Genomic DNA, 452,229 nt, shown 5'->3' on the forward strand with positions numbered 1-452,229 from the left:
CAGCTTCAGCTGCGTCTCGCCGAAGAAGCCGATCAGGGCGCGGGCTTCGCGGTAGTTGTCGGTCACCGCGAAGCCGAGTCGGGCCAGCGCCGCGCTCACGCCGTACTCGCGCTTGCGGCGCGGGCGATCGTCGGCGACGTCCTCGATCGCCGTCACCAGGGCGCGATGATCGTCGTGGAAGCTGAAGGCATCGAACTCGATGCCGTGGCGGCGGGCAAAGCGGAGCAACTGCAGCACGCCGACCGAGTCCAGCCGGTCGACGCCGGTGGCGTCGACCGCGTCGACGGCCTCGGGTGCGGCGGACAGCGCCTCGGCGATCAGGGTTGCGTAGTCGAGGGTCCAACTGCCACTCAGGCGAAGGCGCGACGGCGCTTGGCCATCGGCGGCGATCTGCGGCGGGTGCGCGGTCGTATCGGTCATGGAGCCTCGGCGCGAGGATACCTGAGTCGGGGGCCGGGGTTGGCGAATGGCGAAAGGGGACTGCGAGTGTTTCGCCGGCTGCCTGGCGGCGACCTGGGGCAGGCTTCAATTGCGGGCGGGCCGGCTGTTGGCTTCTGCGAACATCTCCGCTCCCGCATTCGCTCCTCGCATGCCATCCTTCGCGCCATGTCGAATCCGTCTCCCCTGAGCGCTGCCAGCTACGCCGCCCGGATCAATTTCGTGATCGAGCTGGCCGAACGCCTGCATGCCTATGGCACCACCGCGCAAAGGCTCGAGGGTGCGATCAGCGCGGTCGCGCAGCAGCTGCGACTGGAGTGCGAACCCTGGTCCAATCCGACCGGCATGATCCTGACCTTCAGCGACCCGCAACGGCCGCCGGGCGACAGCGACACCACGCGCGTGATTCGCCTGCCTCCGGGCGAAAACGACCTGTACCGGCTCGCCGAGACCGACCGCATCGCCGAAGACGTCGTCGCCGGTCGCCTTGGCCTGGCCGAAGCACACGCGCAGATGAGCGCGCTCGACAAGCCGCCCACGTGGCGCTCGCGCGCGATGCAGGTGCTCGGTTACTGCCTGGCCGCGACCGCCATCGCCGGCGTGCTGCGCCTGCCGTGGCTGGACATCGCCGTGGCCAGTGCCAACGGGCTGTTGATCGGCCTGTTCGTGCAGGTGTCCGAAGCGCAGCCGCGATTCAAGGAGCCGCTCGAGGCGGTTGCCGCGATGTTCGCCGCGAGTGTGACGCTGCTCGTTGCCACGTATGTGGCGCCGTTGAACCAGAACACCGTGATCATCGCCTCGCTGATCGTGCTGCTGCCCGGCATGGCGTTGACCAATGCCGTCAACGAGCTGACCAGCCAGCACCTTGTGTCGGGCACGGCGCGCTTCGCCGGTGCGCTGACGACGGTGCTCAAGCTCGCAATAGGCACGGTGATCGCGCTGTACCTGGCCGAGATGATCGGACTGGACGCGCAGGTGCGTGCCTCGCGGCCGCAGCCGGAATGGGTGGAGTGGGCGGCGCTGGCACTGGCCTCGTTCGCGTTCGCGGTGCTGTTCCGCGCCAATCGCCGCGACTACCCCAAGGTGATGGCGGCCGCGGCCAGCGGTTACCTGATTTCGCGCTTCGGCGGCCAGGCGTTCGGCAGCCCGGCCGGCATCTTCCTCGCCGCACTGGTCCTGACCGCGGCCGGCAATGCCTATGCGCGCTGGTGGAACCGTCCCGGCGCGATCCTGCGCGTGCCCGGCATCATCATGCTGGTGCCGGGCAGTGCCAGCCTCCGGGGTTTCCTAACCCTGATCCAGCAGCAGGACGTCGACGCCGGCCAGGCGGCATTGCTGGCCGTGCTGAATATCCTGCTGGCGCTGGTGGCGGGGCTGCTGTTCGGCAACCTGTTGTTGCCTGCCCGTCGCAACCTCTAGGCGTCCCGGGTGGGGTGCGGGAGCCGGCAAGCCGGCTCCAGAAAATGATCTGGAATCGGGTCCATTCCCGTGCCGGGCGCATGCGCGGCCCGGCTGGGGGGTATCTGGACGGTTATCGGATCAGAAACTCCTCAACGCCGCGCCCGGCCGCGGTGTGGGCGGCCAGCCAGCGCGGCTGCTTGCCGCGGCCGGTCCAGGTTTCGGCCGGATTGGCCGGATTGCGGTACTTGGGAGCCACCTTGCCCATCGCCTTGCGCGCCTTCTTCGGCGTGGTCTTGGCCGCGGGCTTGGCACTGCGTGTGGCGGGGCCGCCGCCGAACAGCTCGACGATCGTGTAACCCTCGGCCCTGGCCAGCTGGGTCAGCTTGCTGCGCACGGTGGCGATCGGCTTGCGCTTGTTCAGCGTGGTCTTGCGTTTCTTGGCCTGGTTGATCAGGGCGTCGAGTTCTTTCGCGGACAGCGAGGTGATATCGATCGACATGAAACCTCCGAGTGGGCGGGAATTACAGTAAGGAATTGCGGCGGGAGTTGCGGCGGGAGTTATTCGGGGGATTACCGGGCAGAATGCCCTTGAATCGGGATGCCGGATAACAACGGCTGGGCAAATGGCCAGACAGCCGGATCCGTGCAGGCAGCGCAGGATCATAATCCCGCGGCGCCCGCCGAGTAAATCGATTGAATATCGGGGATTATCCGGCGCGGCCGCACGGGTCCGCGCCGGAGGTGCCGATCTATTTGCCGAACTTGGCGAATACGGCGCTGCGGTCGAGATTCTCGGCTTCGCTGGCGCGACGGTGGCGGTATTCAAAGGTGCCAGCCGCCAGGCCGCGCTCGGAGACGACGACCCGGTGCGGGATGCCGATCAGCTCCATGTCGGCGAACATCGCGCCCGGGCGCAGCCCGCGGTCGTCGAGCGCGGTTTCGATGCCGGCGGCATTGAGGTCGGCGTACAGGGCCTGCGCGGCTTCTGCGACGGCGGCATCACCCTTGGGATTGATCACGCACACCACCGCCTGCCAGGGCGCCATCGCCTCGGGCCAGATGATGCCGTTGTCGTCATTGTTCTGCTCGACCGCGGCGGCCACGATCCGCGACACGCCGATGCCGTAGCAGCCCATCGCCGGCGTTGCCGCCTTGCCGTTGGCGTCGAGCACGGTCAGCTTCATCGCTTCGGCGTACTTGCGGCCGAGCTGGAACACATGGCCAACCTCGATGCCGCGGGCCAGGCCGATCGTGCCCTGGCCGTCCGGGGCGAGGTCGCCCTCGACCACGTTGCGGATGTCGGCAACCAGTTCGGGCTCGGGCAGGTCGCGGCCCCAGTTGACGCCCGCCAGGTGATAGCCGGCCTCGTTGGCGCCGACGACGAAGTCGGCCATGGCGGCGACACTGCGGTCGGCGATCACGCGGATGGCCTGGCGCGGACCCACCGGTCCGAGGAAGCCGGGCTCGCTGCCGAGGTGGGCGACGATCTCGGCCTCCGTGGCCAGGCGGTATTCGGCCAGCCCGGCCAGCTTGGACAGCTTGATCTCGTTGACGACGTGGTCGCCGCGCACCAGCGCCAGTACGAACTGGGCGTTGCCTTCGGCGTCGGCACCGATGATCGCCACCGACTTGACCGTGCGCTGCAGCGCGATGCCCATCAGCGCGGCCACGTCCTCGCAGGTCTTCTGCGTCGGCGTGTCGACCTTGCGCATCGCTTCGTTGGCGGCGGCGCGCGGGCCGGGTGCGGCGGCCTCGGCAAGTTCGACGTTGGCGGCATAGTCCGAACCGCTATGGAAGGCGAGCGCGTCTTCGCCCGATTCGGCCAGCACGTGGAACTCGTGCGAGACCGCGCCGCCGATGGCGCCGGAGTCGGCCGACACGGCGCGGAACTTCAGGCCCAGGCGGGTGAAGATTCGGCCGTAGGTGTCGTACATGTTCTTGTATTCGGCTCCCAGGTCCTCGTCACTGAGGTGGAAGGAATAGGCGTCCTTCATCAGGAACTCGCGCGCGCGCATCACGCCGAAGCGCGGACGGATCTCGTCGCGGAACTTGGTCTGGATCTGGTAGAAATTGACCGGCAGCTGCTTGTAGCTCGACAGCTCCTGGCGGGCGAAGTCGGTGATGACTTCCTCGTGCGTGGGGCCGTAGCAGTACCAGGCCTCCTTGCGGTCCTGGATCTTCAGCAGCTGGCCGCCGAACTTCTCCCAGCGGCCGGTTTCCTCCCAAAGCTCCCTGGGCTGGACCGACGGCATGAGCACCTCGATCGCGCCGGCGGCATTCATTTCCTCGCGCACGGCGCGCTCCACCTTGCGCAGCACGCGCAGGCCCAGCGGCGACCAGGTGTACAGGCCGGCGGCAAGCTTGCGGATCATGCCGGCCTTGAGCATCAGCTTGTGGCTGACGATTTCGGCCTCGGCGGGCGTTTCCTTGCTGGTGTGGAGGTGGAACTGCGACAGGCGCATCGGCTCGGCTTCGGACGTAGGGAAGCGGCCATTTTGCCATGCGCCGGGCTGATGACGGGCGCGGGGGACGGGAGCCGGGAGCGGCCCACCGACGACGAAGCGCCGGCGGAGTGCCGGCGCTGCATGGGCTCAAGGCCTTTTCACGGGTTCGCCAGCAAGCAAGCTGGCTCCCGATGATGTCGGGCAGGTCAGCCGCCGCTGGCGACGGCTCCGCCTTCGCAATAGGTCTTGATCTGGGCTTCGGCCAGCTGGGTGCGGTTGGCGCGCTCGGTATCGTTGAGGTTGCGGTCGGGCTTGCCGTCCTTGTCCTCGTCGATACCCACTGCGGCCGTCCCCTGAAGCACCGAAAGGTTGCTGCGGGCGTTGCTGCAGTTGGCGTTGGTCACGGGCTTGGCGGCCGTAGCGGCGGCAGCCGGTGCCTTGCCAGCGTCTTCATGTACGCCGCGGTTCTTGTATTCCTGACCCGCCGGTGGTGCATCCGAGTAGTGGGTGACGCCCTGGGCATCCTTCCACTGGTAGACCTTGGCCGCCGAAGCGGGCAGGGCAAAGACCAGGCACAGGCCGGCGACGAGGCCGGGCAGCAGGCGGAACGACTGGCGGGACATGGTGGCTCCAGGCGGTTGGGAGCGGGAGAAGGTCCGATTGCATCACCGCGCCGGGGCGCAAGCAAGCGCTACACTTCCAAACATGGACGAATTGCAACAAACCCCGCGGCCCCGCGGCCGCGGCATCTACCTGCTGCCGAACCTTTTCACCACCGGCGGCCTGTTTGCCGGCTTCTACGCGATCATCGCCGCGACCCAGGGCCGTTTCGACGACGCCTGCATCGCGGTGTTCGTCGCCGGTATCCTCGACGGCCTCGATGGCCGCGTGGCGCGCCTGACCAACACCCAGAGCGAGTTCGGCGTGCAGTACGACTCGCTGGCCGATCTGGTCAGCTTCGGCCTGGCCCCGGCCCTGGTGATGTACCACTGGGCGCTGGCGGCAACCCGGCTCGACGGTCCCATCCCCGGCAAGATCGGCTGGGTCGCGGCGTTCCTGTATGCCGCCTGCGCGGCGTTGCGGCTGGCCCGCTTCAACTCCCAGGTGGGGCAGGTCGACAAGCGCTGGTTCATCGGCCTGGCCAGCCCGGCCGCGGCGGGGCTGGTGGCCAGCTTCGTCTGGACCTGCGACGACATGGGCTACAGCGGCGAGCAGTTGCGCTATGCCGCGCTCGCCGTGACCGTGGTCGCCGGCCTGCTGATGGTCAGCCGCCTGCGCTATTTCAGCTTCAAGGGCGGCGGTCCGCGCCACGATCGCGTGCCGTTCCTGGCGATCGTGGTGGTGCTGGCCGTGCTGGTGGCCATTGCCATCGATCCGCCACGGGTGTTGCTGGTGATCGGCGGCCTGTATGCGTTGTCGGGTCCGGGTTACGCGGCATACCGCCGCCTGCGCCGTCCGGCAGGCACCGAGGCCGTCCCATGAGTGGCTTGTGGAGCCCGCAACAGCGCGAGTGGCTGCAGGCCATGGGCCACCAGGTTTGGGCGCTGGGTGGCGCGCAGTCCATCGAGGCGGCATCGCCGACCGAGGGCCATCAGGAGGACACGTCTGCACAGGCCCGGCGCGAAGCGGCGGCGCTGCTCAAGGGCGGAGCCGCGGCCCAGGCGCGGCCATCCGCGTCGGCACCGGCGCCGCGTATGCCGGCCGCGACCGATCGCCTGCTGATGGCGGTGTTCCGCGCAGCGGGACGCAACAGTGGCGATGCCGACGTCGTCGCGCTGGTTCCCGACGGAGCGGCACTGCGTGGCAACAGCGCCGCCAAGCGCGCGCTGTGGCCCAGCCTGCGCGCCCTGCGCCGACGGGGTGGTGCAGGGTGAGCGCGCTGGCCGTCGATAGCGGCCAGGCGTCGCCCGCCGGCGCACTGCGGCCGATGCGCGAGGACGACCTCGACGCCGTGCATGCGGTCGAGATCCGCGCTTACGAGTTTCCGTGGACGGTCGGCATATTCCGCGACTGCCTGCGTGCCGATTACCCGGCCTGGCTGTTGCACCAGGGCGGCGAGGTCATCGGCTACTTCCTGATGAGCATTGCTGCCGGCGAGGCGCATGTGCTCAACATCTGCATCGATCCGGCGCGGCAGGGGCGCGGCCACGGTCGCCATCTGTTGCGGGCGATGATGCATGTGGCCCGCGGGCGCGGCGCCGAGCGCGTATTCCTGGAAGTGCGGCCGTCCAACGCGGGCGCGATCGCGCTCTACCACTCCGAAGGCTTCAACGAGATCGGCCGCCGGCCGCGCTACTACCCGGCCCGCGACGGCCGCGAGGATGCGCTGGTAATGGCGATCGAACTGCTGCCGCCCGAGTAGCCCGGGTAAGGCGAAGCCGCACCCGGGATGCCCACACGCCCCGGGTGCGGCTTCGCCTTATCCGGGCTACGCCGAGCCGATCAGCCCAGCTTGGCCCGCTGCGAAGCCAGTGCCTCGCGCTGCAGGTTCCAGTCGGCCAGGCGCTTGCGCTCCTGCTCGACCACCGCCGGCGGTGCGTTGGCGACGAAGGTCTCGCTGGCCAGCTTGTTGTGGCACTTGCCGATCTCGCCTTCGACGCGCTTGATCTCCTTGTCCAGGCGCGTGCGCTCGGCACCGAGGTCGACCAGGCCTTCCAGCGGCACCAGCAGCTTGAGCTCGCCGACCAGTGCGGTCGCTGCGGCGGGCGCGGCAGCGTCGTCGTCGAGGATGTCGATGGCGTCCAGGCGAGTCAGGAAACGAAGCTGCGAATCGAAGCGGGTGACACGGTCGCGATCGGCTGCGCCGCAACCGGCCAGCAGCAACGCAATCGTCTTCGACGGCGCGACATTGAGCTCGCTGCGGATCCTGCGCAGCGCACTGATCATCGCCTTGAGCCATTCGACGTCGGCTTCGGCGGCGGTGTAGTCCTGTCCGGCGAAGTCCGATGCCTGCGGATACGGGCGAATCATGATGGTGGAGTCGGCAAGGCCAAGCTTCGGACCGACCTGCTGCCACAGCTCCTCGCTCACGAACGGCACCAGCGGGTGCAGCAGCGACAGCAGGCGCTCGAGCACGAACAGCAGCGTGTGGCGCGTGCTTTCCGCCGCGTCCGTGTCATCGCCCTGCAGTGCCGGCTTGGCCAGTTCGACGAACCAGTCGCAGAACTCGTTCCAGGCGAACTCGTACAGCGCCTGCGCGAGCAGGTCGAAGCGGTAGCTGGCGAAGTGGGTCTCGGCCTCGGCGGCGACCTTGGCCAGGCGCGAGAGGATCCAGCGTTCGGGGTCGGTCTTCGGCTGCGGCGCACCGCTGAAGCTGGCGCCCTCGGTGTTCATCAGCACGAAGCGCGTGGCGTTCCACAGCTTGTTGCAGAAATTCTTGTAGCCCTCGGCGCGGCCGAGGTCGAAGCGGATGTCGCGGCCGTGGGTGGCGAGCGCGGCGATGGTGAATCGCAACGCGTCGGCGCCGAACGCCGGGATGCCGTCGGGGAATTCCTTGCGCGTGGCCTTCTCGATCTTCTCGGCCATCTTCGGCTGCATCAGGCCGGCGGTGCGCTTGGCCAGCAGCTGGTCGAGCGAGATGCCGTCGATCAGGTCGAGCGGATCGAGGATGTTGCCCTTCGACTTGGACATCTTCTGGCCGTCCTTGTCGCGGACCAGGCCGGTGATGTAGACGTCCTTGAACGGCACGCGGCCGGTGAAGTGGTCGGTCGCCATGATCATGCGCGCGACCCAGAAGAAGATGATGTCGAAGCCGGTGACCAGCACGCTCGACGGCACGTAGCGGTCGAAGCCGCGCTCGGCCATGGCCTGTTCGTCGGGCCAGCCCATGGTGCTGAACGGCCACAGCTGCGAGGAGAACCAGGTCTCGAGCACGTCGCTGTCCTGCGACAGCCTGACGGTGTGATCGAGCGAGTGCCGCGCGCGGACTTCGTCCTCGTTGCGGCCGACGTAGATGTTGCCGTCATCGTCATACCACGCCGGGATGCGGTGGCCCCACCACAGCTGGCGGCTGATGCACCAGTCCTGGATGTTCTCCATCCAGTGGCGGTAAGTGCTGATCCAGTTGGAGGGGACGAGCTTGACGTCGCCGGGCTTTCCATCGATACCCCCGACCAGTTCCAGGCCGCGCGCGGCCAGGCCGTCCATCTTCACGAACCACTGGTCGGTCAGGTACGGCTCGATCACCTGGCCGGTGCGGTCGCCGCGCGGCACCTGCAGCTTGTGCGGCTTGGTTTCGACCAGGCGGCCGGCCGCTTCCAGGTCGGCGAGCACGACCTTGCGCGCTTCGTAACGATCCAGGCCCCGGTACTTCTCGGGCGCGTTGCCGTTGACCGCGGCGACGTGGGTGAAGATGTTGATCAGCGGCAGGCCGTGGCGCTGGCCGACGGCGTAGTCGTTGAAATCGTGCGCGGGCGTGACCTTGACCACGCCGGTGCCGAACTCGCGATCGACATAGTCGTCGGCGATGATCGGGATCTCGCGGTTGCTCAGCGGCAGCGTGACGGTCCTGCCGATCAGGTGGGTGTAGCGCTCGTCGAGCGGATGCACCATCACCGCGACGTCGCCAAGCATGGTTTCCGGGCGCGTGGTCGCCACGGTCAGCTCGCCGCTGCCGTCGCTCAGCGGATAGCTGATCGACCACAGGAAGCCGTCTTCCTCTTCGTTGACGACTTCCAGGTCGGAGATCGCCGTCTTCAGCACCGGGTCCCAGTTGACCAGGCGCTGGCCGCGGTAGACCAGGCCTTCCTCGTGCAGGCGCACGAACGCCTCGATCACCGCCTGCGCGGCCATCGGGTCCATCGTGAAGACGCTGCGCGACCAGTCACCGGACGTACCCAGGCGGCGCATCTGCCGCTCGATGGTGTCGCCGGAGTGCTGCTTCCACTCCCACACCTTCTCGATGAAGCCATCGCGGCCGAGGTCGTCGCGGGTCAGGCCGTCGCGACCGAGGTTGCGCGCGACCACCATCTCGGTGGCGATGCCTGCGTGGTCGGTGCCCATCTGCCACAGCGTGTCGTAGCCGCGCATGCGGTGGTAGCGGATCAGCGCGTCCTGCAGCGTGTGCTGGAAGGCGTGGCCCATGTGCAGCGTGCCGGTGACGTTCGGCGGCGGCAGCAGGATGGTGTAGGGCTCGCCCTTGCCGCTGGGCTTGAATACACCGCTGCGCTCCCACTCTTCGTACAGGCGGGTTTCGAACTGCTTGGGGTCGTAGCTGGAGGCGAGGGTGTCGGTCATCTTCGTATCGTTGGTTTGGCGTCATCCCGGCGAAAGCCGGGATCCACCTTGATGTTGCAGGTGACGGTGACGGCGGAGGTCAACGTCAAACTGGGTCCCGGCTTGCGCCGGGATGACGAGGCGCGATCAGGCGCAGCGCAGTTACATATCGTGCTTCTTCAGCTCCAGCCCGCGCGCCTGGTACTGCTTCCAGCGCTCGCGCAGCGGACCGCGCGCCGAGTCGTCGGCCGGCACCACTTCGAGCACGCGCTCGAAGCTGCCCGCCACCGGCTCGTCGCGCAGGTTGATCACCACCGGGCGCAACGGCGTGTCCGAATCGGGCGTCGCGATCAGCACCGGCGCCAGGTTGTCCTCGTCGTCGCCGGCGACCTGGTGCGGGATGTAGGCGTTCTCGTCGAACTCCCACAACAGCTCGTCCAGTCGCTCGGCCTGCTCGTCGTCGCGAACCAGCACCAGCGTCCACAGGTTGGCGTCGTGCGCCTTGCGCGCGAGCTCGCATACCAGCAGCAGCGGTTCCTCGCGGAACCGCTCTTTCTGGATCAGGTAAAAATCGGCGCGCGCCACGCGATCAGGCCGCGCGGTCCAGCAACCACTGGCTCAGCAGGCCGACCGGGCGACCGGTGGCCATGCCGCGCTTGCCTTCGTCCGAAGCGCTGCCGGCGATGTCCAGGTGCGCCCAGCGCTGGCCTTCGGCGAAGCGGCCGAGGAAGCAGCCGGCGGTGATCGCGCCGGCCCAGCGGCCGCCAATGTTGTAGACGTCGGCGAAGCTGGACTCCAGCAGCGTCTGGTACTCGTCCCACAGCGGCAGGCGCCAGGCGCGGTCGAAGACGTTCTCGCCGGCGTCGAGCAGTTCGGCGGCCAGGTCGTCGTGCTTGCTCATCAGGCCCGAGGCGAACTTGCCCAGCGCGACCATGCAGGCACCGGTCAGCGTGGCCACGTCGACCAGCGCCTGCGGCTCGAAACGCTGCGCGTAGGTCAGCGCGTCGCACAGGATCAGGCGGCCTTCGGCGTCGGTGTTGCCCACTTCGATGGTCTTGCCGGACATGCTGGTCAGCACGTCGGACGGGCGGTAGGCATCGGCGTCGGGCATGTTCTCCACGGCCGGTACCACCACCACCAGGTTGATGGGCAACTGCATGCCGACGGCGGCGACGAACGTACCCATGACGGTGGCGCCACCGCACATGTCGTACTTCATCTCCTCGATGCCACCCTGGGTCTTGAGGTTGATGCCGCCGGTGTCGAAGGTGATTCCCTTGCCGACCAGCACGTAGGGCTTGGCGTCGCCGCCGTTGCTGTACTTCAGCACGATGAGTTTGGGCGGGTTGGCCGAACCGCGGCCGACCGCGAGCAGCGAGCCCATGCCCAGTTCGGTCATCTGCGCCACGTCGAGCACGTCGCACGAAGTGGTTTCGAAGCGTCCGGCGAACTCCTGCGCCTGCTGGGCCAGGTAGGCCGGGTTGCAGATGTTCGGCGGCAGGTTGCCCAGCTCGCGCGAGAACTGCACGCCGGCGGCAATCGCCTGGCCGTGGGCAAGCGCCACTGCATCGTCGCCCTCGCCTTTGCCAAGAATCGACAACTTGCGCAGGCCCGGCTCTTCCTTCTTCTTGCTGGCGCCGAGCGTGGCGGTGTAGCGGTAGCAGGCGTGGTCGGCGGCGATGGCGGCCTGGCGGATCGCCCAGGCGGTGTCGCGGCCGGCGACCGGCACTTCCGACAGCGTGAACAACGCGTGGCTCACCGGGCCGTTGCGCAGCGCACGGGCGGCATCGCCGACCGCCTTGAGGTACTGCGGCACGCCAAACTTGCCGGCGTCACCCAGGCCGATCACCAGCACGCGCGGCGCGCTGACACCGGGCAGATCGTGCAGCAGCGCGGTCTTGCCGGTCTTGCCGCTGGCATCGCCGCGCTCGAGCAGGGCGTGCAGGCGACCGCCGCTGGCGTCGTCCAGGGCCTTTGCGGCGGGCGTCAGGCTGTTGTCAGCAAAGGCGCCAACAACTACACAGTCGGTGTGGGCGGCGGCAGGCGCGTCGCGGTTCAGGTCGAATTCGAGGGCCATCCAACAGATTCCCAGAGCAGTCATAAAAGGGGCTGGTCAGGAACGCCTGTCAGAAACAGTGGGCAGACGTCCAACCAAACTCCGTACAATCGAGAGGCTGTGAGGGGGATGCAATGTCCCCGGCCGCGCATCGCGCAGCCACCTCACGCCCTCGGACGAATTCCCCGATTTTAGATCAACTTCCCAGATCAAGCCGCCCCGAAGCCTAAATCGATGCCCAAGCTTGACCGTTACCTGCTGAGCGAATTCGCCCAGGCGATCTTCGCCACCCTGGTGGTGCTGCTGATCGTCATGGTTGGCGGCGCCTTCACCGACGTGCTCCAGGACATCGCCCGGGGCCGGGTCCCGGCCGGCCTGATGATGGCCCAGCTGGGCCTGGTGCTGATCAAGTGGCTGCCGCTGATCCTGCCCCTGGCGCTGATGCTGGGGCTGATGATGGGGGTCGGGCGCCTGTACCGGGACTCGGAAATGCCGGTGATCTCCTCCATTGGCGTCGGCCCCAGGCGCATGCTCAGGCCGCTGATGCTGGTGGTCGGGCCACTGGTGCTGGTGGTGGCAGCCTGCTCGCTGTGGCTGGGGCCCTGGGCGGACCGACTGTCCAAGGAGATGATCAACGAAGCCAACCGCAACCTGCTGATGGCCGGTCTGGAGCCGGGGGCCTTCGTCGGCATCCCCAACGGCGGCGGGGTCATCTACGTGGCCAACATGTCCAAGGACGGCAGCCAGCTGCAGCGCGTGTTCGTTTACCGCGATGGCGCCGAGGGCCGGATCGACGTGACCACCTCCAATACTGGCGAGCTGACCGTCGACGGGGCCGGCAACCGCTACCTGACCCTCTCCGGCGGCTTCCAGATCGAAGGCGCCCGCGCCGGCGCCAAGGATTTTCGCCTGCTGCGCTATGCCCGCAACCAGATCCTGCTGCCGGCCAATGAGCTCAAGTTCGATCCGGACGCGCCCGAGATGCAGACCACCCTGTCCCTGCTCGGCGACGACCGGCGCGAGGCCAGGGCCCAGCTGCACTACCGGCTGGCGCCGCCGCTGCTGGCGCTGGCTTTCGCCCTGATGGCGGTGCCGCTGGCGCGAAGCATGCCGCGACAGGCGCGCTATGGCCGGATCCTGGTCGGCTTCCTGGCCTACCTGATCGGGCAGAACCTGATGACGGCCGGTCTGGGCTGGCTGGAAAGCGGCAAGATCGCCATCTGGCTGGGCCTGTGGTGGCTGGTGCTGCCGGTGATGGCGGTGGCCTTCTGGATGTACTTCAGTGACGGTCGCCTCGGACGACCGAGGCAGGCGTTCGCGACGGCGAGGCTCAAGTCATGAGGCTGATGCCCAGGATCCACGACATATATGTAGGCAAGACCGTCCTGGCGACCGTGCTGCTGACCTGGGCGGTGCTGGGCGGCCTGGACGTGATGCTGGCGCTGGTGAGCGAGTTCGGCGACATCGGCAAGGGCAAGTACGGCCTGGTCGAAGCCTTCGCCTACATCGGCCTGAGTGTGCCGCGGCGCATGTACTACCTGTTCCCGTATGCGGCGGTGATTGGGTCGCTGATGGCGCTTGGGCAGCTTGCAGCGACATCGGAACTGACCGCGCTGCGCGCCGTCGGACTGTCGCGCCGCCGCCTCGGCATTGCCGTCGCCGGTGCGCTGGCGATCCTGACCGCATTGATGGTGTTCAGCGGCGAGAGCCTGTCGCCGTGGACGCAGCAGCGTGCTGATGCCCTCAAGTCGGCGGCGAAGTCCGGCAACGCAGTGGTCGCGCAGTACTCCGGCCTGTGGGCGCGCGAGGGCGAAACGATCCTCAATGCGCAGGGTGGCCAGGAACGCGAGCGCAATGGCGACCGCTGGCTGGAGCTGCACGACGTCACGCTGTACCAGTTCGCCGACGACGGTCGCCTGAAGTCGATGGCGTTCGTCAAGCGCGCCGAGCATCGCCCCGGCGGCTGGCTGCTGCGGGACGTGACGCGAACGCACTTCGATGACCGTTCGGTGCGTCGCGAGCAGATTGCGCAGGAGCGCTGGAATTCGCAGCTCGACTCTGCGGCGCTGTCGGCGGGCACCGAGCGGCCGCGCTATCTGTCGGCCATGGATCTGCGCACGGCCATCCAGTACCGCCTTCGCAACGGGCTGGATGCTTCGGAGTTCGAGGAGCACTACTGGGGCCGCTGGTTCTATTCGATCAACGTGCTGGCTTTGTGCCTGGCGGCGGTGCCGTTCGCTTTCGGTACGCTGCGCAGTGGTGGCATGGGCAAGCGATTGTTCATCGGCATCGTGTTCGCGCTTGGCTTCTGGTTGCTGCAGACGCAGTTCGTGAAGCTGGCTACGGTGTACAAGTTCGATTATCGCATCGCTTATCTGCTGCCGACGGTGATCATGCTGGGCGTGTCGGCGTTCCTGTTCAAGAAACGCAGCGGCTGATCCCGCTGTCCCGGCGAACCGGAACCAGACCAACTCACCGTCATCCCCGCGAAGGCGGGGGTCCATGGACGTTGCCTTCTTACTTCGGCCGCTTCGGCATCCGCACCATGCGCGTTCCGCTGGCGCGGTCGTGCCACGTCAAGCGGTCGCGGTCGAGCCAGGCCCACCAGAATCCCAGGCCGGCGAGCAGCAGCGAGGCCGTGCCGACGGTGTAGCGCAGCAGCAGTGCGCGCGGTGCGGGTGCGCTGCCATCGGCGCCGATCACCTGCAGGCGCCATGGGCGCATGCCCAGGGTCTGGCCGCCGCGACGCCAGCTCAGCACCGCGTAGGCGGCGCCGATCATCCAGCACACCAGCCACAGCAGCCACTGCAGGAGGCTGAAGGGCGGGATGTTCTGGTGGCTGTCATGTCCGCTGAACGTGTAGGCAAAGGTGAATACCGCTGAAGCCAGCATCCACAGTGCAACCACCGGCCAAAGGTCGTAGAGCAATGCAAGCAGGCGCCAGCCGATCAGTGCGGCGGGGCGGGGTGCGGGTGGGGTCGATGCCATCGCATCAGGATAGCCGCTGCGCTGCACGGCCGCTAAGCTGCGTGCATGAGTGTTCGAACGCCTGCTGATCGCCGTGGCGTGGCGATGGCCTTGCCGCAACTGCGCGACGCCGACGGCGGCGCCATCGCCTCGTTCCTGGATGCGATCTGGGCCGAAAATGGCCTCGCCCAGCCCACGCTCGACAGCTACCGCAGCGACCTGGAGCTGCTCGCGCGCTGGCGCGATGGGCGCGGCGGCGGTCTCGCCGGCGCCGACCGGGCCACCCTGTTCGACTACCTGGCCTGGCGATCGCAGCACGGCTATTCGCCGCGCAGCAACGCGCGGCTGCTGTCGGCGCTGCGCGCGTTCTATGCCTGGCAGGTGCGCCGCGGCCAGCGCGGCGACGACCCGACCGCGTTGCTGGAACCGCCGAAGTTGCCGCGGTCGCTGCCCAAGGCCCTGGCAGAAAGCCAGATCGAGGCGCTGCTGAAGGCACCGGACATCGACGACCCCAATGGCCTGCGCGACCGCGCCATGCTCGAGCTGATGTACGCCGCCGGTTTGCGCGTCAGCGAACTGGTCAACCTGCCGGCGACGGCGGTCAATCTGCGCCAGGGCGTGCTGCGGGTGATGGGCAAGGGCAGCAAGGAGCGGCTGGTGCCATTGGGCGAGGAGGCGCAGCACTGGCTGGAGCGGTACCTCGCCACGGCGCGCCCGCACCTGGCGGGAAAACGCGCGCTGGCCCCGTTGTTCATCACCGCAGGGGGCGAGGCGCCCAGCCGCCAGCAGTTCTGGGCGCTGGTGAAGCGCTATGCGGGATTCGCCGGCATCGACCCGGCCCGGATCAGCCCGCACGGCCTGCGCCACAGTTTCGCCACCCATCTGCTCAACCACGGCGCCGACCTGCGCGCGCTGCAGATGCTGCTGGGCCACAGTTCGCTGTCGACCACGCAGATCTACACCCTGGTCGCACGCGAGCAGCTCAAGCAGCTGCACTCGAAACACCACCCGCGGGGCTAGCGGGAAACTTCCGGATGTGGGTCGGACTGGCGCCCCCTGGCGCTCCGCGGGCTGGCCAACGTGAATCGCACCCGGACCAAGGGCACTGGCCGCACGGGGGTCTCGTGCCACAATCCGGGCATCCCCCCACTACGGGCCGCCGCCTGGCAGCCCTTGTCAGGAATTCCAGATGAAGCGAATCCTCCTCGCCGCGCTCGGCGCCCTCAGCCTTTCCGCCTGTGCGCAAGCGCCCGACGGCGCCGCGCGGGCGGCAGGCAGTGCCAAGCCGGCCGTGGCCGCCGTGGCTGCCGCCAAGCCCAAGGCAGGCACCGCCGACGCACGCGCGATCGAGGCGGTGCGCCTGCTCAACCCGCAGGTCGAGGTGGAGCGTGTCGGTGCCGCGCCGCTGCCGGGCTTCCGCGAGGCGATCGTGGCCGGGCAGGTGGTCTATGTCAGCGACGACGGCCGCTACCTGTTCCTGCCCGGATCCGGCGGCGCCCTGTTCGACGTCAATGCCAGGAAGAACCTCAGCGAGGACGCGATGGCGGCCGTGCGCAAGCAGCTGATCGACACCATCCCGGTCAGCGAGCGCATCGTCTTCGCCCCGGCCAAGCCCAAGTACACGGTCACCGTCTTCACCGACGTGGAATGCGGCTACTGCCGAAAGCTGCACAGCGAGATCGCCGAGTACAACCGACAAGGCATCGCGATCCAGTACCTGGCCTTCCCGCGCATGGGCCTGGGCAGCGACGACTACAAGAAGATGGTGGCGGTGTGGTGCTCGCCGGACCGGCGCAAGGCGCTGACCGACGCCAAGAACGACCGCACGCCCAAGTACACCAACTGCAAGAGCTCGGTGAACATGCAGTACGACATCGGCCAGCGCGTCGGCCTGACCGGCACGCCGATGATCCTCAGCGCCGATGGCACCCAGCTTGGCGGTTACATCCCGCCGGCGGCACTGCGCGAGGCCCTGGACAAGCTGGCGGCCGAGCGCGCCCAGACCGCCGCGGTCAAGCCGGGCGCCTGACCGCACCGGCGGTCGCCGCGAACACGTGAGGGGTCTGCTTTCGCGCCCGCTGGGCTGACGGCAGGTCCCTCACCCGGTTCCGCAGGACACCGGGTACGGGCAGGGCAACGGCGGCTCCGCTACAATGTCGGGCCCGACGTTGCACGGTTCCCCGGACATGATCGTCCTCGAGGGCGCATCCGCCCTGTCGCCGTTCCGCCGCGAGCGGCTCCAAGCCCGCCTGCAAGCCCTCCATCCGTCTGTCCGCGTCCTAGGCGCCTGGCCCGTGTACTGGGTCGAGCCCGAGAGCGGAGCGACGCCGGACGCAGATGCCCTGCGCCGCATCCTCCAGGCCGAGCCGGGCGAGGCCGCGCGCGCGGACGAAGCCACCTCGCGCTACGTGACGCCGCGCCTGGGCACGCTTTCGCCCTGGGCGAGCAAGGCCACCGAGCTGCTCCATGGCGCGGGCCTGCCGGTCAGGCGCGTCGAGCGCGGCACCCGCTACGACCTGGCCGGATGGCCGGCCGACGCCGCCACCCAGGGCGCGCTGGCCAAGGTCCTGCACGATCCCATGACGCAGTCGCTGCTGGAAGCGCGCGAGGACGCCGCGGCGTTGTTCGCCACGCCCGCGCGCGGCCAGCTCGAGCGTATCCCGCTGGCCGACCTCGAGAACGCCAATGTCCGCCTCGGCCTGGCCCTGGCCGAGGACGAGATCGCCTACCTGCGCGAGCGCTTCAGCGTGCTCGGCCGCGAGCCGGCCGACGTCGAGCTGATGATGTTCGCGCAGGCGAACTCCGAGCACTGCCGGCACAAGATCTTCAATGCCTCGTGGACGCTCGATGGCACTGAGCAGCAGCAATCGCTGTTCAAGATGATAAAGCACACCCACGCCACCACGCCCGAGCACACGCTCTCGGCGTACAGCGACAACGCGGCGGTGGTCGAAGGCTATGCCAGCCGCCGCTTCCGTCCGGACCCGGTCACGCGCGGCTATCGCGCCGAAGCACAGGCCGACTCGGCGTTCGCGATCAAGGTCGAGACGCACAACCACCCGACCGCGATCGCGCCGTTCCCGGGTGCATCCACCGGCAATGGCGGCGAGATCCGCGACGAAGGCGCCACCGGTCGTGGTGGCCGGCCCAAGGCGGGCCTGTGCGGCTTCAGCGTCTCGCACCTGCGCATCCCGACGTTGCCGCAGCCGTGGGAGCGCGAGCGCCCGCTCAATCCGCGCATGGCCTCGGCCCTGGAAATCATGCTCGACGGCCCGATCGGCGCGGCCGCCTTCAACAACGAATTCGGCCGCCCCAACCTGACCGGCTACTTCCGCAGCTTCGAACTCGACGAAGGCAGCACGGCCAACGGCACGCTTGCGCGCGCCTACGACAAGCCGATCATGCTGGCCGGCGGCCTGGGCGCGATCGATCGCGTGCAGGTCACCAAGCTGGGCATGAAGCCCGGCGATGCGGTGATCGTGCTCGGTGGCCCGGCGATGCTGATCGGCCTCGGCGGCGGTGCCGCCAGCTCGGTGGCCTCCGGCGACAGCCACGAAGAACTCGATTTCGCCAGCGTCCAGCGCGACAACCCGGAAATGGAGCGTCGCTGCCAGGAAGTCATCGACCGCTGCGTCGCCCGCGGCCTCGACAACCCGATCGCGACCGCGCACGACGTCGGTGCCGGCGGCCTGTCCAACGCCATCCCCGAGTTGCTGCACGACTCCGGCCTGGGCGGCGTCATCGACCTGGCCAAGGTGCCCAGCGACGATCCGTCGCTGTCGCCGATGCAGTTGTGGTGCAACGAATCGCAGGAACGCTACGTGCTCGGCCTGCCGGCCGACCGCGTCGAGGAGTTCGCGCAGATCTGCGCGCGCGAGCGTTGCCCGTTCGCGGTGGTCGGTTATGCCACCGCCGAGGAGCACCTGGTAGTCGGTTACGGCGCCACCGTCGGCAACGCGCGCGAGGCCGGCCACGACTGGCCGATCGACCTGCCGATGGACGTGCTGTTCGGCAAGCCGCCGAAGATGCACCGCGATGCCCGTCGCCCGCCGCCGGCGCCGTGGCCGGCGCTGGAATGGAACGGCCTGGAGCTGCGCGACGCCGCGCTGCGCGTGCTGGCCCATCCGTCGGTCGCTTCGAAGAACTTCCTGGTCACCATCGGTGACCGCACCGTCGGTGGCCTGACCGCGCGCGACCAGATGATCGGTCCGTGGCAGCTGCCGATGTCCGATTGCGCGATCACGCTGTCGGGCTTCGATGGTTTCGTCGGCGAGGCGATGTCGCTGGGCGAGCGCACGCCGCTGGCGCTGATCGATGCCGCCGCTGCCGCACGCATGGCCGTGGGCGAGGCGATCACCAACCTGTGCGCCGCGCCGGTCGAGTCGCTCAACCGCATCAAGCTGTCGGCCAACTGGATGGCCGCCGCCGGCCATGCCGGCGAGGACGCGCGACTGTTCGACGCGGTCAAGGCCGTCGGCATGGAGCTTTGCCCGGAGCTGGAGCTGAGCATCCCGGTCGGCAAGGATTCGCTGTCGATGCAGGCGCAGTGGCACAACGACGGCACCGCGTCCAAGTCGGTTTCGCCGGTGTCGCTGATCGTCACCGCGTTCGCGCCGGTGGTCGACGTGCGCCAGCAGTTGACCCCGCTGCTCGAGCGCAACGAAGAGTCGGAGCTGTGGCTGATCGGCCTGGGTGCAGGCAAGCAGCGCCTGGGCGGTTCGGTGCTGGCGCAGTGCCATCCCGACGCGGTGTCGAAGCACCAGGACTCGCAGCTGCCGGCGTTCGCCGGTTCGCTCGGCGTGCCCGACCTGGACAACCCGCAGCGCCTGCGTGACTTCTTTGAACTCATCCGCGATGCGCGCGAGGCCGGCCTGCTGCGCGCCTACCACGACCGTTCCGACGGCGGCGCCCTGGCGGCGCTGTGCGAGATGGCGTTCTGCTCGCGACTGGGCCTGGACATCACCCTCGACGGCTGGGGCCACGACCCGTTCCGCACGCTGTTCAACGAGGAGCTCGGCGCGATCGTGCAGGTCGCCGACGAGGACCGCGCGATCTTCGCCGACATGGTCTCGCGCCACGGCCTGATCGACTGCGCGCAGCGCATCGCGCGGCCGACCACGGCACCGGCGATCCGTGTCCGCGACGAAGGCCAGACCCTGGCCGAATGGCGCTGGGACGAACTCTTCGACGCATGGTGGTCGACCAGCCACGCCCTGCAGAAGCTGCGCGACAACCCCGAATGCGCCGACCAGGAGCGCGCGCTGGCACGCGACTTCAATGCGCCGGGCCTGAAGCCGCGCCTGTCGTTCGATCCGTCCGAGGATGTCGCCGCACCGTTCATCAACACGGGCGTGCGGCCGAAGGTGGCGATCCTGCGCGAGCAGGGCGTCAACGGCCAGATCGAGATGGCGGCGGCGTTCGACCGCGCCGGTTTCGATGCCTTCGACGTGCACATGAGCGACCTGATCGGCCGGCACGTCTCGCTGGCCGATTTCAAGGGCATCGCTGCCTGCGGTGGCTTCAGCTACGGCGACGTGCTCGGTGCCGGCCGCGGCTGGGCGACCTCGGTGCTGGAGCGCAGCGTGCTACGCGACGCATTTGCCGAGTTCTTCGCCCGCGAAGACAGCTTCTCGCTGGGCGTGTGCAACGGCTGCCAGATGCTGTCGCAGCTCAAGCCGATCATCCCCGGTGCCGGCCATTGGCCGAAGTTCCTGCGCAACGCCAGCGAGCAGTTCGAGGCGCGCCTGGGCCTGCTGGAAGTGGTCGAGTCGCCGTCGCTGTTCTTCCGTGGCATGGCCGGCTCGCGCATCCAGGTTGCAGTCGCGCACGGCGAAGGCCGCGCCGCGTTCGACAGCGCGCTCGACCAGAGCGCGGCGCACGTCTCGCTGCGCTACGTCGACGGCAACGGCACGGTCGCCACGCGTTATCCGCTGAATCCGAACGGCTCGCCCGACGGCATCACCGGCCTGACCAGCGACGACGGCCGCGCCACCATCATGATGCCGCATCCCGAGCGCACCCTGCGCAGCGCCAACCTGAGCTGGGCTCCGGCCGAGTGGGGCGAGGATTCGCCGTGGCTGCGGATGTTCCGCAACGCGCGGGTGTGGGTGGGGTGATGCCGGCCCGAGCCCTCTCCCGCGTCGGGAGAGGGTCTGGGGTGGGGGAGTGGCTTCGCCGGCGGCGGGATGTGCCGTAAAGTCGATGGCCTGACAGCCACGGAGGACGGCGTGAACGCAGTCGCCAACGACATCGGCCAAGCCAGTCTCGATGACCGCATCGTCGCGGCCCTGCTGGCCAAGGGCCGGCTGAAGGACGCCGACCTGGCGCGTGCCCGCCGCCTGCAGGAGGAAACCGGCGGTGGCCTGCTGGGATTGCTGGCGCGCCTGGGCCTGGTGTCCGAGCGCGACCACGCCGAAACCTGCGCCGAAGTGCTGGGCCTGCCGCTGGTCAACGTCAAGGACGCGCCCGAGTTGCCGCCCGAGGGCGTGGCGATGTCGGCGCGCTTCATGAAGCAGTTCGCGGTCTGCCCGGTCGGTGAGAGCGACACCGCGGTCGACGTGCTGATGGCCGACCCGCAGGACCTGTACACCATCGATGCCCTGCGCCTTGCGACCGGCCGCGACATCCGCCCGGCGGTGGCGCTGCGCTCGGAGATCGGCGACCTGGTCGAACGCTGGTACGGCCAGGGTCGCAGCGCGATGGGCGCGATAGTGGAGACGGCCGAGGGCGAGGGCGGTGGCGGCGACCTCGACGACGTCGAGCACCTGCGCGACCTGGCCTCGGAAGCGCCGGTCATCCGCCTGGTCAACCTGATCATCCAGCGCGCCGTCGAGCTGCGCGCCTCGGACATCCACATCGAGCCGTTCGAGAGCCGCCTCAAGGTGCGCTACCGCGTCGACGGCGTGCTCACCGAAGGCGAGAGCCCGCCGGCCAACCTCACTGCCGCGGTGATCAGCCGCGTCAAGATCATGGCCAAGCTCAACATCGCCGAGCGCCGCCTGCCGCAGGACGGCCGCATCATGCTGCGCGTGCAGGGCAAGGAACTCGACCTGCGCGTGAGCACGGTGCCGACCGCGCACGGCGAGAGCGTGGTGATGCGACTGCTCGATCGCGAGACGGTGGTGTTCGACTTCAAGCGCCTGGGTTTCACCGACGCCTTCCTGCCGCAGTTCCAGAAGGTGCTCGACCAGCCGCACGGCATCCTGCTGGTGACCGGCCCGACCGGCTCGGGCAAGACCACCACGCTCTACACCGCGCTGAGCAAGCTCAACACCACCGACGTCAAGATCATCACGGTCGAAGACCCGGTCGAGTACCAGATCGAGGGCATCAACCAGATCCAGGCCAAGCCGCAGATCGGCCTGGACTTCGCCCATGCGTTGCGCAGCATCGTCCGCCAGGACCCGGACATCATCATGATCGGCGAAATGCGCGACCTGGAGACGTGCCGCATCGCGATCCAGTCGGCGCTGACCGGCCACCTGGTGCTGTCGACGCTGCACACCAACAACGCCGCCGGCGGCATCACCCGCCTGCTCGACATGGGCGTGGAGGACTACCTGCTGACGTCCACCATCAATGGCATCCTCGGCCAGCGCCTGGTGCGCAAGCTGGACCTGACGAATGCCGAGCGGTACCTGGCGTCGCCGGAGGAGATCGAGAAGTTCCACCTGCGCCGCTACCAGCCGGCGGGGGACATCCATCTCTACCACCCGCGCCCGTCGGCGATCGCGCCCAATGGCTACCTCGGCCGCACCACGATCATGGAATTCCTGGTGATGAACGACGAGCTGCGCCGCGCGGTGATGCGCCATGCCGGCATGGGCGAAATCGAGCAGATCGCGCGGCAGTCAGGCATGCGCACGATGTACGAGGACGGCATCATCAAGGCGCTGGCGGGGGAGACGACGATCGAGGAAGTACTGCGGGTGACGGAAGATGCGTAGGTAGCGTTGCAATCAACCGTCATTCCCGCGCACGTCGTCGAGGGTTTCAGCGACAGGTACGATGTTGCCCGGTTGGTCTGCTACGAACTGCATGTCACGATGGAGTCGGCAATCCAGCGGGAGAAGCGCGTGAAGAAGTGGAATCGCGCGTGGAAATTGCGGCCGATCGACGAATTGAACCCTTCCTGGAGGGACCTGTGGCCCGACATTGCGGAACTCAAGCCAACTGCGACGTCCTTGCATTCCCGCCTGCGCGGGAATGACGAGCACCCGTGATGCCCCTCTATTACTACAAAGCCCTCAACCCCCGCGGTGAGCTGCTCGACGGCCAGATGGAAGCCGCCAGCAATGCCGAGGTGGTTGCGCGCCTGCAGGAACAGGGGCACTTGCCGGTCGAGGCCAAACTGGCCAGCGAGGCCTCCGGGGCGTCGGTGTGGAAAGGGCTGTTCAAGGCCAGTCCCTTCGCCGGCGCGCGCCTGGTGCAGTTCACCCAGCAATTGGCCACCCTGCTCGGCGCCGGCCAGCCGCTCGACCGCGCGCTGACCATCCTGCTCGAGCTGCCCGAAGACGAACGCGCGCGCCGCACGATCGGCGACGTGCGCGATGCCGTGCGTGGCGGCAGCTCGCTGTCGTCAGCACTGGAGCGCCAGCACGGCACGTTCTCGCGCCTGTACGTCAACATGGTCCGCGCCGGCGAGGTCGGCGGCAGCCTGCACGAGACGCTGTCGCGGCTGGCCGATTACATGGAGCGCACGCGCGCATTGCAGGGCCGCGTCATCAATGCCCTGATCTACCCGGCGATCCTGCTGGTGATGGTCGGCCTGAGCCTGCTGTTCCTGCTCGGCTACGTGGTGCCGCAGTTCGCGGCGATGTACGAGAGCCTCGACGCGCAGCTGCCACTGTTCACCCAGCTGGTGCTCGGCGTGGGCCTGTTCGTGCGCGACTGGTGGATCGTGCTGCTGGTGGTGCCGGCGCTGGCGTTGTGGTGGTTCGACCGCAAGCGCCGCGACCCGGCATTCCGCGAGGCCTTCGATGGCTGGCTGCTGCAGCGGCGCTTCGCCGGCGCGCTGGTGGCCAAGGTCGAAACCGCGCGGCTGGCACGCACGCTGGGAACGCTGGTCCGCAACGGCGTGCCGTTGATGGCCGCGCTGGCTATCGGCCGCAACGTGCTGGGCAACCGCGTGCTCGCCGCCGATGTCGCCGCCGCCGCCGAAGAGGTCAAGAACGGCGTGGCGCTGTCGACCGCGCTGGGGCGCGGCAAGCGTTTCCCGCGGCTGGCGTTGCAGATGATCCAGGTCGGCGAGGAGTCGGGCGCGCTCGACGCGATGCTGGTCAAGACCGCCGAGACCTTCGAGCAGGAAACCGCGCTGGCGCTGGACCGGATGCTGGCGGCACTGGTGCCGCTGGTGACGGTGGTGCTGGCCACGGTCGTGGGCATTGTCGTGCTGGCGGTGCTCACGCCGTTGTATGACCTGACCAATGCGATCGGCTGACGCCGGGGAACTGAATGCAACCGCGCGCAGTCAGCCCATTGGCAACCGATTTCGGGTAAACATCCCTTCCAAATGCGTCCCGCTTCAGACCTGCCTGGCCAAGGCACCTCGACAAGGATCCCCCAGATGCGCAATCGCCGCTCGTTGAACCGCCGCTGCCCGAACCGCCGCTCGTTGAACAGATCCCCGTCCGCAGCCCACCAGCGCGGCATGAGCCTGATCGAGATCATCATCGTGATCGTGCTGATCGGCGCGGTGCTGGCCTTCGTCGGCAGTCGCGTGCTCGGCGGCAAGGACCGCGGCGACTACAACATCGCCAAGGCGCAGGTGCAGACCATGGCGGGCAAGGTCGAAGCGTTCCAGATGGACACCGGCCGGTTGCCGACCTCGCTCGAGGAACTGGTCAGCCAGCCCAGCGACGTCAACGGCTGGCTCGGCCCGTACGCCAAGGCCGCCGAGCTGAAGGACCCGTGGGGCCACGCGATCGAATACCGCGCGCCGGGCGAGGGCGGGCCGTTCGACCTGGTCATCCTGGGCAAGGACGGCAAGGTTGGCGGCACCAGCGTCGACGCCGACATCAAGTACGAGTAAGCCGCACACGGCAGCCATCGGGGACCTGGCGAATGCAGCATCCTGCCCGCGGCGCATCGTTGCTGGAGATGCTGCTGGTGATCGCGCTGATCGCCGCGATCAGCGTGCTGGCCGCGGCGGCCCTGGGCGGTGGCATCCAGGGCATGCAGCTGCGCTCGGCCGCCAAGTCGGTGGCGGCGCAATTGCGCTACACGCGCACCCAGGCCATCGCCACGGGTAAGCCGCAGCGCTTCACCCTCAATCCCGAAGCGCACGCCTGGACTGCCCCCAATGGCCGCAAGGGCGAGATTCCACCGGCCCTGCGCGTGACCTTCACCGGCGCGCGCGAAGTGCAGCCGCACCGCGGCGAGGGCGCGATCGTGTTCTTCGCCGACGGCGCCAGCACCGGTGGACGGGTCCAGCTCAGTGCCCGCAGCGCGGTGTGGAACATCGACGTGGCCTGGCTCACCGGTGAAGTCCGGATGCGGCGTGCAGCCGGAGCGGTGCAATGAAGCGGCAGCGCGGCTACACCCTGCTCGAGGTCATCGTCGCCTTCGCCCTGCTGGCGCTGGCGCTGACGTTGCTGCTGGGCGTTCTTTCCGGTGCCGCGTGGCAGGTGCGCGGTTCGAGCGATGCCGCCCGCGCGGCGCTTTACGCGCAGTCGCTGCTGGCCCAGGTCGGCACCGGCGAGGCGATCGTCGCCGGCCAGCGTGACGGCGAGTTCGAGCAGGGCCGCTATCGCTGGCAGATGCGCATCGCACCCTGGCGCGACCGCACCATCGCGACAGCCAGGCAACAGGTCGATCCCAATGCCGCGGGCCTGTTCGAGATCACCCTGGCCGTCCAGTGGGGTGACGCCGGGCCGGCCCAGCGCCTGCAACTGCGATCCCTGCGCACGGCCGCCGCCGGCGAGGCGACGCTGCCATGAGCCGGGTCCGCAGAAGCGGCGCACGCACCGGTCGCCCCGGCGGCTTCACCCTGATCGAAGTGCTGCTGGCGACGGTGCTGCTGGTGGCCGGCCTTGCGCTGGCGTTCACCACCCTCGGCGCAGCCAACCGCACGGCCATCCGCGGCGAGGCGATGGCCGATCGCAGCGAGCACATGCGCGCCGTCGCCGGCTTCCTGCGCAGTCGCCTCACCGCGACCCGGCCGGTGGCGTTCGGATTCGATGAAGGCAAGGGCACGCCGATCCGTTTCGTCGGTGAGCCCGATCGCCTACGCTTCGTCGCCGACCTGCCCGATTACCTTGGCCGCGGCGGCCCGTACCTGCACGACCTGACGGTCGAAGGCGATGGCGGAGGTGAAGGCGGCGATGCGCGCATCTCGCTGACGCTGAGCATGGTGCTGGCGGGCCAGACCATCGAAGAGAGCCCGCCGCGCCCGCCGGAACTGCTGGTGGAAGGCCTTCGCGAAGCGCGATTCCGCTACCGGGCGCTGGACGCGGAAGGACGGCTTGGCGACTGGCAGGACAAATGGGAGATCAGCGAGCGGCTGCCGTTGCTGGTCGAGGTGACCCTGGTCGATCGCGACGGCCAGGCGTGGCCGCCGCTGGTCGTGTCGTTGCCGCTGGCGGTGCAGCTCGATGGCGCCGGACTGCCGGTGCAGCAGCTATGAGTGCGCAGCGCTCGCGCATGCACGGCACCGCACTGATCCTGGTGCTGTGGCTGATCGTGCTGCTGACTTCGGTGATCGGGGCGTTCGCGCTGATGGCGCGTATCGAGAGCCTGCAGGGGCGCGTGCTGGTGCGCGGACTGGTCGCCTCCGGCGCGGCCCGTGCCGGCGTGGAGTACGCACTGACCCGGGTCGGCCTGAGCGATCCGCGGTTGAAGTGGCGGCCGGACGGAACCGCCTATCGCTGGCGCTATGGCGACGCCGACGTCGAAGTGAAGATGACCGACGAAAGCGGCAAGGTCGACCTCAACCAGGCCGACGCGCAATTGCTGGCGGCGCTGATCCAGGGCGCCGGGCGCGGGGAGGGCGGTGCCCGCATGGACGCCACACAGGCAGCGCGGCTGGCCGGCGCGATCATCGACTGGCGCGACAGCGACCCGCTGACGCAGCCGGCCGGTGGTGGCGAGGACGCCGACTACGCCTCCGCAGGATTGCCCTATGGCGCCAAGGACGGCGAGTTCGAGAGCGTCGCCGAGCTGGAGCAGGTGATCGGGTTCACGCCGCAGCTGTACGCGCGGCTGGAGCCAAACCTCACCGTCTACAGCGGCCGCGCCCGGCCCGACCCGGCCTACGCAGCGGGGCCGGTGCTCGATGCGTTGGGGCTCAATGGCGCCGATCTCGTCGCCCAGCGGGGCCGTAACGACGCCAACGGCCTACCCCAGGGCGAGCCGCCGGATATCGTCGGCGTGGCCGGAGGCGGCAGCGGCACCTATAGTATCGACAGCCGTGCACGACTCACCGATGGTCGCGAGTCGTTGTTGCGGGTCGTTGTCCGTGTCGGGGGCGGGGCTTTGCCCGGCATGGCCTACACTCCGCTGCGCTGGGAGGAGGGAGCTTCACCACGATGAATGCAAGCAGCCAGACACGGCAGGGAGCCGACTGGGCGCAGGACCGGCTGCGGCGCATAGGCGCCCGCCTGGCCCCTGGCGCGGGCGGCTTTCTGGGCTGGTGGGGCCACAATCTCGCCGCCTGGCTGCCGCAGCGCGTGCGCCGGGTGCTCGGTTTCGACCGTGGCCGGCTGCTGCTGCAGCTGCACGACCAGAGCCTGCAACTGCGCCTGCAACAGGGCGGCCAGTTGCACGACCTGGGCTCGGTACCGTCGCTGGCGCTCGAGCCGGGCGTCGGATCGGCCACCGACCCGCTGGCACCGCTGCTGCCGCCGCGACTGGCCGACCTGCCGCGCTGGCTGCTGCTGCCGGCCGCGGCCGGCCTTCGTCGCCGCCTCGCGCTACCGGCCGCCGCTGCCGATCGTCTGCGCGACGTGGTCGGCTTCGAGATCGACCGGCAAACGCCGTTCTCCGCCGACGCCGTCGCCTTTGACGCCCGCGTACTCGGCCGCCGCGACAGCGACGGCATGCTCGATACCGAACTGGTGGTCGTGCCGCGCCAGGGACTGGATCCGCAGTTGTCGTCGCTTGGACCGCTGGCGCAGACGCTGGCCGGCATCGATGTCGCCGGCAGCGCTGGCGTGCCGCTCGGGGTCAACCTGTTGCCGCCGGCGCAGCGTCGCCAGCACGGCGATCCGTTCCGCTTCTGGAACCTGGCATTGATCGCCATCGCGCTGCTGGCCGTCGCCGCGACGATGTGGCAACTGCTGGGCAACCGCCGCGCCGCCGCCGACGAACTCGAACAGACCATCGCCCGCCACGCCGCCGCCGCGCGCGCCGCCGCCACGCAGCGGCAGACACTGATCGACCTCACCGAAGGCCAGGCCTTCCTCGACCGCACGCGGGCGCAGCGCCCGACTACGCTGGAAGTGATCGACGAGCTGACCCGGCGCCTGCCCGACAGCACCTACCTGGAAAAGCTCGCGATCGAGGACACCACGCTGACCATGATCGGCCTCAGCCGCGAGGCGCCGTCGCTGATCCAGCGACTGCAGGGCTCGCCGCTGTGGCGCGCGCCTGCCCTGACCGGCGCGCTGATGCCCGACCCGAGCAGCGGCCGCGACCGTTTCACGCTGACGGCCGAACTGGGCCCGGCGGCGGCACCCCGTCCTGCTGCGGCACCGCGACCGGGAGCCGACGATGGCCAGTAATCCGGCGTCCAATCCTGTGACCGGTGCGGCGACTGCCGCAGCACCCGCCAGCCGCCGGATCGATCGCGATCGCTGGCTGGCGCTGGGCCTGTTCCTGGCGGCATTGGCGCTGGCCTATCTGGTGCTGATCCATCCCTGGTGGACCGCGCCGATGATCGAGGCCGGCGAGCGCCTGCAGACCCTGCAGGAGCGCGAGCTGCGCCAGCGCATGCAGTTGCAGCAGGCGCCCCTGGTGGCCCAGCGCCTGCAGCAGCTGCGCACGCAGCAGTCGCGCCAGCCGGGTTTCCTGCCCGAAAGCAGCGCCGAGCTGGCGACCGCCGGGCTGGTACAGCGGCTCGAAGCCGTCGTTGCCCAGGCCAGTCCCGGCAACAGCAGCTGCGCCATCAGCAACCGCTCGCCGCTGTCCGAGCCCAGGCGCGAACGCTATGCGCGGGTAGTGGTGCAAGTGCGCATGCGCTGCGGCAGCCCGGAGCTGGCCGCGGTCCTGCATGCGCTTGAAAGCGGCGCGCCGCGTCTGTTCGTCGGCAATCTCAACATCCTCTCGTCGCGCGGCTACTTCCTTCCCGGCAACACGCAGCCCGGTGGCGACGGCGGGCTCGATGTCAGCTTCGATCTGTCCGGTTACCTGCGCCCCGGTGCGGCGGCAACGGAGGTGACGCGTGCGCCTTGACGACGCCGGCCCACGCACCTGGTTGCTCGCCACCGTTGCCGGCTGGGCGCTGCTGGCCTGGCTGCTTGCCGTCGCCGGCATGGGCCGGCACGCCCCGGCACTCGAAGCCGATCCGAGCCAGCTGCGGCCGTTGCCTTCCACCCGTGCGCAGGCGGCCGAACGCCTGGGCCCGCTTGCGCAGTACGCGCCGATCGGCGCGCGCCCGCTGTTCTCGCAGGACCGACAGCCCAAACCGTTCTTCCTGCAGGGGCAGGGCGAAGGCGACAGCAAGAGCAACGCATTCGACTACCTGCTGACGAGCGTGCTGATCACGCCCACGCTGCACATGGCGATCCTGCAGCCGGCCGATGGCAGCGAGTCGGTACGGGTCAAGCTTGGCGAAGTGCCCGAGTCGCACCCGTCCTGGCGCCTGACCGCGCTGGACGCGCGCAGTGCCGTGTTCGAAGGGCCCGAAGGGCGTCGCGAGATGACCCTGCGCGTGTTCGACGGCCAAGGCGGACAACCACCCACGCCGCTCAACACGGTGCCTGGTGGGGGCTTGCCGGCCGGTATCTCGGTCCAGGCGGCACCGCAGGCGACTTCTCCGAAGGCCGCCGCAAACCCGGCGCGCGCGCCGACCGCGCCGGGCCGGGCAGTGAGCGCTGCGCCCAACACTGCCGCCGCCGCGGCGAACGCGCGACCAACCGAAGAAAACGACGATGCGCCGGCGACTCCCGAGGCGCAGATGGAAGCGATCCGCAAGCGGATCGAAGCGCGACGTGCGCAGATGCGGCAGCAGCAGGCCGCGCAACCCCCGGCCCAGACGCCCTAGAGTGAACGCATGAAGCCCAGCGCCAGGAAGCTCGCCGCTCGCCAATACGCCACCCAGGCGATCGTAACCACCACCATTGCCGGCCTGTTGGCCGCCTGCGCGAGTGCGCCGGTGCCAACCGTGCGGCGCGATGGCCGACCGGCACCGGTGCAGCAAAGCGGCAGTCCGGGCGCGCCCGCGACCGGCACCACGTCGCAGCCATTGCCGGAATCGACCACCGGCGGCGACGCCCGGCCGCAAATCCGCCGTGGCACGGGCCAGGTCATCAACAAGAGCGCCGGATCGGCGCCACCGCCGAACGTCGGCGCCACCAGCGGTTCGGCCACCTTCAACTTCGAGGGCGAATCGCTGCACGCCGTGGTCAAGGCGATCCTGGGCGACATGCTCGGCCAGAACTATGTCATCGCCCCGGGCGTGCAAGGCACCGTGACCCTGGCCACGCCCAAGCCGGTCAGCCCGGCCGAGGCACTGAACCTGCTGGAGATGGTGCTGGGCTGGAACAACGCGCGACTGGTCTACAGCGGTGGCCGCTACAACGTGGTGGCCTCCGACCAGGCCTTGGCCGGCAACGTCGCCGCGCGCACGGGCGGCGCCAGCAACGCCCGCGGCTTCGAGGTGCGCACGGTGCCGCTGAAATTCGTCTCGGCCACCGAGATGGAAAAGATCCTCAAGCCCTACGCGCGCCCGAACGCGATCGTCAACGTCGACAACTCGCGCAACATCATCACGGTGGGCGGCAGCCGCGCCGAGCTCGAGAACTACCTGCGCACGATCGATGTGTTCGACGTCGACTGGCTGGCCGGCATGTCGGTGGGCGTGTTCCCGCTGCAGTCTGGCAAGGCGAGCAAGGTCGTGGCCGACCTGGAGAAGGTGTTCGGCGAGCAGAGCAAGTCACCGGTGGCGGGCATGTTCCGCTTCATGCCGCTGGAAGGCGCCAACGCCGTGCTGGTGATCACCTCGCAGGCCAATTACCTCGACGACATCCAGCAGTGGCTCGACCGGATCGACAACGCCGGCGGCAGCATGCAGCTGTTTTCGTACGAGCTGAAATACATCAAGGCCAAGGACCTGGCGGACCGGCTCGCCGATGTGTTCGGCAGTGGTCGCGGCGGCAGTGGCGGCAATGGCAACGGTGGACCGTCGCTGATGCCGGGCCTGGATTCGGTTGAACTCAAGGACAGCGAGTACGGCAGCACGGCCACGCTGGGCGGTGACAACGGCGGCGACAACGGTGGCGGCAGCGGTGGCGGACTCGGTGACGGCTCGCTGTCGCTCAACGCTCGCCAGAGCGGCAACGGCGCGCTGACCCTGGAGGTCGATGGTGACCGCGTCGGCGTGTCGGCGGTGGAAGAAACCAATTCGCTGATCGTGCGCAGCAGCCCGTCGGCGTGGAAGTCGATCCGCGACGTGATCGAGCGGCTCGATGTGATGCCGATGCAGGTGCATATCGAGGCGCAGGTGGTGGAAGTGCAGCTGCAGGGCGAGTTGCGCTACGGCGTGAGCTGGTTCCTCGAAAAGGCGGCCACCGACAACGGCTTCCCGGACGTGACCGCACCCGGCACCGGCATTCCGCAAAAGTGGAGCACGCTGGGCGCGAGCATCGGTGGCGTCGGCGGCAACGGGCTGGTCTGGTCGCTGTTCAAGAATGATGCCGCGGCGGTGATCAGCGCGCTCGACAGCATCACCGACCTGCAGCTGCTGCAGACGCCGTCGGTGATGGTGCGCAACAACGCCGAGGCCACGCTCAACGTCGGCAGTCGCATTCCGATCTCGTCGGTGACGGTCAATCCGGGCGTGGGCTCCGACCAGACCTACAGCCAGGTGCAGTACCTCGATACCGGCACCATCCTCAAGGTGCGCCCGCGCGTTGCCAAGGACGGCGTCGTCTTCCTCGACATCGTCCAGGAAGTCAGCACGCCGGGCAGTCCCGATACCGCCGATCCGAACGGCAACGTCCGCATCGACACGCGCAAGCTCAAGACCGAAGCCGCGGTGCAGAGTGGCGACACGGTGATGCTGGCCGGCCTGATCAACGACGGCGTCACGCGCGGCGCCTCCGGCCTGCCGGGTCTGAGCAGGATCCCGGTGATCGGCGCGCTCTTCGGCACGCAGAGTTCGCGGACGACGCGCAACGAAGTGATCATCCTGCTGACGCCGACCATCGTGCAGAACCCGCAGGAAGCACGCGACCTCACCGATGAGTACGGTCGCCGCTTCCGCGCGATGGAGCCGCTGCAGAGCAAACCGCGCCGGCCGGGACAGCAGTGACGCCAGCGTCTGGCGCACCCCCCATCGTCGTGGTGCCGGTCGGCAGCGACGACGAAGCGCTTGATGGCTGTCTGGCCGCGCTCGATCTCGCCACCGCGCCCGGTACCCGGGTGTGGCTGGCCGACGATGCCCAGGCCGGCCCGCGTGCCTACGCCATCATCGAACGCTGGATCGCCCGGACCACGCTGAAGGCCGACTACACCCGGCGTCAGCGCAGCGTCGGCGAAGTCGCGCATCTCGACGAAGTGCTGGCGGCCTGCGGCGACGCCGACGTCGCCGTGCTCTCGGCCGACGCCGTTCCCGCGCCCGGCTGGCTCGCGCGCCTGTCCGCCGGCCTCGCCAGTGACGGCGCCATTGCCACCGCAACTCCGTGGAGCAACGCCGGCGAAGCCGCGTCGTGGCCGCGCATCGGCGAGATCGACGCGCTGCCGCACGACCTGGAGCGCCTGTCCCGTGCCGCGGCCGGAATGCCGGCGCTGCATCCGGAACTGCCGGCCGCGGTGACCCACGCGGTGCTGCTGCGCGGCAGCGCCCGCCGTCGCGCCGGTGGCCTCGATGCCAGCAGCTACGGCTCCTGGTACGCAGCGCTGATCGACCTGTCGCTGCGCCTGGCCGGACTGGGCTGGCGCAACGTCCTGTGCGACACCGCTTTCGTCGGCCGTCGCGGCGAAGGCATTCCGTTCGACGGCGACATGGACGCGCTGGCGGCGCGATGGCCCGACTGGCATCCGCGGCTGGCAAACTTCCTCATGCAGGACCCGCTTCGGGCGTCGCGCACGCAACTGGCCGTACTGCTCGACAGCATTGGACCCCCGGAACCGCAACGTGATCTCTTCGTCTGACACCCCTGTCGCCGCCACCGGCCAGGACGGCATCGCCGTCGTGGTGGTGACTTACCGCAGCGCCGAAACCATCGATGACTGCCTGCAGCGCCTGCGCGCGGCAGACGGCGTGGACGCCATCCGCGTGGTCGACAACCAGTCCGACGACGACACGCTGGAGATCGTGCAGCGCCATGCCATGGCCGATGCGCGCGTGCGCTTCATCGCAAACCCGGACAACCCCGGCTTCGCCGTCGCCTGCAACCAGGGCGCGCGCGATGCCGATGGCGATGCTGCCTGGCTGGCCTTCGTCAATCCCGACTGCCTGGTCGAGCGCGACACGCTGGTGCAACTGCGCGCACTGGCGGCCGGGCGCGGCGACATCCTGCTCGGCGCCGACCTGGTCGACGACCACGGCCTGCGCGACGGTGCCGCACGCCGCCGCGATCCCGACTTCTCGGCCATGCTGGCTGGTGCGCTGGGCGGCACGCCAGCGGCGAAACTCGAACTTCCGATCGACGATGCGCAGGCGTTGCAGCCCGTCGAGGCCATCTCCGGCGCGTTGATGCTGATGCCGCGTGCGTTGTTCACGCGCATCGGTGGTTTCGACGAAGGCTACCGGCTGCATGCCGAGGATCTCGACCTGTGCCGCCGCGCACGCGAGGCCGGCGCAATGATCGCCGTCGCCAACCACATTCGCGTGCTGCACGTGCGCGGCGTATCGAGCCGCTCGCGACCGCTGTTTGTCGAATGGCACAAGCATCGCGGCCTGTGGCGCTACTACCGCAAGTTCGAAGCGCCACGGCGCAGGGCGGGGGTCAGCCTCGGCGTGTTCGTGGCGATCTGGCTGCGGTTTCCGCTGGCCTACCTGCGCGCACGTTTCCGTAGGCGCCAGGGCTGAGCAACCTGCGCCCGGCGTGGCTGCGTCAGGCCAGCGCGAACCGCAGCACGAACAACACCGCCACCACCCAGACTGCAGAGTGCACCTGGCGGGCCTGGCCCGTGGCGAGCTTGAGCACCGCATAGGCGATGAAGCCGAATGCGAGGCCATTGGCGATCGAATAGGTGAACGGCATTGCCAGCGTGCACAGCGCGGCAGGCACTGCTTCGGTGAGATCGTCCCAATGCACGTCGCCGAGCTCGCGCAGCATCAGTCCGGCGACGAACAACAGCGCCGGTGCGGTTGCATACGGCGGCACCATCGCCGCCAGCGGCGAGAACAGCAGCGCCAGCAGGAACAGCGCTGAAATCACCAATGCCGTCAGGCCGGTGCGACCGCCGGCCTGCACGCCCGAAGCGCTCTCGATGTAGGCCGTGGTGCTGCTGGTGCCGAGCAGGGAGCCCGCCAGGATCGCGGTGCTGTCGGCGAACAGTGCGCGCCCGAACCGCTTCTGCTGCGCCGGCGATGCATCGTCGGTCGGCAGCAGGCCGGCGCGGCGGGCGACGCCCATCAGCGTGCCGGTGGCGTCGAAGACTTCGACCAGCACGAACACGATCACCACGTGCAGCATCGCCGACAGCGACAACCCGGCGCCGCCACCGAGTGCGCCGCGGATGTCGAGCTGCAGCAAGGTCGGCGCCAGGCTCGGCGGCAGATCGATGAGGCCGCGGTACTGGACCAGACCGAGCAGCAGCGCCGAGGCGGTGACCGCCAGCACGCCGATCAGGATCGCGCCGCGCACGCGCCACGCTTCCAGTACCGCGATCAGCAGGAAGCCGGCCACGGCCAGCAGCGGCTCGGGTTCGCGCAGGTCGCCCAGCGACACCAGCGTGTCCGGGTCGCCGACGATCACACCCGACTTCTGCAGCGCGATGATCGCCAGGAACAGGCCGATGCCGGCGGTGATCGCGCTGCGCAGCGAGTGCGGGATACCGGCGATCAGCCAGGCGCGCGCGCCGGTGATGGTGAGCAGCAGGAACACGATGCCGGAGATGAATACCGCGCCCAGTGCCTGCTGCCAGCTGTAACCCATCGCCCCGACCACGGTGAAGGCGAAGAAGGCATTGAGGCCCATGCCCGGCGCCATGCCGACCGGGTAGTTGGCGGCGAAGGCCATCACCAGCGTGCCGATCGCCGCGGCCAGGCAGGTGGCGACGAACACCGCGCCGACGTCCATGCCAGTGTCGCCGAGGATGCTTGGATTGACGAAGACGATGTACGACATCGTCAGGAACGTGGTCACGCCGGCAATCAGCTCGGTGCGAACGTCGCTGCCGTGCTCGCGCAGCTTGAAGAGGGATTCGAACGCACGGATGGACATGGCGGGTCCTAGGGTGCCACTGCCGGGTGTGGAGGCCGCGTCGCGGCGCCCGGCGCCCTCCCTTTCGCGTAGCGGAGGGAGGCTGGGGGAGTTCCGTCAGCGGTGACGGTTGATCTCGTCGCGTAGGTCACGCGCGGCGCGCGCAGCGGCGTCGGCGAAGTCATCGGCGGACGAGGCGTACAGGATCGCGCGCGAGCTGCTGACCATCAGGCCGGTGCCGTCTGCCGTCTTCGCATTGCTCACCACCGCCTCGACATCGCCACCCTGGGCGCCGACACCCGGCACCAGGAACGGCACGTCACCGACGATCGCGCGCACTTCGCGCAGCTGCTGCGGCCAGGTTGCACCGACCACGAGCGCGCAGTTGCCGTGACTGTTCCACTCACGCGCGACCTTTTCGGCGACATGCTGGTAGAGCGGTCGGCCATCGGCGACGACCAGGTCCTGCAGGTCGCCGGCACCCGGGTTGGACGTGCGGCACAGGATCACCACGCCGCGATCGGCGCGGTCGAGGAACGGCTGCAGCGAATCGCGGCCAAGGTACGGATTGGCGGTGACGGCGTCGGCGCCGTAGCGGTCAAACGCTTCGCTGGCGTAATGCTGCGCGGTGCTGCCAATGTCGCCGCGCTTGCTGTCGAGGATCACCGGGATGCCCGGGTGCGCGGCATGGATGTGCGCGACCAGGCGCTGCAGTGCGTCTTCGGCGCCCAGCGCAGCGAAGTGGGCGATCTGCGGCTTGAACGCGCAGGCGTACTGCGCGGTGGCATCGACTATCTCGCGGCAGAAGTTGAACACCGCGTCCGGGTCGCCGTTGAATCGGGCCGGGAATTTCGCCGGCTCCGGATCGAGTCCGACGCAGACCAGGGAGTTGGCCTGGGTCCAGCGTTGTTTCAGGGCCGTAATGAAGGTCACGTGCTTCTCCCGCATGGGACAAAGCCGCGCCCGCAGAGCGGGCGCGGGCCAATCGTCACTTCAGCGCCTTGAACCTCAGGCGGTGCGGCTGCGCGCCTTCGGCGCCCAGGCGACGCTTCTTGTCTTCCTCGTACTCGCGGTAGTTGCCCTGGAAGAACTCCACGTGCGAGTCGCCCTCGAAGGCGAGGATGTGCGTGGCGATGCGGTCCAGGAACCAGCGGTCATGCGAAATGACGAACGTGTTGCCCGGGAACTCCAGCAGCGCATCTTCCAGCGCACGCAGGGTCTCGATGTCGAGGTCGTTGGACGGTTCGTCGAGCAGCAGCACGTTGCCACCCTGCAGCAGGGTCTTGGCCATGTGCAGGCGACCGCGCTCACCACCCGACAGCGTGCCGACCAGCTTCTGCTGGTCCTGGCCCTTGAAGTTGAAGCGGCCGATGTAGGCGCGCGACTGGATCTCGACACCGTTGATGTTGAGGATGTCCAGGCCGCCGGAGACTTCCTGGAAGACGTTGTGGTTGCCTTCCAGCTTGTCGCGGCTCTGGTCGACATAGGCCAGCTTGACCGTCGAACCCATCGTGATCTCGCCGGAGTCCGGCTTTTCCTGACCGGTGATCATCTTGAACAGCGTCGACTTGCCGGCGCCGTTGGGGCCGATGATGCCGACGATCGCGCCGGCCGGCACGAGGAAACTGAGGTTGTCGATCAGCAGGCGGTCGCCGAACTTCTTGCTGACGTTCTTGAACTCGACCACCGAGTTGCCCAGGCGCTCGCCCGGCGGGATGAAGATCTCGTTGGTCTCGTTGCGGCGCTGGTAGTCGACCGACTGCAGCTCATCGAGGCGGGCAAGACGCGCCTTGCCCTTGGAGCGGCCGCCCTTGGCGTTCTGGCGGGCCCACTCGAGCTCCTTGTGGATCGCCTTCTGGCGCGCCTTTTCCTGGCCTTCTTCCTGCTTGAGGCGCTCTTCCTTCTGCATCAGCCAGTCGGTGTAGTTGCCCTTCCACGGAATGCCGCGGCCGCGGTCGAGCTCGAGGATCCACTCGGCGGCGTTGTCGAGGAAGTAGCGATCGTGGGTGACGGCCACCACGGTGCCGGTGTAGCGCGCGAGGAACTGCTCCAGCCATTCCACCGACTCGGCGTCGAGGTGGTTGGTCGGTTCGTCGAGCAGCAGCATGTCCGGCTTCTGCAGCAGCAGCTGGCACAGCGCGACCCGGCGCTTCTCGCCGCCCGACAGCTTGCCGACGATCGCTTCCCACGGCGGCAGGCGCAGGGCGTCAGCGGCCACTTCGAGCTGCTGCTCGAGCATGTGCGCGTCGCCGGTGGCGAGGATCGCCTCCAGGCGCTGCTGCTCGGCGGCGAGCTTGTCGAAATCGGCGCCTTCCTCGGCGTAGGCGGCGTAGACCGCGTCGAGCGCGGCCTGCGCGCTGAGCACGTCACCGACGCCGACTTCGACGGCCTGGCGCACGGTATGGGTCGGGTCGAGCTGCGGCTCCTGGGCGAGGTAGCCGACCTTGATGCCCGGCTGCGGGCGCGCTTCGCCGACGAAGTCGGTATCGACGCCGGCCATGATCTTGAGCACCGTCGACTTGCCCGCACCGTTGAGGCCGAGCAGGCCGATCTTCGCGCCGGGGAAGAAGGACAACGAGATGTCCTTGATGATCTGGCGCTTCGGCGGAACGGTCTTGCTGACACCGTTCATGGTGTAGATGTATTGCGACATGGGCACTCCGGAACGCGGGACGCGCCGAGCCGGGCCGGGAGGCCTGGGGCAGGGCGGGGAAGCGGCAATTATACGGAATTAAAGCCCCTCTCCCGCGGGCGGGGGAGGGGCGGAATTCGGGGCGGGCGACGTGATCCGTTCAGATCCAGACGATGAACGCAGCCACCAGCACCACCGCCAGGTACTTCAGCCCGTAATACAGGTGCTTGTTGCGCTCCCGCAGCCCCTTGGCCTTCAGCCGCAGGACGTAGAAGTACTTGAACAGCCGGTTGATCCCGCCGGTCTTGTCGCCCTCCATGTTCGGCGAGGCGCCGGCGGCGATCAGGTTCCGCGCGATGAAGCGGTTCAGCGCCTGCGCCCAGCGGTACTTCATCGGCCGCTCGACGTCGCAGAACAGGATGATCCGGTTGCTCTGGGTGTCGTTGCGGGCACTGTGGATGAAGGTCTCGTCGAACATCGTCCACTGGCCGTCGCGCCAGCTGTAGCGGTCGCCGTCGACCTCGATGTAGCAGCCGTCGTCGTTGGGCGTCTCCAGCCCCAGGTGCAGGCGCAGCGAGCCGGCAAAGGGGTCGCGGTGAGGGCGCAGCTCGCCGCCCGGCGGCAGTTCGGTGAACATCGCCGCCTTGACGCTGGGGATCTGCCGCAGCAGGGCAGTGGTCTGCGGGCACAGCTCGGCCGCGGAGGGGTGGGCGTCGTCGTACCACTTCAGGTAGAAGCGCTTCCAGCCGCGGCGGAAGAACGAGTTGAAGCCGACGTCGTTGTAGCCCTCGGCGGCCTTGATGTGCTGCAGCTCGCGCAGGCGCCGGGCCTCCTCGCGGATCGTCTGCCAGTTGGCGCGCAGGGGTTCCAGCTCGGGGAAGTGGTCGCCCGGTTCAGGGATGAAGGCGGTGGTCGGCACGCGCGAGAACGCGTACATCAGCACGTTGACCGGTGCCATGAAGGTGGAGTGGTCCAGCAGCTGCCGGCCCAGACGGTGGCGTACCTTGCCGCGGAAGTGCACGTACACCGCGCTGGCAAGGAACAGGAAGACAAAAACCCATTTCACAATCGAGGATCCCAGTGGGGTGGGGAATTGGCCGCCCGGGGGCCAGGCGGCGCATTGCTGGCCGCATTTTAAGGCCTGGGCTACCATCCGGGGTCTGACCGCGCCACTTGCGCTGGCCGCATTACCCCCACCTTCAGCCCACCGTTCGAGGTTTCGCGAATGTTCCCCAGCTCTGCCCGTATCGCCGGTTACGACGATGAACTGGCCCAGGCCATCGCCAATGAGGCCCGCCGCCAGGAGGATCACGTCGAACTGATCGCCTCGGAGAACTACGCCAGCCCGCGCGTGATGGAGGCCCAGGGCAGTGTCCTGACCAACAAGTACGCCGAAGGTTACCCGGGCAAGCGCTACTACGGCGGCTGCGAGTACGTCGACGTGGCCGAGCAGCTCGCCATCGACCGCCTCAAGCAGCTGTTTGGCGCGGACTACGCCAACGTCCAGCCGCATTCGGGCTCGCAGGCCAACCAGGCCGTCTATTTCGCCCTGCTCAACCCGGGCGACACGATCCTGGGCATGTCGCTGGCCCACGGCGGCCACCTCACCCACGGCGCCAAGGTCAATGCCAGCGGCAAGCTGTTCAACGCCGTCCAGTACGGCGTCAACGACCAGGGCATGATCGACTACGACGAAGTCGAGAGGCTGGCCCTGGAGCACAAGCCGAAGATGGTCGTCGCCGGCTTCTCGGCCTACTCGCAGAAGATCGACTGGGCGCGCTTCCGCGCCATCGCCGACAAGGTCGGTGCGTTCCTGTTCGTCGACATGGCCCACGTTGCCGGCCTGGTGGCCGCCGGTGTCTACCCGAACCCGCTGCCGCACGCGCACGTGGTCACCTCGACGACGCACAAGACCCTGCGCGGCCCGCGCGGCGGAATCATCGTGGCCAAGGATGCGTCCGAGGACATGGTCAAGAAGCTGCAGAGCATCGTCTTCCCGGGCATCCAGGGCGGTCCGCTGATGCACGTGATCGCGGCCAAGGCCGTGGCCTTCAAGGAAGCGCTGGAGCCGGAGTTCACCGCCTACCAGCAGCAGGTCGTCAAGAACGCGCAGGCGATGGCGGAAACCATCATCAAGCGCGGTTACAAGATCGTCTCCGGCGGCACCCAGAACCACCTGATGCTGATCGACATGATCGGCAAGGGCGTCACCGGCAAGGACGCCGAAGCCGCGCTCGGCAAGGCCCACATCACGGTCAACAAGAATGCCGTGCCCAACGACCCGCAGAAGCCGTTCGTGACCTCGGGCCTGCGCATCGGCACGCCGGCCGTCACCACCCGCGGCTACCTGGAAGCCGACTGCGTCGAGCTGGCCAACTGGATCTGCGACGTGCTCGATGCACCGGGCGACGACAAGGTCATCGCCACCGTGCGCGAGCAGGTGACGCAGCAGTGCCGCAAGTTCCCGGTCTACGGCTGAGGATGACCACGCCTGCGGCCAGTGTGATGCTGCGGCAGTGCGGGACGGGGCAATAGACCATGCATTGCCCCTTCTGCCAGCACAATGACACCCGAGTCATCGATTCGCGGGTCTCCGACGATGGCGCAACGATTCGTCGGCGCCGCGTCTGCGAAGCGTGTGGCGAACGTTTCTCCACGCTGGAAACCATCGAGCTCAAGCTGCCGCTGGTGATCAAGAGCGACGGGCGCCGCGAGGCGTTCGACGCCCGCAAGCTGCGCGCCAGTTTCGACCGCGCGCTGCAGAAGCGGCCGGTGGCCGAGGAGCAGATCGAAGCGGCGGTGCGCGCGGTGGTGCACCAGTTGCGCATGACCGCCGAGCGCGAGCTGCAGTCGCGTCGCGTCGGCGAGTTCGTCATGGCCGAAATGCGCAAGCTCGACCATGTCGCGTACGTGCGGTTCGCCTCGGTCTACCGCGCGTTCCAGGACGTGGCCGATTTCCGCGAGGAGCTCGACCGTCTCGAAAGCGACAGCTCCGCCGAAGGCCAGTTGCCCTTGCTGGAAGGCGAACCCGAGCCGACGCCACGCGGCAGGAAGCGCTGATGGCATTCACCGCCACCGACCACGCGATGATGGCCCAGGCGCTGCGCCTGGCCGAACGCGGCGCCTACACCACCAAGCCCAATCCGATGGTGGGTTGCGTGATCGCGCATGGCGACGAGATCGTCGGCGAAGGCTGGCACCAGCGCGCCGGTGAACCTCACGCCGAAGTATTCGCACTGCGTGCCGCGGGCGAGCGGGCCCGTGGCGCGACGGCCTACGTGACGCTGGAGCCGTGCGCACACACCGGGCGCACCGGCCCGTGTGCCGAGGCATTGATTGCCGCCGGCGTCACGCGCGTGGTGGCGGCGATGCGCGACCCGTTTCCGCAGGTCGACGGCGCCGGTTTCGAGCGCCTGAAGGCCGCCGGCATCGCAGTCGATTCGGGCCTGATGGAAACCCAGGCGCGCGCGCTCAACCGCGGCTTCCTGTCTCGCGTCGAACGCGGCCGTCCCTGGCTGCGGGTGAAGCTGGCGACCAGCCTCGACGGCCGCAGCGCACTCGCCAGCGGCGAGTCGAAGTGGATCAGCGGCGAAGCCTCGCGCCTGGACGTGCAGCACTGGCGCGCACGCGCGGGCGCGATCGTGACCGGCGCCGGCACCGTGCTCGCCGACGATCCGGCGCTGACCGTGCGCCTGGAAGACGACACGCCGTTCATTGCGCCGCTGCGGGTCGTGCTCGATCCGGGCCTGGCCACGGTCGCGCGTGGTCGCGTGCGCGAAGGCGACGCGCCAACGCTCTACATCCACGCACCCGATGCCAAACCGCCGCGCGGCATCCAGGCGCAGTTGGCGGCAGTGACCGTGCGCGACGGCCGGTTCGACCTCGAAGCGGTGCTGCGCCTGCTTGCAGAGCGCGGCGTCAACGAGATCCAGCTCGAAGCCGGGGCCACGCTCGCGGGTGCCTTCCTCGCCGCGAGACTGGTCGACGAAGTGCTCCTGTACGTTGCCCCTGTGCTGCTGGGCGAGCGTGCGCGGCCATTGTTCGATGGCCTCGCCATCGACTCGATGTCACAGAAGCTCGACATGGCCATTGTCGAGTCGCGTTACATTGGCCAGGACGTGCGGCTGCTGTTGCGGCCGCAACCGGCCGCCGCAGGGACGGCACCTGGCGGCTAGCGACCACGCACTTCAAGGAGGCAGTCATGACCAAGGACCCGGCAACGACGCATCCCACCTTCAAGGACCACTTCTCCGGCATCGCCGACGCCTACGCGCAGGCACGCCCGGAATACCCCGACGCGTTGTTCGATGCGATCGCCGCGGTGGTTCCCGCCAGCGCCAGTGTCTGGGAACCCGGCTGCGGAAGCGGCCAGGCCACGCGCGGACTGGCGACCCGCTTCGCCCACGTCCACGCCACCGAACCCAGCGCCAAGCAGCTGGCCCAGCACTGGGCACACGGCGGGCAGGGCAATGTCAGCCTCGCGGTCGAACCGGGCGAACGCACCGCGCTCGCCGACGGCAGCGTGCAGCTGGTGGCGGTCGCGCAGGCGCTGCACTGGTTCGACCGCGAACCCTTTTTTCGCGAGTGCGAGCGCGTGCTCACCCACGGTGGCGTGCTCGCGGCCTGGGGCTACGGCGATTTCGTCGCCCCGGAAGGGATGGTCGATGCGGTGGACGCCTTCCGCGCCCGCATCGAGCCCTACTGGCCGCCCGAACGCGCGCAGATCGATGCCCGCTATGCCGGCTACGAGTGGCCGTTCCCGGCGTTGCCGGCGCCGGAGCTATGGCTGGAGGTCGAATGGGGCCTGGGCCAGTTCCTGCGTTACCTGTCGAGCATGTCGGCCGTGGCCCGCTGCGCTGCCGATACCGGCGAGGATCCGGTCGCCCGCCACGGCCCGGCGCTGGCCGCCGCCTGGGGCGGGGAGGGCGACAGCCGCCTGATCCAGTGGCCGCTGTTCCTGCACCTGCGGCGCAAGCCCTGAGCCAACGCGGACCGGTGGAACACTGCGTCCGCTGGCCGGCCCGGAGGTCGCCGCGGACCCGGATGCTAGAATTCCCGCGCCAATCCACCGGCAACCACAACACGACGTCTTCAGGGCGGGGTGGAATTCCCCACCGGCGGTAGGTGCAGGCCAGCCCAGGCCAGTCTGCACGAGCCCGCGAGCGCCTCCGGTCACGCCGGAGGGTCAGCAGATCCGGTCAGATGCCGGAGCCGACGGTCCAGCGGAGCCAGCGATGGCACCGCTCATAGTCCGGATGAAAGAAGACAGCTGCCCACGGCCTCGCGGCCGTGTGCCTGCCTCATGCCTTGAGGCGTTTTTCGCTCACCTTTGCGGGAAACGTTTCATGTCCATCGTCACTTCCACCTGCGTCTTCACCTGCGTCGCCTCCCTGCCGGAGGTGCGCTGATGTTCACCGGCATCATCGAGGGCGTCGGCCGCCTGGCCGCCAGCGAGCAACGCGGCGGCGATGTCCGCCTCACGGTCGACGTCGGCACGCTCGAATTCGACTCGGTCAAGCTTGGCGAAAGCATCGCGGTCAACGGCGTGTGCCTGACCGTGGTCGAGTTCGACGCAACGACTTTCGCCGCCGACGCCTCCAACGAGACCCTGTCGCTGACGACGCTGGGTGCGCTCGGGCCCGGTGCGATCGTCAACCTGGAGCGGGCGATGCGTCCGACCGACCGCCTCGGCGGTCACCTGGTCAGCGGCCACGTCGACGGACTCGGCCGTGTCGCCGCCGTCACCGAGGATGCACGCGCGCAGCGCTGGCGCTTCAACGCACCAGCGCCGCTGCTGCGCTACATCGCGAAGAAAGGATCGATCTGCGTCGACGGCGTCAGCCTGACCGTCAACGAAGTCGATGCCGACGGCTTCGAGGTCGCGCTGATCCCGCACACGGTCGCCAACACGGCGTTCGCGCAGACCGGCGTCGGCGATGTGGTGAACCTCGAGATCGACCTGGTAGCGCGCTATGTCGAGCGCCTGCTGGCCGGGCGCGATCAATCCAACTAGCAACCGTCGTCCCGGCGAACGCCGGGACCCATCTTGATCCTGCACTTGCCTCGACCCGCAACAGCAAAATGGATCCCGGCGTTCGCCGGGATGACGGATCGAGTGTTCCGGCGAACGCCGGGATGACGGATCGAGTGTCCCGGCGTACGCCGGGATGACGCAATACCAAGGAATATCCCATGCCTTTCAGCCCCATCCCCGAACTGCTCGAAGAGATCCGCAACGGCCGCATGGTCGTCATCGTCGATGACGAAGACCGCGAGAACGAAGGCGACCTGATCATGGCCGCCGAACTCGTGCGGCCGCAGGACATCAACTTCATGGTCACGCATGCACGTGGCCTGGTGTGCCTGTCGCTCACGCGCGAGCGCTGCCGCCAGCTCGGCCTGCCGCCGATGGTCCGCGACAACACCTCGCCGCACCACACCAACTTCACCGTCAGCATCGAAGCGGCAGAGGGCGTCACCACCGGCATCTCCGCCTACGATCGCGCCCACACCATCCGCACCGCGGTGCGTCCTGATGCGGCGCCGAGCGATCTCTCGCAGCCCGGCCACATCTTCCCGCTGCAGGCCCAGCCCGGCGGCGTGCTCAACCGCGCCGGCCACACCGAGGCGGCCGCCGACCTGGCGCTGCTGGCCGGCATGGAACCGGCCGGCGTGCTGGTGGAGATCCTCAACCCCGATGGCGGCATGGCGCGCCGGCCGCAGCTGGAGGAGTTCGCCGCCGAGCACGGCCTGAAGATCGGCTCGATCGAGGAGCTGATCCGCTACCGCCTCGAAACCGAACACACGGTCGAGCGCATCGACGAGCGCGAGATCGAAACCGAGCACGGGCCGTTCCAGTTGTTCACCTACCGCGACCGCCTCAGCCACGGCCTGCATTTCGCCCTGCGCCGCGGCGACCCCGACCCGGCAACGCCGACGCTGGTGCGCGTGCACATGCTCAACCCGCTGGCCGACGCGCTGCACTGGCGCCGTGCCGACTTCGGCCCGGCGGTCGGCGACGTGCTCAAGGCGATCGCCAGCCAGGGCAGCGGCGCGCTGGTGCTGCTGGCCGACGGTGCCGACGCCGACGCGATGCTGGCGCGCGTGCGCGCGCCGTTGCATGCCGATGCCGACGCCAGCCCGGCGGCGGCGAGCCCGGGCCACGCCCTGGCCGAATGGCGTCGCAACGGTGCCGGGGGCCAGATCCTGGCCGACCTGGGCCTGGGCAAGCTGCGGGTGCTGGGCACGCCGCGCCGGCAGATCGGCCTGGCCGGCTTCGGCCTGGAAGTGGTCGAGTACGTCGAGTTGCCGCACTGATCCACGCATCCTCCCCTGCTGGCAGGGGAGGGGGCGCCCCCTTAACGCGCTAAAATGCCCGCCCACTCCGGACAATCCCCCATGCCCCACTACGAAGGCGACCTGCGCAGCCCCGAGGGCGCGCGCTTCGCGATCATCGCCAGTCGCTGGAACCCGCGCATCACCGATACGCTGGTGGCGGGCGCGCGCAAGACATTTGCCGACAACGGCGTGAACGAGGCCGCCGTGGACGTGATCCGCGTCCCCGGTGCCTGGGAAATCCCGCTGGTGGCCGCGCGCCTGGCGGCTGCCGGCCAGCACGCCGCGGTGGTCGCGCTGGGTTGCGTCGTGCGCGGCGACACGCGCCATTACGAACAGGTCGCCGACGGATGCTCGGACGGCCTGATGCGGGTGTCGCTGGACTACGGCCTGCCCGTGGCCAACGGCGTGCTCGCGGTCGAGCGCCATGAAGATGCCGAGGCCCGCGCAGGCGGCAGTCACGGCAACAAGGGCGAAGAGGCGGCACTGGCCGCGTTGGAAATGAGTCACCTGCTGGGACAACTGCCATGAACCGCCGTCGCAACGATGGAATCGATCCCGTAGCCCGCTCGCGTGCGCGTCGTCGCGCCCTGCAGGCCGTGTATGCCTGGCAGATGTCCGGCGCCACCGCGCCGGACGTGATCTCGCAGTTCGCCCACGAGCAGGCGCACGAAGTCGCCGACCTGGAGTACTTCGAGGACCTGGTGCGTGGCGTCGACCAGCACTGCAACGACCTCGACGAAGCACTGCAGCCGTTCCTCGACCGCGAGATCGACCAGGTCGACGCGATCGAGCGCGCCGCGCTGCGCATCGCCGCCTATGAGCTGCGCCTGCGTCCGGACGTGCCGTACCGCGTGGTGATCAACGAGGCCATCGAGTCGGTCAAGCGGTTCGGCGCCGAACACGGCCACACCTACGTCAACGGCGTGCTCGACCATGCCGCCGCGGCCTGGCGCGCGACCGAAGTGCAGGCGCCGCGCGGCAGGTAAGTTTGCTCCCTCTCCCGCCTGCGGGAGAGGGGTGAGGGCAGGGACGAGGACCAGTCATGGCAGAGTTCGACCTCATCGCCCGCATCCAGTCTCGCGTCGGCCATCGCGACGACGTCATCCTCGGCATCGGCGACGATGCCGCGGTGCTGCAGGTGCCGGCCGGGATGCACCTGGTCGTGGCCACCGACACGCTCAACGCAGGCGTGCATTTCCCGCCCGAAACCCCTGCCACCGACATCGGCTGGAAGGCACTGGCAGTCAATCTCTCCGATCTGGCGGCGATGGGCGCGGAGCCCGCCTGGTGCACGCTGTCGCTGTCCCTGCCCGACAACGATGAAGCGTGGCTCGACGTGTTCGTCGAAGCGTTCCTCGACGGCTTCCTCGACCTGGCCTCGCAACATCGCATCGCACTCGTTGGCGGCGACACCACGCGCGGCCCGCTCTCGATCAGCGTGACCGTGCACGGCTTCGTCTCGCCCGGGCGCGCGCTGCGCCGTGACGCCGCGCGCGTCGGCGACGACGTCTGGGTCAGCGGCACGCTCGGCGATGCCGCGGCGGCGCTGGAGCAATGGCGCGCGGGTGTAAGCGGCGATGCGCGACTGCGCACCCGGCTCGACCGGCCGGTGCCGCGCGTCGCGCTGGGCCGGGCCCTGGTCGGCATGGCGCATGCCTGCATCGACCTGTCCGACGGGCTGCTCGCCGATCTGGGCCACGTCTGCCGCGGCAGTGGCTTCGGTGCCGACCTCGACCTGGATTCGCTCCCCGCCTCCGATGCACTGCAGGCGTTCGCCAGCGGTGACGCACGCAGGCTGCTGCAGGTCGCCGGCGGCGACGATTACGAGCTGTGCTTCACCGCGCCGTCCGACCGCCTCGACGACGTCCAGCGCGCTGCCGACAGCGTGGGCGTGCAGGTCAGCTGGGTCGGCCGCATCACCGCGAAGGAAGGCGTGCGCGCCTTCGACGCGGACGCGCTGGAGTGGCAGCCGCCGCGCAAGGGTTACGAGCACTTCGGCTGATCTTCCCCCGACCGCCTTCGTGATCCCCGCGATGGCGGGGAACCGCATCACTTCTCCGGCAATAACTTCCCCGGATTCAGGATCCCGTCCGGATCGAACGCCGCCTTCACCGCGCGCATCATCGCCAGTGTCGGTGCATCGATCGCCTGCGGCATGAACTCACGCTTCGCCAGGCCGATGCCGTGCTCGCCCGACAAGGTGCCACCCAGCGACAGCGTCAGTGCGAACACGCGCGCCATCGCCGCGTGCGCGCGTTCGTTCTGCGAGGCATCGGCGGGATCGTAGAGCAGGTTGACGTGCAGGTTGCCGTTGCCGGCATGGCCGAAGCAGACGATCGGCAAGGAGAACTCGCGCGACAGCGACTGCACGCCATCGACCAGCTGCGGGATGCGCGACACCGGCACCACGACGTCTTCGTTGATCTTGCCCGGTGCAAGCGTGCGCAACGAAGGCGACAGCGCCTTGCGCGCGGCCCACAGCCGCTCGCGTGCGGCCTCGTCGGCGGCATCGTCGAGCGAGATCAGCCCGTCGCCCTCGGCGGCGCGCATCAGCGCTTCGATGTCGTGCGGCAGCGTCTGCGCATCGCCATCGGCCTCGACCATCAACAGCGCACCGGCATCGTGCGGCAGGTCGGCACCGCCGACATCGCGCGCCAGCCGCACCGCATCGGCGTCCATGAACTCCAGCATCGACGGCGTCAGCGGTTGTGCCATCAGCCGCGCCACGGCCTGGGCCGCGCTGGATACGTCGCGGTAGATCGCGCGCATTGCGCGTCGTGCCTTCGGCGCCGGCGTCAGGCGCAGGCTGGCCTCGACGATCAGCGCCAGGGTGCCTTCGCTGCCGACCAGCAGCCGTTGCAGGTCGTAACCGGTCGCACCCTTGGTGGTGGCCGTGCCGCAATGGATCAGCTCACCGGTGCCCGTTACCGCCGTCAACGCAAGCACGTTGTCGCGACTGGCGCCGTACTTCACCGCGCGCGGGCCGCCGGCATTGCAGGCGAGGTTGCCGCCGATGGTGCTGTAGCCGGCGCTGGTGGGATCGGGTGGCCAGAACAGGCCATGTGGCTTGAGCGCCGCCTGCAGGTCGCCATTGAGGACACCGGGCTCGACCACCGCGCAGCGATCGCCGGGACGGATATCGACGATGCGATTCATCCGTTCGAACGAAACCACCACGCCAGCGGCGACCGGCACCGCCGCGCCGGTGGTGTTGGTGCCGCGTCCGCGCGCGACCACGGGCACGCGGTTGGCGCGGCAGGCGCGCACCAGCGCGACGACCTGCTCGGGCGTGGTGGGCAGCGCCACCGCATCGGGCAGCGATTGCCGCCGCGAGTTGTCGTAGGCGTAGGCGAGGCGCTCGCTGGGATCGGTGCGCCAGCCATCGCCTAGCAGCGCCGTCATTTCGGCATCGAGGCTGGATGGAAGGGTGTTCATCGCCGCGAAGGATAGCGCGGCCGCCTGCCCGGCACGGCGGCATTCAATGTTTCGGTTTGCCCCGGCCACCGGCCGCGATAAGCGCCAGTTCGTCCGGCAATCGCCGCTGCAGCTGCTTCAGCAGGTCTAGCGCGGCAGGGCTGTTGTTGGGTTTGCCGTCCAGCCACAGCGCACCGACCTCGGTCGCCAGTCCCTTGCGTTCGCTGTTCGCCAGCAACGCCCGGGTGAGGATGATGAAGCGCTCGCCGCGGTAGCGCACGGTGTAGATGCCCAGCATCTGCGCGCGCATCTCGTAGGTGACACCGTCGAGCCGGATCAGGATCTGGCCGACCGCATTCCAGGTGTCGTTCATGCCGGCGGCAACGGTGAATTCGCCGCGGCCGGCGTCCACGGCCCTGTCCGCTTCCGATGGTGTCGGCGGCGCCGGCGGCTCCACTGTGGGGGGCGTGGAGCCGCACCCTGCGACGAGCAACACCACGGCGGCAACCGCCATCCTCATCGCGACCCTCCTGGCCGCGCGCTACGCGCCCTTCATCTGGCTGCCGCCGATGTATCGGTCGGCACTTCCTTCCAGCTGCTGTCGGGATCGAAGCGCGTCATCGCCTCGGCCAGCTTCTCGCTCTCGGGCCCCATGTCCTTCTCGAACACTTCGCCCTCGTGGCTGATCATGAAGCTCATCACGCCGGTGTCGGCGTACTTGGCCGGCCAGGCGATCAGGGCGAAGCCGCGACTCATCCTGTCGCCCAGCAGGTAGCCGTACTCGCCGCCCGGCGCGGACGGGCCCTGCGCGGTGAGGATCCGGTAGCGGTATCCGTGCCATACGCCGTCGGGCGTGTCGTCGTCGCCGAACAACGGTCCCAGCGGGCTGTCGTCGATCCCGTTCTCCTCGGGCCAGTACAGACCATCGTGCACGCCGTCGCTGCTGAGGAATTTCTGCGCGTAAGCAAGCAGGCCGTCGCCATCGCGGTCGACCGAGGCATAGTCCATCTGCGCGTCGTGATAGGCCAGGACGGCCTGGACCGCATCGAGCTCGTTGCGGCCAATGCGGCGCGCGCGGATCTCCGGTTCGCCTGCCTTGACGTTGAACACCCAGCCCGACGGCTTCTTCTCGAGCGGGATCGGCAAGGTCCACGTGTCCTTGCCGACGGCAAGGATCGCGCGGCCGGAAGATGGCGTCTGGAACGAATGCTTCTCGCGATAGCGTGTGAGGAAGGCGTCCACGTCGCTGCGCTCGACGCTGCCGCGCGGTACGTAGGTTTCCCAGTCGGGGCCGAGGATCGTGCCAAGGCGCGGCTCATCGACCTTCGTGGTGCCCAGCGCGGCCACCAGGGCCTGCGCAGCGGCTTCCTGTGTCGGGAACGCCTCCTGCGCACCGGCCAGCGGAGCGATCAGGGCCAGGCAGGTCAGCGCGAACAAGCGAGCGGCGGTGGTCATCTTCGTCTCCTGTCAACGACGTCGTGCGCCGCCACCCGAGCGCGGCGGGCGCGACGGGCGCTGCATCTGCCGGCCGCCACCGCGTGCACTGGACGGTCGCTGCGATGCCGAATAGCTGCCGTGGCCGCGATTGGCCGATGCACGGGTCTGGCCCGGATTGCCCGCGCCGGAGAATGCGTTGTTCTGCCCGCCCCGGTTGCCCTGGTACTGCTGGCGCGTGCCCTGGCGCGCCTGCGCGTTGCGCTGCGAGTCGGCGCGGTTCTGCGCGCCCTGGCGTGCGCCGGCGTCGCGCGTGCCGGCCTGCTGGCGGTTCATCTGCTGCGACGCCTGTCCCGCGCGATCGCGCGCCTCGCGGTTGCTCGCCGCCGGCGTGTCGAAGCCGCGCTGCGACATCGACTGGCGCGCGCGTTCGCGATCGGCGGCGCGGGCCGGATCGTGGCCGCGGAAGTTGTCGCGCTGTCCGGCGCCGTCCTTCTGCCGGCCGAACTGCTCGCGGCTGGCGCGGTCGCGATAGGGCACGCCGTCGCGGTTGGCCGCGTTGTGGCGCCAGGTGTTGTCGCCGCGGTTGATCTGGCGGTTGCTGTTGATGTTGTTGTAGCGGTCGACGTTGATGTCGATGTCGCCGTGGCCCCAGTTGAAGTCACCCCACAGCGCGGCGGTGATCGCCACGCCGGTGCCGAAGGCCAGGCCTGCCCAGAGCGCGCCGCCCGGGTAGTAGTACGGCGACGGCGGGTAGTAGTACGGCGGGTACGAAGGGTAGGGCCAGGTACCGTAGACCGTGGTCGAGTTGTAGGCCGGCACGTACACCACCTGCGGGTCGGCCGGCTCGATGATGATCGTCGATGCTGCCGGTGCCACCGTGGTCGTCGAGCCGGCGGCCGGCTCGCTGCTGACCTTCAGTTGCTCGGTGGACTTGAGGTTGCCGGCCGACTGCGCCTGTCGGCGAAGCCGCTGCACCGAATCCATCACCGCATCGGGCTGGGCCAGGAACGCGTCGCCCATGCGCTGCACCCAGGCCGGATCCTTGCCCAGCAGGTCCAGCACCTGCGGGAACGCGACCAGCGACTGCACGCTTGGATCCCAGGACTGGCTGCCGACCTGGCGCACGGCGTCATCGCCCTTGGCATCGGGATGTGCCTTGGACCACTTGACCGCATCGGCAACGTCGCCGGGATAGGTGGATGCCATCAGCACCTGTGCGAGCAGCGAATCCGGATAGAGCGCCAGCGGCGCCATCATCTGGTCGAGCTGTTCGGCGCTGAAGGCGTCGGAAGGCGCCGAGGTCGCGGCCTGCGCCGCAGCGGGTGCGGTCGTCTGCGGCGCTGCTCCTGCAGCCGCAACGAACAGCAAGGCGGCGATCGGAAGGTGGCGTGCGGAAATGCGCATTGGCAGTCTCCAATCGCAAGACGCCCGGGTTTGCGGTCGACCATGGCGGCCGGTGCGGGGGGCGCTTCGGGCGCCATCATAGGCTCAGCCCGGACGGCGACGTTCACATGGCCAACACGCCCCGACCGCGGTTGGCCTGCCCATGTCGCGTCGTGCGCTTCAGTGCTCGGGAACCCATACGAAGCTGTCGCCCTGCGCCTTGAAGTGGCCCAGGCCGGGGAACGGGAAATGCACCGAATAGACGCGCAGGTTGCCGTCAGCGGCGCGCTGCAGAAGTGCGCGTCGGCTGGCCTGCGCCCGTGGCGCGTCCTGGTCGTACTGCACGGTCCAGTCCGGTCGCTGCACGGAGATCACGAAGTGATGCGCCGCATCGCCGATGTAGAGCAGGCGTTCGCTGCCGGACTGGATCTCGTAGGCGCTGTGGCCGGGCGTGTGCCCGGCGACGTCCACGGCGGTGACCACGCCCGGGATGACCGTCGCGCCGGGCTGGAACGTGACGACCTTCGGCGTCATCGCGGCCACGAGGGCGGCCGCATCGCCGTCGCCCTTGAGCGATGCCCATTCGGCGGCAGAAACATGGATGGCGGCATTGGCGAAGGCGAGCGTGCCATCGCGCGCCAGCAGGCCACCGGTGTGGTCCTGGTGCTGGTGCGAAAGGAAGATGTCGGTGACCTGCGCCGGCTCCACGCCTGCGGCGCGCAGCGATGCCTGCAGACGGCCGGCGCGTGCCCAGGACACATCGCCGGCGCCGGTGTCGAACAGCAGGACCTGTGCACCGCTGCGAACCAGCAACGGCTGGATGCTCAGGTGCAGCATGTCGGTCGGCTGGCCTGCCGCGGTCAGCAGCGCGGCGACGTCGGCCGGTGCCTGGCCGACAGCGAACGTCTTGCCGTCGTTGGCCGCGTCGATGTCGCCATCCTCCAATGCAACTGCGTCGAGCGTTCCGACCTTGAAGCGGAAGACGTCCTGAGTTGCCGGGACCGCGGTGGCCGCGGTCGCGGTGGGAGCTTCGGGTGTCGCGCCCGCAGGGGCAGTCGCAGCATCGTTCGCGGCCGGCTGCGGCCGGGAGCATCCGGCGAGCAGGCAGGCGGACGTGAGTGCAGCGGTGAGCGCAGCAAGCTGGATGCGGTTCATGCGGATGCCTGCAGGAGTGAAGGGGAGGGCTGGCGGTTTCCGTGCAGCCTATGCGGGTCGGCGCGGGCTCACAACACATGAGGCCCGCCAGGCCACGGCCCCGCCGCCTGAATCGTCGCGGCAAATCAGATAGCATCGGCCGCTGGGCCGGGGGGCTGCCGCCGGTCACTTGGCTGGCCTCGCCAGCCATCGCGGCAATGGTCAGGGGGCAAATGAATGTTTCCGATACCCGGGAGAGCTTGGGACGATGGCGGGTGCCTGCCATCGCCGCGGGCATTCTTCTGATCGTCGTCGTCCCGTTCCTGTTCCTGCAGAACCTGTCCCGGGACAACCTCGAGGCGGCCGATGCCGTGGCGCACACCCATGAGGTGGAATCGGCCGTCGCCGGCCTGGCGCTCAACGTTCGTGAAGTGGAATCGGCGTCGATGGTGGTGGTGCTCGGTGGCGACCTGCCGCTGGCCCGGCAACGCATTTCCCAGGGGCGCGAGGAGATTCCTGGACAGTTGCGTGCACTGGCTGCCCTGACCGCCGACAACCCGCGCCAGCAACTGCTGCTGGGCCGACTGGGCGAACGGATCGCACGCCGCCTGGAAGTCGTCGACGAGTTGGTCAGGACCAATCCCGCCAGCGCCGGGCCGGTGGTCACGCCGCTGGTCACGCGCTTTCCCATCCGCAACGTCATTCGCGAGATGCTCGCCAACGAGCAGGCGCTGCTCGACAGGCGCGTCAGGGATGCCGAGCGCCAGCGTGCCTGGGCACGCTGGCTGGGTTGGGGGTCGATGCTGGTGCAGGTGCTGCTGCTGGTCCTGGTGACGTGGTTGCTGGCACGGCAGGTCTCGAAGCGATTGTCCGCCGAGCGGCAGTCGCGCCAGGCCAGCGCACGCGCCCTGGCGGTGTTGCAGACGGTCCGCGAACCCATCGCACTGATCGATGCAGACCAGCGTGTGGTCATGCACAACGCTGCATTCGAGCAGCTGTATGGCAGGACAGGCGACGGCCAGAAGCTCGCGGCCAATTCCGCGTGGACCGATGCGATCCTGCAACAACGCCTGGGCGATGTGCTTTCCCGCGGGCGCGAACTGTGGGATTTCGAGCAGGTGCAGACCACGACCAACGGCGTCGAGCGCATCGTGCTGATCAATGCCAGCCGCATGTCGCTGCCCGATCGCGAAGACGATGTCGCACTGCTGACCGTCAGCGACGTGTCTGCACAGAAGGCGACCCAGCGCAGGATCAACGAGCTCAATCGCCAGCTCGAAGGCAAGGTCGACCAGGTCTCGGAGGTCAATCGCGAACTGGAGGCCTTCAGCTACTCGGTGTCGCACGACCTGCGTGCGCCGCTGCGCCACGTGGCCGGGTTCTCGGACAAGCTGGCCCGCCACCTGGGCGAGGATGCCGACGAAAAGAGCCTGCATTACCTGGACATCATCAGCAATTCGGCCAAGCGCATGTCGCAGCTGATCGATGACCTGCTCGTGTATTCGCGCCTGGGCCGCAGCGCGCTGCGCCTGCAGCCGGTCGACATGCAGTCCACGGTCGACGAGACCCGCGCGATGCTTGATGCGAACCTGGCCGCGGACGGCAGTTCGCAGCAGGTCTCGTGGAAGATCCAGCCGCTGCCGATCGTGGTCGCCGACGAGAACATGATGCGCCAGGTCTGGCTCAACCTGCTTGGCAACGCCGTCAAGTACAGCAGCAACCGCGAACGCAGCCAGGTCGAAGTGACGCACCAGCGCCTGGACGACGGCCGCCACGAGTTCAGCGTGCGCGACAACGGTGCCGGCTTCGACATGGCCTATGCCGGCAAGCTGTTCGGTGTGTTCCAGCGCCTTCACAAGGCCAGCGACTTTCCCGGCACCGGCATTGGCCTGGCCAGCGTCAAGCGCGTGCTGGCACGGCACGGCGGCAGCGTCAGCGCCGAATCCGAGCCCGACCGGGGCGCCATCTTCCGATTCACCCTGCCGGCCGTGCTCGATGCGCCGCCGTCCATAACCGGGCCCATGCAATGACCGAATACCGCACCATCCTGCTCGCCGAAGACAGTCACGCCGACGCCGAAATGGCGATCGACGCGCTGCGCGACGCCAACCTGGTCAACCCCATCGTCCACGTCGAGGATGGCGTCGAGGCGATGGACTACCTGCACCGGCGCGGTCGCTTCGCCGACCGCCCCGAAGGCCATCCCGCGGTGCTGCTGCTGGACATCAAGATGCCGCGCATGGACGGCCTGGAAGTCCTCCAGCAGATCCGCAGCGACGACAAGCTCAGGCACACGCCGGTCGTGATCCTGTCGTCCTCGCGCGAGGAAAGCGATCTCGCCGCCGGCTGGAACCTGGGCGTCAACGCCTACGTGGTCAAGCCGGTGGATGGCGACCAGTTCTTCCAGGCGGTGAAGGTCCTGGGCAAGTTCTGGGCGGTGATCAACGAACCGCCGGCGATGGACTGACATGGGATCGGCCGCGGACCCGAATGCCGATGCGCTGTGCATCATCCTGGTCGAGGATGATGCCGACGACGCCGAACTGGTGTCGCTGCAGTTGACCGACGCTGGTATCCGCGCACGCTTCGTGCACGTGCAATCGGCATCGGAGTTGCGCGCGGCGATGTTGGCAGGCGCAGACCTGGTCGTCTCTGACGTGTCGATGCCGGCGTTCAGCGGGTTCGACGCCCTGGACATCGTGCGCGAGTTCGAGCCCGCCATTCCGTTCGTGCTGGTATCGGGTGCGTTCGAAGAAGACGTGGCGGCGCGCGCTACCGCGTCGAGGGTGCAGGCTTACCTGCTGAAGGACGATCTGCACGGCATGGTCCGGGCCGTGCAACAGGCGCAATCGAAATCGCCATCGCGTCGTGAAGCTGCCGGCGGGTGCGAGCGTCCTGCCCTGGATACCTAGGGCGACGAACAAAGCGGCTGCAGGAAATCCGAGACCGGTTCGAGGATCAGTTCCGGCAGGCTCTCGGCGATGCAATCGCGCAACAGTTGCCAGGATTCGGGATCGACCGAAGGCCGGGACAAGCCTTCCGCCTTGGCCGCTGCCGATGGCCATTGCGTGTAGCTGTACCAGATGTCATCCGGACCACGATGCAGGCGTGAGCCCATTGAGCCGCGCTCGGTCAGCAGCAACCGGGTGATCGTCGACCACGCCGCGACAAACGCCTCTTCGGATCCGGGGTGCAGGCGCCAGCGGTAGATGGCGCAGAAGACGGGGATGGACATGGTGTTTGTCTCGGACGAATGCCGACGGTGGGCATGTGTCAGCAGTCGTCGGCGCGGAACGCGTCGCGCAGCCAGTTGAAGCGCGGTGCCTGCGGATCGCCCTCGGCTTCGATCACGTCGAAACGGCAGGCGCCATCGGCGTAGCGGCGATTCCTTGCGAGGAAGGCCATCGCCGCGCGAACCAGCTTGCGGCGTTTGCGCACGTCGACCGAGTCGGCGCCGCCGCCGAAGCGGGAGCTGCGCCGGAACCGGACTTCGACGAACACCAGCGTGATGCCGTCGAGCATCACCAAATCTAGTTCGCCGACGCGGTAGTTGGCGTTCGCGGCTACGTCGCGCAGCCCTGCGTCGATGAGGTATTGGCGCGCGGCGGCTTCCACCGCCGCGCCTTTGCTGCGCTGGTCAGCGCTGGAAGGCATTGAGCAGCGGCACGGCGACGCCGGCGCTGAACGTCGACCATGCCGGCGTGCGCAGCACGTTGCCGAAGCCATCCAGGCGCAGCGTGCCGGTCGCGCCGTCGATCTTGCCGTCGGCACTGGTGGCCAGCCGCTGCAGGTAGGCGGTGATCTGCCAGGCATCGAAGCCGAATGCGAACAGGCGCGCACCGCCACCCTTCGCGCTCGACAGTTGCGCGCCGACGTTGCCTGCCGGCGGCAGGCCGGCGACGCCGCGCGTGGTCCACACGTCGCTCGGGAAGATGATGCCGTCGAGGATGCGATCCTCTTCAGGCTTGCCCGTGCCCGACAGCACCTGAGAGGTGGCAACGCGCGGCTTGCCGGCCAGGCCGGCCAGCGCGAGCTTCGGCATCAGCGTGCGTGCATTGCTGCCCTTGATGGCCAGGAACACCGCGTCGACGCCGCCGGCCTTCTGCGCATACGGCGCGAGGTCGGCGATGCCTTCGCTGACGACGTCAGTGACTTCGCCGCCGCGTTCGACAAGGCGATCACGCAGGCTGGTGACGGCACGTTGCTGGGAGTCGTCGCTGCCGCCGATCACCAGCACGCGGCGCGCACCGCGGCCGAGCAGGTATTCGGCTGCGGCAATGCCTTCGTCTTCCGGCGACAGCGAGAAGCTGGCATTGCCGTTCGGCGGCGAGACGTCGCCACGGTTGAGCGCGAGCACCGGCACCGGCAGCGCGGCCTTGCCGAACAGCGCGTTGACTTCATCGCGGCCGAGCGGGCCGATGACGAAATCATTGCCTTCCGCAGCGGCCAGGTCGTAGGCCGCCAGCGCGCCGCCGGTGGTGCCGGCGGTGTCGTAGAAGCTGATGTCGGGGCGGCGGCGGGCTTCGCCGTAGTAGCCGGCGAGGAGGCCGTCGCGCACCGGCGTCGCCGGCACCGCGAGACTGCCCGACATCGGCAGCAGCACGGCCAGCTTCACCGGCGGGCGGTAGCCGTCGCTGTCGGCCGGCGGACGATTGGCGGCATCGAAGTGCCAGGCGCTGCGGTCGAACGGGCGCGGCAGCGGCAAGCCACGGCGCAGCAGCGCCTGGCCGACATAGTTGTAGAGCGGGTCGCCTGCGGCCAGGGCCGCGGCTTCGCGGGTGAGGGTGGGGTTGTCGAGCTGTGCCAGCAGGCGCTCGATCTGGCGATCGTTGGCGGTGCGCGCCGGTCCGGCCAGGGCGGCGCCGCTGCGGGCCAGTTCGCCGGCCTGCGCAATGGTGGCGTTGTGGCTGGCCTGCGACGTCGTGCCGGTCTGGCTGACCGTGGCGCAACCGCCGAGCAGGGCGGTGCTCATTGCCGCGGCGAAGATCCATTTCATCGCCCATCGATTCGAAGCTAGGCTCATCGGCATGCTTTCGCCGCGACGCGGCGTTCCTGAGGGACCGGTTAGGATTCTACCCGGCCCCATCGCAGACGCACGATGCCTACGTCCCAAGCAGCAAATCTCCCACCTCCGGGAATCCTCCATGTCGTGGCTACGCCGATCGGCAACCTTGGCGATCTTTCCGCGCGCGCGCTGGAGACCCTGAAGACGGTGAGCGCGATCTGCGCCGAGGACACCCGCCACACCCGCCAGTTGCTCTCGCATTTCGGCCTGGAGCGGCCGTTGCTGGCCTTGCACCAGCACAACGAGGACGCGCAGGCGGCGCAGCTGGTGGCGCGCCTGCTTGGCGGAGAGTCGCTGGCACTGGTTTCCGATGCGGGCACGCCGCTGGTGAGCGATCCGGGTTTTCGCCTGGTCCGCGCCGCGCGTGCGGCGGGAGTACGCGTCTCGCCCGTACCGGGTGCCTGCGCGGCGATTGCGGCGCTCAGTGTTGCCGGCGTGCCCAGCGACCGTTTCGTCTTCGAAGGATTCCTGCCGGCCAAGGGTTCGGCGAGGCGCGAGCGCCTGTCGCGCTTGGCTGGCGAGCCGCGCACGCTGATCTTCTATGAGTCGGCGCACCGCATCGAGGAGTCGCTGGAAGACCTGGCGGCGGCGTTTGGCGGCGACCGCGTGGCAGTGGTCGGTCGCGAGCTGACCAAGCTGTTCGAGACGGTCCTGGATGGCAGCCTGGACGAGTTGAAGGCACGCGTGGCGGCCGACCCCAACCAGCGCAAGGGCGAATTCGTGGTGATCGTCGAAGGCGCGGGCGACGACGCCGATGCCAGCATCGCCGAGGGCAGGCGCCTGTACGCCAAGCTCAGCGAGCACCTCAAGCCCTCACAGGCAGCCAGACTGGCGGCCGAGCTGAGCGGCGCACCGCGCAAGGCCCTGTACAACTCCGACGAAAGCTGAAGCCACACGTAGCCCGGGTAAGCGAAGCGCACCCGGGACCCGGTCTGACGCCTGGGGATCGCCGCTGCGCAGGACGAAGCAACAGCCCCCTTTAGTAAAGGGGGCGCCGCGGCAGCGGCAGGGAATTGGGGGCCATTCGGTCGGGGCCCGAAGTTTGCACAGCAAACTTTGGGGGTATTCACTGCGAAGGCAGTAGAATCACCACCGGCGGAGTCGGCCAGGCAGTCGCGTCATCCCTTCGGGGGTGCCGAGGAAAGTCCGGGCTCCACAGGGCACGGTGCCAGGTAACGCCTGGGCGGCGCAAGCCGACGGAAAGTGCAACAGAGAGCAGACCGCCGAACGGCGTCGCAAGACGTGCGTGGTAAGGGTGAAACGGTGCGGTAAGAGCGCACCGCGAGTCTGGCAACAGACCGGCACGGCAAACCCCACCGGGAGCAAGACCAAATAGGGAGGCAATGCCGCGGCCCGCGGTGTCTCCGGGTAGGTTGCTTGAGCGTAGCGGTGACGCTGCGCCTAGAGGAATGACTGTCCACGACAGAACCCGGCTTACAGGCCGGCTCCGCCGCCTGCTCTTTTCGCGCTTCGCGCTCTAAAGAGCCCCAAGTTGCTTGCGCAACTCGGGCCCCAGGCTTTTTGCCTCCAGTTCCCTGCCGCTGCCGCGGCGCCCCCTTTACTAAACGGGGCTGTGGCTTTGGTTGTGGTTGCTGGTAGCTGGCCCCTGGCCCCTGGCCCCTGGCCCTGCCCGGGTTGGAGGGGGCAAATGGTGGGTCTGGCTCACTCATAGACATCGCATATTCATTCTTAATGTGTGATCGCTATCGCAAATGGGGCGGTCGATGCTGCGGGGCAGCATGTGCGGGGCGTCTGCGGTCGGCTTTGCACAGGGTGGCGTCTCAACCCCTTCCAGTCTCAAAAAATGAGACTAAACAAAGGCTAGTGGATAAGTCTTGAATAAGACTGTGAAGTTCGCTGCAAGCCCTTGATGCGACTGGCGAAATTGTCGCTTCAAACTTGTTGACAACCCTGTGGGGCGTGCCTAAGGTGGGCATCTGAGGGAAAACCGGGTTTTTTGTGGTTTTTCAGTGACCAAGCCGCCCGCTTAGAGGTGGCCCCAACCAGGTGCTGAATGTTCCAGGGTGAGACCGCCATCACGATTGACGACAAGGGCCGGCTGGCGGTGCCCACCGTCTACCGTGACGCCGTCGCGCGTGAATGCGGCAACCGCCTGGTCATCACCTACAACCCGTTCGAGTCCGGCTCCCTCTACGTCTATCCGCTGGCGATCTGGGAACGCGTCCGCGACCAGGTCAATGCCCTGCCCAAGGCCAAGAAGGTCAACCGCAGCATGCAGTTGAAGCTGGTCGGCGCGGCGACATTCGTCGAGCTCGACGGCAATGGCCGCATCAGCATCCCGGCCAGCCACCGCGCCGCCGTCGGCATCGAGAAGAAGGCCGTGCTGCTGGGCATGGGCGACAAGTTCGAACTGTGGAGCGAGCAAGCGCACCACGCACAGATCCGTCAGACCATTTCTGACGACGATCTGAGCGAGGAGCTTCTCGACCTGCAGCTGTGACGGTGGGTGGCATGGAGCGCGGCGCGCTTTCCGGCCACCTTCCCGTGATGTACGCGCAGGTGCTCGACGGCCTGAACGTGCGCGGGAACGGAACGTACCTGGATGGGACGTTCGGGCGCGGCGGCCATGCGCGTGGCGTGCTGGAACAACTCGGCCCCGGAGGCCGGCTGCTGGTCATGGACAAGGATCCCGAAGCGATTGCCGTTGCCGAACGAGAGTTCGCCGCGGATCCGCGCGTGGCGATCTACCGTGGCAGCTTCGCCGAACTGGCGCAGTGGAACGAGACCGCTGCGGGCCTCGACGGCATCCTGTTCGACCTGGGCGTGTCGTCGCCGCAGCTCGATGTCGCCGAGCGCGGTTTCAGCTTCGGCAAGGACGGCCCGCTCGACATGCGCATGGATCCCGACAGCGGTCTGAGCGCAGCGCAGTGGCTGGCCCAGGCCGATGAGCGCGAGATTGCCGACGTGCTGTGGACCTACGGCGAAGAGCGCATGAGCCGCAAGATCGCCCGCACGATCGTGGCCCGTCGCAGCGAGCAGCCGTTGCTGCGCACCGCGCAGCTGGCCGACCTGATCGCCTCGGTGATGCCGCGCGGCGACAGCAAGATCCACCCGGCCACCCGCAGCTTCCAGGCGATCCGCATCTTCATCAACCGCGAGCTGGCCGATCTGGAGATCGGCCTCGATGCGGCGCTGGCGCGGCTCAAGCCCGGTGGCCGCCTGGCGGTGATCAGCTTCCATTCGCTGGAAGACCGCATCGTCAAGCAGTTCATCCTGCGCCACAGCAAGGCGCCACCGGCCAACCGGCGCATGCCGGTGGAAGTGGCGTTCACGCCGGTGCTGCTGGCGATCGGCTCGGCGCAGAAGGCTTTCGACGAGGAAACCTCGGTCAATCCGCGCGCCCGCAGTGCGGTGCTGCGCGTGGCCGAGAAGCTGCCGGTTGACGGCCCGGCGCACGGCAAGGAGGCGGCATGAGCATCGCCCGCCTGCTGCTGAGCGTGCTGGTAGTGGCCAACGTCGTGTCGGCACTGGCGGTCGTGCAGGCCCGTCACCAGCATCGCCAGCTGTTCGTCCAGCTCAGCCGCCTGGAGCGCGCCCGCGACGAGCTCAACATCGAGTTCGGCCGGCTGCAGCTGGAGCAGGCGACCTGGGCCGAAAGCAACCGCATCGACCAGGTCGCGCGTGACCGCCTCGGCATGAAGTTCCCCGAAGGCGCCGAAACCGTGGTGATCCGCCCATGAACGGCCGCAACGCCAAGCCTTCCGGCCGCCCCAGCCCGCTCGAGCGGCTGCTAGCGCTGCGCGAGAAGTTCGGCGGCGGCGAGCGCGACCGCGTCGCTGGCAAGGGCCGCGGCCGCACTTCCTTCAACCTGCGCAACCGTTTGCTGATCGTCGGCACCGCGCTGGGCGTGTGCTCGCTGGCGCTGGTCGCGCGCGCGCTGGACCTGCAGGTCATCAGCAACGACTTCTACCGCCAGCAGGGCGATGCCCGTTCGCTGCGCGAGATTCCGATCCCGACCTCGCGCGGCATGATCACCGACCGCAACGGCGAGCCGCTGGCGGTGTCGACGCCGGTCGAGTCGATCTGGGCCAACCCGCAGGAACTGCTGGCCAACCCGGCCCGCATCCCGCAGCTGGCCAAGGCGCTGGGTGTTTCGCGCGAGGCGCTGACGCGCAAGCTCAGCCAGCGCGCCGACAAGGAATTCGTCTACCTCAAGCGCCGGATCAATCCGGACGAGGCGCGCCGGATCCTTGCCTACAAGACCCCGGGCGTGTTTTCGCAGCGCGAGTTCCGTCGCTTCTACCCGCAGGGCGAGGCGATGTCGCACATCCTCGGGTTCACCAACATCGACGACCTCGGCCAGGAAGGCCTGGAGCTGGCGTTCGACGACTGGCTGCGCGGCAAGCCTGGTGCCAAGCGCGTGATCCGCGATGGTGCCGGACGCATCGTCGAGAGCGTCGACCTGGTCAAGCCGGCCGAGCCGGGCCACGACCTGACCCTGACCATCGATCGCCGCATCCAGTACCTGGCATTCCGCGAGCTGCGCGGCACGTTGCAGCGCACCGGTGCCAGCAGCGGCTCGGTGGTCGTGCTCGACATCGCCACCGGCGAAGTGCTGGCGATGGCCAACCTGCCGACCTACAACCCCAACGCGCTGAGCGTCGGCAATCCCGACACGCACCGCAACCGCGCCGTCACCGACGTGATCGAGCCGGGCTCGACGATGAAGCCGCTGACCGTCGCCGCCGCGCTCGAAGCCGGCGTCATCACCGCGCATTCGACCTTCGACACCAACCCGGGCTGGATGCCTAACGGCCGCTACCGCACCACCGACCACCGCAACTACGGTGTGCTCGACACCACCGGCGTGATCACCAAGAGCTCGAACATCGGCGCGGCCAAGATCGTCGCGCGGATCCCAAGCCAGAAGTACTACGACTTCCTGCACCGCTTCGGCTACGGTCGCAAGACCAACAGCGGCTTCCCCGGCGAGTCGTCGGGCGTGCTCGCGCCGCCGTCGCGCTGGAGCGGCACCACCAAGCAGACCATGTCCTACGGCTACGGCCTGTCGGCGACGCCGCTGCAGATCGCCCAGGCCTATGCGGCGCTGGGCAACGGCGGCCGGCTGATCACGCCGACGTTCGTCAAGGGCGGCGAGCAGCACGAGCCGGTGCAGGTGCTCGATCCGGCGATCGCCGGCCAGATCATGCGGATGATGCAGACGGTGACCGAGCCGGGCGGCACCGCCACGCAGGCAGCGATCCTCGGCTACCACGTCGCCGGCAAGACCGGCACGGCGCGCAAGTTCAACGACACCGGCGGCTACTCGCGCCGTTACGTGTCGTTCTTCGCCGGCGTGGTACCGGTCAACAATCCGCGCTTCTCGATGGTGGTGGTCGTCAACGATCCCGATCCGGCGAAGGGCTATTACGGCGGTTTCGTCTCCGGTCCGGTGTTCAAGAACGTCATGGAGGGCGCGCTGCGCCTGATGGACGTTGCGCCCGACGACATCGACACCTGGATGGCGGCACAGGCCGAGGCCGAGGCCAAGCGCGCCAGGGCCAACGGCGGCAAGCCGTCCGGCGCGGTGTTGCCGGCGCCGGCGCAGGTGGCCGCCGTGCCGGTATCGACCGGCGTCGTGACCACGCCGGGAGGTGGCCGATGAGCCGCCTGATGACGCTTGCCGAACTGCTGCCCGACGTCGCCGGCATTCCGCCGCAGCTGCAGATCAGCGGGCTGGTACTCGATTCGCGTGCGGTGATGCCGGGTTACGCATTCGTCGCCATCGCCGGCTTCGGTGCGCACGGCCTGCGCTTCGTCGACCAGGCGCGCGCGGCGGGTGCGAGCGCGATCCTGTTCGAACCGCCGGCACCGGAAGACCTGCCGGCGCCCGCCGATGCCATCGCCGTGCCGGGCCTGCGTTCGCGCCTGGGCGAAATGGGAGATGCCTTCCACGGCCGCGCCACTGCGGCGATGGATGTGGTCGGCGTCACCGGCACCAACGGCAAGACCTCCACGGTGCAACTGCTCACGCAGGCCTGGCACCTGCGCGGCATCCGCAGCGGCAGCGTCGGCACGCTCGGTGCAGGCCTGTACGGCGAAGTCGTGCCGACCGGTTTCACCACGCCGCTGGTGCTGCAGACGCACGAACTGCTTGCGCGGATGCGCGACCAGGGTGCGCAGGCCATCGCCATGGAAGCCAGCTCGCACGCGCTCGACCAGGGGCGCGTGGACGGCGTGCATTTCGATGTCGCGGTGTTCACCAACCTCACCCGTGACCACCTCGACTACCACGGCGACATGGCCACCTACGGCGCCGCCAAGGCGCGGCTGTTCGCGTGGCCTGGCCTGTCGGCGGCGGTGATCAATCTCGACGACGAATTCGGCCGCGAGCTGATCGCGACGTTGCCCCCAGGCGTGCGCGCCATCGGCCTGAGCTCGCGCGGCGCGCAGGACGCGACGCTGCAGGCGCGTGAAATGCGCTTCGACAATGCCGGCATCGGCTTCGAGCTGGTGCACGAAGGCGAAGCCCATCCGGTCAGCTCGCCGCTGCTCGGCCGCTTCAACGTCGACAACCTGCTGGCGGTCGCCGGCACGCTGCTGGCGCTGGGCGGGCAGCCGGCGCAGATCGCGCAGGTGCTGTCGCAGCTGCAGCCGATCCACGGCCGCATGAACCGTCTTGGCGGCGATGGCGCACTGCCGCTGGTGGTGATCGATTACGCCCACACACCCGACGCCCTCGAGCAGGCGCTGACCTCGTTGCGTGCCCACGTGCAGGCACGCCTGCTGTGCGTGTTCGGCTGCGGCGGCGATCGTGATCGCGGCAAGCGCCCGCAGATGGCGGCAATCGCCGAGCGCCACGCCGACCTCGTGATCGTCACCGACGACAACCCGCGCTTCGAGAACGGTGACGTGATCGTCGACGACATCATGGCCGGCTTCGCCAATCCTGCCCTGGTCAGCGTGCAGCGCGACCGCGCTGCCGCGATCGCGCGCGCGGTGGGCATGGCCGGTCCCACCGACATCGTGCTGGTGGCCGGAAAGGGCCACGAGCCCTACCAGGACATCCAGGGCGTGCAGTACCCCTTCGACGATACCCAGGTCGCGCGCGCGGCCCTGGAGGCGCGGGCATGAAGCCGCTGCATCTGTCGCAGATCGCGCGCATGACCGGCGGCCGCCTGCATGGCGCCGACGTCGTGGTGACGACGGTTGCCACCGATACCCGCGCGCTGCCGCAGGGTGGGGCGGTGCTGTTCATTGCCCTCAAGGGCGAGCGCTTCGATGCGCACGATCATGTCGCCGCGCTGCCGGCCGACAAGGTCGCCGCGGTGCTGGTGTCGCGCCAGCTCGACATCGCGTTGCCGCAGGTGATCGTCGCCGATACCCAGCGCGCACTGGCCGACCTCGCGGCGGCAGTGCAGCGCACGCGAATCGACGGCGGCAGCGGCGAGAAGATCGTCGCCATCACCGGCAGCAACGGCAAGACCAGCGTCAAGGCGCTGACGCTGGCGATCCTCGAGCGGGTCGGCCCGACCTATGCCACGCCGGGCAACCGCAACAACGAGATCGGCCTGCCGCTGGCGGTGCTCGATGCGCCCGAGGGCGTGCAGTTCTCGATCTATGAGATGGGCGCCGGCCAGCCTGGCGACATCGCTTACCTGACCGCAGTCGTCCGTCCCGACGTCTCGGTGATCAACAACATCGCGCCGGGTCACCTGGAGCGCATGGGCAGCCTGCTCGGCGTCGCCGACACCAAGGCCGCGATCTACGATTCGCTGCCCGCCGATGGCGTGGCGGTGATCAACGCCGACGATGCCTTCGCACCGTACTTCGCAGAGCGTGCACACGGTCGCCGCCTGGTCCGCTTCGGCCTGGACGCGAGCGCCGACATCACCGCGCGCGACATCCAGGGCCAGGTCGACGGCTCGCGCTTCACCCTGGTGACGCCGCAGGGCGAGGGTGAGATCACGCTTGCCCTGCCGGGCCGCCACAACGTGCGCAATGCGCTGGCCGCAGCCGCGCTCGCGCTCGGTGTCGGTGCACCGCTGCAGGCGGTCGTCGAAGGTCTCAACTCGGCCAGGTCGGTGCCCGGTCGCCTGATCACGCACCGTCTCGACAACGGTGCGGTGCTGATCGACGACAGCTACAACGCCAATCCCGGTTCGCTCGCGGCCGCCATCGACACGCTCTCGGAAGGCGGCGGCGAAGCCTGGCTGGTGCTGGGCGACATGCGCGAGCTTGGCGCCGACGCCGAGGCCATGCATGCCGAGGCCGGTCGCCGCGCCAAGAGCGCGCGCATCGCGCGGCTGTTCACGCTGGGCCAGTTCAGTGCTGCGGCCGCCGCGGCATATGGCGAAGGCGCAACGCATTTCGAAACTCATGACGCGCTGGCTGACGCCCTGCGCGCCGAGCTGCACGACGGTGTTCGCGTGCTGGTGAAGGGCTCGCGCGGCAGCGCGATGGATCGGATCGTCGCTGCGCTGGTCGGACCTGCGTCGGCCGGATCCGCTACGCGCTCGGACAAGAAGGGGAATCCCGATGCTGCTTGAACTCACTCGCTGGCTGGAACAACTGCAGAGCCTGTTCGGTCTTTTCAGTTACCTGACCTTCCGCGGCATCCTCAGCGCGCTGACCGCACTGGCACTCTCGCTGTGGTGGGGGCCTGCCGTGATCCGTCGCCTCGGCCAGCTCAAGGGTGGCCAGCCGATCCGCAAGGACGGCCCGCAGTCGCACTTCTCCAAGGCCGGCACGCCGACCATGGGCGGTGCGCTGATCCTGATCGCCGTGATGGCATCGGTGCTGCTGTGGGGCGACCTGCGCAACAAGTACGTATGGACGGTGCTGCTGGTCATGCTCGCCTTCGGTGCGATCGGCTGGTACGACGACTGGATCAAGATCGTGCGCCGCGATCCGAACGGGCTGAAGTCGCGATGGAAGTACCTCGCACAGTCGGTCTTCGGCCTGGCTGCCGGCCTGTATCTCTATCTGTACGCGGACGTTCCGGCGGCCACGACCTTCTATGTGCCGTTCTTCAAGTCGATCGCCCTGCCGCTGGCCGGCATTGGCTTCGTCGCCATCGCCTACTTCTGGATCGTCGGCTTCTCCAACGCCGTCAACCTGACCGACGGCCTCGATGGCCTGGCGATCATGCCCACGGTGCTGGTTGCCTGCGCGCTGGGCATCTTCGCCTACGCCTCGGGCCACGCCGAGTTCTCCAAGTACCTGCAGATTCCGGCCGTGCCCGGCGCCGGTGAGCTGGTGATCATCTGCGCGGCCATCGCCGGCGCCGGCCTGGGCTTCCTGTGGTTCAACACCTACCCGGCGATGGTGTTCATGGGCGACATCGGCGCGCTGGCGCTGGGCGCCGTGCTTGGCACGATCGCCGTGATCGTCCGCCAGGAGCTGGTGCTGGTGATCATGGGCGGCATCTTCGTGATCGAGACGCTGTCGGTGATGATCCAGGTGGGCTCGTTCAAGCTCACCGGCAAGCGCGTGTTCCGCATGGCGCCGATCCACCACCACTTCGAGCTCAAGGGCTGGCCGGAGCCACGCGTGATCGTGCGCTTCTGGATCATCTCGGTGGTCCTCGTCCTGGTTGGCCTGGCGACGCTGAAGGTGCGCTGATGACCGACCTTTCGACCACTCGCCAGGCAACCCGCCTCGATGCGATCGGCGGCCACTTTGATCCGTGGCTGCTGGGCATCTCGTGCGCGCTCGCCTGCCTGGGCGTGGTCATGGTCGGCTCGGCATCGATCGGCGTCGCCGACGGTCACGATGTCGGACCGTTCTATTTCCTCAGCCGCCATGTCGTGTTCCTGGCCATCGGCCTGGTGATGGCGCTGTGGGTGATGCGCACCGAGCTCAAGACCATCGAGCAGCACAACCAGTGGCTGTTGCTGGTCTGCTTCGTGTTGCTGATCGCGGTGTTCATGCCCGGCATTGGCCGCAGCGTCAACGGCGCACGGCGCTGGTTGAACCTGGGCGTGTCGAACTTCCAGGCGGTCGAGGCGGTGAAGCTGCTCTACATCGTCTGGCTGGCCAGCTACCTCAAGCGTTACAGCGAGGAAGTGACCGCGACCTGGGGAGCGATGCTCAAGCCGATCGGCGTGGCCGTCAGCCTGGTGGTGCTGTTGCTGCTGCAGCCGGACTTCGGTTCGTCCTCGCTGATCCTGGCCGTCACTGCAGGCATGCTCGTGCTCGGCGGCGTCAACATGCCGCGCATGTTCGGCCCGGTGCTGGTCGGCCTGCCGCTGCTGGCAATCGTGGCGATCGCCGAACCCTACCGCGTCACCCGCCTGACCTCGTTCCTCGATCCGTGGCAGGACCCGTTCAAGACTGGCTACCAGCTGACCAATGCGCTGATGGCCGTCGGTCGCGGCGAGTGGCTGGGCGTCGGCCTGGGCGCATCGGTGCAGAAGCTGTCGTACCTGCCCGAGGCGCATACCGACTTCATCATGGCGGTGATCGCCGAAGAGTTCGGCTTCCTCGGCGTGTGCACGGTGGTCGCGCTGTATGCCGGCCTGGCCGGCCGCGCGTTCTGGCTGGGCCTGAAGTGCGTCGAGATGCGCCGCCACTTCGCCGGCTACTGCGCGTTCGGCATCGCGCTGTGGATGAGCCTGCAGAGCTTCGTCTCGATCGGCGTCAACCTCGGCCTGCTGCCGACCAAGGGCCTGACGCTGCCGATGGTGTCCTACGGCGGTTCGAGCGTGATCATGACCTGCGCCGCGCTGGGCCTGCTGCTGCGCGTGTCCTACGAACTCGACCGCGCCCAGCGCCAGGTCGCCCGCGTGCGCAACGAAACCACGCCGCCGCCGGCCGTTTCGGCGCCGCTGGCAACGTCGGCGCCGATTGCCACTTCGCAGTCCAAGCGTCCCGGCGAAGCCGTGCGCGGCACCAGCCGCCTGCGCCAGCGCGTCGAACCCACCCTCGGGAGGATCGCATGAAGAGCGCTGCGACCGACTCCGACCTGCATCCGGTGATGATCCTCGCCGGCGGCACCGGTGGGCACATCTTCCCGGGCCTGGCCGTCGCGCGTGAACTCAAGGAACGCGGCGTCCCGGTGCTGTGGCTCGGTGCCGAAGGCGGCATGGAAACGCGCCTGGTGCCGCAGCACGACATCGCCATCGACACGATCGCGGTCAGTGGCATGCGCGGCAAGGGCATCGGCACATTGCTGGCGACGCCTTTCCGCCTGATCGGCGCCGTGCGCGCCGCGTTGCAGACACTGCGCGAGCGCCAGCCGCGCGCCGTCGTCAGCTTCGGCGGCTATGCCGCCGGCCCCGGCGGCATAGCCGCGCGCATCGCCGGCGTCCCGCTGCTCGTGCACGAACAGAACCGCGCCCCCGGCCTGACCAACCGCGTGCTGGCGCGCTTCGCGCGCCACGTACTGACGGGGTTCCCCGGCACGTTCCCGAACCTCAAGGAAGAAGTGGTCGGCAATCCGGTGCGCAGCGAGATCGCCGCGGTGATGCCGCCGAGCGGTCGCTTCGCCACCCGCACCGGCCCGATCCGGCTGCTCGTCCTCGGCGGCAGCCAGGGCGCACGCGCACTGAACCTGGCCATGCCCAAGGCCGTCGCCGGCCTGCGCGGACGCCTGGCCTGCGAAGTGCGCCACCAGAGCGGCGAGAAGATGCGCGAGGAAGCCGAGCAGGCGTACGCCAAGGTCGGCGTCAATGCATCGGTGGAACCGTTCATCGCCGACATGGCCGCTGCGTACGCCTGGGCCGACCTGGTGATCTGCCGCGCCGGCGCGCTGACCCTGGCCGAGCTGTGCGCGGTCGGCGTCGGCAGCGTGCTGGTGCCGTTCCCGCAGGCGGTCGACGACCACCAGACCAAGAACGCGCAGTACCTGGTCGATCGCGGCGCGGCATTCCTGGTGCCGCAGGGCATCGGCAACGACCTGGGCGACCGCATCTCGGCCACGATCGAAATCCTCGGCGAGCGCGGCGCATTGCTGCAGCTTGCACAAAGCGCGCACGCGATCGCCCGGCCCGACGCCGCCAAGCGTGTCGCCGATGCCGTCATGGAGGTGGTGCAATGAACCGCCTGGCTCCCTGCAATCCCACCCTCATCCAGCTCCACGGAAACACGCCATGAGTACCGCCCTGCGTCGCCGCCTGCAGCACACCGGCGACCTCGCCAAAGCCTTCCCGCGCGTGCACTTCGTCGGCATCGGCGGCGTCGGCATGAGCGGCATTGCCGAAGTGATGGGCACGCTGGGCTACCAGGTCTCCGGTTCGGACAACGCCGACAACGCGGTGACGCGCCGCCTGGCCGCGCTCGGCATCACCGTCCAGCGCGGCCATGCCGCCGCGAACGTCCTCGGTGCCGACTGTGTGGTGGTGTCCAGTGCGATCCGCGCCGACAACCCGGAACTGATGGAAGCGCGTGCGCAGCGCATCCCGGTGGTGCCGCGTGCGGAGATGCTGGCCGAACTGATGCGCTTCAAGCGCGGCATCGCAGTGGCCGGCACACACGGCAAGACCACGACGACGTCGCTGGCCGCCAGCGTGCTCGCCGAGGGCGGCATCGACCCGACCTTCGTGATCGGTGGCCAGCTGCTTGCCGCCGGCGCCAACGCCCGCCTGGGCACGGGCGACTGGCTGGTGGCCGAGGCCGATGAAAGCGACGGCAGCTTCCTGCGCCTGAATCCGCAGATCGCGATCGTCACCAACATCGACGCTGACCATCTGGAGAACTACGGCGGCGATTTCGCCAACGTGCAGTCGGCGTTCGAGGAATTCATGCACCGCCTGCCGTTCTACGGCCTGGCCGTGCTGTGCATCGACGACCCGGAAGTGGCCGCGCTGGCAGCCAGGACGCCGCGCCATGTCATGACCTACGGCTTCAGCGAAGTGGCCGACGTGCGTGCCGAGGACGTCGAGCAGGACGGCCCGAACATGCGTTTCACCCTGTGCCTGCCCGATGCGACGCGCACGCAGGTGACGCTGGCGCTGCCCGGCCGCCACAACGTGCAGAACGCACTGGCGGCGGCTTCGGTGGCCTGGCAGCTGGGCGTCAGCGCCGAAGCGATCGCGCGCGCCCTCAAGGCATTCGCCGGCGTCGGCCGCCGCTTCAACCTGCTCGCCAGCCCGACCACCGCCAAGGGCGCGAAGGTGCAGTTGGTGGACGACTACGGTCACCACCCGAAGGAGCTCGAGGCGGTGTTCGCCGCCGCGCGTGGTGGCTGGGCCGACAAGCGCCTGGTCGTGGCCTTCCAGCCGCATCGCTACAGCCGTACCCGCGACCTGTTCGACGAGTTCGCCGCGGTGCTGTCCAGCGTCGACGTGCTGGTGCTCACCGAAGTCTATCCGGCAGGCGAGGCGCCCATTGCCGGCGCCGATGCCAAGTCGCTGGCGCGCGCGATCCGCGCGCGTGGCCGCATCGATCCCATCGTCGTCAGCGGCGCGGCCGACCTCGCCAGCGTGTTGCCGGATGTCCTCAACGACGGCGACCTGCTGCTGATGATGGGCGCCGGTGACATCGGCTACGCCGCGCAGCAGATCGCAGCCAACGGCTTCAACGGAACCAGCAACGGAGAGAAGAAGTGAGCGCGCAGTTCCCGATCGGCCCCGCCCAGGTCAGCGATCCCGCCGTGTTCGGCCGCGTCGCCGTGCTGATGGGCGGCACCAGCGCCGAGCGCGAGGTTTCGCTCGACTCCGGTCGCAACGTGCTCGAAGCCCTGCGCTCGCGCGGCATCGACGCGTTCGCGGTCGACGGCGTCCCGGCCCTGGTCGACGCGATCCGCGCCGGCAGCGTCGATCGCGTGTTCAACATCCTGCACGGCAACAAGGGCGGCGGCGAAGACGGCGTCCTGCAGGGCCTGTGCGAAGCGCTCGGCGTGCCGTACACCGGTTCCAGCGTGCTCGGTTCGGCGCTGACCATGGACAAGATCCGCACCAAGCAGGTGTGGCTGAGCGAAGGCCTGCCGACGCCGCGCTACGTGCGCCTGTCGCCCGGCGCCGACGTGCATGCCGCCGCGCGCGGACTGGGCCTGCCGGTGTTCATCAAGCCGTCGAGCGAAGGCTCCAGCGTCGGCGTGTCGCGCGTGCTCGCCGACGCCGACCTCGATGCCGCCGTCGAGCATGCCGCCCGTTACCCGGGCGAGCTGCTGATGGAGCAGCTGATCGACGGCGAGGAACTGACCGTGCCGATGCTGCTGGTCGGTGGCCGGCACGTGGCGCTGCCTTCGATCCGCATCGTCCCCAAGGGCGAGTGGTACGACTACCACGCCAAGTACATCGCCGACGACACGCAGTACCTGTGCCCGGGCCTGGAAGGCGCCGAGGAAGATACGATCCGGCGCCTGGCGCAGGAAGCCTTCGTCTCTGCCGGCTGCCACGGCTGGGGCCGCGTCGACTTCATGCGCGATCGCACCACCGGCGCGCTCTACCTGCTCGAAGTGAACACCGCGCCCGGCATGACCAGCCACTCGCTGGTGCCCAAGGCCGCGCGCCAGGTCGGCATCGAGTTCGATGAACTGTGCTGGCGCGTGCTCGAGTCGAGCCTGGCCAAGGTCGCAGGAGGTGCGCTGGCGTGAACGCCATGCTTCGCCTCGTTGGCTGGATCCTCGCGCTGGCGCTGGTCGTGCTGCCGATCGTGGCCGTGCTCAACGGCTGGATCGGTGCCAGCCAGTGGCCGCTGCAGAAGCTGCGCGCGACCGGCCAGTTCGAGCGCGTCGACGAGGCGCTGCTGCGCCGCACGCTGATGCCGTATGCCAAGAGCGGCTTTTTCGCCGTCGACCTGGCGTCGGCGCAGGACGCGGTGTCGAAGCTGCCGTGGGTCGAGCATGCGCAGGTGCGCAAGCGCTGGCCGGACGTGCTGGAAGTGATCGTGGTCGAGCACCGCCCGTTCGCGCGCTGGGACAAGGACCTGCTGCTGTCGCAGCAGGGCAAGCTGTTCCCGGCCAAGGGCGTCGAGGTTCCGGCGGGTCTGCCGCAATTGGGCGGACCGCACACGCGCGTGGCGGAGGTGGTGGAGCTCTACAACGAGTCGCGCGCGCAGTTCGCGCCGATCGGCCTGGACGTGAAGGAAGTCGCGCTCGATCCGCGCGGCAGCTGGACCCTCGGCCTCGACAACGGTGCCCGGATCGTCGTCGGTCGCAGCGAGGCACGCGCACGCATCGGTCGCTTCGTCCGCCTGATGCCCCAGCTGCTGGCACAGCAGGCGCAGGTGCTCAAGCGCGCCGATCTTCGTTACACCAATGGTTTTGCACTGACGTGGGCGCCGGTTCCGGCGCCGGCGGCGGTGCCGCAGCAACCGCAAGGACAATCATGAGCGTGCTGGTATGAATCGCAAGGGCGACAAGTCGCTGATCGTGGGACTCGACATCGGCACCTCGAAAGTGGTGGCGCTGGTCGGCGAGTACTCGCCGGGCAATCCGATCGAGGTGATCGGCATCGGCTCGCACGAATCGCGCGGCCTCAAGCGTGGCGTCGTCGTCGACATCGAGTCGACGGTGCAGTCGATCCAGCGCGCGATCGAGGAAGCCGAGCTGATGGCTGGCTGCGAGATCCGCTCGGTCTACGCCTCCATCTCCGGCAACCACGTGCAGTGCCGCAACTCGCAGGGCATCGCGCCGATCCGCGACGGCGAGGTGACCTACGGCGATCTCGACCGCGTGCTCGAAGCGGCCAAGGCCGTGGCGATCCCCGCCGACCAGAAGATCCTGCACGCGATCCCGCGCGACTACGTGCTCGACGATTCGCAGGACGGCATCCGCAACCCTGTCGGCATGACCGGCGTGCGCCTGGAGGTGCATGCGCACCTGGTGGTGTGCGCGCAGTCGGCCGCGGCCAACATCAGCAAGTGCGTGCAGCGCTGCGGCCTGCAGATCGACGATCTGGTCCTGAGCGTGCTGGCGTCCAGCCAGGCTGTGCTGACCTCCGACGAGCGCGAGCTCGGCGTGATCCTGGTCGACATCGGTGCCGGCACGACCGACATCGCCGTGTTCGTCGGTGGCGCGATCGCGCACAGCGCGAGCCTGCCGATCGCCGGTGACAAGGTCACCGAGGACATCGCCCACATGCTGCGCACGCCGACGCCGGAGGCCGAGCAGATCAAGGTCCGCTACGCCTGTGCGCTGGCGCAGATGGCGACCGCCGAGGAATCGATCCAGGTTCCCAGCGTCGGTGATCGCCCGCCGCGGCGCATGCCGCGCGCCTCGCTGGCGCAGGCAGTGCAGGCGCGCTACGAGGAAATCTTCGAAATGATCCAGGCCGAACTGCGCCGCAGCGGCTTCGAGCATCACGTCCGCGCCGGCATGGTCCTGACCGGCGGCGCGGCAAAGATGGAAGGCGTGGTGGAACTGGCCGAGGAAATGCTGCAGATGCCGGTGCGCGTGGGCATCCCGCAGCACGTCACCGGCCTGGGCGAAGTGGTCGGCAACCCGGTGCACGCCACCGGCGTGGGTCTTCTTTTGATGGGCAGCCAGATCGAGCACCCGCGTCGCCCGGTGATCTCCACCGGTCGCGCCGGCAGCTTCTTCAGCAAGCTCAAGAACTGGTATCGCGGCGAGTTCTGATGATGGTCAGGACTGCAACAAAGACGCATTTGTGGAGCACGGAATCGACGCGGCGGATGCCACGCCGGTTCCCGGTCCGGGCAGGGAGCCCGGGCCAAGAGGGCAGGCGAGGCGACGGCGAAGAGCGGCAGGCAGCACCCAGTATTTCGAAAGCAACACGACACATAACTAGCAACACATAACGAGGACGACGACATGGCACATTTCGAACTGGTTGAAAAAATGGCCCCGAACGCGGTGATCAAGGTTGTTGGCGTGGGCGGCGGCGGCGGCAACGCAGTCGCGCACATGGTCAGCGGCAATGTCGATGGCGTTGAGTTCATCACCGCCAACACCGACGCGCAGGCGATCAAGAACTGCGGCGCCAAGCTGCAGCTGCAGCTGGGCAGCAACGTGACCAAGGGTCTTGGCGCCGGCGCCAACCCGGAAGTCGGCCGCCAGGCTGCCCTGGAAGACCGCGAGCGCATCATGGATGCACTGACCGGCGCCGACATGGTGTTCATCACTGCCGGCATGGGCGGTGGCACCGGTACCGGCGCCGCGCCGGTGGTGGCGCAGCTGGCCAAGGAGATGGGCATCCTGACCGTCGCCGTGGTCACCAAGCCGTTCCCGTTCGAGGGTCGCCGTCGCATGCAGGTCGCGCTCAAGGGCATCGAGGAACTGAGCCACCACTGCGATTCGCTGATCACCATCCCCAACGAGAAGCTGATCACCGTGCTGGGCCGCAACGCCACGATGATCCAGGCCTTCCGCGCCGCCAACGACGTGCTGCTCGGCGCCGTGCAGGGCATCGCCGACCTGATCGTCCGCCCGGGCCTGATCAACGTCGACTTCGCCGACGTGCGCACCGTGATGAGCGAGATGGGCCTGGCGATGATGGGCACCGGCTCGGCACGCGGCGATGACCGCGCACAGGCTGCTGCCGAATCGGCGATCCAGAACCCGCTGCTGGACGACGTCAACCTGTCCGGCGCCAACGGCATCCTGGTCAACATCACCGCCGGTCCGGACTTCACGATGGCCGAGTTCGACGAAGTCGGCCGCACCATCGAGAACTTCGCTTCCGAAGATGCGACCGTCGTCATCGGCACCGTGCTCGACCCGGACATGCAGGACGAGGTCAAGGTCACGGTGGTCGCCACCGGCCTCAACCGTGCCGTCTCCCGCCAGTCGGTCCGCGGCAGCGAGAAGGAGGCCCTGCGCGCCCCGATCACGCTGGTGCGCAATGCCACCACCGGCCAGCCGGAATTCGGCGCGATGGAAGACATGGCCGCCCCGGTGCGTCCGAGCTTCGGCAACAGCCTGCGCGGCAGCACCAGTGCGCGCTCGGCCGAGCCGTCGTCGTCGCCGGCCGTGGCCGACTTCGGCAGCGACAGCAGCTACCTGGACATCCCGGCGTTCCTGCGCCGCCAGGCGGACTGAAGAAGTCTTGTTTCCCTCCCCCTGCGCGCAGGGGGAGGGGCGAATGCAGGACCTCGCCCTGGCAGCAGGGAGAGGGCAAGACCGTCGTCGTCCCTGTGGTTCCTTGGGCCTCCCAAACGGGGCTTTAGGCCGGTCGGCCCTGCAAAAGCAGGCCGACCGGCCATCTTGCCCGGCCCATGAGGCCGGACAGTGACGGATTTCCATTAAGGTTCAGGCTGCCCGGTGGTATTCTTTCGCGCCGTTCAGGCGAGAACGATTTGCATCTGCCTGCCCGCGGCCTTACATATCCCGGACGCGCATGGATGCGTCCCAGTCCATAACAGGTCTGCCCCCGACAGGTTTGCCCAGATGCTGCGCCAGCGCACCCTCAAGAACGTGATCCGCGCCACCGGCGTGGGCCTGCACAGCGGTGAGAAGGTCTTCCTCACCCTGCGTCCGGCTCCCGTCGATACCGGCATCGTGTTCCGCCGCGTCGATCTCGACCCGGTGGTGGAAGTGCCTGCCAGCGCGGAGCTGGTCACCGAGACCACGCTGTGCACGGGCCTGAGCTGCGGGCCGGCCAAGATCCAGACCGTCGAACACCTGCTGTCGGCGCTGGCCGGGCTGGGCATCGACAATATCTATGTGGAGCTGTCGGCGGCCGAAGTGCCGATCATGGACGGCTCCTCGGGTCCGTTCGTGTTCCTGCTGCAGTCGGCAGGCATCGCCGAGCAGGAAGCGGCCAAGCGTTTCATCCGCATCAAGCGCCCGGTGGAAGTGCGCGACGGCGACAAGGTCGCGCGTTTCGAGCCCTACGACGGCTTCCGCCTGGACTTCACCGTGCAGTTCGACCACCCGGCCATCCCGGCCTCGCAGTCGCGCGCGGTGGTGGATTTTTCCACGGCCAACTACATCCAGGAAGTCAGCCGCGCCCGCACGTTCGGCTTCATGCGCGACCTGGAATACATGCGCGAGCGCAACCTGGGCCTGGGCGGCTCGATGGACAACGCGATCGTCCTCGACGAATTCCGCGTCCTCAACGACGACGGCCTGCGCTACGCCGACGAGTTCGTCCGCCACAAGATCCTCGATGCGGTGGGCGACCTGTACCTGGCCGGTCATCCGGTCATCGGCACCTATGTCGGCTTCAAGTCGGGTCACGCGCTCAACAACAAGCTGGTCCGCGCGCTGCTCGCCGAGCGTTCAGCCTGGGACGAAGTTACGTTCAGTGAAACCGATGCCACGCCGGCACCGGTCGCCTACGGCGTGCCCGCCACCGCCTGAAGCGTGGTCCGTATCGTTTCCGCGGCGCGCCAGTCGCCCGATGCAGCAAACGGTTACATGAATTGGAAGGGCGTCACAGACGTGAACATCACGTGACGCTTTAACAATTATTTAACGATATCCTATCAAAATGTTTCTAACCCTTTAACAATTTCAAAGGGTTAGGCCTTTAGCATGCCCCGACCGCAGCCACTCGGTGGACCCCCGGCAACAAGTTTGCCAAAGGTCGATCAGGTTCGGCGGCGTCCTACGAACCGGCAGAGTCCGGATCTTTCAGGGACGCCAGAGCGGCCTGCAGTGCTAGCAGTGCAGTCGCTGAGATGGGTTTGGCTTTCCGATCCGATTGTGGGGAGGCAGTCGTCGGAGTTGTCGTTTTGACGATCAGTTCAGCCGCATCCAGCCCGACGGAACGGGCCGCGTCGAGCAGTTCCGGGGCAGCGAGCCGCAACTTGGCACGCCATACCGGGGCGTCGACGACAAACACGAGCCTGCCTCGTTCGTAATTGGCCAGCCGCGCATGCGCGGCCAAAGACGGCGGCAGGTGTGGGCGTAACCGTAGGTCCAGTTGTTCGAGCCACAAGGCACGACGAATTGGACCACCAGCGGGCTCGGCCAGCAGCGCATCCAGCGCCGCCAGCGGAGTCGAGGGGCCTCTTTTTGGGGACCTGGGCTTGGAATCAGACATAAGACATGACCTATCCATCCATCGTAAACAAATCCCGCGTCCAGCTGTCGCATTGGTTGCAGCAGGCCGCTTACTGGGGAGCGCAGCGTCCCGCCCTTGCCATCGCCCTGCTTCTGGGCAGTGGCGCGGCGATCGGTGCAGGCGCCGGCATTGCCGACAACGCCATTCTGCGCAGCAAGTCCGACAACCAGGAAGCGCTGATCGCGGCCACCCGCCGTGATGCCCAGCGCGAGATCAATGCCCTGGCCGCTCGCATGGGCGAGCTGCAGGCAGAGGCCAACCGCCTCAACGCCCTCGGTGAGCGCCTGACCCGCATCGGCCAGCTCCAGGACGGCGAGTTCGATTTCGACAAGCCGGTTGGCGTCGGTGGCGCCGGTCCGGTCCGTGACATGACCAAGGCCGAGCTCGACGAAGGCATGGCAACCCTGGGCCAGCAGTTCCAGGCCTCGGGCGAGCAGCTCTCGGTGCTCGAGTCGCTGCTGTTCAACCGCCAGCTCGACATGAACGCGGTCCCGGGCCGCGAGCCGATCGCCGGCAGCTACATCACCTCCGGCTTCGGCGGTCGCGCCGATCCGTTCAACGGCGGTCACGCCAACCACAAGGGCCTGGACTTCAAGGCCAACGTCGGCGACCCGGTACTGGCCGTGGCCGATGGCGTGGTCAGTTACTCGGGCGTGCGCTCGGGCTACGGCAACGTGATCGAGGTCGACCACGGCAACGGCTATGTCACCCGTTACGCCCACAATTCGCGCCTGACCCACAAGGTCGGCGAGCTGGTCCGCGCCGGGCAGGAAATCGCCAAGGCCGGTTCGACGGGCCGCTCCACCGGTGCCCACGTGCACTTCGAGGTGTGGGAGAACGGCCGCGTGGTCAATCCGCGCAACTTCCTCAGCCAGCAGTCGCCGCTGAAGGTCCAGATCAAGGGTTGACGTTTGCCCCCCTCCCGCTGGCGGGAGAAGGGCAGTCGTCGCCTTGCAAGCACCGACACTCGCCCCCACGGTACAATCGGACTGGCCACAGTTCAGGCTCGATGCGATCGGGGCGCACGGCGCCCCGATTCCATTTCGAGCCGACCTCCTTCCGGGGAACTTGCTGGCGGACGTGCACTCTGAGTGCGTCTTGCCTGCTGGTTCCCCTGTTCCGCTTTCCGGACCCGTACATGCTCAACAGCCTGCTTACCCGCGTTTTCGGTAGTCGCAACGATCGCCTTCTGCGACAACTGCAACGCTCCGTCCTCAAGATCAACGCCCTCGAGCCGCAGATGGAGAAGCTCAGCGATGCTGAGCTGCAGGCCAAGACCGGCGAGTTCCAGAAGCGCATCGCCGACGGCGAGTCACTCGACAAGCTGCTGCCGGAAGCGTTCGCGGTCTGCCGCGAGGCCTCGCGTCGCGTCCTGGGCATGCGCCATTACGACGTCCAGCTGATCGGCGGCATGGTCCTGCACCTGGGCAAGATCGCCGAGATGCGCACCGGTGAAGGCAAGACCCTGGTGGCAACCCTGCCGGTCTACCTCAATGCCCTGGAAGGCAAGGGCGTCCACGTCGTCACGGTCAACGATTACCTGGCCCGCCGCGACTCGGCGTGGATGGGGCGCGTGTACAACTGGCTGGGCCTGACGGTCGGCGTGGTCTACCCGGGCATGCCGCACAGCGACAAGCACGCCGCCTACGCCAGCGACATCACCTACGGCACCAACAACGAATTCGGCTTCGACTACCTGCGCGACAACATGGCGCTGTCGAAGGAAGACCGTTTCCAGCGCGGCCTGAACTACGCGATCGTCGACGAGGTCGACTCGATCCTGATCGACGAGGCGCGCACCCCGCTGATCATCTCCGGCCCGGCCGACGAGTCGCCGGAGCTGTACATCAAGGTCAACCGCCTCGTTCCGAACCTGATCCGCCAGACCACCGAAGAAGGCGAGGGCGACTACTGGGTCGACGAGAAGAGCAAGCAGGTGCACCTGTCCGAGTCCGGCCAGGAACACGCCGAGACGCTGCTGCGCCAGGCCGGCATCCTGCACGGCGAGGACGACTCGCTGTACGGCGCGCAGAACCTGGGCGTGGTCCACCACCTCAATGCCGCCATGCGCGCGCACGCCATCTACCAGCGCGACGTCGATTACATCGTCCGCGACGGTGAGGTGGTGATCGTCGACGAGTTCACCGGCCGCACCCTGGCCGGCCGCCGCTGGTCCGACGGCCTGCACCAGGCGGTCGAGGCGAAGGAAGGCGTGCCGGTCCAGCGCGAGAACCAGACGCTGGCAAGCATCACCTTCCAGAACCTGTTCCGCATGTACAACAAGCTGTCCGGCATGACCGGCACGGCCGACACCGAGGCGTACGAGTTCCAGAGCATCTACGGCCTGGAAGTGATCGTGATCCCGACCCACAAGCCGGTGCAGCGAAAGGACCATGCCGACGCGGTGTTCCTCAACCGCGCAGGCAAGTACCGCGCGGTGCTGGCCGAGATCAAGGACGCCAACGAGCGCAAGCAGCCGGTGCTGGTCGGCACCACGTCGATCGAAGTGTCGGAAATGCTCAGCCAGCAGCTGCGCGACGCCGGCATCCACCACGAAGTGCTCAACGCCAAGCAGCACGAACGCGAAGCGCAGATCGTGGCGCAGGCCGGTCGTCCGGGTGCGATCACCATCGCCACCAACATGGCCGGCCGCGGTACCGACATCGTCCTGGGCGGTTCGCTCGAGAACGAAGTGGCGCTGCTTGAAGCCAGCAGCGGCGGCGAGCTGGACGAAGTCACCAAGGCGCGCCTGAAGGCCGAGTGGCAGGCACGCCACGAGGCGGTCAAGGCCGCCGGCGGCCTGCATATCGTCGGCACCGAGCGCCACGAGAGCCGCCGCATCGACAACCAGCTGCGCGGTCGCGCCGGTCGCCAGGGCGACCCGGGTTCGAGCCGCTTCTACCTGTCGCTCGAAGACAACCTGATGCGCATCTTCGCGGCCGACTGGGTGCAGCGCGTGATGGCGCGCATGGGCCTGAAGGAAGACGACATCATCGAAAGCCCGCTGGTGTCCAAGCAGATCGCCAACGCGCAGCGCAAGGTCGAGGCCCACAACTTCGACATCCGCAAGAACCTGCTCGACTTCGACGACGTCAACAACGACCAGCGCAAGGTGATCTACGCCCAGCGCGACGAGCTGCTCGAAGCCGAGAACGTCGAAGAGAACATCGAAGGCCTGCGCAGCGACGTCGTCGCCGACACCGTCGCGCGCTTCGTCCCGCTCAACTCGATCGACGAACAGTGGGACCTGCCGGGCCTGGAAGCGGAGCTGGAGCAGGACTTCGGCGTGGCCGTGCCGCTGGTGGCGATGGCGAAGGAGAGCGAAGAGCTCGACGCCGAGACCATCGAGGAGCGCGTGCAGGAAGCCGTGCTGGGCCACTTCTCCGAGCGCGAGACCCAGCTCGGCGCCGAGACCATGCGCATGCTGGAAAAGCACATCATGCTCAACGTGCTCGACCAGAACTGGAAGGAGCATCTTGCGCGCATGGATTACCTGCGCCAGGGCATCCACCTGCGCGGTTACGCGCAGAAGCAGCCCAAGCAGGAGTACAAGAAGGAAGCGTTCGAGCTGTTCAGCGAGATGCTGGAGAAGGTCAAGCGCGAAGTCGTCACCCTGCTGGCGCGCGTGCGCATCCGCAGCGAAGACGAGGTTGCCGCCCTGGAAGCGCAGGAACGCGCCGCTGCCGAGGCGCAGGCGCAGCAGATGCAGTTCCAGCACGCCGACGTGGGCGGCTACGGCGCCGACGAGGAAGCCGCGCAGGCGCGCGCGATGGCCGGTGGCAACGATGCCTTCGCCAATGTCGGCCGCAATGACCTTTGCCCCTGCGGCAGCGGCAAGAAGTACAAGCACTGCCATGGGCAGATCGCCTGACCGCAGGTCGCATTGCTCGAAAGCCCCTTTCCCGCGTGCGGGAGAGGGGTCGGAGTGAGGGCAGGGCGCCGACAGCGCCGACACCATGACCGGTCACCCCCCTCCAGCAGCTTCCACGCACCTCGACAGCAGCAGCGCGAGGCTGCCAACGCGCATCGTTGAAGTGGTTGCCGGTGTGATCCGCGATGCCCGCGGGCGTTTCCTGCTGGCACGCCGCACCGAAGGCCGTGACCTTGCCGGCCTGTGGGAATTCCCGGGTGGCAAGCACGAGCCCGGCGAGTCGGCCGAGGCCGCGCTTGCGCGCGAGCTCCACGAAGAACTCGGAATCGACGTCGAGCTCGGCCCGCCGCTCATCACGGTGCCGCAGGTCTATCCCGACAAGCGCCTGCGCCTGGACGTGCGCATCATCGCCCGCTGGCGCGGCACGGCTCGCGGTCGCGAAGGACAGGCCCTGGTGTGGGTGCCGCCGCACAAGCTGGCCAGCTACGCCATGCCGCCGGCGGATCGCCCGGTGGTGGCGGCCCTGCTCCAGCCCTCGCACTACCTGGTGACGCCAACGCCCGGCGACGACGACGCGCAATGGTTGCTGGAACTCGAAGCGGCGCTGGCGGCCGGCGTCCGTCGCGTCCAGCTGCGGGCACCGGGCCTGGATCCCGCACGCTGGCGGTCATTGGCCAGACAGGCCGTGCAGCTTTGCCACCGCGCGGGGGCCGAAGTCCTGGTCAACGCCGATATCGCGCTCGCCCGCGAACTGGGCGTCGGGCTGCACCTGCCATCCGTGCTGCTGCATGCACAGGGCGAGCGTCCACCCCCGCCGGAGTTGCCGCTGGCCGCGTCCTGCCACGGCCTGGAGGACCTGGTCGCGGCGCAGGCCCTGGCCTGCGACTTCGTCGTCCTTGGCAGCGTGAAGGCGACACCTAGCCACCCGGAGATTGCCGGCATCGGCTGGGACGCCTTTGCGGCCCTGCGCGAGCAGGTATCCCTGCCGATCTACGCCATCGGCGGCCTGGGTCCCGGCGACCTGGACGAAGCCCGCACGCACGGCGCACAAGGCATCGCCGCCATCCGCAGCCTCTGGCCCTGAAAGGTAGCCCGGGTAAGCGAAGCGCACCCGGGGAAGCCCAACCCGAACCCGCCGCCCCTAACCCCCAACCGACGCCAGCAACCGATACCTGCGATCCAGCGCCACGATCGGCGCGTCGAGTGCCTCCATCGCCCCATCATTGACCAGCACATCGTCGGCAATGGCGAGCCGCTGGGTCCGCGTGGCCTGCGCAGCGATCATCCTGTCCGCCAGGGCAGCATCGGCCCCGTCGCGCGCCATCAATCGCGCGCGCTGCACCGCTACCGGCACGTCGACCACCAGGATGCGCGCCAGCCAGGGATAGGTTTCGCGGCCACCGCCTTCGGCCAGCAAGGGGATTGCCGCGATCGCATAGGGCCCGGGAGCCGCCAGGCAAGCCGCGTTCAGTGCGGCGCGAACGCGAGGATGGATGATCGCCTCCAGCTGCCGCCTCGCCGCGTCATCGCCGAAGACCCGCTGACGCATGGCCGCGCGGTCGAGGCCACCGTCGGCAGTCAGGACGTCGCGGCCGAACGAAGCGACCACCTCGGCCAGCCCGTCCGATCCGGGCGCCACCGCAGCGCGGGCGGCCACGTCCGCATCGGCCACGAGAACCCCGAGTTCTTCGAAGCGGCGCGTGACCACGCTCTTGCCGGAGGCGACCCCGCCCGTGATGCCGATGATGAAATCGCTCATGCGCGGATCATATAAGCCCCGGTCCCGATTGCGGGAGCAGGGCGCGTCGTGGGCCGCGCGGGCTCAGCGCAGGCCAGAGATCCGCAGGTAGGTGCCGACGATCTGCTCGCCCCAGAAGAAGGTGATCCACCCGGCAACGGCCAGGTAGGGGCCGAACGGAATGGGCGTGGCACGGTCGCGGCCCTTCATCGCCAGCCAGATCGACCCGATGATCGCCCCGACAAGGGACGACAGCAGGATCGTCGGCAGGATGCCCTTGAGGCCGGTCCAGGCGCCGATTGCAGCCAGCAGCTTGAAATCGCCGTGGCCCATGCCTTCCTTGCCGGTGATCTGCTTGAACAGCCACCAGACGATCCACAGGCTCAGATACCCGGCAACGGCGCCGAGCAGGGCCGGTTTGGCCGGGAAGTAGAGGTTGTCGGACGCGGCTATCAGGCCCAGCCACATCAATGGCAGGGTCAACTGGTCCGGCAGCAACTGCGTGCGCAGGTCGATGCCCGACAGCACGATCAGGAAACAGGTGAAGACGATCGCGCCAAAGCCCTGCCAGCCGAAGCCGAAGCGCCAGACGCAGGCGACCACCAGCAGCATCGTCAGCAGCTCGACCAGCGGGTACTGCGGCGAGATCGGCGTCTTGCAGTTGCGGCAGCGACCGCGCAGCGCCAGGTAGCTGAACACCGGGATGTTCTCGTACCAGGCCAGCTGGTGCTTGCAGTGCGGGCAGTGCGAACGCTCGATCACGATCCCGGGTGGCGGCGGATCGTAGGTCTCCGGCTCGCCCAGGACTTCGCGGCTGTCGCGGCGCCACTGCCACTCCAGCCGCTTGGGCAGGCGCAGGATCACCACATTGAGGAAGCTGCCGACCAACAGGCCGAGCCCGGCCGCCAGCGGGAAGCCGATGGCGGGGTTCTGATCTAGGAATGCCATGCGGAATTAAAGCATCGGTGTGGTGATTAGACCACCGCCGCCAGCTTGAAGATCGGCAGGTACATGGCGATGACCATGCCGCCGACGATCACGCCCAGGAACACCATGATCAGGGGTTCGAGCAGGCTGGCCAGCGCGTCGACGGCGTTGTTGACCTCCTGCTCGTAGAACTCGGCGACCTTGAAGAGCATCGTGTCGAGTGCGCCGGCCTCTTCGCCGATCGCGGTCATCTGCGTGACCATGTGCGGGAAAAGGTTGACCTGTTTCATCGCCACATTGACCGGGTACCCGACCGAGACGTCGTCCCTGATCTGGTGCACGGCATCCTCATAGACGATGTTGCCGGTGGCCCCTGCGACGGTATCAAGCGCCTCGACGAGCGGAACGCCGGCCTTGAAGGTCACTGCCAGCGTGCGCGAGAAGCGCGCGATGGCCGAGTTGTGCATGATCTGGCCGACGACCGGGACCTTGAGGGTCATGCGGTCGAGGAACCGCGAGAACGCCACGGAGCGCTTCTTGGCCATGATGAAGCTGGCAATCGTGCCTGCGATGGCGCCGAAAACCAGCCACCAGTAGGCAACCATGAAGTCGCTTGCCGAGATGATCAGCTTCGTGAAAGCGGGCAGGTCCGCGCCGAATCCCTTGAACACTTCCTCGAACTGGGGCACCACGAACACCAGCAGGATCGAGCTGACGATCAATGCGACCGCCACCACCATGGCCGGGTAGAACATCGCCTTCTTGATCTTGCCCTTGAGCGCTTCAAGGTTTTCCTTGTAGGTCGCGACGGTGTCGAGCACCGTTTCGAGCACGCCGGCCGATTCACCGGCCTTGACCAGGTTCCGGTAAAGTTCGTCGAACTGGACCGGGTGCTTGCACAGCCCTTCGTACAGCGAAGAGCCGCTTTCGATATCGGAGCGCACCGTGTTGACCAGCTTCGTCATCCGCGGATTCTTGTTGCCGTTGGCGATGATCTCCATCGCACCGACGATCGGGACGCCCGACTTCATCATCGTCGCGATCTGGCGACTGAAGATGGCGATGTCGAGTGGGGTGATGCGCTTGCCGGCCGCGCCAAACAGCGGCTTGCCCTTGGGCTTGACTACGTTGGGCTTGATGCCCTGCTTGCGCAGTTCGGCGCGCAGGGCATTGGCGTTCTTGGCCTGCTGTTCGCCTTTCATCACCTTGCCGCGCTTGTCGGTGCCCTGCCAGGTGAAAATCGGCATGGCGTCGGCGCGGCGCACGGGGTTGGGCTTGGTGGCAATGCGAGTCGCGGACATGGTTTAGTCCTTGGTTACACGGTTGATTTCGGCGAGGCTGGTAACGCCATTCTTCACTTTCACAAGTGCGGATTGACGCAAGTCGTTGATGCCGGAGCGCAGGGCAGCGTCCGCAATCTGCATTGCATTTCCGCCGGCGAGCACGATCGCCTGGATCTCGTCGCTCATCGGCATTACCTGGTAGATGCCGGTACGGCCCTTGTAGCCTTCGGTGCAATCCTGGCAGCCGACGGCTTCGTAGATCTTGATCCCGTCCGCAATTTCTTCCGGCTTGAAGCCTTCGGCCAGCAATGCATGCTCGGGCAGATGCACTTCGCGCTTGCAGTCGTGCAGACGGCGCGCCAGTCGCTGGGCGATCACGAGGGTGACCGAGGAGGTGATGTTGAACGGCGCCACGCCCATGTTCATGAGGCGGGCGATGGTCTGCGGCGCGTCGTTGGTGTGCAGGGTGGACAGCACCATGTGGCCGGTCTGCGCGGCCTTGATGGCGATCTCGGCCGTTTCCAGGTCGCGGATTTCGCCGACCATGATCACGTCCGGGTCCTGGCGCAGGAAGCTTCGCAGCGCAGCGGCGAAGGTCATGCCGCGCTTGACGTTCATCTGCACCTGATTGATGCCCGGCACGCGGATTTCGACCGGGTCCTCGACCGTGGAGATATTGCGCTGCTCGTCGTTGAGGATGTTCAGGCCGGTGTACAGCGACACGGTCTTGCCCGAGCCGGTCGGACCGGTGACCAGCACCATGCCGTAGGGCTTGGCAAGCGCCTGCTCATAGAGGGCGCGCTGGTCGTCTTCGTAGCCGAGCTTGTCGATGCCCAGCTTGGCGGCGCTGCCGTCGAGGATACGCATCACCACTTTTTCGCCGAACAGGGTCGGCAGGGTGCTGACGCGGAAGTCGATCTGCTTGGTCTTGGAGATGTTGAGCTTGATGCGGCCGTCCTGCGGCACGCGCTTCTCGGCGATGTCCAGCTGCGCCATCACCTTGACGCGGGCGGCGATGCGGGCCTGCAGGCTGGGCGGCACCTTGGCGACCTGCTTGAGCAGGCCGTCAATGCGCAGGCGCACGCGGTATTCGGTTTCGTAGGGCTCGAAATGGATGTCGGAGGCGCCCTTGCGGATGGCATCCACCAGCACCTTGTTGACGAACTTCACTACCGGTGTGTCGTCGGTCTTGACGTCGACGCCAGTTTCGTTGGCCAGGTCGGCATCGCCCGCCGTGACGTCCAGCGACTCCAGGCCATCCTGGTCACCGACGCTGTCGGCCAGGGCGTCGCTCGCTTCCAGCCACGTTTCGATACAGCGTTTGATGCGGTCTTCGTCGACCAGGATCGGCTCGATCGCCAGGTTGGTCTGGAACTTGATCTCTTCCAGCGCCTGGTTGTTGGTCGGGTCGGCGATTCCGATGAAGAGGCGGTTGCCGCGCTTGAACAGCGGCAGCACCGAATGCTTGCGGACCAGCGCCTCACTGACCACCTTTATGGCCGACTGCGCCGGGTCGAATGCAGTGGCATCCAGGATCGGCACGCCGAATTCGATCGAATTGGCGGCAGCGAGCTGGGCGGCCGTCACCAGTCGCTTCTCCGCGAGGTAACCGGCGATCGGCTGCTTCAGGCTGCTGGCTGTCGCCAGGGCCTGGCGGGCGACTGCATCGTCCAGTGCCCCGTCCAGCACAAGGCGCCGGGCAATGCCGGTGATCCCCACCAGATTGGCAGTGGCAACGGTGCTCATGGAGCCCCCTGTGATTCCCCGACCGGACTGTACCGCAATCCTGTTGCCTGGGGAGCGGACCGCGCGCACGTTTGTGCAGTTCCACGACCCGGCCCCCATTAATAAAACAGGGACGCCTGCACCTTCCTGGGGGAGCCCCGATCGCCTACTCTGTGACAAAGGGGGAGGGGATGCGCGTTTCTGTAGTACTACCTGCAAAGAACGAAGCCGAAGGCCTGGCCAGGACACTGCCCGCGCTGCGGGAGCAATGGCCCGAGGCCGAGATCATCGTGGTCGACGATGGGTCCAGCGACGAAACCGCCGCGGTGGCGACCGGGCACGGTGCGAGGGTGCTTTCCTCGCCCTACTCGATGGGTAACGGCGCAGCGATCAAGCGCGGCGCGCGGGCGGCCACCGGCGACGTGATCGTGTTCATGGATGCCGACGGACAGCACAGCGCGGCCCACATCGGGCAGTTGCTGGACAAGCTCGCCGAGGGCTTCGACATGGTCGTGGGCGCGCGCGATGGCTCGGGCCAGGCCAACTTCCATCGTGGACTGGCCAACGGTCTGTACAACCGGCTGGCGAGCTGGATGACCGGGCACTCCATCCTGGATCTGACGTCCGGTTTTCGCGCGGCGCGAGCCGACAGGTTCCGCGAGTTCCTGCACCTGCTGCCCAACGGATTCAGTTACCCCACCACCAGCACCATGGCCTTCTTCCGAAGCGCCTACCCGGTGGCCTACGTGCAGATTCCGGTGGCAAAGAGAGTGGGCAACGGAAGCCATATCCGTCCCCTGAAGGATGGAGTCCGCTTCCTGCTGATCATCTTCAAGATCGCGACCTTGTACTCGCCGCTCAAGTTGTTCGCGCCAGCCGGATTGGCATTCTTCCTCATCGGGTCGGGTTACTACGGCTGGACCTATGCGACCCAGGGCCGCTTCACGAACATGAGCGCCTTGTTGTTCAGTGCGGCGGTGATCATTTTCCTGATCGGTCTCATTTCCGAACAGATCACGTCGCTGTCCTACAGCCGCGGAAACAAGTAATGGCAGTGCTGGCTGCGCGAGCCCGGTCGTTCCTTCGGCGTTTGCGCAGCACGCCACTGCATCCCCAGTGGCTGGTGCCCGCCGACCTGCAATCGGCACCGGACTTTTTCAGCCGTGCCAATGGCGATGTGCTCGACATAGGATGCGCCGATCGCTGGGCGAGCCGACACCTGCCGCCGGGCACCCGCTACATCGGGCTTGATTACCCGGCCACGGGCGTGGCGCTGTATGGCGCCCGGCCGGACATCCTCGCCGACGCCGCCCAGTTGCCTCTTTCCGACGCCTCGATCGACACGGTGCTGTTGTTGGATGTTTTCGAGCATCTGCGCTGCCCGCGCGAAGCCTTGCAGGAGTGTCAGCGCGTCTTGCGGAGCGGCGGCCGCCTGCTGGTTTCCGTGCCGTTCCTCTATCCCGTGCACGATGCGCCGCACGACTACCAGCGACTGACCGTGCACGGACTCCGGCGCGATATCGAGCAAGCCGGTTTGCAGCTGGAATGGGTCAGGCACAGCAGCGGCTCGCTGGAATCGTCCGGACTGCTGATGTGCATCGCGCTGGCGGGGTCGGTCCATGAAGCCTGGCTTCGTCGCAGTGCCTGGCTGGTCGCTGCGCCGCTGCTGCTGGCGCTGGTGCCCATCGTCAACGTGGGCGCATGGCTGGGCGGAAGGTGGTTGCCGAACTGGCCCGCGCTGACCTCGGGCTACCGCCTGGTGGCCATCAAGCCGTGAGTCTGCAACGCGTGCGTCGACAAGAAGAGGATCTGCCCGTAGTGACGACCGATCGTGGCTACCAGTACGACTATTCGCGCGGAAACGAGCAGATGCATTCCGCGCAGGGGCGCCAGCGCAAGGCCGCTACCATGCAGGCGATCCTGCAGGAGGCGATTGGCGACAGGCTTGCCGCGGCCGCCGTCTTGAACCTGGGTTGCTCGACGGGGTTCATCGACGAATTCCTGGCCGGGCACGTAGCGTCGGTGATGGGCGTCGACATCGACCAGGATGCCATTGCGCTCGCTCAGGAGCGGTGCGCCGCCAGCAATGTCCGCTTCCAGGTGGACGACGCGATGCAGCTCAGCTTCGCCGATGAGACGTTCGATGTGGTGATCTGCTCGCAGGTCTACGAGCATGTTCCGGATCCCAATCAGCTGATGAAGCAGATCCACCGGGTCCTGCGTCCGGGCGGCGTCTGTTATTTCGCCGCGACCAACCGCTGGGCGCTGATGGAGCGGCACCACAAGCTGCCGTTCCTGTCGTGGTTGCCCGCGCCGATGGCAGATCGCTATGTCCGCCTGCTCGGCAAGGGCGATGCGTACTACGAGCGGCACCTGGGCTACCGGGAACTGCTGAAGCTGGCCTCTGCATTCCGGGTCGACGACTACACCGGCAAGGTGCTCCTGCAGCCCGACCGATACGGTGCGGCGTACATGCTCGGCGGCACGGCCAAGGCGCGCATCGCCCATTTCCTCTACGCCAATCTCAGGGGCATGTTCCCGGGGTTCATCTGGCTGCTGTGGAAGCCCGAACCTCACGATCGATCCGCGAACGAGCAGTAAGCCGACTGCGCGACATGTCGGACAGCGATCGCAAGCCTGTACTTTCGCGCAACCTGCGCACCGCATGGCGTGTCGTCGCCGCCATCGTGACGCTGGCGGCACTGGTCTGGGTGTTGCTGCTGCTGGCACGCGCCTGGCCCGGGTTGGCGGCACGAAGCAACCAGATCAGCGTCTGGCTGCTGCTGCTGGGTACCGTCGTGTCGATCGCATCGAGCATCCTGGTCTTCGAGGCCTTTGTCGCGATGGCGGGGGTGTTCGGCATCAGGGGCCTGCCGCACCGCCAGCTGGCGCATCTGCATTTCACCGCGCAATTGCTCAAACACCTCCCGGGCCGGGTCTGGGGGATCGGTTACCAATGGATTGCCGCCAGGTCGGCCGGATCATTGGGCGACTGGGTTCGCGCCAATGTCAGCCACATGCTGTTCGCCATATTCTTCGCTTTGTGGTCCTCGTGGCTGGTGCTTGGATTTTCCCGGGGAGCCGGATGGGGCCTGCTCTCGCTTGCCGCGGGCCTGGTCGCGTACTGGGGCGGGTGGTTGCTGGTCTCCCGGCCGGCCGTGACCGGGTGGATTTCGCGCCTGCCGGCGGCATTGAGCGACAAGCTGCTCGCCGCCGAAGGCCTCGCCCAGGCGCCGGTTGCCGTCCGCTTCAGGATATTCACGCTGTTCGCTGCCAGCTGGGTCCTCTACTACGGGGCGTGGCTGTTGTATGGCGCTTCGTACCCGACACTCGGCGCGGCAGGCGGCGCACAGTTGTGTGCGTACTACATGCTGGCCTGGTTCGCCGGTTATGTTTCGCTGATCACGCCATCCGGACTTGGCGTCCGTGAGCTGGTCTTTGCTTGGCTTGCCAAGGATTTCCCGGGCGATTCGGTGGCCCTGATGGCCATCGTCGGCCGCGTCAGCATGTTGTTCGTCGACGTCGTCCTGGGCCTGTTGTTCGCGCCTTTCGCGCCGCGCGAACGCTGATTCCGCCGTTGGTCGCGTCGACGACTGTCAGGGCGACATCGCGCCCAGTCGCCGGTACATGACGGCGTAACGTTCCGCGCAGTCGTCCCACGTGCCGATCCGTTCCTGCGCCCAGGCCCGGGCGCGTTGACCCACTTGCACGTTGGCTGCCGGATCGTCGAGGAGGGCGAGCGCGTCCCCTAGTTCGGCCAGATCGCCACACAGCAGGCCAGTTTCACGGTGGTCCAGTAGATCCTCATGGGCCGCGATGCGCGATGCGACGATGGGCAGTCCGGCGGCCATCGCTTCCAGCATCACCTGGGGCCTGCCCTCGGCGTGCTGGCTCATGGAAATCAGGCCGCACGCCTGCGGGAACCACTCCGCGCACAGCGACGCCGGCGTGGCCGGGCCGTGGTAGTGGACCCAGTCCGGCAGGGCCATCTCCTGCTGCATCGGACCGAAAAGATGCAGTTCGCGTTGACGTCCCGAGAAGTAGGGAGCGCCCCAGTCGAGCAGCGTGCCCAACTTTCCGCGGGTCAGCCGCGACACGCAAAGCCATTTGGCGGGCACCTCCACGCGCGTGGATCGATCGATCTCGAACCAGCCCGGATCGATACCGAACGGGACCACTTCCACCTCGGCGATGTCGCCGAACCGGCGGACCAGGTCGTCGTGCATCCAGTCGGCATTCGGGCAGATCGCTACGCGGCGACCCCGGAATGCCCTTCGCAGCAGGGATGTCATGCCGGGAAGCTTGAGCAGCTGCATGTCCGTGCCCAGCACCGTAACGAGCAAGGGCGTGTCGTTGCGCGGCAGGGTCAGGGCGTTCTGGAGCCAGTTGACATGGTAGAGACGCGTGCCGGTTTCGCGCTGGTATAGACGCCGCAACATCGAGAGCAGGCGCAGTGGCGCGGCCAGTCCGCGCATGCCGCCTGTGCGGACCAGGTGGGCAATGCCGCCAGCCGCCATCAGCGAGGCCAGCCAATGCGCTTCGTCCTCGGTAGCAACGTAGCTTGCGTTGGCGGGGGTTTCACCCGGTGGCGACCAGAGCCGCAGTTGGATGTCGTTCCGCCGCGCCAGCGCCAGGGTCATCTGCCGGATGAAGAGCCCTCGCCAGTCGCCGCTGTCGGCCGGGTACGAGGTGCTGACCATGAGCACGGTCGCGCGCTTGCTGCCGGTAATGTCTTCGGTCATTTCAGGTAGAGCGGGCGAGCCGGGACGTGTCCGGGGAGGACATGATGCGGGATGCCCCGTGCGACTCCTAGCGGCAGGGGGCGGGAAGGTACTTTGCCTCCAGTCCGCCGCACCGCCAGCTCAGGCTGCCATCGTTGTTCTGTGCCTGGAGCGTGAGGACTGCCGATTGGATCTTGGCGTTGGCATTGCTGCTGAAGCGCACTTCGATCTGCCCGGTGTTGTCGACGGTCACGGACTGCACGTGGCGTCCGCTGATCGAGGCCGGGGCCGCCATGCCTGCTTGCGCGTTGTCAGCCGGATATTCCCCTCTGTCGCCGTAGTAGAGAGCGACGGCGAGCTTGGCGCCAGTGGCAAGGCCGAAGCCTTCCGCGACCTGGGCGCGCGTCACGTAGTCCTGGTATGCCGGCAGGGCGATTGCAGCGAGGATAGCGATGATCGCAACCACGATCATGAGTTCGATCAGCGTAAAACCACGATCCGAGTACATGCTTCCTCCTGGAGATTCGACGTCCACACACAGAAGCAGACTCAAGTTCCATGCCAACTATAGGTTCCGGAACGATGTCACATTTCGACAGACGAACGGTGGCTCAGCGGGAGCCAACGGTAGAGAACCCGTTTTCGGCCGGACGGCGGCCCCAAGTCGCGCGAACATTTGGACCCGGAGGGTCACTTACTGCTGGGGGACATGACCCATCGGGGCCGCTTCTCGGCTGTCGGCCACTTCTGACCGCAGCAGCGACTCCAGGCGGTTGAGCTCGTCTTCCCAGTAATGCTGACGCAGCAGAACCCACTGATGGATGCGCGGCATGCCCGGTTTGCCCGCCGTATCGTCCCGAAGGGGCCGCATGCGGTACCGCACGATGTGCGGCAGGGCTGTTGCCGCGCCGCAATGGGTCGCCAGCATTCCAGCTTGTCCAAAGACCTGTGCTGCATGCCGTTCGAAACGCAGGCCGTCGTTGAAGGAATCCAGCGAATTGCGGCAATGACCCCGATGCAATGCCAGCAATCCGGACAGCTGGCTGAGCCTGTTCGACTCCATTGGCTCCGGGGCCGGGTGGCGCCGGGCTGCGGCCACGAGGCGCTCGTAGGCGCCGTCCAGGCCATCGCACGCAGGTGCGGGTGCTTCGAGCTTGTCGCGTAACCAGTGGTGCACCAGGTCCTTGCCGACACCGGTCCGTTCAATGGTGCTTTCGGCTGCCGTCAACGTCGCCGGGCGCACCGAGCCAACGGCACATTCGGCATCGATGAGATTCAACGCGTACTGGACCTCGGTCGTGTCCAGACGTGGACGCAGTCGGGCAACCGCCTTTTCGGGATGGCCATTGTCCAGCTCCAATGCAGCCGCATACGCCTGTGCCCGAGCAGATGCAGGGAAGTGCTCCGCCCACGACATGCCCAATCGCTGCGGGTCACCCCATAGCGAAGCGCGCGAGTGGGTTATCAGGGCAATCGTGCCGAGCAGGACGATCGCCGTTGCGCTTCGCCCGGCAAGCCACTTGCCAGGCGCGGTCAACCAAATGCCCAGAGGCCATCCCAGGAACAGCGCGGGCAGGTAGTTGCGATGCTCGAAGTACAACTCCAGAGGATAGGAGGTGCTCTCCACCAGGTGGCCGCAGAGGAAGAACAGGATGCCGGCGGCGACGGCGGGCGTCCGCTTGCGGTACCGCCAGGCGGTTGCGGCACAGGCCAGGACCGCGACGAGCGCCGGCAGGGAGCTCGACGGACTCCAAAGGCTCGTGGAGACGGCAAAATCGTCGGCGAACAGGCCGCGCGAATGGACAACCGGCCTGAGCAGGAGCCAGACGTAATCGCACAGCGCGCGCGGTTCGGTCAGCAGTCGCTGGCCGACGGTCCAGGGCCGTCCAAACGTGTCGCCCCAGTGCCAGATGCCGATCCAGGTCAACCACAGAACGATCGCTGCCGTTGGCAACCACAGCAGCCCCAGCCGCGCGGGTGCAGGCAGCTGCGAGTTCCGCTGGTTCGCCGGGCGGTCCAGCACCGTGACCTGCAGTACGAGCAGCAGCGCGGGCAGAAGGAAGCCATTGGCCTTGCTCAAGCCGGCGAGCAGTCCGCAGCCCATCACCGAGACCAATGCCAGCAGCGAGCCCTTGCGGTGGAAGCCGGCGCTGAAGGCATCGTTGGCGCGATACCACAGCGCGATCCCGATCAGCACGAAGGTGACCGGCAGCATCGCATGGCGCTGGATCACGTATGCGACGGTCGATACCCAGAGCGGATGCAGGCACCACAGCGCCGCGCCAAGCAGTGCGGCGGCGCGGGCGTGTGCCTCTCCGAGTTGGACGCGGCGCCCGGACTGCAACAACACGCCCGCCAGCAGGACACCATTGAGCAGGTGGACGAGCAGGTTGGTCCGCTTGAACGGATACGGGTCCGCCGGCCAGTTGCTGGCATCGATGAGGAAGCTCAGGGTCGACACGGGGCGACCGGTCGGGTCAGCGATGCCGGAAGTTGCGTAACGCAGGAGGCTCGGCCAATCCGCGATCGGACCATAACGCCCCAGCGCCGGCAGATTGGCGAAGTCGTCGAAAAGAAAGCCGCCCTGCAGCGCGGGCAGGAATACAACTGCAGCCAATGCAACGAGCGCGATCGATGCAGCAACGACTGCACGGGTGGAATCAAACCAGCGCGGTGTCATCGGCGACGAGGGAAGCTCAGAGGCGGCCATTGTCAGGGGCGCTGGCTGGAGGTGCAGCGAGAATGCGCGAGATCTCGGCCAGCTCAGTAGTCAGGTGTCCATCACCGTTCATCGATTCCAGTCGCGCCTTGAGCGCCAGCCCTTCGCGGCGGTTGGCGGGGGAGCCGGAATCCAGCAGGACCTTTGTCAGATTGGCGATGTATTGGCTGTTGCGCGGTTCGCGAGATGTTGCAAATCGAAGCAGTCTGATTGCGAAATCTGGATCATGCAGCACGTTCTGCGCGTAGTTTCCGTAGATCGCGTGCACCGGTGCACTGGTCGGGTAGCGGGACAGAAGCGCGTTGAGCGTCGCCTGCAACTCGGACTCATTCCAAGTGCACTGTCCGACGATGCTGCAGTTCACCAGCGCGTGTGTTGCGCTCAGGGTGTCCGGGCCGGCATCTGACCGCAGTGTCAGCTTACGTCGTAGTTGGGACCAGAGTTCGGGGGAAATTGGTCGCTGACTGCGCCCGTCCATGATCAGCAACGCCTGTTCGCCCATGGCATTGGTCCTGCTGATGTCGGCGACATGCTCAAACTCGCGTCGCGCCATCGACCATTGCGGCGTTTGAGGATCGTTGCCTGCGCTCCTGAGCAGGGCTTCGCCGAGGTAGTACGAAGCACGCGGCGAGTCGGCGTTGCGAGTCGCCAGCTCCAGCGGGAGGCGCTGCGGGTTGCCCCAGGCCATGACCTGGAGCGAGCAGAGGAAAGCAAGCGCGATCAGCGGCATGGCGACGACGACCTGGCGAACGCCGGGGCTGAGCCGGGTGGTCGCCCACGACAAGGGCTGCACCAGGGCCAGCAGGACTCCCAGCAACGCCAGGTAGTTGCGGTGCTCGAATGCCAGTTCCAGCGCGGGAATATTGCTCGTGAGGCCGTGCGCCACCAGGAACCACCCCAGTCCGAATCCAACCATGGGCCAGCGGCGTCGACTGGCAATTGCCACGATCGCCAGTCCGGCCAGCAGCATCGCAGACCAGGCGGTTGCCGGCGGCGCGAAAAGCCCCGTCGAAATCGGAAAGTTGTCGTAGTAGAACCAGAGCCGGTCGGGAGTCGGGTAGAAAATCTGGCCGAGGTACGTGGCAAGCACCGGAATCTGCGTGAGCAGGCGCTGGCCGACGGTGAAGTCGCGTTGCGCGTACGCCTCCGGCGAGGCCCAGTGCGGCACTGCGAACAGTACAAACGCGGCCACCGCTATCGAAACGCCTGCGGCGTATGCCCAGACCCAGATCCGCGAGCGATTCCCGTCGCGTCCCTCGAATTTCAGGAAGCATATCTCGAGCAGCAGCGCGAAGCCTGGTACGAGCAGCGCCGATTCCTTGAAGGCGCAACCAACGACTGTCGACGCGGCCGCGGCCGCGAGCCATGGCCATGCCCGGTTTCCCGCGATCTGGAGGGTGCGGCCGCGCAGATAGGCCAACACCGCAAGCAGGACGAACGTGGTCGCGGCGATCTCCATCCGCTGCACCACGTAAAGGACGCTGGAGACCTGCAACGGATGCAGCAGCCAGGCGGCCGACAGCACCCAGGGAATGAGCGTCGACGCGGTGGTCGCCTGGGAGGCGCCTGTCGGCTTGCAAAGTTGTGCAAGCAACAGGCGGCAAAGCGCGACCACCAGCATGCCGTTGCAAAGGTGGAAGGCCAGATTGGTCAGCTTCAGCCAGAACGGATCCAGGCCGGTGAAGTAGTGGTTCAGCGCAAACGTGGCCATGGCCAGCGGTCGCCCCGAGGCGCTGGACAAACCATGTCCCACGGCACGGCGCCACTGGGCCATGGTCATTTCGGTGAGCTTCCAGTCCTGGTCCGCTACCAGGTTCGGGAAGTCATCGAAGATGAACCCTCCATGGAGTCCCGGCCAATAGACAGCCAGGCAGGCAAGCAGCATGACCATTGAAAGGAGCGTGAAGCGCAGGCGGGAATTCATGTCGTTGCGATCTGCGAAAAAACAAAGGGCCGCACAAGGCGGCCCTTTGTAACAACAGACTGCGGGCAACCGCTTAGCGGCAGCTGCTCGGCAGGTACTTGTTGTTGACGGTGCTGTTGGTGCAGGTCCAGGAGATGCTGCCGCCCTGGTCGCTCGGCGACATGACGAGCGTGCCCGGGACGAGCTTCTTGCTGGCCTTGCCGCCCATCGTGGCGGTGACGACGCCACCGGCGACGGTGACCTGGGAGACGTAGTCGCCCTTGATCGAGCCAGCAACGGCCAGGCCGGCGGTGGCATTGGTGATCGAGGCGAAGGAGCCGACGTTGGCGTACTGCTCGGCCACGGCGGTCTTGGCGCCCGAAGCCAGGCTCATCGCTTCCGACACCTGGCTACGAGCGACGTAGTCCTGGTAAGCCGGCAGCGCGATCGCGGCCAGGATGGCGATGATCGCCACGACGATCATCAGTTCGATCAGGGTGAAGCCTTGCTGATTGTTCTTCATGTGATTCCCCTAGGAGTGTTTTTTGTTACTTCACGTGCCTGTGGGCCGGCGTTCCGGTCCTCGGGCAGCCGTGCTCACCGCACGTGCTGGAAAAGTACACGCATAAGCCGTGCCAAGGTAGCTATTCAGCGCTGAGTAATCCGATCTGCTCGCGATATCACGATTAGGGTCAGTTCTAGCCCCAGGTGGGGTGACGCGTTTCGTCACTGGATTGGGAAAAAGTGACGAGTTGCGTCACTGCCGCGAGCGCAAGGGACGGGGTAGTTTGGTTGGCCATGCGGCCCGGACAGGCGGCCCGAAGTGCATTCCGCGCAAGTCGACTTGATGGGTCATGCCGGATGTCCGCGCGAAATCGCGCCAGCGGCGGCACCTGTACTGCGCGATCAATGCCGGTGCTCGCGCACCGGTGCGGGATCAATCGATCCCCAGCTTCTTCAGCTTGTACCGCAGCGCCCGGAACGTGATGCCCAGCGCCGCTGCGGTGCGCGTCTTGTTGTAGCGGTTTTCCTGCAGTGCCTGCTGGATCGCCGCGCGCTCGATCTCCTCTATGTAGGAGGGGAGCGGGCTGCTGGCTGTGTCGCGTGGATTGAGCGTGCGCGGGTCGATCGCCATCATCGGCTGCCCGGGTACGGCAATCGGGGCCGGTGACGGCGGCGAGGCGGTGGCGGCGGGGCTCGCGCCCGGGAATACCGGGTTCTGCGCCTGCGCTGCCTGCGGCAGGCGCAGGTCGTCGGCAGTAAGGATCTCGTCCTCGGCCAGGGCCAGCGCGCGCTCGAGGATGTTCTCCAGTTCGCGCACGTTGCCCGGGAAGGAATAGCTGCGCAGCACCTCGAGGGCGTCGTCGCTGATCGCAGGCACCGGGCGCGACTGCGCCGTGGCCAGGCGCTTGAGCACCATTGCGACCAGGCCGGACAGGTCATCCTGGCGCTCGCGCAGCGGCGGCACGCGCAGTTCGATGACGTTGATGCGGTAGTAAAGGTCCTGGCGGAAGCGGCCGTCGGTGACGAGCGCGCCCAGGTCCTTGTGGGTGGCCGACAGGATGCGCACGTCGACCGGTACTTCGCTGTTGGCGCCGACCGGGCGGATCGACTTTTCCTGGATCGCGCGCAGCAGCTTGACCTGCATCGACAGCGGCAGTTCGGCGATCTCGTCCAGGAACAGCGTGCCGCCGTCGGCGCTCTGGAACAGGCCCGGCTTGTCGGCGTGGGCGCCGGTGAAGCTGCCCTTCTTGTGGCCGAAGAACTCGCTCTCCATCAACTCGGCCGGGATCGCGCCGCAATTGACCGGAACGAACGGGCCGCTGGCGCGACCGCCTTCGGCGTGGATGGTGCGGGCGACCAGCTCCTTGCCCACGCCCGACTCGCCGACGATATAGACCGGCGCCTGGCTGCGCGCCACCTTGGCGATGGTCTGGCGCAGGGTGGTCATGGCCGGCGACTGGCCGTACAGGCGGGCGGCGACGGCGTCGGCCGGCGGCGCGCTGCGACGGCTCTCGTGGAGGTCCAGGGCATGGCGGACCAGGTCGCGCAGCACCGCCAGGTCGACGGGTTTGGCGACAAAGTCGAACGCACCGGCCTTCAGCGCCTCGACCGCCGCTTCGACATTGCCGAAGGCGGTGATCATGGCGACCGGGGTCTCGGGGTGCTTCTGGCTGATCTCTGCGACCAGGTCCATGCCCGAACCGTCCGGCAGGCGCATGTCGGTCAGGCAGAGGTCATAGCGATTGCGGGACAGCTGGCTGCGTGCCTCCCCGATGGTGGAGGCGGTATCGCAACGCAATCCCATCCTCCCCAATGTCATGACGAGCAGCTCGCGAATATCGCGTTCGTCGTCAACCACCAGTGCACTACGTGTTTCGGCCATCGTCCCCTCCGTGCGCCACGATAACTTAAGGCCGCGTGAAGAGCCAAGCGGAAGTGACGCGCTTCGTGCGTTCAGGTCACACGGCAGGCCGGCGGCAACGATGCGTGGCGTTGACCGGCCGTCCCGCCGGGTCAGGCAGACAACAAGGTATGGCTGCCGACCAGCCGGATCCGGAAGCAGCCCCCGCCGCCGGGCATCGCGACGTAGTCCAGGGTCGCCTGGTTGGCCCGGCAAAGTTCCCGGGCGATGTAGAGGCCCAGGCCGGTGCCATGGCTGGAGGTGGTGAAGAACGGCCGGAACAGGCGCGACGCAACCGACTCCGGAATGCCCGGGCCGCGATCGAGTACGTCGATCGAGGGGGTGCCGGCCTCGTCGGCAAAGACATGGACCGACACGCGCGCCGGTTCGCCCGGCATCCGCCCGTAGGTCAGGGCGTTGTGCACCAGCACGGTCAGCACCTGGTGCAGCTGGCGCGGGTCGATCATCACCGGCAGGCGCGCGACCTTGCCGCCGGTGCGAAGGGTGTCGTGGTCGAGCGGGTGGCTCTCCAGGTACTCCTCGACGAACATGCGGGCGAAGCCGACCAGCTCGACGTGCTCCGGCTTGGCCGGTTCGCGCCGGGCCATGCCCAGCACGTTCTCGACGATGCCGTTCATGCGCACGCCCTGCTGACGGATGATCTCCAGCAGCCGCCGCTCTGCGGTCGGGATGTCGTCGGACTCCTCCAGCAGTTGCACCGCGTAATTGATCGCGGCCAACGGGTTGCGGATCTCGTGGGCCAGGCTGGCCGAGAAGCGCCCCAGCGTGGCCAGGGTCATCGACTCGGCATGGCGCGACAGCAGCGAGGTGTCATCGAGGAAGACCAGCACCTGGTCGCTGCCGGCAAGCAGGCGGGTGAAGCGCGGCACGACCTCGGGCAGGTCCGGCGCAAGCTGCACCGGACTGTCGTTGTTGCTGCCGTCGCTGCGCCAGCGCTGCAGGCGGCGCGCCAGTTCCGGCGCTGCCACGGCCAGGCTGCGGCGGCCGTGCAGGTCGGTGCTCTCGCCGGCGTCGCCGAGCAGCAGCATCGCCGCCTCGTTGGCCAGGCGTATGCAGTCGCCGCGGTCGACCAGCAGGACGCCGGTGCGCAGGCGACGGATGATCAGCTCGTTGATCTCGCCCAGGTGCGCGGCTTCGGCACCGCGGCGCTCGGCCAGGTCGTAGCTGTCGCGCATCTGCCGGCCGAGGATGCTGGTCAGGGTGGCGATGGCCATGTAACCGATGCCGAACATCATCGGTTCGGCCAACGTGCGGCGATCGACCGTCACGTCCAGCGCGCTCCAGGCGAACTCGCCAAACAGGCCGGCCACCGCCACTGCGGCGGCGCCGAGGCCGTAGCGTGGTGGCAGCAGCAGTGCGGCCGCGCCGACGTTGAACAGCAGCATCAGCGCGATGCCGGTGCCCGCGGTGGGCATGGTGTGCATCGCCAGCAAGCCGAAGAACAGGTCCGCCGCGATGCCGGTCAGGGTCTGGCTGCGCAGCTCGCCACGCTTGCCGAACGCAAACAGCAGTGCGGCGATGAACAGATAGGCCAGCGCTACCGAGCGCGCGCCCAGGGCATGGCGCAGCGGCTCGACCAGTTCGGTGGCCGGGCCGAACAGGAAAAACACCAGCAGGGCCGCTTCGAGCAGCCGGTACAGGGTGAAGAAATAGAGCTCGCGGCGCAGCGCGCGATCGGCATCGGCGGCATCGATCGGGGCAAGTGCTAGCGGCAAGCGGCGGTCCGGGTGGGGCGGGTGGTGGCCGCGAGTATGGGGGGCGGCGGGACATTGTTGCCAGATGTGGCGGTTAGCCGCTCCCCGACTGCGGGAGGAGGGCTTGGAGCGAAGGCGGGCAAGGAGGCGACGCGGCGGTTTTGCCCGAACCGCCCCGATCGGCGACAATACGGCCCCCTCGCGCTCGGCCGTGCCGGACCGCGGGGATTCTTTTCACTCCCCTCGGTGACGCATGAATTTTCACGAATATCAGGCAAAGCAGCTGTTTGCCGACTACGGCATCGCTGTTCCGGCCGGGCGCGTTGCGCGCACCCCTGACGAGGCCGTCGCGGCGGCCAAGGCCATCCCTGGCGACCTGTGGGTGGTCAAGGCGCAGATCCACGCCGGTGGCCGCGGCAAGGCTGGCGGCGTCAAGCTCGCCAAGTCCTATGACGAGGTCAAGCAGTACGCCCAGGCCATGCTCGGCACCCGGATGGAGACCTACCAGTCCGCCGGCGTCGCCCTGCCGATCGACTCGGTGCTGATCTCCGAGGGCACCGACATCGCCAACGAGCTGTACCTGTCGGTCCTGGTCGACCGTTCGACCCAGACGATCACCTTCATCGCATCCGCCGAGGGTGGCGTGGAGATCGAGAAGGTCGCCGAGGAGAACCCGGACGCGATCAAGACGCTGCACGTGAACTACGTGCAGGGCCTGCAGCCCTACGAGTGCCGCGAGCTCGGCTTCGCCCTGGGCCTGAACGCCAAGCAGGTCGGCCAGCTGACCAAGATCATGCTGGGCCTGTTCAAGCTGTTCAACGAGAAGGACCTGGCGCTGGTTGAGCTCAACCCGCTGGCGATCCTCACCAACGGTGACCTCGCCGTGCTCGACGGCAAGATCAACAGCGACGACAACGCCACGTTCCGCCACAAGGACCTGGCCGCGATGCGCGACATCCGCCAGGAAGACGAGACCGAGGTGCTGGCCAGCCAGCATGACCTCAACTACGTCACCATGGACGGCAACATCGGCTGCATGGTCAACGGCGCCGGCCTGGCGATGGCGACCATGGACGTGATCTCGCTCAACGGCGGTTCGCCGGCCAACTTCCTCGACGTCGGCGGCGGCGCAACCAAGGAGCGCGTGACCGAAGCGTTCAAGCTGATCCTGTCCTCGGACAAGGTCAAGGCGATCTTCGTCAACATCTTCGGCGGCATCGTCCGCTGCGACATGATCGCCGAGGGCATCATCGCCGCGGTCAAGGAAGTCGACGTCAAGGTTCCGGTGATCGTGCGCCTCGAGGGCACCAACGTCGAAGCCGGCAAGGAAATTCTGAAGAACTCGGGTCTGGCCATTACCCCGGCCGACGACATCAACGATGGCGCGAAGAAGGCGGTTGCCGCCGTCGCTGGCAAGTAAGGGGCCACAGACATGTCCGTTTTGATCAACAAGAACACCAAGGTGATCGTCCAGGGCTTCACCGGCTCGCAGGGCACCTTCCACGCCGAGCAGATGCTCGATTACGGCACCAAGGTCGTCGGTGGCGTGACCCCGGGCAAGGGCGGCACGCAGCACCTGGGCCTGCCGGTCTTCAACACCGTGCGTGACGCCGTCAATGCAACCGGCGCCGACGCTTCGGTCATCTACGTGCCGCCGCCGTTCGCGGCCGACGCGATCCTGGAAGCGGCCGATGCCGGCATCAAGGTCATCGTCTGCATCACCGAAGGCATCCCGGTGCTCGACATGCTGCGCGTCAAGAACACCCTCAAGGGTTTCGAGGACGTCGTGCTGGTCGGCCCGAACTGCCCGGGCGTCATCACCCCGGGCGAGTGCAAGATCGGCATCATGCCGGGCCACATCCACATGCCGGGCAAGATCGGCATCGTCTCGCGTTCGGGCACGCTGACCTATGAAGCGGTCAAGCAGACCACCGACGTGGGCCTGGGCCAGTCGACCTGCATCGGCATCGGCGGCGACCCGATCAACGGCACCAACTTCATCGACGCGCTGAAGCTGTTCCAGGAAGACCCGCAGACCGAGGGCATCATCATGGTCGGCGAGATCGGCGGTTCGGCCGAGGAAGAAGCGGCCGAGTTCATCAGCAAGTACGTGACCAAGCCGGTCGTGGGCTTCATCGCCGGCGCCTCCGCACCGAAGGGCAAGCGCATGGGCCACGCCGGTGCGATCGCCTCGGGCGGCCAGGGCACGGCCGAAGGCAAGTTCGCGGCGATGGAAAAGGCCGGCGTCACGACGGTGAAGTCGCCGGGCGACCTGGGTGCCGCGATTGCCAAGCGCCTGAAGGGCTGATTTTCGCAACTGCACGGCCCGCGGGTTCGGATGGATTCCATCCGGGGCCGCGGGCCGTTCCTGTATCCGCCGCCAGGTGCTGCGGTATTGTGTGGTTGCGACAGCGTTGGGGAACGCAACGGGCAATGTCTTCGGGGATCACCTATCGACCAGAGATCGATGGCATGCGTGCCATCGCTGTCGTTGCCGTGGTGCTGTACCACGCGGGCATCGAAGGGCTCGCCGGCGGATTCGTCGGCGTCGATATCTTCTTCGTCATCTCCGGCTACCTGATCACTGCGCTGCTGCTGCGTGAGCACGAACGTGGATCGATCAGCCTGGTCCAGTTCTATGCACGCAGGGCACGTCGAATCCTTCCGGTGCTGTGGCTGGTGACAGCCTCGACCGTTGCCGCCGCGATGGTGCTGCTGTCGGTGCAGGAGAAGGCCGACGTCCTCGATTCGGGCATGGCGTCGCTGGCGTTCATCGCCAACTTCCATTTCCTCTACAACAGTGGCGGCTACTTCGGCTTGCCTGCCGACGGGTTGCCGTTGTTGCACCTGTGGTCGCTGGCGGTAGAGGAGCAGTTCTACCTGGTGTGGCCGCTGCTGATGATCGCGTGCCTGCGGTGGAGTCCGCGCCGGCTGGCTTCGATGACCATCCTGTGCATCGGGGCATCGCTGCTGGTGGCCGAGTTCTGGTTGGCAAGCGATCCCGAGCGCGCTTTCTACTTGATGCCCGCGCGATTCTGGGAACTCGCGGTAGGGTGCCTGATTGCCACCCGGCCGACGGCAACGCTGCGAGGTCGGGTCCCGTCACTGCTCGCAACGTCCGGGCTCACGGTGATGGTCGCTTCGTTGTTCATGTCTCCCGTGCCGCACTTTCCCGGCCTGGGCGCACTGCCCGCGGTCGCGGGTGCAGCGTTGCTGATCCTGGCGCTGCACGACTCGACGGATATCGGGCGAGCGGGTGCACTGCTGCGATCCCGTGCGATGGTGTTCTTCGGGCTGATTTCCTACTCGCTGTACCTGTGGCATTGGCCGCTGCTGGCCTTCGATTCGCTGCTATCGGTGCAGGATTCTTCACTGGTTGTTCGCCTGGGACTATGCGGCGTAGCCACCACATTGGCTTGGGCGAGTTACCGCTTCGTCGAAGGCCCGGTGCGCAAAGGACCATTCCATGGAGTGCGCGCAATAGGTGGCAGTGCCGCGATCTCCGCGGCGCTGATCGTGCTTGCGTTTGGTTTGAAGTACCAGCTGCCGGCGGCGACGGCGGACCCGGCAGTTGTAGCTAGCACGGACTACCCGACAAACATCGCGAACTGCCATTTCGGATTCGGCATGGAGATTCGCCAGTTACCGGCGAAGCCCTGCTACTCGGATCCGGGCAAGCCCCCGCAAGTCGTGATCTGGGGAGACTCGCATGCACTGGCCTGGCAGCCATTCGCCTGGGAGCTGGCGAATCGCCTTGGGGTTTCAGCAGTCGGCTTTACGCTCGATTCCTGTCCGCCGGTGGATGGCTACTCCCACGTGGACGGTCGGTTCCCGACCCAGTTCAAGCAATGCAGAAGGCTCAATGAGCTCGTGCTGGAGCACGTCGCTGGACGCCAGCTGGATACCATCATCATGAACGGACGATGGGTCAGCTACTTCCCCGAGGTTCCGGACGACCGCTTCAGCCGGGCTGAGTCGGTGGCGATCGCCGACGGGCTCGAGCGCTCCGTCCAGGTGGCATCCAGGCACGCGCGGAGGGTCCTGATCTTCCTGCCTTCGCCGCAGATCCGCGACAACTCGGCCAAGTGCATCTCCCTGCATCGGCTGGAGGCCTGTGCCGCATCGCGGGAAGAGTTCGATCGTTCGAGCGCCAGGGCCCGTGCACTGCTGAAGGGGCTCGCTGCGCGATATCAGAACGTGACGCTCGTGGATCCGGCAGATTTTCTTTGTGATGGCGGGACTTGCCCGGTGATGAAGGACGGCTACGCCCTCTATTGGGACAGCCACCATGTCTCGTCCACCGCGGCAAGGGCTTTCGCACGCGCCTACCTGGACTCGCCCATGCTGCCGGCCAGCATCCTGCGCCCGTAATCACCCCGCGACGATGTACGCCTGACCCGGATGTTGGACAATGGGCGAGCGCACGAAGGTGCAGCTCGATGGAGCCCACGATGTCCAATCCGCTTCGCCTCGCCCTGGCCCAGTTCGACTTCCCGGTCGGTGCGGTACACCAGAATGCCGAACGTATCGCCGCAATGATCTCGCAGGCGCGCGATGAGTACGGCGCCGATGTGGTGCTGTTTCCGGAACTGGCACTCAGTGGTTACCCGCCGGAAGACCTGTTGCTGCGCCCGGGGTTCCTCGCCGACTGCGAGGCCGCCATCAACCGCATCGCCGCGTCCACCCAGGGCATCGTCGCCGTCGTCGGCTGGCCGCAGGCCGCGGGAAGCGTGGTCTACAACGCCGCCAGCGTGCTGCGCGACGGCCACGTCTCGCATACCTACCGCAAGCGTGAACTACCCAACTACGCGGTCTTCGACGAGCGCCGTTACTTCGATGTCGACCCCGACCGCGAGGACTGCGTGTTCGATGTCGACGGCGTCCAGGTCGGCCTGATCATCTGCGAGGACCTGTGGTTCCCCGAACCGCTGGCCAGCACCGTTGCCGGTGGCGCGGAACTGGTGCTGGTACCCAATGCCTCGCCGTTCGAGCGCGACAAGCATGCCGAGCGCGACCACCTGCTGGCGCAGCGCGTGCAGGAGACCGGCGTCGGCCTGGTCTACCTCAACGTCGTCGGTGGCCAGGATGCGCTGGTGTTCGACGGTGGCTCGGTCGTCGCCGATGGCGATGGCACCGTGCACCCGGCCGCCGCGGCCTTCACCGACCAGTGGCTGGTGGTGGATTTCGATGCGGACTCGCGCCGCTTCACCGCGGTGGAGTGGATGGAGGACGGCGATGAAAGCCGCGACGCGCTGGCCTGGCGCGCGGTCGTGCGTGGCACCCGCGACTATTGCCGCAAGAACGGCTTCGAAAAGGTTTGGCTGGGGCTGTCAGGCGGCATCGATTCGTCGCTGGTGCTGGCCATCGCCGTCGATGCCATTGGCGCCGGCAACGTCACCGCCGTGCGCATGCCGTCGCGCTACACCGCCGAACTCTCCAACGACCTGGCCGAAGAGCAGTGCAGGACCCAGGGCGTGCGCCTGCTGACGTTGCCGATCGAAAAGCCGTTCCAGGGCTACCTCGATGCATTGGCCGAGCACTTCGGCGATCTCCCGGTCGACACCACCGAAGAGAATCTGCAGTCGCGCACCCGCGGCGCGCTGCTGATGGCGATGAGCAACAAGTTCGGCGGGCTGCTGCTGACCACCGGCAACAAGAGCGAGTACGCGGTCGGCTACGCGACGATCTATGGCGACATGTGCGGTGGTTACGCGCCGCTCAAGGACCTGTACAAGTCGGAGGTGTTCGCGCTCGCGCGCTGGCGCAACACCGTCGGCGATCGCGTGATCCCGCAGGAAGTGATCGACCGGCCGCCGTCGGCGGAACTGCGCGAGAACCAGAAGGACCAGGATTCGCTGCCGCCCTACGACGTGCTCGACGCCATCCTGCTGCGCTACGTCGACCAGGAGCAGTCGTATGACGAGATCGTCGCGGCCGGGTTCGACAAGGCGACGGTCGAGCGCGTGCTGCGCCTGGTGCGTATCAGCGAGTGGAAGCGGCACCAGTCGGCGCCGGGGCCGAAGGTGTCGCGGCGTGCGTTCGGGCGCGAGCGGCGCTATCCGATCAGCAACGGCTATCGGGGATGAACGTCCATGGATCCCCGCCTTCGCGGGGATGACGACGACGCCGACGCAAACAAAAACGCCGCCCGGAGGCGGCGTTTTCGCGTGCAGTGCCGGCGACCCGGTCAGTCGTTGTCCAGCGCCGACTTCTCGCCCGCGAACGGGTTGAGCTTGCGCAGGTTGCTCGGGTAGTTGGGCCACTTGCCGGTCAGATACGGGTGGTTGGGTTCGTTCTGCTGCAGCACGCGCTTGGCGTCGGCGGCCAGCGCCTGGTTGCCCAGACCCTCGTAGGCCGCGGCCAGGGTGGCGACGGCGTCGTTCTGGTACTGGCTCTGCGGGTAGGTCTCGAGCAGGTACTTGGCGCGGTCGATCGCGCCCACGTAGGCGGTGCGACGCAGGTAGTACAGGGCCGTGTCGAGCTCGTGGCGGGCGAACATGTCGCGCAGGCCGCGCATGCGGCTGCGCGCATCGTCGGCGTAGCGGCTGTTCGGGTAGCGGTCGGCGACGATCGAGAAGTCGTTGAACGCCTGCAGCGGCGTGGCCAGGTCGCGGCGGCTGGCGTCGAGCGTCCAGACCTGCTGCAGGAACACCGTGTCGCGGCTGGAGTTCGACAGGCCGCGCAGGTAGTACATGTACGCGATGTTCTTGTGCGTCGGGTAGGTGCGGATGAAGCGGTCGATGCTGCTGATCGCGTCATCGTGCTTGCCCGACTTGTACTGGGCGTAGGCGGTCTCCACCAGGGCCTGCTCGGTGTAGGGGCCGTACGGGTACTGGGCGACCAGGCGCTTGAACGTGGTCTCGGCCGCCGACCAGCTGCCGTTGGTCATCGACTTGTGGGCTTTCTCGTAGAGCTGCTCGACCGGCACGCCCTCATCGGCGTCCTTGTCCTTGAACTTGCTACAGCCCACTCCAGCAAAAGCGACGATCAGCAGCAGCGCCAGCAGGCGCGAAGGGGCAGAGCGTAGGGTCATGGCAGATACACGGGCGCCGAAGGTACGAAGGTCGGATAATAGCAGCCCCTGCGCGGCAGCCCTGAATCCTTCCCCTCCGATGACCATCCCCGCCACGCCCCTGCATGCCACCGTCCCGGACAGCGCCGCCGGGCGCCGCTTCGACGCGGTCCTGGCCGAGCTTTTCCCCGATTTCTCCCGCTCCCGGCTGGCGTCCTGGATCAAGTCCGGCGACGCCCGCCTGGACGGCCGCGAGGTCCGCCCACGCGATCCGGTCCGGGGTGGCGAGGCGGTCACCCTCAATGCCGCCCTCGAGGTCCAGACCCATTCCGAGCCGGAGGACATCGCCCTCGACGTCCTTTTCGAGGACGAGCACGTCATCGTCATCAACAAGCCGGCCGGCCTGGTCGTCCACCCCGGCGCCGGCAATCCGGCCGGCACCCTGGTCAACGCCCTGCTGCACCGCGACCCCTCGCTCAACACCCTGCCCAGGGCCGGCATCGTCCATCGCCTCGACAAGGACACTTCCGGCGTCATGGTGGTCGCGCGCACCCTGCCGGCGCATACCGCGCTGATCGAGCAGCTGTCCTCGCGCGAGGTCCACCGCCAGTACCTGGCCGTGGTGCTGGGTTCGCTGGTGTCGGGCGGCACCGCCGACGCGCCGATCGACCGCCACCCCCGCGACCGCATCCGCATGGCCGTGCGCGAAGACGGCCGCGATGCGGTCACCCATTTCCGCCTGCGCGAGCGGTTCCGCGCGCATACGCTGCTGGAGTGCCGCCTGGAAACCGGTCGCACCCATCAGATCCGCGTGCACATGGCGCACCTCAAGCACCCCATCGTCGGCGACCCGCTATACGGCGGTCCGCTGAAGCTGCCCAAGGGTGCGACCGAGGCGTTGATCGCGACGCTGCGCGGTTTCAAGCGCCAGGCGCTGCACGCCGAGACCCTGGAGTTCTCGCATCCGGTCACCGGCGAGCCGGTGCGCTGCACCGCGCCGGTGCCCGACGACCTGCGCGGACTGGTTCGCGCGCTGCACGACGACACCGTCGCCGCGGCCGAGCGGGAGCGCTGAGGGTGTCGGCCCCCTGGCTGGAAGCGCAATGGCCGCTGCCGGCATCGGTGCGGGCCTTCACCACGCTGCGGCACGGACTCGGGGTATCGAATGCACCGTTCGATCATCTGAACCTGGGACTGCGCGCCGGCGATGAGCCCGACGCGGTGCTTCGCAATCGCGCGCTGCTGCGCGCGGCGGCGGGGTTTCCGGCGGAACCCTGCTGGTTGCGTCAGGTGCACGGGGTCGACGTGGTTCGGTTCGACGCGCCGGAGCCAGAAGGAAACGAGCGCGAAGCAGACGCCGCGGTCACCTCCGCGCCAGGCACCGTCCTGGCCATCCTCACCGCCGACTGCATGCCGGTGCTGTTCTGCGCCGACGACGGCAGTGAAGTCGGCGCGACGCATGCGGGGTGGCGCGGCCTGGTCGGGGGCGTCCTCGAGAACACCGTTGCGGCCATGCGGTCGCCGCCGCAGCGGCTGCATGCCTGGCTGGGTCCCGCGGCCGGCCCGCAACACTATGAGATCGGCGAAGAGGTCTACGACGCCTTCGTTTCGCGCGACTGGAGCGCCGGCAGCGCCTTCACCAGCACCCGTCCGCATCACTGGCGGGTGGACCTGTATGCCCTCGCGCGGCGCCGGCTCGAGGCCGCCGGCATCGACGCCAGCCGGATTCACGGCGGCGGTCTGTGTACGATCGCCGAACCGGACCGCTTCTTCTCCCATCGCCGCGACCAGCGCGGTGGGCGCATGGCCTCCCTGATCTGGATCGAGCCAGGACAATGAACACCGTCGCGTCGCAGTCGTTGTACCGACAACTTCTTGCGGCGCGGTTCGACCAGTTGCCGCCGACGCTGCGCGCGCTGCACGATCGCAGCGGCTGCAGGCGTTACCACGGCAAGGTCGAAGTCGACCGCGGCGGCGGGTTGTTGTCGCGGCTGTGTGCCTGGGCCGCGCGCTTGCCGGCGCCAGGGCGCGGCACGATCAAGGTCGAAATCGATGCCGACGCCAAAGGCGAGCGTTGGGCACGCGTGTTCGCCGGCAAGGCGATGCGTTCGCGCCTGTGGGCCCGCGATTCCCTGCTGCGCGAACGCCTGGGCCTGCTGCGCTTCGCCTTCCGCCTCGATGTCGAGCAGTTGCCCGGCGCGGGCCCTGCCGTGGTCTGGCATGTCGCCAAGGTCAGCGCGCTCGGCGTGCCGTTGCCGCTGCGCTGGTTCGCCGGCGTGACCGCGCGCGAGTACGAGCGCGACCACCGCTACCGTTTCGACGTGGCCGCCAGGCTGCCGTGGGTTGGCCTGGTCGTGCACTACCGGGGATGGCTGGATGTCGATTGAAGCAGGCCACCCACACGCCCCACGGTTCCTGCCATGACGGTCCGGCTGGCACATGGTGGACTGCACGTGGCGATGGTCGCCACGGCGCTGTGGCTGTCGGGCTGCGCGGCGGTGGACAGCAGGGACACCACCGCCGCGATGCAGGGCGACGCCGCGCGTCCGGCGCAAGCCGCAGGCTGGGTTCGCAGCGAGCTGTACTTCGCCGTAGGCAACGAGGATGGCAGCGACACCGTCGATGAAGCCAAGTGGCGCGCCTTCCTCGATCGCGAAGTCACGCCGCGCTTTCCCGATGGGCTGACCGTGCTCGATGGCTACGGGCAGTGGCGATTCAAGGATCAAGGTCGACTGGTGCGCCAGCGCTGCAAGGTTCTGGTGCTGCTGCACGAGGACGGCGCGGCGCGGCGCAACGACATCGAGGCGATCAGGCTGGCGTGGAAGCGCGCGAGCGGGCACGAATCGGTGCTGTGGGCGCGGCAGGCGGTGGACGTTTCGTTCTGAGTCCGGGGCGAACGGCGCGATAGCACGCCACAACAAATGGTCATGCCAGCCGGGCCTGCCGCTCGGCTACGATGCCCGGACCACTGCCATCCCACCGTGATCCACTGGAGCCACCGCCTTGGCCACCTCGCACGCAACGCCCCGCCGCTGGTTCGTCGCAGGCGACCTCAACGGATTCTTCGGCCTGGTCGTCGACAACCTCTCGATCCTGGGGTTCATCGCTGCTGCGCTGATCGGCATCTTCGGCTTCCCCGCCGAGGTCGTGTTCGCGCGGATGTTCCCGGGCACCGCGTTCGGCGTGCTGGTGGGCAATCTCATCTACACCGTGATGGGCCGCAGGCTGGCGGCACGGACCGGCCGCGACGACGTCACCGCGATGCCGCTCGGCCTGGATGCACCGACCAGCATCGGCATGGCGCTGCTGGTCCTCGGCCCGGCCTTTGTCGCCTTCAAGCAGCAGGGCATGGACGAGCACGCCGCGGCGATCGCCACCTGGCAGCTGGGCATGGCCTCGCTGGTGGTGATGGGCCTGCTCAAGTTCATTCTGTCATTCGCCGGCGACGCGGTCACACGGTTGATTCCGCGCGCGGGCCTGCTCGGTTCGATCGCCGGCATCGCGCTGGTGCTGATGGGCTTCCTGCCGCTGGTGGAGGCGCTGCGTTCGCCCGTGGTCGGCTTCGTCACGCTGGGCCTGTTGCTGTACGTGCTGATCGCCAAGGGTCGTTTGCCCGTGCGTCTGCCTGGCGTGTTCGTCGCGTTCGTGTTCGGCACGGTCCTGTACTACTCGCTGGGTGCGGCCGGCCTGGCGCCGGGCTTCCACTGGCCTGAGCCGACGCCGCTGCGTCTGGTGCTGCCGTGGCCGACGCTGGGCTTCCTCGAAGGCCTGCCGTCGACGGTGCCGTACCTGCCGTTGCTGTTGCCGTTCGGCCTGCTGATGGTGGTCGGCGGCATCAATGTCAGTGAAAGCGCGCGCGCCGCCGGCGACGATTACCGCACCCGCGACATCCTCCTGGCCGAGGCCTTCTCGACCCTGGTCGCCGGCTTCTGCGGCGGCGTCGCGCAGACCACGCCCTACATCGGCCAGCCCGCGTACAAGCACATGGGCGCGCGCACCGGCTACACGCTGCTGACCGGATTGTTCATCGGCCTGGGCGGCATGCTCGGGCTGGTCTCGGGACTGGTGCAGTGGCTGCCGCTGGCCGTGCTCGCGCCGATCATCGTCTACGTCGCGCTGGACATCACCACGCAGGCGTTCCAGGCCACGCCACGGCGCCACGCCACCGCGATGGTGCTGGGCTTCCTGCCGTCGGTGGCATACATGCTGGCGATCAAGGTCGGCAACCCGGCATGGATCGCGCCGGAGAATTTCGCCCGGCTGATGACGACCGGTGACGGCCACGGTTTGCCGGAAATGGCGGTGATCATCACCCTCGGCAACGGCTTCATCATCACCGCGATGATCTGGACCTCGGCCGTCGTGGCGATGGTGGACGGGCGCCTGCTGCGTGCCAGCGCATTCCTGCTGGCGGGTGCGGCGCTGACGCTGTTCGGCCTGATCCACTCGGTGCATCCGCAGGGCGGCATCTACTGGCCGTGGTCGCTGCAGGGCTTGCCCCGCGTGTTGTCGTGGCAGTTCGCCGGCGCCTACGTCGCACTCGCGGCGCTGCTGGCACTGCTGTCGCTGCAGCGCGATGCGGTGCCGGCCGATCCTGGCCCGGATGGGACGCATTGATCGTGGACTCATTCCAGCCGGACTAGAATCTGCATCCCCCCGCATGACGAGTCCAACGATGTCCCTGCAAGACGAGCTCAATGCCATCCCCGGCGTCAGCGCCATGCGCGATGCCGCCACCGAACAGTTCGTGTTCAACCACACGATGCTCCGTGTCAAGGACATCACGCGCTCACTGGATTTCTACACGCGCGTGCTCGGCTTCACCCTGGTGCGCAGGCGTGACTTCGCCGAGGCGAAGTTCAGCCTGTACTTCCTCGTGCTCGTCGATGATCCGTCGCAGATCCCCGCCGAGGAGCCGTCACGCGGCCAGTGGCTGCTGAGCCAGCGCGGCGTGCTCGAGCTGACCCACAACCACGGCACCGAGGACGACGCCGGCTTCGCCTACCACGACGGCAACAGCGAACCGCGCGGCTTCGGTCATATCTGCGTGTCGGTGCCGGATGTCGAAGCGGCCTGCGCGCGCTTCGAGCAACTGGGCGTGGCCTTCCAGAAACGCCTGACCGACGGTCGCATGAAGGACATCGCCTTCATCAAGGACCCCGACGGCTACTGGGTCGAGATACTGCAACCGACCGCGCGCGTGTGATCGCACGGCAATGCCTGATGCCGACGTGGCGAAGATTCCGTTGGTGAGTTGATTGCGGCTGCCTAGACTGCGGGTTCCTCCAACGCGGCAAGGATGATCATGAACGCAAGGATTGCGAAAGCACTTCTGTTGAAGTCAGGTGTGTTGAATTCAAGTGTGTTGAAGTCACGCGTGTCGAAGCCGGGCCAGCGCGGGCCCGGACTGTGCCGGAGCCTTCTGGCGCTTTTCCTCCTCACCCTGGCCGCACAGGCGGGTGCTCACGAGGACGGCGCCTATCGCCATGAAACCAGCGATCTGCCGGCGATGGGGGCATGGATGGCGGGCATCGACGGCGATCGCACGATCCGGTCGCTGAGTCTGCCCGGCACCCACGGTTCGGCGGCCCTGCATGGCGGGCACATCGCCGCCAACCAGACGCTCTCGGTCACCCAGCAGCTCAACGGCGGTGTCCGTGTCCTCGATCTGCGGTTGCGCCACATCGACAACGTGTTCGCACTGCATCACGGCCCGGTGTTCCAGCGGAAGTTCTTCGGCGACGCACTCAACGAGATCCAGGCGTTCCTGCAGGCGAACCCGAGCGAGACGGTGTTCATGCGGGTCAAGGAAGAGCACAAGCCGGAGAACACCACCCGCAGTTTCGAAGACACATTTGCCGCCTACTTCGACAATTACCGCAGGATCATTGCCGTGCCTGGCAGCGGCATGCGCACCCGGCTTTCCGAGCTCAGGGGCAAGCTGGTATTCCTGGTCGACTTCCGTGCGGGCAGGAGCTTCGGCCTGGGCTATGGAAGCTTCGACATCCAGGACGAGTTCAGCGTCAGCAGCAACTGGGACGTTTATAGGAAGTGGCAGCGGGTCAAGGATCACTTCGCCAGATCGACGGCCAGTTCGACGCAGGCGCCTGCTTCGATCAACTACCTGTCGGCCTCCGGGGGCTCGTTCCCCTATTTCGTCGCCAGCGGCCATGTCTCGGCGAAGACCAATGCGAACCGCCTGTCCACCGGACGCATCGCGCGCAAGGGCAACCTGTCGGTCTATCCGGACTTCCCGCGAGTGAGCTGCCTGCCGCGTCGCTGCACCATCGCCTTCGAAGGCACCAACATCCTCGCCCGGGACTTCATCAGGAAAGAACGCCCGGCCTACGTCGGCTTCGTCCTCGCCGATTTCCCCGGGCCGGACCTGATCAAGGCCGTTGCCGAGGTCAACTTCCAGGGCGCCGCCCCGTGACACAGGTCCCGTGATGGCGGCAAGGATGGCGCGGCGTCCCCGCGCCATCCTCACAGATACGTTCAATCCTCGCGCAATGCCTTCAGGTAACCGCGCCGCCACGCCGTGATGTCGTGTGCCTTGAGCAGTGTCATCATCGATTGCCAGCGCTCGCGGCGTTCGTCCAGCGGCATCGCCACCGCAGAGGCAATCGCATCGGCGACGCCGTCGAGATCGTAGGGGTTCACCAGCAAAGCCGTGTCGAGTTCGCGCGCGGCGCCGGCGAAGGTCGACAGCACCAGCACGCCGGGATCCTCGGGGTTCTGCGCGGCGACGAACTCCTTGGCGACAAGGTTCATGCCGTCGCGCAACGGCGTGACCAGCCCGACCCGGGCGGTGCGGTAGAACCCCGTCAGTGACGCGTGCGGATAGTTGCGGTTGACGTAACGCACCGGTGTCCAGTCCGGCTCGGCATGGGCACCGTTGATGTGGCCGGCCAGCTGCTCCAGCTCGCTGCGCAGCTGCTGGTACTCGACGACCTCGCCGCGCGACACCGGGGCGATCTGCAGGTAGGTCAGCTTGCCACGGTGTTCGGGGTGGCGCTTGAGGAAGCGGCCAAAGGCACGGAAGCGTTCCGGCAGGCCTTTCGAGTAGTCGAGACGATCGACCCCGATCGCCAGCGCCCGCCCGGACAGGCTCGCGGCCAAACGTCGCACGGCCGGCTTGTTCACGGCGACCGCGGCCTGGCTGGCGATGTACCCGGTGTCGATGCTGATCGGGAACGCGCCGGCGCGCAGTCGGCGTCCGCGCTCGGTCTCGAGGACGCCGTTCTCGATCACGCGGCCGCGGCCGAACAGGCGCACGTAGTCCTGGAAGCGCTCCAGGTCGCGGCCTGTCTGGAATCCGATCAGGTCGTACGACGACAGCCCCTCGAACAGGCGCTGGTGCTGCGGAAGGGCTGCCAGCAGGTCTGACGACGGCATCGGCACGTGCAGGAAGAAGCCCAGCCTGCAGCGAACGCCGAGTTCGCGCAGCAGCTTGGCCATCGGGATCAGGTGGTAGTCGTGCACCCAGACCAGGTCGTCGTCGCGCAGCAGCGGCGCCAGCTTCTCGGCGAACAGCGCGTTGACCCGGCGGTAGGCGGCGTAAGTGGCACGGCTGTAGTCGACCAGGTCGACGCGGAAATGCAGCAGTGGCCACAGCGTGCGGTTGGCGAAGCCGTTGTAGTAGTCGTCATGGTCGCGCTTGGACAGGTCGACGGTGACGTAACGGATGTTGCCGTGCTCGACTTCGTGGGTCTTGCCGGACTGCTCGGCGTCGATCTTGCCGCTCCAGCCGAACCACATCCCGCCGGTCTCTTCCAGCGCGGACTGCAGCGCCACCGCCAGTCCGCCTGCGCTGTCCACGCCGGGCAGGGCAACGCGATTGGAGACGACGACCAGCCGGCTCATCGAATGGCTCCCGGCCTGCCCCCGGTCATGCCGCATCCTGCCAGGGTCTCGACAATCGCATCGCCGCGTTGATCAGGCCGACGTGCGAGTAGGTTTGCGGGAAGTTGCCCCACGCCTCGCCGCCGCCGAATTCCAGGTCTTCCGACAGCAGGCCGAGCGGGTTGCGCCGCGCCAGGATGCGCTCGAACAGTGATCGCGCTTCCTCGTGGCGACCGATCGAGGCCAGCGCATCGATGTACCAGAAGGTGCAGATGGTGAAGCTGGTCTCGGGCGAACCGAAGTCGTCAGGCGCGACGTAGCGGAACAGGGCATCACCACGGCGCAGGCCCTTGCCGATCGCCTCCACCGTGCGCACGAAGCGCGGATCGTCGGCCTTGATGAAGCCCAGGTCGGCCAGGAGGAGCAGCGACGCATCCAGGCGGTTACCGTCGAGAGCTTCGACGAAATGGCCCAGCTCGGTGTTGTAGGCATGCTCGATGATTCGCGCATGCATTTCGTCCGCACGCTGGCGCCAGAATTTGCACTGCGGTGCCAGGTTCAGGTGCACCGCGATCCTGGCCAGGCGATCGCATGCGGCCCAGCACATGACGCTGGAGTACGTATGAACTTCGGCGCGCCCGCGGAACTCCCACAGACCCGCATCGGGCTGGTCGTGCAGCTTGTACGCCAGCTCGCCCAGCGGTTCGATGCGGGCGAAGATGGCCGCATCGCCCACGCGCGTCAGGCGCTGGTCGAAGAACAGTTGCGTCGCCGCCAGCACGACGCTGCCGTACACATCGTGCTGGGCCTGCAGCCAGGCCAGGTTGCCGCGGCGCACCGGTCCCATGCCGCGATAGCCGGCCAGGGACGCCACTTCCGACTCGGCCAGTTCGCGCTCGAAGCCGATGCCATACAACGGCTGCAGCGCGCCATCGTTTGCAGCGACATTGGCCACGTAGCGCAGGTAGTCCTCCATGCTGCGGGTGGCGCCGAGGCGGTTGAGCGCGCGTACCACGAATGCCGAGTCGCGCAGCCAGCAATAGCGGTAGTCCCAGTTGCGCACGGTGTTGGCCGCCTCGGGAATCGAGGTGGTCATCGCCGCCACGATGGCACCGGTCTCCTCGTACTGGCACAGCTTCAGCGTGATCGCGCTGCGGATCACCGGGTCCTGCCATTCCAGCGGGATCGACAGATAACGCACCCAGTCGCGCCAGTAGGCGATGGTCTTCTCCTCGGACTGGCGCACGAAAGTCGCCACCGGCTGGGTCAGCGTTTCGTCGGGACCCAGCACCAGGTGCAGGTCGCGATCGAGCACGAACGGCAGGCTGTCGCGGATCAGGCGCACCGGCACGTCGCTGGTCAGCCGAAGGGTGAAGTCGGGGATCAGGTAGCGGATATGGTTGCTGCCCCAGGTCGTTTCGGGCTTGCTGGCACCGTAGTCGGCGAGCGGGCGCAGGCGGATGCGGATGCGCGGCAGGCCCGACAACGGGCGCACGTGCCGCAGCAGCATCACCGGTCGATAGAAGCGTTCGTTCTGGTGCCAGCGTGGCGCGAAGTCGATGATCTCGATGGCGCCGCCCTGGGTGTCGCGCAGGACGGTGCGGATCACCGCGGTGTTGATCAGGTATTCCTGCTCCGAGGAAGCGAAGTCCTCCAGTTCGATGGCGTAGTCGCCGCCCTCGTGCTGCCGCGGCGAGAGCAGGGCGCAGAAGGTGGGGTCGCCGTCGAATGCGGGAACGCAGCCCCAGACAATGCGCGCCCGGGCGTCGATGAGGGCGGCGATGCTGCCGTTGCCGATGATGCCCAGATCGAGGCTGGTCTGGAGGTCTGCGACTGAAGTCATTCCTGCTCCGGGGTGGAGTTGGGGCGAAGAACCAGGCGCTGGACTAGGCAATGGAGTCCTCCAGCCAGGCGCGCACCGCGGCCGGGTCGTGCAATCCATAGCGCGCCGCGCTGGGCTGGCGCGCACCGACCAGGATGCCGAAGCCGCCATGGCAGTTGACCGCGGCAAAGCCATGCTCGTCGGTGAGATCGTCGCCGACGAATACCGGACGACGACCGTGGAACGGCGGCAACGCCAGCAGGTCGAGGACCGCGGCGCCCTTGTTCGCGCCATCGGGTCGAAGCTCGATGACGCGATTGCCCGGTTGCAGGTGGTAGCCGGGCAGGTCGATCAGCGCGGACGTGGCGAACTCGTGCAGCGGTTCCTCGGCGGCGGGCGCGCCACGCCAGTGCAAGGCCAGGCCAATGCCCTTGTCCTCGATGCGGGCGCCGGGGTACTTGGCGGCCAGTGCCCGCGCCGAGGCGAGCACGCCATCGAGTGCCGGCGCGCGCGGGAGTTGCCGGAGGTGTCCGTCATCGCGCCGCTCCAGCCCGTGCAGGCCGACAGCAGGCAGATGCAGGGGCGAGAACAACGCATCGAGCTGGACCAGGTTGCGCCCGCTGACCAGCGCCAGCGCACCGTCGAGACGGCCGTGCAGGATCGCCAGGGTGTCGATCAGGCCCGCTTCGACCGCGACGTCACCGGGGGCATCGGCGAAATCGAGCAGGGTGCCGTCGACGTCGAGGAACAGGGCCCAGTCGGGCGCGACCGCCGGCGGCAGCGGCAGGTGGGGATGCCGTGAACTCATACACGCCATTGTGAACAAGCGCATGTAAGCATCAGGTGGACGCGCCGCTGCACGCTTGAATAGCCGCTGTCCGGCCCGCATCTGATGGCCATCGCGGCCTGCAGTTCAATCTGCCTCAGATCTGGCCGCCCCAGATATCGAGAGGGACACCATCCATGCGAATGGACAAACTCACATCGCGTTTCCAGCAGGCGCTGGCCGACGCGCAATCGCTGGCGGTCGGTCGTGACCACAGCGTGATCGAACCGGTGCACTTGCTGACGGCGTTGCTCGAACAGAGCGGCGGCAGCACGCGACCGCTGCTGGCGCAGGCCGGCGTCAACGTGCCGTTGCTGCGCGAGCGCCTCGGCGAAGCGCTGGAAAAGCTGCCCAAGGTCAGCGGCCAGGCCGGCAACATCAGCGTCGGCAACGACCTGGCGCGCCTGCTCAACGTCACCGACAAGCTGGCCCAGCAGCGCGGCGATGCCTTCATCGCCAGTGAGTTGCTGCTGCTTGCCGCGCTCGACGACAGTGGCGAGGCAGGACGTGCCCTCAAGGCAGCCGGCGCCAGCAAGCAGAAGCTGGAAGCGGCGATCGAAAAACTGCGTGGAGGCGAGACCGTGCAATCGGAAAATGCCGAGGACCAGCGCCAGGCGCTGGAGAAGTACACCATCGACCTCACCGCCCGCGCCGAGAGCGGCAAGCTCGACCCGGTGATCGGCCGCGATGAGGAAATCCGCCGCACCGTGCAGGTGCTGCAGCGCCGGACCAAGAACAACCCGGTACTGATCGGCGAACCCGGCGTGGGCAAGACCGCGATCGTCGAAGGCCTGGCCCAGCGCATCATCAACGGCGAAGTGCCCGAAGGCCTGCGCGGCAAGCGCGTGCTGAGCCTGGACATGGGCGCCCTGATCGCAGGTGCCAAGTTCCGTGGCGAGTTCGAGGAGCGGCTCAAGGCCGTGCTCAACGACCTGTCGAAGAACGAGGGCCAGATCATCCTCTTCATCGACGAACTGCACACGATGGTCGGCGCCGGCAAGGCCGAGGGCGCGATGGACGCGGGCAACATGCTCAAGCCCGCGCTCGCCCGTGGCGAGTTGCACTGCATCGGCGCGACCACCCTCAACGAGTACCGCCAGTTCATCGAGAAGGACGCTGCGCTGGAACGCCGCTTCCAGAAAGTATTCGTCGGCGAACCCACGGTCGAGGACACCATCGCCATCCTGCGCGGCCTCAAGGAGCGCTACGCGGTGCACCACGGCGTCGAGATCACCGACCCGGCGATCGTCGCCGCGGCGACGCTGTCGCATCGCTACATCAGCGACCGCCAATTGCCGGACAAGGCCATCGACCTGATGGACGAAGCGGCCTCGCGCATCCGCATGGAGATCGACTCCAAGCCGGAGGAACTCGACCGCAAGGAGCGCCGCCTGATCCAGCTCAAGATCCAGCGCGAGGCGCTCAAGAAGGAAAAGGACGCCGAGTCGAAGAAGCGCCTGGCCGACCTCGAGGACGAGATCGGCAAGCTCGAGCGCGAGTTCAACGACCTGGAAGAAGTGTGGAAGGCCGAGAAGGCCATGCTGCAGGGCGCCACGCGCATCAAGGAGCACATCGAGCAGGCCAAGCTCGAGCTGGAGGCCGCGCAGCGCCGCCAGGACTTCACCGCCATGAGCGAGATCCAGTACGGCCGCCTGCCGGAACTGGAGAAGCAGCTCAAGGCCGCGCAGGAAGCCGAGACCAAGGGCTTCACCCTGCTGCAGGACAAGGTCACCGCCGAGGAGATCGCGCAGGTGGTCTCGCGCTGGACCGGCATCCCGGTGGCGAAGATGCTCGAAGGCGAGCGCGAGAAGCTGCTGCGCATGGAAGAACACCTGCACACGCGCGTGGTCGGCCAGGACGAGGCGATCAAGGTCGTGTCCGATGCGGTGCGCCGCTCACGCGCGGGCCTGTCGGATCCGAACCGTCCCAGCGGCTCGTTCCTGTTCCTGGGCCCGACCGGCGTCGGCAAGACCGAGCTGTGCAAGGCGCTGGCCGAGTTCCTGTTCGACTCGACCGATGCGATGGTCCGCATCGACATGAGCGAGTTCATGGAGAAGCACTCGGTGAGCCGCCTGGTCGGTGCGCCTCCGGGCTATGTCGGCTATGAAGAGGGTGGTTACCTGACCGAAGCGGTGCGTCGTCGTCCCTACAGCGTGATCCTGCTCGACGAGGTCGAGAAGGCGCATCCGGACGTGTTCAACATCCTGCTGCAGGTGCTCGATGACGGTCGCCTGACCGACGGCCAGGGCCGCACGGTCGATTTCCGCAACACGGTAATTGTGATGACCAGCAACCTGGGCTCGCACCAGATCCAGGAACTTGCCGGCGACGGCTCGGCCGAGGCCTACACGCAGATGAAGGCGGCGGTGATGGGCGTGGTGCAGGCGCATTTCCGCCCGGAGTTCATCAACCGTCTCGACGACATCGTCGTGTTCCACCCGCTCGACAAGGCGCAGATCCGCCAGATCGCGCGCTTCCAGATCAGCGGTCTGGAGAAGCGCATGGGCGAGCGCGGGCTCAGGCTGGAGCTGACCGACAGCGCGCTGAACCTGCTCGGCAACGTCGGCTTCGACCCGGTGTATGGCGCAAGGCCCTTGAAGCGTGCGATCCAGCAGCAGCTGGAGAATCCGTTGGCGCAGAAGATCCTTGCCGGCGAGTTCGTCAGCGGCGATACCGTGAAGGCGGATGCCGCGGGTGGACAGCTGACCTTCTCGAAGGCCTGAAGATCGTCGAACCCCTCTCCCGCATGCGGGAGAGGGGTTGGGGTGAGGGTCGCCGTCCCAGCAGCACTTGCCAGAAGTACCCGCTCTGGAACGCGATCAGCAGGCACACCAGCGTCGCCGTCTCGCCATTGAGGGTGAAGTCGCCGATCAGCAGCACGACCACGATCGCGAGCGGGCCCACGATCAGCGCCCGCTTGCAGGCAGCAACGCGAAGACGATCGCGCAACGGCACCGGTCCCCTGGCATCGAAGGCCTGGCGCGTGGCGATGCCAAGCACCACGAAAGCGGCCGACAGCATCAGGATCCAGCCACGCCCGTGCCAGGGCAGGCCGTCGACGCTGCTGGATGCTCCTGATCGGTCGCGCGCCACCGCCTGTGAAATGAAGGGGAAACCGACAGCGGCGGTGCGTGGCGCCGACATGTCGGTGGCCCCCAGATATGCCCAGCCGCTGATGCCGCCATCGAACTGCACGCGCAACCAAGTGCGGGTGCCGATCCCGAACTGCCCGACCTTGCGCGTCTGGCACACGTGGATTTCGGACCGGGCGGGGAGGGACGCGATGACGTCGCCCAAGCGCCACCCGGAGCGGGTCGACAGCGTGGGTACGCCGCTATGGACGCTGGTCTCGACGACGGTATGCGCCACCAGGCTGCACTGCGCCTGGGCCAGGGGCGACAGGCAAGCGAGCACGAAGACGAGCAACGGCGCGCAGATCCCCGTGCAAAGCCTGTTCATTCAGATCATGCCCGTCAACCGCAAATGCCACGGCATCCGTTGCATTGGGCTACGCAATACGCCGGTCCCGTCGGCCACCTTGCGCTGAGGAGGGGCTCAAGCCCCTGCCACGATTGCGATGATCAGGCCGGCGCGGCCGGCGGCAGTTGCCGCTCGCCGCGGTATTGCGGCGTCGCCAGCACCATCTCGGCCAGGCTGTGGGCCAGTTCGCGCTCGGCCATCACTGCGCCATCGGCGCCGTGGTCGAGCAGGTGCTTGACCTCGGCGTCGCTGTGGGCGCGAGCAACGATCGTCAGTGCCGGATTGATCTCGCGCAGCTTGGCGATGATCTCGCCGGCTTCCAGCGCATTGGGAATGGCCATCATCACCATCGTTGCGCGCTCGGGCGCGGCTTCACGCAGCACGCGCTCGTTGGCGGCGTTGCCGCGGATGGCCGGCAACCCGGCAGCGCGTGCTTTGGCGACCAGGTCTTCCTCGTCGTCGATGACCACGATCTCGACACCGCGCTCGGTCAGCAGGCGGCCCAGTTCGCTGCCGACGCGGCCGTAACCGATCTGGATCACGTGGTTGCTCAGGCCCGGGCGGATCGGCGGCGAGATGTGCTCTTCCGGTTCCGGCGCGCGGTTGGCCGCCTCGCGTGCCTCGCGCCGGTCGAGCCAGGCGAACAGCAGCGGATTGACGATGATCGACAGCAGCGCACCGGCGAGGACCAGGTCCTGGCCGGCGCTGGGCAGGACGTCCAGCTGCAGTCCCAGGCCGGCGAGGATGAAGGAGAACTCGCCGATCTGCGCCAGGCTGGCGGAGATCAGCAGTGCCGTCGAATTGGGCTTGCCGAAGGCGCGGACGATGGCATAGGCCGCCAGCGACTTGCCGATCACGATGATCAGGAAGGTCGCGATCACCTCGAGCGGACGCTGCACCAGGATCATCGGGTCGAACAGCATGCCGACCGAGACAAAGAACAGCACCGCGAATGCATCGCGCAGCGGCAGCGTCTCGGTCGCGGCCTGATGGCTGAATTCCGATTCGTTGAGCAGCATGCCGGCGAAGAACGCACCCAGCGCGAACGACACGCCGAACAGCGCCGCCGAACCGAACGCCACACCCAGCGCGATTGCCAGCACGCACAGCGTGAACAACTCGCGCGAGCCAGTACCGGCAACACGTTCGAGGATCCACGGGATCACCCGGCGACCGACGATCAGCATCACCGCAACGAAGGCGCCGACCTTGGCGAAGGTCTTGAACAGCGCCGTCCACACTTCGACGGCATCGCCGCCTTCGCCCTTGAGCACGCCGGCCAGCGCGGGCAGCAGCACCAGTGCCAGCACCATCGCCAGGTCCTCGACGATCAGCCAGCCCACCGCGATGCGGCCGCGCCCGGTTTCCACCAGGCGCCGTTCTTCCAGAGCGCGCAACAGCACCACGGTACTGGCGACCGACAGCGACAGGCCGAACACGATGCCGGCGCCATGCGACCAGCCCAGGAACCTTGCCAGGCCCCAGCCGAGCACCGTCGCCAATGCGATCTGCGCGACCGCGCCGGGCAGGGCGATCGCCTTGACCGCCATCAGGTCGCGCATCGAGAAGTGCAGGCCGACGCCGAACATCAGCAGGATCACGCCGATCTCGGCCAGCTGCGGCGCCAGGGTCTGATCGCCGACGAATCCGGGTGTGAAGGGTCCGGCAATGACGCCGGCCAGCAAGTAGCCCACCAGTGGCGACAGCCGCAGGCGTTGCGCCAGCGAGCCAAAGATGAACGCCAGCACGAAGCCGGCCACCAGGATTGCGATCAGGGACGTGTGATGCATCGAGTATCCGTCTGTTGAGAGCCCGTTTGCGGTCTGCCGTTCAGGATGTGGGCGCAGGGCGGGCGACGCAACCCGTGGGCCCCCGTGGCCGCGCCGGGTCGCCAGATTGCGCCAAGACGTGTCAATCGCGGGTCAGGGCCGCCGAACCGCTAGACTAGTGGGGTTTCGAGCCTCCTTCTGGTCCCCCCGTGATTTCCTTCCGTAATTTCGCCCTCCGCCGGGGCGAGCGCCTGCTGTTGTCCAACGTCGACCTGGCCCTGCATGCCGGCTGGCGCGTGGGCGTGATTGGCCGCAATGGCACCGGCAAGTCGTCGTTGTTCGCCGCGATCCAGGGGCACGTTGAAGCCGACAAGGGCGATATCGACGTGCCCACGCGCGTGCGCATCGCCAGCGTCGCCCAGGAAACCCCGGCGCTTGACGACCCCGCGCTCGACTTCGTCCTGTCCGGCGACGCCCAGGTGCATGCCGCGATCGTCGCCGAGCGCGAGGCGGTCGAGCGCGAGGACTGGGAAGCCGTCGCCGAGGCGCATCACCGCCTGGAAGAACTCAACGGCTACGACGCCACCGCGCGTGCCGGCAAGCTGCTGCACGGCCTGGGCTTCTCGCCCGATACCCACGAGCGCGCCGTGAAGGAATTCTCCGGCGGCTGGCGCGTGCGCCTGAACCTGGCGCGCGCGCTGATGACGCCGTCGGACCTGCTGCTGCTCGACGAACCGACCAACCACCTCGACCTCGACGCGGTGCTGTGGCTGGAGCAATGGCTGCTCAAGTACCCGGGCACGCTGCTGCTGATCTCGCACGATCGCGAGTTCCTCGACGAGATCACCACCCACACGCTGCATCTGCACGACGGCAAGGGCAAGCTCTACACCGGCGACTACACCGCCTTCGAGCGCCAGCGCGCCGAACACCTGCGCCTGCAGCAGATCACCCACGAGAAGGTGCAGGCCGAACGCGCGCATCTGCAGAGCTTCATCGACCGCTTCAGCGCCAGCGCGGCCAAGGCCAAGCAGGCACAGTCGCGGGTCAAGCGCCTGGCCAAGATGGCCGACACCGAGGCGGTGCGCGTGGAGCGCGCGCTGCGGATCGAGTTCCCGGCGCCGGCGAAGCTGCCGCATGCGCTGCTGCGCGTGACCCACGCCGATTGCGGTTACGGCGACCACACCGTGCTGCACCAGATCGGCTTCATCCTCGAAGCCGGCGATCGTGTCGCGCTGCTCGGCCCCAACGGCGCCGGCAAGTCGACGCTGGTGAAGACGCTCGTCGGCGAACTGCCGCTGCTCAGCGGCGAGCGCGGCGGCCATCCCGACCTGCGCATCGGCTACTTCGCCCAGCACACGGTGGAGTCGCTGCGCGAAGGCACCACCGCGATCGACCACCTGGCCGACATCGCGCCGGGCGTGGCCACGCAGCAGTTGCGCGACTTCCTCGGCAAGTGGAACTTCCCGGGTGATCGCGCGTTCGAGAAGGTCGACGTGTTCTCCGGCGGCGAGCGCGCACGCCTGGCGCTGGCGCTGATCGCCTGGCGCAAGCCGAACGTGTTGCTGCTCGACGAACCGACCAACCACCTCGACCTCGACATGCGCGAGGCCCTGGCCGAAGCGCTGAGCATCTTCGAAGGCGCGATCGTGCTGGTCAGCCACGATCGCCACCTGATCGGCCTGGTCTGCGACACGTTCTGGCGCGTCGCCGACGGCGTCGCCCAGCCCTTCGATGGCGACCTGGACGCCTATGCATCGTGGCTGCGCACGCGCGACAGCAGTGGCGACGGCAAGGTTCCGGCCAAGGTGGCCGCAACCGCGGCCGCACCGGTGCCGGCGGCAAAGCCGGCGGCGAAGGCGGTCAAGGTCAACGCGCACAAGCTGGCGCAGGCCGAGGCGCGCGTGGCCGAGCTGGAATCGAAGCTGCATACGCTCGACATGGACCTGGCCGATCCGGATCAGTACGCCGGTGGCGGCACCGATGCGGCCGAGCTGGCGAAGCGTCGCGAGCAGGTGGCGGCGCAGCTGGCGCAGGCGGAAGAAGATCTGCTCGGGTTGTACGAGGGCGGCTGACCGGCCGCTTTCGCGGCTGTCCAGCCCCCGGTTACCGCACCCGCTCCCCCAGCACGGCCAGCCCTTCGATCGCCACGCCAACCGGCTCGCCCGATTCGACCTGCACGCTGACATCGACGAAACCGCCACGCCCCGCACCCGTCTGCTGCCGTCCGCGGAAAAGCGCTTCGTCGCCGTCCACCGCGATCAGCTTGTGGCGAACCAGATAGGCGCCCAGCGGCCCGTTTGCGTTGCCGGTGACCGGATCCTCGTCGACGCCGATTCCCGGCGCGAACATGCGACCGTGGCTGAACGCATCGTCACCGGCTTGTGTGTCGAGGGTGAAAACGAAATACCCCTTGCTGCCGGTGCGCTCGTCGAGCTGCGCCAGCCGAGTCATGTCCGGTCGCAGCTCCCGGAGCCTGTGAAGACGCTTGATCGGAATCAGCAGTTTGCCGTGGCCGGTGCTGACGAACTGCACCGGCGCGCGCGGGTCGAGCTCGTCGACGGTCAGGCCGATCGCATCGGCGACGTCCTCCACCAGCTCCGCCGATAACGGTGCGGCAAACGTCGGCGGATTCTGCTGGATGCGTACGGCCACGGCGCCATCGTCCCTGCGCACGGTCGTCACCGTCTGCACACCGGCACCGGTGAGTTGCCGGCGCACGCCGGGCGCGGCGCCTTCGAGCGCCAGGGCGAAATGTGCGCCGACGGTGGCATGGCCGCACACAGGCACTTCCGTCGTCGGCGTGAAGTAACGGATATGGAGATCATGATCGTCGGCATTCGGCGGCAGCACGAAGGCGGTCTCGGAATGCCCGAGCTCATTCGCGATGGCCTGCATCTGTGCCTCGTCGAGGCCGGCGGCATTGGTGACGACGCCGGCGGCGTTGCCCTGGCCGCATTCGCTGGTGAACGCGTCGATCCGATAGATGCGCAAGGGTTCCATGGCTGTGAAGGCGGTGTGGGGAAGCGGAGTGTAGGACGCGCACGCTTGCGGATGTCAGCATCGACCTAGATGATCCGGCCGTGGCCGGTCACAAGGAGAGGGGATGAGTCACGAGCTGGTCTACCTGCTGCTGATCTGCGGATTGCTGATCGTGCCGCGCGCGTTGCAGCGTTACCGCGTGCCGGCGCCGCTGAGCTGCTTCGCCTTCGGCATCGGACTGGTGCTGGCCTGGCCGGACGCGCACCAGCACAACGATGCGATTCACTTGCTGGCATCGCTCGGCATCTCCACGCTGTTCCTCTACGCCGGCCTGGAGGTCGACCTGACCGAGCTGCGTCGGGGCGTGGCCCAGTTGCTGACCTACCTCGGCCTGCGCTGCCTGACACTGGCGCTGGTGGCCTGGCTGGCCTGGCGCTTCCTCGGCCTGCAGTGGCAGGCGGCGATGCTGCTGGCGCTGGCGCTGCTGACGTCGTCGACGGGCTTCATCGTCGATTCGCTCGATCGCTTCGAGATGGCCGAGGAAGAGCGTTTCTGGGTCACCAACAAGGCCATCGCCGGCGAACTGCTGGCGCTTGCGTTGATGTTCGTCGTGCTCAAGGCCGGCGATCCGGTCGAGCTGGGCTCGTCGTCGCTGGCGCTGCTGGCGCTGGTAGCGGCGATTCCGTTGATCTACGTCGCTCTTGGGCGCTGGATCGTCCCGCACGCGCCCGGCTCGGAGTTCTCGCTGCTGGTGATGGTCGGCTTCGTTGCTGCGTACATCACCGACAAGCTCGGTGTCGAATACCTGCTGGGCGCATTTATCGCCGGCCTGCTGGCGCGGTTGCTGCGGCCACGCGTGCCGGCGCTGGCGTCGGACGACATCATGCGCGGCGTCAAGCTGTTCTCGTCGTTCTTCGTTCCGTTCTACTTCTTCGCCAATGGCGCGCGCGTGCCCCTGGGCGCGCTGACCTGGGAGGCGCTGCTGGTCGGGCTGGGGCTGACCGCGATGGTGCTGCCGGCGCGCTTTGGCGTGATCTGGATCCAGCGTCGCTGGCTGTTCCGCGACAGTCCCGGCAGCAGCCTGCGGGTGTCGATGGCGCTGATGCCGACGCTGATCTTCACCCTGGTGCTGGCGACGATCCTGTACGAGCGCTTCGCCATTCCCGATGCGCTGTTCGGCGGGCTGCTGCTGTACGCCTTCCTCAACACGCTGCTGCCGTCGCTGGTGCTGCGCACGCCATTCGATGTCGCGCCCCTGCCCGTGGCGGCTGCGCCGCAGGGGCCGGTCGAGGCGGGCGCCGCGTCCGGCGAGGCCGCACAGACGGCCTCGCGGTCATCGGATGCTTGAAAAGCCCGCGGTTGCCTCCAGAATGCCGGCCTGTCTTCGTGATGCGTCGTGACATGCCGATCTATGCCTTCGAGTGCGCCGCCTGCGGCCACGCCTTTGACCGCCTGCAGAAGCTGTCTGAGGCCGACCCCACGCAGTGCCCGGTCTGCGGCGAACCCCACGTGCGCCGCCAGCTGACCGCGCCGCAGTTCCGCCTCGCCGGCGGCGGCTGGTACGAGACCGACTTCAAGAAGGACGGCGACAAGAAGCGCAACCTCGCCGGGGAGGGTTCCTCATCCTCGGGCGGTGGCGACAGCAAACCGTCTGAAAGCAAGCCGGCCGACAGCAAGCCCGCCGAGAAGAAGGCCGAGCCGGCACCGCCCAGCAAGACCTGAGGCGGCCTGGCTCAGTAGCCGAAGCGCCCGCTGCAGCCTTGGCTGACCCAGATCGCGCTGCCGGTGAAGCCCCAGGTCCGGCCCTGCACGCACGTCTGGCTGGACAACTGCTGGAGCAGCCGCGGGGAACCGGTCCCGGCCGGCCACGGACATGCCTTCGCGCGGCCGTCGACACTGGTGCAAACCACGGACGGCCCGCCCGGCTGCGGCCCTATCGGCGGTTGCACTGCGCCCGCGGCGACGAACTCGGCCCGGCAACCGCGGCCCACATAGACCTGGCCGTTCTGCGACTGCCAGGTCTGGCCTTCGATGCACGGCTGGCTGCCCGGTGACTGCCGCGCCAGTCGCGACGGGCCGGACCAGGGCACGCGGCAGATCCGCGCCTGGTTGTTGATGCTTTCGCAGACCACGCCCTGGCCGATGGGCCCGCCCGGTCCGACGGGCCCCGGTCCGGGCGTCGCTCCGGCGGAGGCGAACTCGCCGCGGCAGTTGTTGCCCACGTAGACCTGGCCAGGCTGCGACTGCCAGCTGCGGCCTTCGGCGCAGGGCGCATTGGACAGCTGCCGCACCAGCCGCGAGCTTCCGCTCCAGGGCACGCGGCAGATCTGCGCCCGGCCGTTGATGCTTTCGCAGCGCACGGTGCCGGTGGCCGGCGGCGCCGAACCGCCCAGCGAGACGGCGATATCGGCCTTGATCTGGCTGAAGCGCCAGTTCGAGCGGTTGACCTGGTCGAGGTAGAACTGCAGCTGGTCGTCCGGTATCCGGCGCCCGCCGGATTGCTCCTGGTACTCCAGGCTGATCACCCTTGCCTGGTCGTCGTAGGACAGGGTGCGCAGGTCGTCCGGTGCATAGGCGCGCTGCTGGGCGGCGGCCGGAGCCTCGACCAGAACCAAGGCCAGAACCGCGGCCAGAAGGGTCAGGCAAAGCGCCGGCAGCCAGGACTTGGACGGGCAGGTCATCGAGGCCCCCGGGGGCGGAATGGCCGCATCGGCCACGTCCGCTGCGATCCTGCGGGCAAGTAACCCGCCGGTGCCGTTAAAATGACGTGTTCTCCGGCCCCAGGCCGGAAAGTTTTCCGGCCCTGGCCGGATTGCCCAGTTTTCCGGCCTCGGCCGGACGCGTAACCCCGGAGCCCCCATGCGTACCCATTTTTGCGGCCTCATCGATGAGGCCCTGATCGGACAGACCGTCACTTTGTGCGGCTGGGCCGACGTTGCCCGTAACCTCGGCGGCTTGTGCTTCATCGACCTTCGCGATCACGAAGGCATCGTCCAGATCGTGGCCGAGCCGACCCAGGATCCGGCATTGGGTGCGGGCGAGGTCAATGCTGCGGTGATCGCGGCGGCCGCGCAGGTGGGCTACGAAGACTGCCTGCGCATCACCGGCGTGGTGCGCAAGCGCGAAGCGGTCAACGCCAAGATCCGCACCGGCCAGGTCGAAGTGGTCGCAACAAAGATCGAGCTGCTCAACAAGGCCGAGCCGCTGCCGTTCCACGCCCACGAGAACCCGGGCGAGGACATCCGCCTGCAGTACCGCTACCTCGACCTGCGCACCCCCGAGATGCAGCGCAAGATGCGCACCCGCATCAAGCTGGTGCAGGCACTGCGTCGCTACCTCGACGAGCGCGGGTTCCAGGACATCGAAACGCCGATCCTGACCAAGGCCACGCCGGAAGGCGCACGCGACTTCCTGGTGCCGGCGCGCATGCACCACGGCGAGTTCTACGCACTGCCGCAGTCGCCGCAGCTGTTCAAGCAGATCCTGATGATGGCCGGCTTCGACCGGTATTATCAGATCGCGCGATGCTTCCGCGACGAGGCCCTGCGTGCCGACCGCCAGCTCGAGTTCACCCAGCTCGACATGGAGTTCGCGTGGGTGTCCGAGCGCGACGTGCAGGACCTGACCGAGGAGATGATCCGCTCGGTGTTCCGCGACGTGATGGGCGTCGAGCTGGCCGCGCAGTTCCCGCGCATGACCTACGCCGAGGTAATGCGCCGCTACGGTTCGGACAAGCCGGACCTGCGCATCGCGATGGAGTTCACCGACATCGCCGATCTGGTCAGGAACTGCGAGTTCAAGGTCTTCACCGACTGGGCCAACCACGAAGACGGTCGCGTGGTCGCGCTGCGCATGCCGGGCGCTGCGACGCTCAGCCGCAAGCAGATCGACGACTACGGCGCGCACGCCGCCAAGCACGGCGCCAAGGGCCTGGCGTGGATGAAGGTGGAAGACGCCGGCAAGGGCCGCGAAGGCGTCAACTCGCCGATCGCCAAGTTCCTCGACGACGCCACGCTGGCAGCGATTCTTGCTGCCACCGGCGCGCAGAGCGGCGATGCGATCTTCTTCGGCGCCGCCACCTACAAGTCGGCCAGCGATTTCATGGGCGCGCTGCGCCTGAAGCTGGGCAAGGACCTGGGCATGGTCGCCGACAGCTGGGCGCCGCTGTGGGTGACCGACTTCCCGATGTTCGAGTGGGACGACGAGGAGAACCGCTACGTCGCCCTGCATCACCCGTTCACCGCACCGGCGGTCGATTCGATTTCCGACCTGCGCGCGAATGCGAAGACCGCGGTGTCGCGCGGCTACGACATGGTGCTCAACGGCAACGAGATCGGCGGCGGTTCGATCCGCATCCACAACTCGGCGATGCAGTCGGCGGTGTTCGAGCTGCTCGGCATCGGTGCGGAGGAGGCCGAAGGCAAGTTCGGCTTCCTGCTCGACGCGCTCAAGTACGGCGCGCCGCCGCACGGTGGCATCGCCTTCGGCATCGACCGCATCGCCGCGCTGATGGCCGGCACCGAATCGATCCGCGACGTCATCGCGTTCCCGAAGACCACCACCGCGCAGTGCCTTATGACCGGCGCGCCGTCGCCGGTGCCGGACGCGCAGCTGGCGGAAGTGCACATTCAAGTTCGTCCGAAGAAGGAAGGGAAGTAAGCGCATGACGGAAGTTGCTTTGGATCAAGCTGTTTTGGAGCTCGAGTGGGAAGCACTGGGTGAGACCGGTTCGGCTGCGGGTGCCGGCCTGGTGACCGAGCGCGCGCAGGTGTTCGGCGGTTGGCTGGTGCGCACGCGTACCGCTGCCGGACAGCTTTCGATGACCTTCGTGGCCGATGGCCAGTTCCGCTGGGACGGCGAGGACTTCGGCGACGAGGACTACGAGGAAGAAGAGGACGAGGACGCCGAGGAAGACGAGGAAGAAGGCGAAGAGGACGAAGAGGAAGCCTGATCATGGCGACCATCCGGCGCGCCACCGTGGCCGATGCGAAAACCGTGTCGGCCCTGGCGGCGCAGACCTTCACCGAGACCTTCGGGCATCAGTACCCGCAGGCCGACCTGCAGTTCTTCCTGCGCGACAGCTACGCCGTCGACAAGCAGAAGGTGATCCTCGGCCACCCGGATTACGCGGTGTGGCTGCTGGAAGTGGAGGGTGTGGCCGTAGGCCATGCCGCTGCCGGGCCCTGTGGCCTGCCGCATGCGGACGTGGCCGATGGCGACGGCGAGCTCAAGCGCCTGTACGTGCTGCGCGAGCATCAGAACGGCGGCTGGGGCGCGCGTCTGTTCGAGACCGCCCAGGACTGGCTGCTGCGCGACGGGCCGCGGACGTTGTGGATCGGCGTGTGGAGCGAGAACCAGGGCGCGCAGCGGTTCTATGCGCGGTACGGGTTCGAGCGGGTGGGGGACTACGACTTCATCGTCGGTGGCACGCGCGATCACGAGTACATCCTGCGCAGGCCGGCGTAACGCCGCCGGTCACGCTCCGGTGCCTGCCCCGGTACCCGCCCCGGTTCCCGCGAGAGGCGGCTTGCTGCTGTTGCATTGGCTCCGACCGCCACCATCCATCCCCAATGCCCACCACCCGCGTCATCCTCCTCCACGGCCTCTGGATGCCCCGCCTGTCGATGCACTGGCTGGCCCAGCGCCTGCGCGAGGCCGGCTTTGCCCCTGAGTTCTTCGGCTACGCCACCGTCGCCGGCGGCCCGGACACGGCGATCCCGCGGCTGGCCGCCCACCTGCAACGGGCGCCGGCGCACCTGGTGGCCCACAGCCTGGGCGGGCTGGTGTCGCTGACGACGCTGGAACGCCATCCCTCGGTCCCGGTCGAGCGCGTCGTCTGCCTGGGCTCGCCGCTGTGCGGCAGCGCCGCCGCCACCGGGCTGGCGGGCTACGCCTGGACCGCGCCGACGCTGGGCCGCAGCGCATCGCTGCTGCGCAAGGGCTGCGCGCCCTGGTCGGGCAAGGCCGAAGTCGGGATGGTCGCCGGCCGTACCTCGCTGGGGCTGGGCAAGTACTTCGGCCGCTTCCAGGAGGAGAACGATGGGACGGTCTCCGTCGCCGAAACCCGGCTTGCCGGCCTGACCGACCACACCGTGGTCAGCACCAGCCATACCGGCCTGGTCTATTCCCGCCAGGTCGCCAGCCTGGTCGCCGCCTTCCTGCGCAACGGCCGCTTCGCGTCCTGAGCCGGCAACGTCGGTCAGGTCGATTCGCGACCGACGGCACGTCCGGCCCAATCGAGTAAAATCGCCGCTTCGCCAAAGCAACAGCCTGGAACAGTTCATGGGTAGAGGTCCCTCGATCGAGGCCCGCAAGAACGCGGTAGACGCGCAGCGCGGCAAGATCTTCACCAAGATCATTCGTGAAATCGGCGTGGCTGCCCGCGCCGGTGGCGGTGACCCGTCGGGCAACCCGCGCCTGCGCGCGGCGGTTGACAAGGGCCTGTCGGTGAACATGTCCAAGGACGTGATCGAGCGCGCCATCAAGAAGGCCACCGGCGAACTGGAAGGCGTGGTCTACGAAGAGATCCGCTACGAGGGCTACGCCCCCGGCGGCGTCGCCGTGATCGTCGACTGCCTGACCGACAACAAGGTCCGCACCGTCGCCGACGTGCGCCATGCCTTCGGCAAGTTCGGTGGCAACCTCGGCACCGACGGCTCGGTGTCGTTCATGTTCAGGAAGGTCGGCGTGCTGTCGTTCGCCGCCGGCGCCAGTGAAGACCAGGTCACCGAACTGGCGATCGATGCCGGCGCCGACGACGTGGTCGTCTACGACGACGGCGCGATCGACGTGGTCACCACGCCCGACGCCTTCGCCACCGTCAAGGCCGCCATGGAAGCCGGCGGCCTGAAGGCCGACATCGCCGAAGTGACGATGCGCGCCGACAACGACATCGCCGTCAGCGGCGAGACCGCGCAACAGGTGGTCAAGCTGCTGCGCTGGCTCGAGGACATGGACGATGTCCAGAGCGTCTACTCCAATGCCGACCTCGGCGAGGATGCCTACGCCTGACGGCGTAAGCTGACCACGTGATCAGAATCCTCGGGATAGACCCCGGTTCCCAGCGCACCGGTGTCGGCGTCATTGACGTCGCCGCCGATGGCCGCTGCACCTTCGTGCATGCGCGCGCGCTGGTCCTGCTCGACGCCGAGGACTTCCCGTCGCGGCTCGGGCTGCTGTGCGAGGGCCTGGAGGCACTGCTGGACGAATGGCAGCCGCAGCAGGTCGCGATCGAGACCGTGTTCATGGCCAAGTCGGCGACGTCCGCGCTCAAGCTCGGCCACGCCCGTGGCGCGGCGCTGGCGACGGTGGTGCGCCGGCGCATCCCGATCAGCGAGTACGCACCGCGCGTGATCAAGCAGTCCCTGGTCGGTCGCGGCGCGGCCGAGAAGGATCAGGTCCAGCACATGGTTCGTTTGCTGTTGAACCTGCCGGACCAAAAAATGCAGGCCGACGCCGCCGATGCCCTGGCCGTGGCGCTGACCCACGCGCACATGAGCGCGACCGCGGCGCGCACCGGCGTTGCCACCCACCTGTTGCGGAGACGCGGCGCATGATCGGTCGTCTGAAAGGCATCCTCGTCCACAAGCAGCCGCCGTGGCTGGTGGTGGACGTGAACGGCGTCGGCTACGAGCTGGAGGCGCCGATGAGCACCTTCTACGACCTGCCCGACATCGGTCGCGAGGTCGCGCTGTTCACCCATTACGCGCAGAAGGAAGACAGCGTCTCGCTGTACGGCTTCCTGCGCGAGGGCGAGCGCCGCCTGTTCCGCGACGTCCAGCGGGTGTCCGGCATCGGCGCCAGGATCGCCCTGGCGGTGCTCTCGGGCACGTCGGTGGACGAGTTCGCCCGCCTGGTCCAGACCGGCGACATCACCGCGCTGACCCGCATCCCCGGCATCGGCAAGAAGACCGCCGAGCGCATGGTCGTGGAGCTTCGCGACCGGGCGGCCGACCTTGCCGGCGTGGGCGCCACCCTGTCGGGCAACGGCGCCGCCGCCGACCCCCAGAGCGAAGCCGTGATCGCCCTGCAGCAGCTGGGTTACAAGCCGGCCGAGGCCGTGCGCATGGCGCGCGAATCGACCGCCGCCGGCGATGACGCCGCCGCCATCATCCGCAAAGCGCTAAAGTCCGCGCTCCGTTGACGCCACGGCGGCCCCGGCCGCCCCGAGCAACCCACTCCATGTCCTCTCCAGCTACCCACTCGACCTCCGCCAATGGCGCGCAGCACGGCCACGGCAAACAGGGGCTGGGCGGCCTTGTCATCGGTGCGATCGGCGTCGTCTTCGGCGATATCGGCACCAGCCCGCTGTACACCCTCAAGGAAGCGTTTTCGCCGCACTTCGGCCTGATCGGCAATCACGACACGGTGCTGGGCATCCTGTCGCTGGTGTTCTGGGCGCTGATGATCACGGTGACGCTCAAGTACGTCACCATCATCATGCGCGCCGACAACGAAGGCGAGGGCGGCATCATGGCGTTGATGACGCTGGCCCAGCGCACGCTGCCCAAGGGCTCGCGCTCGGCCTACATCATCGGCATCCTCGGCATCTTCGGCGCGTCGCTGTTCTTCGGCGACAGCGTGATCACCCCGGCCATCACCGTGCTCGGCGCGGTCGAGGGCCTGGAGGTCGCCGCACCCGGCCTGCACCGGTTCATCGTGCCGATTGCGGTCGTCATCCTGGTGATGGTGTTCTTCGCCCAGCGCTTCGGCACCGAGAAGGTCGGCCGGATCTTCGGGCCGATCACCACGGTCTGGTTCCTGGCGCTGGCGGCGATTGGCGTCCACAACATCCTCGAAGCACCGGAAGTGCTCAAGGCGCTCAACCCGATGTGGGGCGCGCGCTTCTTCATCGAGCACGGTTCGCACTCGGTGCTGATCCTGGGCGTGGTGGTGCTGGCCGTCACCGGTGGCGAAGCGCTGTACGCCGACATGGGCCACTTCGGTCCGCGGCCGATCCGCTACGCCTGGTACACGCTGGTGCTGCCGTGCCTGATGCTGAACTACCTGGGGCAGGGCGCGTTCGTGCTCGGCCACCCGGACGCGGTCAAGAACCCGTTCTTCGAGGCGGTGCCGGCGTGGGCGCTGTACCCGATGATCGTGCTGGCGACGATGGCCGCGGTGATCGCCTCGCAGGCGGTCATCACCGGTGCCTATTCGGTCGCCCGCCAGGCCATGCAGCTGGGCTACATCCCGCGCATGCAGGTCAAGCACACCTCGCAGTCGACCATCGGCCAGATCTACGTGCCGTACATCAACTGGCTGCTGATGATCGCGGTGCTGGCGGTGGTGCTGATGTTCCGCAGCTCGACCGCGCTGGCCACGGCCTACGGCATCTCGGTGTCGGCGACCATGCTGATCGACACCCTGCTGCTGGCGCTGGTCGCGCGCGCGCTGTGGCCGCGCTGGCGCACCTGGGTGCTGCCGCTGTGCCTGCTGTTCTTCGTGGTCGATGTCGGCTTCGTCATCGCCAACGGCGCCAAGTTCTTCGACGGCGCCTGGTTCCCGCTGCTGCTGGGCCTGGTCGTGTTCACCCTGCTGCGCACCTGGCGCCGCGGCCGCGAGCTGCTGCATGACGAAGTGCGCAAGGAAGGCATCTCGCTCGACAGCTTCCTGCCCGGCCTGATGCTGGCACCGCCGGTGCGCGTGCCGGGTACGGCGATCTTCATGACCGCCGACAAGGGCGTGGTGCCGCACGCGCTGCTGCACAACCTCAAGCACAACAAGGTGCTGCACGATCGCAACGTGTTCCTGACGGTGGAGACGCTCAACGTCCCGTACGCGCCGCGCGACAAGCGCCTGAAGATCCAGGCCATCGGCGACGACTTCTACCGCGTGCTGATCCGCTTCGGCTTCATGGAAGTGCCGGACGTGCCCTTGGCGCTGATGCGCTCGTGCGATGCCGGCGGCACCTACTTCGACCCGATGGACACCACCTACTTCGCCAGCCGCGAGACGGTGGTGGCCAGCCGCCACCGCGGCATGCCGATCTGGCGCGACCGGCTGTTCGCCTTCATGCACCGCAATGCCGCGCCGGCCACGGGCTTCTTCCGCATCCCGGGCAACCGCCTGGTGGAGCTGGGGGCGCAGGTCGAGATCTGACCGCGGGTCTGCGGGGATGCGGCGCGGGGCTCCCGGCTGCGCTGCGCTTGCCCGGGCTGCGCGGTTTCGCGACTCGTTGCCATGCCTGTGGGCCCGTGCGCGTGCGAACATACGGGCATGAATGACTCCCGCATCATCGCTGCCGGCGCCACCCGCGAGGACGAGGCCATCGAGGCCTCGATCCGGCCCAAGCGGCTGGACGAGTACCTCGGCCAGGCGCCGGTGCGCGAGCAGATGAAGATCTATATCGAGGCCGCCAAGGCACGCGGCGAGGCCCTCGACCATGTCCTGATCTTCGGCCCGCCGGGCCTGGGCAAGACCACCCTCAGCCATGTCATCGCCAACGAGCTCGGCGTCGGCCTGCGCCAGACCTCCGGCCCGGTGATCGAGAAGGCCGGCGACCTGGCCGCGCTGCTGACCAACCTGCAGCCGCACGACGTGCTGTTCGTCGACGAGATCCATCGTCTCTCGCCGGCGATAGAAGAGGTGCTCTATCCGGCGATGGAGGACTACCAGATCGACATCATGATCGGCGAGGGCCCCGCGGCCCGCTCGATCAAGCTCGACCTGCCGCCATTCACCCTGATCGGCGCGACCACCCGCGCCGGCCTGCTGACCGCGCCGCTGCGCGACCGCTTCGGCATCGTCCAGCGCCTGGAGTTCTACAGCGCCGAGGAGCTGACCCGGATCGTGCGCCGCTCGGCGCAGATCCTTGGCATCGCCTGCGAGCCCGAAGGTGCGGCCGAAATCGCCCGCCGCTCGCGTGGCACCCCGCGTATCGCCAACCGCCTGCTGCGACGCGTGCGCGATTTCGCCCAGGTCCGCGCCGGTGGCGACATCACCCGCGATGTGGCCGATGCGGCAATGGCCATGCTCAAGGTCGACCCGGAGGGTTTCGACGAGCTCGACCGGCGCATGCTCAAGATCATCATCGAGTCCTTCGACGGCGGCCCGGTCGGCGTCGAATCGCTGGCCGCGGCGCTGAGCGAGGAGCGCGGCACGCTCGAGGACGTGATCGAGCCGTACCTGATCCAGCAGGGCTACCTCATCCGCACCGCGCGCGGCCGGATGGCCACGCCGAAGGCCTACCGCCACATCGGCCTGAGGCCGAAAGCCAGCAACGGCGGGCTTTTCGAGGAGACCGGCAGTGACGGTTGATGTGGCGTTCAGTTGGCCGACACGGGTCTACTGGGAAGATACGGACGCTGGTGGCGTGGTCTACCACGCCCAGTACCTGGCGTTTCTCGAGCGCGCGCGGACCGAGTGGATGCGTGCGCAGGGGTATGGCCAGGAGCTTTTGCGGATCGAGTACGGGCTGGTGTTCGCCGTGCGCGCCATGCAGCTGGACTTCCTCAAGCCGGCCCGGCTGGACGATGCGCTGGCGGTGACGGTGGGGCTGCAGGAATGCCGCCGTGCCAGCGCCGTTTTCACCCAGGCCATCGCCCGCGGTGGCGACCTGCTGCTGACCGCGCAGGTGCGGGTGGCGGCGCTGGATGCGGACGGGTTCCGCCCGCGCCCGATCCCGCAGCCGCTGCACGACCAGCTCAAGGCGCTCGAGCAACCGCGCTGACCCCATTCCAGGCTTCACCCGTTATTCCCATCGCAGTCCCCCAAGTTGCACACAGTCCCGCGTGACGGGCACGGAGAACCGAGCATGACCCCATTGTTGACAGCACTGCAGGCCACCGCGGTGGAGCCCCTGCCGGAAGAGGCCGCCAATGCCGCCAACACAGCGGTGCAGGCGCTGTCGACGGGCGCCGTCGACAACAACAGCCTCAACCTGCTGCAACTGGTGCTGCACGCCAGCATCCCGGTGCAGCTGGTCATGCTGTTGCTGCTGTTCGGTTCGATCGCCTCGTGGGTGATCATCTTCCGCAAGAAGCGCGTGCTCGACCGCGCCGCGCGCGAGGCCGACCAGTTCGAAGAGCGCTTCTGGTCTGGCGCCGAGCTGTCCAAGCTCTATGCCGGCACGACCGAGCGCAATCGCGAGATCGGCGGCCTTGAAGCGATCTTCGAAGCCGGCTTCCGCGAGTTCGGCCGCCTGCGCCAGCGCCGCGGCGCCGACAGCCGCATGCAGCTGGAAGGTGCCCAGCGCGCCATGCGCGCCACCGGTTCGCGCGAGATCGACGGCCTCGAGCACAACCTCGAGTTCCTCGCCAACGTCGGTTCGATCAGCCCGTACGTCGGCCTGTTCGGCACGGTGTGGGGCATCATGATTTCGTTCCAGGGCCTGGCCAACATGAAGGAAGCGACCATCGCCACGGTCGCCCCCGGTATCTCCGAGGCGCTGATCGCGACGGCGATGGGCCTGTTCGCGGCCATTCCGGCGGTGTGGGCCTACAACCGCTACGCGACCAAGGTCGAACGCATGTCGGTGCGCTACGACGCGTTCTCCGAAGAGTTCTCCTCGATCCTGCAGCGCCAGGCGAACCTCGACGAGCCCTGATGCGATCCCCTCGCAACGTCCCGCACCTCCGTGTGCGGACTTTCATCGGCCCGTCCCGGGCCGTGAACCACTGATTACGAGAGGAAGGCCATGGCCGGTATCACCGCGCGCCGCCATCGCAAGCGCAAGCTGAAGGCAGAGATCAACGTCGTTCCCTATATCGACGTGATGCTGGTGTTGTTGATCATCTTCATGGTCACCGCGCCGCTGTTGAATCTTGGCGTCGACATCGACCTGCCGCAGTCCAATGCCAAGTCGATCCAGGAAAAGAAGGACCCGGTCGTCGTCAGCGTCGATCCCAACGGGCACTATTTCCTCGCCCTGAAGGCAGGCAGCAACGAGGCCGTCACCGCTGAGGCGCTGCAGGCCAAGGTGTCGGCAATCGTCGCGCAGAACCCGGACGTCGCCGTGTTCGTGGCCGGTGACGCCAAGGCCAATTACCAGAAGGTGATGGACGCGCTGGTGCTGCTGCAGAGCGCGAACGTCAAGAAGGTCGGCTTGATGAGCCAGCCCGATCAGGCCAGCAAGGCGGGTCGCTGATGCGGGAGTCGCGCGCCGACACCGCGCGGGCGATCTGGCAGGCGCTGGGGCTGCATGCACTGCTGTTCGCCCTCATGTTCGTGGGCCTGTTGTGGACCCGCGCTGCCGCGCCGGTCTCCGCCGCGGGTTCGCCGGTGACCGCAGAACTCATCGACGCCGACGCACTGTCGCCGGCGATGCAGCGCACCCTGCGCAATCGCCCCAAGCCGGCCGAAATGCCGCCGCCGCCGCAACCGGAAGAGGCCGCACCGCTGCCGCAACCGTTGCCGGAGCCGCGGCCGGAAGACTCGGTCGCCACGCCGCAGCCGCAGCCACAGGACTTCATCCCGGTTCCCGACAACGAGAGCCAGGAAGCCGTGGTCGACCAGCCGACACCCATTGCTGCCGCCGAGGAAGACAAGGTCCAGGAAGCCAAGCGCAAGCAGGACCAGGTGGACCTGACCGAGCAGAAGCGCCAGGAGCAGATTGAGAAGCAGCGTCGCCTCGCCGAGCAGCAGGATCAGGAACGCGAGCAGAAGCTGGCCGAGATCCGCCGCAAGCGCGAAGCCGCCACGCGCGAACGGACCGCTGCCGAGCGTGCCGCCAACCTGGCCAACCAGCGTGCGCAGCAGGTTGCCGACGCACGCGCGACACAGGCCACGGGTAGCAGCGAAGCCAGCCCGCCGCCCGGAAACGCCGGCACCGACACCGGCCTGGAGGCGCGCTACGCCGCGGCCCTGCAGGAAGCGATCCTGAGCAAATGGACCCGTCCGGAAACGGTGCCGGTCGGCGCCCGCTGCAAGCTGCTGATCCGGCAGTTGCCGGGCGGGCAGGTGATGAGCGCGGAAGTGTCATCGCCGTGCGCCTACGATGAGCAGGGCCGTCGCTCCATCGAGGCCGCCGTGTTGAAGGCGCAGCCGCTGCCGTATGCCGGGTTCGAGAAGGTGTTCGCGCGCAACCTGACGCTGAACTTCACGGCGCAGGATCGCTGAAGCGAGGCGCCCTGTCCGGAGGGCGGAGGAGGGTGCTCCTGGCTTCGCGAGCTTGAGCCCACGTTCACCCACCTCCTGTTAACAATTGCAAAGCTGAATGACCGCATCACTGGAGCACCGATGAACCGACCCGTTGCCTGGCTTGCCTCGCTGCTCGCCCTGCTGCTTCCCGTCGCCGCTTTCGCCCAGCAAGGGCTCGAGATCGACATCGTTGGCGGCAATGCCGCTGCCCTCCCGATCGCCGTGGTGCCGATGCCCTACCAGGGCAGCGGGACAGCGCCGGAAACCGACCTTGCCCAGGTCGTCAGCGCCGACCTCGCGCGCTCCGGGCAGTTCCGGCCACTTCCGGACAAGGACATCATCGAGAAGCCGACCAAGGGCGGGGAGATCAACTACCCGACCTGGCGCGCGTTGAACCAGGACTTCATCGTCGTCGGCCGCGTCCTCGACGCCGGCGCCGGCAGCTACCGCCTGGAGTACGAGCTGTTCGACGTGGCCAAGCAGCAGCGCCTGCTCGGCTTCGCCCTGACCGCCCGCGCCAATGCGATGCGCGACGTCGCCCACCAGGTCGCCGACGCGGTCTACGAAAAGGTCACCGGCATCCGCGGCGCGTTCTTCACCCGCATCGCCTATGTCACCGCGACCGGTACCGGCAAGGGTGCGCAGTACGCGCTGATGGTCGCCGACTCCGACGGCTTCAACCCGCAGACCGTGGTGCGCTCGCCCGAGCCGCTGCTGTCGCCGTCGTGGAGCCCGGACGGTGGTCGCCTGGCCTATGTCAGCTTCGAGGGTGGCAATTCCTCGATCTACATCCAGAACATCACCTCCGGCAGCCGCGAGCTGATCGCCAAGTTCCGCGGCATCAACGGCGCCCCGTCGTTCTCGCCCGACGGCCGTCGCCTGGCCCTGACCCTGTCGCGCAGCGGCAACCCCGAGATCTACGTGATGGACCTGGGCAGCAAGGCGCTGACCCAGCTGACCAACCATTTCAGCATCGACACCGAGCCGAGCTGGAGTGCTGACGGCGGCACCATCTACTTCACCTCCGACCGCGGTGGCCGCCCGCAGATCTACTCGGTTCCGTCCAGTGGCGGCAGCGCCACCCGGGTGACGTTCCAGGGCAGCTACAACGCCAGCGCCAGCCTTTCGGCCGACGGCAAGAAGATCGCCACCGCCCAGGGCGCCGGCAACACCTATCGCATTGCAATGATGGACAGCACCCTCGGGTCTGCGCGCTGGAGCACACTTTCGCCCGGATCCCTGGACGAGTCGCCCAGCTTTGCCCCGAATGGCGCAATGATCCTTTATGCTGCGCGCGAGGGCCGCCGGGGCGTGCTCTACGCCGTTTCGTCCGATGCCCGGGTGCGCCAGCGCCTGGTGCTTGCGGATGGGGACGTGCGTGAGCCGGCTTGGGGGCCGTTCCGCTTGCCTCGCTGATCCGGACGATTCGCCTGGATCGGCGGTGCTGCAATTCGTTTTTGTTTCACTTCCGCTTGCCCCGTAATGTCCCACGCTTGAATGACGAGGAACAAACAAACCATGAACAATACCGCTCGCATCCTGCTCACCGCCGTGCTCTGCACCGCGGCTATTGCCTGCTCCAAGAAGGTCAAGGAAACCCCGCCGCCGGCTGAAACGCCGACCACCACTCCGGCTCCGGAAGCTCCGGTCACCTCGGGCGTGTACGGCCCGAACGACCTGGACACCGACGCCTGCCTGCGTCAGCGCGTGGTCTACTTCGACTTCGACCAGGACAGCCTGCGTCCGGAGTTCCAGGCCATCGTCGGCTGCCACGCCAAGTACCTGCGCGACCGTCCGTCCTCGCGCATGACCCTGGAAGGCAATGCTGACGAGCGCGGCAGCCGCGAGTACAACCTCGGCCTCGGCGAGCGCCGCGGCAATGCCGTGTCGTCGGCCGTCCAGGCCAACGGCGGCTCGGGCAGCCAGATCACGGTCACCAGCTACGGCGAAGAGCGTCCGGTCTGCACCGACTCGAACGAAGATTGCTGGGCCAAGAACCGTCGCGTCGAGATCGTGTACACCGCCAAGTAATAGCCGGCGATGATGCGCAAGACGTTACTTGCCATGGCGTTCGCGGCGACCCTCGTGGTCGCCGCGCCCGCTGTCGCGCAACGCGCCAGCCTGGCTGACCGCGTGACCGTGCTCGAGCAGCAGGCCGCCAACAACCAGGGCAACATCGACCTGCTGAACCAGGTCAGCCAGCTTCGCAACGAAGTGCAGGCACTGCGTTCGCAGATCGAAGAACTGCAGCAGCAGAACAACCAGCTGCTGGAAAGCGGCAAGGCCCAGTACCTCGACCTCGACGGCCGCATCAACCGGCTCGAGAGCGGCGCGGTCACACCTGCTGCCACCGGGACCCCGGCACCGGCAGCGGCACCGCCCAAGTCGGGCAAGCCCGCGGCCCCGTCCGCATCGGTCAAGGACCGCCCCCCGGCGGTCTACGGCGACAAGGGTGCGCTGGCCCAGGGCGGCGACGAACGCGCGGCCTACGATGCCGCCTTCGGCGCGCTCAAGAGCGGTGACTACGTCCAGTCCTCGCGTCTGTTCCAGGCCTTCGTCGAGACCTACCCGCAGGGCGTCTACGCGCCCAACGCGCTGTACTGGCTCGGCGAGAGCTACTACGTCACCCAGAATTACGAGATGGCCCTGGTCCAGTTCCAGTCGCTGCTCGACAGGTTCCCGACCCACGACAAGGCCCCGGGCGCGATGCTCAAGGTCGGCCTGACGCAGATCGGGCTAAAGCAGGTCGAAGCCGCAGAGCTCACTTTGGCCGGTGTTTCAGCGAAATACCCCGGCACCGACGCCGCCCGCGCCGCCAGCGACCGCCTCAACGCGCTCCAGCTCGGCCGGCTTCGCTGAGCCCGGACCGCCTGGCAGGCACGGGGCTCCGCCAGACCCGGCTCCGCCAAGCCCGCTTCCGCCAAGCCCGCTTCCGCCAAGCCCTGTCGCGCCAGATCCTTTAAAATCAGCGCCATGAACGCACTCCCCGCCGAAGCGGCCGCAGCGTCGCCGGATCGGCTGCGGATCACCGAGATTTTCCTGTCACTGCAGGGCGAAGCCCGCAGCATCGGCTGGCCGACCGTATTCGTGCGCCTGACCGGCTGCCCGCTGCGCTGCCAGTACTGCGACACCGCCTATGCCTTCCATGGCGGTGAGTGGCACCAGATCGACGACATCCTCGCCGAGGTCGCCGGCCACGGCGCCCGCCACGTCTGCGTCACCGGCGGCGAGCCGCTGTCGCAGAAGCGCTGCATCGGCCTGCTGCAGCGGCTGTGCGACGCCGGCTACGAGGTGTCGCTGGAGACCTCCGGTGCGATCGACATCAGCCAGGTCGACACCCGCGTCTCGCGCATCCTCGACATCAAGACACCGGGATCGATGGAGGTCCACCGCAACCTGTGGTCGAACCTGCCGCTGCTGACGCCGCATGACCAGGTCAAGTTCGTGATCTGCTCGCGCGAGGACTACGACTGGGCCAAGGGCGTGGTCGCCGAACACGGCCTCACCGCGGTCTGCGATGTACTGTTCTCGCCCAGCTTCACCCAGATCAAGCCCAGCGACCTGGCCGACTGGATCGTCGCCGACAAGTTGCCGGTGCGGTTCCAGCTGCAGTTGCACAAGATCCTGTGGAACGACGAACCGGGCCGCTGATCGCGTCCCGCTTCTCGCCGCAGTGAGTCCCCCAGTGGAAGCCACGTAGATGAAGAATGCTGTTGTCCTGGTATCGGGCGGGATGGACTCCGCCGTGGTCATCGCCATCGCGCGCGAGCAGGGCTACGCCGTGCATGCGCTGAGCGTGCGCTACGGCCAGCGCCACACCTCCGAACTCGATGCCGCCGATCGCGTGTCGAAGTCGCTCGGCGCGGTCGCGCACAAGACCGTCAATGTCGACCTGCGCAGCATCGGCGGCTCGGCGCTCACCGACGAAACCATCTCGGTACCGACCGACGACGATGGCCACGCGATCGGCCAGGCCGCGGCCAAGGACGCGATCCCGGTGACCTACGTGCCCGCGCGCAACACGATCATGCTGTCGGTCGCGCTGGGCTGGGCGGAAGTGCTGGGCGCGGCCGACATCTTCTGCGGCGTCAATGCCGTCGACTACTCCGGTTACCCGGACTGCCGCCCGGAGTTCATCACCGCATTCCAGAACCTGGCCAACCTCGCCACCAAGGCGGGCGTGGAAGGCGCCGGCCTGCGCGTGCACGCACCGCTGCAGTTCATGAGCAAGGCCGACATCGTCCGCGAGGGCATGCGCCTGGGCGTGGATTTCGCCGAGACCGTCTCCTGTTACAAGGCCGATGACCAGGGCCGCGCCTGCGGCCATTGCGACGCCTGTCGGCTGCGCGCGGAAGGCTTCATCGCGGCCGGAGTGGCCGACCCGACGCGTTACGTCTGAACGACGGACGCCCCCGCGGACTGCATCGCGGAGGCGCCGTGCGCTAGAATGCACGCCCCGGCGCAAGGCCGGGCGCGCCGCCCGCAACCACCGCGAGCGCAGGAAAGTTCCAAGTGGGCCGTTAGCTCAGTCGGTAGAGCATCGGACTTTTAATCCGCTGGTCGACGGTTCGAATCCGTCACGGCCCACCAATCCGATTCTCCGACATGACCTTCGACGGCGGGCGCCATTGGCGGTGAGTTCATTGCGTCCAGCGGATCCTTCAGGCTTCCGCCGCGACGGGTGCTTCGCAAACAAAGATGATCTCCGTAGATGCAGGGCGGTAACCGGCCATGGCTGCGAACGAACTCTGGATGGCGGCGTTCTGCGCCTGATAGTCCGGCTGCCATTCCTTGACCACCGGGTACTGGCCCACCGATTGCGTTCCACCTTCATTGACGATGGCGGTCGCTGAAACTGAAACATTGTTGGTGACGACCGTCTGCGGCACATTCGGCTGCTCGTAGCTGGCGTCCTCGGCTTCGCGCGAAACCATGACGGCTTCCTTGCCACCTTGGGTCGCGCAGAAGGCGTTGGCCTTCTTCATGGCCTTGGTGGTCATCTTGTCCGTCGTCGAGAAGCTGGTGTAACCCTTTCCGGCGATCAGGTAGCGCCCCTTGCCGATGGGTGTTACTTCGGAGACGCCGGCCTGCGCGGAAAGGGAGGTCAGCGCAAGAACGGCGACGGCTGTTGCAGCGTAGAGCTTCATGCTGTTGGTATCCGGGAAGCGACAGCGGAAGAGTGCGAATCGCTGGAAGCACGCTCGCCAGCCCAGGCCGACCCGCTGTACGTTGAACGGCCTGGAACACCCCAACCTTATTGCTCCCCCGGATTTCGGGTTTCGCATCGAGCGACCTCCAGTTCGCTTTACGTGACAACGGGGTTCTGAATGGGCGCGCCAAGGTCCGGAGTCCTCCGTCAGACAACCGGATGGTCAGGTGCCGTTGTGGAAGTCATCTTGCGAATGTGCAGATTCGGAAGGCCATCGGGCGATTCGCCGCAACCCGATCCCGACTGCAATGCGATAGCTCATCGACAAGTCTCCGTTGATCACGATCGTGGCGATCGGCATGGCGGACGATCGCACGGGCAGGTCGAGTAATGTGTCACTGCTGTCGTGGACTTCGGCGTAAGGCACGGCAAGTGATTCCAGCGCGTCACGCAGGGCTTGCGGGTCGTCGCGCGCGAGGTCGCCCGGGTCGAGCACCACGAACCCGCTGGTGCCGGGGTCGGTATGCCGAATCGACTCGATAAACGGACGGATCGAGGTGCTGGCGCGCAGCTTCAGCGCGCTGCCTGCGGCGCGTGAGGCGCGCCGCAGGTCCTCGAAGACTTTCCGGGGGAGGCCGGCAGACGTCGAATGCGATCCCTGGAGGATCTGGATGTCCATGGTTCCGCGCTGGATGAAGTGACTGCGGCTCGATCCGGTCACGGTCAATCAAGTCGGCTCAGGCCGCGGACGCGGACCTGCGCCGGCTTGACGTCATGGGCATCGGCTGCCTGCGCGCGGATGCGCACCAGCACTTCGGCCGGGTCGAGCTCGTCACCCGGCGCAACCGTGTGCACCAGCGTCGACTGGCCCCAGACCCGCAGGTGGTCGCTCAGTTGTATTTCGTAATCGGCGAAGTAGCAGTAGCGCATGGAAGTTCACGTGCCAACGTGGATGTCGTTCTCGCACTCCGTGCAACCCAGCCACTCCAGTGCGATGGAAAGAGCAAGCACGTAACCTTGCGCGCCATAACCATCGATGACGTTGAGCGGGGTTCCCACGCGCTCGAACGATCCGGTTCGGTCGGCATGCACCTCGATGTAGGGCACGCCGACGAGATTGAGCGCAGCGTCGAGTTCACCACCGACGTGGGCGTCGGGACCCGGGTCGAGCAGCAGGAACTCGGTGCTCCTGCCGTCGAGCCGGCGCAGTCGATCCAGGATGTCCGACGCGTTGCGGCAGCTGCACACCGCGACCGTCTTGCCTGCCTGGGACGCCCTTTCGACCAGTTGTGACACGACTTCGCGTGGAAGGCCGTGGGCACCGAAACGAGCGCCGTCGGGTGCGGCGAGGATGGCGATGGACATCGATTGCTCCGTTCTTGACCAGTGCGCAGTTTTCGGCAGCGCCTCGTAAAACCTCCATTCGCGTACCAGCGCGCCGGCGTAAGCGGCGCGTAAATTCGCTGACAGCCACGGGCTACGTCATGGGCGTACGCCGCGGCCACCTGGCGGAGTACGATGCCAAAGGCTCCCATCGAGCGCCCGCGCACATGGATCGCATCGAAGCAATGAAGATCTTCATTGCGGCACTGGACGAAGGCAGCCTCGCCGGCGCCAGTCGCAGGACGGGCCGTTCGCCCGCCGCGGTGAGCCGGGCCGTCGCCTCGCTGGAAGCACACGTAGGCGTGCCGCTGCTGCACCGGACAACACGCTCGATCAAACTCAGCGAAGCCGGTGAGCGCTATGCCACCGCATGCCGCAGGGTGCTTGCGGACCTGGAAGAGGCTGACCGCCAGGCGGCGGGCGAGCGCTCGGTGCCGCGCGGCACGCTCACGATCACCTCGACTGTCTTTGTCGGCGTGGAGATCCTGCGGCCGATCGTCGATGCCTTCATCGACGAGTACCCGACGGTCAATGTGCGGATGCACCTGCTGGAGCGGCCGGTCAACCTGATCGACGAAGGCATGGACCTGGCGCTGCGAATCACGCACCTGGCCGACTCCACGCTGGTGGCCCAGCGCGTCGGCGAAGCGCGTCGCGTTGTGGTTGCCTCACCGCGCTACCTGTCGACCCATCCCCGCATCGCCGAACCGGGGGACCTTGCCAAGCATCCGATCATCGCCATGGCGCACATGGGGCTGGATGCCTGGAGCTTTCCGCCACCGGAAGGTTCGTCGATCGCCCGATCCGTTTCGTTCTCGCCGCGCCTGGTGGTCAACAACGTGCGCGCCGCGATCGCTTCCGCGGTGGAAGGCCACGGTGTCGCCCGCCTGCTCTCGTACCACGTCGCCGCTGAGATCGAGCAGGGCGATCTGCAGATCGTGCTGGAGGATTCGGAGCCGGCGCCGCTGCCCGTGCACCTGGTGTCACCCTACGGGCGACTGTCCGTGCCGAAGGTGCGCGCATTCGTCGACTTCGCGCTTCCGCGCCTGCGCGCCAGCTTCGCCCGCCTGAGCGGGTAACACCGGCGATTGTTGCGTTTGGCGGAAGGGTGTCTGCCGGAGGGCGGCGATTCGCAAACAGCACCCGTGCTCCTAGATTGAGGTTCGTCGGTAGCCAAGCGTTTCTGGCTCCGATCCCCCCCACATCCAAGAGTACAAACATCATGAGCAGTTCAAGCAAAGTCGTTATCGTCACCGGCGCCTCGCAAGGCATCGGCGCCGGCGTGGTCCAGGCGTTCCGCGATCGCGGCTATCGGGTCATCGCCAACTCCCGCAACATCAAGGCCTCGAACGATCCGGACATCCTGACGGTCGCCGGCGACATCGCCGAGCGCGAAGTCGCCGAGCGGATCGTCCGCGAGGGCCTGGCGAAGTTCGGTCGCATCGATACGCTGGTCAACAACGCCGGCATCTTCAACGCCAAGCCGTTCACGCAGTACACGCAGGACGACTACGCCAATGCCATCGCGGTCAACGTCGGCGGGTTCTTCAACATCACCCAGCTGGCTGCCGCCGAGATGGAGAAGCAGGGCTCGGGCCACGTGGTCACCATCACCACCAGCCTGGTCGACCACGCCATCGACGGCGTGCCGTCGGTGCTGGCGTCGCTGACGAAGGGCGGCCTCAATGCGGCCACCAAGTCGCTTGCCATCGAGTACGCCAAGCGCGGCGTCCGGGTGAACGCGGTCTCGCCTGGGGTGATCAAGACCCCGATGCATGCCGCGGAAACCCACGAGTGGCTGTCGGCGCTGCACCCGGTCGGCCGCATGGGCGATATCGCCGACGTCGTGCAGGCGGTGCTCTATCTCGACTCGGCCACGTTCGTGACCGGCGAGATCCTGCACGTCGATGGTGGCCAGAGCGCCGGTCACTGAAGGAAGGTCCTGCGTCTGGCGGCCATTGGACAGGCCGCCAGATGTCCACAGCATGCGGCGGCCGCAAGGCCGCCCGGGAGGCATCAGATGAAGAAGGGTTACTGGGTCATCGCGTGGAAAGCCATCTCCGATCCCGCCGCCGTGGAGCGCTACATCGCGCCCGGCACCGACGCGATCCTTGCGCATGGAGGTCGCATCCTGGCGGGAGGCCTGCCGGACAAGGCGTATGAGGAAGGCCAGTCGTCCCGGCTGGTGCTGGTGGAGTTCGACAGTCTGCAATCGGCCATATCCGCCTACGAGAGTGCGGACTATCAGGCGTCACTGATCCATCTGGTCGGCGCGGCCGAGCGCGACGTCCGTGTCATCGAAGGCCTTGCCTAGCAAACCAGCAGTTGCATTCCGGTGCGCGCCTGCACCTTCAACGGAACGAGGCGCGTATTTCTTCGATGGTCCGGTTGCGATCCTGCAGATGCGGGTAGTGGCCGATGCCAGGCAGCACGGCAAACGGGAGGTTGGCCTTCTGGCTGAACTCCACCGCCATGTCCTGCTTGATGTAGAGATCCTTCTCGCCCCAGACCACTTTCACCGGCGTCTTGAGCCGCGCGAGGTTCGACTCGAAGTACTGCTGGTCCCGCGTGAAGTGCGAGTAGTAGTGATAGAAGGCGTCCACTGACGTCATCTCCCCCTGGCTCCATCCGCGCGCCATGTCGTCACGGAACTCAGGGGAGATCGCGTAGCGCGCTTCCTCGGGAAGGCCGCGGTAGAACGTATTGGCGAGAATCTCGTCCCGATGCTCGTTCATGTAGGCGCGGGTCGGCTCTGCCGTTGGTGCCGACTTGAGGTTCTGCAGGCTCTCGTACATGTACTGGGGCCGATCGAACGGAGCGAAGTCGCCGACGATGATCGTTCGCGCGATGTCGGGCTGTTCTAGTGCCAGCAACAGTGCCGGCAGCGCTCCGATGTCGGTTGCGTAGATCGTCAGGCTCGACCGGTCGATGCCTGCCTTGTCGATGTACTGCTCGAGGACGTGCGCATAGTCCCTGGGGGCGTAGGCGAACCTGTCCGCCGCCGGGCGCGATGAAAGCCCGTAGCCGGGCCAGTCGAACGCGTGCACTTCGTAGTCGTCGCCCAGCGCGATGGCGATTTCCTGCCAGGCATGGACGGTTTCCGGGAAGCCGTGCAGCAGAAGCACGGTGCCCTTGGCTGCCGTGTTGTGCACGACCATGCTGCGCAACGACATGTCCCTGTCGATCTCGACGAATCCGATGTCGGCTTTCCGCTCAGGTTTGCCCGGATCATGGGCGCAGCCGGATGCAATCAGGGAACCGGTCATGAGGACACTCCCGATCAGGTTCTTGAAGGATGACTTGAACACGTTCTGTTGCCCCGTTGCACGCTACGGGATCAGCCGGTCTACCTGCGCCTGCAGGCGCGGGCCGACCAGCAGGATCGCCGGGATGACGATCAGGTAGCCCACGCCCCACGAACGCAGCCACGTCAGGGCGAAGTCCTCGGTGAACCCGAGGTTGAGGGCGAGCAGGGCGAAGGAAATGATTCCGGTGGTGACTACGCCCATCGAAAGGGCGAAGGCGATCTTGCGTTTGAGATGGGTGTTCATGGGGTCATCCGGAGATTGAGATACCGAGCGGTATATTCGTGGGCGAGAAAAAATCACGTCAGGGCGACGATGGAGTGTTCCACCGCGGACATGACGAGCTTGCTGTATCGGGTGTTGCCGGTCAGGCGTGACAGCATGATGGAACCTTCGATCGTGGCGATCAGCGTCACCGCAGTCTGCTCCGCATCGACGTCCTTGCGGAATTCGCCGGCGGCGATGCCCGCCTCGACGACCGCGACGAGATGCTTCTTCCAGCCCAGAAACGCCGCCTTGGCTTTCTCCCTGAGGGCAGGGTGGGTGTCGTCGGCCTCGATGGCGGTGTTGAGCAGGGGACAGCCACCCTCGGGAAAGTCGCTGGGCAGCCTGGTGTAGGCACCCGTGATGGCGAGCAGCCTGTCCTTGTTGGAGGCGTGCCTGTCCATCTGCGCCCGGACCGCGGCCTGTGCCTGTGCCCAGTTGTGTTCGAACGCGGCCAGGGCCACTTCTTCCTTGTTGGCGAAGTTGCCGTAGATGCTTCCCTTGGTCAGCCCGGTGGCTTGCTCCATGTCGGCCAGGGATGTGCCGGCATAGCCCTTGACGTTGAAGACCGGGGCGGTCTTCTCGACGATCAGGTTGCGGGTTCTTTGCGCCTTGTTCATGGCGACAAAATATACCGATCGGTATGCATTGTCAACACATTCCCGCAGCGGGTGCCGGGCAGCCTCCGGCATCCGCATTCATTCCTGCAGCACCGGCCTGAGCCCGTCCTGGTCGCGCTGCGCCGGTGCGGTCGGAAACAGCATCGCGATGGCCGCGGCGGCCAGACCCACCGCCATCGAACCCACATACAGCCACGTGTAGCTGCCGAAGCGGTCGTACAGCCAGCCGCCCATGAGCGGGCCGAGCGCCATGCCCAAGCTCGAGAGCATGTTCATGGCGCCAAGCACCGTGCCCAGGATGGCCGGACTGAAGGCATCGCGTGCGAGCGATGCGTACAGCGGCATGGTGCCGCCGTAGGCCATGCCGAACACGAGCGCCACGGCGTAGAACCCGTCGAGCTGGCTGACTTTCAGGTAGGCCACTGCCGCCAGTGCCTGGATCAGTAGTCCGGCGACGAGCACCGGCTTGGCGCCGATGCGATCTGCCAGTGCGCCGCACAGCAGTCGACCGCCCAGCCCGGCCGCACCTTCCATGCTGTAGATGGTGACCGCGGCGGTGACGCCGAGGCCGCACCCGACCGCATAGCTGACGGTATGGAAAATCGGCCCGGAGTGCGCCGCGCAGCAGGCGAAGAAGGCCAGCGCCAATATGATGAACGGCTTCGACTTCAACGCCTGGGTGGCGGTCATCGCCTGCGTGCTGGCGGCGTCGGCAGTGTCCCTGGCCGCCGGAACCGCGCGGATGAACCACACCGCAGGCAGCGTCAGCGCCCACGCCAGCACGCCGACGATCAAGAGTGTCTGGCGCCAGTCGTAGTGGCTGATCAGCCACGCCACCAGCGGCGACATCGTCATCGGTGCCACCCCCACGCCGGCCGAGACCAGCGAGATGGCCAGGTTGCGGCGCCGATCGAACGAGGCGGCAGTGGCGGCAATCACCGGGGCGAAGAAGCTCGACGACGCCACCCCCAGCAACACGCCGAAACTGAGCTGGAACTGCAGCAGGCTGCCGGCGCGACTGGCCAGCACGCACGACAGTCCGAGCAGCAGCGAGCCGGCCAGGACGATGACCCTCGGCCCGAACCGGTCGCTGAGCATGCCCCAGCCGAAGCCGGCGAATGCACCGCTGACGAAGGCCAGGGTCAGGGCGCTGGACAGGCCGGCTCGCGACCAGCCGGTCGCGGCGCCCATCGGCGCCAGCAGCACCGCCAGGGAGAAGATCGCGCCGATCGCGACGCAGCCCAGCAGGGCGCCGGCGGCGACGAGCGCCCAGTTGCGGTCCATCGACGGTGAGTCAGCGGAAGGGGAGCCGTTCATGCGCGCGATCTCCAGGTGCATCCGTGGCAGATACCAGGTAGACGAACCAGCGCGGAGGTAATCGACAGCTGGGCCGCCGTCCGGGGCGCAAATCACTTGGACGCGCCGCGCGGTGTCGGTGAACGATAGCTGACGCCGCGCGTCGACTTGAGATTGGCCTGATGGATACGGCCCTGGCTGCTACCTACGCTGGCTCGCCTGCACTCGCAGGTCGCAGCGCGTGCCTGCGAACCCAAGCCTGCGAACCAACCACAGTGGCGCCCGCGCCAAGGAGAAATGCATGATCAAGCGATTGTCGGCCGAGTTCATCGGGACGTTCTGGCTGGTGCTCGGGGGCTGCGGCAGCGCGGTGCTTGCGGCCAACTTCGGTGGCGACGGCAATCCGCTCGGGATCGGGCTGCTGGGCGTATCTCTGGCGTTCGGCTTGACGGTGCTCACTGGCGCATACGCGCTGGGCCACATCTCCGGTGGCCACTTCAATCCGGCCGTCAGCATCGGCCTGTTCGCCGGTGGCCGCTTCCCGGCCGCCAAGGTGCTGCCCTACGTCATGGCACAGGTGCTCGGCGCGATCTTGGCCGGCTGGGTCATTCACCAGATCGCCACCGGCAGCACCCAGCTGGTGATCGACCTCACGGCGCCGGGCGCATTCGCCAGCAACGGCTATGGCGAACTGTCACCGGGTGGCTACGACATGGCCGCGGCACTGTTGTGCGAAGTGGTGCTGACGGCAATGTTCCTGATCGTGATCCTCGGTGCCACCGATGGCAGGGCGCCGGCCGGTTTCGCGCCGATCGCGATCGGGCTGGCACTCACCCTCATCCACCTCATCAGCATCCCGGTGACCAACACGTCGGTGAACCCGGCGCGATCGACCGGCATGGCGCTGTTTGCCGGCAGCGGCGCGGTCAGCCAGTTGTGGCTGTTCTGGTTGGCGCCGATTGTCGGCGGCGTGCTGGGCGGCGTCGCCCATCGCGGCTTGAAGGGCTGACGAGGCATGCTGTCCCCACGCACGCGTCGTGCGAGGGGACAGCCAAGCAGGGACGCACCGGATCAGGCGCGGCTCGGCGGTGGCGCGGTAGGGTGGCCGCATGGGGTTGTAGCGCGGCGTGGGTGATGTCGCTGCGGATGCAGCTAGGGCGCGCTGTCGAACAGGTGTTGCAGCACGGCCTCACCGTAACGGTCGAGCTTGCCCGCACCGATGCCGGGGATGCGTGCAAGTTCGTCGAGGTCGTCGGGCGCGGCTTCGGCGATCGCGCGCAGCGTGCTGTCGTGGAAGATCACGTAGGCCGGGACGTTCTGCTCACGCGCGGTGGTGGCTCGCCAGTGACGCAGGGCATCGAAGCGCAGCTGCGAATCGACGTCCAGCTCGATCATCTGCACCGTGGTCGCGCCGCGCGTCTTGCGTCCGCGCGCCGGCTTGGGCGCCTCGTGGCGGAAGCGCAGTTCGCGTTCGCCGCGCAGCACCGGGCCGCTGGCGACGGTCAGACGCAGCGCGCCGTGGTGTTCGACATCGGCCTCGAGCAGGCCGTTGGCGACCAGCTGGCGGAACACGCCGCGCCACTGATGCTCATCGAGGTCGTTGCCGATGGCGAAGGTGCTGACGCGCTCGTGGCCCCACTGCCGCACCTTCTCGGTGTCGGCGCCGCGCAGAACGTCGATGACGTGGCCGGCGCCGAAACGCTGGCCGGTGCGGTACACGCACGACAATGCCTTGCGCGCTGCCTCGGTGCCGTCCCAGCTGCTGGGCGGTTCCAGGCAGTTGTCGCAGTTGCCGCAGGCGCCCGGATGCGGTTCGCCGAACCAGCCCAGCAACGCCTGGCGTCGGCACTGCGTGGATTCGCAGTAGCCCAGGAGGGCATCGAGCTTGCCCAGCTCCAGGCGCTTGCGATCCTCGCCGGCCTCGCCCTGCTGGATCATCGTGCGCAGGTTGACCATGTCGCCCAGGCCGTAGCTCAGCCACAGTTCGGCCGGTTCGCCGTCGCGGCCGGCGCGGCCGGTTTCCTGGTAGTAGCCCTCGATCGACTTGGGCAGGTCGACATGGGCGACGAAGCGCACGTCGGGTTTGTCGATGCCCATGCCGAAAGCGATCGTCGCCACCATCACCACGCCGTCCTCCTGCAGGAAGCGCCGCTGGTTGCCGGCGCGCAGCTGCGCGTCCATGCCGGCGTGGTAGGGCAGGGCCTTGATGCCGGCGGCCTGCAACTGCTCGGCGACGCTCTCCACGCGCTTGCGCGAGAAGGCGTAGACGATGCCGCTCTCGCCGCGATGGCCGGACAGGAAGTCCAGCAGCTGGCGCACACCGGCGCCGTCCTTGTGGACGACTCGGTAACGAAGGTTGGGGCGGTCAAAGGAGCTGACGAACTGGCGTGCGTCTTCCAGCGCCAGGCGCTCGGCGATCTCGCGCCGGGTCGGCGCGTCGGCGGTGGCGGTCAGGGCGATGCGCGGGATGTCGGGCCAGCGCTCGTGCAGCACGGTGAGCTGGCGGTACTCCGGGCGGAAGTCATGGCCCCACTGCGATACGCAGTGCGCCTCGTCGATGGCGAACAGGCCGATCCGGGCGCGCTCGAGCAGCGACAGGAAGCGGCCGGTGAGCAGGCGCTCGGGTGCCACGTAGAGCAGGTCGAGCTCGCCGGCCAGCAACTGGCGTTCGACGTCGGCGGCGGTGGCCGCATCCAGGGTGGAGTTCAGGTAGGCCGCGCTCACGCCGAGCTGGCGTAGCGCCTCGACCTGGTCCTGCATCAGCGCGATCAGCGGCGAGACGACCAGCCCGCAGCCGTCGCGCAGCAGCGCGGGGAGCTGGTAGCACAGGGATTTGCCGCCGCCGGTGGGCATCAGCACCAGGGCATCGCCGCCACTGGTGACGTGTTCGACGATCTGCGCCTGTTCGCCGCGGAAAGCAGGGTGGCCGAAGATGCGGCGGAGCAGATCGAGTGCGGGGTCGGACATGCGCCTAGTTTAGCGGGCGCGGGCCGGCGACCAGTCGGGAAAACGTGGATCTTGAGGTGGGCTGGGTGGCAGGGCCCTCACCCCAACCCCTCTCCCGCAAGCGGGAGAGGGGCTCATAGGTCACTCCAGCAGCGAGCGCAGCATCCAGGCGTACTTCTCGTGGGTCTGCAGGCGCTGGGTCATCAGGTCGACGGTCGGGTCGTCGCCGGCATCGTCGGCGGTCTTGAGCACCTTGCGGGCGGTGCGGGCCACGGCCTCGTTGCCGACGGTGAGCTGGCGGACCATCTCGCGCCAGTCCGGGGCTTCGGTCAGGCCGGGCTCTTCGGCGATCGAGCTCAGGCGGATGAACTCGGCGTAGGAGCCGGGCGCATTGAAACCAAGGGCGCGGATGCGCTCGGCGGTTTCGTCCAGCGCATTCCACTGCTCGGTGTACTGGCCTTCGAACATCACGTGCAGGCTGTTGAACATCGGCCCGGTGATGTTCCAGTGGAAGTTGTGGGTCTTGAGGTACAGCGTGAAGCTGTCCGAAAGGAAGCGCGACAGGCCTTCGGCGATCTTCTTGCGATCGGCACCGCTGATCCCGATATCGATGCCCGGGTGGCTGGGCGCGGGCGCTGACGGGGTCTTGGACTTGGCGGATTTCTGTTTAGCCACTGTTTTTCTCCCTTCGCTGAGCATTGCGGGCGACAATAGGCGGTGCCGATCGCAATGTGAAATGGTTTTTGACTTGCAGTTTGATCGATGAAATCAATGGACCCGGCGCAGTCTAGACAGCCCGATGTCAGTAACGCGTTACGCCAGGCCCGGCGCGCCATCGATGGTGCGCTGAGTCGCGACCGTGGGCGACTGCAGGGGTTGTGGTCGCGCTGGAGCGGCAAGCCTGCCGACGAGCGCGCACGCGAGGCCTTTGCCCAGGCCCTGGGCGCATCGGTCGCGCAACGCCAGGCGCGGGCCGCGGCGCTGCCGCAGGCGCCGGTCGACCCGGCTTTGCCGATCGCGGCCGAAGCCGAACGCATCGTCGAGCTGATCCGCACGCACCAGGTCATCGTCATCGCCGGCGAGACCGGCTCGGGCAAGACCACCCAGTTGCCCAAGCTGTGCCTGGCCGCAGGCCGTGGCGCCGCCGGCATGATCGGCTGCACCCAGCCGCGCCGGATCGCGGCGCGAGCCGTGGCCAGGCGCGTCGCCGAGGAACTCAGGACCCAGGTGGGCGGCGCGGTCGGCTACCAGGTGCGCTTTACCGAGAACGTCGGCGAGCAGACCGCGGTCAAGTTCATGACCGACGGCATCCTGCTGGCCGAGATCCAGTCCGACCGCTGGCTGTCGCGCTACGACACCATCCTTATCGACGAGGCGCACGAACGCAGCCTCAACATCGACTTCCTGCTCGGCTACCTCAAGCAGTTGCTGCAGCGTCGCCCGGACCTGAAGGTCATCGTCACCTCGGCGACGATCGACACCGAGCGCTTCGCCCAGCATTTCGGCGATGCGCCGGTGGTCAACGTCGAAGGCCGTGGCTATCCGGTCGCGGTGCGCTACCGCCCGCTCGGTGAAGGCGAGGACGACGGCGAACACAGCGGCGACCGCAGCGTCAACGACGGCATCGTTTCGGCCTGCGACGAGATCACCCGCGAGGATCCGCGCGGCGACGTGCTGATCTTCCTGTCCGGCGAGCGCGAGATCCGCGACGCCCACCAGGCGCTGGAACGGCGCAAGTACCGCGAAACCGAAGTGCTGCCGCTGTACGCGCGCCTGTCGGTGCGCGACCAGGATCGCGTCTTCAATCCCGGTCCCAAGCGCCGCATCGTGCTGGCCACCAACGTCGCCGAAACATCGCTGACGGTGCCGCGCATCCGCTACGTCGTCGATCCGGGCCTGGCCCGCGTCAAGCGCTACAGCCCGCGCGGCAAGCTCGACCGGCTGCACATCGAGCCGGTCAGCCAGGCCAGCGCCGACCAGCGCAAGGGCCGCTGCGGACGCATCAGCGAAGGCACCTGCTACCGCCTGTATTCCGAGGCCGATTTCCTTTCGCGGGCGCGCTACACCGATCCGGAGATCCGCCGTGCCGCCCTGGCCGGCGTGATCCTGCGGATGTTGTCGCTTGGGCTGGGCAACATCGAGGACTTCCCGTTCCTGGAACCGCCGGATCCGCGCGCGGTCGCCGACGGCTGGCAGCAACTGGGCGAGCTGGGCGCAGTGGACGAGTCGCGCAAGCTCACCGCCATCGGCAGGCTGATGTCGCGCCTGCCGGTCGACGTCAAGCTGGCGCGCATGCTGGTCGCCGCCAACCAGCATGGCGTGCTGCGCGAGATGCTGGTGATCGCATCGTTCCTGGGCATCCAGGATCCGCGCGAGCGACCGGCCGACCAGCGCGCCGCCGCCGACAACGCCCATGCCCAGTTCGCCGACGCCAAGTCGGAGTTCGTCGGCATCCTCAAGCTGTGGGAGGCCTACCAGTCAGCGCACGAAGAGCTCACCCAGTCGAAGCTGCGCGGCTGGTGCGAGAAGCACTTCGTCGGCTTCCTGCGCATGCGCGAGTGGCGCGAGCTGCACCGCCAGCTCAAGCTGATGGCCGATGAGCTCGAGTGGAAGAGCGAGCCGCGGCACGAGGTGTTCGACCAGGCGGCGTACACGACGCTGCACCGCGCGCTGCTGGCCGGCCTGCCGACGCAGATCGGCTTTCGCAGCGAACGTGGCCAGTACGACGGCCCGCGTGGCCGCAAGTTCCAGTTGTTCCCGGGCTCGCCGCTGGCGAAGAAGCCACCGCCGTGGGTGCTGTCGGCGACACTGCTCGACACCGAACGCGTCTGGTCGCTGACCAATGCCGCGATCGAACCGGACTGGGTGATCGCCGAGCTGCCGCACCTGCTGGCCCGGCGCCAGCACGATCCGCGCTGGGCGCGCTCGCAGGGACGCGTGGTCGGCAGCGAGCAGATCAGCCTGTTCGGCCTGGTGCTGGCGCCCAAGCGGCCGGTGCATTACGGCGCGCTGTTCCCGGAGGAAAGCCGCGTCATCTTCGCCCGCGATGCACTGGTCACCGGCGAGATCAACACCCGCAGCGCGTTCCTGGCACGCAACCTGGCCATGCTGGCCAAAGCGCGCGACGAGGAGGCCAAGCAGCGCCGCAGCGGCCTGGTCGTGGAAGAAGAATGGATGGCGCAGTGGTACCTGGACCGGCTGCCGCCGCAGGTGCACAACGCGCAGGCGCTCGATGCCTGGTACGGCAAGCTGCCGCCGGCGGAGAAGGCTGCGCTGGAGTGGTCGCTGGCCGACCTGATGGTGGTCGACGAGAGCGACGCGCAGCGCTTCCCGCCGTACCTCGCGCTGGGCAACGCGCGGTTGGCCGTGAAGTACCGGTTCGAACCGGGCGCCAGCGATGACGGCATGACCCTGGCGGTGCCGCTGCACCTGCTCAATGCGCTCGACCCGGTGCGGTTGTCGTGGCTGGCGCCGGGTTTCGTCGCCGACAAGGCGGCGGCCCTGATCAAGACATTGCCCAAGACGCTGCGCCGCAACTTCGTGCCGGCGCCGGACTTCGCCCGCGCCTTCTTCGAAGCCAATCCGCAGGCGAGCGCCGACAGCATCACCGGTGAGCTGGCGCGTTTCCTGTCGAAGCTCGGCGGTGTGGCGGTCGCGGCACTCGACTTCGACGAGGCGGCGCTGGAGCCACACCTGCGCATGAACCTGCAGTTGCTCGAAGGCGGCGGCAAGGGCGAAAGCCGCAACGTGCTGGCCGAGTCGCGCGACCTCGACGACCTGCGCCGCCGCTTCGGCGAGCGCGCGGCGGCGGCCTTCGCGGCGCGCGCCGCAGACGGCCTCGCTCGGCAGGGCCTGACGTCCTTCCCCGAAACGCCGATTCCGGTCTCGGTGGCAGGTGCCGGTGGCGTCCCCGCGTACCCGGCGTTGCACGACGATGGCGACAGCGTGTCGCTGCGCGTGCATGCCGAAGCCGAAGTGGCACGGCGCGAACACCCGCGCGGCGTGCGCAGGCTGCTGGCGATCGCGCTGGCGGACAAACTCAAGCAGGCACGAAAGCAGTTGCCGGTCACGCCCAAGACCGGGCTGCTGTATGCGGCGATCGAGTCGGCTGCACCGCGCAACGATGGATTGAAGGAGGGCGACCGGCTGCGCCTGGATCTCGTTGACGGCGCATTCGCTTCACTGACCGCTGCCGAAGCCGAAGCCGACGACGGCCTGGTCGATGTCCGCGACGCGGGCGCGTTTGCCGCGCGCCGCGATGCGATCGGCCGGCAACTGTTCGGCGACGCCATGGAGCGCCTGCGCCAGGCCGAAACCATCCTGGGAGCGGTTGCGGAAGCGCGTGCGAAGCTGGAATCGCCGCTGATGGGCTGGGCCAGCGGCAACCTCGACGACATGCGTGCACACCTGGCGGCGCTGACACCGCCGGGCTTCCTGCGCAACGTTCCTGCACAGGCACTGCGCGAGTATCCGCGTTACCTGAAGGCGCTGGCGCTGCGCGGCGAACGCGCGTTACGCGATCCCGTCCGCGACCAGGCGCGGATGCTCGAGATCAAACCGTTTGCCGATGCGCTGGCCAGGGCTGCCGGCGAAGGGACTGGCGACCAGGCCGATTGGCAGGCGCTGCGCTGGGATCTGGAGGAGCTGCGCGTTTCGCTGTTCGCCCAGGAGCTGGGCGCGCGCGGTGGCGTATCGCCGAAGAAGCTGGCGCAACGGCTGACGCAGTTGCGGCGCTGATGGTCCGGGGCACCCCCGGGAGGCGGCGCGGCGATCAGTCGACGCGCTGCACCTTCAGGCGCGACGATTGCCCTTCAACCTGCATGTACCACGCGCCCATGAAGCCCGGTGACAGCGTGACCTTCGGGTTGGTGACCGGCTTGCCCAGGTAAAGGTTGCCTTCGATCACGCGCCAGCGCTGGCCGTTGTCGAGCAGCACCGCATCACCCCGCGACCAGGCGCGTACTTCGCCCTGCACGCTCGCGGTGACCGGTGTGGCGGCGGTGCGCTGGTCGCGTCGACCGACATCGTCGGCGGCGCGCTCGGCGACCGCCGCTTCGACCAGCGCGCCCTGGTCTTCACTCAGCAACTGGTTGAGCAGCGCCAGCTGTTCTGGCGAGAGCGCATCCAGGCCGGTGGCGCGCATCTGTTCGGCGCTGAGGCGCCGCTCCAGGGCGACGTAATTCTGGGCGGCGTGACCTTGGGCGGCATGACCCTGGGCGGCGTGCACGGGCCCGGACAACGTCCATGCGGCGACGGCAACGAAGGCGAGCAACAGGCGCATGGACATTTTCTGGTTCGCCTTACTTGACCCGCTGCACCTTGGCGCGCGTGTTGAAGCCCTCGATCGACAGGTACCAGGCGCTGCCGACCAGGCTGGGCGTGATCTTGACCTTGGGATTGGCGTCCTTGACGCCGGTGATCGACGCACTGTCGATCTGCTGCCAGACCTGGCCGTTGTCGAGCGTAAAGCTGCGTCCCTTGCCGAAGCCGGAGAACGTGCCCGTGATCGTGCCGCTGACCGGCTCGCGTGACGCGGCTACGGCCAGACCGCGGCTGTCTTCGCCGCTGCTCTGCTTGGCGGTCTCGGCGGCCTTGGCGGTTTCGACCTCGAGCTTGCCGTTAAGCCAGCTGTTGAGGTTGGCCAGCTGCTCGGGGCTGAGGCGGTCCAGGCCGGCGGCCTTGAACTGCTCGTAGGTCATCTGCTGTTCGATCTTCTGCTGCGCGAGCGAGGCGCCGGCAAGCGGGAGCAGGGCGGCCAGTGCGAGCAGGCGGAGCGCGCTCAGGCGGATCACGCTCAAGCGGAGCGCGCTCAGACGGAGCGGGCCTCGCGCGGCCAGGTGGGGGTGGGTCGAACGCATGCGCTGTTCCTCCAGACGGTTGCCCGCTAGTGTAGACCGCGTCGTCCAGGATCGTTCCACGCCACTTCCCCCTCATGGCCACTGAGTCCCCACAGCTTGCCGCCGTGCTGGCGCACCCGGTCGCCGCCGGCATCGCCGCGCCGTTGCGCAAGGCGATGGAGAAGGCGGCCACGGTGGCCGGCGTGGAGACCGATGCCGACGATCCGCCGGCGGTCGTGGCGAGCATGCTCGAGGCGCTGGTGCTGCTCGGTGCCGATGGCGACACCGCTGCGGCGGCGATCCTGCACACCTATCCGGGCTGGCGCGCCGCGCTGGGCCCGGTCGAGCGCGACTTCCCCGCGGTCGCGCCCCTGATCGACGGCCAGCGCGCGGCCGCGCAGGTCTGGGCGCTGCACGCCGAGCGCCACGGCCAGGCCGGCAATGAAGGCCTGCGCCGCCTGTTGCTCGCCATCGTCCGCGACCTGCGCGTGGTGCCGATCCTGCTGGCGCGGCAGCTGGCGCGGATGCGCCACGCCGAGCCGCTGCCGGAGGAGCAGCGCCGCGAACTGGCACTGCTCACCCGCGACATCCACGCGCCGCTGGCCAACCGGCTGGGCATCTGGCAACTCAAGTGGGAGCTGGAGGACCTCGCGTTCCGCTACCTGGAGCCGCAGACCTACCAGCAGATCGCGCGCCTGCTCGACGAGAAGCGCACCGATCGCGAGCGCTACATCGAGCAGGTCAAGCACACCCTGCGCGAGGCCATGGCGGGGCAGGGCGTCGTGGCGGAAATCGCCGGCCGGCCCAAGCACATCTACAGCATCTGGAAGAAGATGCAGCGCAAGAACGTGCCGATCGGCGAGCTCTACGACCTGCGCGCGGTGCGGGTGCTGGTCGACAGCCTGGCCGACTGCTACGCCGCGCTGGGCGTGGTCCATGCGACCTGGGCGCCGATCCCGAGCGAGTTCGACGACTACATCGCCCGTCCCAAGCGCAACGACTACCGTTCGCTGCACACCGCCGTGGTCGGACCGGAAGGCAAGACGCTGGAAGTGCAGATCCGCACCCACGACATGCACCGCCAGGCCGAGCTGGGCGTGGCGGCGCACTGGAAGTACAAGGAGGTCGGCAGCCACAGCGCCGACGCCGCCTTCGACCGCAAGATCGCCTGGATGCGGCGCCTGCTGGAAGCCTCGGCCGAGGGCGGGCGCGAGGACGGATCGCTGTCGGGCGAGTTCGACACCGAGCTGGTCGAGGACCGCATCTACGTGCTGACGCCCAAGGGCGAGGTCATCGACCTGCCGACCGGTGCGACACCGCTGGATTTCGCCTACCACGTGCACACCGAGGTCGGTCACCGCTGCCGCGGCGCCAAGGTCGACGGCCGCATCGTCCCGCTCGACCACAAGCTGCGCACCGGCGACCGCGTCGAGATCATGACCGCCAAGACCGGCGAGCCCCGCCGCGACTGGCTGATTGCCGCCAACGGTTTCCTCGCCAGCAGCCGCTCGCGCGACAAGGTGCGGGCGTGGTTCCACAAACTCGACCGGGCGCGCAACGAATCCGCCGGCAAGGAGCTGCTCGACAAGGAGTTGCGCCGCCTGGGCCTGCTGGGTGCGGACCTCGCACCGGCCCGCGAGAAGTTCAACCTTGCCAGCGATGGCGAGGTCTACGTGCAGGTGGCACTGGGCGATATCGGCCCGCACCAGGTCGGTCGCGCGCTGCTCGAGCACGAACGGGCGGCGTCTGCCGCCGCTGCCGCCGCGGCCACGCCCGGCAGCACCGTCGCCACGCCGCCGCCGCCGCGACGGGTTCCGCGCAGGAGCACCGACTTCACCGTCGAGGGCGTGGGCAACCTGCTGGTGCAGCTGGCGCGCTGCTGCCAGCCGTTGCCGGGCGAACCGATCGTGGGCTACCTCACCCGTGGCCGCGGCGTCACCGTGCATCGCCCCGGCTGCGCCGCCTTCGAGCGACTGGCCGCCACGCAGCCGCAGCGCGTGCTGCCAGTGGAATGGGGGCGTGCCGGCAGCGGCTACGAAGTGGACATCGAGGTGCTCGCGCTCGACCGCAAATGGCTGCTCAAGGAAGTCACCAACCTGATCGCCCAGGGCAACGCGCACGTGCTGAGCATCAGCAGCGACGTTGAGCGCAACGGTGCCCGCGTGCGGCTGCGGCTGCGACTGCGCGTGGGCGATTACGGCCAGCTGTCGACCTTGCTGGGCAAGCTGGCATCGCTGCCGGGCGTGGAGCATGCGCAGCGTCGCTGAACGGTGGGCATCGGCATGCCCATCCCCTCACCGCCATGACGCTATGCTTGACGGGTGACATCAGCACCGCCAAATGAACCGGGAAATGCCAGCGTCGGCGGGGCGGAAAGCGCTGTTCCGCCCGGTCGCCGCGACCGCGTGGAGCCGCAATCGCCGCGCTGGGGCGATTGGCAATGGGGCGATGACGAGCGCGAAAGCGGCCGCTGGGCCGATCGCACCGCGCGCCGCATCCGCTGGCGTGGCTGGGGCATCGGCGTCATGGCCGTCGTCTCCATCGGCTTGCTGTTGCTGCTGCTGCGACAGCCGTTGTCGAACTGGTTGTGGCCCGATACGCGTGCGCAGCAGCTGCAGGCCGATGCGGCCCAGGCGCTCAAGCAGGGCCAGCTGACGTCTGCCGATGGTCGTGGCGCCCGCGAACTGTATGCCGCTGCGCTCGCGCTTGATCCGGACCGCAGCGAGGCGCGCCAGGGCATGGCCAGGGTCGGCCAGCAGGCACTGGTCCAGGCAGAGCGCGCACTGGACCAGCGCAACTACCCGCAAGCCCATCGCATGATCGCGCTGGCACGTGAGCTGGCGGTCCCGCGCGCCCGCGTCGACGCGCTGGAGCAGCGCGTGCGCGAACGCGAGGCGGGCGATTCGGGCGTCGACAAACTGCTCGCCCAGGCCGCAGCCGCGCGCAAGGCCGGCCTGCTCGATGGCGGCGACAACGCCGCGTTGCCGCTGTACCAGCGCGTGCTTGCGCTGGAGCCCAACCGCACCGAGGCGCTCGAGGGTCGCGAAGACGTCCTGGCCGACTTGCTGCAACAGGCACAGACCTCACTGGCACGTGGCGACCTCGCCGAAGCCTCGGCGCGGATGCGGCGCGTACAGGCGGCCGACCCGGGCCACGTCGATCTTCCCGATGCGCTGGCCGGACTCAACCGCAACGCCGAGCAGCGACGTGCCAGCGCCGATGCCGAGCTGCGCCGCGGTCGTCTCGCGCAGGCGCTGGAGGGCTACCGCGCAGTACTGGTGACCGTGCCCGACGATGAGCGCGCGCAACGCGGCATTACGGCTGTCGCCAATGCCTATGCCGGGCGTAGCCAGCGTTATTCCGGAGATTTCCGTTTCAGTGACGCCGAGAAGGAGCTGGCCGAGGCGCGCCGCATCGATGCCCAGGCGCCGGGTGTCGCCGCCGCCGAGCAGCGCCTGGTCCAGGCGCGGCAGTCGCAGCAGCGCTACGGCCAGAAGGTGCCGACGGCCGAGCGCCAGCGTCGCCTCGACCAGCTTCTGGCCGACGCCGCCCAGGCCGAATCGCGCGGCGACCTGCTCACGCCGCCGGGCGACAGCGCGTTCGACAAGTTGCGCGCGGCGCAGTCGATGGCGCCGCAGGATCCCAAGGTGCGCTCGGCCATGCAGCGCCTGCTGCCGGCGGCACAGCGCTGCTTCGAAAGCGAACTGCGCGGCAATCGCCTCAGTCGCGCCCGCGAATGCCTTGATGCACGCGCGGTCCTCGAAGGCGACGGCCCGGCGGTGCGCGATGCACGCCGGCGCCTGGCGCAGCGCTGGATCGCGGTCGGCGACGAGCGCCTGGGCGCGGGCGAGCTGAGTGCCGCGCAGGCGGCGCTGGTGGCCGCGCGTGAGCTGGACCCGCAGGCCAGCGGCCTGGGCGAATTCGCCGATCGGCTGCGCCGCGCTTCAGCGGCCAATTGACCCGACTGCAGGTGCAGCTCGCACCTGCAGTCCGTGGCTCAGGCCTTGGCCCCGAGCAGCACGCGTCGCACCACCTCGCGCCCGGCATCGAGCGAGAAATGCCGCTCGACGTTGGCCAGGCCGTTGTCGGCCAGGCGCTGCCACAATGCCTCGTCGCGATACAGCCGCAGGACTGCTTCGGCGAAACCGGCGGCGTCGTCGGCCACCAGCACGTCCTCGCCGTTGCGCAGGTGCATGCCTTCGACCGCACACGCCGTGGCCACCACTGGCTGGCCGTGGGCCATGCTGAGGTTGACCTTGCCCTTGACGCCGGCGCCGAAACGCAGGGGCGCGACGGCAATCCGGGCGCCGTCCATGTACGGCGACAGGTCGGGCACGTGGCCATGGATACGCACGCCCGGTTGCGATGCGAGCGCATCGATCTCGGCGGTCGTGTCGCTGCCGATGCAATGGAACACGATGTCCGGCGCCTGCGCGCGGATCAGCGGGAAGACCTCGGTGACGAACCAGCACACGGCATCCACGTTTGGCGGATGACGGAAGCCGCCGACGAACACCAGGTCGTGGCGTTGCCCATGGGGCTGTCCGCGGCCGTGGATCTGATGCAGGTTCGAGAGGATCTCCACCGTCGAGGCCGGTGCGTCGCGCGCCAACAGGTTGCGCTCGACATCGCTGACCACCAGTGTCGCGTCGCTGCGCGCGATCATCTCCAGTTCCAGTGCGCGCGTGCGCTCGGATGCGCGCATCAGTGCCTGGTCGGCAGCCAGCTCTGCGCCGCGGCGCTCGCGCAGGTAGTGCAGGTCGACGGTGTCGAACACCAGTCGTGCCTGCGGCGCGTGCTTGCGCAGCAACGGCAGCCATTCGCGCAGGACATAGTGGCGACAGACGACCACCGTGTCGAAGCGGTGGCCTTGTTTGCCGATCCAGCGCGCAGGCGTGCCGAAGAACGGCGCATACCAGGTCTGCACGCCCAGCTGCTGCAGTCGCCGCGTGTGCGCGCCGGCATGGTTGAGGTCAGTGGGAACGAAGGTGACATGCGCACCTTCGTCCAGCAGCAGTCGCATCAGGTTGACCATGCGCAGCGAAGCCGAGTCGTGGTCGGGCCTGGGGGTGGCGCTGTCGATGATGAGGATTCGCCGTTGCCCCCTGCCGGCGCAGGCCTGGTCGGGTGCGGTGCCATCGGGCCATTGCCGCGACAGGGCGGTGCGCCACTTGTCGGCAAAAGTATGGCGGTTGCGTACTTGGTACGCCTTGACGCCCTGGTTGACGTCGGTACCGGCCGTCACGCCTTCCAGGTGCACGACCTGCGAGGCCGGCTGGTACAGCACCCGATACCCGGCCTCACGCACCGCGAAGGCGAGATCGGTGTCTTCGAAATAGGCCGGCGCATAACGGGCGTCGAACGCACCGATGCGCTCGAACAGCTGGCGCACGATTGCCACCGCCGCGCCGGAACAGTAGTCGGCGGCGCGGACGTGCGAGTAGCGCGGGTCGTTGGGACTTTCGAACTTGCCCAGGTTGTGGGCATTGCCGTCGGCGAACACCAACCCACCGGCTTCCTGAAGGCGTCCGTCCGGATAGACGAGCTGCGCGCCTGCCAGCCCGGTGCCCGGATGCTGATCGAAAGTCGCAAGCAGCGCGTCCAGCCAGCCCGGTTGCGGCAGCGTGTCGTTGTTGAGGAACACCAAGTACTCGCCACGCGACAGCGCGGCACCGTCGTTGCAGGCGGCGATGAAGCCGCCGTTCTGGCGGCGGCGGTGGTAGGTCAGGCCGTCGACCTGCGTCAGTGCGCCCTCGGTCTCGTCCGAAGAGCCATCGTCGACAACGATGACCTCGATCGCGCATTCCGGCGGGTACGCGGCGATTGCGCGCAGGCACGCCAGCGTGTGCGCGAACTGGTTGTAGACGGGGATGACGATGCTGGCCCTGGGCCGCTCCGACCGGGGCACCGCGAACGGCGCAAACGGGGCCCTGGCCGGCAGGTAGAGTTCCGGGCGGTGGGCGGCCGGCACCCGGTGGAACTGCCGGGCGACGCGCTGCCAGGTGGCCTCGATGCCGCGCGTGCGCAAGCTGGTCAGGCCGCGGCGGAGCAGGCCGGTGCCCCGATCGAAGTAGAACCGCACCTCGGTCCAGCTCAGGCCCATCGAACTCTCGTCATTCTGAAGATTCCTTAACGCAGACTTTGCCGCCGCCCTGTCCGCGCGGGGCGGCGGGCCGGCTGCGATAGACTCGCGGCCACGAGGGCGCAGCCCCAACATTGTCCCATGCCGTGGCCCAAATCGATTACGACGAAGACGAAACCGCAGACGACAGTCAGGCCCCGCAGTGGCGGCGACGCCTGGTCACCTGGCTGCTGGCCGCAGTGGGGCTGGGTCTTGGCTTCCTCATTCCCTACACGCTGTACCTGAACCACGAAGTCAGCGAGCGCTTTGGCCAGCTGCGCTGGCAGATCCCGACGCGGGTGTATGCGCGGCCGCTGGAACTGGCGCCGGGCCTGACCCTGGACGCGACCACCCTCAAGACCGAGCTCGATGCCGCCGCCTACCACGCCGGCGATGGCGTGCGCCCGGGCAGCTATTCGCGCACGGGCGGTCGCTGGCTGATCTCCAGCCGCGGTTTCAGCGATGTCGACGGCGCGGTGCCGGCACGACGCATCGAAGTCGTGCTGTCCGGCAGCCGGGTGGCCTCGGTACGCGATGCCGGGAAGAAGCGCGAGCTCAAGACGGTGCGGCTCGACCCGGCGCGCATCGCCACGCTCTACGGCCAGAAGCAGGAAGAGCGGCGCCTGGTGCGCCTGAAGGAAGTGCCGGAACTGCTGGTCACCGGCCTGCAGGCCGTCGAGGACCGCGACTTCAACAGCCACCACGGCATCGACGTGACGGGCATGATCCGCGCGGCCTTCAAGAACGTCGCCGCCGGCCGCGCAAAGCAGGGTGCCAGCACCCTGACCCAGCAGCTCGCCCGCAGCGGCCTGCTCGGCATCGGCCGCGAGCAGACCCTCACCCGCAAGGGCAAGGAAATCCTCTACGCGATGCTGATCGAGGCCCGTTACGACAAGGGCACGATCCTGGAGGCGTACTTCAACCAGGTCTACCTCGGCCAGCGCGGCGCGCAGGCCATCCACGGCGTCGCCGCCGGTGCCGAGTTCTGGTTCGGCCGCGACCTGGCCGACCTGAGCACCGAGCAGATCGCGCTGCTGATCGGCATCGTCCGCGGCCCCTCGTATTACGACCCGCGGCGCAATCCCGAGCGCGCCCTGGAGCGGCGCAATTTCGTTCTCGGCGAAATGCACGAGACCCAGCTGATCGACGACGCCGAGTACCAGCGTGCGCTGAAGGCGCCGCTGGGCGTGACCAAGGACCCGGGCAGCATCGCCGCCAACCGGTTCCCGGCCTATGTCGACCTGGTCCGCCGCCAGCTGGCGCGCGACTACCCGGCCGATGCACTGGCCGGCGCCGGACTGAGCGTGATGAGCGGCATGTCGCCGTCGGCGCAGGCGATGGCCGAAGGCGCGGTCGCCCGCACCCTCAAGAGCCTGGACAGCAAGCGCCGGCCGCCGCTGCAGACCGGCCTGGTGGTGACCGACGTCCACAACGGCGAAGTCGTCGCCGTTGTCGGCAGCCGCAGCGTTGCCGAGCACGGCTTCAACCGCGCGATCGAAGCGCAGCGTCCGGTCGGTTCGCTGCTCAAGCCGTTCGTGTACCTGCTGGCGCTGGCGCAGCCGGGCAAGTACTCGCTGGCCAGCTGGGTCGACGACTCGCCGGTCACCGTCGCCCTGGGCAAGAAGAAAAACTGGAACCCGGGCAACTCCGACGGCCGCAGCCACGGCACCGTGCGCCTGATCGATGCGCTGGCGATGTCCTACAACCAGGCCACCGTGCGCGTGGGCATGCAGGTCGCGCCCGAGCGCATCGCCAGCCTGATCAAGACCTTGGCCGGCATCGAGACCGAGCCCAATCCGGCGCTGATCCTCGGTGCGGTCGACCAGAGCCCGTACGCGATGGCGCAGCTGTACCAGTTCCTCGCCTCCGGCGGCGAGATCCAGCCGCTGCATGCGGTGCGTGGCGTGCTCGACGCCAACGGCCGTGCGCTCAACCGCTACGACAAGGACCCGGCACCAGCGCAGGAAGGCGACGCGATTGCCGCACGCCTGATCACCATCGCCCTGCAGCAGGCCGTGTCCAACGGCACCGGCACCCAGCTGGTCCGCGACGGCCTCGGCCGTCTGTCACCCGCGGGCAAGACCGGCACCAGCAATGACGGTCGCGACAGCTGGTTCGCCGGCTGGACCGGCGACCACCTGGCGGTGATCTGGGTCGGCAACGACCAGAACCAGACCACCGGCCTGTACGGCGCCACCGGTGCGATGCGGGTGTGGTCGGCGATCTTCTCGCGCCTGCCCAGCGCACCGCTGAAGGTGGGCGACAAGGGCATCGACTGGCAGTGGACCATCGCCAGCAACACCACCGACCCCGAATGCGTCGGCGCGCGTCGCTTCGCCTACGTCGCCGGCTTCGCCCCCGCCTATGCGCCGTGCCCGGCGCCGGAACCGGTGGCCGAAGAAGGGCAGGGCGGCTGGCGCGAATGGTTCGGAATTGGCCGCAAGGATGAGGACAAACCGGACGAACAGGCTGCGGAGGCGCCGCCACCGCAGCAGCAGGAGAATCTGCCGTGACGAAGTCGAGTTTGCGGGCCGCAACGACGGCGCTGGCTGTCGCGCTGCTGGCGGCCTGCACCACCACGCCGCCGCTGTCGGAGCCAGTGTTCGATGCGCCGGCCGCGGTCCGCGAGGTCCGCGCTGCCGGCGGTGCCGCCAGCAGCGAGCTGGACGTGCAACCGCTGCGCGATCCGCAGGTCGAGGACCTGCGCAAGGAGGCCGAGCGCCTCGAGCAGGCGGGCCAGTACCCGCAGGCCGCCGCGGCACTGGACCAGGCGCTGCAGATCACGCCGGACGATCCGGCGCTGCTGCAGGAGCGCGCGGAATCGGCGCTATTGAACGACCAGCTCGATGACGCCGAACGTTTCGCCCGCAAGGGCCTCGACGGCGGTTCCAAGGTCGGGCCGCTGTGCCGGCGCCATTGGGAAACGATCGCGCAGGTCCGCCAGGCCAAGGCGCGGGCGCTTCCGGTGGAAGTGCCGGGCAACCCCAGCGCCGCCGATGCCCGTCGCGAGCGCGATGCCTGCACCGTCGCGGCACCGTCGCGCTACTGAAATGCGAGCGACAATGCAGGACCTGGCTGACTGATGGCCGGGAGGGGCCTGGGCCCCGGCCCGGTCGCCAGCACGCTGGGACCTACATTGGATGGTGAATGAACCTGCTTCGTACCCCGCACGCGGCGCACCCGGAATTCGCGGGAATGGCCAGCGCATGAGCAACCGCCTCAGCGAGGCGAGCCGTGCAGCCCTGGCCGACGGCGGCGAACTCTCGCGCAACATCCCGGCCTTCAACACCCGTGTTGCCCAGCAGGACCTGGCGGCCGCCATTGCCGATGCGGTCGACAGCCGCGGCACGCTGCTGGCCGAAGCGGGCACGGGCACCGGCAAGACGTTTGCCTATCTCGTGCCGGCGCTGTTGTCGGGCAAGAAGACCATCGTCTCCACCGGTACGCGCGCGCTGCAGGACCAGCTCTACCACCGCGACCTCCCGCGCGTGCGCGACGCCCTCGGCATCGGCCTGAAGACCGCGCTGCTCAAGGGGCGCGCCAACTACCTGTGCCATTACCGCATGCGCCAGGCGCAGGGCGAGCCGCGCTTCGCCACGCGCGAGATGGCCGCGCAGTTCCAGCGCATCGTCGCCTGGTCCGGCCGCACGCGCATGGGCGACTTGGCCGAGCTCGACGCGCTGCCGGAGGATTCTCCGCTGCTGCCGATGGTCACCAGCACGGCGGAAAACTGCCTGGGCAGCGAATGTCCGTTCTTCGCCGACTGCTTCGTCGTGCAGGCGCGCCAGCGTGCGCAGGCGGCGGACCTGGTCGTGGTCAACCATCACCTGCTGCTGGCCGACCTGGCGCTCAAGCAGGAGGGCTTCGGCGAGATCCTGCCGGGCGCGCAGACGTTCGTCGTCGACGAGGCACACCAGTTGCCGGAACTGGCCGCGCAGTTCTTTGGCGAGGCGCTGAGCGCGCGGCCGCTGGTCGAACTGGCCCGCGATGCGCTGACCGAGTGCAAGCAGGTGCCGTCGGCGCTGGCGGCGGTGCAGGACCCTGCGCGCGCGCTGGAGCAGAGCGTGCGCTCGCTGCGCGCGGCGATGGACGAACTGCCGGTGCGCGGCACGCGCCGGCGCGCGGCCGAGGAGCCGGCGGTCGAGGAGGCCTTCGATGCCCTCGCCGATGCGTTGCGCAACCTGCACAACGTGCTGCAGCCACTGGCCGCAGCGTCGCCGGGTTTTGATGCCTGCGCGGCGCGTGCGGTCGAGTTCGAAGGGCGGTTGCAGCGCTGGCGCGACGACTCCGGCGATGCGGAACCGGATGCGGGAGCGGATGACGAGTTCGCCGACGATTTTGCCCAGGTCGACGCCGCCTCGGCGGATGCAAGTGACGACGATGCGGTAGCAAAAGCGAAGGCCGCGAAGAAGAAGCGCGACGACGGCAGCGTGCTCTGGTACGAGCTGACCGCGCGCGGATTCCGCCTGAGCCGCACCCCGCTCGACGTCGCCGGTCCGCTGGCGCAGCACCGCGCGCAGTCGCATGCGGCGTGGATATTCACCTCGGCCACGCTTGCCGTCGGCGGTCGCTTCGAGCATTACGCGATCAAGCTCGGCCTCTACCTCAAGGGCGACGATCCGCCGCAGACGCTGCTGGTGCCCAGTCCGTTCGACTGGGAGAAGCAGGCGCTGTGCTACCTGCCGCGCGGCCTGCCGGATCCGACCGTGCGCAACTACAACGAGAGCATGGTCGAGAAGATCCGGCCGGTGCTGGAGGCCTCGCGCGGGCGTGCATTCGTGCTGTTCGCCTCGCATCGCGCCCTGCGTGAAGCCGCCGAGTTGCTCAGGGGAGGGCCGTGGCCGTTGTTCGTTCAGGGCGAAGCGCCGCGGCCGGTGCTGCTCGAACGATTCCGTGCGTCCGGCAATGGCGTACTGCTCGGTGCGGCCAGTTTTCGCGAAGGCGTGGACGTGGCCGGCGACGCGCTCAGCGTCGTGGTGATCGACAAGCTGCCGTTCGCCGCGCCGGACGATCCGGTATTCGAGGCACGGCTGGACGCGATCCGGCGCAATGGCGGCAACCCGTTCCGCGACGAGCAGCTGCCGCAGGCGGTGATCGCGCTCAAGCAGGGTGCCGGCCGCCTGATCCGCAACGAACACGACCGCGGCGTGCTGGTCCTCTGCGACCCGCGCCTGACCACCAAGACCTACGGCAGCGTGTTCCTCAACTCGCTGCCGCCGCTGCCGAAGACGCGGCATGTTGAGGATGTCCAGGCGTTCTTCCCACCGGAACCGGAACTGGTCGAATCCACCCTGGACCTGGTCGAGCAGGGAGCGGGCGACCAGGTCGCGTAGTCAGGGCCTCACGCGATCGACGTTATGCTGTTGTCCCGATTCCATCCCAAGACGTTCCGTCTCCCGACGCAATGAACCTCCTCGCCTTCGAAACCGCCACCGAAGCCCTGTCGGTCGCCCTGATGGTCGACGGCCAGGTACGCGAGCGTTTCGAGCTGGCGCCGCGCCGCCATGCCGAGCTGGCCCTGCCGTGGGCCGACGAGCTGCTGGCGCAGGCGGGCATGGCCCGTTCGCAGCTCGATGCCATCGCTGTCGGCCGCGGGCCGGGTGCCTTCACTGGCGTGCGTCTGGCAATCGCGGTGGTGCAGGGCATTGCGATGGCGCTCGACCGGCCGGTGGTGCCGGTGTCGACGCTCGCGGTGCTGGCGATGCGTGCCGAACTTCTGCCGGCTCCGCCTTCGGGAACGAGTCGCCATGTGCTTGCCGCGATCGATGCGCGGATGGGTGAGGTGTACTCGGCGGCGTTCGAGCTTCGCGGCGGCGACGCGCATGCGCTGTCGACGGAATCGGTGCGCGCACCTGACCAGGTCGAGCTGCCTGATGCGCCTGCCGGCTGGCTCGGCGTGGGTACGGGTTTCGGTGCGGCCGATGGCGCGCTTGTACAGCGCCTGGGCGATCGCATCGTCGCGGTCGATGCCACGCAATTGCCGCATGCTGGGGACGTCGCGCGCCTGGCTGCACATGCCTTCAGTCGCGGCGAAGCAGTGGCGCCGGAGCGGGTCGAGCCGGCCTACCTGCGCAACAACGTGGCGCTGACGATCCGTGAGCAGCAGGCGTTGCGCGACTCGCGCTGATTGCGGCCAGCCGCAATAAGCGCAGCGTCGCTGGATCCCCGGCCCGGCGGACGACGCCATTCCGTAGAAGGAAGCCAGCGGCCAACGCGTCAGTCGTCGACCAGCGTCCCGCCCGGCAGGAAGTTCCACGTCCGCGTGACGTGCAGGATGTCCGGGTTCTCCTCGGTCCTGGGCAGCGGCGGATACGGCTCGGCGAGCTTGGCGATGCGCAGTGCCGAACCATCCAGCAGCGGTACGCCGCTGGACTTGACGATGTCGGCGCGCTCGACCGAACCGTCGCGCCGGATCGCCACGCTGATCACCACCTGGCCCGCCAGGTGACGGCGGCGGGCCTCGTCGGGATAGTTGAGGTTGCCGACGCGCTCGACGCGGTCGACCCATTCGCGCAGGTAGCCGGCCCAGGTGTATTCCTGCGTGCTGGCCGAGACGAACTTGCGGGTCGGACGCTTGGCGTAACGCTCCGAACGCATGTGGATCTCGGCGGCCAGGCGCGCCATGTCCATGTCGTGTTCGATCTTTTCCTGCCCGCGCGGCAACGGTCGCTCGCTCGGTGTCGGCGTCGTCCGTGCGGTTGCAGTGGTGGTTTCACCCCGGCTGCTGGTGACCACGCGTGCCTGCGGCGCCGGCTGCGGTGCCGGCGACTGCGCACGCAACTCGCGCGGCGCCAGACCCGTCGCGGCCTGCGGCAGCGGACCGGACTGGGCCTCGCGCGGGCGTGTGCTCTTGTCGTGCTCGCCACCGCCCTGATTGTTGGCCTGGGCAAGGAAGTCGGCCTGCTTCGGCGTCAGTGCCGAAGTGGTCTGGGTCAGGATCACGTCCAGCGTCGGCATCACCGGCGCAGCGTTCTCCAGCGTCCAGCCAAGGCCGAGCAGGAGGATGCCGTGGACCAGCAGCGACAGCACGAACGTGGCGCTGACACGACCGTTGTCGGCGTCATGGGCCTGGGGTGCGACGACAGCGCTCATGCGGCCAGGCGTGCCTCGATCGCGTCGAACATCAGCCCGGCAATGTTCAGGCCGTACTGCACATCGAGCTCGCGGATGCAGGTCGGGCTGGTGACATTGACCTCGGTGAGGTAGTCGCCGATCACGTCGAGGCCGACGAACAGCATGCCGCGTCGCTTCATCTCCGGCCCGACCTCGGCCGCGATCCAGCGGTCGCGGTCGCTCAGCGGACGGCCTTCGCCGCGGCCGCCGGCGGCCAGGTTGCCGCGGAACTCGTCGCCCTGCGGAATGCGCGCCAGGCAGTAGTCCACGGGCACGCCGTCGACCAGCAGGATGCGCTTGTCGCCTTCGCTGATCTGCGGCAGGTAACGCTGCGCCATGGCCAGGCTGTGGCCGCCCTGGGTCAGCGTTTCCAGGATCACGTTGAGGTTGGCCTCGCCCGCGCGCGCGCGGAAAATCGAGCGTCCGCCCATGCCATCCAGCGGCTTGAGCACCGCCTCGACATGCTCGCCGACGAAGGCCTTGAGCGCGGCGTTGTCGCGGCTCACCAGCGTCGGCGGGCAGCACTGCGGGAACAGCAGCGCGGCCAGCTTTTCGTTGTAGTCGCGCAGGCCCTGCGGGTCGTTGACCACCATCGCACCGGCCTGCTGGGCCAGGCCCAGCACCTGGGTGTCGTGGATGTATTCGTTGTCGACCGGCGGGTCCTTGCGCATCAGCACGACCTGGCCCGGCCCGAAGGCGAGGGTGCCCCAGTCGCCCAGCTCGAACCAGCCGGCCTTGTCGTCGCGCACCCGCAGCGGTGCCACCTTGGCCAGCGCCGTGCCGTCGCGCACGGACAGCCCGCCGGGTTGCACGTAGTGCAGGCGATGGCCGCGGCGCTGCGCTTCCAGCAGCATGGCGAAGGTCGAGTCCTTGGCGATCTTGATCGACCCGATGGGGTCCATCACGACGACGATGTCGAGCGGCATGGCGGCACTGCGAGGAAGAATGCGCCAGATGGTAGCAGGCAGGTCCCGGGCCCCGGGCAGCCTCGGCGCCCCGGAAACCGGCCGGGTGCGCGGCGCCCATTCGGAGTGGTACGTACGTCCCGGCTCCGGAAACCGGTCGTCGGCAGCGGCCCGGAATTGGGTTATACGCATCCGGCGTGCCCGAAAGTCGCCCTGCCGGCCGGTCCCCCGACCCCCTGCTGATCGATCTGGAAGCGGTTCCCGGCTTGACCGGGCCCGTGGCGCGTTCAGCATGCCCGCTGAAAAGTTTGCTTGACAGCTTCGGCGCGGCTTGGAATAAAGACAGCTGGCGAAGTGCCCGCAGACGCGCGGCATTCGCACGGGGGAAATCGAACAATGCTAGACGAGGTCCGCAACGGCAGCCTCGGCGGTCTGAAGGTCATGGTGATCGACGATTCCAAGACCATCCGCCGAACCGCCGAGACGCTGCTGAAACGAGAAGGCTGTGAGGTGGTTACCGCCACCGACGGCTTTGAGGCGTTGGCGAAGATCGCCGACCAGCAGCCACAAATCATCTTCGTGGACATCATGATGCCGCGCCTGGACGGCTATCAGACCTGCGCCCTGATCAAGAACAACCATCTGTTCAAGGGCACGCCGGTCATCATGCTGTCATCGAAGGACGGCCTGTTCGACAAGGCGCGCGGGCGCATCGTCGGCTCCGAGCAGTACCTCACCAAACCATTCACCCGCGAAGAACTGCTCGACGCGATCCGAACGCACGTAAACGCCTGACCGGGGGGTAAGGCAACAAATGGCACGTATTCTTCTTATCGAGGACTCGCCGACCGATACGGCGGTCCTTACCCAGCTTCTTGAGCGCAACGGCCACCAGGTGCTTGCCTCGGGCAATGCCGAAGACGGCATTGAGACCTGCAAGCGCGAGAAGCCCGACCTGGTGATGATGGACGTCGTGCTCCCGGGCATGAACGGCTTCCAGGCCACCCGCGCCCTGTCGCGCGACGCCGATACCAGCACCATCCCGGTACTCATCGTCAGCACCAAGGGCATGGACACCGACAAGGCCTGGGGCATGCGCCAGGGTGCACGCGACTACATCGTCAAGCCGCCGCGCGAAGACGAACTGATCGCCCGTATCAACGCCTTGCTGGGTGCCTGACTAGATGTTGCATTCGCCGTTCGATGTGCTGGTCGACTACGAGCGCCGCAGCCTGGCGCACGTGGTCGGCTTGCCCGAGCAGCTCGACGCGCCGGGCCTGTGGCGCGGCGTCGGTTACCGCATTGGTGACCGTCGCCTGGCCTCCGGCTTCGGCGAGGTGCTGGAAATCCTCCCGCTGCCGCAGGTCACCCCGGTGCCCGGTGCGCAACCCTGGCTGCTCGGCCTGGCCAACGTCCGCGGCAGCCTGCTGCCGATCGTCGACCTCAAGCAGTTCCTGGAAGGCCAGCGCACCGTGCTGCATGAAAGCCAGCGCATCCTGCTGGTGCGCCAGCCCGGCGGCGACGTCGCCGTGCTGATCGACGAGCTCTACGGCCAGCGCAGCTTCATGGACCAGCAGCTGGTCGATGTCGAGGTCGAGCCGGTTGCCGAAGAAGGCTCCGACGCAGCGCTCGCCACCGGCCGTTACAGCCATTTCATCGAGCGCGCCTACCGCCTCGACAACCACACGTGGGGCATCTTCAGCCTGGACAGGCTGGCCCGCACGCCCGAGTTCCGCCAAGCGGCCTCTGAAATGCCGCGCACTGACATGTCGCGGTCCGAGCACCGCTCCAGCAGCAACAATACCGAGGTCGAATCATGAGTGTCACTGCGATTGATAGCGCTGCCGGCAAGGGCCGTAGCCTTGGCGTCAACACCTGGCTGGTCGTGCTGGGCATATCGGTGCTTATCTTCGGCCTCAACACAGGTTATGCGACGTGGAAGGCGGCCCGCCTCGGTGGCGCCAGCTCCTCGGCCTCGGACCTGCAGGTGAACTCGCAGAAGCTGGCCGTGCAGGGCTCGGAGGCGGTCAGCGGTGACGCTGCGGCCTTCACCGCGTTCAAGGAAACCCGCGCCCAGATCGTCCAGGACGTGGAGCAGCTCAACACCAACTTCGGCGACACCGCCGGCGTGTCCGGTCCGATCAAGACCGTGGCCGACACCTGGGGCCCGCTCGGCAAGAGCGCCGACCAGGTGATCTCGAGCGAAACCGCGGTGCTGGCCCTGGCCGGCAACGCCGACAGCTTCACCAGCCGCGTGCCGCAGCTGCAGGCGCGCCTGGACGAACTGGTGCGCGCGATGTCGGCCTCCGGCTCGCCGTCCTCGCAGGTCTACATCGCCCTGCGCCAGGTGGTGCTGTCGGGCAAGATGAACGAACGCATCACCCAGATCCGCGCCGGTGGCAGTGGTGCGGCGCTGGCGGGTGAGGCCCTGGGCCGCGACGCCGCCGTGTTCGGCAACGTCCTGACCGGCCTGCGCAAGGGCGACGCCGCCTTCGGCGTGACCCCGCTGGGCAACCAGAACGCACTGGCAGCGCTGGCCCAGGCCGAGACGCTGTGGCTGGAAATGAAGAAGGACCTGGACGCCATCCTGTCCAGCTCGCAGAACCTGTTCCGCGCACAGGCGGCATCCGAAGCGATCACCGGCGGCTCCAACAAGCTGCTGGCCGACAGCCAGAGCCTGTTCCGCGCCTTCACCGCGTTCGGTTCGCTCAAGGACACCAGCATCGCCGGCAACCTGTGGATCTCGATCCTGTCCGGTGCCGCGGCGCTGCTGGCGATCGTCTTCCTGGTGTTCTCGCTCAACAGCCAGCAGAAGAAGCGCTACCTGACCACCAAGGAACTCAACGACCGTAACCAGGAGGCGATCATGCGCCTGCTGGACGAGATGGGTTCGCTCGCAGAAGGCGACCTGACCGTAAAGGCCACCGTCACCGAGGACATGACCGGCGCCATCGCCGACTCGATCAACTTCGCCGTCGAGCAGCTGCGCAGCCTGGTGCAGACGATTACCGACACCTCGGTGCAGGTCGCCGCGAGCGCCCAGGAAACGCAGGCCACCGCCATGCACCTGGCCGAGGCCGCAGAGCACCAGGCGCAGGAAATCAACTCCGCCTCCAGCCGTATCAGTGAAATCGCGGCCTCGATCAACCAGGTGTCGCGCAACTCGGCCGAATCGGCGGACGTGGCGCAGCGCTCGGTGCAGATCGCGACCAAGGGTGCGGGCGTGGTGCGCCAGACGATCGCCGGCATGGACTCGATCCGCGACCAGATCCAGGAAACCTCGAAGCGAATCAAGCGACTGGGTGAAAGCTCGCAGGAAATCGGCTCGATCGTGGAACTGATCAACGACATCTCCGAGCAGACCAACATCCTGGCACTTAACGCGGCAATCCAGGCGGCTTCGGCCGGTGAAGCGGGCCGCGGCTTCGCGGTCGTGGCCGACGAAGTGCAGCGACTTGCAGAACGCGCGTCCAACGCCACCAAGCGAATCGAAACGCTGGTCCAGACGATTCAGTCCGACACCAACGAAGCGGTCAGCTCGATGGAACAGACGACCTCGGAAGTGGTCGCCGGTGCACGACTGGCCGAGGACGCAGGTACCGCGCTGGGCGAGATCGAAAAGGTGTCGTCGGACCTGTCCAACCTCATTCAGGGCATCTCGACCGCCGCGCAGCAGCAGTCCAGCGCGGCATCGAACATCACCGCGACGATGAACACCATCCAGTCGATTACCGCGCAGACCTCGCAGGGTGCGAACCAGACGGCGGCGTCGATTGGAAACCTCGCGCAACTGGCAGCCGACCTGCGTCGCTCCGTTGCCGACTTCAAGCTGCCGGCCTGACAAGGACGAGGTCGATGAACAGGTTCAAATACGGCCACCGGGACATGCCCGTCAAAGGCATGCGCCACGGCACGCGCCGGTTCACCCCTGCGTGGGGTGAACGATGACGGTGATGCGCGAAGCAATCGACACGACCACCCTGGGCTGGATCAAGCCGGAGCTGGACGAGACCCTGCGCCTGGCGCAGCAGGAAATCGAGGCATTTGCCGAGAATCCTGCCGACACCGGCCGCATGCGCTACTGCGCCGACCAGCTGCACCAGGTGCACGGCACCCTGCGCATGGTCGAGCTGTACGCGCCGGCGATGGTCGCCGAGGAAATGGAACGGCTGGCACTGGCGTTGCAGCAGGGCAAGGTCGCTGATCGCGACGAGGCCTGCGCGGCGCTGATGCGTGGCGTGGTCCTGCTGCCCGACTACCTGGAACGCCTGCAGGGCGGCCACCGCGATATTCCGATCGTGCTGCTGCCGCTGCTCAACGAACTGCGCGCCACGCGCGGCGAGGCAGGGCTGAACGAGAGCGTGCTGTTCGCGCCGGATCTCGATCGCCCGCTGCCGGCCAGCCTGGCCGGGTCGCCGACACCGCGCAGCGCTCCTTCGCCGCATTCCTCCGGCCACCTGGCCGCGCTGCGCGACGCCCTGGCCACCTGGCCGGAAGATGGCAACCCGGCGCATCCGGACAAGCTGGCCGGTGCGGTTGACGGCCTGCTTGCCGAGGTCGTGCTGGAACCGGTGCGGCGCATGTTGTGGGTGGCCTCTTCGGTCGCCGGCGCACTGCGCGACGGCGCCTTGCCGGCAACGCGCGCGCTGCGCCAGGCCTTCGGTGGCGTCGAGCGCGAAGCGCGCCTGATGCTGGCCGACGACGGTTTCGCCGCGCCGCGCACCGAGCCGGCCGCCGAGCCGACCCGCCAGCTGCTGTACCACGTCGCCCACAGCGACGGCCGCCATCCGGCGCTGGACGACCTTCGCCACACCTTCGAACTCGCGTCGCACCTTCCCAGCGAGTCGGAACTCGAACACGCCCGCGGCAGCCTCAGCGGCCGCAATCGCGCGCTGCTCGATACTGTCGCCGCGGCGATCAAGGAAGACCTGCTGCGCGTCAAGGACGCGCTCGACCTGCACCTGCGCACCGGCCAGACCGATGTCACCAGCCTGCAACCGCAGGTGGAGGCACTGAGCCGCGTCAGCGACACGCTCGGCATGATGGGGCTGGGAGTTGCCCGCACCGTCGTGCTGCAGCAGCGCGATGCGATGCACGAGATCGTCAGCGGACGCCGTCCGGCCGACGAAGGTGCCTTGCTCGACGTCGCCGGCGCGCTGCTTTATGTCGATGCCTCGCTCGACGACCAGGTCTCGCGCCTGGGCCTGCCGGACGAGCAGGCCGACGACGACCTGCTTGCCGGTGAAGCGCGAAAGGTCCTGGACGTGGTCGTGCGTGAGGCGATCGCCAACTTCGGCGATGCCCGCCAGGCCTTCGTGGCCTTTGTCGAAACCAACTGGGACCACGCCGAACTGGCCGAAGTCCCGCGCGTGCTGGACGAAGTCGGCGGCGCGCTGCGCATGCTCGAACTGGTGCAGCCGGCCGACTACCTGACCGGCGTCAAGCGCTACACCGAGGTCGAGCTGATCGGCCGCAAGCGCGTGCCCAACGGCCAGCAGCTCGACACGCTGGCCGATGCACTGGCGAGCCTGGAGTACTACCTGGAGGCACTGCGCGAGCAGCGCCCGAACCGCAACAACATTCTCGACATCACCCGCCAGAGCCTGGAATCCCTGCGCTACTGGCCGCTGCCGGAATTCGACATCGCCGCGACGATGGCGCCGACTTCGCCGATCACGCGCGAAGAGCTGGCCAACGTCCCGGACTTCGAACTGTCCGACACGATCACGCTGGGCACGGTCACGATGTCCGCGCCGGCCGAATCGGCCGCGTCGACCAACGAGTCCGCCGCGCCGGCAACTGCCGCACCCGTGGCACCTGCGGCTCCGGCTCCGGCCCCGGTCGCGACCACGCCGCAGGCCATTGCCGCCGGCGGCTTCGAGCACAGCGACGACATCGACGACGAGATCCGCGAGGTGTTCCTCGAGGAACTCGACGAGGAGATCCGCCACCTCGGCGACCTGCTGCCGATCTGGCACCAGGCCCCGGAGGACAGCGAACGCCTGCGTCCGATCCGTCGCGTGTTCCACACCCTCAAGGGCAGTGGCCGCCTGGTCGGCGCCAAGACCCTGGGCGAGTTCAGCTGGAAGATCGAGAACCTGCTCAACCGCGTGCTCGATGGCACCCGTCCTGCCAGCCCGGCCGTGATGGGGCTGGTCGGCCACGCGTACACCGCGCTGCCCCAGCTGCACGCAGCGCTGCGTAACGAAGGCCTGATCTCGGCCGACCTGGCCGGGATGGAGGCGCATGCCGACCGCCTCGCCGAAGGCGACGAGAGCCTGTACACGCCGGCCCTGGCCGGTGTCGCCGCGGCGGCCGAGCCGGTGGTGGCCGAAGAGCTCACGCTGGAAGCGGTCAATCTCGACATGCTTGCAGTGGACGACGAGGTCGAACCGGTCCTCGCCATCGAAGAAACGATCGAGGAGGCCGCACCGGCGTTCGTGGTCGAGGTCGCACCCGGCACGCCTGCGTCGGTCGACGCGGTGCTGCTGGAGATCCTAGACGCCGAGGTCAGTGGCCACCTGGTCACCATCGAGCAGTGGCTGGCAGCCGCCAACCACGGCCCGCGCCTGGTCGACGACGGCCTGCAGCGCTCGTTCCACACGCTCAATGGCGCTTTCGCCATGACCGAAGTGCCGGTGATCACCGAGATCACCGGTCCGACCGAAATCTACGTCAAGCGCCTGCTCGCGTCCGCTACGCCGGCCAGCAGCGAAGGCGTGGCGGCCATGGCCGAAGTGGCCGATGCGATCCGTCGCACCCTGGCAACGCTGAAGACTCCGTCGCCGCGCGTGCCCGCGTTCGAAGGCCTGGCCGCACGCATGCGTGCGTTGCGCGATGGTCTGCCGGATGCGCGACAGTCGATGCCGATGAGCGTCGAGCCGATCGACGTCAGCTTCGCCATGGACGATGGCGACGAAGCCACGCTGTCGGCGATCGACCTGAGCGAGTTCACGGACCTGGCGTCCGACGCCGGCCCGGAGTTCGTAGACAGCCATTCGCATGCTGCCCGCGTGGAAGCCGAACTGGCCGAAGCGAGCCGCATCGAAGCCGAGCGCCTGGCGATCGAGCAGGCCAATGTCGCAAGCGTCGACGTCGAGCGCGTGCAGGCCGAGCGCTTCGCCCTCGAGCAGACCGACGCCGAGCGTCTGGCCCTGCTCCAGCGCGAGCAGGAAGCCCGCCTGGAAGCCGAGCGTCAGGAAGCCGCGCAATTCGAGGCCGAGCACCTGGAAGCCGAGCTTCTCGCAGCCGCACGTCTTGAGAGCGAGCGTCTCGAAGCAGCGCGCCGCGAATCCGAGCTTCTCGAAGCCGCACGCCTTGAAACCGAGCGCCTCGAAGCGGAGCGCCTGGAAGCCGAACGCCTCGAAGCAGAACGCCTCGAAGCAGATCGCCTCGAAGCCGAGCGCCTCGAAGCAGAGCGCCTCGAAGCCGAACGTCTCGAAGCAGAGCGCCTCGAAGCCGAACGCCTCGAAGCAGAACGCCTCGAAGCCGAGCGCCTGGCCGAGGAGGAGCGCGAGTACGCCCGCCTCGAAACCGAATACGCCGAGGCCGAACGTGCTTCCCGCGAGCAGCAGGTGGCCGCCATCGAAGCCACCGCATCGGTGGGCCTGGCGGCGTTTGCCGACGCCGGCGCCCCGGGTGCCAACGAGTCCGATGGCGACCCGGTCGACGACCAGCCGGCTGCATACGAATCGCACGCCGAAGTGGCCGGCGCCGAAGTGGCCGACGATGCGCAGGAGCCGGCAGTCGCCGCGCTGATCGCGCACGCACTGGCCGCCAGCGACGATCCGGACGAAGCGCTCGACCTGACCGGACTCGATCCGGAACTGGTCGACATCTTCGTCGAGGAAGCCAGCGACCTGCTCGACCACTCCGACGGCCTGCTCGCGCAGCTGCGCCAGGCGCCGGGTGACCGCGAGCCGGTGGTCGGACTGCAGCGCGACCTGCACACCATCAAGGGTGGCGCGCGCATGGCCGGCATCATGGCCGTGGGCGAACTCGGCCACGCCATGGAATCGCTGCTGGAAGCTGTCGCCGAACAGCGTTGCGAGCTGGGCCGCGATGGCGTGCCGCTGCTCGAGCACGGTTTCGACCGCCTCCATGCCATGGTCACCCGTGTCGGCGAGCGCCGCGCGATTGCCATGCCGGAGGAGCTGATCGCCCAGTTCGACGCGCGTGCCCGCGGCCAGGCCTACGTGCCCGCCACGCAGGTCGAGGACGCCAAGCCGGCCACGGCCGCGCTGGAAGCGCCGCAGCACATCGAGCTCAAGCCGCTGTCCGCGCCGATCAGCGACGCACCGGTGGTCGACGAAGACGACATCGGCGTGCGCGCACCGCAGGAGCAGGTGCGCATCCGCGCCGACCTGCTCGACCGGCTCGTCAACTACGCCGGTGAAGTCGCGATCTACCGCGCCCGACTGGAACAGCAGCTGGGTGCATTCCGTGGCGCCATCGCGGAAATGGCAGCGACCAACACGCGTATGCGTGACCAGCTGCGTCGACTGGAAATCGAAACCGAAGCGCAGATCGTCGCCCGCTACCAGCGCGAAGGCGACCTGGCCGAGCAGGCGTTCGATCCGCTCGAGCTCGACCGCTTCTCCAACCTGCAGCAGCTGTCGCGTGCACTGGCCGAGTCGGCCGCTGACCAGACCAGCCTGCAGACCACGCTCGACGACCTGACCCGTCAGTACGAAACCCTGCTGCTGCAGCAGTCGCGCGTGAGCTCGGAACTGCAGGAAGGCCTCATGCGCACGCGCATGGTGCCGTTCGACGGCCTGCTGCCGCGCCTGCGCCGCGTCGTCCGCCAGGCCTCGGGCGAACTGGGCAAGCATGTCCAGCTCAAGCTCGACGGTACCCAGGGCGAACTCGACCGCAACGTGCTCGAGCGCATGACCGCGCCGCTGGAACACATGCTGCGCAACGCGGTCGCGCACGGCCTGGAAACGCCGGACAAGCGCCGCAAGGCGCACAAGCCGGAAGAGGGCACGATCCGCATCGCGGTCCGCCGCGAAGGTTCGGAAGTGGTGCTGGAAGTCGGCGACGACGGTGCCGGCCTCGACCGCGCCGCGATCCGCCGCCGTGGCGAAGAGCGTGGCCTGGTCCGCGCCGACGCGACGCTGTCCGATGCCGCCCTCGATGCACTGATCCTGGAACCGGGCTTCTCCACCGCCGATGCCGTCAGCCGCCTGTCCGGCCGCGGCGTGGGTATGGACGTGGTCGCCAGCGAAGTGCGCCAGCTCGGCGGTACGCTCGACATCCATTCGGTCCCGGGCAAGGGCGTCAACTTCACCCTGCGCCTGCCGCAGACGCTCGCGGTCACCCAGGCCGTGTTCGTCCGCATCGGCGAGACCACCTTCGCCGTGCCGATCGCCTCGGTCCGCGGCGTCGGCCGCATCGCCCGCGACCGCCTCGACATGGCCGACGCGACCTACCGCTACGGCGGCGAGGACTACACCGTCCACGACCTGGGCGCGCTCGTCGGCCACGGCACTGCCAAGGCCGAAGGCCACCTGCAGATGCCGCTGCTGCTGATCCGCTCCGGTGACCTGCGTGCCGCGGTCTGCGTCGACCAGGTCGTCGGCAACCGCGAAATCGTGGTGAAGGCGGTCGGTCCGCAGGTTGCTTCGGTGCCGGGCATCTTCGGCGCGACCATCATGGGTGACGGCCGCGTGGTCGTGATCCTCGACGTCGCCCCGCTGGTACGCCGCCAGATGCTGCTGCCGCGCGATCACGTGCCGGTGGTCGCCGCACCGGTCGAACAGCGCCGCGTGCCGCTGGTCATGGTGGTCGACGACTCGGTGACGATGCGCAAGGTCACCGGCCGCGTGCTGGAACGCCACAATTTCGAGGTCCTGACCGCGAAGGACGGCATCGACGCCCTGGAACGCATGACCGAGCGCGTGCCCGACCTGATGCTGCTCGACATCGAAATGCCGCGCATGGACGGCTACGAGCTGGCCACCGCCATGAAGGGCGACTCGCGCCTGCGTGGCGTGCCGATCGTGATGATCACTTCGCGTACCGGCGACAAGCATCGCCAGCGCGCGTTCGAGATCGGTGTCGAGCGCTACCTCGGCAAGCCGTACCAGGAGCCGGAACTGATCCGCAACGTCTACGAACTGCTCGGCATCAATGCGCAGGGGGCATCGCGCGGCCATGAGTGAGTCTTCGCGTCGCGCGGTACTGCTGGCACGACCGGGCGCGGCGTGTGAACGCCTGCGCTCGGCGCTCTCCGACGCCGGTGCGCAACTGGTGCTGGAAGCCGACCCCACCACGCTCGACCTGTCCACGCTCGGACTGGCCGCGCCGCAGGTGATTGTCGTTGCACTCGATGCGGCCACCGAGGACGCGATCGAACGCTTCGATCCAGTGCTCGCCGATCCCGCCGTCGAAGTGATCTATGAGGAGGCGGCACTCGCCGCGGCCCGAGAAGGCTGGGACCTTGCCCGCTGGACCCGCCACCTGGCGGCGAAGCTGCAGGGCCACGGCGACGTGTTGCCGCCCGGGCACGAACCGGAAGGCGAGGGCGATTTCGCCGTTGATGCCCAGGAGGTACCCGCGCCGACACAGGTTGCCGCGCCCATCGCGGTCGCCGCTGCGCCGGAGGCCGTACCGGCAGCGCCGGCTGTGCTCGAGGCGCCAGTGTTCGAGGCAGCGGTCGTCGAGACGGCAGCCCTGAGCCCGTTCGACCCGGTGGCCGCCGAGCTCCACTACGAGCCGTCCATCGCCGCCACCGGCGCGCCTCCGCTGATGGACGTGCAGACGCTGGACGCCATCGAGATGCCGCTGCTGGACGAGCCGGGAATGGTCTCGACCGACGACGCCGCGCTGGTGATCGAGCCGTTCGAATCCAGTTTCGATTACGAGATGTCGCCTGCGGCCGCACCGGTCGCGGTCGAACTGCTCGACGAAGTCGTGCCCGAAATGTCGCGCGAACGACGCGCGCCGGCCCAGCCGGTGCTGCTGTTCGACGCCAGCCGCCCGCCGGAAATCGCCAGTGACGATGTCGCGCCGGCCGCCCCGACTGCAGCTGCGGCCGCACCGCTGGCGCCGGACTGGTCGTTTGCCGAAGACAACGCCGGCAACCTGGCCGGCACCGACAGCCACGTCGCGAACAACCGCTTCCAGCGCGACCTGGGTGACCTGGAAACACGCATTTCCGCGCTCGAGCTGGTCGAAGACCGCCAGACCGTCCACAACAACGGCGCCGTGCTTGTGCTGGCCGGCATCGGCGGCCCCGATGCCGTGCGCCAGTTGCTGGGCGCGCTGCCGGAAACCTTCCCGCGCCCGGTCCTGGTGCAGCAGCGCCTCGACGGCGGCCGCTACGACCGACTCGTCGCGCAGATGCAGCGCGCCACGCCGTTGCAGGTGAAGCTTGCCGAGCCGGGCCTGCTGGCGATGGCCGGCTCGATCTACATCCTGCCCGCCGAGATCGCGATCGCCGTCAACGAGTCTGGCATCCGCTTCGTCGAAGGCAACGGCGATGTCATCGCCTCGCTGCCGTCGGCGGACTCGGCGGTGCTGCTGCTCAGCGGCAGCGACCCGGCCCGTGTCGATGTCGCGATGAACCACTCCTGGGCAGGCGCACTCGTCGCCGGACAAGCGCCCGACGGTTGCTACGACGCAGCGGCCTCGGCCGAACTGATCGCACGCGGCGGCGTCGCCGGGCAGCCGGTCGAACTTGCCGAACGTCTGATCGCACGTTGGAACTGAGCGGGCAGACAGGACCCTACAGATGCCGAATCGAAACCATTCCAAGCACGTTGCAGCCGTACCGACTGTCGAAAACGACATCCGGGGCGTGCTGATCCAGGTCGCCGGCGGCCGCCTGCTGCTGCCCAACGCAACGATCGCCGAGGTGCTGTCCTACGCCGAGCCCGATCCGCTGACCGACGTGCCGGACTGGCTGCTGGGCCGCATCCGCTGGCGCGGCTGGCAGCTGCCGCTGGTGGCGTTCGCGCGCCTGGCCGGCCTTGCCGACGAGCGCGGCGGACTGGGCAGCAAGGTGGTGGTGTTGCGCGCCCTGGGCGGCAATCCGCGCGCACCGTACTTCGCGATGCTGACCCAGGGCTTCCCGCGCCTGGTGACGGTGTCACGCGACACGTTGATGGTGGTCGAAGACGCCAATGCGCTGCCCAACGGCGTGCGTGCGCGCGTGCTGCTCAACGAGGATGCTGCGTTCCTGCCCGACCTGGAGTCGATTGAAGCGCAGGTCAGCGCGGTGCTGGTGCAGGCGGCTTGAGCGAAACACCGGCGGCACGCTACGCGTCGGTCGATGCACTTCGCGGCATCACCGTGGCCGCGATGCTGCTGGTCAACAACCCGGGCGACTGGGGCCATGTGTATGCCCCGCTGCTCCACGCCCATTGGCATGGCTGCACGCCGACCGACCTGATCTTCCCGATGTTCCTGTTCATCGTCGGCGTGTCGATCACGCTGGCGCTGATGCCGCGCCTGGAGCGCGGTGACGCGCCAAGCGTCCTGGCGCGACCGGTGCTGGTCCGCGCCGCACGCATCGTCGGCCTCGGCCTGCTGTTGCACCTGTGTGCGCTGTGGGCGTTCGACCTGGCGCACTACCGGGTGATGGGCGTCCTGCAGCGGATCGGCCTGTGTTTCGCCGCTGCGGGCCTGCTGGCCTTGCATGCGCGTCCGCGCACGCAGTGGCTCGTGCTCGCCGCTTTGCTGGTGGGTTATGGCGCATTGCTGGCTGCTGGCGGCAGTTACGAACCGTTCGTCAATCTCGCCAGTCGCGTGGATCATGCGCTGCTGGGCGTCCATGTCTACCAGCTCGATCCGGCCAGTGGCCGCGGACATGATCCCGAAGGCCTGGTCAGCACGCTGGGTGCGCTGGCGACGACGGTGCTCGGCATGCGTGCCGGTGACTGGCTGCGGCGCGGCGATTTGCGTGCGCTGTGGCTCGGCGGTGCGGCAGCGCTGGCAATCGGGCTGGCATGGTCGTGGTGGCAGCCGTTCAACAAGAACCTGTGGACGCCGTCGTACGTGCTGTGGACCGGCGGCATCGCCTGCTGGGTGCTGGCGGTGGTGCACTGGCTGGTCGATCGCCAGGGACTGCCGGCGCTGGGGCGTGCGTTCGGGGTCAATGCGATCGCGGCCTATGCGGGGTCGGCGTTCATGCTTTATGCGCTGGTGGCGGGCGGTTGGCTGGAGCCGTTGTATCGGCTCGGATTCGCTGACTGGATGACGCCGCGATTGGGTCCGTATGCGCCGTCGCTGGCGTTTGCCATTGCTGTAGTGGTGGTGTGGTGGGTGGTGGTGCGCGTGCTCGATGCGCGGCGGATCTACTTCAAGATCTGACCCTCCGCTAGCCGTAGCCCGGGTAAGCGCAGCGCACCCGGGATCGTGCCTGCCGGTCCCCGGGTGCGCTGCGCTTACCCGGGTTACGGTGGCTACTACTGCAGATCGCCGAACCGCGCCTGCAACGCCGCAATTGCAGCCAGCCCTGCGCTCTCGGTGCGCAGGATGCGCGGCCCCAGCCGCAGTCCAAGGAAGCCAGCCGCGCGCAACTGCTCGCGATCCAGAGGCGACCAGCCGCCTTCCGGGCCGATCGCCAGGTACACCGGTTCGCTCACATCCAGCGCCAGGCTCGAGAACGCCAGCTCGCCTTCCGGATCCAGGATCAGGCGCAGGCCCCCTGGAGGCAGGCCCGCCAGCGTCGCCGCCAGCGTCACCGGCGCGGACACCTCGGGGACCACCGCGCGCCCGCTTTGCTCGCAAGCCGAGGACACCACGCTGCGCCAATGCGCCAGGCGTTTCTCCGCGCGCGCTTCGTCCAGCTTCACTTCGCTGCGTTGCGACCACAGTGGATGGAATGCCGCTGCGCCCAGTTCGGTCGCCTTCTGCAGGATCAGGTCCATCTTCTCGCCACGCGCCACGCCCTGCAGCAGCACCAGCCGCAACGGCGACTCGCGCAGCACCGGGGTGGAGGCATCGATGGCCACGCGCAGTTCCCGCTTGCCCAGCGCCACGATCCGCGCTGCGTAGTCGTGGCCATCGCCGTTGAACAGCACGCAGGCGTCGCCCACGCCCAGGCGCAGCACGCGGCCCAGGTGGGCTGCGGCGCTCTCGGGCAGGACGACTTCGCTGCCGGCAGCCAGCGGCTGGTCGACGTGGACGCGGGTCAGGCGCATGCGGTGGCCTCGTCGATGACGGCGCGGGTGGTGTCGGCCAGCAGCTGCAAGGCTTGCTCGTCGATGCAGTAGGGCGGCATCCAGTACAGCACATCGCCCAGCGGTCGCAGCAGCACGCCGCGATCCAGCGCGGCGCGGTAGGCGCGCAGGCCGATTCGCAGTGCGGGATCGAAGCTGGCGCGACGGTCGCCGCCGGGGGTCAGTTCGAAGGCGACGATCATGCCGGCCTGGCGGACGTCGGCGACATGGCGGTGTCCGGCCAGCGGCGCGGCCAGCGCGGCCATGCGCTCGGCGGTGCCGCGATTGCGGTTGACGATGTCGTCGCTGGCGAAGATGTCGAGGCTGGCCAGTGCCGCCGCGCATGCCAGCGGATTGCCGGTGTAGCTGTGCGAATGCAGGAACGCCTTCTCGCGCGAGTCGTCGAGGAAGCCGTCGTAGATGGTCTGCGTGGTCAGTACCGCCGCCAGCGGCAGCGCGCCGCCGGTCAGGCCCTTGGACAGGCACAGCAGGTCCGGTTGCACGCCACTGCGCTCGCTGGCGAACATCGTCCCGGTGCGGCCGAAGCCGACGGCGATCTCGTCGCAGATCAGGAACACGCCATGCGCGTCGCACAGTTCGCGCACCAGCTTCAGGTACAGCGGGTCGTGCATGCGCATGCCGCCGGCGCACTGCACTCGCGGCTCGATGATGAGCGCGCAGACTTCGTCGCCGTGCTGTTCGAGCAGGTCGCGAAGGCCATCGGCGGCACGTCGCGCGCGATCTGCCGCGCTCTCCCCGTCCTCGCTCAGGTAGGCATCGGGCGACGGTGCGAACAGGGCTTGTGCCAGCAGCGGTGCATACACGCGCCGGTACAGCGGGATGTCGCCGACCGCGAGCGCGCCCAGGGTCTCGCCGTGGTAACCGTTGTCGAGCGCGATGAACTTGGTCCGTCCCTCGATGCCGCGGTTGCGGAACCAGTGGAAGGCCATCTTCAGCGCGACTTCGACGCCGGCCGAACCGTTGTCGGCGTAGAACACCTTGCCGAGCGGTTCGCGGCCGGCCTCGCGCGGTGCGATGGCGAGCAGCCGCTCGGCCAGCTCGACCGCCGGCGCGTGCGAGCAGCCGGCCAGGATCACGTGTTCGAGCGTCATCGCCTGCTGCGCGATGGCAGCGGCGATGCGCGGCTCGGCGTGGCCGAACAGGTTGGTCCACCAGCTGCTGATGGCGTCGAGATAGCGGCGGCCGTCGCGGCCGACCAGCCAGGCGCCTTCGCCACGCTCGATCGGCAGCAGCGGCAGGGTGTGGGGATGCTCGCGCATCTGCGTGCACGGGTGCCACAGCACCGCCAGGTCGCGGGCGCGCCAGCGCTCGGCGTCGCGATCACGGTCGCTGTCGCCACCTGCCCGGACACCGGCCTCTGCTAGCATCGCCTTATCGTGAGTGTTCTTCTGCATCCCACCATTATCCCGCCTGGCGGCGCGCGGTGCAGCGCAGCGGCCGGGGCCTGCCACGGAACCAGGCCATGAGCCGCCGGCTGCCTACCATCCACAGCATCACCGAGCACGACGCCGGTCCATACCGGCTCGAACGACTGGAGCTGGAGTTCGCCAACGGCGAGCGCCGCAACTACGAGCGCCTGCACGGGCGGGGCCACGGCGCGGTCGTGGTGGTGCCCCTGCTGGATGACGACACCGTGCTGCTGGTGCGCGAATACGCCGCGGGCATGCACCGCTACGAGCTGGGGCTGGTCAAGGGCCGCATCGACGCAGGCGAGACGCCGGAGCAGGCCGCCGACCGTGAACTCAAGGAAGAAGCCGGCTACGGCGCGCGCTCGCTCAACGTATTGCGCTCGCTGACCCTGGCCCCGACCTACATGAGCCACCAGGCGCACCTGGTGCTGGCGCGCGACCTCTACCCGGAGCGACTGCCGGGCGACGAGCCCGAAGAGCTGGAAGTGGTGCCGTGGAAGCTCGACGACCTCCACCAGCTGATCTTGCGCGAGGACTTTTCCGAGGGTCGCAGCATCGCCGCCCTTTTCATCGCCCGCGAGTGGCTGAGGACGCACCAGACATGATCTCTACCGAACTGCGCGAAGGCGTGATCGCACTGGCGCACGATGCCGCCGCCGCGATCCTGGGCATCTACGACAGCGATTTCGCCGTGCAGCACAAGGACGACGATTCGCCGCTGACCGCCGCCGACCTGGCCGCGCACCGTTGCATCGTCGACGGCCTGGCGCGCCTGACGCCGGACATCCCGGTGCTGTCGGAGGAATCCGCGCACGAGGTTCCGACCGCGCAGCGGCGCCAGTGGACGCGCTCGTGGATGGTCGACCCGCTCGATGGCACCCGCGAGTTCGTCAAGCGCAATGGCGAGTTCACCGTCAACATCGCCCTGATCGAAGGGGGCGTGGCCGTGTTCGGCGTGGTGCAGGCGCCGGTGACCGGCGTGCTCTGGCACGGCGGCGCGACGCTCGGCGCCTTCCGCCGCGAAGGCAACCGCGACGAGGCCGTGCGCGCCCGCGCGCCGGCCACGTCGCCGCTGCGCGTGGCGGCGAGCCGTTCGCACCGTGACACCCGCACCGAGGCGTTCATCGCCCGCATGGGCCACGTGGAGCCGATCGGCCTGGGCTCGTCGCTGAAGTTCTGCACCCTCGCCGACGGCAGGCTCGACGTCTATCCGCGTTTTGGCCCCACCAGCGAATGGGATACCGCGGCGGGCCAGTGCGTGCTCGAAGGTGCCGGCGGCGTCGTGCTCGATCCGCAGGGCCGTCCGTTCCGTTACAACCAGCGCGAGGGGATCCTCAACGGCGACTTCATCGCCCTGGGCGATCCTGCGCTGCCGTGGCGGCAATGGCTCGGCGACTGACTGGGCACCACACACCATGTCCGATCCCGGCAGCAACTCCATCGACCGCCTCCTCACCATCATGGCGCGCCTGCGCGATCCGCAGAGCGGTTGCCCGTGGGACGTGCAGCAGGATTTCGCCAGCATCGCGCCGTACACGATCGAGGAAGCCTACGAAGTGGCCGACGCGATAGATCGCGGCGACCTGGGCGACCTGAAGGACGAGCTGGGCGACCTGCTGCTGCAGGTGGTGTTCCATGCACGCATGGCGCAGGAGCAGGGTGCGTTCGAGTTTGCCGACGTGGTCGCCGCGATCAGCGACAAGATGGTGCGCAGGCATCCGCATGTATTTGCCGATGCTGCAGTCGAGGGAGTCGAAGTCGAGGACGCCGAAGCGCAGACGGTCGCCTGGGAAGAACACAAGCGCCGCGAGCGCGAGGACAGCGGCCATGAAGACCGCTCCGCGCTCGCCGGCATCGCCCGCGGTCTTCCCGAATGGCAGCGCGCGGTGAAGTTGCAGAAGCGTGCCGCGCGGGTCGGCTTCGACTGGCCCGACGTGACGCCGGTGATCGCCAAGCTGCACGAAGAGATCGAGGAAGTGCGCGCCGAATTCGCCGCATTGGACGCCGACCCGGGTGACGCCGCTGCGCGCGACCGGCTGGAGGACGAAATCGGCGATGTGCTGTTCGTCTGCGCCAATCTGGCGCGCCACGCGAAGGTCGACGTCGGCACCGCATTGCGCAGGGCCAACCTGAAGTTCGAGCGCCGCTTCCGCACCATGGAGGCCCTGGCCGAAGCCGAGGGCACCGAACTGTCCGGTCAGTCGCTGGAAGCGCAGGACCGCTACTGGGACCGGGCCAAGGCCGCGGAGAAGTCCTAGCAGCGCAACGACCGGCGCTTCGTCAATTCCTGAGTCAAATCCCGGCGAGATAGTTGCGCGGGTCCACGCGCGCACCGTCATGGCGGACCTCGAAGTGCAGGTGGGGTCCGGTCGAACGCCCGGACGATCCCACCAGCGCGATGGGCTGGCCGGCCTGAATCGGCTCACCGGTGTGTACCAGCAGTCGCTCGTTGTGCGCGTAGAGGGTGCTGCAGCCGTTGCCGTGGTCGATCAGGACCAGGTTGCCGTAGTCCTTGCTGAAGGCCGCGCGTGCGACCACGCCATCGGCCGACGCATGCACCGCCGTGCCGGGCGGCGCGGCGAAATCGATCCCGTTGTGGAACGCGGCACGCCGGCGCAGCGGATGGTTGCGAAGGCCGAAGCCGGACGTCACGCGGATTGCGTCCAACGGCAACCGCATCGAGTCAGCGGGCGTTTTCGCCGATTCGAAGGCGAAGGGTTGTTCGGGCGAGGCCGCGATCGGCCCGGGCTGCGGCAGGGCCACGACCATCATGGCTGCTGCATCGGGCAGCGCCGATGGTTCGTGCGATGCCGCAGGGCTGTCCTGTGTCGCCAGGACGATCACCAGCGCCGCGCCGGCCACGTGCAGGCTGGCAAGCCTTCCCGAGCGGAGGCGGCGGGCGCTGGAACGGACAAGGGACGGAGGCTGGCGGCGGGGGTTGTGAAGCATGACGGAGGTCCGGAACTGGCACCTTCCAATGGCGCGCACGCAACCACACTGGCCAGGCGACGAGGGCCAGGGGCGGCGTCTTGAACGAGAGCACCGGCCGGGGCGCCGGAGCGATGTAGGGGACGTTTTGTCCGAGGGCCATTGTCCGGATGGCCGGCATGCAGGCCATCAGATTCGTCCCAAAAGATTTTCGTCCCCCAAAGCGCCCGCTTGCCCCACCGCCGGCGCGGGTGCACGATCACGTCCGGACCGGCGGCAGACGGGCCGCGCAACGCGCGGCGCACCGGTCCAACCGGGGACATTGGGAGGAACAACGTGCCGCGCTTCGCCAGCTTCCGTGAGTTCTACCCGTACTACCTGGGCGAGCACAGCCATCGCACCAGCCGGCGCCTGCATTTCATCGGCAGTTGCGGGGTGCTGGCGCTGCTGGCATTGGCCATCGTCGAGCGTAACGGCTGGTGGCTGCTGGCCGCGCTGGTGTGCGGCTATGGCTTCGCCTGGGTCGGCCACTTCTTCTTCGAGAAGAATCGCCCGGCCACCTTCCGCCACCCGTTCTATTCGTTCGCCGGCGACTGGGTGATGTTCAAGGACATCCTCAGCGGCAAGATCAGGTTCTGAAGATCAATCCAGGAAGATCAATCCAGGAAGATCAGCCAGGCCGCCACGGCGATCAGGGCAAAGCCGGCCCAGTGGTTCCACTTGAGGGGTTCGCCCAGGTACCAGGCGGAGAAGCCGGCGAAGACGAGCAGGGTGATGACCTCCTGCATGCCCTTGAGCTGGGGCGCCGAGTAGACGGCGCTGCCGAGGCGGTTGGCGGGGACCATCAGGCAGTACTCGAAGAAGGCGATGCCCCAGCTGACCATGATCGCCATCAGCAGGGGTGTGGACTTGTACTTCAGGTGCCCGTACCAGGCAAAGGTCATGAACAGGTTGGATCCGAGCAGCAGCAGGATCGGGTAGAGGCGTTCAGCAGGCATGGGAATATTTCGCCATAGGGACTTTGTTCAGCTTAAGCACAGCACCTTCACGAAACATCCACACTCGCAAAGGCAGCCTTCACAAAGCTGAAGGGTTGGAGGGGTTTGCATGCAGGGTACCGGCACAAGGGACGGCGGTCTGGTCCTGATCGTGGAGGACAACCGCAACATCTCGGAGATGGTCGGCGAGTATCTGGAGGGCCGCGGCTTCGAGGTGGACTATGCCAGCGACGGCCTCGACGGCTACCGCCTGGCGACCGAGAACAATTATGACGTCGTCGTACTGGATCTGATGCTGCCACGCATGGACGGCGTGGAGTTGTGCAAGAAGCTGCGCGAGGAGGCGCGCAAGTCGACGCCGGTGCTGATGCTGACCGCGCGCGACACGCTCGACGAGAAGCTCACGGGCCTGGGGGCGGGGGCGGACGATTACCTGACCAAGCCGTTCGCGATCCAGGAACTGGAAGCGCGCCTGCGCGCGTTGATCCGGCGTGAGCGACGGCAGGTCGGTGGCGAGGTACTCAAGGTCGCCGATCTCGTGCTCGATCCGGCCAGCCTGCGGGTGACCCGCGGCGGCAGCGAACTGCAGCTCTCGCCGATCGGCCTGCGCCTGCTGACCATCCTCATGCGCGAATCGCCGCGCGTGGTCAGCCGCCAGGAGATCGAACGCGAGATCTGGGGCAACGGCCTGCCCGATTCGGACACGTTGCGCAGTCACCTGTACAACCTGCGCAAGACGATCGACAAGCCGTTCGACAAGCAGTTGCTGCATACCGTGCAAAGTGCCGGCTACCGCGTCGCCGACATTTCGCAGCCGCCCGAGTAACGCGGCGGCGCCATGCGGCACGGACTTCCGCGCAGGATCAAGCTTGCGTTCATCACGCAGGCATTGATCGGCAGCATCGTGATCACGGTGGGCATCCTGCTCGCCGGCGTGATCGTGCGCCAGGAGGTCATCGAGCAGCGTGTGCGGCAGGAAGCACAGGCGTTCTGGAAGGCCTACGCGGCCGATCCCCACCACCGGTTGCCGAGCAGCTCGACGATGTCGGGCTACGTCGTGATCCCTGGGCAGGCCAGTCCGAAACTGCCGGCCGAGCTGGAGGGACTGGGCACGGGCGTGCAGCGGCTGCCCGACAGCCGCAGCCTGGTCTACGTCGACCGCCGCCCGCAGGGAACGCTGTACCTGGTGTTCTCGGCATGGATGGCCGACCAGTCGGTGCTGATGACCGGGCTGGTCTCGCTGCTGCTGTCGCTGCTCACCAGCGGTGTGCTGATCTGGCTGACCTATCGGACCTCCAAGCGACTGGTCACGCCGGTGAGCTGGCTGGCCAACCAGGTCGCGCACTGGGATCCGCGCGACCCCGATGCCAGCGCGATCGCGCCGGCGCGGTTGCCGGCCGATGCCAGTGACGAGGTGCGCAAGCTGTCGAAGGCGCTGACGGGATTGTCGGAGCGCGTCGGCGATTTCGTCCGCCGCGAGCGCAACTTCACCCGCGATGCCAGCCATGAACTGCGCACGCCGCTGACGGTCATTCGTGTTGCCACCGACCTGATGCTGGCCGACCCCGAAACCAGCCCGCGCGCGCAGCGCTCGCTGGCGCGCGTGCAACAGGCCGGCCGCGACATGGAGTCGGTGATCGAGGCCTTCCTGATCCTCGCCCGCGAAGCCGACGTGGCGCCGCAGAGCGAGGAGTTCGAAGTGCGCGACATCGTCGCCGGCGAAGTCGAGCGGATCCGGCCGATGCTGGCCGGGCGACCGGTGGAGGTGCTGCTGCACGACGAGGGTGGCCCGCGACTGGTCGCGCCGCCGCACGTGCTGCGGGTCATGGTCGGCAACCTGCTGAGCAATGCCGTGCGTTTCACCGGCAGCGGCCAGATCGAAGTGCGGGTGATGCCCGATCGCGTGGTGATCCGCGACAGTGGCATCGGCATGTCGCCGGAGGTGCTGGCCAAGGCCTTCGATCCGTTCTTCCGTGCCGAGTTTGCCGAAAGCGACGGCAAGGGCATGGGCCTGTCGATCGTGCGCCGGCTCGGCGAACGCTTCGGCTGGCCGGTGAGCCTGGCCAGTGAGCCGGGGCAGGGCACGACAGCGGTGATCCGGTTCCAGTAACGTGATGACAGCGGGCTGAACCATTCGGCCCGGTTGCTGTCAACGCAACGCCACTCCAGGCGTTGGTGCCGGCATAACCCATGAATCGAGCCAAATGAGCGCAGCCCGCAAGTCCGTCCAGCCGTCGAACCCCCGCAAGCCCAATGTGTGGATCCGTCGCGGCATTGCCGCTGCCGTCGTGCTCGCGCTTGCGGGCGGTGGCTACTGGTATGTCCGCCAGCGCGATGCCGAAGCCGCCACCGGTGCGTATCGCACCGCGCCGGTCGAGCGCGGCGACATCCGAGTCGCCATTTCCTCGACCGGCACGCTCAGCGCGATCTCCACCGTCACCGTCGGCAGCCAGATTTCCGGCCAGGTGACCGACGTGCTGGTCGACTTCAACGACCAGGTCAAGCGCGGCCAGGTGATCGCCCGCATCGATCCCAAGACCTACCAGGCCCAGATCGCCCAGGGCAATGCGCAGATCGCCAATGCGCGCGCGGCGCTGTCGCAGGCGCAGGCGTCGCTGGTCAATGCCGAACTGGACTACCGTCGCAAGGCCGACCTCGGCGCGCGCCAACTGGTCGCACGCAGCGATGTCGACCTGGCCCGGGCCGCCCTCGACCAGGCGCGCGCGCAGGTGAACGCGGCGCAGGCCTCGATCCAGCAACAGACCGCTTCGACCGAAACCACGCAGGTCAATCTCGACCGCACCGTGATCCGCTCGCCGGTCGATGGCGTCGTGCTGACGCGCAGCATCGAGCCGGGTCAGACCGTGGCAGCCAGCCTGCAGGCGCCGGAGCTGTTCAAGATCGCCGAGGACCTGGCGAAGATGAAGATCGAACTGGCCGTCGATGAGGCCGACATCGGCCAGGTCCGCACCGGCCAGGGCGTCTCGTTCACCGTCGATGCGTTCCCCGACCGCCAGTTCCGCGGCACCGTCGAGCAGGTGCGCCTGTCGGCGACGACGACGAACAATGTCGTGACCTATCCGGTCGTGGTGACCGTCGACAACAGCGACGGCACGCTGCTGCCGGGCCTGACGGTCAACGCCGAGATCGAAGTGAGCCGGCGCGACGACGTCCTGAAGGTGTCCAACGCCGCGCTGCGCTTCAAGCCGGCCGATGACGCCGCCAACGCCACGGCCGCGGCGCCGCAGGGCGGCCGCCAGGGCGGCAGTGGCGTCATCGACGACCTCACGCGCACCGCTTCCACGCTCAATCTCAATGCCTCCCAGCAGGCTGCGTTCGATGCCGCCGTGGCGTCGGTGCGCGAGCGCCAGGCGGCGCGCCAGGCACAGGCGGCGCAGGCCGGTGGCGGCAATCGCCTGTTTGGCGGTGGCGGTGGCGGTGGCGGCGGACGCGGCGGCGGTGGTCCGGTCGTGGTCGGCGGCGGCAGTGGCTCGGGCAACCTGCAGGCGCAGATGCGCCAGCGCATTGCCGACCGCTTCCGCGAGGACTTCTCCGAATTCCGTGCCGGCCTCGACGCAACGCAACAGGGCAAGTGGGACGGCGCCCTGTCGGCGTTGCTCAATGCCAAGCGCGCGCCGCTGTACCGACTGGCCGCGGGCAAGCCGGAAATGCTGATGGTGCGCATCGGCGCCAGCGACGGCAGCAGCACCGAGGTGTCGGGCGGCGGCCTCAAGCAGGGCGACCTGATCGTGACCGGCGAGCGGGCCAAGCAATGAGCGCCACCGCCGCCATTTCGGCCGACACCGCGCCGGCGGTGATCCTCACGCGCGGCTTGTGCAAGACCTACTCGGCGCATACCGAGGCCGAGGTGCAGGCATTGCGTGACGTCGACCTGCGCATCGATCGCGGCGAATTCGTCGCGATCATGGGCCCTTCGGGGTCGGGCAAGTCGACACTGATGAACCTGATTGGTTGCCTCGACACGCCAACGGCCGGCAGCTACCACTGCGATGGCGTCGACGTGTCGACACTCGATCCCGAGGAGCTGGCGGTCCTGCGCCGCGACAAGATCGGTTTCGTCTTCCAGGGCTTCAACCTGCTGCCGCGGATGAGCGCACTGGAGAACGTGGCGATGCCGCTGGGCTACGCGCAGGTGCCGCCGCAAGAGCGGCTCGAGCGCGCCCGTGCCGCGCTGGTCTCGGTCGGCCTGGGCGAACGTGTCGGCCATCGCCCCAGCGAACTGTCCGGCGGCCAGCAGCAGCGCGTGGCCATTGCGCGCGCGCTGATCAACCAGCCGCCGATCCTGCTCGCCGACGAGCCCACCGGTGCGCTCGACAGCAAGACCGGCGAGGAGATCCTGGCGCTGTTCAAGCGCCTTCGCGATGACAACCACACCGTGGTGCTGATCACCCACGATGCCGAGGTCGCCGCGCATGCCGACCGCATCTACGTGATGCGCGACGGTGAGCTGCACGCGCAGGAGGATGCGCCGTGAATTTTTCCGACATCCTGCGCACGGCCATCCATGCCCTGCGCGGCAACTGGATGCGCAGCGCGCTGACTTCGCTGGGCGTGATCATCGGCATTGCCGCGGTGATCGTGATGGTGTCGGTGGGACAGGGCACCCAGGCCGAGATCGACAAGATGGTGTCGGGGCTGGGTTCGCAGCGCCTGGACATCAGCTCCGGCGCCGGCCGCGGTCCGGGCGGTGGCGGTGCGCGCATGAGCGCGTCGAGCTTCTTCACCCTCAACGAGGGCGACGTCGAGGCGATCCGCAGCGAAGTCCCGGAAGTGCAGTACGTCGCCGGTGCGCTGCGCGGCAGCACCCAGGTGGTGTACGCGGAGAACAATGCCTCGACCAGCTGGCAGGGCGTGCAGCCGGACTTCTTCGACATCAACGGCTGGGTCATCGGCAACGGCGACGGATTCGACGCGCAGGACTACACCAGCGCCGGCAAGGTGGTGATCCTCGGCGAGACGGTGCGACGCACGCTGTTCGGCGACGACCCGGGTGTCGGCCAGACCATTCGCCTGGGGCGCGTGCCGTTCACCGTGGTGGCCACGCTCAAGCCCAAGGGCCAGGGCGGCTTCGGCCAGGACCAGGACGACGTGGTGATGGTGCCGCTGCAGACCGCGCGCCGCCGCCTGATGGGCGCGATGGGCCTGCCCGCCGGTGCGGTGACGCAGATCGCGTTGACGGTGGCCGACGCCAAGGACCTCAGCTACGCCCAGGGCGAAGTGGAGGCGCTGCTGCGCCAGCGCCACCGCATCAAGCCCGGCGACGATGACGACTTCAACGTGCGCAACATTTCCGAGATCGTCGCCACGCGCACGGCGACGACGCGGTTGATGTCGCTGCTGCTGGGCGCGGTGGCGACGATTTCGCTGATCGTCGGTGGCATCGGCATCATGAACATCATGCTGGTCTCGGTGACCGAGCGCATCCGCGAGATCGGCCTGCGCATGGCGGTCGGAGCGGGGCCGTCGGACGTGCGCCGGCAGTTCCTCGCCGAGGCGATGCTGATCTCGCTGATCGGCGGTGCGCTGGGGATAGCGATCGGTGTCGTCGGGGCGTTGCTGGTCGGCAAGTTCGGCTCGCTGCCGGTGGCATTGAACGGCCAGGTGATCGCGCTCGCGGCGAGCTTCTCGATCATGACCGGGTTGTTCTTCGGCTATTACCCGGCACGCAAGGCCTCGCAGCTGGATCCGATCGAGGCGCTGCGGCAGCAGTAAGGGTGCCGGGATGAGAGCGGGAGTTCGGCGTTATGCTCTGGCTTCCTCGCCGGACTCCGACCCATGCGCCTGCCGAACCTGATTTCGCTCCCGCTGCTCGCCCTCGCAACGATGACCGTCAACGCTCATGCCGCCGACAAGCCCGCCGCGCCGAAAACGGCGCTGGTGATCCACGGCGGCGCCGGCTTCGTGCCCAAGGATTCGATCAGCGAGGAGGAGCGTCGCGCCTACCATACCGCGCTCAACCGCGCGCTCGATGCCGGCAACGCCGTGCTCAAGCGCGGTGGCAGCGCGCTCGATGCGGTGACCGCGGCGGTGGTGGTGATGGAGGACGCGCCGCAGTTCAACGCCGGCAAGGGCGCGGTGTTCAATGCCAAGGGCGGGCATGAACTCGATGCGGCGATCATGGAAGGCCATACCCGCCGTGCCGGCTCGGTCGCCGGCGTGACCACGATCAAGAACCCGATCAAGCTCGCACGCACGGTCATGGAGCACAGCGCGCACGTGATGCTTGCCGGCGCCGGTGCGGAAGCCTTTGCAGACACACGCCCCGAGATCGAGCGTGTACCCAACCACTGGTTCGACACCGACAAGCGTCGCCAGCAACTGGAAAAGGCGCAGCGTGAAGAGGCGGCCAAGGGCAAGCGCGAGGCCAGCCTCGTTGACGACGCGCCGACCTACTTCGGCACCGTCGGCGCGGTCGCGCTCGATGCGCAGGGCCACATCGCCGCCGCCACCAGCACCGGCGGCATGACCAACAAGAAGTGGGGCCGGGTCGGCGACGCGCCCATCATTGGAGCCGGCACCTGGGCCGACGACGGCTGCGGCGTTTCCGGCACCGGCTGGGGCGAGTTCTACATCCGCAATGCGGTCGCGCACGACATCTGCGCGCGTGTGGCCTACCGCGGCGATTCGCTGCAGGCCGCGGCCGAGGAAGTGGTCAACCGGATCGTTCCCGCCGCCGGCGGCGACGGCGGCGCCATTGCCATGGACCGCCAGGGCAACATCGCCATGCCGTTCAACAGCGGCAGCATGTTCCGCGGCTGGATCAGGACCGACGGTAGTCGCGGTACGGCGATCCACGAGGCGGAGTAGCCCCCCTCCCTCGTCGCCTGGCGGCCGAAGGCGACGTGTCCCTGTCCCTGGGCCTCGCAGGGGTGGGCAGTTCGCCCCGGCTCAGTGCGGCAGCTTGCTGGCCAGCAGGTCGACCCGGTCGATCTGCGGGGGCTGCGAAAGCAGCTCGTCGGCGCGCTCCATCAGCGCCGCCGCAATGGGTCCGTCCAGGTGCGCCTGGCGGCCGGCCTCGGTGTCGAAGGTGTCGTAGATGCCGAAGCTGCTCGGGCCGAAGCGCAGGGCGAACCAGGTGCGTGTCGCCGGTTCGGCTTCCGCCAGCGGCAGGGCGCTGCGAAGGAACTGTTCCAGCTGGTCTTCCTTGCCGGGTTTGGCCTCTAGCCGTGCCAGCAGAGCGCAGCGGGACATGGCGTGTACTCCGGGACGACGGGGCCCCTCAGGCTAGGCCGCTGCACGCTAACGGCACGCGAAAAACACGCTATCCGGGCATGACAGGGGGCCGTTCATGCGGCCGCGGGGCAGCGGCGCGGGGCTTGTGGCAAAATCGGCCCCCTGCCGCGGCCGCAGGTCGCGCCTTCACATCCTTTCCAGACGTGCATCCATGTCGATCTTCGAGCTGTCCCAGCACTTGTGCGAGCCGCCGGAGTGCCGTCAGGGTGGCGCGGGTGCGCCGGTCGTTGTTTCCCGTCCGGCGGCCTGAGCGACCGACATGGCTGATGAATTCGGGCACATGCCGCGCGGCCCCGCGCGCGTACTGAAAGCTGCCAGGTGGTCGATGCAGGGGCTGCGCGCGGCCTGGCTGCACGAGTCGTCGTTCCGGCTCGAGGTGTACCTGTTCGTGGTGCTTGCACCGCTGGGCTGGTGGCTGGGGCAGACCGCAGTGGAGCGCGTGCTGCTGATCGGTTCGGTATTGCTGGTGCTGAGCATCGAGTTGCTCAACTCGGCAGTGGAGGCGGTGATCGAGCGTTACGGTCCCGAGTTCCACGAGCTGGCCGGCCGGGCCAAGGACATGGGCTCGGCGGCGGTGTTCGTGCTGATGATGAATGTAGTGCTGACCTGGGGTGCGATCGTCGTGCCCCGCCTGTGGTGACGGGCCGGGCATGAACCGGACGTTTGCCGCTCGCATCCAAGACAAGACTCCCAAAAGCCAAAGTGCAGGAAACCGCAAGTGATTGTTGAGCTGCTGACCGATCCGCAGGTGTGGATCACCCTCGTTACCTTGAGCGCCATCGAGATCGTGCTCGGTATCGACAACCTCGTCTTCATTTCGATCGCGGTCAGCAAGCTGCCCTACACGCAGCGCGAGAAGGCACGCAAGTTCGGCATTGCCGTGGCCTGCATCACCCGCATCGCGCTGCTGCTGACGCTGGCCTGGCTGGCCGGCCTGACCCACGATTTGTTCACCATGTTCGGCCAGGGCGTTTCAGTGCGCGACCTGGTGCTGATCCTCGGCGGCGCCTTCCTGCTGGTGAAGGGTACGATGGAGATCAAGGACCTGGTCGTCGGCGAAGGCGAGGCCGAGGACATCCACACCAAGCCGGTCGCCTCGTTCATGGGCGTGATCGCGCAGATCGCGGTGATCGACATCGTGTTCTCGCTCGACTCGGTCATCGCCGCGGTCGGCATGGCCAACCACACGCCGGTGATGGTCGCGGCGATCCTGCTCGCGGTCGCCGTGATGCTGCTGGCGTCCAAGCCGCTGGGCAACTTCATCGACCACAACCCGACGATCAAGATGCTGGCGCTGGCCTTCATCGTGCTGGTCGGCGTGTACCTGATTGCCGATGGCTTCGAGATGCACATCCCGAAGGGTTACATCTACGGCGCGATGGGCTTCTCGGCGCTGGTCGAGTGCCTGAACCTGTGGTCCAAGCGGCGCGCACAGCGCCGCCTGCAGCCCGAATAACCGCTGGCGTAGCTGGCGTAGCCCGGGTAAGCGAAGCGCACCCGGGGTACCGGACGCAGAACCCGGGTGCGCTTCGCTTACCCGGGCTACCCGGGTTGGTTACGCGATCGTTATTCGCGCGACGTTGTTTGCATGCCGCCTCCGTAGGTGCTGCAATGCCGGCCAATGTCACGGAAGGAGTTGCGCGTCATGACCCGGGTTGTCCAAACGTTCGTACTGGTCCTTATGGCCGTCATGCTCAGTGGCTGCGGCTACAACACCATCCAGGCGAAGGACGAGGCGGTGAAGGCTGCCTGGTCGCAGGTGCTCAATGTCTACAAGCGCCGTGCCGACCTGGTGCCGAACCTCGTCGCGACGGTCAAGGGCTACGCCAGCCACGAGCAGCAGGTGCTGACCCAGGTCACCAACGCACGCGCGAAGGTCGGCAGCATCAATGTCAACGCCGATGATCCGGCGTCGCTGGCGCAGTTCCAGCAGGCGCAGGGTGAACTGCAGGGCGCGCTCAACCGCCTGCTGGTGGTCAGCGAGAACTATCCGCAGCTCAAGGCCGACCAGAACTTCCTGCAGCTGCAGGCGCAGCTGGAAGGCACCGAGAACCGCATCACCGTCGAACGCCAGCGTTACATCGGCACGGTGCAGGACTACAACACCTACATCCGCCAGTTCCCGACCAACCTCACGGCGATGATGTTCGGCTACAAGCCCAAGCCGAACTTCACGGTCGAGAACGAGGCGCAGATCCAGGAAGCGCCGAAGGTCGAGTTCGGCGAGCCGGCGCAGCCGCCGCAACAGCAACCGCAGCAGCAGCCGGCACCGGCCAACGGCTGAGTCCGGGTGAGGCGTAGCGGAGCATTGCCGTGAGCTGGCGGCGCCTGCGGGTGTCGGTCGCGATCGTCGCGGGCGCGCTGTTGCTCGCGCTCGTCCCGGTGCAGGCACAACAGGTGGCGGCGATCCCGGCGATGACCTCGCCGGTGGTCGACACGACCGGCACGATCGATGCCGCCACCCGTCAGCGGCTCGAGGCCCAGGCGCTGGCATTGCAGCAGCGCAAGGGCAGCCAGCTGCAGGTGCTGGTGGTGCCGACCACGATGCCCGAGGACATCGCCCAGTACGCGGTGCGCGCGTTCGACCAGTGGAAGGTCGGGCGCAAGGGTGTCGACGATGGCGTCCTGCTGGTGGTCGCCAAGGACGACCGCCGCGTGCGCATCGAGGTCGGCTACGGCCTGGAAGGCGCGATCCCGGATGCCACCTCCGCACGCGTGATCCAGGAATACCTGGTGCCGAAATTCCGTGCCGGCGACTATGCCGGCGGCATCACGGACGCCACCGGCGCCCTGGTCAAGCTGATCGACGGCGAGCCGTTGCCGGCGCCGATGGCCGAGCACCGCGCCGGGCGCGGCAATCGTGGCGGCGGCTGGCTGTTCGCGCTGTTCGTCGCCTTCATCGTCGGCCAGGTCGCGCGCGGCATCTTCGGCCGGGCGCCGTCGCTGCTGCGCGGCGTGATCGGCGCGGGTGCGGCCGGCGGCATCGCCTGGCTGATCTCCTCGATGGTCGTGGTCGGCGGGATCGGTGCCGCGATCGGCTTCTTCATGGGCCTGGCCAGCCTGCCGTCGGGGCGCTATGCGCGCGATCGTGGCCATGGCGGCTTCGGTGGCTGGGGTGGCGGCGGATTCGGTGGCGGCGGCGGGGGCTTCGGCGGCGGTGGCGGCTGGGGTGGTGGCGGTGGCATGAGCGGGGGCGGTGGCGCCTCCGGGAGCTGGTGACATGCGGCTGTTCAAACACCTGTTCCCACCATCGGCCAAGCGCCTGTTCCCCAGCGAGAGCCTGCAGCGCATCGCCACGGCCATTGCCGACAGCGAGCTGCGCCATACCGGCGAGATCTGCTTTGCGGTCGACCCGAGCCTGCATCCGCGCCAGGTACTGGCGGGGGTGGAGGCGCGCGAGCAGGCGGCCGAGGTATTCGCACGGCTGCGGGTGTGGGACACGCAGGCCAACAACGGCGTGCTGCTGTACCTGCTGCTGGCCGACCATCGCATCGAGATCGTCGCTGACCGCGGCTTCGAAGGTCGCGTCAGCGCCGAGCAGTGGCGCGGCGTGTGCCAGCTGATCGAAGAGCGCCTGCGGGCCGGTGAAGCCGAGGCGGGCGTGCTGGCCGGTGTCGAGGCACTGTCGGCGCTGCTGGTCGAGCATTTCCCCCGCGGCGAAGGGCAGCACGACAGCAACGAGCTGCCGGACCTGCCGTACATCCTCTAGGGCACAATAGGCATCACGCCGTCCGGACACGAACCGCCGCATGACAGTCCTGCACCAGATCGATCCGATCGCCTTCCATCTCGGCCCGCTGCAGGTGCACTGGTACGGAATCATGTACCTGCTGGGCTTCGCCGCCGCCTGGTGGCTGGGCCGCAGCCGGGTCCGCGCCGGGCGCCTGCCCGGGGTCAACGAACAGGCCTATGGCGACCTGCTGTTCTACGGGATGCTCGGCGTCGTGCTGGGCGGGCGGCTGGGCTACGTCTTCTTCTACTCCTTCCCGGCGCTGCTGGCCGATCCGCTGATGCTGCTGCGAATCTGGGAAGGCGGCATGAGCTTCCACGGCGGGCTGCTCGGCGTGGTCGCCGCCGCCTGGTGGTGGTCGCGCCGGCATCGCCTGCACCTGTTTGACACGGTCGATTTCATCGCACCGCTGGTGCCGCCGGGGCTGGGCTTCGGCCGCCTGGGCAACTACATCGGCGGCGAGTTGTGGGGCAAGTTCACCGACGCCGGCTGGGGCGTGGTGTTCCCGCGCGCGCCGGAGTTCGCCCGGACCAGCATGGAGCAGATCCAGAGCCAGTTCGCCACCGGCGCGCTCGATCGCTATGCGCGCCATCCGTCGCAGCTCTACCAGGCGCTGCTCGAAGGCCTGGTGATGTTCCTGGCGCTGTGGTGGTTCTCCAGCAAGCCGCGCCCGCGCTATGCGGTGTCGGGCCTGTTCGCGCTGCTGTACGGCTGCTTCCGCTTCCTGATCGAGTTCGTGCGCATGCCCGACGAGCAGATCGGTTACCTCGCCTTCGGCTGGCTGACGATGGGGCAGGTGCTGAGCCTGCCGCTGATCGCGCTGGGCCTGTTCTGGTTGTGGTGGTCGCGGCGCCAGCCGACGCTGCAGCCGCAACCGCTGGCCGTGCCGCCCGGCGCGGGCTGAGTTCCTGGACCGGATGACTGGCTGAAATGAAGCAATACCTCGACCTGCTGCGCCACGTCCTCGAAAGCGGCAGCGACAAGGCCGACCGCACCGGCACGGGCACGCGCAGCGTGTTTGGCTGGCAGATGCGCTTCGACCTCGCCGAAGGCTTCCCGCTGGTCACGACCAAGAAGCTGCACCTGCGCTCGATCGTGCACGAGCTGCTGTGGTTCCTGCAGGGCGAAACCAGCATCGCCTACCTGAAGGACAACAAGGTCAGCATCTGGGACGAATGGGCCGACGCCGATGGCGAGCTCGGACCGGTCTACGGCAAGCAGTGGCGACGCTGGGCCGGGGCCGACGGCATCGAGATCGACCAGATCCGCTGGGTGGTCGAGGAGATCAAGCGCAACCCGGACTCGCGTCGCCTGATCGTCTCGGCGTGGAATGTCGCCGACCTGCCGCGCATGGCGCTGATGCCGTGCCACACGATGTTCCAGTTCTACGTCGCCAACGGCAAGCTCAGCTGCCAGCTGTACCAGCGCAGTGGCGACATCTTCCTCGGCGTGCCGTTCAACATCGCCAGCTATGCGCTGCTGACGCACATGGTCGCGCAGGTGTGCGGCCTGGGCGTGGGCGACTTCGTGCATACGCTCGGCGACGCACACCTGTACTCGAACCATTTCGAGCAGGCCCGCGAGCAGCTCTCGCGGACCCCGCGCGCGCTGCCTACGCTGCGGCTCAATCCGGACGTGCGCGACATCTTCGGCTTCCAGTACGACGACATCGCGATCGAGCATTACGATCCGCTGCCGGCGATCAAGGCGCCGGTGGCGGTCTGAATGCCGTTGCCGCCGATCGATTTCGTCCTCATCGCGGCGCACGACCGCAACCGCGCCATCGGTCGCGACAACGACCTGCCGTGGCGCTTGCCTGATGACCTCAAGCGCTTCAAGGCGCTGACGATGGGCAAGCCGGTGCTGATGGGGCGCAAGACCGCGCAGTCCCTCGGGCGCGCGCTGCCCGGGCGCCTCAACCTGGTGCTGACGCGCTCGGGGCAGGTGCCGTTCGGAGGGATGCAGGCGGTGGCGTCCATCAGGGAGGCGATGGGCATTGCCGAGGCCGCCGGTGCGCCGGCGCTGTGCGTGATCGGCGGGGGCGAGGTCTATGCGCAGTGCCTGCCGCTGGCAACAAGACTGCACATGACCCATGTCGACACCGTCGTCGATGGGGCCGATGCCTTTTTTCCGGTCATGCAAGAGACGCTGTGGCGTGTCGTGGCGCGCGAACGGCATGAGGCGGACGCAAAGCACGCCCACGCCTTCGAGTTCATCGATTACGTGCGCGCCTGATCAGCACAGCGGCGTCGCTATGACCCCGTCTTCGCGGGGATGACGGAAGTCGCTTGCTGCGCGGTCAGTCCTGGTCGGTTTCCACGGGCGGCGGCGGGGCCGCGGGTTCGTTCTGGCGCTGCCTGCCTTGCCCGCCATTGCCCTGGCCGCGTTGCTGCCCCTGGCGCGGCTGTCCGCCCTGCGGCTGGCGCTGCTGGCGTTGGCGGTTGCGATCATCGGCGTGGTACGGCGGACGCGGTCGCGGCGGTGTCGCGGGAACATCGCGTCCGGCGACCTGCACCAGGCGCAGCTCATCGGTGTCGAGCTGCAGCGCGGTGAGCTTGCCGCCCCACACCGCACCGGTATCGATGGCGTGGACGCCGTGGCCGATGAACAGTCCCAGCGTCGACCAGTGGCCGCAGACGATCTTGAGGTCGCGCTCCACGCGTCCGGGCACTTCGTACCAGGGGTACAGTCCGGCCGGCTGGGTGCCGGGGCTGCCCTTGTCCTCGAACGAGATGCGGCCGCGCGGCGTGCAGTAACGCAGGCGCGTGAACACGTTGATGATCGCGCGGTGACGCTCGACGCCGGCCAGCTTGGGATGCCAGGCGGGCTTGTCGCCGTACATGTTCTTGAGCAGGCGACGGAACTGGTCACCGTGCAGGCGCTCCTCGATCTCGCGGGCGAAGCGCTCGGCCATCTGCGTGGACCACTGCGGCGCCAGCGCGGCGTGGACCATCATCCAGCCCAGCCTGCGATCGGCGTGGACCAGTTTCTGCATGCGCAGCCAGGTCAGCAGTTCGTCGCGGTCTTCGGCCAGCACGATGCGCTGCAGGTCCTGGTTGACCTTGCGCTGTTCGTCCTCGCGCCGTTCGCCTATCGCCAGCAGCGACAGGTCGTGGTTGCCCAGCACGACCACGCTGTTGGCGCGCAGCGAGTGGACCAGGCGCAGGGTTTCCAGCGATTGTCCGCCGCGGTTGACCAGGTCGCCGCAGAACCACAGCTGGTCGCGCGCCGGGTCGAAAGCGATCTTTTCCAGCAGGCGCTGGGTCGCGTCGTAGCAGCCTTGCAGATCGCCGATGGCCCAGGTGGTCATGTGCTGATGGGCCCGGTCAGTGCAACGTTCGCGGCACGGACAGGCTGAAGGCCGGAATCGGCGCATCGAACTGCGTGCCATCGTCGGCGAGCATGTGGTAGCTGCCTTCCATCATGCCGTGGCTGGTTTCCAGCACGGCGCCGGAGGTGTATTCGAAGTCGTCGCCGGGCCGCAGGTACGGCTGTTCGCCGACCACGCCCTCACCCTCGACTTCCTGGATCTTGCCGTTGCTGTCGGTGATCAGCCAGCGACGGCTGAGCAGGCGTGCCGACACGCGGCCGCTGTTGCGGATGCTGATCGTGTAGGCAAAGACATAACGGTCCTGGCCAGGCTCGGACTGGTCATCGAGGTAACGGGTGGCGACGGAGACGTCGACGGCGTAATCGGTACTGCGTTCCATGCCGACAGTGTAGGGCGAGGCGTCGAAAATTGGTCAACGTTGTGTGCACGGGTGTCGAAATGGCCGGGCCGGGGACCGGTCTACACGAGGTGCGGTGTGGTTCGCTGCCCGGCGGCGGCGTCAAAGCGGCCTGCATTGAAGGGGCGTTCATTGACGTTGGACTGCCTGTCACGCGTGATCTGTTCGCGCGGGCGCCGCGGCCAGCGAGTTGGCAAGGCGGACGAAATCGGCGACTTCGATCTGTTCGGCGCGTGCGTCCGGGCGCACGCCGACCGCCTCGATCGCGGCCGCATCGCACAGTTTCGACAGCGCATTGCGAAGGGTCTTGCGTCGCTGCCCGAATGCGTCGCGCACGACCGCGGTGAACATCGCCGGATCCGCCACGTCAATGGTTTCGGGCGCACGCGGCACCAGGCGCACCACCGCAGAATCGACCTTCGGCGGCGGCTTGAACGCAGCCGGCGGGACGTCGAACAGCGGGGTCACGTGGCAATAGGCCTGCAGCATCACGCCCAGCCGCCCGTAGACCTTGCTGCCCGGGCCGGCAGCCATGCGGTCGACGACTTCCTTCTGCAGCATGAAGACCATGTCGCGGATCGCCGCGGCGTGTTCCAGGGCATGGAACAGGATCGGCGAGGACAGGTTGTAGGGCAGGTTGCCGACCAGTCGAATCTGGCCTTCGCCGGCACCGCTCCTGGCGACCGCACTGAAGTCGACGGTGAGCACGTCGCGGTGGATCACCTCCAGCGTGCCGTGCGCGCGTGCGGCATCGGTCAGCGGGAAGATCAGGTCGCGATCGAACTCGATCACGGTCAGCTCGCCATGGCGATCGAGCAGCGGGAAAGTGATGGCACCCTGGCCCGGACCGATCTCGACCAGGCGATCGCCCGGCTTGGGGTCGACGGCCTGCACGATCATGTCGATGATCCGGCGGTCGTGCAGGAAGTGCTGGCCGAGGTGTTTCTTTGCCGGCTCGGTGAAGTGGCGCGTGCTCATGCGGGCGTGCTCTTGGAAGTTGTGCCCATGACCGGAGCGCTGCGCCGGACACGGGCGATGCGGGCACAGGTGTCGGCGGCGGCGAACAGGCTCGACGGGTCGGCCACGCCCTGGCCGGCCAGTTCCAGCGCCGTGCCGTGGTCGACGGCGACGCGCGGGTAGGGCAGGCCGAGGGTGAGGTTCACCGCGTGCTCGAAGCCGCTGTACTTCAGCACGGGCAGTCCCTGGTCGTGGTACATCGCCACCACCGCGTCGAAGCCGCGCAACTTGGCCGGCAGGAACGCCGTGTCGGCGGGCAACGGGCCGACCAGTTGCAGGCCCTGCGCGCGCAGCGCGGCCATCGCCGGTTCGATGATGTCCAGCTCCTCGCGGCCGAGGTGGCCGGCTTCGCCGGCATGCGGGTTCAGGCCGAGCACGGCGATCACCGGCTCGATGATGCCGAAGTCGTCGCGCAGCGCGGCGTGGGTTGTCAGCAGCACATCCGTCAGTGCCGGCGCGGTGATGGCGTCGGCGACGGCGCGCAGCGGCAGGTGGGTCGTTACCAGGGCGACGCGGACGATGTCGTTGGCGAGCATCATCACGACCTCGCGGCCGGCCTGTCGTGCAAGCAGTTCGGTGGTGCCGCTGTAGGCAATGCCGCCTTCGTTGATCACGGCCTTGTGCACCGGGCCGGTGACCATGCCGTCGAAATGACCTTCCAGGCAGCCCTCGGCAGCCTGCAGCAGGGCAGTGATAACCGCCTGCGCATTGCGCGGATCGGGATGGCCGAACGCCGGCACGACGGCATTGGGCAGATCGACCAGGGCCAGTTCGCCGGGCTCGAGTGCCGGCTGCCCGGGCGGGCGCAGTTGCAGCGGCAGGCCCAGGGCGGCGGCGGCGGCGTGGAGGCTGCGCGCGTCGGCGAAGGCCGTCAGTGAGTAATCACGTGGGCGCTGTGCGAGGCGTACGCACAGCTCCGGTCCTACACCCGCCGGCTCGCCCGGCACCAGCGCGAGCCGAACAGGGTTCATCGGGTCGCTCAGCTGCCGCTGGTGGGTGCCGCGGCCGGTGTGGCAGGCGTGGCAGGCTCTGCGGCCTTGCCGACGCGGACGTCGACGAAGGCCTCCCCGCGCATTTCGCGCAGGTAGCGGTTCCACTCGTCCTCGAGCTTGCGACGGCCGATGGTTTCCTGGATCTGGGCGCGGCGGTTGCGGTCGCCGACGTCGGTTTCACGGGAGCCTTCGAGCTTGATGACGTGCCAGCCCGCCTGGGTGCGGACCGGAGACGAGACCTGGCCCGGCTGCAGGCCGGCGACCGCCGAACCGAACTCCGGACCGTATTCGTCACGGGTGAACCAGCCCAGCTCACCGCCCTTGCCGCGCGAGCTGGCGTCGTCGGAATTCTCCTGGGCGAGCAGGGCGAAATCGGCGCCGCCGGCCAGTCGGGCCTGCAGGGTGGTGGCCTTGGCCTTGGCCTTGGCATCGTCGGTGGTGCTGTCGACACGCACCAGGATGTGGCGGGCCTGGTACTGCGTGACCATCGCCGGGGCGGCCTGCGAGGCGTCGCGGGTCTCGACCAGCTTGACCAGCTGGAAGCCGCTGGGGCCGCGGATCGGCGCGGTGACATCGCCCACGTTCATGCTGCGCATCAGCGTCGCGAAGGCCTGCGGGATCTCGTCGACGCTGCGCCAGCCCAGGTCGCCGCCTTCCAGCGCGTTGGGGCTGTCGGAGTAGCGCACCGCGGCCGCGGCGAAGTCCATCTCGCCCTTGTCGATCAGGGCCTTGACGCCCTCGACCTTCTTCTGCGCGACGGCAATCTGCTCGGCAGTGGCGCCTTCCGGCAGCTGCACCAGGATGTGGGCGAGGTGGTACTGGTTGCCGCTGTTGGCCTGGGCGGCCATGGCGGCGTCGATCTCGGAGTCGCTGACCGTGACGCGGCTCTGCGCGAAACGCTGGCGCAGGCGCTGGATCAGCAGTTCATCGCGGATCGAGGTGCGGAAATCGGCGTAGGAGGTGCCTTCACGGGCCAGCTGCTGGCGCAGCTGCTCCGGGCTGACCCGGTTCTGCTGGGCGATGCCGGCGATGGTCTGGTCGACTTCCTGGTCGGTCACCCGGACGCCGGTGCTGGCGGCGCGGGCCACCTGCAGCTTGACCAGGACCAGACGCTCTAGCACCTGGCGCTCGAGCACGTCGCGCGGCGGCAGCTGGTTCTCGCGGCCGGCGTACTGGCCGAGGATGTTGGCGACGGCGCGGTCGAGCTCGCTCTTGAGGATCACGTCCTCGTCGACGACGGCAGCGATGCCGTCCATGGGCTGAACCGAGCTGGAGGGCTCCTGGGCCAGGGCGGTCGCCAGCGGCAGGGCGCCGGAGAGCACCGCGACGGCAAGGGCGGACGCGAGTAGTTTCTTCATAGGGTCGGGTCGGGAGTTGATTCGACTTGGCCGCCGCCGTTGTTCAGGCGCTCCGCGGAGCTGGGCGGCACGAGATAGAGGTCATCGCGGTTGTAGCCGAGGATACCACGGCGCAGGGCGCGCTCTACGTTCTGCCCGGCCGAGCCCAGGCCCTTGAGTTCAAACTCGAACATGATGCGGGTATCCAGTTCGCCATCGCGATTGCGGAGGTAGCGGCGGCCGACCAGGCGGGCGGCCAGGCAGCAGCTTTCCCATTGGACACCGGCGATCGCCTCAAGTTGCTTCTTGTCGAGGATCGAGTAGTAGTAGCGCCCGACCACGCTCCAGGTGCGGTTGATCGGGTACAGGAAGGAGAAGTCGGCCTGTTCCAGCAGGTCCTTGCTCTCCGGCGGGTCGATGCCCGGGCGGAAGCTGGCGTTGCGGCGGTAGCGGTAACCGAAGTTGACCACGCCGTTGTTGTCGAAGATGTAGCGCGCCCGGAAGCTGGTCATGTCCTCGGCACGGTACTTCGGATTCCACATGTAGGTGCCCGATAGCGTCCAGCGGTCGCTCGGGCTGACGCTGGCGTCAGCGATCCAGGCCGACTTGCCCTGCTCGATCGGCGCCTCGTTGGGCAGGGTGACCCGGCTGTCGTCGAAGTAGAAGATCTGCCCCAGGCTCGCCGCCAGCCGCTCCTGGCCGGTTTCCTCGCTGATCAGGCGCGTGGTCAGGGCGGCGGTCAGCTGGTTGGCATCGGCCTGGCGGTCGGCGCCGGTATAGCGGTTGTCGCGGAACAGCTGGCCCCAGCTGAACGTGGTCGCGCCCGTGTCGTAGATCGACAGCCCGGACTGGTCGCGGTAGGGAACGTTCAGGTAATAGATGCGCGGTTCGAGCGTATTGAGGTAGCCGTCGCCACGGATGGTGGTGTTGCGGTCGAAATACAGGCCGGCATCAACCGAGGTGATCGGCAGGCTGCGGCTCTGATTGCTGTCGTTGAACTGCTGGATCAGCTCGGGGGTCACCGTCCCGCCGTAGCGGCGGACGAACTCGGTGGCCCGCTCGAAGCCGTTTCCGTCCATCTGGTAGGCGGTATAGCGCCAGGCAAGCTTGGGTCGGATGAACCAGCTCGCGCCTTCCAGCGGCATGGCGATGAAAGGCTTTACGTCGAAGCGCGAGCCGCCCAGGAACTCGGTGTGCTGGAAGCGCACCAGTTCGGAGTCCACGCCCGCCTGAAGCCAGGTTCCAAACGGTTGCGCCCAGTGCGCATAGGCGCGAGGCAGGCGGTCGAAGGCGAGGCTGGCGTCGGTCAGGGTGTAGTCGGCCAACTGGTAGTGGTCGGCCATCAGGCTGGCTTCCCAGTACCGGCCGCGCCCATACAGGCCCGCGTCGCTGCGGATCGAGTAGTTCGAGATGCCGTACAGGCTGCTGCTGAAGTCCTCGAAGTAGTGCGTGTCGCTGACCCAGCCCAGGTTGGTGTTGGCGTACCAGGCGCTGTTGAGGTTGTGGCTGGCCGTCAATGCGAACTGGCCGCGATTGTCTTCCGGCAGCGTGGCACCCGGGATCGGATTGCCGTTGATGTCGTTGAGATAGCGATCGGGCTCGTTGCCCGGCAGGTCGTCCTTCGGCATCCAGTTGCCGTACACCTCGCCCCGGCCGTTCGGGTACAGCCAGCGGAACTCGGCGCCGAGCAGGCTGCCGCGGTCGCTCATGTAGCGCGGAAAGAGCGTGGCGTCGTAGTTCGGTGCGAGGTTGAGGTAGACCGGCTGCTTCCAGTCAAAACCATTGCGGCCGGAAATCGATAACTGCGGATACAGCAGGCCGGTGCGGCGACGTTCGTCGACCGGGAACATGAACCACGGCACGTACATCACCGGCACCTTGCCGATGCGGATCGTCGCGTTGCGGGCCACGCCCATGCCTTCGGCGGTGTCGATGTCGATGCGGTGCGCGCGCAGTTCCCAGGCGCGCTGGTCGGGGGCGCAGGTGGAGTAGGTCGATTCGACCATGCTGCCCTTGGCGCCATCGAGGTCGATGCGCTGGGCACCGCCGTTGCCGCGACGCTGGGTCAGCTGGTACTGCACGTCCTCGATGCGGTGCTTGTCGGCCGTCTGGTCGCCCTCGGCGCGGGCGGCAGTCACGCGCATGCCCGAGTCCTGGTAGCGGACGTGGCCGATGGCGCTGTACTTGCCGGTTTCCTCGTTGTAGCTGAGCTTGTCGGTGCCCAGGAACTGGTCGCCGCGATTGAGCTTGACGTTGTCCTGGACGACGATGTCCTGGTCATTGGCCGAGCGCTCGAGCTGGCCGCCGTCGATGTCGGTCGGTTCCTGGCCACGCGTGGCCAGGTTGCCCATCGGCGTGGGTGCGTCGTCGAACGACGGCACGGCGTCCACGATCGGGCACAGGCCCCAGTCTTCTCCGTCGCCGTCGGCGGCGTGCGCGGGCAGGGCCAGCGCGATGCACAGCGACAACGGGAGCAGGCGTAGGGATTGGCGCACTCGGGAACCGTCGCTTGGCGTGGGGAAACGGGTCGCTAGCTTGCCGCATCCACTGCAAGCGGGCAACGCGAGCGCCATCATGCCCACATCCTTGTTCATTTCCGCGTCAAGACGCTGTGGCCGATGTGACTTTGGCCCGTTTCGTCCCCGTTGCGCGGGTCAGGGCGCCGGCGACTGCGCCTGGCCGCCGAGCAGCGCACCCACGTGCGCGACGCTGCATTCGCGCAACGCCGACAGGTCATAGCCGCCCTCGAGCATCGACACGATCCTGCCGTTGCCATGGCGATCGGCGACCGCGACCAGCTGGCGGGTGAGCCAGGCGTAGTCATCGGTCTCCAGTTCCAGTTGCGCCAGCGGATCGCGCTTGTGCCCGTCGAAGCCGGCCGAGACGAACAGCAACTGCGGCCGGAACGAGTCCAGCGCCGGCAGCAGCTTTTCCTGCCAGGCACGACGGAATGCGTCGCTGCCGCAGGCAGGCGGCAAGGGGGCGTTGACGATGTTGCCGACGCCGCGCTCGTTGGCGTAGCCGGTGTCCGGATACAACGGCATCTGGTGCGAACTCAGGTACATCACCCGCGGATCGGTATCGAAGATCGCCTGCGTTCCGTTGCCGTGGTGCACGTCGAAATCGACCACGGCCACGCGCGACAGGCCGTGCTTCTCGCAGGCATGTGCGGCGGCCACTGCGATGTTGTTGAACAGGCAGAACCCCATCGCCACCGTCGCGGTGGCGTGGTGGCCCGGCGGGCGCACCGCGCAGAACACGCGTTGCACTTCACCGTGCATCACCGCGTCGACCGCGGCGATGCCGGCACCGGCGGCACGCAGGGCGGCCTCGGCGGAACCCGGCCCGAGCACCGTGTCCGGGTCGAGCGCCATGGGTCCATCCACCGCCGTGTCCAGCACCAGCGCCAGCAATGCGTCGTCGTGCACGCGCAGCAGTTGCCCGCGGCTCGCGCGTGGCGCTTCCTGCCAGTCCAGTGAGGTGAAGTTCTCGCGCAGTGCTTCGGTCACTGCGACCAGGCGCAGGGGCCGCTCGGCGTGGCCGGGGCCGGGATCGTGGCGAGTGCAGGCCACATGGCTGTAGACGCGCATGTCAGCCAGTCCGCTGCAGCGTGCTCAGGCCTTGCGGCGATCGTGGTTCCACAGCACTTCGCCGTGGCCGCTGGCACGCGCCAGCACTCGCGCCAGCACGAACAACAGGTCCGACAGGCGATTGAGGTAACGCACCGCCTCGGGCCGCACCGGCTCCAGCCGCGACAGCGCCACCGTCTCGCGCTCGGCGCGGCGTACGACGGTGCGGGCGATGTGGCATCGGGCCGCCGCTTCGCCACCACCGGGCAGGATGAAGTCCTTCAGCGCTGGCAGAGGTTCATTGAACGCGTCGAGCTGCTGCTCGAGGCGGTCGATGTCAGCGTCGAAGATCGCGGCGTGACCGGGGATGCACAGCTCGCCGCCGAGGTCGAACATCTGGTGCTGGACCGTGGTCAGCAGCGAGCGGATGTCGTCGGGCACGTCCGCGGCCAGGATCAGGCCGATGCACGAGTTGGCCTCATCGACCGTGCCGTAGGCCGCCACGCGCGCCGAGTCCTTGGCGACGCGGCTGCCGTCGCCAAGACCGGTCGTGCCGTCATCGCCGGTGCGCGTGTAGATCTTGCTGAGGCGGTTGCCCACAGATCCGGCTATCCGAAGGTCAGACCGTCTGCATACGCAGCGCCGGCACGCGCTGGCGCAGCAGGGCGAAACCGCCGAACAGCAGCGCGGCGTAGAACAGCGTGCCCAGCACCGTCCACTGGAAGAACGGGATGCCGGCGACGAAGGCGGCGCCCAGGCCGGCGGCGGTCATCGGGTAGATCGGCGTCACCTGGAATGCCCACGAGGCAAAGTTGGTGACCACGAAGAACAGCACCGAGCCGACCAGCGAGTAGCCGAGCACGCGCGAACCGCTGACGCGACCACGCAGCTTCAGGCCCAGCGCGGTGGTCAGCGCCACGCACAGGTACACGACCCAGATGCCGGCGCTGCCGAACCAGGTCGAATACAGGCCGCCGTTGATCGCGGCCAGGGCGATGTCGGAAATCAGCATGCCGGCCAGCGGCACGAAGAACGCCCAGCGCCTGGACGCGAAATAGGCACCACCGAACAGGGCCATGGCCTCGACCGGCGAGAAGTTCGGCGGGTGCGGCAGCAGGCGGGTCAGCGCGGCGACCACGATCATTCCAGCCAATACCAGCGGGCCGGGGGCAAAGACCTTGTCGAAGGCGGATTTCTCGGAGGCGGGACGGTTCATCGTGGTCGATTCTTTGGAAGGTAACGGCCTTCAGGAACGGCTAGCATAACGCAATGCCTGTTTCCCCCCCCAGTTCCCCGGCCTCCGCATCGGCTTCCACCCTGGCCCAGGCGGCCCGCATGTCCGGCCCGTCCGGACGAGGTCTTCACGACGTCCTCATCGTCGGCGGCGGCCTGGTCGGTGCCAGCCTGGCGATCGCGCTCGAGCGCATCGGCCTCGATGTCGGCCTGGTCGAAGCGGCGCCGCTTGGCGCACTGCCTGCCGTATTCGACGAACGCAACCTCAGCTTCGCCGAGGCCACGGTCAACGCGCTGTCGGCGCTGGGCGTGCTGCAGAAGCTGCGTGCGCCGGCCGGTGCGATCGAGCGCATCCACATCAGCCGCCGCGGCGACTTTGGCCGCAGCCTGCTCGATGCCCGGCGTTACGGCCGCAGCGAATTTGGCCGGGTGGTCATCGCCCGCGATTTCGGCGAAGCGCTCGAAGCGCGACTGGCTGAACTGCCGCGCCTGGCGCGCTATCGGCCCACGCGCTTCCTCGGCCTGGTGCCGGGCGACGAGGCGGCCTGTGCCGTGCGCGTGGCCGACGGCGACGGCGAGCGCGTGCTGAAGGCGCAGCTGCTGGTCGCCGCCGACGGCACCCGCAGCGGCGTACGCGACGCGCTCGGCATTGGCGTGGATGAACACGATTACGGCCAGACCCTGTTCGTCACCCGCGTGCGCGCGGCGCGGCCGCCGGACGGCACCGCGTACGAGCGCCTCGGCGACGAAGGCCCGACGGCGTTGTTGCCGCGAGGCGATCGCCACTACGGACTGATCCACGCCGTCGCCCGTGAACACGCCGAAGCGGTCGCCGCACTCGACGAGGCCGGCTTCCTTGCGCGCGCGCAGGATGCGTTCGGCTGGCGTGCCGGGCGCTTCCTGGGCTGCGGTCCGCGCAGTGCGCATGAGGCGATCCGCGTGCTGGCGCGTCGCACCACCGCGGCGCGCGCGGTGCTGGTGGGTAACGCCGCGCAGACCATCCATCCGATCGGTGCGCAGGGATTCAACCTTGGCCTGCGCGATGCGCTGACGCTGGCCGAGCTGATCGAACACGCCCGCCGCGCCGATCCTGCCGCCGATTGCGGTGCGACGGAACTGCTCGCGGCCCATGTCGAACGGCGTCGCGAGGATCGCCAGCGCACGACCGGTTTTTCCGACGGACTGGCCCGGTTGAGCGCCAACGACGCGCCATTGCTGCGGCCGCTGCGCAGCCTGGGCTTGTTCGCGGTCGATCGTCTGCCATCGGCGCAATCGTTCCTGGTCGGCGGTGCCATGGGATACCGCGGCGACGTGCCGGCACTGTGCCGGGAGATGGCGCGATGAGTCGCCGCGGTGGCCTCGACGTGATCGTCGTCGGTGCCGGCGTGGTCGGCGCAGCGGCGGCACTGGCATTCGCCCGCGATGGCCTGCGCGTGGCGCTGGTCGAAGCGAAGGAGCCACCGGCATGGCGCGCGGAGGCGACCGGTTCGGACGCCATCGACCTGCGCGTGTATGCCTTCGCGCCGGACAACGCTGCGCTGCTCGACGACCTGGGCGCCTGGGCCGGCGTGCGCGGGTCGCGCGCGCAGCCCTACCGCGCGATGCGGGTATGGGATGCGGCCGGCGGCGACGAACTGGCCTTCGATGCCGATGCGTTCGGTCGCCGCGAACTGGGCTGGATCGTCGAGCATGCCTTGCTGGTCGATCGACTGTGGGCGGCATTGCCTGGCGCGGGGGTGCAGTTGCATTGCCCAGACTCGGTGACCGCGTTCGAACAGGACGAGCAAGGCGCGACCGTGCACCTGCACAGCGGGCTCTCGCTGCGGGCCCGATTGCTGGTTGCAGCCGACGGCGCCGAATCCAGGGTGCGCGCACTGGCTGCCATCGAAGCGCCGCGCCGTGACTACGGCCAGCGCGGCCTGGTGGCGTTCGTTCGCAGCGAGCGGCCGCACCAGGCGACCTGCTGGCAGCGGTTCCTGCCGACCGGGCCGCTGGCGTTCCTGCCGTTCGCCAGCGACGAGCACACCAGTTCAATTGTCTGGACGCTGCCCGAAGAGGAAGCCGCGCGTCTGCTCCAGGTCGAACCGGCGCAGTTCCTGCGCGAGCTCGAGCTGGCGTTCGGCGGGCGCCTGGGAGCGCTGGTCGAGGTATCGAAGCGGGCGGCGTTCCCGCTGCGGCTGCAGCTCGCACAGAGCCAGGCCAGCGGACGCGTGGCGGTGATCGGCGATGCCGCCCATGCCGTGCATCCCCTGGCGGGGCAGGGCGTCAACCTCGGCCTGCGCGACGTGGCGACACTGCGCGCGGTCGTGGCGCAGGCGCATCAGCGCGGCATCGATCCAGGTTCGCCGCAAAGGCTGGCACGCTGGGCGCGTCAACAGCGAAGTGCCAATGCGGTCTCGGCGTATGCCTTCGATGGCATCAACCGGTTGTTCTCCAACGATGCGCTGGTGCCGACGTTGCTGCGCGGACACCTGCTGGGCATGGTCGGGCGCCTGCCGCCGCTCACGCATGCTTTCTGGCGGCACGCCGCGGGGCTTTGAGTCACGCCCCACTCCTTCCAGTCCCTGGAAGGAGTGGCCTGAACATACCCCCGAGCGCTTTACGTCTGTCCGCTTTACGTCCGGCCCGCCTTACATCCCGCCCGCCTTACATCCCGCCCGCAAGTTCCTTGCGGGTGATGCGGCCGTTGTGATCGGCATCGATGCGGCCAAAATTGCTTGCCAGCATGCTGTTCGTGCCGACTTCGGTGCGACTGAGGTTGCCGTCGCGGTCGGCATCAAGCGAATCGAAGTCGACCTTTGCAGACAGCGTCGAGTTGGGCGGACTCGAGGTCACGTTGACTTGCTGCTGCGCGCTGGCGCCCACGGCCGGTACGGCTGGCGTGGCGGGCATTGCAGGCGCCGGCGGCGTTGCCGCCTGGACGGCAGCTTCGGCGGCCTGCTGCGCCTGCAGGCTGGCGCCGCTGGCGGCCGATGCCGCCTCGCGCGCCTCGGCCGCGCCGGACGCCGGATTGGCGCCAGAGGTGGCAACGTCCTGCGCACCGTGCGCGTCATGGGCTGCATTGACGGCGCGATTGGCGGCGTCCTGCGCGTCGCTGGCGTACTGCGACGCCGAAGGGCCGTAACCCGGGGCCGCAGTTGCGGTGGCATCGCGTGCGCTCTGTGCGCTTTCACGCGCGGCATTGGCGCTGTCGGTGGCCACCTGCGCGGCCGCTTCGGCCTGCTGCTGCGACCTGGCGGGACTGCCCTGCGTGCGTTGTGCCATCGCCGTGCCGGTCGATGCGAGCGCGACCAGCAATGCGACGGCAAGGGTCTTCGAAGTGAACTTGTGCGTGGAATTCATCGTCTGCTCTCGCCTCTGCTTGTGGGCAAGGGCGACGCTAGTCCCGCAATCATCAACCGCCGATAGATTCCGCGTTTGGACGACTCGCAGCGTTCACGCAGGTGAGGAGCGCGTCATTGCGGCGTGGCGAAGACGGTGATTTCCTCGCGGTCGTGATAGAGCTGGCGGGCGCGGATGGTCAGCGGCTTTTCCGCCTGCCGCTCGAACAGCTCCAGGCACAGCCGGGTCTCTTCCCAGCGCTTCTTCATCGGCAGCTTGAGGTTGAAGATCGTGTGCCTGCACCAACCCTCGCGGATCCAGGTCGCCATGCGCTCGGCAACACGGCGCGGCTGCTCGACCATGTCGCAGACCATCCAGTCCAACGGGCCCTTGGGCTGCCAGTAGAAACCATCCTCACGCAGATGCTCGACGCGACCGCTGTCGAGCAGGTGCGGACGCAGCGGTCCGTTGTCGATGGCGATCACGCGCAGTCCCTGGCGCATCAGCACCCAGCTCCAGCCGCCGGGTGCCGCGCCGAGATCGGCGGCGCGCATGTTGTCGCGGAACAGGCTTTCCCGCTCGTGCTCGTGGACCAGGGTGAGCAGCGCTTCTTCCAGCTTCAGTGCCGAGCGACTGGGCGCATCGGCGTGCATGCGCAGACGGGCGATCCCCAGTGGCCATGGCGAACTGTCGCGCGGGCTCGCCTGCGCAAGCATGGCGTGATCGCCGGCGAGGAAGACCACGTGCAGGCGCGGGCGCCGCGGGTCGTCGATGCGGGTCAGCCAGCCGGCCTTGCGCAGTGCCGGCCGCAATGCGTTGCCGAAGCTGCGTGCCAGGCCCGCCAGCGGCTTGGCCTCGTCGGAATCGGGATGCTCGACCCACACGTCGCCATAGGCCGACGGCCGGCCTTCGGGGAAGGCCGCATGCAGTGCGTTGACGATCGGGGTGATGCGATCGCCCGGGTCGAGTCCCTGCAGGTCGGCCAGTCGCAGCAGCTTCTGCCGGGCGAAGATCAGATCGTCGAACGGCAATGCGCGGGACAGCGCGACCGCATCGGTGCCGAGGAATTCGACGTAGGCCTGGTTGCGCTGCGTGCGCGCGTAACCGGGCAGGCCGGCCAGCGCGGCGCGCTCGCCCAGTTCCGCGGCCAGTTCCGGTTCGAAGCCGGGACGGCAGTAGCACAGCAGGGCGTCGGCGATGGGGGCGTCTGTCATGTCAATCCGGAAGTGCGGTCGGTTCCCGCAAAGGCGGGAATCCAGGGAGGAGGGCAGACGTGGGCGCCAGGGCGCGCCAGGTTCCCGCCTTCGCGGGAATGGCGGTACCTCAGTAGCGCTCGCCGCCCTGTTCGCCGTAGGCGCGCAATACCTCGCGTGCGTCGTCGCGATGGATGTCGCGCAGCACGGCGATGCCACGACGCTCCAGTTCGCCGGCCCAGTCGGTGGGTAGCGGGCCTTCGTCGAACTCGGTCAGCTCCTCGACATCGTCGCTGCGCGCGCCGATCAGCAGCCGGTCGATGCCGGCCCAGACGGTGGCGCCGTAACACTGGCAGCACGGTTGCGAGGACGTGGCCAGGGTGATCGGACCGACGCGCTGGCCGTCCGCGTCCTCGTTGAGGCGCACGCGCTGGGTGCGTTGCTGCGCCAGCATGTAGGCCATGGTCTCGGCGTGGGCCAGCGAGCAGGTATGCGGCAGCACGCGGTTGACGCCGATCGAGATGATGCGCTCGTCCGGTCCGAACACCGCCGCACCGAACGGCCCGCCACTGCGGGCCTCGACATTGCGCCGCGAAAGATCGATGGCCAGGGCCACCTTGGCTTCATCGCCATCGTAAGTGCGCGTGGTGTCGATCGCCTCGTGCACCCACGGCGGCAGGGTCAGGTGAACCTGGGCATACAGCATCAGCGCACCTGCTCCGGGCCTTCATCGAGTCCGGAACTGCGCTCCCTGCACTGTCCCTGCTGGCACTGGCAGCTGTCGATGGCCTTGAAACCGCAGACGCCCATGCGGCCGCTCTTCGCGCACGCGGCCTGGACACTGGCCGGGTCGGTCGGACTGTTGGCGTTGACGCAGGCGGGCATGGCGCCGCAGCAGTTGCCGACATCCTTGATCGCGCAGTCGCTGTCGCTGCGGCAGCTGCGGTCGATCTTGATGGCGGCCGGTACGGTCACCGACTGCGCGGGCGTCGGCGCCGCGGCCGGCGGCGGCGTCGCCGCGGTGACCGGCGTCGCGGCAGGCGCAGGCGTTGCCGCCCGCGCCGCATCCGAAGGCGGAGCGGCGCAGGCGCACAGCACGGTCAGCAGCAGGGCGATCAATACCGACGACAGGCGACGCATGGCCTTCTCCTCAGGATTTCGTGGTCCAGGTGTCACGCAAGGTGACGCTGCGGTTGAACACGGGTGCGTCGCTGCGGTGGTCGTGACGGTCGGCGACGAAGTAGCCGATGCGCTCGAACTGGAACGACTGCTCCGGCGCGGCCACGGCGGCGGCCGGCTCGACGTAGCCGGTGACGGTGCGGCGCGAATCCGGGTTGAGGTGGTCCTGGTAGGTCTTGCCGGTGCCCTCGTCGTCGTCCGGATCGGCGACGTTGAACAGGCGGTCGTACAGGCGGATCTCGGCGGCCACCGCGTGGCGCGCGCTCACCCAGTGGATGGTGCCCTTGATCTTGCGGTCGGCGCCGGCCATGCCGGGGCGCGATTCGGGATCGAGCACGCCGCGGATCTCGACGACGCGGTCGCCGTCCTTGATCACTTCATCGCAACGGAAGATGCCGGCGCCGCGCAGTCGCACTTCACCGCCCGGGATCAGGCGCTTGAAGCCCTTCGGCGGCACTTCCTCGAAGTCCTCGCGCTCGATCCACAGTTCGTTGGAGAACGGCATGGTGCGCACGCCGGCGCTCTCGTCCTTGGGATGGTTCGGGAACGTCAGCGATTCCTCGTGACCGGCCGGCAGGTTGGTGATCACCAGCTTGAGCGGGTCGATCACCGCCATGCGCCGCGGCGCGCTGGCATCGAGGTCGTCGCGCAGGGCGCCTTCGAGGATGGAGATGTCGAGCAGCGAGTTCTGCTTGCTGATGCCGACGCGGTCGACCATCAGGCGCAGCGCCGACGGCGTGTAGCCGCGGCGGCGGATGCCCTGCAGCGTCGGCATGCGCGGGTCGTCCCAACCGTCGACGAGCCCGGCCTGCACCAGCGCCATCAGCTTGCGCTTGCTCATCACCAGGTAGTTGAAGTTCAGGCGCGAGAATTCGATCTGGCGCGGCTTGCTGGCCTCGAACGGCAGGCCCTTGTCGAGCAGCGGCTGCACCAGGTCGCGCGAACTGGCCAGGTCGACCTTGTCCACGCACCAGTCGTAGAGCGGGCGGTGGTCTTCGAACTCCAGCGTGCACAGCGAGTGGGTGATGCCCTCGACCGCATCGCTGAGCGAGTGGGCGAAGTCGTACATGGGGTAGATCGGCCAGTCCATGCCGGTGTTCTGGTGCTCGACGTGCTTGATGCGGTACAGCGCCGGGTCGCGCAGGTTCATGTTGCCGGCGGCCATGTCGATCTTCGCGCGCAGCGTGCGCGCGCCGTCGGGGAACTCGCCGGCGCGCATGCGGCGCAGCAGGTCGAGGTTCTCGTCGACGCTGCGGTCGCGATAGGGCGAGTTGCGGCCCGGCTCGGTCAGCGTGCCGCGGTAGGCGCGCACTTCGTCGGCCGACAGGTCGCAGACGAAGGCGTCGCCCTGGCGCACCAGCTTCTCGGCGGCGCGGTAGATCACCTCGAAGTAGTCCGACGCGTGGCGCAGGTCGTGCCACTCGAAACCGAGCCAGTTCACGTCCTCCTGGATGGCGCGGACGTATTCCGGGTCTTCCTTGACCGGGTTGGTGTCGTCCAGGCGCAGGTTGCACTCGCCGCCGAATTCGCGGGCGATGCCGAAGTCCAGGCAGATCGCCTTGGCATGGCCGATGTGCAGGTAGCCGTTGGGCTCGGGCGGGAACCGGGTCTTGATCGCCTGGTGCTTGCCGCTGGCCACGTCCTCGCGAACGATCTGCCGGATGAAGTCCTGCTTGGTGGATGCCTGGGCATCGTCGGCGGTCGGGGCGGCGGTCGGGGCGTTGGCGTGGGGCGTAGCGGACATTCGGGATCGCACGGGCAGGGAAGACCGGGAAGTTTAGCCGCTGGCGGAGAACGGCGTCGTTTCGACCCCTCCGTCCCGCCCAGGGCGTCCCGCCCAGGGCATCCTGCCCAGGGCATCCCGGCAAGGGCCCCTCGCAGCCCGTTCAACGACGCCGGCGTATCCTCGGTTGCAGCCTGACCGCGGCTCCCTCCATGAAGGTCCCCCCATGAAAGTCGTCTACGAAGCCGCCAACCTGATCGACGCCCACCTGGTGCGCCACGCCCTGGAAGCCCAGGAGATTCCGGTGTTCCTCAAGGGCGAGGCGCTGCTGGGCGGAATGGGCGAGCTGCCGCTGTTCGGCACGATCCTGGTGTGCGTGCCGGACGTGGTCTGGCCCGAGGCCAGCGAGCTGGTGGCGGCGCTGCCGCTGAACCAGCCCCTCGACGAGGCCGGCGACGAAGCATCGGACCTGCCTCCAGGCCTGCTCCCCGCCTGATCGCGTAGCCCGGGCAAGGCCGCAGGCCGCACCCGGGACCAGACCCGCCACGTCTGTGAGGCCCGGGTGCGCTGCGCTTACCCGGGCTACGGTCTCGGTGGGATATCGTTTGGCGCCCCCATGCCGGCCTTGCCATGTCCACTTTCGAATCCCTGATCCGCGAAGTCGCCGATTTCCCCAAGCCGGGCGTGGTGTTCCGCGATGTCACCCCGCTGCTGGCCGATGCCGGTGGTTTTGCCCGCTGCATCGACGCGCTGGCTGAGCCCTGGCAGGGCAGCCAGGTGCAGGCGGTGTGCGGGATCGAGTCGCGTGGCTTCATCTTCGGTGCGGCGCTCGCGCAGAAGCTGCACGCCGGCTTCGTGCCCCTGCGCAAGCCGGGCAAGCTGCCGCCGCCGCTGGTCGAGGTCGCCTACCAGCTCGAGTACGGCAGCGACCGCCTGCAGGCCCGTAATGACGCCCTGCGCCCGGGCGAACGCACGCTCATCGTCGACGACGTGCTCGCCACCGGCGGCACCCTGGCTGCCGCACGGGAACTGGTGCTGAAGCTGGGGGCGGACCTGGTCGGCGCCAGCGTGCTGATCGAGCTGGAAGCGCTGCAGGGCCGTGCGCGCTGGCCGGCGGGCGTGCCGCTGCACGCGCTGCTGCGCTACTAGACCGCTCGCGCCAACTTCACGCCGCACACCTGCCCAGTCAGTAGCCTGACTCCGGTCTGGCAGCCGGGCGGACGGATGGACGCATTCAATTACCTGTCGGTGATGGTGTCGCTGGTGCTGGGCCTGGGCCTGACCCAGCTGTTTGCCGGCATCGGCAACATGGTCCAGATCCGTCGACGGGTCGATCACTACTGGCTGCATGGCGTCTGGGTCGGGTTGCTGATCGCCCTGCACATCCAGATGTGGTGGTCGTTCTGGGCGATGCGGGCCGAGCGCGACTGGACCTACGGCGAGTTCGCTTTCGTCCTGCTGGGGCCGGCCACGCTGTGCGTTGCCAGCCACGCGTTCCTGCCCGAACTGATCGACGGCAAGATCGACGTCAGGAAGCACTACTACGATGCCCGCAAGGTGTTCTTCGGGATGCTGATCGTGGCCGCGGTGTGGGGCATCGTCATCGAACCGCTGATGGGGCTGCGGCCGCTGCTGATCCCGTTCCGGCTGGTGCAGGTGACGGGAATCGGACTGATGCTGGCGTGCGCGCTGTCGGGCAATCCGCGCGTGCATGTGGTGTCGACGTTGCTGATCACCACGATGCTCGCGGTCGGAACGGCGCTCACGCGCTATCGCCTGGGCCAGACCGGGATGGAGTGAAGCGACCTACAACGACTGCGCCAGCGGCTGCGGATGTGCGGCGCTGGCTTTCGGCGGGACCAGCAATGAGGCCGGCAGCTTGCGGAACTCGCCGGCCAGCTGCATCAGGAAATCGCCCATCGCCGAGCTGCGACGCCAGACCATGGCGATCTGCCGGTGCGGTGCGTTGCCGCGGAAACTCAGCAGGTGGATGTCGGAGGAGACCGGCACCGGCGGTTGCACGGCCAGCATCGGCAGCAGGGTGATGCCGACGCCGGCGGCGACCATCTGCCGCAGCGTTTCCAGGCTGGTGGCGCGGAAACCGTCGCGTTCGCCGGCGCCGGCCATGTGGCAGACGTCCAGCGCCTGGTCGCGCAGGCAATGGCCCTCTTCAAGCAGCAGCAGGTGCTGGTTGTCGAGGTCATTGATGTCGAGCGAGTCCTGGTCGGCCATCGGGTGCTGTTGCGGCACGGCCAGCAGGAACGGTTCGTCGAACAGCACTTCCACGTGCAGCTGGTCATCGTGGATGGGCAGTGCGAGCAGGCCGGCATCGAGGCGGCCGTCGCGCAGGCGCGCCAGGATCTGGTCGGTCTTCTCTTCCACCAGCAGCAGCTCCAGGCGCGGGAACCGCTGGCGCAGCGGTGCCACCACGTGCGGAAGCAGATAGGGGCCCAGCGTCGGGAACAATCCCAGGCGGACCGTGCCGGCCTCGGGGTCCTGGCTGCGGCGCGCGATCTCGGCCATCTGCTCGACATCGGCGATGACCTTGCGCGCGCGCTCGGCGATCTCGCGTCCGACCGGCGTCAGCATCACGCGCCGCGGTGCACGCTCCACCAGCGACACGCCGAGCTCGTCCTCGAGCTTCTTGATCTGCGTCGACAGCGTCGGCTGGCTGACGAAGCTGGCCGCGGCGGCGCGGCCGAAATGCTTGTGATCGGCGAGGGCTACCAGGTACTTGAGGTCGCGCAGGTTCAAGAGTGTTTCTCCAACACGGCTTGCGGAGCGACGGAACTCGAGGGTGGTGCTTTCGATCTACAACGCTTGCTGCAACTTGAACCCTACGTACGGGGCCGTAGCCCGGGTAAGCGAAGCGCACCCGGGGTGATGCCGCGGAACCCGGGTGCGGCCTTTGGCCTTACCCGGGCTACGAAACGCGCTCAGGCCGCGACTGCGGTTGAAGTCTCCGCAGGCGCACTGGTGCGGATCAGGTGATCGAACGCGCTCAACGCCGCCTTCGAGCCTTCACCCATCGCGATCACGATCTGCTTGTACGGCACGGTCGTGACATCGCCGGCGGCGAACACGCCCGGGATCGAGGTGCGACCGGACGCGTCGACTTCGATCTCGCCACGCGGCGACAGCGCCACCGTGCCCTTGAGCCATTCGGTATTGGGCAGCAGGCCGATCTGCACGAACACGCCTTCCAGCTCGACCCGGTGCGAATCGCCGCCGACACGGTCCTTGTAGATCAGGCCGTTGACCTTCTGGCCATCGCCGAGCACTTCGGTGGTCTGGCCGCTGGTGATGACGGTGACGTTGGCCAGGCTGCGCAGCTTGCGCTGCAGCACATCGTCGGCACGCAGCTGGTTGTCGAACTCGATCAGGGTGACGTGGCTGACGATGCCGGCCAGGTCGATCGCGGCCTCGACGCCGGAGTTGCCGCCGCCGATCACCGCCACGCGCTTGCCCTTGAACAGCGGGCCGTCGCAGTGCGGGCAATAGGCCACGCCTTTGTTGCGGTACTCCTCTTCGCCGGGCACGTTCATCTGCCGCCAGCGCGCACCGGTGGCCAGCACGACGCTGCGCGACTTCAGCGATGCGCCGTTGTCGAGCTGCACTTCGATCAGGCCGCCCGGCTCGCTCGCCGGGACCAGCCTGCTCGCGCGCTGCAGGTTCATGATGTCGACGTCGTACTCGCGCACGTGCTGCTCCAGCGCGCTGGCCAGCTTCGGACCCTCGGTGTAGGTCACCGAGATGAAGTTCTCGATCGCCATGGTGTCGAGCACCTGGCCACCGAAACGCTCGCCGGCGATGCCGGTGCGGATGCCCTTGCGTGCGGCGTAGATGGCCGCAGCCGCGCCGGCTGGACCGCCGCCGACAACGAGCACGTCGAAGGGCGCCTTGGCGTTGATCTTTCCGGCATCGCGCTGCGACGCGCCGGTGTCGAGCTTGGCCAGGACCTGCTCGATGGTCATGCGGCCCTGGTCGAACGGCTGGCCGTTGAGGAACACGGTCGGCACCGACATCACCTGGCGCTGCTCGACTTCGTCCTGGTAAAGCGCGCCATCGATGGCGACGTGGCGGATGTTGGGGTTGATCACGCTCATCAGGTTCAGCGCCTGCACGGTGTCCGGGCAGCTCTGGCAAGAGAGCGACATGAAGGTCTCGAATACGTACTCGCCTTCGAGATCGCGGACTTGCTCGAGCAGCTCCGGCGCAGCCTTCGACGGGTGGCCGCCGACCTGCAGCAGGGCCAGCACCAGGGAGGTGAATTCGTGGCCCATCGGGATGCCCGCGAAGCGCACACCGACATCGGTGCCGACGCGGTTGATCGCGAACGAAGGCTTGCGCGCGTCGTCATCGCGGCGCGCATAGGAAATCTTGTCCGACAGCGAGGCAACGTCCTGCAGCAGGGCCTCGAGCTCGCGCGACTTGTCGCCGTCATCGAGCGAGGCGACCAGCTCGATCGGCTGCGTGACCTTTTCCAGGTACGCCTGCAACTGGGTCTTGAGATCGGCATCCAACATGGGGGACGGCTCCATCGTTTGTTCGGAATGAACGCCGCGAGCGCCCGGGCAGGGGAGGGAGGGAGAGCTGCCCGAACGTCGCGACATCCAAAGAGGAAAACTGGCGGGCATCTGGCCGGCCGGAGGTTCGCGGGGGCGAACCGGTGGGGTGGGCTGGTGTGCCCTCACCCCAACCCCTCTCCCGCGGGCGGGAGAGGGGTTCGAAGCGGCGACTCTTAGATCTTGCCGACCAGGTCCAGCGACGGCTTCAGGGTCTTCTCGCCCTCGTGCCACTTGGCCGGGCAGACCTCGCCCGGGTGGGCGGCGACGTACTGGGCGGCCTTGACCTTGCGCAGCAGCTCGGACGCGTCACGGCCGATGCCGCCGGCGTTGATCTCGACGATCTGGATCTTGCCGTCCGGGTCGATCACGAAGGTGCCGCGGTCGGCCAGGCCGGCTTCTTCGATCATCACGCCGAAGTTGCGCGTGATCACGCCAGTCGGGTCGCCGATCAGCGGGTACTGGATCTTCTTGATCGTGTCGGAGGTGTCGTGCCAGGCCTTGTGGGTGAAGTGGGTGTCGGTGGACACGCCGTAGATCTCCACGCCCATCTTCTGGAACTCGGCGTAGTTGTCGGCCAGGTCGCCCAGCTCGGTCGGGCAGACGAAGGTGAAGTCGGCCGGGTAGAAGAACACCACGGACCACTTGCCCTTGAGGGTGGCATCGGTGACTTCGACGAACTCGCCGTTCTTGTAGGCGGTTGCCTTGAACGGAAGCACTTGGGTGTTGATCAGCGACATCAGGGGATTCCTTATGCGGGGTGGGTGGAAGCGATGGGCAAAGATTAGGGATCGCGCGTTAATCCATCAAGTTGATTGATGGAATTGATTTAATAGGCGTTGCCTATGGATGCACTGGCGGATAGGCCGCGCTTATCCATCCTGAGGTGCGGATGTTTCCGCCAGCGTCAAGGCGGCCCGCCTCGCGCTGCCCGGCCCCGCACGCGACAATGCCGCGATGAGCAAACCCACTCCGTCCGCCGCCCATTCAGCCGGCCATACCGTGGCCCAGCTGCTGGCGGCCGCCGCCGCGCGCCTGCCGGGCGAGGAAGCCCGGGCCGAGGCCGAACGACTGCTCGGCCATGCCCTGTGCGTGTCGGCCACCTGGTTGTACAGCCATGGCGAGGACGTGCCGGAACCGGCGCGTGCCGCCGGATTCGAGCGCCTGCTCGCGCGCCGGCTGGCCGGCGAACCGGTGGCCTATCTGCTGGGCCAGCGCGGCTTCTGGCGCTTCGACCTGCAGGTGACCCCGGCAACGCTCATTCCGCGCCCGGAAACCGAGCGCCTGGTCGAACTGGCGCTCGATCGGCTGCCGGCCAGCCAGTCTTTGCGCATCGCCGACCTGGGCACGGGCACCGGTGCGATCGCGCTGGCGCTGGCCCATGAAAGGCCGCTGGCGCACGTGGTGGCGGTCGATGTCAGCGAACAGGCGCTGTCGGTGGCGCGCGAGAACGCGCGCATCCTCGGCCTGGCGCGCGTCGAGTTCCGCCATGGCGACTGGCTGGCACCACTGGCGGGCGAGCGTTTCGAGCTGATCGCGAGCAATCCGCCCTACATCGCCGACGACGACGCCCATCTGCAGCAGGGCGACCTGAGGTTCGAACCGCGCGCTGCGCTGGCGTCCGGCCATGACGGACTCGATGCGATCCGACGGATCGTGGCCGATGCGCCGGACTGCCTGTCGCCCGGCGGCTGGCTGCTGATCGAGCACGGTTGGGACCAGGGCCAGGCAGTGCGCGGGCTGATGCAGGCGCGCGGCTTCGGGCAAGTGGAGACCACGCAGGACTGGGAAGCGCGCGACCGCGTGACCACCGGCCGCCTCGCCACCTAGTTCGGGCACGTAGACCGGGTACGTAGCCCGGGTAAGCGAAGCGCACCCGGGGCAGGGCGCTTCCGGCCGATCCTCCCCGGGTGCGCTTCGCTTACCCGGGCTACTCATCGCATCTGGCCTAGAATTGCCCACCTCCCCACGCGAGGTCACGCGATGCGCACGCTCTATCCCGAGATCGAACCCTTCGACAGCGGCACCCTGCAGGTCGACGGGCGCCATACGCTCTATTTCGAGCAGTGCGGCAATCCTGACGGCAAGCCGGTGGTTCTGCTGCACGGTGGTCCGGGCGCAGGCTGCAGCCCGAAGATGCGTCGCTTCCACGACCCGGCCAAGTACCGCATCGTGCTGTTCGACCAGCGCGGCAGCGGCCGTTCGACGCCGCACGCGGACCTGGTCGACAACACCACCTGGGACCTGGTCGCCGACATCGAGAAGCTGCGCGGCAAGCTGGGCATCGACAAGTGGCAGGTGTTCGGCGGCTCGTGGGGTTCGACGCTGGCGCTTGCTTACGCGCAGGCCCATCCGCAGCGCGTGACCGAGCTGGTCCTGCGCGGCATCTTCATGCTGCGTCGCTGGGAACTGGAGTGGTTCTACCAGGACGGCGCCTCGCGCCTGTTCCCCGATGCCTGGGAGCACTACCTGGCGGCGATCCCGGTGGTCGAGCGCCACGACCTCATCAGCGCCTTCCATCGCCGCCTGACCTCGCCCGACGAAGCCACGCGCCTGGCCGCGGCCAAGGCCTGGAGCGTCTGGGAAGGCGCGACCAGTTTCCTGCACGTGGATCCGGATTTCGCCGCCAGCCACGAGGATCCGCAGTTCGCGCTCGCCTTCGCGCGCATCGAGAACCACTACTTCGTCAACAGCGGCTTCTTCGAGGTCGATGACCAGCTGCTGCGCGACGCGCATCGCATCGCCGACATTCCCGGCGTGGTGGTGCACGGGCGCTACGACGTGGTCTGCCCGGTCGCCAATGCGTGGGATCTGAAGAAGGCCTGGCCGAAGGGCGAACTGGTGATCACGCCGGCATCGGGGCATTCGGCGTTCGAGGCCGAGAACGTGGATGCGCTGGTAACGGCGACCGACCGCTTCGCCTGACCAGACCCGTCATTCCCGCCTTCGGGGATGACGGAGTAGCTGGCGGGGGGATGCCGACGGATGCCCCCTGCATACGTATTCAAGGACAGCCCGCCCCCGCCTCGCGCAGAATCGCCCGGACGCCGCCAGCAGGCGGCCCGGGGGATACGAATGAGCGCGATTGCCGAGTCCGGCCAACAACACGTCACAGCACGGGTCGTACTGATATCCGCCGCCGCTGCACTGGGTGGCTTCCTGTTCGGATTCGACACCGCGGTCATCAACGGCGCCGTCGATGCCATCCGCGGCGGCTTCGGCCTCGGCGCGGCGCAGACCGGTTTCGCCGTGTCCTGTGCGCTGTTGGGTTCGGCGCTGGGCGCCTGGTATGCGGGTCCGCTCGCCGATCGATTCGGCCGCGTGCGCACGATGCAGGTGGCCGCGTTCCTGCTGGCGATCAGCGCGCTGGGCTCGGGCCTGGTGTTCGGCGTGTGGGACCTGGTGTTCTGGCGCGTGGTCGGCGGCATCGGCGTCGGCGTGGCGTCGGTGATTGCGCCGACCTATATCGCCGAAGTGTCGCCGGCGGCAGTGCGCGGGCGACTGGGGTCGCTGCAGCAGCTGGCGATCGTGCTCGGCATCTTCATGGCGCTGCTCAGCGATGCCTGGCTCGCCGGCATTGCCGGTGGTGCGGCCGGCAAGCTGTGGTTCGGGCTGGAAGCGTGGCGCTGGATGTTCCTGGTCGCGGTGGTGCCGGCGTTGATCTACGGCGCACTGGTGCTGGGCGTGCCCGAGTCGCCGCGGCACCTGGTCGCCCGTGGCCGCCCGCGCGAGGCGCGCGATGTGTTGCGGCAGGTGCTGGGCCTCAACAGCGAGACCGCGCTCGACCAGAAGGTCACCGACATCCAGGACAGCCTGCGCTCGGAATACCGCCCCACCCTGAAGGACCTGCGCGGCCCGCGCGCCGGCCTGCTGCCGGTGGTGTGGATAGGTATCGCGCTGTCGGTGTTCCAGCAGTTCGTCGGCATCAACGTGATCTTCTATTACTCGTCCACGCTGTGGCATTCGGTGGGCTTCAGCGAGGCCGACTCGTTCACGATCACCGTGGTGACTTCGGTGGTGAACGTGCTGGTCACGCTGGTGGCCATCGCCCTGGTCGACAGGATCGGACGCAAGCCGCTGCTGACGCTTGGTTCTGCCGGCATGGCGGTGACGCTGGCGCTGATGGCGTGGTGCTTCTCGCAGGCGACCGGCAGCGGCGCAGCGCTGAGCCTGCCCGAGCCGTGGGGCATGGTCGCGCTGGTCGCCGCCAACGCCTACGTGGTGTTCTTCGGCCTGAGCTGGGGCCCGATGGTGTGGGTGCTGCTGGGCGAGATGTTCCCCAACCGCATCCGCGCCATTGCACTGGCGGTCGCCGCATCGGCGCAGTGGATCGCCAATTTCGTGATCACCAGCAGCTTCCCGTCGCTGGCCGAGATCGGCCTGTCGTTCGCCTATGGGCTGTATGCGCTGTTCGCGCTGGGCTCGCTGGCGTTCGTGCTGACCTCGGTGCGCGAGACCAAGGGGATGGAACTGGAAGAGATGCGCGACTGAGGCATCGCCTCTCCCTGGTCGCCGTATGGCGCCAGGGAGAGCGGGGTTACAGCGCTGCCGATCCGTCCGGGTTGTGCTCGATCATCCACAGCCCCGCCCACAGCTTCAGATCCAGCTCGTAGCCCTCGCGCTGTTTCTGCATCAGCCATGCCGGTGCGGAAGCGCGCGGGACTTCATGCACGGTGATGTCTTCGTTGTCGACGCCGCCGCCGCTGCCGACCTTGCTCAGCCCGCGGGCGCGGACGAAGGCGATGCGCTCGTTGCTCATCCCGGCAGACGTCGGGCCGACCAGCAGCACATCGACGCGTTGCGCCGACCAGCCGGTTTCCTCGATCAGTTCGCGCCGCGCCGCCGCTTCCAGCGTGTCGGTGGCGTGGTCGTCGCCGACCAGGCCCGCCGGCATCTCGATCGTGCGCGCGCCCAGCGGGATCCGGAACTGCTCGACGAACAGCACGTTGTCGTCCGGCGTCACCGCAATGACGATCACCGCCATGCCGTCGCCGTGCGTGCGCTCGACGTACTCCCAGCGGCCGCGCCGGCGCATGCGCAGCCACGGACCTTCGTAGAGGGTTTCCAGCGGTTCCTGGACCTGGTCGTTCATGGGTTGCCTGTCGTGTTTGCCTGAATGCTATGCCGGGACCTGTGACGCCGCGAAGTCCAGGCCGGCGGATTGATAGAGCCGCCTGCGCGTCATCGGACCGAAGCGGACCGCCTCGCACAGCGCGCCCAGACCGGCGCTGTCGCCATTGCCGCGCGCGAACTGCAGGCTGATGTCGCCCAGCGGCGCATCCAGGGCGATCGTGGTCAGCTGGCGGCACAGCAGGGCCTGTTCGCGGTGCTGGCGCAGTTTCGCAGCCGCACTGGCGGCGCCGCGCAGGCGCAGGTAGGGCACCTCCTCCACGCGTGCCAGCAGGGCATCGAGCGTGTCGAAGTGGGCCAGCAGCGCTGCCGCGGTCTTGGCGCCGATGCCGGGCACGCCGGGAATGTTGTCGACCGCGTCGCCGGTCAGGGCGAGGTAGTCGGCGATCTGCCGCGCCTGCACGCCATGGCGCTCGGGCACGCCGGCCGCGCTCCAGCGCTGGCCGCGGGCGAAGTCCCACTGCTCGTCGTGGTCGCCGAGCAGCTGCGACAGGTCCTTGTCGGCGGAAACGATGACCGAGCGGAAACCGTTGCCGCGCGCGGCATGCACGGCGCTGCCGATGAGGTCGTCGGCTTCGTACTGGCCATGCGAAAGCACGGCCAGGCCGAGCGCGCTGCACAGCGCCTTGCAATGCACGAACTGGCGCTTGAGCTCTTCCGGTGCCGACTCGCGGTTGGCCTTGTAGGCCGGGTACAGCTCGTTGCGGAAGCACGAGTCCAGCGCTTCATCGAAGGCGATGGCGATGTGCTGAGGCCGCTCGCGGTCGATCAGCTCGAGCAGGAAACGGGCGAAACCATGCACGGCATTGGTGGGCCAGCCGTCGGCGTCGTGGAACTCGTTGGGCATCGAGTGCCAGGCGCGGAAGACGTACATGCTGGCGTCGACCAGGTACAAGGTGGTCCCAGGCGCAGACGTGGTCCCCGCGGATGTGCCCCCAGGAGCGGGCGCAATGTTGTCGGCGCCGCTCATGCCGGCGACCACGCGCTGAGCAGTTCGGCCGGGTCGGGGCGCTCGCGCTCGGGCGCATCCAGTTTCGGCGTACCGATATGGACGAAGCCGACCACGCGCTCGTGCTCGGCCAGGCCCAGCCACTGCGCGACCTGCGCGTCGTAGGCCAGCCAGCCGGTCAGCCAGATCGCGCCATAGCCCAGCGCCTGCGCGGCCTGGAGCAGGGCGAAGCAGACGCAGGAGGCGGTGGAGAAGCGCTCGGATTCGGGGATCTTCTCGTCCGGGCCCAGTCGCCCGATCACCGCGACCACCAAGGGCGCGTGCGAGAACCGCGTCCGGTCCTTCTCGATCACCGCATCGCTGGCCTCGGGGTCGCGCTGGCGGCTGCGCTGCGCCAGGCGTTCACCAAAGGCGTGGCGGGCATCGCCACTGAAGCTGATGAAGCGGAACGGCACGCGCTTGCCGTGGTCGGGCACGCGCACGGCCGAGCGCAGCAGGCGCATCAGCGTATCCGGGTCGGGGCCGGGCTCGCCCAGCTGCTTGGGCGGCACCGAGCGGCGGGCGTCCAGGGTGGCCAGGGCCAGGTCGAAATCCAGGGACGGGTCAGATGTGTTTCGCGACATCAGTCACAATTGCTCAAAGTGGGCCTGCAAGGCGAGGTCGTATCTTGCCACTATGCGCCTACCAACTGCCGGTGCACGGCAGGTTCGGTCCACGCAACTCTGGGGAACAAGCTAGTGTCCGGCTATCCGCACGGCGTCGCTCAAGCTACGCGTACCGATCCGATGCGCATGCTTGAGGAGATCAAGCGTCAGACCCTGGAGGCGCTCGGCGGGCTGCCGGGCACCCTGTACGGTCCGATCGAGGACGCGCTCAAGCTCGCCTCCCTCAAGACCGACGGCAAGAACAGTTTCTACGAAGAACAGGCGGCGTTGTGGATGCTGCGCCAGCAACAGGCGTCGCACGTGATGCGGTACCGCCAGCAGATCGCGCAGGGCTTCGATGACTTCCGCGCGCTGCGCATCCGCAGCGGCGGCGAGGTCCAGCTGCGGCTGGTCGACGAACAGCAGCTGGAATACGAGCTTGCCAGCGGCCGCCTGAACGAGGCGCTGGTGGCACGTTTCGCCCGTCCGCTCGACACCTTGCAAAGCCGCCTGCAGACCCTCTCCGAAGCGATGCGGGTACCGATGGGGGTCAATCCGATCGGTCCGGACCGCCTGGTCGCGGCCTTCTCGCAGACGTTCCTGGAAGCGCAGGTGCCCGACACGCTGCGCGCCCGCCTGTTCCGCCATTACGAACAGGACCTGGTGCGCCTGCTCGGCGAGCTCTATGCGCGCATCAACACGCTCCTGGCCACCTCCGGCTACGGCAGCGCCACGCCGGCGGCCACGGCCCGCCCACGCGCCGATGAGCCCCGCCGCGACGGCTACGCGTCTGCGCCGGGCTTCCCGGGCGCTGGTGACGGCTACGGCATCCCCGGCGGCGCGACCACCTTCGCGCATGCCTCCGGCGCTGGAAATTTCGGTCGAACCCTGTCAACGCCCATGTCCAACCAGGACATCGCCGCCATGGCCAGCGAGCTGGCCGAACTGCGCAGCCAGCTGCACGCCTGGCGCGAAACCCTGCCCAAGGACGACGTCGCGTCGGCGCTGTCCGCCGCTCGTGCCACCGGCCCGCGCCGCGAAATGCGTGTCGATGAAATCCTCAGCGTGGCCTCGCTGCTGCAGGCCGAGCCGCCGGATGCGTTCGCACGCGCGCTGGCGGTATCGGGCCGGCTTGGCGAGACCATCCGCGACCACCTGCAGGACGGCGCGGCCCGGCTCGGCCTCAATCCGGAGCAGGCCTGCTTCAGTTCCGAGGAAGAGGACGCGATCGACCTGGTCGCGCTGCTGTTCGATTCGCTGTTCCAGCACAACGCGCTGCAGGATCGGGCTCGCCGCCTGTATGCGAGGCTGGTGCTGCCCTATGTCAAGGTCGCGCTCACCGACAACGGTGTGTTCGTCAAGCGCGAGCATCCCGCGCGCCGCCTGCTCGATGCGATCACCGAAGCCTGCGAAGGAAACGACGCAGAGACCGCGCAGGACCGTGAACTGCTCGATCGCGCCACCGAGATCTCGCAGCGCATCGTCGCCGAATACAACGAAGACCTGGCCGTGTTCGAGCTGGCCCACGCCGAGCTCGACGCACTGCTGTCGCAGCAGCGCCGCCGCATCGAACTGCAGGAGCAGCGCGCCGCCAAGGCCACCTATGGCCGCGAGCGGCTGGGGGCCGCGCGCGAGCAGGCCGAAGCGGCGCTGACAGAACGCCTGGCCGAGCCGGAACTGACCCAGGCCGTGGCCGATTTCCTGGCCATGCCGTGGCGCCACCACGTCGTGCAGACGCTGTTGCGCGATGGCGCCGACCCGCGCCGTCACGCCGAGGCCATCGCCTTGGGCGATGCCCTGCTGATGGCCGACCGCATGGCCGAAGAGAACCGCGGCCGCGAACTCGCCGACCAGTTGCTGGCCTTGCAGCCGGCCATCGTCGAATGCCTGGCCAGTTCCGGTCTTGACGACAGCGCAGCGCAGCACGGCATGGCCGGACTGGTGCGTGCGCTGGCGACGCCGGATACGCCGCGCCGTCGCCGTCCGCCGCCGTCATTGACCATGCCCGAGGACGACGCCAGCGAGAGCGAGCGCAAGCTGTGGCTCGTCGGCGGCACCGACACGATGACCCACGACCAGATCCTCGCCGAGCGTATGCGTTCGCTGGAGGTCGGTGACTGGGTGCGCTTGACCGATCTGCAGGGCGAATCGGTTGCGGCCAAGATTGCCTGGATCAGTCCGCTGACGTCGCGGTTCCTGCTGGTCAATCGTCGCGGCATCCGGATGCTGGCGGCTTCGCCGGAGGATCTGGCGGCGCTGGCCACTGCGGGGCGCCTGACGATCGGTGCTGAGCGGACCGCGTTTGATGAGGCGATGCGACAGGTGCGTCGTCACCTGGACCGGGCGCCGGTCGCGCGCTGATCACTGTCGTCCCGGCGAAGGCCGGGACCCAGACCCCCTGCGGACAACGCCACTCCGGAGGCAGCCGGCTCCGCGCCGCCAATCGACGTCAAGATGGATCCCGGCGTTCGCCGGGATGACGGGGATCGGACGCGCTTACGCCTGGGACTGCGCCTGTTCCTGCGCTGCGCGCTCCGGCCACACAGTGCGTGCCAGCAGTTCGTCGTTCCAGTCGATCGCCAGGCGGTCTTCCTTCGATGCCTCTTCGGTCACGAACAGGCTGACGAAGTTCAGCACATTGCGAGCGTACATCTCGCTGGCGTGCACCGCGCCGCTGCTGGCGAGGTTGAGCGGGCCGGCGATGGTCACCCCGTTGCTCTCGATGGTTTCGCCCGGGCGGGTCAGTTCGCAGTTGCCGCCGGTTTCGGCGGCGAGGTCGACGATCACACTGCCAGGCTTCATACCGGCAACCATGGCCGCAGTGATGATCTTCGGAGCGGGACGACCCGGGACCGCGGCCGTGCAGACGATCACGTCGATGCCCTTGAGGTGCTCGCCGAGACGACGCTGCTGTTCCGCGCGCTCCTCGTCGGTGAGGGCGCGCGCATAGCCGCCTTCGCCGGCGGCGCTGACGCCCAGGTCGAGGAACTTGCCGCCCAGCGACTCAATCTGTTCGCGCGTCTCCGGGCGCACGTCGAAACCTTCGACCTGCGCGCCCAGGCGCTTGGCCGTTGCCACCGCCTGCAGGCCGGCGACGCCGGCACCGACGATCAACACCTTCGATGGACGGATCGTGCCAGCGGCGGTGGTCAGCATCGGGAAGAAACGCGGTGCCAGCTGCGCCGAGATCAGCACCGCCTTGTAACCGGCCATGCCAGCTTGCGAACTGAGTACGTCCATGGCCTGCGCGCGCGTGGTGCGCGGCAGTCGCTCGAGCGGGAAGGCAAGCAGTCCGCGCGCCGTGATCGCTTCGCCGCGGGCCGCATCGCCCTGCGGCGCCAGCAGTCCGACCAGGACGGTGCCTTGGCGCAAAGCATTGAGTGACTGTGCCGCTGGCGGCTGCACGCAAAGCACGACATCGGCGTCGTTCCATGCCGAAGCGGCATCATCGGCGAGTTCGGCGCCCGCGTCGGCGTAGGCCTGGTCGTCGAAACTGGCCGCGCGCCCGGCGCCGCGCTGCACGCGCACCCGTGCGCCGCGGGCGGCGAGTTTCTTGCAGGTTTCCGGGGTCACTGCGACACGGCGTTCGCCGTTTGCGGTTTCGCTTGCAACGCCAATGGTGATGCCCGCCATGCTCCGCTCCAGAACCTGATCGCTGCATCCTAGAGCACGAGCGCGCCCGTTGGCGACTGCTTCAGCCCGGACCCGAGCTTGTCGGGCTACAACCTGCTCAGTGCTGCGGTGGCCGGTCCTTCTCGGGCGGGGCGGGATTGGCCTGTACCCAGGCGCGACGCTGCTCGGGCGTCATCGCCCGGAACTCCGCCTTGAGCGCGGCGCGCCTGGTCTCGTCCATGCCGCGCATCTTGGCGTAGAGGGCCCGCATCTGCTCGCGCTGCTCCGGGCTCATGTGTTCCCAGCGCTTCATGCCGTGGCGGGCCTGGTTGCGCTGCTCGGGCGTCATCTGCTGCCAGCGCTCGGCGCGGTCGAGCATGCGCTGGCGCTCCTCGGGCTGGTTGTTCCAGCGCTCGCGCACGGGCGCGATCAGCTGTTCGCGCTGGGCCGGCGTGAGCTGCTCCCAGGCGGGTAGCGACTTGGCCGGCGTGGCGGCCACATCCTTCGGCGGGTCAGCGGCGAACACCGGCGAGGCGGCGACCAGCAACGCCAGCACCGCGGCCACGCGCGTCAGTCGGGAAGGGGGCGAAACGGTACGCATGTCGGTGCTCCGCATGTCACTGGTCCAAAGCCGGCATGGCGTCGTCGTTGGAGGCCAGCCAGAGGTAAAGGTCGGGGTTCTCGTCGAGCGTGGCCAGGGCCGTGTCGGCGTCGTAGGTGGCGGTGGTCGCCGTGGCCACCGCGGGCGCCGGCGAGCCGACGGCCGGGGCCTGCGGCGACGGCCGCAGCAGCAGCCCTATCGCCAGCGCCGACACCGCGGCAAAACCCGTTGCCAGCACCCAGCCCGGGCCGCGCCGATGCGCGCGCACCGCGCCGGGTGTGGTCGCTGCCTGGCGGGCGACGCGCAAGCGTGCGCGCGTTGCCGGCGAGACCTGGTCCACGGCCTGCGTATGCAATCGGCGCATGGCCTGGTCGAAGGCGCGATCATCAGCTTGGTTGTCGTGTTCGTGGTGGCTCATCGCCAGTCCTCCAGTTGCCGCTGCAACGCTTCGCGTGCACGCGACAGGTGTGTCTTGACCGCGCCTTCGCTGCAACCCATCGCCTGCGCGGTCGTGGTGACGTCGAGTTCTTCCAGGATGCGCAGGCTGAAGGCCTCGCGCTGCCGGCGCGGCAACTTCGCCATCGCCTCGGACAACTTTGCATAGGCCTCACGGCCGTCGAACGTGCGCGACGGGTCGGGGCCGTCGTCGGCCCAGTCCAGCGTGCTGTCGTCGCGCTCCGGGGTCGGCATCAGCCAGCGCAGGCGGAAGGTGCGACGGCGCTGCACGTCGACGATCCGGCTGCGCAGGATGCTCCAGAACAGCGGCGTCCATTCCCCGGCGGGCCGGTCGCGGTAGGACAGCATCTTCATCATCGCGTCCTGCACCGCATCGAGGGCATCGTCGCGCTGGCGCAGGCCAAGCTCGGCGAAGCGGAAGGCACGTGTGCCGACGCCCGCCAGGAATTCCTCCAGCGATGCCGGCAGGCGCGCGACCGCCTCCTCGCTGGAGGCGGCGCGCACGTGTGCATGAGCCGGGTTGGCGGCCAGCACGTCGTCGTCGGGTTCGCGGCTCACGCGTCGCAGCATACGGGGCCTGGCTTAATGCCGACGATCTTCGTGCTGATGACCCCAGCGTGCGTCGAAGCGGTCGCCGCGGCGGTCCCAGCGCGCATCGGCGAGGTCGCCGCGACGGTCCAGGCGTTGCTCGATGCGGTCGCCCTTGCGGTCGAGCCGGTAGGCGCGACGGTCGTGGCCGAGCGCGTCCTGCCACGCGGCACGGCGGTCCAGGCGCTGGTCGATGCGGTTGCCGCGGGCGTCCAGGCTGGCATCGATGCGGTCGCCCTTGCGGTCCATGCGGCGGTCGACCCCGTCACCACGGTCGCCGGCGAACGCCGCGGCGGTGGCGGCCAGCATGGCAATCGCGAGTCCAGCCGACAGCGTGCGTTTCAGTGCTGCATGCCTCATTGCGGTCTCTCCCGGTCTGGCGGACCGTCTTGGCCCGTCCTTCGGGGGAGACAACGCCTGCCGGCGGCTCCGGTTGACAGCCGCCGGCCGACGGCGCTGGCGCCGCGTTCATCCACGGTTATGATGCGGGAGACATCGAGATGGGGTACGGATGATGGGCGACGGTTTGGTAGCGCTGTACATCTTCATGCTGGCGGCCATCGCCGGCCACGTGATCATCTCGCGGGTGCCGGTGATCCTGCACACGCCGCTGATGTCCGGGTCCAACTTCATCCACGGCATCGTCCTGATCGGCGCCATGGTCGTGCTCGGCCACGCCGACACGACGCTGGAGAAGGCCATCGGCTTCGTCGCCGTGCTGCTGGGCGCCGGCAATGCCGCCGGCGGCTACGTGGTCACCGAGCGCATGCTGGAAATGTTCAAGGCCAGCCGCAAGCCCGGCTCCGCCCAGAGCGGAGGCAAGGCATGAGCGGCGCGATGCAGAACACGTTCGCCTGGATCGCCGCCGCCAGTTATTTCGTTGCCGCCACTCTTTTCCTGCTGGGCCTGCAGCGCATGGCCTCGCCGGTAACTGCGCGCAGCGGCATCCGCTGGGCCGGACTGGGCATGGTCATCGCCACGGTGGCGACGTTCCTGCTGCCGGGCCTGCACAACATGGCGCTGATCGTGCTGGCGCTCGGCATCGGCACCGGCCTGGCGTGGGTGTCGGGCAAGAAGGTCGCCATCACCGACATGCCGCAGATGGTCGCGCTGTACAACGGCATGGGCGGCGGTTCGGCGGCGGCGATCGGTGCGGTCGAGCTGCTGCGTTACTCCAGCGAGGGACATGCGCCGTCGATGACGTCGCTGGTGCTGGCGGTGCTCGGTGCCGCCATCGGTTCGGTGTCGCTGTCGGGTTCGATCATTGCCTGGGCCAAGCTCGATGGGCGGCTGGACAAGCGGGTGGTGTTCCCGGGGCAGCAGTTGTTCAACCTGGCCGTGTTCGTGGCGATGATCGTCATGGGTGGCATCGCCATCCACACATTGAGCACGTCGGCGATCATCGCCTTCTTCGTGCTGGCGCTGTCGCTGGGCGTGCTGATGACGCTGCCGATCGGTGGCGCCGACATGCCGGTGGTCATCTCGCTGTACAACGCGCTCACCGGTCTGGCGGTGGCCTTCGAAGGTTACGTGCTCGGCAATGAGGCGCTGATCATCGCCGGCACCATGGTCGGTGCGGCCGGTACGTTGCTGACGCAATTGATGGCCAAGGCGATGAACCGACCGATCCACGGTGTGCTGTTCTCCAGCTTCGGTGGCGGTGGGCAGGCGCAGGAGATCAGCGGTACGCAGAAGCCGATCGAGGCCGGCGATGTGGCGGCGATGATGGCCTATGCCGAGCGCGTGGTGATCGTCCCGGGCTACGGCATGGCGGTGGCGCAGGCGCAGCACAAGATCTGGGAGCTGGCGCAGAAGCTGATGGATCGCGGTGTCAAGGTGAAGTTCGCGATCCATCCGGTGGCCGGGCGCATGCCGGGCCACATGAATGTGCTGCTGGCCGAGGCGGGTGTGCCGTACGACCTGATCGCGGACATGGACGACATCAATCCGGAGTTCGCCAACACGGATGTGTCGCTGGTGATTGGCGCCAACGATGTGGTCAATCCGGTGGCCAAGACGGATCCGGCGTCTCCGATCTATGGGATGCCGATCCTGGATGTGACCAATTCGAAGAACACGATCGTGATCAAGCGTGGCAAGGGCACGGGTTTCGCTGGCATCGAGAATGCGCTGTTCTACCAGGACAATACGCGGATGCTCTATGGCGACGGTGCGGAGATGGCGAGTGCGCTGGTCAGCGAGTTGAAGGCGCTGGACGGTGGCGGGCACTGAGTGAAAAAAGCCCCCTCCGTGCAAGGGAGGGGGTTGGGGTTGGGGTGAGGGAAGGCCTTGCGTTGCGGATCACTTCTGGAAACAGATCTCGCCGTTGATGAAGGTGTCGATCATGCCGTGGCCATCTTTCAGTCCACTGACAAAGAAGTAGCCTGTGGCGCCTGCGAAATCGCCGGTGCCGGCGACGATCTTCTGGTACGCCGTGACCACGCCCGCTGCCGGGCCGGAAGTGGTGACGCCCGTCTCGCGCATGGTCAGCGTGCCCTTCTCGAGGCGGTACTCGAACGGACCACTGTAGGAGATGAAGCCGGGCGACGTTGCCGGGCCGGCCGCGCCGCTGTCGCCGTTGAAATGGGTGACGCCGCGTACGCCGTGGTTGCCGTCGACCTCGCCAAGGAAGCACGTGGCCAGGCCGGGATTGCAGCCCTGCGTGGACGATACTTCGATGAGATCGGCGTGGATCTTCTTGCACTTGTCGCCGTGTGCGTATGCCGGTGCGGTGGCCAGGGTGAGCAGGACGAGCAGGCCGGGAGCGATGGGGTTCATTGCAGTCTCCGTGCGTTGGTGTCGGGACCGGGGCGCGTCCGGTCTCCGCTGACGCCAGCATCTGCGCGCGCCAGGCGTGAAGCGGTATGGCTCAGCCGGGGCGTTCTAGCATCGTCGCCAGTGGCGGCGATCCCCACGCGCCCAGCCAGGCGCGCCGCGCGAACCAGGCACATGGCCAGCCGACCAGCGCGATGTGGGCGACGATGCTGGATGCGATCCACAGCGGCAGCGGTGAGCCCGCGCGCGGTGCGGCCGACAGCGGCACGACGACGAAACTCATCAGCGCGAACAGGGCCAATCCGTACAGTGCGCCATACCGCCATGGGCGCTGCAGCAGCGCAGTGGCTTCACGCGCGACCGTCGCGTAGGCGCTGGCCATGGCGATGGCAATCAGGTAGTGCAGGAACAGTCCCAGCATCGCGCTCGCGCTGCCGCCGGCAAAGCTGTCCTTGCCGAGCACGCCGGCTGCCACGGATTGCAGGATCCGCTGTGGCGGGACCCCGCGCAGCGCCCAGAAGCCGGTGGCAAAGAGGATGTCGAGCGTGCCGGCGCACAGTCCGCCCAGTAGCATCCAGCCGAGCGCGCGCTGCACCGATGGCTCGATCGTCGTGCTCAGGCTGCGCATTGTGCTGCCTCGATGGACGTTTCCTTGACCGACGCTGCATCGATCCGTCGCGCCTGCGTCGCGGTCATGCCGAAGGTGTGCTTGAACGCACGGCAGAACGCGCTCTGGCTCTCGAAGCCGAGCACCTGGGTGATCTCGCCGACCGGCATCGCGGTGTCGCGCACCAGGCGCCAGGCGCGTGCGCTGCGCAGGCGCGCCAGGTATTCCGACGGCGTTTCGCCAAAGACTTCGCGATGGATGCGGATCAGGTGCCCCGGCGAGTAATGCGCGCGGTCGGCAAGCCAGGCCAGGTCGATCGCCGGTTCGGAGTCGTCATCGGCCTCGACATGGCTGCGCACCAGATGGCGTACGTGCAGCAACCGCAGCAGGGTCTGGCGGCGGTGTGACTGGTTGCGGCCACGACAGCGGGGCAGGCGCGCGGCGATGGCCTGCTGCTGCTCGGCCAGCAGCGTGGCCAGGGAGTGGTCAGTGCAAGCCTGCGCGACCTCGAAGGACGGGGCGTCGCGCAGTGCGCGCGCAAGCTGCACCAGCTGCCGGCGCAGGCGGCGCGGTGCCGCGTGTTGCCAGGCAAGCGGCTCGCGCAAGCCGGGGACACTGGCGAAATGCCTGGCCCAGGCGGCGGGACTGCCGGCCAGGCACAGCCACAGCGAATCGCGCGTGCCCTGCGCAGACAGTGCGCCGCTGCACCACATCTGTGCCTGGCGGCTGCGCAAGCGCCACTGGCAGTCGATGTCCTGCAGTTGCAGGTCGCCGCGCAGTGGCAGCCACAGCGAGAACCAGTCGCGCGGCAGGCGCAGCGGCGCTTCGCTTCCGACGGCCAGCTCCAGCCATTGCCCGTCGCGCGGGGGCGGCAACGGCGCCGAAGCGGAAAGTGCGTGATAGCGCAGGGCCATGACGGTCTCGCTGGTGCGGCGCGTTCGGTCACGCGCCAATGGCACCACGCTATCGGTCTGAAACAGCAGATTGGAGAGCCACTCGGCTCCGGATCAACGGAGCCAATTGCAGTGGCATGACTGTGAACGGGCGAGTCGGCGCGGACGCCTTACAGCCCGATCACCGCGCAGAGCAGCACCAGCAAGCCGGTCACGGCCACGCCCGCGTGCACGAACACGACCGCCTTGGGCGCGACCCTGCTGCGCATGTGGATCGAAGCGAGATAGAAACCACCGAGCGCAGCCAGGCCCAGGATGGCCAATGCCGCAGTCGCCAGCGCCGGTGCGCCGCCCTGGCCCACTCCCATGATCACCAGCACCAGCCCGGTGGCGCCCAGCAATGCATGCATGACGGAGACAACCCAAGGCGCCAGCCGGCCGCGCAGGACGTGCGAGGCCAGGAACAGGCCGCCCATGGCGGCAATCGCAAACACAATCAGGGCTGCTTTCAACATGGCCGGATCCTCTTCAGTCGGTGGGACGGGTGGTCGGGCGCTTGCACGCCCTTGAGTCTGGCCAGCACCGTTGCAGTCATCCGTTCGCAACGCGAGCCAGGAACGGGAACGCGAATCCGACAGCGTGGGCACCCAGGTCAAGGTGCCGCGTCGAGCAGCGCTTGCCGCATGGCCTGGGGCGTCTGGCCGAACCAGCGCCGGCAGGCCCGGTTGAACGAGCTCTGCTCCCTGAAGCCGAGCAGGCCGGCAATCTGGGTCATCGGCATGGCCGGTTCGGCCAGGTAACCCTGGGCGCGGTCGCGTCGTACGGCATCAAGCAAGGCTTCGAAGGTCAGGCCATCGTCCGCGAGCTGCCGTTGCAGGGTGCGCGAGTGCATGGCCAACTGCTCGGCCACGCTGACAAGCGAGCAACGTCCCGTCGGGAGCAGGCGATCGATCGATGCTGTTGCATGCTCGCGCACGTTGCGGGGTTGCTGGTCGATCTCGCGGCTGACGAAGTCGACGAGGAACGCCCGCATCATCCGGTTGTGGCGATCGATGGGCCGGGCGATCTGGGCACGCGTCAGGACAAGGGCGTTGATCTCCTGGCCGAACAGGACCTGCGTGCCGAAGTACTTGCGGTAGTGCGCATGGGGCAAAGCGGGTTCGTGGCGACAAAGCACGGCCTGGGCGTGGAAGGCGCGATCATCCAGCAGCATGCCGACGACGTGGTGCATCAGTCCCAGGGCACGTTCCACCGCGTGCCGGCTGGGGCCCACTGGCTTGCCAAGCTCGAAGTGGTAAGTCAGTCGCGGCGCATCGGGCTCGGTGGTGCGATCGAGTTCGAACACGGTACCGGCGCTGTAGAAGCCGATGAAGCGGGCGAAATCGTCAAGCGCCGCGCCGACATCGGGACAGTTGCGCGCGATCAGCGCCACTGGGCCGACGATGTTCCAGTCCTGTTGCTGCGACAGGCGAAGGCCGAAATCCGGGCAATCCAGTTCCGAGGCGGTGCGCTCCAGCAGATGCACCAGCGACAGCATCGGCACCATCGCGTAGTGCACGTCGAGCAGGTCGGGCGCGATATTGAAGTCGCGCAGCAGCGCCTCGGGGTTACCTCCGAGCTCGCGGACGAGCTCGCGGTAGTGGGTCAGGGCGGTGATGCGGATCAGGGGTCCGGCCAAGGCGGGGAACCGACAGCAGTTGCGACAGCGAGGCAGGTTCGCACCCGCGGATGATTGTCGCGTGATGGCAAACCGATGACGTGTCAGGACAAGCCGGCGCTGCCCCGGGCCTGCGCTAATCAGCGCTGGCGAGCCCGTGGCTCGAAGCAGCAGTAGTCCGCGTGCCGGCCCCGGGGGGGGTGCTGCCGTGGCAGTTCAATGGCAGACGGCAAGCGAAAATCCGAAGCAGCCCCCGGTCATGGCGCAGCCGGCGGGCGATCACGCCGCGGGGCCATTGCCGGCGCAGCAGAGGCTCGCAGCGATGGCCTGAAGAGCTTCACGCTCGAGCAGTGGCGCCAGGTCTCGCGCGAGCGCTACAACTGGGACCTGCAACTGCATCCCGGCGCCGCGGGCGCGCATCGGTTCGTCGGCGAGTACAGCGCCTGGGGCGATGGCGACACGCGCTTCCTGCACAGCCGGGCGATGGCGGCGCGGGTGCGGCCCTTCAACCCGGCGCAGGGGGGCTTCCGTCTGGTCTTCCTCTTGTCCGGACAGGCGCAAATCAGCGCCCACGCGGGACCTGAGGCCATTGAAGTTGGCCAGGGCGATCTCTTCGTGCTCGATACCGGTGCGGTCAAGCACGCCCAATGGACGGCGCACTCCGACCTGTGCCTGCAGCTGCCGCGGCATGAGGACCTGCGCCCGCGCGTCGGTGATGACGGCGGGTCCGGACGGGCGGTGATCCCGATTGACGATCCGGTCGTGTCCAACGTGCTCAAGGCGCAGCTGCGTCTGCTGGCCGCGCGCGGTGGCGAGCTGGCAGGGAATGCGCGCACGCGGATGCTGTCGAACATGGTCGACCTGACCGTGATGGCGCTGCGCGCGCCGGAAGTCGCTGCGGGCGGTTCGGGCAGCGGCCAGGGGATCCTGCTGGAGAAGGCGAAGCTGTACGTGCAGACCCATTTCCGTCGCCACGACCTGTCGGTGGACGAAATCGCCGCGGCAGTGGGTTGCTCGCGCACATCGCTGTACCGCTTGTTCTGCGCGCAATCGCTGACGGTGCTCGGCTATCTGCGCGAGACCCGGTTGCAGCGCTGCCGCGCCGCGCTGGCCGCTTCACCGGCGCAGGCCAACATTGGCCAGGTCGCGTTCCAGCATGGCTTCGTCGACCTGCATGCCTTCACGCGCCTGTTCAAGCGGCGCTTCGGCATGACGCCGGGGCAGGCGCGGGCGTCGGAACGTTACTGACCATTGTTCAGGCCTGTCCGGTGGAACAAACAATCAAAGGAAAGAACCCCAAGTCAGGGTCGCCGAAGTGAGCCGGTGCTTTGCGGTGCCCGGTCGCTCGGCATGACGCCAGGACAGGTGCGCGCTTCCAGGGCATGACTTCGACGAAAGAATGCGTACGGCTGGAACGCACGGCCAAACCTTGGCACAGGTGATCAAATCCACGCCCGATTGCGCTGCATAGGCTGAAAGAGTGCGTTCAGGGGATCTGTCGACGCACGCCTCGCCCACCCCAAGCAATCGCAACCGACGCAGCCCCGAGGGTGTGTCGATGGAGAATGAAATGACACTGTTTCCTGCTGTCGCTCGACCGCGTCCGGCACGCCTGGCCCACGCCATTGTCCTCACCCTGGGCCTGGCCCCGGCAGTTGCCGGCGCGCAGGCGTTCTGTGTCGATGCGAACGGCAACCTGCTCGGTTCGGCCGGCGATCCCGACGCGGTCGCCTGCGGGGTCGATGCGGTGGCCGCCGGAGCGGCGTCGACCGCGACCGGCGCCTTCGCGCTGGCCGAGGGCGACAACAGCGCCGCGTACGGTGCCTACAGCTGGGCCGCTGGTGGCAACAGCACCGCGTTGGGCACCGGCACGTTCGCACTTGGCGCGAACAGCACCGCCAGCGGTTTCAACGCCGCCGCCACCGGCGACAACGCCAGCGCCTATGGCCATGGCGCCATTGCCGAAGGAAGCGACAGCACCGCGATCGGCACCCGCAGCGCGGCCGCCGGCGCGTCCAGCAGCGCCTTCGGTGCCGGCAGCAACGCCAGCGGCAGCGGCTCGCTCGCGTTGGGCGGCAGCAGCGCCAGCGCCGACGACGCAGCGGCCATCGGCAGCGCAGCCACGGCAACCGCGGCCAACGCGATGGCGATCGGAACCGGCGCCGCAGCCAGCGGCCAGAACTCGATCGCCTTGGGCGTGCACTCGGCAGCATCGGCGGTCGGCACGACCGCGATCGGCGATCAGGCCTGGGCCACGTCCGCCAACAGCGTTGCCATTGGATCGCTGTCCACCACCGCAGGCTATCTGCCGCTGTACGCCAACACCAACGTGGCCCGCAGCAATACCCCGATCAATGCGACCGGGCAGGTGGCCATCGGGTTTGCTTCGGCCGCGCAGGGGTACAACTCGGTTGCCTTGGGCGCCAACGCCAAGGCCTACAGCGACAACGCCGTCGCCATCGGCAACTGGGCCGGGTACCACCAGAACTCCCGGATCGAGCCGGGCGTGGGCGCGAACTCCATCGCCATCGGCTACAGTGCCGTTGCGCCCGGCAGCAACAATACAGTTGTGGGCCAGAAGGCCTACACGGCCTACTACGCCCAGGTGGGCGCACCTGCGACGATCTTCGGCGAGTACCTGTTCACGGCCAACGGCACCGCGATCGGCTCGGCGGCGGCGGCGAGCCAGACGGCCACGGCATTGGGAACGACGGCGACCGCCGGCGGCATGCAGAGCCTGGCCATCGGTGCCAACGCGGCCGTGCAGGACCTGGCGCCTGCCGTAAGGCCCGGAACGGGCGGTGATCCGGCTGCGCCGGGTTACGTGCCCGACTCGCTCGACTTCAGCGCGATGAAGTCGCTCAACTCAACTGCCATGGGGTATGGCGCCAGGGTGCAGTACGCCGCCAATGCCATGGCGCTGGGCGCCAATGCCAGGGTGGCCGGTAGCACCTCCGGCGCGGCCAGCGACAACTCGATTGCGCTGGGCTCCAACAGCGTGGTGAATGCGGCCACGCCCAATGCGATGGCACTGGGCGCGGGCAGCAATGCCAGCTTCGCCAACTCGGTGGCGCTTGGCGCCGGCTCGCGTACCACCGTCGGCGCACTGAACAACTACGTCGATGGCAGCGGCCGCCTCAGCGGGCAGAACTCGGTAGGTGAAGTTTCGGTCGGCAGCGCCACCGGCCAGCGCCAGGTGACCAACGTCGCCGCCGGCAAGAACGGCACCGACGCGGTCAACGTCAACCAGCTCAATGCCGCCACGGCGGAGCTGGGCACGCGCGTCGACGGTCTGGCGCAGGGCCTGGTCGATGCCGGCTCGCGCATCGACGGCGTGCAGGACCGGGTCGACCAGATCGCCCAGGGCGTGAGCGATGCCGGTGTGCGGGTGGATGCGGTCGAACAGGGGCTGGCCGACACCAATACCCGCATCGACGACGTCGACGGTCGCCTGGGCGCCGTCGAGAGCGACATCGAAAGCCTGCGCGGCGCCACCGGGCAGATCGACATGATCGCCGTCGACGGCAACGGTGATGGCAGCGACAAGGCGTCCGTCGCCGCTGGCAGCAAGGCGGTGGCGATGGGTTCGTCGGCGAGCGCGCAGGGCAGCAACGGCGTGGCCATCGGCAACAGTGCATTCGCCGCAGGCCCGAACGACACCGCGCTCGGCGGCAACGCCCGCGTCGAAGCCGACGGCAGCACCGCAGTCGGCGCCAACGCGACGATCGCGGCGGCGGCGACCAATGCCGTCGCGGTCGGCGAAAGTGCGTCGGTACTGGCTGCCGGCGGGACGGCGCTGGGCCAGGGAGCCACGGTGGATGCGGCAGCGACCGGTGCCGTCGCCATCGGTCAGGGTTCGCTCGCCGATCGCGCCAACACGGTCTCGGTCGGCACCGTCGGTGGCGAGCGCCAGGTGGTGAACGTCGCCGCCGGCACGGCCGACACCGACGCCGCCAACGTCGCACAGGTGCGCAGCCAGGCCACGCAGACGCTGGGCCAGGCCAATGCCTACACCGACTCGCGCTTCCAGGCGCTGGACGACTGGCAGGACACCGTCAACAGCCGCTTCATCAAGCAGGACGAGCGCATCCAGCGCGTCGGCGCGATGGGCGCGGCGATGGCGCAGATGTCGGCAAACACCTCGGGCCTGTCCGGCGCCAATCGCGTCGGCGTGGGCGTGGGCACCTACGGCAGCGAGGCGGCGATTTCCGTCGGCTACCAGCGTGCGTTCAACAACAACCGCGCCAGCGTTTCCGCCGGCGCCGCCTTCACCAGCGACGACTCCAGCGTCGGCGCGGGCGCTGGCTTCAGCTGGTAACCACCGCGGGCGTCGCCATGCGGCGCCCGCTTCGTGCCGACCACCAACACCTCCGGAATCCAACCCATGCAGCGCAAGACTCTCTCGGTGGCGCTTGCCGCCATCCTCGTCGCCGGTGCGACCGGCACCGCCCTCTCCGCCGCCGCCGGCAAGCCCACGGTCATTCGCGCCGACACGGGTGCGACAGCCGGCAACAGCGACGGCTACGACCGCTTCATCGTCAAGTACCGTGACGGCAGCGCCGCCAAGGCCGATGCCACGCAACTCACGCGGGCCATCGACGCCGTGGCTGCTCGCGCCGTCACCGCGCGTGCCGGCATGGCCGCCCCGCGTGCCCGCCACCTTCGCCGCCTTGCCGGCAGCGGCGCCGATCTCGTGCGCCTGTCGCGCAGGCTCGATCGCGTCGAAGCCGAAAACCTGATGCGCTCGATCGCCGCCGATCCGGCGGTCGAGTACGTCGTGCCGGACCGCTTGCGCCAGGCCACGGCAGCACCGAACGATCCGTACTACACCACGCATCAGTGGCACTTCAATCACCCGGTGGGTGGTGCCGGCGTGCAGACGGCGTGGGATGCCAATGCAACCGGCGCGGGCGTGGTGGTCGCCGTGCTGGACACCGGCGTCACCGAGCATCCCGACCTGGCCGCCAACCTGCTGCCCGGTTACGACTTCATCTTCGATCACGAAGTGTCGGGCCGCGACAGCGACGGCCGCGTCGCCGGCGGTGCCGACACCGGCGACTGGGTCGCCGCCAATCAGTGCTTCAACGGCAGTCAGAAGCGCGACAGCTCGTGGCACGGCAGCCATGTCAGCGGCACGATTGCCGAAGTCACCGGCAACGGCGTCGGCATGGCCGGCGTCGCCCGCGACGCCAGGATCGTGCCGGTGCGCGTGCTTGGCCATTGCGGCGGCTACGACTCCGACATCAACGACGCGATCGTGTGGGCCTCCGGTGGCCACGTCGATGGCGTGCCGGACAACCCGTATCCGGCCGAAGTGATCAACATGAGCCTGGGCGGCAGCGGCAGCTGCGATGCACCGACGCAGGCCGCGATCGACAGCGCGGTTTCGCGCGGAACTACCATTGTGGTGGCCGCCGGCAACGACAACGGCGACGTGTCGTCGCACTCGCCGGCCAACTGCCAGAACGTCATCACCGTCGGCTCCTCGGGCATCAGCGGTCGTCGCGCCAGCTATTCCAACTATGGCGCGCGCATCGACATCGCCGCCCCGGGTGGCGGCATCAACGACGGCGCCAGCCAGGTCGAGGGCTACATCTGGTCGACGGTGAACATGGGCACGACCGTGCCCACGGTCGCCGGCTACGGCGGCATGGTCGGCACTTCGATGGCGGCACCGCACGTCGCCGGTGTCGCGGCGATCGTGCAGAGCGCGCTGGACTCGCCGAAGACGCCGGGCGAACTGGCGGCGCTGCTCAAGCAGACTGCGCGACCGTTCCCGACCACGCCGGACCGGCCGCTCGGGACAGGCATCGTCGATGCGGGTGCAGCGGTAATCGTGGCCAGGACCGGCGGCCAGCCGCTGTCCAACGGCATCGCCAAGACCGGCCTGCGCGGCAACGCCAACGATGGCTACGTGTATGTGTTCCCCGTGACTGCGGGGACGGCCCGCCTCAACGTGATCACCTACGGCGGCACCGGACAGGTGAAGCTGCTGGTGAAGAACGGCAGCGAGCCGACCACGACCAGTTACGACGCAATCTCGCAGCGACCGGGCAACAACCAGACGATCACCCTCAACGCTCCGGCCGCCGGTGCGTACTACGTGAAGGTGCTGGGCGTGAGCAGCTTCAGCGGCGTGTCGGTGAAGGCTTCAACGATGTAATTGGCACCTGCTGCGGCCAGTCCATCGACTGGCCGCAGCGTCTGGCGGTGCGCAATGCCGGCGATTCGAAGCTGTGATGACGATGTGAAAGTGCGATGCCTGGCGCCATCAAGCGTTGACGATGCCGCGCCACTGGGGTTTGCTCTGCCGCAGCTTCCGCGCTGCAGCTGCCCCCGCAGGTGCCAGTCAGCGGACCCCGCCTGACGGCCTGGAGCCACGATGTCGCGCATTCCCGCCCTGCTTGCCTGTGTCCTGTGCCTGTCGGGCATGTTCGCCATTCCCGAAGCAGCCGCGCAGACCGCGCCAACGCTGGTCGAGACCAAGGAAAAGGGACCCACGGCCATCCCGGTCGCCGACATCCCGATCCGCGCCGACGATGACGAGCGCTTCTCCCAGGACGTGACCCTGCGGGCAACGACTTCGGATCTGACGAAGGAGCTGTCTCCGCGCCTGGCGACGATCGAGCGCTCGGTGAGCGAGAAGGCCAAGCTGCTGGTCTCCAAGGACCTGCGCACGCTGCCGGTGATGCGGCTGGAAAGCCTGGACCGGCACTGGAAGTTCGACGCCCGCCAGTACGCACGCTGGCAGTCCGACCTGCGCCAGGCCAGTGCGCCCTTCGGCGAGGATGCCGCCGAGCTCGCACGCCGCCGTGCCGACTGGGAAGCGACCAAGGTCGCCGCACAGGCCGGCAGCCTGGCCAATGCCCTCGACAACCGCATCGAGTCGGTCGTTGCCAAACTCAAGCAGGCCGAGCAGGCGCTGTCGGCGCCGCTGGAAAAGCAGATCGCGCTGGGCCGGCGCGGCAACGCGGTGGAGGCGCGGATCCAGGCCGGCCAGAAGGCCGTAAACCAGGCCATCGACTACATCGACAGCCGCCTGATACGCCTGGATGCACCGCCGTTGTGGGAGGCGCAGCGCGAGCAGCGCGGCACCGAGTCGGCGTTGGATTCGATCCGCACCGGCCTGGAAATCGAAAGCCGTTTCGTCAGCCAGTACAGCGCGGCCGACCTGGGCAACCAGCGCGCACTGCACTGGCTGCAGATCCTGTTGCTGCCGCTGCTGGTGTGGCTGAGTTTCCGTACGCGCAAGCAGGCGCCGACCGGGCTGGAAAACGAAGCCTACAACCGCGTCCTGCGCCGGCCGATTTCCTCATGGATCCTGTTGTCGATGATGGGCGTGCTGGTGTTCGAGCCCGATGCGCCACTGCTCGCGCACCAGGTCGCGATGCTGGTGGCGCTGGTGCCGGTGCTGCGCCTGCTGCCGCCCGACAGCAAGCGCCTGCTCGGATACTGGCCCTTCGTCGCCACCGGCCTGTACCTGGTCGAGCGCATCGGCTTCGTCTTCCTCGCCAGCGAGCTGATGTACCGCTGGTACTACCTTGGCCTGACCCTGCTGGCGATGGTGCTGATGCTGTGGCTGCTGCTATGGCGTTCGCGCCGCGCGCTGCCCGGGTCCGACCCGGCGGCGCGGGCGAGCCGGATCATCCATGTGATCGCCTGGGGCGCCACGGTGCTGCTGGCGGCTTCGGCGGTGTCCAACATCGTCGGCAATGTGTCGCTGGCGGAGATGCTCACCGCCGGCGTGGTCGACAGCGGTTACCTCGGGCTGGTGCTGTACGCCGGCATCAACGTGTTCAACACGCTGCTGCAGCTGATGATCGCGCGCCGCAGCGCCTCGCGCTTCCGCATCGCCAGGGAACACGCCGCGCCGATCCTGGGGGGGTTCAACAAGCTGCTGAAGATCGCCGCGGTGCTCGGCTGGATCGCCTTCGCGATGAGCCGCTTCCGCATCTTCCGGCCGGTGTACGGCGTGGTCGAGTCGATACTCACGTACTCGGTCAAGTTCGGCGAGATCTCCGTCAGCCTGGGCCACATCCTGGTGTTCGCGGTCTCTGTGTTCATCGCCTACTGGACCGCCCGCACGGTCCGCTTCCTGCTGCAGGAGCAGGTGCTGCCGAAGATGTCGCTGCCGCGCGGTGTCGGCAACTCGGTGGCGTCGCTGAGCTATTACGCGCTGCTGCTGATTGGCCTGGTGGTCGCGTTGGCCGCAGCCGGCTTCAAGGTCGGGCAGCTCGCCTTCCTGTTCGGCGCGCTCGGCGTCGGCATCGGCTTTGGCCTGCAGAACGTGGTCAACAATTTCGTATCCGGCCTGATCCTGATGTTCGAGCGGCCGATCCAGCCCGGTGACGTGGTCGAGATCACCGGCACGGCCGGTCGCGTGCGCGAGATCGGCATGCGTGCCACCACCATCAAGACCTTCGACGGCGCCGACGTGGTCGTGCCCAATGGCACGCTGCTTTCGGAGAAACTCACCAACTGGACCCTGCTCGACATGAGCCGTCGCATCGATATCGACCTGGGCGTGGGCTACGGCTCGGAGCCGTCGCAGGTCATGGCGCTGCTGGCGAAGGTCACCACCGAAACGCCGCACGTGGCCCGCTCGCCGGCGCCGGTGGTGCTGTTCACCGGGCTGGGCGCGAGCTCGCTCAACTTCGCGATCCGCGCATGGACCTACGACTTCGAGAACTGGACCAACATCCGCAGTGAGCTGATGACGCGGGTGCACGCGGCGCTGCGCGAGGCCGGCATCGAGATGCCGTTCCCGCAGCAGGACATGCACCTGCGCAGCGTGTCGAAGGATGTTGGTGCCATGCTCATGCCGCAAGGACCCGGTCGTCCCGTCAAGCCGATCGGCAGTGATGTGGAAGGTGATGGAACGGACTCAGCGCAGTGACGCGGTCCGCTACGTCAATAGCAGAAGTAGCTGATCACGCGCGCATGATCGAGGGGTGCAGTAGTCGTTGTCAGTCATCGTTGAGGTGAATGGTTCCGATCGGAACAAGTGATTTCTCTTCGCCACGTGCCTCGTGAATGCTCTTGGCTCTTCAGCCAGAGTCAAGACGCCTCATGAGACACGGACGACATTCGAACCTCGCGCTGCTGCTGTTGTTGCCCGCAACCCTGGTCCAGACGGCCAGCGCACAGTCGATGCTCACCCTCGACAGCGGCGCAAAGGTTGGCGACAACCAGAATTCGCAGACGGCCGGCGCAACCGGGCCGACGCTGCTGCAGGACGTGCAGCTGGTGCAGAAACTTCAGCGTTTCGATCGCGAGCGGATTCCCGAGCGCGTGGTCCATGCCCGCGGCACCGGCGCCCATGGCGAGTTCGTGGCGACGCAGGACATCTCCGGGCTGAGCAAGGCGCAGGTGTTCCGGCCGGGCACGAGGACACCCGTCTTCGTTCGGTTCTCGTCGGTCGTTCACGGCAATCATTCGCCCGAGACCCTGCGTGACCCGCATGGCTTCGCCGTCAAGCTCTACACAAGCGAGGGCAACTGGGATCTGGTCGGCAACAACTTTCCGACCTTCTTCATCCGTGACGCGATCAAGTTTCCGGACATGGTGCACTCGGTCAAGCCCGAGCCGCGCACCAACCTGGACGACGATTCGCGCCGTTTCGACTTCTTCTCGCACGTGCCAGAGTCGACCCATACGTTGACCCGGCTGTACTCCAACGACGGAACTCCCGCTGGCTACCGTTTCATGGACGGTAACGGGGTGCATGCCTACAAGCTGGTCAACGCCGCCGGCGAAGTGAGCTACGTCAAGTTCCGCTGGAAGTCCCTGCAGGGGATCCGGAACCTCGATCCGGAACAGGTTGAGAAGGTCCAGGGGCGCGACTACAGCCATCTGACCAACGACCTGGTCTCATCGATCAAGCGCGGTGAGTACCCGCGATGGGACCTGATGATCCAGGTTTTGGCACCTGAGGACCTTGCGAAGTTCGACTTCGATCCGCTCGACGCCACGAAGGTCTGGCCCGGCGTGCCGGAGCGGAAGATCGGCGAGATGGTGTTGAACCGGAACGTCGACAACGTGTTCCAGGAAACAGAGCAGGTCGCGCTGTCGCCAGCGAACCTGGTGCCGGGCATCGAGCCGTCCGAGGACCGCTTGCTGCAGGGACGACTGTTCGCCTATCCCGACACCCAGATCTATCGCCTCGGGGCCAATGGGCTGGGGCTGCCGATCAATCGACCGAGGGTGGCTGTCCACAACGTCAACCAGGATGGATCGGGGAACAACGGTCGCACCGCCAGCGGGGTCAACTACGAGCCGAGCCGACTGCAACCGCGACCACAAGAGGGCAGCGCGCGCCCGAGCCAGTTGCCGCTGACGGGCAGCACCCAGCAGGCGAAGATCCGGCGCGAGCAGAACTTCAAGCAGGCAGGAGACCTGTATCGATCCTTCAGCGCGAAGGAACGCCAGGATCTGATTCGCAGCTTTGGCCAGTCGCTGGCCGGTAGCGACGATGAGAGCAAGCACATCATCCTTTCGTTCCTGTACAAGGCCGATCCGCAGTACGGCACCGGCGTCAGTCGTGAGGCCAAGGGCGATCTCGCCCGCGTCCGCGAGTTGGCCGCGGCATTGCAGGACTGAGGGCGTTTCCCCTCGCGCACCGCGGCGGGCCGCGGTGCGCGCCTTGACAGAGAATCAATGTGCGCACTTACCACTGCTCCCATGTCTTCCTGGGTTTATTGCTGGCGCTTGCCACCGGCGGCGCCTGCGCACAGCCGGGCAAGTCCGGCGACGCGCAAGCACTTCAGGCAACGCAGCTGCGCACGCAGTTGCAAGGCTATTTCTTCGACGCCGCGCGCAGCGGCCATCAGTCCATGCTCGATGAATTCATTGCCGCAGGCTTCGACCTCGATGTCCGCGACGAGAAGGGATACACGGCGTTGATTCTTGCCGCCTACCATGGGCATGCGGCGGCAGTGGAACAGTTGCTGGCGGCTGGCGCGGACCCGTGTGCGCAGGACAAGCGCGGCAATACCGCGCTGATGGGTGCGATCTTCAAGGGAGAGCTGTCGATCGCGCGTCGCCTGCTGCGCGCCGAGTGTGCGCCGGATCAGCGCAACAATGCCGGCCAGACTGCCGCGATGTATGCGGCGCTGTTCCGTCGCAAGGACGTGCTTGAGGCGCTTGGGGCCAAGGGAGCGGACATGCGCGCCGAAGATGCGGCAGGCAATTCGCCGGAACGGCTGGCCAACGGCGAGTTCGGCGCGTTTCCGGCTACTTCCGCTGGCCGCGGTAACGAGCGCTAGTCGTCGGTCCGGTGCCACCTGCGCGCGAACAACGCGCAGGGGACGCCCACCAGCAGCATGTGCGCGAGCAGACAGGCGATCGACCAGTCCAGCAGGAACCGCCGCGGCGGCGCCGCCGAGAACATCGGCACGGCGATGACGTGGATCAGCACGTAGCACAGCGCGCCGTAGAGCATGCCGTTGCGCAGCGGATGCTGCAGCAGCCACGGCCGGCCGCGGCTGGCGACGTGGTAGATCGCGACGATCGCGGTCATCAGGTAGAAGTGCACCGCCGCCCCGAACAGGGCCGTGGCGGCGCCGCCGGCGAAGGCGGCGTCACGACCGATCAGCCAGGCCGCGACCGACTGCGGAATGCGGATCGGGGAGGTGCCCAGGGGCGCCCACCAGATCATCGCGAACATCAGGTCGAAGGCGCCGACGGTCAGGCCGCCGAGCAGAATCCAGGCCCAGGCCGCGGGCCGTTCCCACGGGGTGGCGGTCGGGGAGGCATGGTCGCGGGCGGGCACTTTCATGGTCGGGTCCATTCGCACGGGATTGGCCCTATGGAGCCGTGGCAAAGTGGCACTGGCAAGGTCCAATTCATCGGGCTTGAATGGGGCCAATCCGCCATGCCCCTCCAGGAGGCCGGCCATGCACCTGCAACTCGACGGAAGCGGTCCGCTGCACGCGCAGCTGACCCGCGCCCTCAAGAGCGCCGTATTCGCCGGCCGGGTGAGCCAGGGCGCGCGGTTGCCGGCGACCCGGCAGCTGGCGCGCGAACTGGGTGTCTCGCGCAACACCGTGCTGGCCGCCTACGACCAGCTGCGCGCCGAGGGCTTCGTCGATGGACGGGTCGGATCGGGCAGTTACGTCACCCCGCCAGTGCAATCGGCGCGGCCGATGCATCCGGTGGACGCGCCCTTGCCGGCGCAGTCGCAATTCGCCCGCCGCGCGCGCGTCATCCACGACCACCTGCGCATCCCCGGACGCGCCGTGCCGGGCGTGCGCTATGCCTTCCAGTACGGGGTGCCGCTGACCAATCCGGCGCTGACCAGCGCCTGGGCGCGCGAACTGGCACACGCCGCTGCCTACACCTCGCCGACCTATCCGCCGTCGCAGGGGCTGCTGGCGCTTCGCGAAGCGGTATGCGACTACCTGGGCCGCCGCCGTGGCGTGCAGGCGCAGCCCGAGGACGTGGTCATCGTCCACGGCACCCAGCAGGCGGTGGCGCTGACGGCGCGCGTGCTGCTCGATCCGGGCGATGAGGTGGTGCTGGAAGAGCCGCACTACTCGGCGATGCGCGAAGCCCTGCAGATCCACGGTGCGAAGGTGCGTACTGTCGGCGTCGACGGACAGGGCCTGGTCTGCGACGACCTGCCCGTGCCGGCACCGAAGCTGGTGTGCGTGACTCCTTCGCACCAGTTTCCCAGCGGCGCGGTGCTGTCGCTGCAACGCCGGCTGGCGTTGATCGACTACGCCCGCCGGCATGGCAGCTGGATCCTCGAGGACGACTACGACGGCGAGTTCCGCTACGACGCGCGGCCACTGGCGGCATTGCGCTCACTCGACGACAGCGCCCGGGTGATCTATGTCGGCACGTTCTCCAAGGTGATGTTCCCGTCGCTGCGGCTGGGTTACCTGGTGGTGCCGCCAGGGCTGCGCGGTGACTACGTCAACGCCAAGTGGCAGGACGACTTCGGCTCGTGCGGCATCGAGCAGGCCGCGCTTGCGCGGTTCATCGCCGACGGCGGCTTTGAGCGCCACCTGCGGCGCACCTGGAAAACCTTGAAGGAACGCCGCGCGGCACTGCTCAATGGCCTGCAGCGTTGCAGCCGGGGACGACTGCAGATCAACGACTCGCGTGCCGGCATGCACCTGGTGGTCTGGCTGAAGGGTCGCAGCGCGGAGCAGGGCGAGGCGTTCATCGCCCGCGCACGCAGCCTCGGCCTGGGCCTGTATCCGATCCGGCCGTACTACCTGGATCCACCGGACCGGGCCGGCCTGCTGCTCGGCTACGGCGCGCTGTCGGTGGCGGAGATCAACGAAGCCGTGGCCGTCTTCGAGACCTGCCTCGACGAATCCCCCTAGCCGCTGGCCGTAGTCCGGGTAAGCGCAGCGCACCCGGGAAGCAGACGCCTCAACGCGAAAGCCACCCCGCAACCACCAGCCCCGCCACGATAAAGGCCAGGTCGGCGACCCCATTGGCCAGCTGCACCAGGATCCACGCATGGTGGATCCCCAGCCGCATCGCCGAGTCCCACGGTGGCATCCCCAGCATCGCGCCGAGCTGGGTCGCGGTGATGAACCAGTTGGCGGCGACCACTATCGCGGCGGTGGCGATCACCCCCGCCAGCAGCCGCTTCGGGCCGGGGCGCCAGCCGCCCAGGCGCAGCATCAGGGCGATGTCCAGCGCGCCCAGCACGGCCATCCAGCCGTTCTGGCGGCCGGTGTACAGGCTCAGCAGCACCCACACGGCGGCAAACCCGCAGGCGCCCAGCAGCAAAAGCAACCACGAAAACCACGAGACGCGGCGGGCAGGCGGGGCGGGTGGGGTCATCGACAACTCGGCGGACGGTCAATGCAACAGCATAGCCGGGCGGCCATACCCTTAGGCCATACAGTTTAGAATCGCGGACCTTGTGCCGGGTCGCGGCACCCCAATCTATCCGGCATGTATTCCCGCAGCAGCGAACCCGTCCGTTTCGAGCGCGATTGCGCCGTTGTCATGGTCCCCCAGGGAGAACAGCTGACGTTGCCCGCGGGCAGCATCGGCTATATCACCCAGGGCCTTGGCGGCAGCTACACCGTGTTCGTCGAAGGCAACCTGTTCCGCGTCGCGGGACGGGATGCCGACGCCATCGGCAAGGAACCGCCGGAGCCGTTGGAGTTGCCCGAGGGCGCCGACGACGAGGCCGTCGAGCAACTGGTGTGGCGCCAGCTGCGCACCTGCTTCGATCCGGAGATCCCGATCAACGTGGTCGACCTGGGCCTGGTCTACGAGGCCAGCATCCAGCCGCATCCCGAGCAGGCGGGCAAGCGCCGCGTCGAAGTGCGCATGACCCTGACCGCGCCCGCCTGCGGCATGGGCGACATCCTCGTCGCCGACGTGCGCGACAAGCTCGAGATGATCCCGACCGTGGCCGAGGCCGACGTCGAGCTCGTTTTCGACCCGCCGTGGAACCGCAACATGATGTCGGAAGCGGCCCGCCTCGAAACCGGGATGTTCTGAAGCCCCCTTGAGTCCCCCGTAGCCCGGGTAAGCGAAGCGCACCCGGGTAAACGCGTGTCTGTCCCCCCGTGCGCTCCGCTTACCCGGGCTACGCCATCCAAGCTGAATGCGCAGCCGGAAAGGCTGAACGCGATGGCCTTCTCATTTCCGTGACTTTGCCAATCCTGTTCATTCGATTGGCGGTAGGGGGTCCCGGTATTGCTGCGTTGAGCTGGTTTGAGAGCGGAGGGGGCTGCTCTCGGCCTCGTCGCGCGGTTTCCGGACGCCGGGGCGCAGGACCTGGCAGCACGCACTCTCGCCGTCACCGCCATGAGGGCTCAAGCCCCGACCAGGTGACCGCCCTGCGTTCGTGCTGCCCGGTTGACCGCAGCCCGCTGCGGTCGTGGTTGCAGGCATCAAACGGTCGCCACCTCGACGTGGCGGACCGCCGAACGTGCCCGGCCCCGGCGTGGTGATCTCGCGGCGATGAATTCGCGGCGATGGATCCGCTTCCACGGGCCGGACCCGACCATCACGAAGTTCCTGACTTTGGGGGTTCCATCCGATGTCCGATCGTCACTCGCGTCGCATCCGCATGCACGCACTCTCCGTCGCCACCGTCGTCGCGATTTCCGCCAGCTTCGCCGCACCGGCCCTGGCGCAACAGGCACGCATCAATCTCTCCGGCCTGCAGGCCGACAGCGGCAACGACCGCTTCATCGTCAAGTACAAGGACGGCAGTGCCGCCCAGACCAACGCTGCCACGATGCGCAGCGCGATCAGCTCGGCCGGCAAGGTCGTCGGCCTGACCCACGTGCGCCGCATCGCCACCGGTGCCGACGTGGTCCGCGCCGCGCGCAAGCTCGACCGCGTCGAGGCCGAGACGCTGATGCGCCAGATCGCTGCCGATCCGAGCGTCGAGTACGTCGAGGTCGACAAGCTCAACAAGCCGCTGCTGACCCCCAACGACACGCGATACAGCGAGCAGTGGGGCTATTCGGGCACCTACGGCATCAAGGCCAACCTGGCCTGGGATGTCACCAACGGCGCCGGCGCAGTGGTCGCGGTGCTCGACACCGGCATCACCAGCCATAGCGATCTCAGTGCCAACATCCTGCCGGGTTACGACTTCATCATCGACACGGCGGTGTCCAACGATGGCAACGGCCGCGACAGCGATCCGAGCGATCCGGGCGACTGGGTCACCGCCAACCAGTGCGGCGGCACCCACGCAGCGCAGAACTCGAGCTGGCACGGCACCCACGTCGCCGGCACGATTGCCGCGGTGACCAACAACGCCAAGGGCGTGGCCGGCGTCGCGTACGGCGCCAAGATCGTCCCGGTGCGCGTGCTCGGCACCTGCGGCGGTTACGACTCCGACATCGCCGACGCCATCACCTGGGCATCCGGCGGTACCGTCAGCGGCGTACCGGCCAATGCCAATCCGGCCGAAGTCATCAACCTCAGCCTCGGCGGCAGCGGTGCCTGCGGCACCACCACCCAGACCGCCATCAACGGCGCGGTCGGTCGCGGCACCACCCTGGTCATCGCCGCCGGCAACGACAACACCAACGTCTCCAACGCTTCGCCGGCGAACTGCAACAACGTCATCGCCGTGGCCTCGATCACCAGCACCGGCGCACGTTCGAGCTTCTCCAACTATGGCTCGCTGATCGACATCGCCGCACCGGGCTCGAACATCCTGTCCACGCTCAACAGCGGTGCCACCACGCCGGGCGCCGAGACCTATGCGTCCTACAACGGCACCTCGATGGCGACCCCGCACGTTGCCGGCGTAGTGGCGCTGATCCAGTCCGTGGCCACCACGCCGAAGACGCCGGCGCAGGTCGAGGCGCTGATCAAGGGCAACGTCACCGCGTTCCCGTCGACGCCCTCGCAGCCGATCGGCCCTGGCATCCTCAACGCCAAGGCCGTGGTCGATGCCACCAACGGCACCACGCCGCCGCCGACCGCCACGCCGCTGACCAACGGCGTTGCCGTGACCGGCGTCAGCGGCGCCGCCGGCAGCGACAAGCTTTACTCGCTCGACGTGCCCGCCGGTGCCACCGGCCTGAAGTTCGTCACCAGCGGCGGTACCGGCGATGCCGACCTGTACGTCAAGTTCGGCAGCGCACCGACCACCACGACGTTCGACTGCAAGTCCGAAAGCAGCAGCAACGCCGAGACCTGCAACATCGCCACCGCCCAGACCGGCAAGTACTACGTGCTGGTGCGCGGCTACGCGGCGTACTCGGGCCTGTCGCTGACCGGCAGCTACACCACCGGCGGTGGCGGCGGCACGCAGACCTACAGCAACACCGCCGACTTCACCATCAGCGACAACGCCACGGTCGACAGCCCGGTCACCGTGTCGGGCCGGACCGGCAACGCACCGAGCAATGCATCGGTGACGGTCGCCATCGTGCACACCTACCAGGGTGACCTGAAGGTGGATCTGGTTGCGCCGGATGGCTCGCTCTACAACATCCACAACCGTACCGGCGGCAGTGCCGACAACGTCAACAAGACGGTCACGCTGAATCTCTCCAGCGAGCCGCTCAACGGCACGTGGAAGCTGCGCGTCAACGACAACGCCGGTGGCGATACCGGCTACATCAACAGCTGGAGCGTGACGTTCTGAGTTGATCGGCCGCCTTTCGCGCGATCACGAAACACCATTGGCGCCCCGGTCTCGGCCGGGGCGCTTTTTTCTGCCCGACGCCCATGAATGTTCCAAGGTTGGCGGAGCCCATTGTGGGCTGGGGCGGACAACGGTTGCTGTCATGCCAGCCGTTGCATCGATGTTGTGTCGCGGATCGCTCCAGCGCAGCAGCCATCAGGGCCGGCCGGGATCTTCGATGCCGCGCGCGATGCCGCAGTGCGCAGTGTTGCGCGCTTGGCTGCGCCGCTACATTGCATTCAGCGGAGTGGGGCCGCTCGTTCCCGGTACATGCATCGCGTGTCCGGGACCGGCCACCCGCGGGGCCTTCGGAAACGGGGCATTCACCCTTTCCTTCCATTCGATCTGCGTGATGGCCGGCGATGTCGCACTCCACTGTGGCGTCGACGTTCCTGTGTTGCGTTCAGCCGAATGCCGCCTGCGTGGGGCCGGCTGTCTTCCCGCAGTTCGATACAAGGGGATTCCCAAAATGTCAGTAGATCACTCACGTTCGTTCCGTGCCCGCTGCCTGTGCGCGGCACTGGTGATTGCCGTGCCGGTCGCCATTCCGGTATCGGCACAGGATTCGCGGCTGAATCTGTCCGGCATGGGCGCCAGCGACCGCTTCGACCGCTTCATCGTCAAGTACCGCGACGGCAGCGCCGCCCAGGTCGATTCCGCCGCACTGCAGCGGTCGCTCCACGCCGTATCGTCCGTGCAGGGGCGAGGCAACGCCATGGCCTTGAAACACGTTCACCGGATTGCCACGGGCGCAGATGTGGTCAGCGTCAACCGCAAGCTCGACCGGGTCGATGCGCAGTCGCTGATGCGCCAGATCGCCAGCGATCCGAGCGTGGAGTACGTCGAGGTCGATCACCTCATGTTGCCGGCCAAGCGGCCCAAGGATTCCAGTTACGTATCCCAGTGGGGGCTGCATGGAATCAATGGCATCGATGCCGCCAGGGCCTGGAGGCGCGGCGATGGTCGCGGCACCGTAGTGGCGGTGATCGATTCCGGCATCACGAGGCACAGTGATCTCGATGGGAACGTGCTGCCAGGGTACGACTTCATCAGCCGCGCCGACGTTTCCAACGATGGCAACGGACGCGACGGCGATCCCTCTGATCCGGGTGACTGGGTCAGGGCAGGGCAATGCGGAGCTGGGAGTCCTGCGAGGGACTCAAGCTGGCACGGCACGCATGTGGCTGGCACCATTGCGGCGGTCACCAACAATGGCAAGGGAGTAGCCGGTGTCGCCCCCGCTGCCAGGATCGTGCCAGTACGCGTGCTGGGCACCTGCGGTGGCTTTGAATCCGACATCGCAGACGCGATCGTCTGGGCGTCGGGAGGAGACGTCCCCGGAGTTCCGGCCAACGCCAATCCGGCCGAAGTGATCAACCTGAGCCTCCAGCGTCCCGGGCAGTGCAGCGCGACCTTCCAAGGCGCGATCAACTTCGCGGTCAGCCGCGGGACGACGTTGGTCGTTGCCGCCGGCAACGGTTCGACGGACGTCTCCGGCCAGCGGCTGGCAAGCTGCGACAACGTGATTGTCGTGGCGGCGACCAACCGGTTGGGCCGACGCACGCGTTCGTCCAACCATGGATCGAAGGTCGACATCGCGGCGCCCGGCATTGGCATTCTGTCGACGACCAACGGCGGCGAAACGAAGCCCCAAAGAGAAGACTATGGCAGCGCGGACGGCACCTCGGTGGCCGCACCGCACGTTGCCGGCGTCGTGGCGCTCATCCAGTCGGCGGTGGCCACGCCCAAGTCGCCTGCGCAGGTCGAGGCATTGATCAAACACACCGCGTCACGTGCCAAGTCACGACCGGCTGAGCCCATCGGAGCTGGCATCGTCAATGCGAAATCGGCAGTGGATGCAGCGGTCCGGTAGCCCATGGACAAGAAAACACCCCGCTGATACCGGGGTGTTTCTTGCATCCCGCGCGCTTCCGGGCGATTGCTGCCAGTCGTGCGATCAGTCCGCTTCGAAGCGGTTGGCCGCGACGTTCTTGCGGACCCTGGTCGGATCCCAGATGCGTCCGTTCATGGCGATGTAGACGCCCGGCGGCAGCGACTGCACCGTTTTGCAGGCTGCGAGTCATCGCGAAATTGCTCAGCGCCCCGGTCCTGGCCGGGGCGCGTTTCATTCTGGCGTCGATGGATGTGCTCGGGTTGTCGCTAGTCGTTCGGCATCGAGGCGATCAAATCGATGTCATGCCAGCCGGGCTTCGCCAATGTGTCGGGGGCGCTCGCAGGCGGCTTTTCGCAGAGCCTTCCGGGGGGTTCGATACCGTCCAGGTGCGCCGCTGCGCGGTGTTGCGTGGGTGGCCCGCGTTGCTAGATTGCACTCAGCGGAGTGGGGCCGCTCGTTCCCGGTACATGCATCGCGTGTCCGGGACCGGCCACCCGCGAGGCCTTCGGAAACGGGGCATTCACCCTTTCCATTTCGATCTGCGTGATGGCCGGCGATGTCCGCACTCGAGTGAGACGTCGACGTCTGTCGTGCGCACAGCCGGTGCCCTCACGTGACCGGCTGCCAACTCGCAGTTCGATGCAAGGTTAGATACAAGGGGATCCAACACCATGTCAGTCCTTCGAGCACGTTCGTTTCGTGTCCAGCTACTGTGTGGGGCGCTTGCAGTGGCGCTGGCTCACGCCGCTCCGGCGTCAGCGCAGCAGTCACGCCTGAACTTGAGCGGCATGAATTCCGGTGATCGCTACGATCGCTTCATCGTCAAATATCGCGACGACAGCGCCGCCCATTCCAGTCCCGCGGCGCTGCAACGGTCGCTTCAGGCAATGGCGACGCCGCGCGGGCGTGGCAACGCCATGGCACTCAAGCGCCTGCACCGCATCGCCACTGGCGCCGATGTGGTGAGCGTCGACCGCGGCCTCGACCGCGTCGAAGCCGAATCGCTGATGCGCCAGTTCGCCGCCGATCCCGGTGTCGAATACGTCGAGGTCGACCACATCGTCCGGCCGGCGCTGACCCCGAATGATCCGCGATATCGGCGCCAATGGTCCTACTGGGGCAACAACGGCATCGACGCCGATGAGGCCTGGGACCTCAGCGACGGCTCCGGAACGGTGGTCGCGGTGCTCGATACCGGCATCACGCGGCACAGCGATCTCGACGAGAACGTCCGCCCCGGCTACGACTTCATCAGCAGCACCCGGTCCTCCAACGATGGCGATGGACGCGACGGCGATCCGTCCGACCCCGGCGACTGGGAACGGGCCGGGCAGTGCGGCGAGGGGCGTCCCGCGCGGGCATCCAGTTGGCACGGCACACACGTCGCCGGCACGATCGCTGCGGTCACCAACAATGGCAAGGGTGTCGCCGGGGTCGCGCATTCCGGCTGGATCGTGCCGGTGCGCGTTCTGGGTACGTGCGGCGGTCACGTTTCGGACGTTGCCGACGCGATCATCTGGGCCTCCGGCGGGGCTGTCGCCGGCGTCCCGGAAAACCCCTATCCGGCCGAAGTACTCAACCTCAGCCTGAGCCATCGCGCGAGCTGCGGCCGTACCTACCAGCGTGCAATCGACAGCGCGGTCAGTCGCGGCACGACGATAGTGGTTGCGGCAGGCAATGAATCGGCTGACGTTGCGGGATCATCGCCGGCCAGTTGCGACAACGTGATCGCGGTGGCGGCAACCACGCGGCCTGGCAGGCGGGCAGGTTTCTCCAACTACGGAGGGAAGGTCGACGTGGCCGCACCGGGTTCGCACATTCTTTCGACGCTCAACAGCGGCAGTACCCGGCCCGAAACCGAGATCTACGGCACGCGCAGCGGCACTTCGATGGCAGCGCCACACGTCACCGGCGTTGTTGCGATCATCCAGTCGGTCGCTGGTACGCCGAAGACGCCGGCGCAGGTGGAAGCGCTGGTCAAGTCCACGGCAAAGGCCACCCGGGCCAGGCCGTCACGGCCGATTGGTGCCGGCATCGTCAATGCCAAGGCGGCGCTGGATGCGACCATCGCGCCATTGCCGCCGGTTCCGGTGGACTAGCCGACACATGCAGCGCCTGGATTCGCAGGTGCGACATGCGTCCCTGGAAGAAAAACGCCCCGGCATTGCCGGGGCGTTGTCGATTCTGATGCGCGGCCAGCGATCAGTCCGCTTCGAAGCGGTTGGCCGCGACGTTCTTGCGGACCCTGGTCGGATCCCAGATGCGTCCGTTCATGGCGATGTAGACGCCCGGCGGCAGCGACTGCACCGCGCCGACCGCGCAGCCGACGTTGAACTCGGCATCGGAACCGCGGAAACGGGCCGGGCTCAGCGCACCCGTCAGCACGATTACTTTGTCGCCCAGGCTCGACAGCACCTTGGCGGTCTCCACCATCGTGTCGGTGCCGTGGGTGATCAGCACGTGGCGCGCCGGTTGTGCGGCGATGGTCGCCCGGATCAGCTGGCGGTCCTCGGCGGTGATGTGCAGCGAGTCCTTGCGCAGGATCGGGATCACGTTGAACTGGAAGGCGACGCCCAGCTCGCGCAGGATCCCGCCGATCTGCGGCTCGCCGATCTGGTAGTCCGACTTGTCGTCGAAGTAGATCTTGTCGATCGTGCCGCCGGTGGTGACGATGCAGAGCTGATCCATCGTGATGCGCGCGCTGGGGGAGATGTCGGCAATTATACGGCCGCTATACGGCCGCCGCCGGTCTCTCCCGCCAGGTCAGCCGATTCAACGCTTGCGCGCGAACCGCGCCCGCAGCCCGGGCAGATTGCCGGCGAAGACGACCACCAGTGCCAGCACGATCTCGGCCGTGGCATGGGCGCGTTCGCCGGGGCGGGAGTACGCCACCATCACGCCATGGCTGAACCAGCCCAGCGCGAACACCCCGGCCCAGAAGGACGCCTTGCGGTTGCCGCGCAGCGCCGCGACTGCCAGCAGCACCGGCGGCAGCGCGAACACGGCCAGGGCGACCCAGGGCGATGGCTGCGGCGCGAACCAGGCCACGAACACCGACGCCAGCGCCAGCAGCGCCACGATCAATACCCAGCGCGCGCTCATGCGGCCACCTTCGCGACCAGCATCGCCAGGCGACGGCCGAGGGCGCGTGCGAGCTGCGCTTCCTCGTCGCTGGGTTGCGGGTCGTCGCCACTGCCGGCGACGTGGCTGGCGCCGTACGGCGTGCCGCCGCTGCGCGTGCTGGTCAGTGCCGGTTCGGTGTACGGAATGCCCATCAGCACGCAGCCGTGGTGCAGCAGCGGCACCATCATCGTCAGCAGGGTCGATTCCTGGCCGCCGTGCATCGTCGCGGTGGAGGTGAACACCGCCGCGGGCTTGTCGACCAGCGTGCCACTGGCCCATTCGGCGCCGAGCCCATCGAGCCAATGCTTGACCGGTGCGGCCATGTTGCCGAAGCGGGTGGGGCTGCCCAGTGCGATGCCCGCGCACTCGACCAGGTCGCGGGCCTCGACGTAGGGGGCGCCATCGTCCGGCACCGGCGGCGCCGCGGTCTGCGTCACCGCCGCCACCGGCGGCACGGTGCGGATGCGCGCGCCGACGCCTTCGACCTCGCCGATGCCGCGCGCGATCTGCCGCGCCAGGCGCGCCACTGAGCCGCCACGGCTGTAATAGAGCACCAGGATCTCGGTCATCGCATTGGTTCGTGAGGCGTGAGGCGGGAAGGATAGTGGAAGTGGCGGTCCGACGTGACCGGGCGCACATGCCCGGCCCCGTGACCCCGCGCTCCCCGCGCATCGGTTACCCTCCGCCCGATGGAGCCGCTGAACACCTTGAACCGCTGGAGCGAGCGAGCGCGTGACCGCGCACGTGCGGGCACCTTCTTCCGATTCCTCGCCAAACGCTTCCTCGACGACAACCTGTTCCAGGCCGCCGGCGCGCTGTCGTACACGACGGTGTTCGCGCTGGTGCCGCTGTCGATGGTGGTGTTCGGCGTGTTGTCGGCGTTCCCCGTCTTCGGGGAATGGAGCGATCGCCTCAGCGATTACATCTTCTCCAACTTCGTCCCCAGTGCCGCCCGCTCGGTCGAGTCCTACCTCAAGCAGTTCTCGGCCAATGCCGGCCAGCTCACCGCGGCCGGCGTGATCGCCCTGGTGGTGTCGCTGCTGATCACCCTCAATGGGGTGGAGGCGACCTTCAACCGGATCTGGCGGGTCAAGACCGGGCGGCCGAAGGTCGGACGCTTCCTCGTCTACTGGACCGTGCTGACCCTGGGCGCGCTGATGGCCGCGGCGAGCCTGGCGATCTCGGCGCGATTCTTCGCCATGTCCGTCTTCGAGACCGAGGCCGGGCACCTCCTGCAGAAGATGCTGCTGCGCCTGGCGCCGATCGCGATCGAGCTGCTGGCCTTCGCCGCGATCTACCGCGTGGTGCCGCACCGCACGATCCAGTGGCGTCACGCCATTGCCGGCGCGATGCTGGCGACGTTCCTGTTCGAGTCGGTGAAGTGGGGCATCGGCCTGTACCTGGGCAACTTCGGTTCGTATTCGAAGATCTATGGCACGCTCGCCTTCGTCCCGATCTTCCTGCTGTGGATCTACCTGAGCTGGATAGCGATCCTGCTCGGCGCGTCGCTGGCCTCGTCGATGTCGGCGTTCCGCTACCAGCCGGCGAGCATGCGCCTGCCGCTGGGCCATGAGATCTACGGCCTGCTTCGCCTGTTGGGCCGCTTCAACGAGGCGCGCAGGAAGGGCAACGGCCTGCACATCGACGACATCGAACAGCTCGAGCCGATGCTGACCGATGCGCTGGTCCAGCAAATGCTCGCCCAGCTCGACGAGATCAACGTCGTGCGGCGCGCCGAAAATGGCGAATGGCTGCTGACCCGCGACCTGGACGAGCTGACCCTGGCCGAGCTGTACGAGGCGTGCAACCTGCGCATCCCGATCGCCGAAGCGGTGCTGCCGTGCCGCGACGATGCGCTGGGCCGCTCCGCCATTGCCGTTCTCGATGAACTTCGCATTCCATTGCGCGAGCTGCTCAAGCGCCGCGCGTCCACCATCCATTCCGAAGAGGTCTAGTCCGATGTCGAGCCGCCTGCTCTCCCTGCATGTCTCCACCCGTGCCAAGGCGTGCGCCGCCACGGTCCTGGCCATGCTGCTGCTCGCCGGCTGCCAGAAGCCGGCGCCCGCGCCGGAAGCGCAGGCACCTGCGAAGCCCGGGGCGCCGGCCGCACCTGCTGCTCCGGCGGCTCCGGCCACGCCGGCGGCTCCCTCCGACACGCCCGAGCTGAAGATCACCACGGTCGATGGCAAGCCGTACGACCTCGCCGAACATCGGGGCAAGTGGGTCGTGGTGAACTTCTGGGCGACGTGGTGCAAGCCCTGCCTGAAGGAAATGCCGGAGCTGTCGGCGCTCGACGCGATGCGTGAGCACGTCGAAGTGCTGGGCCTGGCCTATGAAGAAATCGCGCCGGCCGACATGCGCGCCTTCCTGATCAAGCACCCGGTGTCGTACCCGGTCGCGATCGTCGACACCTTCAATCCGCCGGCGGCCTTCGAGACCCCGCGCGGCTTGCCGATGACCTTCCTGATCGGCCCCGACGGCAAGGTTGCCGACAAGTTCCTCGGCCCGGTCACCGCGCACGACATCGAGGCGGCGATTGCCAAGGCCGGCGGCCCGCAGGCGCAGCCTGCCGCCGCTGCGACGAAGTCATGAGCGCGGCGCGCTTCATCGTCAGTGGTCGCGTGCAGGGCGTGTTCTTCCGCGCTTCGACCCGCGACCAGGCACTGGCGCTGGGCTTGCGCGGATTCGCCCGGAACCTGCCGGACGGCCGTGTCGAAGTGCTCGCGGCCGGTGACGACGTGGCACTCGACCGGCTCGCCGCGTGGCTGCGGCAAGGCCCGGCCATGGCGCAGGTGGACGACCTCGAGCGCCTGGCAGCGCTGGACAACGAAGCCGGCGAAACCTTCGTGATCTCGTAGCCCGGGTAAGCAACGCGCACCCGGGACAACCGCCCGCAATCCCTCAACGCCCCCCGGATCGCCTAGCCCTTGATCGTCCGGATCGGCTTGATCACCCCGTACCGTTCCTTCTTCGCCTTCCCCGCCAACGGCTCGAACACGATCGGCTCCTCACCGACATGCGTGTCGGGCAGCCGGTCGAGCAGGTCGCGGATCAGGGTCAGCCGCCCCCGCTTCTGGTCGTTGAAGTCGACCAGCGTCCAGGGAGCATGCCGGGTGTGGGTGGCCTTGAGCATGGCCTCGCGCGCCTGCGTGTAGGCGTCATAGCGCTTGCGCGCCTCGAAGTCGATCGGCGACAGCTTCCAGCGCTTGAGCGGATCGTCGAGCCGCTCGAGGAAGCGCTGTTCCTGTTCGTCCTGGTCGCAGCACAGCCAGTACTTGAACAGCAGGACGCCGTCGTCGACCAGCAGCTTTTCGAAGGTCGGCGTCTGCCGCAGGAAGGCCTTGACCTGCGCATCCTCGGCGAACCCCATCACCTGTTCGACGCCGGCGCGGTTGTACCAGCTGCGATCGAACAGGGCGATCTCGCCTGCGGAGGGCAGGTAAGGCACATAGCGCTGGAAGTACCACTGCGCGCTTTCGCGTTCGGTCGGTTTCGGCAGCGCGACCACCTGGCATTGCCGCGGGTTGAGGTGCTCGGAGATGGCGCTGATCGCGCCGCCCTTGCCGGCGGTGTCGCGACCTTCAAACAGCACGACCAGGCGACGGCCGTTGTGCTTGAGCCAGCGCGCCATGTTCGCCAGCTCGATCTGCAGCGGTTCGAGCAGGGCTTCGTATTCCTTGCGCTTGAGGCCGGCCATCACTTGCTCCCTCGACGACGTTTGGCGGTATTGGCGCTGGCGGCGCCGGCCATGCTGCGCGCCACTTCCAATAGCGCGCCTTGCTGGCGCGTGGTGAGGGCACGGTAGGCGCTGAGCAGGTCGTGTTCGCCCTGGGTGCGGGCCGGGTCGAGCGTGCTGGCCAGTTCGGCCAGCAGGGCGCCCGCCGGCACGCCGAAGGCGCGTGCCAGTGCGTCGAGCTGTTCCTTGCCGGGCATCTTCTCGCCCCGGAGCCAGGCGCTGACGGTGGCGACGCCGGCGCGCGGTATGGCGGTGGCGATGTCGGCTGCGCTCAGGCCGCGGGCCCTGGCGAGCAGTTGCAGGGTGGTGTCCAACGGCATGGTCTGGCTCCGGTGGTTGAACCCGATCGATGGGCGTGCGGGTCAGCGTTCCTTGAGGCGTGGGCGCAGCGTGGCGAGGTTGCAGGGCCGGGTACGCGCGTCGAGCTGGTTGCGGATGATCCTCTCCCAGGCGGTGCGACACGCCGAGGTCGAGCCCGGCAGGGCGAACACGAACGTGCCGTTGGCCAGGCCGGCGAAGGCACGCGATTGCACGGTGGACGTGCCGATCTCTTCGTAGCTGATGGCGCGGAACAGTTCGCCGAAGCCTGGCATCTGTTTGTCGAGCAGCGGCAGCAGGGCTTCGGGCGTGGAGTCGCGCCCGGTGAAGCCGGTGCCGCCGGTGACGAGGATGCCGTCGATATCGTCGTCGGCGATCCATTTCGACACGATGGCGCGCAGGCGGTAGCGGTCGTCGGGCAGCAGCTTGCGATCGGCCAGCCGGTGGCCGTCGTCGGTCAGCGACTGCACCAGGTAGTCACCGGAGCTGTCTTCGGCGAGGGTGCGCGAGTCCGAGACGGTCAGCACGCAAAGATTCAGGGGGATGAGGTCGTGTTCGGCAGTCATGGCGGCGAGCCTAACCGATTGCCTGTGTGATGGCGGTGCTCACCTTTGCGGCCCCGCCTCCGTAGCCCGGGTAAGCGCAGCGCACCCGGGATTGACGGTCCCCGGGTGCGCTGCGCTTACCCGGGCTACCGGCGCGCCATCGCGCGCACCGCGTCGGCAAAGTCACGCGCAAAGCCGCCCATGTCGAACAGGCCGCTCTCGCTTCGTCGAAGAGCCAGCTCGTCCTTGAGCGCATCCAACGCGCGCGGATCCCTCCCCAGCGCGACCGCGCGCGCCACGAATGCCGCATCGTCGGCGACATTCATGTCCATCATGCCGAGGTGATGATTGAGGCTGCCGGCAACACGCGCCGCGAACGTCTCGCCCGGTCGCGTCAGTACCGGACACCCGGCCCACAAGGCATCCGATGCGGTGGTGTGGGCGTTGTAGGGCTCGGTGTCGAGGAACAGGTCGGCGTGCTGCAGCCGGGCCATGTACTCGGCGTGCGGTTGCTTGGGCATGAACACCAGCCGGGCGGGATCGACTCCCTGCATGCGCGCAACATCGCCCAGGCGCGCGTCGGCGTGGCCCGGTCCCGACAACAGCCACAGCACACTGCCGGGCGCGTCGCGCAGCACCGCCAATGCGCGCGTCACGCTGCGCGGGTTGAGTTTGTAGCTGTTGTTGAAGCAGCAGAACACCACGCCTTCGCCGTCGGTGCCGCGCTCGGGAAGGCCGCATTGCGCGCGCGACGGCGGCGGCAGGAGCGCGCGCGTGGTATCGGACGGCTGGAAGCAGCGCGGCAGCCACACCACGTTCTCGCTGAAGGCGTGCGCCATCGTTTCCGGCAGCACGAAGCGGTCGGCCAGCACATGATCGATCCAGGGTGCGCCGGACGTGCCTGGGTAGGCCAGCCAGTTCACCTGCACCGGCGCGGGTCGCATCGCCAGTACTTCCGGCGCGCCACCGCCGCCCCAGCCGCGCAGGTCGAACAGCACGTCGATGCCGGCCGCGCGGATGGCCGTCGCCACCTGCGCATGCGCGCGCATCGAGACATCGTGCAATGTGTGGGCGGCGGCCTGCAGGCGCTGGCGGATCGGACTGCCGTCGTCGTCGTTGAGCGCGAACAGGTGGATCTCCATGTCCGTCTGCGCCTTGAGTCGTTCGAACATCGCCGCCGTGAGCAGGCCGGTCGGATGTGCGCCGAAACCGTTGGAAAGGAAGCCGACGCGGATCGGCCCGGCGGCCGCGGCCTCCGGTGGCGGCATCGTGCGCACTGCCGCGGCTACGACACCCGCGCGAAGGCGCGCGCAGCGCAACTGTTCCAGGGCGCTGGCGTCCTCGCTGAGAAAGGCGAACGGTTCGACCGATGCGCTGCCGTTGTTGACCGCATCGCGGACCTGGCGCGCAAGCGCGTCGAGATCGCGCCAGTCACACAGTTTGCGCCGCCAGGCCAGCAGGTAGGCGGCCAGTTGCGGTTCGTCCGGGGCCAGCGCGTGTGCACGCGCGTAGGCCTGCGATGCGGCTTCGGCCTCGCCGGCGTCTTCCAGCGCATGCCCCAGCCAGACCGCGATGCCGGGATGATCGGGCGCATTGGCCGCGGCCGCGCGCAGGCTGGCGACAGCCTCGCCGCGCTGGCCCTGCATCCACTGCGCGCGCCCCAGTCGCGCCAGCGCTTCGGGATGGCCGGGCCTCAGCGCGAGTGCGCGCTGCGCAGCCATCGCGCCGGCGGCGGCATCGCCGCGATCGAGCTCATGTTCGGCCAGCAGGATCCAGGCAAAGCCATCGCCGGGATTGCGCTCGAGTGCGCGGCGCAATTCGATGCGCGGATCGTTGTGCACGGATCAGACCAGGGCCAGGTGATAGCGAAGCGTGCCGTCGTACAGCTGCCAGCCGCCGGATTCGTACAGGGCCTGGGCGTTGCGGTTGTCCGGCGTTGTCTCCAGCTCGAGGCGGATCGCGCCGTCATCGCGCGCGAACATCGCGGCGGCCGTCAGCAGCGCCTGCGCCACGCCTTGCCGGCGCGCACCCTGGGCGACGTACAGATCGTTGAGCACCCACACCCGTGCCGCGCGCACCGAAGAGAACGTCGGGTAGAGCTGGGTGAAGCCGACGGCTGCCTCGTCGATCATCGCCAGCAGGACGACGGACTGGTCGCGCTGGATGCGATCGTGCAGGAACCCGCGTGCCAGTGCCGGATCCTGCGGCTGCTCGTAGAACATGCGGTAAGCGTCGAACAGCGGTGCAAGCTGGTCGAGGTCGCCGAGCGTGGCGCGCCTGATCTCGAGGGGCATGGCGATTCCTTGGGCACGAGGTGTCGGCGATTGTAGACAACACGCGCGGCCCGCAATGTCGTCTCTCTGCCGCGGACCGTCCGGCTAGAGTGCCGCGAGGCCGTCCTGGATCACGCCGATCAGCACGCCGGCCGCCAGCAGCCCCAGTCCCCACAGGAACATGCGGATCGCCCGCGAGTATTGCGACGCCTGCAGCGAATCGGGATGCAGCAGCCGCTTGAGCGCCACCAGTTGCGCCGCGATGCCGGCCACCATTGGCGTCACGACACCAATGTCGGTGAGGTGCCAGGGCTCGGGATCGTCCGTCCACTGGGTGAGGATGCCGAGCGAGAAGGCCGCCAGCACGCCGACCACGGTCATCGACCCGTTGCGGAAGACCGCGTCGATGTCCTTTGCCGGAGGTGCGGGAGTCGGAGGCGCGGCTGTTGGGGGCGCAGTGGGTTCATCCGCCATGCTGGGCACCGTGTCGTGGCCGGTTGGCCGCGAGTGTAGCGCCGTTGTCGTCCACGCCCGCGTCACCTCGCCGTGCCGTGTCGCGGCATGGTCCAGCCCGACTCAGGCGTCGTGCGTCAGCCGCGCCAGTTCGTCGGCCTGGTGCTCGTGCTGCAGGCGTCCGAGCAGTTCCTCCAGATCGCCCTCGATCACGTTGGGCAGGTCATAGAGCGTGAGGCCTTCGACGCGGTGGTCGGTGATGCGGCCCTGCGGGAAGTTGTAGGTGCGGATGCGCTGGCTGCGGTCGCCGCTGCCGACCTGGAGCTTGCGGATCGAGGCCTGCGCGGCGGCGGCCTTGGCTGCCTGCGCCTCGGCCAGGATCGCGACCAGGCGCTTCATCGCCTTGTCGCGGTTGGCGTGCTGGCTGCGTTCGGTCTGGCATTCCACGACCACGCCGCTGGGCACGTGGGTGATGCGGATCGCCGATTCGGTCTTGTTGACGTGCTGGCCGCCGGCGCCGCTGGAGCGGAAGGTATCGACCTTCAGGTCGGCCGGACTGATCTCGATCGGTTCGCCCTCGGCCTCGACCGCGATGATCGCCACCGTCGCCGCCGAGGTGTGGATGCGGCCCTGCGACTCGGTCGCCGGCACGCGCTGCACGCGGTGCGTGCCCGATTCGAACTTCAGGCGCGAATAGGCGCCGCGCCCTTCCACGCGCGCGATCACTTCCTTGAAGCCGCCGTGCTCGCCGGGGCTGCTCGACTCGATCTCCACCTTCCAGCCCTGACGCTCGGCGTAGCGCGCGTACATGCGGAACAGGTCGCCGGCGAAGATCGCCGCTTCGTCGCCACCGGTGCCGGCGCGCACTTCCAGGTAGATGTCGCCGTCGTCGCGCGGATCTTTCGGCACGAGGTGGGCGAGCAGTTCGCTTTCGAGCTGCAGCAGGCGCGAGTTGGCGGAAGCGATTTCCTCTTCCGCCAGTTCGGCCAATTCCGGGTCGTTGCGCATGCCCTCGGCCGCGCTCAGGTCGCGCTTGGCCTGCGCCTCGGCGGACAGGGCATGGGCCACCGGCTCGAGCTGGGCGAACTCGCGCGAGAACTTGCGGAAGCGATCGGCATCACCGATGACGCCGGGGTCCGACAACAGCCGCTCGAGTTCTTCGCGGCGTTCGACGAGGGCTTCGAGCTTGCGGCGCAGGGTAGGGGTCATGGGCGAACCGGGTGTGGAGGAAGGGAGCAGGCAGTACCGCGGCCGTGAAGGTCGCTAGGCTTCGCGCTGCTCGTCATTCCCGGCACCGGGTTCGCTCTCGGGGAAAAGCTTCTCTGCCGCACGCGCCAGTTCGACGTTCCCACTCAGTGCCGCCTCGCGCAACGCCACGGTCGGTGCGTGCAGCAGGCGGTTGGTGAGCGTGTGGGCGAGGAAGTTCAGCACTTCCTGCGGGTCCTGGCCGGCGGCCAGTTGCTGTTGCGCCCGGGCCAGCACATCGGCCCTGGCCGACTCGCCGTGCGCGCGCAGGCGCTTGAGCGGCGCGGTGCGGGTGCTGGCGGCGATGGTCTCGGTGAAGCGCGCCACCTGCATCTCGACGATGGCCTCGGCTTCGGTCGCCGCTTCGCGACGGCTGCGGCGGTTGTCCTCGATCGCCCGTTCCAGGTCGTCGACGGTGTACAGGAACACGTCCTTGAGCTCGGCGACGTCGGCGGCGATGTCGCGCGGCACGGCCAGGTCGAGCAGCAGCATCGGCCGGTGCCGGCGCGTCGCCAGTGCCGCGGCGACATTGGCCTTGCGCAGGATCGGGTCTCGGCTGGCGGTGGCCGAAATAACCACGTCGGCCTCGCCCAGGTGCTTGTCGAGCTCGCCCAGGGGCAGGGCGACGCCACCGTGGCGGGTGGCCAGTTCCTGCGCGTGGGCCAGCGTGCGGTTGGCCACCAGCAGGCGTTTCGCGCGCGCCTGCACGAGGTGGCGCGCGGCCAGCTCGATGGTTTCGCCGGCGCCGATGAGCAGCACGGTAGAATCCTCGAGGCGGGCGAAGGATTCCTGCGCCAGGCGCACCGCCGCCGAAGCCACCGACACCGGGTTGGCGCCGATGCGGGTATCGGTGCGCGCGCGCTTGGCGGTGGAGAAGGCGTGCTGGAACAGTCGGTCGAGCTGGCTGCCCAGGCTGCCGGCACTGCGCGCAGTGGCCCAGGCGTCCTTCACCTGGCCCAGGATCTGCGGCTCGCCGAGCACCAGCGAGTCCAGTCCCGTGGCGACGCGGAACAGGTGGCGCACCGCATCGGCATCGCGATGGCGGTACAGGTAGGCATGCAGGTCGCCGACCTCGTCGGGGTGGGTGGCCAGCCAGTCGGCCAGGGACTGGCCGTCGTCATCGGCAACCGCATAGAGCTCGGTGCGGTTGCAGGTCGACAGCAGTGCGACCTCGCTGACCTGCGGCAACGCGCGCAGCGCATCGAGCGCTGCCGGCACGGAGTCGGCCGAAAACGCGACGCGCTCGCGCAGGCTGACCGGCGCGGTCTGGTGGTTGATGCCTAGTACGAACAAACTCATTTCAAACGCGCCGGACTTCGCCGACTGGGGCCTCTTCCGTTCAGGTGCTTGCGATAAGCTGCTGGCTACCGCGGAGGCCGACATTCTACCGGCCCCGTCCCGTCCCGGTTGACCTGCAGGCTTGATCGATGCCCGTTGCCTTGCGCACGCTATGTTTCATCCTTGTCGCCCTGCTGGCCGCCGAACCGCTGGCCGCCGCGGAAAAAATGGCCCGGCCCGGCCCGGTCGCCGACCCCACCGCCGCTTCGCTGGAGCCGTTGCTGGCCGGCGAGTTCGCCCTGCAGTCCGGGCGGCTGGACGAGGCCGCCCAGTCCTACCTGGACGCCGCCCGCGCCGCCGACGACGTCGCCCTCGCCGAGCGCGCGACCCGCATCGCCCTGCTCGCCAAGGACGACAAGCGCGCCGCCGAGGCCCTGGACCTGTGGCGCAAGCAGGGGGGTGAGGGCCTCAACCTGGCCGCCGCCGAAGCGGTCCTGGCGATCCGCCGCGGCGACGAACGTGCCGCCCGCCGATACCTGACGCAGTTGCTGTCCGCCCCGGGCGACAGCGGCTGGCGCCAGGCGCTGGGCGTGCTCAGTGGCGGCGCGCGCGACCCGAAGCAGTCGGCTCGCTTGCTGGAGCGGCTGGTCAAGGACGGCAGCATTCCCAACAAGCTGCCCGCCTGGCTGGCCTTCGGTGGCCTGGCCCAGGGGCTGGAGCAGCCAGAGCTGGTCGAGCGCATCGTGGCCGAAGTGGTCGAGCGTTTCCCCGGCGAGGCCCGCGTTGGCCTGCTGCGCGCCAGCCAGCTGCGTGAGGCCGGCAAGGAAGACGAGGCGCGCAAGCTGCTGGCCTCGCTGTCCGAGCAGGCGGGTACCGACGCCGAGCTGCGCCGGGCGATCGCCGACGAGTACCACCGCCTGGGCGACTACCAGTCCGCCGAGGCGGTGCTGGCCAAGGGCCCGCAGGACGACCAGACCTATGCCCTGCGCGCCGCGCTGCTGGCCCAGGGTGAGGACAAGCAGTCGCTGACCCGCCTCTACGAGGAACTGCGCGCCGGAGCCTCGCAGCCGGATCCGCAGCGCCGCCTGCTGCTGGGCCAGATGGCCGAGTTCCTCGATCGCTTCGACGAAGCGCTGGAGTGGTATCGCGGCGTGCCCGGTGGCGAACAGCGCTGGGCCGCGCGGCTGCGCAGCGCCAACGTGCTGCACGAGCTCGACCGCGACGCCGAAGCCTACAAGCTGCTGCGCGAGCTGCAGGCCGATGCCGCTGTCGACGACGAATCCCGTCGCGATGCCTACCTGCTCGAGGCCGCATTGCGCGAGAAGGACAAGGACCTGCCCGGCGAAGTCGACGTCTATGCGCGCGGCCTGGCTGCGTTCCCGGACGACCCGGAGATCCTCTACGCCCGCGCCCTGAGCTGGGAGCGCCATGACGACATCGCGCGTGCCGAGGCCGACCTGCGCAAGATCCTAGTCGCCGAACCGGACAACGTCGCCGCGCTCAACGCGCTGGGCTACACGCTGGCCGACCGCACCACGCGTTACCAGGAAGCGCTGCAGCTGATCGAGCGCGCGCGCACCGCCGAGCCCGACAATCCGGCGATCGTCGACAGCTACGGCTGGGTGCTCTATCGCCTGGGTCGCAACGAAGAAGCGCTGATCGAGCTGCGCCGCGCCCTGACCCTGCAGAAGGACGCCGAGATCGCCGCGCACCTTGCTGAAGTGCTGTGGGTGACCGGTCGCAAGGACGAGGCGCGCAAGTACTTCGAGCAGTCACGCAAGATGGATCCGGACAATCGCTCGCTGCTGCGCGCGCTGGAGAAGACCGGCGCATGAATATCCGCGATTCGTTGTGCCTGGCGGCGTTGTCGATGGCCATGCTCGCCGGCTGCGTGTCGAGTCCGACCCGCGCCCCAGCCGTGCCTGTCGACCCCGTCCAGGCGCAGGCCAACGACCAGCGCCGCAGTGACATCGGCGACTGGACCCTGTCCGGCCGCATCGCCGTCTCCAATGGCAAGCAGGGCGGCAGTGGCCGCATCGACTGGCAGGAAACGAAGGGCCGCTACTCGATCTCGCTGAGCGCCCCGGTCACCCGACAGAGCTGGCGCCTCAGCGGCGACGCCGCCGGTGCGCGCCTGGAAGGGGTCGACGGCGGGCCGCGCGAGGGCGCCGATGTCGAATCCATGCTGCAGGCAACCACCGGCTGGGACGTGCCCGTGCGCGCGCTGTCGGACTGGGTGCGCGGCATCGGTGCGGCCACGGCCGAATACGGCCCGGCGAAGATCGAATACGGCGCAGGCAACCTGCCGTCGCGCCTGCAGCAGGCGGGCTGGCTGATCGAATACCAGGACTGGCAGCCGGCCGCCGATGGCCCGGTCATGCCGGCCCGGCTGGTGGCCACCCGTGGCCAGGCGAAGGTCCGCCTGATCGTCGATCAGTGGTCGCTCGGCGCCGGGCAATGAGTCCGCAGGTGGCAGCAACCGACCCGGCGACGAGCTGGGCAGTGTGGCCGGCCCCGGCCAAGCTGAACCTGTTCCTGCGTATCACCGGCCGTCGAGACGACGGCTATCACCTCCTGCAGACCGTGTTCCGGTTGCTGGACTGGGGCGACTCGATTCGGCTGCGGGTCCGCGACGACGGCCAGATCTGCCGTCACGGCGCCAGCGCGCCGGGCGTGGCGGAAGCCGATGACCTGACGGTCCGCGCCGCCAAGTTGCTGCAATCAGAGGCAAAAATCACGCAAGGCGCCGACATCGTCGTCGAAAAGCGCATTCCGTCCGGCGGCGGCTTTGGTGGGGGCTCGTCCGACGCGGCGACCGTCCTGGTCGCCCTCGATGCCCTGTGGGGCACCTGCCTGGAGGTGGACCGGCTGGCCGGGCTGGGCCTGCGACTGGGCGCGGATGTCCCGGTGTTCGTCCGTGGCCATAACGCCTGGGCGGAAGGGGTGGGCGAGCTGCTGTCCCCGATCGATCTGCCGCCGGCGTGGTACGTACTGGCCGATCCCGGCGTGCATGCGCCGACCGCGGCGTTGTTCAGTACCCCTGAATTGACGCGTGATGCCGCGCCCGCGACAATAGCGGACTTCGTTTCGGGTGTGCCGCTCGGGAATGCGTTCGAGCCGGTATTGCGTGTGCGCGAACCCGCCGTAGAGGCGGTGTTTGCAGCACTTTCGCAGATCGGTTCGCCGCGCCTGACCGGGTCTGGCAGCGGCTGTTTCGTCGAATTCGCATCACGCGAAGACGCCGAAGCGGCACTGGTGGCACTACCGCAGGGTCTTCGGGCCTGGCTGGCAACGGGAGCCTCGCGCTCGCCGCTGCTGGAAGCGCGAAGCAGGTGGGAAGGAGCGGGGACCGAGTAGCAGCCGCACCAGGCTCCGGCTCATTCCTGCTGCAGTCCGCTGGTACCTCATGCAGGGGCGTCGCCAAGAGGCCCAAGGCACCAGGTTTTGATCCTGGCATTCGTAGGTTCGAATCCTACCGCCCCTGCCAATTCATTGCGGACCGACCCGGCGTTTCCGGTGCGGACGCTCCCAGATAACCGCCACGGTCAGAGCGAAGCGGAGAGCACTGTGCAGAACGATCGGAACCTGCTGATTTTCAGTGGCAATGCCAACCGCCCGCTGGCCGACGCGGTGTGCAAGGAGCTCGGCATCCGCCTGGGCAAGGCACTCGTCAGCCGTTTCTCGGACGGCGAGGTGCAGGTCGAGATCGAAGAGAACGTGCGCCGCCAGGAAGTGTTCGTGATCCAGCCGACGAACGCGCCCACGGCCGAGAACTTCATGGAGCTGCTGGTGCTGGTGGACGCGCTCAAGCGCGCCTCGGTGGCCAGCGTGACCGCGGTGGTGCCGTACTTCGGCTACGCCCGCCAGGATCGCCGCCCGCGTTCGTCGCGCGTGCCGATCACGGCCAAGGTGGCGGCCAAGATGTTCAGCGCGGTCGGTACCGATCGCGTGCTCACGGTCGACCTGCACGCCGACCAGATCCAGGGTTTCTTCGATATCCCGGTCGACAACGTGTATGCCTCGCCGCTGCTGCTCGCCGACATCTGGCGCGCGCACGGCACCGACAACATGGTGGTGGTCTCGCCTGACGTCGGCGGTGTGGTCCGCGCCCGCGCGATCGCCAAGCGCCTCGACGACGCCGACCTGGCGATCATCGACAAGCGCCGCCCGCGCGCCAACGTCTCCACGGTGATGAACATCATCGGCGACGTCGAAGGCAAGACCTGCGTCCTCGTCGACGACATCGTCGACACCGCCGGCACGTTGTGCGCTGCCGCCGCTGCCCTCAAGCAGCGCGGCGCGGTCAAGGTCGCCGCCTACTGCACCCACCCGGTGCTGTCGGGCGCGGCGATCGACAACGTGACCCGGTCGCAGCTCGACGAGCTGGTGGTGACCGACACCATACGCCTGTCGGACGCGGCCAGGGCCTGCAACAAGATCCGCCAGCTCAGCGTTGCCGAGCTGCTGGCTGAAACGATCCGCCGTGTTGCCTTCGGCGAATCGGTCAGCTCGCTGTACGTTGATTGAGCAGTCGACTGAAAGGTCGATGAAGAATTCGCGGCGACGGCTCCGGTCGTTGCCGCAAACGCCGCTCACCTGGTCGCGGGTGAGCGTTCATACCCGTCGCGAGACGGGTTCATTGCAGTAAAAGTGAGTAATTCCAATGTCTGAACACATCCTCAAGGCCACTGGCCGCAGCGTCGAAGGGAAGGGTGCGAGCCGCCGTCTTCGTCATGCCGCCAGCATCCCGGCCATCGTCTACGGCGGCAAGTCCGCGCCGCAGCCCATCCAGCTCGACCACGAGAAGACCTGGCTGGCCCAGCAGAACGAGTGGTTCTACTCCTCGATCCTGACCCTGGAGATCGACGGCAAGGCCGAGCCGGTCCTGCTGCGTGACATGCAGCGCCATCCGTTCAAGCAGATCATCATGCACCTGGACTTCCAGCGCGTTGATCTGAACCAGGCGCTGAAGGCTTCCGTGCCGCTGCACTTCCTCAACCAGGACAGCTCGCCGGCCGGCAAGGCCGCCGACGTGGTCATCACCCACGAGCTCAACGAAGTCACCGTCAGCTGCCTGCCCAAGGACCTGCCGGAGTTCATCGAAGTCGACCTGGCCAAGCTGGCCGTCGGCGACGTGGTGCACCTGTCGGACATCAAGCTGCCCAAGGGCGTCGAGCTGCCGGAACTGAAGCTGGGCAAGGAACACGACGTTGCCGTCGTGATGGCCAAGCACGGTCGCGTCGAAACCGAGGAAACCTCGGAAGAGGCACCGGCCGAAGTGCCGGCGACCAAGGCCGCCAAGAAGGACGAGAAGTAATCACGTCCCGTGCGCCTGCCCGCAACCGCGGGCAGGCCACTGCGTGAGACTCTCTGATGGCTGCCGGTTTGCGCCTCATCGTCGGTCTGGGAAATCCCGGAGCCGAACACCTCCGGACCCGGCACAACGCCGGGTTCTGGTTTGTGGACGCCCTGGCTTCACGCCTGGGCGGCCGCTTTGGTCTGGAATCCAAGCTGTTCGGCGAGACCTGCAAGGTCGACATTGCCGGCCAGCCGGTCTGGCTGCTCAAGCCGGCCACCTTCATGAACCTGTCCGGCAAGTCGGTCACCGCGGCCCTGCGCTACTGGAAGATCGAGCCGGAGCAGATGCTCGTCGCCCACGATGAGCTCGACCTCGACGCCGGCGTCGCCCGCCTCAAGTTCGAGGGCGGCCATGGCGGCCAGAACGGCCTGCGCGACATCAGCCAGCTGCTCGGCCACGGCAAGTACCATCGCCTGCGCATCGGCATCGGCCACCCCGGCCACAAGGACCGCGTCACCTCCTGGGTGCTGGGCCGTCCGGGCAGTGCCGACGAGGCGATGATCCTGCGCGCCGTCGACGATGCCCAGGACGTATTGCCCCTGGCGGTCAGCGGCGACTTCAACGAGGCCATGAAGCGGCTGCACACGCCGCGGGCCTGAGTTCCACCCCCATTCCTGGTGCCGGCGCGATGCCGGTGCTGCAACAGAGCGAGAAAGCGTCATGGGCATCAAATGCGGCATCGTCGGCCTGCCTAACGTCGGCAAGTCGACCCTCTTCAACGCCCTGACCAAGGCCGGCATCGCGGCGGCCAACTTCCCGTTCTGCACGATCGAACCCAACGTCGGCGTCGTGCCGGTGCCCGATCCGCGCCTGATCGCGCTGTCGGAGATCGTCAAGCCGCAGAAGTGCATCCCGACCGCGGTCGAGTTCGTCGACATCGCCGGCCTGGTCGCCGGTGCCGCCAGCGGCGAGGGACTGGGCAACAAGTTCCTGGCCCACATCCGCGAGGTCGACGCGATCACCCACGTGGTGCGCTGCTTCGAGAACCCCGACGTCATCCACGTCAACAACAAGGTTGACCCGATCGCCGACATCGAGACGATCGACACCGAGCTGGCCCTGGCCGACCTGGAGTCCGTGGAAAAGGCCCTGCAGCGCGCCGAGCGCACGGCCAAGACCGGTGACAAGGACGCCAAGATCCGGGTCGAGGTGCTGGGCCGTGTCCGCGCCGGGCTGGATTCGGGCAAGCCGGCGCGCGCGCTGGGCCTGTCGGAAGACGACCGCCTGCAGGTGCGCGACCTGTTCCTGCTGACCCTCAAGCCGGTCATGTACGTCGCCAACGTCCTCGAGGACGGTTTCCACGACAACCCGCACCTGGACGCCGTGCGCGAGCGCGCGGTGGGCGAGGGTGCCGAGGTGGTGCCGGTGTGCGCGGCGATCGAAGAAGAGCTCAGCCAGCTCGAGGACGCCGACCGCGACGCCTTCCTGACCGACCTCGGCCTCGACGAGCCGGGCCTGAACCGGGTCATCCGCGCTGCTTACAAGCTGCTGGGCCTGCAGACCTATTTCACCGCCGGCGTGAAGGAAGTCCGCGCCTGGACGGTCAAGTCCGGTTCGACCGCGCCGCAGGCCGCCGCGGTGATCCACACCGACTTCGAAAAGGGCTTCATCCGCGCCGAAACCATCGCGTATGACGACTACATCAAGTACAAGGGCGAGTCCGGTGCCCGCGACGCCGGTCGCCTGCGTCTGGAAGGCAAGGAATACCGCGTCCAGGAAGGCGACGTACTGCATTTCCGCTTCAACGTCTGATCGATCCGTCCGCTTGCCCGCGCGCTGGGGGACGGTGTTTTGAAGAGTTTTTGCCTCTATCGTGAAAATTGATGTGTAATCGCCGTTGACAACCCCGCCGACCGGTCCCAAAATTGCGGGCTCTTTGGAGGGATACCCAAGCGGCCAACGGGGGCAGACTGTAAATCTGCTGGCTTACGCCTTCGGTGGTTCGAATCCACCTCCCTCCACCAGCTTCACCCGGTCGCAAGGTCGGCAGTGCAACAGGCAACAAACCGATGGCGTTACCATCCATCGGCGCAGTACCCAAGCAGGTAGGTTCCGGCGCGGGAGTAGTTCAACGGTAGAACCTCAGCCTTCCAAGCTGATGGTGCGGGTTCGATTCCCGTCTCCCGCTCCATTGAACGCCGCGACGTCCCACCTGCTAGGCACAATCTGCTCACGTAGCTCAGTCGGTAGAGCACCTCCTTGGTAAGGAGGAGGTCGAAGGTTCGATTCCTTTCGTGAGCACCACTACAAGCGATCCACCAACGTAATTCCGTCCTACAAGCGAGAGTCGACTGTCATGGCCAAGGGTAAGTTTGAGCGCACCAAGCCCCACGTGAACGTGGGCACGATCGGTCACGTCGACCACGGCAAGACGACGCTGACGGCGGCACTGACGAAGGTGGGTGCGGAGCGTTTCGGTGGCGAGTTCAAGGCGTACGACGCGATCGACGCGGCGCCGGAAGAGAAGGCGCGCGGCATCACGATCTCGACGGCGCACGTCGAGTACGAGAGCCCGAACCGTCACTACGCCCACGTGGACTGCCCGGGCCACGCCGACTACGTGAAGAACATGATCACGGGTGCGGCGCAGATGGACGGCGCGATCCTGGTGTGCTCGGCCGCTGACGGCCCGATGCCGCAGACGCGCGAGCACATCCTGCTGTCGCGCCAGGTCGGCGTGCCGTACATCGTCGTGTACCTGAACAAGGCCGACATGGTCGACGACGCCGAGCTGCTCGAGCTGGTCGAGATGGAAGTGCGCGAGCTGCTGTCGAAGTACGACTTCCCGGGCGACGACACCCCGATCATCCACGGTTCGGCCCGTCTGGCGCTGGAAGGCGACCAGTCGGAAATCGGCGTGCCGTCGATCCTGCGTCTGGTCGAGGCGCTGGACACGTTCATTCCGCAGCCGGAGCGTGACGTCGACAAGGCGTTCCTGATGCCGGTGGAAGACGTGTTCTCGATCTCGGGCCGCGGCACCGTGGTGACCGGCCGTATCGAGCGCGGCATCATCAAGGTGGGCGACGAAATCGAAATCGTCGGTATCCGTCCGACGCAGAAGACGACCGTCACCGGCGTCGAGATGTTCCGCAAGCTGCTCGATCAGGGCCAGGCAGGCGACAACGCCGGTCTGCTGCTGCGCGGCACCAAGCGTGACGACGTCGAGCGCGGCCAGGTGCTGTGCAAGCCGGGTTCGATCACCCCGCACACCGAGTTCGAGGCCGAGGTGTACGTGCTGTCGAAGGACGAGGGCGGCCGTCACACCCCGTTCTTCAAGGGCTACCGCCCGCAGTTCTACTTCCGCACGACCGACATCACCGGCGCAGTGACGCTGCCGGAAGGCGTCGAGATGGTCATGCCGGGCGACAACATCAAGATGGTCGTCGCGCTGATCAACCCGGTGGCAATGGACGAAGGCCTGCGTTTCGCAATCCGCGAAGGCGGCCGTACCGTCGGCGCCGGCGTGGTGGCGAAGATCATCAAGTGACGAATTGACCCGGGCGCGCGCAAGCGCGCCCGGCTTTGTCAATTCGTCATCCCCGCGAAGGCGGGGATCCAGGGACGTTGATTTTGCCGTAGATGTTGTGGACTTCCCGGCGAGTCGGCAACGGCTCGCCGTCGCCGTCTAAGGGGCCTGGTTCTGAACCGGGGCGCCTGAACTCCGGGGCTGAAATCGGGTCCAACCCGCTTCCAGCAAAACCGTTAAGCTTTATCGATGTACGCCAGTAGCTCAATTGGCAGAGCAGCGGTCTCCAAAACCGCAGGTTGGGGGTTCGAGTCCCTCCTGGCGTGCCACTACATGCGGGCGCTTCCGCACAGCCCCGGTCATCCGTGGTCGGGACGTTCCACCTACAGACGTGGCCTCACCGCCGCGCGATGGATCGGATGAACAGCAAGGTCGAACAACACGGATCCTCCTCTGCCGGCGACATCGTCAAGTACGCACTTGCCGTGCTGCTGGTCGCTGCGGGCGTGGCCGCTTACATCTACTTCGACCAGTGGGCCGGCGCGCTGCGCGCCCTGGCCGTCGCTGGCGGCCTGGTCCTGGGTGCCGGTGTGTTCCTGACCAGCTCCAAGGGCCTGCAAACCCGCGAATTCCTGTCTGAATCGCGCTTCGAGCTGCGCAAGGTGGTCTGGCCGACCCGCCAGGAAGCCATGCGCACCACCTGGGTGGTCATGATCGCCGTCGCCGTGCTGAGCCTGATCCTGGCCGGTTTCGACGTGGTGATCCAGGCCGCAGTCAAGTTCCTGCTGGGGCGCTGAAGAAATGAGCGAAGTGCATAAGCGTTGGTACGTGGTACATGCCTACTCGGGCTTCGAGAAGTCCGTGGCACAGGCGCTGCGTGACCGTATCGTGCGCGACGGCATGCAGGAGCGTTTCGGCGAAGTGCTGGTCCCGACCGAAGAGGTCGTGGAAATGCGCTCCGGCCAGAAGCGCCGTTCCGAGCGCAAGTTCTTCCCGGGCTATGTCCTGGTCCAGATTGCGACCCATGACGAAGCGGGCATCCCGCGCATGGACAACGAGAGCTGGCACCTGGTCAAGGAGACCCCGAAGGTGATGGGCTTCATCGGCGGCACCGCCGACCGCCCGCTGCCGATCGCCGACCACGAGGCCGACATGATCCTGCAGCGCGTGCAGGAAGGCGTCGAGAAGCCCAAGCCCAAGGTGCTGTTCGAGCCGGGCGAGATGGTCCGGGTCATCGACGGCCCGTTCAACGACTTCAACGGCGTGGTCGAAGAGATCAACTACGAGAAGAGCCGCCTGCGCGTGGCCGTGCTCATTTTCGGCCGCTCGACCCCGGTCGAGCTGGAATTCGGGCAGGTCGAGAAGGCCTGACCCGGCTCGGCGCCGGGTCTGGCATCCGGCGCTAAATAGCTGATATACTTGCTGGCTCGCCGCTTTCAGCGCGATCCAGAAGCCCCGGCCGCCGCATGGCGGCCGTCGGCGTGCTGGGCAGTCCAGTCAGATTGCAGACACAACGTGATGTCGGGACACGTGATTTTCCCGGCGCGATGGGGAGCCTGAAGTCCAGGCGTTTGCACCCGGAGAGAGAGAAATGGCTAAGAAAGTAGTCGGTTACATCAAGTTGCAGGTCAAGGCCGGCCAGGCCAACCCGTCGCCGCCCGTCGGCCCGGCCCTGGGCCAGCGCGGCCTGAACATCATGGAGTTCTGCAAGGCCTTCAACGCCGCGACCTCCAAGCTCGAGCCGGGTCTGCCGACCCCGGTCATCATCACCGCGTACTCGGACCGTACCTTCACCTTCATCACCAAGTCGACCCCGGCTTCGGTGCTGCTGAAGAAGGCCGCCGGCGTCGCCTCGGGCTCCAAGCGCCCGAACACCGAGAAGGTGGGCAAGGTCACCCGCGCCCAGCTCGAAGCGATCGCCAAGCAGAAGGAAGCTGACCTCACGGCAGCCGACCTGGATGCAGCGGTGAAGACGATTGCGGGTTCGGCCCGCAGCATGGGTCTGGTGGTGGAGGGTTAAGACATGGCAATGACCAAGCGCGAAAAGGCCATCCAGGCCGCAGTTGTCCCGGGCAAGACCTACGCCATCGACGACGCACTCAAGATCGTGAAGACCGCCACCAAGGCCAAGTTCGTCGAGTCCGTCGACGTCGCCGTGCGCCTGGGCGTGGACGCGAAGAAGTCCGACCAGCAGGTTCGCGGTTCGACCGTGCTGCCGGCAGGTACCGGCAAGTCGGTGCGCGTGGCGGTGTTCGCCCCCGCCGGTGCGAAGGCTGACGAAGCCATCGCCGCTGGCGCCGAAGCCGTGGGCATGGACGACCTGGCCGAGAAGATGATGGCCGGCGACCTGAACTACGACGTCGTCATCGCCACCCCGGACGCCATGCGCGTCGTCGGCAAGCTGGGCCAGGTGCTCGGCCCGCGTGGCCTGATGCCGAACCCGAAGGTCGGCACCGTTTCGCCGAACCCGGCCGAAGCCGTGAAGAACGCCAAGGGCGGCCAGGTGCGTTACCGCACCGACAAGGCCGGCATCATCCACTGCACCATCGGCAAGGCTTCGTTCGAAGACGCCTCGCTGAAGGAAAACCTGACCGCGCTGCTGCTCGACCTGATCAAGGCCAAGCCGTCGTCTGCCAAGGGCCAGTACCTGCAGAAGATCTCGATCAGCACCACCATGGGCCCCGGCGTCGCCGTGGACCAGGGCACGCTGACCCTGAAGTGACGATTTGACCCGCGCGCTTGCGCGTGGGTTTGTCAGACCAACGTCCCCGGATTCCCGCCTTCGCGGGAATGCCGGAGACAAAATTTTGAGGGCATCGCCCAGGGTGCAAACCCGAAGCGATAGCCGTCAAAGACCGCAGGTGCGGTCAGCGCCTACCGGCGACGGGCATGGATGCTCGACATGGCAGGGAATCGCCGTCGGTGGAAGCGGGGCTGCTTAATCCGGACTCGTTCGGGTCGGCCTGCGTAGATGGTGCCTTCTGGAAATCTTTCTGGAGTGGCCACCACCGGGATGTTCGCCCATCCCCGATGCCACGGACGGTATCGCCCAGGACCGCAAGCGGCAGGAGCCGTAAGCGGAGTTCATTTGGAGGAGTGCAATGGCTCTCAATCTGTCCCAGAAGCAAGAAGTAGTAGCCGAGCTGGCAGAAGTCGCCGCCAAGGCCCACTCCTTGATTGCTGTCGAGTACGCGGGCACCACGGTCAGTCAGATGACCGCGATGCGCAAGAAGGCTCGTGAAACCGGCGTTTTCTTGAAAGTTGTCAAGAACACCCTGGCTTCGCGCGCTGTCGTCGGTACCGAATACGAGTGCGCTAAAGACGTGCTCACCGGTCCGCTGCTGTACGCGTTCTCGATGGAAGAACCCGGCGCTGCCGGTCGTCTGATCAAGGAATTCGCCAAGGGTAACGACAAGCTGCAGGCCAAGGTCGTCGCGATGGGTGGCCAGGTTTATCCGGCCAGCCACGTCGAAGTCCTCGCTTCGCTGCCGACCCTCGAACAGGCTCTGGCCATGCTGGCCCGCGTCCTCAACGAGCCGGCAACGATGTTCGCCCGCGCCGTCAAGGCAGTGGCCGACAAGCAGGGCGGTGGCGATGTTGCCGACGCCGAAGCCGAAGCAGTGGCGGAACCGGCGTAACACGTTATTTAACGTCCGCGCCGAAACCTGTCGTAGCTCGCTTTACCAATCGATTCGTAAGATCAATTTCCAGAGGTTAATAACATGTCCCTGTCCAACGAACAGATCGTCGACGCCATTGCCGAGAAGACCCTTCTCGAGGTGATGGAGCTGGTCAAGGCGATCGAAGAGAAGTTCGGCGTCTCCGCCGCTGCCCCGGTCGTCGCTGCTGGCCCGGCCGTTGCCGCTGCCGTCGTCGAAGAGCAGACCGAGTTCAACGTCATCCTGAAGGCTGCCGGCGAGAAGAAGGTCGAAGTCATCAAGGCCGTCCGCGCCATCACCGGCCTGGGCCTGAAGGAAGCGAAGGACCTCGTCGAGGGTGCTCCGCAGACCGTGAAGGAAGCCGTCTCGAAGGACGACGCCGAGAAGTTCAAGAAGGACCTCGAGGCTGCCGGCGCATCGGTCGAGCTGAAGTAATTCAGTACTTGTGTCGCCGGCTCTTGTTAAGAGCGTAGTACTGGCGACCACCTGAGGCTGGGGACGAAAGTCCCCGGCCTTTGGCCGTTCCTGGGGTTACGAGCCCAGGGGGCGGCAGGAATAACGCGTTACCAACGAGTTGACAGTCGGAAGTAGCGGGAGAAGGCGTGCTGGTGCCGGCAATACCAGCGACTTCCCACTGGCAATTTTGATCCCCCGGCTCGCCGCGAAGGCGAACCACCGAAAATCTCCGAGGCGGTAGCTCACCATGACCACAGCTTCCATGACGACGGCCTCCAAGGCCATCTACTCGTTCACCGAAAAGAAGCGAATTCGCAAGGATTTCGGCAAGCGCAAATCCATCCTCGAAATTCCGTTCCTGCTGGCCATCCAGGTCGACTCGTACCGGGAGTTCCTGCAGGAAAACATCGATCCGGCCAAGCGCGCCGACCGCGGCCTGCACGCGGCCCTCAAGTCGGTGTTCCCGATCGTCAGCTACAGCGGCAACGCCGCCCTGGAATACGTCGGCTACAAGCTGGGCGATCCGCCGTTCGATGAGCGCGAGTGCCGTAACCGCGGCCTCTCCTACGGCGCCCCGCTGCGCGTGACCGTGCGCCTGGTGATCTACGACCGCGAGTCGTCGACCAAGGCCATCAAGTACGTGAAGGAGCAGGAGGTCTACATGGGCGAGATTCCGCTCATGACCGACAACGGCACCTTCATCGTCAACGGCACCGAGCGCGTCATCGTCTCGCAGCTGCACCGTTCGCCGGGCGTGTTCTTCGACCACGACCGCGGCAAGACCCACAGCTCGGGCAAGCTGCTGTACAGCGCCCGCATCATTCCTTACCGCGGTTCCTGGCTCGACTTCGAGTTCGACCCGAAGGATGCGCTGTTCACCCGTATCGACCGTCGCCGCAAGCTGCCGGTGACCGTGCTGCTGCGTGCGCTGGGCTACAACAACGAAGAAATGCTGCGCGAGTTCTTCGAGATCAACACCTTCCACATCATGCCCGAGGGCGTGCAGTGGGAGCTGGTCTCCGAGCGCCTGCGTGGTGAAACGCTCGACTTCGACCTGGCCGATGGCGACAAGATCATCGTCGAGGCCGGCAAGCGCATCACCGCGCGCCACGTCAAGCAGCTGGAGGCCTCGGGTATTGCCGCCCTGGCCGTGCCGGACAGCTACCTGGTCGGCCGCATCCTCTCGCACGACGTCGTCGACGCCAAGACCGGCGAACTGCTGGCCACGGCCAACGACGAGATCAACGAAGACCAACTGGGCGCGTTCCGCAAGGCCGGCATCGATGCGGTCGGCACCCTGTGGGTGAACGACCTCGACCGCGGTGCATACCTGTCCAACACGCTGCGCATCGACCCGTCGAAGACGCAGCTGGAAGCGCTGGTCGAGATCTACCGAATGATGCGTCCGGGCGAGCCGCCGACCAAGGACGCCGCGCAGAACCTGTTCCACAACCTGTTCTTCACCTTCGAGCGCTACGACCTGTCGGCCGTGGGCCGGATGAAGTTCAACCGTCGCCTCGGCCGCAAGGAAACCGAGGGCGCTTCGGTGCTCTATGACGCCAAGTACTTTGCCGAGCGCAAGGACGAGGAGTCGGTGCGCCTGCGCAACGCCAACGGCGCCACGTCCGACATCCTCGACGTGATCCGCGTGCTGACCGAGATCCGCAACGGTCGCGGCACGGTCGACGACATCGACCACCTGGGCAACCGTCGCGTGCGTTCGGTCGGCGAAATGGCCGAGAACGTGTTCCGCGTCGGCCTGGTCCGCGTCGAGCGCGCGGTCAAGGAGCGCCTGTCGATGGCCGAGTCCGAAGGCCTGACCCCGCAGGAGCTGATCAACGCCAAGCCGGTGGCCGCCGCGATCAAGGAGTTCTTCGGCTCCTCGCAGCTGTCGCAGTTCATGGACCAGAACAACCCGCTGTCGGAAGTCACCCACAAGCGTCGCGTCTCGGCCCTCGGCCCGGGCGGCCTGACCCGTGAGCGCGCCGGCTTCGAAGTCCGCGACGTCCACCCGACCCACTACGGCCGCGTCTGCACCATCGAGACGCCGGAAGGCCCGAACATCGGCCTCATCAACTCGCTCGCCGTGTTCGCCCGTACCAACCGTTACGGCTTCCTCGAGACGCCGTACCGCAAGGTCATCGACGGCCGCGTCACCGATGCCGTCGAGTACCTGTCGGCGATCGAAGAGAACGAGTACGTCATCGCCCAGGCCAATGCACCGACCGACGACGACAACAACATCACCGCCCAGTTCGTCGCCTGCCGTTACCAGGGCGAGTCGATGCTGCGTCCGCCGAGCGAGATCCACTTCATGGACGTCTCGCCGATGCAGACCGTGTCGGTCGCTGCGGCGCTGGTGCCGTTCCTCGAGCACGACGACGCCAACCGCGCACTGATGGGCGCCAACATGCAGCGCCAGGCCGTGCCGACGCTGCGTGCGCAGAAGCCGCTGGTCGGTACCGGCATCGAGCGCGCCGTGGCGCGGGACTCGGGCGTGACCGTCAATGCCCGTCGTGGTGGCGTGATCGAGCAGATCGACGCAGGCCGCATCGTGGTCAAGGTCAACGAGAAGGAAATCGTCGGCGAGACCGATGCCGGCGTCGACATCTACACGCTGATCAAGTACACCCGCTCCAACCAGAACACCTGCATCAACCAGCGTCCGCTGGTGAATGTCGGTGACGTGGTTGCGCGCGGCGACGTGCTGGCGGACGGTCCGTCGACCGACATCGGCGAGCTCGCGCTCGGCCAGAACATGCTGGTCGCGTTCATGCCGTGGAACGGCTACAACTTCGAGGACTCGATCCTGCTCTCCGAGCGCGTGGTCGAGCAGGATCGTTACACCACGATCCACATCGAAGAGCTGACCTGCGTCGCCCGCGACACCAAGCTGGGACCGGAGGAAATCTCCGCCGACATCCCCAACGTCTCCGAGCAGGCCCTCAACCGCCTCGACGAGTCGGGCGTGGTCTACATCGGCGCCGAAGTGCGTGCCGGCGACATCCTGGTCGGCAAGGTCACGCCGAAGGGCGAGTCGCAGCTGACCCCGGAAGAGAAGCTGCTTCGCGCGATCTTCGGCGAGAAGGCCTCCGACGTTAAGGACAGCTCGCTGCGCGTTCCGCCGGGCATGGACGGCACCGTCATCGACGTGCAGGTCTTCACCCGCGACGGCATCGAGAAGGACAAGCGCGCGCGCCAGATCGAGGAGTACGAGATCCGTCGCGTCAAGAAGGACTTCGACGACCAGTACCGCATCCTCGAAGCGGCGATCTACGACCGCCTGCGCACCCAGCTGATCGGTCGCGTCGCCAATGGCGGCGGTGGCCTGAAGAAGGGCGACACCGTCACCTCGCTCGTGCTCGAGGGCCTGTCCCGCAAGGACTGGTTCACCCTGCGCATGAAGGACGAGGAAGCGGTCGAGGCGATCGAGCGCGCGCAGAAGCAGATCGAGGTCCACAAGGCCGAGTTCGAGAAGCGCTTCGCCGACAAGCGCGGCAAGATCACCCAGGGCGACGACCTCGCACCGGGCGTGCTGAAGATGGTGAAGGTGTTCCTCGCGGTGAAGCGCCGCATCCAGCCGGGCGACAAGATGGCCGGCCGCCACGGCAACAAGGGTGTCGTGTCGACCATCGTGCCGGTGCAGGACATGCCGTACGCGGCCGACGGCCAGACCGTCGACATCGTCCTCAACCCGCTGGGCGTGCCATCGCGTATGAACATCGGCCAGATCCTCGAAGTGCATCTGGGCTGGGCCGCCAAGGGCCTGGGCCAGAAGATCCAGCGCATGCTGGAAGCACAGCAGAAGGTCTCCGAGCTGCGCCAGTTCCTCGACGACATCTACAACCACGACACCAAGATCGCCGGTGACCGCGTCGACCTGACCCAGTTCAGCGACGAGGAGCTGCTGACGCTCGCCAAGAACCTGTGCGATGGCGTGCCGATGGCCACCCCGGTGTTCGACGGTGCCGCCGAGTCGGAGATCAAGCGCATGCTCGAGCTCGCCGACCTGCCCACCAGCGGCCAGACCATGCTGTTCGACGGTCGCACCGGTGAGTCGTTCGAGCGTCCGGTCACGGTCGGCTACATGCACATGCTGAAGCTGAACCACCTGGTCGACGACAAGATGCACGCCCGTTCCACTGGTCCGTACTCGCTCGTCACCCAGCAGCCGCTGGGCGGCAAGGCGCAGTTCGGTGGCCAGCGCTTCGGTGAGATGGAAGTCTGGGCGCTGGAAGCCTACGGCGCGGCCTACACCCTGCAGGAAATGCTGACGGTGAAGTCCGACGACGTGCAGGGCCGCAACCAGATGTACAAGAACATCGTCGACGGCGAGTACGAAATGGTCGCCGGCATGCCGGAGTCCTTCAACGTGCTTGTGAAGGAAATCCGCTCGCTCGCGATCAACATGGAGCTGGAAGAGAACTGAGGAATCCCAGGGCAGGGAAGGGAGTCGGCCACCGCGCAAGCGACCGGCTCCCGCTCCGAAGCCCGATCTGACGCTTCCCCATTCTCTATTCCCGATTCCCGGAGAAAACCATGAAAGACCTTCTGAATCTGTTCAACCAGCAGCGACAGACCATCGACTTCGATGCGATCAAGATCGCGCTGGCTTCGCCCGACCTGATCCGTTCGTGGTCGTTCGGCGAAGTGAAGAAGCCGGAAACGATCAACTACCGCACGTTCAAGCCCGAGCGTGACGGCCTGTTCTGCGCCGCCATCTTTGGTCCGATCAAGGACTACGAGTGCCTGTGCGGCAAGTACAAGCGCATGAAGCACCGCGGCGTGGTGTGCGAGAAGTGCGGCACCGAGGTCACCCTGGCCAAGGTCCGTCGCGAGCGCATGGGCCACATCGACCTGGCTTCGCCGGTCGCGCACATCTGGTTCCTCAAGTCGCTGCCCTCGCGCATCGGCCTGATGCTGGACATGACCCTGCGTGACATCGAGCGCATCCTGTACTTCGAAGCGTATGTCGTCACCGAGCCGGGCCTGACCGCGCTCGAGCGCGGCAACCTGCTCACCGAAGAGCAGTTCCTGCAGGCACGCCAGGAGCACGGCGACGACTTCGAGGCCGCCATGGGCGCCGAGGCCGTCTACGAGCTGCTGCGCACGATCGACCTGCAGTCGGAAATGGTCCAGCTGAAGGAAGAGATCGCCTCGACCAACAGCGAAACCAAGCTCAAGCGCCTCACCAAGCGCATCAAGCTGGTCGAAGCCTTCCTCGAGTCGGGCAACCGCCCGGAGTGGATGGTCATGACCGTGCTGCCGGTGCTGCCGCCGGACCTGCGTCCGCTGGTTCCGCTGGACGGCGGCCGCTTCGCGACCTCCGACCTCAACGACCTGTACCGCCGCGTCATCAACCGCAACAACCGCCTGCGTCGCCTGCTCGAACTCAATGCGCCCGACATCATCGTGCGCAACGAAAAGCGCATGCTGCAGGAGTCGGTTGACGCCCTGATGGACAACGGCCGTCGTGGCCGTGCCATCACCGGCACCAACAAGCGCCCGCTCAAGTCGCTCGCCGACATGATCAAGGGCAAGCAGGGTCGCTTCCGCCAGAACCTGCTGGGCAAGCGCGTCGACTACTCGGGCCGTTCGGTCATCGTGGTCGGCCCGACGCTGCGCCTGCACGAGTGCGGCCTGCCGAAGAAGATGGCGCTCGAGCTGTTCAAGCCCTTCATCTTCGCCAAGCTGCAGCGCCGTGGCCTGGCCACCACCATCAAGGCCGCCAAGAAGCTCGTCGAGCGCGAAGAGGCCGAGGTGTGGGACATCCTCGAAGAGGTGATCCGCGAGCATCCGGTCCTGCTCAACCGCGCACCGACGCTGCACCGCCTGGGCATCCAGGCGTTCGAGCCGGTGCTGATCGAAGGCAAGGCGATCCAGCTGCATCCGCTGGTCTGCACCGCGTTCAACGCCGACTTCGACGGTGACCAGATGGCCGTCCACGTGCCGCTCTCGCTGGAAGCCCAGCTGGAAGCGCGTGCGCTGATGATGGCGTCCAACAACATCCTGTCGCCGGCCAACGGCGAGCCGATCATCGTGCCGTCGCAGGACGTCGTGCTGGGCCTGTACTACATGACCCGCGGCCTTGAGAACAAGGCAGGCGAGGGCATGGCGTTCGCCAACGTCGCCGAAGTCAAGCGCGCCTACGACAACCGCGTCGTGCAGCTGCACGCCAAGTGCAAGGTCCGCATCACCGAGACGGTGAACAACGACGACGGCACCAGCGAGCAGAAGACCTCGATCGTCGACACGACCGTGGGTCGCGCCCTGCTGCGCGAGATCCTGCCGGAGGGCCTGCCGTTCGCGCTGGCCAACGTCGAGCTGACCAAGAAGAACATCAGCCGCCTGATCAACTCCTGCTACCGCATGCTCGGCCTGAAGGACACGGTCGTGTTCGCCGACAAGCTGATGTACACCGGCTTCGCCTACGCGACCCGCGCTGGCGTCTCCATCGGCATCGACGACATGCTGATCCCGGTCGAGAAGAAGGGCATCCTGGCCGAGGCCGAAGCCGAGGTCCTGGAAATCCAGGAGCAGTACCAGTCGGGCCTGGTCACCGCCGGCGAGCGCTACAACAAGGTCGTCGACATCTGGTCGCGCACGAACGAGCGCGTGGCCAAGGCGATGATGGACGCGATCGGCACCGAGAAGGTGCTCAACGCCAAGGGCGAGACCATCGACCAGAAGTCGATGAACTCGATCTACATCATGGCCGACTCCGGCGCCCGTGGTTCGCAGGCCCAGATCCGTCAGCTCGCCGGTATGCGCGGCCTGATGGCCAAGCCGGACGGCTCGATCATCGAGACGCCGATCACCGCGAACTTCCGCGAAGGCCTGAACGTTCTCCAGTACTTCATCTCGACCCACGGCGCCCGTAAGGGCCTGGCCGATACCGCGCTGAAGACGGCGAACTCCGGTTACCTGACCCGTCGCCTCGTCGACGTGGCGCAGGACGTGGTGATCACCGAGGACGATTGCGGCACGCTGGAAGGCCTGACCATGACTCCGATCGTGGAAGGCGGCGACGTGGTCGAGCCGCTGCGCGACCGCGTGCTGGGTCGCGTCGTGGCCGAGGACGTGTTCCTGCCGGGCAACGACGAAGAGCCGATCGTCACCCGCAACACCCTGCTCGACGAGGGTTGGGTGCAGAAGCTCGACGACGCTTCCGTGCAGTCGATCAAGGTCCGTTCGACGATCACCTGCCGCAGCTCGTTCGGCGTCTGCGCGCACTGCTACGGTCGCGACCTCGGTCGCGGTCACCTGGTCAACCACGGCGAAGCGGTCGGCGTTGTCGCCGCGCAGTCGATCGGTGAGCCGGGTACGCAGCTGACCATGCGTACGTTCCACATCGGTGGTGCCGCTTCGCGTGCCGCCGCCATCGACAACGTCACGGTCAAGACCACCGGTAGCATCAAGTTCAACAACCTCAAGCACGTCGATCACGCCGGTGGCCACCTGGTCGCAGTGTCGCGTTCGGGCGAGTTGTCGGTGCTCGACGGCCACGGCCGTGAGCGCGAGCGCTACAAGCTGCCGTACGGCGCCACGGTCAACGTCAAGGACGGTGCCACGATCAAGGCCGGCCAGACCGTGGCCAGCTGGGATCCGCATAACCACCCGATCGTTTCGGAAGTCGCCGGTTTCGTCCGCTTCATCGACTTCGTCGATGGCGTGACCGTGATCGAGAAGACCGACGAACTGACCGGCCTGGCGTCGCGCGAGATCACCGATCCCAAGCGTCGCGGCTCGCAGGGCAAGGACCTGCGTCCGATCGTCCGAATCGTCGACAAGAACGGCAAGGACCTGTCGATCCCGGGTACCGATCTGCCGGCGCAGTACCTGCTGCCGCCGCGTTCGATCGTCAACCTGCAGGACGGCGCGCCGGTCGGCGTGGGCGACGTGGTTGCCAAGATCCCGCAGGAAGCGTCCAAGACCCGCGACATCACCGGTGGTCTGCCGCGCGTTGCCGACCTGTTCGAAGCACGCAAGCCCAAGGACCCGGCGGTCCTGGCCGAGCGTTCGGGCATCGTCTCCTTCGGTAAGGACACCAAGGGCAAGCAGCGCCTGATCATCAAGGACACCGACGGCAACGAGCACGAAGAGCTGATCCCCAAGTACCGCCAGATCATCGTGTTCGAAGGCGAGCACGTGGAGAAGGGCGAGACCGTGGTGGACGGCGAGCCGAGCCCGCAGGACATCCTGCGCCTGCTCGGTGTCGAGCCGCTGGCCGTGTACCTGACCAAGGAAATCCAGGACGTCTACCGCCTGCAGGGCGTGAAGATCAACGACAAGCACATCGAGGTGATCGTTCGCCAGATGCTGCGCAAGGTCGAGATCACCGACCAGGGCGACAGCAAGTTCCTCAACGGTGAGCAGGTCGAGCGTCAGCGTCTGATCGAAGAGAACGCCCGCCTGGCCGGTCGCAACGAGATCCTGGCCGGCTTCGAGCCGGTCCTGCTGGGCATCACCAAGGCCTCGCTGGCGACCGAGTCGTTCATCTCGGCGGCCTCCTTCCAGGAGACCACCCGCGTCCTGACCGAGGCTGCCGTCCGCGGCACCCGCGACGGTCTGCGCGGCCTGAAGGAGAACGTGATCGTCGGCCGCCTGATCCCGGCCGGTACCGGTCTGGCGTACCACACGCTGCGCCGCAAGAACGCGTCGGGCCTGACCGACTCGGAAATGGAAGCGCTGTCGGCACCGGTCGCCTCGGCGATCGAGCCGGTCGTGGAAGTGGCCGAGGTCGAAGGCGACTCGAGCGCCTCGTAAGCAGCAAGAACGGGCAGGGCGGGAGTTTCCCGCCCTGTTCGGCCCACTCTGGGCCGGCCCCGGATTGGCTTGGTTTCGGCCGGCAAATCCGGTTACAATTAGGGAAATACCGACAGCCCCCTCGTGGGGCCGTCCAGATCACGAAATGAGGATGCAGGATGCGCCTCGTGTTCGGCCCAGGATGGGCGGGATCGCAGTGAAGTTCCGACCTCGCAGGCTGCCTTCGGCGGCCCGGGCGGAACACACGGTTTAGCTCGCGTTGACGGTGACGTCTGACGCGGGCTATACTTTTTCGTCTCGGTATGCCGGGTTGCCCCGGCGTGCCGTTCGTTTTTCCACGAAAGGCCAATCCAGGCCTTCTTCAAAGAGTTCCAGATGGCGACGATCAATCAGCTGGTCCGCAAGCCGCGGCAGGCGACCACCTACAAGAGTGCCTCGCCGGCGCTCGCGAACTGCCCGCAGCGTCGTGGCGTTTGCACCCGCGTGTACACCACGACCCCGAAGAAGCCGAACTCGGCTCTGCGTAAGGTCGCCAAGGTGCGCCTGACCAACGGCTACGAGGTCATCTCGTACATCGGCGGCGAAGGCCACAACCTTCAGGAGCACTCGGTCGTGCTGATCCGCGGCGGTCGCGTCAAGGACCTGCCGGGCGTGCGCTACCACACCGTGCGTGGCTCGCTCGATGCCGCCGGTGTCGCCAAGCGCCGCCAGAGCCGCTCCAAGTACGGCGCCAAGCGTCCGAAGTCCTAAGCCGGACGACCGTTTCGGTCTCCGTACAAGAATCACGAGAATAGGTACGCACCATGTCGCGTAAAGGTTCCACCCCTCAGCGTTCGGTCCTGCCGGACCCCAAGCACGGCAGCGAGACGATCGCCCGTTTCATCAACATGGTCATGCAGAGCGGCAAGAAGTCGGTCGCCGAGAAGATCGTCTACGGCGCGATGGATGTCATCAGCGAGAAGAACCCCAATGCCCTCGAGCTGGTCGAGAAGGCACTGGGCAACGTTTCGCCTGCGGTCGAAGTGAAGTCGCGTCGCGTCGGCGGTGCCACCTACCAGGTGCCGGTCGAAGTCCGTGCCTCGCGCCGCATGGCGCTGGCCATGCGCTGGCTGATCGAGTCGGCGCGCAAGCGCGGCGAGAACACCATGCCGCGCAAGCTCGCTGCCGAACTGATCGACGCCTCGGAAAGCCGCGGCGGCGCCATCAAGAAGCGCGAAGAAACCCACCGCATGGCGGAAGCGAACAAGGCGTTCGCCCACTACCGCTGGTGATCTGAGCCGGACGCCCCCATATAGGGGGGCGTCCCACTCAGCAGCACGACATGTGCTGCCGCGGCGGCGAGAAAGCCGCCATGCGAACCGGAGGCCGCCTTTGAGGCGGCGTCCGGCCATCTGGAATTCGAAAACTTACGAGAGGGTCCCGTGGCTCGCACCACTCCCATCGAGCGTTACCGCAACTTCGGCATCATGGCCCACATCGATGCCGGCAAGACCACCACGTCCGAACGCATCCTGTTCTACACCGGTGTCAGCCACAAGATCGGCGAAGTGCACGAAGGTGCCGCGACGATGGACTGGATGGAACAGGAGCAGGAGCGCGGCATCACCATTACGTCGGCCGCTACGACCGCGTTCTGGAAGGGCATGGACAAGTCCTTGCCTGAGCACCGCTTCAACATCATCGACACCCCCGGGCACGTCGACTTCACCATCGAAGTCGAGCGTTCGCTGCGCGTGCTCGACGGTGCGGTGTTCGTGCTGTGCGCCGTCGGTGGCGTCCAGCCGCAGTCCGAGACCGTGTGGCGTCAGGCCAACAAGTACTCGGTGCCGCGCATGGCGTTCGTCAACAAGATGGACCGCACCGGAGCCAACTTCGACAAGGTCGTCGAGCAGCTGCGTGCGCGCCTTGGCGCCTACGCCGTGCCGATGCAGGTGCCGATCGGCGCTGAAGACGGCTTCGAGGGCGTGGTCGACCTGCTGAAGATGAAGGCCATCCACTGGGATGTCGCCTCGCAGGGCACCGTGTTCGAGTACCGCGAGATCCCGGCGAACCTCCAGGCCCAGGCCGAGGCAGCGCGCAACTTCATGGTCGAAGCTGCCGCCGAAGCGTCCGAAGAGCTGATGGACAAGTACCTCAACGAAGGCGAGCTCACCGAAGTGGAGATCGTCGCCGGTCTGCGCGCGCGCACCCTGCGCGTCGAGATCGTGCCTGTCTTCTGCGGTTCGGCGTTCAAGAACAAGGGCGTGCAGGCCATGCTCGACGGCGTGATCAACCTGCTGCCGTCGCCGGCCGACCGTCCGCCGGTCCAGGGCATCGACGAAGACGACAAGGAGGACACCCGCACCGCGTCCGACACCGAGCCGTTCTCGGCGCTTGCGTTCAAGATCATGACCGATCCGTTCGTCGGTTCGCTGACCTTCTTCCGCGTCTACTCGGGCGTGCTCAACTCCGGCGACCAGGTGTACAACCCGGTGAAGTCGAAGAAGGAGCGCGTGGGCCGCATCCTGCAGATGCACGCCAACCAGCGCGACGAGATCAAGGAAGTCCGCGCCGGCGATATCGCCGCGGCCGTGGGCCTGAAGGACGTGACCACCGGCGACACGCTGTGCGCGCAGGATCACATCATCACCCTCGAGCGCATGACCTTCCCGGAGCCCGTCATCTCGATGGCGGTCGAGCCCAAGACCAAGTCCGATCAGGAAAAGATGGGCATGGCACTGGGTCGCCTGGCGCAGGAAGATCCTTCGTTCCGCGTGCGTACCGACGAAGAGTCGGGCCAGACGATCATCGCCGGCATGGGCGAGTTGCACCTGGATATCCTCGTCGACCGCATGCGTCGCGAGTTCAATGTCGAGGCCAACGTCGGCAAGCCGCAGGTGGCGTACCGCGAGACCATCCGCAAGTCGGACGTCAAGTCGGACTACAAGCACGCCAAGCAGTCGGGCGGTAAGGGCCAGTACGGCCATGTCGTCATCGAGCTGTCGCCGATGAACGAAGCCGACCGTGCCAACGAAGACGTCAAGAATGACTTCCTGTTCGTCAACGACATCACCGGCGGCGTGATCCCGAAGGAGTTCATCCCGGCGGTCGAGAAGGGCCTGCGCGAGACGATCACCAGCGGTCCGCTGGCCGGCTTCCCGGTCGTGGGCATCAAGGTCAAGCTCGTGTTCGGCTCGTACCATGACGTCGACTCGTCGGAAATGGCGTTCAAGCTCGCCTCTTCGATGGCGTTCAAGGAAGGCTTCCGCAAGGCCGATCCGGTCCTGCTCGAGCCGATCATGAAGGTCGAAGTCGTGACGCCGGAAGAGTACGTCGGCGACGTGATGGGCGACCTGAGCCGTCGTCGCGGCCTGCTCCAGGGCCAGGACGATACGCCGTCGGGCAAGACCATCAACGCGATGGTGCCGCTGGGCGAGATGTTCGGTTATGCCACCACGATCCGTTCGCTGACCCAGGGTCGCGCGACGTTCACGATGGAATTCGACCATTACGCCGAAGCCCCGAACAACATCGCCGAAGCGGTGATGAAGAAGGGCGGTTGATCGAAGTCCCCGTGGCGCCGGCCCTCGCCGGCGCCTCGTTACCACAGAACACGCATCAAACTTTAAAGAGAGACAATCATGGCCAAGGGTAAATTTGAGCGCACCAAGCCCCACGTGAACGTGGGCACGATCGGTCACGTCGACCACGGCAAGACGACGCTGACGGCGGCACTGACGAAGGTGGGTGCGGAGCGTTTCGGTGGCGAGTTCAAGGCGTACGACGCGATCGACGCGGCGCCGGAAGAGAAGGCGCGCGGCATCACGATCTCGACGGCGCACGTCGAGTACGAGAGCCCGAACCGTCACTACGCCCACGTGGACTGCCCGGGCCACGCCGACTACGTGAAGAACATGATCACGGGTGCGGCGCAGATGGACGGCGCGATCCTGGTGTGCTCGGCCGCTGACGGCCCGATGCCGCAGACGCGCGAGCACATCCTGCTGTCGCGCCAGGTCGGCGTGCCGTACATCGTCGTGTACCTGAACAAGGCCGACATGGTCGACGACGCCGAGCTGCTCGAGCTGGTCGAGATGGAAGTGCGCGAGCTGCTGTCGAAGTACGACTTCCCGGGCGACGACACCCCGATCATCCACGGTTCGGCCCGTCTGGCGCTGGAAGGCGACCAGTCGGAAATCGGCGTGCCGTCGATCCTGCGTCTGGTCGAGGCGCTGGACACGTTCATTCCGCAGCCGGAGCGTGACGTCGACAAGGCGTTCCTGATGCCGGTGGAAGACGTGTTCTCGATCTCGGGCCGCGGCACCGTGGTGACCGGCCGTATCGAGCGCGGCATCATCAAGGTGGGCGACGAAATCGAAATCGTCGGTATCCGTCCGACGCAGAAGACGACCGTCACCGGCGTCGAGATGTTCCGCAAGCTGCTCGATCAGGGCCAGGCAGGCGACAACGCCGGTCTGCTGCTGCGCGGCACCAAGCGTGACGACGTCGAGCGCGGCCAGGTGCTGTGCAAGCCGGGTTCGATCACCCCGCACACCGAGTTCGAGGCCGAGGTGTACGTGCTGTCGAAGGACGAGGGCGGCCGTCACACCCCGTTCTTCAAGGGCTACCGCCCGCAGTTCTACTTCCGCACGACCGACATCACCGGCGCAGTGACGCTGCCGGAAGGCGTCGAGATGGTCATGCCGGGCGACAACATCAAGATGGTCGTCGCGCTGATCAACCCGGTGGCAATGGACGAAGGCCTGCGTTTCGCAATCCGCGAAGGCGGCCGTACCGTCGGCGCCGGCGTGGTGGCGAAGATCATCAAGTGACGAATTGACCCGGGCGCGCGCAAGCGCGCCCGGCTTTGTCAATTCGTCATCCCCGCGAAGGCGGGGATCCAGGGACGTTGATCCGGGGCCTGAACAGCCCCATCTGACCGCCCCACAGCACGTGCTTGCACAACCTGTGGATATCCGGTTAGAATGCACGACCACTGCGGACCTTCCTTCAAGAAGGCCCCGCAACCAGCGAAATGAGGTGCAGGACGCGCCTCGTATTCGCCAGACATGGACATGTCGCACGGCAACGCTCCGTACGTTCTGGGCCCTCGGGCTTCCAAGGAACGCTAAACGGGGCGCTTCGTGCGTTCTACTCCACCGTCTGGGCGGATCGGGCAACCGGTCTGCCTAGTTTTTTTCAGGCAGGGAAGCTCCGGAGCGAGGGTGCAGCTCCGGGGTGTTTGCGTATTCCAGGGGTTCGGCACACCCAGAAGCCGGCCCGTCGCTCTTTTAACGTAAGGAATTCCGTCATGGCGGACCAAAAGATCCGAATCCGGCTCAAAGCGTACGATCATCGCCTGATCGACCGCTCGGCCAGCGAGATCGTCGAAACGGCCAAGCGGACCGGCGCGCAAGTGCGCGGCCCGATCCCGCTGCCGACCAAGATCGAGCGCTACACCATCCTCGTTTCGCCGCATGCCGACAAGGATGCGCGTGACCAGTACGAGACCCGCACGCACAAGCGCGTGCTGGACATCGTTGACCCCAACGACAAGACCGTGGACGCGCTGATGAAGCTCGAACTCGCGGCTGGCGTTGACGTGCAGATCAAGCTGACCTGAGGCCACCACCATGACCGCGAAGAAATATTCGTTGGGCATCGTCGGTCGCAAGGCCGGCATGAGCCGCTTCTTCACTGAAGACGGCAAGTCGGTTCCCGTGACCCTCATCGAGGCCACCCCGAACCGGATCACCCAGATCAAGACCCAGGAAACCGACGGCTACAGCGCCGTGCAGGTGACTGTCGGTGTGCGCCGCGCTGCGCTCATCAACAAGCCCGAAGCCGGTCACCTCGCCAAGGCGAAGGTTGAAGCCGGTCGCGGCCTGTGGGAACTGCGTGTTGAAGACGACCAGATCAACGGTTTCGAAATCGGCGGCGAGATCAAGGCCGACATCTTCGAAGCCGGCCAGCTGGTCGACGTCCAGGGCGTCACCAAGGGCAAGGGCTTCCAGGGCACGATCAAGCGCTGGAACTTCACCATGGGCGACGCGACGCACGGTAACTCGCTGTCGCACCGCTCGCCGGGCTCCATCGGCCAGCGCCAGACGCCGGGCCGTGTGTTCCCGGGCAAGAAGATGGCCGGCCACATGGGCGCGGTTACCCAGAGCACGCAGCGCCTGGAAGTGGTCAAGGTCGACGCAGAGCGTGGCCTGATCGCGATCAAGGGTGCGGTGCCGGGCGCGCCGGGCGGCGACGTCATCGTGCGTCCCTCGAGCAAGGCATAAGGAGAGATGACGATGGAACTCGCCATCAACAACAGCACCAAGACGCTGTCGGTCTCCGACGCGATCTTCGGCCGCGAATTCAGCGAAGACCTGGTCCACCAGGTGGTCGTTGCCTACCGCAATGCCGGTCGTGCCGGTACCAAGGCGCAGAAGACCCGTTCGGAAGTCAACGGCACCACCAAGAAGTCGAAGAAGCAGAAGGGCGGCGGTGCGCGTCATGGCGCGCTGACGGCTCCGATCTTCGTCGGCGGCGGCGTGACCTTCGCGGCCAAGCCGCGCAGCTTCGCGCAGAAGGTCAACCGCAAGATGTACCGCGCCGCGATGGCCGCGATCCTGTCCGAGCTCAACCGCCAGGGCCGCATCATGGTCGTCGAGTCGTTCGACCTGGACGCTCCGAAGACGCAGGGCCTGATTGCCAAGCTCAAGGGCCTGGAAGTCGGTCGTCGTCCGCTGATCGTCACCGAGGATGCTTCCGAGAACCTGTACCTCTCGGCTCGCAACCTGCCGTACGTCGAAGTGCGTGACGTCCAGGGCCTGGATCCGGTCAGCCTTGTCGGCGCCGATTCGGTCGTGGTCACCGCCGACGCCGTCAAGAAGATCGAGGAGTGGCTGGCATGAACGAGGCCAAGCTCTACAACATCATCCGTGCGCCGCGCGTGTCCGAAAAGACCGCACGTCTGCAGGAAGTTTCCAACCAATACGTCTTCGAAGTCGCGACGGACGCTACCAAGGCCGACATCAAGGTCGCCGTGGAAAAGCTGTTCGAAGTCAAGGTCGAGGCAGTCAACGTGGTCAACGTGAAGGGCAAGAACAAGTCCTTCAAGTTCCGCAGTGGCAGCCGCGGCGACTGGCGCAAGGCGTACGTGACGCTGGCCGCCGGCCAGTCGATCGACGTGATGGCCAAGGCCTGAGGAAAGACCCATGGCATTGATGACTTTCAAGCCCACCTCCCCCGGCCGCCGCAGCGCGGTTCGCGTGGTGACCCCGGGCCTGCACAAGGGCGCGCCGCACGCGGCACTCGTCGAGAAGCAGGGCAAGACCGGCGGTCGTAACCACCACGGCCGGATCACCACCCGCCACGTCGGCGGTGGTCACAAGCAGCATTACCGCATCATCGACTTCAAGCGCGACAAGGAAGGCATTCCGGCGCGCGTCGAGCGCATCGAATACGACCCGAACCGCACCGCTCACATCGCGCTGCTGTGCTACGTCGACGGTGAGCGCCGTTACATCATCGCCCCCAAGGGCCTGAAGGACGGTGACCAGGTGATCGCGGGCCGTGACGCCCCGATCAAGGTCGGCAACACGCTGCCGCTGACCAACATCCCGGTCGGTTCCACCGTGCATTGCATCGAGATGAAGCCGGGCAAGGGTGCCCAGCTGGCCCGCGCCGCAGGCGCTGGCGTGCAGCTGATCGCCCGCGAGCAGGGCTACGCCACGCTGCGTCTTCGCTCCGGCGAAATGCGCAAGGTGCCGGCCGAGTGCCGCGCCACCATCGGCGAAGTCGGCAACGATGAGCACAACCTCGAGAAGCTGGGCAAGGCTGGCGCCAAGCGCTGGCGCGGCGTCCGTCCGACCGTTCGCGGTGCGGCCATGAACCCGGTCGACCATCCGCACGGCGGTGGTGAGGCCAAGGCTGGTCAGGGCAACCCGCACCCGGTCACCCCGTGGGGTGTTCCGACCAAGGGTTACAAGACCCGCAAGAACAAGCGCACCCAGCAGTTCATCGTGCGCGATCGCAGGAGCTAATCGGCCATGGCACGTTCACTGAAGAAAGGCCCGTTCGTCGACCACCATCTGATCAAGAAGGTCGAGACCGCGGGTAACAACAAGAAGCCGATCAAGACCTGGTCGCGTCGCTCGATGATCCTGCCGGAGATGGTGGGTTTCACCATCGCCGTGCACAACGGCAAGAACCATATTCCGGTGCTCGTCAACGAGAACATGGTTGGCCACAAGCTTGGCGAGTTCGCCCTGACCCGTACCTTCAAGGGTCACGGCGGCGACAAGAAGTCGGGCAAGTAAGGAGATGACCATGGAAGCGAAAGCCATCCTGCGCACCGCGCGCATCTCCCCGCAGAAGGCCCGTCTGGTCGCTGACCAGGTTCGTGGTCTCTCGGCCGAGCGCGCCATCAACCTGCTGAAGTTCTCGGACAAGAAGGCTGCCCAGATGATCCGCAAGGTCGTCGAGTCCGCCATCGCCAATGCCGAGAACAACCAGGGCGCCGACATCGACGAGCTCAAGGTCAAGACCATCATGGTTGACGAAGGTCCCGCACTGAAGCGCTTCATGGCGCGTGCAAAGGGCCGCGGCACCCGCATCCTCAAGCGCACCAGCCACATCACTGTGGTTGTTGGCGCGGGCAAGTAAGGCGGAGTCAGACAATGGGTCATAAAGTACATCCGACTGGCATCCGCCTTGGCATCTCCAAGGACTGGAATTCCAAGTGGTTTGCCAACAAGAAGCAGTACGCCGAGTTCCTGGCGGCGGACCTGAAGGTCCGCGACCTGCTGCGCAAGAAGCTGGCCCAGGCCGGCATCTCCAAGATCTTCATCGAGCGTCCGGCGAACAACGCCCGCGTGACGATCCACACCGCCCGTCCGGGCGTGGTGATCGGCAAGCGTGGTGAGGACATCGAGAAGCTGCGCAAGGAAGTGAGCGCGGTGATGGGCGTCCCGGCGCACATCAACGTGACCGAGGTCCGCAAGCCGGAACTCGACGCGCAGCTGGTCGCCGAGTCGATCGCCCAGCAGCTGGAGCGCCGCATCATGTTCCGCCGCGCAATGAAGCGCGCTGTCGGCAACGCGATGCGCCTGGGTGCCCTCGGCATCAAGGTCAACGTCGCCGGCCGTCTGAATGGCGCCGAGATCGCGCGTTCGGAGTGGTACCGCGAAGGTCGCGTTCCGCTTCACACGCTGCGTGCCGACATCGACTATGGCTTCGCTGAAGCCAAGACGACCTACGGCATCATCGGCATCAAGGTATGGGTCTACAAGGGCGAGATCTTCGATTTCTCCCAGGTCGGCCAGGAAAAGCAGGACGACTCGCCGCGCAGCGATCGCGGTGACCGTGGTGACCGCGGTGATCGCAGCGACCGTCCGGGCCGTTCGGCCCGCGAACAGAGGTAATCGACCATGTTGCAACCCAAGCGAACCAAGTACCGCAAGGTACACAAGGGCCGCAATGAGGGCCTGAGCTGGAACGGCAACGCCGTCAGCTTCGGCGAGTACGGCCTGAAGGCAACGGCGCATGGTCAGCTGACCGCGCGCCAGATCGAGGCTGCACGTCGTTCCATCAGCCGTTACGTCAAGCGTGGCGGCAAGATGTGGATCCGCGTGTTCCCCGACAAGCCGATCACCAAAAAGCCGATCGAAGTCCGAATGGGCTCCGGTAAGGGCAACGTCGAGTACTGGGTCGCACAGATCCAGCCTGGTCGCATGATTTACGAGATCGAAGGCGTGGCAGAGGACGTGGCGCGTGAAGCGTTCCGTCTGGCCGCCGCCAAGCTCTCGGTGACCACCACTTTCGTTACCCGGACGGTGCGCTAATGGAACTCAAGCAACTTCGCGAGAAGTCGGCCGACGAACTGAAGGCCCACCTGGTCGAGCTGCACAAGGAGGGCTTCGCCCTCCGCATGCAGAAGGCCACTGGCCAGCTCGCCAAGACCCACGACGCACGCCGTGTACGCCGCGAGATCGCTCGCGTCAACATGCTGCTCGGCGAGAAGAAGTAAGGACCCTGCAATGACCGACAACAATACAGACAAGGCGCTGCGCACGGTTGAAGGCCGGGTCGTCAGCAACAAGATGGACAAGACCGTCACCGTGCTCGTCGAGCGCCAGGTCAAGCACGCGCTGTACGGCAAGTACATCCGTCGCTCGACCAAGCTCCACGCCCATGACGCCGATAACGCCTGCAAGGAAGGCGATATCGTGCGAGTGAAGGAGATTGCTCCGATGTCCAAGACCAAGAACTGGAGCGTGGTTGAAATCGTCAGCCGCGCGGCCGAATAAGAGGAGGCTGAACCATGATCCAGATGCAAAGCTACCTCGACGTCGCCGACAATTCCGGTGCCAAGGAAGTGATGTGCATTAAGGTGCTCGGCGGCTCCAAGCGCCGTTACGCCGGCATCGGCGACATCATCAAGGTCACCGTGAAGGACGCGATCCCGCGTGGCAAGGTCAAGAAGGGCGACGTCTATGACGCCGTCGTGGTCCGCACCCGCAAGGGCGTCCGTCGCCCGGACGGTTCGCTGATCCGCTTCGACGGCAATGCCGCCGTGCTCCTGAACAACAAGCAGGAACCGATCGGTACCCGCATCTTCGGGCCTGTGACCCGTGAGCTGCGTACCGAGAAGTTCATGAAGATCGTCTCGCTCGCTCCTGAAGTGCTCTGAGCGGAGGAATTTATATGAACCGTATCCGCAAGGGCGATCAGGTGATCGTCACCGCCGGCAAGGACAAGGGCAAGAAGGGCGACGTTGTGCGCGTACTCGGCGAGAAGGTCGTCGTGTCGAACATCAACATCGTCAAGCGCCACACCAAGCCGAACCCGCAGGCTGGCCAGCCTGGCGGCGTGGTCGAGCGCGAAGCGCCGATCCACATTTCCAACGTGATGCTTTTCAACCCTGCCACCGGCAAGGGCGAGCGCATCGGTTTCAAGGTGCTGGAGGATGGACGCAAACTGCGTGTGTTCCGCTCCAGCGGTGAGGCGGTTGACGCCTAAGGAATGCTGATATGACCACCCGGCTTGAAAAGTTCTACAAGGACGAAGTCGTCCCGTCGCTGACCAAGAAGTTCGGTTACAAGAACCCGATGGAAGTGCCGCGCCTTTCCAAGATCACGATCAACATGGGCGTCGGCGAAGCCGCGACCAACAAGAAGATCCTGGAAAACGCCGTTGCCGACCTGACCAAGATCGCTGGCCAGAAGCCGATCGTGACCAAGTCCCGCGTGTCGGTGGCTTCGTTCAAGATCCGCGACGGTTGGCCGATCGGTTGCAAGGTGACGCTGCGTCGCGCCCAGATGTTCGAGTTCCTGGACCGCCTGATCAACATCTCGCTGCCCCGCGTGCGTGACTTCCGCGGCGTGTCGGGTCGTTCGTTCGACGGCCGTGGCAACTACAACATGGGCGTGAAGGAACAGATCATCTTCCCGGAAATCGACTTCGACCAGGTCGACGCCCTGCGCGGCATGGACATCGCGATCACCACGACCGCGAAGACCGACGCCGAAGCCAAGGCACTGCTGGAAGCGTTCCGCTTCCCGTTCCGCAACTGATCCAATAGGACTGACACAATGGCTAAGACCTCCATGGTCAACCGCGAGATCAAGCGGGCCAAGCTTGCCAAGCAGCACGGCAGCAAGCGCGAAGCACTGAAGAAGATCATCTCCAGCCAGACGGCCTCGTACGAGGACAAGATGGATGCAGTGGTCAAGCTGCAGAAGCTGCCGCGTGACTCCTCGCCGAGCCGCCAGCGGACCCGTTGCGCACTCTCGGGCCGTCCGCGTGGCGTCTACCGCAAGTTCGGCCTCGGCCGCAACATGCTGCGCAAGGCGACCATGAACGGCGACGTTCCGGGTCTGCGCAAGGCCAGCTGGTAACAAAACGCGCCGGCAAGTCTGCTAGACTTGCCGGCTCGCTCGTTCCAAAGGCACTCCGGCCGGAAGGGCGGGGTGCCGGTCGTTTGGGGGTCACCCCGATCGGCCCGATTTTGCTGAATGTTCCGCCGCCCCCACGGGCATACAACTGAATTCGCAATCCCGCGGATATCGGTGCTACTCATAGGTAATTAATCATGAGCATGACTGATCCCATCGCCGACATGCTGGTCCGCATCAAGAATGCGGCCGCTGTTCGCAAGCAGACGGTGAAGATGCCGTCGTCCAACATCAAGATCGCCATTGCCAAGGTCCTGAAGGACGAAGGCTACATTCTTGATTCGCGCGTGACCCCGGTGAGCGCCGGCAAGTCCGAGCTCGAAATCTCGCTGAAGTACTACGAAGGCAAGCCGGTGATCGAGCGCCTTGAGCGCTTCTCCCGTTCGGGCCTGCGCCAGTACCGCGGCAAGTCGGAGCTGCCCAAGGTCCTGGGCGGCCTCGGCATCGCCATCATCTCCACCTCGAAGGGCATCATGACCGATGCGCAGGCGCGCCAGCAGGGCGTCGGCGGTGAAGTCCTGTGCTTCGTGGCTTAAGGGAGGAATAGACATGTCCCGAGTTGCCAAGAAGCCGGTTGCCCTCCCGAAGGGCGTCGAGCTGAACATCCAGGCTGATTCGATCAGCGCCAAGGGCCCGAAGGGCACCCTGTCGGTCGCCAAGCCGGCCGCCATCGTGGTCAAGATCGAAGACGGCCACGCCGTGTTCTCGACCGAAGACGCCGCACTGATCCCGCTGACCGGCACCCTGCGCGCCATCCTCGCCAACCTGGTGAAGGGCGTGTCGGAAGGCTTCGAGCGCAAGCTCGAGCTGGTCGGCGTCGGTTACCGTGCCGCCATGCAGGGCAAGGACCTGAGCCTGTCGCTCGGTTTCTCGCACCCGGTCCTGTTCCAGGCCCCGGAAGGCATCACCATCGCCACCCCGACCCAGACCGAGATCCTGGTCCAGGGCGCGGACAAGCAGCGCGTCGGTGAAGTTGCGGCCAAGATCCGCGGCTTCCGTCCGCCGGAGCCGTACAAGGGCAAGGGCGTGAAGTACGCCGGCGAAGTCATCATCCGCAAGGAAGCCAAGAAGGCCTAATCGGTCCTTCAGCTTTCGGAGACATAGAAATGAACAAGAACATTGCTCGCCTGCGCCGCGCCAAGTCCACCCGTTCGCACATCCGCGAGCTCGGCGTGCCGCGCCTGACGGTGCTGCGCACCGGTCAGCACCTGTACGCCCAGGTCTTCACCGCCGACGGTTCCAAGGTCCTGGCTTCGGCCTCGACCGTCCAGGCCGACGTCAAGGAAGGCCTGAAGAACGGCAAGAACTCCGACGCCGCCATCAAGGTCGGTCACGCGATCGCCGAGAAGGCCAAGGCTGCCGGTATCGAGAAGGTCGCATTCGACCGCTCGGGCTACCGCTACCACGGTCGCATCAAGGCGCTGGCCGATGCCGCTCGCGAGGGCGGCCTGCAGTTCTAAGCTTGAATGTGTGGGGCTTCGGCCCCACGCAGAAGTTTCCCCGCCGACACGGGTCTGTGTCGGGCGCGTCCACGGGTTCCCGTGTCCGTGAAGCACCCGCGGTACTTCACAACCATAAGCGGCCACGCCGCAAATCCTTCAACTAACGAGTATTCGAAATGGCAGAAGAACAACGTGCACCGCGGGGTCGTGATCGCGACCGCAACCGCGAAGAAATCGACGATGGCATGATCGAGAAGCTGATCGCGGTCAACCGCGTCAGCAAGACCGTCAAGGGTGGTCGCCAGTTCACCTTCACCGCACTGACGGTGGTGGGCGACGGCAACGGCAAGGTCGGTTTCGGTTACGGCAAGGCACGCGAAGTGCCGGTCGCCATCCAGAAGTCGATGGAATATGCCCGCAAGAGCATGAACAACGTCGACCTGAACAACGGCACCCTGTGGCACTCGGTCAAGGCCGGTCACGGCGCGGCCCGCGTGTTCATGCAGCCGGCTTCGGAAGGTACCGGCGTGATCGCCGGCGGCGCGATGCGCGCTGTCCTGGAAGCGGTTGGCGTGAAGAACGTGCTGGCCAAGGCCGTTGGTTCGCGCAACCCCATCAACCTCGTTCGCGCCACCCTCAAGGGCCTGGGCGACATGCACTCGCCGGCGAAGATTGCCGCCAAGCGTGGCAAGAAGGTGGAGGAACTGAACCATGGCTAAGACTGAAGCGACCACGAGCGGCACCGTCAAGGTGCGCTTGGTCAAGGGTCTGCGTGGCACCCAGTCGCGTCACCGTCTGTCGGTGCGTGCGCTGGGCCTGAACAAGCTCAACGATGTTCGTGTACTGAAGGACAGCCCGCAGGTTCGCGGTCTGATCAATCAGCTTCACTACCTCGTCAAAGTCGAGGAGTAATCAACATGCGTCTCAACACTCTGCAACCCGCTGACGGCGCCCGCCAGGAGCGCACCCGCGTCGGTCGTGGTATCGGTTCCGGCCTGGGCAAGACCTGCGGCCGCGGCCACAAGGGCTCGTTCGCGCGCTCCGGCAAGGGCAAGATCAAGGCTGGCTTCGAAGGCGGCCAGATGCCCATGCAGCGTCGCCTGCCCAAGATCGGCTTCCGTTCGAAGCTGCTCAAGGACACCGCTGAAGTCATGCTGTACCAGCTGGAAAAGCTGGAAGCCGGCGAGATCGACTTCGCAGCGCTCAAGGCCGCCAAGCTGGTGCCCAGCACCGCCAAGCAGGCCCGGATCGTGAAGAAGGGCGAAGTCAGCAAGAAGTTCGTACTCAAGGGCGTGGCCGCTACGGCCGGCGCCAAGGCCGCTATCGAAGCGGCCGGCGGCAAGGTCGGGGAGTAAGGACTAGATGGCGCGCAGCGGTAGCAATGCAGTTGCCGGTATCGGTGGCGGGCTCGGGAAGTTCACCGAGCTCCGTCAGCGCCTGCTGTTCGTCGTCGGTGCCCTGATTGTCTACCGCATCGGTTGCTACATCCCGGTGCCGGGCGTCAATCCGGAGGCGATGCTCCAGTTGATGGAGACCCAGAAGGGCACCATCGTGGACATGTTCAACATGTTCTCGGGCGGCGCCCTGCATCGCTTCAGCCTGTTCGCACTCAACGTCATGCCGTACATCTCGGCATCGATCATCGTGCAGCTGCTGGTGCAGATCGTGCCGAGCCTGAAGGCCATCCAGAAGGAAGGCGAGTCGGGCCGCCGCAAGATCAACCAGTGGTCGCGCATGGGTGCGATCCCGCTGGCCGTGTTCCAGGCCTGGGGTATCGCCACTGCATTGCAGGCCGGCGGCGCCAGCCAGGGCATCGCGGTGGTCTACAACCCGGGTCCGGGCTTCATCCTGACCGCGGTGATCGCGTTGACCGCCGGCACCATGTTCCTGATGTGGCTGGGTGAGCAGGTCACGGAGCGGGGTATCGGCAACGGCGTCTCGCTGATCATCTTCTCGGGCATCGTCGCGGGCCTGCCCGCCGCCGTCATCGGCATGTTCGAGCAGATCCGCAACGGCGACATGAGCGCCCTGGTCGCAATCGCAGTCGTCGCCATCGTGGTGGGATTCACCTACTTCGTGGTGTTCGTCGAGCGGGGCCAGCGCCGGATCACGGTCAACTACGCCCGCCGCAGCGGCGGTCGCAGTGCCTACCAGAACCAGTCCTCGTTCCTGCCCTTGAAGCTGAACATGTCGGGCGTGATCCCGGCCATCTTCGCCTCGAGCATCGTGATGTTCCCGGCGACGGCGGCAAACTGGTTCAGCCAGGGCAACACCGGTTCGACCCTGCACCGCGTCAGCCAGTGGCTGAACCCGGGCGAGCCGCTGCACATGATCCTGTACGCCGGTCTGATCGTCGGTTTTGCGTTCTTCTACACCGCACTGGTGTTCAACTCGCAGGAAACGGCCGATAATCTCAAGAAGTCGGGCGCGCTCATCCCGGGCATCCGTCCGGGCAAGTCGACCGCCGACTATATTGATGGTGTGCTGACCCGCCTGACGGCGGCCGGCGCGATCTACCTGGTCCTCGTGTGCCTCCTCCCGGAGGTCATGCGTACCGAACTGGGCACCTCGTTCTACTTCGGCGGCACCTCGCTGCTGATCGTGGTCGTGGTCGTCATGGATTTCATCGCCCAGATCCAGGCTCATCTGATGTCGCATCAGTACGAGAGCCTGCTGAAGAAGGCGAACTTGAAGGGCGGCTCGCGCGGCGGTCTCGCGCGCGGGTGAATCCGGACCGTTCCGCGCGCCAGAGTAGCGCGCGGGGTTGGGGCAGGGCGGCTAGCCGTCTTGTCCCCGCCAGTCCAGATTCGTCGCCGGAGCATGGGCACACTCCCCATGCCGGGCTTTGCTGCGCCCCCGGGCGCGGTAGGGCTTCCTATTAACCCGAGACCTTAGTATACTTTCCAGTTCACTCCGCCGGGATTAATCCGTCCTGGCCGCCAATCAGTTGGAGATCGCGTTATGGCGCGTATTGCGGGCGTCAATCTGCCTGCCCAGAAGCATGTCTGGGTTGGGCTCCAGAGCATTTACGGCATTGGCCGTACCCGTTCCAAGAAGGTCTGTGTCTCGGCTGGCGTCACCGCCACCACCAAGATCCGTGACCTTTCCGAGCCGGAAGTCGAGCGCCTGCGCGCCGAAGTCGGCAAGTACGTTGTCGAGGGCGACCTGCGTCGCGAAATCGGCATCGCCATCAAGCGTCTGATGGACCTGGGCTGCTTCCGCGGCCTGCGTCACCGTCGCGGCCTGCCGCTTCGCGGCCAGCGCACCCGGACCAATGCACGTACCCGCAAGGGCCCGCGCAAGGCCATCAGGAAGTAAGGGACACAGACCATGGCTAAGCCGGCTGCTGCCAAAACCAAGAAGAAGATCAAGCGCGTCGTCACCGACGGCATCGCCCACGTCCACGCTTCTTTCAACAACACCATCATCACGATCACCGACCGCCAGGGCAACGCGCTCTCGTGGGCGACCTCGGGCGGCGCGGGTTTCCGCGGTTCCCGCAAGTCGACCCCGTTCGCCGCCCAGGTGGCTGCCGAAAAGGCAGGCCGTGCTGCGCTCGACTACGGCGTGAAGTCGCTGGAAGTGCGCATCAAGGGTCCGGGTCCGGGCCGTGAGTCCGCCGTTCGTTCGCTGAACAACGTCGGTTACAAGATCATGAACATCATCGACGTGACGCCTATCCCGCACAACGGGTGCCGTCCGCCGAAGAAGCGTCGCGTCTGAGGAGCTGAAGAAAAATGGCTCGTTATATTGGTCCCACCTGTAAGCTCGCTCGTCGCGAAGGCGCCGACCTCGGCTTGAAGTCGTCCGCTCGTGCACTGGATTCCAAGTGCAAGCTCGAGCAGAAGCCCGGCCAGCACGGCCCGACCGCCCGCAAGGGCAAGCTGTCGGACTACGCCACCCAGCTGCGCGAAAAGCAGAAGGTCAAGCGTATCTACGGTCTGCTGGAGCGTCAGTTCCGCAACTACTACAAGAAGGCCTCGACCAAGAAGGGCAACACGGGTGAAAACCTGCTGCAGCTCCTCGAGACCCGCCTGGACAACGTCGTCTACCGCATGGGCTTCGCGGTGACCCGTCCGGCCGCCCGCCAGCTGGTTTCGCACCGCGGCGTCACGGTCAATGGCAAGTCGGTCAACCTGCCTTCGTACCAGGTCAAGGCTGGCGACGCGATCGCGCTGGCCGAACGCGCCCAGAAGCAGCTCCGCGTGCAGGAATCCCTGACCGTGGCGCAGCAGATGGACCTCTCGCCGTCGTGGGTTGAAGTCGACAGCAAGAAGTTCGCTGGTGTGTTCAAGGCTGTTCCGGATCGTGCTGACCTGCCGCAAGACATCAATGAAGCGCTGATCGTCGAGCTGTACTCGAAGTAATCCAGGAGACGCCACAACATGACGGTTACCGCAAACCAGGTGCTGCGCCCGCGCGGCCCCCAGATCGAACGCCTTACGGGCAACCGTGCCAAGGTCGTGATCGAGCCGCTGGAGCGTGGCTATGGCCACACCCTCGGCAATGCGCTGCGCCGTGTGCTGCTGTCGTCGATCCCGGGCTTCGCAATCACGGAAGTCGAGATCGATGGCGTGCTGCACGAGTACACCACGGTCGAAGGCCTGCAGGAGGATGTCCTCGAGGTTCTGCTGAACCTCAAGGACGTCGCCATCCGCATGCACACCGGCGAGTCGGCGACCCTGTCGCTCGCCAAGCAGGGCCCCGGCATTGTCACCGCCGGTGACATCAAGACCGACCACAACGTCGAGATCCTCAACACCGAGCATGTGATCGCGCACCTGACCAAGGACACCGCGCTCAACATGCGTCTGAAGATCGAGCGTGGTTTCGGCTACCAGCCGGCCGCCGCTCGTCGTCGCCCGGACGAGGAAACCCGCGCCATTGGTCGCCTGATGCTGGATGCCAGCTTCTCGCCGGTCCGCCGCGTCGCGTATGCCGTTGAAGCGGCCCGCGTGGAGCAGCGCACCGACCTGGACAAGCTGGTCCTGGACATCGAGACCAACGGCACGATCGACGCCGAGGAAGCCGTCCGCACCGCGGCCGACATCCTCACCGACCAGCTGTCGGTGTTCGGCGACTTCACCCACCGCGATCGCGGTGCGGCGAAGCCGGCCACCAGCGGCATCGACCCGATCCTGCTGCGTCCGATCGACGACCTCGAGCTCACCGTGCGTTCGGCCAACTGCCTCAAGGCCGAGAGCATCTACTACGTCGGCGATCTGATCCAGAAGACCGAAGTGGAGCTGCTCAAGACGCCGAACCTCGGCAAGAAGTCGCTCACCGAGATCAAGGAAGTCCTCGCCCAGCGCGGTCTTTCGCTCGGCATGAAGCTGGAAAACTGGCCGCCCGCTGGCATCGCCCAGCACGGCATGATGGGCTGAGCGTAACCGCTCAGACCGGACAGGCCGCACCCAAGGGTGCGGCCTGTGTTCTTGAAAGTAGCAAGACACCGACGGGCCTGAAGGCCCGCGGCAAGCCGGCCACGGAGGGTCGGTTCGGGCCACCCGCAGTCCACTGTGTCAACGCCTGGATGGCGACAGCGAAGTTCAACGAATCAACATTCAACAGGAATCACGACCATGCGCCACCAGAAAGCCGGCCGTAAGTTCAGCCGCACCAGTGCTCACCGCGATGCCATGTTCACCAACATGGCGGCCTCGCTGATCAAGCACGGCCTCATCCGCACCACCCTGCCCAAGGCCAAGGAGCTGCGTCGCGTTGCCGAGCCGCTCATCACCCTGGCCAAGGTCGATGGCGTTGCCAATCGCCGCCTTGCCTTCTCGCGCCTGCGCGACAAGGAAGCCGTCGGCACGCTGTTCACCACCCTGGGCCCGCGTTACCAGTCCCGTCCGGGCGGCTACCTGCGCATCCTCAAGTGCGGTTTCCGCGCTGGCGACAATGCGCCGATGGCCTACGTCGAGCTGGTCGACCGTCCGGAAGCCGCTGCGGAGTAATCCGTTGCGCGCCATGTGTTGAAGGCAAACCCCGGCCCGGTGCCGGGGTTTTGCTTTTTGGCGCCATCCGTCACGCATGACCCGGGTGCGCTTCGCTTACCCGGGCTACTTATGCGGTGGGGGGTTGGGTTGGCGCGTTCGTGCGAGTGGATGCTTGTGGGTATCGCCGTTAAGCTTGGCGGCATGACCAATGCCATCCTGCGCGGCTCGTTCCGCATCCAGTTCCTGCTCGGATTCCTCGCCTGCGCCGGCCTGTTGGGCTTCGCGTTCTATCTCCAGCTCCATGACGGCCTTGAGCCTTGCCCGCTGTGCATCTTCCAGCGAGTGGCGTTCTTCGCGATGGGCCTGGTGTTCCTGCTCGGTGCATTGCACGCGCCCAATGGCGTGAGCGGTCGCCGTGGCTATGGTGTCGCGGCGCTGCTGGCGGCACTGGGTGGTATCGCCGTGGCCGGCAATCACGTCCGCCTGCAGCACCTGCCGCCAGACCAGGTGCCGTCGTGCGGCCCGGGCCTGGACTACATGCTCGAGGCGATGCCGATCACCGGCGTGATCCGCAAGGTGATGACCGGTTCGGGCGAGTGCGCGAGCGTCGACTGGTCGTTCCTCGGCATGTCGATGCCGACCTGGAGCCTGGTCTGGTTCGTGCTGCTGGCGATCTGGGCGGGATACGCGGCCTTTCGTCGTCGCTAACGGCGTTCTCTCCAGTATCCCGGGCCCATCGGGGCGTAGACCTCGGTTGCCGCTGTAACGGTTGCAGCGCGACTGGTGAGCGCCCATAGTGGTTCGCCGCATTGCAGCATTCCGTGTCATGCCCAGCCCAGATCGCAACCTCCGTGCCGTGAACCTGCCCGCCGACTGGGCCCCCCAGTCCTGGCGCAACCGTACTGCGATGCAGTTGCCGCAGTATCCGGACGCGGCTGCGCTCGAGTCGGCGCTGGCCGAACTGCGCGAGCTGCCGCCGCTGGTGACGTCGTGGGAGATCCTCTCGCTCAAGCAGCAGCTGGCCGAGGCACAGGAAGGCAAGCGCTTCCTGCTGCAGGGTGGCGACTGCGCCGAGAGTTTCTCGGCCTGCAATTCCGGCGTGATTTCCAACCGCCTCAAGGTGCTGCTGCAGATGAGCCTGGTGCTCGTCCACGGCATGCGCAAGCCGGTGGTGCGCGTCGGCCGTTTCGCCGGCCAGTACGCCAAGCCGCGTTCGACCGACACCGAGACGATCGGTGAGGTGACGCTGCCGAGTTACCGCGGCGACATGGTCAACGCACCGGAATTCACCGGCGCTGCACGCGCGCCCGATCCGCGCCGGATGATCAAGGCGCATGCGCGCTCGGCGATGACGATGAACTTCGTCCGTGCGCTGATCGACGGCGGTTTCGCCGACCTGCACCATCCCGAATACTGGAACCTCAGCTGGGTCGGTCATTCCGAGCTGGCCGAGGAATACCGGCGCATGGTCACCGCGATCGGCGACGCGGTCCGCTTCATGGAGACGCTGTCGGGCGCGGAAGTACACAACCTCAACCGGGTTGATTTCTACACCTCGCACGAAGCGCTGCTGCTGCCGTACGAAGAATCGCTGACCCGCCAGGTGCCGCGTCACTGGGGCTGGTTCAACCTCAGCACGCATTACCCGTGGATCGGCATGCGCACCGCTGCGGTCGATGGCGCCCATGCCGAGTACTTCCGCGGCATCCGCAACCCGATCGCGCTGAAGGTGGGCCCGTCGGTGACGCCGGACCAGCTGCTGCGCACGATGGACCTTCTCAATCCCGAGGACGAGCCGGGCCGCCTGACCTTCATCCATCGCATGGGTGCGACCGGCATCGCCGAGAAGCTGCCGCCGCTGCTGGATGCGGTGCGTCGCGACGGTCGTCGCGTGCTGTGGGTGTGCGACCCGATGCATGGCAACACCGAGAGCACCAGCAACGGCTACAAGACGCGTCGCTTCCGCAACATCCGCAGCGAAGTGGAGCAGTCGTTCGAGTTGCATGCCGCCGCCGGTACGCGCCTGGGTGGCGTGCACCTGGAGCTCACCGGCGAGGACGTCACCGAGTGCCTGGGTGGCGCGCGCGAGCTGACCGAGAGCGATCTGGAGCGGGCGTACATGTCGACGGTCGATCCGCGCCTGAACTACGAACAGGCGCTGGAGATCGCGATGCTGATCGTGCGCAAGCAGGCGCAGATCGCGGCGCCGGCGTAAGGGCGGGGGCGGGAGCCCCTTGCCGTCGCAAATCGCAACGTCCATGGATCCCCGCCTTCGCGGGGATGACGATCAAGGTCATCCCGGCCTTCGCCGGGATGAGGATCGAATGCGTCAGCCCTTGCTGGTTCCGATCGCTGCCGTCGCCAGGAACTTCGGCGCCTTGCGCGCCTTGGTCTTCTGTTCGAATGCGTACGCCAGCTCGATCAGGCGCGGTTCGCTCCAGGCCGGACCCATGAAGATGATGCCGATCGGCAGGCCGAAGCTGTCGCCCATCGGCACGGTGATGCTGGGCGTGCCCGCCACGGCTGCGGCGCCGTAACCCTCGCCGAGGAAGTGGTCGCCGTTGACCGGGTCGATCAGCCATGCCGGCGCCGTCGCAGGCGCGATCACGGCGTCGAGGTTGTTGGCCGTCAGCGTCGCTTCCAGGCCTTCGGCACCGGCCAGGCGCCGTGCCTTGCTGCGTGCCTCGATATAGCCGATTTCGTCGAGCGCGCCCTTGGCCTGCGCGCGTTCGAACAGCTCCTGGCCGAAGTAGGGCATTTCCTTGCCGGCATTCTTGCGGTTGTAGTCGATCAGCCCGGCCAGCGATGTCACCTGTGCGCCACTGCGCGACAGGTAGCCATCGACGCCGTGCTTGAACTCGTACAGCAGCACGTCCATCTCCGCCTCGTCCCAGCTGCCGGCGCCGGCAATCTCGACGTCGACGACTTCGGCGCCGGCCTTGCGCATGGCCTCGATGCTGCGCTCAAGGGCAGCATCGGCATCGGGGTGGAAGCCCATCGCCTTGCGCAGCACACCGATGCGCGCGCCGCGCAGGCCGTCGGCATTGAGTCTGGCGTGGTAGTCGAACATCGCCCGGCCGGTGCTTTCGGCGGTGGCCGGGTCGGCGTCGTCGCGGCCGACGATCGCCGACAGCAGCACCGCTGCGTCGGCGACGCTGCGCGCCATCGGGCCGGCGGTGTCCTGGCTGTGCGAGATCGGGATGATGCCGTTGCGGCTGACCAGGCCGACCGTCGGCTTGATGCCGACCAGGCCGGCGACCGAGGACGGGCAGATGATGCTGCCGTCGGTCTCGGTGCCGATCGCGGCCGCGGCCAGGCTGGCGGCGATGGCGCTGCCGCTGCCGGAACTGGAGCCGCACGGTGAGCGGTCGAGCGCGTACGGGTTGCGCGTCTGTCCACCGCGCGCGCTCCAGCCGGAGCTCGAGCGCGAGGAACGGAAGTTGGCCCATTCGCTGAGGTTGGTCTTGCCCAGGATCACCGCCCCGGCTTCGCGCAGGCGCGCCACCAGGAAGGCGTCGGTGCGCGGGTGGTTCGAAGCCAGCGCGAGCGAGCCGGCCGAATTCACCATCGGCGTGGCGTCGATGTTGTCCTTGAGCAGGATCGGCACGCCGTGCAGCGGGCCGCGCACGCGTCCGGCCTTGCGCTCTGCATCGCGCGCGTCGGCTTCCTTGAGTGCGTCCGGATTGGTCTCGATCACCGCGTTGAGGCGCGGGCCGGCATCGTCGATGGCGGCGATCTGGTCGAGATAGGCCTGGGTCAGCGCATGGCTGCTGAGTTCGCCGCGTTCCATGCGCGCCTGCAGTTCGGCGATGCCGACCTCGGCGAAGGCAAAACCTCGGGCAGGCGCGGGGCCGGCATTCGCCGACGCGACCGGTACCCCGGGCTTGGATGCAGCAGCACCCGCATCAGGCGCGGCAGCGCGCTGGCAGGCAGGCAACAAGGCGATCATCGTCGCCAAAGACAACGTCATCGATACAGGCAAAGAGCGCATTGCGATTCCCCGGTCGCGGATGGCCGTGGCCGAGCATACGCGAAACTGAACCGCCGTCAGGCCTTATTGGCGACGCTTGACCAGATCGCGTGCCAGCACTGCGACGACGATCAAGTTGACGGCCAGCACGGCCCATGAGGTCCAGCCGGGGTGGTGGTACACCGCGTAGACGTCCAGGGGCAGGTAGATCGCGGCGCTGATGCAGCCCAGCCAGGAGGCCCAGGCCTTGGCCCGCCACAGGCCCCAGGCCTCGAGCATGCGCAGCAGGCCGTAGGCCAGGACCACCGCGGCAGCCAGATGCACGCCGTCGGGATTGATGACCTTGTTCAACCAGGCCAGTGCGCCTTCGTTGGGGTCGAGCTGGAACCGTGCGATCAGCTCATGCAGCCAGCGCAGGAGGGGCGCCGGCCCGAGAAGTTCGAGGCCGCTGGCTGCCAGCAGTGCCAGCAGGCCCTTGGCGGCCTCGAAGATCGCGATGACATGGAGCCCCGGATGCGCGTGCGGATCCGGGTTGTAGTGCTGGGCGTCGGTCATGTTGGCGAGTCGACGCCCTGGTGCGTGCCGTTACGTGGCTCAGGCCGCGCGCGAGGCGCGCTTGCGGTCCGACTCGCTCAGGTGCTTCTTGCGCAGGCGGATTTCCTTCGGGGTGACTTCGACCAGCTCGTCGTCCTCGATGAAGTCCAGGGCCTGCTCCAGCGAGTACTTGATCGCCGGGGTCAGCTTGATCGCGTCGTCCTTGCCCGAGGCGCGCATGTTGGTCAGCGGCTTGGGCTTGATGGCATTGACCGTGAGGTCGTTGTCCTTGGAGTGGATGCCGATCAGCTGGCCCTCGTACACCTGGTCGCCTTCGGCGGCGAACAGGCGGCCGCGCTCTTCCAGCGGTCCGAGCGAGTAGGCCGGGGTGGTGCCGGCGGCATTGGCGATCATCACGCCGTTCTGGCGCTTGGCGATCGCGCCGGTTTCCTTCGGGCCGTAATGGTCGAACACGTGGAACAGCAGGCCCGAACCCTGGGTGAGGGTGCGGAACTCGTTCTGGAAACCGATCAGGCCACGGGCCGGGATCATGTAATCAAGACGCACGCGACCCTTGCCGTCGGACTCCATGTTCTTCAGCTGGCCCTTGCGGACGCCGAGCTTCTCCATGACGCCGCCCTGGTGCTGCTCTTCGATGTCGACCACCAGCTGCTCGACCGGCTCCATCATCTGGCCGTCGATTTCCTTGATGATCACTTCCGGACGCGACACGGCCAGTTCGAAACCTTCGCGGCGCATGTTCTCGATCAGCACCGACAGGTGCAGCTCGCCACGGCCGGAGACCAGGAACTTGTCCGGGTCGGAACCTTCCTCGACCTTCAGCGCCACGTTGTGCAGCGTCTCGCGCTCCAGGCGCTCGCGCAGCTGGCGGCTGGTCAGGAACTTGCCACCGCTGAGTTCCTTGTTGCCGGCGAACGGCGAGTTGTTGACCTGGAAGGTCATCGAGATGGTCGGCTCGTCGACGGTCAGCGCCGGCAGCGCTTCCGGGGCGTCCAGGGCGCAGACGGTGTCGGAGATCGACAGGTCGGCGACGCCGGAGATGGCGACGATGTCGCCGGCCTCGGCTTCCTCGGTCTCCAGGCGCTCCAGGCCCATGAAGCCCAGCACCTGCAGGACCTTGCCCTGGCGCTTCTTGCCTTCGCGGTCGATCACGCTGACCGGCATGTTGCGGCGGACCTTGCCGCGCTGGATGCGGCCGATGCCGATCAGGCCGACGAAGTTGCTGTAGTCCAGCTGGCTGATGCGCATCTGGAACGGGCCGTCCATGTCGACGTCCGGCGGCGCGACGTGCTTCATGATCGCTTCGTACAGCGGGGTCATGTCGCCGTCGCGGGCGCTGTCGTCGAGGCTGGCGTAGCCGTGCAGCGCCGAGGCGTAGACGATCGGGAAGTCGAGCTGCTCGTTGGTGGCGCCGAGCTTGTCGAACAGGTCGAACACCTGGTCGATGACCCAGTCAGGACGCGCGCCCGGACGGTCGATCTTGTTGACCACCACGATCGGCTTGAAGCCCATCGCGAAGGCCTTCTGGGTGACGAAGCGGGTCTGCGGCATCGGGCCGTCCATCGCGTCGACGAGGATCAGCACCGAGTCGACCATCGACAGCACGCGCTCGACCTCGCCGCCGAAGTCGGCGTGGCCTGGGGTGTCGACGATGTTGATGCGGTTGCCCTGCCAGGTGATGGCCGTGTTCTTGGCAAGGATCGTGATGCCACGTTCCTTTTCCTGGTCATTGCTGTCCATCGCGCGCTCGGCCAGCACCGTGCGTTCGGACAGGGTGCCCGACTGCTTGAGCAGGCAGTCAACGAGAGTGGTCTTGCCATGGTCGACGTGGGCGACGATGGCGATATTGCGAAGGCGTTCGATGGACATGCGAAAAGGCCGGCAGACCGGCACTCGGGCGAGGAGGTAGCCGGGCATTATACCCGTCAATGATGACCTCTGCCTGTTCAGCTGGAGGCGCTGCAAGTACCCTTGTCAACGGCCCGGGCCGCCGCCATCTGAACGGCAAGTCTGAACGCTTTTCGCCTGATTCCCCCGCAATTACCCCCCGAACACGTCCAGGAGACGGATTCATGAGCCTGATCGCCACCTTCGACACCGACCGCGGCCCGATCCGCATCGAACTCGCCGCCGACAAGGCGCCGCTGACGGTCGCCAACTTCATCAACCTGGCCCAGCGCGGCTTCTATGACGGGCTGAGCTTCCACCGCGTCATCAACGATTTCATGGTCCAGGGCGGCTGCCCGCTGGGCACCGGCACCGGCGGCCCCGGCTACCGCTTCGAGGACGAGACCCGCAACGGCCTGAGCCACGAGCGCGGCGTGCTGTCGATGGCCAATGCCGGCCCGGGCACCAATGGCAGCCAGTTCTTCATCACCCACGTCCCGTGCCCGTGGCTGGACGGCAAGCACACCGTCTTCGGCGAGGTCCTGGAAGGCCAGCAGATCGTCGACAGCGTCAAGCAGGGCGACACGATCAAGTCGGTCAAGATCGAGGGCGACACCGCCGCCGTGCTGGCCGCCAAGGCTGACCGCGTGGCGGAGTGGAACAAGACGCTCGACGCGAAGTAATCCGGTATGCCGGATTACTCCCCAAGGTTCGCGTTGCGAACCTTGGGCGTTGCTTGGTGCCAATTCCCCGCGCTGCCGCGCAGCCCCTTTACTAAAGGGGCTTGTTGGCGGGGTGGGGTGACGAGTGGCGGTTCGGGCAGGCGCCCGCTCTGGCATTGCCGGGGCGGGCGTTTTCGTTTGCTGTAGCCCGGGTAAGGCCCGCAGGCCGCACCCGGGGCGGTGGTCCGGTTTCCGGGTGCGCTTCGCTTACCCGGGCTACGTCTTGCCCCGTTCGTGCAACGAGATGGTGCGAACCTCCGTGCTAACATTTGCGGGCTCTGGCGGCTGCTTCCGTGCCGTCCACAGCGACCCCACATCGACTCCCAGAGGTTCCCGCGATGCCCCAGCTTGCCCGGCGCATCGGTCGCGCCAAGCCCAGCGCGATCATGCAGGTTGCCGAGAAGGCCAAGCGGCTCAAAGCCGAAGGCCGCGACATCATCAGCTTCTCGATTGGTGTTCCCAACTTCCTCCCCGGCGACCATGTCTATGCCGCGGCGCGTGATGCGCTGAGCAAGGACAGCGGCCAGTACGGCAGCAACCGCGGCGCCGACGCGATGCTCGATGCCTTCATCGAGCACATGGCGAAAATCGGCCTGACCGGCTACGGCCGCGTCAACGTCGCCACCGGCATCGGCGCCAAGCACGTCATCTACAACCTGGCCGAAGCGCTGCTCGACGAAGGCGACACCATCGTCTTCCCGACGCCGTACTGGACCAGCTATCTCGACATCGCCGACATCGTCAACGCGAAGATCGATCTGCTGCCGTGCCCGGCCTCGCAGGACTACAAGCTCACCCCGGCGCAGCTCGATGTCGCGCTGGCGAAGAAGCCCAAGGTGTTCCTGTTCAACAATCCCTCGAACCCGACTGGCATGGTCTATTCGAAGGAAGAGATCGACGCGCTGGCCGACGTCGTCGCCAAGTACCCGGACACCTGGGTCATCACCGACGACATCTACAACCGGATGGTGTTCGACGGCCTGGGCTACCACAACTTCGTGCACTCCCGTCCGGAGCTGCGCGAGCGCGTGATCTTCATCGACTCGCTGTCCAAGACCTACGGCATGCCGGGTTGGCGCGTGGGCTTCATGGCCGGTCCGGAAGCGGTCGCGCAGGCGATCGTGACGATGAACTCCAACCACATCACCAACATCCCGGAGATCGTCAGCGCCGCTGCGGTCGCCGCGCTGTCGGGTCCGCAGGACGTGCCGACGGCCAAGTGCGCCGAGTTCCAGGCCAAGCGTGACCAGGTGATGGCGGTGATGGATTCGATCCCGGGCGTGATCTGCCCGCGTCCGCAGGGTGCGTTCTACGTGTTCCCGGACATCAGCGTCGCCTTCGGCAAGACCCACGGTCCGACCGGTACGAAGATTGGCAACGACGTCGACTTCTGCAACGCGCTGCTGGAAGCCAAGGGCGTGGCCTGCGTGCCGGGTTCGGCGTTCGGCGAGCCGCGCGCGCTGCGCATCAGCTACACCTGCCCGACGCCGCAGCTCGCTCCGGGCCTGCAGCGTTTCCAGGAATTCTTCGCAGAGCTTTCGTAATCCATTGCGGGGCGCGCGTCGCCCCGCTTTTCATTTCAGGAGTTACCCATGAAGACCCCCGTCCGCGTTGCCGTAACCGGTGCTGCCGGCCAGATCGGCTACTCGCTGCTGTTCCGCATCGCTTCCGGCGAAATGCTCGGCAACGACCAGCCCGTCATCCTGCAGATGCTCGAGCTGCCGATGGAGAAGGCCCAGGCCGCGCTCAAGGGCGTGATGATGGAGCTGGAAGACTGCGCGTTCCCGCTGCTGGCCGGCATGGTCGGCACCGATGACGCCGAGGTCGCCTTCAAGGACGCCGACATCGCCCTGCTGGTCGGCGCGCGTCCGCGCGGCCCGGGCATGGAGCGCAAGGACCTGCTGCTGGAGAACGCGAAGATCTTCACCGCGCAGGGCGCTGCTCTGAACAAGGTCGCTTCGCGCGACGTCAAGGTGCTCGTCGTCGGTAACCCGGCCAACACCAATGCCTACATCGCCATGAAGTCGGCGCCGGACCTGCCGGCGAAGAATTTCACCGCGATGCTGCGCCTGGACCACAACCGTGCGCTGTCGCAGCTGGCATCCAAGGCCGGTGTGGCCGTGGCCGACATCGAGAAGCTGGTGGTGTGGGGCAATCACAGCCCGACGATGTACCCGGACTACCGTTTCGCCACGGTCAACGGTGCGTCGCTGAAGGACAAGATCAACGACGCGGACTGGAATGCGAACACGTTCATCCCGCAGGTCGCCAAGCGCGGCGCGGCGATCATCGAGGCGCGCGGTCTGTCGTCGGCGGCTTCGGCCGCCAACGCTGCCATCGACCACATCCGCGATTGGGTGCTGGGCAGCAACGGCAAGTGGGTGACGATGGGCGTGCCGTCGGACGGCAGCTACGGCATTCCGGAAGGCGTGCTGTACGGTGTGCCGGTGACCACGGCCAACGGCGAGTACACCCGTGTCGAGGGTCTGCCGGTCGACGAGTTCAGCCGTGCGGCGATGGACAAGACGCTGGCCGAGCTGGAAGAAGAGCGCGCCGGCGTCGCCCACCTGCTGGGTTGATCAACGGTTGCCGGCTTCGTGCCGGTTGCGCGGAAAAGGCGGCCTTTGGGCCGCCTTTTTTGTTGGCGGTCCCGTCATCCCGGCGAAAGCCGGGATCCATCTTGCCGTCGATCTGACGTCGGGTGCTGGGCTTCGGAGCGGCGTTGTCCGCAGGGGCCGGGAGTGCTCCGTCCCTTCGTCGGGCATCCTGTCCGAAGGCGGGGCGCGGGCCATCCATGGCCCGCTGCTCCGCACTCCCCGCCCCTGCGGACAACGCTCGGGTGAGTCACTGCACTGTCTTCGGTGCGCGAGAACGGCGCTGGGTTCCCGCCTCCACGGGAATGACGGGTCGAGGCAATTTCGACCAAGGTCGTAACGCTTCCTTCCCTCGCTGGTACTAGCCTCGACGGATAGCCGTTGGAGATGCCGCGATGGGTTACGAGGAGTTCTACCGCCGCTCGATCGAACAACCCGAGGAGTTCTGGGCGGAGCAGGCGAAAGCGATCCACTGGCACAAGACGCCACAGCAGATCCTCGACTACACCCACCCGCCATTCCGCAAATGGTTCGCCGGCGGCGAAACCAACCTGTGCTACAACGCCGTCGATCGCCACCTCGACGAGCGTGGCGAGCAACTGGCACTGGTGGCCATCTCCTCGGAAACCAACGTCACCCGGGAAATCACCTACCGCCAGCTGCACGCCGAAGTGAACACTTTCGCCGCCGTGCTCAAGTCGCTCGGCGTCGGTCGCGGCGACCGTGTCGTGATCTACATGCCCAACATGGCCGAAGCCGTGTTCGCGATGCTGGCCTGTGCGCGCATCGGTGCGGTGCATTCGGTCGTGTTCGGCGGATTCGCTGCGCACAACCTGGCGCTGCGAATCGACGATGCCAAACCCAGGCTCCTCATCTGTGCCGACGCCGGCATGCGTGGTGGCAAGGTCATCGCCTACAAGCCGCTGGTGGATGCCGCCTGCGATGAGGCTGCTTCACCCCCGCCGCACGTGCTGGTTGTGAGTCGCAACCTTGATCACGGATACAGCGTTGTCGACGGGCGCGATGCCGATTACGCCACGCTGCGCAACACGCACGAAGGCGCGCAGGTCGATGTCGAATGGCTGGAGTCCAACGAGCCGAGCTATCTGCTCTATACCTCCGGCACCACTGGCAAACCCAAGGGCGTGCAGCGCGACGTCGGCGGTTATGCGGTGGCGATGGCGCTGTCGATGTGGTCGATCTACGACGTACGCGCCGGCAAGGTGATGTTCTCCACCTCCGATGTCGGCTGGGCAGTCGGGCACTCGTACAACGTCTACGGACCGCTGATTGCCGGTGCCACTTCGGTGCTCTACGAAGGGCTTCCGACCAACCCGGATCCGGGCATCTGGTGGCGCATCTGCGAGCAGTACGGCGTGCGCACGATGTTCTCCTCGCCCACCGGCATCCGCGTGCTCAAGAAGCAGGATCCGTCATGGCTGACCAAGCACGACCTGTCGAAGCTGCACTGGTTGTTCCTCGCCGGTGAGCCGCTCGACGAGCCGACCGCGCACTGGATCACCGACGGCATCGGCAAGACCATCATCGACAACTACTGGCAGACCGAAACCGGCTGGCCGGTGCTGTCGTTGATGCCGGGCCTGGACATGAAGCCGGTGAAGTTCGGATCGCCCGGGCTGCCGACGCCTGGCTACAAACTGCGCGTGATCGACGACAACAGCGGCGACGATGTCGCGCCGGGGCAGAAGGGCGTGCTGGTGATCGAGCCGCCATTGCCGCCGGGCTGCCTGACCACGGTGTGGAACGACGATGCGCGTTTCCTGTCGAGCTACTTCAGCCATTTCAAGCAACTGGTGTACAGCTCGCTCGACTGGGCGATCCGGGACGAGGACGGCTACACCTTCATCCTCGGCCGCACCGACGACGTCATCAACGTGGCCGGACACCGCCTGGGCACGCGCGAGATCGAGGAGTCGTGCTCGACCCATCCCAGCGTCGCCGAGGCGGCGGTGATCGGCGTGCATGACGAGCTCAAGGGGCAGGTGCCGGTGGTGTTTGCCACGCTCAAGCAGGCGCTGGCCGGCGAGTCGGCGGCGCAGGCGGCGGCGAGCATGCAGCAGCGGGTGGTCGAGCAGCTGGGCGGCGTGGCCCGGCCGGCGCGGGTGTATGTCGTCAACGCCTTGCCCAAGACGCGCTCGGGCAAACTGCTGCGGCGCTCGATCCAGGCGCTGGCCGAGAACCGGGACCCCGGCGACCTGTCGACGCTGGACGACCCGGGGGCGCTGGACGAGGTGCGACGGGCGCTGGAGCGGGGGGCGGATTCGGGTGGTGAGAAGTCGTAGCCGTCATCCCCGCGAAGGAGGGGGCCACCCATCGCCACCACCGCCAGGGCCGACGCCGTCGCCCGAGGTGGCCTAAAATGCCCCTTCAACCAGGAGATGACATGACTTCGCAAGCCTCCGCCGGTGCTCGTTTCCGCGCCGCCGTTTCTGAAGAATCCCCGCTGCAGGTGATGGGTGCCATCACCGCCTACGCCGGCCTGATGGCCAAGCGCGTGGGCTACAAGGCCCTGTACCTGTCCGGTGGCGGCGTCGCCGCCAACTCGCTCGGCGTGCCGGACCTGGGCATCAGCACCATGGAAGACGTGCTCACCGACGCGCGCCGGATTGTCGACGCCACGCAGATGCCGTTGCTGGTCGACATCGACACCGGCTGGGGCGGCGCATTCAACATCGGGCGCACCGTCAAGTCCTTCATCAATGTCGGCGTCGCCGCCGTGCACATGGAAGACCAGGTCGGGCAGAAGCGTTGCGGCCACCGTCCGGGCAAGGAAGTGGTGCCGATGTCGGAGATGGTCGATCGCGTCAAGTCGGCGGTCGATGCGCGTACCGACTCCAGCTTCGTGATCATGGCCCGCACCGACGCGGCCGCGGTCGAAGGCATCGATTCGGCGATCGAGCGCGCCTGCGCGTACGTCGAGGCCGGTGCCGACATGATCTTCCCCGAGGCGATGAACACGCTCGAGGACTACCGCCGCTTCAAGGCTGCGGTGAAGGTGCCGATCCTGGCCAACCTGACCGAGTTCGGCTCGACCCCGTTCTTCACCACCGACGAGCTGCGCCAGGCCGGTGTCGACATCGCCCTGTACTGCTGCGGCGCGTATCGCGCCATGAACAAGGCGGCGCTGAACTTCTACGAGACGGTACGCCGCGAGGGCACGCAGAAGAGCCTCGTGCCGACCTTGCAGACGCGCGCTGAGCTCTATGACTACCTGGGCTACCACGCATACGAAGACAAGCTCGATGCGCTGTTTGCGCGCGAGAAGTAAGCAAGAAGGATGGAAGTGGTCGGCCGACGGAGCGTACAGGGCCTCGACGTTGAGTCCCCCTGTCCCTATCTCCGCCGGCGCGTCCGTCCGCCCTGCGACCGCGACGGGCGCGATACTGGCCCGCCACGGTCGCGTGCGACCTGCCCGTCGCAACTTGGCTTAACCCCCTGCTTTTAGCGGCACTTCCAGCATCTATCTGCAGCTAACCGCGTTATCCCTGAGAACGACGGCCCTTGGCGGGACCGGACAAGAAATCCCCCGCCACCGTGGCCGAATGAGGAGACAAGCAATGAGTGACTCGGCACAGAACCTGCCCAAGGCCAAGAAATCCGTCGCCCTGAGCGGCACCGCCGCGGGCAATACCGCCCTGTGCACCGTCGGCCGCAGCGGCAACGACCTGCATTACCGCGGCTACGACATCCACGACCTGGCGACCAAGTCGACGTTCGAGGAGGTCGCGCACCTGCTCGTGCACGGCGCCCTGCCGACGGTGTCGCAGCTCAAGGCCTACAAGGCCAAGCTCAAGCGCCTGCGCGGCCTGCCGGCGATCGTCTCCGAAGCGCTGGAGCTGGTGCCGGCCAATGCGCATCCGATGGACGTGCTGCGCACCGGCTGCTCGGTGCTGGGCACCGTGCTGCCCGAGCGCGAAGGCCATCCTGCTTCGGAAGCGCGCGACATCGCCGACAAGCTGATCGCCAGCTTCGGTTCGATGCTGATCTACTGGTGGCACTTCACCCGCAACGGTCGCCGCATCGATGTCGAGACCGACGACGACAGCGTCGCCGCGCACTTCCTGCACCTGCTGCACGGCGAGCCGCCGAGCGCGCTGCATGCCGACTCGCTCGACAAGTCGCTGATCCTCTACGCCGAGCATGAGTTCAATGCCTCGACGTTCACCGCGCGCGTGATTGCCGGCACCGGTTCGGACCTGCATTCGTGCCTCACCGGCGCGATCGGTGCGCTGCGCGGTCCCAAGCACGGCGGCGCGAACGAAGTGGCGATGGACATCATCAGCCGCTACAGCAGCGCCGACGAGGCCGAGGCCGATATCCGCGCGCGCATGGAGCGCAAGGAAATCGTCATCGGCTTCGGCCACCCGGTGTACACCATCGGCGATCCGCGCAATCCGATCATCAAGGAAATCTCGCGCAAGCTGTGTGCCGAGGGTGGAAACCAGATGCTGTTCGACGTGTCCGAGCGCATCGAGAACCTGATGATGGACACCAAGAAGATGTTCCCGAACCTCGACTGGTACAGCGCATCGGCCTACCACATGATGGGAATCCCGACGCCGATGTTCACGCCGCTGTTCGTGATCGCACGCACCACCGGCTGGAGCGCGCACGTGATCGAGCAGCGCGAGGACGGCAAGATCATCCGTCCGAGCGCGAACTACGTTGGCCCGGAAGATCGCGCTTACGTGGCGATCGACAAGCGCTGAGGTCGACGGCAGCCCTCATCCGCCCCGCGGGCACCTTCTCCCCACGCGCGGGAGAAGGGACTGAGGCCCCTCTCCCTCCGGCGGGAGAGGGGTTGGGGTGAGGGCGGGGCGGCGCAGCGCCAGCCCGACCATTCGCCTTTCGTCTGATACCCCCCATCGGCCGTCCCCCAGGCCCGCCGCCCATGGCATATTCAGCCACGCCTTTCGTGGCCGATGGTTTTAGGGGAAGCCATGCGCGATGACGAAGTGCCGAACAAGACCGATGCCGGGCGCGATGAGATCCAGCAGCGCACCCGCAAACTGCCCAACGTATTGCGTTCGATCCTGCTGCTGGTCGATGGCCAGCGCAGCGCCGGGCAACTGCGCGACGTGATTGCCGGATTGCGTGGTCCGCCCGATGCGCTCGAACAACTGCGTTCATTGGGGTTGGTCGACGTACCGCAGACCATGGCGGCCGCGGCCGCTGCATCCATACCTGGCCGGGAGTTTTCCGGTCGGGTCACAGGGCAGGTCTCCACTGCGGCAGTCGCCGCTGGCGTCGGTGCGGCGCCGGTGACCGGCGGCTACGCTCCGCTGTACACGCTGATGTCGGATACCGTGCGCGAGCACCTGGGTCTGCGCGGGTATTTCCTGCAGCTCAAGATCGAGCGCTGCACCGATGTCGGCGAATTGCTGGCGTTGCTGCCGGACCTGAGCACGGCCCTGGCCAAGGCCCACAACGTCGGCTTCGCCGGTGAAATGGAGCGGCGCATGCGCTCGCTGGTGACGGCCTAGGCCGTCACCACGCCAGCAACGCCGCTACGCGTCTTGCAGGCTCATGCCAGCCCTTCGTCCTTCAGCGCCTTCTGCACGCCGGGGTCGGCCTCCATGCGTTGCCTGAAGGTCGCCAGGTTGGCCAGGCCGCCCAGGTCGATGCCCAGGCCGTCGGCCCAGCGCAGGGTGATGTAGAGGTAGGGGTCGGCAAAGCTGCGGAAACCGGCCAGCCACTGCTTGCCCGCAAGCTGCTTGTCGGCAGCCTCGAACAGGCTGCGCACGCGCTTGCGCGCGGTGGCCTTGACCGCGTCGAACTGGGCCTGGTCTTCGATGAAGGCGGCCGGGCCGAACAGCGGCTTGAACGCCGGGTGCAGGTCGGAATTGACGAAGGCGAGCCAGCGGGCCGCCTCGCCGCGCTGGCGCGCGCTGCCGTCGCCGGCAAGACCGGCTTCGGGATAGCTGTCGGCGATATAGCCCATGATCGCGGCGTTCTGGGTCAGCACGAAGTCGCCGTCGACGACCGCCGGCACCGCACCGGTCGGGTTGATCGCCAGGTAGGCGGGGGCCTTCATCGAGTCCTTGTCCAGGATCTCGTACTCGAACGGCTGGCCGGTCCACTCCAGGGCGATGTGGTCGGCAGTCGAGCAGGCGCCGGGCTTGGTGTAGAGCTTCATTGCGAACTCCGCGGGGGGCGATGAATCAAGCACTATCGCCGACTCGCCACGCGTGCTCAACGCCACGGCTGAAACGCAGCGGGAGCGCATTCAGCACTCCCGCGGAACCCATTACTGTGTTTTGCCGCTCAGGTGCGACGCGGCTTCAGCGACTGCACCTTGTAGAAGGTGTGGTCGCCGATCGTGGCCACCTGGTAGGCGGTGCGCCAGCTCGGGCTGGCGATCGCGTGGGCGGCGAAGTGACTGGCGCCGGGCACGATCTCCTTGCGCTGGCCGGGCGGCAGGGCCCAGTTGCGCTCGGCATCCAGGGCGACCGTGACGGCCTCGCCCCACGCCTCGGTGTTGGTCAGGCGCGTGCCAGGGGCCACCAGGGTCGGTGCGAACTGCTTGCGGGCCGTGACCACGTCACAGACCGTGTTGCCCCACAGGCCGCTATCGCGGCGGCGCAGGGCCACTTCCGCCACGGCCTTCTGGCCGCGCACGGACTGGTCGCGGGCTTCCAGGTAGACGGTGGTGCTCAGGCACAGCGAATCGGCGGTTTGTGGCGGAAGCACAGAGGCCAGCCACAGGATCCAAGCCAGTTTCATCTAATCGGACTCCTTGCTCCGTTGCGCCGTTCCACAGCGCGGTCGCCGTCCCTGTTGGGAAACACGGCAACTGCGGCGCGAACCGGCATGGCGTACTGGGGAGGGCAGCGGGCTCTGCGGCACGCTTTTGCCCCTTCACCTAAACCGCGCAAAGGCGCGGGCGGTGTGGGTCGCCACCAAGGGGGTGGCTGAAAAGTTGGCGCAAGGTAGCGGCGGAAGTATAAATGCCAGCTGAATGGCTAATTCGTAACCATCGGATTGTCTTGGGTTTTTTATCTGAACAGGCGGCTGAAAGCCCCGTCCCATGGGGCTCTCAGCACTTGGGCGTCGGCGCGGTTCACAGCGTCGCGGCGAGCCGTGAGGCCTGTGCGATGGCGCGTTTTGCGTCGAGTTCGGCCGCCACATCGGCCCCTCCGATCACGTGGGTCACCTTGCCGGTGCCCCCCAATTGCGCCGCCAGCGGCTTGAACGGCTCCTGACCCGCGCAGATCACGACGTGGTCGACCGGCAGGGTCTGGTCGCTGCCGTCGACCCGGATATGCAGGCCGTCGTCGTCTACCCCGAGGTACTCGACGCCGCCGAGCATCCGCACCTTCCTGGCCTTGAGCGTGGCGCGGTGGATCCATCCGGTGGTCTTGCCCAGGCGGGCGCCCGGACGGCCCGGGCTGCGCTGCAACAGCCAGACCTCGCGCGCTGGCGGCTCCGGCTGCGCCGCCGCCAGGCCGCCGCGGCTGGTGCCTTCATAACCCAGGTCGACGCCCCACTCGGCGCGCCAGCGGGCCGCGTCGACGGCGTCCGGATCAGTCGGACCCGGGCGGTGCACCAGGAACTCGGCGACGTCGAAACCGATGCCGCCGGCGCCGATCAGGGCGACCTTGCGTCCCGGCACCACGCGGCCGCTGAGGACGTCCAGGTAGCTGACCACCTTGGGGTGGTCGGCGCCGGCAATGTCGACCTCGCGCGGACGGATGCCGGTGGCCAGCACGACGTCGTCGAAACCGGCGAGGGCGTCTGCATCGGCGCGGCTGTTCAAGCGCAGCTCGACGCCGGTCTGCTCGATGCGGCGGCTGAAGTAGCGCAGGGTCTCGTGGAACTCTTCCTTGCCCGGGATGCGCTTGGCCAGGTTGAACTGGCCACCGATCTCGCTGCCTGCTTCGAACAGGGTGACGCGGTGGCCGCGCTCGGCCGCGACTGTCGCGCAGGCCAGGCCGGCCGGGCCGGCGCCGACGACAGCGATGCGACGCGGCGACGCCGTCGGCGTGTAGTTGAGTTCGGTTTCGGCGCAGGCGCGCGGGTTGACCAGGCAGCTGGCGGTCTTGTTCTCGAACACGTGGTCCAGGCAGGCCTGGTTGCAGGCGATGCAGGTGTTGATGTCGTCGGCGCGCTGCTCGCGCGCCTTGTTGACCCACTGCGGGTCGGCCAACAGCGGCCGCGCCATCGACACCATGTCGGCATCGCCGCTGGCCAGCACGCGCTCGGCGACCTGCGGCATGTTGATGCGGTTGGTGGTGATCAGCGGCAGCGACACGTGCGGCTTCAGGCGTCCGGTGATGCCAGTGAACGCGGCGCGCGGCACGGAGGTGGCGATGGTCGGAATGCGCGCCTCGTGCCAGCCGATGCCGGTGTTGATCAGGGTCGCGCCGGCGGCTTCAACGGCATTGGCCTGCTGCACCACTTCATCCCATGCCAGGCCTTCGTCGACCAGGTCGAGCATCGACAGGCGATAGACGATGATGAAATCCGGTCCGCACGCCTCGCGGATGCGGCGGACGATCTCGACGGCAAAGCGCATGCGCTTGCTGGCGTCGCCGCCCCAGGCATCGTTGCGCTTGTTGGTGCGCGGCGCGGTGAACTGGTTGAGCAGGTAGCCCTCCGAGCCCATCACTTCGACGCCGTCGTAGCCGCCTTCGCGGGCGAGCTGGGCGGAGCGGACGAAGGCACGGATCTGGCGCTCGACGCCGCCGGCCGACAGGGCGCGCGGCGTGAACGGATTGATCGGCGCCTTGAGCTTGCTCGGCGCCACCTGCAGCGGGCTGTAGCCGTAACGGCCGGCGTGCAGGATCTGCAGGCAGATGCGGCCGCCGTGGCCGTGCACGGCGGAGGTGACCTGGCGGTGACGGCGCACTTCCCACGGCCAGCGCAGGGTGCCGCCGAACGGCTTGAGCCAGCCGGCCAGGTTGGGCGAGAAGCCACCGGTGACGATCAGGCCGACGCCACCGGCGGCACGTTCGCCGAAATAGGCCGCCAGCTTGGGGAAGTCGGCGGCCTTGTCCTCCAGCCCGGTGTGCATCGAGCCCATCAGCACGCGGTTGCGCAGGGTGCAGAAACCCAGGTCGAGTGGCTCGAACAGGCGGGGGTAGAGCGGGTGCGGGGTGGCGGTGCTTTCGAAGCTCAGGGGGCTGGCGGCCGTCATGGCGAATACGCTGGCGTACGGAAGCCGGCACCATGCCGGGAAAGCGGGCCGGCGGCAAGCACCGGCCAGCCTGGCTACCAGCCCGACAGCACCAGCTTGCCGATCGTCGTGCCCGATTCCAGGCGCCGGTGCGCCTCGCGCAGGTTGGCCGCATTGATCGGGCTGAGCGCGTCGTGCCGGGTGCCGCGCAGTTCGCCGCCGTCGATCAGGGCGGCGACCCGGTCGAGGATGCGGCCCTGCTCGTCCATGTCGGCGGTGCCGAAGCGGGTGCGGGCGAACATCATTTCCCAGTGGATGCCGATGCTCTTGGCCTTGTACGGATCGCCGATGCGCAGCGGCGCGGACGGCTCCACGATCAGGCCGACATGGCCGAGCGGGGCCAGCAGCTCGCCCAGCACCTCCCAGTAGCGCACCGTGTCGGCGAGGTTGAGTGCTGCGTCGATCGAGGGGAAACCCAGCGCCGCAAGCTGGGGCGGCAAGGGTTGGCGATGATCGATGACGTGGTGCGCGCCCATGGCCTTGCACCACTCGACGGTTTCGCTGCGCGATGCAGTGGCAATGACGGTGAAGCCGGCACGACGCGCCAGCTGGATCGCGATCGAGCCGACGCCTCCGGCACCGGCGATGACCAGCAGCGTCTTGCGGCTGCCGCCGCCTTCGCTGTCGAACGGCATGCGCTGGAACAGCAGCTCCCATGCAGTCAGGGCAGTCAGCGGCAGCGCCGCCGCCTGCGCGGCGTCGAGCGACCTGGGTGCGTGGCCGACGACGCGCTCGTCCACCAGCTGCAGTTGCGCGTTGCTGCCGGGGCGGGTGATGTCGCCGGCGTAGTAGACGCGATCACCTGGACGGAATCGACTGACGTTTTCGCCGATGGCTTCAACCACCCCGGCGGCGTCGTAACCGAGCACCTTCGGTTGCGCTTCCACTTGCGGCTTGGGCGAGCGCACCTTGGTGTCGACCGGATTGACCGAGACGGCTTCGACGCGCACGAGCAGGTCGTGGCCGGTGGGCGCGGCAGGGTCGGGAAGGTCGACGTCGACGAGCGATTCCGGGTCGTCGATGGGAAGGTAACGGGTGAGGGCTATGGCTTTCATGTGGGATGTCGGTATCTGCTGTGTGGTGCCTGGGCGCATCAGACCGGCGACGGATTGCGTTCGCCAAAACCGGCCTGGTGCCAGTACGGATACACCGGCGTCACCGCGCTGGCCTCGTCGAGCGCGGCGACCTGATCGGCCGTCAGGCTCCAGCCGACCGCGCCAAGGTTCTGCAGCAGCTGCTCCTCGGTGCGCGCACCGATCACCACGGTCGACACCGTCGGTCGCTGCAGCAACCAGTTCAATGCGATCTGCGGCACCGTCTTGCCGGTTTCGGCAGCGATGACGTCGAGCGCGTCGACGACGCGGTAAAGACGCTCCTCATCGACCGGCGGGCCGTAATCGGCGGTGGCCGACAGCCGCGTCACGTCCGGACGCGGCTGGCCGCGGCGGATCTTGCCGGTGAGGCGGCCCCAGCCCAGGGGGCTCCACACCACCGCGCCAACGCCCTGGTCGAGGCCGAGCGGCATCAGCTCCCACTCATAGTCGCGACCGATCAGTGAGTAGTACGTCTGGTTGGCGACGTAGCGCGACCAGCCATGGCGCTCGGACACGGACAGCGACTTCATCAGGTGCCAGCCGGAGAAGTTCGACACACCCAGGTAGCGGATCTTGCCGGCACGAACCATGTTGTCGAGCGTCGACAGCGTTTCTTCGATGGGCGTGCGCGCGTCGAAGCCGTGCAGCTGGAACAGGTCGATGTAGTCGGTGCCAAGTCGCTTGAGCGCGTCGTCGACGGTGTTGATCAGGTGGAAGCGCGAGGAACCGACATTGTTGGGGCCGTCGTCGAAGCGGAATGTGGCCTTGGTCGAGATCAGCACCTTGTCGCGGCGATTCTTGATGGCAGCGCCGAGGATGCTTTCGGCCAGGCCGCCCGAATAGACATCGGCGCTGTCGAACATGTTGAGGCCGGCGTCGAGGCAGATGTCGACCAGGCGCGTGGCCTCGGCGATGTCGGTGTTGCCCCACGAGCCAAACAGTTCGCCCTTGCCGCCGAACGTGCCGGTGCCGAAGCTCAACGCGGGGACGCGAAAGCCGGAGTTGCCGAGAAAACGGTAGTCCATCGTTGCGATTCCTGGAGTCAGTGTGCGTGGAAAGTCAATGCGCGTAGTCTGCGGAAGCGGCGACCGCCGGTTCGTCGCCGAGCAGGGCACCCAGATCGATCGACTCGGCCATCGCCTGGTAGCCGGCATCGCCGGGGTGCAGATGGTCGCCCGAGTCGTAGGCGGCCAGGAAACGCGCTGGGTGTGACGGGTCGCGGGTGACCTTGTCGAAATCCAGCACCGCGTCGAATTCGCCGCTGTCGCGGATCCAGGCGTTGACGGCCTGGCGCACGCGCTCCTTGTCGGCGCCGTAGTAGCCGCGCATCGGCGTGTCCTGCAGGGCGCCTTCAAACGGTGTCAGGGTCGCACCGACGATGCGCACGCCGCGTGTATGCGCCCGGGCGATCAGCTGGCGGTAGCCGGCGATCAGGTCCTCGGCGCGTGCGGCCGGGTCCGATGGCGCGAATGCCGTGCCGTTCCAGCCGATGTCGTTGATGCCGATGAAGACCACGGCCGCGGCCAGGCCCGGCTGGGACAGCACGTCGCGCTCGAAGCGGGCCAGCGCATTGCTGCCCATCTTGTCCTGCAGCAGGCGCGCGCCGGAGATGCCGGCATTGAGCACGGCGACGTCCTGTCCGGCCAGGCGGCGGGCGAGGAAGTCGGGCCAGCGGCGGTTGTGGTCCACCGTCGACATGTTGCCGTCGGTGATCGAGTCGCCCAACGCCACCACGCTGCGCGTGCTCGGCGCGGCCTGCACCTGGATGGCCGACAGGAACACGCGCGTGCTCAACGTCGTCTCGGCTTTGATCGCCGACGCAGCGGTCTGGTCGCCAGCACCGACGTAGGTGGTCTGGCGCGCGTCCCAGTGGAACGTCGCCGGCGGCGTCGGCTCGGGCAGGTAGAGGCTGACCGCGACATCGCCCAGTGCCGGCACGTCCAGGTCGACCGGATCGCTGAGCATCGGCGCACCCGGTGGAATGGTCACCGAGATCTTTCCGCCGAAGGTAAGCGGCCGATCGCTGGCGGCGACGATGCGGCCTGCGGACGCGCTGCCTGCGATGCGTGCCGCGCCGATCCGCAACGGCTGCGTGCCGTATTCGTTCGACAGCAACACGCGCACACGGCGTCCGCCGATGCTGACGCGTGCGGTCTGCCGCACGGTCTGGTTCCATAGGTTGTAGGGGACGTTGGTCGGCAGCACGAAGTCGCCGGCCCAGAGCGGTTGCGGGCTGGCCGTCCAGGTCGTGGCCCAGGTTGTCGGTGCATCGGCAGTCGATTGCGCCGGCGCGATACCGGACGCTGCCATCAGCAGGGTGGCCAGCACGGTGCGGGAAACAAGGGGATTCATGACACGCAATTCCTTCGCGAGTGGATGGATACAGCGGATTCAGGGGCGCTCGGGCACGCAGCCGGTGGGCAGCTGCGCGCTGCGTTCGTGCGCGCTTTCCAGGCGCACGCTCCACAGCGCGACGGCCAGGCCGGCCACGGTCACGACTGCTGCCGCCCATGTCACTGCTTGCAGGCCCGGGCCACGTTCGATGACAACGCCACCGAGCCAGGCGCCCATGGCATTGCCAAGGTTGAAGGCGGCGATGTTGAAGCTCGAGGCGAGGTTCTGGCCGGCACCCGATGCATGGCGCAGCACGCGCAGCTGCAAGGGCGAGACCGTGGCGAACGCAGCGATGCCGAGCGCGGTGATGAAGGCGACGATGGCGAACTGGTTGTGCAGCGCGAAGCTCATCAACGCCAGCACGATGGCCAGCGCAGCCAGCGTGCCCAGCAGCGCCGGTGTCGGCTTGCGGTCGGCGAGATGGCCGCCGAGCAGGTTGCCCACGACCATGCCGGCACCGAACAGCAGCAGGATCGGCGACACCGCCGCTTCGGAGAATCCGGCAATGCCGGTCAGCAACGGCTGGATGTAGGTGATCACGACGAACACACCGGCGAAGCCGAGCATCGTCATCAGCAGGCCAAGCAGGACCTGCGGACGCACGATCGTGCGCAGCTCGTCGCGTACCGCCACCGGCGCCTGCTGGTCGCGACTGCGCGGCACCAGCAGCGCGATCACCAGCAGCGAAGCGACACCGACCACGCTCATCGCCCAGAAAGTGGACCGCCAGCCCAGGTGCAGTCCGAGCCAGGCGCCAGCCGGCATGCCCAGCAGCGTTGCCAGGGTCAGGCCGGAGAACATGATGGAAATCGCCGAGGCCTTGCGGTCGGCCGGCACCAGGCCGGTGGCCACCACCGCGCCAACACCGAAGAAGGTGCCGTGCGTCAGCGAAGTCAGCACGCGTGCGGCCATCAGCGTGGTGTAGTCCGGCGCCAGCGCGCAGGCCGCATTGCCGATCGTGTAGATCGCCATCAGCGCCAGCAGCACCGCCTTGCGCGGCATGCGGCGGGTCAACAGGGTCAGGATCGGGGCGCCGACGAACACGCCCAGCGCGTAGCCCGACACCAGCATGCCGGCGGCGGCGATCGAGACCTGCAGGTCGGCCGCGACCTGCAGCAGCAGGCCCATGATCACGAACTCGGCGCAGCCAATGCCGAACGAACCGGCGGTCAGGGCATACAGCGCCACCGGCATCCGGTTGGAGGAGGGGGCGGGTAGGGATGGGGCGGAGGCGAGGGCCATGATGCGACGTCCACTCTTAAAGAGAAGGTGCGCAGGCTAGGCCGTTGCATATTCTTACGAAACCGCCAATATGGCTAATCAGTTTCAATGAAACGTTGATAATCCATGGATCGCATCGGCGATATCGGCCTTTTCCTGCGCGTGCTCGACCTGGGCTCGATCAGCGCCGCCGCCCGCAGCCTCGACCTGTCGGTCGCCGTGGCCAGCCAGCGCCTCAAGCGGCTCGAGCGCGACCTCGGCGTGCCCCTACTGCACCGGACCACGCGCCGCCTGCACGCCACGCCTGAGGGCGCCGCGCTGGCCGAGCAGGGGCGGGCGCTGGTCGAGGACCTGGAGACCCTCACCAGCAGCCTGGGGCTGGGAGGCAGCGAGATCACCGGCACGCTGCGGGTGACGACCTCGGCCTCGTTCGGGCGGCTGTACGTGTCGCCCCTGGTACCCGAGTTCCTCGAACGCCATCCGCGGGTGCGGCTCAGCCTCAATCTCAATGACCAGATGGTCGACCTGGTCAGCTCCGGCTTCGACCTGGCGATCCGCATAGGAGAACTCGCCGACTCCAACCTGGTCGCGCGCCGGCTGGCGCCGAATCGACGCGTGCTGTGCGCATCGCCCGCATATCTGCGCCGCCACGGCACGCCGCGCACCCCGCAGGAACTGGCCGAACACGACTGCGTGATGCTGGTCGGCAGCCAGGGACGACAGGACGTGTGGCGGATGAGTGACGGTGCCGGCGGCGAAGTCGCGGTGCGCGTGCACGGCCGCATCGAAAGCAACTACGGCGAAGTCGTGCGCGATGCCGCCGTTGCCGGTCTCGGCATCGCCCTGCATTCGACCTGGCATGCGTCCGATGACCTGCGCAGCGGTCGCCTGCAGGTCGTGCTGGCCGACTATCCGGTGTCCGAGACCGGCATCTACGCGGTGATGCCGCAGCGCCGGCTGGTTCCACCGCGCGTGCGCGCGTTCGTCGACTTCATGGACGAGCGGCTGGCGCAGGTGTTGCCGCGGGATTGACGGGCAACCGCGGCATGCGCACGCCGCGGCTCAATCGAACGCAAACGCGTCCAGCGACAACGTGCCCAGCTGGTGCGAACGATGGATCGTGCGCACGGCGGGCGTGTCGCCGGCGGCGCCGAGCGCGACGAACAGCGGCATCAGGTGTTCGACCGTGGGATGCGCGTGATGTGCGTGCGGCGCGCGCCGTTGCCAGTCCAGCAGTGCCGGCCAGTCGTGCGCCGACAGCATCGTGTGCATCCAGTCGCCGAACTCCTGCGCCCATGGCGCCAGCGGTGCCTGCGGATGATTCCAGTCGAGGTCGCCGAGGTTGTGCACGAAGCCGCCCGATCCGATCACCAGCACGCCTTCGTCGCGCAGCGGCGCCAGCGCCTGGCCCAGCGCGTAGTGCTGCGCCGCATCGCCGTGCGGCATCACCGAGACCGGAACCACCGGCACGTCGGCGTCGGGATACATGCGCAGCATCGGCACCCAGACGCCATGGTCGAGGCCGTGGTTCTCGCGTACGCGCGGATTGAGCCCGGCATCGGCAAGGCGCTGTGCAATCTGTTCTGCCAAGTCGGGCGCGCCCGGAGCCGGGTAGCGGATCTGGTACAGCGCTTCGGGAAAGCCGCCGAAGTCATGCACCGTGTGCGGCTGGATATGCCCGCCCACCATCGGCCGGTCGGTCATGAAATGCGCCGAGACGACCACGACCGCCCTCGGCCACGGCAGCTGTCGCCCGAGGCCGTCGAGGAAGCGGCCGGCCGGTGAATCCTCCACGGCCAGCATCGGCGAGCCGTGGGAGAGGAACAGGGTCGGAAGGCGGGTAGGGACGTCCATGGATAAAGGGTGGGCCTGCGGCGCGGCTTTTCCAAGCGCCATGGGCGTGCCGGTGCGTTCCGTTGCCACCGGCAATGGCGCCGGTACCTCACATCGAGGCCACCGGTGCCCCTCGACAATGCGCGGAGCCTTGCCACGTTGCCACGTTCAACGGGACCCGCCATGAGCCATGCCGACCTGCGTTCCGCTGTCCGTCCGCCGCCCGATGCGGCGATGGCGGACATCGCCGACTACGTCGTCGATTACCGCATCGATTCGCAGGAGGCCTACGACACCGCGCGCCATATGCTGCTCGACTCGCTGGCCTGCGCCGCGCTGGCAATGGATCACCCCGAATGCGTCAGGCACCTGGGGCCACTGGTCCCGGGCGCGGTGCTGGCGGGCGGCGCACGCGTGCCGTTCACCGCGCACGAGCTCGACCCGGTCCAGGCCGCGTACAACATCGGCGTGCAGATCCGCTGGCTCGACTTCAACGACACCTGGCTGGCGGCCGAGTGGGGGCATCCGTCGGACAACCTCGGGTCGATCCTGGCGGTGGCCGACTACCTCGGGCGCAAGGCGCAGGCCGGGGGCGGCCAGGCAATGACCGTGCGCGACGTACTCGGCCATGCCATCAAGGCGCACGAGATCCAGGGCTGCTACGCGCTGAAGAATTCCTTCAACCGCGTCGGCCTCGATCACGTGATCCTGGTACGGCTGGCGTCGACGGCGGTGGCCACGGCGATGTTCGGCGGCGGCAAGGAACAGATCATCACCGCCATCTCGCAAAGCTGGATCGACAACGGCGTGCTGCGCACCTATCGGCATGCGCCCAACACCGGGCCGCGCAAAAGCTGGGCCGCAGGCGATGCCTGCCGTCGTGCGGTGACCCACGCGCTCAATGCGGTCAAGGGCGAGGTCGGCTACCCGAGCGCATTGAGTGCGCCGACCTGGGGCTTCCAGGACGTTGCCTTCAAGGGCCAGCCGTTCGAGTTCGAGCGGTCGTTCGGCAGCTACGTGATGGAGAACATCCTGTTCAAGATCAGCTATCCGGCCGAGTTCCATGCGCAGACCGCGGTCGAGTGCGCGATGCGCCTGCACGAACAGATCGGGCGCCGGATCGAAGCCGAAGGCGTGGATGCAATCGAGTCGATCGTCATCCAGACCCAGGAGGCGGCGATGCGCATCATCGACAAGACCGGTCCGCTGGCGAACTACGCCGACCGCGACCATTGCATCCAGTACATGGTCGCCGTGCCGCTGCTGTTGGGCCGGCTTCGTGCCGATGACTATGGCGATGCAGTGGCAGCAGACCCGCGCATCGACGCGCTGCGCGAGAGGATGCGGGTGGAGGAGGATCCGCGTTTCACCCGCGATTATTTCGATCCCGACAGACGGTATATCGGCAATTCCGTTCAGGTTTTCTTCAAGGACGGAACGCAGAGCGAGAAGATCGCCGTCGATTATCCGGTCGGCCACCGCCGTCGACGCGGTGAGGGTATTCCGCTGCTGATGGCCAAGTTTGAAGCGGCGGTGGCGGCAAAACTGCCGAAAAGGCAGAGCGACGAACTGCTCGCGCTGGTGGCCGACCCGGAACGGCTGCTGGCCCAGCCGGTCACCCGGCTGATGGACGGCCTTCGTTGCTGAATCCCGCCCATTTGCCGGACGTTGGCACGGGAACTTCCGGGTTTGTTAGATCACCGTTAACACGGCTTTCACATAGGCAAACTTAACCTCCGCCCCGATGGCGTCGTCTGGCGGCCGTCCTAAGTGGGAACCTCGCAGACGCTGTTTCCGTTTTTATGATCAAGGAGCTGGATATATGAATAAGAAACTCCTCTGCGCCGCCCTGCTGGGTGGTCTGAGTCTGGCCCAGGCTGCCAATGCGCAGGAATTCGATGATCGCTGGTACCTGACCGGTGCTGCCGGCATGAACATCCAGGACAACGATCGCGGCACGCGCAATGCGCCGTTCGCTTCGCTCGGCGTCGGCAAGTTCCTTAATCAGAACTGGTCGATCGACGGCGAACTGAACTACCAGAATCCGAACATGGACGACAACCAGGATCTCAACTGGAGCCAGTACGGAATTTCGTTCGACGGTCGTTATCACTTCACCCAGGAAGGTCGCAACTGGGCGCCGTACATCCTGATGGGCCTGGGCTACCAGCAGTCCGAGCAGGAGTACGACAACTTCCCGAACCCGAACTCGCCGGTACAGCGTGACGAAGGCAACTTCGCCGCCAAGGTCGGTCTGGGTATCCAGAGCGCCCTGTACGGCAAGCGCGCTGCGATCCGCACCGAACTGGCCTACCGTGCCGACTTCGACGACAGCGACTTCAGCACCAATGCAAGCGGTGCGCCGCTCGACAACGACTCCTGGTACGGCGATCTGCTGGCTTCGGTCGGCGTCGTGATTCCGCTGGGTCCGCCGGTCGTTGCCGCCCCGCCGGCTCCGGCTGCGCCGAGCTGCGCAGACCTGGATGACGACGGTGACGGCGTCAACAACTGCGACGACAAGTGCCCGGGTTCGCAGGCCGGCCAGACCATCGGTCCGGACGGTTGCCCGGTGCCGGTGTCGATCGACCTGAAGGGCGTGAACTTCGACTTCGACAAGGCCACGCTGCGTCCGGATGCAGTCTCGATCCTCTCCGAGGCCACCGAGATCCTGAAGCGTTATCCGGAGCTGAAAGTCGAAGTCGCCGGTCACACCGACCAGTGCGGCAAGGACGCGTACAACCAGAAGCTGTCGGAGCGTCGCGCCACCACGGTGTACGACTACCTGACCAGCAACGGTGTGGACGCCGCGCGTCTGGTGGGCCCGATCGGTTACGGCGAGAGCCGCCCGCTCGAGGACATGGGCCAGGCATTCCCGGCCTGCAAGAGCGAGAAGAACCGTCGTACCGAGCTGAACGTGCAGAACTAAGCTCGCGACGCGGACTTCTCCGCAACGCAACTTCGAAGCCCGGCCTCGTGCCGGGCTTCGTCGTTGTGAGGGTTTGGCTTAGCAGACTTTTTCCCGAAAAAACGTTAACCAGTATTAACAAATACAATGGCAGTGTATGATCGCCGCCGTCAGTGACCCCCTTGGCCCCCTCCAAGGCCGATTCAGCGACCGCAAAGTGCGCCTGCCTGCAGTACGCCTGTGTTTCCCACCCGTTTCTGACTGATCAAGGAGTGACAGATGAAGATCCGTTTGTTGAGCACCGCCCTGTTGGCCGGTCTGGCCGTTTCCCAGGTCGCCAGCGCCCAGGAATTCGATGACCGCTGGTACCTGACCGGCACCGCCGGCATGAACATCCAGGACAACGACCGCGGCACCCGCAATGCGCCGTTCGGTGCGCTGGGCGTCGGCAAGTTCCTCGACCCGAGCTGGTCGCTGGATGCCGAGCTCAACTACCAGAACCCGAACAACGACGCCAACCAGGACCTGCGCTGGAGCCAGTACGGCATTTCGTTCGACCTGCGCCGTCACTTCCTGGCCGAAGGCCGCAACTGGGCCCCGTACCTGCTGATGGGCCTGGGTTACCAGCAGTCGGAAGAAGAGTTCGACGCGAGCCCGAATCCGAACTCGCCGGGCCAGCGTGACGAGGGCAACCTCGCCGCCAAGGTCGGCGTCGGCCTGCAGACCGCCCTGGGCGAGCACGTGTCGCTGCGCACCGAAGTGGCCTACCGCGCCGACTTCGACGACGCCAGCGTTGCAGCACCGAGCGAAGACTGGTTCGGCGACATGCTGGCTTCGGTCGGCGTCGTGGTCCCGCTGGGCCCGCCGCCGGTTGCTGCCGTGCCGGCTCCGGCCGCGCCGAGCTGCGCAGACCTGGATGACGACGGTGACGGCGTCAACAACTGCGACGACAAGTGCCCGGGTTCGCAGGCCGGCCAGACCATCGGTCCGGACGGTTGCCCGGTGCCGGTGTCGATCGACCTGAAGGGCGTGAACTTCGACTTCGACAAGGCCACGCTGCGTCCGGATGCAGTCTCGATCCTCTCCGAGGCCACCGAGATCCTGAAGCGTTATCCGGAGCTGAAGGTCGAAGTCGCCGGTCACACCGACCTGTGCGGCAAGGACGCGTACAACCAGAAGCTGTCGGAGCGTCGCGCCAGCACGGTGTACGACTACCTGACCAGCAATGGTGTGGACGCCGCACGCCTGGTGGGCCCGATCGGTTACGGCGAGAGCCGTCCGCTGGAGCCGACCGAGCAGACCATGCCGGCCTGCAAGAACGAGAAGAACCGCCGTACCGAGCTGAACGTGCAGAACTAAGCTCGCGACGCGGAACTCTCCGTAACGCAACTTCGAAGCCCGGCCTCGTGCCGGGCTTCGTCGTTGTGGCGTCCGTGATGCTCGCGTGATGCCGGTTTTTTCCGCCTTTTTTTGCGGTTGTCGCATCCGGCAGCCGCGCCTACACTGCCGACGCAGCCCTGGAACGTCCGGTTCCCGGGACGAAAGGAAGGAGCCGTGCCATGCGCGCGATGATGGGTCTGTCGTTGATGTTGATCGCCGGGATGGCGCAGGCGCAGTCCGCGCAATGCGGATCGACGGCTGCACCCGGGGCATTGCCGATCCGCCCGACCGTGGTCGCGCCGATCGCGCCGGAGCTGGTCGTGCCCAGCCATCAGCTTGGTGCGCCGACCGGCGTGCTGTCGCAGGCATTCGACGAAGCGCTTGCAGTCGACCAGGTGCTGTTCCGCCTGCGCCTGGAAGGCTGCCAGGTGGCCAAGGCGTTGCCGGCGGCAGCACCCGCCGCGGCGATGCCCAGCGCCAGCGATCCGGCCGCGTACAAGCCCAAGACGCAGTTCGACAACACGCCATGGCGTTTCGACATGAACCAGAACGGCAAGAAGATGACTGCCGAAGAGTTCGACGCGTGGATGAAGGCCAAGGGCGTGCGAGTGGCCAAGGGCAAGGGCGCTGCAGCCGCGCCGGCCGTCGCAGCTCCGGCTCCAGTCGCACCAGCCACGCCGGTCAAGGACGAGAAGAAGTGAGTAAAGCGGGGCGCATTCGCGCCCCGTTCGTTTGTGTCGCACCGCGCGTCTGCGCCGGTGCTTGCCGAAGCGCGCCCATGAGTGCAACGAATCGATGATGGCGTCCACGCCTCGCCACGGCCTTGCGCGCGTGCTGTCAAAACAAGGTCTATGTTCGCGCAGCGAAGCCGCGCGCTGGATCCAGTCCGGCCGCGTCGCGGTCGATGGGCGGGTGATTCGCGATCCGGAATTTCCGATCGTGCAGGGTCGCCATCGCATCGTCGTCGACGGCCGCGACCTCGATCAGGTGCCGCGCATCCACCTGATGCTCAACAAGCCGCGGGGCCTGGTCACCACGACCCAGGACGAGCGCGGGCGCGACACGGTCTACCGGTGCTTCGACGGTTCCAGCCTGCCGTGGCTGGCGCCGGTCGGGAGGCTCGACAAGGCCAGCGAGGGACTGCTGCTGTTCAGCAACGATCCCGCCTGGGCGGCGCATATCACCGACCCGGAGACCGGCCCCGACAAGACCTACCACGTGCAGATCGACACGCTGCCGGACGCCGCCCTGCTGGCGGCCCTGGTGGCCGGCGTCGACGAGGAAGGGGAGTGGCTGAGTGCCAGCAGCGTCAACCTGCTGCGCAGCGGCGAACGCAATGCGTGGCTTGAGATCGTCCTGGACGAAGGCCGCAACCGGCAGATCCGCAGACTGCTTGCCGCATTCGGGATCGGCGTGCTGCGCCTGGTCCGGGTCGGCATCGGCTCGCTTTCGCTGGGTGACCTGGGCAAAGGGCAGTGGCGTGAATTGAGCGGGGCCGAAGTGGCCGCGCTCGTTTCGCCTCCCTGTTCATCTGAGCGTTGAATGCCTGCAGTGTCGGATTGTGGGCGGCATCACTCTTTTAACGTTTCCTTTGCGCGGATTTGACGCCTACACTGCGGCCAACTTACGTCGTGGGGAGAGCTTGAGATGCGCAAGATGTCGATGGTGGTTTCGCTGCTGCTGGTGTCGGGCGTTGCCGCAGCGCACACGGGTATGAATGATCGTGCCCCGGTCGGCGCCGCCCAGTCCGACGTCGCTCGTTCAGCCGTGCGCATGGAGCAGGGCGTGATGGTGGCTGCCGGCAAGAAGACCAAGGCGGCTGAAGCCGCTCCTAAGGCCGAGGAAGCCAAGGCCGAAGTCGCAGCCGAGTCGACCCTGCCGGGCGAGTACAAGCCCAAGACCCAGTTCGACAACACGCCGTACCGCTTCAACATGAACCAGAACGGCAAGAAGATGACCGCCGAAGAGTTCGATGCCTGGATGAAGTCGCGCGGCATCCGCGTTGCCAAGGGTGCACCGGCCGCCGGCGCGCAGCCCGCCGCTGCACAGGGTGGCGCCCAGGTCGCCAGCGACGCCAAGGACAAGTAAGCGCTCGTCCTCGTCGAGTGGAATGCAAAAGGCCGGTCATTGACCGGCCTTTTGTTCTGGTGCGCTGCCGTTCGCGGTCAACGCATCACGTCATGTCGCGTCAGCCCTTCAGCACGCCCAGTTCGCGACCGATCTTGATGAATGCCGCGATCGCACGGTCCAGGTGTACGCGCGTGTGCGCGGCCGACATCTGCGTGCGGATGCGCGCCTGGCCCTGCGGTACTACCGGGAAGAAGAAGCCGATCGCGTAGATGCCTTCCTCCAGCAGTCGCGCCGCGAACTTCTGCGCCAGCGGCGCGTCGTACAGCATCACCGGGCAGATCGGATGCACGCCGGGCTTGATCTCGAAGCCGGCCGCGGTCATCTGCTGGCGGAAATAGGCGGTGTTGGTCGCCAGTTGCTCGCGCAGCTCGCCGGCGGACGACAGCATCTCGAACGCCTTGATTCCGGCGGCAACGACGTGCGGCGGCAGCGAGTTGGAGAACAGGTACGGACGCGAGCGCTGGCGCAGCATCTCGATCACTTCGCGACGTGCGGTGGTGAAGCCGCCGAGCGCGCCGCCCATGGCCTTGCCGAGCGTGCCGGTGAAGATGTCGATCTTGTCCATCACGCCCTTCACCTCGGCCGAGCCACGGCCGCTGGCGCCGAGGAAGCCGGTGGCATGGCATTCGTCGATATGCACCAGTGCGTTGTACTTCTTCGCCAGCGCGGTGATCTGGTCGAGCGGGGCGATGAAGCCGTCCATCGAGAATACGCCGTCGGTGGTGATCAGCTTGGTCCTGCAGCCGGCGGCATCGGCGGCCTGCAGCTGCTTCTCCAGGTCGGCCATGTCGCAGTTGGCGTAGCGGAAACGCTTGGCCTTGCACAGGCGCACGCCGTCGATGATCGATGCGTGGTTGAGTGCGTCGGAGATGATCGCGTCGTCTTCGCCGAGCAGCGGCTCGAACAGGCCGCCGTTGGCGTCGAAGCAGGCGGCGTAGAGGATGGTGTCTTCGGTTCCGAAGAAGTCGGCGATGGTCTGCTCAAGTTGCTTGTGCAGGTCCTGGGTGCCGCAGATGAAGCGCACCGAGGCCATGCCGAAGCCGTGCGTGTCGAGCGCGGCCTTGGCCGCGGCAATCACGTCGGGATGGTCCGCCAGGCCGAGGTAGTTGTTGGCGCAGAAATTGAGCACCGTGCGGCCGTCTTCGAGGGTGATCTGCGCCGACTGCGGCGAAGTGATCACGCGCTCGGCCTTGAACAGGCCCTGGGCGCGGATGGTGTCGAGTTCTTCCGCGTAGCGGGCGGTCAGGGCGGGGGAGTTGGGCATGGCGGGATTCCGTCGGTGGCAGGGCGCTGCGGCAAGCGGGCATTTTAGCCCGTGCGGCACCCGCAACACGTAGCCCGGGTAAGCGCAGCGCAGCCGGGTGCGGGAGCGATCCCGGGTGCGCTGCGCTTACCCGGGCTACATACGCTTGATGGGTTCGCTAGTATCTGCGCCCATGAGCCCGAGCGTGCCCCTCCGCACGACGCTGCCGCTGTGGCCGCTGCCATTCCTCGCGGCGCTGCTGCCCTTTCTGGTGAGCCACCTGGCATGGTGGCTGTCGCTGCGCGACGGGCTGATTCCCGCCTGCAATCCGTACTGGGACGGCTGCGTGTCGATCAGCCGGGCGGCACGCTACGGCCTGGGCAACCACCTGTTCCGGATGGTGATGCTGCCCAGCGCGACGATCCAGGCGCTGTGCTGGCTGGCCGCGACCGTGTGGCTGCGGCAGCAATGGCAGGTGCGTGCGCGGGTGTTGCCGTGGCTCGGGCTGGCAGCAGGCGTGTTCCTCGGCATGTACGCCACGTTCCTCGGCAGCGATGGCGCGATCTATCAGGTGCTGCGCCGCTACGGCGTGTATCTGTATTTCGGCTGCAGCTACATCGCCTTGATGCTGGTGCTGCACGCACTGTCACGCCTGCAGCCGCGGCCGCGCGCCTATGCGCCGTTGCTGGCGGTCGCGTGGGGCTTCCTCGCCATTGGCGTGACCGCGGTCGCGCTGGCTTATGCGCTGGCTGCCACGCCGTATGGCGATCGCTGGGAGAACGTGCTTGAGTGGCACGTCGGGTTGTGGCTGACCGCGATGTTCGCGGCGCTGGCGTGGTGCTGGTGGCGCGATGGCCTGCGCGTGGCACTGGTTGACTGACGGACGCCTGGCAGCGCCCGTCAGTCCAGCCCGTCACTAAAGTCCGATCAATTCCAGCTCAGCACGACCTTGCCGGCCTTGCCCGATTCCATCAGCTCGAAGCCCTGCTGGAAATCGTCGATCGGCAGCTGGTGCGTGAGCACCTTGCCGAGCGGGAAACCGCCGAGCACGAGCTGCGTCATCTTGTACCAGGTCTCGTACATCTTGCGGCCGTACATGCCGTGGATGGTGAGGCCCTTGAAGATGATCTTGTCCCAGTCGCAGCCTGCGCCCTTGGGCATGATGCCGAGCATGGCGATCTTGCCGCCGTGGTACATGCAGTCGAGCATGTCGTTGAAGGCGCGCGCGTTGCCGCTCATTTCCAGGCCGACGTCGAAGCCTTCCATGTGCAGGTCGGCCATCACGTCCTTGAGCGAGGTGTTGGCGACGTTGACCACGCGCGTGGCGCCCATGTCGGCGGCGAGCTTGAGGCGGTAGTCGTTGACGTCGGTGACCACCACGTTGCGCGCACCGATGTGCTTGCAGATGCCGGCGGCAATGATCCCGATCGGGCCGGCGCCGGTGATCAGCACGTCCTCGCCGACCACGTCGAACTCCAGCGCGCAATGCGCGGCGTTGCCATAGGGGTCGAAGAACGCGGCCAGCTCGCTCGGGATCTGGTCCGGGATCGGCCACAGGTTGCTGGACGGCATCACGATGTATTCGGCGAAGGCGCCATTGCGGTTGACGCCGATGCCGACGGTGTTGGGGCACAGGTGCTGGCGGCCGGCGCGGCAGTTGCGGCAGTGGCCGCAGACGATGTGGCCTTCGGCCGAGACGCGCTGGCCGATCTTGTAGCCGGTCACGCCCGGGCCGACTTCGGCGATGCGGCCGACGAACTCATGGCCGATCACCAGGCCTGGCTTGATCGTGCGCTGGCTCCATTCGTCCCACAGGTAGATGTGCAGGTCGGTGCCGCAGATTGCGGTCTTCTCGAGCTTGATCAGGACTTCATTGGGGCCGGGCGTCGGCACCGGCACCTCTTCCATCCAGATGCCCTTGCCAGCTTCGCGCTTGACCAGCGCCTTCATCGATTGCGTCATTGGGATCGTCCGCGGTTTGGCGGTAAAGAGACGGCAATTATACGCCGCCGACCCGGCCCGGCCGGGGGGCGGGTTTGCCCGGGCCGGCAGGATTGGCCTATCGTCGCCGGCTTCCCGAGCCGTCGAAACCGATCCATGCCGACCATTCGCCACCGTTTGTCCGCCCTGTCCATTTCGCTGCTGCTGGTGCTGGGAGCGGGCGCCGCCCATGCCGACGAGGGCATGTGGATGCCGTCACAGCTTCCCGACATCGCCCGCCAGCTCAAGGCGGCCGGCTTCAAGGGCAAGCCCGGTGATCTGGCCGAACTGGCGCGGCCGCCGATGAACGCGGTGGTCAAGGTCGGCGGCGCCAGCGGCGCGTTCGTGTCGAAGGACGGCCTGGTGCTGACCAACCACCACGTCGCCTTCGGCGTGGTCCAGTACAACTCCGGCACCTCGGCCAACGGCAGTGGCCGCGACCTGATCAAGGACGGCTACATCGCCAGCGACCGCGCCGGCGAACTGCCGGCCAATCCCGACTACCGCGTGCTGGTCACGACCGGTTTCGACCGCATCACCGACAGCATCCTCGCCGGTGCGCGCGGCAAGCAGGGGCGCGCGTACTACGACGCCGTCGACAGCGCCAGCAAGGCCGCGGTGGGCAAGTGCGAGAGCGAGCCCGGCTATCGCTGCAGCGTCGCCAACATGTACTACGGCACCGACTTCTACCTGGTGCGCCAGCTCGAACTGCGCGACGTGCGCCTGGTGTACGCGCCGCCGAACGACATCGGCAACTATGGCGGCGAGGTCGACAACTTCGTCTGGCCGCGCCATGCCGGCGACTTCACCCTGCTGCGTGCCTACGTCGGCAAGGACGGCAAGCCGGCCGACTACTCCGCCGACAACGTGCCGTACGTGCCGCCGTCGCACCTGCAGGTGTCGACGCGAAACGTCAAGGACGGCGATTTCGCCATGCTCGCCGGCTACCCGGGCGTGACGTTCCGCCATCGCATGGCGTCGGAGTTCGCCAACCAGATCCAGTGGCAGCTGCCGTCCCGCGTGGCGCTGTACCAGCGCATGATCGAGGTGATCGAGGCCGGCGGCAGCAAGGATGACGCCGCGCGCGTGAGCTACGCCTCGCAGGTGCGCAGCATGAAGAACACCCTCAAGCGCGCGCAGGGAGAACTTGACGGCCTGCGGCGCAGCGACGCGGCCAGGGTCCGGCGCGACGACGAGGCCGCGATGTACGCCTGGCTCGACAAGCAGGCCGACGCCGCCACGACGCGCGCCGACATCGGTGCCGCGCAGGCGGTGATCGACCAGGGCGTGGCCACGCGCGAGCGCGACCAGCTGCTGGCCGTGATCCAGTCGCAGACGCAACTGTTGCGCGCGGCGATCTCCCTGCAGCGCTGGGCCGCCGAGCAGCCCAAGCCCGACGCGCAGCGCGAGACCGGTTACCAGCAGCGCGACGAAGTGCTGATCACCGGCCAGCTCAAGCAGGTGCAGCGCCGCTATGCGCCGGCGATCGAGAAGGCGCTGCTGACCGAACTGCTGACCCAGTACCAGGCCTTGCCGTCGGCGCAGCACGTGGCCGAGTTCGATGCGGTGTTCGGCACCACGCCCGCGCAGCTGAAGACGCGGCTGGACGCGCTGTATGCAGGTACGCAGCTGGGTGACGAGGCCACGCGTCTTGGCGCGATGAAGACCGGCAGCGCCACGCTGGCGAAATCCCGCGACACCCTGCTCAAGGCGGCGGCGACGCTGCTGCCGGCGATCCAGCGACTGGAAGAAGAGAGCAAGGCCAGCGCCGGCGAGTTGCTGCGACTGCGCCCGGCCTACATGCGCGCGCTCATCGCCTATCGCAAGTCGCAGGGCCGCGCGGTCTACCCGGATGCCAACTCGACCCTGCGCGTGAGCTATGGCCGCATCAGCGCGATGGATCCGCGCGACGGGGTGCACTATCTGCCGCTGACCACCGTGCAGGGCATCGTCGAGAAGCACACCGGCGAAGAACCGTTCAACGCGCCGCAGCCGTTGCGTGACGCGATCGCCAAGGGCGACTTCGGCAGCACCGCCGAGCCAAGCCTGGGCACGCAGACGGTGGACCTGATGACCAACCTCGATACGACCGGTGGCAATTCCGGTTCGCCCGTGCTCGACGCCAGGGGCGACCTGATCGCGCTGAACTTCGACAGCAACTGGGAAGCGGTGAGCGCGAGCTGGATGTTCGATCCGCGCTACAAACGTGCCATCCATGTCGACATGCGTTACCTGCGCTGGCTGTTGGCGAAGGTGTATCCGGCGCCGCATCTGCTCAAGGAGATGAACCTGCCGGCGGAGTGACCGGCAGCGCATTCAGGTTGCCTTCTCCTGCTCGCGGGAGCAGGCAACCGTACGGAGCCCTCTCGCAAACGATGGGCTAGACTCGCCCGTTGATCTTCCTGCTCGGAGTGGATGCATGCGTCATGGTGTGTTGGCGGTTGCGGTACTGGGTGCGATGGCCGGAGTCGGCGTCGCCCGGGCAGGAGAGGGCATGTGGGTGCCGCAGCAGTTGCCGGAAATCGCCGGCCCGCTGAAGAAGGCCGGCCTCAAGCTCAATCCCAAGCAACTGGCCAACCTCACCGGCGACCCGATGGCCGCGGTGGTTTCGCTGGGCGGATGCACGGCCAGCTTCGTCTCGCCGCAGGGCCTGGTGGTGACGAACCACCACTGCGCCTATGGCGCGATCCAGCTCAACTCCACGCCCGAAAAGAACCTGATGAAGGACGGCTTCAACGCTGTCACGCAGGCCGGGGAAGTGTCCGCCGGACCGAATGCGCGCATCTACGCGCTCGACACCATCCAGGACGTGACCCGCCAGGTGCAGGACGCGATCGCGGCCGCACCCGATGCGCTCGGTCGCACCGCCGCGCTGGAGGCGATCGAGAAGCAGCTGGTGGCCTCGTGCGAACGCGAGGCCGGTTTCCGCTGCCGTCTTTACAGTTTCTCCGGCGGCAATGCCTACCGTTTGTTCCGCAACCTCGAGATCCGTGACGTACGCCTGGTCTACGCGCCTCCGGGCGGCGTCGGCAACTTCGGTGGCGAAGTCGACAACTGGACCTGGCCGCGGCATACCGGCGACTTTTCCTTCTACCGCGCGTACGTCGGCAAAGACGGCAAGCCGGCCGCGTATTCGCCCGACAACGTGCCCTACCAGCCCAAGGCCTGGCTGAAGTTCGCCGACAAGCCGCTCGTGGCCGGGGACTTCGTGATGGTCGCCGGCTATCCGGGCCGCACCGCGCGCTACGCGCTGGCCGAGGAGTTCGAGGAAACCGCGAACTGGACCTACCCGACCATCGGCGGCCACTACAAGGACCTGGTCGCGCTGGTCCAGGCCGAGGGGCGCAGGAACCCCGATGTCGCGGTGAAGTACGCCAGCACCGTGAAGGGCTGGCAGAACACGATGAAGAACTACGACGGCCAGCTCGCCGGCTTCAAGCGCATCGATGCCGCCAGCCGCAAGCAGGCCGAGGAAACCGCGGTGCTGGAGTGGCTTCGCCAGCAGGGCGGCAAGGGCGAACCGGCGCTGGCCGCGCACGCGAAGTTGCTCGAGCTCGACGATGCCGCGCGCGTCAATCGCGAACGCGACCTGGTGTTCGGGCAGCTGCGCAGCACCGGCGTGCTCGGTGCGGCGACGCAGCTGTACCGGTTGTCGCTCGAGCGCGCCAAGCCCGACCCGCAGCGCGAGCAGGGCTACCAGCAGCGCGACCTGGCCACGTTCGAAGGCGGCATGCGGCAGATGGAGCGTCGTTACGTGCCGGCCATGGATCGCCAGCTGCAGGCCTACTGGCTGCGCGAGTACACCAAACTGCCGGCGTCGCAGCGCGTCGCCGCGATTGAGAAATGGCTGGGCGGCAGCGACGACAAGGCGATCAATCGCGCCCTCGACAAGCTGGCCAGGACCAACCTGGGCATCACCGAACAGCGCCTGCGGCTGATGACTGCCAGCAGCGCCGAGCTGGAAAAGAGCAAGGACCCGGCGATCCAGTTCGCCGTGGCGATCATGCCGACCGTGCTGCAGCTGGAAAGCGAGGGCAAGGCCCGCGCCGGCGACGCGCTGTTGGCGCGGCCGCTGTACCTGCAGGCGGTGGCCGATTACCGCAAGAGCAAGGGACAGTTCGTCTATCCCGATGCCAACTCATCGCTGCGCATCACCTTCGGCAACGTCACCGGCTACACCAAGCTCGACGGCAGCAAGCAGATGCCGTTCACGCGCCTGGAAGAAGTCGCCGCCAAGGCCACCGGCCAGGATCCGTTCAACGCGCCCAAGGCGCTGCTGGATGCGGTCGCGGCGAAGAACTACGGCGGCCTGGCCGACAAGAAGCTCGGCACGGTGCCGGTGAACTTCCTGTCCGACCTGGACATCACCGGCGGCAATTCCGGTTCACCGGTGCTCGATGCACAGGGCAAGCTGGTGGGCCTGGCCTTCGACGGCAACTGGGAGTCGGTCAGCAGCAACTGGGTGTTCGACCCGGCGATGACGCGGATGATCTCGGTCGACCAGCGCTACATGCGCTGGATCATGCAGGAGGTCTACCCGGCGCCGCAGCTGTTGCAGGAGCTGGGTGTCGCGAAGAAGCAGTGACGGAACGGTTGCCCCGGGTGCGGCCTGCGGCCTTACCCGGGCTACGCGCCCAGCCCGACACCCCGTCCGCACGTAGCCCGGGTAAGCAAAGCGCACCCGGGAACAGGCACCGCATCCGCAGTAGCCCGGGTAAGCGAAGCGCACCCGGGAACCGGCACCGCATCCGCAGTAGCCCGGGTAAGCGAAGCGCACCCGGGAAAAGCGCCCGCCTCACTCCGGCTGGGTAAGCTCGTAGTCGAAGCTATAGAAGTGCTTGCCATCGGCAATGTCGATGGTCATGCGCCCGGACAGTCCCTTGAGCTCACCGCTGCCCGAGTCCGGCACGACGGTGACTGCCAGCGTCGGTGCGCCACGGTCGAGCGTGCCGGTGTGCTGGGTGAGGAAGGCGCCGACGCGACCATCGAGCGATCCGGCGATGCGCTCGACAGCGACATAGGCCGCCGAACCTTCGACCTCGGTGCCGACGGCCAACATGTGCACCACCGCGGTGGCGTCGAGTGCGCCGTGGAAGCGTTTGTCGAATCGGAAATGTCCGGCGACGGCACCGTCGCCCAGGTCGCATCCGCCTTCCGGCGTGCGCTTGACCTCGAATTCGCCCTTCACCTGCTGTGCCATCGTCGTGCTCCCTGCGCGTTCCTGAGTGGTGAATCCTCGCTCACGATTCCGGCGGTTGCCAGTGCAACGGTTGTGCCGTCGCCGGCATTTGCCTAGGCTGCGGGACTGCCTTCCCCACAGACCAGAGCATGCGCATTCTCTTAGCCCGTCACGGCGAGACGCCGTGGAACGCCGAAGGCCGCTACCAGGGCCAGGAAGACATCCCGCTGTCGCCGGTCGGCATCGGCCAGGCGCGCGCGCTCGGCGAGCGCCTGCGTGAGCTGCCGATCACCCGTGCCGTCGCTTCGCCGCTGACGCGCGCGCGGCAGACCGCCGAGTTCGCCCTGGGCGGGCGCGATCTGCCGCTGACCCTGGATCCGGGCCTGATGGAGATCGCCCACGGCACCTGGGAAGGTCTGCTGGCCAGTGAGATCGGCGAGCGTGACGGTGAGCGATTGAAGGCCTGGCGCGATGCACCGCATGAGGTGCTGATGCCGGAGGGCGAGTCGCTGCAGCATGTGTTCGACCGTGCCTGGCCGGCCTTCGCGCGCGCAACCGATGGCCTGGGCGACGGCGACACGCTGCTCGTGGTCGCCCACGATGCGGTCAATCGCGTGCTGCTGTGCCACGTGCTGGGCATCCCGCTGTCGCGGCTGTGGGGTTTCCGCCAGGCGCCGACGACGATCAATCTGCTGGAAGGTCCGGACGTCGATCATCTCGAAGTGGTCCGCCTCAACGACTGCAGCCACCACACGCTGCTGTTCGGGGAAGCGGTGCACCGGGCGCTGTAACCCCGGCGCAGGAGCGAGCCTGCCGGAGCGCACAGGGACAGGCGATAATGCGCGCCATGAACCGCACGCTTGCCGACTGGCTCGAGTACATCGAGCGCATCCACCCGAAAACCATCGACATGGGCCTGGAGCGCATCGGCGAAGTTGCCCGGCGCCTGGGCCTGAAGCGGCCGGCGAAGAAGGTCATCACTGTCGGCGGTACCAATGGCAAGGGGTCGACGGTCGCCTTCATCGAGGCGATTGCGCGCGCCGCCGGCCGCAAGGTCGGTGCCTACACCTCGCCGCACCTGCTGGCCTACAACGAGCGAATCCGCATCGAAGGTGCCGATGCCGGCGACGCCGACCTGGTCGCTGCGTTCGAGGCGATCGAGGCGGCACGCGGCGATGTCGCGCTGACCTATTTCGAGTACGGCACGCTGGCGGCGTTGTGGTTGTTCGAGCGCGCTGGGCTGGACCTGGCGATCCTCGAGGTCGGCCTGGGCGGGCGCCTGGACGCGACCAACCTGGTCGATGCCGACGTCGCCATCATCACCACCGTCGATCTCGACCATCAGGATTACCTCGGCGATGAGCGCGAGGCGATTGGCGTGGAGAAGGTCGGCATCGCGCGGATGGGCAAGGCGCTGGTGCTGGGCGATGACGATCCGCCGTCGAGCGTTCTCGGCCACGCCTACCGCATCGGTGCGTCGACCTGGCGCATCAGCAACGATTTCTTCTTCGAGGTCCTGCCTGTGCAGCTCGATGCCGGCGGCCAGTCGTTGCCGCCGCGCTGGCGCTGGCGCGAGGTCGGCTATCGGCAGGAGCTGCCGATGCCGCGCCTGGCCGCGCCGGTGCAGTTGCGCAACGCCGCCGTCGCCATCGCCGCGCTGCGTGCACTGGGCAAACCCGTTCCGCGCCAGGCCATCGCCGAGGGCGTCGCCAATGCAGACGTCAGTGGCCGTCTGCAGCGCTTCGATCGTGGCGGCGTCGAGGTCGTGGTCGATGTCGGCCACAACCCGCAGGCGGCGCGCGCGCTGTCGGCCTGGCTGGCGGCGAACCCGGTGGCGGGTTCGGTCCATGCGGTCTACGCGGCGCTGTCGGACAAGGACGTCGCCGGTGTCGTCGCCGCAATGGCGCCGCAGGTCGGGCAGTGGCATCTGGCCGGTCTGTCCGGGCCTCGCGGTGGCAGTGTCGAGGCGCTGGCCGGGCGCCTGCAGGGCACGCCTGCGGCCTTGGGCTCACGTCATGAGCGGTTGGAAGACGCCTTGCGCGAAGCGCATGCACAGGCAGCGCCTGGCGACCGCGTGATCGTGTTCGGTTCGTTCCATACCGCGGCCGCCGCGCTGCAGTGGCTGGGGCACGACTGAACGGCGCGGGATGATCTGTTTTCGCCGATCGACGGTCACGGCGGGCGGCGAGGGTATAATTCGCGCGGCAATCCGCCTGCGGTGTGCGAGACCCGATGGAACCTGCCCTGAAACAGCGACTGATCGGCGCGACGGTACTGGTCGCGCTGGCGGTGATCTTCCTGCCAATGCTGATCAAGGGCCCGGCGCCCGAAAGCGGAGCCTCCGACGTTCCCCTCAAGCTTCCCGATGCCCCGCAGGGCGAATTCGAGACGCGCGAGCTGCCGCTGGTCACCCCGGGCCAGGCGCCGCAGGGCGGGGCAGTGGGGATGGACGCAGGCGACGCCGACAAGTTGCCGACGGTCGATACCACGACCACCACGGCGACCGCACCCGCACCCGATGACACCACGTCGCCCGCCGGTACCGCCGGTGGCAACTTCGCCGTGAGCTTCGGCAGTTACGCCTCCACGGGCGACGCCGACCGCGTAGTGAGGGCGCTGGCCTCCGCGCAGCTGCCCGGATACCAGGAAGCCGCGCCGGCCAGTGGCGGCCGCACCCTTTACCGCGTCCGCATCGGACCGTACGCAACCCAGGCCGAGGCCGAGGCCGCGCGCCTGCAGTCGGCGCGCGTGCGCAGCGACGTTGGTGCCAAGGTCGTGACCCTGGATGCAGATGCCGCAGCGCCGGCACCGGCCGCGCAGACCGCTGCCGTGGAATCCGCGCCTGCGGTTTCGGCGGCGGTGCCGCTGGCCGACTCGACGCCGGCAGCGCGCCCGGCGCCGCTGCCGCCGGAGCCGGCCAAACCGGTCAAGCCCGCCGCCGAGGCCCCGGCCAAGCCGGTCGCCAAGCCGGCACCGACGACCGTGGCCAGCGCCGCCCCCGCGGCAGCGCCGGCCCGCCCTGCGGCTGCCGATACCGGCTTTGCGGTCCAGCTGGGTGCCTTCGGCAGTGCCGAGGAGGCAGCCAAGCTGCGTGATCGCGCCCGCGCGGCCGGGTTCAGCGCCTTCGTCGAGCAGGTCCGGACCGACAAGGGCGTGCTGAACCGGGTCCGTGTCGGGCCGGTGGCCAGTCGCGCCGATGCCGACCAGCTCAAGGGTCAGGTCGCGGCGAAGCTGGGCGTCAGCGGCATTGTCCGACCGCATCCCTGACCCCATCTAGGCCACACGGACAATGAGCGCAGCACATGAGCGCGATTGACTGGGTGCTGCTGGCGGTAGTGGCGGCATCGGCGCTGTTCGGGCTGATGCGCGGCTTCGTCGGCGTGCTCGCCTCGCTGGCCGCGTGGGTGCTGGCGGGCTGGGCGGCGTTCAAGTTCGGCGCGCAGGTCGCGCTGTTGCTGGCCGGCGATGGCGACGCCGGTCCCGGTGAGCTGCTCGCCGGTTACGCATTGAGTTTCATCGGTGTGTTGATCGTGGTCGGCCTGGTGGGCTGGCTGGTACGCAAACTGGTGCAGTCGGTGGGCCTGTCCGGGCTTGACCGGCTGCTGGGCCTGGCGCTGGGTGTGGCGCGCGGTGCGTTCGTCGCCTGCGCGCTGGTCCTGCTGCTGGGCCTGACGGCGATGCCGCGCGAGGCGCAGTGGCAGCAATCGCAGGTACTGCCGGTGTTCGTGCCGGGCGCACAGTGGCTGCGCACCTGGTTGCCCGACTGGGCGGCCGCGCAAGTCGACCTGGATGGTCGTGAACAAGCACTCCCGGCGCCGCAATCGCCGGGACACGAAAACGACCAGGCGCTGCCGGCGCCGGTCAGCGGGGCCTGACGGCCGCGCACGCACCAACCCTCTTTACTCAGCAGGACTCATCACCATGTGCGGCATTCTCGGTATCGTCGGCCACAACGACGTCGCGGCGCAGCTCTACGACGGCCTGACGGTGTTGCAGCATCGTGGCCAGGACGCCGCAGGCATCGCCACCGCCAACGGCAGCAAGCTGCGTGTGCACAAGGGCAACGGTCTGGTCAGCGAAGTCTTCGACGCCAAGGCGATGAGCCTGCTCGAAGGGCGCGTGGGCATCGGCCATTGCCGTTATCCGACGGCCGGCAGCGAAGGCTCCGACGAGGCGCAGCCGTTCTACGTCAACTCGCCGTTCGGCATCGCCCTGGCCCACAACGGCAACCTGATCAACACCGACGCGCTGCGCCGCGAGGTGTTCGAGCAGGACCGCCGCAACGTCAACACCGAGTCGGACTCGGAAGTGCTGCTGAACGTCTTCGCGCATGAGCTGGACACGCAGAAGGCGCTCAACCCCGAGGCCACCTTCCGCGCCATCGAAGGCGTGCACAAGCGGTGTGTCGGCGGCTTCGCCGTGGTCGCCACCGTGCTCGGCCTGGGCCTGGTCGCCTTCCGCGATCCCAACGGCATCCGCCCGCTGGTGCTGGGCAAGCGCCAGGGCAACGGCCAGGACGAGTACGCCGTCGCCTCCGAATCGGTCGCCCTCGACCTGCTCGGTTTCGAGCGCGTGCGCGACGTGCGCCCCGGCGAGGCGATCGTGATCACCCCGCGCGGCGAGCTGTTCACGCGCCAGTGCGCCGAGCCGCGCATGCACACGCCGTGCATCTTCGAGTACGTCTACTTCGCCCGTCCCGACTCGATGATGGACGAGGTCTCGGTGCACAAGGCGCGCATGCGAATGGGCCAGAAGCTCGGCGAGAAGATCCTGCGCCTGCGTCCGGACCACGACATCGACACCGTGATCCCGATCCCGGACACCTCGCGCGACGCCGCGCTGGAAATCTCCAACGTGCTGGGCGTGAAGTACCGCGAGGGTTTCATCAAGAACCGCTACGTAGGCCGCACGTTCATCATGCCGGGGCAGGGCGAGCGCGCGAAGTCGGTGCGCCGCAAGCTCAACCCGATCCCGCTGGAATTCCGCAACCGCGTCGTGCTGCTGGTCGATGATTCGATCGTGCGCGGCACCACCTCCAAGCAGATCGTGCAGATGGCGCGCGACGCCGGCGCGCGCAAGGTCTACCTGGCCTCGGCCGCGCCGCCGGTGCGCTATCCCAATGTCTACGGCATCGACATGCCGTCGGCCGAGGAACTGGTCGCGCACGACCGCACCGACGAAGAAGTGCAGACGCTGCTGGGTTGCGACTGGCTGATCTACCAGGACCTGTCGGACCTGGAAGAGGCAGTCTCCGGGCCCAAGCACAACATCGAGTATTTCGATTCGTCGTGTTTCAACGGCGAATACGTCACCGGCATCGAGCCGGGTTACTTCGAGCGCATCAAGCAGTTGCGCTCGGATGAAGCCAAGAAGACGCGGAGGGCCTGAGCCATGCACGAACTGCGCCGCATGATGATCCCCGACGACGAGAACGGCCAGGTGCTGCGGCAGATGCTCGACGACGGCGACGACCTCGATGTGCCGCGTGGAATCGAGTTCTTCCACGTGTTCGCCGAGCAGAGCGATGCCGATGCCTTTGTCGAAGCGGCCGCGGCCTTGCCCGACCTGATGGTCGAGGACGCCGAGGTCGACGACGAAGGCGTATGGCAGGTGTGCGTGATTCGGGTGATGGCGCCATCGCACGCGGCCATTACCGCGCTGGAACTGCAGCTGGGCGAGCTGGCCGAGTCGCACCGCGGCTTTGCCGACGGCTGGGGCTGCCCACCGGCAGACGAAACCGCGCACTGACATCGGCATGGACGGCATGTTCATGGGCGGCTCGCTGTTCACTGCCGCCCGCGCCTGCCTGGATGCGTCCACGCCGGACGACAAACTGGCGCTGACCTTCGCCGCGGCGGAGGCCTTCGCCCGCGGCGAGCTGGTCATTGACGAGGCGGCGCCCGAGCCGGAACCGATCCGGATGCCTGGGCGTCCGGAACGACCGCTTCTGGTGCATCCGCGTGACCTTCCCAGGCGTGGTTTCGGCACCGCCGATGGGCGCGCGGCGTTCATCCACGCCATCGCCCATATCGAGTTCAACGCGATCGACCTTGCGTGGGACGCGGCGTATCGCTTCCGCGGCATGCCGCTCGACTTCCATGCCGACTGGGTGGGCGTTGCCGCCGACGAGGCGCGGCACTTCGCGATGCTGCGCGCGCGCCTGCGCGAGTTCGGTCGCGACTACGGCGATTTCGATGCCCACAACGGCCTGTGGGAAATGGCCGAGAAGACCGCGCACGATGGCCTGGCGAGGATGGCGCTGGTGCCGCGCGTGCTGGAAGCGCGCGGCCTCGACGTGACGCCGGCGATGATCGTCAAGTTGCGCTCGCTGGGCGACGGCGCGACGGCCGACATTCTGGAAGTGATCCTGCGCGAGGAGGTTGCCCACGTTGCGGCGGGTTCGCGCTGGTTCCGCTGGTATTGCGAGCGTGCCGGCGTGGCGCCTGCACCGCGGTTCCGCGAGTTGCTGGCGGAGTACGCGCGGGCGGTGCTGTATGGGCCGTTCAATCATTCCGCGCGCAGTGCGGCAGGGTTTGATGATGAGGAGCTGGCTGCGCTGGAGAAGCTGGCGGGGTAGGAGTCGGCGTCCCGGGTGCGCTGCGCTTACCCGGGCTACGTCTGGGAATGTAGCCCGGGTAAGCGCAGCGCACCCGGGGAGCCGCCAGGCCTCGCTACAAAAGCCGCTACGAAATCGCCTGCAAGTCGTAGCCGTCGGCATTCACGCGCAGCACCGAGCCCTGGTCGTACCAGTCGCCAAGCACGATGCGCAGGCACGCATGTCCATCGACATCCAGCTCGTGCATCGCCGGGCGATGGGTATGGCCGTGGATCATCATGTCGATGCCGAACCGGCTGAACGTGCTCGCCACCGTGGCAGGGGCGACATCGGTGATCGCTTCCATCGTGCCCTGGGTCTTGAGCCCGCTCTGGTGCGCCTTGCTCGCCGCGCGCGCCTGCTGGGCGAAGGCGATGCGCGCCGCCAGCGGCTGCGACAGGAACTGCGCCTGCCACTGCGGATGTCGCGTCTGCGCGCGGAACTGCTGGTAGGCGACATCGTCGGTGCACAGCAGGTCGCCGTGCATCACCAGCGTCGGTTTTCCGTACAGCATCACCACCGACGGGTCCGGCAGGATCCGCGCGCCGGCGCGACGCGCGAAGTCCTCGCCGAGCAGGAAGTCGCGATTGCCGCGGATGAAATACACCGGCACGCCGGACTGGTTCAGGGCGTGCAGCTCGCTGGCGACGAAGGCGCCGGTGTCGGACGGATCGTCGTCGCCCACCCAGGCCTCGAACAGGTCGCCAAGGATGTAGAGCGCATCGGAACCACGGGCTTCGTTGCGGATGAACTGGCCAAACAGCTGGGTAATCTGCGGACGCTCGGCGTCGAGGTGGAGGTCGGAGATGAACAAAGTGGTCATGGCATGAATTCTAGGGCACGGCGTCCTGGCTGAGGCCCCTGGATCCTTCGTCTTCGCGCCTGCGGTGCCGCGCTCGGGACGAACGGTGACCCGGGCCGGTCGCCGAGGCCCCACTCCGGTAAAATCCCCGCTTTCCGCCGTAGATCCGAGCCCCGCATGAGCTGCCGTACCCGTTTTGCCCCCAGTCCCACCGGCTACCTGCACATCGGCGGCGCTCGCACCGCGCTGTACTGCTGGCTGGAAGCGCGGCGCCGCGGCGGTCAGTTCATCCTGCGCGTGGAGGACACCGACCGCGAGCGCAGCACCCAGGCCGCGATCGACGCGATCCTGGAGGCGATGGACTGGCTCGGCCTGGACTACGACGAGGGCCCGATCTACCAGACCCAGCGCCTGGATCGTTACCGCGAGGTCGCCGAGCAGATGGTTGCGGCAGGCACCGCCTATTACGCCTACGAGACCAAGGACGAGCTCGAAGCGATGCGCGAGGCGGCCATGGCCGCCGGCGACAAGCCGCGTTACAACGGCGCCTACCGCGAGCGCAACGCCGGATACCGGGACGATCCCAACCGCGTCATCCGCTTCAAGAATCCGCTCGACGGCGTGGTGGCATGGGATGACAAGGTCAAGGGCCGCATCGAGATTGCCAACGGCGAGCTCGACGACCTGGTGATCTTCCGTTCCGATGGCTATCCCACCTACAACTTCGCCGTCGTCGTCGACGACCTCGACATGGGCATCACCGATGTCGTGCGCGGCGATGACCACGTCAACAACACGCCGCGCCAGATCAACATCTATCGTGCCCTGGGCGCGCAGGTGCCGCATTTCGCCCACCTGCCGATGATCCTCGACCCGGAAGGCGCCAAGCTGTCCAAGCGCACCGGTGCCGCCGACGTCATGCAGTACCGCGACATGGGCTACCTGCCGCACGCGCTGCTCAACTACCTGGTGCGGCTGGGCTGGTCGCACGGCGACCAGGAAGTGTTCTCGATCGCGGAGATGACCGGGCTGTTCGACCTCAAGGACGTCAATTCAAAGGCCTCGCGCCTGGATCCGGCCAAGCTCGGCTGGCTCAACCAGCAGTACCTCAAGGCCGACGATCCGGCCGAGGTCGGCGAGCACCTGCAATGGCACCTGCGCCATCAGGGCTACGACCTGGACAAGGGGCCGGCGGCGAAGGACGTCGTGATCGCCCTGCGTGACCGCGTGCAGACCCTCAAGGAGATGGCCGAGCGCGCCGCGGTGTGGTTCCAGCCGCTGACGCACTACGACGATGCCGCGGTTGCCAAGCACCTGGTTGCAGCCGCGCACGCGCCGCTGGCCGACGCCCGCGAGCGCCTGGCACGCCTGTCGCAGTGGAGCGCCGAGAGCGTGTCGGCGGCCCTGCACGAGACCGCCGAGGAACTCGCCATCGGCATGGGCAAGGTCGCCCAGCCGCTGCGCGTGGCCATCACCGGCACCCAGGTCAGCCCGGACATCTCCCAGACCGTCTACCTGGCGGGGCAGGGCGAGGCGGTGGCGCGCATCGACGCGGCCCTTGCAAAACTGCCGGCCGGGGCCTAAATCGGGGTCATACCCGACGATCACCTGATGAGCCAACACGACCACGCCTGCACCGACCCCAAGCACCACGTCCACGATGGCGACGCCTTCGTGCAGGAGGTGGAGCGGTCGTGCGAGCAGCGCGGCCTGCGGCTTACGCCGATCCGTGCGCATGCGTTGCGCCTGATCGCCGATTCCGGGCGACCGGTCAAGGCCTACGAGCTGCTCGACCAGATGAAGGCCACGCACGATGCCGCGGCGCCGCCGACGGTGTACCGCGCGCTGGATTTCCTGCTCGAGCACGGCTTCATCCACAAGCTCGCCTCGATCAATGCCTACGTCGGCTGTCACCATCCGGGCGCGGCACAGCATGCGGTGCCGTTCCTGATCTGCGACCGCTGCCAGTCGGCGACCGAACTCGAAGACGAGCGCATCGTCGAACTGCTCGATGCGCGTGCCCGCGCGCTGGGTTTCACTGCTCAGGCGCAGACGCTGGAAGTGCATGGCGTCTGCGCAGACTGCGCCGGCAAGGAAGCGGCCTGATCCCGGCCGGGAATACGCCAGTTACCCGTGCGCGTTACTCGTACGCGGACGTCTGCAGGGTCAGCTGGGTTCGCGAGAATCCCCGTTCGTCCATGTAGTCGGCGTAGTAGTCCAGCAGCTCGAACTCCGCCTCCAGGGGGAGCGATTGCTCGGCCATGGAACGCCGCGGATGGATCTCGTCGGAGACCAGCGTTGCCGGGTGATCCGGCGCCTCGGTCGAAAGCACGATCTGGCCGTTGAAGTAGATCGTGCCGTCGGCGGCGAATGCGTCGACGGACATGGCGTTGATTGCCACGGTGCACAACGCCACAACGCTTGCTGCGACAGTCTTCATAGCGAACTCCAGGGGTTGGTCGGCAAGCGGCCCGGTAGCGGGCAACAGTCCACGACAGTTCCATGATCCAGGCACGCACCGTCGTGCCTTCTCCCGAAGAAGGCAAGACGCACTCGTTGCGGTTCCCGTCAACGCGTGGGCAGCCTAGGCCCGGGCAAGCGTGACTGGGCTGCCACTCGTCGGGCGCTGCAACGCACACGAGTTCGCTGCGTTCCGGGCAGGTGCGATCGACGCGATCGGGCCATTCCTGGCAAGGCGGAATCCGAGCGTTGCGATTTATGCAGCCGCTGCCTGCAACACTGGCCGGCTCTCCCGGATCGGCAGGTTCGCCACTGCGGCGGCCGCCGCCAGGACCATGTCGGCGTACCACATCCAGGTGTAATCGCCGAAGCGCTCCATCACCAGGCCGCCAATCCACGCGCCGAAGAAACCACCGAGCTGGTGCGACAGCAGGGTCAGGCCGAACAGCGTGCCGAGGTAGCGCGGACCGAACAGCTTGCCGACCAGTCCGGCGGTGGGCGGAACGGTGGCGAGCCAGGTCAGGCCGAGCCCGGCAGAGAACACGAAGAACGTCAGCGGCGTCGGTGGCGAGACGAGGTAGATCGCGATCATCACCGCGCGACTGGCGTACATGGCAGCGAGCAGGTACTTCATCCGGTAGCGCTGGCCAAGCCAGCCCGCGCCGAGGCTGCCGGCAACGTTGAACAGGCCGATCAATGCCAGCGATACCGCCGATACGCTGGCCGGCAGCCCGCACAGGGCGATCTCGCCCGGCAGGTGCGTGACCAGGAAGGCGATGTGCACGCCGCAGGTGAAGAAGCCGACATGCAGCAGCCAGTAGCTGCGGTCGCGCAGGGCGATGTGCAATTGCTGGCGCAAACCCATTCCGGTCGCGGATTGCGGCTGCGAGGCCGCGTCGTTGCCGTCACGGCGACGCAGTGGCCATGCCAGCGGCAGCGTCGCGAGCGCGGAGAGCGCCAGCGTCCACATTGCCGCCGCCCAGCCCGCCGCGCTGATAACGGCCTGCACGAGCGGCGCAAACAGGAACTGGCCGAACGAACCGCCGGCATTGATCACACCGGCGGCCATCGAGCGTTTTTCGGCGGGCATGTGCCGTGCAGTGGCGCCAATCAGGATCGAGAAGCTGCCCGCGCCCGCGCCGGCGGCCGACAGCACACCGACGGTCAGCAGCAGGCCCCACGACGCATTCAGGACCGGTGCCAGCGCCATGCCCAGGGCCAGCAGCAGTCCGCCAAAGACCAGCACCCGGCCAGGCCCGCGCTGGTCGGCAATGGCGCCGAACACCGGTTGCACCGCGCCCCAGACGAACTGCCCGACGGCGAGGGCGAAGCTTATCTGTGCCACGCCCATGCCGGTGCCGCGCCCGATCGGTGCAACGAAGAGTCCGAGCGACTGGCGCACGCCCATGGTGATCATCAGCATCGCAGTCGCTGCCAGCACCAGGGGCCAGTAGCGGCCGACGGAGTGGGTGGTGGTGCTCATGCAGCAGCTCCGGTGTCGAGCGAGTGGGTCGCGCCGTCGAGTTGTGCGTTCAGGGCGCTGATGTGGTCGACACCGATGCTGGCTTCGATGGCGTCCTGGGCCCGGCGCCAGATGGGTTGGGCGCGGGCAACCACGCGCTTGCCGCTGGCGGTGACCCTGATCAGGCGTTGGCGTGCGTCTTCGCCGCTGACCGTCTCGACCCAGCCCGAGGCGGCGAGGGGCTTGAGGTCACGACTGAGGGTGGTGCGGTCCATGCCGAGCTCGCGCGCCAGTTCACCGACCGCGCGTGGTGTCGCCGCGGCACGGCGCAGGATCGAGTACTGGTTGATGTTGATGCCGACCTGCGCGAGTTCACGGTCGTAGCGCTGGCTGACCAGGCGCGCCAGCTTGCGCAGGCGGAAGCAGGTGCATTGGCTGGGCGGGGGCGGGGGCGATTGCATAAAGGTGTATATACACCTATGTGCTGCTGTCGTCATCTCCGAGCGAATCATCCGCTGACGAAGCATCCCCTGACGAAGCATCCCCTGACGAAGCATCCCCTGACGAAGCATCCCCTGACGAAGCATCCCCTGACGAAGAACGCCGGCGCGGGGCCGGCGTTCCTGGGAGGTACTGGTTGTTCGCCTTGCGTCAGAAGTACGCGCGCACGCCGAAGGCGACGCCGCGGCCCGGCAGCGGTGCGACGTCCTTGAGGAAGGACGTGTGCACGCGCGCTTCCTCGTCGAGCAGGTTGCTGCCGTCGGCGAACAGCTCCCAGGCGTTGCCGCCCGCAGTGTCGCGATGCCATGCGACATGCGCGTCGACGAGCGTGTAGCCCGGTGTCGCGGTTTCGAATTCGGCTACGTCATCCTGCTTGTCGTAGCGCACCGCGCCGAGCGATGCCCGCCACGGGCCACGCTCCCAGCGCAGCTCACCGCCGAGCCGTCCCGGTGCGATGCGCGGCAGGTTGCCGCCACGGGCGAGGTCGATGGTGTACTCGTCACTGTGGTCGCCATGCGGCACGGCAAAGCTCAGCTCGCGCGTGCCGCTGCCGCTGAGTTCACCGCGCACGAAGTCGGCGAAGATCCGCAGGTCCCAGTCGCCGCTGGCGTTGTCGGCGAAGTTCCAGCTGGCCTCGGCCTCGGCACCATTGAAGCGCGCATTGTCCTGGGTCCACACCCGCACCGGCCCATCCACGTCCTCGATGCCGGTGTCGGCCAGGTAGATGAAGTCGTCGTAGCGCACGTGGTAGAGCGAGGCGCCGAGCTTGAACGGGCCGCTGTGCCAGTGCAGCCCGATCTCGGCGCGATTGGCGGTCTCGACGTCGAGCTCGGGCGAGCCCAGCTCGATGCTCGAAGTGGCGACGTGCAGGCCGTTGGAATACAGCTCTTCCGCGGTCGGCGAGCGCTGCGCGCGATCGAGCCCGAACGATAGGTGCCAGGACTGGTTGATGTCCCACTTCAGTGCGGCCGAGAGGCTGCTGGTGTCGAAATCGCGGTCCGGGCCAATCGCGGTGGCCTGGTCCACATCGATGCGGTTGCGGTCGACGCGTGCGCCCAGTTCGGCCTTGACCGGGCCGAAGGCGCGCTCGCCGAGCCAGAACACGCCGCCGTCGTTGGACCTGGAAGGCGGCACGAACGCTTCGGCACCAATGGCTTCGAAGTCACGCTGGCCGAACTGCAGGCCGATCGCGCCGTTCCAGCCGAGCAGCGGTTCGTGGACGAGCTCGACGCGGCCTTCGGTGCTGGTGTTCTCGAATACGGTGCCGGTTTCCTCGCCCTCGAATTCGGTGTGCGTGTATTCGGTGCGGGCAACCTTCGCGCGCAGCGACTTGAATGGACCCAGGTTGTCGAGGCCGCCGCGCAGTTCATAGCGGTGCTGGTCCATCGAGATACTGACCGGGCCTTCCTCGCCTTCGCCATCGACAGGCGCCGGCGCCGCTGCATCGTTGTGTTCGTGTGCCGCGCCCGGCACGCCATAGCGGGTGTTGAACAGGCTGGCACCAACGCCGAGGAAGCCGCGGCTGCCCACCCAGGTCACGCCCAGCGCGCCGCTGTCGGTGCGCACGAAGCTGTTGGGCAGCGTGCCTTTTTCGGCCGGATCCGGCGTTTCGCCTTCTTCGGCCATGCGCTGCGCACTCTCGGGATAACCGGGGATGTCGTAATCGCCGGTCTCGCGATGCAGGCCGTCGACGTGGAAGACGAAGCCGCCGCCGGACGACGTGCCGTCGAGGCGGAACATGCCGGTCGTCTCGTCGTTGACGGTGTTGCCGCGCAGTTCGGCGCGGCCCTGCAGCGGCTGGTCGGTGACGCCTTCGGGAATGCGGCCATCGACGACGTTGACCGCACCGCCGATCGCGCCGCTGCCGTAGAGCAGGGTGGCCGGACCCTTGAGGACTTCGATCTGGTCGGCCAGGAACGGCTCCACGCTGACGGCATGGTCGACGCTGACCGTGGATACGTCACCGGAACCCAGGCCGTCGCTGAGCACCTGCACGCGGGCGCCGTCGAAGCCGCGCACGATCGGGCGGCCGACACCCGGGCCGAAATAGGACGACTGCACACCGGGCAGCTTGCTCACGGTCTCGCCGATCGAGTTCGCCTTCATTTCGTCCAGCTTCTCGCCCGCCAGCACCTCGACCGGCCTTGCCAGGTCCTCGGCGGTGCCCGCCAGCGGTGTCGCCTTGACCTCCACGCCCGCCAGATCGGTGGGATGGTCGTGGCTGGTGTCCTGGTCATCGGCGGCCTGGGCTGACAGGGGGAGGGCGACGGCCAGGGCCAGGACGAGGGGGAGGCGTCGGGGCAAGAAGCGCTTGGGCATGGGTTCGGGTAAAGTGGCGTGGCGGATTCCGTGGAATGTTATATTATAACAATCAACGGTTACGCACTCCCCCGGAAGTCATGTCCATGCCGCAGATCCGCCCCCGCCGCCTGCTCGATCGCCTCGGCGCCTTCGGCTCGCTGCTGTGCGCGATCCACTGCGCGCTGCTGCCGGTGCTGATCGCGACGCTGCCGTCGCTGGGCGTTGCCAGCTGGCTGGGCAGCAGCTTCGAGGCCGGCTTCGTGCTCTTCGCCACCGGCCTGGGGCTCTTCAGCACCCTGTGGGGCTATCGCCGCCACCGTGGCCTGCGTGCGCTGTCGCTGGTCGTGCCCGGCCTTCTGCTGCTGTGGCTGGGCGTGCTGTTCCGCCCCCTGCATGAAAGCCTGATCCCGCACGCAATCACGATGACCCTCGGCGGCACGCTGGTCGGGCTGGGGCACCTGGCGAACCTGCGCCTGGGGCATGTGCACGATGCGACCTGCGTGCATTGACCTCATTGCTGCGCATTGAGGTCCATCCCAGAATTTGCGCCGCAAATTCCGGGCCCAGGCTCCTTCCTGCCAATCCCTGCCCCTGGGGGCGCCCCCTTACCAAGGGGGCTCTGATCCTGTTGCGCTTGCTTTGGCCGCCAAGCTGGTTGGCCGGGATGTGGGCTTAGGGGCATTGCGGGGCGGTGGGTCAGGAGGATGGGGTCTGGGGGCGGGCGCGTGATAGACTTTGCGGCCGCGCATTCTTATAACGCCGCACCCTACGTGCGGATTTTTGACAGTTCCAGGAGCACGACCATGGGTAAGGGCGACCGCAAGACCGCCAAAGGCAAGCGCTACAACTCCAGCTACGGCAACGCCCGCAGCAGCTCGACCGTGACCAAGGCCACCGGCAATGCCGCTGCGCCGGTCGCCAAGAAGGCGACCAAGACCGTGGCCAAGGCCCCGGCTGTCAAGAAGGCTCCGGCCAAGAAGACCGCTTCCAAGGAATAAGCGCCCCGGCGCTGTTCCGAACAAAAAAGCCCCGCTTCGGCGGGGCTTTTTTGTTGCATGCAGATAGACCGTTCTTACCTTGGCTTCGGACGCAGACCGCGCCTCAACGTGACAGAGCGTTGTCCGCAGGGCCGGGGATTGCGGAGCAGCGGGACATGGATGTCCCGCGTCCCGCATAAAGACAGGATGTCGTCTGCGGGACGGAGCAATCCCCGGCCCTGCGGACAACGCCCCTCCGCAGCCAGCGCTTCAAAGCGCTTCAAAACCCGTCAACGCGCCGTCGCAGCCTTCTCGACAGCCGTCCACACCCGCAGCAGGTTGCCGCCCAGGATCTTGTGGATGTCCGCATCGGAGTGGCCGCGTGCCTGCAGTCCCGCGACCAGGTTGGGATAGTCGGCGACCGACTTCAGCTCCACCGGCAGATTGCCGCTGACACCGTCGAAGTCCGAACCGATGCCGACATGGTCGATGCCGATCAGCTTGACCGCATAGTCGATCTGGTCGAGCACCGCATCGATATGCGTGACCGGCATCGGGTGCGCATCCTTCCACGCCTTCTCGAAATCGTCCTTGGACCGCGCCGGCTTGCCAGCAGCCACCAGCGCCGCATTCTCGCGATCGAAGTCCGCCTCGGCCTGGAACGACGCCTGCAGATCCGAGGCCGCCTTCGCATCGATGAAGCCCGTGCCGAACACCAGCTGCACCACACCACCCTCGGCCGCAACTGCCTTGGCCAGCTCATCGCTGATGTTGCGCTCGAAACCCGGCGTGAAATGGCGCATGCCCGAATGGCTCGCAATCACCGGCACATCGGTCACCGCCAGCACGTCGCGGATCGAATCGTCCGACAGGTGCGACACATCGACCATGATGCCCAGGCGATTCATCTCGGCGACGACCTTCTCACCGAACGGACTCAGCCCACCCCACTTCTTCTGCAGCGCATAGGACGAATCGCTGATGCGATTGTTGGCGCTGTGGGCCAGGGTGATGTAACGCACGCCGCGCCTGTGGAACGCCGCGAGCTGGGAAAGATCGGCGCCGATCGGCGCACCATTCTCCATGCCCAGCGCCAGCAGCACCTTGCCACCACTGCGCAGGCGCGCCACGTCGGCCGGCGAAGTCACCTTGGCGAACTTGTCCGGATGCCGGCCGATCATCGCCTCGACCGCATCGATCTGCGTGTTGGCGATCTGCCACGCCGTGCCGGCGTCATCCTCGTCGGGCGAGGTGTAGATCGACATGAAGCCGATATCGAGCCCGCCCTGGCGCGCACGCGGATAGTCGAACTCCTTCTTGGGCGTCGCCACCCCCAGATCGTCCCAGTGCGACATCAACTCGCCGGGCGCGTCGATGTGCGTGTCGACGATGATGGCCTCCTGGGCCAGTCGATTCGCAGCCTCGCTGGCGGCCGATGCGGGCGCGGCGGCCATGGAAAGAGTCAGGCCGAAGACGAACGGAAGACGCATGCTTTATCCCCAAAGTGAGCGTGCAGGAGCGAATGGACGAAGCCACCCGCATTGAAGTCGGTGTTCAGATGACGCGGTGTCCGCCGGCATAGACCGCCTGTGCCAGGCGGCCGCCGAGCCAGTAGCACAGGTCGGCGGGATGGTTGATGTTCCAAAGGGTGAAGTCCGCCCGCGTTCCCACGCGCAGCACGCCGCGGTCGTGCAGTCCGAGCGCACGGGCGGCGTGGACGGTGGTGCCGCGCAGTGCTTCTTCCGGGGTCAGGCGGAAGTGCGTGCAGGAAAGCTGCATCGCCTGCCGCAGCGATTGCAGCGGCGACGTGCCCGGATTGCAGTCGGTGGCCACCGCCATCGCCACGCCGTGTTCGCGGAACGCGTCCAGCGGTGGCAGGCGGGTTTCGCGCAGCACATGGAACGCGCCGGGCAACAGCACCGCGACCGTCCCGTGGGCGGCCATCGCGCGCACGCTGTCGAGGCTGGTGTGTTCGACGTGGTCGGCGGAGAGTCCGTCGAACGATGCCGCCAGCGCGGCACCGCCCAGGTCGCTGAGCTGGTCGGCATGCAGCTTGACCGGCAGCCCGAGCGAACGCGCCGCCTGGAACAGCTTGCGCGTCTGCGCCGGACTGAAACCGATGCCCTCGCAGAACGCATCGACCGCATCGACCAGGCCGTCCTGGTGCAGGCGCGGGAGCCATTCGATCGCTGCATCGATGTAGTCGTCGCTGCGGCCGGCGTACTCGGGCGGCAATGCGTGCGCGGCGAGATAAGTGGTGCGGACGCCGATGCCGAGCTGGTCGAGCCGGCGCGCGACACGCAGCATCTTGCGCTCGTTCTCGAAGTCCAGGCCGTAGCCGGACTTGATCTCCAGCGTGGTCACGCCGTCGGTGATCAGCGCGTGTGCGCGCGGCAGCGACTGCCGCAGCAGCTCGCTCTCGTCGGCGGCGCGGGTGGCGGCGACGGTGGACAGGATGCCGCCGCCGGCACGGGCGATGTCCTCGTAGCTGGCGCCCTTCAGGCGCAGCTCGAATTCGCGTGCGCGATCGCCGGCGAACACCAGGTGGGTGTGGCAGTCGACCAGGCCGGGCGTGATCCAGCCCTTGCCTTCGATCACTTCGCGGGCAAGGCGTTGCGGTGCGTCAGGCAGGTCGCTGCGGGCGCCGACGAAGGTCAGCAGGTCGTCCTTCCAGGCAAGCGCGCCGTCGACGATTTCGGCGTAGCCCTCGGGCGCGTCCAGCGTGGCCAAGGAAACGCCGAGGACGATGCCGTCCCAGGCCGGATGGGTGCTTGCGGTCATGCTGGCGATTCTAGCCACGTTTGCGCGAAGGCAGGGGTGGCCGGCAACGATTCGCCAAGGCCGGCCTGGCGGGCGACAATCGGCGCCATGAAGACACTCGACGCCGCGATGCTGTGGACCCCGGATGGCTGGCAGGCCGATGCCGGATTCGACATCGACGACCAGGGCCGCATCGCCGCGGTCGACGTCGCCGAACCGACCGCCAGCGCCAGCTGGATCGTGCCCGGTATCGCCAACCTGCACTCGCATGCGTTCCAGCGGGCGATGGCGGGGCTGGCCGAGCGCCAGACCAACCCCGAGGACTCGTTCTGGACCTGGCGCGAGACCATGTACCGGTTTGCCGCGCGCTTCAGCCCGGAGCTGTTGCAGGCCGTCGCCGCGCAGCTCTACACCGAGATGCTGGAAGCCGGCTACACGACGGTCTGCGAGTTCCACTATCTGCACCACGCGCCGGACGGCCGGCCGTATGCGGACCCGGCGGCGATGTCGCGCGCGCTGATCGCCGCCGCGCGCGAAACCGGCATCCGCCTGACCCTGCTGCCGGTGCTGTACATGACCGGCGGCTTCGACGGTCGCCCCCTGGGCGATCGCCAGCGCCGCTTCGGCCACGACCTCGACGCCTACCTGCAGCTGATCGACACGCTGTGCGCGGAAGCGGGGCCGGACCTGCACATCGGTTGCGCATTGCACAGCCTGCGCGCGGTGCCCGCCGATGCGATGGCGGCGGTGCTCACCGCGTTGCCGCCGGCAATGCCGGTGCACATCCACATCGCCGAACAGGTCGGCGAAGTGCAGGACTGCCTGGCGATCCGCAACGCACGACCGGTCGAATGGTTGCTGGACAACGCCGCCGTCGACGCACGCTGGACCCTGGTCCATGCCACCCACCTGACCGCAGCCGAGGTGCAGGGCATCGCCCGCAGCGGCGCCACCGTGGCAATCTGCCCGACCACCGAGGCCAACCTCGGCGACGGCCTGTTCCCGCTGCGCGACTTTCTCGCCGCGGGTGGGCGCTGGGGCATCGGTTCGGATTCGCACATCTCGGTGTCGCCGGTCGAGGAGTTGCGCTGGCTCGAGTATGGCCAGCGCCTGGTCACGCGCCATCGCAACATCGCCGTGCGGGCGACCTCGCCCAGCGTCGGCGAGACATTGCTGCAGGACGTTTCCGCAAGCGCGCGCCGGTCCACCGGGCATGCCACCGGTCGCCTCGCCGTCGGCGAGTTCGCCGATGCAGTGGTGCTCGACACCGATGCAGCGCAGTTGTTCGGGTTGTCGGCCGCCGATGCAATCGACCGCTGGATCTTCAGCGGCAACTGCAATCTCGTGCGCGACGTGCATGTCGGCGGAAGGCGCGTGGTCGAAGGCGGACATCACCTGCAGCGCGCCGCGATCGCCGCCCGCTACCGTGCGGCGATGTCGCAGTTGATGGCCTGAGTCGCCTACTGCCAGCGGGGCGCGGCAAGCCCGCGCCTACCCGCAGGCGCTGAAAAGATCCGTGCTGCCGGGCAGGGCGCCTTCCATCTGCAGCAGGAACTGCTTGGTCGGCAGGCCGCCGCCGAACCCGGTCAGGCTGCCGTCGCTGCCGATCACGCGATGGCAGGGCAGCACCAGCGGCAATGGGTTGCGGCCATTGGCCGCGCCCACGGCACGCACCGCTGCAGGTTTGCCGACGCGCTGGGCCAGCTGCGCATAGCTGATGGTTTCGCCGTAGGGGATCGCCGCCAGCGTGTGCCAGACCTCGCATTGGAACGGCGTGCCGCGCGGCGCCAACGGCAGCTCGAACTGGCGGCGATCGCCGGCGAAATACTCGTCGAGCTGACGCCGGGCAGCGCGAAGCAACGCGTGGTCGCCTTCGCGCCAGTCGTCGCCGCGCGGCATCGGATGCCGCGGCGTGTGGAACTCGATCAGGTGCAGGCCGTCCTCGCTGACTGCCAGCAGCAGCGGACCGACCGGGCTGTCGATGGTGGTATGCGTGATCACGTCGTTGCACTCGCTGCAGCCGTGCTGCGGCGCCTGGTCGCGGCGGCCTTGCGCGCGGGCTTCTGTGCCGGCCCGGTCGTGGCCGGCAGCGGCTGCGACATCGTGTCGCGCCACAGGTGGATCACCGCATAGCCGCGCCACGGCCGCCATGGTTGCGATGCCGCGGTCAGTGCTTTCGCGCTCAGGCGCGAGCCGTCGGCGGGAACCGCGCGCTGCAGGACCAGGTCCTCGGCGGGAAATGCATCGGGATGGCCAAGCGCGCGCAGTGCGATGTACTGCGCGGTCCATGGGCCAATGCCCGGCAATGCCACCCAGCGGGCAGTGAAGTCATCGAGGGTTCGCTCGGCGCGGAAATCGACACGTCCGTCCAGCAGGGCGCGTGCGACGGTTCGCACCGTTTCGGCGCGCGCGCGGGTCATGCCGATCGCGGTGAGGTCGGCCTCGGCCAGGGCCTGTGGTGTCGGGAACAGGTGCTCCAGTCCGGGCGCGAACGGGTGCGGCAGCGTTTGTCCGAAGCGCTGCGCGAGGCGCGCGGCGACGGTGCGTGCGGCCGCGACACTGACCTGCTGGCCGATGATCGCGCGCACGGCGATCTCGAAGCCGTCCCAGCCGCTGGGCAGGCGAAGCCCCGGGCGCTTTGCCAGCAGCGGTGCCAGGCGTGCGTCGCCAGACAATGCCGCTGCAATCGCCTGCGGATCGGCGTCGAGGTCGAACATGCGGCGCAGCCGCTGGACGATCTCGAGCAATCGCGCCGGCGCCGGCCCGTGCAGTTCCAGCTTCAGTGCATGCTCGCCGCCGGGCCACGCGCTCACGCGCAACCAGCCGGCCTGTTCGATCGGGCCGATCACGCGTGAATAGCTGTGCGCGTCGACGACTTCGACACCGGGCAGGGCGCGTCCGCGGAGGAAGTCGAGCATCGCCTCGAAGTCGTAGGGCGGGCGATAGCCAAGCCGCAAGGTCAGCGCCTGGCTGCGGTCGTGGCGCTCATGCTCGCGCTGTTTGCGCAGATCGCGCGGCGCCATGCGGTAGGCAGCGCGGAAAGCGTCGTTGAAGCGGCGCAGGCTGCCGAATCCCGACGCCAGCGCGACCTCGGTGATCGGCAGCGTGGTCTCGGTCAACAACTGCTTGGCGAACAGCAGCCGGCGGGTGCCGTGCACGCCGATCGGCGCCACGCCGACGCGTTCGACGAACAGCCGCCGCAGTTGCCGTTCGCCCAGGCCCACGCGCGCGGCCAGCGCCGACAGTGGTTGCTCGGCCAGCGCGCCGTCATCGATCAGTTTGAGCGCGCGCGCCACCGCCGCGTCGCCGCGTCGCCAGCTGCCGTCGTCGGGCGACAGCTCGGGCCGGCAACGCAGGCACGGGCGGAAGCCGGCGGCTTCGGCGGCCGCGGCATGGCGGTAGTAGGCGACCTTCTTCGCCATCGGCGCGGGGCAGACCGGGCGGCAGTAGATTCGCGTGCTCGGCACCGCGGTGAAGAACAGACCGTCGAAGCGCGGGTCGCGACTCTTGCGGGCCTGCTCGCAGACCTGCCAGTCGGGAAGAGTGTCGGAATGGGTGGGGGACAGGGTCGACATGGGTGCAGGCTAGCACCGTCGATCGGCATCGACTGGCCGGATTCGGACATCGACGTGGAAGCAGTCGCGGCCGTTTGTCCGGCCGCGACATCAGGCGCATTCAGCGCGCCTGGTCGACGCGCAATGCCGGCAGCAGGCCCGCCGGATCGCCATCGTTGGGCGCCGGCGCAATCCCCAGCAGCCGGGTCAGCAGCGGATAGACATCGACGTTGTCGAACGACGGCAACAGCGCGCCGCGGCGGAACGACGGCCCGCGGGCGAGGAAGATCGCGCGCATCGACGGCAGCGCAGGGTCGAAGCCATGCGAGCCACGGGTGACGCCTGCAGGACGCTGTGCCACCTTCTCGCGCGGCAGGGCGTCCCAGCCTTCGTGCATCTGGCAGACGATCGCCGGCACGCGCGGATTGCTGCCGTAGTGCCAGCGTCCGGGCAGTTCTTCCTTGCGCCAGCAATCGTATTGCGTGTGCGCGCCGAGCAGGCGCTTCTCGACGATTTCCTTGCGGCCGCGCTTCGGAGCGACGCCGATCGACTGACCGACCGACACGACGGTGGCGTCCTCGGGCGCGACCATGTCCTCCACGGCGATGACATGGCCGGGGCCGACGTTGGCCATGCCGTGGTCGGAGACGATGATCAGGTTGATGCGATCGAGCTGGCCGCGCGCTTGGAGACGATCGAGCAGGCGACCGATCGCGGCATCGAGTTCGATGATGGCCTGGCGCACCTGCGGCGAATCCGGGCCATGGTCGTGCCCGGCGAGGTCGAGCTGGTCGAAGTAGAGCGTGGCCAGTTGCGGTCGGGTCGATGCCGGTTCGTCCAGCCACGCCAGGATCTGGTCGACGCGGGCATCGGCGCCGACGCCCTTGTCGAACGGCATCCAGCGTTGCGGACGGCGCCCCTGGATCGGCGCTTCGCTGCCAGGCCAGAACATCGTCGCGGACCGCAGCCCGGCCTTGTCCGCGCCGACCCAGATCGGCTCTCCGCCCCACCACTGCGGGGTGCCGACGGCGGCCCGGTCGGACAGCCGGAACGTGCCCAGGCCGTCATCCCACATGCTGTTGTGGACGATGCCATGGTGGTCCGGGCGCAACCCGGTGACGAGCGTGTAGTGGTTGGGGAACGTGAGCGACGGGTAGGACGGATTCATCCATTCGGCGCGCACGCCCTGCGTGGCGATGCGTGCCAGGTTGGGCGTGATGCCCAGGTCGAGGTAGTCGGCGCGGAAGCCGTCGATGGACACCAGCAGCAGGCTGTCGGCGTGTGCGGACGACGCCGGCGCGGAAGCGCCCGGGCGTTCGCGCGGCGGGGCGGTGGAGGTGCAGCCGACGAGGGCCGAAGCGAGGGCGAGGCAGGCGGCCGCGGCCGCGGAACGTATCGATGGCATCGGGCGATCATAGCCAGCCTGTGTTGCGGCATGACTTTAGTCGCTGGTCGCCGGCGCCGACCTTGCCGATAGTGGCGCCTCGCCCGAGGAGCGTCGTCATGAAGCCACATGCAGGCAGTCGCGCCATCCGTCATGCCATCCGTCATGCAGGTCGTCGTCGTGCAGGCATGGCCCTGCCACTCGTGCGGAGCGCCGTGCTGACTGCCGTGCTCACAGCCGCGACCGCCGCCAGCGCGCAGCAGCCGGGCAAGCCCGCGCCGGTGGCGCGCATGAGCGCCGAGGAATGCAAGGTCTGGGCGCGTGAGCTGAGCTTTGCCCAGTCGGTGGCCGACCACGATGCCGTCGCCTTCGCCTCGCACCTGGAAGCGCAGGCGGCGTTCGGTGCCAGCGGTCCGGAACCGACCCGCGGCCGCGACCTGATCGCCCAGCGCTGGGCCGGGATCATCGATGGCAAGCGCGTCAAGCTGGCCTGGTACCCGACGCGGACCACGGTAGGCGGCGTCGGCGACATCGCCTGGTCGAGCGGTCCGTCGCTGTTCGAAGACCCGGACCCCAAGGCGGAGCATCGCTACCGCATCGGCGCCTTCCACTCAGTCTGGCACCGCGGGGCGGACGGCGTCTGGCGGGTGCTGTTCGACGACGGTGTCGAACCGCGCCCGGTCGGCGAGGCCGAGGCGATCGCCTTCCGCGAAGGCCGCAGGAGCACCTGTCCACAAGGCTGACGACGGCCTAAACGCCGGTCAGCGCGCAACCGCCGCGGTGGCGCGGCCGGCGTATCGTGGAATCGCGGCAAAGCCCGCCGCGGAGTCACTGGCAAGCTGCCAGGAGGCGATGCCATGAACCGCACGACCCCCACGTTGATCGCGGCCTGCTTGCTGGCCAGCGCATTCGCCGTGTCCGCGCAGTCCGCTCCGGCCACGGCGCCGTCGCCGGCGGACCTTCAGGTCGCCGCGCAGGCCGGTGTTGACCAGGCTGATCCTGGCCAGAGTGATTCCACGGTCGCCGCCACCGACAAGCTCGCACCCGGCGACAGGATCGCCGCACAGAGTCCGTACAACTGCCTGCAATACACCGGCTCGCGCATCCGCACCGCCGATCCCAGGACCGGCAAGACGCAGTGCGCGCAGGGACCGGGACGCGCCTACAGTCGTGACGACCTCGAACGCACCGGCCAGGTGGACCTGCACGACGCATTGCGCCACCTCGACCCGTCGATCAGGTAACCGCCACGGTGCGCATGAAATGGTCGCTGCCAGCGCTGCTGGCCATCCTCTGGGTGGCGCCGCTGCAACTGCAGGCGCAGTCGAACTCGCTGCAGCGGCAGCCGCTGGTCACGCCGATACCGCCACCGACGTCACCGGTGAGCAGCAAGCCCACCCGTGCCGGCAGCGATGCCGCCAAGCTCAGCCGTGACATCGACGCGGCCAGTCGCCGTGTGCAGGCCGACGGCGTACGCAACGACATCGATCGCGCCGACCAGCAGCTGCTGTCCGACCAGGCCCGTACGGAGCGCGAGCGCGGCGCCAACCCGGCGCGTAGCAACGAGCTGAGACAGGAATACAGCCAGAAGCAGGCCGAACATGACGCCTGGCGCGTGGGCAAGCAGCACGAGGCCGAGCAGCTCGAAACCGAGCCCATGCCGGCGCCACCGCCGCCGAACGACATTCCGCCGGAAGTACCGCGCGTGCGGGTGCCTACGCCTGCAGGCCTGTGAGCAGTCGTTGCAGTGATGCGTCGTAGTAGCGACGGAATGCGGCTTCGTCATAGCTGAAGCGGCCCGCGCGGTACAGGGCGATCAGGCCATGGGTATGCGCCCACAGCGTCATCGTCACGTCCCAGACATCGTCCTTCCTGAGCACGCCGGCGCCCATCGCATCCTCGACGGCGTCGGCGACGACATTGAGCGTGGGCGACAGCCGCGCATGGAAGTCCTCCGGAAAGCGCCTGGCATCGCTGCGCGGTGTCGAGAACGCGTGGTCGAAGCGGTGCGGGTGGGCGAGGGCGAAGTCCAGGTAGATGCGCTGCACCGCCAGCAAGCGCGCCCGGACATCGCTGCCGCTGCCGCGCGCGTGCCAGTGGCGCGCGATCGCATCGAAGCTGTCGTCGCTCATGCGCTTGAGCAGCGCTTCGCGATTGGGAAAGTGGCGATAGATCGCCATCGGCGTCATGCCGATCGCGGCGGCGACGCGGCGCATGCTGACGCCTGCGGCACCCTCGCGATCGAACAGCGCCTGCGCGGCGCGAAGGATGCGACTGGCAGTGTCGGCAGGGCGTGTCATGTATACAGCGTATACAAAAGCCCTCTGCGGTGTGCGAACAGGGGGGCAATGGCCTGGATTCGTCGCCTCCGGCGGCGCCGGGTGGCGAACCCGGCGCGATAATTCACGTCGAACCTTCCATTGCCGCCATGCCCCCGCATGGCCGGCGCGTCGCCAGCCGGAGTCGTCCGATGTCCACCCGCAAAGATCCCTCCCGCGTCATCCGCGCCCCGCGCGGTACCGAGTTGAGCTGCAAGTCGTGGCTGAGCGAAGCCGCGTACCGGATGATCCAGAACAACCTCGACGCCGAAGTGGCCGAGAGCCCGACCGAGCTGGTGGTCTACGGCGGCATCGGTCGCGCGGCACGCGACTGGGAGAGCTACGACGCCATCCTCAAGTCGCTGCGCGAGCTGGAAGACAACGAAACCCTGCTGATCCAGTCCGGCAAGCCGGTGGGCGTGTTTCCGACCCATGCCGATGCGCCGCGCGTGCTGCTGGCCAATTCCAACCTGGTGCCGCACTGGGCCACCTGGGAGCACTTCAACGAGCTCGATAAGAAGGGCCTGATGATGTACGGGCAGATGACCGCCGGCAGCTGGATCTACATCGGCAGCCAGGGCATCGTCCAGGGCACCTACGAAACCTTCGTCGAGATGGGCCGCCAGCACTACGGCGGCAGCCTGAAGGGCAAGTGGATCCTCACCGCCGGACTGGGTGGCATGGGCGGCGCGCAGCCGCTGGCCGCATCGCTGGCCGGCGCCTGCAGCCTCAACATCGAATGCCAGCAGAGACGCATCGACATGCGCCTGCGCACGCGCTACGTCGACGAGCAGGCCAGTGACCTCGACGACGCACTGGCACGCATCGAGAAGTATTGCGAAGCCGGCGAGGCGAAGTCGATCGCGCTGCTGGGCAACGCCGCCGAAATCCTGCCGGAACTCGTGCGCCGTGGCGTGCGTCCGGATGCCGTGACCGACCAGACCAGCGCGCACGATCCGGTGCACGGCTACCTGCCGATCGGCTGGAGCGTGGAGCAGTGGCAGCGCATGCAGGCCGAGGATCCGGGCCGCGTCCGCGACGCCGCCAAGAAGTCGATGCGCACGCACGTCGAGGCGATGCTCGCGTTCGAGGACATGGGCATCCCGGTGTTCGACTACGGCAACAACATCCGCCAGATGGCCAAGGACGAGGGCTGCGAGAACGCGTTCGACTTCCCGGGTTTCGTCCCGGCGTACGTGCGTCCGCTGTTCTGTCGCGGCGTCGGTCCGTTCCGCTGGGTCGCGCTGAGCGGCGATCCGGAGGACATCTACAAGACCGACGCCAAGGTCAAGGAACTGATTCCCGACGATGCCCACCTGCACCGCTGGCTGGACATGGCGCGCGAGCGCATCAGCTTCCAGGGCCTGCCGGCGCGCATCTGCTGGGTCGGCCTGGGGCTGCGCCACAAGCTCGGCCTGGCCTTCAACGAGATGGTGCGCAATGGCGAACTGAAGGCGCCGGTGGTGATCGGTCGCGATCATCTCGACAGTGGTTCGGTGGCTTCGCCCAACCGCGAGACCGAGGCGATGAAGGATGGCAGCGATGCTGTCAGCGATTGGCCGTTGCTCAATGCGATGCTCAATGTCGCCGGCGGCGCGACGTGGGTATCGCTGCACCACGGTGGTGGTGTGGGCATGGGCTATTCGCAGCATTCGGGCGTGGTGATCGTGTGCGATGGCAGCGTGGAGGCTGACAAGCGTCTTGCGCGCGTGTTGTGGAACGATCCGGGCACGGGTGTGATGCGGCATGCGGATGCGGGCTATGACATTGCCAAGGCGTGCGCGAAGGAGCAGGGGTTGAAGCTGCCGATGGTGTAAGCCGCCACCGTGATCCCGGCGAACGCCGGGATCCGTTGCCTGCGGATCCCCTGCAATGCCAACACAGGTACGAACGCTCCCCAACCGCGGGTAGGCGCTCGGATGGCGCCAGCGCTTAGCGTTAAAGGGCAGTTAATTCGCCCAGAACGCAACGCGGAGGTCCACCATGAGTCCTTGCATCTCGCGGCCGTCACTGCGGCGCGCGCCGCTGCCGGCCAGCATCGCCCTGGCCCTGTTGCCCGCGCTGGCTGGCGCCCAGGAAGCGCCGGCCCCTGAAGACACCACCACCACGCTCGATCGCATCGAGGTCACCGGGTCGCGCATCAAGCGCGCCGATATCGAGACGTCGCAGCCGATCTTCAGCCTCAATCGCGATGAGATCCAGGCGCAGGGCCTGACCTCGATAGGCGATGTGATCCAGAACATCACCGCCAACGGTTCCACCCTCAACTCCGCGTTCAACAACGCCGGCAACGGCGAGACCCGGGTGTCGCTGCGCAACCTGGGTTCCAACCGCACGCTGGTGCTGGTCAACGGCAGGCGCTGGGTCGGCGGAACCGGGCTGGGGGGCGCGGTCGATCTCAACACGATTCCGACCGCGGCGGTGGAGCGCATCGAAGTACTGAAGGACGGCGCATCCACGATCTACGGGTCCGATGCCATCGCCGGTGTCGTCAACGTGATCCTGCGCAAGGATTTCGATGGTGCCGAAGCCAATGCCTACCTCGGCCAGTACGACAAGGGCGATGGCTTTCGCCAGTCCTACGATGTGCTGATCGGATCGACCTCGGATCGCTGGTCGACCATGCTCGGCGTCGGCTACGTGAAAGAGGAGCCGGTGATGGCCGGTGACCGGCCGGAATCGGCGGTGCCGGTGTTCGGCGCGATTCCCGGCACCGGCGGCAGCTTCTCGCCACCGGACGGCAACTTCTCGTTCTTCCGTCCGCCGGTCGACGCCGACGACCCGGGCCCGTTCTTCACCCAGCCCAACGGCGACTACGGATTCTTCATTCCCACGCCAGGCGTGGCGCCAGGCTATCGGCAGAATGCGGGCCTGGCCGACAACTACAATTTCGCGCCGGACAACTACCTGGTCACGCCGCAGGAGCGTGTCTCGCTGTTCGGCAGCGGTTCGCTCGAGATCAGCGACCACATCCGCTTCAGGACCACCGTCACCTACAACCAGCGCAAGTCGGAGCAACTGCTGGCAGCAGTGCCGCTGGCGTTCGATGCCAGTTCCGGCGACCCGGAGGTGATCAGCGCCGACAGCATCTACAACCCGTACGGACGCGACGTCAACGAGATCTTCCGGCGCATGGCCGAGACCGGCGGACGTTCGTTCAACCAGGACGTGCGCACCTTCGCCTTCGACGGTGGCTTCGAGGGCACGTTCGATATCGGTGAGCGCTTCTTCGACTGGGAGGCCGGCTACTTCTACGGCGACAACAAGGCCAACAACACCACCAACGGCCTGTTCCAGATCAGCAAGGTCGCCAATGCGATCGGACCGTCGATGCTCGACGCCAACGGGACTCCCATCTGCGTCAGCATTCCCGGCGACGCCAGCACGGTCATCGACGGTTGCGTGCCGATGAACCTGCTCGGCGGGGCCGGCACCTTGACCCAGGGCATGATCGACTACGCCACCTTCACCGCCCACGACGAGTTCTACTACAAGCAGAAGACGTACTACGCCAACGTCGGCGGCAACCTGTTCGACCTGCCCGGTGGTGCGCTCGGGTTCTCGTTCGGCCTGGAGCATCGCACCGAGTTCGGCTATGACGAGCCCGACGGACTGATCAACTCCGGTGACACCACCGGCAATGCGCGCACCGCGACACGAGGCGGGTATTCGCTCGACGAGGCCTACCTCGAGCTGGCAATCCCGGTGCTTTCCGAAGTGCCGTTTGCGCGCCTGCTCGATTTCAGCCTCGCCACGCGGTATTCGGACTACAGCAACTTCGGCGACACGCTCAACAGCAAGTTCGGCTTCCGCTGGAAGCCCATCGATGACCTGATGATCCGCGGCAACTGGTCCGAAGGCTTCCGCGCGCCGTCGATCGCGGAACTGTTCGCCGGCCAGGCCGATTCGTTCCCGGCCATCACCGATCCGTGTGCCGGCAGCCTGCAGGGCACGCCCAACAACGACATCCCGGCCGGGTGTGCCGGCATCCCGCAGTACAACCAGAACAATCCGCAGATCCGCATCACCGTCGGCGGCAACCCGGACCTGCAGCCGGAGCTGTCGACGTCGAAGACGCTGGGCTTTGTCTACAGCCCGGGCTTCGTGCAGGGCCTGGATATCTCGCTGGACTGGTGGCAGGTGGAGATCGACGATGCCATCTTCCTGCAGACCGGGCAGGCGATCCTCGACAACTGCTACCGCAACGGCACCGATGCGGCCTGCGCATTGATCAGCCGCACGTCATCGGGGCAGGTCAGCGACCTGCTGTCGATTCCTAGCAACATCGGCACCATCGACACCGAGGGCTACGACTTCACGGTCAGTTACCGGCTGCCCGAGACCTCGTGGGGCAAGTTCTCCTTCATCTGGGACACGGCCTACACCAGCGATCTGTTCATCGACATCAACGGCGACGGCGTGTTCTCGCAGGACCAGCTCAACGGCGAGTCCGGCAACAACGTCGGCGAGTACTTCGGCTCGACCTTCACCAACAACTGGCGGATCCGCTCCAATCTATCGGCACGCTGGGAGAAGGGCGACTACGGCGCGACCTGGTACGTGCGTTACTACTCGCCACAGGATGAGTTGTGCGTGGGCACGCCCAATGTGCCGGCGGCCCAGATCGAGCGGTTGTGCTCCGATCCGAACCGTTTCACCAACCTCGACGGCGACGACCCGGACCTGCTGCCCGACGGTCCCGGCGCGCGTCCGGAGAACAACATCCCCAGTGCCACCTACCACGACCTGACGGTGTACTGGAACGCACCGTGGAACGCGAAGGTCACCCTTGGCGTCAACAACGCCTTCGACCGCGACCCGCCGATCGCGATCACCGCCTTCGCCAACAGCATCGATCCGGCCTACGAGATCGGAGGTCGATTCTTCTACATGACCTACTCACAGAAGTTCTAGCAGGGCTCGGCTGCACCCGCCAGGTGCGGTCGCGGGCCGGAACGACGGCAGGGAAGGGCGCAAGTCCTTCCCGTTGCCGTGACCTGCGCCAGTGGCGCTGGCGAAGTTGATCTAGAATCCTGCCAGGACTCGTTCACCACGGTTCTGGCGCGCAATGCCCAAACAGCATCAAAGCTTGTTGCAGACGTTGCCTTCCCAGCGCGTTCGCGTCGGCGAGAGCATCGTCGATGTCGCCGCGCGCGAGATAACGACCGGCGGCGGCGCGCCGCATCGCGTCAGCCTCAAGGCGATCGACCTGTTGCTGGTGCTGATCGAGCACGCCGGCAAAGTCGTCAGTCGCGAAACCCTGCTGGAAACCGTGTGGCCCGACACGTTGCCCGGCGATGACGTCGTGACCCAGGCGGTGGCGCAGCTGCGCAAGGCATTGGGCAGTGACGAGCCTTGCATCGAGACGATCGCCAAGCACGGCTACCGGCTGCTGGCGCCCGTGCAGTGGCTGGACCTGGCCGAGACGGTCCAGGACGACCAGGTACAGACGCAAGCGGCATCGGCGGCAACCACGCGCGCGCGGCCAGCGCTGCGCATCGCCGGTGCGGCCGCGGCGCTGGCGGCGCTCGGCCTGGCGCTGTGGCTGGCGATCGGCGCCGACCGCGAACGCGCCCAGAAAGTCGCCGGTGGATCCGGCGATGACGATCCACCGTTCCTGAAGATCACCTCCGCACCCGGCGTCGAGTTCGCGCCGAGCCTGTCGCCCGACGGCTCGCAGGTGGTCTACAGCGCCTACATCGATGAGGCCGGCGCCGGACGGACTCCGCTGATGTTGCAGACGACGGCACCGGTGGAGCCACGACCGCTGACCCATCCTGCCGCGGGTGAGCAGGACGTGATGTCGGCATGGTCGCCCGATGGCCGCCGCATCGCCTTCTATCGCGTGCGTCGTGGCGCCGGTGGCAGTTGCCATCTGATGATGGTGGCCTCGGCCGGGGGCGAGCCGCATCCGGTGGCCAACTGCGAAGCCGACCGCTTGCGCAAGTTCAGTTGGCGCCCCGATGGACAGCAGCTGGTGTTCGGCGCCAGCAATGCCGGGCAGCCCGGCGTAAATGCGATCGAAGTGTTCGACATCGCCGCCGGCACGTCGCGCAAGCTCGACTACACCCACGCAGCCAGTGATCTCGACCTGGCGCCGGTGTATTCGCCTGACGGGCGCTGGATCGCATTCCAGCGCAATGTCTCTCGCGGCGACCTGTGGCTCGTGCCTGCGGCCGGCGGACAGCCCGAACGCCTGACCCGGATCGAATCCAATCTGTACGGCCTGGCATGGACGCCCGATGGCAAGTCGATCGTGTTTTCCGCCTACCGCGGCCAGGAGCCGTCGCTGCTGCGCCTGGACGTGCAATCGCGTCGCATCACCGAGCTGGGCATCGTCAATGCACGGTTCCCCAGTGTCGCGCTGAAGGATGCATCGGTCGCCTTCGTGATCGAGGAAGCGCCGATCTCGCTGTACCGGGTTCGCATTCCGGCCCAGGGCGAGCCGGCCGCGTCGCCGGAACCACTGTTTCCTTCTTCCGGCAGCGAGCTGCTGCCGTCGGTGTCGCCCGATGGCCGGCAGATCATGTTCGTGTCCGATCGCACCGGCGAAGTACGCCTGTGGTGGGGCGAGATCGGGCGCGCATCGTCGCTGCGGCCGATCGAGAATTTCGTGCCGTTCCCGCGCCATCCGGCGGCCTGGTCGGCCGACGGCACGACCGCGCTGGCGATCGGCGCCGATGGCGACAACGAGGCGCTGTACGAGATCACGCCGGCGACCGGGGCCGTGCGCAAGCTGGCGCTGCCGCAGGGGAGACCGACCTATGGCGCCTACCTGGCCGGGTCCGGCCGGTTGCTGGTGATTTCCGACCGCGGCGCCGGTCGGCTCGGGCTGACGCTGTTCGAGCGCCAGGGGCAGGAGCTCAAGGCGCTGGCCAGCCTCGACGACGTCGCGGTGGCGCGTTTCGATCCGTCGACACAGCAGGTGGTGTTCTTCCGCAATGCCTCGTGGGGACTGTGGCAGGCCGGCCCGGACCTCGATGGTCCGCGCCTGCTCGACGACCTGCACGCCGATCCCGGCGGCACGATGCCGCGGATCGTCCCCAGTGCCGGTTTCTACCTGCAGAGCCGACGGCTGGTGACCTCCGGTCGCGGCACCTGGATCGTCGGCGCCGGCGATGGCTGCAACATGCGCTGGATCGCCGTCGCCGCGCCGGAAGGCGGGCGCAGCGGACCGTGCCTGGACCCGCGTGGCGGCGAACTGACCGGAGTCAGCTACGACGCCGGCAGCGGCTGGCTGTACTACTCCTACAGCACCCAGGACGCCAGCGACATCGGCTGGGCGAAACTGCCGGCGGCGCCGCACTGATCCCTACAGGCGCACGCGGCAAGGGTTTCGGAACTTCTTCAGGAATCCGATACCGCGATTTCAGCAAGAAATCCCCACAACGGCAGGACATCAGAACCGCGGAATGGGCACATCGACGGCACCCCACACGGAGCGGTGCCATGGCCAGTTCACGGATGTCGATGCCTGCCTTCAATCCGCCCGAGGGCGGGGCGCCACTGCAGCCCGGGACCGGCACGGCAACGCCGCTGTCGCCGCATCGGGTCTGGGCCCATGACGGCCAGTTCCGCGGCATCGGTGCCGATGAGTCGACGCGGGTGTGCTGGACGGCAGTCTCGCGGCTGGGCAGCGTCGAACTGACGCGGCCGTCGTTTTCGCTCTGGATGCAGATCCGCGGCAGCGCCCAGGTACATGCGGCCGAGGGCACGTTCCGGCTGCGAACCGGTGCATGGATCGCACTCGACAGCGATTCGGCGCCGGAGGTGCAGGCCGACCACAACGGCCTCACCCTGGCCGTGCTCGTGCCGGCCGATCTCATGCCGCTGCTGCAGGATGCCTACCTGTTTGTCGGCAAGGGCAGCATGACGTTGCGCGACCGCATCCTTGCGCTGCGGTTGTGGCACGGGGCGGTGCGCATCCTGCAAGCGCACGAGAGCGTCCCCGACCGCACCCTGGTGCGGGCGCTGCGGCCGTTGATCCTGCACATGTCGGCGGTGCAGGCGCGCCACGTCGCCGCGCTCGGTCATTGCCCCGGCCATTCACGCACGCGCAAGCGGCGCCTGTTCAACCGCCTGCAGCGGGCGCGCCTGTACCTGGAAGGTAACGCCCACCGGATGGTGCGGATGAGCGAGATCATGGCGATCAGCAACTACTCGCTGTGGTACCTGTCGAAGTCGTTCCACGAGCTGTATGGCGAGAGCGTGCAGACGGCGGCATCGCGCCTGCGCATCGAACGCGCCTACGACCTGCTGGAGACGACCTCGATGGACATCACCGAGATCGCCGAGTCCTGCGGATTCGACAACGCCTGCAGCTTCGCCCGCGCCTTCCGCGCCAAGAGCGGGACCAACGCCACGCAGTTCAGGAGCGCGCTGCGAGGTGCGGGCGGCCGCCGCAGGGGGCCGGTAATCTCGTCGTGACCGCATGGCCTTGCCGCGCGTATCGATCTCTGGTTGCATCGCGGTATGGCCGATCACGTACTCGACAACCCCATCTGGGAATCGCTGCGCAGCCGTCATCGCGACCTGGCGCTGCGCACAGGCGACGTTGCCCGCTATCCGGCGCAGATCGCGCCGTTCCTCGGCGTCGCCACCGACGGCGCCGACGTCGGCGCCGCGCTGGCACAACTGGTTCCGCCCGACGACACCGTGCTGCTGCTCGGGGTGACGCCGGCGGTGCCCGAGGGCTGGCGCCTGGACAAGCTGGCGATGCTGGCGCAGATGGAATGTCCACAGCACATGGCCGAGATCAACGGCCCGCCGATCCTGGAGCTGGGCGAGGCGCACCGGCAGGACGTGCTGGCGCTGACCGCGCTGGTGTATCCGCACTATTTTCGTCCGCACACGATGGACCTGGGACGCTACTTCGGGATCTACCAGGACAGCCGCCTGGCGGCCATCATCGGCGAGCGCATGGGCACGGACGAGTTCCAGGAAATCAGCGCCGTGTGCACGCATCCGGATTTCAACGGCCGCGGCTACGCGCGCCATCTGCTGGCGTGGCTGAGCAACGACGTGCTCGATCGCGGGCGCACGCCATTCCTCCACGTGAGCCACGAGAACCTGCGCGCCAAGCAGCTGTACGAGCGCAGTGGCTATCGTGACCGGCGCGACATCGGGTTCTGGTCGCTGAAGCGCGCCGAAGCGTCGTAACTCGTGCGCGATTGCCCGGACGCGGGTCGCGGCAGGCCGGCTGCTACGGCTGCGGCGCCGCCGCCAGTTCGCGACACAACTGCACGGTTGCCTCATCGACCGGGAAGCAGCATTCGATCCGCAGCTCGTCCAGGGTCACGTCACGCGGCGTGCCGAAGGTGGTGATGGTGGAAAAGAAGCGAAGTTGCCGGTCGTCGCGTTGCAGCACGGTCGTCAGCAGCGGCGCCGGTGCGGTATCGAGGTCGCGCCTGCGCCACCGTGCGGGCACGCCGGGGTAGGCCAGCACTTCATTGAGCAGTGCGCGCGCGGCCAGGTCCGACGGCGCGGCCGCCACTTCGGCGTGGAGATGGTGGATCAGATCGCCGGCCACTTCCTCCCAGTTCGCCACCGCCGCGCGCAGGTCATCTGGATCGAAGATCTGCCGGATCATGTTGCGGTGTGCACTGGCGCGGCCGTGCATCACGTAGCCGTTGACCCGCAACGCGGCCTCGTTGGCCATCAGCACGTCCCAGCGGCGATTGAGGACGAATGCCGGGTACGGTTCCTGCTGGGCGAGGATGAATTCGATCGCGCGCCGCACCTGCGCCAGCTCCGGTGTCGCCAGCGCGGTCTCCGGATAGCGCGGCGCATAGCCCGCGGCGACCAGCAACGCATTGCGCTCGCGCAAAGGCATGTCGAGCGCATCGGCCAGGCGCGTGACCACGTCGCGGCTGGGTTGCGCCTTGCCGGTCTCGATGCAGCTGAGGTGGCGCGGCGAGATGCCCGCATCGAGTGCCAGGTCGAGTTGGCTGAGGCGCCGCGCTGCGCGCCATTCGCGCAACACGGTGCCGACCTGGGGCCGGGACAGGGAGTGGGCGAGGTTGTTCACGGCCGCAGCATACGGGCCGTCCGCGATGAGTTCCACGACCTCACAGGTCATGACGCCATGACCTGGGACTTCGTTGATCGCATGCCCTGCCAGGCGAATCATTTGCCATGACGACGGGGCCCTCCCGTCGAAAGCTTCCCCCGGAGATCGAGACCATGATTCGCAGGCAGTTCCTGGCAATGGCAATGGGCACCGTGGCAGCTGGCGTGCTGGGTGGATATTCGGCGGCACTGGGCGCAACTGCGGGTGGTGCGGCCGCGGCGGCCGGTGACGACGCTGTCGCGGCAGCAGCGTTCCGCGCGGCCAGCCGCTTCATGAAGACGCCGTTCGGCAACATCGCCTATGCCGAACGCGGCAGCGGCGAGGCCGCGCTGTTCCTGCACGGCTTCCCGCTCAACGGTTACCAGTGGCGCGGGGCTCTGCAACGGCTGTCGCCGTACCGGCGCTGCATCGCGCCGGACTTCCTCGGACTGGGCAACACCGAGGTCGCGCCGGGCCAGAGCGTGGCGCCCGATGCCCAGGTGGCGATGCTGGCCGATCTGCTCGATCGCCTCGGCATCGACCGTGTCGACCTGATCGCCAACGACAGCGGCGGCCAGGCCGCGCAGCTGTTCCTGGCGCGCTATCCGCAGCGCGTGCGCACGCTACTGCTGACCAACTGCGACTCGGAGATCGAATGCCCGCCGCCGGCATTGTTGCCGGTGCTGGAGCTGGCAAAGCAGGGCAGGTTCGTCGAGGAATGGCTGGCGCCCTGGCTGGCGGACAAGACGCTGGCGCGCTCGCCGCAGGGCCTGGGCGGGCAGACGTTCACCTATCCGTCCCATCCCACCGACGAAGCCGTCGATACCTACCTCGGCCCGCTGGTACGCAACGCCGACCGCACCCATGCCTACGCGATCGGACTCGACCGCAACTGGCTGCAGGGCATCGGCCCGGCACTTGCGCGCTTCGAGGGGCCGACCCGGATCATCTGGGGCACCGGCGACACCATCTTCTCCGAGCGCGGTGCCGAGCATCTGGACCGCAGCTTCGGCAATTCGCGCGGCATGCGTCGCATCGAGGGAGCGAAGCTGTTCTTCCCGGAAGAGTTTCCCGACGTGATCGCCGAGGAAGCGCGCGCGCTGTGGGGCGTCCAGGCCTGACAGGGCCCGACAGCGCGGCTGCACGATCGTTGACGGCACGATCGTTGACGGCACGATCGTTGACTGCAGGGATCAACCGGCGAGTTCGTGGACTGCGCGTGCGGCGCGGTCCACTTCCTCCGGCGTGTTGACCAGGCTCGGCGCCAGGCGCGGGTAACTGATGGCGTAGGGGCTGCTGCTGGCGATGATCTTTTGCCCGAGCAGCCGCTTGACCACGTCCTCGGTCTTCATGCCGTCAACCTCGAACGCGACCAGGCCTGCCGACAGATCGCTCGTCATCGGCGTATGGATCCTGATCCTGCGGTTCTGCGCGAGGTTCTTCTTGAGCTGGTCATTGAGCCCGGAGATGCGGGCGGCGACACGTTGCCGACCCATCTGCTGGTGCATCTGGAACGCGGCGGCCATGGCCCACTGGTGCTCAAAGGCGTGGAAACCGCCGGGACACATGCGAGCGGCGTTGCCGGGTGTCTTCGGGACGCGGTTCTCCGCCCAGGCGTTGTAGGACTCCCATTCGCTGAAGGTCGGCACCGTCGGCTGCAACCGTGCCCAGTTTTCGGCCTTCGCCCAGACGATGGCAGTGCCCCGCGGCGCGAACATCCACTTGTGGCAGCCCGCGCAGAAGTAATCGGCGCCGATCGTGGCGATGGTCTCGTCGGCCGCGCCAATGCCGTGCACGCCGTCGACCACCAGCAGCACGTCGGGATGCCTGGCTTTCAACGCGGCGGCGAGCTGCCGGATCGGCAGGCGAATGCCGGTGCTGGAATGGACCCAGGTCAGGCCGACCACGCGCGTGGTCGGCTTCACGCCCTGCAGCAAACGCTCGACCAGTTGGTCGGTGCTGGCCTTGGCGGAATCCTCGAACAGCGTGATCTTGCGCATCGAGGCGCCGCTGCGCTGGCAGGCCAGGCGGATGGACTCGTGGTGCGAGTAGTGGTCGTGGACGGTGGTGAGGACTTCGTCGCCGGCCTTGAGCGGCAGGCCGTGGTAGACCAGCGCGAGGCTTTCGGTGGTGCTGCGGGTGAGGCAGACCTGGTCGGGCTCGCCGCCCAGGTAGGCGGCAATGGTCGTCTGCACCTTCAGCGGAACATTGTGCGCTTCGTCTTCGAACAGGCCCTGCTCGATCACCAGGAACGGGTTCTGGTCGATGGAGCGGCGATAGGCCTCGATGGCGTCGCGCACCGGTGCCGGATGGCTGGCGATGAAGAAACTGGCGAAATGGGCATAGGCCGGGTCGAGCGCGAACTGCGCGCGGACCCGGGTCCAGTCCGACAGGTCGGGCAGGGCGGGCGTTTCCCGCGCAAGCGCGGCCAGCAGGCCCCCGGGGAGGACTGCGACGGCACCGGCAACGGCGGGCAGGGCCAGGAACTGGCGGCGCGAATGCGAAAGTGACGGGCTCATGGCGGTTTCCAGGGAGCTTGCGACGAGGGACGAAAGCACGACCACACGCGACCGCCGCAGCCTGCGCCGGGCGCGGTTCAAATCAGGTAAACGCCATACGGCCGGATTGCGGTCGCGCGCGCCGCTGACTGGACCGCGGGTCGGGCGGGGCGACCGTCCGGCGCGGGTGAAGCCGCTCTTCACACCCGTTCGGCACGGGTTCTGCCAGCCTCTTTGCGCCGTCCCGCTGTCGGATCATCGCGGTCCGTCGCGGCACGAAGGAGCAGCGCCATGGTGCAGACCGGACGACGCGCATCACGGGGATGGGTTGCCTGGTTGCTGGCCGCCGTACTGACCGCCTGCGGCGGCGGTGGCGGAAGCCCGCGCGCCACCGTCTCGCCGCCACCCACGCCGCAGAACCGGCCGCCGGTATTCACCTCCGGTGCGACGGCAACGGTGCCGGAAGACACCACGGCGGCTTTCTACACCGCCACGGCGACCGACGCCGATGCCAATCCGATCACGTTCTCGCTGGCGGGCGGCGCCGACCAGGCGCGCCTGCGCATCACCTCCGGCGGCGACCTGTCATTCGTCACCGCACCGGACTTCGAAAATCCTGTCGACGCCAACGGCGACAACATCTACCTGGTGACCATCGCCGCGAGCGACGGAACCGCCAGCGTCACGCAGGCGCTGTCGGTCACTGTCACCAATGTCCTGGGCGCCGGCTTCCGCGTGCGTCGCGTGGCCAGCGGACTCAACTTCCCGATCTTCATCGCCTCGATGCCCGACGGCAGCGGGCGCTTGTTCGTGGTCGAGCGCGAGGGCCGCATCCGCATCATGACCGCGAACGGGGCAATCGCCCCCACACCGTTCCTCGACGTCACCGGCACGATTTCGATCGATGGCGAACGCGGTCTGCTCGGATTCGCGACGGCGCCGGATTTCTTCACCAGCGGACGCTTCTACGTCCACCTGACCGCGCCGGACGGAACCATCGAAGTGCGTCGCTACCAGACCGTCGCGGGCGACCTCAATCGTGCCGATCCCGCCAGCGGCGACGCCATCCTGCGCGTGCCGCACCCGCGCAGCAACCACAACGGTGGCTGGATCGCCTTTGGTCCCGACAACATGCTCTACATCGCCATGGGCGATGGCGGCGGCTCCGGTGACCCGGACAACAACGGCCAGAACACCGGCACGCTGCTCGGCAAGATCCTGCGCGTGGACCCTGCCACCGATGCGTTCCCCGGCGATCCCAATCGCGACTATGCGATTCCGGCCGGAAACCCCTTCGCCACGTCCGGCGGTGCGCCGGAAGTGTGGGCATACGGGTTGCGCAATCCGTTCCGCAACAACTTCGATACGCAGACCGGCAATCTGCTGATCGGCGATGTCGGCCAGGGGGCGATCGAGGAAATCGACCTGATGCGCCCCGGCGACGGCGGTGCCAACTTCGGCTGGCCGGTGCTGGAGGGCACCGCGGCGTTCCGCGGCGGCCCGACCACGGGAATGACCCCGCCGGTCGCGCAGTACTCGCACGGCACCGGTCCGGTCAATGGCGGTTCGGTGACCGGGGGCGTGGTGTATCGCGGCACGGTCGAGTCGCTGCTCGGCCAGTACATCTTTGCCGACTTCGTCAGGCCCAACATCTGGTCGTTGCCGGTATCGATGCTGGTGCCCGGTACGACGGTGCAGGCCAACCAGTTCACCCAGCGCAATGGCGACTTCACCCCGGATGCCGGCGCGTTCACCAACATCGTCAGCATCAATGCCGACAGCAGTGGGCAGGTGTACCTGGTCGACTTCGACGGCGAGATCTTCGTGATCGAGGCGGCCGCCGCCGGTTTGCCCCTGGCGGCATCGCAGATGGCGCCGCAGCAGATGGCGCCGCAGCAGATCCTGGGCGCGAGCCTGTCGCGGCGACTGGGTGGGCGTGGGGATTCGCGCGTGAGGCGTCCGTAGCCGGCGACAGCAGGTAGCCCGGGTAAGCGAAGCGCACCCGGGGGCGGAGAGGCAGGACCCCGGGTGCGCTGCGCTTACCCGGGCTACGGTGTCCATTACTTAGGCCGACAGTCAGCCCGCGCATCGTATGCTTGGGTATACGCGTGCCGTCGGCGCGCATTCATCGACTGACCGAATCGGGACATCCTTGCGACAGATGCTCAAGCACTCCTGGCCGTTGTTGTTTTGCGTGGCGTTGGCTGCCTGCCAGCGCGCCGAGCCGGTGACGCATTCGGCCATGGTCATCGAAGAGGTGAACAGCCCGCAGGACGGCGGTGCGATCAGTACCGCGCCGGTCAAGGTGCCACCCGCCGCGACCGATTCGACCGGATCGCCGCGCCAGGCCAAGACCAGCGTGCGTGAATCGGCCAAAGGCAAGAGCGAAGAGGCGCCGATCGACTGGTCGACGCTGGAGCTGACCTCGGGCGAAGCCTCCATCAGCTGCGAGCTGGACTACGCCACGCTGGGCGATGGCAACGTGCTGGTGAAGTTCGACAAGGACGGCCTGCGCGAAGCGCTGAAGCCGTGCGTCGAACGCGGCGTCGCGCGGCTGCGCTACAAGGGCAAGATCACCGCCGAATTCGGTTCGCTGGTCGAGCGCGTGACCCATGTCGCCAACGAGCTGGGTATCCACAAGCGCGTACTCGATGTCGATTCGGCCGGCGGCCAGGTCGAGGACGCGATCAAGGCCGGCGACTTCATCGCCGAGTCGCGCTGGACGATCTGGGTGCGCGAAGGCGCGATCTGCCACAGCGCCTGCGTGTTCATCCTCAGCGCCGGCGACACCCGCATGATCGCCGGCCAGGTCGGCATCCACCGCATCATCCGCATGAGTTCGACCGCGACCACGCGCGCGCAGCTCAACGCCGAACTGCGCGTGGTCTACGAGCGCGTGCGTGATTACCTCGAGCGCAACGGCGCCGCGACCGCGGTCGCCGACCTGATGATGGCCGTGCCCAATCGCGGCCTGCGCCTGCTCACGGTCGAGGAACTGGAGCTGTACGGCCTGGACGGCGTCAATCCGGCCCAGGACGATCTCGACCGCCTGCGCCTGATGCGCAAGTGCGGCGAGGACTTCGTCAGCCGCCGCGATTCTTTCGTGCGTGCCTTCGACAAGCGCTGCAAGACGCCCAACACCGACCTGGACGCGCTCAACACCTGCGGCCTGGACCTGCGCAAGGACTACGGCTTCCCCGACCAGGCCTGCCCGGCGGAAAGTCCGTTGTCGGAGTTCGATCCGGGGACGGCGCTGGTGCCGGGCGCCAGCAAGCCAGACGGCGTGTCGCAGCAGTCGGTCAAGCCGAAGGCAGGCGAGAGCTGACGCCGGCCACGCACGCCTGATCGGAGCGACCATCGCCAGGACGGCGTGAGCCGGCCATCACATCACTCGCGGCACGATGCCCCGGCGCGCACCGACCCGGCGCGCCGGAGGGGTCCGGAATGAGTGATCTGCGGTATTCGTTGCTGCGTGGCGGTCTGGTGTACCGCGTCTCCAGGCTCAGCGGCCTCACCCGCGTCCAGCACCGGCTGGCGCCGCTGGTGGCGATCGTGCTGGTTCTCTTCATCGTCGTGCCGATGGTGATGGCAACGGCGCGCGACGGCACCCTCGTCGGCGGCGTGACCGTCCCGTTGCTGCACGACTATTCGATCTGGGCGCGCTTCGTGGTCGCGGTGCCGTTGCTGGTGCTGGCGGCGCCGATGGCCGACGAACGCCTGTGGCGCGCGATCAAGCACCTGCAGGGCCTGGTCGACGCGACCGACCGCGACCGCTTCGAAGGCGTGCTGGCGCAGATGCGGCGCTGGCGCGATGCCTGGCTGCCGGAGCTGCTGCTGTTCGCGGCCTCTGTCCTGGCCTCGTACGTGATTCCGGTACTGGGGCTGCTCGACAATGTCAGCGACTGGCGCGGCAATGCCGGGGCCGTGAGCTTCGCCACCGTCTGGCTGCAATGGGTCGCGATGCCGGTGATCCGCTTCCTCACGCTGCTGTGGTTCTGGCGCCTGGCGTTGTGGATCGTGCTGCTGTTCCGTTTCTCGCGCTTCAACCTCGATCTGCATGCCGCACATCCCGATGGCCGTGGCGGACTGGCGTTCCTGGGTTATGCGCAGACGGCATTCGTGGTGTTGCCACTGGTCGGCGGCATCACCCTGGCCGGCACGCTGGCGATGGACGTCCAGTATTTCGGCGCCGAGCTGAAGAGCCTGCGTTTCATCATGGGCGGCTATGTCGTGCTGGGGGTCGTGCTGATGGTGGCGCCGCTGTTGTTGCTGGTGCCGCGGCTGGCGGCGCTCAAGCGCAACAGCCTGCTGGCTTATGGCGCGCTGGGCACGGATTGCTCTGAAGGCTTCGAGCTCAAGTGGCTCGGGCGGGCGCGTGGTGGTGCCTCGCCGATTCTTGAGGCCGGTGACTCGTCCGCGCTGTGCGACCTGATCGGGGTCTACGCTACGGTCAGCCAGATGTCGACGATCCCGTTGCAGCGCTTCCTGCTGGTCCAGTTCGCGATCGCGTCTGCGCTGCCGCTGGTGCCGGTGGTGCTGATGCGGATGCCGATCAAGGAGTTGCTGGGGAAGATTCTCTCGGCGCTGGCGTGAAGGCGTCCGTGCTCAGGCGGCGCCGATGACGTGGATTTCGATGTCGTCGATGGTGACGATCTGGCCGGCGTGGATCTTGCAGGTCTTGCGCAGTTCGACTGCGCCGTCGACGCTGACGGCACCACTGGCGACGATCGCCTTGCCGGCGCCGCCGCTGTCGCACAGTCCGACCAGCTTGAGCAGCTGGTTGAGTTCGACGTGGTCGCGGTCGAGTTCGAATTCGATCTGTTGCATGGCGATGGGGGCTTCGGCAGGGCGATCAGGTTGGCAGCGCTGGGTGTATTGCGCAATGACGGCTAAGCCTTTCTCCCGCTTGCGGGCTTGGGTAGTACGACGTCACTGGATCCCCGCCTTCGCGGGAATGACGGTTCTCACCGAAGACCTGGCAATGAATTGCCGAAGCGTCGTCCGCCGGGTCGGGGATTGCGCAGCAGTGGGCCATGGATGGCCCACGCCCCGCCTTCGGACAGGATGTCCGACGAAGGGGCGGAGCAATCTCCGGCCCGGCGGACGACGCCGCTCCGTAGAGTCGGCGAACACCGCCGCTCCGTAGAGTGGGCGAACGCCGCCGCTCCCCAAACGGAAGCCTCGTTGTTGAAGGAGACAGCGAGCCAGCGTCAGCCGCCAGAAGCGCACAACGCCCGCTTCTGCTCCGGCCGAAGTCGCTTGATCGCGTATTCGGCGCGGCTGGCCGTTGCGCGGTCGGGGTAGGGGAATTGCGCAAGCAGTCGGACTGGTGGTCGGGCGCGGGTGTAACGGGCGCCTTTGCCCGCTTCGTGCTCGGCATAGCGGCGCGCGACATCGGTGGTGATGCCCGTGTACAGGCTGCCGTCACGGCATTCCAGCAGATAGACATACCAGGCGTTCATGGGGCCGCAGCCTAGCGTAGGAGCGGTTGCGCTGGCGAGCGGACGCGTCCGGACCCGTCAGGCAGGGTCGCCAGCGCAATCACGGTCGCAGTTCCGGACATGACCGATGACCATACGCATGCGCACGTCATTGTGGCTGTCATGGCGCGCACCCACAATGCACTGTCCACACCGAGAAGTGCCTTGAGCGCCACACCCTCCGCGTCACCCACAGCCGCCACCCTTCGTCAGCTTTGCGCCCGCTTCGCCCGCCCGCACCTCGGCCGCGCAGTGTGGCAACTGATCAACACCCTGGTTCCGTTTCTCGCGTTGTGGGCATTGATGGCCTGGAGCGTCGTCGACGGCTGGGCCTTCGGCTGGACGCTGCTGCTGGTGCTGCCGGCGGCGGGCCTGTACGTGCGCATGTTCATCATCCAGCACGACTGCGGCCACGGCTCGTTCTTCGCAAGCCAGCGCGCCAACGACATCGTCGGCCGCTGCCTCGGCCTGGTGACCCTGTTCCCGTACGGCTACTGGAAGAAGACCCACGCCGTGCACCACGGCACCTCGGGCAACCTCGACCGTCGCGAGATGGGCGACATCGACACGCTGACCGTCGCCGAATACCGCGCACTGCCGCGCATTCGTCGCCTGGGTTACCGCCTGTACCGCAGCACGCCCGTGCTGCTGGGCATCGGCCCGTTTTACCAGTTCGTGATCAAGCACCGTTTCCCGTTCGATCTTCCCTTCACCTGGAAGAAGGAATGGGCCAGCGTCCTGCTCAACAACCTGATGCTGCTGGTCGCCTTCCTGGCGCTGGGCTTCAGCATCGGCTGGCACACCGTGCTGATGGTGCACATGCCGGTGGTGCTGGTGGCCGGTGCCGTCGGCGTGTGGCTGTTCTACGTGCAGCACACCTTCGAAGAGGCCTACTGGGCGCGCCGCGAGGACTGGGATTCCGGCCGCGCCGCCGTCGCCGGCAGTTCCTATTTCGACCTGCCGCGGGTGGTGCACTGGTTCACCGGCAACATCGGCTACCACCACATCCACCATCTCGCCAGCCGCATCCCGAACTACCGCCTGCGCGAGGCGTTCGAGTCGAGCCCGCTGCTGCAGGCCGCGCCGCGACTGACGATGTGGACCAGCCTGCGCAGCGCACGCCTGAAGCTGTGGTGCGAGGAAACCCAGCGCATGGTCGGTTTCCCGCAGCGCGCCAGGGCCTGACCGGCGCGCTGGCCGGGCAGGTCATTCCTGCCCGGTCATTCCTTCCCGAACTGCGCGATCTCGTCGAGATACTGCTGGGCGCGAGTGACGCTGCGCCCGGCACTGCCGGCATCGATCGCCTCGCCGATATGGCGACGCTCCGGCCGATGCGCCCAGCGGTGGAACCACACCATCGCCACCATGCCGGCGATGCCGATCGGAATGCCGATCCAGTACACGCTGGCGTGCATCTGCACACCAAACAGCTGCTTGAACACGATCGCCATCAACGGCATCCACAGCAGCCAGAACGGCAGTCCCAGCCACGGAGCCACCCGCGTGCGCCACAGTCGCAGCTGCGCCAGTGTCTTCTGGATCGTCAGCACCGGGCCGGCGTAGTCGATCCGGGTGATCAGCAGCAGCTCCATCACCGCCGAGATGATCAGCGCCACGCTCCAGGCATGCATCAGCAGGCCGCTGGCGAGCAGCGCGGGCGAGCCGGTATTGGCGATCCAGAAGCGCGCGAACGTCACCGTCAGCACGACGCCCACGAGCAGCTGGAGCACTTGCCCGAACCACAGCGGCCGCAGCCGCGAGCGGACCTTGTCGATGCGGGTTTCGGTCAGCAGCTGCAGGTTCAGCGCGGTCTGCTGCTGCAGGCGGCGGTCGAGGGTCTGCCAGGCGAGCTTGAGTTCATCGAGTTCCATGGTCGTTCCTTTCGCTTGGGGCGCGGCGCTCACGCCACGTCCTGGCGGATGCGCTGCTTGAGCCGGCTGATGCGGGTGGCCACGTTGGTTTCGGTAATGCCGAGGATCTCGGCGATCTCGCGGTAGCTGCGGTCCTCCAGGTAGAGCAGGAGCAGGGCGCGGTGCATCGGGTCGAGTCCGGCGATGAAGCGCTGCAACACCTCCAGGCGTTGCCGTGCTTCGACGTCGATGCCCTGTTCGTCGGGAACCTCATGCAGGCTGTCGTCGAGCGATACGGTGCGGCGGCGCTGGCCTTCGCCGCGCAGCCAGGAGATCGCCACGTTCAGCGCGATCCGGTACATCCAGGTGGGGAACGGGCGCTGCGGGTCGTAACCCGGAAAGGCCCGCCACAGTTGTGCGGCGATGTCCTGGGTGAGGTCGGCGCGGTCTTCGGCGTGGGCGGCGTAGGTCGCGGCGACCTTGAAGACGATGCCGCGGTGGGCCTGGAGCAGGGCCTCGAACTGCTGCCGGATATCGGCCGTCATGCTGGCGGTGTGCTCCATCGCGAACGCGTCCATTGCCTGGTCGAACAGATGATTCGCAGGCAGGCGGAAATCATCACAGTCGACCCCCGAGCCGGCCCGTTCAATCGAGATAGTCGTACAGGCGGTAGATCCAGCTCAGCTCATAGACGATCGCTCCGACCACGAAGCAGCGGTGGAAGGTCTCCGAGCGCACCTTCATCGCGATCAGGCACAGGCCGATCATCGCCACGTTGCGGATCGGGTATTCGACATTGAAGCGGCGGTAGTACTCGTGGCCCTTGATCAGGGTGTCGCCGAAGTCGATCAGGTACAGCATGGCCATGATCCCGAAGAACCAGCCGCGGCGGGACTGGAAGTAGTCGCGCCAGCCGGCGTACTCGGCCAGGTCGTCGGGGAACAGGATCGTGCACAACAGGAACAACACGACCACGTACAGGATCAGGAAGGCGTAGGCGACGAAGCTCCACGGATGGACGTGGCTGAGGCCGAACTCCCACCACCAGAAATGCACGAGCAGGATGAACATGGAGATCGCCCAGCCCATGTGCACCCAGTAGATGTGGTCGCGGCCGGGGTGCTGGACGAAGCGGGCCATGCCCTTGAGCAGCGTGGTCAGGCCCAGTCCGAGGACGATGCCGAGCACGATGCGGATATGCGTGAACAGCGGGTCGGTGTTCATGCACTGCGTCCGGGCAGGCCGAGGGCCGATGGCGGCAGCATAGCCAAACCGGGGTCCACGGGGCCCTCATCCCGGCTTGTCGCCGCGATGGCGGGGCCCCACCGAGCCCGTGCTCTGCCGATAGCTGCGATCATGGCGGAATGAACGAGAAGATTTCCGACGATTTCGCCTCCCTGAGCCTGGACCCGGCCCTGCTGCAGGGCGTCCAGGCACTGGGCTACACCAAGATGACGCCCGTGCAGGCCGGCGGCCTGCCGGCGATCCTCGCCGGTCGCGACCTGATCGCGCAGGCGCCGACCGGCAGCGGCAAGACCGCGGCCTTCGGCCTGGGCCTGCTGCATCGCCTCGATCCCGCCCTGGGTGCCACCCAGGCGCTGGTGCTGTGCCCGACCCGCGAACTGGCCGACCAGGTCGGCAAGCAGCTGCGCAAGCTCGCCTTCGCCATTCCCAACCTGAAGCTGTCGATCCTGTGCGGCGGCATGCCGCTGGGCCCGCAGCTTGCCTCGCTCGAGCACGCGCCGCACGTGGTCGTCGGCACGCCGGGGCGGATCCAGGAGCTGCTGCGCAAGCGCGCGCTCAACCTGTCGGCGCTGCGCACGCTGGTGTTCGACGAAGCCGACCGCATGCTCGACATGGGCTTCGAGGAACCGATCCGCGAGATCGTCGGCAAGACGCCGAAATCGCGCCAGAGCCTGCTGTTCTCGGCGACCTTTCCCGAGGCCGTGCGCGAGATCAGCCGCGGCCTGCTGCGCGAGCCGATGGAAGTCACGGTCGAAGGCGACGAGCAGCACGCCGCCATCGACCAGCGCTTCTACGAGGCCGAGCAAACGAAGAAGACACAGCTGCTGGCGGCGCTGCTGCTGCAGTACAAGCCCGAGTCGTGCGTGGTGTTCTGCAACATGCGTCGCGACGTCGACGAGGTGGCCGCCTCGCTGGCGCACTACGGTTTCACCGCGCTGGCGCTGCACGGCGACATGGAACAGCGCGACCGCGACGAAGTGCTGGTGCGCTTCGCCAACCGCAGCTGCACCGTGCTGGTTGCCAGCGACGTCGCCGCGCGCGGCCTCGACGTCAAGGAGCTGGCGATGGTCGTCAACTACGACATGCCGCCCGATCCGGACATCTACGTGCACCGCATCGGCCGCACCGGCCGTGCCGGCAGCGAAGGCCTGGCACTGAGCCTGTGCGGGCCGCGCGAGCAGGCGCGCGCCAGCGCCATCGAGGAGCGCCAGGGCGTGCCGTTGATCTGGTACAAGGCCACCCCGCTCGCCGGCAAGGCCTCGGGCGTGCCCGCGGCGGCGATGGTGACGCTGCGCATCGATGCAGGCCGCACCGACAAGTTGCGCCCGGGCGACATCCTCGGCGCGCTGACCGGCGATGCCGGGCTCAAGGCCGATGCCGTCGGCAAGATCGACGTGTTCGCCACGCGCTCGTATGTCGCCGTGGCCCGTGCGCAGGCCGCGCCAGCACTGGCGCGGCTGCGCGAAGGCAAGATCAAGGGCCGCAAGTTTCGCGTCAGCAAAATGTAGCCCGGGTAAGCGCAGCGCACCCGGGACCCGACACGTCACCCGCAAGCCACCCTCACCCCAACCCCTCTCCCGCGAAGCGGGCGAGGGGCTTCAAGCGGTCAGCGCTCGTTGAACGCGTACTTGCCCGGCCCGAGCAGCGCGACCGCCGCTGCCGTCGCCAGGAACATGATCTGCAGTTCGATCGCCCAGCCGCCCTGTTCGTTGAGCCTGCCCAGGTCGCCCAGGTGCACCAGGTAGAGCGCGAACAGCATGTTGATCACGACCAGGATCCCGCCGATGCGCGAGAAGAAGCCGGTGATGATCAGCAGCGGCGCCAGCACCTCACCGATCAGCACGCCGTAAGCGAAGGAACCGGGGAAGCCCTGGGTCTCGACCATCTTGATGATGCCGTCCAGGCCGCCCTCGAGCTTGCTGATGCCGTGCAGGAAAACCAGTGAGCCCACTGCGAGACGCAGGATCAGCTTGCCGATGTCTTGCTGGGTACTGCTGTTCATGGCGGAACCCCTTGCTGGATAGGTGCTGGCTGGATGGATGCTGGCTGGATGGATCGAAGCGTGCGGAGACGGAACCGGTAGGGCGGCGACCCGCTGATGGTCACGCCAGCGCGGGTTCCCGCGCAACTGCGGCGCGCCGGCAGGTCAGTGGATCGGCAGCGCCACGCGCTGGCCGTGCCAGTTGAGGACCACGCTGTCGGCGGCGATCTCCTCGACCACCGCATCGCCGACGCGGTCGCCCTGGCCGACCCGGGCCCCGTCGATGATCGCGAAACGCTGGTCCGGGGCCGGGGCCCACATATGCATGCTGATCTTCAGCGCCGGCAGCTGCTCGCGCTCACCTGCCGAAAGGTCGGCCAGGCGCAGCGGTGCGGTGGCAGCCGGGGCGGGCATTGGAATGGCTGCGGGCGCCGGCATGGCCGCGGGCGCTGGCGGGGTCACGCTGGCCACCTGTACCGGCGCCAGCTGGGGCGGCGGCAAGACCGGTTCAGGCGTGGGCTGAGGCGGTGCAGCCTTGGCCGCCGGCGGCAGGCTCGCGGACGCCACCGGTTCGGGGGTGGGCCGCAGGGCCGCGGGTTTCTGGCGCGCAGGCGCGATCGGCATGGAGTCCGCGATTGACGCAGGAGCCGCCATCGCCATCGCCGGATCCGGTGCAGCGCTGGCAGCCTGGGTGGACGCATCGACCGTCGGCACCGTCACCGCCCCGGCCGTCGATGCGACGTCGCGCAGCAGCCACAGCGAGGCAAGCACGGCGAAACCACCCGCCAGCCACCATGCCCACAGCGGCCGGCGCGTCGCCGCGCGCGTGACCAGCGGCGGCAGCTCGGCAAACAGGTCCGGCGCCTGGCCGCGGCGGCGCTCGGCTTCGGATTTGCGCAGGGCATCGAGGATCAGTGACATCGATTCACTTCCCGGGCGTCTGCAGGCGCGGACCGTCGGTGCCGGTCGCGGCCAGTGCCAGCAGTGTCGCCGGGCCGACCAGGCCGTCACTGGCGAGTCCGTGGTCACGCTGGAACCGGCGCACCGCCTCCTGCATGGCAATGTCGAAGGTCGCCGCGCCTGCCTGGGCAGGCAGGTATCGCGGCTGCAGGCGCGCGCGCACCCAGTCGGTGGCGGCGCCCTGGCCACCCAGCCGCGGCGTGTCGGCAAGGAAGGCCGGCGCGCGCCATAGCGCGGCATGCTCGCCGTCCCAGAACTGCTGCAGGGCGATCCGGTCGATCGCGACGAGGTCGTTGCCCATTCGCAGTCGCACCTGCCGTGCGTCGGCGCCTTCGAGCGTCGACCAGGTGCTGGCGCCGTCGTGCTTGAGCAGAAGCAGCACGGGGCGATCCTGTGCGATCAGCGCGTCGAGGCTGGCGCGGCCACGCAGGCAGTAGACATCGGTTGCCAGCATCGGCGGGCACGCCGCCGCGGCGGCGATTTCGTTGGCGCCCGCCGGCAATTGCCAGCGCGCAAGCAGCTGGCCCCAGGCGAGCGCCGGCGAGGGAGCGGTAGTTCTGAGGCGGGCGGCGAACGCAACCGCGTCCAGCGCCGGCTGCGCGGTCGCGGGTGCCGGCTTCAGCGCCACCTCCGAAGGTGCCGGCGTCGACGCCGTGGCCGGCGCCATCGCGGGAGCGCGCGGCCACCACAGGGTTGCTGCGAGTGCGAGCAGGGCAATGGCGACGACGGCAAGCGGGATGGTCACGAGCGCCTTCGCTGGCCACCAGCGTCGTGCCTGCCCGGGCAGTACTTCGGCCGCGGCGAGATCGACCTTGCGTGCGTCGATCTGGCTGGCATCGTGGGCATAGCCGGCCAGCAGGCTGCGCTCGGCGATGTTGTTGATGAGCCGGGGTACGCCGCCGGCGTGGGCATGGATGCGCTTGACGGCACCGGCATTGAACGGGAAATGCTGGCCGCCGGCGACGCGGAAGCGATGGCGCAGGTACTCGCCGGTTTCGGCGGCGTCGAGCGGGGTGAGGTGGTAGCGCGCGGTGATGCGCTGGGCGAGCTGGCGCAGGTCGTCGCGGGCCAGGATCGTGCGCAGTTCGGGCTGGGCCAGCAGCACGATCTGCAGCAGTTTCTGCGTAGGTGTTTCGAGGTTGGTGAGCAGGCGGACCTGTTCGAGTGCGTCGACGGACAGGTTCTGGGCTTCGTCGATGATCAGTACGACGCGCAGGCCCTGTGCGTATGCGTCGAGCAGGTAGGCGTTGAGGGCGTCGACCAGTGCCTTGAGGCTGCCACGGTTGCCCTGGGCCCGGATGCTGTCGAGGTCCAGGTGCAGTTCTTCGCAGATGGTCTCCAGCAGTTCGACTGGGGTCAGGCGCGGGTTGAGGACCAGGGCGACGCGCGTGGTCTCGGGGATCTGTTCCAGCAGCAGGCGGCAGAGGGTGGTCTTGCCGGTGCCGACTTCGCCGGTGAGCTGGACGAAGCCGCCGCCGCCGCCCTGGTCGACGCCGAACAGCAGGTGCGCGAGTGCGTCGCGGTGGCGCTCGCTCAGGAACACGAAACGCGGGTCCGGCGTGATCGAGAACGGCGGCTCGGTCAGGCCGTAGTGCTCGAGATACATGCGCAACCTGCAGGGGGTGATGGCGGTAAGCCTGCCACAGAATGCCCGGCGGACGACGCTCCGGCAATTCATTTCCCGGTCTGCGGTATTTGCCCCCCCCCGCGAAGGCGGGGATCCAGTGACTTTGCTTCGCGGTCTCAGTCCGCCGCGCCCTTGGCCTCGGCCGTTCCCAGCACTTCCGGATGCTGCAGGCGCCGGGGCTTGCCCAGCAGCGGGTGCACGAACACCGCAGCCAGGATGATGACCACGCCGACGTAGAAGGTGGTCGTCAGTTCGCGCTGTTCACCCAGCAGCAGCGCGGCCAGCACGATCGCGTAGACCGGCTCCAGGTTCACCGCCAGCTGCTGTGCGAACGCGCTCATGTGGCGCAATGCCACCAGCGACAACGTGAACGGCAGCAGCGTGCAGGCCAGTGCCAGGCCCAGCAGCAGGGCGATGTCGTGGCCGCTGGGTACCACCAGCAGCGGGCCGGCGAAGGCCGGGAAAAGCAGCGGCATCAGCGGCGCCAGCAGGGTCAGCATCAGCGTGCCGGCGCCCAGCTCCAGCGCGGTGACGGTGAGCGGATCGCCGTGTTCGACCAGGCGCTTGTTGAGCGAGCCGAACAGTGCCACCAGCAGGGCCGAGACTGCGCCCACGGCGATGCCCGCCCGCATTCCCGCCGGCACGCCGCCGACCACCAGCACCACGCCGGGCAGCACCATCACGCCCAGGGCCAGCTCGCGCTTGGAGAAGCGGGTGCGGGTCAGCCACGGTTCGATCATTGCCACGAACACCGTGCCCAGCGCCATGCAGGTCGCGCCAACCGAGGCGTTGGACAGCTTGATCGCGCCGTAGAAGGTCAGCCAGTGCAGGGCCACCAGCGCGCCGATGCCGGCGTAGGCCAGCATCAGCCGCGGCGACATCGCCCGCAACCCGCGCCACACGCGCGGCAGCAGTGCCAGCGCGGCGACCACGATCAGCATCCGCCACCACACCAGCGGCAATGCCGGCAACGTGATCAGCTTGCCGAGGATCGCGGTGAAGCCCCACAGCAGCACGCAGAAGTGGATTTGCAGTTGCGCCTTGCTGGTCGGGTTCATGCGGTCGCCAATGAAGGCGTGGTGGGCGAGGGGAGCCTATTGTCGCCGCAGTTGCCGGCAAATCGTCGCGGCGCCGGGCGGAACGGACGAAATGGGACGGGGCGCCGCAATGGGGCGCAGACTGCAGTAGCCGGAACCCACGGATCGCAGGTCCATGAGCAATGCCTTCATCGCCCATCTGCACGACCTGCTCGACGGGATGGGCCGGGTGACGACGCGTGCGATGTTCGGCGGCCATGGCGTGTACCTCGAGGGGGCGCTGATCGGCGTGGTCCTCGAGGAGGCCCTGTACCTGAAGGTCGACAACGAGACGCGCCTGCATTTCGAGGCGGCGGGCAGCGAGCCGTACGTCTACCGGGGGCAGCAGCTGCCTATCCGGATGAGCTACTGGTCACTGCCGGCGTCGGCCATGGATTCGCCGCAGGCGATGAAACCCTGGGCGGAGCTCGCCTACGCCGCCGCGCTGCGCAAGACCCCGTCGAAGCGCCGCAAATAGACATTCGCGCGGTCCCGGCACGGCGATGTCGATTTCGCCCGTGCCCGTTCGTCATGACAATGAAGGCCGCCATCGCGGATCGACCGCAGGCGGCCTGCATCCCATCCTTTCCCGGAACCCAGTCATGACTTTCCAACGCTCCGCTTCCGTCCGTATTGCAATGGCAGCGACCCTGCTGGCCGTGGCCGCTTCGGCCGCCGCCAGGCCGGTCCGCTACGAAATCGACCCGAGCCACACGTTCCCGAGCTTCGAAGCCGACCACATGGGCGTGTCGGTGTGGCGTGGCAAGTTCAACTCCAGCCAGGGCGAGATCTCGCTCGACAAGTCCGCCGGCACCGGCACGGTGGAAGTCACGATCGATACCGCCAGCGTCGACTATGGCCTGGACGTCATGAACGACAAGGCCCGCGAGGCCGACCTGCTCGATGCCGGCAAGTACCCGAAGGCGGTCTACAAGGGGCGCCTGGCCGATTTCCGCGATGGTGCGCCGACGCGAGTCACCGGCCAGCTGACGCTGCGCGGCGTGACGCGACCGCTGGACCTGGCCATCGACCGCTTCAAGTGCATCCCGCATCCGCTGCACAAGCGCGAACTGTGCGGCGCCGACGCGCTGGGCACGTTCCGCCGCGACGAATTCGGCATCGACGCCGGCAAGGATTACGGCTTCGACATGAACGTGACGCTGCGCATTCAAGTTGAAGCCGTCCAGGTCGAAGCAGACAAGGTGGCGGCGCAGGCGCCGTGACCTTGCCGAGCATCTTCTTGCCGGCCCGCTAACAGCCGATGCCGGATCATGCGACTGCACAGTCGCCCCATGAAGAAGGAGAAAACGATGGCTTTCTACGTTGATGGATACGTAATTCCGGTGCCGAAGAAGAACCTGGCCGCATACCGCGCGATGGCGCGCAAGGCCGGCAAGATCTGGCGCGAGTACGGCGCGCTCGAGGTCAACGAATGCGTCGCAGACGACGTCCAGCCGGGCAAGCTCACCTCGTTTCCGCAGGCGGTGAAGCTCAAGGCCGACGAAGTCGTGGTGTTCTCGTGGATCACCTACAAGACGCGCGCACAGCGTGACAAGATCAACAAGCAGGTCATGAACGACCCGCGTCTGGCCGACATGATGGATCCCAAGAATTCACCGTTCGACGCCAAGCGCATGTTCTGGGGCGGCTTCAAGCCGATCGTTTCGCTCTGAGGTCAGCTTTCGGCCAGGCACTCGGCCGCGCGCTGCCTAAGCAGTGTCTGTTCGCGCGCGTTGCGGGTCATGGCCGCGGCGCGCTCGAACTCTTCCCGCGCTTCGCCGAAGCGGCCGAGTTTGCGCAGCAGGTCGCCGCGCACGCTCGGTAGCAGGTGGTAATCCTTCAGCAACGGATCGCCGGTCAACGCGTCCACCAGTGCCAGGCCGGCAGCTGGGCCGAACAGCATCGACAGCGCCACCGCGCGGTTGAGTTCCACCACCGGTGACGGCACCTGCTGCGCCAGTGCGCCGTAGAGCCCGACGATGCTGGCCCAGTCGGTTTCCTCGGCGGTCAACGCGCGCGCATGGCAGGCCGCGATCGCCGCCTGCAGGGTGTAGGGGCCGCGCGTCGGATTGCGCACCGAGCCGAGCTTCTCGGCACGCTCCAGCGCCGCCAGCCCGCGGTGGATCAGCAGCTGGTCCCAGCGGGCGCGGTTCTGTTCGAGCAGCAGCACCGGCTCGCCGTTGACGTCCACGCGTGCCGCAGAGCGTGATGCCTGGATTTCCATCAGCGCGACCAGGCCGTGGACTTCCGGCTCGTTCGGCACCAGCCCGGCCAGGATGCGGCCCAGGCGCAGCGCGTCCTCGCACAGGCCAGGGCGCATCCAGTCGTCGCCCGCGGTGGCGGCATAGCCTTCGTTGAAGATCAGATAGACCACGGCCAGCACCGACGACAGGCGCTGCGCCAGCTCCTCGCCGCGCGGGACTTCGTAGGGCACCTGCTTGTCGGCCAGCGTGCGCTTGGCGCGGACGATGCGCTGGGCGATCGTCGGTTCCGGCACCAGGAACGCACGCGCGATCTCGTCCGTGCTCAGGCCGCCGAGCAGCCGCAGCGTCAGTGCCACCTGCGCCGGCGTCGACAGCACCGGGTGGCAGGCGGTGAACACCAGTCGCAGCAGGTCGTCGCCGATCGGGTCGTCGAGCTTGTCCAGGTGGGCATCATCGGCACTCTCCTGTTCGGCCTCCAGTTCGCGCGCGAGTTCCTCGTGCTTGCGCTGCAGCAGCTTGCTGCGGCGCAGGCGATCGATCGCGCGGTGCTTGGCGGTGGCCATGAGCCAGGCGCCGGGCTGGTCGGGAACGCCGGTTTCAGGCCAGCGTTCCAGTGCCGCGACCAGCGCGTCCTGGGCCAGTTCCTCGGCCAGGCCGACGTCGCGCACCATGCGCGCGAGCGTCGCAATCAATTTGGCCGATTCGATGCGCCATACGGCATCGATGCTGCGGTGGATGTCGGTCGCCGTCATGGCGACCGATCACACCACCGACGTTGTGTCGTTGCAAGTGCTCGAAGTGGCATCACGCGCCTTCCAGGCGCGGTGTCGCGGTGCTGCCGTGCTCGCTCAGCTGCTTGAGGTTGCCGAGCCCTTCCTCGAAAGCCTTGCCGATCATGCGGTCCATGTTCACGAACACGCTGAACACCTTGGAGACATACGGCATGTCGCCATTCATCGACCATGTGACCTCGCTGCCATTGCCCTGCGGCACGATCGTGAACTGTGCCGAGCTGCGCGCCTGCATCGGTCGGCTGAAGTCGAGCTGGACCTCGATCCGCGAGGAGGGCACCGATTTCACGATCTCCATCCGACCGGCGCCGGCCTTGTTGTTGCCGTCCCAGCGGTAGGTCGCGCCGATGCCCTGCGCGGCGCCGCCGATCTCGCGCTGCATCTGCGGGTCCAGCTTCTCGTACGGCGACCACGCCTGCCAGCGGTGGAAGTCGTTGATCTGCGCGAACACCTGTTCCGGTGGTGCCTGGATGTGGACGCGGCGTTCGACGCGGAAGGTGTCCGGCCGGGTGGCGGCGAAGATGAGGATGGCCGCGATCAGTACAACGACGGCGATGGCGATGAACTTGAACATTCGTAACTCCGTTCCGTGGGTTCAGAAAGTGTGGGTCAATGTTTGGGGGGCGAACCGGCTTGCTGCTGCATGTCCTGCAGGCCGGCGGCGGCCTTGCGTACGTCGGCGGGGAAGTCGGCCAGTTCCTGCACCTGGCGGATCTCGATCACTTCGTTGTCGGAGGCCGGGCAGCGCGAGGCCCAGGCGATGGCTTCCTCGCGCGACTTCACCTGGATCATCCAGTAGCCGCCAAGGACTTCCCTGGCTTCGCTGAAGGGGCCATCGGTGACCTGCGGCTTGCCGTCCCTGAAACTCACCCGCGCGCCCATCGACGGCGGGTGCAGTCCGTCCAGCGCGAGCAGCACGCCGGCCTTCTGCAGGGACTCGTTGTATTTCATCATCGCGGCGACGGCGGCGGCTTCGGGCACCGTGCCGGGTGCGGCGGATTCGTAGCCCTTGGGGATCATCAGCATCATGAATCGCATGGTGGCATCTCCGTGGTGGACAGGGAGGTCAGCAGTTGGGCACCGCATCGGGCTTCATGTGGACGAACTCCCACAGGTGGCCGTCCAGGTCTTCGAAGCCATGGCCGTACATGAAGCCCTGGTCGCTGGCATCGAAGTGGGTCCTGGCGCCGGCGGCCACCGCCTTGGCGACGATTGCATCGACGGCGTTGCTGCTGTCCATCGACAGGCAGACGATCGCCTCGGTGGCCGTGGTCGCATCGTGGACCGGTTTGCGGGTGAAGGTCTGGAAGAACGCTTCGGTCAGCAGCATCACGCAGATGTTGTCCGACACCACCATGCAGGCGCCCTGTTCGTTGGTGAAGTCGGGATTGAACGAGTAGCCGAGCTTCTCGAAGAAATCGACCGAGCGGTCGAGGTCCTTGACCGGGAGGTTGAGGTAGATCTGGCTGGCCATGGCGGATCAGGCCTCGCTCTCGCAGTTGACCATCCAGCTGACGCCGAACTGGTCGACGAACATGCCGAAGCTGGCCGACCAGAAGGTCTTGTCGAGCGGCATGATCACCTGGCCCTTCTCCGACAGTGCCTTGAACACGCGCTCGGACTCGGCGACGGTGTCGACGTTGAGCGCGATCGCGCATCCCTTGATGCCGTCGTAGCTGTCGGTCGGCATGCCGTCCGATGCCATCAGCACCTGGTCGCCGACCTGCAGGCGGGCGTGCATGATCTTGTCGTGGTGCTCGGCCGGCACGTGGTCGCAGGCCGGGCTGTTGCCGAATGTGGTGATGGGGTCGAGCGTGCCGCCGAGCGCCTGCGCGTAGAACCGCATCGCGGTTTCGCAGTTGCCGTTGAAGGTGAGGTAGGCGTTGATCTTCATGGACTGTCCTGGGTGGAGTGGGGGGTCAGTTGCCGCCGGCGATGCGGTGGATTTCGGAGACGCCATTGCCGGCGATGGCAAGGAAGCGGTGCGCTGCGTCGAGCGCGGCCACTTCCGATGCGAGCTCCATCAGGGCGAAGCCGGCGATGACTTCCTTGCTTTCGGCATAGGGTCCGTCGACGACCGTGTAGTTGCCGTCGTTGCGGCGGATGCGCGTGGGATTGGCGAACAGGCCGCCGGTGGCGAGCAGTTCGCCGGCGGCGCGGCTGCGTTCGATGAACTGCTGCATCTGCGCCATGTCCTGGTCGCAGGCGGGTTGTTTCGAGTCGGGGGTGTAGAGCATGAGGAACTGCATGGGGAGGCCTCGTTTCGGGTGGTGGTTTATTGGCGCGCGGCGATCTGTTCGCGCAGTCGGTCGTCCTGATCGCGCAGTTGCTGGGTGTATTCGGCGCCGAAGTCGCAGCCTTCGAAGATCTGGCGGATCTCGACTTCGCACGGTTCTTCGCTGTCGAACAGTTGCGGTGCGCGCTTGACCCATTCGACGGCTTCGGCCAGCGAGCCGGTCTGGAACAGCCAGTAGCCGGCGATGAGTTCCTTGGTTTCGGCGAAGGGGCCGTCGATGACGGTGCGCTGCTTGCCGGCAAAGCGCACGCGGGCGCCCTTGCTGCTGGGTTGCAGGCCTTCGCCGCCGATCATCACGCCGGCCTTGACCAGTTCTTCGTTGTATCGGCCCATCTGGGTCAGCAGTTCTTCGCTCGGCATCACGCCGGCTTCGGAGTCCGCATTGGCGCGGACGATGACCATGAAGCGCATTGTTGTCTCCTGTTTTCGAACCGCCGCAGTGGGGCTCTTGTCAGGATGACGAACGGGAGTGGGCGGGATCGACACGGGGTCGAAGTTTTTTTTCAGCGAGGTGGCATGGCTGTCTGCGGAGCGGCGGACGACGCTTCGGCAATTCATTGCATGGTCTTCTGCGGCCCTCACCCCAACCCCTCTCCCGTAAACGGGAGAGGGGCTTTCACCGTCATTGCCGCCTTGGCGGGAATGACGAAAAGGGTTCAATCCTTCGGCAGCGCCAGCAACCAGTCGACGAATGTCTGCGCGGCCGCACGCAGGCGGCGGTGCGAGGGGTACACCACGTAGTAGCCCCAGCGCGCCTTCACTGTCGGTACCGGCAACCGTTGCAGGCGCCCGCTTTCGAGGTAGGGGCCGACGATGCGCGAGCGTGCCAGGGCGATGCCCATACCGAACACGGCGGCATTCATCGCCCCAGTGCTGTCGGTGAAGGTCAGGCGCTCGTCGAACTTGGCGCCATGCACGCCGGCGGCGCGGAACCAGTCGTGCCAGCCCTGCCGCGAGTGGTCGGAGATCAGTGGCTGCCTGGCGACATCGGCAGGCTGAAGGATCTGCTCGATGCCCGGAAAGTCTGGCGCGGCCACCGGCAGCAGCCCTTCGTCCATCAGGAAGTGCGCGGTCAGGCCGGGCCAGTGTCCCGGCCCGTGGCGGATGCCGAAGTCCGGGCCGGGGTCGTCGAAGCGGGTCAGTGCGACTTCGGTGTCGATGCTCAGGCGCAGGTTGGGGTGCGCCCGGGTGAACTCGGCCAGGCGCGGCGTCAGCCAGGTGTAGGTGAGCGAGTGCAGGGTGGTGAAGCGGATGCGGTCGGTGTCCTCGCGCCCCGAGCGCAGGCTGCGCAACACGCCGTCGACGTCGGCCAGGGCGCTGCCGGCGGCGTCGGCCAGCTTGCGGCCGTCGGCGGTCAGGGCGACCCCGCGCGCGTGGCGCTGGAACAGGGCCACGCCCAGCCGCGACTCGAGCTTGCGCACGTGGTGGCTGACTGCGCTGGCAGTCAGGTGCAGCTCCTCGGCGGCGTGGGCGAAGTTCTGGTGCCGGGCCGCCGATTCGAATGCCGTCAGGGCCGGCAGCCAGTCCGCGCGCAGTGCCATGTCGAGCCTCAAATCTGATTTGTGTCTGACAGCCAAAGTATGCGCTTGTGCAGCGCCGGCAGGTAATCAGAATAGCGGTCTGGCAAGAGCCAGATTAGTCGATGGGCGCCACCCCCGGTGCCCGACCGCAGGAGCGGAGCAATGGGCCATCTGCACGAAGTGACGCCGCAATTGCCGATGCAGGCGCTGTCGATCGAGGCGGTACCGGCGATCGAGGTCGGCCCTGGCTGCCTGCGTCGCGACCTGCCTGCCGGCCCCGGACTGCGCATGTGGGTGGTGGACATGGCGCCCGGCGCGCAGTGGCCGGTGCTGGACCACCACGAGACGGGTGAGTCGTACTACGTGATCAGCGGCGAGGTGATCGAGGGCGAAACCCGCCACGGCGCCGGAACGTACGTGTACTTCGCACCCGACAGCCGGCATCGCCCGCACACCGAAAGTGGCGTACGCCTGATCGGGGTGAACCTTGGCTACGCCGCCTTCCTTGCCGCAGGCGGAAGTTCGGAATCCATCACGCATTGCTATCACCCGACGCAGGGCTGACTCGCCCGCGCGTCGACCTTCGTTCCCGCATACGTCCTCCCCCACGAGGTCGTCCCCACACGAGGTTTGGCATGACCAGCGTTGCATCCACTTCCAGTCTTTCCGGCATGAACGAACGCGGCTGGATCACGCCGCTCGAACTGGGCCTGCTCGGCGCCATCTGGGGCGCCTCGTTCCTGTTCATGCGCGTGGCGGCCGGTGATTTCGGCGCGATGGCGCTGGTCGAGGTTCGACTGGCCCTCGGCTCCCTCGTCCTGCTGCCGTTCCTGTGGCGCGCACGCGCGCAGTTCCCGGCGAAGCTGTGGCCGAAGCTGGCGATCATTGGTGCGCTGAATTCGGCGATGCCGTTCATGCTGTTCGCCTGGGCGGCCAAGACCGCGCCGGCTGGCGTGGGCGCGATCACCAACGCGATGACGGTGTTGTTCACCGCGCTGGTGGGCTTCCTGTTCTTCGGCGAGAAGATCGGTTCGCGGCGGGCGATCGCACTGGTCGCCGGCTTTGTTGGCGTGGTCGTGCTGGCCAGCGACAAGACTGCCGGCGCCAGCATCGGCTGGGCGGTGGCGGCGGGCGCGGGGGCTTCGTTCCTGTACGGCGTCGGCATCAACCTGGTGCGTCGTCACCTGACCGGCCTTCCGCCGGCGGCGGTCGCTTCGGCAACGCTGGGCGTGGCGGCACTGCTGACGCTGCCGTTCGCCATCGCCAACTGGCCGTCCGATCCGATCCCCATGAAATCGTGGTTCTCCGCGGCGATGCTGGGTGTGCTCTGCACCGGCCTGGCGTTCGTCATGTACTACCGGCTGATCGCCCGCATCGGTGCCGGCCGCGCTTCGACCGTGACCTACCTGATCCCGGTGTTCGGCGTGGCATGGGCCTGGCTGCTGCTGGACGAACCGCTGACGATCAAGATGGGCATCGCCGGTGTGATGATCCTCGGCAGCGTGGCGTTGAGCCAGCGCGCAGCAAAGTGACGACTGACGACCCTGACGCCTGACAACCAGACCACACGACCACGGACCCCCATGACCGACAAGCGCGTAGTCTTCGATTTCGACCTGGAGTTCACCAACGGCGGCGGTATCCAGGGCCAGGACTTCCGCCTGGACATCGACGGCGACGACATCGCCGATGCCGCGCTGGTCGACTACATCGTCCGCGACCTGCGCCTGCTGATGGTCGGTCCGGCCCGCATCCTCAACAAGAAGATCATCACCGAGCCGCACAAGCGCAAGTCGGGAAGCGCCGGGACGCGGCGCACCTACATCGACCTCAGCCATGTCATCGAGGACGGCCTGGTCACCTACCCGGGCCTGCCTGCCGCGCGCATCTGCGACTTCCTGAGCCGCGAGCAGTCGCGCGCGAAGTACGCCGCCGGCACCGAGTTCCAGATCGCGAAGATCGAGATGGTCGCCAACGCCGGCACCTATATCGACTGCCCATCGCACCGGTACGCGCATGGCCACGACCTGTCGCAGGTCGGGATCGCGGCATTCGCCGACCTCGAGGGGATCGTCATCCGCGCCGACCATCGCCAGGTCCGTGCGATCGACGCCTCGTGGTTCCGCGACAAGGAACTGCGCGGTCGCGCCGTCCTGGTCCATACCGGCTGGGATGCCTACTGGCGCGAACCGGGCTATGCCATCGAGCATCCGTACCTGACCGAGGACGCAGCCGCTTACCTGCGCGACTGCGGCGTCGCCCTGGTCGGCATCGACTCGATGAACATCGACGACACGCGCGGTGGCGAACGCCCGGTGCATTCGACCCTCCTCGGCGCGGAGATCCTGATCGTCGAGCAGGGTTTCACCTTCAGCGCGGTTCCGCCGAAGGTGAAGGGCGCCGGTACGTTCCCGGTGCGGGCGATGGCACGCCTGGCGTAGTGCCCACAGTTGCCAACGATCTTTCCAAACATGTGACGCCCGTCAATATTTGGCAAGTTCAAGTTGACAGTCGCCGTTGAAATGTCCCAGTAATTTTGTCGGGGAGCAGTGCAACGCCAAGTGTGGGGACACTTCAGGCTGTAGCGACTGGCGCAGTACCAGTCGCATGGGGATTCCCGGACGCCGCGTTATTTCCAGGCACGTGATTCGAGTTGGGCGCTCGCAGTGGGCGACACGCCGTTGTCGGCTGTCGTGCGCGTTTGCGCCGGAGCGGCTCGAGCTGCCTGACTGCACCGTCCCTGCATGCCGCCAGAAATCACGTAGTCACGACAGGGAATGATCGTATGACGTGTGGTTATCCGCTTGGACGCAGTCGTTCTTCCAGCCTACTCCGCAGACCGCTTCTCAACGTTGCGTTATCGCGAACCGTCCTGCTGCTGACAGCGCTGGCAGTGACCGGCACGGTGTCGGCCGTGTCGCCGGACCAGCAGTACAAGAACTCCCTGAGTGAAGCCAAGGCGGTCACGCCCTTCACCGAGTTTGGCGATCAGATCAGTTTGCGCGACGGCTCAACCAGCTTCCGCAACGTCGACATCGAAGTGCCAGGGAACGGCCCCACGATCCGGATCATCCGGACCACTGGCGTCCAGGACGGCCTTGGCCGCGAGTTCTCGTCCGGCAACCACATGTCGGCCTGGGAACTGGCCATTCCACGGATCAAGACGATCACCGCGAACGACAGTTCCTTTGATCGCGGCAGCACGATGGACCCCACCAGCCCCCTTGGCTGGCAGGTCAACGCGCCCGACAAGGACGCAAGGTGCACGCACTTCCGCGAGCCTGGCGACGTCACCTACGGGGGGCGCTCGGTGGAGTTCCTCGCCGCCGACTGGTGGGCGGGCTATCAGCTCGTCGACGACAACGGCGCCGACCACAAACTCCTGCAGCGCACGGCAGGAATGCCGTATCCGCAATACAAGATCGGGACCAGCGACAACTGGGTAGTGGATTGCCTTCCATCGACGGCGAACGGTGAACCTGGCGAGGCCTTCCTGGCCATTGCGCCTGACGGCACGAAGTACTGGTTCAACTACCTCAGCTACACCGGGTACGACGGCATGGCGAAGGCGTTTCCCGACATGCCGCCCAAGGGATACACGCTGGTCTTCACCCTGTTTCGCCGTGCCGCTTCGATGCTGGTCACGCGCGTGGAGGACCGCTTCGGCAACTGGCTGACGTACGGGTACGACGCCGGCAAGCTCACGACCATCACCGCCAGCGACGGTCGCCTGGTCACGTTGAATCACGGCGGTGCCGGCGGCATTTCGTCGATCACCGTCGGCACCGGTGCACTGGCCAGGACATGGAACTACACCTACGACGCCGAAGGGCTGGCCGAGGTCATCCTGCCGGATGGCGCCAAGTGGCGGTACGACGGCGAGTTCGGTATCGATTTCTTCTCGAGCTACTCGTTCTATGGTTGTGACCAGCTGAACCCGAACCCGCCGATCGGCATTCGCCAGGCCACGATCTACACACCTTCCGGTGCCAAAGCCACCTACAGTTTCGAAAAGAAGGTATTCGGTCGTTCTTACGTGCAGAAGCACTGCGAAGGATTCTCGATCTACGGGGAAACCGAGTACGCGGCCAATCCCAAGCTTTACACCGGCCTGGCGCTGACCACGAAATTCGTCAGCGGGCCCGGCCTCCCCGATCAGCAGTGGACCTACACCTACTCACCACCCAACGGAAGCTACGCGGAAGATTGCGCTTCCGGGTGCGCATCGCAGGTATGGACCGACGTCGTCGATCCCGGTTCGGAGCGTGTGCGCAGCTACTTCAGCAACCGTCCCGATCAGACGGAGAACAAACTGGTACGAGAAGAGTCGTATTCCGCGTCCGGCGTGCTGAAGCGATCGATCGACTACACCTACGCGACCGCCCAGTGGAACGGAGCCAATCCGTTTCCGTGGCCGCTGATGATCGGATGGACCGGTGAGAACCGGAACAATTTCGAAGCCGACGGTCGCTGGACGCCCATCACCAGCACGACAATCACCCAGGACGGAGCGACGTTCTCGCAGAACAACACATCCTTCGATGGATTCGCACGGGCCATCGATACCGTGCGTTCCAGCTCGCTGGGTTTCACGCGGTCCGAGCGCGTGGCGTACAGCGACAATCCCACGCGCTGGGTGATGGGCCAGGTGGCGTCGACGACGTGCATCGCGCCCGCCAGCTGCGCAGGCATGGTCATGTCGCAAACCGACTACGACGCCAGTTTCGCGCTGCCCCTCAGGACCTATTCGTTCGGGAAGCTCCAGCAGACGCTTGCTTACAACGCAGACGGAACGATCGATACGGTCAAGGATGGCAACGACCACGTCACCCGGCTGAGCAACTGGAAGCGCGGCATTCCGCAGACGGTCCAGTATCCGCCCACGCCCGAGGCGCCGGCGGGGGCCCTGCTGTCGGTGGAGGTCAACGACCTTGGCGAGGTCACCAGGGTGACCGACGAGAACGGCTTCGCGACGACTTACAGCTACGACCTGATGAGCCGCTTGGCGAGCATTTCGTATCCCGCCGGCGATGGGGTGGCCTGGAGCCCGACCACTCAGGTGTTCGAGGCCGTCCTTGACCCCGAGTACGGCCTGCCGGCCGGTCACTGGCGGCAGACGATCAGCACGGGCAATGCACGAAAGATGACGTACTACGACGCCCTGTGGCGTCCGGCACTGACCTGGGAGTACGACTACGCCGATGCGGCCGGAACCCAGCGGTTCCAGCGCTTCACGTACGACCACGATGGACGGGTGACGTTTGCTTCCTATCCTCACACTGCGAGCAGCCCCAGCACGGGAACGTGGACGGAGTACGACGCGCTGGGGCGCGTGACGTCGGTATCGCAGGATAGCGAGCAGGGCGTACTGAGCACCCGCACCGAATATCTGGCGGGCGCGCAGGTTCGCGTCACCAGCCCTCGGCAGTATTCGACGCTCTCGGGATTCCAGATGTTCGACAACCCGGTGTACGACAAGCCGGTCTGGATTCAGCACCCGGAAGGGGCTTTCACCGATATCGCACGCGATGTATTCGGCAAGCCCATGACGCTGACCCGTCGCAACGCCAACAGCACCGAGCGGGTGGACCGGCAGTACGTCTACCAGGCCGACCAGCTGCTGTGCAAATCGATCGAGCCTGAAACGGGAATCAGCATTTTCGGTTACGACGGAGCCGGGAACCTCGTGCGTTCCGCAGCCGGCCTCGGTGGCCTGACAAGCCTGCAGAGTTGCAACCAGCAGGAAGCCTGGGCCTCCGCCAGCGTGGTGAACCGTACGTACGATGCGCGCAATCGCTTGAAGACTCTGGTGTTTCCTGTGCCCCAGGGGGGTGGTGTCGGCAATGGCGACCAGGTCTGGAACTACACGCCGGATGGCCTGCCGCAATCGATCACCACACAGAACGACACGACGCAGGCAATCAACACGTACCAGTACAACAAGCGGCGCCTGCTGACCAGCGAGACGCTGGAGCAGCCGGGTCGTTACCAGTGGAGCATGGGGTACGGCTACGATGCCAACGGCAGCTTGGCCCTGTTGACTTATCCGGAGCTGTTCTCCGTTGATTACGCACCCGATGCATTGGGGCAGCCCACCAGGGCGGGGACCTATGCGACCAATGTCCGCTACTACCCCAACGGCGCCGTCAAGCAGTTCACCTACGGCAATGGCGTAGTCCATCTGATGACCCAGAACGACCGGCAGTTGCCGGGGCAGGTCACCGATGGTGCGGTCCTCAACAACGTCTACAGCTACGACAAGAACGGAAACGTCGCGCAGATCCTCGATGGCGTCGTCGCCAACACCGACCGGCAGATGGGCTATGACGGCCTCGACCGGTTGACTTCAACCAGTTCGCTGGCGTTCGGCGGTACCGGCCAGGCCCAGTTCACCTACGACACGCTGGACAACCTGAAATCGTCCCGGTTGCCGGGCGTGCGCGACAACATTTACTGGTATGACCTGAAGAACCGGCTCACCAGCATTCGAACCCCCACCGACGGCACGGTCGACGGCTTCGACTACGACGACCAGGGCAATCTCAAGGACAAGAGCGGCCAGCTGTTCAAGTTCGACTTCGGCAATCGCCTGCGTGAAGCAGTCGGCAAGGAAACCTATCGGTACGATGGCCATGGGCGGCGGATCCAGGCGACGGACCCGATCCTGGGCAATGCCGGCGATCTGCTGTCGTTCTATGGAAACGACGGCGTCCTTCGCTACCAGGATGACCAGCGACGCTCCACGCGCTTTCACTACGTCACGCTGGCCGGCAGCCTGGTGGCCAAGGTCAAGAGCGTGCTTGCTCCTGCGGCGCCCGTGCTGACTGCACCGTCGTACAGCCCGAGCGGTTCTTACAGCATCACCTGGACCCAGATCAGTGGTGCCACTCGATATGAGTTGCAGGAGTCGACCAACGGCGGCGCATGGCAGGGCGTGTACTCCAGTGCCGCCACCAGCTACGGGGTCAGCGGAAAGGCGGGAGGCAACTACGGCTACCAGATTCGTGCGTGCAACGCCGGCGCGTGCAGCGGTTGGAGCGGGCAGGCGAACGTGGCAGTCGAACTGCCGCCTTCGGTTTCTCCTTCCATCTCGGCCCCGGCCCAGGCACCCAATGGCAACTACACCGTCAGCTGGACCTCGGTCAGCGGACTCAGCCGGTATGTCCTGGAAGAGAACTCGAACGGTGCAGGCTGGAGCACGGTGCAGGACGGCGCTGGCTTGGCCAGGTCCTACTCCGGCAAGGCAGCAGGAAACCACGCGTATCGGGTCGCAGCATGCAACCCGGCCGGTTGCGGTCCGGCGTCGTCGACCGTCACGGTCGCCGTGTACTACGCACCTGCGAGCGCCCCGGGGATTTCTTCGCCCGGATCGAGCAGCAGTGGCAGCTACACGGTGACATGGACCAGCGTTGCCGGCGCCAACGCGTACCAGTTTGAAGAGAGCGCCAATGGCGGTGCCTGGACGCTGCTGCAGGACTCCTCGGCGACAAGCGCCGGAATCGGCGGCAGGGGGACAGGCAGCTACGCCTATCGCGTGCGTGGATGCAATGGCGCGGGTTGCGGACCTTATTCGGGCACGACCACCACGAGCGTGCTGTTGCCACCGTCTGGAGCGCCATCGATCAGCGTTCCTGGCAGCAGCGGCAACGGAAGCTACACCGTGAGCTGGTCAGGCGTGGGCGGCGCAAGCACCTACCAACTGGAAGAGCAGGTCAACGGAGGCGGCTGGACGCTGATCCTGAATGCCGCCCAGACCAGTCTCGGCATCGGCGGCAAGGGCGATGGCAGCTATGGCTATCGTGCCCGCGGCTGCAATGCGTCCGGCTGCGCGACGTGGAGCGGTACCGCCACGGTCGTTGTCAGCCTGCCGCCTCCGATACCGGCAATGCCCGCCTCGCTTGATGGATCGGTGGAGTACGACAATTCCGTGCGTCCGCCGGCCAAGGAAACCAATCTGTGGTGGCCCTCTGTTTCCGGAGCGACTTACTACGAGGTGGCGGTGGGTGCGAGCCCGGGCGCCCCTGTGTACAGCGGGCCGTACAACTCCTACACCGACTGGATCAAGCAGACCCGCAGCTTCTGGGTGCGTGCCTGCAACGCAGCCGGCTGCTCCGCGTGGAAGGGGCCGAAGACGCTATGAACAGGATGCTCATGATGCGTATGCGCAAGGTGCACGTCGCGGTACTTCCCGGTCTGTTGGCATCGGGCCTGGCATCGGGTGCGTTTGCACAGCAGATCACCACGGTCGAGTACATCCATACCGATGCGCTTGGTTCGCCGGTCGCCGTGACGGACTCAAACGGGACGGTGATAGAGCGCGCCGTCTACGAACCCTTCGGCCGGGTCGTCGGTGGGCCAACGAAGGATGGACCTGGTTTCGCAGGGCATGTACTTGATGCGTCTACCGGCCTCAATTACATGCAGCAGCGGTACTTCGACCCGGTCGTTGGGCGTTTCATGAGTGTTGACCCGGTTGCAGTGCGGCCCATCGGCGACAATTTCAATCGGTACTGGTATGCAAACAACAACCCTTACCGGTTCAAGGACCCGGACGGCAGAGATTGTGTCTCTGCCAATGGCAGAACGACGTGCACGATCAAAGGGGAGCATGGAAAGGGGCTACCCACTGTTTCGTTCCCGACGCCAGCCGGGTGGCCTGCCAAAATGAGCCAGGAGAACAACCCGATCACCCACCATTCCTACCGCCGACCCACCGACATCGGCGGCAAGTCTCCGGACAGTGTGCGTGCATCCGTAGTCAATGACCCCACGCCCAACAACAGCGACCGCCCCGCCTCGCCCACCGGAACGCCCAATGACGCGACGCCATCCTCAGGTGCTCGGGGCGTCGCCGCATCGTTTGCGAACAACGATGTGCTGAGTTACTCGGCGACCGATCAGAGTGGCAATGCGTGGGTTATCAATGTCACCATGGACTCGCACACACTATCCCCGGGGTACGTAATTCGCGGGGTGGTTGGCAATGAGCTCGTGAGTGCAGGCGAGGGTTTGGCCCTGAAACAGGCAATACCGGTGGTATCGGATGTGGCAATCAATGACGCGTGGCTCGAGCAGAATCAACAGAACATCGACAAGGCAAGATAGTTCATGCGAAGAATTGTCGTTGGCGGATTGATCATCGCGCTTCTTCTGCTTCCTTCATGGTTGCAGGCCATGACGTGGACGCCGATCAATTTCTGGGTCGCGTTGACCTCAATTCTGATATCGCTCCTGCTGGTATATCGTTCGCGCAGGTGGCGGTGGCCCAGTGCGCTTGTCACCGGTGTTCTCATCGCCGTGGCGCCGTATCCGAACTGGCTATGGGCGAGCAACGATAGAGGCTGGCATTTCCAACTGGGCTACAAATTGAAGCATTGGCCGGAATACGCCACGGAGTTTGTCATTTACTACCTGGTGGTCGTCGCGCTGCTCTTCGTCCTGTTCCGGGTGATGGAGAAGAGGGCTTTGCCGCAGGTTCAATGAGGCGTGCCGGGTTGATCACGACCGCCCAGTCGAAGAACGAATGTCGCGACGTTGACCACTACGACGCGCTGAATGGATTCCAGCAGGTTGCGCCCGATCCCGAGCCTGGCTTGTTCCGCGATTCGCATCGCCTTTGTACCTAGCCCGGAGGCGTGCTTTCCGGCTGCTCCGCAATCCGCGCCTGCGCCCTTGCCAGCCCCGCACCCGTCACCGCCCAGGCCAGTGCGATTGCCGCGCCGACCAGCGCGGCGATCGCCGGTTGCTGCGCCAGCATGTCGACGAAGGTCTTGGCCCAGCCGCTGACGGCATCCGCGCCGCGGTAGACCACCGAGTCGATGAAGCTCTTGGCCTTGTACTTGGCCTCGGTCGGGACGACGGTGAACAGCATTTCTCGGCCCGGCCGCACGAACGCGTACTCGCCGAAGCGGCGCACCACCATCACCACCGCCAGCACGGCGAAGGTCGGTGCCAGCGCCAGCCACAGGAAACCGAGCACGGTCACCATCGGCACCGCCACCAGCAGCACGCCCAGCCCCAGCCGTTGCACGAGGCGGCCGGTGAGGAACAACTGTGAGGCGATCGTCAGGCTCTGCACGATCACGTCGATCATGCCGAAGACCTGGGTCTGGTCGGCGCGATCGGGGAAGCGCAGCTCGACCAGGCGCGCCTGTTCGAAGTAGAGGAAAGTGCTGACACTCGCCAGCAGCAGCACGAACGCGGAGATGCCGAGCAGGTAAGGCGAGCGCATCACCGTGGTGATGCCGGAAAGCGGGCTTCCGCCGAGCGGTCGCGCGCGTGCGCCGGCGGTGAGTTCTTCACGCACCGGATGCGCATCGCGCCAGCGCTGCAGGCGACGGGCAGCGAAGATCGCGGCTACCAGCAATGTCGCCGCCAGCCACAACAATCCGGCGTGGCCGATCAGCTCCACCAGCGCGATGCCGAGCAACGGCCCGACCAGGCCACCCAGGCTCGCGCCGGAGGCCATCAGCGCGAAGATGCGCTTGGCCTGCGAGGTCGGGAACAGGTCCACGCACACGCTCCACACCACCGACACTGCGATCAGGTTGAACACCGAGATCCAGATGTAGAAGGTGCGCGCGATCCACAGGTTCTCCGGATCGAGCTGGAAGCACACCGCGAACAGCGCCAGGTTGGCGGCGAAGAAGCCGAAGGTCCACGGCAGGATGTGGCGCCGCTTCACTTTCGCCGCGATCCAGCCGAACAGCGGCATCACCGCCAGCGTGGCGACGAAGGTGCCGGTGAACAGCCACTGCAGGTTGTCGACGCCGCCGGCGACGCCCATCGTCTCGCGCACCGGCCGCAGCATGAAATAGCCGGCGAACAGCAGGAAGAAGACGAGGGCACCGGCCAGTACCGGCGGCGCCTCCTCTTCGGTCACGCCGAAGAGGGACGCGATCCCGTGCGACCAGTTCGCCATGGGCACCGGTCAGGCCAGCGCCGCGACGAGCGCGTCGCGCTGTTTTGCATCGAGCAGTTGGCCCGTGCCCGCCTTGAGGTTGTCGAGCTGGTGCCGGGCCTTGGACGTGGCGGGGATCACCACCGTCACCGCCGGCTGGCTGAGCACGTATTTCAGGATCAGCTGCGCCCAGGAATCGGCGCCGACTTCGGCCGCCCACGGCGGCAACGGCTTGTCGCGCATCTGCGAGATCAGGCGACCATCCTCGAAGGCGCGGTTGATCATCACCGCGATGCCCAGTTCCTGCGCCAGCGGAAATATCGTCTTCTCGGCGCCGCGCGACACCGGCGAATAGTTGATCTGCACCCAGTCCGGCTTGTGCTGGCGCATCTCGTCGGCGAGCTGGGCCTGGCCATCTTCGCGGTAATGGGTGAGGCCGACGTAGCGGGTCTTGCCCTGTTTCTTCAGTTCGCGCGCGAGCGCGATCTGCGCGGCGGTGTCGCGCAGGTTGTGGACCTGCAGCAGCTCGACCTTGTCGGTCTTGAGCCGCCGCAGCGAATCGTTGAACTGGGCCAGGCCTTCCTCGCGGCCGCTCACGCCCGACAGCTTGGTGGCAATGAACAGTTTCTGCCGCACCTTGGCGTCGGCGATCAGGTCGCCGAGGACGTCCTCGGCGGTGGAGTAGGTCGGTGCGGTGTCGATCAGCGATCCGCCGGCGCCGACGAAGGTGTCGAGCACTTCACGCAGCGGCGCACGGGCGGCGGCATCGGTACCGGTTTCGAAGCTGCCCGAGGTGCCCATGCCGATCACCGGGATCTTCTCTCCGGTGGCGGGAACCGCCCGAGTCAGCAGCGGGCCCTTGAAAGGCTTGGCGGGTGCAGGCGACGACGCGGCGGCGCTGGGGGCCGGTTCCTGGCTGCAGGCCACCAGCGGCGCCAGGGCGATGCCGGCGGCGGTCAGGGTGGCGGTGGAGATGAACTCGCGACGGTTGGCCATGGCGTGATCTCGTCCTGCGGGTGGAACGGGGATTGTGCCGTTGATACGGTCGATGCGGTGCGCGTGACAGTGCCGATGGGCATGGAGCGAGTGCCGGACGCGCCGGGCAGAGTTTGTCAGGCCCCCAGGCGCCGCAGCAGCGCCATCGCCGCTGCCGGGTTGCGCTCCTTGGCGGCGCTGATGAAATAGACGAACACGTCACGCTTCCTTTCGTCGGCATGTTGCGCCGCAAGATACGGAAGATCGGCCGGCTGCCCGCCTTGTGACCATTCGCGAGCACGTGCCGCCCAGCCGTCGAGTTCGTCGTCGGGATAGCCATCGGCGATCCCGCTGCGCGTCTGCATCAGGCGCGCGTAGACGAAGTCCGCCGTGATGTCGGCGAAGGACGGATGCTCGGACGAATCGGTGAAGACGCCGGCCATGTTGTGTTCGCGCAGCAGCGCCACGTAGTCGCGGTCGACGAAGGCGTGGTCGCGCACGTCGATCACGTGGCGCAGTCGCCGGCCTTCGGCTTGCGTGGGCAGCAGTGCCAGGAACTGCGCGAACGTCTCGTGCTGCAGCGGCGGTCCCTGGTCGAATTGCCAGACGATCGGGCCGAGCCGGTCGCCGAGCGAGGCGATGCCGCCGACGAAGTCCTCGATCTGCGGACCGGTCTTCGCCAGCGTCCGCGACTGCATGATCCGCATCGGTGCCTTGGCCGAGAACAGGAAGCCATCCGGCGTCTCCGATGCCCATTTGGCGTAGGTCGCCGGTTTCTGCGAGCCGTAGTAGGTGCCGTTGACCTCGATCGCACTGAGATGGCGGCTGGCGTACTCGAGCTCGCGGCGCTGGACCAGGCCTTTCGGATAGAAGTTGTTGCGCCAGGGCACGTAGGTCCAGCCGCCGACACCGACGCGGATGCCGTCGACCGGTTTCGGGGCGTTGCCGGATTCGTCCATCGCTCAGGCGACCGTGCTGCCGGGGGACATGGCGGGTTCCTCGCGTGGGAGACGGGAGGATAGCGCTTGGGCAGGGTCGGGGTTCGAAAGCCCCTCTCCCGCGTGCGGGAGAGGGGTTGGGGTGAGGGCTGACGCGCTTCGCGCGCCTGGATCCCCGCCTTCGCGGGGATGACGTTCTGACAAGGCCACGCGCGGAGCGCGTGGGTCAGAACGTCACTTGATTGGTTCGTCCAGCATCATTTCTCGGACGAACCGCACCGGCGGCGCGCCGTACGACAGCACCTGGTCGTGATAGGCCTTGGCGTTGAACTTGTCGCCGAGCTTGGCTTCCACCGCTTTGCGCATGTCGAAGTGCTCCTGTGCGCCGACGAAGTAGGTCGGCAGCTGCGCCGACGTCAGCTGTGCGCGCACCCACTTGCCGGACGCTTCACGCTCCTGCTGGAAGGCCTGCCTGGTCATCAGTTCCATCGCCTGCTCGCGGCTCCAGTTGTCCACGTGAACGCCCTGGTCGAGGATCGCGTTGGCAATCGTGCGCAGGTAGAACTTCAGCTGCACCAGGCGGAACAGCGGGTCGTTATCGAGGTAGCCGGCGTCGGCCATCATGTCCTCGGTGTAGACCGCCCAGCCTTCGGCGAACAGGCCCGAGCGGAGCACCGAACGCAGGGTCGAATGCGACTTGGCCGAATGCGCGCCTTCCAGGTAGTGGCCCGGCATCGCTTCGTGGATCGACAGCAGGTGGATCATGCGGCTGTTGTATTCGCGCAGGAACGAGTCGGCCTGCTTGGCGTCCCAGTCGTCCGGAATCGGCGAGATCGCGTAGTAGGTGTCCAGGCCCTTGTCGAGCGGACCGGGCGAATCGCAATAGGCCACCGCGACGCCGCGCTGGAACTCCGGCATCAGGATGATCTTGACCGGGTCGTTGGGCACGGTGACCAGATCATGCTTGCGGGTGAAGTCGGTGGCGTCGGCCAGCGTCTTCTTGGCGAAGTCGACCACTTCGTTGCGCGCCGGCTTGTCGGCATAGGCCAGTTCGAGTGCGGCCTCGATCGCCTTCTGCTGCTGGTCGGCGTTCGGGTTTTCCGGCATCTGCGGTGCGTTGGGCTTGTCCTTGAGCACGGACTGGGCGATGGCGTACATCTCGCCGCGCACGCGCTTGAGCTCGGACTCGGCGCGCTGCTTGATCTCCGCGCGCGACAGCGAGGAGTTCAGCGAGAACTGCAGCTTCTCGTCGTACAGGGTCTGGCCGATGCGGAAATCGCCCTTGGCATTGGGCACCAGGGTCTTGTCGAGCCAGGTCTGCTGCTCGGCGACGGCCTTGCGCAGGCCGGCGACGGCAGCGTCGAGCTGCTTGCGCTCCTCGCCCTTGAGCTGGTCGGCGTTCGGTGTGATGAAGGTATCGATCAGGCTGAGCACACCTGCGTTCTGCTTGGCGACGGTCTCGGCATGGATCGAAGGCACGCGTGCCGGGTCCAGGTTCTCGCGCATCTGCGCGAAGATGCCGGGGATCTTCTGCATGCGCGCAGTGGCCGACTTCAAGCGCTGCGGCATGGGCGCGAAGTCGCGCGCCATCAAGTTGTAGATCGCGCCACCGGCCAGGCCGCTGTACACCTGCGGATCCCAGGCCCAGCCCTGCAGCGTTTCCACTGCCCAGACGTCGCCGCGCAGCTGGTTGCGCAGGATCGCCGCGTCGATCTGGTTCTCGCGCGAGAGCTTGGCCGTGTCGATCGCGTCGAGCTCGGTCAGCAGCTTCTTGCTGAAGTCGACCAGCTTCTGCCGGCCGGTGGCGCTCAGGTCATCGACCTCGCTGTCGTAGTCGTGCTTGCCGATCTGGGTGGCGGAGATCGGATTGAGCTGCAGCCAGCCGTTGAGCCAGCGCTGCGAGAGCTCGGCGAAGCGGGCGTCGGTGGCGGCATCGGAGGCCGGTGCGGCAGGCGCCGTGGCGGCGGTGTCGGCCGGCGCCGGCGGGGTCTGCGGCTGGCAGGCGGCCAGGGTCGCGCTGAGCACGGCGACGGCGAGGAGGGTGGGGCGCAACGAACGCATGGCAGGTCTCGGGACAGGCGGCAGGCCGCGATCTCCACAGGATATCGCCAGCGGCGCGGGGCCCGCATGGGTCGTTGGTTGAGTCGGGCCGCCGCTCGCCTTGCCGAATCTGTCGCAAGCGCCCCGACGGGGGCTCAGGCGCCGGCGGCGATGCCCTCGGAGTGGGTGTAGACGTTGAGCTGCCCGCCGCGGGCGAAGGCCGCCAGGGTGATGCCGGCGGCATCGGCGGTGCGGATGGCCAGGTCGGTCGGGGCCGAGATCGCGACCACGAGGGCGATGCCTGCGGTCGCGGCCTTGTGCACGATCTCGTACGACGCGCGCGAAGTGATGACCAGGAAGCCGTCCCGCGCACGCAGCGGCGGCTCCTGCGCCGCCATGGCACCGACCAGCTTGTCGAGCGCGTTGTGGCGGCCGACGTCCTCGCGCACCAGCAGGCCGTCGCCATGGGCGAAACCTGCGGCATGCACGCCACCGCTGAGCAGGTTGAGCGGTTGCTGCTCGGCGAGTGCGGCCAGCGCGGCATGGATCGTCGCCGCACTGACGGGCGTCGGCGCGGTCACGCGCGGCACCGGACGCAGTGCCGCCTGCAGCGATTCGACCCCGCACAGCCCGCAGCCGCTGCGACCTTCGAGACCGCGCCGCCGGTCCTGCAGTGCATCGAAGCGCGCTTGCGGAATCGCCGCGTGCAGGGCGACGCCTTCGTCATGGCGCACGACATCGACCAGGCGGAACTCTGCGGCGCTGGCGACGATGCCTTCGCTCAGGGCAAAGCCGAGGGCGAAGTCCGGCAGCGATTCCGGCGTGGCCATCATCACCACGAACGGCTCGCCGTTGTAGAGCAACGCCACCGGCGCCTCGACGATGACGCGGTCGTCGTGCTGCGTGCGCGCGTCGCCGTGCAGGCGCAGCGCCTGCACATCGCTCAGCGGGCCGCTCACACGGTCCCGCACAGCTGCCGTCCGCGCGAAGTTAGCCACAACACGGTGCGATCGCCGTCCTCGCGCTGCTCGACCAGGTCCAGGCCGTCGAAGCGCGGGTCGCTGCCCAGTGCCGACAACAGCCGCTGCAGTTCGCTCAGACCCAGCCCCAGCCGCTTGGCGACGCGGTGGATCGATTGCCCGTCTTCCCGGGCGAGCAGCTGCAATAGCGCCAGCGCGGAATCCTCGCTCATGCCATCGCACTCCGGCCCAGCCGCACCGGGATCGACTTCGATGCCGGCGTGCGTGCGCGTTCGGCATGGTGGTCGAGCGGAACCAGTGCATTGGTCTCCGGGAAGTAACTGGCCAGGCAGCCTTCGGGGATGTCGTACTCGACCAGGCGGAAGCCGGTCACCGTGCGCTCGCCGTCGGACCACACCGAGGTGATGTCGACCAGGTCGCCGTCGTAGAAGCCCAGGCGGCGCAGGTCGGCGGCGTTGATGAAGCACGCCCGGCGCAGGCCGTGCACGCCGCGATAGCGATCGTCCAGGCCATAGACGGTGGTGTTGTACTGGTCGTGCGAGCGGACCGTCATGAGGGTGAACAGCTTGCCATCGGCGCCACCGCCCTTGTCATCGACGGTGTGCAACAACGGATGTGCATGGAACGTCGCCTTGCCGCTGGCGGTCGGGAACACCCGCTCGCGCCCCGGATGGTGCAGGTGGAATCCACCCGACGCGCGCACGCGCGAGTTGAAATCGGCGAAGCCGTCGATGACGCGGGCGATGCGATCGCGGATGCGGTCGTAGTCTTCCACCAGCCACAGCCAGGGCGTACGGCTTCGCGGCAGCGTGGCGGCGGCCAGGCGCGCGACGATTGCCGGTTCCGACAGCAGCTGGTCGGACGCGGGCGGGTTCATGCCCGACGACAGGTGCACCATGCTCATCGAGTCTTCCACCGTCACCGCCTGCGGGCCGGACGCCTGCAGGTCGATCTCGGTGCGCCCCAGGCACGGCAGGATCAGTGCCTGGCGCCCGTGCACCAGGTGCGAGCGGTTGAGTTTGGTGCTGACGTGCACGGTGAGCTGGCAGCGGCGCAGCGCCTCGATCACGCGTGCGCTGTCGGGCGTGGCCGCGGCGAAGTTGCCGCCCATCGCGAAGAACACGCTGGCGCGGCCGTCGTGCATCGCTTCGATCGCGGCGATGGTGTCGTGGCCGTGCGCGCGTGGCGGCTGGAAATCGAACTCGGCGCCGAGGCGGTCGAGGAATGCCGGCGAGGGCTGCTCGTAGATGCCCATCGTGCGGTCGCCCTGCACGTTGGAATGGCCGCGCACCGGGCACGGCCCCGCACCCGGCCGGCCGATGTTGCCGCGCAACAGCAGCAGGTTGGCCAGCATCTGGATCGTGGCGACGCTGCGCGCATGCTGGGTGATGCCCATGCCCCAGCACAGGATCGTCGCCGGGCTGTCGATGTAGGTCTGCGCGGCGTGTTCGAGCTCGCCGCGGGTCAGCCCCGACTCGCGTTCCAGCGCGTCCCAGCCGGTTGCGCGCAACGATGCTGCGAAGTGCTCGAAGCCGCTGGTGTGCGCGGCGATGAAGTCGGCATCGACTGCGCCACGCTCGACCACGACCTTGGCCAGTGCCGTCGCCACCGCGAGGTCACCGCCGATGCGCGGCTGGTAGTACTCCGAGGCGATGCGCGTGCCGCTGCCGCCGAGCATGTCGGACGGCGACTGCGGGTTGGCGAATCGTTCCAGCCCGCGCTCGCGCAGCGGGTTGAACACGACGATGCGGCAGCCGCGGCGCGCGGCCGTGCGCAGCTCGCCGAGCATGCGCGGATGGTTGGTGCCGGGGTTCTGGCCGAAGATGAAGATCGCGTCGCTCTGCTCGAAGTCCTCGAGCGTGACCGAGCCCTTGCCGCTGCCGAGCTGTTCGGTCAGCGCCACGCCCGAGGCCTCGTGGCACATGTTCGAGCAGTCGGGCAGGTTGTTGGTGCCGTACTCGCGCACGAACAGCTGGTAGAGGAACGCGGCCTCGTTGGATGTGCGGCCGGAGGTGTAGAAGATGGCTTCGTCGGGAGAGGGCAGGGCGTTGAGCGAATCGGCGACCATCGCGAACGCATCGTCCCAGCCGATCGGGCGGTAGTGGTCGCTGCTCGCGTCGTAGGCCATCGGTTGGGTCAGGCGGCCCTGCGCTTCGAGCAGGCGGTCCTCCCACTGCGCCAGCTCGCTGACGCTGTTGTCGGCGAAGAACTCGCGCGTCACCCGCTTCGACGTCGCCTCGTTGGCAACCGCCTTGACCCCGTTCTCGCAGAACTCGAACGTCGAATGCACGTTGCGGTCCGGCCAGGCGCAACCCGGGCAGTCGAAGCCGCGCGGCTGGTTGGCGCGCAGCAGGGTATTGGCGCCCTTGACCAGCACTTGCTGCTCGCGCAAGGCGTGCCAGGAGCTCTTCAGTGCGTCCCAGCCACCGGCGGGCTTGTCGTAAGGGTCGATGGGCTTGTTGTCGGACATGGCGTGGTTGCGTGCGTCGAATTCGTCGGCCTGTGCCGCCTGCGCAGATCATAGGCCTGTTGGCGTGTGCGCGACTTGCTGCCGGTCAGGCTTCGGTGCGCCTGAAAAGCGTGGCATAGTCGCGCCCGAAGCAATCCGGGGAGTCGACGATGCGTGGTTCCGACAAGCGTCCAGGTAGGGCAATCGTGTTGCTGCTGGCGCTGTGCATGGCCACGCCGGTGTTCGCTGCAGCGTGCCCGCCGGGCGACTGGACCGTGGAGAAACTCGACGCGCTGAAGCAGTCGCAGTTCGCGGTTGCCGATGCCGGTGAGCGCGCCACGCTGGCCATGGGCCTGCTGGAGTGCCTGGGCGAAACCGATCCGCAGCTGCGCGACGGCATTGCCTACGAGGGACTGTCGGCGTGGATGCGCAAGGGTGAACTGGCGCCGGAGACGCTGCGGCCGATGCGCGAACGCCTGTACGCGATGCTTGCCGAGCCCGATCCCGACGGTGTGCGCTGGCCGTTCGCGGCGCTGGTGCTGGCCGAGGTCGCGCGCACCGATCGCACCACGCCATGGATGACGCCGGCGGAGCGGGCGACGATGGTGGTGCGGGCGGCGGCGTACTTCGAGTCGGTGCGTGACTACCGCGGCTTCGAGGCCGATGTCGGCTGGCGCCACGGCATTGCACACGGCGCCGACTGGCTCGGGCAGCTGAGCCTGAATCCGGCCCTGGACGGGCCGCAGTTGAACCGCATCGTCGATGCGGTGGCGGTGCAGGTGGTTCCCGCCAGCGCGAATGCGTACGTGTTCGGCGAGCCCCAGCGGATGGCGGCGCCGGTGTTGTATGCGGCGCAGCGCGGTATCCGCGACGAGGCGGCGTGGTCGGCCTGGTTCAAGGCGTTCGTGCCGCGAATCGGCGAGCCGGCGCTGGCATGGCGCGACAGCGCGTGGCTGGCACGTCGGCACGATCTGAATGCGTTCCTGGAGGCGGTCTATGTCGAGGCCGACCTGTCCGGGGACAAGCGCGTGAAGGCGCTGCTGCCCGGCGTGGCCGCCACCCTCAAGGCGCTGCCCTGACGGACGCGCGCTGGCAGTAGTGCAGGGAGGCTAGTCCTCCTCGGTGTCGAACTCCACCAGCACGTCCAGGTCGAAGGCGAGCGCTTCGACGGCATCGCGCACGCGCGCGGCCGTCGCCAGGTTGGGCGCCTCGATCTCCAGCGCGTGTTGCCCAGGGCCCTGGTCATCGATGAGGCCGGCGGAACTCGAATCGTCGTCGTCCAGGTGCGACATCAGGTCGTCGACCTCCTCGATGTGCTCGATGCCATCCAGGCTGGTGAGGAGGTTGCTGATGGCGCGGACACTGTCGTCGCTGCCGGTCACTCGAAGACGCATCAAGGGCATGGCACGGGCCTTCCGGAAGGGGCATTAGGAGGCTATTGAGCGGCGGGATAAGACGGCGTGATGGTGCGCCCGGCTGCAGCGCGACGCAGGGAGTTTCCGCCGCGTAGGCGTATTGATCGACGAGTTCTTCAGTGACGGCAGGCAGCTGCGAACAAAACCGTAGCCCCGTAGCCCGGGTAAGCAAAGCGCACCCGGGATAGCCCGCCCCCCGGATGCGCCTGTAGCCTGACTATCGGATCAGCGCTTGGTCTTCGGCTTCGCCTTCGACTTTGCTGCCGGCGCCGCCTTCACCGGCTTCGGCGGCGGTGCCCGCGTCGGCAGCGGCACGTTGCACAGGTCGATGTGACCGGCCATGTGCTTGTACCACTCGTCGCGACGGTTGCGCCGCGACTCGACCAGGTCGGTGAACAGCGGCGTGTCGGTACGCAGTACCTCGATCGCGACGCGGTCCTTCTTCGGCACATCGGCCGCCAGGCGCACCGAGCGGATCGGCGTGCGCTGCGAAGGCTGCTCGTAGAAGCCCAGCGGACCGGTACCGCGCGGCAGCACCGACAGCAGCTCGATGCCCTTGATCACGCGGCCGACGAGGGTGATGTTGCGATCGAGCTGGCGCGGCGACTGGCCGGTGACGACATACAGCTCGGTCGCGTTGCTCGAATCGGCGGCGACATCGCGGCCGGCACCGACGGCGCCATAGCAGTGCGCCATCCAGGCGGTATTGGTGGCCGGATCGCGACCGGCCGGGAAGCCGTTGGAAAATCCGACCTGCGGCGCCCAGCCATCGGCATCGGGCAGCCGGTCGAAGGGCAGGCCATCGGACTTGCGTGCGAACTCCGCCGGCAACTGCGCCTTGGTGCCGCGACCCATCGGCTTGCGGTCCTTGTCTTCCTCGGCCGGGTCACCCCACTGCACGACGAAGTTGTCCTGCGAACGGTTGATGCTCATGCCGTTCCAGTAGCCGTTCTTGGCCAGCGCGCGGATGTTGCCGACGTGCGCGGGGGCAAAGGCCGGCGCCAGTTCGATCACGACCCGGCCGCTGTCGAGATCCATGTACAGCGTGTTCTTCGGATCGGGCACGCGCCAGTCCGACGGCGCGGATGCATCGAGGATGTCCTGCATCGAGCGGGGCTTGGGCGCGGCGGCGGCCGGTTCGGGTTCGGCGGCACCCGCCGCGGAGACCGACAGCAGCAGCGCCGAGGAGAGCAGGGCGAACGACCAATTGCGTGCCCTGGACAGGCGCGGTTGCGACAGGCATGACTTCGACACGACTTACCCCCTGAGATGAACAGGCAGATTCTGGCCCAGCCCCTGCGCCGCGACCAGCCCTTTCGGCTGCGCCGGAATGCCGGTGGTCAGAACGATTGCCGGACGTTGCCGCGGCCGGTCAGGATGACGCGCCGTTGGACCCGGTGCGCCGGCTGGACGTCCGCTTGCGTACGGTCTTGCGCGCGGGTGTCTTGCGCACGGTTTTTTTCGCGGTCTTCCTTGCAGCCTTTTTCGTAACTTTTTTCGTAGCCTTCTTCGCCACTTTGCTGGTGGCCTTCTTTGCTGCTTTCTTTGTCGCCTTCTTCGCACCCTTGCGGCCCGAGCCGGACAGCTTGCCGCCGCCGTCGCGCTTGTTGACGGTCGCCCAGGCGATGCGCTCGGCGTCCTCTTCGGACCGGCCCTGTTCGCGTTCGCTGTCCTGGATGTGTTCGGCCTGGCGCTTCTGCCTCTCGGTGTAGGCGGACTTGTCACCCCGTGGCATCGCGATCCTCTCCTGGCCGCCTTCAATACGGCGCAAGGCCTTGATAACAGGGACGTGGTCGAGGGGGCGGCAAGGCCATCAACGGGTTCATGACTAATGGCAGGTTCTGTATATAGAACTTGATAGTAGTGTTGCCATCAGCATAGCGGGGCGCCTTTCCAGCGCCCCCACAAGGCGACCTGCCATGACCGACCTCGACAACCAGCTGCGCAAATTCCAGAAGGAGCTCAGTGCCGGCACGGTGTCGCTGGTCCTGCTGGCGGTGCTGGCGTCGGCCAGCGAGCCGATGTACGGCTACCAGATCGCCAAGCGCCTGGAACGTACCGGCGAGGGCGTGCTCAGCGGCAAGCAGAGCGCGCTGTACCCGGTGTTGCGCAACCTTGGCGCCTCCGGCCTGCTCGACAGTCATGTCGAGCCGTCCATGTCGGGCCCGCCGCGTCGCTACTACCAGATCACCGATGCCGGGCGTGCGGTCCTGCAGGAATGGATCAACGCCTGGCGCGCCACCCGTGATTCCGTCGATACCGTCCTTGAAGGACCTGACAAATGAACGCGTTCAACTCCAGCAACGCCGGCCTGCCGACCACGATCCCCGGGTACCTGGAACACCTGCGTCGCTCCCTGGCCGGAGCCGATCCGGCGCTGGTGCAGGATGCGCTGTACGACGCCGAGGAATACCTGCGCTCGGAACTGGCCGAAAATCCCGGCAGGTCCGAGGCCGAGGTGATTGTTGCCGTCGCCGGCAGCTACGGCGCACCGGACGAGGTCGCCGACATCTACCGCGACACCGAGGTCAAGGTGCAGACGGCGCTGCGGCCGCCGGCACCGCCGCCGCGCAAGTCGGCGCTCGGTCAGTTCTTCGGCGTGATCGCCGAGCCACGCACCTACGGCGCGCTGTTCTACATGTTGCTGGCGCTGGCGACCGGCATCTTCTATTTCACCTGGGTGGTCACCGGCATCTCGCTGTCGGCCGGGCTGGGCGTGCTGATCATCGGCATCCCGTTCGTGATCCTGTACTTCGGCTCGGTGAAGATGCTGTCGCTGGTCGAAGGTCGCATCGTCGAGACGATGCTGGGCGAGCGCATGCCGCGCCGGCCGCTCTACGGCACCCGTGGACAGCCGTTGCTGGAGCGCATCAAGGACCTCTTCATCGATCCGCGCACCTGGGCCACGCAGCTGTACTTCCTGATGATGCTGCCGCTGGGCATCCTCTACTTCACGGTGACCGTGGTCGGGCTGACGGTGTCGCTGTCGATGATGGCCGCGCCGATCGCGCTGATGCTCGGCTTCGGCTCGCATCTCTACGTGGATGATGTGGTGGTGTTTGGCGCGGCCGAGCCGTGGCTGTGGCCGCTGGCGATGCTGGCAGGTGTGCTGCTGCTGTTCGCGACGATGCACCTGGTGCGCCTGTTCGGCCAGCTGCATGGGTTGCTCGCCAAGCACATGCTGGTGAAGACGGCGCAGTACAACTGAGGCGTGGCCCGGTTGCTCCGGACTTGGTCCGGAGGGGGCGGGCTCATCTGGGGTTCCCCGGGTGCGCTGCGCTTACCCGGGCTACGGAGCTGCTTGGCGTTCAGAAGTCGAAGAGTTCGCCTAGCAGGTTCTTCTTCTTCTTGTGCCGGTGTTCGGGGTAGCCGCCATGCGAGTCGCGCGACTGGTATGGCGACGGCGGCGGTCCGTGCTGGGGGCGCTGCGGCGGATGACGGACGCTGTCGGTGGTCGCGCGCTCGATCAGCTTGTCGAGTTCGCCGCGGTCAAGCCAGACGCCGCGGCATTGCGGGCAGTAGTCGATCTCGATGCCCTGGCGATCGGTCATCGCCAGTTTCACGTCGCGGCACACGGGACAGTCCATCGAAGGTTCCTTTGCTCAGCGGGGATACCTTCGTGATCTGGGCGGGGCCGCGGCTAATCAAGGGCTTGAGGTGCTCGCCGGTGCGTCCGTCGCCGGTGCATCCGTCGTCGGTGCATCCGTAGCTGCTTCCGTCGCAATGGCATGGCGCGCGATGAAATCACGCACCTGCGGGTAGACCTCGGTGCGCCAGCGACGGCCGCTGAAGATGCCGTAGTGGCCGGCGCCCTTGACGGTCAGGTGCTCGCGGTCGGCTTCGGCGACGCCGGTGCACAACGTGTGCGCAGCGCGGGTCTGGCCCTGGCCGGAGATGTCGTCGAGCTCGCCTTCGATGGTCAGCAGGGCGGTGCCGTGGATGCGCGAAGGATCGACGCGCTCGCCGCGCACGTCCCACAGGCCGCGCGGCAGCAGGTGCTCCTGGAACACGATCCGCACCGTCTGCAGGTAGTACTCGGCGGGCATGTCGAGCACGGCGTTGTATTCGTCATAGAAGCGGCGATGCGCGGCGGCATCGTCGAGATCGCCCTTGACCAGGTCCTGGTAGTAGTCCCAGTGCGAGGTGAAATGGCGCTCGGGATTCATCGCCACGAAGCCGGCGTGCTGCAGGAAGCCCGGGTAGACGCGGCGGCCGTGCCCGGGGTAATTCACCGGCACGTGGTGGATCAGGTTGTTCTCGAACCACGACAACGGCTTGTCGGTGGCGAGGTCGTTGACCTTGGTCGGGTTCTGGCGGGTATCGATCGGGCCACCCATCATCACCAGCGAACGCGGCGTGTCCTCGCCGCGGGCGGCCATCAGCGAGACCGCGGCCAGCACCGGCACGGTCGGCTGGCAGACGCTGATGACATGCAGCGACTTCGCGCCGATGTGGCGGATGAATTCCTCGATGTAGGCGACGTAGTCGTCAAGCGAGAACTCGCCGTCGCCGGTCGGCACCATGCGCGCGTCGACCCAGTCGGTGATGTAGACCTTGTGGTCGCGCAGCAGCGTGCGCACGGTATCGCGCAGCAGCGTGGCGTGGTGGCCCGACAGCGGTGCGACGACCAGCACCGGCGGGTCGTCCTTGAGGTCGCGCAGGTTGCCGGCGTCATCGGCGTAGCGCTTGAAGCGCAGCAGCCGGCAGAACGGCTTGCGCAGCATCTCGCGCTCGACCACCGGGTAGGCCGCGCCGTCGATGTCGATCGAGTGGATGCCGAACTCGGGCTTCTCGTAATCCTTGCCGATCCGGTACATCAGTTCGTAGCCGGCGGCCGCCTGCGCCGCGCCGGGCAAAGACGACAACCACCCGCCATGGGCGCCGAACATCTTGGCGCTGGCTTCGGCCCAATAGGTCATCGGGGCCATCCAGGCGCGCCCAAGCTCGTGCATCTGATAGAGCATTCGTCGAATCCGGTGTGGTTGGCGGTTTGCTGCGTCGCAGCATAGTGGATCGGCGGAACCTGAAACTGAATCGGGCTTTGGCGGGAACTCAGGCGGGGCGTTCGAGGGCGACCAGGCGTTCGGCCAGGGACGGTGCCAGCCACAGGTGCGAACCCAGCGCGGTCAGCCCCAATGCCTGCAGGCGCTGACGATAGAAGCGTGCCGGCCGCTGCTTGAAGTCGTGGTTGTCGCCGTCGGTTTCGTCTTCGCGGGTGAAGGTTTCCAGGAAGGCGACGCCTCCGCACAGCTCGGCCAGGGCGGGCAGGCCGCGATCGAGTTCGCGCGTGTCCAGGTAATGCATCACGTCGCTGCAGACCAGCAGGTCGACCGGCGGGCACGGGCGCAGATGCTGGAAGTCGCCGAAGCGGGCGAAGTGCAGGTTGCGGCGCGCGCCATAGCGGCTGACCGCGTATTCGCTGCTGTCGAAACCCAGGTACTGCAGCTTCGGCCGCAGCTTCAGCAGCGGTGCGCGCCATGCGCCTTCGCCGCAACCGATGTCGAGCACGCTGCGGATCGGGCGTTCCAGGTGGTACTCGGCAGTGGCGACGGCCAGTGCGACCTTGCGTGCCAGGCGCGCATTGCTGCCGACGGCGTGGTCCTTGCTGGCGCCCTTGCGGTACCAGCGGTCGAAGTAGCTCTGGTCGTACTGCTTGCTCATCGGATCGATCGATTGCGGCTGGCGCGGGACGGGGCATCGTAATCGATCCGTATGCCATCCTATTGCCCGCATTTCGGAGCAGAACCCATGGCCTACCTCTGGACCAAGACCGCCCACCTCGTATTCGTGATGGCCTGGATGGGCGGCGTGTTCTACCTGCCGCGGATCCTGGTCAACCTGGCCGAAGCCGGCGACGACGCCGCGGTGCGCGCGCGCCTGGTGCTGATGGGCAAGCGCCTGTACCGCTTCGGCCACATCATGTTCGGCCTTGCGTTCGTGCTCGGCCTGACGCTGTGGCTGCACTTCGGGATCAGCGGTGGCTGGCTGCATGCCAAGCTCGCGCTGGTCGCGGTGATGCTGGCGTACTTCATCGTCAGCGGACGCTGGCTCAAGGGCGTGGAAGCCGGCAAGGCGCTGCCCTCGTCGAAGACGCTGCGCTGGTTCAACGAACTGCCCGTGCTGCTGCTGGTGGCGATCGTCTACCTGGTGATCGCCAAGCCGTTCTGAGGGCACACCCTCAGCGGAACTTCGCCGGGTCCGGCAGCGTCACCGGCACGCCGTTGCCGTCGCAGTCGCCGGCCTTGCACAAGCCGGCGCTCAGCTTCGGCATCGCCTGCAGCATGAAGTGGAAGATCGTGTTCTGCTCGACGCTGCCGCGCACCGCCTCGCTGCCCGGGCCACGTGCCCAGATGCCGACGTCGTCGCCGCCATGCGATTCGGAACTCATCGGCACGAGCGCTTCCTGCAGGTAGTCCGGATCCTGCGTGTCGACGTTGCGCAGGTCAGGGCGCCCGCGCTTGGGGATCTGCACGCCGCTGACGGTGTGCTGGAACTTCTTCGGACCTTCGGCCTGCTGCGCGCTCGGGCCGACGTAGCCCGGGCCGTTGCTGTAGCTGAGCGTGGTGTAGGGCAGGCCGAGTGCATCGATGGCGTAATCGCCGTACTCGCCTTCCTCGCCGCTGGCGCCGCGAACCTTGTCGAGGATCGGATTGCCGCGCACCGGGTAGCCAACGAAGCTCAGCGTGTGCGAGTGGTCGGCGGTGACCAGGATCAGCGTGTCGTCGGCCGAGGTCGCATCGGCCGCTGCCTGCACCGCTTCGCTCAGTGCGATGGTGTCGGTGAGGGCGCGATAGGCATTGCCGTAGTGGTTGGCGTGGTCGATGCGGCCGCCTTCGACCAGCAGCACGTAGCCATTGGCATTGTGTTGCAGGCGCGCGATCGCGGCGCGGGTCATCTCCGCCAGCGTCGGCTCGCCGGCGCCGTCCTTGGGTCGGTCGTGCGAGAACTGCATGTGGTCGGGCTCGAACAACCCAAGCAGCGGGCCCTTTGTCGGCGCCGCGGCGAACTGCTGTGCATTCCACACGTAGGTGCCATCGGGATGCCGCTGCTTCCACTGCGCGACCAGGTCGCGGCCATCGAGGCGCTGGCCGACCTTGTCGTCGTATTCGGGATCGGACTGCTGCGCGGTCATGAACTCGCCGCGACCGCCGCCCATCAGCACGTCGGGGCCGTGGCCGTAGGGCGTTTCCACCAGCTGCCGTGCGATGTCGACGCAGCCGGCGGCCTTGGCGTCATCGGGCAGGTCGGTGTCGTTCTCCCAGTTGCGATCGGCGGAGTGGGTGAACGTCGCGCCGGGCGTGGCGTGGGTGACGCGGGTGGTGGTGACCACGCCGGTGCCCAGGCCCTGGCTCGCGGCCAGTTCCCACAGCGTCAGGATCGGCGCCTGCAGCGCCTGCGCACAATTACGGCGCGCCGCCTGCTGGCCGATGCTGAGCACGCCGGCGCGGGTCTTCACGCCCGTCGCCATGGCACTCATCGTGCCGGCGGAGTCGGGGGTCTGCGAGTCGGTGTTGTAGGTCTTGCTCAGCGCCGTGGCCGGGAAGCGCTCCCAGCTCAGCCGGTTCTCCTCGCCCGGGCCGCCCTTGCGCTGGCCGTCGAGGATGCGCGCGGCGGCGACCGTAGTCAGGCTCATGCCGTCGCCGACGAACAGGATCACGTTCCTGGCCTTGCCTGCCATGGCGCCACGCTGTGCCGCCTGTGCGGCGCCGTCGCGGAACCACCACGCTGCGGTCTCCTCCCTGGGGTGCGCGATGACGGGCACGTCCACGGCGAGTGCGGTGGCTGCGGCCGCGGGGCGGACGCCCTGGCTGGTGCAGGCGCTGGCGAGCAGGGTGGCGGCGAAGGCCAGGCAAGCGTGAGACAGGCGGGCGTGAGGCAGTCGGGACATCGGGCAGGGGTGTCGGCAGGCAAACCGCGATTATGCAGTGCGTTATTGCAGTGCTGGGACACCGGCGTTGCACTCACGGGGTCGCAGGCCAGTTCGGGCTGGGATATCGTGCAAATCCGGCAGGTAAAGCAAAGCGACGGTTCCGATGAAGGTGGTTTCGGCCTGGCTCCGCATCCCGTTCTGGCAGCGCGTGCTGGCCGGATTCGTGCTGGGTGCGCTCGCTGGCTGGCTGTTCGGGCATTCGGCTGAAACGTGGTTCGGTCCGCTCGGCACGATCTACGTCAACGGCATCAAGATGATCGCCGTGCCGCTGGTGTTCTTCGCGGTGATGAACGCCATCAGCAGCCTGCACGGGCAGAAGTCCGTCGCCGCGCTGGGCGGGCGCACGTTTGTCTGGTTCGCGATCACCGCTGCGCTCGCCGTCGGCGTTGGCCTGTCGATGGGCTGGCTGCTGCAGCCCGGCCACGGACTGGCCGGCTTGACGGTGGCGCCGGACTACACCGTTCGCGAAGTGCCGACGCCGGCGCAGGTGCTGCTCGACGTCATCCCGACCAATCCGTTCAAGGCATTGAGCGAAGGCAAGATCCTGCAGGTGATCGTGTTCGCCGGCCTGGTCGGATTCGCCATGGTCAAGCTCGGCGAGCGCACCGCCAACCTGCGCAAGCTGGCCGCCGAGGCCAGCGATGCCATGGTGCAGGTCACCCGCTTCGTGCTCGAGCTGACCCCGCTGGGCACCTTCGGCCTGATCGCCTCGCTGGTCGGCGCATATGGTTTCGAGAAGCTGCTGCCGCTGGGCACGTTCGTGTTCGCGCTGTACCTGGCATGCGCGCTGCACATCGTCTTCGTCTACGGCAGCCTGCTGCTGGTGCACGGCCTGAATCCGCTGAAGTTCTTCCGCGGTGCCGCACCGGGCATGCAGGTTGCGTTCGTGGCCTCGTCCAGCTTCGCGGCGATGCCGGCGGCGATCCGCTCGGTGACGCACAACCTAGGCGTCGACAAGGACTACGCCGCGTTCGCCGTGCCACTGGGCGCAAGCATCAAGATGGACGGCTGCGGCGCGATCTACCCGGCGCTGACGTCGATGTTCGTCGCGCAGTATTTCGGCCTGCACCTGGAACCGAGCCAGTACTTCACGATCCTGATCGCTTCGGTGCTGGGCAGCTTCGGTACCGCCGGCGTGCCGGGCACGGCGATCGTGATGGTGACCCTGGTGCTGTCGGCGGCCGGCCTGCCGCTGGAAGGCATCGGCTACCTGGTCGCGATCGACCGCGTGCTCGACATGATGCGCACGATGACCAACGTGACCGGGCAGATGCTGGTGCCGGTGCTGGTCGCCAAGGAAACCGGCCTGCTCGACCGCGAGGTCTACGAGGCTGCATCGAGCAACCTGGGCATCGCCGAGGGCGAGAAGGCCGAGATCGGCCGGATCTGAGTCCTCGCGGACCGGAGCGGTCAGCTGCCGCTCCGGGTCACCGGGAGTCGCGTTACACCCGCGAGTACGACCACGACAGCATGCGGCCGTCGCGATACGGCATCACGCCATGGAACGAGCGCGCGTCGTCGTCGAACACCAGCGGCAGGAAGTTGCGATCGCCTTCCCACATCGGCAACTCGTGCAACCGCTCCAGTGGCACCCATTCCAGCGTGCCTTCCGGGTTGCTCGCGTGCGGCGTGCCGCTGAAGCGGGTGATCACGAACACGAAGCCCAGCCAGTCCTCGCCGTGCTTGCCGAATCCGGGCCAGCTGATCGTGCCACGCAGTTTCAGTTCCTCGCAGTCGATGCCGGCTTCTTCGTGGATCTCGCGGCGCATGCCGGCGACCACGTCTTCCTGCGGCTCGAGCTTGCCGCCCAGGCCGTTGTACTTGCCCAGCTGATGGTCGTCCGGGCGTGCATTGCGGTGGACCATCAGCACCTGGCGGCCGTCGGGCGAGAGGACGTAGCCGAGGGTGGCCACGATCGGGGTGTAGGGCATCAGTGTTTCGCCTCGGATTCGGCTTTGAGCTGGGCATCCAGACGGGTCGCGGCGCGGCCTGCGTAGTCGGCGCAGCTGATGGGCTGCGGATGCGGCGAGGCAGTGTTGCCCGGCGTCCAGCCGCTGGCGTCGGGATGCGGGGTGATCAGCACGTCGCAGGGCAGTGCTGCGACGGTCCCGAAGCTGCGGCGGTAGTCGTCGACGATGTGCGGGTAGCGCGGGTTGCCGGCCAGCTGGTAGCCGGGTGCGGACAGGCTGTCGACGTACGCGATGCGAAGCGGCTTGCGTTCGCGCTTGTCATCCCAGGTCCAGCTCATGCTGCCCGGGGTATGGCCCGGGGTGAAATGCACGGTGAAACGCATGCCGCCGAGCTCGACCACCTCGCCGTCCATCACGAGCCGGTCGGGGTGCACCGGCGGGAACACCATGTCTTCGCTGAAGTGCAGGTCGGCGCTGCCGCCGCGGGCGAGCAGGGCGGCCGATTCGGCATTGCTGACCACGCGCGCCCCGGTTGCGCGCTGGATCGCCGCGATCGGACCGGCATGGTCGATATGGGCGTGGCTGTGCAGGATGTACTTGAGGTCGGATGGGGCGACGCCGAGTTCGCGCATGCGCGCCAGGATCATGTCTGCGGCCTGCGGCAGGCCGCCGTCGATCAGCACGGCACCGGCGTCGGTCTTCACCAGCAGCGCGCTCAGGCCCTGGGTGCCGATGTACCAGGTGCGATCGCCGATGCGGAACGGCTGCACCGGTTGCCGCCACTCCGCGTCGGTCTCGTAGGCCTTCGCCTGCGGCAGGACGGGTTCGGCGTTCTTCGCCGGTGCCGCGGACAGCGGGCCGGCGAGTGCGATCAGCACGGTGGCGGCAATTGCGGAAATGCGCAGCAGGGGCATCGGCGACGGCTCACGTGGGGGCGCACAGTTTCGGCGATTTCGCCGCGTTCGATATGTGCTGATGTTCACCCGTTGTGTCGAGTCGTGGCCTACACCCTTGGCAGGGTGGTCCGCCGGTACACCAGCCGCACCGCCAGCAGTGCCGTCGGAATCGGCAGCACCAGGCCGCACACCGACAGCCAGCCCGGGTGCGGGAACTTCAGGATCATGCCGAGCACCCCCGAGATCACGACCAGCGCGACCAGCAGCGCGGCGGCGGTCTGGTGGCGGGCGATCTTCGCCCCGACCAGGGCGCCGGTGAAGGTGCCCAGCAGCCAGGCCAGCAGCACCATGGCCTTGGCGCCGGGCGGCATCTGCGCGATGAAGGCGGCGAAGGCGGCCTCGTTGGCCGGATCGGTGATGTCCAGGCCCGCCGGTGGCGGATAGGCCGAGTGGCCCAGCATTTCCACCAGCATGATCACCGCCACGGCGACCACTACGCCGACCAGCATGCCCAGGATCGTCCGCCCCATGGTGTTGCCCTCGATTGCCTGGCCGCGAGGATCGCCCGCGCGCGGCCATGCCGCAAGCTCACGCGTGCCGCGCATAATCGACCTTCCGCCGACCGATTCGCTTCACGGAGCCAGGAATGCCTGCTGCTGTTCCCCGCCTGCTCGCCTTTGCCGGAAGCCTGCGCCAGGGTTCCTACAACCGGCGCCTGATCCATGTGTTGGCCGAGGGCGCGCGCGCTGCCGGGGCCGACGTGACCCTGATCGAGCTGCGCGACTATTCGCTGCCGGTCTACGACGGCGACATCGAATCGGCGGGTATGCCGGAGGCGGTGCGCCAGTTGCAGGCGTTGATGGCGCGCCACGACGGGTTGCTGATCAGCACGCCGGAGTACAACGGGTCGATGCCGGCGCTGGTGAAGAACACGCTCGACTGGATCTCGCGGCCGACCGATGCGGGCGGGTCCGGTGTCGCGCTGTTCCAGGACAAGGTTGCGGGCATCGTGTCGGCATCGCCCGGTCCGCTGGGTGGACTGCGTTCGCTGCTGGTGTTGCGTGACGCGCTTGCCAAACTGGGGCTGCTTGTCGTGCCGCAGCAGGTGGCGGTCGGACAGGCCGCCGACAAGCTGCCCGACTACGGCATCCTCAGCGACGATCGACTCAGGAACGGTGTGCACGGTGTGGCCAATGCCGTGGTGCGCCACCTGCGGGCAACCCTCAACGAGTCCTCCAGCGGAGCCCAGCCATGAGCGGTAGACAGCGTGAACTGAACCTGCGTTTCCTCGCCGAGCCATCCGACGTCAACTACGGTGGCAAGGTCCACGGTGGCGTGGTGATGAAGTGGATCGATCAGGCCGGTTATGCGGCGGCGGTCGGTTGGGCGGGAACGTACAGTGTGACGGTGGCGGTGGGCGGGATCCGTTTCGTCGCGCCGATCCGCATTTCCGACATGGTCACGGTGCACACGAAGCTGGTGCACACGGGCACGACCAGCATGCATTTCGCGGTCGATGTGAAGGCGCGCGATCCGATGGAAGGGCCCGAGGAAGATCGCTTGTGCACCCACTGCGTGATCGTCTTCGTCGCGCTCGACGGTGCCGACGGCAAGCCGACGCCGGTGCCGCCATGGACGCCGGTCAATGATGTCGACCGGCATCTGGGCGAGTACGCGCTCAAGGTGATGGAGCTGAGCAAGGGCATCGAGGCGACGATGAACGAGCTGAGCAGGGCGGCAGCGGAGATCTGAGCGTTTTGGACGTTTGGACGTTCGGACGTTTGGACGTTTGGACGTTTGGCGCTGAGGTGTCGGAAGGGCGCCGTCCGCCGGCTGGGGGATTGCTCCGCCCCTTAGTCGGACATCCTGTCCGAATGCGGGGCGCGGGACATCCATGTCCCGCTGCGGAGCAATCCCCCACCCGCCGGACGACGCTCCGGCAATTGTTTGCACGGTCTTCGGGCTTTGACCGTCATTCCCGCGAACGAAAAAGGCCGCCCTGGGGCGGCCTTTCGGAAGCGGTGCTGTCGCTTGGCTCAGATGCCGTCGAGGCGCCGTGCCTGCATGAACTTGCCGCTCCAGTAGCCGGTGTCCATGCTCGACACCTGGACGTCCTTGCCGCGGCTGGGGGCGTGCACGAAGCGGCCTTCGCCGACGTAGATGCCGACGTGGTCGACGCGGCCGCGACGGCCGAAGAACACCAGGTCGCCGGCGCTGAGCTTGGCGCGGTCGGTGACCAGTTCGCCGCTCTTGGCCATTTCGCGCGAGACGCGCGGCAGGTCGATGCCCAGGGCGTTCTGGAATACGTAGCCGACCAGGCCGCTGCAGTCGAAGCCCTTGTTCGGGTCGGTGCCGCCCCAGCGGTACGGGGTGCCCAGCAGGGCCATTGCGCGCTGCAGGACGGTGGCGATCTTGCCCTGCTGGGCCGTCGGCACCGACGCGGCGGCGTCGACGCCG

At 67.4% G+C, this 452,229-nt stretch carries 423 protein-coding genes, 6 tRNA genes, 1 other RNA gene, 5 pseudogenes and 1 riboswitch (2 of these 436 running past the window's edge); of the genes and pseudogenes, 269 read left to right on the top strand and 166 right to left on the bottom strand.

The features are described 5' to 3' along the window. On the bottom strand, positions 1–420 hold the beginning of the coding sequence (locus MNR01_RS14330; RefSeq protein ID WP_241918437.1) for an ABC transporter permease. It extends 699 nt beyond the left edge of the window; only the first 420 of its 1,119 coding nucleotides appear in the window; it begins with the start codon at positions 418–420; the stop codon falls past the left edge of the window. Between the two features lie 186 nt (positions 421–606). On the opposite strand from MNR01_RS14330, the gene MNR01_RS14335 reads away from it, so the two are divergent. Continuing rightward, positions 607–1,857: a threonine/serine exporter family protein gene (locus MNR01_RS14335; protein WP_241918438.1), complete on the top strand. Its 1,251-nt coding sequence runs from the start codon at positions 607–609 to the stop codon at positions 1,855–1,857. Between the two features lie 112 nt (positions 1,858–1,969). Here MNR01_RS14335 and MNR01_RS14340 read toward each other — a convergent pair whose 3' ends face one another. The 3 genes from MNR01_RS14340 to MNR01_RS14350 all read right to left on the bottom strand — a co-directional run bounded on the left by MNR01_RS14340 (position 1,970) and on the right by MNR01_RS14350 (position 4,906). Continuing rightward, entirely contained in the window at positions 1,970–2,338 is a 369-nt protein-coding gene (locus MNR01_RS14340) for an H-NS histone family protein (RefSeq protein ID WP_241918439.1), read from the bottom strand. A gap of 250 nt (positions 2,339–2,588) precedes the next feature. After that, the gene (locus MNR01_RS14345; RefSeq protein ID WP_241918440.1) at positions 2,589–4,301 is read right to left on the bottom strand and encodes a proline--tRNA ligase; all 1,713 of its coding nucleotides are present in this window, start codon (positions 4,299–4,301) and stop codon (positions 2,589–2,591) included. 188 nt (positions 4,302–4,489) lie between these two features. Continuing rightward, complete coding sequence (locus tag MNR01_RS14350) at positions 4,490–4,906, bottom strand: DUF4124 domain-containing protein (protein ID WP_241918441.1); 417 nt, start codon at positions 4,904–4,906, stop codon at positions 4,490–4,492. A gap of 82 nt (positions 4,907–4,988) precedes the next feature. On the opposite strand from MNR01_RS14350, the gene pssA reads away from it, so the two are divergent. The 3 genes from pssA to rimI are packed head-to-tail and all read left to right on the top strand — an operon-like array spanning position 4,989 to position 6,645. Beyond that, entirely contained in the window at positions 4,989–5,765 is a 777-nt protein-coding gene (gene pssA, locus MNR01_RS14355; RefSeq protein WP_241918442.1) for a CDP-diacylglycerol--serine O-phosphatidyltransferase, read from the top strand. Then, positions 5,762–6,157, top strand: a complete 396-nt coding sequence (locus MNR01_RS14360; protein WP_241918443.1) for an alanine acetyltransferase — start codon at positions 5,762–5,764, stop codon at positions 6,155–6,157. Before pssA ends, MNR01_RS14360 begins: the two co-directional genes overlap by 4 nt. Before the next feature lie 53 nt (positions 6,158–6,210). Beyond that, positions 6,211–6,645 (top strand): ribosomal protein S18-alanine N-acetyltransferase, encoded by a 435-nt coding sequence (gene rimI, locus MNR01_RS14365; protein ID WP_241920638.1) that lies wholly within the window; start codon positions 6,211–6,213, stop codon positions 6,643–6,645. An 80-nt stretch (positions 6,646–6,725) separates the two neighbouring features. Here rimI and MNR01_RS14370 read toward each other — a convergent pair whose 3' ends face one another. The 3 genes from MNR01_RS14370 to MNR01_RS14380 form a co-directional block, all read right to left on the bottom strand. Beyond that, the gene (locus MNR01_RS14370; RefSeq protein ID WP_241918444.1) at positions 6,726–9,518 is read right to left on the bottom strand and encodes a valine--tRNA ligase; all 2,793 of its coding nucleotides are present in this window, start codon (positions 9,516–9,518) and stop codon (positions 6,726–6,728) included. A gap of 141 nt (positions 9,519–9,659) precedes the next feature. After that, on the bottom strand, positions 9,660–10,082 hold the full coding sequence (locus tag MNR01_RS14375; RefSeq protein WP_241918445.1) for a DNA polymerase III subunit chi: 423 nt from the start codon (positions 10,080–10,082) through the stop codon (positions 9,660–9,662). A 4-nt stretch (positions 10,083–10,086) separates the two neighbouring features. Next, positions 10,087–11,574 carry a leucyl aminopeptidase gene (locus MNR01_RS14380; RefSeq protein WP_241918446.1) on the bottom strand — a complete coding sequence of 496 codons (1,488 nt, stop codon included), beginning with the start codon at positions 11,572–11,574 and terminating at the stop codon, positions 10,087–10,089. A gap of 213 nt (positions 11,575–11,787) precedes the next feature. Here MNR01_RS14380 and lptF point away from each other — a divergent pair, with 213 nt between their 5' ends. Next, positions 11,788–12,894, top strand: coding sequence for an LPS export ABC transporter permease LptF (gene lptF / locus MNR01_RS14385; protein ID WP_241918447.1), 1,107 nt, complete (start codon positions 11,788–11,790; stop codon positions 12,892–12,894). Beyond that, a complete protein-coding gene (gene lptG / locus MNR01_RS14390; RefSeq protein WP_241918448.1) occupies positions 12,891–13,991 on the top strand; it encodes an LPS export ABC transporter permease LptG in 1,101 nt (366 codons plus the stop codon). The genes lptF and lptG overlap by 4 nt, the downstream gene beginning before the upstream one ends. Before the next feature lie 79 nt (positions 13,992–14,070). On the opposite strand, the gene MNR01_RS14395 is transcribed toward lptG, so the two are convergent. After that, positions 14,071–14,541 carry an RDD family protein gene (locus tag MNR01_RS14395; RefSeq protein ID WP_241918449.1) on the bottom strand — a complete coding sequence of 157 codons (471 nt, stop codon included), beginning with the start codon at positions 14,539–14,541 and terminating at the stop codon, positions 14,071–14,073. A gap of 45 nt (positions 14,542–14,586) precedes the next feature. On the opposite strand from MNR01_RS14395, the gene xerD reads away from it, so the two are divergent. The 17 genes from xerD to MNR01_RS14480 all read left to right on the top strand — a co-directional run bounded on the left by xerD (position 14,587) and on the right by MNR01_RS14480 (position 33,709). After that, complete coding sequence (xerD, locus tag MNR01_RS14400; protein WP_241918450.1) at positions 14,587–15,540, top strand: site-specific tyrosine recombinase XerD; 954 nt, start codon at positions 14,587–14,589, stop codon at positions 15,538–15,540. A gap of 169 nt (positions 15,541–15,709) precedes the next feature. Continuing rightward, entirely contained in the window at positions 15,710–16,549 is an 840-nt protein-coding gene (locus MNR01_RS14405; protein ID WP_241918451.1) for a DsbC family protein, read from the top strand. A gap of 124 nt (positions 16,550–16,673) precedes the next feature. Beyond that, positions 16,674–20,636: a phosphoribosylformylglycinamidine synthase gene (gene purL / locus MNR01_RS14410; RefSeq protein ID WP_241918452.1), complete on the top strand. Its 3,963-nt coding sequence runs from the start codon at positions 16,674–16,676 to the stop codon at positions 20,634–20,636. A gap of 111 nt (positions 20,637–20,747) precedes the next feature. Then, complete coding sequence (gene gspE / locus MNR01_RS14415) at positions 20,748–22,466, top strand: type II secretion system ATPase GspE (RefSeq protein WP_241918453.1); 1,719 nt, start codon at positions 20,748–20,750, stop codon at positions 22,464–22,466. A gap of 6 nt (positions 22,467–22,472) precedes the next feature. Further along, the gene (locus MNR01_RS14420; protein WP_241918454.1) at positions 22,473–22,742 is read left to right on the top strand and encodes a hypothetical protein; all 270 of its coding nucleotides are present in this window, start codon (positions 22,473–22,475) and stop codon (positions 22,740–22,742) included. Beyond that, positions 22,742–23,959 (top strand): type II secretion system F family protein, encoded by a 1,218-nt coding sequence (locus MNR01_RS14425; RefSeq protein ID WP_241918455.1) that lies wholly within the window; start codon positions 22,742–22,744, stop codon positions 23,957–23,959. Before MNR01_RS14420 ends, MNR01_RS14425 begins: the two co-directional genes overlap by 1 nt. Positions 23,960–24,085: 126 nt before the next feature. Beyond that, positions 24,086–24,550 (top strand): type II secretion system major pseudopilin GspG, encoded by a 465-nt coding sequence (gspG, locus tag MNR01_RS14430; protein WP_241918456.1) that lies wholly within the window; start codon positions 24,086–24,088, stop codon positions 24,548–24,550. A gap of 32 nt (positions 24,551–24,582) precedes the next feature. Continuing rightward, positions 24,583–25,041 (top strand): GspH/FimT family pseudopilin, encoded by a 459-nt coding sequence (locus tag MNR01_RS14435; RefSeq protein ID WP_241918457.1) that lies wholly within the window; start codon positions 24,583–24,585, stop codon positions 25,039–25,041. Continuing rightward, positions 25,038–25,457 carry a prepilin-type N-terminal cleavage/methylation domain-containing protein gene (locus tag MNR01_RS14440; RefSeq protein ID WP_241918458.1) on the top strand — a complete coding sequence of 140 codons (420 nt, stop codon included), beginning with the start codon at positions 25,038–25,040 and terminating at the stop codon, positions 25,455–25,457. Before MNR01_RS14435 ends, MNR01_RS14440 begins: the two co-directional genes overlap by 4 nt. After that, positions 25,454–26,143, top strand: coding sequence for a prepilin-type N-terminal cleavage/methylation domain-containing protein (locus tag MNR01_RS14445; RefSeq protein ID WP_241918459.1), 690 nt, complete (start codon positions 25,454–25,456; stop codon positions 26,141–26,143). The genes MNR01_RS14440 and MNR01_RS14445 overlap by 4 nt, the downstream gene beginning before the upstream one ends. Then, complete coding sequence (locus MNR01_RS14450) at positions 26,140–27,048, top strand: type II secretion system protein GspK (RefSeq protein ID WP_241918460.1); 909 nt, start codon at positions 26,140–26,142, stop codon at positions 27,046–27,048. The genes MNR01_RS14445 and MNR01_RS14450 overlap by 4 nt, the downstream gene beginning before the upstream one ends. Further along, positions 27,045–28,238, top strand: a complete 1,194-nt coding sequence (locus MNR01_RS14455; RefSeq protein ID WP_241918461.1) for a PilN domain-containing protein — start codon at positions 27,045–27,047, stop codon at positions 28,236–28,238. The genes MNR01_RS14450 and MNR01_RS14455 overlap by 4 nt, the downstream gene beginning before the upstream one ends. After that, the gene (gspM, locus tag MNR01_RS14460) at positions 28,228–28,908 is read left to right on the top strand and encodes a type II secretion system protein GspM (RefSeq protein ID WP_241918462.1); all 681 of its coding nucleotides are present in this window, start codon (positions 28,228–28,230) and stop codon (positions 28,906–28,908) included. Before MNR01_RS14455 ends, gspM begins: the two co-directional genes overlap by 11 nt. After that, a complete protein-coding gene (locus MNR01_RS14465; RefSeq protein ID WP_241918463.1) occupies positions 28,898–29,719 on the top strand; it encodes a general secretion pathway protein GspN in 822 nt (273 codons plus the stop codon). Before gspM ends, MNR01_RS14465 begins: the two co-directional genes overlap by 11 nt. 9 nt (positions 29,720–29,728) lie before the next feature. After that, entirely contained in the window at positions 29,729–31,987 is a 2,259-nt protein-coding gene (gspD, locus tag MNR01_RS14470; RefSeq protein ID WP_241918464.1) for a type II secretion system secretin GspD, read from the top strand. After that, a complete protein-coding gene (locus MNR01_RS14475) occupies positions 31,984–32,829 on the top strand; it encodes a glycosyltransferase family 2 protein (protein WP_241918465.1) in 846 nt (281 codons plus the stop codon). The genes gspD and MNR01_RS14475 overlap by 4 nt, the downstream gene beginning before the upstream one ends. Positions 32,830–32,860: 31 nt before the next feature. Next, positions 32,861–33,709 (top strand): glycosyltransferase family 2 protein, encoded by an 849-nt coding sequence (locus MNR01_RS14480; RefSeq protein WP_241920639.1) that lies wholly within the window; start codon positions 32,861–32,863, stop codon positions 33,707–33,709. Positions 33,710–33,734: 25 nt separating this feature from the next. Here MNR01_RS14480 and MNR01_RS14485 read toward each other — a convergent pair whose 3' ends face one another. The 4 genes from MNR01_RS14485 to lpxO all read right to left on the bottom strand — a co-directional run bounded on the left by MNR01_RS14485 (position 33,735) and on the right by lpxO (position 38,749). After that, entirely contained in the window at positions 33,735–35,069 is a 1,335-nt protein-coding gene (locus MNR01_RS14485) for an NCS2 family permease (RefSeq protein WP_241918466.1), read from the bottom strand. Between the two features lie 96 nt (positions 35,070–35,165). After that, positions 35,166–35,981 carry an orotidine-5'-phosphate decarboxylase gene (gene pyrF, locus MNR01_RS14490; RefSeq protein WP_241918467.1) on the bottom strand — a complete coding sequence of 272 codons (816 nt, stop codon included), beginning with the start codon at positions 35,979–35,981 and terminating at the stop codon, positions 35,166–35,168. A 55-nt stretch (positions 35,982–36,036) separates the two neighbouring features. Then, entirely contained in the window at positions 36,037–37,701 is a 1,665-nt protein-coding gene (gene ettA, locus MNR01_RS14495) for an energy-dependent translational throttle protein EttA (RefSeq protein ID WP_241918468.1), read from the bottom strand. 139 nt (positions 37,702–37,840) lie between these two features. Then, on the bottom strand, positions 37,841–38,749 hold the full coding sequence (gene lpxO, locus MNR01_RS14500) for a lipid A hydroxylase LpxO (RefSeq protein ID WP_241920640.1): 909 nt from the start codon (positions 38,747–38,749) through the stop codon (positions 37,841–37,843). 156 nt (positions 38,750–38,905) lie between these two features. Between lpxO and glyA the strand changes: the two genes are divergently transcribed. From glyA to thiL, 9 genes are all read left to right on the top strand, one after another. Further along, positions 38,906–40,159: a serine hydroxymethyltransferase gene (gene glyA / locus MNR01_RS14505; RefSeq protein WP_241918469.1), complete on the top strand. Its 1,254-nt coding sequence runs from the start codon at positions 38,906–38,908 to the stop codon at positions 40,157–40,159. Positions 40,160–40,218: 59 nt separating this feature from the next. Further along, a complete protein-coding gene (gene nrdR, locus MNR01_RS14510; protein WP_241918470.1) occupies positions 40,219–40,740 on the top strand; it encodes a transcriptional regulator NrdR in 522 nt (173 codons plus the stop codon). Beyond that, positions 40,740–41,855 carry a bifunctional diaminohydroxyphosphoribosylaminopyrimidine deaminase/5-amino-6-(5-phosphoribosylamino)uracil reductase RibD gene (gene ribD, locus MNR01_RS14515; RefSeq protein WP_241918471.1) on the top strand — a complete coding sequence of 372 codons (1,116 nt, stop codon included), beginning with the start codon at positions 40,740–40,742 and terminating at the stop codon, positions 41,853–41,855. Before nrdR ends, ribD begins: the two co-directional genes overlap by 1 nt. Before the next feature lie 26 nt (positions 41,856–41,881). Next, complete coding sequence (locus MNR01_RS14520) at positions 41,882–42,661, top strand: class I SAM-dependent methyltransferase (RefSeq protein WP_241918472.1); 780 nt, start codon at positions 41,882–41,884, stop codon at positions 42,659–42,661. A gap of 102 nt (positions 42,662–42,763) precedes the next feature. After that, positions 42,764–42,951, top strand: a riboswitch (FMN riboswitch). Positions 42,952–43,087: 136 nt separating this feature from the next. Next, positions 43,088–43,693 carry a riboflavin synthase gene (locus tag MNR01_RS14525; RefSeq protein ID WP_241918473.1) on the top strand — a complete coding sequence of 202 codons (606 nt, stop codon included), beginning with the start codon at positions 43,088–43,090 and terminating at the stop codon, positions 43,691–43,693. 179 nt (positions 43,694–43,872) lie between these two features. Continuing rightward, positions 43,873–44,997: a 3,4-dihydroxy-2-butanone-4-phosphate synthase gene (gene ribB, locus MNR01_RS14530; protein WP_241918474.1), complete on the top strand. Its 1,125-nt coding sequence runs from the start codon at positions 43,873–43,875 to the stop codon at positions 44,995–44,997. Positions 44,998–45,078: 81 nt separating this feature from the next. Next, entirely contained in the window at positions 45,079–45,546 is a 468-nt protein-coding gene (ribH, locus tag MNR01_RS14535) for a 6,7-dimethyl-8-ribityllumazine synthase (protein ID WP_241918475.1), read from the top strand. Continuing rightward, positions 45,543–46,004 (top strand): transcription antitermination factor NusB, encoded by a 462-nt coding sequence (gene nusB / locus MNR01_RS14540; RefSeq protein WP_241918476.1) that lies wholly within the window; start codon positions 45,543–45,545, stop codon positions 46,002–46,004. The genes ribH and nusB overlap by 4 nt, the downstream gene beginning before the upstream one ends. Positions 46,005–46,060: 56 nt before the next feature. Beyond that, entirely contained in the window at positions 46,061–47,020 is a 960-nt protein-coding gene (thiL, locus tag MNR01_RS14545) for a thiamine-phosphate kinase (RefSeq protein ID WP_241918477.1), read from the top strand. 47 nt (positions 47,021–47,067) lie between these two features. On the opposite strand, the gene MNR01_RS14550 is transcribed toward thiL, so the two are convergent. The 5 genes from MNR01_RS14550 to MNR01_RS14570 all read right to left on the bottom strand — a co-directional run bounded on the left by MNR01_RS14550 (position 47,068) and on the right by MNR01_RS14570 (position 52,407). After that, positions 47,068–48,453: an FAD-linked oxidase C-terminal domain-containing protein gene (locus tag MNR01_RS14550; RefSeq protein WP_241918478.1), complete on the bottom strand. Its 1,386-nt coding sequence runs from the start codon at positions 48,451–48,453 to the stop codon at positions 47,068–47,070. A gap of 43 nt (positions 48,454–48,496) precedes the next feature. After that, a complete protein-coding gene (locus MNR01_RS14555) occupies positions 48,497–48,946 on the bottom strand; it encodes a hypothetical protein (RefSeq protein ID WP_241918479.1) in 450 nt (149 codons plus the stop codon). A gap of 38 nt (positions 48,947–48,984) precedes the next feature. After that, on the bottom strand, positions 48,985–49,887 hold the full coding sequence (locus tag MNR01_RS14560; protein WP_241918480.1) for a DUF2950 domain-containing protein: 903 nt from the start codon (positions 49,885–49,887) through the stop codon (positions 48,985–48,987). A 12-nt stretch (positions 49,888–49,899) separates the two neighbouring features. Further along, the gene (locus MNR01_RS14565; RefSeq protein WP_241918481.1) at positions 49,900–51,273 is read right to left on the bottom strand and encodes a DUF3300 domain-containing protein; all 1,374 of its coding nucleotides are present in this window, start codon (positions 51,271–51,273) and stop codon (positions 49,900–49,902) included. Between the two features lie 159 nt (positions 51,274–51,432). Beyond that, a complete protein-coding gene (locus MNR01_RS14570; protein ID WP_241918482.1) occupies positions 51,433–52,407 on the bottom strand; it encodes an MBL fold metallo-hydrolase in 975 nt (324 codons plus the stop codon). A 212-nt stretch (positions 52,408–52,619) separates the two neighbouring features. Between MNR01_RS14570 and MNR01_RS14575 the strand changes: the two genes are divergently transcribed. The 3 genes from MNR01_RS14575 to MNR01_RS14585 are packed head-to-tail and all read left to right on the top strand — an operon-like array spanning position 52,620 to position 55,298. Then, the gene (locus tag MNR01_RS14575) at positions 52,620–54,416 is read left to right on the top strand and encodes an ATP-binding protein (RefSeq protein WP_241918483.1); all 1,797 of its coding nucleotides are present in this window, start codon (positions 52,620–52,622) and stop codon (positions 54,414–54,416) included. Next, positions 54,413–54,853, top strand: a complete 441-nt coding sequence (locus tag MNR01_RS14580) for a response regulator (RefSeq protein ID WP_241918484.1) — start codon at positions 54,413–54,415, stop codon at positions 54,851–54,853. The genes MNR01_RS14575 and MNR01_RS14580 overlap by 4 nt, the downstream gene beginning before the upstream one ends. A 1-nt stretch (position 54,854) precedes the next feature. Then, positions 54,855–55,298 carry a response regulator gene (locus MNR01_RS14585; RefSeq protein WP_241918485.1) on the top strand — a complete coding sequence of 148 codons (444 nt, stop codon included), beginning with the start codon at positions 54,855–54,857 and terminating at the stop codon, positions 55,296–55,298. Here MNR01_RS14585 and MNR01_RS14590 read toward each other — a convergent pair. From MNR01_RS14590 to MNR01_RS14600, 3 genes are read right to left on the bottom strand one after another with little or no spacing between them, the layout of a single operon-like run. Then, positions 55,295–55,621: an antibiotic biosynthesis monooxygenase family protein gene (locus tag MNR01_RS14590; RefSeq protein WP_241918486.1), complete on the bottom strand. Its 327-nt coding sequence runs from the start codon at positions 55,619–55,621 to the stop codon at positions 55,295–55,297. The genes MNR01_RS14585 and MNR01_RS14590 overlap by 4 nt on opposite strands. Before the next feature lie 38 nt (positions 55,622–55,659). Next, the gene (locus MNR01_RS14595; RefSeq protein WP_241918487.1) at positions 55,660–56,040 is read right to left on the bottom strand and encodes a YraN family protein; all 381 of its coding nucleotides are present in this window, start codon (positions 56,038–56,040) and stop codon (positions 55,660–55,662) included. Then, positions 56,024–57,382 carry a penicillin-binding protein activator gene (locus tag MNR01_RS14600; protein ID WP_241918488.1) on the bottom strand — a complete coding sequence of 453 codons (1,359 nt, stop codon included), beginning with the start codon at positions 57,380–57,382 and terminating at the stop codon, positions 56,024–56,026. Before MNR01_RS14600 ends, MNR01_RS14595 begins: the two co-directional genes overlap by 17 nt. Positions 57,383–57,484: 102 nt before the next feature. Between MNR01_RS14600 and rsmI the strand changes: the two genes are divergently transcribed. The 17 genes from rsmI (at position 57,485) to lpxC (ending at position 76,619) form a co-directional block, all read left to right on the top strand. Beyond that, entirely contained in the window at positions 57,485–58,339 is an 855-nt protein-coding gene (rsmI, locus tag MNR01_RS14605) for a 16S rRNA (cytidine(1402)-2'-O)-methyltransferase (RefSeq protein ID WP_241918489.1), read from the top strand. Positions 58,340–58,548: 209 nt separating this feature from the next. Further along, an RNA gene (gene rnpB, locus MNR01_RS14610) (RNase P RNA component class A) lies at positions 58,549–58,904 on the top strand. Between the two features lie 561 nt (positions 58,905–59,465). Further along, positions 59,466–59,912: a division/cell wall cluster transcriptional repressor MraZ gene (gene mraZ, locus MNR01_RS14615; RefSeq protein WP_241918490.1), complete on the top strand. Its 447-nt coding sequence runs from the start codon at positions 59,466–59,468 to the stop codon at positions 59,910–59,912. Between the two features lie 11 nt (positions 59,913–59,923). After that, the gene (gene rsmH / locus MNR01_RS14620; protein WP_241918491.1) at positions 59,924–60,886 is read left to right on the top strand and encodes a 16S rRNA (cytosine(1402)-N(4))-methyltransferase RsmH; all 963 of its coding nucleotides are present in this window, start codon (positions 59,924–59,926) and stop codon (positions 60,884–60,886) included. A 2-nt stretch (positions 60,887–60,888) separates the two neighbouring features. Beyond that, entirely contained in the window at positions 60,889–61,152 is a 264-nt protein-coding gene (gene ftsL, locus MNR01_RS14625) for a cell division protein FtsL (protein WP_241920641.1), read from the top strand. Next, positions 61,149–63,077: a penicillin-binding protein 2 gene (locus MNR01_RS14630; RefSeq protein ID WP_345779016.1), complete on the top strand. Its 1,929-nt coding sequence runs from the start codon at positions 61,149–61,151 to the stop codon at positions 63,075–63,077. Before ftsL ends, MNR01_RS14630 begins: the two co-directional genes overlap by 4 nt. Continuing rightward, on the top strand, positions 63,074–64,546 hold the full coding sequence (locus tag MNR01_RS14635) for a UDP-N-acetylmuramoyl-L-alanyl-D-glutamate--2,6-diaminopimelate ligase (RefSeq protein ID WP_241918492.1): 1,473 nt from the start codon (positions 63,074–63,076) through the stop codon (positions 64,544–64,546). The genes MNR01_RS14630 and MNR01_RS14635 overlap by 4 nt, the downstream gene beginning before the upstream one ends. Then, the gene (murF, locus tag MNR01_RS14640) at positions 64,543–65,961 is read left to right on the top strand and encodes a UDP-N-acetylmuramoyl-tripeptide--D-alanyl-D-alanine ligase (RefSeq protein WP_241918493.1); all 1,419 of its coding nucleotides are present in this window, start codon (positions 64,543–64,545) and stop codon (positions 65,959–65,961) included. Before MNR01_RS14635 ends, murF begins: the two co-directional genes overlap by 4 nt. Continuing rightward, positions 65,951–67,036 (top strand): phospho-N-acetylmuramoyl-pentapeptide-transferase, encoded by a 1,086-nt coding sequence (gene mraY / locus MNR01_RS14645; RefSeq protein ID WP_241918494.1) that lies wholly within the window; start codon positions 65,951–65,953, stop codon positions 67,034–67,036. Before murF ends, mraY begins: the two co-directional genes overlap by 11 nt. After that, the gene (gene ftsW / locus MNR01_RS14650) at positions 67,036–68,355 is read left to right on the top strand and encodes a putative lipid II flippase FtsW (RefSeq protein ID WP_241918495.1); all 1,320 of its coding nucleotides are present in this window, start codon (positions 67,036–67,038) and stop codon (positions 68,353–68,355) included. Before mraY ends, ftsW begins: the two co-directional genes overlap by 1 nt. After that, positions 68,352–69,452, top strand: coding sequence for an undecaprenyldiphospho-muramoylpentapeptide beta-N-acetylglucosaminyltransferase (gene murG / locus MNR01_RS14655; RefSeq protein WP_241918496.1), 1,101 nt, complete (start codon positions 68,352–68,354; stop codon positions 69,450–69,452). The genes ftsW and murG overlap by 4 nt, the downstream gene beginning before the upstream one ends. Before the next feature lie 64 nt (positions 69,453–69,516). Then, positions 69,517–70,962 (top strand): UDP-N-acetylmuramate--L-alanine ligase, encoded by a 1,446-nt coding sequence (murC, locus tag MNR01_RS14660; RefSeq protein ID WP_241920643.1) that lies wholly within the window; start codon positions 69,517–69,519, stop codon positions 70,960–70,962. Then, entirely contained in the window at positions 70,959–71,951 is a 993-nt protein-coding gene (locus MNR01_RS14665) for a D-alanine--D-alanine ligase (protein WP_241918497.1), read from the top strand. The genes murC and MNR01_RS14665 overlap by 4 nt, the downstream gene beginning before the upstream one ends. After that, positions 71,948–72,688 carry a cell division protein FtsQ/DivIB gene (locus MNR01_RS14670; protein WP_241918498.1) on the top strand — a complete coding sequence of 247 codons (741 nt, stop codon included), beginning with the start codon at positions 71,948–71,950 and terminating at the stop codon, positions 72,686–72,688. Before MNR01_RS14665 ends, MNR01_RS14670 begins: the two co-directional genes overlap by 4 nt. Before the next feature lie 10 nt (positions 72,689–72,698). Further along, a complete protein-coding gene (ftsA, locus tag MNR01_RS14675) occupies positions 72,699–73,934 on the top strand; it encodes a cell division protein FtsA (protein WP_200606777.1) in 1,236 nt (411 codons plus the stop codon). Positions 73,935–74,129: 195 nt separating this feature from the next. Next, positions 74,130–75,356: a cell division protein FtsZ gene (gene ftsZ, locus MNR01_RS14680; RefSeq protein ID WP_241918499.1), complete on the top strand. Its 1,227-nt coding sequence runs from the start codon at positions 74,130–74,132 to the stop codon at positions 75,354–75,356. A gap of 348 nt (positions 75,357–75,704) precedes the next feature. Next, positions 75,705–76,619, top strand: a complete 915-nt coding sequence (gene lpxC, locus MNR01_RS14685; RefSeq protein WP_241918500.1) for a UDP-3-O-acyl-N-acetylglucosamine deacetylase — start codon at positions 75,705–75,707, stop codon at positions 76,617–76,619. A gap of 247 nt (positions 76,620–76,866) precedes the next feature. Here lpxC and MNR01_RS14690 read toward each other — a convergent pair whose 3' ends face one another. After that, the gene (locus MNR01_RS14690) at positions 76,867–77,304 is read right to left on the bottom strand and encodes a DUF721 domain-containing protein (RefSeq protein ID WP_241918501.1); all 438 of its coding nucleotides are present in this window, start codon (positions 77,302–77,304) and stop codon (positions 76,867–76,869) included. Between the two features lie 5 nt (positions 77,305–77,309). Here MNR01_RS14690 and MNR01_RS14695 point away from each other — a divergent pair, with 5 nt between their 5' ends. The 3 genes from MNR01_RS14695 to MNR01_RS14705 all read left to right on the top strand — a co-directional run bounded on the left by MNR01_RS14695 (position 77,310) and on the right by MNR01_RS14705 (position 82,280). After that, entirely contained in the window at positions 77,310–78,233 is a 924-nt protein-coding gene (locus tag MNR01_RS14695) for a M23 family metallopeptidase (protein WP_241918502.1), read from the top strand. A 230-nt stretch (positions 78,234–78,463) separates the two neighbouring features. Further along, the gene (secA, locus tag MNR01_RS14700) at positions 78,464–81,196 is read left to right on the top strand and encodes a preprotein translocase subunit SecA (RefSeq protein WP_241918503.1); all 2,733 of its coding nucleotides are present in this window, start codon (positions 78,464–78,466) and stop codon (positions 81,194–81,196) included. A gap of 85 nt (positions 81,197–81,281) precedes the next feature. Further along, positions 81,282–82,280 (top strand): Nudix family hydrolase, encoded by a 999-nt coding sequence (locus MNR01_RS14705; protein WP_256451846.1) that lies wholly within the window; start codon positions 81,282–81,284, stop codon positions 82,278–82,280. 57 nt (positions 82,281–82,337) lie between these two features. Here the strand turns inward: MNR01_RS14705 and coaE are convergent, their stop codons facing one another. The 4 genes from coaE to pilB form a co-directional block, all read right to left on the bottom strand. Beyond that, a complete protein-coding gene (coaE, locus tag MNR01_RS14710) occupies positions 82,338–82,955 on the bottom strand; it encodes a dephospho-CoA kinase (RefSeq protein ID WP_241918504.1) in 618 nt (205 codons plus the stop codon). 63 nt (positions 82,956–83,018) lie between these two features. Then, positions 83,019–83,882 (bottom strand): A24 family peptidase, encoded by an 864-nt coding sequence (locus tag MNR01_RS14715; RefSeq protein ID WP_241918505.1) that lies wholly within the window; start codon positions 83,880–83,882, stop codon positions 83,019–83,021. A 26-nt stretch (positions 83,883–83,908) separates the two neighbouring features. Then, positions 83,909–85,162: a type II secretion system F family protein gene (locus MNR01_RS14720; RefSeq protein WP_241918506.1), complete on the bottom strand. Its 1,254-nt coding sequence runs from the start codon at positions 85,160–85,162 to the stop codon at positions 83,909–83,911. Positions 85,163–85,165: 3 nt separating this feature from the next. Beyond that, entirely contained in the window at positions 85,166–86,890 is a 1,725-nt protein-coding gene (gene pilB, locus MNR01_RS14725) for a type IV-A pilus assembly ATPase PilB (protein ID WP_241918507.1), read from the bottom strand. A gap of 170 nt (positions 86,891–87,060) precedes the next feature. Here pilB and MNR01_RS14730 point away from each other — a divergent pair, with 170 nt between their 5' ends. The 4 genes from MNR01_RS14730 to MNR01_RS14745 are packed head-to-tail and all read left to right on the top strand — an operon-like array spanning position 87,061 to position 90,438. Continuing rightward, entirely contained in the window at positions 87,061–87,918 is an 858-nt protein-coding gene (locus MNR01_RS14730) for a glycosyltransferase family 2 protein (protein WP_241918508.1), read from the top strand. Further along, a complete protein-coding gene (locus MNR01_RS14735) occupies positions 87,918–88,646 on the top strand; it encodes a class I SAM-dependent methyltransferase (RefSeq protein WP_241918509.1) in 729 nt (242 codons plus the stop codon). Before MNR01_RS14730 ends, MNR01_RS14735 begins: the two co-directional genes overlap by 1 nt. Continuing rightward, a complete protein-coding gene (locus MNR01_RS14740; RefSeq protein ID WP_241918510.1) occupies positions 88,586–89,470 on the top strand; it encodes a class I SAM-dependent methyltransferase in 885 nt (294 codons plus the stop codon). The genes MNR01_RS14735 and MNR01_RS14740 overlap by 61 nt, the downstream gene beginning before the upstream one ends. Before the next feature lie 14 nt (positions 89,471–89,484). Then, positions 89,485–90,438: a hypothetical protein gene (locus tag MNR01_RS14745; protein ID WP_241918511.1), complete on the top strand. Its 954-nt coding sequence runs from the start codon at positions 89,485–89,487 to the stop codon at positions 90,436–90,438. 27 nt (positions 90,439–90,465) lie between these two features. On the opposite strand, the gene MNR01_RS14750 is transcribed toward MNR01_RS14745, so the two are convergent. From MNR01_RS14750 to MNR01_RS14780, 7 genes are all read right to left on the bottom strand, one after another. Then, entirely contained in the window at positions 90,466–91,611 is a 1,146-nt protein-coding gene (locus MNR01_RS14750; RefSeq protein ID WP_241918512.1) for a glycosyltransferase family 4 protein, read from the bottom strand. Between the two features lie 67 nt (positions 91,612–91,678). Continuing rightward, positions 91,679–92,098 carry a pilin gene (locus tag MNR01_RS14755; protein WP_241918513.1) on the bottom strand — a complete coding sequence of 140 codons (420 nt, stop codon included), beginning with the start codon at positions 92,096–92,098 and terminating at the stop codon, positions 91,679–91,681. Positions 92,099–92,284: 186 nt separating this feature from the next. Next, positions 92,285–93,805, bottom strand: coding sequence for a hypothetical protein (locus tag MNR01_RS14760; protein WP_241918514.1), 1,521 nt, complete (start codon positions 93,803–93,805; stop codon positions 92,285–92,287). Between the two features lie 481 nt (positions 93,806–94,286). After that, positions 94,287–96,233 (bottom strand): hypothetical protein, encoded by a 1,947-nt coding sequence (locus tag MNR01_RS14765; RefSeq protein WP_241918515.1) that lies wholly within the window; start codon positions 96,231–96,233, stop codon positions 94,287–94,289. Between the two features lie 73 nt (positions 96,234–96,306). Beyond that, a complete protein-coding gene (locus MNR01_RS14770) occupies positions 96,307–96,735 on the bottom strand; it encodes a pilin (protein WP_241918516.1) in 429 nt (142 codons plus the stop codon). A 414-nt stretch (positions 96,736–97,149) separates the two neighbouring features. Then, complete coding sequence (locus MNR01_RS14775) at positions 97,150–98,598, bottom strand: sigma-54 dependent transcriptional regulator (RefSeq protein ID WP_241918517.1); 1,449 nt, start codon at positions 98,596–98,598, stop codon at positions 97,150–97,152. A 131-nt stretch (positions 98,599–98,729) separates the two neighbouring features. Beyond that, on the bottom strand, positions 98,730–100,352 hold the full coding sequence (locus MNR01_RS14780) for an ATP-binding protein (RefSeq protein ID WP_241918518.1): 1,623 nt from the start codon (positions 100,350–100,352) through the stop codon (positions 98,730–98,732). Positions 100,353–100,584: 232 nt separating this feature from the next. On the opposite strand from MNR01_RS14780, the gene sucC reads away from it, so the two are divergent. From sucC to MNR01_RS14800, 4 genes are all read left to right on the top strand, one after another. Then, entirely contained in the window at positions 100,585–101,751 is a 1,167-nt protein-coding gene (gene sucC, locus MNR01_RS14785) for an ADP-forming succinate--CoA ligase subunit beta (protein ID WP_241918519.1), read from the top strand. Positions 101,752–101,763: 12 nt separating this feature from the next. Beyond that, positions 101,764–102,639 carry a succinate--CoA ligase subunit alpha gene (sucD, locus tag MNR01_RS14790; RefSeq protein ID WP_241918520.1) on the top strand — a complete coding sequence of 292 codons (876 nt, stop codon included), beginning with the start codon at positions 101,764–101,766 and terminating at the stop codon, positions 102,637–102,639. Between the two features lie 125 nt (positions 102,640–102,764). Further along, entirely contained in the window at positions 102,765–104,702 is a 1,938-nt protein-coding gene (locus MNR01_RS14795) for an acyltransferase family protein (RefSeq protein WP_256451847.1), read from the top strand. A gap of 80 nt (positions 104,703–104,782) precedes the next feature. After that, positions 104,783–106,417 (top strand): NAD+ synthase, encoded by a 1,635-nt coding sequence (locus MNR01_RS14800; protein WP_241918522.1) that lies wholly within the window; start codon positions 104,783–104,785, stop codon positions 106,415–106,417. A 101-nt stretch (positions 106,418–106,518) separates the two neighbouring features. Here MNR01_RS14800 and MNR01_RS14805 read toward each other — a convergent pair whose 3' ends face one another. Continuing rightward, complete coding sequence (locus tag MNR01_RS14805; RefSeq protein WP_241918523.1) at positions 106,519–107,364, bottom strand: outer membrane protein assembly factor BamD; 846 nt, start codon at positions 107,362–107,364, stop codon at positions 106,519–106,521. A 79-nt stretch (positions 107,365–107,443) separates the two neighbouring features. On the opposite strand from MNR01_RS14805, the gene rluD reads away from it, so the two are divergent. The 7 genes from rluD to MNR01_RS14840 all read left to right on the top strand — a co-directional run bounded on the left by rluD (position 107,444) and on the right by MNR01_RS14840 (position 113,776). Continuing rightward, positions 107,444–108,418, top strand: a complete 975-nt coding sequence (rluD, locus tag MNR01_RS14810) for a 23S rRNA pseudouridine(1911/1915/1917) synthase RluD (protein ID WP_241918524.1) — start codon at positions 107,444–107,446, stop codon at positions 108,416–108,418. After that, complete coding sequence (pgeF, locus tag MNR01_RS14815) at positions 108,415–109,182, top strand: peptidoglycan editing factor PgeF (protein ID WP_241920645.1); 768 nt, start codon at positions 108,415–108,417, stop codon at positions 109,180–109,182. Before rluD ends, pgeF begins: the two co-directional genes overlap by 4 nt. Then, positions 109,179–109,730 (top strand): DUF4166 domain-containing protein, encoded by a 552-nt coding sequence (locus MNR01_RS14820; RefSeq protein WP_241918525.1) that lies wholly within the window; start codon positions 109,179–109,181, stop codon positions 109,728–109,730. Before pgeF ends, MNR01_RS14820 begins: the two co-directional genes overlap by 4 nt. A 72-nt stretch (positions 109,731–109,802) precedes the next feature. After that, positions 109,803–110,228 (top strand): DUF3574 domain-containing protein, encoded by a 426-nt coding sequence (locus tag MNR01_RS14825; protein WP_241920646.1) that lies wholly within the window; start codon positions 109,803–109,805, stop codon positions 110,226–110,228. Positions 110,229–110,346: 118 nt separating this feature from the next. After that, positions 110,347–111,960: a hypothetical protein gene (locus MNR01_RS14830; protein ID WP_241918526.1), complete on the top strand. Its 1,614-nt coding sequence runs from the start codon at positions 110,347–110,349 to the stop codon at positions 111,958–111,960. Positions 111,961–112,018: 58 nt separating this feature from the next. Then, positions 112,019–112,549 carry a lactoylglutathione lyase gene (gene gloA / locus MNR01_RS14835; protein WP_241918527.1) on the top strand — a complete coding sequence of 177 codons (531 nt, stop codon included), beginning with the start codon at positions 112,019–112,021 and terminating at the stop codon, positions 112,547–112,549. Positions 112,550–112,705: 156 nt separating this feature from the next. Further along, positions 112,706–113,776 carry a phosphatidylinositol-specific phospholipase C gene (locus MNR01_RS14840; RefSeq protein ID WP_241918528.1) on the top strand — a complete coding sequence of 357 codons (1,071 nt, stop codon included), beginning with the start codon at positions 112,706–112,708 and terminating at the stop codon, positions 113,774–113,776. A 62-nt stretch (positions 113,777–113,838) separates the two neighbouring features. Here MNR01_RS14840 and otsA read toward each other — a convergent pair whose 3' ends face one another. From otsA to otsB, 3 genes are read right to left on the bottom strand one after another with little or no spacing between them, the layout of a single operon-like run. Next, a complete protein-coding gene (gene otsA / locus MNR01_RS14845; RefSeq protein ID WP_241918529.1) occupies positions 113,839–115,206 on the bottom strand; it encodes an alpha,alpha-trehalose-phosphate synthase (UDP-forming) in 1,368 nt (455 codons plus the stop codon). A 25-nt stretch (positions 115,207–115,231) separates the two neighbouring features. Next, on the bottom strand, positions 115,232–117,028 hold the full coding sequence (locus tag MNR01_RS14850) for a glycoside hydrolase family 15 protein (RefSeq protein WP_241918530.1): 1,797 nt from the start codon (positions 117,026–117,028) through the stop codon (positions 115,232–115,234). 43 nt (positions 117,029–117,071) lie between these two features. Then, positions 117,072–117,815 (bottom strand): trehalose-phosphatase, encoded by a 744-nt coding sequence (gene otsB, locus MNR01_RS14855; protein WP_241918531.1) that lies wholly within the window; start codon positions 117,813–117,815, stop codon positions 117,072–117,074. Between the two features lie 155 nt (positions 117,816–117,970). On the opposite strand from otsB, the gene clpB reads away from it, so the two are divergent. Further along, the gene (clpB, locus tag MNR01_RS14860) at positions 117,971–120,556 is read left to right on the top strand and encodes an ATP-dependent chaperone ClpB (RefSeq protein WP_241918532.1); all 2,586 of its coding nucleotides are present in this window, start codon (positions 117,971–117,973) and stop codon (positions 120,554–120,556) included. Here the strand turns inward: clpB and MNR01_RS14865 are convergent. Continuing rightward, on the bottom strand, positions 120,495–121,292 hold the full coding sequence (locus tag MNR01_RS14865; protein ID WP_241918533.1) for a hypothetical protein: 798 nt from the start codon (positions 121,290–121,292) through the stop codon (positions 120,495–120,497). The two genes, clpB and MNR01_RS14865, sit on opposite strands and share 62 nt — an antisense overlap. A 122-nt stretch (positions 121,293–121,414) precedes the next feature. Beyond that, positions 121,415–123,103: a YbaL family putative K(+) efflux transporter gene (gene ybaL, locus MNR01_RS14870; RefSeq protein WP_241918534.1), complete on the bottom strand. Its 1,689-nt coding sequence runs from the start codon at positions 123,101–123,103 to the stop codon at positions 121,415–121,417. 188 nt (positions 123,104–123,291) lie between these two features. Here ybaL and abc-f point away from each other — a divergent pair, with 188 nt between their 5' ends. Then, the gene (abc-f, locus tag MNR01_RS14875; protein WP_241918535.1) at positions 123,292–125,157 is read left to right on the top strand and encodes a ribosomal protection-like ABC-F family protein; all 1,866 of its coding nucleotides are present in this window, start codon (positions 123,292–123,294) and stop codon (positions 125,155–125,157) included. A 31-nt stretch (positions 125,158–125,188) separates the two neighbouring features. Here the strand turns inward: abc-f and MNR01_RS14880 are convergent, their stop codons facing one another. Further along, on the bottom strand, positions 125,189–126,085 hold the full coding sequence (locus MNR01_RS14880) for a PhzF family phenazine biosynthesis isomerase (RefSeq protein ID WP_241918536.1): 897 nt from the start codon (positions 126,083–126,085) through the stop codon (positions 125,189–125,191). Positions 126,086–126,188: 103 nt separating this feature from the next. On the opposite strand from MNR01_RS14880, the gene MNR01_RS14885 reads away from it, so the two are divergent. Both MNR01_RS14885 and MNR01_RS14890 read left to right on the top strand, forming a co-directional pair. Next, positions 126,189–127,412: a cation:proton antiporter gene (locus tag MNR01_RS14885; protein WP_241918537.1), complete on the top strand. Its 1,224-nt coding sequence runs from the start codon at positions 126,189–126,191 to the stop codon at positions 127,410–127,412. 53 nt (positions 127,413–127,465) lie between these two features. Next, positions 127,466–127,786 carry a zinc ribbon domain-containing protein gene (locus MNR01_RS14890; RefSeq protein WP_241918538.1) on the top strand — a complete coding sequence of 107 codons (321 nt, stop codon included), beginning with the start codon at positions 127,466–127,468 and terminating at the stop codon, positions 127,784–127,786. A gap of 11 nt (positions 127,787–127,797) precedes the next feature. Here MNR01_RS14890 and MNR01_RS14895 read toward each other — a convergent pair whose 3' ends face one another. Then, entirely contained in the window at positions 127,798–128,745 is a 948-nt protein-coding gene (locus tag MNR01_RS14895; protein WP_241918539.1) for a DUF3011 domain-containing protein, read from the bottom strand. Between the two features lie 178 nt (positions 128,746–128,923). On the opposite strand from MNR01_RS14895, the gene aspS reads away from it, so the two are divergent. From aspS to MNR01_RS14990, 19 genes are all read left to right on the top strand, one after another. After that, positions 128,924–130,723, top strand: coding sequence for an aspartate--tRNA ligase (gene aspS / locus MNR01_RS14900; RefSeq protein WP_241918540.1), 1,800 nt, complete (start codon positions 128,924–128,926; stop codon positions 130,721–130,723). Between the two features lie 4 nt (positions 130,724–130,727). Continuing rightward, the gene (locus tag MNR01_RS14905; protein ID WP_241918541.1) at positions 130,728–131,015 is read left to right on the top strand and encodes a DNA primase; all 288 of its coding nucleotides are present in this window, start codon (positions 130,728–130,730) and stop codon (positions 131,013–131,015) included. 2 nt (positions 131,016–131,017) lie between these two features. Further along, a complete protein-coding gene (locus MNR01_RS14910) occupies positions 131,018–131,530 on the top strand; it encodes a GNAT family N-acetyltransferase (protein ID WP_241918542.1) in 513 nt (170 codons plus the stop codon). A 104-nt stretch (positions 131,531–131,634) separates the two neighbouring features. Continuing rightward, positions 131,635–132,249, top strand: a complete 615-nt coding sequence (locus tag MNR01_RS14915) for an alpha/beta hydrolase (protein ID WP_241918543.1) — start codon at positions 131,635–131,637, stop codon at positions 132,247–132,249. Positions 132,250–132,346: 97 nt separating this feature from the next. Further along, positions 132,347–133,075 (top strand): YebC/PmpR family DNA-binding transcriptional regulator, encoded by a 729-nt coding sequence (locus MNR01_RS14920; RefSeq protein ID WP_241918544.1) that lies wholly within the window; start codon positions 132,347–132,349, stop codon positions 133,073–133,075. Positions 133,076–133,092: 17 nt separating this feature from the next. Further along, positions 133,093–133,620, top strand: a complete 528-nt coding sequence (gene ruvC, locus MNR01_RS14925) for a crossover junction endodeoxyribonuclease RuvC (RefSeq protein WP_241918545.1) — start codon at positions 133,093–133,095, stop codon at positions 133,618–133,620. Next, complete coding sequence (gene ruvA, locus MNR01_RS14930; RefSeq protein ID WP_241918546.1) at positions 133,617–134,207, top strand: Holliday junction branch migration protein RuvA; 591 nt, start codon at positions 133,617–133,619, stop codon at positions 134,205–134,207. Before ruvC ends, ruvA begins: the two co-directional genes overlap by 4 nt. 38 nt (positions 134,208–134,245) lie before the next feature. Beyond that, on the top strand, positions 134,246–136,165 hold the full coding sequence (locus tag MNR01_RS14935) for a potassium transporter Kup (RefSeq protein ID WP_241918547.1): 1,920 nt from the start codon (positions 134,246–134,248) through the stop codon (positions 136,163–136,165). Positions 136,166–136,282: 117 nt separating this feature from the next. After that, a complete protein-coding gene (ruvB, locus tag MNR01_RS14940) occupies positions 136,283–137,323 on the top strand; it encodes a Holliday junction branch migration DNA helicase RuvB (protein ID WP_241918548.1) in 1,041 nt (346 codons plus the stop codon). Continuing rightward, positions 137,313–137,735, top strand: a complete 423-nt coding sequence (gene ybgC / locus MNR01_RS14945; protein ID WP_241918549.1) for a tol-pal system-associated acyl-CoA thioesterase — start codon at positions 137,313–137,315, stop codon at positions 137,733–137,735. The genes ruvB and ybgC overlap by 11 nt, the downstream gene beginning before the upstream one ends. 84 nt (positions 137,736–137,819) lie before the next feature. Next, positions 137,820–138,611, top strand: a complete 792-nt coding sequence (gene tolQ, locus MNR01_RS14950; RefSeq protein WP_241918550.1) for a protein TolQ — start codon at positions 137,820–137,822, stop codon at positions 138,609–138,611. A gap of 90 nt (positions 138,612–138,701) precedes the next feature. Then, positions 138,702–139,151, top strand: coding sequence for a protein TolR (tolR, locus tag MNR01_RS14955; protein WP_241918551.1), 450 nt, complete (start codon positions 138,702–138,704; stop codon positions 139,149–139,151). Next, positions 139,151–140,122 carry a cell envelope integrity protein TolA gene (gene tolA / locus MNR01_RS14960; RefSeq protein ID WP_241918552.1) on the top strand — a complete coding sequence of 324 codons (972 nt, stop codon included), beginning with the start codon at positions 139,151–139,153 and terminating at the stop codon, positions 140,120–140,122. Before tolR ends, tolA begins: the two co-directional genes overlap by 1 nt. Positions 140,123–140,242: 120 nt before the next feature. After that, positions 140,243–141,559, top strand: a complete 1,317-nt coding sequence (gene tolB, locus MNR01_RS14965) for a Tol-Pal system beta propeller repeat protein TolB (RefSeq protein WP_241918553.1) — start codon at positions 140,243–140,245, stop codon at positions 141,557–141,559. Positions 141,560–141,661: 102 nt separating this feature from the next. Continuing rightward, a complete protein-coding gene (gene pal, locus MNR01_RS14970; RefSeq protein ID WP_241918554.1) occupies positions 141,662–142,174 on the top strand; it encodes a peptidoglycan-associated lipoprotein Pal in 513 nt (170 codons plus the stop codon). Between the two features lie 12 nt (positions 142,175–142,186). Next, positions 142,187–143,002 carry a tol-pal system protein YbgF gene (gene ybgF, locus MNR01_RS14975; RefSeq protein WP_241918555.1) on the top strand — a complete coding sequence of 272 codons (816 nt, stop codon included), beginning with the start codon at positions 142,187–142,189 and terminating at the stop codon, positions 143,000–143,002. Between the two features lie 114 nt (positions 143,003–143,116). Continuing rightward, a complete protein-coding gene (gene queE / locus MNR01_RS14980; protein WP_241918556.1) occupies positions 143,117–143,794 on the top strand; it encodes a 7-carboxy-7-deazaguanine synthase QueE in 678 nt (225 codons plus the stop codon). A 49-nt stretch (positions 143,795–143,843) separates the two neighbouring features. Further along, positions 143,844–144,542, top strand: a complete 699-nt coding sequence (queC, locus tag MNR01_RS14985) for a 7-cyano-7-deazaguanine synthase QueC (protein WP_241918557.1) — start codon at positions 143,844–143,846, stop codon at positions 144,540–144,542. Between the two features lie 115 nt (positions 144,543–144,657). Continuing rightward, positions 144,658–144,733, top strand: a tRNA-Lys gene (locus MNR01_RS14990). A 71-nt stretch (positions 144,734–144,804) separates the two neighbouring features. Here MNR01_RS14990 and MNR01_RS14995 read toward each other — a convergent pair. From MNR01_RS14995 to MNR01_RS15010, 4 genes are all read right to left on the bottom strand, one after another. Beyond that, positions 144,805–145,290, bottom strand: coding sequence for a hypothetical protein (locus tag MNR01_RS14995; protein WP_241918558.1), 486 nt, complete (start codon positions 145,288–145,290; stop codon positions 144,805–144,807). Between the two features lie 225 nt (positions 145,291–145,515). After that, positions 145,516–145,971 carry a type II 3-dehydroquinate dehydratase gene (locus MNR01_RS15000; RefSeq protein ID WP_241918559.1) on the bottom strand — a complete coding sequence of 152 codons (456 nt, stop codon included), beginning with the start codon at positions 145,969–145,971 and terminating at the stop codon, positions 145,516–145,518. 44 nt (positions 145,972–146,015) lie between these two features. Beyond that, complete coding sequence (locus tag MNR01_RS15005; protein ID WP_241918560.1) at positions 146,016–146,222, bottom strand: hypothetical protein; 207 nt, start codon at positions 146,220–146,222, stop codon at positions 146,016–146,018. A 6-nt stretch (positions 146,223–146,228) separates the two neighbouring features. After that, positions 146,229–146,657 carry a type II 3-dehydroquinate dehydratase gene (locus tag MNR01_RS15010; protein ID WP_241918561.1) on the bottom strand — a complete coding sequence of 143 codons (429 nt, stop codon included), beginning with the start codon at positions 146,655–146,657 and terminating at the stop codon, positions 146,229–146,231. A 185-nt stretch (positions 146,658–146,842) separates the two neighbouring features. Between MNR01_RS15010 and MNR01_RS15015 the strand changes: the two genes are divergently transcribed. From MNR01_RS15015 to MNR01_RS15025, 3 genes are all read left to right on the top strand, one after another. Continuing rightward, positions 146,843–147,754 carry a LysR family transcriptional regulator gene (locus tag MNR01_RS15015; RefSeq protein WP_241918562.1) on the top strand — a complete coding sequence of 304 codons (912 nt, stop codon included), beginning with the start codon at positions 146,843–146,845 and terminating at the stop codon, positions 147,752–147,754. 143 nt (positions 147,755–147,897) lie between these two features. Then, on the top strand, positions 147,898–148,608 hold the full coding sequence (locus tag MNR01_RS15020) for an SDR family oxidoreductase (RefSeq protein WP_241918563.1): 711 nt from the start codon (positions 147,898–147,900) through the stop codon (positions 148,606–148,608). Between the two features lie 87 nt (positions 148,609–148,695). Then, positions 148,696–148,989 (top strand): DUF1330 domain-containing protein, encoded by a 294-nt coding sequence (locus MNR01_RS15025; protein WP_241918564.1) that lies wholly within the window; start codon positions 148,696–148,698, stop codon positions 148,987–148,989. A gap of 37 nt (positions 148,990–149,026) precedes the next feature. Here the strand turns inward: MNR01_RS15025 and MNR01_RS15030 are convergent, their stop codons facing one another. The 4 genes from MNR01_RS15030 to MNR01_RS15045 all read right to left on the bottom strand — a co-directional run bounded on the left by MNR01_RS15030 (position 149,027) and on the right by MNR01_RS15045 (position 152,181). Continuing rightward, positions 149,027–149,941 (bottom strand): alpha/beta hydrolase, encoded by a 915-nt coding sequence (locus MNR01_RS15030; protein ID WP_241918565.1) that lies wholly within the window; start codon positions 149,939–149,941, stop codon positions 149,027–149,029. Positions 149,942–150,004: 63 nt separating this feature from the next. Continuing rightward, positions 150,005–150,226, bottom strand: coding sequence for a DUF2798 domain-containing protein (locus MNR01_RS15035; protein ID WP_241918566.1), 222 nt, complete (start codon positions 150,224–150,226; stop codon positions 150,005–150,007). 53 nt (positions 150,227–150,279) lie between these two features. Next, positions 150,280–150,864, bottom strand: a complete 585-nt coding sequence (locus tag MNR01_RS15040) for a TetR/AcrR family transcriptional regulator (protein WP_241918567.1) — start codon at positions 150,862–150,864, stop codon at positions 150,280–150,282. A gap of 78 nt (positions 150,865–150,942) precedes the next feature. After that, positions 150,943–152,181: an MFS transporter gene (locus tag MNR01_RS15045; protein WP_241918568.1), complete on the bottom strand. Its 1,239-nt coding sequence runs from the start codon at positions 152,179–152,181 to the stop codon at positions 150,943–150,945. Positions 152,182–152,461: 280 nt separating this feature from the next. Here MNR01_RS15045 and aqpZ point away from each other — a divergent pair, with 280 nt between their 5' ends. Further along, the gene (aqpZ, locus tag MNR01_RS15050; protein ID WP_241918569.1) at positions 152,462–153,169 is read left to right on the top strand and encodes an aquaporin Z; all 708 of its coding nucleotides are present in this window, start codon (positions 152,462–152,464) and stop codon (positions 153,167–153,169) included. A gap of 143 nt (positions 153,170–153,312) precedes the next feature. On the opposite strand, the gene recQ is transcribed toward aqpZ, so the two are convergent. Together recQ and MNR01_RS15060 are read right to left on the bottom strand one after the other, a co-directional pair. Beyond that, positions 153,313–155,127, bottom strand: coding sequence for a DNA helicase RecQ (gene recQ, locus MNR01_RS15055; RefSeq protein WP_241918570.1), 1,815 nt, complete (start codon positions 155,125–155,127; stop codon positions 153,313–153,315). Positions 155,128–155,247: 120 nt separating this feature from the next. Then, entirely contained in the window at positions 155,248–155,805 is a 558-nt protein-coding gene (locus MNR01_RS15060; protein ID WP_345779017.1) for a Dps family protein, read from the bottom strand. 72 nt (positions 155,806–155,877) lie between these two features. Here MNR01_RS15060 and hrpA point away from each other — a divergent pair, with 72 nt between their 5' ends. Further along, positions 155,878–159,843, top strand: coding sequence for an ATP-dependent RNA helicase HrpA (gene hrpA / locus MNR01_RS15065; RefSeq protein WP_241920647.1), 3,966 nt, complete (start codon positions 155,878–155,880; stop codon positions 159,841–159,843). 34 nt (positions 159,844–159,877) lie between these two features. On the opposite strand, the gene MNR01_RS15070 is transcribed toward hrpA, so the two are convergent. Together MNR01_RS15070 and MNR01_RS15075 are read right to left on the bottom strand one after the other, a co-directional pair. Beyond that, positions 159,878–160,387 (bottom strand): hypothetical protein, encoded by a 510-nt coding sequence (locus tag MNR01_RS15070; RefSeq protein WP_241918572.1) that lies wholly within the window; start codon positions 160,385–160,387, stop codon positions 159,878–159,880. Positions 160,388–160,406: 19 nt separating this feature from the next. After that, a complete protein-coding gene (locus MNR01_RS15075) occupies positions 160,407–160,964 on the bottom strand; it encodes a hypothetical protein (RefSeq protein WP_241918573.1) in 558 nt (185 codons plus the stop codon). A 74-nt stretch (positions 160,965–161,038) separates the two neighbouring features. Here MNR01_RS15075 and MNR01_RS15080 point away from each other — a divergent pair, with 74 nt between their 5' ends. Beyond that, positions 161,039–163,210, top strand: a complete 2,172-nt coding sequence (locus MNR01_RS15080; RefSeq protein ID WP_241918574.1) for a bifunctional (p)ppGpp synthetase/guanosine-3',5'-bis(diphosphate) 3'-pyrophosphohydrolase — start codon at positions 161,039–161,041, stop codon at positions 163,208–163,210. A 138-nt stretch (positions 163,211–163,348) separates the two neighbouring features. Next, complete coding sequence (locus MNR01_RS15085) at positions 163,349–164,902, top strand: hypothetical protein (protein WP_241918575.1); 1,554 nt, start codon at positions 163,349–163,351, stop codon at positions 164,900–164,902. A gap of 38 nt (positions 164,903–164,940) precedes the next feature. On the opposite strand, the gene MNR01_RS15090 is transcribed toward MNR01_RS15085, so the two are convergent. Then, positions 164,941–167,046, bottom strand: coding sequence for a glycosyltransferase (locus tag MNR01_RS15090; protein ID WP_241918576.1), 2,106 nt, complete (start codon positions 167,044–167,046; stop codon positions 164,941–164,943). Between the two features lie 125 nt (positions 167,047–167,171). Here MNR01_RS15090 and mrcB point away from each other — a divergent pair, with 125 nt between their 5' ends. The 4 genes from mrcB (at position 167,172) to tsaB (ending at position 173,191) form a co-directional block, all read left to right on the top strand. Continuing rightward, the gene (gene mrcB, locus MNR01_RS15095) at positions 167,172–169,577 is read left to right on the top strand and encodes a penicillin-binding protein 1B (RefSeq protein ID WP_241918577.1); all 2,406 of its coding nucleotides are present in this window, start codon (positions 167,172–167,174) and stop codon (positions 169,575–169,577) included. Then, a complete protein-coding gene (locus MNR01_RS15100; protein ID WP_241918578.1) occupies positions 169,574–170,113 on the top strand; it encodes a tetratricopeptide repeat protein in 540 nt (179 codons plus the stop codon). Before mrcB ends, MNR01_RS15100 begins: the two co-directional genes overlap by 4 nt. Positions 170,114–170,270: 157 nt before the next feature. Beyond that, on the top strand, positions 170,271–172,397 hold the full coding sequence (locus MNR01_RS15105) for an ATP-dependent DNA helicase (protein ID WP_241918579.1): 2,127 nt from the start codon (positions 170,271–170,273) through the stop codon (positions 172,395–172,397). A 71-nt stretch (positions 172,398–172,468) separates the two neighbouring features. Beyond that, on the top strand, positions 172,469–173,191 hold the full coding sequence (tsaB, locus tag MNR01_RS15110; RefSeq protein ID WP_241918580.1) for a tRNA (adenosine(37)-N6)-threonylcarbamoyltransferase complex dimerization subunit type 1 TsaB: 723 nt from the start codon (positions 172,469–172,471) through the stop codon (positions 173,189–173,191). An 89-nt stretch (positions 173,192–173,280) separates the two neighbouring features. On the opposite strand, the gene MNR01_RS15115 is transcribed toward tsaB, so the two are convergent. After that, positions 173,281–174,156 carry an energy transducer TonB gene (locus MNR01_RS15115; protein ID WP_241918581.1) on the bottom strand — a complete coding sequence of 292 codons (876 nt, stop codon included), beginning with the start codon at positions 174,154–174,156 and terminating at the stop codon, positions 173,281–173,283. Beyond that, a complete protein-coding gene (gshB, locus tag MNR01_RS15120) occupies positions 174,153–175,103 on the bottom strand; it encodes a glutathione synthase (RefSeq protein ID WP_241918582.1) in 951 nt (316 codons plus the stop codon). Before gshB ends, MNR01_RS15115 begins: the two co-directional genes overlap by 4 nt. A gap of 375 nt (positions 175,104–175,478) precedes the next feature. Between gshB and pilG the strand changes: the two genes are divergently transcribed. The 8 genes and pseudogenes from pilG to MNR01_RS15160 all read left to right on the top strand — a co-directional run bounded on the left by pilG (position 175,479) and on the right by MNR01_RS15160 (position 188,396). Next, on the top strand, positions 175,479–175,877 hold the full coding sequence (gene pilG / locus MNR01_RS15125; protein ID WP_115843698.1) for a twitching motility response regulator PilG: 399 nt from the start codon (positions 175,479–175,481) through the stop codon (positions 175,875–175,877). Between the two features lie 19 nt (positions 175,878–175,896). Then, positions 175,897–176,262: a response regulator gene (locus MNR01_RS15130; protein ID WP_115843696.1), complete on the top strand. Its 366-nt coding sequence runs from the start codon at positions 175,897–175,899 to the stop codon at positions 176,260–176,262. 7 nt (positions 176,263–176,269) lie between these two features. After that, positions 176,270–176,830: pseudogene (locus tag MNR01_RS15135) on the top strand (chemotaxis protein CheW); the annotation flags it as partial. 68 nt (positions 176,831–176,898) lie between these two features. Further along, positions 176,899–178,923, top strand: a complete 2,025-nt coding sequence (locus MNR01_RS15140; protein WP_241918583.1) for a methyl-accepting chemotaxis protein — start codon at positions 176,899–176,901, stop codon at positions 178,921–178,923. A 112-nt stretch (positions 178,924–179,035) separates the two neighbouring features. Beyond that, on the top strand, positions 179,036–185,245 hold the full coding sequence (locus tag MNR01_RS15145; protein ID WP_241918584.1) for an Hpt domain-containing protein: 6,210 nt from the start codon (positions 179,036–179,038) through the stop codon (positions 185,243–185,245). After that, a complete protein-coding gene (locus MNR01_RS15150; RefSeq protein WP_241918585.1) occupies positions 185,238–186,794 on the top strand; it encodes a chemotaxis protein CheB in 1,557 nt (518 codons plus the stop codon). Before MNR01_RS15145 ends, MNR01_RS15150 begins: the two co-directional genes overlap by 8 nt. A gap of 22 nt (positions 186,795–186,816) precedes the next feature. Then, on the top strand, positions 186,817–187,323 hold the full coding sequence (locus MNR01_RS15155) for a chemotaxis protein CheW (protein WP_241918586.1): 507 nt from the start codon (positions 186,817–186,819) through the stop codon (positions 187,321–187,323). Next, positions 187,320–188,396: a heparan-alpha-glucosaminide N-acetyltransferase domain-containing protein gene (locus tag MNR01_RS15160; RefSeq protein ID WP_241918587.1), complete on the top strand. Its 1,077-nt coding sequence runs from the start codon at positions 187,320–187,322 to the stop codon at positions 188,394–188,396. Before MNR01_RS15155 ends, MNR01_RS15160 begins: the two co-directional genes overlap by 4 nt. 95 nt (positions 188,397–188,491) lie before the next feature. Here MNR01_RS15160 and MNR01_RS15165 read toward each other — a convergent pair whose 3' ends face one another. Together MNR01_RS15165 and bioA are read right to left on the bottom strand one after the other, a co-directional pair. Continuing rightward, the gene (locus MNR01_RS15165; RefSeq protein ID WP_241918588.1) at positions 188,492–189,229 is read right to left on the bottom strand and encodes a 16S rRNA (uracil(1498)-N(3))-methyltransferase; all 738 of its coding nucleotides are present in this window, start codon (positions 189,227–189,229) and stop codon (positions 188,492–188,494) included. Beyond that, on the bottom strand, positions 189,220–190,662 hold the full coding sequence (gene bioA, locus MNR01_RS15170; RefSeq protein ID WP_241918589.1) for an adenosylmethionine--8-amino-7-oxononanoate transaminase: 1,443 nt from the start codon (positions 190,660–190,662) through the stop codon (positions 189,220–189,222). Before bioA ends, MNR01_RS15165 begins: the two co-directional genes overlap by 10 nt. A gap of 68 nt (positions 190,663–190,730) precedes the next feature. On the opposite strand from bioA, the gene nudE reads away from it, so the two are divergent. From nudE to mazG, 3 genes are read left to right on the top strand one after another with little or no spacing between them, the layout of a single operon-like run. Then, the gene (gene nudE, locus MNR01_RS15175) at positions 190,731–191,282 is read left to right on the top strand and encodes an ADP compounds hydrolase NudE (protein ID WP_241918590.1); all 552 of its coding nucleotides are present in this window, start codon (positions 190,731–190,733) and stop codon (positions 191,280–191,282) included. Then, complete coding sequence (cysQ, locus tag MNR01_RS15180; RefSeq protein ID WP_241918591.1) at positions 191,279–192,076, top strand: 3'(2'),5'-bisphosphate nucleotidase CysQ; 798 nt, start codon at positions 191,279–191,281, stop codon at positions 192,074–192,076. The genes nudE and cysQ overlap by 4 nt, the downstream gene beginning before the upstream one ends. A gap of 16 nt (positions 192,077–192,092) precedes the next feature. Further along, positions 192,093–192,935, top strand: coding sequence for a nucleoside triphosphate pyrophosphohydrolase (mazG, locus tag MNR01_RS15185; protein ID WP_241918592.1), 843 nt, complete (start codon positions 192,093–192,095; stop codon positions 192,933–192,935). A gap of 34 nt (positions 192,936–192,969) precedes the next feature. Here mazG and MNR01_RS15190 read toward each other — a convergent pair whose 3' ends face one another. Further along, positions 192,970–193,665 (bottom strand): M23 family metallopeptidase, encoded by a 696-nt coding sequence (locus MNR01_RS15190; protein WP_241918593.1) that lies wholly within the window; start codon positions 193,663–193,665, stop codon positions 192,970–192,972. 276 nt (positions 193,666–193,941) lie between these two features. On the opposite strand from MNR01_RS15190, the gene MNR01_RS15195 reads away from it, so the two are divergent. Beyond that, positions 193,942–194,244 carry a DUF962 domain-containing protein gene (locus MNR01_RS15195; RefSeq protein ID WP_241918594.1) on the top strand — a complete coding sequence of 101 codons (303 nt, stop codon included), beginning with the start codon at positions 193,942–193,944 and terminating at the stop codon, positions 194,242–194,244. Positions 194,245–194,261: 17 nt separating this feature from the next. Here MNR01_RS15195 and MNR01_RS15200 read toward each other — a convergent pair whose 3' ends face one another. After that, complete coding sequence (locus MNR01_RS15200; protein ID WP_241918595.1) at positions 194,262–194,603, bottom strand: DMT family protein; 342 nt, start codon at positions 194,601–194,603, stop codon at positions 194,262–194,264. A 109-nt stretch (positions 194,604–194,712) separates the two neighbouring features. On the opposite strand from MNR01_RS15200, the gene MNR01_RS15205 reads away from it, so the two are divergent. From MNR01_RS15205 to MNR01_RS15230, 6 genes are all read left to right on the top strand, one after another. After that, entirely contained in the window at positions 194,713–195,429 is a 717-nt protein-coding gene (locus MNR01_RS15205; RefSeq protein WP_158733290.1) for a response regulator transcription factor, read from the top strand. Positions 195,430–195,441: 12 nt separating this feature from the next. After that, positions 195,442–196,713, top strand: a complete 1,272-nt coding sequence (locus MNR01_RS15210) for a HAMP domain-containing sensor histidine kinase (protein ID WP_241918596.1) — start codon at positions 195,442–195,444, stop codon at positions 196,711–196,713. Between the two features lie 94 nt (positions 196,714–196,807). Beyond that, positions 196,808–198,379: an efflux RND transporter periplasmic adaptor subunit gene (locus MNR01_RS15215; RefSeq protein WP_241918597.1), complete on the top strand. Its 1,572-nt coding sequence runs from the start codon at positions 196,808–196,810 to the stop codon at positions 198,377–198,379. Beyond that, positions 198,376–199,098, top strand: coding sequence for an ABC transporter ATP-binding protein (locus MNR01_RS15220; protein ID WP_241918598.1), 723 nt, complete (start codon positions 198,376–198,378; stop codon positions 199,096–199,098). Before MNR01_RS15215 ends, MNR01_RS15220 begins: the two co-directional genes overlap by 4 nt. Continuing rightward, positions 199,095–200,336, top strand: a complete 1,242-nt coding sequence (locus tag MNR01_RS15225) for an ABC transporter permease (protein WP_241918599.1) — start codon at positions 199,095–199,097, stop codon at positions 200,334–200,336. The genes MNR01_RS15220 and MNR01_RS15225 overlap by 4 nt, the downstream gene beginning before the upstream one ends. Positions 200,337–200,447: 111 nt before the next feature. Beyond that, positions 200,448–201,431, top strand: coding sequence for an isoaspartyl peptidase/L-asparaginase (locus tag MNR01_RS15230; protein ID WP_241920648.1), 984 nt, complete (start codon positions 200,448–200,450; stop codon positions 201,429–201,431). Positions 201,432–201,512: 81 nt separating this feature from the next. Here MNR01_RS15230 and MNR01_RS15235 read toward each other — a convergent pair whose 3' ends face one another. Beyond that, a complete protein-coding gene (locus MNR01_RS15235) occupies positions 201,513–201,815 on the bottom strand; it encodes an antibiotic biosynthesis monooxygenase (RefSeq protein WP_241918600.1) in 303 nt (100 codons plus the stop codon). Positions 201,816–202,116: 301 nt separating this feature from the next. Between MNR01_RS15235 and MNR01_RS15240 the strand changes: the two genes are divergently transcribed. The 8 genes from MNR01_RS15240 to MNR01_RS15275 all read left to right on the top strand — a co-directional run bounded on the left by MNR01_RS15240 (position 202,117) and on the right by MNR01_RS15275 (position 207,822). Continuing rightward, complete coding sequence (locus MNR01_RS15240; protein WP_241918601.1) at positions 202,117–202,497, top strand: diacylglycerol kinase; 381 nt, start codon at positions 202,117–202,119, stop codon at positions 202,495–202,497. Positions 202,498–202,575: 78 nt separating this feature from the next. Then, the gene (locus tag MNR01_RS15245; RefSeq protein ID WP_241918602.1) at positions 202,576–203,313 is read left to right on the top strand and encodes a TerC family protein; all 738 of its coding nucleotides are present in this window, start codon (positions 202,576–202,578) and stop codon (positions 203,311–203,313) included. A 189-nt stretch (positions 203,314–203,502) separates the two neighbouring features. Continuing rightward, a complete protein-coding gene (locus MNR01_RS15250; protein ID WP_241918603.1) occupies positions 203,503–204,141 on the top strand; it encodes a LemA family protein in 639 nt (212 codons plus the stop codon). Positions 204,142–204,185: 44 nt separating this feature from the next. Further along, the gene (locus MNR01_RS15255) at positions 204,186–205,076 is read left to right on the top strand and encodes a YgcG family protein (RefSeq protein WP_241920649.1); all 891 of its coding nucleotides are present in this window, start codon (positions 204,186–204,188) and stop codon (positions 205,074–205,076) included. A 1-nt stretch (position 205,077) separates the two neighbouring features. Beyond that, the gene (locus MNR01_RS15260) at positions 205,078–205,566 is read left to right on the top strand and encodes a TPM domain-containing protein (protein ID WP_241918604.1); all 489 of its coding nucleotides are present in this window, start codon (positions 205,078–205,080) and stop codon (positions 205,564–205,566) included. A 40-nt stretch (positions 205,567–205,606) separates the two neighbouring features. Next, positions 205,607–206,491 (top strand): prolipoprotein diacylglyceryl transferase, encoded by an 885-nt coding sequence (lgt, locus tag MNR01_RS15265; protein WP_241918605.1) that lies wholly within the window; start codon positions 205,607–205,609, stop codon positions 206,489–206,491. Between the two features lie 26 nt (positions 206,492–206,517). Beyond that, a complete protein-coding gene (locus tag MNR01_RS15270; protein WP_241918606.1) occupies positions 206,518–207,312 on the top strand; it encodes a thymidylate synthase in 795 nt (264 codons plus the stop codon). A 15-nt stretch (positions 207,313–207,327) separates the two neighbouring features. Continuing rightward, positions 207,328–207,822: a dihydrofolate reductase gene (locus tag MNR01_RS15275; RefSeq protein ID WP_241920650.1), complete on the top strand. Its 495-nt coding sequence runs from the start codon at positions 207,328–207,330 to the stop codon at positions 207,820–207,822. Between the two features lie 64 nt (positions 207,823–207,886). Here MNR01_RS15275 and MNR01_RS15280 read toward each other — a convergent pair whose 3' ends face one another. The 9 genes from MNR01_RS15280 to MNR01_RS15320 all read right to left on the bottom strand — a co-directional run bounded on the left by MNR01_RS15280 (position 207,887) and on the right by MNR01_RS15320 (position 217,446). Then, complete coding sequence (locus MNR01_RS15280) at positions 207,887–208,897, bottom strand: symmetrical bis(5'-nucleosyl)-tetraphosphatase (protein WP_241918607.1); 1,011 nt, start codon at positions 208,895–208,897, stop codon at positions 207,887–207,889. 16 nt (positions 208,898–208,913) lie between these two features. Continuing rightward, complete coding sequence (gene apaG / locus MNR01_RS15285) at positions 208,914–209,297, bottom strand: Co2+/Mg2+ efflux protein ApaG (protein WP_241918608.1); 384 nt, start codon at positions 209,295–209,297, stop codon at positions 208,914–208,916. 168 nt (positions 209,298–209,465) lie between these two features. Continuing rightward, positions 209,466–210,293, bottom strand: a complete 828-nt coding sequence (gene rsmA, locus MNR01_RS15290; RefSeq protein ID WP_241918609.1) for a 16S rRNA (adenine(1518)-N(6)/adenine(1519)-N(6))-dimethyltransferase RsmA — start codon at positions 210,291–210,293, stop codon at positions 209,466–209,468. Continuing rightward, on the bottom strand, positions 210,290–211,303 hold the full coding sequence (gene pdxA / locus MNR01_RS15295) for a 4-hydroxythreonine-4-phosphate dehydrogenase PdxA (RefSeq protein WP_241918610.1): 1,014 nt from the start codon (positions 211,301–211,303) through the stop codon (positions 210,290–210,292). Before pdxA ends, rsmA begins: the two co-directional genes overlap by 4 nt. Before the next feature lie 8 nt (positions 211,304–211,311). After that, positions 211,312–212,682, bottom strand: coding sequence for a peptidylprolyl isomerase (locus MNR01_RS15300; protein WP_241918611.1), 1,371 nt, complete (start codon positions 212,680–212,682; stop codon positions 211,312–211,314). Then, entirely contained in the window at positions 212,679–215,156 is a 2,478-nt protein-coding gene (lptD, locus tag MNR01_RS15305; protein ID WP_241918612.1) for an LPS assembly protein LptD, read from the bottom strand. The genes MNR01_RS15300 and lptD overlap by 4 nt, the downstream gene beginning before the upstream one ends. Before the next feature lie 159 nt (positions 215,157–215,315). Further along, positions 215,316–216,251: a histone deacetylase family protein gene (locus MNR01_RS15310; protein WP_241918613.1), complete on the bottom strand. Its 936-nt coding sequence runs from the start codon at positions 216,249–216,251 to the stop codon at positions 215,316–215,318. 24 nt (positions 216,252–216,275) lie between these two features. After that, positions 216,276–216,830, bottom strand: a complete 555-nt coding sequence (locus MNR01_RS15315; protein WP_241918614.1) for a cob(I)yrinic acid a,c-diamide adenosyltransferase — start codon at positions 216,828–216,830, stop codon at positions 216,276–216,278. A 19-nt stretch (positions 216,831–216,849) separates the two neighbouring features. Further along, a complete protein-coding gene (locus MNR01_RS15320; RefSeq protein WP_241918615.1) occupies positions 216,850–217,446 on the bottom strand; it encodes a DUF6580 family putative transport protein in 597 nt (198 codons plus the stop codon). A gap of 119 nt (positions 217,447–217,565) precedes the next feature. On the opposite strand from MNR01_RS15320, the gene ubiH reads away from it, so the two are divergent. Then, positions 217,566–218,807: a 2-octaprenyl-6-methoxyphenyl hydroxylase gene (gene ubiH / locus MNR01_RS15325; protein ID WP_241918616.1), complete on the top strand. Its 1,242-nt coding sequence runs from the start codon at positions 217,566–217,568 to the stop codon at positions 218,805–218,807. Continuing rightward, a complete protein-coding gene (locus MNR01_RS15330) occupies positions 218,804–220,003 on the top strand; it encodes an FAD-dependent oxidoreductase (protein WP_241918617.1) in 1,200 nt (399 codons plus the stop codon). The genes ubiH and MNR01_RS15330 overlap by 4 nt, the downstream gene beginning before the upstream one ends. A 106-nt stretch (positions 220,004–220,109) precedes the next feature. On the opposite strand, the gene MNR01_RS15335 is transcribed toward MNR01_RS15330, so the two are convergent. The 5 genes from MNR01_RS15335 to MNR01_RS15355 all read right to left on the bottom strand — a co-directional run bounded on the left by MNR01_RS15335 (position 220,110) and on the right by MNR01_RS15355 (position 224,900). Next, positions 220,110–220,805, bottom strand: coding sequence for a hypothetical protein (locus MNR01_RS15335; protein WP_241918618.1), 696 nt, complete (start codon positions 220,803–220,805; stop codon positions 220,110–220,112). 113 nt (positions 220,806–220,918) lie between these two features. Then, positions 220,919–221,998 (bottom strand): 23S rRNA (cytidine(2498)-2'-O)-methyltransferase RlmM, encoded by a 1,080-nt coding sequence (gene rlmM / locus MNR01_RS15340; protein ID WP_241918619.1) that lies wholly within the window; start codon positions 221,996–221,998, stop codon positions 220,919–220,921. A gap of 109 nt (positions 221,999–222,107) precedes the next feature. Continuing rightward, positions 222,108–222,683, bottom strand: coding sequence for a nucleoside deaminase (locus MNR01_RS15345; protein WP_241918620.1), 576 nt, complete (start codon positions 222,681–222,683; stop codon positions 222,108–222,110). Next, positions 222,683–223,117 carry a hypothetical protein gene (locus MNR01_RS15350; protein ID WP_241918621.1) on the bottom strand — a complete coding sequence of 145 codons (435 nt, stop codon included), beginning with the start codon at positions 223,115–223,117 and terminating at the stop codon, positions 222,683–222,685. The genes MNR01_RS15345 and MNR01_RS15350 overlap by 1 nt, the downstream gene beginning before the upstream one ends. Before the next feature lie 10 nt (positions 223,118–223,127). Continuing rightward, a complete protein-coding gene (locus tag MNR01_RS15355) occupies positions 223,128–224,900 on the bottom strand; it encodes a glutamine--tRNA ligase/YqeY domain fusion protein (RefSeq protein ID WP_241918622.1) in 1,773 nt (590 codons plus the stop codon). A 205-nt stretch (positions 224,901–225,105) separates the two neighbouring features. On the opposite strand from MNR01_RS15355, the gene MNR01_RS15360 reads away from it, so the two are divergent. From MNR01_RS15360 to MNR01_RS15370, 3 genes are all read left to right on the top strand, one after another. After that, positions 225,106–225,375, top strand: coding sequence for a DUF2007 domain-containing protein (locus tag MNR01_RS15360; protein ID WP_241918623.1), 270 nt, complete (start codon positions 225,106–225,108; stop codon positions 225,373–225,375). A gap of 134 nt (positions 225,376–225,509) precedes the next feature. Beyond that, positions 225,510–226,028 (top strand): adenine phosphoribosyltransferase, encoded by a 519-nt coding sequence (locus MNR01_RS15365; RefSeq protein ID WP_241918624.1) that lies wholly within the window; start codon positions 225,510–225,512, stop codon positions 226,026–226,028. Between the two features lie 75 nt (positions 226,029–226,103). Further along, complete coding sequence (locus MNR01_RS15370; protein ID WP_241918625.1) at positions 226,104–226,679, top strand: hypothetical protein; 576 nt, start codon at positions 226,104–226,106, stop codon at positions 226,677–226,679. 6 nt (positions 226,680–226,685) lie between these two features. Here MNR01_RS15370 and MNR01_RS15375 read toward each other — a convergent pair whose 3' ends face one another. From MNR01_RS15375 to ahpC, 3 genes are all read right to left on the bottom strand, one after another. Continuing rightward, complete coding sequence (locus tag MNR01_RS15375; RefSeq protein ID WP_241918626.1) at positions 226,686–227,633, bottom strand: LysR substrate-binding domain-containing protein; 948 nt, start codon at positions 227,631–227,633, stop codon at positions 226,686–226,688. Between the two features lie 182 nt (positions 227,634–227,815). Beyond that, positions 227,816–229,405: an alkyl hydroperoxide reductase subunit F gene (ahpF, locus tag MNR01_RS15380; RefSeq protein WP_241918627.1), complete on the bottom strand. Its 1,590-nt coding sequence runs from the start codon at positions 229,403–229,405 to the stop codon at positions 227,816–227,818. A 215-nt stretch (positions 229,406–229,620) separates the two neighbouring features. Next, positions 229,621–230,184, bottom strand: coding sequence for an alkyl hydroperoxide reductase subunit C (ahpC, locus tag MNR01_RS15385; protein ID WP_241918628.1), 564 nt, complete (start codon positions 230,182–230,184; stop codon positions 229,621–229,623). Between the two features lie 217 nt (positions 230,185–230,401). Here ahpC and prmC point away from each other — a divergent pair, with 217 nt between their 5' ends. The 3 genes from prmC to MNR01_RS15400 all read left to right on the top strand — a co-directional run bounded on the left by prmC (position 230,402) and on the right by MNR01_RS15400 (position 233,935). Next, on the top strand, positions 230,402–231,274 hold the full coding sequence (gene prmC / locus MNR01_RS15390; protein ID WP_241918629.1) for a peptide chain release factor N(5)-glutamine methyltransferase: 873 nt from the start codon (positions 230,402–230,404) through the stop codon (positions 231,272–231,274). Positions 231,275–231,427: 153 nt separating this feature from the next. After that, positions 231,428–232,369 carry a prolyl aminopeptidase gene (gene pip, locus MNR01_RS15395; RefSeq protein WP_241918630.1) on the top strand — a complete coding sequence of 314 codons (942 nt, stop codon included), beginning with the start codon at positions 231,428–231,430 and terminating at the stop codon, positions 232,367–232,369. Between the two features lie 150 nt (positions 232,370–232,519). Further along, entirely contained in the window at positions 232,520–233,935 is a 1,416-nt protein-coding gene (locus MNR01_RS15400) for a sugar porter family MFS transporter (RefSeq protein ID WP_241918631.1), read from the top strand. A gap of 46 nt (positions 233,936–233,981) precedes the next feature. Here MNR01_RS15400 and MNR01_RS15405 read toward each other — a convergent pair whose 3' ends face one another. From MNR01_RS15405 to MNR01_RS15415, 3 genes are all read right to left on the bottom strand, one after another. Next, positions 233,982–234,536, bottom strand: coding sequence for an NUDIX hydrolase (locus tag MNR01_RS15405; protein ID WP_241918632.1), 555 nt, complete (start codon positions 234,534–234,536; stop codon positions 233,982–233,984). 27 nt (positions 234,537–234,563) lie between these two features. Next, complete coding sequence (locus MNR01_RS15410) at positions 234,564–235,469, bottom strand: 5'-3' exonuclease H3TH domain-containing protein (RefSeq protein ID WP_256451848.1); 906 nt, start codon at positions 235,467–235,469, stop codon at positions 234,564–234,566. Between the two features lie 71 nt (positions 235,470–235,540). Then, positions 235,541–236,146 (bottom strand): nitroreductase, encoded by a 606-nt coding sequence (locus MNR01_RS15415; RefSeq protein WP_241918633.1) that lies wholly within the window; start codon positions 236,144–236,146, stop codon positions 235,541–235,543. Between the two features lie 162 nt (positions 236,147–236,308). Between MNR01_RS15415 and MNR01_RS15420 the strand changes: the two genes are divergently transcribed. Next, entirely contained in the window at positions 236,309–238,528 is a 2,220-nt protein-coding gene (locus MNR01_RS15420) for a DUF1631 family protein (RefSeq protein ID WP_256451849.1), read from the top strand. A 135-nt stretch (positions 238,529–238,663) separates the two neighbouring features. On the opposite strand, the gene MNR01_RS15425 is transcribed toward MNR01_RS15420, so the two are convergent. The 5 genes from MNR01_RS15425 to MNR01_RS15445 form a co-directional block, all read right to left on the bottom strand. Next, a complete protein-coding gene (locus MNR01_RS15425; protein WP_241918635.1) occupies positions 238,664–239,800 on the bottom strand; it encodes an NAD(P) transhydrogenase subunit alpha in 1,137 nt (378 codons plus the stop codon). A gap of 97 nt (positions 239,801–239,897) precedes the next feature. Beyond that, positions 239,898–240,380: a DUF3106 domain-containing protein gene (locus MNR01_RS15430; RefSeq protein WP_241918636.1), complete on the bottom strand. Its 483-nt coding sequence runs from the start codon at positions 240,378–240,380 to the stop codon at positions 239,898–239,900. A gap of 16 nt (positions 240,381–240,396) precedes the next feature. Next, positions 240,397–240,798 (bottom strand): hypothetical protein, encoded by a 402-nt coding sequence (locus MNR01_RS15435; protein ID WP_241918637.1) that lies wholly within the window; start codon positions 240,796–240,798, stop codon positions 240,397–240,399. Further along, entirely contained in the window at positions 240,795–241,340 is a 546-nt protein-coding gene (locus tag MNR01_RS15440; protein WP_241920652.1) for an RNA polymerase sigma factor, read from the bottom strand. The genes MNR01_RS15435 and MNR01_RS15440 overlap by 4 nt, the downstream gene beginning before the upstream one ends. A gap of 78 nt (positions 241,341–241,418) precedes the next feature. Continuing rightward, positions 241,419–241,784: a hypothetical protein gene (locus MNR01_RS15445; protein WP_241918638.1), complete on the bottom strand. Its 366-nt coding sequence runs from the start codon at positions 241,782–241,784 to the stop codon at positions 241,419–241,421. Between the two features lie 154 nt (positions 241,785–241,938). Between MNR01_RS15445 and MNR01_RS15450 the strand changes: the two genes are divergently transcribed. Together MNR01_RS15450 and MNR01_RS15455 are read left to right on the top strand one after the other, a co-directional pair. Continuing rightward, a complete protein-coding gene (locus MNR01_RS15450) occupies positions 241,939–242,253 on the top strand; it encodes an NAD(P) transhydrogenase subunit alpha (RefSeq protein WP_241918639.1) in 315 nt (104 codons plus the stop codon). After that, entirely contained in the window at positions 242,250–243,656 is a 1,407-nt protein-coding gene (locus MNR01_RS15455; protein WP_241918640.1) for an NAD(P)(+) transhydrogenase (Re/Si-specific) subunit beta, read from the top strand. Before MNR01_RS15450 ends, MNR01_RS15455 begins: the two co-directional genes overlap by 4 nt. Before the next feature lie 69 nt (positions 243,657–243,725). Here the strand turns inward: MNR01_RS15455 and MNR01_RS15460 are convergent, their stop codons facing one another. The 5 genes from MNR01_RS15460 to MNR01_RS15480 all read right to left on the bottom strand — a co-directional run bounded on the left by MNR01_RS15460 (position 243,726) and on the right by MNR01_RS15480 (position 247,377). After that, positions 243,726–244,202 (bottom strand): hypothetical protein, encoded by a 477-nt coding sequence (locus tag MNR01_RS15460; protein WP_241918641.1) that lies wholly within the window; start codon positions 244,200–244,202, stop codon positions 243,726–243,728. Between the two features lie 91 nt (positions 244,203–244,293). Continuing rightward, positions 244,294–244,827 (bottom strand): hypothetical protein, encoded by a 534-nt coding sequence (locus tag MNR01_RS15465; RefSeq protein WP_241918642.1) that lies wholly within the window; start codon positions 244,825–244,827, stop codon positions 244,294–244,296. After that, positions 244,815–245,720 (bottom strand): helix-turn-helix transcriptional regulator, encoded by a 906-nt coding sequence (locus MNR01_RS15470; RefSeq protein WP_241918643.1) that lies wholly within the window; start codon positions 245,718–245,720, stop codon positions 244,815–244,817. The genes MNR01_RS15465 and MNR01_RS15470 overlap by 13 nt, the downstream gene beginning before the upstream one ends. A gap of 149 nt (positions 245,721–245,869) precedes the next feature. Then, positions 245,870–246,214, bottom strand: a complete 345-nt coding sequence (locus MNR01_RS15475) for a hypothetical protein (RefSeq protein ID WP_241918644.1) — start codon at positions 246,212–246,214, stop codon at positions 245,870–245,872. A gap of 137 nt (positions 246,215–246,351) precedes the next feature. Beyond that, the gene (locus tag MNR01_RS15480) at positions 246,352–247,377 is read right to left on the bottom strand and encodes an AraC family transcriptional regulator (protein WP_241918645.1); all 1,026 of its coding nucleotides are present in this window, start codon (positions 247,375–247,377) and stop codon (positions 246,352–246,354) included. 198 nt (positions 247,378–247,575) lie between these two features. Here MNR01_RS15480 and MNR01_RS15485 point away from each other — a divergent pair, with 198 nt between their 5' ends. From MNR01_RS15485 to MNR01_RS15510, 6 genes are all read left to right on the top strand, one after another. Then, a complete protein-coding gene (locus tag MNR01_RS15485) occupies positions 247,576–248,604 on the top strand; it encodes an AraC family transcriptional regulator (protein WP_241918646.1) in 1,029 nt (342 codons plus the stop codon). Between the two features lie 322 nt (positions 248,605–248,926). Continuing rightward, a complete protein-coding gene (locus MNR01_RS15490) occupies positions 248,927–251,674 on the top strand; it encodes a YadA-like family protein (protein WP_241918647.1) in 2,748 nt (915 codons plus the stop codon). Between the two features lie 66 nt (positions 251,675–251,740). Continuing rightward, positions 251,741–253,519, top strand: coding sequence for a S8 family peptidase (locus MNR01_RS15495; protein ID WP_241918648.1), 1,779 nt, complete (start codon positions 251,741–251,743; stop codon positions 253,517–253,519). A 219-nt stretch (positions 253,520–253,738) separates the two neighbouring features. Continuing rightward, positions 253,739–256,252, top strand: coding sequence for a mechanosensitive ion channel domain-containing protein (locus tag MNR01_RS15500; RefSeq protein WP_241918649.1), 2,514 nt, complete (start codon positions 253,739–253,741; stop codon positions 256,250–256,252). A 254-nt stretch (positions 256,253–256,506) separates the two neighbouring features. Beyond that, a complete protein-coding gene (locus MNR01_RS15505) occupies positions 256,507–257,955 on the top strand; it encodes a catalase (RefSeq protein ID WP_241920653.1) in 1,449 nt (482 codons plus the stop codon). A gap of 59 nt (positions 257,956–258,014) precedes the next feature. Beyond that, on the top strand, positions 258,015–258,620 hold the full coding sequence (locus MNR01_RS15510; protein WP_241918650.1) for an ankyrin repeat domain-containing protein: 606 nt from the start codon (positions 258,015–258,017) through the stop codon (positions 258,618–258,620). On the opposite strand, the gene MNR01_RS15515 is transcribed toward MNR01_RS15510, so the two are convergent. Then, positions 258,617–259,132, bottom strand: a complete 516-nt coding sequence (locus tag MNR01_RS15515) for a hypothetical protein (protein WP_241918651.1) — start codon at positions 259,130–259,132, stop codon at positions 258,617–258,619. The genes MNR01_RS15510 and MNR01_RS15515 overlap by 4 nt on opposite strands. Before the next feature lie 118 nt (positions 259,133–259,250). Here MNR01_RS15515 and MNR01_RS15520 point away from each other — a divergent pair, with 118 nt between their 5' ends. Continuing rightward, positions 259,251–260,687 carry a PLP-dependent aminotransferase family protein gene (locus tag MNR01_RS15520; RefSeq protein WP_241918652.1) on the top strand — a complete coding sequence of 479 codons (1,437 nt, stop codon included), beginning with the start codon at positions 259,251–259,253 and terminating at the stop codon, positions 260,685–260,687. 49 nt (positions 260,688–260,736) lie between these two features. Here the strand turns inward: MNR01_RS15520 and MNR01_RS15525 are convergent, their stop codons facing one another. Next, positions 260,737–261,156, bottom strand: coding sequence for a hypothetical protein (locus MNR01_RS15525; RefSeq protein WP_241918653.1), 420 nt, complete (start codon positions 261,154–261,156; stop codon positions 260,737–260,739). Between the two features lie 114 nt (positions 261,157–261,270). Here MNR01_RS15525 and sufT point away from each other — a divergent pair, with 114 nt between their 5' ends. The 4 genes and pseudogenes from sufT to MNR01_RS15545 all read left to right on the top strand — a co-directional run bounded on the left by sufT (position 261,271) and on the right by MNR01_RS15545 (position 266,360). Next, positions 261,271–261,828, top strand: coding sequence for a putative Fe-S cluster assembly protein SufT (gene sufT, locus MNR01_RS15530; RefSeq protein WP_241918654.1), 558 nt, complete (start codon positions 261,271–261,273; stop codon positions 261,826–261,828). A gap of 574 nt (positions 261,829–262,402) precedes the next feature. Continuing rightward, a pseudogene (locus MNR01_RS15535) lies at positions 262,403–264,085 on the top strand (S8 family peptidase); the annotation flags it as partial. 132 nt (positions 264,086–264,217) lie between these two features. Continuing rightward, a pseudogene (locus MNR01_RS15540) lies at positions 264,218–264,448 on the top strand (proprotein convertase P-domain-containing protein); the annotation flags it as partial. A gap of 217 nt (positions 264,449–264,665) precedes the next feature. Continuing rightward, positions 264,666–266,360: a S8 family peptidase gene (locus MNR01_RS15545; RefSeq protein ID WP_241918655.1), complete on the top strand. Its 1,695-nt coding sequence runs from the start codon at positions 264,666–264,668 to the stop codon at positions 266,358–266,360. Positions 266,361–266,444: 84 nt separating this feature from the next. On the opposite strand, the pseudogene MNR01_RS15550 reads toward MNR01_RS15545, so the two are convergent. Then, a pseudogene (locus tag MNR01_RS15550) lies at positions 266,445–266,549 on the bottom strand (asparaginase); the annotation flags it as partial. Between the two features lie 620 nt (positions 266,550–267,169). Between MNR01_RS15550 and MNR01_RS15555 the strand changes: the two are divergent. Then, positions 267,170–268,480 (top strand): S8 family peptidase, encoded by a 1,311-nt coding sequence (locus MNR01_RS15555; RefSeq protein WP_241918656.1) that lies wholly within the window; start codon positions 267,170–267,172, stop codon positions 268,478–268,480. 103 nt (positions 268,481–268,583) lie between these two features. Here MNR01_RS15555 and MNR01_RS15560 read toward each other — a convergent pair whose 3' ends face one another. From MNR01_RS15560 to wrbA, 3 genes are all read right to left on the bottom strand, one after another. Next, positions 268,584–269,069: an asparaginase domain-containing protein gene (locus MNR01_RS15560; RefSeq protein ID WP_241918657.1), complete on the bottom strand. Its 486-nt coding sequence runs from the start codon at positions 269,067–269,069 to the stop codon at positions 268,584–268,586. A gap of 84 nt (positions 269,070–269,153) precedes the next feature. Then, positions 269,154–269,483: a DUF2069 domain-containing protein gene (locus MNR01_RS15565; protein WP_241918658.1), complete on the bottom strand. Its 330-nt coding sequence runs from the start codon at positions 269,481–269,483 to the stop codon at positions 269,154–269,156. Beyond that, positions 269,480–270,073, bottom strand: coding sequence for an NAD(P)H:quinone oxidoreductase (wrbA, locus tag MNR01_RS15570; RefSeq protein ID WP_241918659.1), 594 nt, complete (start codon positions 270,071–270,073; stop codon positions 269,480–269,482). Before wrbA ends, MNR01_RS15565 begins: the two co-directional genes overlap by 4 nt. 120 nt (positions 270,074–270,193) lie before the next feature. Here wrbA and MNR01_RS15575 point away from each other — a divergent pair, with 120 nt between their 5' ends. Genes MNR01_RS15575 through MNR01_RS15585 form a run of 3 tightly spaced genes read left to right on the top strand, consistent with a single transcriptional unit; the run spans position 270,194 to position 272,362 of the window. Continuing rightward, on the top strand, positions 270,194–271,459 hold the full coding sequence (locus MNR01_RS15575; RefSeq protein WP_241918660.1) for a YihY family inner membrane protein: 1,266 nt from the start codon (positions 270,194–270,196) through the stop codon (positions 271,457–271,459). A 4-nt stretch (positions 271,460–271,463) separates the two neighbouring features. Next, positions 271,464–272,096 (top strand): TlpA disulfide reductase family protein, encoded by a 633-nt coding sequence (locus tag MNR01_RS15580; RefSeq protein ID WP_241918661.1) that lies wholly within the window; start codon positions 271,464–271,466, stop codon positions 272,094–272,096. Beyond that, entirely contained in the window at positions 272,093–272,362 is a 270-nt protein-coding gene (locus tag MNR01_RS15585) for an acylphosphatase (RefSeq protein WP_241918662.1), read from the top strand. The genes MNR01_RS15580 and MNR01_RS15585 overlap by 4 nt, the downstream gene beginning before the upstream one ends. A 62-nt stretch (positions 272,363–272,424) precedes the next feature. Here MNR01_RS15585 and ppk2 read toward each other — a convergent pair whose 3' ends face one another. The 8 genes from ppk2 to hemA all read right to left on the bottom strand — a co-directional run bounded on the left by ppk2 (position 272,425) and on the right by hemA (position 279,373). After that, positions 272,425–273,201, bottom strand: a complete 777-nt coding sequence (gene ppk2, locus MNR01_RS15590; RefSeq protein WP_241918663.1) for a polyphosphate kinase 2 — start codon at positions 273,199–273,201, stop codon at positions 272,425–272,427. Continuing rightward, positions 273,201–273,560 carry a helix-turn-helix domain-containing protein gene (locus tag MNR01_RS15595; RefSeq protein WP_241918664.1) on the bottom strand — a complete coding sequence of 120 codons (360 nt, stop codon included), beginning with the start codon at positions 273,558–273,560 and terminating at the stop codon, positions 273,201–273,203. Before MNR01_RS15595 ends, ppk2 begins: the two co-directional genes overlap by 1 nt. 42 nt (positions 273,561–273,602) lie before the next feature. Beyond that, the gene (moaB, locus tag MNR01_RS15600; protein ID WP_241918665.1) at positions 273,603–274,124 is read right to left on the bottom strand and encodes a molybdenum cofactor biosynthesis protein B; all 522 of its coding nucleotides are present in this window, start codon (positions 274,122–274,124) and stop codon (positions 273,603–273,605) included. Between the two features lie 125 nt (positions 274,125–274,249). Then, complete coding sequence (locus tag MNR01_RS15605) at positions 274,250–275,944, bottom strand: UDP-N-acetylglucosamine-peptide N-acetylglucosaminyltransferase (RefSeq protein WP_241918666.1); 1,695 nt, start codon at positions 275,942–275,944, stop codon at positions 274,250–274,252. Between the two features lie 3 nt (positions 275,945–275,947). Continuing rightward, a complete protein-coding gene (locus tag MNR01_RS15610) occupies positions 275,948–276,397 on the bottom strand; it encodes a GNAT family N-acetyltransferase (RefSeq protein WP_241918667.1) in 450 nt (149 codons plus the stop codon). A gap of 84 nt (positions 276,398–276,481) precedes the next feature. Continuing rightward, the gene (locus tag MNR01_RS15615) at positions 276,482–276,757 is read right to left on the bottom strand and encodes a hypothetical protein (RefSeq protein ID WP_241918668.1); all 276 of its coding nucleotides are present in this window, start codon (positions 276,755–276,757) and stop codon (positions 276,482–276,484) included. Between the two features lie 195 nt (positions 276,758–276,952). Beyond that, positions 276,953–278,038 carry a peptide chain release factor 1 gene (gene prfA / locus MNR01_RS15620; RefSeq protein ID WP_241918669.1) on the bottom strand — a complete coding sequence of 362 codons (1,086 nt, stop codon included), beginning with the start codon at positions 278,036–278,038 and terminating at the stop codon, positions 276,953–276,955. 54 nt (positions 278,039–278,092) lie between these two features. Next, a complete protein-coding gene (gene hemA, locus MNR01_RS15625; protein WP_241918670.1) occupies positions 278,093–279,373 on the bottom strand; it encodes a glutamyl-tRNA reductase in 1,281 nt (426 codons plus the stop codon). A 128-nt stretch (positions 279,374–279,501) separates the two neighbouring features. Between hemA and MNR01_RS15630 the strand changes: the two genes are divergently transcribed. The 54 genes from MNR01_RS15630 (at position 279,502) to MNR01_RS15895 (ending at position 322,581) form a co-directional block, all read left to right on the top strand. Further along, the gene (locus tag MNR01_RS15630; RefSeq protein ID WP_241918671.1) at positions 279,502–281,187 is read left to right on the top strand and encodes a tetratricopeptide repeat protein; all 1,686 of its coding nucleotides are present in this window, start codon (positions 279,502–279,504) and stop codon (positions 281,185–281,187) included. Further along, positions 281,184–281,813 carry a lipoprotein insertase outer membrane protein LolB gene (lolB, locus tag MNR01_RS15635; protein WP_241918672.1) on the top strand — a complete coding sequence of 210 codons (630 nt, stop codon included), beginning with the start codon at positions 281,184–281,186 and terminating at the stop codon, positions 281,811–281,813. Before MNR01_RS15630 ends, lolB begins: the two co-directional genes overlap by 4 nt. Further along, positions 281,810–282,709, top strand: a complete 900-nt coding sequence (gene ispE / locus MNR01_RS15640) for a 4-(cytidine 5'-diphospho)-2-C-methyl-D-erythritol kinase (protein WP_241918673.1) — start codon at positions 281,810–281,812, stop codon at positions 282,707–282,709. The genes lolB and ispE overlap by 4 nt, the downstream gene beginning before the upstream one ends. A gap of 53 nt (positions 282,710–282,762) precedes the next feature. After that, positions 282,763–282,839 (top strand) — tRNA-Gln (locus MNR01_RS15645). Between the two features lie 80 nt (positions 282,840–282,919). Beyond that, a complete protein-coding gene (locus MNR01_RS15650) occupies positions 282,920–283,879 on the top strand; it encodes a ribose-phosphate diphosphokinase (RefSeq protein ID WP_241918674.1) in 960 nt (319 codons plus the stop codon). Positions 283,880–284,015: 136 nt separating this feature from the next. Beyond that, on the top strand, positions 284,016–284,669 hold the full coding sequence (locus tag MNR01_RS15655; protein ID WP_241918675.1) for a 50S ribosomal protein L25/general stress protein Ctc: 654 nt from the start codon (positions 284,016–284,018) through the stop codon (positions 284,667–284,669). 56 nt (positions 284,670–284,725) lie between these two features. Then, positions 284,726–285,310, top strand: a complete 585-nt coding sequence (pth, locus tag MNR01_RS15660; RefSeq protein WP_241918676.1) for an aminoacyl-tRNA hydrolase — start codon at positions 284,726–284,728, stop codon at positions 285,308–285,310. Between the two features lie 61 nt (positions 285,311–285,371). Further along, positions 285,372–286,463 (top strand): redox-regulated ATPase YchF, encoded by a 1,092-nt coding sequence (ychF, locus tag MNR01_RS15665; protein WP_200606521.1) that lies wholly within the window; start codon positions 285,372–285,374, stop codon positions 286,461–286,463. A 126-nt stretch (positions 286,464–286,589) separates the two neighbouring features. Continuing rightward, positions 286,590–286,675, top strand: a tRNA-Tyr gene (locus tag MNR01_RS15670). A gap of 93 nt (positions 286,676–286,768) precedes the next feature. Continuing rightward, positions 286,769–286,842 (top strand) — tRNA-Gly (locus MNR01_RS15675). A gap of 37 nt (positions 286,843–286,879) precedes the next feature. Then, positions 286,880–286,955, top strand: a tRNA-Thr gene (locus MNR01_RS15680). Between the two features lie 52 nt (positions 286,956–287,007). Further along, positions 287,008–288,198 carry an elongation factor Tu gene (gene tuf / locus MNR01_RS15685; protein WP_241918677.1) on the top strand — a complete coding sequence of 397 codons (1,191 nt, stop codon included), beginning with the start codon at positions 287,008–287,010 and terminating at the stop codon, positions 288,196–288,198. A 232-nt stretch (positions 288,199–288,430) separates the two neighbouring features. Then, a tRNA-Trp gene (locus MNR01_RS15690) sits at positions 288,431–288,506 on the top strand. Between the two features lie 90 nt (positions 288,507–288,596). Continuing rightward, entirely contained in the window at positions 288,597–288,974 is a 378-nt protein-coding gene (gene secE / locus MNR01_RS15695; protein ID WP_158733605.1) for a preprotein translocase subunit SecE, read from the top strand. A gap of 4 nt (positions 288,975–288,978) precedes the next feature. Beyond that, the gene (gene nusG, locus MNR01_RS15700; RefSeq protein ID WP_200606520.1) at positions 288,979–289,548 is read left to right on the top strand and encodes a transcription termination/antitermination protein NusG; all 570 of its coding nucleotides are present in this window, start codon (positions 288,979–288,981) and stop codon (positions 289,546–289,548) included. Between the two features lie 220 nt (positions 289,549–289,768). Further along, the gene (gene rplK / locus MNR01_RS15705; RefSeq protein ID WP_158733603.1) at positions 289,769–290,197 is read left to right on the top strand and encodes a 50S ribosomal protein L11; all 429 of its coding nucleotides are present in this window, start codon (positions 289,769–289,771) and stop codon (positions 290,195–290,197) included. A 3-nt stretch (positions 290,198–290,200) separates the two neighbouring features. Continuing rightward, on the top strand, positions 290,201–290,899 hold the full coding sequence (gene rplA / locus MNR01_RS15710; protein WP_158733602.1) for a 50S ribosomal protein L1: 699 nt from the start codon (positions 290,201–290,203) through the stop codon (positions 290,897–290,899). A 379-nt stretch (positions 290,900–291,278) separates the two neighbouring features. Beyond that, positions 291,279–291,815 (top strand): 50S ribosomal protein L10, encoded by a 537-nt coding sequence (gene rplJ, locus MNR01_RS15715; protein WP_158733601.1) that lies wholly within the window; start codon positions 291,279–291,281, stop codon positions 291,813–291,815. Between the two features lie 84 nt (positions 291,816–291,899). Continuing rightward, positions 291,900–292,271, top strand: a complete 372-nt coding sequence (gene rplL, locus MNR01_RS15720; protein WP_200606516.1) for a 50S ribosomal protein L7/L12 — start codon at positions 291,900–291,902, stop codon at positions 292,269–292,271. Positions 292,272–292,554: 283 nt separating this feature from the next. Further along, entirely contained in the window at positions 292,555–296,721 is a 4,167-nt protein-coding gene (gene rpoB, locus MNR01_RS15725; RefSeq protein ID WP_241920655.1) for a DNA-directed RNA polymerase subunit beta, read from the top strand. Positions 296,722–296,831: 110 nt separating this feature from the next. Further along, entirely contained in the window at positions 296,832–301,058 is a 4,227-nt protein-coding gene (rpoC, locus tag MNR01_RS15730; protein WP_241918678.1) for a DNA-directed RNA polymerase subunit beta', read from the top strand. 375 nt (positions 301,059–301,433) lie between these two features. Then, on the top strand, positions 301,434–301,808 hold the full coding sequence (rpsL, locus tag MNR01_RS15735; protein WP_036115437.1) for a 30S ribosomal protein S12: 375 nt from the start codon (positions 301,434–301,436) through the stop codon (positions 301,806–301,808). A gap of 53 nt (positions 301,809–301,861) precedes the next feature. Next, entirely contained in the window at positions 301,862–302,329 is a 468-nt protein-coding gene (rpsG, locus tag MNR01_RS15740; RefSeq protein ID WP_200606512.1) for a 30S ribosomal protein S7, read from the top strand. A gap of 150 nt (positions 302,330–302,479) precedes the next feature. After that, complete coding sequence (gene fusA, locus MNR01_RS15745) at positions 302,480–304,600, top strand: elongation factor G (RefSeq protein WP_241918679.1); 2,121 nt, start codon at positions 302,480–302,482, stop codon at positions 304,598–304,600. A gap of 78 nt (positions 304,601–304,678) precedes the next feature. After that, entirely contained in the window at positions 304,679–305,869 is a 1,191-nt protein-coding gene (gene tuf, locus MNR01_RS15750) for an elongation factor Tu (RefSeq protein WP_241918677.1), read from the top strand. Between the two features lie 479 nt (positions 305,870–306,348). Then, positions 306,349–306,660 (top strand): 30S ribosomal protein S10, encoded by a 312-nt coding sequence (rpsJ, locus tag MNR01_RS15755; protein ID WP_014161383.1) that lies wholly within the window; start codon positions 306,349–306,351, stop codon positions 306,658–306,660. Positions 306,661–306,670: 10 nt separating this feature from the next. Next, positions 306,671–307,324, top strand: coding sequence for a 50S ribosomal protein L3 (gene rplC, locus MNR01_RS15760; protein ID WP_200606506.1), 654 nt, complete (start codon positions 306,671–306,673; stop codon positions 307,322–307,324). A gap of 12 nt (positions 307,325–307,336) precedes the next feature. Then, positions 307,337–307,942: a 50S ribosomal protein L4 gene (gene rplD, locus MNR01_RS15765; RefSeq protein ID WP_200606504.1), complete on the top strand. Its 606-nt coding sequence runs from the start codon at positions 307,337–307,339 to the stop codon at positions 307,940–307,942. Continuing rightward, entirely contained in the window at positions 307,939–308,235 is a 297-nt protein-coding gene (gene rplW, locus MNR01_RS15770) for a 50S ribosomal protein L23 (RefSeq protein ID WP_158982371.1), read from the top strand. Before rplD ends, rplW begins: the two co-directional genes overlap by 4 nt. A 10-nt stretch (positions 308,236–308,245) precedes the next feature. Continuing rightward, positions 308,246–309,073, top strand: a complete 828-nt coding sequence (gene rplB, locus MNR01_RS15775) for a 50S ribosomal protein L2 (protein ID WP_200606503.1) — start codon at positions 308,246–308,248, stop codon at positions 309,071–309,073. Positions 309,074–309,079: 6 nt separating this feature from the next. Then, positions 309,080–309,349 carry a 30S ribosomal protein S19 gene (gene rpsS / locus MNR01_RS15780; RefSeq protein WP_200606502.1) on the top strand — a complete coding sequence of 90 codons (270 nt, stop codon included), beginning with the start codon at positions 309,080–309,082 and terminating at the stop codon, positions 309,347–309,349. A gap of 10 nt (positions 309,350–309,359) precedes the next feature. Beyond that, positions 309,360–309,695: a 50S ribosomal protein L22 gene (gene rplV, locus MNR01_RS15785; RefSeq protein WP_158733590.1), complete on the top strand. Its 336-nt coding sequence runs from the start codon at positions 309,360–309,362 to the stop codon at positions 309,693–309,695. 14 nt (positions 309,696–309,709) lie between these two features. Beyond that, complete coding sequence (gene rpsC / locus MNR01_RS15790; RefSeq protein ID WP_158733589.1) at positions 309,710–310,453, top strand: 30S ribosomal protein S3; 744 nt, start codon at positions 309,710–309,712, stop codon at positions 310,451–310,453. Positions 310,454–310,459: 6 nt separating this feature from the next. After that, a complete protein-coding gene (rplP, locus tag MNR01_RS15795) occupies positions 310,460–310,873 on the top strand; it encodes a 50S ribosomal protein L16 (RefSeq protein WP_055902334.1) in 414 nt (137 codons plus the stop codon). After that, positions 310,873–311,058 carry a 50S ribosomal protein L29 gene (gene rpmC / locus MNR01_RS15800; RefSeq protein ID WP_057948548.1) on the top strand — a complete coding sequence of 62 codons (186 nt, stop codon included), beginning with the start codon at positions 310,873–310,875 and terminating at the stop codon, positions 311,056–311,058. Before rplP ends, rpmC begins: the two co-directional genes overlap by 1 nt. Before the next feature lie 10 nt (positions 311,059–311,068). Continuing rightward, a complete protein-coding gene (gene rpsQ, locus MNR01_RS15805) occupies positions 311,069–311,338 on the top strand; it encodes a 30S ribosomal protein S17 (protein ID WP_158733587.1) in 270 nt (89 codons plus the stop codon). A gap of 14 nt (positions 311,339–311,352) precedes the next feature. Beyond that, on the top strand, positions 311,353–311,721 hold the full coding sequence (gene rplN / locus MNR01_RS15810) for a 50S ribosomal protein L14 (RefSeq protein ID WP_056136003.1): 369 nt from the start codon (positions 311,353–311,355) through the stop codon (positions 311,719–311,721). Positions 311,722–311,735: 14 nt separating this feature from the next. After that, positions 311,736–312,050 (top strand): 50S ribosomal protein L24, encoded by a 315-nt coding sequence (gene rplX, locus MNR01_RS15815; protein ID WP_158733586.1) that lies wholly within the window; start codon positions 311,736–311,738, stop codon positions 312,048–312,050. An 11-nt stretch (positions 312,051–312,061) separates the two neighbouring features. Then, positions 312,062–312,604 (top strand): 50S ribosomal protein L5, encoded by a 543-nt coding sequence (rplE, locus tag MNR01_RS15820; RefSeq protein ID WP_200606500.1) that lies wholly within the window; start codon positions 312,062–312,064, stop codon positions 312,602–312,604. 18 nt (positions 312,605–312,622) lie between these two features. After that, positions 312,623–312,928 (top strand): 30S ribosomal protein S14, encoded by a 306-nt coding sequence (gene rpsN, locus MNR01_RS15825; RefSeq protein ID WP_241918680.1) that lies wholly within the window; start codon positions 312,623–312,625, stop codon positions 312,926–312,928. Positions 312,929–313,122: 194 nt separating this feature from the next. Beyond that, entirely contained in the window at positions 313,123–313,521 is a 399-nt protein-coding gene (gene rpsH / locus MNR01_RS15830; protein WP_200606499.1) for a 30S ribosomal protein S8, read from the top strand. A 13-nt stretch (positions 313,522–313,534) separates the two neighbouring features. Further along, the gene (gene rplF, locus MNR01_RS15835; protein WP_241918681.1) at positions 313,535–314,062 is read left to right on the top strand and encodes a 50S ribosomal protein L6; all 528 of its coding nucleotides are present in this window, start codon (positions 313,535–313,537) and stop codon (positions 314,060–314,062) included. Between the two features lie 23 nt (positions 314,063–314,085). Beyond that, complete coding sequence (gene rplR / locus MNR01_RS15840; protein ID WP_241920656.1) at positions 314,086–314,445, top strand: 50S ribosomal protein L18; 360 nt, start codon at positions 314,086–314,088, stop codon at positions 314,443–314,445. Between the two features lie 158 nt (positions 314,446–314,603). Then, the gene (rpsE, locus tag MNR01_RS15845; protein WP_158733581.1) at positions 314,604–315,146 is read left to right on the top strand and encodes a 30S ribosomal protein S5; all 543 of its coding nucleotides are present in this window, start codon (positions 314,604–314,606) and stop codon (positions 315,144–315,146) included. Then, complete coding sequence (gene rpmD / locus MNR01_RS15850; RefSeq protein ID WP_241918682.1) at positions 315,139–315,339, top strand: 50S ribosomal protein L30; 201 nt, start codon at positions 315,139–315,141, stop codon at positions 315,337–315,339. Before rpsE ends, rpmD begins: the two co-directional genes overlap by 8 nt. Beyond that, positions 315,339–315,782: a 50S ribosomal protein L15 gene (rplO, locus tag MNR01_RS15855; RefSeq protein ID WP_241920657.1), complete on the top strand. Its 444-nt coding sequence runs from the start codon at positions 315,339–315,341 to the stop codon at positions 315,780–315,782. Before rpmD ends, rplO begins: the two co-directional genes overlap by 1 nt. Before the next feature lie 7 nt (positions 315,783–315,789). Next, positions 315,790–317,154 carry a preprotein translocase subunit SecY gene (secY, locus tag MNR01_RS15860; RefSeq protein WP_158733578.1) on the top strand — a complete coding sequence of 455 codons (1,365 nt, stop codon included), beginning with the start codon at positions 315,790–315,792 and terminating at the stop codon, positions 317,152–317,154. Between the two features lie 234 nt (positions 317,155–317,388). After that, positions 317,389–317,745, top strand: coding sequence for a 30S ribosomal protein S13 (gene rpsM / locus MNR01_RS15865; protein ID WP_200606494.1), 357 nt, complete (start codon positions 317,389–317,391; stop codon positions 317,743–317,745). A gap of 12 nt (positions 317,746–317,757) precedes the next feature. Continuing rightward, positions 317,758–318,150 (top strand): 30S ribosomal protein S11, encoded by a 393-nt coding sequence (gene rpsK / locus MNR01_RS15870; RefSeq protein ID WP_055902370.1) that lies wholly within the window; start codon positions 317,758–317,760, stop codon positions 318,148–318,150. Positions 318,151–318,164: 14 nt separating this feature from the next. Next, entirely contained in the window at positions 318,165–318,794 is a 630-nt protein-coding gene (gene rpsD, locus MNR01_RS15875; protein ID WP_200606492.1) for a 30S ribosomal protein S4, read from the top strand. Positions 318,795–318,812: 18 nt separating this feature from the next. Beyond that, positions 318,813–319,811: a DNA-directed RNA polymerase subunit alpha gene (gene rpoA / locus MNR01_RS15880; RefSeq protein ID WP_158733575.1), complete on the top strand. Its 999-nt coding sequence runs from the start codon at positions 318,813–318,815 to the stop codon at positions 319,809–319,811. 198 nt (positions 319,812–320,009) lie between these two features. After that, entirely contained in the window at positions 320,010–320,384 is a 375-nt protein-coding gene (gene rplQ, locus MNR01_RS15885) for a 50S ribosomal protein L17 (protein ID WP_200606488.1), read from the top strand. Positions 320,385–320,567: 183 nt separating this feature from the next. After that, positions 320,568–321,074, top strand: a complete 507-nt coding sequence (locus MNR01_RS15890; RefSeq protein WP_241918683.1) for a disulfide bond formation protein B — start codon at positions 320,568–320,570, stop codon at positions 321,072–321,074. Between the two features lie 118 nt (positions 321,075–321,192). Next, on the top strand, positions 321,193–322,581 hold the full coding sequence (locus MNR01_RS15895) for a 3-deoxy-7-phosphoheptulonate synthase class II (protein ID WP_241918684.1): 1,389 nt from the start codon (positions 321,193–321,195) through the stop codon (positions 322,579–322,581). Positions 322,582–322,695: 114 nt separating this feature from the next. Here the strand turns inward: MNR01_RS15895 and MNR01_RS15900 are convergent, their stop codons facing one another. The 3 genes from MNR01_RS15900 to typA form a co-directional block, all read right to left on the bottom strand. Next, positions 322,696–324,357, bottom strand: a complete 1,662-nt coding sequence (locus tag MNR01_RS15900; protein ID WP_241918685.1) for an amidase — start codon at positions 324,355–324,357, stop codon at positions 322,696–322,698. A 63-nt stretch (positions 324,358–324,420) separates the two neighbouring features. Beyond that, positions 324,421–324,891: a DUF2127 domain-containing protein gene (locus tag MNR01_RS15905; RefSeq protein ID WP_241918686.1), complete on the bottom strand. Its 471-nt coding sequence runs from the start codon at positions 324,889–324,891 to the stop codon at positions 324,421–324,423. A 39-nt stretch (positions 324,892–324,930) separates the two neighbouring features. Further along, the gene (gene typA, locus MNR01_RS15910) at positions 324,931–326,760 is read right to left on the bottom strand and encodes a translational GTPase TypA (RefSeq protein ID WP_241918687.1); all 1,830 of its coding nucleotides are present in this window, start codon (positions 326,758–326,760) and stop codon (positions 324,931–324,933) included. A 203-nt stretch (positions 326,761–326,963) separates the two neighbouring features. On the opposite strand from typA, the gene MNR01_RS15915 reads away from it, so the two are divergent. The 7 genes from MNR01_RS15915 to MNR01_RS15945 all read left to right on the top strand — a co-directional run bounded on the left by MNR01_RS15915 (position 326,964) and on the right by MNR01_RS15945 (position 335,598). After that, on the top strand, positions 326,964–327,461 hold the full coding sequence (locus tag MNR01_RS15915; RefSeq protein WP_241918688.1) for a peptidylprolyl isomerase: 498 nt from the start codon (positions 326,964–326,966) through the stop codon (positions 327,459–327,461). Positions 327,462–327,838: 377 nt separating this feature from the next. After that, positions 327,839–329,044 (top strand): aminotransferase class I/II-fold pyridoxal phosphate-dependent enzyme, encoded by a 1,206-nt coding sequence (locus MNR01_RS15920; protein WP_241918689.1) that lies wholly within the window; start codon positions 327,839–327,841, stop codon positions 329,042–329,044. A 48-nt stretch (positions 329,045–329,092) separates the two neighbouring features. Further along, positions 329,093–330,079: a malate dehydrogenase gene (locus MNR01_RS15925; protein WP_241918690.1), complete on the top strand. Its 987-nt coding sequence runs from the start codon at positions 329,093–329,095 to the stop codon at positions 330,077–330,079. A 410-nt stretch (positions 330,080–330,489) separates the two neighbouring features. Continuing rightward, positions 330,490–332,397 carry a propionate--CoA ligase gene (gene prpE / locus MNR01_RS15930; protein WP_241918691.1) on the top strand — a complete coding sequence of 636 codons (1,908 nt, stop codon included), beginning with the start codon at positions 330,490–330,492 and terminating at the stop codon, positions 332,395–332,397. Between the two features lie 101 nt (positions 332,398–332,498). Further along, the gene (gene prpB, locus MNR01_RS15935; protein WP_241918692.1) at positions 332,499–333,383 is read left to right on the top strand and encodes a methylisocitrate lyase; all 885 of its coding nucleotides are present in this window, start codon (positions 332,499–332,501) and stop codon (positions 333,381–333,383) included. Positions 333,384–333,672: 289 nt separating this feature from the next. Next, entirely contained in the window at positions 333,673–334,824 is a 1,152-nt protein-coding gene (prpC, locus tag MNR01_RS15940; protein WP_241918693.1) for a 2-methylcitrate synthase, read from the top strand. A gap of 231 nt (positions 334,825–335,055) precedes the next feature. Further along, entirely contained in the window at positions 335,056–335,598 is a 543-nt protein-coding gene (locus MNR01_RS15945; RefSeq protein WP_241918694.1) for a hypothetical protein, read from the top strand. Between the two features lie 41 nt (positions 335,599–335,639). Here the strand turns inward: MNR01_RS15945 and MNR01_RS15950 are convergent, their stop codons facing one another. The 7 genes from MNR01_RS15950 to MNR01_RS15980 form a co-directional block, all read right to left on the bottom strand. Then, entirely contained in the window at positions 335,640–336,251 is a 612-nt protein-coding gene (locus MNR01_RS15950; protein ID WP_241918695.1) for a glutathione S-transferase N-terminal domain-containing protein, read from the bottom strand. A 128-nt stretch (positions 336,252–336,379) separates the two neighbouring features. Beyond that, positions 336,380–336,838, bottom strand: coding sequence for a cell wall hydrolase (locus tag MNR01_RS15955; RefSeq protein WP_158733560.1), 459 nt, complete (start codon positions 336,836–336,838; stop codon positions 336,380–336,382). 337 nt (positions 336,839–337,175) lie between these two features. Then, positions 337,176–339,251 carry an NADPH-dependent 2,4-dienoyl-CoA reductase gene (locus MNR01_RS15960; RefSeq protein WP_241918696.1) on the bottom strand — a complete coding sequence of 692 codons (2,076 nt, stop codon included), beginning with the start codon at positions 339,249–339,251 and terminating at the stop codon, positions 337,176–337,178. 74 nt (positions 339,252–339,325) lie between these two features. Further along, complete coding sequence (locus MNR01_RS15965; protein ID WP_241918697.1) at positions 339,326–340,345, bottom strand: zinc-binding alcohol dehydrogenase family protein; 1,020 nt, start codon at positions 340,343–340,345, stop codon at positions 339,326–339,328. Between the two features lie 38 nt (positions 340,346–340,383). Further along, positions 340,384–341,409, bottom strand: coding sequence for an aldo/keto reductase (locus MNR01_RS15970; RefSeq protein ID WP_241918698.1), 1,026 nt, complete (start codon positions 341,407–341,409; stop codon positions 340,384–340,386). Between the two features lie 34 nt (positions 341,410–341,443). Next, the gene (locus MNR01_RS15975) at positions 341,444–342,736 is read right to left on the bottom strand and encodes an SGNH/GDSL hydrolase family protein (RefSeq protein WP_241918699.1); all 1,293 of its coding nucleotides are present in this window, start codon (positions 342,734–342,736) and stop codon (positions 341,444–341,446) included. A gap of 39 nt (positions 342,737–342,775) precedes the next feature. After that, a complete protein-coding gene (locus MNR01_RS15980) occupies positions 342,776–344,020 on the bottom strand; it encodes an MFS transporter (RefSeq protein ID WP_241918700.1) in 1,245 nt (414 codons plus the stop codon). A 105-nt stretch (positions 344,021–344,125) separates the two neighbouring features. Between MNR01_RS15980 and MNR01_RS15985 the strand changes: the two genes are divergently transcribed. After that, entirely contained in the window at positions 344,126–345,031 is a 906-nt protein-coding gene (locus tag MNR01_RS15985) for a LysR family transcriptional regulator (RefSeq protein ID WP_241918701.1), read from the top strand. 30 nt (positions 345,032–345,061) lie between these two features. Here MNR01_RS15985 and MNR01_RS15990 read toward each other — a convergent pair whose 3' ends face one another. After that, positions 345,062–345,853 (bottom strand): class III extradiol ring-cleavage dioxygenase, encoded by a 792-nt coding sequence (locus MNR01_RS15990; protein WP_241918702.1) that lies wholly within the window; start codon positions 345,851–345,853, stop codon positions 345,062–345,064. Between the two features lie 162 nt (positions 345,854–346,015). On the opposite strand from MNR01_RS15990, the gene MNR01_RS15995 reads away from it, so the two are divergent. From MNR01_RS15995 to MNR01_RS17535, 6 genes and pseudogenes are all read left to right on the top strand, one after another. Next, positions 346,016–347,479, top strand: coding sequence for a bifunctional 2-methylcitrate dehydratase/aconitate hydratase (locus MNR01_RS15995; protein ID WP_241918703.1), 1,464 nt, complete (start codon positions 346,016–346,018; stop codon positions 347,477–347,479). Between the two features lie 175 nt (positions 347,480–347,654). Beyond that, positions 347,655–348,758, top strand: a complete 1,104-nt coding sequence (locus MNR01_RS16000; protein WP_241918704.1) for an OmpA family protein — start codon at positions 347,655–347,657, stop codon at positions 348,756–348,758. Positions 348,759–349,016: 258 nt separating this feature from the next. Continuing rightward, positions 349,017–350,096 (top strand): OmpA family protein, encoded by a 1,080-nt coding sequence (locus tag MNR01_RS16005; RefSeq protein WP_241918705.1) that lies wholly within the window; start codon positions 349,017–349,019, stop codon positions 350,094–350,096. A gap of 242 nt (positions 350,097–350,338) precedes the next feature. Next, a complete protein-coding gene (locus MNR01_RS16010; RefSeq protein ID WP_241920658.1) occupies positions 350,339–350,818 on the top strand; it encodes a hypothetical protein in 480 nt (159 codons plus the stop codon). 97 nt (positions 350,819–350,915) lie between these two features. After that, a complete protein-coding gene (locus tag MNR01_RS16015) occupies positions 350,916–351,659 on the top strand; it encodes a pseudouridine synthase (RefSeq protein ID WP_241918706.1) in 744 nt (247 codons plus the stop codon). Positions 351,660–352,004: 345 nt separating this feature from the next. Then, a pseudogene (locus tag MNR01_RS17535) lies at positions 352,005–352,205 on the top strand (hypothetical protein); the annotation flags it as partial. 100 nt (positions 352,206–352,305) lie between these two features. Here the strand turns inward: MNR01_RS17535 and kbl are convergent. Beyond that, positions 352,306–353,511 carry a glycine C-acetyltransferase gene (gene kbl, locus MNR01_RS16025; RefSeq protein WP_241918708.1) on the bottom strand — a complete coding sequence of 402 codons (1,206 nt, stop codon included), beginning with the start codon at positions 353,509–353,511 and terminating at the stop codon, positions 352,306–352,308. Between the two features lie 184 nt (positions 353,512–353,695). Here kbl and MNR01_RS16030 point away from each other — a divergent pair, with 184 nt between their 5' ends. Beyond that, the gene (locus tag MNR01_RS16030) at positions 353,696–354,370 is read left to right on the top strand and encodes a hypothetical protein (protein ID WP_241918709.1); all 675 of its coding nucleotides are present in this window, start codon (positions 353,696–353,698) and stop codon (positions 354,368–354,370) included. Positions 354,371–354,417: 47 nt separating this feature from the next. Here the strand turns inward: MNR01_RS16030 and tdh are convergent, their stop codons facing one another. Next, entirely contained in the window at positions 354,418–355,452 is a 1,035-nt protein-coding gene (tdh, locus tag MNR01_RS16035) for an L-threonine 3-dehydrogenase (protein WP_241918710.1), read from the bottom strand. 135 nt (positions 355,453–355,587) lie between these two features. Between tdh and MNR01_RS16040 the strand changes: the two genes are divergently transcribed. Together MNR01_RS16040 and MNR01_RS16045 are read left to right on the top strand one after the other, a co-directional pair. Beyond that, positions 355,588–357,774, top strand: a complete 2,187-nt coding sequence (locus tag MNR01_RS16040) for a S46 family peptidase (protein ID WP_241918711.1) — start codon at positions 355,588–355,590, stop codon at positions 357,772–357,774. 115 nt (positions 357,775–357,889) lie between these two features. Further along, the gene (locus tag MNR01_RS16045; protein WP_241918712.1) at positions 357,890–360,055 is read left to right on the top strand and encodes a S46 family peptidase; all 2,166 of its coding nucleotides are present in this window, start codon (positions 357,890–357,892) and stop codon (positions 360,053–360,055) included. Positions 360,056–360,265: 210 nt separating this feature from the next. Here the strand turns inward: MNR01_RS16045 and MNR01_RS16050 are convergent, their stop codons facing one another. Continuing rightward, positions 360,266–360,670 carry a DUF3224 domain-containing protein gene (locus MNR01_RS16050; protein WP_241918713.1) on the bottom strand — a complete coding sequence of 135 codons (405 nt, stop codon included), beginning with the start codon at positions 360,668–360,670 and terminating at the stop codon, positions 360,266–360,268. 128 nt (positions 360,671–360,798) lie between these two features. Between MNR01_RS16050 and MNR01_RS16055 the strand changes: the two genes are divergently transcribed. From MNR01_RS16055 to MNR01_RS16085, 7 genes are all read left to right on the top strand, one after another. Further along, the gene (locus MNR01_RS16055; RefSeq protein WP_241918714.1) at positions 360,799–361,440 is read left to right on the top strand and encodes a histidine phosphatase family protein; all 642 of its coding nucleotides are present in this window, start codon (positions 360,799–360,801) and stop codon (positions 361,438–361,440) included. A gap of 56 nt (positions 361,441–361,496) precedes the next feature. Then, a complete protein-coding gene (gene folC / locus MNR01_RS16060) occupies positions 361,497–362,786 on the top strand; it encodes a bifunctional tetrahydrofolate synthase/dihydrofolate synthase (protein ID WP_241918715.1) in 1,290 nt (429 codons plus the stop codon). Positions 362,787–362,881: 95 nt separating this feature from the next. Then, positions 362,882–363,916, top strand: coding sequence for an SPOR domain-containing protein (locus MNR01_RS16065; RefSeq protein WP_241918716.1), 1,035 nt, complete (start codon positions 362,882–362,884; stop codon positions 363,914–363,916). A 35-nt stretch (positions 363,917–363,951) separates the two neighbouring features. Continuing rightward, complete coding sequence (locus MNR01_RS16070; protein WP_241918717.1) at positions 363,952–364,524, top strand: CvpA family protein; 573 nt, start codon at positions 363,952–363,954, stop codon at positions 364,522–364,524. Between the two features lie 46 nt (positions 364,525–364,570). Continuing rightward, on the top strand, positions 364,571–366,037 hold the full coding sequence (purF, locus tag MNR01_RS16075) for an amidophosphoribosyltransferase (RefSeq protein ID WP_241918718.1): 1,467 nt from the start codon (positions 364,571–364,573) through the stop codon (positions 366,035–366,037). A 3-nt stretch (positions 366,038–366,040) separates the two neighbouring features. Next, positions 366,041–366,397 carry a ribonuclease E inhibitor RraB gene (locus MNR01_RS16080; RefSeq protein WP_241918719.1) on the top strand — a complete coding sequence of 119 codons (357 nt, stop codon included), beginning with the start codon at positions 366,041–366,043 and terminating at the stop codon, positions 366,395–366,397. A gap of 7 nt (positions 366,398–366,404) precedes the next feature. Then, positions 366,405–367,226 (top strand): ferritin-like domain-containing protein, encoded by an 822-nt coding sequence (locus MNR01_RS16085; RefSeq protein ID WP_241918720.1) that lies wholly within the window; start codon positions 366,405–366,407, stop codon positions 367,224–367,226. A gap of 106 nt (positions 367,227–367,332) precedes the next feature. Here the strand turns inward: MNR01_RS16085 and lpxH are convergent, their stop codons facing one another. Beyond that, entirely contained in the window at positions 367,333–368,067 is a 735-nt protein-coding gene (lpxH, locus tag MNR01_RS16090) for a UDP-2,3-diacylglucosamine diphosphatase (RefSeq protein WP_241918721.1), read from the bottom strand. A gap of 156 nt (positions 368,068–368,223) precedes the next feature. On the opposite strand from lpxH, the gene gltX reads away from it, so the two are divergent. Both gltX and MNR01_RS16100 read left to right on the top strand, forming a co-directional pair. After that, the gene (gltX, locus tag MNR01_RS16095) at positions 368,224–369,630 is read left to right on the top strand and encodes a glutamate--tRNA ligase (RefSeq protein WP_241918722.1); all 1,407 of its coding nucleotides are present in this window, start codon (positions 368,224–368,226) and stop codon (positions 369,628–369,630) included. A 27-nt stretch (positions 369,631–369,657) separates the two neighbouring features. Next, a complete protein-coding gene (locus MNR01_RS16100) occupies positions 369,658–370,152 on the top strand; it encodes a transcriptional repressor (protein WP_241918723.1) in 495 nt (164 codons plus the stop codon). A gap of 34 nt (positions 370,153–370,186) precedes the next feature. Here the strand turns inward: MNR01_RS16100 and MNR01_RS16105 are convergent, their stop codons facing one another. The 4 genes from MNR01_RS16105 to MNR01_RS16120 form a co-directional block, all read right to left on the bottom strand. Further along, a complete protein-coding gene (locus MNR01_RS16105; protein ID WP_241918724.1) occupies positions 370,187–370,486 on the bottom strand; it encodes a hypothetical protein in 300 nt (99 codons plus the stop codon). A gap of 276 nt (positions 370,487–370,762) precedes the next feature. After that, positions 370,763–371,989, bottom strand: a complete 1,227-nt coding sequence (locus MNR01_RS16110; protein ID WP_241918725.1) for an MFS transporter — start codon at positions 371,987–371,989, stop codon at positions 370,763–370,765. Then, the gene (locus MNR01_RS16115) at positions 371,986–372,429 is read right to left on the bottom strand and encodes a MarR family winged helix-turn-helix transcriptional regulator (protein ID WP_241918726.1); all 444 of its coding nucleotides are present in this window, start codon (positions 372,427–372,429) and stop codon (positions 371,986–371,988) included. The genes MNR01_RS16110 and MNR01_RS16115 overlap by 4 nt, the downstream gene beginning before the upstream one ends. 190 nt (positions 372,430–372,619) lie before the next feature. After that, positions 372,620–374,788 carry a TonB-dependent receptor gene (locus MNR01_RS16120; RefSeq protein ID WP_241918727.1) on the bottom strand — a complete coding sequence of 723 codons (2,169 nt, stop codon included), beginning with the start codon at positions 374,786–374,788 and terminating at the stop codon, positions 372,620–372,622. An 80-nt stretch (positions 374,789–374,868) separates the two neighbouring features. Between MNR01_RS16120 and MNR01_RS16125 the strand changes: the two genes are divergently transcribed. Both MNR01_RS16125 and MNR01_RS16130 read left to right on the top strand, forming a co-directional pair. Further along, positions 374,869–375,279, top strand: coding sequence for a MerC domain-containing protein (locus MNR01_RS16125; RefSeq protein ID WP_241918728.1), 411 nt, complete (start codon positions 374,869–374,871; stop codon positions 375,277–375,279). A gap of 294 nt (positions 375,280–375,573) precedes the next feature. Further along, on the top strand, positions 375,574–375,768 hold the full coding sequence (locus MNR01_RS16130; protein WP_241918729.1) for a 30S ribosomal protein THX: 195 nt from the start codon (positions 375,574–375,576) through the stop codon (positions 375,766–375,768). A gap of 269 nt (positions 375,769–376,037) precedes the next feature. On the opposite strand, the gene MNR01_RS16135 is transcribed toward MNR01_RS16130, so the two are convergent. After that, positions 376,038–377,237, bottom strand: a complete 1,200-nt coding sequence (locus MNR01_RS16135) for a dipeptidase (protein ID WP_241918730.1) — start codon at positions 377,235–377,237, stop codon at positions 376,038–376,040. 64 nt (positions 377,238–377,301) lie between these two features. Next, entirely contained in the window at positions 377,302–378,528 is a 1,227-nt protein-coding gene (gene hutI / locus MNR01_RS16140) for an imidazolonepropionase (protein WP_241918731.1), read from the bottom strand. Between the two features lie 87 nt (positions 378,529–378,615). Between hutI and MNR01_RS16145 the strand changes: the two genes are divergently transcribed. Then, complete coding sequence (locus MNR01_RS16145; protein ID WP_241918732.1) at positions 378,616–379,962, top strand: formimidoylglutamate deiminase; 1,347 nt, start codon at positions 378,616–378,618, stop codon at positions 379,960–379,962. 36 nt (positions 379,963–379,998) lie between these two features. Here MNR01_RS16145 and MNR01_RS16150 read toward each other — a convergent pair whose 3' ends face one another. The 3 genes from MNR01_RS16150 to MNR01_RS16160 form a co-directional block, all read right to left on the bottom strand. Continuing rightward, positions 379,999–380,508, bottom strand: coding sequence for a methylated-DNA--[protein]-cysteine S-methyltransferase (locus MNR01_RS16150; protein WP_241918733.1), 510 nt, complete (start codon positions 380,506–380,508; stop codon positions 379,999–380,001). Continuing rightward, positions 380,505–382,082: a DNA-3-methyladenine glycosylase 2 gene (locus MNR01_RS16155; protein ID WP_241918734.1), complete on the bottom strand. Its 1,578-nt coding sequence runs from the start codon at positions 382,080–382,082 to the stop codon at positions 380,505–380,507. Before MNR01_RS16155 ends, MNR01_RS16150 begins: the two co-directional genes overlap by 4 nt. Before the next feature lie 100 nt (positions 382,083–382,182). Further along, the gene (locus MNR01_RS16160) at positions 382,183–383,466 is read right to left on the bottom strand and encodes an ectonucleotide pyrophosphatase/phosphodiesterase (RefSeq protein WP_241918735.1); all 1,284 of its coding nucleotides are present in this window, start codon (positions 383,464–383,466) and stop codon (positions 382,183–382,185) included. A 98-nt stretch (positions 383,467–383,564) separates the two neighbouring features. Here MNR01_RS16160 and MNR01_RS16165 point away from each other — a divergent pair, with 98 nt between their 5' ends. The 3 genes from MNR01_RS16165 (at position 383,565) to MNR01_RS16175 (ending at position 385,180) form a co-directional block, all read left to right on the top strand. Next, positions 383,565–384,188 carry a DUF4440 domain-containing protein gene (locus tag MNR01_RS16165; RefSeq protein WP_241918736.1) on the top strand — a complete coding sequence of 208 codons (624 nt, stop codon included), beginning with the start codon at positions 383,565–383,567 and terminating at the stop codon, positions 384,186–384,188. A 114-nt stretch (positions 384,189–384,302) separates the two neighbouring features. Beyond that, positions 384,303–384,689, top strand: a complete 387-nt coding sequence (locus tag MNR01_RS16170; protein WP_241918737.1) for a hypothetical protein — start codon at positions 384,303–384,305, stop codon at positions 384,687–384,689. Between the two features lie 14 nt (positions 384,690–384,703). After that, a complete protein-coding gene (locus MNR01_RS16175) occupies positions 384,704–385,180 on the top strand; it encodes a hypothetical protein (protein WP_241918738.1) in 477 nt (158 codons plus the stop codon). On the opposite strand, the gene MNR01_RS16180 is transcribed toward MNR01_RS16175, so the two are convergent. Then, positions 385,161–385,745, bottom strand: a complete 585-nt coding sequence (locus MNR01_RS16180; RefSeq protein WP_241918739.1) for a TetR/AcrR family transcriptional regulator — start codon at positions 385,743–385,745, stop codon at positions 385,161–385,163. The genes MNR01_RS16175 and MNR01_RS16180 overlap by 20 nt on opposite strands. A 170-nt stretch (positions 385,746–385,915) precedes the next feature. Here MNR01_RS16180 and hutU point away from each other — a divergent pair, with 170 nt between their 5' ends. The 5 genes from hutU to MNR01_RS16205 all read left to right on the top strand — a co-directional run bounded on the left by hutU (position 385,916) and on the right by MNR01_RS16205 (position 394,922). After that, a complete protein-coding gene (gene hutU / locus MNR01_RS16185) occupies positions 385,916–387,580 on the top strand; it encodes a urocanate hydratase (RefSeq protein ID WP_241918740.1) in 1,665 nt (554 codons plus the stop codon). Positions 387,581–387,746: 166 nt separating this feature from the next. Beyond that, positions 387,747–390,677: a TonB-dependent receptor gene (locus tag MNR01_RS16190; RefSeq protein ID WP_241918741.1), complete on the top strand. Its 2,931-nt coding sequence runs from the start codon at positions 387,747–387,749 to the stop codon at positions 390,675–390,677. Between the two features lie 175 nt (positions 390,678–390,852). Continuing rightward, complete coding sequence (locus MNR01_RS16195) at positions 390,853–393,072, top strand: winged helix-turn-helix domain-containing protein (protein WP_241918742.1); 2,220 nt, start codon at positions 390,853–390,855, stop codon at positions 393,070–393,072. Between the two features lie 140 nt (positions 393,073–393,212). Continuing rightward, positions 393,213–394,190, top strand: a complete 978-nt coding sequence (locus tag MNR01_RS16200; RefSeq protein ID WP_241918743.1) for an AraC family transcriptional regulator — start codon at positions 393,213–393,215, stop codon at positions 394,188–394,190. Between the two features lie 45 nt (positions 394,191–394,235). Beyond that, the gene (locus MNR01_RS16205) at positions 394,236–394,922 is read left to right on the top strand and encodes a GNAT family N-acetyltransferase (protein WP_241918744.1); all 687 of its coding nucleotides are present in this window, start codon (positions 394,236–394,238) and stop codon (positions 394,920–394,922) included. A 43-nt stretch (positions 394,923–394,965) separates the two neighbouring features. Here MNR01_RS16205 and MNR01_RS16210 read toward each other — a convergent pair whose 3' ends face one another. Continuing rightward, on the bottom strand, positions 394,966–395,841 hold the full coding sequence (locus MNR01_RS16210) for a helix-turn-helix transcriptional regulator (RefSeq protein WP_241918745.1): 876 nt from the start codon (positions 395,839–395,841) through the stop codon (positions 394,966–394,968). Positions 395,842–395,945: 104 nt separating this feature from the next. Here MNR01_RS16210 and MNR01_RS16215 point away from each other — a divergent pair, with 104 nt between their 5' ends. Then, entirely contained in the window at positions 395,946–396,932 is a 987-nt protein-coding gene (locus tag MNR01_RS16215; protein WP_241918746.1) for an alpha/beta hydrolase, read from the top strand. 72 nt (positions 396,933–397,004) lie between these two features. On the opposite strand, the gene MNR01_RS16220 is transcribed toward MNR01_RS16215, so the two are convergent. Further along, on the bottom strand, positions 397,005–398,330 hold the full coding sequence (locus MNR01_RS16220; RefSeq protein WP_241918747.1) for an aminotransferase class V-fold PLP-dependent enzyme: 1,326 nt from the start codon (positions 398,328–398,330) through the stop codon (positions 397,005–397,007). A gap of 270 nt (positions 398,331–398,600) precedes the next feature. On the opposite strand from MNR01_RS16220, the gene MNR01_RS16225 reads away from it, so the two are divergent. The 3 genes from MNR01_RS16225 (at position 398,601) to MNR01_RS16235 (ending at position 402,902) form a co-directional block, all read left to right on the top strand. Further along, entirely contained in the window at positions 398,601–400,274 is a 1,674-nt protein-coding gene (locus MNR01_RS16225) for a PQQ-dependent sugar dehydrogenase (protein ID WP_241918748.1), read from the top strand. A 196-nt stretch (positions 400,275–400,470) separates the two neighbouring features. Further along, the gene (locus MNR01_RS16230; protein WP_241918749.1) at positions 400,471–401,634 is read left to right on the top strand and encodes a hypothetical protein; all 1,164 of its coding nucleotides are present in this window, start codon (positions 400,471–400,473) and stop codon (positions 401,632–401,634) included. 119 nt (positions 401,635–401,753) lie between these two features. Further along, positions 401,754–402,902: a hypothetical protein gene (locus MNR01_RS16235; RefSeq protein ID WP_241918750.1), complete on the top strand. Its 1,149-nt coding sequence runs from the start codon at positions 401,754–401,756 to the stop codon at positions 402,900–402,902. 12 nt (positions 402,903–402,914) lie between these two features. On the opposite strand, the gene MNR01_RS16240 is transcribed toward MNR01_RS16235, so the two are convergent. Continuing rightward, the gene (locus tag MNR01_RS16240) at positions 402,915–403,136 is read right to left on the bottom strand and encodes an RNA-binding S4 domain-containing protein (protein ID WP_241918751.1); all 222 of its coding nucleotides are present in this window, start codon (positions 403,134–403,136) and stop codon (positions 402,915–402,917) included. A 383-nt stretch (positions 403,137–403,519) separates the two neighbouring features. Then, the gene (locus tag MNR01_RS16245; RefSeq protein ID WP_241918752.1) at positions 403,520–403,771 is read right to left on the bottom strand and encodes a GIY-YIG nuclease family protein; all 252 of its coding nucleotides are present in this window, start codon (positions 403,769–403,771) and stop codon (positions 403,520–403,522) included. A 270-nt stretch (positions 403,772–404,041) separates the two neighbouring features. On the opposite strand from MNR01_RS16245, the gene MNR01_RS16250 reads away from it, so the two are divergent. Further along, positions 404,042–404,974: a fatty acid desaturase gene (locus MNR01_RS16250; protein ID WP_241918753.1), complete on the top strand. Its 933-nt coding sequence runs from the start codon at positions 404,042–404,044 to the stop codon at positions 404,972–404,974. 35 nt (positions 404,975–405,009) lie between these two features. Here the strand turns inward: MNR01_RS16250 and MNR01_RS16255 are convergent, their stop codons facing one another. The 3 genes from MNR01_RS16255 to MNR01_RS16265 all read right to left on the bottom strand — a co-directional run bounded on the left by MNR01_RS16255 (position 405,010) and on the right by MNR01_RS16265 (position 406,863). Then, complete coding sequence (locus MNR01_RS16255) at positions 405,010–405,660, bottom strand: hypothetical protein (protein WP_241918754.1); 651 nt, start codon at positions 405,658–405,660, stop codon at positions 405,010–405,012. Between the two features lie 29 nt (positions 405,661–405,689). Further along, on the bottom strand, positions 405,690–406,184 hold the full coding sequence (locus MNR01_RS16260) for a sigma-70 family RNA polymerase sigma factor (RefSeq protein WP_241920659.1): 495 nt from the start codon (positions 406,182–406,184) through the stop codon (positions 405,690–405,692). 100 nt (positions 406,185–406,284) lie between these two features. Then, positions 406,285–406,863: a hypothetical protein gene (locus tag MNR01_RS16265; RefSeq protein ID WP_241918755.1), complete on the bottom strand. Its 579-nt coding sequence runs from the start codon at positions 406,861–406,863 to the stop codon at positions 406,285–406,287. Between the two features lie 140 nt (positions 406,864–407,003). Between MNR01_RS16265 and dbpA the strand changes: the two genes are divergently transcribed. Next, entirely contained in the window at positions 407,004–408,392 is a 1,389-nt protein-coding gene (gene dbpA, locus MNR01_RS16270; protein ID WP_241918756.1) for an ATP-dependent RNA helicase DbpA, read from the top strand. Positions 408,393–408,490: 98 nt separating this feature from the next. Here the strand turns inward: dbpA and MNR01_RS16275 are convergent, their stop codons facing one another. From MNR01_RS16275 to MNR01_RS16290, 4 genes are all read right to left on the bottom strand, one after another. Continuing rightward, positions 408,491–408,886 (bottom strand): DoxX family protein, encoded by a 396-nt coding sequence (locus MNR01_RS16275; protein WP_241918757.1) that lies wholly within the window; start codon positions 408,884–408,886, stop codon positions 408,491–408,493. Between the two features lie 144 nt (positions 408,887–409,030). Then, on the bottom strand, positions 409,031–409,786 hold the full coding sequence (locus MNR01_RS17515; protein WP_241918758.1) for a general secretion pathway protein GspB: 756 nt from the start codon (positions 409,784–409,786) through the stop codon (positions 409,031–409,033). 4 nt (positions 409,787–409,790) lie between these two features. Then, positions 409,791–411,431 carry an AAA family ATPase gene (locus tag MNR01_RS16285; RefSeq protein ID WP_241918759.1) on the bottom strand — a complete coding sequence of 547 codons (1,641 nt, stop codon included), beginning with the start codon at positions 411,429–411,431 and terminating at the stop codon, positions 409,791–409,793. 137 nt (positions 411,432–411,568) lie between these two features. Next, a complete protein-coding gene (locus MNR01_RS16290; protein WP_241918760.1) occupies positions 411,569–412,510 on the bottom strand; it encodes a DMT family transporter in 942 nt (313 codons plus the stop codon). A 154-nt stretch (positions 412,511–412,664) separates the two neighbouring features. Between MNR01_RS16290 and MNR01_RS16295 the strand changes: the two genes are divergently transcribed. From MNR01_RS16295 to MNR01_RS16305, 3 genes are all read left to right on the top strand, one after another. Next, on the top strand, positions 412,665–413,006 hold the full coding sequence (locus tag MNR01_RS16295; protein WP_241918761.1) for a TfoX/Sxy family protein: 342 nt from the start codon (positions 412,665–412,667) through the stop codon (positions 413,004–413,006). 124 nt (positions 413,007–413,130) lie between these two features. Next, positions 413,131–413,751 carry a YceI family protein gene (locus MNR01_RS16300; protein WP_241918762.1) on the top strand — a complete coding sequence of 207 codons (621 nt, stop codon included), beginning with the start codon at positions 413,131–413,133 and terminating at the stop codon, positions 413,749–413,751. 87 nt (positions 413,752–413,838) lie between these two features. Beyond that, on the top strand, positions 413,839–414,201 hold the full coding sequence (locus MNR01_RS16305) for a DUF1428 domain-containing protein (protein ID WP_241918763.1): 363 nt from the start codon (positions 413,839–413,841) through the stop codon (positions 414,199–414,201). Positions 414,202–414,203: 2 nt separating this feature from the next. Here the strand turns inward: MNR01_RS16305 and MNR01_RS16310 are convergent, their stop codons facing one another. The 8 genes from MNR01_RS16310 to MNR01_RS16345 form a co-directional block, all read right to left on the bottom strand. Next, complete coding sequence (locus tag MNR01_RS16310; RefSeq protein ID WP_241918764.1) at positions 414,204–415,484, bottom strand: RNA polymerase sigma factor; 1,281 nt, start codon at positions 415,482–415,484, stop codon at positions 414,204–414,206. A 52-nt stretch (positions 415,485–415,536) separates the two neighbouring features. Further along, a complete protein-coding gene (locus tag MNR01_RS16315; protein WP_241918765.1) occupies positions 415,537–416,097 on the bottom strand; it encodes an SRPBCC family protein in 561 nt (186 codons plus the stop codon). A 35-nt stretch (positions 416,098–416,132) separates the two neighbouring features. Next, positions 416,133–416,561, bottom strand: coding sequence for a YciI family protein (locus MNR01_RS16320; protein ID WP_241918766.1), 429 nt, complete (start codon positions 416,559–416,561; stop codon positions 416,133–416,135). 28 nt (positions 416,562–416,589) lie between these two features. Continuing rightward, the gene (locus tag MNR01_RS16325; RefSeq protein WP_241918767.1) at positions 416,590–416,997 is read right to left on the bottom strand and encodes a VOC family protein; all 408 of its coding nucleotides are present in this window, start codon (positions 416,995–416,997) and stop codon (positions 416,590–416,592) included. 6 nt (positions 416,998–417,003) lie between these two features. Then, positions 417,004–417,417, bottom strand: a complete 414-nt coding sequence (locus tag MNR01_RS16330; RefSeq protein WP_241918768.1) for a VOC family protein — start codon at positions 417,415–417,417, stop codon at positions 417,004–417,006. Positions 417,418–417,442: 25 nt separating this feature from the next. Beyond that, positions 417,443–417,772: a YciI family protein gene (locus MNR01_RS16335; RefSeq protein ID WP_241918769.1), complete on the bottom strand. Its 330-nt coding sequence runs from the start codon at positions 417,770–417,772 to the stop codon at positions 417,443–417,445. 26 nt (positions 417,773–417,798) lie between these two features. Further along, positions 417,799–418,230, bottom strand: a complete 432-nt coding sequence (locus MNR01_RS16340) for a YciI family protein (RefSeq protein WP_241918770.1) — start codon at positions 418,228–418,230, stop codon at positions 417,799–417,801. A gap of 245 nt (positions 418,231–418,475) precedes the next feature. After that, a complete protein-coding gene (locus MNR01_RS16345; protein WP_241918771.1) occupies positions 418,476–419,360 on the bottom strand; it encodes a LysR substrate-binding domain-containing protein in 885 nt (294 codons plus the stop codon). A gap of 141 nt (positions 419,361–419,501) precedes the next feature. Here MNR01_RS16345 and MNR01_RS16350 point away from each other — a divergent pair, with 141 nt between their 5' ends. The 6 genes from MNR01_RS16350 to MNR01_RS16375 all read left to right on the top strand — a co-directional run bounded on the left by MNR01_RS16350 (position 419,502) and on the right by MNR01_RS16375 (position 428,822). Continuing rightward, positions 419,502–419,903, top strand: a complete 402-nt coding sequence (locus MNR01_RS16350; RefSeq protein WP_241918772.1) for a cupin domain-containing protein — start codon at positions 419,502–419,504, stop codon at positions 419,901–419,903. A 71-nt stretch (positions 419,904–419,974) separates the two neighbouring features. Beyond that, positions 419,975–420,871, top strand: a complete 897-nt coding sequence (locus MNR01_RS16355; RefSeq protein ID WP_241918773.1) for a DMT family transporter — start codon at positions 419,975–419,977, stop codon at positions 420,869–420,871. A 51-nt stretch (positions 420,872–420,922) separates the two neighbouring features. Next, positions 420,923–421,780 (top strand): cyclase family protein, encoded by an 858-nt coding sequence (locus tag MNR01_RS16360; RefSeq protein ID WP_241918774.1) that lies wholly within the window; start codon positions 420,923–420,925, stop codon positions 421,778–421,780. 452 nt (positions 421,781–422,232) lie between these two features. Further along, entirely contained in the window at positions 422,233–427,479 is a 5,247-nt protein-coding gene (locus tag MNR01_RS16365) for an RHS repeat protein (protein ID WP_241918775.1), read from the top strand. Between the two features lie 14 nt (positions 427,480–427,493). Then, positions 427,494–428,444 (top strand): RHS repeat-associated core domain-containing protein, encoded by a 951-nt coding sequence (locus MNR01_RS16370; protein WP_241918776.1) that lies wholly within the window; start codon positions 427,494–427,496, stop codon positions 428,442–428,444. Between the two features lie 3 nt (positions 428,445–428,447). Beyond that, positions 428,448–428,822, top strand: a complete 375-nt coding sequence (locus MNR01_RS16375; RefSeq protein ID WP_241918777.1) for a hypothetical protein — start codon at positions 428,448–428,450, stop codon at positions 428,820–428,822. 139 nt (positions 428,823–428,961) lie between these two features. Here MNR01_RS16375 and MNR01_RS16380 read toward each other — a convergent pair whose 3' ends face one another. From MNR01_RS16380 to MNR01_RS16410, 7 genes are all read right to left on the bottom strand, one after another. Then, positions 428,962–430,260: an MFS transporter gene (locus MNR01_RS16380; RefSeq protein ID WP_241918778.1), complete on the bottom strand. Its 1,299-nt coding sequence runs from the start codon at positions 430,258–430,260 to the stop codon at positions 428,962–428,964. A 9-nt stretch (positions 430,261–430,269) separates the two neighbouring features. After that, the gene (locus MNR01_RS16385) at positions 430,270–431,235 is read right to left on the bottom strand and encodes an aldo/keto reductase (protein ID WP_241918779.1); all 966 of its coding nucleotides are present in this window, start codon (positions 431,233–431,235) and stop codon (positions 430,270–430,272) included. Positions 431,236–431,351: 116 nt separating this feature from the next. After that, positions 431,352–432,173, bottom strand: coding sequence for a DUF72 domain-containing protein (locus MNR01_RS16390; RefSeq protein ID WP_241918780.1), 822 nt, complete (start codon positions 432,171–432,173; stop codon positions 431,352–431,354). Between the two features lie 213 nt (positions 432,174–432,386). Then, on the bottom strand, positions 432,387–434,204 hold the full coding sequence (locus tag MNR01_RS16395) for a DUF885 domain-containing protein (protein WP_241920660.1): 1,818 nt from the start codon (positions 434,202–434,204) through the stop codon (positions 432,387–432,389). Positions 434,205–434,347: 143 nt separating this feature from the next. Next, the gene (gene fdhD / locus MNR01_RS16400; RefSeq protein ID WP_241918781.1) at positions 434,348–435,151 is read right to left on the bottom strand and encodes a formate dehydrogenase accessory sulfurtransferase FdhD; all 804 of its coding nucleotides are present in this window, start codon (positions 435,149–435,151) and stop codon (positions 434,348–434,350) included. Beyond that, a complete protein-coding gene (locus MNR01_RS16405) occupies positions 435,148–435,384 on the bottom strand; it encodes a helix-turn-helix domain-containing protein (RefSeq protein WP_241918782.1) in 237 nt (78 codons plus the stop codon). The genes fdhD and MNR01_RS16405 overlap by 4 nt, the downstream gene beginning before the upstream one ends. After that, positions 435,381–437,642, bottom strand: a complete 2,262-nt coding sequence (locus tag MNR01_RS16410; RefSeq protein ID WP_241918783.1) for an FdhF/YdeP family oxidoreductase — start codon at positions 437,640–437,642, stop codon at positions 435,381–435,383. The genes MNR01_RS16405 and MNR01_RS16410 overlap by 4 nt, the downstream gene beginning before the upstream one ends. Positions 437,643–437,791: 149 nt before the next feature. On the opposite strand from MNR01_RS16410, the gene MNR01_RS16415 reads away from it, so the two are divergent. Further along, positions 437,792–438,700 (top strand): DUF2785 domain-containing protein, encoded by a 909-nt coding sequence (locus MNR01_RS16415; RefSeq protein WP_241918784.1) that lies wholly within the window; start codon positions 437,792–437,794, stop codon positions 438,698–438,700. A 30-nt stretch (positions 438,701–438,730) separates the two neighbouring features. Here the strand turns inward: MNR01_RS16415 and MNR01_RS16420 are convergent, their stop codons facing one another. The 3 genes from MNR01_RS16420 to MNR01_RS16430 form a co-directional block, all read right to left on the bottom strand. Next, the gene (locus MNR01_RS16420) at positions 438,731–439,024 is read right to left on the bottom strand and encodes a hypothetical protein (protein WP_241918785.1); all 294 of its coding nucleotides are present in this window, start codon (positions 439,022–439,024) and stop codon (positions 438,731–438,733) included. A 237-nt stretch (positions 439,025–439,261) separates the two neighbouring features. Beyond that, positions 439,262–440,143: a peptidylprolyl isomerase gene (locus MNR01_RS16425; protein WP_241920661.1), complete on the bottom strand. Its 882-nt coding sequence runs from the start codon at positions 440,141–440,143 to the stop codon at positions 439,262–439,264. A gap of 265 nt (positions 440,144–440,408) precedes the next feature. Continuing rightward, positions 440,409–440,807 carry a hypothetical protein gene (locus MNR01_RS16430; protein ID WP_241918786.1) on the bottom strand — a complete coding sequence of 133 codons (399 nt, stop codon included), beginning with the start codon at positions 440,805–440,807 and terminating at the stop codon, positions 440,409–440,411. Between the two features lie 148 nt (positions 440,808–440,955). On the opposite strand from MNR01_RS16430, the gene MNR01_RS16435 reads away from it, so the two are divergent. Next, complete coding sequence (locus tag MNR01_RS16435) at positions 440,956–441,321, top strand: PadR family transcriptional regulator (RefSeq protein WP_241918787.1); 366 nt, start codon at positions 440,956–440,958, stop codon at positions 441,319–441,321. Next, positions 441,318–442,244 (top strand): sensor domain-containing protein, encoded by a 927-nt coding sequence (locus MNR01_RS16440; RefSeq protein ID WP_241918788.1) that lies wholly within the window; start codon positions 441,318–441,320, stop codon positions 442,242–442,244. The genes MNR01_RS16435 and MNR01_RS16440 overlap by 4 nt, the downstream gene beginning before the upstream one ends. Positions 442,245–442,344: 100 nt before the next feature. Here the strand turns inward: MNR01_RS16440 and MNR01_RS16445 are convergent, their stop codons facing one another. From MNR01_RS16445 to MNR01_RS16455, 3 genes are all read right to left on the bottom strand, one after another. After that, entirely contained in the window at positions 442,345–442,623 is a 279-nt protein-coding gene (locus tag MNR01_RS16445) for a zf-TFIIB domain-containing protein (protein WP_241918789.1), read from the bottom strand. A gap of 57 nt (positions 442,624–442,680) precedes the next feature. Further along, positions 442,681–444,000: a polyhydroxyalkanoate depolymerase gene (phaZ, locus tag MNR01_RS16450; protein WP_241918790.1), complete on the bottom strand. Its 1,320-nt coding sequence runs from the start codon at positions 443,998–444,000 to the stop codon at positions 442,681–442,683. An 88-nt stretch (positions 444,001–444,088) separates the two neighbouring features. Continuing rightward, positions 444,089–444,697: a class I SAM-dependent methyltransferase gene (locus MNR01_RS16455; RefSeq protein ID WP_241918791.1), complete on the bottom strand. Its 609-nt coding sequence runs from the start codon at positions 444,695–444,697 to the stop codon at positions 444,089–444,091. Between the two features lie 87 nt (positions 444,698–444,784). Here MNR01_RS16455 and MNR01_RS16460 point away from each other — a divergent pair, with 87 nt between their 5' ends. Then, positions 444,785–445,204, top strand: a complete 420-nt coding sequence (locus MNR01_RS16460; protein WP_241918792.1) for a CopD family protein — start codon at positions 444,785–444,787, stop codon at positions 445,202–445,204. Between the two features lie 10 nt (positions 445,205–445,214). Here MNR01_RS16460 and MNR01_RS16465 read toward each other — a convergent pair whose 3' ends face one another. Continuing rightward, positions 445,215–446,924: an alkaline phosphatase gene (locus tag MNR01_RS16465; protein WP_241918793.1), complete on the bottom strand. Its 1,710-nt coding sequence runs from the start codon at positions 446,922–446,924 to the stop codon at positions 445,215–445,217. A 145-nt stretch (positions 446,925–447,069) separates the two neighbouring features. On the opposite strand from MNR01_RS16465, the gene MNR01_RS16470 reads away from it, so the two are divergent. Next, positions 447,070–448,356, top strand: coding sequence for a dicarboxylate/amino acid:cation symporter (locus tag MNR01_RS16470; protein WP_241918794.1), 1,287 nt, complete (start codon positions 447,070–447,072; stop codon positions 448,354–448,356). A 52-nt stretch (positions 448,357–448,408) separates the two neighbouring features. On the opposite strand, the gene MNR01_RS16475 is transcribed toward MNR01_RS16470, so the two are convergent. The 3 genes from MNR01_RS16475 to MNR01_RS16485 all read right to left on the bottom strand — a co-directional run bounded on the left by MNR01_RS16475 (position 448,409) and on the right by MNR01_RS16485 (position 450,377). After that, the gene (locus tag MNR01_RS16475) at positions 448,409–448,897 is read right to left on the bottom strand and encodes an 8-oxo-dGTP diphosphatase (protein WP_241918795.1); all 489 of its coding nucleotides are present in this window, start codon (positions 448,895–448,897) and stop codon (positions 448,409–448,411) included. Continuing rightward, positions 448,897–449,790 carry a subclass B3 metallo-beta-lactamase gene (gene bla, locus MNR01_RS16480; RefSeq protein WP_241918796.1) on the bottom strand — a complete coding sequence of 298 codons (894 nt, stop codon included), beginning with the start codon at positions 449,788–449,790 and terminating at the stop codon, positions 448,897–448,899. The genes MNR01_RS16475 and bla overlap by 1 nt, the downstream gene beginning before the upstream one ends. Positions 449,791–449,879: 89 nt before the next feature. Then, positions 449,880–450,377 carry a hypothetical protein gene (locus tag MNR01_RS16485; RefSeq protein WP_241918797.1) on the bottom strand — a complete coding sequence of 166 codons (498 nt, stop codon included), beginning with the start codon at positions 450,375–450,377 and terminating at the stop codon, positions 449,880–449,882. A gap of 41 nt (positions 450,378–450,418) precedes the next feature. Here MNR01_RS16485 and MNR01_RS16490 point away from each other — a divergent pair, with 41 nt between their 5' ends. Both MNR01_RS16490 and MNR01_RS16495 read left to right on the top strand, forming a co-directional pair. Then, positions 450,419–451,027 (top strand): NAD(P)H-dependent oxidoreductase, encoded by a 609-nt coding sequence (locus tag MNR01_RS16490; protein WP_241918798.1) that lies wholly within the window; start codon positions 450,419–450,421, stop codon positions 451,025–451,027. Further along, positions 451,024–451,524 carry a hotdog domain-containing protein gene (locus tag MNR01_RS16495; protein ID WP_241918799.1) on the top strand — a complete coding sequence of 167 codons (501 nt, stop codon included), beginning with the start codon at positions 451,024–451,026 and terminating at the stop codon, positions 451,522–451,524. Before MNR01_RS16490 ends, MNR01_RS16495 begins: the two co-directional genes overlap by 4 nt. Before the next feature lie 284 nt (positions 451,525–451,808). Here MNR01_RS16495 and MNR01_RS16500 read toward each other — a convergent pair whose 3' ends face one another. Beyond that, a protein-coding gene (locus MNR01_RS16500; protein WP_241920662.1) for a C40 family peptidase crosses the window boundary here: on the bottom strand, positions 451,809–452,229 show its 3' portion. It continues 167 nt past the right edge of the window; the window shows 421 of its 588 coding nt (coding positions 168–588); its start codon lies beyond the right edge, outside the window; it ends in the stop codon at positions 451,809–451,811.

Origin of the sequence: Lysobacter sp. S4-A87 (assembly GCF_022637455.1) — a bacterium.
In the GTDB taxonomy this organism is placed as follows: Bacteria; Pseudomonadota; Gammaproteobacteria; order Xanthomonadales; family Xanthomonadaceae; genus Lysobacter_J.

Excerpts from the sequence above, each read along its gene's own strand:
- tolB (WP_241918553.1), top strand. The coding sequence starts at position 140,243 with ATGAACCGACCCGTTGCCTGGCTTGCCTCGCTGCTCGCCCTGCTGCTT.
- MNR01_RS14590 (WP_241918486.1), bottom strand. The coding sequence starts at position 55,621 with ATGTCCATCCCCGTCTTCTGCGCCATCTACCGCTGGCGCCTGCACCCC.
- MNR01_RS16100 (WP_241918723.1), top strand. The coding sequence starts at position 369,658 with ATGAGCCAACACGACCACGCCTGCACCGACCCCAAGCACCACGTCCAC.
- MNR01_RS16420 (WP_241918785.1), bottom strand. The coding sequence starts at position 439,024 with ATGCCCTTGATGCGTCTTCGAGTGACCGGCAGCGACGACAGTGTCCGC.
- MNR01_RS15585 (WP_241918662.1), top strand. The coding sequence starts at position 272,093 with ATGAGCGCGGCGCGCTTCATCGTCAGTGGTCGCGTGCAGGGCGTGTTC.
- ribB (WP_241918474.1), top strand. The coding sequence starts at position 43,873 with ATGCCTTTCAGCCCCATCCCCGAACTGCTCGAAGAGATCCGCAACGGC.
- MNR01_RS15555 (WP_241918656.1), top strand. The coding sequence starts at position 267,170 with ATGAATTCCGGTGATCGCTACGATCGCTTCATCGTCAAATATCGCGAC.
- nrdR (WP_241918470.1), top strand. The coding sequence starts at position 40,219 with ATGCATTGCCCCTTCTGCCAGCACAATGACACCCGAGTCATCGATTCG.
- otsB (WP_241918531.1), bottom strand. The coding sequence starts at position 117,815 with ATGAGTTCACGGCATCCCCACCTGCCGCTGCCGCCGGCGGTCGCGCCC.
- tsaB (WP_241918580.1), top strand. The coding sequence starts at position 172,469 with ATGAACCTCCTCGCCTTCGAAACCGCCACCGAAGCCCTGTCGGTCGCC.
- MNR01_RS15460 (WP_241918641.1), bottom strand. The coding sequence starts at position 244,202 with ATGAACCCCATCGCTCCCGGCCTGCTCGTCCTGCTCACCCTGGCCACC.
- MNR01_RS15035 (WP_241918566.1), bottom strand. The coding sequence starts at position 150,226 with ATGAACACCCATCTCAAACGCAAGATCGCCTTCGCCCTTTCGATGGGC.
- rplE (WP_200606500.1), top strand. The coding sequence starts at position 312,062 with ATGACCACCCGGCTTGAAAAGTTCTACAAGGACGAAGTCGTCCCGTCG.
- nudE (WP_241918590.1), top strand. The coding sequence starts at position 190,731 with ATGAGCCGCCGGCTGCCTACCATCCACAGCATCACCGAGCACGACGCC.
- MNR01_RS15155 (WP_241918586.1), top strand. The coding sequence starts at position 186,817 with ATGCCGAATCGAAACCATTCCAAGCACGTTGCAGCCGTACCGACTGTC.
- MNR01_RS14800 (WP_241918522.1), top strand. The coding sequence starts at position 104,783 with ATGTCCAATCCGCTTCGCCTCGCCCTGGCCCAGTTCGACTTCCCGGTC.
- MNR01_RS15560 (WP_241918657.1), bottom strand. The coding sequence starts at position 269,069 with ATGGATCAGCTCTGCATCGTCACCACCGGCGGCACGATCGACAAGATC.
- MNR01_RS16255 (WP_241918754.1), bottom strand. The coding sequence starts at position 405,660 with ATGGAACTCGATGAACTCAAGCTCGCCTGGCAGACCCTCGACCGCCGC.
- MNR01_RS14910 (WP_241918542.1), top strand. The coding sequence starts at position 131,018 with ATGGCGACCATCCGGCGCGCCACCGTGGCCGATGCGAAAACCGTGTCG.
- MNR01_RS15235 (WP_241918600.1), bottom strand. The coding sequence starts at position 201,815 with ATGTCCCGCTGCGCTCTGCTGGCACGGCTAGAGGCCAAACCCGGCAAG.
- MNR01_RS16265 (WP_241918755.1), bottom strand. The coding sequence starts at position 406,863 with ATGAACACCGACCCGCTGTTCACGCATATCCGCATCGTGCTCGGCATC.
- rpsJ (WP_014161383.1), top strand. The coding sequence starts at position 306,349 with ATGGCGGACCAAAAGATCCGAATCCGGCTCAAAGCGTACGATCATCGC.
- typA (WP_241918687.1), bottom strand. The coding sequence starts at position 326,760 with ATGTCCATCGAACGCCTTCGCAATATCGCCATCGTCGCCCACGTCGAC.
- MNR01_RS14880 (WP_241918536.1), bottom strand. The coding sequence starts at position 126,085 with ATGGAACCCTTGCGCATCTATCGGATCGACGCGTTCACCAGCGAATGC.
- lgt (WP_241918605.1), top strand. The coding sequence starts at position 205,607 with ATGACAGTCCTGCACCAGATCGATCCGATCGCCTTCCATCTCGGCCCG.
- tdh (WP_241918710.1), bottom strand. The coding sequence starts at position 355,452 with ATGACGCAATCGATGAAGGCGCTGGTCAAGCGCGAAGCTGGCAAGGGC.
- MNR01_RS15405 (WP_241918632.1), bottom strand. The coding sequence starts at position 234,536 with ATGAACGACCAGGTCCAGGAACCGCTGGAAACCCTCTACGAAGGTCCG.
- MNR01_RS16240 (WP_241918751.1), bottom strand. The coding sequence starts at position 403,136 with ATGCAACAGATCGAATTCGAACTCGACCGCGACCACGTCGAACTCAAC.
- MNR01_RS14715 (WP_241918505.1), bottom strand. The coding sequence starts at position 83,882 with ATGGCATTCCTAGATCAGAACCCCGCCATCGGCTTCCCGCTGGCGGCC.
- MNR01_RS16065 (WP_241918716.1), top strand. The coding sequence starts at position 362,882 with ATGGAACCTGCCCTGAAACAGCGACTGATCGGCGCGACGGTACTGGTC.
- MNR01_RS15450 (WP_241918639.1), top strand. The coding sequence starts at position 241,939 with ATGGGCGACGGTTTGGTAGCGCTGTACATCTTCATGCTGGCGGCCATC.
- lpxC (WP_241918500.1), top strand. The coding sequence starts at position 75,705 with ATGCTGCGCCAGCGCACCCTCAAGAACGTGATCCGCGCCACCGGCGTG.
- MNR01_RS16110 (WP_241918725.1), bottom strand. The coding sequence starts at position 371,989 with ATGAGCACCACCACCCACTCCGTCGGCCGCTACTGGCCCCTGGTGCTG.
- rplN (WP_056136003.1), top strand. The coding sequence starts at position 311,353 with ATGATCCAGATGCAAAGCTACCTCGACGTCGCCGACAATTCCGGTGCC.
- rsmH (WP_241918491.1), top strand. The coding sequence starts at position 59,924 with ATGGAGCGCGGCGCGCTTTCCGGCCACCTTCCCGTGATGTACGCGCAG.
- tolR (WP_241918551.1), top strand. The coding sequence starts at position 138,702 with ATGGCCGGTATCACCGCGCGCCGCCATCGCAAGCGCAAGCTGAAGGCA.
- MNR01_RS15030 (WP_241918565.1), bottom strand. The coding sequence starts at position 149,941 with ATGACCGGTTCCCTGATTGCATCCGGCTGCGCCCATGATCCGGGCAAA.
- ychF (WP_200606521.1), top strand. The coding sequence starts at position 285,372 with ATGGGCATCAAATGCGGCATCGTCGGCCTGCCTAACGTCGGCAAGTCG.
- MNR01_RS16495 (WP_241918799.1), top strand. The coding sequence starts at position 451,024 with ATGAGCGGTAGACAGCGTGAACTGAACCTGCGTTTCCTCGCCGAGCCA.
- MNR01_RS15140 (WP_241918583.1), top strand. The coding sequence starts at position 176,899 with ATGAGTGTCACTGCGATTGATAGCGCTGCCGGCAAGGGCCGTAGCCTT.
- MNR01_RS14575 (WP_241918483.1), top strand. The coding sequence starts at position 52,620 with ATGAATGTTTCCGATACCCGGGAGAGCTTGGGACGATGGCGGGTGCCT.
- rluD (WP_241918524.1), top strand. The coding sequence starts at position 107,444 with ATGACCATCCCCGCCACGCCCCTGCATGCCACCGTCCCGGACAGCGCC.
- ftsA (WP_200606777.1), top strand. The coding sequence starts at position 72,699 with ATGAATCGCAAGGGCGACAAGTCGCTGATCGTGGGACTCGACATCGGC.
- MNR01_RS14905 (WP_241918541.1), top strand. The coding sequence starts at position 130,728 with ATGACGGAAGTTGCTTTGGATCAAGCTGTTTTGGAGCTCGAGTGGGAA.
- MNR01_RS14445 (WP_241918459.1), top strand. The coding sequence starts at position 25,454 with ATGAGCCGGGTCCGCAGAAGCGGCGCACGCACCGGTCGCCCCGGCGGC.
- mraZ (WP_241918490.1), top strand. The coding sequence starts at position 59,466 with ATGTTCCAGGGTGAGACCGCCATCACGATTGACGACAAGGGCCGGCTG.
- MNR01_RS14995 (WP_241918558.1), bottom strand. The coding sequence starts at position 145,290 with ATGAAGCTCTACGCTGCAACAGCCGTCGCCGTTCTTGCGCTGACCTCC.
- MNR01_RS16210 (WP_241918745.1), bottom strand. The coding sequence starts at position 395,841 with ATGACCTGTGAGGTCGTGGAACTCATCGCGGACGGCCCGTATGCTGCG.
- MNR01_RS16295 (WP_241918761.1), top strand. The coding sequence starts at position 412,665 with ATGAGCAATGCCTTCATCGCCCATCTGCACGACCTGCTCGACGGGATG.
- rplF (WP_241918681.1), top strand. The coding sequence starts at position 313,535 with ATGTCCCGAGTTGCCAAGAAGCCGGTTGCCCTCCCGAAGGGCGTCGAG.
- gspG (WP_241918456.1), top strand. The coding sequence starts at position 24,086 with ATGCGCAATCGCCGCTCGTTGAACCGCCGCTGCCCGAACCGCCGCTCG.
- MNR01_RS16190 (WP_241918741.1), top strand. The coding sequence starts at position 387,747 with ATGAGTCCTTGCATCTCGCGGCCGTCACTGCGGCGCGCGCCGCTGCCG.
- ettA (WP_241918468.1), bottom strand. The coding sequence starts at position 37,701 with ATGTCGCAATACATCTACACCATGAACGGTGTCAGCAAGACCGTTCCG.
- MNR01_RS15500 (WP_241918649.1), top strand. The coding sequence starts at position 253,739 with ATGTCGCGCATTCCCGCCCTGCTTGCCTGTGTCCTGTGCCTGTCGGGC.
- MNR01_RS16325 (WP_241918767.1), bottom strand. The coding sequence starts at position 416,997 with ATGGCCAGCCAGATCTACCTCAACCTCCCGGTCAAGGACCTCGACCGC.
- MNR01_RS15985 (WP_241918701.1), top strand. The coding sequence starts at position 344,126 with ATGGATCGCATCGGCGATATCGGCCTTTTCCTGCGCGTGCTCGACCTG.
- MNR01_RS15075 (WP_241918573.1), bottom strand. The coding sequence starts at position 160,964 with ATGCGTTCGACCCACCCCCACCTGGCCGCGCGAGGCCCGCTCCGTCTG.
- MNR01_RS14550 (WP_241918478.1), bottom strand. The coding sequence starts at position 48,453 with ATGAACACCCTTCCATCCAGCCTCGATGCCGAAATGACGGCGCTGCTA.
- MNR01_RS15320 (WP_241918615.1), bottom strand. The coding sequence starts at position 217,446 with ATGAACCGTCCCGCCTCCGAGAAATCCGCCTTCGACAAGGTCTTTGCC.
- coaE (WP_241918504.1), bottom strand. The coding sequence starts at position 82,955 with ATGAGCGATTTCATCATCGGCATCACGGGCGGGGTCGCCTCCGGCAAG.
- MNR01_RS16455 (WP_241918791.1), bottom strand. The coding sequence starts at position 444,697 with ATGAGCAAGCAGTACGACCAGAGCTACTTCGACCGCTGGTACCGCAAG.
- MNR01_RS15425 (WP_241918635.1), bottom strand. The coding sequence starts at position 239,800 with ATGGCGGGCATCACCATTGGCGTTGCAAGCGAAACCGCAAACGGCGAA.
- MNR01_RS14340 (WP_241918439.1), bottom strand. The coding sequence starts at position 2,338 with ATGTCGATCGATATCACCTCGCTGTCCGCGAAAGAACTCGACGCCCTG.
- MNR01_RS14425 (WP_241918455.1), top strand. The coding sequence starts at position 22,742 with ATGCCCCTCTATTACTACAAAGCCCTCAACCCCCGCGGTGAGCTGCTC.
- ubiH (WP_241918616.1), top strand. The coding sequence starts at position 217,566 with ATGTCCGGCCCGTCCGGACGAGGTCTTCACGACGTCCTCATCGTCGGC.
- MNR01_RS14350 (WP_241918441.1), bottom strand. The coding sequence starts at position 4,906 with ATGTCCCGCCAGTCGTTCCGCCTGCTGCCCGGCCTCGTCGCCGGCCTG.
- MNR01_RS14850 (WP_241918530.1), bottom strand. The coding sequence starts at position 117,028 with ATGACTTCAGTCGCAGACCTCCAGACCAGCCTCGATCTGGGCATCATC.
- MNR01_RS16435 (WP_241918787.1), top strand. The coding sequence starts at position 440,956 with ATGACCGACCTCGACAACCAGCTGCGCAAATTCCAGAAGGAGCTCAGT.
- MNR01_RS14795 (WP_256451847.1), top strand. The coding sequence starts at position 102,765 with ATGTCTTCGGGGATCACCTATCGACCAGAGATCGATGGCATGCGTGCC.
- tuf (WP_241918677.1), top strand. The coding sequence starts at position 304,679 with ATGGCCAAGGGTAAATTTGAGCGCACCAAGCCCCACGTGAACGTGGGC.
- MNR01_RS15890 (WP_241918683.1), top strand. The coding sequence starts at position 320,568 with ATGACCAATGCCATCCTGCGCGGCTCGTTCCGCATCCAGTTCCTGCTC.
- MNR01_RS16300 (WP_241918762.1), top strand. The coding sequence starts at position 413,131 with ATGACTTTCCAACGCTCCGCTTCCGTCCGTATTGCAATGGCAGCGACC.
- MNR01_RS16345 (WP_241918771.1), bottom strand. The coding sequence starts at position 419,360 with ATGGCACTGCGCGCGGACTGGCTGCCGGCCCTGACGGCATTCGAATCG.
- MNR01_RS15895 (WP_241918684.1), top strand. The coding sequence starts at position 321,193 with ATGCCCAGCCCAGATCGCAACCTCCGTGCCGTGAACCTGCCCGCCGAC.
- MNR01_RS16180 (WP_241918739.1), bottom strand. The coding sequence starts at position 385,745 with ATGACACGCCCTGCCGACACTGCCAGTCGCATCCTTCGCGCCGCGCAG.
- rplW (WP_158982371.1), top strand. The coding sequence starts at position 307,939 with ATGAACGAGGCCAAGCTCTACAACATCATCCGTGCGCCGCGCGTGTCC.
- gspM (WP_241918462.1), top strand. The coding sequence starts at position 28,228 with ATGGCCAGTAATCCGGCGTCCAATCCTGTGACCGGTGCGGCGACTGCC.
- MNR01_RS16235 (WP_241918750.1), top strand. The coding sequence starts at position 401,754 with ATGAGTGATCTGCGGTATTCGTTGCTGCGTGGCGGTCTGGTGTACCGC.
- MNR01_RS16335 (WP_241918769.1), bottom strand. The coding sequence starts at position 417,772 with ATGCAGTTCCTCATGCTCTACACCCCCGACTCGAAACAACCCGCCTGC.
- MNR01_RS15580 (WP_241918661.1), top strand. The coding sequence starts at position 271,464 with ATGTCGAGCCGCCTGCTCTCCCTGCATGTCTCCACCCGTGCCAAGGCG.
- rimI (WP_241920638.1), top strand. The coding sequence starts at position 6,211 with ATGCGCGAGGACGACCTCGACGCCGTGCATGCGGTCGAGATCCGCGCT.
- MNR01_RS14865 (WP_241918533.1), bottom strand. The coding sequence starts at position 121,292 with ATGAACAGGCTTTGCACGGGGATCTGCGCGCCGTTGCTCGTCTTCGTG.
- hutU (WP_241918740.1), top strand. The coding sequence starts at position 385,916 with ATGTCCACCCGCAAAGATCCCTCCCGCGTCATCCGCGCCCCGCGCGGT.
- MNR01_RS16130 (WP_241918729.1), top strand. The coding sequence starts at position 375,574 with ATGGGTAAGGGCGACCGCAAGACCGCCAAAGGCAAGCGCTACAACTCC.
- MNR01_RS15485 (WP_241918646.1), top strand. The coding sequence starts at position 247,576 with ATGGCAGACGGCAAGCGAAAATCCGAAGCAGCCCCCGGTCATGGCGCA.
- MNR01_RS15355 (WP_241918622.1), bottom strand. The coding sequence starts at position 224,900 with ATGTCCGCTACGCCCCACGCCAACGCCCCGACCGCCGCCCCGACCGCC.
- pal (WP_241918554.1), top strand. The coding sequence starts at position 141,662 with ATGAACAATACCGCTCGCATCCTGCTCACCGCCGTGCTCTGCACCGCG.
- MNR01_RS14745 (WP_241918511.1), top strand. The coding sequence starts at position 89,485 with ATGTCGGACAGCGATCGCAAGCCTGTACTTTCGCGCAACCTGCGCACC.
- rpsS (WP_200606502.1), top strand. The coding sequence starts at position 309,080 with ATGGCACGTTCACTGAAGAAAGGCCCGTTCGTCGACCACCATCTGATC.
- MNR01_RS15465 (WP_241918642.1), bottom strand. The coding sequence starts at position 244,827 with ATGCGCAGCCTGAGCACGACGATCGAGCCATCGGTGCAGCGCGCGCTC.
- MNR01_RS14690 (WP_241918501.1), bottom strand. The coding sequence starts at position 77,304 with ATGTCTGATTCCAAGCCCAGGTCCCCAAAAAGAGGCCCCTCGACTCCG.
- glyA (WP_241918469.1), top strand. The coding sequence starts at position 38,906 with ATGTTCCCCAGCTCTGCCCGTATCGCCGGTTACGACGATGAACTGGCC.
- gloA (WP_241918527.1), top strand. The coding sequence starts at position 112,019 with ATGTCCCTGCAAGACGAGCTCAATGCCATCCCCGGCGTCAGCGCCATG.
- MNR01_RS16310 (WP_241918764.1), bottom strand. The coding sequence starts at position 415,484 with ATGACGGCGACCGACATCCACCGCAGCATCGATGCCGTATGGCGCATC.
- MNR01_RS15280 (WP_241918607.1), bottom strand. The coding sequence starts at position 208,897 with ATGACCACCTGGGCCATCGGCGATCTGCAAGGCTGCTACGACGCGACC.
- bioA (WP_241918589.1), bottom strand. The coding sequence starts at position 190,662 with ATGCAGAAGAACACTCACGATAAGGCGATGCTAGCAGAGGCCGGTGTC.
- MNR01_RS15365 (WP_241918624.1), top strand. The coding sequence starts at position 225,510 with ATGTCCACTTTCGAATCCCTGATCCGCGAAGTCGCCGATTTCCCCAAG.
- lptG (WP_241918448.1), top strand. The coding sequence starts at position 12,891 with ATGAGGCTGATGCCCAGGATCCACGACATATATGTAGGCAAGACCGTC.
- rpsG (WP_200606512.1), top strand. The coding sequence starts at position 301,862 with ATGTCGCGTAAAGGTTCCACCCCTCAGCGTTCGGTCCTGCCGGACCCC.
- sucC (WP_241918519.1), top strand. The coding sequence starts at position 100,585 with ATGAATTTTCACGAATATCAGGCAAAGCAGCTGTTTGCCGACTACGGC.
- MNR01_RS16380 (WP_241918778.1), bottom strand. The coding sequence starts at position 430,260 with ATGGCGAACTGGTCGCACGGGATCGCGTCCCTCTTCGGCGTGACCGAA.
- MNR01_RS15990 (WP_241918702.1), bottom strand. The coding sequence starts at position 345,853 with ATGGACGTCCCTACCCGCCTTCCGACCCTGTTCCTCTCCCACGGCTCG.
- MNR01_RS16085 (WP_241918720.1), top strand. The coding sequence starts at position 366,405 with ATGGACGGCATGTTCATGGGCGGCTCGCTGTTCACTGCCGCCCGCGCC.
- rplX (WP_158733586.1), top strand. The coding sequence starts at position 311,736 with ATGAACCGTATCCGCAAGGGCGATCAGGTGATCGTCACCGCCGGCAAG.
- MNR01_RS14555 (WP_241918479.1), bottom strand. The coding sequence starts at position 48,946 with ATGGCGGTTGCCGCCGTGGTGTTGCTCGTCGCAGGGTGCGGCTCCACG.
- MNR01_RS15025 (WP_241918564.1), top strand. The coding sequence starts at position 148,696 with ATGAAGAAGGGTTACTGGGTCATCGCGTGGAAAGCCATCTCCGATCCC.
- ppk2 (WP_241918663.1), bottom strand. The coding sequence starts at position 273,201 with ATGGCCGGCCTCAAGCGCAAGGAATACGAAGCCCTGCTCGAACCGCTG.
- rpsM (WP_200606494.1), top strand. The coding sequence starts at position 317,389 with ATGGCGCGTATTGCGGGCGTCAATCTGCCTGCCCAGAAGCATGTCTGG.
- MNR01_RS14440 (WP_241918458.1), top strand. The coding sequence starts at position 25,038 with ATGAAGCGGCAGCGCGGCTACACCCTGCTCGAGGTCATCGTCGCCTTC.
- MNR01_RS16320 (WP_241918766.1), bottom strand. The coding sequence starts at position 416,561 with ATGCGATTCATGATGCTGATGATCCCCAAGGGCTACGAATCCGCCGCA.
- MNR01_RS16170 (WP_241918737.1), top strand. The coding sequence starts at position 384,303 with ATGAACCGCACGACCCCCACGTTGATCGCGGCCTGCTTGCTGGCCAGC.
- rpoA (WP_158733575.1), top strand. The coding sequence starts at position 318,813 with ATGACGGTTACCGCAAACCAGGTGCTGCGCCCGCGCGGCCCCCAGATC.
- MNR01_RS14395 (WP_241918449.1), bottom strand. The coding sequence starts at position 14,541 with ATGGCATCGACCCCACCCGCACCCCGCCCCGCCGCACTGATCGGCTGG.
- MNR01_RS16355 (WP_241918773.1), top strand. The coding sequence starts at position 419,975 with ATGACCAGCGTTGCATCCACTTCCAGTCTTTCCGGCATGAACGAACGC.
- MNR01_RS14370 (WP_241918444.1), bottom strand. The coding sequence starts at position 9,518 with ATGACCGACACCCTCGCCTCCAGCTACGACCCCAAGCAGTTCGAAACC.
- rpoB (WP_241920655.1), top strand. The coding sequence starts at position 292,555 with ATGACGACGGCCTCCAAGGCCATCTACTCGTTCACCGAAAAGAAGCGA.
- MNR01_RS15335 (WP_241918618.1), bottom strand. The coding sequence starts at position 220,805 with ATGAATTCCACGCACAAGTTCACTTCGAAGACCCTTGCCGTCGCATTG.
- recQ (WP_241918570.1), bottom strand. The coding sequence starts at position 155,127 with ATGTCCGACCCCGCACTCGATCTGCTCCGCCGCATCTTCGGCCACCCT.
- MNR01_RS14585 (WP_241918485.1), top strand. The coding sequence starts at position 54,855 with ATGGGATCGGCCGCGGACCCGAATGCCGATGCGCTGTGCATCATCCTG.
- MNR01_RS15950 (WP_241918695.1), bottom strand. The coding sequence starts at position 336,251 with ATGAAGCTCTACACCAAGCCCGGCGCCTGCTCGACTGCCGACCACATC.
- secE (WP_158733605.1), top strand. The coding sequence starts at position 288,597 with ATGAACAGCAAGGTCGAACAACACGGATCCTCCTCTGCCGGCGACATC.
- MNR01_RS14805 (WP_241918523.1), bottom strand. The coding sequence starts at position 107,364 with ATGACCCTACGCTCTGCCCCTTCGCGCCTGCTGGCGCTGCTGCTGATC.
- MNR01_RS16425 (WP_241920661.1), bottom strand. The coding sequence starts at position 440,143 with ATGCAGGACATCCTCGATGCATCCGCGCCGTCGGACTGGCGCGTGCCC.
- murF (WP_241918493.1), top strand. The coding sequence starts at position 64,543 with ATGAAGCCGCTGCATCTGTCGCAGATCGCGCGCATGACCGGCGGCCGC.
- MNR01_RS14570 (WP_241918482.1), bottom strand. The coding sequence starts at position 52,407 with ATGAACCGCATCCAGCTTGCTGCGCTCACCGCTGCACTCACGTCCGCC.
- MNR01_RS15965 (WP_241918697.1), bottom strand. The coding sequence starts at position 340,345 with ATGAAAGCCATAGCCCTCACCCGTTACCTTCCCATCGACGACCCGGAA.
- MNR01_RS15520 (WP_241918652.1), top strand. The coding sequence starts at position 259,251 with ATGCACCTGCAACTCGACGGAAGCGGTCCGCTGCACGCGCAGCTGACC.
- prpE (WP_241918691.1), top strand. The coding sequence starts at position 330,490 with ATGGGTTACGAGGAGTTCTACCGCCGCTCGATCGAACAACCCGAGGAG.
- MNR01_RS15905 (WP_241918686.1), bottom strand. The coding sequence starts at position 324,891 with ATGACCGACGCCCAGCACTACAACCCGGATCCGCACGCGCATCCGGGG.
- MNR01_RS15415 (WP_241918633.1), bottom strand. The coding sequence starts at position 236,146 with ATGTCGCGAAACACATCTGACCCGTCCCTGGATTTCGACCTGGCCCTG.
- purL (WP_241918452.1), top strand. The coding sequence starts at position 16,674 with ATGTCGGGCCCGACGTTGCACGGTTCCCCGGACATGATCGTCCTCGAG.
- MNR01_RS14885 (WP_241918537.1), top strand. The coding sequence starts at position 126,189 with ATGAGTCACGAGCTGGTCTACCTGCTGCTGATCTGCGGATTGCTGATC.
- MNR01_RS16215 (WP_241918746.1), top strand. The coding sequence starts at position 395,946 with ATGATTCGCAGGCAGTTCCTGGCAATGGCAATGGGCACCGTGGCAGCT.
- MNR01_RS16200 (WP_241918743.1), top strand. The coding sequence starts at position 393,213 with ATGGCCAGTTCACGGATGTCGATGCCTGCCTTCAATCCGCCCGAGGGC.
- secA (WP_241918503.1), top strand. The coding sequence starts at position 78,464 with ATGCTCAACAGCCTGCTTACCCGCGTTTTCGGTAGTCGCAACGATCGC.
- MNR01_RS15300 (WP_241918611.1), bottom strand. The coding sequence starts at position 212,682 with ATGAAGAAACTACTCGCGTCCGCCCTTGCCGTCGCGGTGCTCTCCGGC.
- otsA (WP_241918529.1), bottom strand. The coding sequence starts at position 115,206 with ATGAGCCGGCTGGTCGTCGTCTCCAATCGCGTTGCCCTGCCCGGCGTG.
- MNR01_RS16370 (WP_241918776.1), top strand. The coding sequence starts at position 427,494 with ATGCGTATGCGCAAGGTGCACGTCGCGGTACTTCCCGGTCTGTTGGCA.
- MNR01_RS15495 (WP_241918648.1), top strand. The coding sequence starts at position 251,741 with ATGCAGCGCAAGACTCTCTCGGTGGCGCTTGCCGCCATCCTCGTCGCC.
- MNR01_RS16465 (WP_241918793.1), bottom strand. The coding sequence starts at position 446,924 with ATGTCCCGACTGCCTCACGCCCGCCTGTCTCACGCTTGCCTGGCCTTC.
- MNR01_RS15020 (WP_241918563.1), top strand. The coding sequence starts at position 147,898 with ATGAGCAGTTCAAGCAAAGTCGTTATCGTCACCGGCGCCTCGCAAGGC.
- tolA (WP_241918552.1), top strand. The coding sequence starts at position 139,151 with ATGCGGGAGTCGCGCGCCGACACCGCGCGGGCGATCTGGCAGGCGCTG.
- MNR01_RS16225 (WP_241918748.1), top strand. The coding sequence starts at position 398,601 with ATGGTGCAGACCGGACGACGCGCATCACGGGGATGGGTTGCCTGGTTG.
- MNR01_RS15525 (WP_241918653.1), bottom strand. The coding sequence starts at position 261,156 with ATGACCCCACCCGCCCCGCCTGCCCGCCGCGTCTCGTGGTTTTCGTGG.
- MNR01_RS16445 (WP_241918789.1), bottom strand. The coding sequence starts at position 442,623 with ATGGACTGTCCCGTGTGCCGCGACGTGAAACTGGCGATGACCGATCGC.
- MNR01_RS14345 (WP_241918440.1), bottom strand. The coding sequence starts at position 4,301 with ATGCGCCTGTCGCAGTTCCACCTCCACACCAGCAAGGAAACGCCCGCC.
- nusB (WP_241918476.1), top strand. The coding sequence starts at position 45,543 with ATGAACCGCCGTCGCAACGATGGAATCGATCCCGTAGCCCGCTCGCGT.
- rplP (WP_055902334.1), top strand. The coding sequence starts at position 310,460 with ATGTTGCAACCCAAGCGAACCAAGTACCGCAAGGTACACAAGGGCCGC.
- MNR01_RS14895 (WP_241918539.1), bottom strand. The coding sequence starts at position 128,745 with ATGACCTGCCCGTCCAAGTCCTGGCTGCCGGCGCTTTGCCTGACCCTT.
- prmC (WP_241918629.1), top strand. The coding sequence starts at position 230,402 with ATGAGCAAACCCACTCCGTCCGCCGCCCATTCAGCCGGCCATACCGTG.
- MNR01_RS14770 (WP_241918516.1), bottom strand. The coding sequence starts at position 96,735 with ATGAAGAACAATCAGCAAGGCTTCACCCTGATCGAACTGATGATCGTC.
- queE (WP_241918556.1), top strand. The coding sequence starts at position 143,117 with ATGAACGCACTCCCCGCCGAAGCGGCCGCAGCGTCGCCGGATCGGCTG.
- MNR01_RS16050 (WP_241918713.1), bottom strand. The coding sequence starts at position 360,670 with ATGGCACAGCAGGTGAAGGGCGAATTCGAGGTCAAGCGCACGCCGGAA.
- MNR01_RS16005 (WP_241918705.1), top strand. The coding sequence starts at position 349,017 with ATGAAGATCCGTTTGTTGAGCACCGCCCTGTTGGCCGGTCTGGCCGTT.
- secY (WP_158733578.1), top strand. The coding sequence starts at position 315,790 with ATGGCGCGCAGCGGTAGCAATGCAGTTGCCGGTATCGGTGGCGGGCTC.
- MNR01_RS16375 (WP_241918777.1), top strand. The coding sequence starts at position 428,448 with ATGCGAAGAATTGTCGTTGGCGGATTGATCATCGCGCTTCTTCTGCTT.
- gltX (WP_241918722.1), top strand. The coding sequence starts at position 368,224 with ATGAGCTGCCGTACCCGTTTTGCCCCCAGTCCCACCGGCTACCTGCAC.
- MNR01_RS16015 (WP_241918706.1), top strand. The coding sequence starts at position 350,916 with ATGGCGTCCACGCCTCGCCACGGCCTTGCGCGCGTGCTGTCAAAACAA.
- rpsK (WP_055902370.1), top strand. The coding sequence starts at position 317,758 with ATGGCTAAGCCGGCTGCTGCCAAAACCAAGAAGAAGATCAAGCGCGTC.
- MNR01_RS15615 (WP_241918668.1), bottom strand. The coding sequence starts at position 276,757 with ATGACCGTGGTCGGCGTGCTGGCGGCCTTCTCGCTCGGCATCCTCACC.
- MNR01_RS15150 (WP_241918585.1), top strand. The coding sequence starts at position 185,238 with ATGAGTGAGTCTTCGCGTCGCGCGGTACTGCTGGCACGACCGGGCGCG.
- MNR01_RS15270 (WP_241918606.1), top strand. The coding sequence starts at position 206,518 with ATGAAGCAATACCTCGACCTGCTGCGCCACGTCCTCGAAAGCGGCAGC.
- cysQ (WP_241918591.1), top strand. The coding sequence starts at position 191,279 with ATGATCTCTACCGAACTGCGCGAAGGCGTGATCGCACTGGCGCACGAT.
- MNR01_RS15515 (WP_241918651.1), bottom strand. The coding sequence starts at position 259,132 with ATGAAAGTGCCCGCCCGCGACCATGCCTCCCCGACCGCCACCCCGTGG.
- MNR01_RS15630 (WP_241918671.1), top strand. The coding sequence starts at position 279,502 with ATGCCCGTTGCCTTGCGCACGCTATGTTTCATCCTTGTCGCCCTGCTG.
- MNR01_RS15250 (WP_241918603.1), top strand. The coding sequence starts at position 203,503 with ATGACCCGGGTTGTCCAAACGTTCGTACTGGTCCTTATGGCCGTCATG.
- MNR01_RS15470 (WP_241918643.1), bottom strand. The coding sequence starts at position 245,720 with ATGGCCCTGCGCTATCACGCACTTTCCGCTTCGGCGCCGTTGCCGCCC.
- lptF (WP_241918447.1), top strand. The coding sequence starts at position 11,788 with ATGCCCAAGCTTGACCGTTACCTGCTGAGCGAATTCGCCCAGGCGATC.
- rlmM (WP_241918619.1), bottom strand. The coding sequence starts at position 221,998 with ATGACAGACGCCCCCATCGCCGACGCCCTGCTGTGCTACTGCCGTCCC.
- ispE (WP_241918673.1), top strand. The coding sequence starts at position 281,810 with ATGAGTCCGCAGGTGGCAGCAACCGACCCGGCGACGAGCTGGGCAGTG.
- mraY (WP_241918494.1), top strand. The coding sequence starts at position 65,951 with ATGCTGCTTGAACTCACTCGCTGGCTGGAACAACTGCAGAGCCTGTTC.
- MNR01_RS16125 (WP_241918728.1), top strand. The coding sequence starts at position 374,869 with ATGTCCATGCCGCAGATCCGCCCCCGCCGCCTGCTCGATCGCCTCGGC.
- queC (WP_241918557.1), top strand. The coding sequence starts at position 143,844 with ATGAAGAATGCTGTTGTCCTGGTATCGGGCGGGATGGACTCCGCCGTG.
- MNR01_RS15000 (WP_241918559.1), bottom strand. The coding sequence starts at position 145,971 with ATGGACATCCAGATCCTCCAGGGATCGCATTCGACGTCTGCCGGCCTC.
- MNR01_RS15165 (WP_241918588.1), bottom strand. The coding sequence starts at position 189,229 with ATGCGCCTGACCCGCGTCCACGTCGACCAGCCGCTGGCTGCCGGCAGC.
- pssA (WP_241918442.1), top strand. The coding sequence starts at position 4,989 with ATGGACGAATTGCAACAAACCCCGCGGCCCCGCGGCCGCGGCATCTAC.
- MNR01_RS14360 (WP_241918443.1), top strand. The coding sequence starts at position 5,762 with ATGAGTGGCTTGTGGAGCCCGCAACAGCGCGAGTGGCTGCAGGCCATG.
- MNR01_RS15240 (WP_241918601.1), top strand. The coding sequence starts at position 202,117 with ATGGCTGATGAATTCGGGCACATGCCGCGCGGCCCCGCGCGCGTACTG.
- MNR01_RS16440 (WP_241918788.1), top strand. The coding sequence starts at position 441,318 with ATGAACGCGTTCAACTCCAGCAACGCCGGCCTGCCGACCACGATCCCC.
- rplD (WP_200606504.1), top strand. The coding sequence starts at position 307,337 with ATGGAACTCGCCATCAACAACAGCACCAAGACGCTGTCGGTCTCCGAC.
- MNR01_RS16285 (WP_241918759.1), bottom strand. The coding sequence starts at position 411,431 with ATGTATCTCGAGCACTACGGCCTGACCGAGCCGCCGTTCTCGATCACG.
- MNR01_RS14720 (WP_241918506.1), bottom strand. The coding sequence starts at position 85,162 with ATGTCCGCGACTCGCATTGCCACCAAGCCCAACCCCGTGCGCCGCGCC.
- rplK (WP_158733603.1), top strand. The coding sequence starts at position 289,769 with ATGGCTAAGAAAGTAGTCGGTTACATCAAGTTGCAGGTCAAGGCCGGC.
- MNR01_RS14560 (WP_241918480.1), bottom strand. The coding sequence starts at position 49,887 with ATGACCACCGCCGCTCGCTTGTTCGCGCTGACCTGCCTGGCCCTGATC.
- MNR01_RS16245 (WP_241918752.1), bottom strand. The coding sequence starts at position 403,771 with ATGAACGCCTGGTATGTCTATCTGCTGGAATGCCGTGACGGCAGCCTG.
- MNR01_RS14730 (WP_241918508.1), top strand. The coding sequence starts at position 87,061 with ATGCGCGTTTCTGTAGTACTACCTGCAAAGAACGAAGCCGAAGGCCTG.
- rpsE (WP_158733581.1), top strand. The coding sequence starts at position 314,604 with ATGGCAGAAGAACAACGTGCACCGCGGGGTCGTGATCGCGACCGCAAC.
- MNR01_RS14735 (WP_241918509.1), top strand. The coding sequence starts at position 87,918 with ATGGCAGTGCTGGCTGCGCGAGCCCGGTCGTTCCTTCGGCGTTTGCGC.
- MNR01_RS15090 (WP_241918576.1), bottom strand. The coding sequence starts at position 167,046 with ATGGGCCTGAGCTGGACCGAGGTGCGGTTCTACTTCGATCGGGGCACC.
- MNR01_RS14890 (WP_241918538.1), top strand. The coding sequence starts at position 127,466 with ATGCCGATCTATGCCTTCGAGTGCGCCGCCTGCGGCCACGCCTTTGAC.
- MNR01_RS16385 (WP_241918779.1), bottom strand. The coding sequence starts at position 431,235 with ATGGCCAACCGTCGCGAGTTCATCTCCACCGCCACCCTGACCGCCGCC.
- MNR01_RS15205 (WP_158733290.1), top strand. The coding sequence starts at position 194,713 with ATGCAGGGTACCGGCACAAGGGACGGCGGTCTGGTCCTGATCGTGGAG.
- MNR01_RS14915 (WP_241918543.1), top strand. The coding sequence starts at position 131,635 with ATGCCCACCACCCGCGTCATCCTCCTCCACGGCCTCTGGATGCCCCGC.
- MNR01_RS16000 (WP_241918704.1), top strand. The coding sequence starts at position 347,655 with ATGAATAAGAAACTCCTCTGCGCCGCCCTGCTGGGTGGTCTGAGTCTG.
- rpsQ (WP_158733587.1), top strand. The coding sequence starts at position 311,069 with ATGACCGACAACAATACAGACAAGGCGCTGCGCACGGTTGAAGGCCGG.
- rpsD (WP_200606492.1), top strand. The coding sequence starts at position 318,165 with ATGGCTCGTTATATTGGTCCCACCTGTAAGCTCGCTCGTCGCGAAGGC.
- clpB (WP_241918532.1), top strand. The coding sequence starts at position 117,971 with ATGCGAATGGACAAACTCACATCGCGTTTCCAGCAGGCGCTGGCCGAC.
- MNR01_RS15900 (WP_241918685.1), bottom strand. The coding sequence starts at position 324,357 with ATGCGCTCTTTGCCTGTATCGATGACGTTGTCTTTGGCGACGATGATC.
- lolB (WP_241918672.1), top strand. The coding sequence starts at position 281,184 with ATGAATATCCGCGATTCGTTGTGCCTGGCGGCGTTGTCGATGGCCATG.
- MNR01_RS14520 (WP_241918472.1), top strand. The coding sequence starts at position 41,882 with ATGACCAAGGACCCGGCAACGACGCATCCCACCTTCAAGGACCACTTC.
- MNR01_RS14775 (WP_241918517.1), bottom strand. The coding sequence starts at position 98,598 with ATGGCCGAAACACGTAGTGCACTGGTGGTTGACGACGAACGCGATATT.
- rsmA (WP_241918609.1), bottom strand. The coding sequence starts at position 210,293 with ATGAGCACGCGCCACTTCACCGAGCCGGCAAAGAAACACCTCGGCCAG.
- rpsL (WP_036115437.1), top strand. The coding sequence starts at position 301,434 with ATGGCGACGATCAATCAGCTGGTCCGCAAGCCGCGGCAGGCGACCACC.
- hutI (WP_241918731.1), bottom strand. The coding sequence starts at position 378,528 with ATGACCGCAAGCACCCATCCGGCCTGGGACGGCATCGTCCTCGGCGTT.
- MNR01_RS15565 (WP_241918658.1), bottom strand. The coding sequence starts at position 269,483 with ATGAGCGCGCGCTGGGTATTGATCGTGGCGCTGCTGGCGCTGGCGTCG.
- rpoC (WP_241918678.1), top strand. The coding sequence starts at position 296,832 with ATGAAAGACCTTCTGAATCTGTTCAACCAGCAGCGACAGACCATCGAC.
- MNR01_RS15115 (WP_241918581.1), bottom strand. The coding sequence starts at position 174,156 with ATGAGCGCTGTCGTCGCACCCCAGGCCCATGACGCCGACAACGGTCGT.
- kbl (WP_241918708.1), bottom strand. The coding sequence starts at position 353,511 with ATGCCCAACTCCCCCGCCCTGACCGCCCGCTACGCGGAAGAACTCGAC.
- MNR01_RS16360 (WP_241918774.1), top strand. The coding sequence starts at position 420,923 with ATGACCGACAAGCGCGTAGTCTTCGATTTCGACCTGGAGTTCACCAAC.
- phaZ (WP_241918790.1), bottom strand. The coding sequence starts at position 444,000 with ATGCTCTATCAGATGCACGAGCTTGGGCGCGCCTGGATGGCCCCGATG.
- MNR01_RS16490 (WP_241918798.1), top strand. The coding sequence starts at position 450,419 with ATGCCTGCTGCTGTTCCCCGCCTGCTCGCCTTTGCCGGAAGCCTGCGC.
- pilG (WP_115843698.1), top strand. The coding sequence starts at position 175,479 with ATGCTAGACGAGGTCCGCAACGGCAGCCTCGGCGGTCTGAAGGTCATG.
- MNR01_RS14755 (WP_241918513.1), bottom strand. The coding sequence starts at position 92,098 with ATGTACTCGGATCGTGGTTTTACGCTGATCGAACTCATGATCGTGGTT.
- ahpC (WP_241918628.1), bottom strand. The coding sequence starts at position 230,184 with ATGTCGCTGATCAACACCCAAGTGCTTCCGTTCAAGGCAACCGCCTAC.
- MNR01_RS15505 (WP_241920653.1), top strand. The coding sequence starts at position 256,507 with ATGCTCACCCTCGACAGCGGCGCAAAGGTTGGCGACAACCAGAATTCG.
- ribD (WP_241918471.1), top strand. The coding sequence starts at position 40,740 with ATGGCATTCACCGCCACCGACCACGCGATGATGGCCCAGGCGCTGCGC.
- xerD (WP_241918450.1), top strand. The coding sequence starts at position 14,587 with ATGAGTGTTCGAACGCCTGCTGATCGCCGTGGCGTGGCGATGGCCTTG.
- hemA (WP_241918670.1), bottom strand. The coding sequence starts at position 279,373 with ATGAGTTTGTTCGTACTAGGCATCAACCACCAGACCGCGCCGGTCAGC.
- MNR01_RS15490 (WP_241918647.1), top strand. The coding sequence starts at position 248,927 with ATGACACTGTTTCCTGCTGTCGCTCGACCGCGTCCGGCACGCCTGGCC.
- MNR01_RS14750 (WP_241918512.1), bottom strand. The coding sequence starts at position 91,611 with ATGACCGAAGACATTACCGGCAGCAAGCGCGCGACCGTGCTCATGGTC.
- MNR01_RS16230 (WP_241918749.1), top strand. The coding sequence starts at position 400,471 with ATGCTCAAGCACTCCTGGCCGTTGTTGTTTTGCGTGGCGTTGGCTGCC.
- MNR01_RS15980 (WP_241918700.1), bottom strand. The coding sequence starts at position 344,020 with ATGGCCCTCGCCTCCGCCCCATCCCTACCCGCCCCCTCCTCCAACCGG.
- MNR01_RS16040 (WP_241918711.1), top strand. The coding sequence starts at position 355,588 with ATGCCGACCATTCGCCACCGTTTGTCCGCCCTGTCCATTTCGCTGCTG.
- MNR01_RS15130 (WP_115843696.1), top strand. The coding sequence starts at position 175,897 with ATGGCACGTATTCTTCTTATCGAGGACTCGCCGACCGATACGGCGGTC.
- MNR01_RS15310 (WP_241918613.1), bottom strand. The coding sequence starts at position 216,251 with ATGCGCGTCTACAGCCATGTGGCCTGCACTCGCCACGATCCCGGCCCC.
- pdxA (WP_241918610.1), bottom strand. The coding sequence starts at position 211,303 with ATGAACCCTGTTCGGCTCGCGCTGGTGCCGGGCGAGCCGGCGGGTGTA.
- tolQ (WP_241918550.1), top strand. The coding sequence starts at position 137,820 with ATGACCCCATTGTTGACAGCACTGCAGGCCACCGCGGTGGAGCCCCTG.
- MNR01_RS16120 (WP_241918727.1), bottom strand. The coding sequence starts at position 374,788 with ATGCCCAAGCGCTTCTTGCCCCGACGCCTCCCCCTCGTCCTGGCCCTG.
- MNR01_RS16410 (WP_241918783.1), bottom strand. The coding sequence starts at position 437,642 with ATGTCCGACAACAAGCCCATCGACCCTTACGACAAGCCCGCCGGTGGC.
- MNR01_RS15955 (WP_158733560.1), bottom strand. The coding sequence starts at position 336,838 with ATGAAACTGGCTTGGATCCTGTGGCTGGCCTCTGTGCTTCCGCCACAA.
- hrpA (WP_241920647.1), top strand. The coding sequence starts at position 155,878 with ATGGACCCGGCGCAGTCTAGACAGCCCGATGTCAGTAACGCGTTACGC.
- MNR01_RS16165 (WP_241918736.1), top strand. The coding sequence starts at position 383,565 with ATGAAGCCACATGCAGGCAGTCGCGCCATCCGTCATGCCATCCGTCAT.
- MNR01_RS15655 (WP_241918675.1), top strand. The coding sequence starts at position 284,016 with ATGTCTGAACACATCCTCAAGGCCACTGGCCGCAGCGTCGAAGGGAAG.
- MNR01_RS15915 (WP_241918688.1), top strand. The coding sequence starts at position 326,964 with ATGAGCCTGATCGCCACCTTCGACACCGACCGCGGCCCGATCCGCATC.
- MNR01_RS14525 (WP_241918473.1), top strand. The coding sequence starts at position 43,088 with ATGTTCACCGGCATCATCGAGGGCGTCGGCCGCCTGGCCGCCAGCGAG.
- aqpZ (WP_241918569.1), top strand. The coding sequence starts at position 152,462 with ATGATCAAGCGATTGTCGGCCGAGTTCATCGGGACGTTCTGGCTGGTG.
- MNR01_RS15595 (WP_241918664.1), bottom strand. The coding sequence starts at position 273,560 with ATGCCGTTGGACACCACCCTGCAACTGCTCGCCAGGGCCCGCGGCCTG.
- ribH (WP_241918475.1), top strand. The coding sequence starts at position 45,079 with ATGCCCCACTACGAAGGCGACCTGCGCAGCCCCGAGGGCGCGCGCTTC.
- MNR01_RS16080 (WP_241918719.1), top strand. The coding sequence starts at position 366,041 with ATGCACGAACTGCGCCGCATGATGATCCCCGACGACGAGAACGGCCAG.
- moaB (WP_241918665.1), bottom strand. The coding sequence starts at position 274,124 with ATGACTGCCGAACACGACCTCATCCCCCTGAATCTTTGCGTGCTGACC.
- MNR01_RS16220 (WP_241918747.1), bottom strand. The coding sequence starts at position 398,330 with ATGAGCCCGTCACTTTCGCATTCGCGCCGCCAGTTCCTGGCCCTGCCC.
- MNR01_RS15970 (WP_241918698.1), bottom strand. The coding sequence starts at position 341,409 with ATGGACTACCGTTTTCTCGGCAACTCCGGCTTTCGCGTCCCCGCGTTG.
- MNR01_RS14705 (WP_256451846.1), top strand. The coding sequence starts at position 81,282 with ATGACCGGTCACCCCCCTCCAGCAGCTTCCACGCACCTCGACAGCAGC.
- MNR01_RS15995 (WP_241918703.1), top strand. The coding sequence starts at position 346,016 with ATGAGCCATGCCGACCTGCGTTCCGCTGTCCGTCCGCCGCCCGATGCG.
- folC (WP_241918715.1), top strand. The coding sequence starts at position 361,497 with ATGAACCGCACGCTTGCCGACTGGCTCGAGTACATCGAGCGCATCCAC.
- MNR01_RS16260 (WP_241920659.1), bottom strand. The coding sequence starts at position 406,184 with ATGACGGCCGATATCCGGCAGCAGTTCGAGGCCCTGCTCCAGGCCCAC.
- MNR01_RS15015 (WP_241918562.1), top strand. The coding sequence starts at position 146,843 with ATGGATCGCATCGAAGCAATGAAGATCTTCATTGCGGCACTGGACGAA.
- MNR01_RS15345 (WP_241918620.1), bottom strand. The coding sequence starts at position 222,683 with ATGCTGTATGCCCAGGTTCACCTGACCCTGCCGCCGTGGGTGCACGAG.
- MNR01_RS15455 (WP_241918640.1), top strand. The coding sequence starts at position 242,250 with ATGAGCGGCGCGATGCAGAACACGTTCGCCTGGATCGCCGCCGCCAGT.
- MNR01_RS14920 (WP_241918544.1), top strand. The coding sequence starts at position 132,347 with ATGGGTAGAGGTCCCTCGATCGAGGCCCGCAAGAACGCGGTAGACGCG.
- MNR01_RS15435 (WP_241918637.1), bottom strand. The coding sequence starts at position 240,798 with ATGAGCCACCACGAACACGACAACCAAGCTGATGATCGCGCCTTCGAC.
- ruvB (WP_241918548.1), top strand. The coding sequence starts at position 136,283 with ATGAATGACTCCCGCATCATCGCTGCCGGCGCCACCCGCGAGGACGAG.
- MNR01_RS14380 (WP_241918446.1), bottom strand. The coding sequence starts at position 11,574 with ATGGCCCTCGAATTCGACCTGAACCGCGACGCGCCTGCCGCCGCCCAC.
- ahpF (WP_241918627.1), bottom strand. The coding sequence starts at position 229,405 with ATGTTGGATGCCGATCTCAAGACCCAGTTGCAGGCGTACCTGGAAAAG.
- rpsH (WP_200606499.1), top strand. The coding sequence starts at position 313,123 with ATGAGCATGACTGATCCCATCGCCGACATGCTGGTCCGCATCAAGAAT.
- MNR01_RS16275 (WP_241918757.1), bottom strand. The coding sequence starts at position 408,886 with ATGAACAGCAGTACCCAGCAAGACATCGGCAAGCTGATCCTGCGTCTC.
- rplB (WP_200606503.1), top strand. The coding sequence starts at position 308,246 with ATGGCATTGATGACTTTCAAGCCCACCTCCCCCGGCCGCCGCAGCGCG.
- MNR01_RS15975 (WP_241918699.1), bottom strand. The coding sequence starts at position 342,736 with ATGAATCCCCTTGTTTCCCGCACCGTGCTGGCCACCCTGCTGATGGCA.
- rplV (WP_158733590.1), top strand. The coding sequence starts at position 309,360 with ATGGAAGCGAAAGCCATCCTGCGCACCGCGCGCATCTCCCCGCAGAAG.
- MNR01_RS15260 (WP_241918604.1), top strand. The coding sequence starts at position 205,078 with ATGCGGCTGTTCAAACACCTGTTCCCACCATCGGCCAAGCGCCTGTTC.
- gspD (WP_241918464.1), top strand. The coding sequence starts at position 29,729 with ATGAAGCCCAGCGCCAGGAAGCTCGCCGCTCGCCAATACGCCACCCAG.
- MNR01_RS14405 (WP_241918451.1), top strand. The coding sequence starts at position 15,710 with ATGAAGCGAATCCTCCTCGCCGCGCTCGGCGCCCTCAGCCTTTCCGCC.
- MNR01_RS14825 (WP_241920646.1), top strand. The coding sequence starts at position 109,803 with ATGGTCGCCACGGCGCTGTGGCTGTCGGGCTGCGCGGCGGTGGACAGC.
- apaG (WP_241918608.1), bottom strand. The coding sequence starts at position 209,297 with ATGGAACGCAGTACCGATTACGCCGTCGACGTCTCCGTCGCCACCCGT.
- MNR01_RS16175 (WP_241918738.1), top strand. The coding sequence starts at position 384,704 with ATGAAATGGTCGCTGCCAGCGCTGCTGGCCATCCTCTGGGTGGCGCCG.
- MNR01_RS15080 (WP_241918574.1), top strand. The coding sequence starts at position 161,039 with ATGGCCACTGAGTCCCCACAGCTTGCCGCCGTGCTGGCGCACCCGGTC.
- MNR01_RS15105 (WP_241918579.1), top strand. The coding sequence starts at position 170,271 with ATGAGCAACCGCCTCAGCGAGGCGAGCCGTGCAGCCCTGGCCGACGGC.
- MNR01_RS14635 (WP_241918492.1), top strand. The coding sequence starts at position 63,074 with ATGAGCCGCCTGATGACGCTTGCCGAACTGCTGCCCGACGTCGCCGGC.
- MNR01_RS16460 (WP_241918792.1), top strand. The coding sequence starts at position 444,785 with ATGGCCTACCTCTGGACCAAGACCGCCCACCTCGTATTCGTGATGGCC.
- MNR01_RS15445 (WP_241918638.1), bottom strand. The coding sequence starts at position 241,784 with ATGAGGCATGCAGCACTGAAACGCACGCTGTCGGCTGGACTCGCGATT.
- rpsC (WP_158733589.1), top strand. The coding sequence starts at position 309,710 with ATGGGTCATAAAGTACATCCGACTGGCATCCGCCTTGGCATCTCCAAG.
- rpsN (WP_241918680.1), top strand. The coding sequence starts at position 312,623 with ATGGCTAAGACCTCCATGGTCAACCGCGAGATCAAGCGGGCCAAGCTT.
- rplA (WP_158733602.1), top strand. The coding sequence starts at position 290,201 with ATGGCAATGACCAAGCGCGAAAAGGCCATCCAGGCCGCAGTTGTCCCG.
- bla (WP_241918796.1), bottom strand. The coding sequence starts at position 449,790 with ATGCCCCTGCTGCGCATTTCCGCAATTGCCGCCACCGTGCTGATCGCA.
- MNR01_RS15945 (WP_241918694.1), top strand. The coding sequence starts at position 335,056 with ATGCGCGATGACGAAGTGCCGAACAAGACCGATGCCGGGCGCGATGAG.
- ruvA (WP_241918546.1), top strand. The coding sequence starts at position 133,617 with ATGATCGGTCGTCTGAAAGGCATCCTCGTCCACAAGCAGCCGCCGTGG.
- pth (WP_241918676.1), top strand. The coding sequence starts at position 284,726 with ATGGCTGCCGGTTTGCGCCTCATCGTCGGTCTGGGAAATCCCGGAGCC.
- nusG (WP_200606520.1), top strand. The coding sequence starts at position 288,979 with ATGAGCGAAGTGCATAAGCGTTGGTACGTGGTACATGCCTACTCGGGC.
- MNR01_RS14760 (WP_241918514.1), bottom strand. The coding sequence starts at position 93,805 with ATGCTGCCGGTCACCTTCGTGCTGATCGGGATCGCGCTGTGGTATCGC.
- purF (WP_241918718.1), top strand. The coding sequence starts at position 364,571 with ATGTGCGGCATTCTCGGTATCGTCGGCCACAACGACGTCGCGGCGCAG.
- dbpA (WP_241918756.1), top strand. The coding sequence starts at position 407,004 with ATGAACGAGAAGATTTCCGACGATTTCGCCTCCCTGAGCCTGGACCCG.
- ybaL (WP_241918534.1), bottom strand. The coding sequence starts at position 123,103 with ATGCATCACACGTCCCTGATCGCAATCCTGGTGGCCGGCTTCGTGCTG.
- rpmC (WP_057948548.1), top strand. The coding sequence starts at position 310,873 with ATGGAACTCAAGCAACTTCGCGAGAAGTCGGCCGACGAACTGAAGGCC.
- prfA (WP_241918669.1), bottom strand. The coding sequence starts at position 278,038 with ATGACCCCTACCCTGCGCCGCAAGCTCGAAGCCCTCGTCGAACGCCGC.
- rplQ (WP_200606488.1), top strand. The coding sequence starts at position 320,010 with ATGCGCCACCAGAAAGCCGGCCGTAAGTTCAGCCGCACCAGTGCTCAC.
- rplC (WP_200606506.1), top strand. The coding sequence starts at position 306,671 with ATGACCGCGAAGAAATATTCGTTGGGCATCGTCGGTCGCAAGGCCGGC.
- MNR01_RS16145 (WP_241918732.1), top strand. The coding sequence starts at position 378,616 with ATGAAGACACTCGACGCCGCGATGCTGTGGACCCCGGATGGCTGGCAG.
- MNR01_RS16055 (WP_241918714.1), top strand. The coding sequence starts at position 360,799 with ATGCGCATTCTCTTAGCCCGTCACGGCGAGACGCCGTGGAACGCCGAA.
- MNR01_RS14595 (WP_241918487.1), bottom strand. The coding sequence starts at position 56,040 with ATGCCTTCCAGCGCTGACCAGCGCAGCAAAGGCGCGGCGGTGGAAGCC.
- aspS (WP_241918540.1), top strand. The coding sequence starts at position 128,924 with ATGCGTACCCATTTTTGCGGCCTCATCGATGAGGCCCTGATCGGACAG.
- MNR01_RS14450 (WP_241918460.1), top strand. The coding sequence starts at position 26,140 with ATGAGTGCGCAGCGCTCGCGCATGCACGGCACCGCACTGATCCTGGTG.
- wrbA (WP_241918659.1), bottom strand. The coding sequence starts at position 270,073 with ATGACCGAGATCCTGGTGCTCTATTACAGCCGTGGCGGCTCAGTGGCG.
- MNR01_RS15210 (WP_241918596.1), top strand. The coding sequence starts at position 195,442 with ATGCGGCACGGACTTCCGCGCAGGATCAAGCTTGCGTTCATCACGCAG.
- MNR01_RS15010 (WP_241918561.1), bottom strand. The coding sequence starts at position 146,657 with ATGTCCATCGCCATCCTCGCCGCACCCGACGGCGCTCGTTTCGGTGCC.
- MNR01_RS16010 (WP_241920658.1), top strand. The coding sequence starts at position 350,339 with ATGGCGCAGGCGCAGTCCGCGCAATGCGGATCGACGGCTGCACCCGGG.
- MNR01_RS15370 (WP_241918625.1), top strand. The coding sequence starts at position 226,104 with ATGGACGCATTCAATTACCTGTCGGTGATGGTGTCGCTGGTGCTGGGC.
- MNR01_RS16105 (WP_241918724.1), bottom strand. The coding sequence starts at position 370,486 with ATGAAGACTGTCGCAGCAAGCGTTGTGGCGTTGTGCACCGTGGCAATC.
- pip (WP_241918630.1), top strand. The coding sequence starts at position 231,428 with ATGCGCACGCTCTATCCCGAGATCGAACCCTTCGACAGCGGCACCCTG.
- MNR01_RS15575 (WP_241918660.1), top strand. The coding sequence starts at position 270,194 with ATGGAGCCGCTGAACACCTTGAACCGCTGGAGCGAGCGAGCGCGTGAC.
- MNR01_RS16475 (WP_241918795.1), bottom strand. The coding sequence starts at position 448,897 with ATGCCCTACACCCCGATCGTGGCCACCCTCGGCTACGTCCTCTCGCCC.
- MNR01_RS14580 (WP_241918484.1), top strand. The coding sequence starts at position 54,413 with ATGACCGAATACCGCACCATCCTGCTCGCCGAAGACAGTCACGCCGAC.
- MNR01_RS14435 (WP_241918457.1), top strand. The coding sequence starts at position 24,583 with ATGCAGCATCCTGCCCGCGGCGCATCGTTGCTGGAGATGCTGCTGGTG.
- lpxH (WP_241918721.1), bottom strand. The coding sequence starts at position 368,067 with ATGACCACTTTGTTCATCTCCGACCTCCACCTCGACGCCGAGCGTCCG.
- MNR01_RS15960 (WP_241918696.1), bottom strand. The coding sequence starts at position 339,251 with ATGACGGCCGCCAGCCCCCTGAGCTTCGAAAGCACCGCCACCCCGCAC.
- MNR01_RS14335 (WP_241918438.1), top strand. The coding sequence starts at position 607 with ATGTCGAATCCGTCTCCCCTGAGCGCTGCCAGCTACGCCGCCCGGATC.
- MNR01_RS16415 (WP_241918784.1), top strand. The coding sequence starts at position 437,792 with ATGCGTGGTTCCGACAAGCGTCCAGGTAGGGCAATCGTGTTGCTGCTG.
- ftsZ (WP_241918499.1), top strand. The coding sequence starts at position 74,130 with ATGGCACATTTCGAACTGGTTGAAAAAATGGCCCCGAACGCGGTGATC.
- MNR01_RS16340 (WP_241918770.1), bottom strand. The coding sequence starts at position 418,230 with ATGCGCTTCATGGTCATCGTCCGCGCCAATGCGGACTCCGAAGCCGGC.
- MNR01_RS16290 (WP_241918760.1), bottom strand. The coding sequence starts at position 412,510 with ATGAACCCGACCAGCAAGGCGCAACTGCAAATCCACTTCTGCGTGCTG.
- MNR01_RS15545 (WP_241918655.1), top strand. The coding sequence starts at position 264,666 with ATGCCGCGCGCGATGCCGCAGTGCGCAGTGTTGCGCGCTTGGCTGCGC.
- thiL (WP_241918477.1), top strand. The coding sequence starts at position 46,061 with ATGGCAGAGTTCGACCTCATCGCCCGCATCCAGTCTCGCGTCGGCCAT.
- MNR01_RS16155 (WP_241918734.1), bottom strand. The coding sequence starts at position 382,082 with ATGTCGACCCTGTCCCCCACCCATTCCGACACTCTTCCCGACTGGCAG.
- MNR01_RS15330 (WP_241918617.1), top strand. The coding sequence starts at position 218,804 with ATGAGTCGCCGCGGTGGCCTCGACGTGATCGTCGTCGGTGCCGGCGTG.
- sucD (WP_241918520.1), top strand. The coding sequence starts at position 101,764 with ATGTCCGTTTTGATCAACAAGAACACCAAGGTGATCGTCCAGGGCTTC.
- MNR01_RS15040 (WP_241918567.1), bottom strand. The coding sequence starts at position 150,864 with ATGAACAAGGCGCAAAGAACCCGCAACCTGATCGTCGAGAAGACCGCC.
- MNR01_RS14565 (WP_241918481.1), bottom strand. The coding sequence starts at position 51,273 with ATGCGCATTTCCGCACGCCACCTTCCGATCGCCGCCTTGCTGTTCGTT.
- MNR01_RS15215 (WP_241918597.1), top strand. The coding sequence starts at position 196,808 with ATGAGCGCAGCCCGCAAGTCCGTCCAGCCGTCGAACCCCCGCAAGCCC.
- MNR01_RS14630 (WP_345779016.1), top strand. The coding sequence starts at position 61,149 with ATGAACGGCCGCAACGCCAAGCCTTCCGGCCGCCCCAGCCCGCTCGAG.
- MNR01_RS14600 (WP_241918488.1), bottom strand. The coding sequence starts at position 57,382 with ATGAAATGGATCTTCGCCGCGGCAATGAGCACCGCCCTGCTCGGCGGT.
- MNR01_RS15005 (WP_241918560.1), bottom strand. The coding sequence starts at position 146,222 with ATGCGCTACTGCTACTTCGCCGATTACGAAATACAACTGAGCGACCAC.
- MNR01_RS16115 (WP_241918726.1), bottom strand. The coding sequence starts at position 372,429 with ATGCAATCGCCCCCGCCCCCGCCCAGCCAATGCACCTGCTTCCGCCTG.
- MNR01_RS15230 (WP_241920648.1), top strand. The coding sequence starts at position 200,448 with ATGACCGTCAACGCTCATGCCGCCGACAAGCCCGCCGCGCCGAAAACG.
- tuf (WP_241918677.1), top strand. The coding sequence starts at position 287,008 with ATGGCCAAGGGTAAGTTTGAGCGCACCAAGCCCCACGTGAACGTGGGC.
- prpB (WP_241918692.1), top strand. The coding sequence starts at position 332,499 with ATGACTTCGCAAGCCTCCGCCGGTGCTCGTTTCCGCGCCGCCGTTTCT.
- MNR01_RS14765 (WP_241918515.1), bottom strand. The coding sequence starts at position 96,233 with ATGAATTCCCGCCTGCGCTTCACGCTCCTTTCAATGGTCATGCTGCTT.
- MNR01_RS15350 (WP_241918621.1), bottom strand. The coding sequence starts at position 223,117 with ATGCGTCGCCTGTCGTCGGTATTGATCGCCCTGCTGCTGACCGTGCTG.
- murG (WP_241918496.1), top strand. The coding sequence starts at position 68,352 with ATGAAGAGCGCTGCGACCGACTCCGACCTGCATCCGGTGATGATCCTC.
- MNR01_RS15360 (WP_241918623.1), top strand. The coding sequence starts at position 225,106 with ATGAAAGTCGTCTACGAAGCCGCCAACCTGATCGACGCCCACCTGGTG.
- rpmD (WP_241918682.1), top strand. The coding sequence starts at position 315,139 with ATGGCTAAGACTGAAGCGACCACGAGCGGCACCGTCAAGGTGCGCTTG.
- rplL (WP_200606516.1), top strand. The coding sequence starts at position 291,900 with ATGTCCCTGTCCAACGAACAGATCGTCGACGCCATTGCCGAGAAGACC.
- MNR01_RS15475 (WP_241918644.1), bottom strand. The coding sequence starts at position 246,214 with ATGTTGAAAGCAGCCCTGATTGTGTTTGCGATTGCCGCCATGGGCGGC.
- MNR01_RS16315 (WP_241918765.1), bottom strand. The coding sequence starts at position 416,097 with ATGTTCAAGTTCATCGCCATCGCCGTCGTTGTACTGATCGCGGCCATC.
- MNR01_RS16485 (WP_241918797.1), bottom strand. The coding sequence starts at position 450,377 with ATGCGCGGCACGCGTGAGCTTGCGGCATGGCCGCGCGCGGGCGATCCT.
- MNR01_RS15145 (WP_241918584.1), top strand. The coding sequence starts at position 179,036 with ATGCGCGAAGCAATCGACACGACCACCCTGGGCTGGATCAAGCCGGAG.
- MNR01_RS16350 (WP_241918772.1), top strand. The coding sequence starts at position 419,502 with ATGGGCCATCTGCACGAAGTGACGCCGCAATTGCCGATGCAGGCGCTG.
- MNR01_RS15045 (WP_241918568.1), bottom strand. The coding sequence starts at position 152,181 with ATGAACGGCTCCCCTTCCGCTGACTCACCGTCGATGGACCGCAACTGG.
- prpC (WP_241918693.1), top strand. The coding sequence starts at position 333,673 with ATGAGTGACTCGGCACAGAACCTGCCCAAGGCCAAGAAATCCGTCGCC.
- MNR01_RS16305 (WP_241918763.1), top strand. The coding sequence starts at position 413,839 with ATGGCTTTCTACGTTGATGGATACGTAATTCCGGTGCCGAAGAAGAAC.
- MNR01_RS16330 (WP_241918768.1), bottom strand. The coding sequence starts at position 417,417 with ATGAAGATCAACGCCTACCTCACCTTCAACGGCAACTGCGAAACCGCG.
- pilB (WP_241918507.1), bottom strand. The coding sequence starts at position 86,890 with ATGAGCACCGTTGCCACTGCCAATCTGGTGGGGATCACCGGCATTGCC.
- rsmI (WP_241918489.1), top strand. The coding sequence starts at position 57,485 with ATGCCTACGTCCCAAGCAGCAAATCTCCCACCTCCGGGAATCCTCCAT.
- MNR01_RS16405 (WP_241918782.1), bottom strand. The coding sequence starts at position 435,384 with ATGAGCGAGGATTCCGCGCTGGCGCTATTGCAGCTGCTCGCCCGGGAA.
- MNR01_RS14935 (WP_241918547.1), top strand. The coding sequence starts at position 134,246 with ATGTCCTCTCCAGCTACCCACTCGACCTCCGCCAATGGCGCGCAGCAC.
- MNR01_RS16045 (WP_241918712.1), top strand. The coding sequence starts at position 357,890 with ATGCGTCATGGTGTGTTGGCGGTTGCGGTACTGGGTGCGATGGCCGGA.
- MNR01_RS16205 (WP_241918744.1), top strand. The coding sequence starts at position 394,236 with ATGGCCGATCACGTACTCGACAACCCCATCTGGGAATCGCTGCGCAGC.
- MNR01_RS15610 (WP_241918667.1), bottom strand. The coding sequence starts at position 276,397 with ATGCCCCTCGAGATCAGGCGCGCCACGCTCGGCGACCTCGACCAGCTT.
- MNR01_RS14455 (WP_241918461.1), top strand. The coding sequence starts at position 27,045 with ATGAATGCAAGCAGCCAGACACGGCAGGGAGCCGACTGGGCGCAGGAC.
- ybgF (WP_241918555.1), top strand. The coding sequence starts at position 142,187 with ATGCGCAAGACGTTACTTGCCATGGCGTTCGCGGCGACCCTCGTGGTC.
- ftsW (WP_241918495.1), top strand. The coding sequence starts at position 67,036 with ATGACCGACCTTTCGACCACTCGCCAGGCAACCCGCCTCGATGCGATC.
- MNR01_RS15060 (WP_345779017.1), bottom strand. The coding sequence starts at position 155,805 with ATGCTCAGCGAAGGGAGAAAAACAGTGGCTAAACAGAAATCCGCCAAG.
- MNR01_RS16160 (WP_241918735.1), bottom strand. The coding sequence starts at position 383,466 with ATGCCATCGATACGTTCCGCGGCCGCGGCCGCCTGCCTCGCCCTCGCT.
- MNR01_RS15430 (WP_241918636.1), bottom strand. The coding sequence starts at position 240,380 with ATGCGTACCGTTTCGCCCCCTTCCCGACTGACGCGCGTGGCCGCGGTG.
- MNR01_RS15200 (WP_241918595.1), bottom strand. The coding sequence starts at position 194,603 with ATGCCTGCTGAACGCCTCTACCCGATCCTGCTGCTGCTCGGATCCAAC.
- MNR01_RS15220 (WP_241918598.1), top strand. The coding sequence starts at position 198,376 with ATGAGCGCCACCGCCGCCATTTCGGCCGACACCGCGCCGGCGGTGATC.
- mazG (WP_241918592.1), top strand. The coding sequence starts at position 192,093 with ATGTCCGATCCCGGCAGCAACTCCATCGACCGCCTCCTCACCATCATG.
- MNR01_RS15400 (WP_241918631.1), top strand. The coding sequence starts at position 232,520 with ATGAGCGCGATTGCCGAGTCCGGCCAACAACACGTCACAGCACGGGTC.
- MNR01_RS14695 (WP_241918502.1), top strand. The coding sequence starts at position 77,310 with ATGACCTATCCATCCATCGTAAACAAATCCCGCGTCCAGCTGTCGCAT.
- sufT (WP_241918654.1), top strand. The coding sequence starts at position 261,271 with ATGTATTCCCGCAGCAGCGAACCCGTCCGTTTCGAGCGCGATTGCGCC.
- MNR01_RS16470 (WP_241918794.1), top strand. The coding sequence starts at position 447,070 with ATGAAGGTGGTTTCGGCCTGGCTCCGCATCCCGTTCTGGCAGCGCGTG.
- MNR01_RS15070 (WP_241918572.1), bottom strand. The coding sequence starts at position 160,387 with ATGCGCCTGTTGCTCGCCTTCGTTGCCGTCGCCGCATGGACGTTGTCC.
- MNR01_RS15925 (WP_241918690.1), top strand. The coding sequence starts at position 329,093 with ATGAAGACCCCCGTCCGCGTTGCCGTAACCGGTGCTGCCGGCCAGATC.
- gshB (WP_241918582.1), bottom strand. The coding sequence starts at position 175,103 with ATGCCGCTCGACATCGTCGTCGTGATGGACCCCATCGGGTCGATCAAG.
- MNR01_RS16135 (WP_241918730.1), bottom strand. The coding sequence starts at position 377,237 with ATGCGTCTTCCGTTCGTCTTCGGCCTGACTCTTTCCATGGCCGCCGCG.
- rplJ (WP_158733601.1), top strand. The coding sequence starts at position 291,279 with ATGGCTCTCAATCTGTCCCAGAAGCAAGAAGTAGTAGCCGAGCTGGCA.
- MNR01_RS14820 (WP_241918525.1), top strand. The coding sequence starts at position 109,179 with ATGAACACCGTCGCGTCGCAGTCGTTGTACCGACAACTTCTTGCGGCG.
- MNR01_RS16390 (WP_241918780.1), bottom strand. The coding sequence starts at position 432,173 with ATGGACGAATCCGGCAACGCCCCGAAACCGGTCGACGGCATCCGCGTC.
- MNR01_RS15920 (WP_241918689.1), top strand. The coding sequence starts at position 327,839 with ATGCCCCAGCTTGCCCGGCGCATCGGTCGCGCCAAGCCCAGCGCGATC.
- MNR01_RS17515 (WP_241918758.1), bottom strand. The coding sequence starts at position 409,786 with ATGTCACTGATCCTCGATGCCCTGCGCAAATCCGAAGCCGAGCGCCGC.
- MNR01_RS15420 (WP_256451849.1), top strand. The coding sequence starts at position 236,309 with ATGCGCATGCTTGAGGAGATCAAGCGTCAGACCCTGGAGGCGCTCGGC.
- MNR01_RS16070 (WP_241918717.1), top strand. The coding sequence starts at position 363,952 with ATGAGCGCGATTGACTGGGTGCTGCTGGCGGTAGTGGCGGCATCGGCG.
- MNR01_RS14485 (WP_241918466.1), bottom strand. The coding sequence starts at position 35,069 with ATGTCCATCCGTGCGTTCGAATCCCTCTTCAAGCTGCGCGAGCACGGC.